Origin of the sequence: Mucilaginibacter celer, assembly GCF_003576455.2 — a bacterium.
Taxonomy (GTDB): domain Bacteria; phylum Bacteroidota; class Bacteroidia; order Sphingobacteriales; family Sphingobacteriaceae; genus Mucilaginibacter; species Mucilaginibacter celer.
Genome location: NZ_CP032869.1, coordinates 4,321,332 through 4,782,704, shown reverse-complemented (window position 1 = coordinate 4,782,704; position 461,373 = coordinate 4,321,332). Strand labels below are relative to the sequence as shown.

The 461,373-nt window shown below is 43.5% G+C and carries 408 protein-coding genes, 9 tRNA genes and 3 rRNA genes (2 of these 420 running past the window's edge); 246 read left to right on the top strand and 174 right to left on the bottom strand.

Annotated elements, in window-relative coordinates:
• Together lpdA and HYN43_RS19580 are read left to right on the top strand one after the other, a co-directional pair.
• Positions 1 to 309 carry the end of a dihydrolipoyl dehydrogenase gene (gene lpdA / locus HYN43_RS19585; RefSeq protein ID WP_119410945.1) on the top strand. 1,095 nt of this gene lie to the left of the window's left edge, so 309 of the gene's 1,404 nt are visible here — the last part of the coding sequence; the start codon falls outside the window, past its left edge; its stop codon occupies positions 307 to 309.
• A gap of 138 nt (positions 310 to 447) precedes the next feature.
• Positions 448 to 888 (top strand): sterol desaturase family protein, encoded by a 441-nt coding sequence (locus HYN43_RS19580; RefSeq protein ID WP_119411292.1) that lies wholly within the window; start codon positions 448 to 450, stop codon positions 886 to 888.
• Here the strand turns inward: HYN43_RS19580 and HYN43_RS19575 are convergent.
• Positions 878 to 1,762: a TIR domain-containing protein gene (locus tag HYN43_RS19575; RefSeq protein ID WP_119410944.1), complete on the bottom strand. Its 885-nt coding sequence runs from the start codon at positions 1,760 to 1,762 to the stop codon at positions 878 to 880. The two genes, HYN43_RS19580 and HYN43_RS19575, sit on opposite strands and share 11 nt — an antisense overlap.
• Before the next feature lie 106 nt (positions 1,763 to 1,868).
• On the opposite strand from HYN43_RS19575, the gene HYN43_RS19570 reads away from it, so the two are divergent.
• Both HYN43_RS19570 and HYN43_RS19565 read left to right on the top strand, forming a co-directional pair.
• Positions 1,869 to 2,849 (top strand): glycosyltransferase, encoded by a 981-nt coding sequence (locus HYN43_RS19570; protein WP_119410943.1) that lies wholly within the window; start codon positions 1,869 to 1,871, stop codon positions 2,847 to 2,849.
• Between the two features lie 88 nt (positions 2,850 to 2,937).
• Positions 2,938 to 4,554 (top strand): ArnT family glycosyltransferase, encoded by a 1,617-nt coding sequence (locus tag HYN43_RS19565; RefSeq protein ID WP_162996554.1) that lies wholly within the window; start codon positions 2,938 to 2,940, stop codon positions 4,552 to 4,554.
• Here HYN43_RS19565 and HYN43_RS30455 read toward each other — a convergent pair.
• The 5 genes from HYN43_RS30455 to HYN43_RS19540 all read right to left on the bottom strand — a co-directional run bounded on the left by HYN43_RS30455 (position 4,551) and on the right by HYN43_RS19540 (position 8,694).
• On the bottom strand, positions 4,551 to 4,718 hold the full coding sequence (locus HYN43_RS30455) for a hypothetical protein (RefSeq protein ID WP_162996553.1): 168 nt from the start codon (positions 4,716 to 4,718) through the stop codon (positions 4,551 to 4,553). The genes HYN43_RS19565 and HYN43_RS30455 overlap by 4 nt on opposite strands.
• Positions 4,719 to 5,190: 472 nt before the next feature.
• Entirely contained in the window at positions 5,191 to 6,084 is an 894-nt protein-coding gene (gene porD, locus HYN43_RS19555) for a type IX secretion system protein PorD (protein ID WP_119410940.1), read from the bottom strand.
• Positions 6,081 to 7,283, bottom strand: coding sequence for a bifunctional phosphopantothenoylcysteine decarboxylase/phosphopantothenate--cysteine ligase CoaBC (coaBC, locus tag HYN43_RS19550; RefSeq protein WP_119410939.1), 1,203 nt, complete (start codon positions 7,281 to 7,283; stop codon positions 6,081 to 6,083). Before coaBC ends, porD begins: the two co-directional genes overlap by 4 nt.
• 125 nt (positions 7,284 to 7,408) lie before the next feature.
• Positions 7,409 to 7,741, bottom strand: coding sequence for a DNA-directed RNA polymerase subunit omega (locus HYN43_RS19545; protein WP_119410938.1), 333 nt, complete (start codon positions 7,739 to 7,741; stop codon positions 7,409 to 7,411).
• A gap of 26 nt (positions 7,742 to 7,767) precedes the next feature.
• Positions 7,768 to 8,694, bottom strand: coding sequence for an outer membrane protein assembly factor BamD (locus tag HYN43_RS19540; protein ID WP_119410937.1), 927 nt, complete (start codon positions 8,692 to 8,694; stop codon positions 7,768 to 7,770).
• 1,430 nt (positions 8,695 to 10,124) lie between these two features.
• Between HYN43_RS19540 and HYN43_RS19535 the strand changes: the two genes are divergently transcribed.
• From HYN43_RS19535 to HYN43_RS19480, 12 genes are all read left to right on the top strand, one after another.
• Positions 10,125 to 11,645: ribosomal RNA gene (locus tag HYN43_RS19535) — 16S ribosomal RNA — on the top strand.
• Between the two features lie 226 nt (positions 11,646 to 11,871).
• A tRNA-Ile gene (locus tag HYN43_RS19530) sits at positions 11,872 to 11,946 on the top strand.
• Between the two features lie 90 nt (positions 11,947 to 12,036).
• Positions 12,037 to 12,110 (top strand) — tRNA-Ala (locus HYN43_RS19525).
• A 255-nt stretch (positions 12,111 to 12,365) separates the two neighbouring features.
• Positions 12,366 to 15,246 (top strand): 23S ribosomal RNA (locus HYN43_RS19520).
• A gap of 247 nt (positions 15,247 to 15,493) precedes the next feature.
• A 5S ribosomal RNA gene (rrf, locus tag HYN43_RS19515) occupies positions 15,494 to 15,605 on the top strand.
• Together the 16S, 23S and 5S rRNA genes with 2 tRNA genes alongside form the textbook arrangement of a ribosomal RNA operon.
• A gap of 681 nt (positions 15,606 to 16,286) precedes the next feature.
• A complete protein-coding gene (locus HYN43_RS19510) occupies positions 16,287 to 17,354 on the top strand; it encodes an AAA family ATPase (RefSeq protein ID WP_162996552.1) in 1,068 nt (355 codons plus the stop codon).
• 404 nt (positions 17,355 to 17,758) lie between these two features.
• Positions 17,759 to 17,998, top strand: a complete 240-nt coding sequence (locus tag HYN43_RS19505; RefSeq protein ID WP_162996551.1) for a hypothetical protein — start codon at positions 17,759 to 17,761, stop codon at positions 17,996 to 17,998.
• Between the two features lie 435 nt (positions 17,999 to 18,433).
• A complete protein-coding gene (locus tag HYN43_RS19500) occupies positions 18,434 to 18,874 on the top strand; it encodes an Hsp20/alpha crystallin family protein (protein ID WP_119410934.1) in 441 nt (146 codons plus the stop codon).
• A 54-nt stretch (positions 18,875 to 18,928) separates the two neighbouring features.
• On the top strand, positions 18,929 to 19,219 hold the full coding sequence (locus tag HYN43_RS19495) for a hypothetical protein (protein ID WP_119410933.1): 291 nt from the start codon (positions 18,929 to 18,931) through the stop codon (positions 19,217 to 19,219).
• Between the two features lie 533 nt (positions 19,220 to 19,752).
• The gene (locus HYN43_RS19490; RefSeq protein WP_119410932.1) at positions 19,753 to 20,634 is read left to right on the top strand and encodes a DUF4747 family protein; all 882 of its coding nucleotides are present in this window, start codon (positions 19,753 to 19,755) and stop codon (positions 20,632 to 20,634) included.
• Positions 20,634 to 21,236: a hypothetical protein gene (locus HYN43_RS19485; protein WP_119410931.1), complete on the top strand. Its 603-nt coding sequence runs from the start codon at positions 20,634 to 20,636 to the stop codon at positions 21,234 to 21,236. Before HYN43_RS19490 ends, HYN43_RS19485 begins: the two co-directional genes overlap by 1 nt.
• A 794-nt stretch (positions 21,237 to 22,030) precedes the next feature.
• Positions 22,031 to 23,128 (top strand): Abi-alpha family protein, encoded by a 1,098-nt coding sequence (locus HYN43_RS19480; RefSeq protein WP_119410930.1) that lies wholly within the window; start codon positions 22,031 to 22,033, stop codon positions 23,126 to 23,128.
• A gap of 537 nt (positions 23,129 to 23,665) precedes the next feature.
• Here the strand turns inward: HYN43_RS19480 and HYN43_RS19475 are convergent.
• The 5 genes from HYN43_RS19475 to HYN43_RS19450 form a co-directional block, all read right to left on the bottom strand.
• Positions 23,666 to 23,896, bottom strand: coding sequence for a hypothetical protein (locus tag HYN43_RS19475; protein WP_119410929.1), 231 nt, complete (start codon positions 23,894 to 23,896; stop codon positions 23,666 to 23,668).
• A gap of 794 nt (positions 23,897 to 24,690) precedes the next feature.
• Complete coding sequence (locus HYN43_RS19465) at positions 24,691 to 26,259, bottom strand: hypothetical protein (RefSeq protein WP_119410927.1); 1,569 nt, start codon at positions 26,257 to 26,259, stop codon at positions 24,691 to 24,693.
• Positions 26,256 to 28,109, bottom strand: a complete 1,854-nt coding sequence (locus HYN43_RS19460; protein WP_119410926.1) for a glycosyltransferase family 2 protein — start codon at positions 28,107 to 28,109, stop codon at positions 26,256 to 26,258. Before HYN43_RS19460 ends, HYN43_RS19465 begins: the two co-directional genes overlap by 4 nt.
• Positions 28,110 to 28,206: 97 nt before the next feature.
• The gene (locus HYN43_RS19455) at positions 28,207 to 30,294 is read right to left on the bottom strand and encodes a cellulose biosynthesis cyclic di-GMP-binding regulatory protein BcsB (RefSeq protein ID WP_119410925.1); all 2,088 of its coding nucleotides are present in this window, start codon (positions 30,292 to 30,294) and stop codon (positions 28,207 to 28,209) included.
• 13 nt (positions 30,295 to 30,307) lie between these two features.
• Positions 30,308 to 31,654 (bottom strand): sensor histidine kinase, encoded by a 1,347-nt coding sequence (locus HYN43_RS19450; protein ID WP_119410924.1) that lies wholly within the window; start codon positions 31,652 to 31,654, stop codon positions 30,308 to 30,310.
• A 136-nt stretch (positions 31,655 to 31,790) separates the two neighbouring features.
• On the opposite strand from HYN43_RS19450, the gene HYN43_RS19445 reads away from it, so the two are divergent.
• Together HYN43_RS19445 and HYN43_RS19440 are read left to right on the top strand one after the other, a co-directional pair.
• Entirely contained in the window at positions 31,791 to 32,843 is a 1,053-nt protein-coding gene (locus tag HYN43_RS19445) for a glycoside hydrolase family 5 protein (RefSeq protein ID WP_162996550.1), read from the top strand.
• Positions 32,844 to 32,902: 59 nt separating this feature from the next.
• A complete protein-coding gene (locus tag HYN43_RS19440; RefSeq protein ID WP_119410922.1) occupies positions 32,903 to 33,883 on the top strand; it encodes an acyl-ACP desaturase in 981 nt (326 codons plus the stop codon).
• 115 nt (positions 33,884 to 33,998) lie between these two features.
• On the opposite strand, the gene HYN43_RS19435 is transcribed toward HYN43_RS19440, so the two are convergent.
• The gene (locus HYN43_RS19435) at positions 33,999 to 35,606 is read right to left on the bottom strand and encodes a mechanosensitive ion channel family protein (protein WP_119410921.1); all 1,608 of its coding nucleotides are present in this window, start codon (positions 35,604 to 35,606) and stop codon (positions 33,999 to 34,001) included.
• Positions 35,607 to 36,108: 502 nt separating this feature from the next.
• Entirely contained in the window at positions 36,109 to 36,435 is a 327-nt protein-coding gene (locus HYN43_RS19430; RefSeq protein ID WP_119410920.1) for a hypothetical protein, read from the bottom strand.
• 61 nt (positions 36,436 to 36,496) lie between these two features.
• Here HYN43_RS19430 and HYN43_RS19425 point away from each other — a divergent pair, with 61 nt between their 5' ends.
• Positions 36,497 to 36,913: a hypothetical protein gene (locus HYN43_RS19425; RefSeq protein ID WP_162996549.1), complete on the top strand. Its 417-nt coding sequence runs from the start codon at positions 36,497 to 36,499 to the stop codon at positions 36,911 to 36,913.
• Positions 36,914 to 37,125: 212 nt separating this feature from the next.
• Complete coding sequence (locus tag HYN43_RS19420) at positions 37,126 to 38,145, top strand: aldo/keto reductase (protein ID WP_119410918.1); 1,020 nt, start codon at positions 37,126 to 37,128, stop codon at positions 38,143 to 38,145.
• Positions 38,146 to 38,269: 124 nt separating this feature from the next.
• Here HYN43_RS19420 and HYN43_RS19415 read toward each other — a convergent pair whose 3' ends face one another.
• The 7 genes from HYN43_RS19415 to HYN43_RS19385 form a co-directional block, all read right to left on the bottom strand.
• On the bottom strand, positions 38,270 to 39,028 hold the full coding sequence (locus HYN43_RS19415) for a DUF4846 domain-containing protein (RefSeq protein WP_119410917.1): 759 nt from the start codon (positions 39,026 to 39,028) through the stop codon (positions 38,270 to 38,272).
• Positions 39,025 to 39,750, bottom strand: coding sequence for a M23 family metallopeptidase (locus tag HYN43_RS19410; protein WP_119410916.1), 726 nt, complete (start codon positions 39,748 to 39,750; stop codon positions 39,025 to 39,027). Before HYN43_RS19410 ends, HYN43_RS19415 begins: the two co-directional genes overlap by 4 nt.
• A 155-nt stretch (positions 39,751 to 39,905) precedes the next feature.
• The gene (locus HYN43_RS19405) at positions 39,906 to 40,472 is read right to left on the bottom strand and encodes a pentapeptide repeat-containing protein (protein WP_119410915.1); all 567 of its coding nucleotides are present in this window, start codon (positions 40,470 to 40,472) and stop codon (positions 39,906 to 39,908) included.
• Between the two features lie 14 nt (positions 40,473 to 40,486).
• Positions 40,487 to 40,795, bottom strand: coding sequence for a hypothetical protein (locus HYN43_RS19400; RefSeq protein WP_119410914.1), 309 nt, complete (start codon positions 40,793 to 40,795; stop codon positions 40,487 to 40,489).
• A gap of 457 nt (positions 40,796 to 41,252) precedes the next feature.
• On the bottom strand, positions 41,253 to 42,206 hold the full coding sequence (locus HYN43_RS19395) for an acetyl-CoA carboxylase carboxyltransferase subunit alpha (protein WP_119410913.1): 954 nt from the start codon (positions 42,204 to 42,206) through the stop codon (positions 41,253 to 41,255).
• Between the two features lie 51 nt (positions 42,207 to 42,257).
• Positions 42,258 to 42,761 (bottom strand): hypothetical protein, encoded by a 504-nt coding sequence (locus HYN43_RS19390; RefSeq protein ID WP_119410912.1) that lies wholly within the window; start codon positions 42,759 to 42,761, stop codon positions 42,258 to 42,260.
• Between the two features lie 235 nt (positions 42,762 to 42,996).
• The gene (locus HYN43_RS19385) at positions 42,997 to 44,754 is read right to left on the bottom strand and encodes a discoidin domain-containing protein (RefSeq protein WP_119410911.1); all 1,758 of its coding nucleotides are present in this window, start codon (positions 44,752 to 44,754) and stop codon (positions 42,997 to 42,999) included.
• A gap of 186 nt (positions 44,755 to 44,940) precedes the next feature.
• Between HYN43_RS19385 and HYN43_RS19380 the strand changes: the two genes are divergently transcribed.
• Positions 44,941 to 47,025: a beta-galactosidase gene (locus tag HYN43_RS19380; RefSeq protein ID WP_205589789.1), complete on the top strand. Its 2,085-nt coding sequence runs from the start codon at positions 44,941 to 44,943 to the stop codon at positions 47,023 to 47,025.
• A 51-nt stretch (positions 47,026 to 47,076) separates the two neighbouring features.
• The gene (locus tag HYN43_RS19375; RefSeq protein ID WP_119410910.1) at positions 47,077 to 47,280 is read left to right on the top strand and encodes a DNA-directed RNA polymerase subunit alpha C-terminal domain-containing protein; all 204 of its coding nucleotides are present in this window, start codon (positions 47,077 to 47,079) and stop codon (positions 47,278 to 47,280) included.
• A gap of 160 nt (positions 47,281 to 47,440) precedes the next feature.
• Here the strand turns inward: HYN43_RS19375 and HYN43_RS19370 are convergent, their stop codons facing one another.
• The 5 genes from HYN43_RS19370 to HYN43_RS19350 form a co-directional block, all read right to left on the bottom strand.
• Positions 47,441 to 48,373 (bottom strand): bestrophin family protein, encoded by a 933-nt coding sequence (locus tag HYN43_RS19370; RefSeq protein ID WP_119410909.1) that lies wholly within the window; start codon positions 48,371 to 48,373, stop codon positions 47,441 to 47,443.
• Positions 48,374 to 48,405: 32 nt separating this feature from the next.
• Positions 48,406 to 48,897, bottom strand: a complete 492-nt coding sequence (locus HYN43_RS19365; protein ID WP_162996548.1) for a hypothetical protein — start codon at positions 48,895 to 48,897, stop codon at positions 48,406 to 48,408.
• Between the two features lie 268 nt (positions 48,898 to 49,165).
• On the bottom strand, positions 49,166 to 50,533 hold the full coding sequence (locus tag HYN43_RS19360) for a HAMP domain-containing sensor histidine kinase (protein ID WP_119410907.1): 1,368 nt from the start codon (positions 50,531 to 50,533) through the stop codon (positions 49,166 to 49,168).
• Complete coding sequence (locus HYN43_RS19355) at positions 50,530 to 51,213, bottom strand: response regulator transcription factor (RefSeq protein WP_119410906.1); 684 nt, start codon at positions 51,211 to 51,213, stop codon at positions 50,530 to 50,532. Before HYN43_RS19355 ends, HYN43_RS19360 begins: the two co-directional genes overlap by 4 nt.
• 319 nt (positions 51,214 to 51,532) lie before the next feature.
• Complete coding sequence (locus tag HYN43_RS19350) at positions 51,533 to 54,667, bottom strand: glycosyltransferase family 117 protein (RefSeq protein WP_119410905.1); 3,135 nt, start codon at positions 54,665 to 54,667, stop codon at positions 51,533 to 51,535.
• A 215-nt stretch (positions 54,668 to 54,882) separates the two neighbouring features.
• Between HYN43_RS19350 and HYN43_RS19345 the strand changes: the two genes are divergently transcribed.
• The 7 genes from HYN43_RS19345 to HYN43_RS19315 all read left to right on the top strand — a co-directional run bounded on the left by HYN43_RS19345 (position 54,883) and on the right by HYN43_RS19315 (position 63,418).
• Positions 54,883 to 54,953 (top strand) — tRNA-Gln (locus tag HYN43_RS19345).
• A gap of 168 nt (positions 54,954 to 55,121) precedes the next feature.
• A complete protein-coding gene (locus HYN43_RS19340; protein WP_119410904.1) occupies positions 55,122 to 56,066 on the top strand; it encodes a ribose-phosphate pyrophosphokinase in 945 nt (314 codons plus the stop codon).
• Between the two features lie 240 nt (positions 56,067 to 56,306).
• Positions 56,307 to 56,891 carry a 50S ribosomal protein L25/general stress protein Ctc gene (locus HYN43_RS19335; RefSeq protein ID WP_119410903.1) on the top strand — a complete coding sequence of 195 codons (585 nt, stop codon included), beginning with the start codon at positions 56,307 to 56,309 and terminating at the stop codon, positions 56,889 to 56,891.
• 288 nt (positions 56,892 to 57,179) lie between these two features.
• Positions 57,180 to 57,740 carry an aminoacyl-tRNA hydrolase gene (pth, locus tag HYN43_RS19330; protein ID WP_119410902.1) on the top strand — a complete coding sequence of 187 codons (561 nt, stop codon included), beginning with the start codon at positions 57,180 to 57,182 and terminating at the stop codon, positions 57,738 to 57,740.
• A gap of 104 nt (positions 57,741 to 57,844) precedes the next feature.
• On the top strand, positions 57,845 to 60,289 hold the full coding sequence (locus HYN43_RS19325; RefSeq protein ID WP_119410901.1) for a TonB-dependent receptor domain-containing protein: 2,445 nt from the start codon (positions 57,845 to 57,847) through the stop codon (positions 60,287 to 60,289).
• A 115-nt stretch (positions 60,290 to 60,404) separates the two neighbouring features.
• Positions 60,405 to 62,888: a TonB-dependent receptor gene (locus HYN43_RS19320; protein WP_162996547.1), complete on the top strand. Its 2,484-nt coding sequence runs from the start codon at positions 60,405 to 60,407 to the stop codon at positions 62,886 to 62,888.
• A gap of 179 nt (positions 62,889 to 63,067) precedes the next feature.
• On the top strand, positions 63,068 to 63,418 hold the full coding sequence (locus HYN43_RS19315) for a Spx/MgsR family RNA polymerase-binding regulatory protein (protein WP_119410899.1): 351 nt from the start codon (positions 63,068 to 63,070) through the stop codon (positions 63,416 to 63,418).
• A 173-nt stretch (positions 63,419 to 63,591) separates the two neighbouring features.
• Here the strand turns inward: HYN43_RS19315 and HYN43_RS19310 are convergent, their stop codons facing one another.
• Complete coding sequence (locus HYN43_RS19310; protein ID WP_119410898.1) at positions 63,592 to 64,911, bottom strand: TIR domain-containing protein; 1,320 nt, start codon at positions 64,909 to 64,911, stop codon at positions 63,592 to 63,594.
• A gap of 290 nt (positions 64,912 to 65,201) precedes the next feature.
• On the opposite strand from HYN43_RS19310, the gene HYN43_RS19305 reads away from it, so the two are divergent.
• The 4 genes from HYN43_RS19305 (at position 65,202) to HYN43_RS19290 (ending at position 70,336) form a co-directional block, all read left to right on the top strand.
• Positions 65,202 to 67,193 carry a M1 family metallopeptidase gene (locus tag HYN43_RS19305; protein WP_119410897.1) on the top strand — a complete coding sequence of 664 codons (1,992 nt, stop codon included), beginning with the start codon at positions 65,202 to 65,204 and terminating at the stop codon, positions 67,191 to 67,193.
• Between the two features lie 385 nt (positions 67,194 to 67,578).
• The gene (locus HYN43_RS19300) at positions 67,579 to 68,421 is read left to right on the top strand and encodes an oxidoreductase (RefSeq protein WP_119410896.1); all 843 of its coding nucleotides are present in this window, start codon (positions 67,579 to 67,581) and stop codon (positions 68,419 to 68,421) included.
• 176 nt (positions 68,422 to 68,597) lie between these two features.
• Positions 68,598 to 68,915, top strand: a complete 318-nt coding sequence (locus tag HYN43_RS19295) for a hypothetical protein (protein WP_119410895.1) — start codon at positions 68,598 to 68,600, stop codon at positions 68,913 to 68,915.
• 11 nt (positions 68,916 to 68,926) lie between these two features.
• A complete protein-coding gene (locus HYN43_RS19290) occupies positions 68,927 to 70,336 on the top strand; it encodes an ATP-dependent DNA helicase (RefSeq protein ID WP_119410894.1) in 1,410 nt (469 codons plus the stop codon).
• Between the two features lie 175 nt (positions 70,337 to 70,511).
• Here the strand turns inward: HYN43_RS19290 and HYN43_RS19285 are convergent, their stop codons facing one another.
• Positions 70,512 to 71,243 (bottom strand): LytR/AlgR family response regulator transcription factor, encoded by a 732-nt coding sequence (locus tag HYN43_RS19285; RefSeq protein WP_119410893.1) that lies wholly within the window; start codon positions 71,241 to 71,243, stop codon positions 70,512 to 70,514.
• Positions 71,240 to 72,367, bottom strand: coding sequence for a sensor histidine kinase (locus HYN43_RS19280; RefSeq protein ID WP_119410892.1), 1,128 nt, complete (start codon positions 72,365 to 72,367; stop codon positions 71,240 to 71,242). Before HYN43_RS19280 ends, HYN43_RS19285 begins: the two co-directional genes overlap by 4 nt.
• Positions 72,368 to 72,603: 236 nt before the next feature.
• Between HYN43_RS19280 and HYN43_RS19275 the strand changes: the two genes are divergently transcribed.
• Positions 72,604 to 72,915 (top strand): hypothetical protein, encoded by a 312-nt coding sequence (locus HYN43_RS19275; protein WP_119410891.1) that lies wholly within the window; start codon positions 72,604 to 72,606, stop codon positions 72,913 to 72,915.
• Positions 72,916 to 73,283: 368 nt separating this feature from the next.
• On the opposite strand, the gene HYN43_RS19270 is transcribed toward HYN43_RS19275, so the two are convergent.
• The 4 genes from HYN43_RS19270 to HYN43_RS19255 all read right to left on the bottom strand — a co-directional run bounded on the left by HYN43_RS19270 (position 73,284) and on the right by HYN43_RS19255 (position 76,636).
• Positions 73,284 to 74,282 (bottom strand): ABC transporter ATP-binding protein, encoded by a 999-nt coding sequence (locus HYN43_RS19270; protein ID WP_119410890.1) that lies wholly within the window; start codon positions 74,280 to 74,282, stop codon positions 73,284 to 73,286.
• 148 nt (positions 74,283 to 74,430) lie between these two features.
• On the bottom strand, positions 74,431 to 75,252 hold the full coding sequence (locus tag HYN43_RS19265; RefSeq protein WP_119410889.1) for an outer membrane beta-barrel protein: 822 nt from the start codon (positions 75,250 to 75,252) through the stop codon (positions 74,431 to 74,433).
• 30 nt (positions 75,253 to 75,282) lie between these two features.
• Positions 75,283 to 76,083, bottom strand: coding sequence for a hypothetical protein (locus HYN43_RS19260; RefSeq protein ID WP_119410888.1), 801 nt, complete (start codon positions 76,081 to 76,083; stop codon positions 75,283 to 75,285).
• Positions 76,067 to 76,636 (bottom strand): RNA polymerase sigma factor, encoded by a 570-nt coding sequence (locus tag HYN43_RS19255; RefSeq protein ID WP_119411290.1) that lies wholly within the window; start codon positions 76,634 to 76,636, stop codon positions 76,067 to 76,069. The genes HYN43_RS19260 and HYN43_RS19255 overlap by 17 nt, the downstream gene beginning before the upstream one ends.
• Before the next feature lie 296 nt (positions 76,637 to 76,932).
• Here HYN43_RS19255 and HYN43_RS19250 point away from each other — a divergent pair, with 296 nt between their 5' ends.
• Together HYN43_RS19250 and HYN43_RS19245 are read left to right on the top strand one after the other, a co-directional pair.
• The gene (locus tag HYN43_RS19250) at positions 76,933 to 77,241 is read left to right on the top strand and encodes a hypothetical protein (protein WP_119410887.1); all 309 of its coding nucleotides are present in this window, start codon (positions 76,933 to 76,935) and stop codon (positions 77,239 to 77,241) included.
• A gap of 56 nt (positions 77,242 to 77,297) precedes the next feature.
• Positions 77,298 to 78,053: a hypothetical protein gene (locus HYN43_RS19245; protein WP_119410886.1), complete on the top strand. Its 756-nt coding sequence runs from the start codon at positions 77,298 to 77,300 to the stop codon at positions 78,051 to 78,053.
• A 1-nt stretch (position 78,054) separates the two neighbouring features.
• Here the strand turns inward: HYN43_RS19245 and HYN43_RS19240 are convergent, their stop codons facing one another.
• The 8 genes from HYN43_RS19240 to hemC all read right to left on the bottom strand — a co-directional run bounded on the left by HYN43_RS19240 (position 78,055) and on the right by hemC (position 86,428).
• Positions 78,055 to 78,588 (bottom strand): CopD family protein, encoded by a 534-nt coding sequence (locus HYN43_RS19240; protein ID WP_119410885.1) that lies wholly within the window; start codon positions 78,586 to 78,588, stop codon positions 78,055 to 78,057.
• Between the two features lie 126 nt (positions 78,589 to 78,714).
• A complete protein-coding gene (gene hemE, locus HYN43_RS19235; RefSeq protein ID WP_119410884.1) occupies positions 78,715 to 79,740 on the bottom strand; it encodes a uroporphyrinogen decarboxylase in 1,026 nt (341 codons plus the stop codon).
• A gap of 141 nt (positions 79,741 to 79,881) precedes the next feature.
• Entirely contained in the window at positions 79,882 to 80,403 is a 522-nt protein-coding gene (locus HYN43_RS19230) for a tetratricopeptide repeat protein (protein WP_119410883.1), read from the bottom strand.
• On the bottom strand, positions 80,403 to 81,110 hold the full coding sequence (locus HYN43_RS19225) for a response regulator transcription factor (protein ID WP_119411289.1): 708 nt from the start codon (positions 81,108 to 81,110) through the stop codon (positions 80,403 to 80,405). Before HYN43_RS19225 ends, HYN43_RS19230 begins: the two co-directional genes overlap by 1 nt.
• Positions 81,111 to 81,127: 17 nt before the next feature.
• Entirely contained in the window at positions 81,128 to 82,003 is an 876-nt protein-coding gene (locus HYN43_RS19220; protein ID WP_119410882.1) for a sensor histidine kinase, read from the bottom strand.
• Between the two features lie 135 nt (positions 82,004 to 82,138).
• The gene (gene hemL, locus HYN43_RS19215) at positions 82,139 to 83,503 is read right to left on the bottom strand and encodes a glutamate-1-semialdehyde 2,1-aminomutase (RefSeq protein ID WP_119410881.1); all 1,365 of its coding nucleotides are present in this window, start codon (positions 83,501 to 83,503) and stop codon (positions 82,139 to 82,141) included.
• Positions 83,504 to 83,751: 248 nt separating this feature from the next.
• Positions 83,752 to 84,723, bottom strand: a complete 972-nt coding sequence (gene hemB, locus HYN43_RS19210; protein WP_119410880.1) for a porphobilinogen synthase — start codon at positions 84,721 to 84,723, stop codon at positions 83,752 to 83,754.
• A 130-nt stretch (positions 84,724 to 84,853) separates the two neighbouring features.
• Positions 84,854 to 86,428 carry a hydroxymethylbilane synthase gene (gene hemC, locus HYN43_RS19205; RefSeq protein ID WP_119410879.1) on the bottom strand — a complete coding sequence of 525 codons (1,575 nt, stop codon included), beginning with the start codon at positions 86,426 to 86,428 and terminating at the stop codon, positions 84,854 to 84,856.
• Between the two features lie 315 nt (positions 86,429 to 86,743).
• On the opposite strand from hemC, the gene HYN43_RS19200 reads away from it, so the two are divergent.
• Together HYN43_RS19200 and HYN43_RS19195 are read left to right on the top strand one after the other, a co-directional pair.
• Complete coding sequence (locus HYN43_RS19200) at positions 86,744 to 87,142, top strand: VOC family protein (protein WP_119410878.1); 399 nt, start codon at positions 86,744 to 86,746, stop codon at positions 87,140 to 87,142.
• A 79-nt stretch (positions 87,143 to 87,221) separates the two neighbouring features.
• Positions 87,222 to 88,322 carry an acyltransferase family protein gene (locus tag HYN43_RS19195; protein ID WP_162996546.1) on the top strand — a complete coding sequence of 367 codons (1,101 nt, stop codon included), beginning with the start codon at positions 87,222 to 87,224 and terminating at the stop codon, positions 88,320 to 88,322.
• Positions 88,323 to 88,396: 74 nt separating this feature from the next.
• Here HYN43_RS19195 and HYN43_RS19190 read toward each other — a convergent pair whose 3' ends face one another.
• Positions 88,397 to 89,887, bottom strand: a complete 1,491-nt coding sequence (locus HYN43_RS19190) for a serine hydrolase (protein WP_119410876.1) — start codon at positions 89,885 to 89,887, stop codon at positions 88,397 to 88,399.
• Between the two features lie 68 nt (positions 89,888 to 89,955).
• On the opposite strand from HYN43_RS19190, the gene HYN43_RS19185 reads away from it, so the two are divergent.
• Positions 89,956 to 90,222 carry a LytTR family transcriptional regulator DNA-binding domain-containing protein gene (locus HYN43_RS19185; RefSeq protein WP_342633834.1) on the top strand — a complete coding sequence of 89 codons (267 nt, stop codon included), beginning with the start codon at positions 89,956 to 89,958 and terminating at the stop codon, positions 90,220 to 90,222.
• Positions 90,223 to 90,234: 12 nt separating this feature from the next.
• Here the strand turns inward: HYN43_RS19185 and HYN43_RS19180 are convergent, their stop codons facing one another.
• The 3 genes from HYN43_RS19180 to hemA form a co-directional block, all read right to left on the bottom strand.
• Positions 90,235 to 91,254 carry a M64 family metallopeptidase gene (locus HYN43_RS19180; protein ID WP_119410874.1) on the bottom strand — a complete coding sequence of 340 codons (1,020 nt, stop codon included), beginning with the start codon at positions 91,252 to 91,254 and terminating at the stop codon, positions 90,235 to 90,237.
• Between the two features lie 187 nt (positions 91,255 to 91,441).
• Positions 91,442 to 91,876 (bottom strand): hypothetical protein, encoded by a 435-nt coding sequence (locus HYN43_RS19175; RefSeq protein WP_119410873.1) that lies wholly within the window; start codon positions 91,874 to 91,876, stop codon positions 91,442 to 91,444.
• A gap of 429 nt (positions 91,877 to 92,305) precedes the next feature.
• Positions 92,306 to 93,532, bottom strand: a complete 1,227-nt coding sequence (gene hemA, locus HYN43_RS19170) for a glutamyl-tRNA reductase (RefSeq protein ID WP_119410872.1) — start codon at positions 93,530 to 93,532, stop codon at positions 92,306 to 92,308.
• 167 nt (positions 93,533 to 93,699) lie between these two features.
• Here hemA and HYN43_RS19165 point away from each other — a divergent pair, with 167 nt between their 5' ends.
• The 7 genes from HYN43_RS19165 to HYN43_RS19135 all read left to right on the top strand — a co-directional run bounded on the left by HYN43_RS19165 (position 93,700) and on the right by HYN43_RS19135 (position 99,619).
• Positions 93,700 to 94,089 carry a DoxX family protein gene (locus HYN43_RS19165; protein WP_119410871.1) on the top strand — a complete coding sequence of 130 codons (390 nt, stop codon included), beginning with the start codon at positions 93,700 to 93,702 and terminating at the stop codon, positions 94,087 to 94,089.
• A gap of 207 nt (positions 94,090 to 94,296) precedes the next feature.
• A complete protein-coding gene (locus HYN43_RS19160) occupies positions 94,297 to 95,823 on the top strand; it encodes a carbon-nitrogen hydrolase family protein (protein WP_119410870.1) in 1,527 nt (508 codons plus the stop codon).
• A 693-nt stretch (positions 95,824 to 96,516) separates the two neighbouring features.
• A complete protein-coding gene (locus HYN43_RS19155; protein ID WP_119410869.1) occupies positions 96,517 to 97,347 on the top strand; it encodes an alpha/beta hydrolase family protein in 831 nt (276 codons plus the stop codon).
• Positions 97,348 to 97,425: 78 nt separating this feature from the next.
• Complete coding sequence (locus HYN43_RS19150; protein WP_119410868.1) at positions 97,426 to 98,430, top strand: MBL fold metallo-hydrolase; 1,005 nt, start codon at positions 97,426 to 97,428, stop codon at positions 98,428 to 98,430.
• 91 nt (positions 98,431 to 98,521) lie between these two features.
• Positions 98,522 to 99,133, top strand: coding sequence for an RDD family protein (locus HYN43_RS19145; RefSeq protein ID WP_119410867.1), 612 nt, complete (start codon positions 98,522 to 98,524; stop codon positions 99,131 to 99,133).
• Positions 99,134 to 99,173: 40 nt separating this feature from the next.
• Positions 99,174 to 99,365 (top strand): DUF2683 family protein, encoded by a 192-nt coding sequence (locus tag HYN43_RS19140; protein ID WP_119410866.1) that lies wholly within the window; start codon positions 99,174 to 99,176, stop codon positions 99,363 to 99,365.
• Positions 99,362 to 99,619 carry a Txe/YoeB family addiction module toxin gene (locus tag HYN43_RS19135; RefSeq protein ID WP_119410865.1) on the top strand — a complete coding sequence of 86 codons (258 nt, stop codon included), beginning with the start codon at positions 99,362 to 99,364 and terminating at the stop codon, positions 99,617 to 99,619. The genes HYN43_RS19140 and HYN43_RS19135 overlap by 4 nt, the downstream gene beginning before the upstream one ends.
• Positions 99,620 to 99,631: 12 nt before the next feature.
• On the opposite strand, the gene HYN43_RS19130 is transcribed toward HYN43_RS19135, so the two are convergent.
• Together HYN43_RS19130 and HYN43_RS19125 are read right to left on the bottom strand one after the other, a co-directional pair.
• Entirely contained in the window at positions 99,632 to 100,459 is an 828-nt protein-coding gene (locus HYN43_RS19130) for a hypothetical protein (protein ID WP_119410864.1), read from the bottom strand.
• Between the two features lie 6 nt (positions 100,460 to 100,465).
• Complete coding sequence (locus HYN43_RS19125) at positions 100,466 to 101,329, bottom strand: hypothetical protein (RefSeq protein ID WP_119410863.1); 864 nt, start codon at positions 101,327 to 101,329, stop codon at positions 100,466 to 100,468.
• A 129-nt stretch (positions 101,330 to 101,458) separates the two neighbouring features.
• On the opposite strand from HYN43_RS19125, the gene HYN43_RS19120 reads away from it, so the two are divergent.
• Entirely contained in the window at positions 101,459 to 101,932 is a 474-nt protein-coding gene (locus HYN43_RS19120; protein ID WP_119410862.1) for a DinB family protein, read from the top strand.
• Positions 101,933 to 102,125: 193 nt separating this feature from the next.
• Positions 102,126 to 104,207 carry a (E)-4-hydroxy-3-methylbut-2-enyl-diphosphate synthase gene (ispG, locus tag HYN43_RS19110; protein ID WP_119410860.1) on the top strand — a complete coding sequence of 694 codons (2,082 nt, stop codon included), beginning with the start codon at positions 102,126 to 102,128 and terminating at the stop codon, positions 104,205 to 104,207.
• Between the two features lie 180 nt (positions 104,208 to 104,387).
• Here the strand turns inward: ispG and ilvA are convergent, their stop codons facing one another.
• The 15 genes from ilvA to HYN43_RS19035 all read right to left on the bottom strand — a co-directional run bounded on the left by ilvA (position 104,388) and on the right by HYN43_RS19035 (position 120,457).
• On the bottom strand, positions 104,388 to 105,638 hold the full coding sequence (gene ilvA / locus HYN43_RS19105; RefSeq protein ID WP_119410859.1) for a threonine ammonia-lyase IlvA: 1,251 nt from the start codon (positions 105,636 to 105,638) through the stop codon (positions 104,388 to 104,390).
• 2 nt (positions 105,639 to 105,640) lie between these two features.
• A complete protein-coding gene (locus HYN43_RS19100; protein ID WP_119410858.1) occupies positions 105,641 to 106,807 on the bottom strand; it encodes a 2-isopropylmalate synthase in 1,167 nt (388 codons plus the stop codon).
• A 382-nt stretch (positions 106,808 to 107,189) separates the two neighbouring features.
• Positions 107,190 to 107,945 carry a class I SAM-dependent methyltransferase gene (locus tag HYN43_RS19095; protein ID WP_119410857.1) on the bottom strand — a complete coding sequence of 252 codons (756 nt, stop codon included), beginning with the start codon at positions 107,943 to 107,945 and terminating at the stop codon, positions 107,190 to 107,192.
• A gap of 158 nt (positions 107,946 to 108,103) precedes the next feature.
• Entirely contained in the window at positions 108,104 to 108,517 is a 414-nt protein-coding gene (locus HYN43_RS19090) for a hypothetical protein (protein WP_162996545.1), read from the bottom strand.
• A gap of 15 nt (positions 108,518 to 108,532) precedes the next feature.
• Positions 108,533 to 109,603 (bottom strand): 3-isopropylmalate dehydrogenase, encoded by a 1,071-nt coding sequence (gene leuB, locus HYN43_RS19085; protein WP_119411288.1) that lies wholly within the window; start codon positions 109,601 to 109,603, stop codon positions 108,533 to 108,535.
• 58 nt (positions 109,604 to 109,661) lie between these two features.
• A complete protein-coding gene (locus tag HYN43_RS19080) occupies positions 109,662 to 110,459 on the bottom strand; it encodes a methyltransferase domain-containing protein (protein ID WP_119410855.1) in 798 nt (265 codons plus the stop codon).
• Between the two features lie 91 nt (positions 110,460 to 110,550).
• Entirely contained in the window at positions 110,551 to 111,138 is a 588-nt protein-coding gene (gene leuD, locus HYN43_RS19075) for a 3-isopropylmalate dehydratase small subunit (protein WP_119410854.1), read from the bottom strand.
• Between the two features lie 108 nt (positions 111,139 to 111,246).
• Positions 111,247 to 111,633, bottom strand: coding sequence for a GxxExxY protein (locus HYN43_RS19070; protein WP_119410853.1), 387 nt, complete (start codon positions 111,631 to 111,633; stop codon positions 111,247 to 111,249).
• A gap of 44 nt (positions 111,634 to 111,677) precedes the next feature.
• On the bottom strand, positions 111,678 to 113,105 hold the full coding sequence (gene leuC / locus HYN43_RS19065) for a 3-isopropylmalate dehydratase large subunit (RefSeq protein ID WP_119410852.1): 1,428 nt from the start codon (positions 113,103 to 113,105) through the stop codon (positions 111,678 to 111,680).
• A gap of 145 nt (positions 113,106 to 113,250) precedes the next feature.
• Positions 113,251 to 114,309 (bottom strand): ketol-acid reductoisomerase, encoded by a 1,059-nt coding sequence (gene ilvC, locus HYN43_RS19060; RefSeq protein WP_119410851.1) that lies wholly within the window; start codon positions 114,307 to 114,309, stop codon positions 113,251 to 113,253.
• 217 nt (positions 114,310 to 114,526) lie between these two features.
• Complete coding sequence (gene ilvN, locus HYN43_RS19055; protein ID WP_119410850.1) at positions 114,527 to 115,129, bottom strand: acetolactate synthase small subunit; 603 nt, start codon at positions 115,127 to 115,129, stop codon at positions 114,527 to 114,529.
• 24 nt (positions 115,130 to 115,153) lie between these two features.
• Entirely contained in the window at positions 115,154 to 116,890 is a 1,737-nt protein-coding gene (ilvB, locus tag HYN43_RS19050) for a biosynthetic-type acetolactate synthase large subunit (RefSeq protein ID WP_119410849.1), read from the bottom strand.
• 147 nt (positions 116,891 to 117,037) lie between these two features.
• Positions 117,038 to 118,750, bottom strand: coding sequence for a dihydroxy-acid dehydratase (gene ilvD / locus HYN43_RS19045; protein ID WP_205589788.1), 1,713 nt, complete (start codon positions 118,748 to 118,750; stop codon positions 117,038 to 117,040).
• A gap of 470 nt (positions 118,751 to 119,220) precedes the next feature.
• On the bottom strand, positions 119,221 to 119,373 hold the full coding sequence (locus HYN43_RS19040; protein ID WP_245446941.1) for a hypothetical protein: 153 nt from the start codon (positions 119,371 to 119,373) through the stop codon (positions 119,221 to 119,223).
• 85 nt (positions 119,374 to 119,458) lie between these two features.
• Positions 119,459 to 120,457, bottom strand: a complete 999-nt coding sequence (locus HYN43_RS19035; protein ID WP_119411286.1) for an aldo/keto reductase — start codon at positions 120,455 to 120,457, stop codon at positions 119,459 to 119,461.
• Between the two features lie 381 nt (positions 120,458 to 120,838).
• On the opposite strand from HYN43_RS19035, the gene HYN43_RS19030 reads away from it, so the two are divergent.
• On the top strand, positions 120,839 to 121,621 hold the full coding sequence (locus HYN43_RS19030) for a Fic family protein (protein ID WP_119410848.1): 783 nt from the start codon (positions 120,839 to 120,841) through the stop codon (positions 121,619 to 121,621).
• A 95-nt stretch (positions 121,622 to 121,716) separates the two neighbouring features.
• On the opposite strand, the gene atpC is transcribed toward HYN43_RS19030, so the two are convergent.
• From atpC to HYN43_RS19010, 4 genes are all read right to left on the bottom strand, one after another.
• Positions 121,717 to 121,968, bottom strand: a complete 252-nt coding sequence (atpC, locus tag HYN43_RS19025; protein WP_119410847.1) for an ATP synthase F1 subunit epsilon — start codon at positions 121,966 to 121,968, stop codon at positions 121,717 to 121,719.
• Between the two features lie 84 nt (positions 121,969 to 122,052).
• Entirely contained in the window at positions 122,053 to 123,558 is a 1,506-nt protein-coding gene (gene atpD / locus HYN43_RS19020) for a F0F1 ATP synthase subunit beta (RefSeq protein WP_119410846.1), read from the bottom strand.
• A 174-nt stretch (positions 123,559 to 123,732) separates the two neighbouring features.
• Positions 123,733 to 124,719, bottom strand: coding sequence for an NAD(P)H-quinone oxidoreductase (locus HYN43_RS19015; protein ID WP_119410845.1), 987 nt, complete (start codon positions 124,717 to 124,719; stop codon positions 123,733 to 123,735).
• A 366-nt stretch (positions 124,720 to 125,085) separates the two neighbouring features.
• Positions 125,086 to 127,488 (bottom strand): ABC transporter permease, encoded by a 2,403-nt coding sequence (locus HYN43_RS19010; protein WP_119410844.1) that lies wholly within the window; start codon positions 127,486 to 127,488, stop codon positions 125,086 to 125,088.
• Between the two features lie 162 nt (positions 127,489 to 127,650).
• Between HYN43_RS19010 and HYN43_RS19005 the strand changes: the two genes are divergently transcribed.
• From HYN43_RS19005 to obgE, 4 genes are all read left to right on the top strand, one after another.
• On the top strand, positions 127,651 to 128,112 hold the full coding sequence (locus tag HYN43_RS19005) for a redoxin domain-containing protein (protein WP_119410843.1): 462 nt from the start codon (positions 127,651 to 127,653) through the stop codon (positions 128,110 to 128,112).
• Positions 128,113 to 128,173: 61 nt separating this feature from the next.
• A tRNA-Arg gene (locus tag HYN43_RS19000) sits at positions 128,174 to 128,247 on the top strand.
• Between the two features lie 104 nt (positions 128,248 to 128,351).
• A complete protein-coding gene (locus tag HYN43_RS18995) occupies positions 128,352 to 128,924 on the top strand; it encodes an adenylate kinase (RefSeq protein WP_119410842.1) in 573 nt (190 codons plus the stop codon).
• A 251-nt stretch (positions 128,925 to 129,175) separates the two neighbouring features.
• Positions 129,176 to 130,183, top strand: a complete 1,008-nt coding sequence (gene obgE, locus HYN43_RS18990; protein ID WP_119410841.1) for a GTPase ObgE — start codon at positions 129,176 to 129,178, stop codon at positions 130,181 to 130,183.
• 142 nt (positions 130,184 to 130,325) lie between these two features.
• Here obgE and HYN43_RS18985 read toward each other — a convergent pair whose 3' ends face one another.
• The 39 genes from HYN43_RS18985 to HYN43_RS18795 form a co-directional block, all read right to left on the bottom strand.
• Complete coding sequence (locus tag HYN43_RS18985) at positions 130,326 to 131,897, bottom strand: hypothetical protein (protein ID WP_119410840.1); 1,572 nt, start codon at positions 131,895 to 131,897, stop codon at positions 130,326 to 130,328.
• 24 nt (positions 131,898 to 131,921) lie between these two features.
• On the bottom strand, positions 131,922 to 132,479 hold the full coding sequence (locus HYN43_RS18980; protein ID WP_119410839.1) for a putative colanic acid biosynthesis acetyltransferase: 558 nt from the start codon (positions 132,477 to 132,479) through the stop codon (positions 131,922 to 131,924).
• On the bottom strand, positions 132,466 to 133,032 hold the full coding sequence (gene xrtY, locus HYN43_RS18975; protein WP_119410838.1) for an exosortase Y: 567 nt from the start codon (positions 133,030 to 133,032) through the stop codon (positions 132,466 to 132,468). Before xrtY ends, HYN43_RS18980 begins: the two co-directional genes overlap by 14 nt.
• Complete coding sequence (locus HYN43_RS18970) at positions 133,029 to 133,892, bottom strand: glycosyltransferase family 2 protein (protein ID WP_119410837.1); 864 nt, start codon at positions 133,890 to 133,892, stop codon at positions 133,029 to 133,031. The genes xrtY and HYN43_RS18970 overlap by 4 nt, the downstream gene beginning before the upstream one ends.
• Positions 133,889 to 134,512 carry a class I SAM-dependent methyltransferase gene (locus HYN43_RS18965; RefSeq protein ID WP_119410836.1) on the bottom strand — a complete coding sequence of 208 codons (624 nt, stop codon included), beginning with the start codon at positions 134,510 to 134,512 and terminating at the stop codon, positions 133,889 to 133,891. Before HYN43_RS18965 ends, HYN43_RS18970 begins: the two co-directional genes overlap by 4 nt.
• The gene (locus tag HYN43_RS18960) at positions 134,509 to 135,648 is read right to left on the bottom strand and encodes an XrtY-associated glycosyltransferase XYAG1 (protein WP_119410835.1); all 1,140 of its coding nucleotides are present in this window, start codon (positions 135,646 to 135,648) and stop codon (positions 134,509 to 134,511) included. The genes HYN43_RS18965 and HYN43_RS18960 overlap by 4 nt, the downstream gene beginning before the upstream one ends.
• Complete coding sequence (locus tag HYN43_RS18955) at positions 135,645 to 137,057, bottom strand: exosortase Y-associated Wzy-like protein (protein WP_119410834.1); 1,413 nt, start codon at positions 137,055 to 137,057, stop codon at positions 135,645 to 135,647. Before HYN43_RS18955 ends, HYN43_RS18960 begins: the two co-directional genes overlap by 4 nt.
• The gene (locus tag HYN43_RS18950) at positions 137,033 to 138,208 is read right to left on the bottom strand and encodes a glycosyltransferase family 4 protein (protein WP_119410833.1); all 1,176 of its coding nucleotides are present in this window, start codon (positions 138,206 to 138,208) and stop codon (positions 137,033 to 137,035) included. The genes HYN43_RS18955 and HYN43_RS18950 overlap by 25 nt, the downstream gene beginning before the upstream one ends.
• Positions 138,208 to 139,101: an FkbM family methyltransferase gene (locus HYN43_RS18945; protein ID WP_119410832.1), complete on the bottom strand. Its 894-nt coding sequence runs from the start codon at positions 139,099 to 139,101 to the stop codon at positions 138,208 to 138,210. Before HYN43_RS18945 ends, HYN43_RS18950 begins: the two co-directional genes overlap by 1 nt.
• The gene (locus HYN43_RS18940) at positions 139,088 to 140,368 is read right to left on the bottom strand and encodes a glycosyltransferase (RefSeq protein WP_245446940.1); all 1,281 of its coding nucleotides are present in this window, start codon (positions 140,366 to 140,368) and stop codon (positions 139,088 to 139,090) included. The genes HYN43_RS18945 and HYN43_RS18940 overlap by 14 nt, the downstream gene beginning before the upstream one ends.
• A gap of 22 nt (positions 140,369 to 140,390) precedes the next feature.
• Positions 140,391 to 141,605 carry a glycosyltransferase gene (locus HYN43_RS18935; protein WP_119410831.1) on the bottom strand — a complete coding sequence of 405 codons (1,215 nt, stop codon included), beginning with the start codon at positions 141,603 to 141,605 and terminating at the stop codon, positions 140,391 to 140,393.
• 26 nt (positions 141,606 to 141,631) lie between these two features.
• Positions 141,632 to 142,603: a glycosyltransferase family 2 protein gene (locus HYN43_RS18930; RefSeq protein WP_119410830.1), complete on the bottom strand. Its 972-nt coding sequence runs from the start codon at positions 142,601 to 142,603 to the stop codon at positions 141,632 to 141,634.
• Positions 142,585 to 143,502 (bottom strand): glycosyl transferase, encoded by a 918-nt coding sequence (locus HYN43_RS18925; protein WP_119410829.1) that lies wholly within the window; start codon positions 143,500 to 143,502, stop codon positions 142,585 to 142,587. The genes HYN43_RS18930 and HYN43_RS18925 overlap by 19 nt, the downstream gene beginning before the upstream one ends.
• Positions 143,502 to 144,422, bottom strand: coding sequence for a glycosyltransferase (locus tag HYN43_RS18920; RefSeq protein WP_119410828.1), 921 nt, complete (start codon positions 144,420 to 144,422; stop codon positions 143,502 to 143,504). Before HYN43_RS18920 ends, HYN43_RS18925 begins: the two co-directional genes overlap by 1 nt.
• Positions 144,419 to 145,627, bottom strand: coding sequence for a glycosyltransferase family 4 protein (locus HYN43_RS18915; RefSeq protein WP_119410827.1), 1,209 nt, complete (start codon positions 145,625 to 145,627; stop codon positions 144,419 to 144,421). Before HYN43_RS18915 ends, HYN43_RS18920 begins: the two co-directional genes overlap by 4 nt.
• Complete coding sequence (locus tag HYN43_RS18910; RefSeq protein WP_119410826.1) at positions 145,624 to 146,490, bottom strand: glycosyltransferase family 2 protein; 867 nt, start codon at positions 146,488 to 146,490, stop codon at positions 145,624 to 145,626. Before HYN43_RS18910 ends, HYN43_RS18915 begins: the two co-directional genes overlap by 4 nt.
• A complete protein-coding gene (locus HYN43_RS18905; protein WP_119410825.1) occupies positions 146,487 to 147,599 on the bottom strand; it encodes an alginate O-acetyltransferase AlgX-related protein in 1,113 nt (370 codons plus the stop codon). Before HYN43_RS18905 ends, HYN43_RS18910 begins: the two co-directional genes overlap by 4 nt.
• Positions 147,599 to 148,987, bottom strand: a complete 1,389-nt coding sequence (locus HYN43_RS18900) for an MBOAT family O-acyltransferase (RefSeq protein WP_119410824.1) — start codon at positions 148,985 to 148,987, stop codon at positions 147,599 to 147,601. Before HYN43_RS18900 ends, HYN43_RS18905 begins: the two co-directional genes overlap by 1 nt.
• Positions 148,988 to 149,013: 26 nt before the next feature.
• A complete protein-coding gene (locus tag HYN43_RS18895; RefSeq protein ID WP_119410823.1) occupies positions 149,014 to 149,688 on the bottom strand; it encodes a CatB-related O-acetyltransferase in 675 nt (224 codons plus the stop codon).
• Positions 149,689 to 149,703: 15 nt separating this feature from the next.
• Positions 149,704 to 150,633 carry a glycosyltransferase family 2 protein gene (locus HYN43_RS18890; RefSeq protein ID WP_205589787.1) on the bottom strand — a complete coding sequence of 310 codons (930 nt, stop codon included), beginning with the start codon at positions 150,631 to 150,633 and terminating at the stop codon, positions 149,704 to 149,706.
• Positions 150,634 to 150,635: 2 nt separating this feature from the next.
• Positions 150,636 to 151,733 carry a glycosyltransferase family protein gene (locus HYN43_RS18885; RefSeq protein WP_119410822.1) on the bottom strand — a complete coding sequence of 366 codons (1,098 nt, stop codon included), beginning with the start codon at positions 151,731 to 151,733 and terminating at the stop codon, positions 150,636 to 150,638.
• Between the two features lie 3 nt (positions 151,734 to 151,736).
• Complete coding sequence (locus HYN43_RS18880; RefSeq protein ID WP_119410821.1) at positions 151,737 to 152,723, bottom strand: glycosyltransferase family 2 protein; 987 nt, start codon at positions 152,721 to 152,723, stop codon at positions 151,737 to 151,739.
• Positions 152,716 to 153,264, bottom strand: coding sequence for a hypothetical protein (locus tag HYN43_RS18875; protein WP_119410820.1), 549 nt, complete (start codon positions 153,262 to 153,264; stop codon positions 152,716 to 152,718). The genes HYN43_RS18880 and HYN43_RS18875 overlap by 8 nt, the downstream gene beginning before the upstream one ends.
• Positions 153,251 to 153,793 carry a glycosyltransferase family protein gene (locus tag HYN43_RS18870; protein ID WP_119410819.1) on the bottom strand — a complete coding sequence of 181 codons (543 nt, stop codon included), beginning with the start codon at positions 153,791 to 153,793 and terminating at the stop codon, positions 153,251 to 153,253. The genes HYN43_RS18875 and HYN43_RS18870 overlap by 14 nt, the downstream gene beginning before the upstream one ends.
• On the bottom strand, positions 153,786 to 154,889 hold the full coding sequence (locus HYN43_RS18865) for a DegT/DnrJ/EryC1/StrS family aminotransferase (RefSeq protein ID WP_119411283.1): 1,104 nt from the start codon (positions 154,887 to 154,889) through the stop codon (positions 153,786 to 153,788). The genes HYN43_RS18870 and HYN43_RS18865 overlap by 8 nt, the downstream gene beginning before the upstream one ends.
• An 8-nt stretch (positions 154,890 to 154,897) precedes the next feature.
• Positions 154,898 to 155,899 carry a ketoacyl-ACP synthase III gene (locus tag HYN43_RS18860; RefSeq protein ID WP_119410818.1) on the bottom strand — a complete coding sequence of 334 codons (1,002 nt, stop codon included), beginning with the start codon at positions 155,897 to 155,899 and terminating at the stop codon, positions 154,898 to 154,900.
• A gap of 1 nt (position 155,900) precedes the next feature.
• A complete protein-coding gene (locus HYN43_RS18855) occupies positions 155,901 to 156,656 on the bottom strand; it encodes an SDR family NAD(P)-dependent oxidoreductase (protein WP_119410817.1) in 756 nt (251 codons plus the stop codon).
• Positions 156,649 to 157,707 (bottom strand): 3-oxoacyl-ACP synthase III family protein, encoded by a 1,059-nt coding sequence (locus HYN43_RS18850; protein ID WP_119410816.1) that lies wholly within the window; start codon positions 157,705 to 157,707, stop codon positions 156,649 to 156,651. Before HYN43_RS18850 ends, HYN43_RS18855 begins: the two co-directional genes overlap by 8 nt.
• Entirely contained in the window at positions 157,708 to 157,944 is a 237-nt protein-coding gene (locus HYN43_RS18845) for an acyl carrier protein (RefSeq protein WP_119410815.1), read from the bottom strand. It abuts the gene before it with no gap.
• A gap of 8 nt (positions 157,945 to 157,952) precedes the next feature.
• Positions 157,953 to 158,486: a GNAT family N-acetyltransferase gene (locus tag HYN43_RS18840; RefSeq protein WP_119410814.1), complete on the bottom strand. Its 534-nt coding sequence runs from the start codon at positions 158,484 to 158,486 to the stop codon at positions 157,953 to 157,955.
• Positions 158,483 to 158,905 carry a sugar 3,4-ketoisomerase gene (locus tag HYN43_RS18835; RefSeq protein WP_119410813.1) on the bottom strand — a complete coding sequence of 141 codons (423 nt, stop codon included), beginning with the start codon at positions 158,903 to 158,905 and terminating at the stop codon, positions 158,483 to 158,485. Before HYN43_RS18835 ends, HYN43_RS18840 begins: the two co-directional genes overlap by 4 nt.
• Entirely contained in the window at positions 158,895 to 159,299 is a 405-nt protein-coding gene (locus HYN43_RS18830; protein WP_119410812.1) for a sugar 3,4-ketoisomerase, read from the bottom strand. The genes HYN43_RS18835 and HYN43_RS18830 overlap by 11 nt, the downstream gene beginning before the upstream one ends.
• A gap of 7 nt (positions 159,300 to 159,306) precedes the next feature.
• The gene (locus HYN43_RS18825; RefSeq protein WP_119410811.1) at positions 159,307 to 160,572 is read right to left on the bottom strand and encodes an ABC transporter ATP-binding protein; all 1,266 of its coding nucleotides are present in this window, start codon (positions 160,570 to 160,572) and stop codon (positions 159,307 to 159,309) included.
• A complete protein-coding gene (locus tag HYN43_RS18820) occupies positions 160,573 to 161,436 on the bottom strand; it encodes an ABC transporter permease (RefSeq protein ID WP_119410810.1) in 864 nt (287 codons plus the stop codon).
• Positions 161,429 to 162,547, bottom strand: coding sequence for a glycosyltransferase family 4 protein (locus HYN43_RS18815; protein WP_119410809.1), 1,119 nt, complete (start codon positions 162,545 to 162,547; stop codon positions 161,429 to 161,431). The genes HYN43_RS18820 and HYN43_RS18815 overlap by 8 nt, the downstream gene beginning before the upstream one ends.
• Positions 162,540 to 164,327, bottom strand: a complete 1,788-nt coding sequence (gene asnB / locus HYN43_RS18810; protein ID WP_119410808.1) for an asparagine synthase (glutamine-hydrolyzing) — start codon at positions 164,325 to 164,327, stop codon at positions 162,540 to 162,542. The genes HYN43_RS18815 and asnB overlap by 8 nt, the downstream gene beginning before the upstream one ends.
• A gap of 161 nt (positions 164,328 to 164,488) precedes the next feature.
• Positions 164,489 to 164,986, bottom strand: a complete 498-nt coding sequence (locus tag HYN43_RS18805) for a UpxY family transcription antiterminator (protein ID WP_119410807.1) — start codon at positions 164,984 to 164,986, stop codon at positions 164,489 to 164,491.
• Positions 164,987 to 165,023: 37 nt separating this feature from the next.
• Positions 165,024 to 167,444, bottom strand: a complete 2,421-nt coding sequence (locus HYN43_RS18800) for a GumC family protein (protein ID WP_119410806.1) — start codon at positions 167,442 to 167,444, stop codon at positions 165,024 to 165,026.
• Positions 167,445 to 168,233: a polysaccharide biosynthesis/export family protein gene (locus tag HYN43_RS18795; RefSeq protein ID WP_119410805.1), complete on the bottom strand. Its 789-nt coding sequence runs from the start codon at positions 168,231 to 168,233 to the stop codon at positions 167,445 to 167,447.
• A gap of 105 nt (positions 168,234 to 168,338) precedes the next feature.
• On the opposite strand from HYN43_RS18795, the gene HYN43_RS18790 reads away from it, so the two are divergent.
• From HYN43_RS18790 to gap, 3 genes are all read left to right on the top strand, one after another.
• On the top strand, positions 168,339 to 169,076 hold the full coding sequence (locus HYN43_RS18790; RefSeq protein ID WP_119410804.1) for a glycosyltransferase family 2 protein: 738 nt from the start codon (positions 168,339 to 168,341) through the stop codon (positions 169,074 to 169,076).
• Between the two features lie 82 nt (positions 169,077 to 169,158).
• On the top strand, positions 169,159 to 170,262 hold the full coding sequence (locus HYN43_RS18785; protein ID WP_119410803.1) for an MraY family glycosyltransferase: 1,104 nt from the start codon (positions 169,159 to 169,161) through the stop codon (positions 170,260 to 170,262).
• A gap of 101 nt (positions 170,263 to 170,363) precedes the next feature.
• On the top strand, positions 170,364 to 171,407 hold the full coding sequence (gene gap / locus HYN43_RS18780) for a type I glyceraldehyde-3-phosphate dehydrogenase (RefSeq protein ID WP_119410802.1): 1,044 nt from the start codon (positions 170,364 to 170,366) through the stop codon (positions 171,405 to 171,407).
• Positions 171,408 to 171,468: 61 nt separating this feature from the next.
• Here the strand turns inward: gap and HYN43_RS18775 are convergent, their stop codons facing one another.
• Positions 171,469 to 172,104 (bottom strand): hypothetical protein, encoded by a 636-nt coding sequence (locus tag HYN43_RS18775; protein WP_119410801.1) that lies wholly within the window; start codon positions 172,102 to 172,104, stop codon positions 171,469 to 171,471.
• Positions 172,105 to 172,307: 203 nt separating this feature from the next.
• Here HYN43_RS18775 and HYN43_RS18770 point away from each other — a divergent pair, with 203 nt between their 5' ends.
• The 10 genes from HYN43_RS18770 (at position 172,308) to HYN43_RS18725 (ending at position 182,189) form a co-directional block, all read left to right on the top strand.
• Complete coding sequence (locus HYN43_RS18770; RefSeq protein ID WP_119410800.1) at positions 172,308 to 172,742, top strand: GNAT family N-acetyltransferase; 435 nt, start codon at positions 172,308 to 172,310, stop codon at positions 172,740 to 172,742.
• 100 nt (positions 172,743 to 172,842) lie between these two features.
• The gene (locus tag HYN43_RS18765) at positions 172,843 to 174,033 is read left to right on the top strand and encodes a phosphoglycerate kinase (RefSeq protein WP_119410799.1); all 1,191 of its coding nucleotides are present in this window, start codon (positions 172,843 to 172,845) and stop codon (positions 174,031 to 174,033) included.
• A 79-nt stretch (positions 174,034 to 174,112) separates the two neighbouring features.
• Positions 174,113 to 174,544 (top strand): GNAT family N-acetyltransferase, encoded by a 432-nt coding sequence (locus HYN43_RS18760; RefSeq protein ID WP_119410798.1) that lies wholly within the window; start codon positions 174,113 to 174,115, stop codon positions 174,542 to 174,544.
• Between the two features lie 62 nt (positions 174,545 to 174,606).
• Complete coding sequence (locus HYN43_RS18755) at positions 174,607 to 174,843, top strand: hypothetical protein (RefSeq protein WP_119410797.1); 237 nt, start codon at positions 174,607 to 174,609, stop codon at positions 174,841 to 174,843.
• A complete protein-coding gene (locus HYN43_RS30990) occupies positions 174,825 to 175,193 on the top strand; it encodes a PIN domain-containing protein (protein ID WP_162996544.1) in 369 nt (122 codons plus the stop codon). Before HYN43_RS18755 ends, HYN43_RS30990 begins: the two co-directional genes overlap by 19 nt.
• A 152-nt stretch (positions 175,194 to 175,345) precedes the next feature.
• Entirely contained in the window at positions 175,346 to 175,741 is a 396-nt protein-coding gene (locus tag HYN43_RS18745; protein WP_119410795.1) for a hypothetical protein, read from the top strand.
• A gap of 194 nt (positions 175,742 to 175,935) precedes the next feature.
• On the top strand, positions 175,936 to 177,804 hold the full coding sequence (locus HYN43_RS18740; RefSeq protein ID WP_119410794.1) for a CocE/NonD family hydrolase: 1,869 nt from the start codon (positions 175,936 to 175,938) through the stop codon (positions 177,802 to 177,804).
• Positions 177,805 to 177,898: 94 nt separating this feature from the next.
• Complete coding sequence (locus HYN43_RS18735) at positions 177,899 to 178,318, top strand: hypothetical protein (protein ID WP_162996543.1); 420 nt, start codon at positions 177,899 to 177,901, stop codon at positions 178,316 to 178,318.
• Positions 178,319 to 178,430: 112 nt separating this feature from the next.
• The gene (locus HYN43_RS18730; RefSeq protein WP_119410792.1) at positions 178,431 to 180,899 is read left to right on the top strand and encodes a TonB-dependent receptor; all 2,469 of its coding nucleotides are present in this window, start codon (positions 178,431 to 178,433) and stop codon (positions 180,897 to 180,899) included.
• A 57-nt stretch (positions 180,900 to 180,956) separates the two neighbouring features.
• Entirely contained in the window at positions 180,957 to 182,189 is a 1,233-nt protein-coding gene (locus HYN43_RS18725) for a PepSY-associated TM helix domain-containing protein (protein ID WP_162996542.1), read from the top strand.
• On the opposite strand, the gene HYN43_RS18720 is transcribed toward HYN43_RS18725, so the two are convergent.
• Both HYN43_RS18720 and HYN43_RS18715 read right to left on the bottom strand, forming a co-directional pair.
• Positions 182,186 to 182,686 carry a GNAT family N-acetyltransferase gene (locus HYN43_RS18720; protein ID WP_119410790.1) on the bottom strand — a complete coding sequence of 167 codons (501 nt, stop codon included), beginning with the start codon at positions 182,684 to 182,686 and terminating at the stop codon, positions 182,186 to 182,188. The genes HYN43_RS18725 and HYN43_RS18720 overlap by 4 nt on opposite strands.
• Before the next feature lie 5 nt (positions 182,687 to 182,691).
• Entirely contained in the window at positions 182,692 to 182,988 is a 297-nt protein-coding gene (locus HYN43_RS18715; RefSeq protein WP_119411282.1) for a type II toxin-antitoxin system TacA family antitoxin, read from the bottom strand.
• Between the two features lie 646 nt (positions 182,989 to 183,634).
• Between HYN43_RS18715 and HYN43_RS18705 the strand changes: the two genes are divergently transcribed.
• From HYN43_RS18705 to HYN43_RS18625, 17 genes are all read left to right on the top strand, one after another.
• The gene (locus HYN43_RS18705) at positions 183,635 to 184,096 is read left to right on the top strand and encodes a division/cell wall cluster transcriptional repressor MraZ (RefSeq protein ID WP_119410789.1); all 462 of its coding nucleotides are present in this window, start codon (positions 183,635 to 183,637) and stop codon (positions 184,094 to 184,096) included.
• Positions 184,093 to 184,995: a 16S rRNA (cytosine(1402)-N(4))-methyltransferase RsmH gene (rsmH, locus tag HYN43_RS18700; RefSeq protein ID WP_119410788.1), complete on the top strand. Its 903-nt coding sequence runs from the start codon at positions 184,093 to 184,095 to the stop codon at positions 184,993 to 184,995. The genes HYN43_RS18705 and rsmH overlap by 4 nt, the downstream gene beginning before the upstream one ends.
• Complete coding sequence (locus HYN43_RS18695) at positions 184,992 to 185,399, top strand: FtsL-like putative cell division protein (RefSeq protein ID WP_119410787.1); 408 nt, start codon at positions 184,992 to 184,994, stop codon at positions 185,397 to 185,399. Before rsmH ends, HYN43_RS18695 begins: the two co-directional genes overlap by 4 nt.
• Positions 185,389 to 187,488 carry a penicillin-binding protein gene (locus tag HYN43_RS18690; RefSeq protein WP_119410786.1) on the top strand — a complete coding sequence of 700 codons (2,100 nt, stop codon included), beginning with the start codon at positions 185,389 to 185,391 and terminating at the stop codon, positions 187,486 to 187,488. The genes HYN43_RS18695 and HYN43_RS18690 overlap by 11 nt, the downstream gene beginning before the upstream one ends.
• Positions 187,485 to 188,945: a UDP-N-acetylmuramoyl-L-alanyl-D-glutamate--2,6-diaminopimelate ligase gene (locus HYN43_RS18685; RefSeq protein WP_119410785.1), complete on the top strand. Its 1,461-nt coding sequence runs from the start codon at positions 187,485 to 187,487 to the stop codon at positions 188,943 to 188,945. The genes HYN43_RS18690 and HYN43_RS18685 overlap by 4 nt, the downstream gene beginning before the upstream one ends.
• A 79-nt stretch (positions 188,946 to 189,024) precedes the next feature.
• Positions 189,025 to 189,366 carry a four helix bundle protein gene (locus tag HYN43_RS18680; protein ID WP_119410784.1) on the top strand — a complete coding sequence of 114 codons (342 nt, stop codon included), beginning with the start codon at positions 189,025 to 189,027 and terminating at the stop codon, positions 189,364 to 189,366.
• A 118-nt stretch (positions 189,367 to 189,484) separates the two neighbouring features.
• Positions 189,485 to 190,726 (top strand): phospho-N-acetylmuramoyl-pentapeptide-transferase, encoded by a 1,242-nt coding sequence (mraY, locus tag HYN43_RS18675; protein ID WP_119410783.1) that lies wholly within the window; start codon positions 189,485 to 189,487, stop codon positions 190,724 to 190,726.
• A 198-nt stretch (positions 190,727 to 190,924) separates the two neighbouring features.
• The gene (gene murD, locus HYN43_RS18670; protein ID WP_119410782.1) at positions 190,925 to 192,325 is read left to right on the top strand and encodes a UDP-N-acetylmuramoyl-L-alanine--D-glutamate ligase; all 1,401 of its coding nucleotides are present in this window, start codon (positions 190,925 to 190,927) and stop codon (positions 192,323 to 192,325) included.
• Between the two features lie 91 nt (positions 192,326 to 192,416).
• Entirely contained in the window at positions 192,417 to 193,604 is a 1,188-nt protein-coding gene (locus tag HYN43_RS18665) for an FtsW/RodA/SpoVE family cell cycle protein (protein WP_119410781.1), read from the top strand.
• A 60-nt stretch (positions 193,605 to 193,664) separates the two neighbouring features.
• Entirely contained in the window at positions 193,665 to 194,768 is a 1,104-nt protein-coding gene (gene murG, locus HYN43_RS18660) for an undecaprenyldiphospho-muramoylpentapeptide beta-N-acetylglucosaminyltransferase (RefSeq protein WP_119410780.1), read from the top strand.
• A gap of 53 nt (positions 194,769 to 194,821) precedes the next feature.
• Positions 194,822 to 196,180, top strand: coding sequence for a UDP-N-acetylmuramate--L-alanine ligase (murC, locus tag HYN43_RS18655; RefSeq protein WP_119410779.1), 1,359 nt, complete (start codon positions 194,822 to 194,824; stop codon positions 196,178 to 196,180).
• On the top strand, positions 196,173 to 197,036 hold the full coding sequence (locus HYN43_RS18650) for a cell division protein FtsQ/DivIB (RefSeq protein WP_119410778.1): 864 nt from the start codon (positions 196,173 to 196,175) through the stop codon (positions 197,034 to 197,036). The genes murC and HYN43_RS18650 overlap by 8 nt, the downstream gene beginning before the upstream one ends.
• A gap of 1 nt (position 197,037) precedes the next feature.
• Entirely contained in the window at positions 197,038 to 198,381 is a 1,344-nt protein-coding gene (ftsA, locus tag HYN43_RS18645) for a cell division protein FtsA (protein WP_119410777.1), read from the top strand.
• Positions 198,382 to 198,510: 129 nt separating this feature from the next.
• The gene (gene ftsZ / locus HYN43_RS18640) at positions 198,511 to 200,139 is read left to right on the top strand and encodes a cell division protein FtsZ (RefSeq protein ID WP_119410776.1); all 1,629 of its coding nucleotides are present in this window, start codon (positions 198,511 to 198,513) and stop codon (positions 200,137 to 200,139) included.
• A gap of 401 nt (positions 200,140 to 200,540) precedes the next feature.
• Positions 200,541 to 201,785, top strand: a complete 1,245-nt coding sequence (locus tag HYN43_RS18635) for an aminotransferase class I/II-fold pyridoxal phosphate-dependent enzyme (RefSeq protein ID WP_119410775.1) — start codon at positions 200,541 to 200,543, stop codon at positions 201,783 to 201,785.
• 289 nt (positions 201,786 to 202,074) lie between these two features.
• Positions 202,075 to 203,511, top strand: a complete 1,437-nt coding sequence (locus tag HYN43_RS18630; protein WP_119410774.1) for a glycoside hydrolase family 125 protein — start codon at positions 202,075 to 202,077, stop codon at positions 203,509 to 203,511.
• A gap of 315 nt (positions 203,512 to 203,826) precedes the next feature.
• Positions 203,827 to 204,006, top strand: coding sequence for a histone H1-like protein (locus HYN43_RS18625; protein ID WP_022830046.1), 180 nt, complete (start codon positions 203,827 to 203,829; stop codon positions 204,004 to 204,006).
• Between the two features lie 213 nt (positions 204,007 to 204,219).
• Here HYN43_RS18625 and dapA read toward each other — a convergent pair whose 3' ends face one another.
• Positions 204,220 to 205,116: a 4-hydroxy-tetrahydrodipicolinate synthase gene (dapA, locus tag HYN43_RS18620; protein WP_119410773.1), complete on the bottom strand. Its 897-nt coding sequence runs from the start codon at positions 205,114 to 205,116 to the stop codon at positions 204,220 to 204,222.
• Positions 205,117 to 205,299: 183 nt separating this feature from the next.
• On the opposite strand from dapA, the gene HYN43_RS18615 reads away from it, so the two are divergent.
• On the top strand, positions 205,300 to 205,539 hold the full coding sequence (locus tag HYN43_RS18615; RefSeq protein ID WP_119410772.1) for a hypothetical protein: 240 nt from the start codon (positions 205,300 to 205,302) through the stop codon (positions 205,537 to 205,539).
• Complete coding sequence (locus HYN43_RS18610; RefSeq protein WP_119410771.1) at positions 205,539 to 206,153, top strand: zeta toxin family protein; 615 nt, start codon at positions 205,539 to 205,541, stop codon at positions 206,151 to 206,153. The genes HYN43_RS18615 and HYN43_RS18610 overlap by 1 nt, the downstream gene beginning before the upstream one ends.
• 6 nt (positions 206,154 to 206,159) lie before the next feature.
• Here HYN43_RS18610 and HYN43_RS18605 read toward each other — a convergent pair whose 3' ends face one another.
• Positions 206,160 to 207,998, bottom strand: a complete 1,839-nt coding sequence (locus HYN43_RS18605; RefSeq protein ID WP_119410770.1) for a UbiD family decarboxylase — start codon at positions 207,996 to 207,998, stop codon at positions 206,160 to 206,162.
• Between the two features lie 325 nt (positions 207,999 to 208,323).
• Between HYN43_RS18605 and HYN43_RS18600 the strand changes: the two genes are divergently transcribed.
• From HYN43_RS18600 to HYN43_RS18590, 3 genes are all read left to right on the top strand, one after another.
• A complete protein-coding gene (locus HYN43_RS18600) occupies positions 208,324 to 209,160 on the top strand; it encodes a sulfite exporter TauE/SafE family protein (protein WP_119411281.1) in 837 nt (278 codons plus the stop codon).
• Positions 209,161 to 209,337: 177 nt separating this feature from the next.
• Positions 209,338 to 209,721 carry a DUF1634 domain-containing protein gene (locus HYN43_RS18595; protein ID WP_119410769.1) on the top strand — a complete coding sequence of 128 codons (384 nt, stop codon included), beginning with the start codon at positions 209,338 to 209,340 and terminating at the stop codon, positions 209,719 to 209,721.
• Positions 209,722 to 209,763: 42 nt separating this feature from the next.
• On the top strand, positions 209,764 to 209,994 hold the full coding sequence (locus HYN43_RS18590; protein WP_119410768.1) for a KTSC domain-containing protein: 231 nt from the start codon (positions 209,764 to 209,766) through the stop codon (positions 209,992 to 209,994).
• Here the strand turns inward: HYN43_RS18590 and HYN43_RS18585 are convergent.
• Positions 209,991 to 212,441: an outer membrane beta-barrel protein gene (locus HYN43_RS18585; RefSeq protein ID WP_119410767.1), complete on the bottom strand. Its 2,451-nt coding sequence runs from the start codon at positions 212,439 to 212,441 to the stop codon at positions 209,991 to 209,993. The genes HYN43_RS18590 and HYN43_RS18585 overlap by 4 nt on opposite strands.
• 291 nt (positions 212,442 to 212,732) lie before the next feature.
• Here HYN43_RS18585 and HYN43_RS18580 point away from each other — a divergent pair, with 291 nt between their 5' ends.
• A complete protein-coding gene (locus HYN43_RS18580; protein WP_119410766.1) occupies positions 212,733 to 214,049 on the top strand; it encodes a serine aminopeptidase domain-containing protein in 1,317 nt (438 codons plus the stop codon).
• A gap of 485 nt (positions 214,050 to 214,534) precedes the next feature.
• Here the strand turns inward: HYN43_RS18580 and HYN43_RS18575 are convergent, their stop codons facing one another.
• The gene (locus HYN43_RS18575) at positions 214,535 to 215,008 is read right to left on the bottom strand and encodes a DinB family protein (RefSeq protein WP_119410765.1); all 474 of its coding nucleotides are present in this window, start codon (positions 215,006 to 215,008) and stop codon (positions 214,535 to 214,537) included.
• A 102-nt stretch (positions 215,009 to 215,110) separates the two neighbouring features.
• Here HYN43_RS18575 and HYN43_RS18570 point away from each other — a divergent pair, with 102 nt between their 5' ends.
• The gene (locus HYN43_RS18570) at positions 215,111 to 216,889 is read left to right on the top strand and encodes a DUF885 domain-containing protein (RefSeq protein ID WP_245446939.1); all 1,779 of its coding nucleotides are present in this window, start codon (positions 215,111 to 215,113) and stop codon (positions 216,887 to 216,889) included.
• 82 nt (positions 216,890 to 216,971) lie between these two features.
• Here HYN43_RS18570 and HYN43_RS18565 read toward each other — a convergent pair whose 3' ends face one another.
• Complete coding sequence (locus HYN43_RS18565) at positions 216,972 to 217,214, bottom strand: hypothetical protein (RefSeq protein WP_119410764.1); 243 nt, start codon at positions 217,212 to 217,214, stop codon at positions 216,972 to 216,974.
• 155 nt (positions 217,215 to 217,369) lie between these two features.
• On the opposite strand from HYN43_RS18565, the gene HYN43_RS18560 reads away from it, so the two are divergent.
• Complete coding sequence (locus HYN43_RS18560; RefSeq protein ID WP_119410763.1) at positions 217,370 to 218,290, top strand: DUF6263 family protein; 921 nt, start codon at positions 217,370 to 217,372, stop codon at positions 218,288 to 218,290.
• Between the two features lie 59 nt (positions 218,291 to 218,349).
• On the opposite strand, the gene HYN43_RS18555 is transcribed toward HYN43_RS18560, so the two are convergent.
• A complete protein-coding gene (locus HYN43_RS18555; protein WP_119410762.1) occupies positions 218,350 to 218,697 on the bottom strand; it encodes a hypothetical protein in 348 nt (115 codons plus the stop codon).
• Positions 218,698 to 218,789: 92 nt separating this feature from the next.
• On the bottom strand, positions 218,790 to 219,398 hold the full coding sequence (locus HYN43_RS18550; RefSeq protein ID WP_119410761.1) for a TNT domain-containing protein: 609 nt from the start codon (positions 219,396 to 219,398) through the stop codon (positions 218,790 to 218,792).
• A gap of 47 nt (positions 219,399 to 219,445) precedes the next feature.
• On the opposite strand from HYN43_RS18550, the gene HYN43_RS30900 reads away from it, so the two are divergent.
• The 7 genes from HYN43_RS30900 (at position 219,446) to HYN43_RS18520 (ending at position 229,065) form a co-directional block, all read left to right on the top strand.
• Entirely contained in the window at positions 219,446 to 219,580 is a 135-nt protein-coding gene (locus tag HYN43_RS30900; protein ID WP_281024293.1) for a hypothetical protein, read from the top strand.
• 613 nt (positions 219,581 to 220,193) lie between these two features.
• Positions 220,194 to 222,206: an NAD-dependent DNA ligase LigA gene (ligA, locus tag HYN43_RS18545; RefSeq protein ID WP_119410760.1), complete on the top strand. Its 2,013-nt coding sequence runs from the start codon at positions 220,194 to 220,196 to the stop codon at positions 222,204 to 222,206.
• Positions 222,207 to 222,338: 132 nt separating this feature from the next.
• The gene (locus HYN43_RS18540) at positions 222,339 to 222,566 is read left to right on the top strand and encodes a hypothetical protein (RefSeq protein WP_119410759.1); all 228 of its coding nucleotides are present in this window, start codon (positions 222,339 to 222,341) and stop codon (positions 222,564 to 222,566) included.
• An 85-nt stretch (positions 222,567 to 222,651) separates the two neighbouring features.
• Positions 222,652 to 225,099 carry a DUF5686 and carboxypeptidase regulatory-like domain-containing protein gene (locus HYN43_RS18535; protein ID WP_119410758.1) on the top strand — a complete coding sequence of 816 codons (2,448 nt, stop codon included), beginning with the start codon at positions 222,652 to 222,654 and terminating at the stop codon, positions 225,097 to 225,099.
• Positions 225,100 to 225,511: 412 nt separating this feature from the next.
• Positions 225,512 to 226,207 carry a hypothetical protein gene (locus HYN43_RS18530; protein WP_119410757.1) on the top strand — a complete coding sequence of 232 codons (696 nt, stop codon included), beginning with the start codon at positions 225,512 to 225,514 and terminating at the stop codon, positions 226,205 to 226,207.
• A 131-nt stretch (positions 226,208 to 226,338) separates the two neighbouring features.
• On the top strand, positions 226,339 to 227,718 hold the full coding sequence (locus tag HYN43_RS18525; protein ID WP_119411279.1) for a M16 family metallopeptidase: 1,380 nt from the start codon (positions 226,339 to 226,341) through the stop codon (positions 227,716 to 227,718).
• A gap of 18 nt (positions 227,719 to 227,736) precedes the next feature.
• Entirely contained in the window at positions 227,737 to 229,065 is a 1,329-nt protein-coding gene (locus tag HYN43_RS18520) for a M16 family metallopeptidase (RefSeq protein WP_119410756.1), read from the top strand.
• A 161-nt stretch (positions 229,066 to 229,226) separates the two neighbouring features.
• Here the strand turns inward: HYN43_RS18520 and HYN43_RS18515 are convergent, their stop codons facing one another.
• The 4 genes from HYN43_RS18515 to HYN43_RS18500 form a co-directional block, all read right to left on the bottom strand.
• Entirely contained in the window at positions 229,227 to 230,330 is a 1,104-nt protein-coding gene (locus HYN43_RS18515) for an AI-2E family transporter (RefSeq protein WP_119410755.1), read from the bottom strand.
• Between the two features lie 137 nt (positions 230,331 to 230,467).
• Positions 230,468 to 231,058, bottom strand: coding sequence for a hypothetical protein (locus HYN43_RS18510; RefSeq protein WP_119410754.1), 591 nt, complete (start codon positions 231,056 to 231,058; stop codon positions 230,468 to 230,470).
• Positions 231,045 to 232,388: an AAA family ATPase gene (locus HYN43_RS18505; RefSeq protein ID WP_119410753.1), complete on the bottom strand. Its 1,344-nt coding sequence runs from the start codon at positions 232,386 to 232,388 to the stop codon at positions 231,045 to 231,047. The genes HYN43_RS18510 and HYN43_RS18505 overlap by 14 nt, the downstream gene beginning before the upstream one ends.
• 45 nt (positions 232,389 to 232,433) lie before the next feature.
• On the bottom strand, positions 232,434 to 233,915 hold the full coding sequence (locus HYN43_RS18500) for a glycine--tRNA ligase (protein ID WP_119410752.1): 1,482 nt from the start codon (positions 233,913 to 233,915) through the stop codon (positions 232,434 to 232,436).
• A 312-nt stretch (positions 233,916 to 234,227) separates the two neighbouring features.
• On the opposite strand from HYN43_RS18500, the gene HYN43_RS18490 reads away from it, so the two are divergent.
• From HYN43_RS18490 to HYN43_RS18435, 12 genes are all read left to right on the top strand, one after another.
• The gene (locus tag HYN43_RS18490; protein WP_119410750.1) at positions 234,228 to 235,433 is read left to right on the top strand and encodes an AAA family ATPase; all 1,206 of its coding nucleotides are present in this window, start codon (positions 234,228 to 234,230) and stop codon (positions 235,431 to 235,433) included.
• Positions 235,430 to 235,999: a DUF4276 family protein gene (locus HYN43_RS18485; protein ID WP_119410749.1), complete on the top strand. Its 570-nt coding sequence runs from the start codon at positions 235,430 to 235,432 to the stop codon at positions 235,997 to 235,999. Before HYN43_RS18490 ends, HYN43_RS18485 begins: the two co-directional genes overlap by 4 nt.
• A 118-nt stretch (positions 236,000 to 236,117) precedes the next feature.
• Complete coding sequence (locus HYN43_RS18480; RefSeq protein WP_119410748.1) at positions 236,118 to 236,825, top strand: ATP-binding cassette domain-containing protein; 708 nt, start codon at positions 236,118 to 236,120, stop codon at positions 236,823 to 236,825.
• Positions 236,826 to 236,998: 173 nt separating this feature from the next.
• On the top strand, positions 236,999 to 237,568 hold the full coding sequence (locus HYN43_RS18475) for a hypothetical protein (RefSeq protein ID WP_119410747.1): 570 nt from the start codon (positions 236,999 to 237,001) through the stop codon (positions 237,566 to 237,568).
• Positions 237,569 to 237,665: 97 nt separating this feature from the next.
• A complete protein-coding gene (locus HYN43_RS18470; protein ID WP_119410746.1) occupies positions 237,666 to 238,175 on the top strand; it encodes a hypothetical protein in 510 nt (169 codons plus the stop codon).
• A 65-nt stretch (positions 238,176 to 238,240) separates the two neighbouring features.
• Complete coding sequence (locus tag HYN43_RS18465) at positions 238,241 to 238,840, top strand: hypothetical protein (protein WP_119410745.1); 600 nt, start codon at positions 238,241 to 238,243, stop codon at positions 238,838 to 238,840.
• A gap of 110 nt (positions 238,841 to 238,950) precedes the next feature.
• On the top strand, positions 238,951 to 239,553 hold the full coding sequence (locus HYN43_RS18460; RefSeq protein ID WP_119410744.1) for a hypothetical protein: 603 nt from the start codon (positions 238,951 to 238,953) through the stop codon (positions 239,551 to 239,553).
• Positions 239,554 to 239,961: 408 nt separating this feature from the next.
• Positions 239,962 to 242,358, top strand: coding sequence for a gliding motility-associated ABC transporter substrate-binding protein GldG (gene gldG / locus HYN43_RS18455; protein ID WP_119410743.1), 2,397 nt, complete (start codon positions 239,962 to 239,964; stop codon positions 242,356 to 242,358).
• Positions 242,359 to 242,391: 33 nt separating this feature from the next.
• A complete protein-coding gene (gene dnaN / locus HYN43_RS18450) occupies positions 242,392 to 243,516 on the top strand; it encodes a DNA polymerase III subunit beta (protein ID WP_119410742.1) in 1,125 nt (374 codons plus the stop codon).
• A gap of 113 nt (positions 243,517 to 243,629) precedes the next feature.
• Positions 243,630 to 244,325: a DUF4397 domain-containing protein gene (locus tag HYN43_RS18445; RefSeq protein ID WP_119410741.1), complete on the top strand. Its 696-nt coding sequence runs from the start codon at positions 243,630 to 243,632 to the stop codon at positions 244,323 to 244,325.
• Between the two features lie 3 nt (positions 244,326 to 244,328).
• Complete coding sequence (locus tag HYN43_RS18440) at positions 244,329 to 245,069, top strand: DUF4397 domain-containing protein (protein WP_119410740.1); 741 nt, start codon at positions 244,329 to 244,331, stop codon at positions 245,067 to 245,069.
• 46 nt (positions 245,070 to 245,115) lie between these two features.
• On the top strand, positions 245,116 to 245,772 hold the full coding sequence (locus tag HYN43_RS18435) for a VTT domain-containing protein (RefSeq protein WP_119410739.1): 657 nt from the start codon (positions 245,116 to 245,118) through the stop codon (positions 245,770 to 245,772).
• 173 nt (positions 245,773 to 245,945) lie between these two features.
• Here the strand turns inward: HYN43_RS18435 and HYN43_RS18430 are convergent, their stop codons facing one another.
• Positions 245,946 to 246,908: a zinc dependent phospholipase C family protein gene (locus HYN43_RS18430; protein ID WP_119410738.1), complete on the bottom strand. Its 963-nt coding sequence runs from the start codon at positions 246,906 to 246,908 to the stop codon at positions 245,946 to 245,948.
• An 84-nt stretch (positions 246,909 to 246,992) separates the two neighbouring features.
• Between HYN43_RS18430 and HYN43_RS30985 the strand changes: the two genes are divergently transcribed.
• Entirely contained in the window at positions 246,993 to 247,346 is a 354-nt protein-coding gene (locus tag HYN43_RS30985) for a type II toxin-antitoxin system Phd/YefM family antitoxin (RefSeq protein ID WP_119410737.1), read from the top strand.
• On the opposite strand, the gene HYN43_RS18420 is transcribed toward HYN43_RS30985, so the two are convergent.
• Both HYN43_RS18420 and HYN43_RS18415 read right to left on the bottom strand, forming a co-directional pair.
• Positions 247,276 to 248,466, bottom strand: coding sequence for an IS256 family transposase (locus HYN43_RS18420; protein WP_245447287.1), 1,191 nt, complete (start codon positions 248,464 to 248,466; stop codon positions 247,276 to 247,278). The genes HYN43_RS30985 and HYN43_RS18420 overlap by 71 nt on opposite strands.
• A 150-nt stretch (positions 248,467 to 248,616) precedes the next feature.
• Entirely contained in the window at positions 248,617 to 249,375 is a 759-nt protein-coding gene (locus HYN43_RS18415) for a class I SAM-dependent methyltransferase (protein ID WP_119410736.1), read from the bottom strand.
• A gap of 247 nt (positions 249,376 to 249,622) precedes the next feature.
• On the opposite strand from HYN43_RS18415, the gene rpsT reads away from it, so the two are divergent.
• The 8 genes from rpsT (at position 249,623) to HYN43_RS18375 (ending at position 260,035) form a co-directional block, all read left to right on the top strand.
• The gene (gene rpsT, locus HYN43_RS18410; RefSeq protein ID WP_119410735.1) at positions 249,623 to 249,877 is read left to right on the top strand and encodes a 30S ribosomal protein S20; all 255 of its coding nucleotides are present in this window, start codon (positions 249,623 to 249,625) and stop codon (positions 249,875 to 249,877) included.
• 83 nt (positions 249,878 to 249,960) lie between these two features.
• Positions 249,961 to 250,659 carry a RadC family protein gene (radC, locus tag HYN43_RS18405; RefSeq protein WP_119411278.1) on the top strand — a complete coding sequence of 233 codons (699 nt, stop codon included), beginning with the start codon at positions 249,961 to 249,963 and terminating at the stop codon, positions 250,657 to 250,659.
• A gap of 202 nt (positions 250,660 to 250,861) precedes the next feature.
• Positions 250,862 to 253,261, top strand: a complete 2,400-nt coding sequence (pheT, locus tag HYN43_RS18400) for a phenylalanine--tRNA ligase subunit beta (protein ID WP_119410734.1) — start codon at positions 250,862 to 250,864, stop codon at positions 253,259 to 253,261.
• Positions 253,262 to 253,383: 122 nt separating this feature from the next.
• Positions 253,384 to 253,674: a hypothetical protein gene (locus HYN43_RS18395; RefSeq protein ID WP_119410733.1), complete on the top strand. Its 291-nt coding sequence runs from the start codon at positions 253,384 to 253,386 to the stop codon at positions 253,672 to 253,674.
• Between the two features lie 21 nt (positions 253,675 to 253,695).
• Positions 253,696 to 253,986, top strand: coding sequence for a cell division protein ZapA (locus HYN43_RS18390; RefSeq protein ID WP_119410732.1), 291 nt, complete (start codon positions 253,696 to 253,698; stop codon positions 253,984 to 253,986).
• A 249-nt stretch (positions 253,987 to 254,235) separates the two neighbouring features.
• The gene (gene rny / locus HYN43_RS18385) at positions 254,236 to 255,801 is read left to right on the top strand and encodes a ribonuclease Y (RefSeq protein ID WP_119410731.1); all 1,566 of its coding nucleotides are present in this window, start codon (positions 254,236 to 254,238) and stop codon (positions 255,799 to 255,801) included.
• A 65-nt stretch (positions 255,802 to 255,866) separates the two neighbouring features.
• Positions 255,867 to 256,415: an Mpo1-like protein gene (locus HYN43_RS18380; protein WP_119410730.1), complete on the top strand. Its 549-nt coding sequence runs from the start codon at positions 255,867 to 255,869 to the stop codon at positions 256,413 to 256,415.
• Positions 256,416 to 256,726: 311 nt separating this feature from the next.
• Positions 256,727 to 260,035, top strand: coding sequence for a TonB-dependent receptor (locus tag HYN43_RS18375; RefSeq protein WP_119410729.1), 3,309 nt, complete (start codon positions 256,727 to 256,729; stop codon positions 260,033 to 260,035).
• A gap of 134 nt (positions 260,036 to 260,169) precedes the next feature.
• Here HYN43_RS18375 and HYN43_RS18370 read toward each other — a convergent pair whose 3' ends face one another.
• Entirely contained in the window at positions 260,170 to 261,924 is a 1,755-nt protein-coding gene (locus HYN43_RS18370) for a bifunctional lysophospholipid acyltransferase family protein/GNAT family N-acetyltransferase (RefSeq protein ID WP_119410728.1), read from the bottom strand.
• Positions 261,925 to 262,000: 76 nt separating this feature from the next.
• Here HYN43_RS18370 and HYN43_RS18365 point away from each other — a divergent pair, with 76 nt between their 5' ends.
• The 54 genes from HYN43_RS18365 to rfbD all read left to right on the top strand — a co-directional run bounded on the left by HYN43_RS18365 (position 262,001) and on the right by rfbD (position 315,472).
• Positions 262,001 to 262,870 carry a helix-hairpin-helix domain-containing protein gene (locus tag HYN43_RS18365; protein WP_119410727.1) on the top strand — a complete coding sequence of 290 codons (870 nt, stop codon included), beginning with the start codon at positions 262,001 to 262,003 and terminating at the stop codon, positions 262,868 to 262,870.
• The gene (locus HYN43_RS18360) at positions 262,867 to 263,394 is read left to right on the top strand and encodes an adenine phosphoribosyltransferase (RefSeq protein WP_119410726.1); all 528 of its coding nucleotides are present in this window, start codon (positions 262,867 to 262,869) and stop codon (positions 263,392 to 263,394) included. Before HYN43_RS18365 ends, HYN43_RS18360 begins: the two co-directional genes overlap by 4 nt.
• 873 nt (positions 263,395 to 264,267) lie before the next feature.
• Entirely contained in the window at positions 264,268 to 265,446 is a 1,179-nt protein-coding gene (locus HYN43_RS18355; protein WP_119410725.1) for an acyl-CoA dehydrogenase, read from the top strand.
• A 92-nt stretch (positions 265,447 to 265,538) separates the two neighbouring features.
• Entirely contained in the window at positions 265,539 to 266,297 is a 759-nt protein-coding gene (locus tag HYN43_RS18350) for a hypothetical protein (protein ID WP_119410724.1), read from the top strand.
• A gap of 33 nt (positions 266,298 to 266,330) precedes the next feature.
• Positions 266,331 to 266,732, top strand: coding sequence for a hypothetical protein (locus HYN43_RS18345; RefSeq protein WP_119410723.1), 402 nt, complete (start codon positions 266,331 to 266,333; stop codon positions 266,730 to 266,732).
• A 163-nt stretch (positions 266,733 to 266,895) separates the two neighbouring features.
• Positions 266,896 to 267,087, top strand: coding sequence for a 30S ribosomal protein S21 (gene rpsU, locus HYN43_RS18340; RefSeq protein WP_022833144.1), 192 nt, complete (start codon positions 266,896 to 266,898; stop codon positions 267,085 to 267,087).
• Positions 267,088 to 267,181: 94 nt separating this feature from the next.
• Positions 267,182 to 268,093 carry a tyrosine-type recombinase/integrase gene (locus HYN43_RS18335; protein WP_119410722.1) on the top strand — a complete coding sequence of 304 codons (912 nt, stop codon included), beginning with the start codon at positions 267,182 to 267,184 and terminating at the stop codon, positions 268,091 to 268,093.
• A gap of 12 nt (positions 268,094 to 268,105) precedes the next feature.
• Positions 268,106 to 268,453 carry a ribosome hibernation-promoting factor, HPF/YfiA family gene (gene hpf, locus HYN43_RS18330; RefSeq protein ID WP_119410721.1) on the top strand — a complete coding sequence of 116 codons (348 nt, stop codon included), beginning with the start codon at positions 268,106 to 268,108 and terminating at the stop codon, positions 268,451 to 268,453.
• A 265-nt stretch (positions 268,454 to 268,718) separates the two neighbouring features.
• Positions 268,719 to 268,791 (top strand) — tRNA-Thr (locus HYN43_RS18325).
• A 64-nt stretch (positions 268,792 to 268,855) separates the two neighbouring features.
• Positions 268,856 to 268,936, top strand: a tRNA-Tyr gene (locus tag HYN43_RS18320).
• A 145-nt stretch (positions 268,937 to 269,081) separates the two neighbouring features.
• Positions 269,082 to 269,154, top strand: a tRNA-Gly gene (locus HYN43_RS18315).
• Positions 269,155 to 269,242: 88 nt separating this feature from the next.
• A tRNA-Thr gene (locus HYN43_RS18310) sits at positions 269,243 to 269,314 on the top strand.
• A 60-nt stretch (positions 269,315 to 269,374) separates the two neighbouring features.
• Positions 269,375 to 270,562, top strand: coding sequence for an elongation factor Tu (tuf, locus tag HYN43_RS18305; protein ID WP_022833148.1), 1,188 nt, complete (start codon positions 269,375 to 269,377; stop codon positions 270,560 to 270,562).
• Positions 270,563 to 270,647: 85 nt separating this feature from the next.
• Positions 270,648 to 270,718 (top strand) — tRNA-Trp (locus HYN43_RS18300).
• 18 nt (positions 270,719 to 270,736) lie between these two features.
• Complete coding sequence (gene secE / locus HYN43_RS18295; protein ID WP_119411277.1) at positions 270,737 to 270,931, top strand: preprotein translocase subunit SecE; 195 nt, start codon at positions 270,737 to 270,739, stop codon at positions 270,929 to 270,931.
• A gap of 16 nt (positions 270,932 to 270,947) precedes the next feature.
• A complete protein-coding gene (gene nusG, locus HYN43_RS18290) occupies positions 270,948 to 271,490 on the top strand; it encodes a transcription termination/antitermination protein NusG (RefSeq protein ID WP_109608241.1) in 543 nt (180 codons plus the stop codon).
• A gap of 204 nt (positions 271,491 to 271,694) precedes the next feature.
• The gene (gene rplK, locus HYN43_RS18285; protein WP_119410720.1) at positions 271,695 to 272,135 is read left to right on the top strand and encodes a 50S ribosomal protein L11; all 441 of its coding nucleotides are present in this window, start codon (positions 271,695 to 271,697) and stop codon (positions 272,133 to 272,135) included.
• 105 nt (positions 272,136 to 272,240) lie between these two features.
• Positions 272,241 to 272,939 carry a 50S ribosomal protein L1 gene (gene rplA / locus HYN43_RS18280; RefSeq protein ID WP_090528673.1) on the top strand — a complete coding sequence of 233 codons (699 nt, stop codon included), beginning with the start codon at positions 272,241 to 272,243 and terminating at the stop codon, positions 272,937 to 272,939.
• Positions 272,940 to 272,941: 2 nt separating this feature from the next.
• A complete protein-coding gene (rplJ, locus tag HYN43_RS18275; protein WP_090528670.1) occupies positions 272,942 to 273,460 on the top strand; it encodes a 50S ribosomal protein L10 in 519 nt (172 codons plus the stop codon).
• Positions 273,461 to 273,526: 66 nt separating this feature from the next.
• Positions 273,527 to 273,910 carry a 50S ribosomal protein L7/L12 gene (gene rplL / locus HYN43_RS18270; protein ID WP_022833154.1) on the top strand — a complete coding sequence of 128 codons (384 nt, stop codon included), beginning with the start codon at positions 273,527 to 273,529 and terminating at the stop codon, positions 273,908 to 273,910.
• Positions 273,911 to 274,138: 228 nt separating this feature from the next.
• Entirely contained in the window at positions 274,139 to 277,942 is a 3,804-nt protein-coding gene (gene rpoB / locus HYN43_RS18265; protein WP_119410719.1) for a DNA-directed RNA polymerase subunit beta, read from the top strand.
• A gap of 160 nt (positions 277,943 to 278,102) precedes the next feature.
• Entirely contained in the window at positions 278,103 to 282,392 is a 4,290-nt protein-coding gene (gene rpoC, locus HYN43_RS18260; RefSeq protein WP_119410718.1) for a DNA-directed RNA polymerase subunit beta', read from the top strand.
• A gap of 236 nt (positions 282,393 to 282,628) precedes the next feature.
• Positions 282,629 to 282,940, top strand: a complete 312-nt coding sequence (locus tag HYN43_RS18255) for a DUF3467 domain-containing protein (protein WP_119410717.1) — start codon at positions 282,629 to 282,631, stop codon at positions 282,938 to 282,940.
• A 158-nt stretch (positions 282,941 to 283,098) separates the two neighbouring features.
• Positions 283,099 to 283,911 (top strand): polysaccharide biosynthesis/export family protein, encoded by an 813-nt coding sequence (locus HYN43_RS18250; protein ID WP_119410716.1) that lies wholly within the window; start codon positions 283,099 to 283,101, stop codon positions 283,909 to 283,911.
• 17 nt (positions 283,912 to 283,928) lie between these two features.
• Positions 283,929 to 286,349, top strand: coding sequence for a GumC family protein (locus tag HYN43_RS18245; RefSeq protein ID WP_119410715.1), 2,421 nt, complete (start codon positions 283,929 to 283,931; stop codon positions 286,347 to 286,349).
• 138 nt (positions 286,350 to 286,487) lie between these two features.
• A complete protein-coding gene (locus tag HYN43_RS18240; RefSeq protein WP_119410714.1) occupies positions 286,488 to 287,531 on the top strand; it encodes a ferredoxin--NADP reductase in 1,044 nt (347 codons plus the stop codon).
• A gap of 21 nt (positions 287,532 to 287,552) precedes the next feature.
• The gene (rfbF, locus tag HYN43_RS18235; RefSeq protein WP_119410713.1) at positions 287,553 to 288,323 is read left to right on the top strand and encodes a glucose-1-phosphate cytidylyltransferase; all 771 of its coding nucleotides are present in this window, start codon (positions 287,553 to 287,555) and stop codon (positions 288,321 to 288,323) included.
• A 1-nt stretch (position 288,324) separates the two neighbouring features.
• A complete protein-coding gene (gene rfbG, locus HYN43_RS18230) occupies positions 288,325 to 289,404 on the top strand; it encodes a CDP-glucose 4,6-dehydratase (RefSeq protein ID WP_119410712.1) in 1,080 nt (359 codons plus the stop codon).
• Between the two features lie 78 nt (positions 289,405 to 289,482).
• Positions 289,483 to 290,784 (top strand): lipopolysaccharide biosynthesis protein RfbH, encoded by a 1,302-nt coding sequence (gene rfbH, locus HYN43_RS18225; protein WP_119410711.1) that lies wholly within the window; start codon positions 289,483 to 289,485, stop codon positions 290,782 to 290,784.
• 34 nt (positions 290,785 to 290,818) lie between these two features.
• Positions 290,819 to 291,679 (top strand): NAD-dependent epimerase/dehydratase family protein, encoded by an 861-nt coding sequence (locus HYN43_RS18220; RefSeq protein WP_119410710.1) that lies wholly within the window; start codon positions 290,819 to 290,821, stop codon positions 291,677 to 291,679.
• A 38-nt stretch (positions 291,680 to 291,717) separates the two neighbouring features.
• On the top strand, positions 291,718 to 292,794 hold the full coding sequence (locus tag HYN43_RS18215) for a glycosyltransferase (RefSeq protein WP_119410709.1): 1,077 nt from the start codon (positions 291,718 to 291,720) through the stop codon (positions 292,792 to 292,794).
• A gap of 2 nt (positions 292,795 to 292,796) precedes the next feature.
• Entirely contained in the window at positions 292,797 to 294,074 is a 1,278-nt protein-coding gene (locus HYN43_RS18210; RefSeq protein ID WP_119410708.1) for a protoporphyrinogen/coproporphyrinogen oxidase, read from the top strand.
• A 33-nt stretch (positions 294,075 to 294,107) separates the two neighbouring features.
• Entirely contained in the window at positions 294,108 to 295,169 is a 1,062-nt protein-coding gene (locus tag HYN43_RS18205; RefSeq protein WP_119410707.1) for a glycosyltransferase family 4 protein, read from the top strand.
• 37 nt (positions 295,170 to 295,206) lie between these two features.
• On the top strand, positions 295,207 to 296,250 hold the full coding sequence (locus tag HYN43_RS18200) for a glycosyltransferase family 2 protein (protein ID WP_119410706.1): 1,044 nt from the start codon (positions 295,207 to 295,209) through the stop codon (positions 296,248 to 296,250).
• A 43-nt stretch (positions 296,251 to 296,293) separates the two neighbouring features.
• The gene (locus tag HYN43_RS18195; protein WP_119410705.1) at positions 296,294 to 297,760 is read left to right on the top strand and encodes an oligosaccharide flippase family protein; all 1,467 of its coding nucleotides are present in this window, start codon (positions 296,294 to 296,296) and stop codon (positions 297,758 to 297,760) included.
• Positions 297,761 to 297,807: 47 nt separating this feature from the next.
• The gene (locus HYN43_RS18190; protein ID WP_162996541.1) at positions 297,808 to 298,992 is read left to right on the top strand and encodes a hypothetical protein; all 1,185 of its coding nucleotides are present in this window, start codon (positions 297,808 to 297,810) and stop codon (positions 298,990 to 298,992) included.
• Positions 298,976 to 300,076, top strand: a complete 1,101-nt coding sequence (locus tag HYN43_RS18185; protein WP_119410703.1) for a 6-hydroxymethylpterin diphosphokinase MptE-like protein — start codon at positions 298,976 to 298,978, stop codon at positions 300,074 to 300,076. Before HYN43_RS18190 ends, HYN43_RS18185 begins: the two co-directional genes overlap by 17 nt.
• A 234-nt stretch (positions 300,077 to 300,310) precedes the next feature.
• The gene (locus HYN43_RS18180; protein WP_119410702.1) at positions 300,311 to 301,228 is read left to right on the top strand and encodes a phosphoglycerate dehydrogenase; all 918 of its coding nucleotides are present in this window, start codon (positions 300,311 to 300,313) and stop codon (positions 301,226 to 301,228) included.
• 4 nt (positions 301,229 to 301,232) lie between these two features.
• The gene (locus tag HYN43_RS18175) at positions 301,233 to 301,784 is read left to right on the top strand and encodes a serine acetyltransferase (RefSeq protein ID WP_119410701.1); all 552 of its coding nucleotides are present in this window, start codon (positions 301,233 to 301,235) and stop codon (positions 301,782 to 301,784) included.
• 40 nt (positions 301,785 to 301,824) lie between these two features.
• Complete coding sequence (locus tag HYN43_RS18170; RefSeq protein WP_119410700.1) at positions 301,825 to 302,817, top strand: Gfo/Idh/MocA family protein; 993 nt, start codon at positions 301,825 to 301,827, stop codon at positions 302,815 to 302,817.
• 38 nt (positions 302,818 to 302,855) lie between these two features.
• Positions 302,856 to 303,455 carry a D-sedoheptulose-7-phosphate isomerase gene (locus HYN43_RS18165; RefSeq protein ID WP_119410699.1) on the top strand — a complete coding sequence of 200 codons (600 nt, stop codon included), beginning with the start codon at positions 302,856 to 302,858 and terminating at the stop codon, positions 303,453 to 303,455.
• A gap of 142 nt (positions 303,456 to 303,597) precedes the next feature.
• Positions 303,598 to 304,980 (top strand): endo-1,4-beta-xylanase, encoded by a 1,383-nt coding sequence (locus tag HYN43_RS18160; protein WP_119410698.1) that lies wholly within the window; start codon positions 303,598 to 303,600, stop codon positions 304,978 to 304,980.
• A gap of 81 nt (positions 304,981 to 305,061) precedes the next feature.
• Positions 305,062 to 306,201, top strand: coding sequence for an acyltransferase family protein (locus HYN43_RS18155; protein ID WP_119410697.1), 1,140 nt, complete (start codon positions 305,062 to 305,064; stop codon positions 306,199 to 306,201).
• A gap of 9 nt (positions 306,202 to 306,210) precedes the next feature.
• Positions 306,211 to 306,960, top strand: a complete 750-nt coding sequence (locus tag HYN43_RS18150) for an inositol monophosphatase family protein (protein WP_119410696.1) — start codon at positions 306,211 to 306,213, stop codon at positions 306,958 to 306,960.
• Between the two features lie 14 nt (positions 306,961 to 306,974).
• A complete protein-coding gene (locus HYN43_RS18145; RefSeq protein ID WP_119410695.1) occupies positions 306,975 to 307,424 on the top strand; it encodes a NanQ anomerase/TabA/YiaL family protein in 450 nt (149 codons plus the stop codon).
• Between the two features lie 3 nt (positions 307,425 to 307,427).
• Positions 307,428 to 308,108, top strand: a complete 681-nt coding sequence (locus HYN43_RS18140; RefSeq protein WP_119410694.1) for an acylneuraminate cytidylyltransferase family protein — start codon at positions 307,428 to 307,430, stop codon at positions 308,106 to 308,108.
• A complete protein-coding gene (locus HYN43_RS18135; protein ID WP_119410693.1) occupies positions 308,098 to 308,775 on the top strand; it encodes a cyclase family protein in 678 nt (225 codons plus the stop codon). Before HYN43_RS18140 ends, HYN43_RS18135 begins: the two co-directional genes overlap by 11 nt.
• Positions 308,776 to 308,788: 13 nt before the next feature.
• Positions 308,789 to 309,556, top strand: a complete 768-nt coding sequence (locus tag HYN43_RS18130; RefSeq protein ID WP_119410692.1) for an HpcH/HpaI aldolase family protein — start codon at positions 308,789 to 308,791, stop codon at positions 309,554 to 309,556.
• Between the two features lies 1 nt (position 309,557).
• Positions 309,558 to 310,385, top strand: a complete 828-nt coding sequence (locus tag HYN43_RS18125; protein ID WP_119410691.1) for a 6-hydroxymethylpterin diphosphokinase MptE-like protein — start codon at positions 309,558 to 309,560, stop codon at positions 310,383 to 310,385.
• A 9-nt stretch (positions 310,386 to 310,394) separates the two neighbouring features.
• Entirely contained in the window at positions 310,395 to 311,462 is a 1,068-nt protein-coding gene (locus tag HYN43_RS18120; RefSeq protein ID WP_119410690.1) for a 6-hydroxymethylpterin diphosphokinase MptE-like protein, read from the top strand.
• A gap of 380 nt (positions 311,463 to 311,842) precedes the next feature.
• Positions 311,843 to 312,961 carry a GDP-mannose 4,6-dehydratase gene (gmd, locus tag HYN43_RS18115; RefSeq protein ID WP_119411276.1) on the top strand — a complete coding sequence of 373 codons (1,119 nt, stop codon included), beginning with the start codon at positions 311,843 to 311,845 and terminating at the stop codon, positions 312,959 to 312,961.
• A 6-nt stretch (positions 312,962 to 312,967) separates the two neighbouring features.
• A complete protein-coding gene (gene fcl, locus HYN43_RS18110; protein ID WP_119410689.1) occupies positions 312,968 to 313,912 on the top strand; it encodes a GDP-L-fucose synthase in 945 nt (314 codons plus the stop codon).
• 120 nt (positions 313,913 to 314,032) lie between these two features.
• A complete protein-coding gene (rfbC, locus tag HYN43_RS18105) occupies positions 314,033 to 314,587 on the top strand; it encodes a dTDP-4-dehydrorhamnose 3,5-epimerase (RefSeq protein WP_119410688.1) in 555 nt (184 codons plus the stop codon).
• Between the two features lie 12 nt (positions 314,588 to 314,599).
• The gene (gene rfbD, locus HYN43_RS18100) at positions 314,600 to 315,472 is read left to right on the top strand and encodes a dTDP-4-dehydrorhamnose reductase (protein WP_281024323.1); all 873 of its coding nucleotides are present in this window, start codon (positions 314,600 to 314,602) and stop codon (positions 315,470 to 315,472) included.
• 111 nt (positions 315,473 to 315,583) lie between these two features.
• On the opposite strand, the gene cysN is transcribed toward rfbD, so the two are convergent.
• Positions 315,584 to 316,840: a sulfate adenylyltransferase subunit CysN gene (cysN, locus tag HYN43_RS18095; RefSeq protein ID WP_205589786.1), complete on the bottom strand. Its 1,257-nt coding sequence runs from the start codon at positions 316,838 to 316,840 to the stop codon at positions 315,584 to 315,586.
• A 55-nt stretch (positions 316,841 to 316,895) separates the two neighbouring features.
• Positions 316,896 to 317,801: a sulfate adenylyltransferase subunit CysD gene (gene cysD / locus HYN43_RS18090; protein WP_119410685.1), complete on the bottom strand. Its 906-nt coding sequence runs from the start codon at positions 317,799 to 317,801 to the stop codon at positions 316,896 to 316,898.
• A 513-nt stretch (positions 317,802 to 318,314) separates the two neighbouring features.
• Here cysD and rfbA point away from each other — a divergent pair.
• Positions 318,315 to 319,178, top strand: coding sequence for a glucose-1-phosphate thymidylyltransferase RfbA (gene rfbA / locus HYN43_RS18085; RefSeq protein ID WP_119410684.1), 864 nt, complete (start codon positions 318,315 to 318,317; stop codon positions 319,176 to 319,178).
• A gap of 5 nt (positions 319,179 to 319,183) precedes the next feature.
• Here the strand turns inward: rfbA and miaA are convergent, their stop codons facing one another.
• The 7 genes from miaA to HYN43_RS18050 form a co-directional block, all read right to left on the bottom strand.
• Positions 319,184 to 320,104: a tRNA (adenosine(37)-N6)-dimethylallyltransferase MiaA gene (miaA, locus tag HYN43_RS18080; RefSeq protein ID WP_119410683.1), complete on the bottom strand. Its 921-nt coding sequence runs from the start codon at positions 320,102 to 320,104 to the stop codon at positions 319,184 to 319,186.
• Between the two features lie 334 nt (positions 320,105 to 320,438).
• On the bottom strand, positions 320,439 to 321,107 hold the full coding sequence (locus HYN43_RS18075; RefSeq protein WP_119410682.1) for an IS1096 element passenger TnpR family protein: 669 nt from the start codon (positions 321,105 to 321,107) through the stop codon (positions 320,439 to 320,441).
• Positions 321,108 to 321,147: 40 nt separating this feature from the next.
• Complete coding sequence (locus tag HYN43_RS18070) at positions 321,148 to 322,560, bottom strand: CCA tRNA nucleotidyltransferase (protein WP_119410681.1); 1,413 nt, start codon at positions 322,558 to 322,560, stop codon at positions 321,148 to 321,150.
• A gap of 331 nt (positions 322,561 to 322,891) precedes the next feature.
• Positions 322,892 to 323,617, bottom strand: a complete 726-nt coding sequence (locus HYN43_RS18065; protein ID WP_119410680.1) for a hypothetical protein — start codon at positions 323,615 to 323,617, stop codon at positions 322,892 to 322,894.
• A 150-nt stretch (positions 323,618 to 323,767) separates the two neighbouring features.
• Positions 323,768 to 324,337 carry an L-threonylcarbamoyladenylate synthase gene (locus tag HYN43_RS18060; RefSeq protein ID WP_119410679.1) on the bottom strand — a complete coding sequence of 190 codons (570 nt, stop codon included), beginning with the start codon at positions 324,335 to 324,337 and terminating at the stop codon, positions 323,768 to 323,770.
• Positions 324,330 to 325,457, bottom strand: coding sequence for a glycosyltransferase family 4 protein (locus HYN43_RS18055; protein ID WP_119410678.1), 1,128 nt, complete (start codon positions 325,455 to 325,457; stop codon positions 324,330 to 324,332). Before HYN43_RS18055 ends, HYN43_RS18060 begins: the two co-directional genes overlap by 8 nt.
• Positions 325,458 to 325,581: 124 nt before the next feature.
• Positions 325,582 to 326,397, bottom strand: a complete 816-nt coding sequence (locus HYN43_RS18050) for a 2,3,4,5-tetrahydropyridine-2,6-dicarboxylate N-succinyltransferase (protein WP_119410677.1) — start codon at positions 326,395 to 326,397, stop codon at positions 325,582 to 325,584.
• 280 nt (positions 326,398 to 326,677) lie between these two features.
• On the opposite strand from HYN43_RS18050, the gene HYN43_RS18045 reads away from it, so the two are divergent.
• Positions 326,678 to 326,860: a hypothetical protein gene (locus HYN43_RS18045; RefSeq protein ID WP_162996540.1), complete on the top strand. Its 183-nt coding sequence runs from the start codon at positions 326,678 to 326,680 to the stop codon at positions 326,858 to 326,860.
• 109 nt (positions 326,861 to 326,969) lie between these two features.
• A complete protein-coding gene (locus tag HYN43_RS18040; protein ID WP_119410675.1) occupies positions 326,970 to 327,380 on the top strand; it encodes an RNA-binding S4 domain-containing protein in 411 nt (136 codons plus the stop codon).
• Positions 327,381 to 327,478: 98 nt separating this feature from the next.
• Here HYN43_RS18040 and HYN43_RS18035 read toward each other — a convergent pair whose 3' ends face one another.
• Together HYN43_RS18035 and HYN43_RS18030 are read right to left on the bottom strand one after the other, a co-directional pair.
• Positions 327,479 to 327,958, bottom strand: coding sequence for a nucleoside deaminase (locus HYN43_RS18035; protein ID WP_119411275.1), 480 nt, complete (start codon positions 327,956 to 327,958; stop codon positions 327,479 to 327,481).
• Positions 327,959 to 328,221: 263 nt separating this feature from the next.
• Complete coding sequence (locus HYN43_RS18030) at positions 328,222 to 328,818, bottom strand: OmpH/Skp family outer membrane protein (RefSeq protein ID WP_119410674.1); 597 nt, start codon at positions 328,816 to 328,818, stop codon at positions 328,222 to 328,224.
• 536 nt (positions 328,819 to 329,354) lie between these two features.
• On the opposite strand from HYN43_RS18030, the gene gyrB reads away from it, so the two are divergent.
• The gene (gyrB, locus tag HYN43_RS18025; protein WP_119410673.1) at positions 329,355 to 331,313 is read left to right on the top strand and encodes a DNA topoisomerase (ATP-hydrolyzing) subunit B; all 1,959 of its coding nucleotides are present in this window, start codon (positions 329,355 to 329,357) and stop codon (positions 331,311 to 331,313) included.
• Positions 331,314 to 331,672: 359 nt separating this feature from the next.
• Here gyrB and HYN43_RS18020 read toward each other — a convergent pair whose 3' ends face one another.
• The 5 genes from HYN43_RS18020 to HYN43_RS18000 all read right to left on the bottom strand — a co-directional run bounded on the left by HYN43_RS18020 (position 331,673) and on the right by HYN43_RS18000 (position 343,990).
• Positions 331,673 to 334,471, bottom strand: a complete 2,799-nt coding sequence (locus HYN43_RS18020; RefSeq protein ID WP_119410672.1) for a S8 family peptidase — start codon at positions 334,469 to 334,471, stop codon at positions 331,673 to 331,675.
• A gap of 88 nt (positions 334,472 to 334,559) precedes the next feature.
• The gene (locus HYN43_RS18015; protein WP_119410671.1) at positions 334,560 to 335,390 is read right to left on the bottom strand and encodes a M57 family metalloprotease; all 831 of its coding nucleotides are present in this window, start codon (positions 335,388 to 335,390) and stop codon (positions 334,560 to 334,562) included.
• A 555-nt stretch (positions 335,391 to 335,945) separates the two neighbouring features.
• Positions 335,946 to 336,410 carry a retropepsin-like aspartic protease gene (locus HYN43_RS18010; protein ID WP_119410670.1) on the bottom strand — a complete coding sequence of 155 codons (465 nt, stop codon included), beginning with the start codon at positions 336,408 to 336,410 and terminating at the stop codon, positions 335,946 to 335,948.
• 107 nt (positions 336,411 to 336,517) lie between these two features.
• Complete coding sequence (gene tamL / locus HYN43_RS18005) at positions 336,518 to 338,797, bottom strand: translocation and assembly module lipoprotein TamL (protein WP_119410669.1); 2,280 nt, start codon at positions 338,795 to 338,797, stop codon at positions 336,518 to 336,520.
• A 6-nt stretch (positions 338,798 to 338,803) separates the two neighbouring features.
• Positions 338,804 to 343,990 carry a translocation/assembly module TamB domain-containing protein gene (locus HYN43_RS18000; RefSeq protein WP_119410668.1) on the bottom strand — a complete coding sequence of 1,729 codons (5,187 nt, stop codon included), beginning with the start codon at positions 343,988 to 343,990 and terminating at the stop codon, positions 338,804 to 338,806.
• Between the two features lie 414 nt (positions 343,991 to 344,404).
• On the opposite strand from HYN43_RS18000, the gene dnaE reads away from it, so the two are divergent.
• Positions 344,405 to 347,989, top strand: coding sequence for a DNA polymerase III subunit alpha (dnaE, locus tag HYN43_RS17995; RefSeq protein ID WP_119410667.1), 3,585 nt, complete (start codon positions 344,405 to 344,407; stop codon positions 347,987 to 347,989).
• 12 nt (positions 347,990 to 348,001) lie between these two features.
• The gene (locus HYN43_RS17990; protein WP_119410666.1) at positions 348,002 to 348,175 is read left to right on the top strand and encodes an addiction module protein; all 174 of its coding nucleotides are present in this window, start codon (positions 348,002 to 348,004) and stop codon (positions 348,173 to 348,175) included.
• Here HYN43_RS17990 and HYN43_RS17985 read toward each other — a convergent pair.
• Positions 348,172 to 348,585, bottom strand: coding sequence for a winged helix-turn-helix transcriptional regulator (locus HYN43_RS17985; RefSeq protein WP_119410665.1), 414 nt, complete (start codon positions 348,583 to 348,585; stop codon positions 348,172 to 348,174). The two genes, HYN43_RS17990 and HYN43_RS17985, sit on opposite strands and share 4 nt — an antisense overlap.
• A gap of 131 nt (positions 348,586 to 348,716) precedes the next feature.
• On the opposite strand from HYN43_RS17985, the gene HYN43_RS17980 reads away from it, so the two are divergent.
• From HYN43_RS17980 to HYN43_RS17970, 3 genes are all read left to right on the top strand, one after another.
• Positions 348,717 to 349,481 carry an SDR family oxidoreductase gene (locus HYN43_RS17980; RefSeq protein ID WP_119410664.1) on the top strand — a complete coding sequence of 255 codons (765 nt, stop codon included), beginning with the start codon at positions 348,717 to 348,719 and terminating at the stop codon, positions 349,479 to 349,481.
• Between the two features lie 534 nt (positions 349,482 to 350,015).
• A complete protein-coding gene (trxA, locus tag HYN43_RS17975) occupies positions 350,016 to 350,336 on the top strand; it encodes a thioredoxin (RefSeq protein WP_090531998.1) in 321 nt (106 codons plus the stop codon).
• Between the two features lie 104 nt (positions 350,337 to 350,440).
• Positions 350,441 to 351,361, top strand: coding sequence for a DUF58 domain-containing protein (locus HYN43_RS17970; RefSeq protein WP_119410663.1), 921 nt, complete (start codon positions 350,441 to 350,443; stop codon positions 351,359 to 351,361).
• Positions 351,362 to 351,481: 120 nt separating this feature from the next.
• Here HYN43_RS17970 and HYN43_RS17965 read toward each other — a convergent pair whose 3' ends face one another.
• Both HYN43_RS17965 and HYN43_RS17960 read right to left on the bottom strand, forming a co-directional pair.
• Positions 351,482 to 352,810, bottom strand: a complete 1,329-nt coding sequence (locus HYN43_RS17965) for a sensor histidine kinase (RefSeq protein ID WP_119410662.1) — start codon at positions 352,808 to 352,810, stop codon at positions 351,482 to 351,484.
• A 9-nt stretch (positions 352,811 to 352,819) separates the two neighbouring features.
• Complete coding sequence (locus tag HYN43_RS17960) at positions 352,820 to 353,497, bottom strand: response regulator transcription factor (protein ID WP_119411274.1); 678 nt, start codon at positions 353,495 to 353,497, stop codon at positions 352,820 to 352,822.
• Positions 353,498 to 353,996: 499 nt separating this feature from the next.
• Between HYN43_RS17960 and HYN43_RS17955 the strand changes: the two genes are divergently transcribed.
• Both HYN43_RS17955 and HYN43_RS17945 read left to right on the top strand, forming a co-directional pair.
• Positions 353,997 to 355,454 (top strand): glycoside hydrolase family 130 protein, encoded by a 1,458-nt coding sequence (locus HYN43_RS17955; RefSeq protein WP_119410661.1) that lies wholly within the window; start codon positions 353,997 to 353,999, stop codon positions 355,452 to 355,454.
• Between the two features lie 305 nt (positions 355,455 to 355,759).
• Positions 355,760 to 356,431 (top strand): hypothetical protein, encoded by a 672-nt coding sequence (locus tag HYN43_RS17945; RefSeq protein WP_119410659.1) that lies wholly within the window; start codon positions 355,760 to 355,762, stop codon positions 356,429 to 356,431.
• Here the strand turns inward: HYN43_RS17945 and HYN43_RS17940 are convergent.
• On the bottom strand, positions 356,428 to 357,108 hold the full coding sequence (locus HYN43_RS17940) for a phosphatase PAP2 family protein (protein ID WP_119410658.1): 681 nt from the start codon (positions 357,106 to 357,108) through the stop codon (positions 356,428 to 356,430). The genes HYN43_RS17945 and HYN43_RS17940 overlap by 4 nt on opposite strands.
• A gap of 83 nt (positions 357,109 to 357,191) precedes the next feature.
• Between HYN43_RS17940 and HYN43_RS17935 the strand changes: the two genes are divergently transcribed.
• From HYN43_RS17935 to HYN43_RS30450, 3 genes are read left to right on the top strand one after another with little or no spacing between them, the layout of a single operon-like run.
• Positions 357,192 to 358,910, top strand: a complete 1,719-nt coding sequence (locus HYN43_RS17935) for an amino acid permease (protein ID WP_119410657.1) — start codon at positions 357,192 to 357,194, stop codon at positions 358,908 to 358,910.
• A gap of 6 nt (positions 358,911 to 358,916) precedes the next feature.
• Complete coding sequence (locus HYN43_RS17930; RefSeq protein WP_245446938.1) at positions 358,917 to 359,330, top strand: DUF5655 domain-containing protein; 414 nt, start codon at positions 358,917 to 358,919, stop codon at positions 359,328 to 359,330.
• Positions 359,331 to 359,366: 36 nt separating this feature from the next.
• Positions 359,367 to 359,516, top strand: coding sequence for a hypothetical protein (locus tag HYN43_RS30450; protein ID WP_162996539.1), 150 nt, complete (start codon positions 359,367 to 359,369; stop codon positions 359,514 to 359,516).
• Positions 359,517 to 359,722: 206 nt separating this feature from the next.
• Here the strand turns inward: HYN43_RS30450 and HYN43_RS17925 are convergent, their stop codons facing one another.
• A complete protein-coding gene (locus HYN43_RS17925) occupies positions 359,723 to 361,672 on the bottom strand; it encodes a KUP/HAK/KT family potassium transporter (RefSeq protein WP_119410656.1) in 1,950 nt (649 codons plus the stop codon).
• Positions 361,673 to 361,868: 196 nt separating this feature from the next.
• Here HYN43_RS17925 and HYN43_RS17920 point away from each other — a divergent pair, with 196 nt between their 5' ends.
• From HYN43_RS17920 to HYN43_RS17865, 12 genes are all read left to right on the top strand, one after another.
• Positions 361,869 to 362,393, top strand: a complete 525-nt coding sequence (locus HYN43_RS17920) for a T9SS type A sorting domain-containing protein (RefSeq protein WP_119410655.1) — start codon at positions 361,869 to 361,871, stop codon at positions 362,391 to 362,393.
• A gap of 536 nt (positions 362,394 to 362,929) precedes the next feature.
• Positions 362,930 to 363,541 (top strand): fumarylacetoacetate hydrolase family protein, encoded by a 612-nt coding sequence (locus HYN43_RS17915; RefSeq protein WP_119410654.1) that lies wholly within the window; start codon positions 362,930 to 362,932, stop codon positions 363,539 to 363,541.
• 3 nt (positions 363,542 to 363,544) lie between these two features.
• Positions 363,545 to 365,263 (top strand): M23 family metallopeptidase, encoded by a 1,719-nt coding sequence (locus HYN43_RS17910; RefSeq protein WP_119410653.1) that lies wholly within the window; start codon positions 363,545 to 363,547, stop codon positions 365,261 to 365,263.
• Between the two features lie 12 nt (positions 365,264 to 365,275).
• On the top strand, positions 365,276 to 365,737 hold the full coding sequence (gene bcp, locus HYN43_RS17905) for a thioredoxin-dependent thiol peroxidase (protein ID WP_119410652.1): 462 nt from the start codon (positions 365,276 to 365,278) through the stop codon (positions 365,735 to 365,737).
• A gap of 53 nt (positions 365,738 to 365,790) precedes the next feature.
• The gene (locus HYN43_RS17900) at positions 365,791 to 366,636 is read left to right on the top strand and encodes a transketolase (RefSeq protein WP_119410651.1); all 846 of its coding nucleotides are present in this window, start codon (positions 365,791 to 365,793) and stop codon (positions 366,634 to 366,636) included.
• 101 nt (positions 366,637 to 366,737) lie between these two features.
• On the top strand, positions 366,738 to 367,703 hold the full coding sequence (locus HYN43_RS17895; RefSeq protein WP_119410650.1) for a transketolase family protein: 966 nt from the start codon (positions 366,738 to 366,740) through the stop codon (positions 367,701 to 367,703).
• Positions 367,704 to 367,734: 31 nt separating this feature from the next.
• A complete protein-coding gene (locus HYN43_RS17890) occupies positions 367,735 to 368,289 on the top strand; it encodes an RNA polymerase sigma factor (RefSeq protein ID WP_022831994.1) in 555 nt (184 codons plus the stop codon).
• A gap of 51 nt (positions 368,290 to 368,340) precedes the next feature.
• Entirely contained in the window at positions 368,341 to 369,378 is a 1,038-nt protein-coding gene (locus HYN43_RS17885; RefSeq protein ID WP_119410649.1) for a hypothetical protein, read from the top strand.
• An 18-nt stretch (positions 369,379 to 369,396) separates the two neighbouring features.
• The gene (locus HYN43_RS17880; RefSeq protein ID WP_162996538.1) at positions 369,397 to 369,903 is read left to right on the top strand and encodes a hypothetical protein; all 507 of its coding nucleotides are present in this window, start codon (positions 369,397 to 369,399) and stop codon (positions 369,901 to 369,903) included.
• A gap of 286 nt (positions 369,904 to 370,189) precedes the next feature.
• Positions 370,190 to 371,380 (top strand): aspartate aminotransferase family protein, encoded by a 1,191-nt coding sequence (locus HYN43_RS17875; protein ID WP_119410647.1) that lies wholly within the window; start codon positions 370,190 to 370,192, stop codon positions 371,378 to 371,380.
• 537 nt (positions 371,381 to 371,917) lie between these two features.
• On the top strand, positions 371,918 to 374,194 hold the full coding sequence (locus HYN43_RS17870; protein WP_119410646.1) for a glycosyltransferase family 4 protein: 2,277 nt from the start codon (positions 371,918 to 371,920) through the stop codon (positions 374,192 to 374,194).
• Positions 374,195 to 375,199, top strand: coding sequence for a glycosyltransferase family 4 protein (locus tag HYN43_RS17865; RefSeq protein WP_119410645.1), 1,005 nt, complete (start codon positions 374,195 to 374,197; stop codon positions 375,197 to 375,199).
• Between the two features lie 266 nt (positions 375,200 to 375,465).
• Here the strand turns inward: HYN43_RS17865 and HYN43_RS17860 are convergent, their stop codons facing one another.
• The 6 genes from HYN43_RS17860 to yihA form a co-directional block, all read right to left on the bottom strand.
• Positions 375,466 to 377,169, bottom strand: a complete 1,704-nt coding sequence (locus tag HYN43_RS17860) for a M3 family oligoendopeptidase (protein ID WP_119410644.1) — start codon at positions 377,167 to 377,169, stop codon at positions 375,466 to 375,468.
• Between the two features lie 278 nt (positions 377,170 to 377,447).
• Positions 377,448 to 378,374 (bottom strand): NAD-dependent epimerase/dehydratase family protein, encoded by a 927-nt coding sequence (locus HYN43_RS17855; RefSeq protein ID WP_119410643.1) that lies wholly within the window; start codon positions 378,372 to 378,374, stop codon positions 377,448 to 377,450.
• A 239-nt stretch (positions 378,375 to 378,613) separates the two neighbouring features.
• Positions 378,614 to 379,219, bottom strand: coding sequence for a Crp/Fnr family transcriptional regulator (locus HYN43_RS17850; protein WP_119410642.1), 606 nt, complete (start codon positions 379,217 to 379,219; stop codon positions 378,614 to 378,616).
• Entirely contained in the window at positions 379,207 to 380,061 is an 855-nt protein-coding gene (locus HYN43_RS17845) for a UbiA-like polyprenyltransferase (RefSeq protein ID WP_119410641.1), read from the bottom strand. The genes HYN43_RS17850 and HYN43_RS17845 overlap by 13 nt, the downstream gene beginning before the upstream one ends.
• Positions 380,062 to 380,106: 45 nt before the next feature.
• Positions 380,107 to 380,454 carry a hypothetical protein gene (locus HYN43_RS17840; RefSeq protein WP_119410640.1) on the bottom strand — a complete coding sequence of 116 codons (348 nt, stop codon included), beginning with the start codon at positions 380,452 to 380,454 and terminating at the stop codon, positions 380,107 to 380,109.
• 6 nt (positions 380,455 to 380,460) lie between these two features.
• Positions 380,461 to 381,093 carry a ribosome biogenesis GTP-binding protein YihA/YsxC gene (yihA, locus tag HYN43_RS17835; RefSeq protein WP_119410639.1) on the bottom strand — a complete coding sequence of 211 codons (633 nt, stop codon included), beginning with the start codon at positions 381,091 to 381,093 and terminating at the stop codon, positions 380,461 to 380,463.
• 198 nt (positions 381,094 to 381,291) lie between these two features.
• On the opposite strand from yihA, the gene HYN43_RS17830 reads away from it, so the two are divergent.
• Positions 381,292 to 381,777: a VOC family protein gene (locus HYN43_RS17830; RefSeq protein WP_119410638.1), complete on the top strand. Its 486-nt coding sequence runs from the start codon at positions 381,292 to 381,294 to the stop codon at positions 381,775 to 381,777.
• Positions 381,778 to 381,963: 186 nt separating this feature from the next.
• Here the strand turns inward: HYN43_RS17830 and HYN43_RS17825 are convergent, their stop codons facing one another.
• Positions 381,964 to 382,701 (bottom strand): 3-keto-disaccharide hydrolase, encoded by a 738-nt coding sequence (locus HYN43_RS17825; RefSeq protein WP_119411272.1) that lies wholly within the window; start codon positions 382,699 to 382,701, stop codon positions 381,964 to 381,966.
• A 23-nt stretch (positions 382,702 to 382,724) separates the two neighbouring features.
• A complete protein-coding gene (locus HYN43_RS17820; RefSeq protein ID WP_119410637.1) occupies positions 382,725 to 384,095 on the bottom strand; it encodes a Gfo/Idh/MocA family protein in 1,371 nt (456 codons plus the stop codon).
• A 239-nt stretch (positions 384,096 to 384,334) separates the two neighbouring features.
• On the opposite strand from HYN43_RS17820, the gene ubiE reads away from it, so the two are divergent.
• The 6 genes from ubiE to HYN43_RS17790 all read left to right on the top strand — a co-directional run bounded on the left by ubiE (position 384,335) and on the right by HYN43_RS17790 (position 389,452).
• The gene (ubiE, locus tag HYN43_RS17815) at positions 384,335 to 385,066 is read left to right on the top strand and encodes a bifunctional demethylmenaquinone methyltransferase/2-methoxy-6-polyprenyl-1,4-benzoquinol methylase UbiE (RefSeq protein WP_119410636.1); all 732 of its coding nucleotides are present in this window, start codon (positions 384,335 to 384,337) and stop codon (positions 385,064 to 385,066) included.
• Positions 385,067 to 385,801: a type IX secretion/gliding motility protein PorT/SprT gene (porT, locus tag HYN43_RS17810; protein ID WP_119410635.1), complete on the top strand. Its 735-nt coding sequence runs from the start codon at positions 385,067 to 385,069 to the stop codon at positions 385,799 to 385,801.
• 627 nt (positions 385,802 to 386,428) lie between these two features.
• Positions 386,429 to 387,187, top strand: a complete 759-nt coding sequence (locus HYN43_RS17805; RefSeq protein WP_119410634.1) for an SDR family oxidoreductase — start codon at positions 386,429 to 386,431, stop codon at positions 387,185 to 387,187.
• A 160-nt stretch (positions 387,188 to 387,347) separates the two neighbouring features.
• Positions 387,348 to 387,797, top strand: a complete 450-nt coding sequence (locus HYN43_RS17800) for a GatB/YqeY domain-containing protein (protein WP_119410633.1) — start codon at positions 387,348 to 387,350, stop codon at positions 387,795 to 387,797.
• Positions 387,798 to 388,015: 218 nt separating this feature from the next.
• The gene (locus HYN43_RS17795) at positions 388,016 to 388,789 is read left to right on the top strand and encodes an alpha/beta fold hydrolase (protein WP_119410632.1); all 774 of its coding nucleotides are present in this window, start codon (positions 388,016 to 388,018) and stop codon (positions 388,787 to 388,789) included.
• Positions 388,790 to 389,452: a CBS domain-containing protein gene (locus HYN43_RS17790; protein WP_119410631.1), complete on the top strand. Its 663-nt coding sequence runs from the start codon at positions 388,790 to 388,792 to the stop codon at positions 389,450 to 389,452.
• Between the two features lie 547 nt (positions 389,453 to 389,999).
• Here HYN43_RS17790 and HYN43_RS17785 read toward each other — a convergent pair.
• On the bottom strand, positions 390,000 to 390,683 hold the full coding sequence (locus HYN43_RS17785) for a response regulator transcription factor (RefSeq protein ID WP_119410630.1): 684 nt from the start codon (positions 390,681 to 390,683) through the stop codon (positions 390,000 to 390,002).
• Between the two features lie 251 nt (positions 390,684 to 390,934).
• Between HYN43_RS17785 and HYN43_RS17780 the strand changes: the two genes are divergently transcribed.
• From HYN43_RS17780 to HYN43_RS17695, 18 genes are all read left to right on the top strand, one after another.
• Complete coding sequence (locus HYN43_RS17780) at positions 390,935 to 391,816, top strand: NAD kinase (protein ID WP_119410629.1); 882 nt, start codon at positions 390,935 to 390,937, stop codon at positions 391,814 to 391,816.
• Between the two features lie 9 nt (positions 391,817 to 391,825).
• Complete coding sequence (gene porG, locus HYN43_RS17775) at positions 391,826 to 392,614, top strand: type IX secretion system protein PorG (protein ID WP_119410628.1); 789 nt, start codon at positions 391,826 to 391,828, stop codon at positions 392,612 to 392,614.
• Between the two features lie 174 nt (positions 392,615 to 392,788).
• Positions 392,789 to 393,310, top strand: a complete 522-nt coding sequence (locus HYN43_RS17770; protein WP_119410627.1) for an ExbD/TolR family protein — start codon at positions 392,789 to 392,791, stop codon at positions 393,308 to 393,310.
• Between the two features lie 384 nt (positions 393,311 to 393,694).
• Positions 393,695 to 394,435: an undecaprenyl pyrophosphate synthase gene (locus HYN43_RS17765; RefSeq protein ID WP_119411271.1), complete on the top strand. Its 741-nt coding sequence runs from the start codon at positions 393,695 to 393,697 to the stop codon at positions 394,433 to 394,435.
• A gap of 63 nt (positions 394,436 to 394,498) precedes the next feature.
• On the top strand, positions 394,499 to 397,051 hold the full coding sequence (bamA, locus tag HYN43_RS17760; protein ID WP_119410626.1) for an outer membrane protein assembly factor BamA: 2,553 nt from the start codon (positions 394,499 to 394,501) through the stop codon (positions 397,049 to 397,051).
• Positions 397,052 to 397,066: 15 nt separating this feature from the next.
• Positions 397,067 to 397,597, top strand: coding sequence for an OmpH/Skp family outer membrane protein (locus tag HYN43_RS17755; RefSeq protein WP_119410625.1), 531 nt, complete (start codon positions 397,067 to 397,069; stop codon positions 397,595 to 397,597).
• 48 nt (positions 397,598 to 397,645) lie between these two features.
• On the top strand, positions 397,646 to 398,158 hold the full coding sequence (locus HYN43_RS17750) for an OmpH/Skp family outer membrane protein (RefSeq protein ID WP_119410624.1): 513 nt from the start codon (positions 397,646 to 397,648) through the stop codon (positions 398,156 to 398,158).
• A 211-nt stretch (positions 398,159 to 398,369) separates the two neighbouring features.
• Entirely contained in the window at positions 398,370 to 398,882 is a 513-nt protein-coding gene (locus HYN43_RS17745; RefSeq protein WP_119410623.1) for an OmpH/Skp family outer membrane protein, read from the top strand.
• Between the two features lie 66 nt (positions 398,883 to 398,948).
• Positions 398,949 to 399,797 (top strand): glutamate racemase, encoded by an 849-nt coding sequence (gene murI / locus HYN43_RS17740; protein WP_119410622.1) that lies wholly within the window; start codon positions 398,949 to 398,951, stop codon positions 399,795 to 399,797.
• 696 nt (positions 399,798 to 400,493) lie between these two features.
• Positions 400,494 to 401,564 carry an NADH-quinone oxidoreductase subunit NuoH gene (nuoH, locus tag HYN43_RS17735; protein ID WP_119410621.1) on the top strand — a complete coding sequence of 357 codons (1,071 nt, stop codon included), beginning with the start codon at positions 400,494 to 400,496 and terminating at the stop codon, positions 401,562 to 401,564.
• Between the two features lie 143 nt (positions 401,565 to 401,707).
• Positions 401,708 to 402,295, top strand: a complete 588-nt coding sequence (locus tag HYN43_RS17730; RefSeq protein ID WP_119410620.1) for a 4Fe-4S binding protein — start codon at positions 401,708 to 401,710, stop codon at positions 402,293 to 402,295.
• Positions 402,292 to 402,840, top strand: a complete 549-nt coding sequence (locus HYN43_RS17725) for an NADH-quinone oxidoreductase subunit J family protein (protein ID WP_119410619.1) — start codon at positions 402,292 to 402,294, stop codon at positions 402,838 to 402,840. The genes HYN43_RS17730 and HYN43_RS17725 overlap by 4 nt, the downstream gene beginning before the upstream one ends.
• Complete coding sequence (gene nuoK, locus HYN43_RS17720) at positions 402,837 to 403,142, top strand: NADH-quinone oxidoreductase subunit NuoK (protein WP_119410618.1); 306 nt, start codon at positions 402,837 to 402,839, stop codon at positions 403,140 to 403,142. The genes HYN43_RS17725 and nuoK overlap by 4 nt, the downstream gene beginning before the upstream one ends.
• 21 nt (positions 403,143 to 403,163) lie before the next feature.
• On the top strand, positions 403,164 to 405,224 hold the full coding sequence (gene nuoL, locus HYN43_RS17715) for an NADH-quinone oxidoreductase subunit L (protein ID WP_245446937.1): 2,061 nt from the start codon (positions 403,164 to 403,166) through the stop codon (positions 405,222 to 405,224).
• A gap of 5 nt (positions 405,225 to 405,229) precedes the next feature.
• Entirely contained in the window at positions 405,230 to 406,834 is a 1,605-nt protein-coding gene (locus tag HYN43_RS17710) for a complex I subunit 4 family protein (protein ID WP_119410617.1), read from the top strand.
• A gap of 124 nt (positions 406,835 to 406,958) precedes the next feature.
• Positions 406,959 to 408,545 (top strand): DUF4139 domain-containing protein, encoded by a 1,587-nt coding sequence (locus HYN43_RS17705; RefSeq protein WP_162996537.1) that lies wholly within the window; start codon positions 406,959 to 406,961, stop codon positions 408,543 to 408,545.
• A gap of 8 nt (positions 408,546 to 408,553) precedes the next feature.
• Positions 408,554 to 410,053: an NADH-quinone oxidoreductase subunit N gene (locus HYN43_RS17700; RefSeq protein WP_119410615.1), complete on the top strand. Its 1,500-nt coding sequence runs from the start codon at positions 408,554 to 408,556 to the stop codon at positions 410,051 to 410,053.
• A 105-nt stretch (positions 410,054 to 410,158) separates the two neighbouring features.
• Positions 410,159 to 411,466: an ammonium transporter gene (locus tag HYN43_RS17695; RefSeq protein ID WP_119410614.1), complete on the top strand. Its 1,308-nt coding sequence runs from the start codon at positions 410,159 to 410,161 to the stop codon at positions 411,464 to 411,466.
• 289 nt (positions 411,467 to 411,755) lie between these two features.
• Here the strand turns inward: HYN43_RS17695 and HYN43_RS17690 are convergent, their stop codons facing one another.
• Positions 411,756 to 413,753 carry a KUP/HAK/KT family potassium transporter gene (locus HYN43_RS17690; RefSeq protein WP_119410613.1) on the bottom strand — a complete coding sequence of 666 codons (1,998 nt, stop codon included), beginning with the start codon at positions 413,751 to 413,753 and terminating at the stop codon, positions 411,756 to 411,758.
• Positions 413,754 to 414,065: 312 nt separating this feature from the next.
• On the opposite strand from HYN43_RS17690, the gene HYN43_RS17685 reads away from it, so the two are divergent.
• From HYN43_RS17685 to HYN43_RS17670, 4 genes are all read left to right on the top strand, one after another.
• The gene (locus tag HYN43_RS17685) at positions 414,066 to 414,677 is read left to right on the top strand and encodes an alpha-ketoglutarate-dependent dioxygenase AlkB family protein (RefSeq protein ID WP_245446936.1); all 612 of its coding nucleotides are present in this window, start codon (positions 414,066 to 414,068) and stop codon (positions 414,675 to 414,677) included.
• A 273-nt stretch (positions 414,678 to 414,950) separates the two neighbouring features.
• Complete coding sequence (locus tag HYN43_RS17680; protein ID WP_119410611.1) at positions 414,951 to 416,930, top strand: amidohydrolase family protein; 1,980 nt, start codon at positions 414,951 to 414,953, stop codon at positions 416,928 to 416,930.
• 186 nt (positions 416,931 to 417,116) lie between these two features.
• Positions 417,117 to 417,290, top strand: a complete 174-nt coding sequence (locus HYN43_RS30640; RefSeq protein WP_205589785.1) for a hypothetical protein — start codon at positions 417,117 to 417,119, stop codon at positions 417,288 to 417,290.
• Between the two features lie 90 nt (positions 417,291 to 417,380).
• Positions 417,381 to 419,288: an amidophosphoribosyltransferase gene (locus HYN43_RS17670; RefSeq protein ID WP_119410610.1), complete on the top strand. Its 1,908-nt coding sequence runs from the start codon at positions 417,381 to 417,383 to the stop codon at positions 419,286 to 419,288.
• Positions 419,289 to 419,901: 613 nt separating this feature from the next.
• Here the strand turns inward: HYN43_RS17670 and HYN43_RS17660 are convergent.
• Positions 419,902 to 420,558 carry a LysE family translocator gene (locus HYN43_RS17660; RefSeq protein ID WP_119410608.1) on the bottom strand — a complete coding sequence of 219 codons (657 nt, stop codon included), beginning with the start codon at positions 420,556 to 420,558 and terminating at the stop codon, positions 419,902 to 419,904.
• A gap of 167 nt (positions 420,559 to 420,725) precedes the next feature.
• On the opposite strand from HYN43_RS17660, the gene HYN43_RS17655 reads away from it, so the two are divergent.
• Complete coding sequence (locus tag HYN43_RS17655; protein ID WP_119410607.1) at positions 420,726 to 422,399, top strand: MFS transporter; 1,674 nt, start codon at positions 420,726 to 420,728, stop codon at positions 422,397 to 422,399.
• A gap of 212 nt (positions 422,400 to 422,611) precedes the next feature.
• Positions 422,612 to 423,070 carry a deoxycytidylate deaminase gene (locus HYN43_RS17650; protein ID WP_119410606.1) on the top strand — a complete coding sequence of 153 codons (459 nt, stop codon included), beginning with the start codon at positions 422,612 to 422,614 and terminating at the stop codon, positions 423,068 to 423,070.
• Positions 423,071 to 423,225: 155 nt separating this feature from the next.
• Here HYN43_RS17650 and cmk read toward each other — a convergent pair whose 3' ends face one another.
• A complete protein-coding gene (cmk, locus tag HYN43_RS17645) occupies positions 423,226 to 423,903 on the bottom strand; it encodes a (d)CMP kinase (protein ID WP_119410605.1) in 678 nt (225 codons plus the stop codon).
• Between the two features lie 71 nt (positions 423,904 to 423,974).
• On the opposite strand from cmk, the gene arfB reads away from it, so the two are divergent.
• Entirely contained in the window at positions 423,975 to 424,391 is a 417-nt protein-coding gene (arfB, locus tag HYN43_RS17640) for an alternative ribosome rescue aminoacyl-tRNA hydrolase ArfB (RefSeq protein ID WP_119410604.1), read from the top strand.
• 137 nt (positions 424,392 to 424,528) lie between these two features.
• On the opposite strand, the gene HYN43_RS17635 is transcribed toward arfB, so the two are convergent.
• Together HYN43_RS17635 and lon are read right to left on the bottom strand one after the other, a co-directional pair.
• A complete protein-coding gene (locus HYN43_RS17635) occupies positions 424,529 to 425,488 on the bottom strand; it encodes a lipid A deacylase LpxR family protein (RefSeq protein WP_119410603.1) in 960 nt (319 codons plus the stop codon).
• A 334-nt stretch (positions 425,489 to 425,822) separates the two neighbouring features.
• Entirely contained in the window at positions 425,823 to 428,297 is a 2,475-nt protein-coding gene (gene lon / locus HYN43_RS17630; protein ID WP_119410602.1) for an endopeptidase La, read from the bottom strand.
• A gap of 373 nt (positions 428,298 to 428,670) precedes the next feature.
• Between lon and HYN43_RS17625 the strand changes: the two genes are divergently transcribed.
• Positions 428,671 to 429,315, top strand: a complete 645-nt coding sequence (locus HYN43_RS17625) for a tetratricopeptide repeat protein (RefSeq protein ID WP_119410601.1) — start codon at positions 428,671 to 428,673, stop codon at positions 429,313 to 429,315.
• A gap of 248 nt (positions 429,316 to 429,563) precedes the next feature.
• Here the strand turns inward: HYN43_RS17625 and HYN43_RS17620 are convergent, their stop codons facing one another.
• Positions 429,564 to 430,130, bottom strand: a complete 567-nt coding sequence (locus tag HYN43_RS17620; protein WP_119410600.1) for a hypothetical protein — start codon at positions 430,128 to 430,130, stop codon at positions 429,564 to 429,566.
• A complete protein-coding gene (gene gpmI / locus HYN43_RS17615) occupies positions 430,117 to 431,640 on the bottom strand; it encodes a 2,3-bisphosphoglycerate-independent phosphoglycerate mutase (RefSeq protein WP_119410599.1) in 1,524 nt (507 codons plus the stop codon). Before gpmI ends, HYN43_RS17620 begins: the two co-directional genes overlap by 14 nt.
• Positions 431,641 to 431,820: 180 nt before the next feature.
• On the opposite strand from gpmI, the gene HYN43_RS17610 reads away from it, so the two are divergent.
• The 5 genes from HYN43_RS17610 (at position 431,821) to HYN43_RS17590 (ending at position 435,624) form a co-directional block, all read left to right on the top strand.
• On the top strand, positions 431,821 to 432,204 hold the full coding sequence (locus tag HYN43_RS17610; RefSeq protein ID WP_119410598.1) for a DUF4783 domain-containing protein: 384 nt from the start codon (positions 431,821 to 431,823) through the stop codon (positions 432,202 to 432,204).
• 234 nt (positions 432,205 to 432,438) lie between these two features.
• The gene (gene nadC, locus HYN43_RS17605) at positions 432,439 to 433,284 is read left to right on the top strand and encodes a carboxylating nicotinate-nucleotide diphosphorylase (protein WP_119410597.1); all 846 of its coding nucleotides are present in this window, start codon (positions 432,439 to 432,441) and stop codon (positions 433,282 to 433,284) included.
• A gap of 104 nt (positions 433,285 to 433,388) precedes the next feature.
• Entirely contained in the window at positions 433,389 to 434,042 is a 654-nt protein-coding gene (gene plsY / locus HYN43_RS17600; RefSeq protein WP_119410596.1) for a glycerol-3-phosphate 1-O-acyltransferase PlsY, read from the top strand.
• Between the two features lie 6 nt (positions 434,043 to 434,048).
• A complete protein-coding gene (locus HYN43_RS17595) occupies positions 434,049 to 434,849 on the top strand; it encodes a M48 family metallopeptidase (RefSeq protein WP_119410595.1) in 801 nt (266 codons plus the stop codon).
• Positions 434,850 to 434,892: 43 nt separating this feature from the next.
• Positions 434,893 to 435,624 (top strand): YqjF family protein, encoded by a 732-nt coding sequence (locus HYN43_RS17590; RefSeq protein WP_119410594.1) that lies wholly within the window; start codon positions 434,893 to 434,895, stop codon positions 435,622 to 435,624.
• 44 nt (positions 435,625 to 435,668) lie between these two features.
• On the opposite strand, the gene HYN43_RS17585 is transcribed toward HYN43_RS17590, so the two are convergent.
• From HYN43_RS17585 to HYN43_RS17555, 7 genes are all read right to left on the bottom strand, one after another.
• Complete coding sequence (locus tag HYN43_RS17585; RefSeq protein WP_119406982.1) at positions 435,669 to 437,069, bottom strand: IS4 family transposase; 1,401 nt, start codon at positions 437,067 to 437,069, stop codon at positions 435,669 to 435,671.
• A gap of 606 nt (positions 437,070 to 437,675) precedes the next feature.
• Positions 437,676 to 438,941: an anthranilate synthase component I family protein gene (locus HYN43_RS17580; RefSeq protein ID WP_245446935.1), complete on the bottom strand. Its 1,266-nt coding sequence runs from the start codon at positions 438,939 to 438,941 to the stop codon at positions 437,676 to 437,678.
• Between the two features lie 171 nt (positions 438,942 to 439,112).
• Complete coding sequence (locus tag HYN43_RS17575; RefSeq protein ID WP_119410593.1) at positions 439,113 to 440,390, bottom strand: adenylosuccinate synthase; 1,278 nt, start codon at positions 440,388 to 440,390, stop codon at positions 439,113 to 439,115.
• Between the two features lie 6 nt (positions 440,391 to 440,396).
• Positions 440,397 to 441,020, bottom strand: a complete 624-nt coding sequence (locus HYN43_RS17570; RefSeq protein WP_119410592.1) for a nucleotidyl transferase AbiEii/AbiGii toxin family protein — start codon at positions 441,018 to 441,020, stop codon at positions 440,397 to 440,399.
• Complete coding sequence (locus HYN43_RS17565; RefSeq protein ID WP_119410591.1) at positions 440,975 to 441,268, bottom strand: DUF6922 domain-containing protein; 294 nt, start codon at positions 441,266 to 441,268, stop codon at positions 440,975 to 440,977. Before HYN43_RS17565 ends, HYN43_RS17570 begins: the two co-directional genes overlap by 46 nt.
• A 6-nt stretch (positions 441,269 to 441,274) precedes the next feature.
• Positions 441,275 to 441,742: a Fur family transcriptional regulator gene (locus HYN43_RS17560; protein WP_119410590.1), complete on the bottom strand. Its 468-nt coding sequence runs from the start codon at positions 441,740 to 441,742 to the stop codon at positions 441,275 to 441,277.
• Positions 441,743 to 441,994: 252 nt separating this feature from the next.
• Positions 441,995 to 444,217 carry a RelA/SpoT family protein gene (locus tag HYN43_RS17555; RefSeq protein WP_119411268.1) on the bottom strand — a complete coding sequence of 741 codons (2,223 nt, stop codon included), beginning with the start codon at positions 444,215 to 444,217 and terminating at the stop codon, positions 441,995 to 441,997.
• A 108-nt stretch (positions 444,218 to 444,325) separates the two neighbouring features.
• Between HYN43_RS17555 and HYN43_RS17550 the strand changes: the two genes are divergently transcribed.
• From HYN43_RS17550 to bshB1, 3 genes are read left to right on the top strand one after another with little or no spacing between them, the layout of a single operon-like run.
• Entirely contained in the window at positions 444,326 to 444,958 is a 633-nt protein-coding gene (locus HYN43_RS17550; RefSeq protein ID WP_119410589.1) for a DUF4294 domain-containing protein, read from the top strand.
• A 3-nt stretch (positions 444,959 to 444,961) separates the two neighbouring features.
• Positions 444,962 to 445,468 carry a glutathione peroxidase gene (locus HYN43_RS17545; protein ID WP_119410588.1) on the top strand — a complete coding sequence of 169 codons (507 nt, stop codon included), beginning with the start codon at positions 444,962 to 444,964 and terminating at the stop codon, positions 445,466 to 445,468.
• 14 nt (positions 445,469 to 445,482) lie between these two features.
• Positions 445,483 to 446,208 (top strand): bacillithiol biosynthesis deacetylase BshB1, encoded by a 726-nt coding sequence (gene bshB1 / locus HYN43_RS17540; protein ID WP_119410587.1) that lies wholly within the window; start codon positions 445,483 to 445,485, stop codon positions 446,206 to 446,208.
• Between the two features lie 101 nt (positions 446,209 to 446,309).
• On the opposite strand, the gene HYN43_RS17535 is transcribed toward bshB1, so the two are convergent.
• Positions 446,310 to 446,747, bottom strand: a complete 438-nt coding sequence (locus HYN43_RS17535; protein WP_119410586.1) for a hypothetical protein — start codon at positions 446,745 to 446,747, stop codon at positions 446,310 to 446,312.
• Between the two features lie 229 nt (positions 446,748 to 446,976).
• Complete coding sequence (lat, locus tag HYN43_RS17530; protein ID WP_119410585.1) at positions 446,977 to 448,308, bottom strand: L-lysine 6-transaminase; 1,332 nt, start codon at positions 448,306 to 448,308, stop codon at positions 446,977 to 446,979.
• A gap of 361 nt (positions 448,309 to 448,669) precedes the next feature.
• On the opposite strand from lat, the gene HYN43_RS17525 reads away from it, so the two are divergent.
• On the top strand, positions 448,670 to 450,697 hold the full coding sequence (locus tag HYN43_RS17525; RefSeq protein WP_162996536.1) for a PAS domain S-box protein: 2,028 nt from the start codon (positions 448,670 to 448,672) through the stop codon (positions 450,695 to 450,697).
• A 170-nt stretch (positions 450,698 to 450,867) separates the two neighbouring features.
• Here the strand turns inward: HYN43_RS17525 and HYN43_RS17520 are convergent, their stop codons facing one another.
• On the bottom strand, positions 450,868 to 451,755 hold the full coding sequence (locus HYN43_RS17520; protein WP_119410583.1) for a 1-aminocyclopropane-1-carboxylate deaminase/D-cysteine desulfhydrase: 888 nt from the start codon (positions 451,753 to 451,755) through the stop codon (positions 450,868 to 450,870).
• A gap of 75 nt (positions 451,756 to 451,830) precedes the next feature.
• Here HYN43_RS17520 and HYN43_RS17515 point away from each other — a divergent pair, with 75 nt between their 5' ends.
• Complete coding sequence (locus tag HYN43_RS17515) at positions 451,831 to 452,868, top strand: RluA family pseudouridine synthase (RefSeq protein WP_119410582.1); 1,038 nt, start codon at positions 451,831 to 451,833, stop codon at positions 452,866 to 452,868.
• Between the two features lie 69 nt (positions 452,869 to 452,937).
• Positions 452,938 to 453,774 carry an aminotransferase class IV gene (locus HYN43_RS17510; protein ID WP_119410581.1) on the top strand — a complete coding sequence of 279 codons (837 nt, stop codon included), beginning with the start codon at positions 452,938 to 452,940 and terminating at the stop codon, positions 453,772 to 453,774.
• An 84-nt stretch (positions 453,775 to 453,858) separates the two neighbouring features.
• Here the strand turns inward: HYN43_RS17510 and HYN43_RS17505 are convergent, their stop codons facing one another.
• Entirely contained in the window at positions 453,859 to 454,659 is an 801-nt protein-coding gene (locus HYN43_RS17505) for a DUF3050 domain-containing protein (protein ID WP_119410580.1), read from the bottom strand.
• Between the two features lie 151 nt (positions 454,660 to 454,810).
• Between HYN43_RS17505 and HYN43_RS17500 the strand changes: the two genes are divergently transcribed.
• Both HYN43_RS17500 and tnpA read left to right on the top strand, forming a co-directional pair.
• A complete protein-coding gene (locus HYN43_RS17500; protein ID WP_119410579.1) occupies positions 454,811 to 455,437 on the top strand; it encodes a hypothetical protein in 627 nt (208 codons plus the stop codon).
• 53 nt (positions 455,438 to 455,490) lie between these two features.
• Complete coding sequence (tnpA, locus tag HYN43_RS17495; RefSeq protein WP_119410578.1) at positions 455,491 to 455,958, top strand: IS200/IS605 family transposase; 468 nt, start codon at positions 455,491 to 455,493, stop codon at positions 455,956 to 455,958.
• 489 nt (positions 455,959 to 456,447) lie between these two features.
• On the opposite strand, the gene fmt is transcribed toward tnpA, so the two are convergent.
• Together fmt and HYN43_RS17485 are read right to left on the bottom strand one after the other, a co-directional pair.
• Complete coding sequence (fmt, locus tag HYN43_RS17490) at positions 456,448 to 457,365, bottom strand: methionyl-tRNA formyltransferase (protein WP_162996535.1); 918 nt, start codon at positions 457,363 to 457,365, stop codon at positions 456,448 to 456,450.
• A gap of 31 nt (positions 457,366 to 457,396) precedes the next feature.
• A complete protein-coding gene (locus HYN43_RS17485; protein ID WP_119411267.1) occupies positions 457,397 to 458,635 on the bottom strand; it encodes an exo-beta-N-acetylmuramidase NamZ family protein in 1,239 nt (412 codons plus the stop codon).
• A gap of 89 nt (positions 458,636 to 458,724) precedes the next feature.
• Between HYN43_RS17485 and HYN43_RS17480 the strand changes: the two genes are divergently transcribed.
• Positions 458,725 to 459,945: an ABC transporter permease gene (locus tag HYN43_RS17480; protein WP_119410576.1), complete on the top strand. Its 1,221-nt coding sequence runs from the start codon at positions 458,725 to 458,727 to the stop codon at positions 459,943 to 459,945.
• A 265-nt stretch (positions 459,946 to 460,210) separates the two neighbouring features.
• Here HYN43_RS17480 and HYN43_RS17475 read toward each other — a convergent pair whose 3' ends face one another.
• Both HYN43_RS17475 and HYN43_RS17470 read right to left on the bottom strand, forming a co-directional pair.
• The gene (locus HYN43_RS17475) at positions 460,211 to 460,963 is read right to left on the bottom strand and encodes an outer membrane beta-barrel protein (protein WP_119410575.1); all 753 of its coding nucleotides are present in this window, start codon (positions 460,961 to 460,963) and stop codon (positions 460,211 to 460,213) included.
• On the bottom strand, positions 460,960 to 461,373 hold the 3' end of the coding sequence (locus HYN43_RS17470; RefSeq protein ID WP_119410574.1) for an outer membrane beta-barrel protein. 1,095 nt of this gene lie beyond the right edge of the window; only the last 414 of its 1,509 coding nucleotides appear in the window; its start codon lies off the right edge, out of view; the stop codon is at positions 460,960 to 460,962. Before HYN43_RS17470 ends, HYN43_RS17475 begins: the two co-directional genes overlap by 4 nt.

The following is a 461,373-nucleotide window of genomic DNA, read 5'->3' as shown; positions in this document are numbered from 1 at the left end:
CAGCTGAAAGCTGCCGGTGTTAAATACAAAACAGGTTCGTTCCCGTTCAAGGCCAGTGGCCGCGCGCGTGCAAGTGGCGACCTGGATGGTTTTGTAAAAGTATTGGCCGATGCTACTACCGATGAGATTTTAGGCGTACATATGATTGGGCCGCGCGCTGCCGATATGATAGCCGAGGCCGTTGTAGCCATGGAGTACCGTGCAAGTGCCGAAGATATTTCGCGCATGAGCCATGCCCACCCAACCTATACCGAAGCCATGCGCGAAGCATGTTTAGCGGCTACCGAAAACAGGGCGATACATATTTAATTTTATTTTTTGGGATTACACCGATTGATTTTTGATTTCACCGATTTTTTCGGTTGATGTTTGTTGATTTCGGGGGCCGAATTTTTTAATTTTAAAAGCAGGGACAACTTTATGTTCCTGCTTTTGTTTTATACGTTGATGCAGTTACTGATAAACATAGGGATATTAATATCAACCATAGCTGGTATGGAACTTATTTCGTGGGCTATGCACAAATACCTGTTCCATGGGCCCTTGTGGTTTATCCACAAAACCCACCACCAACAAAGGCATGGTTGGTTCGAGTTGAATGATTTATTCAGTATAGGTTTCGCCGCTTTTGCTTTATGGCTGATGTGGATAGGCCATTTAAGTTTTGATTACCGGTTTTGGATTGGTACCGGTATCAGTATTTATGGCATTATCTACTTTATTTTTCACGATTGGTTTATCCATAACCGCTTTAAAGCCTTTAAAAGCAGTAATGCATATTTAGCCGGTATCCGCAGGGCGCATAAAATGCACCATAAATCAACCGAGAAATATCCTTCGGAAGAGTTTGGGCTGTTGGTGGCGAGTAGGAAGTGGTTTAGGAGTTAGAGGAAGATTTAATATTCTCTAAATACTTTGTTAGGTTGATTTCTATTTTCTTTTTACCCGCGATAGTATTTTCATAATAAAGAGTTCTGAAGCTCGATAAATCAAACGGTAAATTTGCCCGTCTTTTATCGCAAAGCAATATGGTTGGTTTCTCGATTGCATGAGAATATCCGATTTCATAAAATACATTTGGATTGTCAGGGGTAATTTCTGCAATGATAGCTGTTGCTTCTTTGATAGATTTAGTAATATCCAAGAGGATTGGTGTTCCTGCATAAAACTCATCGCCACGAATGCAATCGAATCTTAATTTTTCGGATACGGGTTTAATTACCTCATTGTATAATTCGTTGTATTCACTCGAGAATTGCATAACCACAAATAATTTAGGAGTAGAGGTTGTTAGTTTAATATTATGCAGAGTAAAATCGGCATCACTGATAAGCGAGAATTCAATCGGCGATTCTTTGGTGGATAAATTGGCTTCACAAAAAAAGATATCGTTAATAAACAATTTTATTAGCGAGCCTTCAATATGAATTTTGAAGAAAATATCTTTATTAAACTCGTAATTATTTAAGCTTCCGGCTTTACTCAAAGATCTCCATACTTCATCTTCAATCCGTATACTAAATTTACTGGTGGTACGACTGCATCCTATTCTTACCTTTTGATTACCGAAAGAATTCATTGCTAAGTTTATACCGGTGTTATGGGATTTAATATTTGCCGCAAATTCAATTGTTCCATTATTGAAAGAGATATTACTTCTGACTGTCGCCCAGGCATCCCCGGAATTACCCGCTTTATAAGTAATTAGCCCATGTTGTGTAATAACATTCCCTTTGATTACTGCGAAATTTTTTATATCCATGTCAATTAGGGTTTAGATTAGCAACTCAAATATAGGAACTCTTCTTTTTATCAATGATAATAATGTTTAGCTCTTAGCATTTTTCAATATTACCTTTGCCTCGTCTATGAACATCCTCATCGTAAACAACACCCAAATCCCCGCCACCAAATATGGCGGTACCGAACGCATCATCTGGTGGCTCGGTCGTGAGTTAAACAGGCTTGGTCATCAAATCACTTACCTGGTAGGGGAGGGATCAAGTTGCCCGTTTGCTAAAGTGCTGATCTATGATCCCAATAAAGATTTAAACCAGCAGGTGCCCGATGATATCGATGTGGTTCATTTCCAATTCCAGGTACAAGATTTTACTAAAAAGCCTTATATCATCACCGTACACAATAACCCGGGTGTTGCCCAATTGGATGTTAACTCGGTTTTTGTATCTTCCAATCATGCGCAGCGGCATGGTGCGCAGGTGTTTGTACATAATGCCATTGATACGGCCGATTATCCCAAACCCGATCTTAATAAAAAACGTACCCACACCCACTTTTTAGCCAAGGCTGCCTGGCGCGTTAAAAATGTAAAAGGTGCTATTGATGTAGCTACAGCCAGCGGCAACAAACTGGTTGTACTTGGCGGCACAAGGCTTAACCTTAAAATGGGCTTGCGTTTTACACCTAATTTAAATGTAAGGTTTAAAGGTATGGTGGGCGATGAGGCAAAGTCGATAGTAATGAATAGCTCAAAGGCTTTACTGTTTCCGGTATTATGGCATGAGCCTTTCGGGATAGCCATTATTGAAAGCCTGTATTTCGGCTGCCCGGTTTTTGGTACGCCTTATGGCTCATTGCCCGAGTTGGTTACTGTAGAGGCCGGCTTTTTATCTGCAAGCAAATCAGAACTGGCTGATGCCCTGAAAAATGAAGCATCATTTAACAAACAATATTGCCATCAATACGCCGCCGATAATTTCAACATCAAACAAATGACAACAGCATACATTGCACTGTATCAAAAAGTATTGAACGGCGAAAACTTAAACCCGGTTAAGCCGGCTCTCATTGACACTGCCCAGCCAAAATACCTGCCATGGAATAATTAATTTCAGCTATTTTTGGGCATAATTACTTTTAGTGGATAATTCATCGGTTTCAATTTTCTCAGCACAAAAACGGCCATATTTAATTGTATTGCTGTTAGCCATCGCAGTTAATATAGCAGGTATCGGCATCAAATTTTTTACTGATGATCCGGCGCTGTATTCGGCCCTGGCCCGTACCATGGCCCAAAGCAACAACTTTACCGATTTACTGTACCACGGCGCTGATTGGTTGGATAAACCGCATTTTCCATTCTGGGTTATTGCCGTCAGTTTTAAAATATTCGGTGTAAACACTATTGCTTATAAATTGCCGGCGCTGCTGTTCTTTTTCATGGCGGTGGTATACACCTATAAATTAGCCAAAAAGTTTTATGGTGATGAAACAGCTATTGTAGCTATCCTGATATTGCTTACTGTCCAGCATGCCGTAATGTCGAACACGGATGTACGTGCCGAACCTTATATTATGGGCCTGCTGATGGGTGCCGTTTACCATTATTATAAGGTAAAGGAAAATCCCCGTTTTGTTGATATCCTTTTAGCCTCGTTATTTACAGCCTGCGCGGTGATGACCAAAGGCATCTACCTGCTTATCCCCATTGGCGCATCCATCATTGGCGACTACCTTTTCAAAAAAAACATCAAAGGCCTGTTCCATTGGAAATGGCTGTTATCTTTTGTTTTGGTGATCGTATTTATCACCCCCGAACTCTATTCGGTTTATACCCAGTTCGATCTTCACCCCGAAAAAGTGGTGTTTGGCCGCAAAGGTATTTCGGGCATCCACTGGTTTTTGTGGGATAGCCAGTTTGGGCGCTTTAATAATAACGGTTACATCCAGAATACCCATGGCGATAAGCTGTTTTTTGTACATACCCTGCTTTGGGCTTTTGCACCCTGGGCAATCATCCTGTTTTATGCACTTTATACCACCATCCGGAAAATGGTAAAGGGCATCGCCCAGCCCGAGTATTTATGCATATCTGGCGGAGTGTTAATGCTGCTCATCTTTTCGGCATCCAAATTTCAGCTGCCGTTTTATACCAATATCCTGTTTCCGTTTTTTGCTATCATCACGGCTGTATTCATAGTATCATTAAAAGCAGGTGGCGAGTTTACCTTTTTCAAGGTTACACAATATATACTCAGCGGTTTACTTGTTACAGCGGTTGTCGCGCTAAATTTCATTTTCGCGCCCGGCTACTGGCCCGTTTTTATTGTTTTGTTAGCGGTTTTGATAATATTGACTGTTTATATCGTAAAACAAAAAGAAACAAGCTGGCAGCCGTTATTTCTGTTCACATGCGCAGTAGCCATTTTTGTAAACGCGTATTTGATTACCGTAGCCTATCCGGTAATCGTTAGCTACCGGGGCGATATCTCCGCAGCCGAATACCTCAACCAAAACTATCCCAACCAAAAAGTTAGCGCGGCAGTATTATCCAACACTTTTGATTTTTATTATAAGGGAGCAGTCACGTATACTGATATAGATTACATCCTGAAAACGGATTCACTGAAAAAGCAAATAATTGTTGCCGATGAAAAGACAGTAGCAGGCTTAAAAGAAAAAGGGATAGCTTATACCACCATCAAAGCATTTGAAGATTATCCGAAAGAGAACCTCAGCCTGCCGTTTATCATCAAACGGAAGAGACCCGGTACTTTAGATCATTTTTACCTGATCAGATTAGTGAATAATTAACGTTTTAGTATAGCTATGATATCGTTGATAAAAGTAAAGGCGAACAATATCACAATAGCAATCCACGACGCTTTTACAATTAATCTCATCGGATTTAAAAACTCATCAGTTAATGCAGCCTGGTCTGCCGGCTCTTTAACCTTTTTGATTATTTGCGTAGACACGTATTTGTTATTTAAGTAAAAGAACGTTTACAGAGAATAGACTAAAAGGAACACCATTAGCATATCATAAAGGCCGAGAGCTACAATGGGCATCGGACCTTCAGGTTTACCCAATTTGAGAAAATGAGGCCTGTTAAGGGTTGAAAAAATGCCCTGAATAAACTGATACCCTGAATAAATAACAGGAAGCAAGCCGTTTATTATGAAAAAGGTAAATCTTTTAACAGCTACCACATTAAAGCGGATAAAAAAATAGGCTTGGAACGCGGTAATTAGCAACACGTTAAGAGTAGCCAGGTGATTAAAAATATTATAACTATCCAAAAATGATTGTAACCCCGGATTTTGGATGCGGCCAATAATAGCTGTTACAATAAATGGTATAAAAAGCAGCACCGTTTTTAATGGTGTCATGCGTATTGTCATGATGATAAGGTGTAAGAAGGTTTTTTAAATAACAATTAATTGCCGGCTATTTCTGCAAATTCTGATACTTATTACCATTAGCCGGATCTAATTGCAAAAACAAATTCATGGCCGTTAAGCGCTGCTGGTTATCAGCTTTACTGTAAATAGAAACCAGTTCATCGCTTTTCGCAGTATAAAACACCAATGGCAGCATCGAGCCTACTCGTTGCCTGTCTATCTGCTGTAACAGCGGCAACAACGCATCGATAGCTTTGCGGCCTTTGGTTACATTATCAGCCATCAGGTCGAGGCCGTTGCGATGATAATCATACAAAAAAGTCCTAAGCGGATTGTATAGCTTATTGTTCAGATTTTCAGATAGCCAATAGCGGCTCACATTACCATCAAAAGCTTTCCAACCGCCGTATGATGATGTTTGGGCGTTGGTAACTATGGTTTGTGCTGCTAAAAAATAAGGCGTGCCGCCAAATTTCGAAAAAGTATCATAATCCAGCCCCACAATAATATTGGCATAAAAAGCCATGATGGAGCTCAGGTTACTCTGAAAACTCTGGTCGGTATAATCAATAGTTTGCCCTTCGGTGTAGGTAAAGCTGATATCCTTATCATTAATGTTTAGCAGGGTTGATGTGTAGGATGAGCCAAACACCGGTCGGGACGATTGTACCTGCAGCTCGCCGGTAAAATTGCCGCTGCCATCCCAGTTGGTAACATTTAGTACAAAATTGCAATCAATCCGTTCCTGGGGTAAAATCTGATCGGCGCTCCATTTGCGGCCGTTCAAAAAATCTTTCATGGCGGTTTCCAGCGTTTGGAAAACACGCTTGTTGGCCACCTGTATTTTTGGCGAAAGCACCTGTACGCGTGCATTCAAATCCTGGGCAAGCCCTTTAAGGCAAAAGCACATCAGCGCGGCGTACAGTAATAGTTTTTTCATCCGTTTATCAATTGGGCAACTTTGTTACAAATATCGCGGGCTACGGCTTCCTTACTTTTCAAATCAAAACCGGTTTTATTAAGTGCGCTGTCAATAATGGTTATTTTATTGGTATCGCCCTTAAAACCCGCCCCCTCATCATTAAGCGAATTTAACACAATAAAATCAAGATTTTTCTTTTGCAGCTTGCTTATTGCGTTCATTTCTTCATCATTGGTTTCAAGCGCAAAGCCAACCAATACCTGGCCTGTACGTTTTTGTTCGCCAAGGGTTTTTAAAATATCAGTAGTTTTTTTTAGTTCGATATTCAGGCCGCCGTCCTGCTTTTTTATTTTCTGCCCGGCTACTTCAACAGGCGTATAATCGGCCACAGCAGCACTCATAATAGCAGCCTGTACATCGGGGTAAACAGCCAAACAGGCATCCAGCATCTGCGCTGCCGAAGTAACATCAATCCGCTTTACCGATTTTTGCCTGCTCACCTGAGCCGTAGGCCCGGTAACCAGCGTAACATCAGCACCCATCAACGCCAGTTCATCCGCGATAGCAAACCCCATTTTACCCGACGAGTGGTTGCCGATAAACCTTACCGGATCAATAGCCTCATAAGTAGGCCCGGCAGTTACCAGTATTTTCCTATCAGCTAACGCAAGTTTTTTTTTTGATTCAGCCTCCAAAAAAGCTACAATTTCTTCCGGCTCAGCCATCCGGCCTTCACCGTGCAAACCACTGGCCAGCTCGCCATTGCCTGGGGGAATCATTACATTACCGTACGACTGCAGTTTTGCCACATTGCTCCGGGTTGCCGGGTGCAGCCACATATCCAGATCCATAGCCGGTGCAAAATACACCGGGCATTTTGCAGATAGGTAAACCGCCGAAAGCAGGTTATCGCAAAGCCCGTTAGCCATTTTACCCAGGGTGTTGGCAGTGGCAGGAGCTATCACCATCATATCGGCCCAAAGGCCAAGCTCAACATGGTTATTCCACTCGCCGGTATCAGCTTTAAAGTAATCAACCAGCGTTGGGTTTTTTGATAATGTAGAAAGGGTGAGCGGCGTAATAAAATGGGTAGCATCGGTGGTCATCACCACTTTTACCCGGGCTCCAGCCTTAACCAACAAGCGAACCAACGTAGCCGACTTATAAGCCGCTATACTTCCGCAAACTCCTAAAACAATGTTTTTATCTTTAAGCATAAGCTCTTATCGCCTTAAAGGGCCAATAATTACAAAGTTAAAAGTAACAAAAAACTCCCGTAAGGGAGTCTTTTGTTACTTAGTAAATAAATTCCTGTCCGTCCGTCCGGAGGAGCGGGTGGTTGTTACGCTTCTTTAGTTGGGTTGCGGTAGTAAACCTTACCATCTAAAAACTCCTGTACTGCAACCAACGATGGTTTAGGCAGTTTTTCGTAGTATTTAGAAATCTCAATTTGCTCACGGTTTTCAAACACTTCTTCAAGGTTATCATTTGATGAAGCAAACTCAGAAAGTTTCTGGTGCAACTCTTCTTTAATGTTGTTCGAGATCTGGTTCGCCCTTTTTGACATGATCACAAGCGACTCATAGATGTTCTCTGTTTTAGTATCCAGCTCGCGTAAATCGCGGGTTACTGTGCTGCTTGCAGGTGCTGGTTTATTACTGTTGTTAGCTGTCATATCTTATTTAATGCTTATATCTTTAATTAATATGGTATTTTTTGCGGCTGATTTTTTTCAGATGGAGATGCTGTTGTAACGGTATCCTTTTTTGCCAGTTTTTTTGCCACCTTTCCATTATTCATGGCTTCGGCAATAACGCGCTGTGCTTGTTTAATGCCCTGCTGGCTATCTTTAACGTAACCTTGTGTTTCGCGCAGGTATTTGCTGTTCGGATATTTTTCGGCAAACTGGTCGGCATAAGCTATAGCCTGGTTAAAGCGGTCTTCCTGTTTAATTTCCAGGCTGTGTGAGGCATACTCGTACTGTGCTTTAACAATAAGGTATTCCATTTCCTCGCCGTATTTGGTATCCGGGTAATCGCGCAGGGCATTATTAAAAGCAATAACTGCCGATTGATAATCGCTGATGGTTAAATAAAGCTTGGCATTGGCATAGGCTTTGGTTTCCAGCTTATCGCGCAGGTTTTGGATCAGTTTGCTGGCCTCGGCAACACGGTCGCTTTTAGGGTACAGGTTAATAAACAACTGCAAAGCATCAATAGCCTTTAAAGTGTTATCCTGATCAAGCGAGAAAATAGGTGAATCGAGATAGTAGCAATACGCCGAAAAAAAGCGGCACTCCTCGGCCCTTGGGCTCGATGGGTAAGTATCAGCAAATGTTTTAAAGTGGTATCGTGCCGAAGTGTAGTCTTTTTGCTTGTAATAAGTAAAGGCGTAGTAGTAAAACAAATCCTCGGCACCTTCACGGCCGCGGTAACGTTCAACAAGCACCTCAAACAAACCTAAGGCTTTGTTATAGTCCTTTTTATTATAGTACTTAATAGCCTCCTGGTATTTTTTGGCGTAATCGTTACTTGCCCTTAGTTTTTCGTATTTGCTTTTACAACTGCCAAGCGTAATAATTACGATAGCTAAAACACTGGCTAATAACGTTAGTTGCTTTTTAAACATTCTGCAAAGATAGGTTAATAATATAAATCAGTCAATTATTTATTTAGCCGCTAATATATAACGAGGCATCGGCCCGGTAGCTATGGTTATGGTGTATTTAACATCTTTTAACTATTGCCGGTTTTTAACGTTTTGGGGGGGAATTGATATAAACAGAGTGCAGATTTTGTGAAGTATAGATATAAGAGGGCAGAGATTTAGGATTAGCGCAAACTGAGTATATATATAGTATACATGTTGTGTTATATAGAATAGGTCTGCCGTTATGCAAATTAACTTAAGCAAAATCCTATCAATCCCCGTTCAGGTAAATAGCGCATTGCAAACTGCCAACTCAAAACTGCCAACTGAATCAGGGCGTTGCCTGCGGCCGGGCTTTACGCTGCAAGTCCTCGCCTTGCCTGCGCACCATCCCCACCCGCGCTGTGGGCTCCCACTGCAATCCTGAGGCTGAACCGCATCCTGTGTTCAACAATCCGCCATTGTTAATGGAGAAGTTGGAATAATGGGCTTCTATATAGTATATATACTTTTGAACGCGCTGTTAATCGCTTCCAGGTTTTGTAATCATTATAATAATCATCAAATCTGCCATTCGCCGCCTCCGAAACAATATCTCATGTCATGATGCAGTTGGTTTTGTAATGCTTTATAATGTTCGGGAGCATGCTTAGTCATAAAATGGGTGGTACACTATGTTATTTTCAAATTTTTTCCACTTCGTTATCAGGATATTAAGTGAGTGTTAAGTAAAAAGGTATAAGAATAATTTGGAGGAATAAGAAAAAGGGCTACCTTTGCAGCCCGCAAACGAGGAAACGAGGTAGCGGGGAAGTTCATTAAAGGATTAGAAAAGGCGAAGAGAAGGAAAAAAAAGATTAAAAAAATCTTTTGTGAAAGTGAAAAAAGATTCGCACCTTTGCAGCCGCTTCGAAAAGGAGTGGATGTTCTGAAAAAGGTTTTAAAAGGGGCTGAAAGCGAGAGCGAAAAGAGAAGAAGCAAGCCACGAAAAATTTCCAAAAAATAAAAAAAAATATTTTTTGGAAAAACAAAAAAGGTTTTTACCTTTGCAACCCCGAACGGAAGGGATCCCAAGAGAGCGAAAGAAGTTGAGGTTAAGCGAGTTTAGCCGATAAGAAAAAGGAAGTTAAGAGCTTCAAAAACAAAACGGAAAGGGAGCGATTCCCGCCGAAAAAATTGACAAATCAGACCGGTTAACATCGGAGATTATATAGCTGAACTGAGAAAGGGAAGCGAGCAAGTTCTTTTAAGAAATGGAAATCATGTAGCGTAACGGGAGATTGACCGAGACTAAGGTTAAGGAAGATTGAAGAGTTACAATAAAACAAGCGGAATCTGTATAAAGATACAATAATGATAACAGATTCTATTAATTAATAATAGGGTCGGGAAGTCAAACAAAACATTTTACAATGGAGAGTTTGATCCTGGCTCAGGATGAACGCTAGCGGCAGGCCTAATACATGCAAGTCGGACGGGATAGGAGAGCTTGCTTTCCTTGAGAGTGGCGCACGGGTGCGTAACACGTATGTAACCTACCTTAGTCAGGGGGATAGCCTCTCGAAAGAGAGATTAAGACCGCATAACATTATGATATGGCATCGTATTATAATCAAATATTTATAGGACTAAGATGGGCATGCGCAACATTAGCTAGTTGGTGTGGTAACGGCATACCAAGGCTACGATGTTTAGGGGATCTGAGAGGATGACCCCCCACACTGGTACTGAGACACGGACCAGACTCCTACGGGAGGCAGCAGTAAGGAATATTGGTCAATGGACGGAAGTCTGAACCAGCCATGCCGCGTGCAGGAAGACGGCCCTACGGGTTGTAAACTGCTTTTGCAGGGGAATAAACCTTCTTTCGTGAAAGAAGCTGAATGTACTCTGAGAATAAGGATCGGCTAACTCCGTGCCAGCAGCCGCGGTAATACGGAGGATCCAAGCGTTATCCGGATTTATTGGGTTTAAAGGGTGCGTAGGCGGCTTTTTAAGTCAGGGGTGAAAGACGGTAGCTTAACTATCGCAGTGCCCTTGATACTGAAGAGCTTGAATGTAGTTGAGGTAGGCGGAATGTGACAAGTAGCGGTGAAATGCATAGATATGTCACAGAACACCAATTGCGAAGGCAGCTTACTAAGCTATGATTGACGCTGAGGCACGAAAGCGTGGGGATCAAACAGGATTAGATACCCTGGTAGTCCACGCCCTAAACGATGAACACTCGATGTTGGCGATATACAGTCAGCGTCTAAGCGAAAGCGTTAAGTGTTCCACCTGGGGAGTACGCCCGCAAGGGTGAAACTCAAAGGAATTGACGGGGGCCCGCACAAGCGGAGGAGCATGTGGTTTAATTCGATGATACGCGAGGAACCTTACCCGGGCTTGAAAGTTAGTGAATGTGTCAGAGACGGCACAGTCCTTCGGGACACGAAACTAGGTGCTGCATGGCTGTCGTCAGCTCGTGCCGTGAGGTGTTGGGTTAAGTCCCGCAACGAGCGCAACCCCTATGTTTAGTTGCCAGCATTTAAGGTGGGGACTCTAAACAGACTGCCTATGCAAATAGAGAGGAAGGAGGGGACGACGTCAAGTCATCATGGCCCTTACGTCCGGGGCTACACACGTGCTACAATGGATGATACAGAGGGCAGCTACCTGGCAACAGGATGCCAATCTCCAAAAGTCATTCACAGTTCGGATCGGGGTCTGCAACTCGACCCCGTGAAGTTGGATTCGCTAGTAATCGCGTATCAGCAATGACGCGGTGAATACGTTCCCGGGCCTTGTACACACCGCCCGTCAAGCCATGGAAGCTGGAAGTGCCTGAAGTGCGTAACCGCAAGGAGCGTCCTAGGGTAAAGTCGGTAACTGGGGCTAAGTCGTAACAAGGTAGCCGTACCGGAAGGTGTGGCTGGAATACCTCCTTTCTGGAGCAGTTTCCGCAAGAGTAACGAAGAACTGTTACCTACATGATAATTTCTTAAATACAGAAACAAAAAGACAAAAGGAAACCCAGAAGATGAAGCCATCAGTGGTTGTGCAACGAAAGTAAGCACAGGACATAGTTGGCAGGATGCAGTCCAAAGTCGGAAGTCATGAGTCAAAAGACTTAAGACTCAGAACTTAAGACTCAGAACTGCGAACGAATAAAATAGTCCTGTAGCTCAGCTTGGTTAGAGCACTACACTGATAATGTAGGGGTCAGCAGTTCAAATCTGCTCGGGACTACTATGCGGCGGAGCCGCAGGCGAAAAGAGGTTAGAGAATAGAGATTAGGCAACTAATCACAGATTAACCAATCTCTGATCACTCATCGACGGGGGATTAGCTCAGCTGGCTAGAGCACCTGCCTTGCACGCAGGGGGTCAACGGTTCGAATCCGTTATTCTCCACGATGCAGATTAGCAAATGTGAAGATATGCAGATATGCAAATGAGAAATCATCTGCACATCTGAAATCAAAACATCTGCACATCCGCAAAACGTTCTTTGACATATTGGAAGAAGTAATTGAAAACAAGAGAAAACAACAGATAGAGACATTGAGTCGAAAGTCTGAAGTTAAAAGTCGAAAGACTTAAGACTAAGCACTTGGAACTTAATACTCAAATAAAGACATACCATACGGCGCAAAAGGCGTATGAGTAGAAGAAAGTAAGAAAGGGTACACGGGGGATGCCTTGGCTCTCAGAGGCGATGAAGGACGTGATAAGCTGCGATAAGCACCGGGGATTTGCAAATAAGATTTAATCCGGTGATTTCCGAATGGGGCAACCTAATTAGTTGAAGACTAATTGCAATAGCGCTAACCTGCCGAACTGAAACATCTAAGTAAGCAGAGGAAGAGAAAACAATAGTGATTTCCAGAGTAGTGGCGAGCGAAATGGAAGAAGCCCAAACCTGTTATGTTACGGCATAGCAGGGGTTGTAGGACCACAACATGACAATTAAAGAGAACCGGAACGGGGTGGGAAACCCGGCCATAGAGCATGAGAGCTGCGTACGGGTAATCGATAATTAGATAGTGGTATCCTGAGTACCGCGAGGTCGGAGACGCCTTGTGGGAATTTGCCGGCACCATCCGGTAAGGCTAAATACTCCTGAGAGACCGATAGTGAACCAGTACCGTGAGGGAAAGGTGAAAAGAACCCCGAACAGGGGAGTGAAATAGAACCTGAAACCGTGTACTTACAAGCGGTCGGAGCCCGTTAACTAACGGGTGACGGCGTGCCTTTTGCATAATGAGCCTACGAGTTACTCTTCCCTGGCAAGGTTAAGCGTTTAAGACGCGGATCCGAAGCGAAAGCGAGTCTGAATAGGGCGTATAGTCAGGGGAGGTAGACGCGAAACCTTGTGATCTACCCATGGGCAGGTTGAAGGTGCCGTAACAGGTACTGGAGGACCGAACCGATAAACGTTGAAAAGTTTCCGGATGACTTGTGGGTAGGGGTGAAAGGCTAATCAAACTGGGAAATAGCTCGTACTCCCCGAAATGTTTTTAGGAACAGCCTGGCGGTTGAGTTATAAAGAGGTAGAGCTACTAATTGGGTGCGGGGGAGTCAAATCCTACCAAATCCAGATAAACTCCGAATGCTTTATAATATACGCTGGAGTGAGGCTATGGGTGCTAAGGTCCATGGCCGAGAGGGAAAGAACCCAGACCATCAGCTAAGGTCCCTAAATTATTGCTAAGTTGAACTAACGAGGTCCGATTGCACAGACAGCTAGGATGTTGGCTTGGAAGCAGCCATTCATTTAAAGAGTGCGTAACAGCTCACTAGTCGAGCGATCGGGCATGGATAATAAACGGGCATCAAGCAGTATACCGAAGCTATGGATTGCATGAAAATGCACTGGTAGGGGAGCATTCTATTATCCGGCGAAGCAGGAGGGACAACCGACTGTGGAGGGAATAGAAAAGCAAATGTAGGCATAAGTAACGATAAGGCGGGAGAGAAACCCGCCCACCGAAAGACTAAGGTTTCCTGATCAACGCTAATCGGATCAGGGTTAGTCGGGGCCTAAGGTGAAGCCGACAGGCGTAGCCGATGGACAACTGGTTAATATTCCAGTACTTTTTATTACTGCGATGCGGTGACGGAGTAGTGACACTGACGCGAACTGACGGAATAGTTCGTTAAAGGCTGTAGGTATAGAGATTGTAGTTAAGTACGCAGACTCTGCTGAAAGCTGATAGTATACCAAACCTTCGGGCGAGGTAATAGTTCAGGTAATCAGACTTCCAAGAAAACCCGCTAAGCTTCAGGTAATAAAAACCCGTACCGTAAACCGACACAGGTAGTCGAGGAGAGAATCCTAAGGTGCTCGAGTGAATCATGGCTAAGGAACTCGGCAAAATGGCCCTGTAACTTCGGGAGAAGGGGCGCTGCAGAAATGCAGCCGCAGTGAAAAGGCCCAGGCGACTGTTTAACAAAAACACATGGCTTTGCAAAATTGAAAGATGACGTATAAGGCCTGACACCTGCCCGGTGCTGGAAGGTTAAGAGGGGATGTTAGTCGCAAGGCGAAGCATTGAATCGAAGCCCCAGTAAACGGCGGCCGTAACTATAACGGTCCTAAGGTAGCGAAATTCCTTGTCGGGTAAGTTCCGACCTGCACGAATGGTGTAACGATCTGGGCGCTGTCTCAGCCATGAGCTCGGTGAAATTGTGGTATCGGTGAAGACGCCGGTTACCCGCAACGGGACGGAAAGACCCCATGCACCTTCACTATAGCTTAACATTGATATCGGATACAGGATGTGTAGGATAGGTGGGAGACTGTGATGCTGCTTCGCCAGGAGTAGTTTAGTCAACGTTGAAATACCACCCTTTCTGTATTTGGTGTCTAACTCTGCAAAGCGGAGAACATTGTTTGGCGGGTAGTTTGACTGGGGTGGTCGCCTCCAAAAAGGTAACGGAGGCTTTCAAAGGTAAGCTCAGTACGCTTGGTAACCGTACGCGGAGTGCAATAGCAAAAGCTTGCTTGACAGTGAGACAGACAAGTCGAGCTGGGTCGAAAGACGGATATAGTGATCCGGTGGTTCTGCATGGAAGGGCCATCGCTCAAAGGATAAAAGGTACGCTGGGGATAACAGGCTGATCTCCCCCAAGAGCTCATATCGACGGGGAGGTTTGGCACCTCGATGTCGGCTCGTCACATCCTGGGGCTGGAGAAGGTCCCAAGGGTTGAGCTGTTCGCTCATTAAAGTGGCACGCGAGCTGGGTTCAGAACGTCGCGAGACAGTTCGGTCCCTATCTGTTGTGGGCGTAGGAAGTTTGAGTGGGGCTGACCTTAGTACGAGAGGACCGGGTTGGACTAACCTCTGGTGAATCTGTTATGCCGCCAGGTGTACTGCAGAGTAGCTACGTTGGGAATAGATAAGCGCTGAAAGCATCTAAGTGCGAAACTAGCCACAAGATGAGACTTCCATAGAGGGTCGTAGTAGACTACTACGTTGATAGGTTACAGGTCTAAAGGTGGTGACATCAAAGCCGAGTAATACTAATTGCCCGAAGCTTTCTTCGGATCAGAGATTAGAGGTTAGCGATTAAGAGATTAGTCGCTACCTCTAATCCGCGACAAAACAGATAAAGAATAATGCTGTTGTTTTCTCTTATTCAAATACTTCTTTCAATAATATGTCATTGTTAAGCTAAAAGCGGAAGGCGAAAAGCCAAAAGCTGAAAAGCGAAACAATAAAATAATAGAATAATAAATGAATTGGCAAAAGGGCTTTTAGCTTTCAGCCTTGAGCATTAAGCTCAAAAGAAATTCAGGTGCCTATATCGGCGGTGTCTACCTCTTCCCATTCCGAACAGAGAAGTCAAGCCCGCCAGAGCCGATGGTACTGCGGTAAAACGTGGGAGAGTAGGTCGGTGCCACCCTTTATCAGCTTCAATGCTGCAACAAATGCAAAGCCTTAGTGAACAACTAAGGCTTTTTGCGTTGATAAGGGTTTGTAAGTTAGGTAAGCCTTGTCCTGGCGCAGAGGGTTTGGCTCGCAAAGATTCTAAGGCGCAAAGGTTTTTTGTGGATAGTTGGCGATTATAAGCACGCAAAGAAGCCAAGGACGCTAAGAAACTTCCAGGCCGTCATTGCGAGGTACGAAGCAATCGCACGGTAAGCAAGACCGCCCTGCATAGTTCGCGATTGCTTCGTGCCTCGCAATGACGGGTGGGGTAGTTAATCTTAATAGCCAACCACCCTCCTAATCAACCGCTCTCCACTCACCAAAATACCCACTGTTCCAGTTTTAAAGGTGGAACACTTTGAGTGAATTCCAAAAATGGAACACCTGATAATCAGTATGTTGTGAAATGCAAAAAATGGCGAAAAGTCAAATTGGAACACCTTGGTATTGACAATCAGTTATTTACGAAAATCGAAAATCAAAACTGGAACACTGCTTTTTTAAAAGTGGAACACTGACAAAATAGTGCCACCATTTGGGTGGATTATGCATGGTAAATTTGGGGGCCTTCCATAATTGCCGGTTGGTTAGCGGTGAGTAACAATGGATGTGCCCGGGGTATTGTATTTACGCCTGGGCCGGGGCTTTTACCTGTATGGACCATACTTCCGAAAAACCTTTGTTTATTGAGATGATCCGCTCGTCGGTGCAGGAGGCGGCGGCTAAGAGTTTGCCTAAGGGCAAGCTTATTATGAGCGACCCGGATGCTGTTTGCGAGCTGTTTGATATTTACCCGGCCAATGTTTGGATGGAGATGGAAACCGAACATGATACGCCGCAAACGCTTTTCGGCAATTTTTGGCTGGAGGGCGAGCTTTGTATCCTGTTTGCCGATACCAATATGGGCAAAAGCCTGCTCGCCGTACAAATGGCCGATAGTATTTCGCGGGGGCAGGCTATCAGTCCGTTTGCGCTGGGGGCCGGGGCCTCGCCGGTTTTGTATATCGATTTTGAGCTTACCGGCAAGCAGTTTGAACAGCGCTATACCGAAGGCGGAATCCGCTACCAGTTTGCCAACAGCTTTTACCGCGGCGAATACAACCAGTTTAACCGCGCGGCCGAAGGCTACCAAAGTTTTGATCAGCACGTGATCCAGGCGCTTACGCGGGCCATTAAACGTACCGATGCCCGGGTGCTGATTATTGATAATATTACCTGCCTGCGCAGCGGTACCGAAAGTGCCGGCGGCGCCCTCCCGCTGATGAAAGAACTGAAAAAACTGAAAACCCGCCACGGCATCAGCATCCTGGTGCTGGCCCATACCCCCAAGCGTAACCCGCGCCAGCCCCTAAGCCGCAATGATTTGCACGGCAGTAAAATGCTCATCAATTTTTGCGACAGCGCTTTTGCCATGGGCGAGAGCCACTCAACCCCCGGCTACCGTTATTTAAAGCAAATAAAACAGCGCAGCACCGCCGAAACCTACGGGGCCGACAATGTTTGCGTGGCCCGCCTCGAAAGGCAGCACGGCTTTTTAAAGTTTGTTTTTACCGGTAATGATTATGAAAGCCAGCACCTGCGCACCCCCACCAAAAAAGAGCGCGAGCAACTGCGCCGCGAAGCTATCATCCTCAGCAACGAGGGCCTGAGCCAGCGCGATGTGGCCGAACGCCTTAACATAGGCGTAGGCAGCGTAAACCGGATGCTGAACGGCAATCTTTAAATTTCTTCCGGGTAGGCATAGCCGTTAAATTAAGCAAGCGCGGTGGAGGGTGCGATTCCCCTCTTGAGAAGATAGCCTTCAACTTAAGCAAAAAAGCGGAGGAATTGTGCGATTCCCCTCTTGAGAGAGCCTGTCCCGAATAAATTCGGGCGGTGGAGGGGTGTGTTACTCTGCGTAATGCTGATCGCTCGTATAACACACCCCTGCTCTCGCTCTTACCCATCGCGCCCCCTCTCAAGAGGGGAACTTAAAAGCCCGGCTCCTTAATTGACGGCGATGCCTCCCGGCGGGGGCATTACAACAACTACGCTCCGTTCTCCACTCACCCAATAACCCAAATTTTCATTCCCTTAATCATAACTTACAATCAATTTTTTATGTTTGCGCTTGCAAAAAACAGCCCCATGGAATTTGAAAAATTAGCAGCCCAAATTAAGGCCGAAATAGCCAAACTGGATACCACCCCCGAAGTTGACAAGATTAACAAAGTGTTTGACGAAAAGATCCGCAAGGTAGAGGAAGCCCGCCGCGAAAAGCTGGCCACCGTGCCCGATAACAGCGTTGAAAAGAAAAAACTCATAGCCGCGCTTGAAGCGCTGGGTGAAAAATGGGTTGAGCCCGCTAAAAAGAAAGCAAAGGAATAAACCGGAGCGCAGATAAAAACGGGAGACAAGCTATCATATATTCACCAGTCATTGCGGAAACAGAGCAATGACTTTTTTTTGACAGACTGTGCCAAAAATGCAATCTGTTTAATTTTATATCCGATTGTATGTTTATTGATAATCAATTGCCGGCATCGTTTTATTTAGGTTTTTAAAACTTCAATACCTACAAAACTGCTGTCATTACCTGTTTACATTTTTTGCGGTAAGCGTATTTTTGCGGGCCTGTTACCCGGTTGCTATCAACACTTAAAAAGAAATTTTGACACCCTACCCTGTAAATTTTTCATCAAAACTGAAATTTTTACAGCGCCAAACAGTATGGCATCAACTGGCACAGTGCTTGATATAGGTTAACCAGTTTAATTAACATTATAAGTTTCAAATCATTAATTTATTAAGGAGGATAGACCTATGACATTGGTTAAATTCAATCCCGCTAAAAACAACGGATCATTAATGCCAGGCTTTAATGATGTTTTCGATTCCATTTTTAACGACACTTTTTTTAACGATCGCCTCACCAGCCGCGTACCCGCAGCCAACATCAGCGAAACCGAAGACCACTACCATGTAGAACTGGCTGCACCGGGCCTTAAAAAGGAGGATTTTAAACTGAGCCTTGATCGTAACGTGCTCAACGTATCGGTAGATCAGCAAAGCCAGAACAACGACAACCACAAAAACTACAGCAAACGCGAATACAGCTACACCTCGTGGGTGCGCTCATTCACCCTGCCCGAAAGCGCCAACCCCGATAACATTGAGGCTACCTATACCAACGGCGTGTTAAACATTGATATTGCCAAACGTGAGGAAGCCAAAATAGTGCGCCGCCAAATTGAGATTAAATAACCCATACTAACTACAAACCAAAATGGCCCCTACGGGGCCTTTTTTATTCATCATATGGAAACGCCCTTTTATTTATTGATGAGCGTAAAAACGCCCGACAAGTATGAGCCCTTTGGCGAGTTTGACCTGGGGCGCGACAGGGAGGCTGCCTATACTTTGTTTGAGAGCCTGGACGGGAAACCGGATATTGATGATCACTGCCATCTGCACATCGACCTGGTGGAAACCGTTGACAGCCTGCCCGAAAAAATACGCAGTAAATGCTGCAAGCTCGATCAACTGGGCAACAACATGAAGCTGATTGCGCTGGAAATATTCAGGCAAAAAAATTTAAAGGAGGAATAACGATGATGATAATAAAAACATTGTTAACGCTGCTGCTTTTTGCCGCAGTGATTGTACTGTTTCGCCGGAACGACGACGACTGGGCCTGGTGATATCAGATTAAGTTCGAATGTTGAGGGAAGAAGCCCGCCGCGGAAAGCTGGCCACCGGCCCGATAACAGCGTTGAAAAGAAAAAACTCATTGCCGCGCTTGAAGCGCTTGGCAAAAAATGGGTTGAGCCGGTGAGGAAGAAAACTAAAGAATAAGCAAAGGTTTGTAATAGGAAATTAAAAAGGTTAGCCGGATTTGGCTGACCTTTTTGTTTTGAGTTCAGAAAGCCGCGAGTACGCCAAGCTTTTGCCAACGCTGCATACTCTCGAGTTGGGATGGTAAAAACCCAATCACAGTTCTATTTTTTTATTAGATATAACAGCACTGATTCTGGTGCCGACAATGTGCAAATTGTTTCCTTTCATATTGAATAAGAGATAATTGTCTATGAAAGATAAATTTAAATATATTTACTCCACCAATTACCTTAATCTTACTTGAAATGACAGCGGTAGACAAAATTTTACATCGGGCATTTTTCACAATTAATATTAAATTAAGAAAGCTTCACAATGATCGTGATGCCACTCGTGATGAATATCTTGATTTGATTACCAAAGTATATAGCCGAAAAATACATAAACCATCATCAAATGGTAAACATTGTATTATTAAATATTTGTTGCCTCGTAGAGAAAATGATGAGGTAAAGTATTTATATGGGAAAATAGCTCAATTTACATATTTTGAAAATAAAAGCTGGTTTGATATAGATAAATTGGATGTAGACGTTCAGTTTCAGCTTAGAGATGGATTATTCCCAGATGCAGTTGAAACCGACTTTGTTTTTGATCCTGATAATCATAAATTTTCTTTTATAACAAAATCGTCAATAGCTATTTCTCCATATCCACTCCGATTATTTTGGGAGGAAGCGTTAATCGCAGTAAAAGATGACGATGAATTTATTCACGTAGATGTTATTACTGGGCTGGATTTTAAAGAAAAGCTGACTAATTCAAGATCGGTTAGACGATTAGAAATTGATCTAAACTATTCGAATTCTGGTATTGGAACGCTATCAAAGAAGATTATTGACGAGGACTTAAAAAAAACAAACGCCAAGAATGCAACTATCATCATGGTTGCTAAAAAAGATGAAGGATTGGATATTGCTAATAGCAGTATTATAAAAGGGGCGTTAGAACTTTCTGAGGAAGATGGAGAGGCAAAGGCGAAAATAATCGATAGTTCTGGTAATTTGGTAGACATAAGCACTAAACAGTTTCCCAAAAAAGAATTCTTTTATTCAAATGCCATTCATTTAGTTGATAATTTATTTGAAAAAATTAGGAATATATGGCCATTAAATGGAGATAGATAATGGAATTTGGTTGGAAATACATTTGGAAGCTTTACGGATGGAAGGAGCTCCTCAGCAAGGATAATAAATTATTTTATTTTACAGTCCTAATCGTTGTATTAACTTTAGCTTTCATATTAGGAGTAAATCAAGCCAACTTGGCATACAATTTAATTAATAGGATTATTGATATAGGAATAGCAATTATACCAACACTCCTCGGCTTTAATTTGGGAGCATACGCATTGATCATTGGTTATTTATCAAATAAAAACCTATTGGATGCGCTAATCGAAAAGCAGGGAAATGATTCTACTAATTATCTTGAAAAAATAAGTGGTGTTTTCGCCATAAATATAATTATGCAGGCTTTTACGTTATTAGTCTGCTTTCTAATAAAGATGGTAATAACAATCATTGATAGCATAGCAATAAGTCAAGACTTACAAAATTTCTTTTATTCAAATTTGTATACATCAATAATAAATGATTTAATCTTTATGATTGTTACGTTTTTAACGGTTTACTCGATAGTGTTAGTTATTCAAAATGTTATAAATCTCTTCAATTTCAATCAACTTTTTACTTATTTTTCTCTTAAAAAGAAAGACAATCAAATTTGATATCTCATTTATTTAAAGGGTACAAATAGTTTCTCGAATATCTATAAATAATCGTGTTGATCAATCTGGCGAAATCAGGTTCAGTATATACGATGTGATTAAAAAGTTTACCAATCATAAAGCGCAAGTATGCCGCTCTTTTTCCAGCGGTGCATGCTCCCCATTTGAGGGGTAGATGGGTTTTTTTGATAAAATTTTTTCAACATACGGATAGGCCATAATTTAATGGTACCCTTCATAAAAGTGTCGTTGTGGAAAACTCGCATATTATTCGAGAGATATTAACTATTAAAAAGCCTCTAATCAGCCTGTTAAATACCTATATTTGTTTTGCGAAGAGAGAACAAAAAAAGCCGCTCTGAGAAAGCGGCCAATTTTGTATACTTTGAAAGTTCTTATTTGTCGTGACAAAGGTATGTCATAAAAACATATATACCAAAATTATCAAACAAATTTGTTTGGTATATGATTGTCATCAGGGCTTTAAGTTGCTAAAACTCGGAGCAAAATAACTTCATGGACATTTTAAATGATGTCGCCGCGCTTATTAGTTGCGCTTCAGGCTTTGTCACCTTTAGTAACGGTGCAGTTGACCTGATTAAAAAGCTTAAACCGCGAAGGCGAAAGCAGCAGAAACCGAAAAGCGAAAAGAAGCCCCCCTAAGAGGGGCTTTTTTTATTAGTTATTATTTACCCTCTTCTAATCCCAGGTGGCCTTCGCCCACTATACCAATTAACTTGTTGTTTTATTTACAAGTAATATCATTCGGGCATTGATTTAGCTATATTTATGCTATGAGTAATAATAATTCAAACGGAGGCGGATTTGATCTTTTTGGATTGAATGCTTTGGGTCGCACAGGCGAGAAGATAGCAGATGCAGGTATTGAAGGAGTGAAAACCTTTTTGTCCTTAACCTGCAAACCACTTTTAGATGAATTGGGCTTTATGCTCGGCGACAAATTTAGAAGTTGGAGACTAAATAATGTTATTAAAATCTTAGAAAAAGCTCAAGGTAAACTAACGTGGGACACAGAAAATGAAAAATTAACCATAGATACAAATGTCGCATTTCAGATTATCGAAAATGCTTCAATCGTAAGCAACGATACATTACAGGATATGTGGGCTGGATTATTTGCTTCATCAATTAATAGATATGAGGAAGACGAAAATATATTTTTTATTGATATTTTGAAGAGATTAACATCATCACAAGTAAAGCTGATTTCTTATTTGTGTGAGAATACTAAAAAAAGCATAAATATTGGTAACCTCGATAAAGCAAAAGAAGAAGGTGTCGTATCACTAACATATCTAAAGTTGCAGTATGCAGAATTATGCTCTGTTATGGCAAGCAGTAGCAGATTGAAAGTTGATAGTGAATTTGATACGTTAGTGAACTTTGGTCTTATTGAACGCCCTAATCCTGGATCTTTCGGGCCCTCTATTTTGCAACAAGTAAAATCATCTGGCGCTTTGGTTAGGCCAACATTAATAGCATTAAGACTATATGTTAAATGTCGAGGTTCTAAGTGTACACCATTTGAGTACTTTGAAAGCGATGTTATAGAATATTATCAAGAACTCGTTGGAAATAATTTTTCGGCTTCTAATTCAAATTTGTTGTCTTTTATTTACGAGCGAAGCAAAAGAGGAGAGTTTTACAAAGAAGAAATAGAATTAGATAATGCGTTAATATTAAAGAATGACGATTGGAACGTGTTAGCGATTGGTGTTTTAAATGAAAGGTTGAGAGATTACCTTATATACAGATTTTTAGGTGGCATAAATAAAACTTATGATGTTCGATTCAAAGCAGGTAATAGTTTTGCTTCATTTAATTATAAACAAGGTTTGAAGAAATATACCATTAGTGATATCGAGGAGTAATTTTTAAGCTAAATAATCGAAAACTCTATCAGAAGCTGCGAACAAGCCCCCTGCTACCGCAAGCAAATCCAACACCTTGCAACCTAACCACAAGCCAGGAGGCTTGCGGTAGCGAAAAAACGCACCGCTGCCGCAAGCCTCGGCTTGTGGCCCGCATGCAAGGCTAACAGATAAGCAAAACCGATCGCCTATCCCTCGCACACCCCCCCTGCCACCGCACACACCACCACGCGCCCTCTCAAGAGGGCAATTTTTAAACCTGTCCGCACCTACCCTTCCCCTTACCGGACGGACACCTACCCTCATCCCTCCAACCTTTCAACATTGACCTCCCGCTTCAACTCCTCGCACACATCAAGCAGCCCCTGTATAAACGCTTCTTCATCTGCCCCATCGTTAAGGGTAATGCAAGGGCTATGAACAAACCGTTACTAACTTGTTGGTGATAGCTTAGCGGGCTTTTGGTGCGTTGGGTGGCTATCAGCGCTTCGGTGGTGTGGTTTTACAGTACGGTGGTAAAGCTTACCCGTGCCTGGTTTAACAGGGTTGCTGCCTGCGGAGCTCCACATATACCTGTGCCGTTTTGGGCGAGTATTGTAAGGGCAACTCCTCCATGCATAAAATATCCATCAGGTTAATGTGCTTATGACCGGCTATGCTGTTATAAAACTCCCAAAGGGGCACGGTATCTAAAATTAATATTACGGTGCCGCCAAGGTTGTAAAATTCGGCAAGGTCGGCACGGCGTTTTTCAACCTGTAGTTGCATGGTGTGGTACGAGCCGCCTTCGTGGCATTTGGTATCTTTAATTTCGCTTACAATATCGTGAGCACTTGCAATAATATAATCGTAATGGGGCAGGTAATCGTTTTGATAAAAGCTAATTGGGTGGGCTTGCTTATAAAAATAAATGTGACCAATGGCGGCAATGTTGTTTTAGTTCATGGAAAAATAAGATTAAGATTTGCTTGTAAAAATACTAATATTTTTAGTAATTTAACTATGGTCACCAATTTCTAAAGAAAAGAAAGTTGTCCGCTGATGTCTGTAAGTGGCAAGGCCCGGTAGCGGACGGACGGTTTTTTTAGTGGCAGTAGCAGTTGTAGTCGCAGTATTTCGGCCCCCGCGTACAGGCCACGTTAGGGATTGCAGCGTAAAACCCACAGCCCGCGCAGGCCTTCGCGCGCAATGGCCGGGGCGAGGATTTGCAGCGTAAAGCCCGGGCCGCAGGCAACGCCATTGTTGATTTCGGAATTGAGATGTTCGATTTCGGATTTATTTGTCTGAACTCGAATTTATAGAATTAAAGAATTAACGGAATGCTTTGCAAATTGCAAAAATTCAAATAATTCCCCCAAATTCGGGTTCAGACAATTTTTGATTACACCGATCTTGACCGTTGAAGAGATAATTTACGTTGATTCCACTGGTGCCCGGCGGATTTGCGTCCGTGCGATTGCTTCGTTACTCGCAATGACTTGGGGGCAGGGTAACTGCCACTGCCACTGCTACTGCCACTAACACCTGCCACTGCCGCTGCCACTAAAAACTGCCAACTGAAACTACTGCGTATTCACCACCCTATACAAAATCCACCCGTCGGTTTCGTACACCCGCTTATAGTTCACCCCGCTGTTTAACCGGCGAATTTCGGGGATGTATTTATCGTTGAGCTGCGTGTAGCCGGTGAAGGGGTTTTTGGGGGTGGCTATCAGGATATAGTCGTCGTAGCGGTAGGGGGTTTCTACGGCACTTAAAAACTGGTCGAGCTGGTAGGGGAGGGTTAGCTGCCTTACGTTGTTGGTGAAGGCGGCAATGGGGTAGGCCACGGCATCGTCCATTAGTACATGCTCTTCGGCAGGCAGGCTGTTAATGTAGGCGGCAATTTCCTGGCTCTCGCCCTGGTCAATGTTGGGTTTACGCTGGGTTAGCGTGGTGATAAAGCGACGCTCATCGGTTATTAACGAGCCCGAGAGGAAAATGTAGCCGGTGTACAGTTGCAGCAATATTATTAGGCTCAGCGCTATTTTAAGTGCCTTTTGGTTGCGGATGGTGTGGGCCTTAAACATAAGGCACAGCAGGGCGGCAAACAAAAATATGAGGTAGTACTGGTAGGTAAGGAAAAGCTTATCGTACTTAATGTGCAAAAACTCAACAAAGCCAAACAGGGTTAAAATGGTGAGTACCTGGTAGGTGCTTTCGCGCAGCAGGTACAGGCCAAACAGTATCAGCGGACAAAAATAGATCACCCTTAATGATACCAGGATGCTTAACTCGGGCAGTTGGTAGTTTACGGCGGTTACGGTGGTATCGTAATTGAGCTTATCAACCAGCACCGTCCAGGTAGCCAGGGGGCTTTCGATAAAGTAATTAAGATCGGAGGCGTGGGTTTGGTTTAACAGCTTATAGCAAATAAGCGATGCCACGGGCAGTATAAACAGTATTATGTAAATGGCAAAGGTTTTGTTGATGAGCTTGCGCCTTAACGATGGGCTGTTAAAACTCATAAACAGGCGGAAGATGGATTCTTTTTCGCCCAGGTTTAAGCTGGCCAGTGTAATGGATAGTACCAGTGGGATAAAGAACAGCGTGAGCCAGATAAAGCGGTAATCGCAAAAAATAAGCGTTACCAAACAAATACTGGCGATGGATACGTGGAAGGTGGTGTTTGAGCGGTAAAACTTAAGCAGGTTAAGGAAAAACAAAAACACAAAGGTAATTACCAGATAAATGGCCTTGCCCGAGCAGGCCATGTATATAATGCCCGGATGCAGTAAAAACAGCAGGGCTACGATAACAATATAAAAATCATCCTTAATGCGCTTGCTAAACGAGCGGGCTACCAAAAAAAACAGGGCTGCCGTACCCAATGCCGAGGCTATTACCGGGGCCAGGTAGCTGTTAATGCTGGAGAATACAAAGGTGGAGTAAAAGGGCAGCAGGGGCGCGGTGAGGCCCATTACCTTAAGGCGGTTGCCAATGCCCTCGAAAACTATTTTTGTTTTTTCGATATAAAAAAGGCTTTCGGGGTTGTAATAGCCCAGGTGGTTAAGGTAAATGCCTAATATAAGGTACCAGGTTGCCAGTACCAGCGTAAATATAAACAGGTATGTGGTTTTGGTAATTTTCATTTAACAACGTTGGTTGGGTTATTAACCTTACTTAGGCCGTGGTTGGTTTTTTCCCAGTAAAACGGATTGGTGATTAACTGGTAGAGGCCCATATAAGCCGCCGTTGAGTGCATCAACCAGTAAATGGGGTTGGCAATGGCAAACAAAATGAGTTCGAAAAAGCGGCGTTTAAACACGGCCATCATGTTTACATAAATCATGAGGATATTACCCACCATGAGGTTGAAGATGGACATAAAGAGCACCCAATCGGGAAACAGGCTGCGGATGGTTGAAAAATCGAATATCAAATAGCAGATAAATATGGCCAGCAGCAGCGGGTACACCAGGAATGTTGCCGAGGTGGCGCCGATAAAAAAGTTAAAGCCCAGGAAACCTTTCCAGCCAATTTTACGGATGAGGGCCACCGGGTTGCGCATGTGCACCAGGTAGGTTTGCATGTAGCCCTTAATCCAGCGCGAGCGCTGGCGAATCCAGTTCCAGAAGTGGTTGTTGGCTTCTTCGTAAGTGGTGGAGTTTACAATGGCCACCTTGTAGCCTTTGGCGTAGGCGCGTACGCCAAGGTCGGCATCTTCGGTTACGTTAAACGGGTCCCAGGCACCAAGTTCAACCAGGGCATCCATTTTAAAGTGGTTACTGGTGCCGCCAAGGGGGATGGGGATATCCAGCGTATCCAAACCGGGCAGCATATAATCAAACCAGTACGAATACTCGAGGGTAAACATACGGGTAAGGAAGTTTTCGTTACGGTTAAAGTAGTTTAGCGCGCTTTGGATGCAGATATAGTTTGCAGGCAGTTTGCCAAACAGGGCCACCACTTTTTTAAGCTGATCGGTATCGGGGATATCTTCGGCATCGTAAATGGTGAGATATTTACCCCTCGAAAAATGCAAACCGTAGTTACAGGCTTTAGGCTTGGTTTTAGGCATGTGGAAAGGCACCACAATTACCTCGAACACGGCCGGGAAATCGAGGTTTTTAACGGCACCGAGGGTTTTGGCGTCGTCTTCCTCAATAAGCAGTTTTATATCCAGTTGCTGGCGTGGATAATCGAGGCTTTGCAGGTTCCAGATGAGTTTTTTGATCAGCTTATCTTCTTTATAAACCGGCAGCAGGATGGTGTAAACGGGCAGCTCCTCGTTCTTTACATTACGTAAATCCTCTTTGGTAACTGCCTGGTGCAGCTCAAACCGCGAACCTACCAGCGCCAAAAATAGCTTAAACACAATGGCTACCAAAAAAAACAGACTGATAACTACGTTTAAGCCAATGGAGGTGTTTTTAAAATTGACAAACAAACCGATGGTGATTAAACCTATCAGCACAAAAATAAATACCAGCTGCGGGGTGGTAAAAGTGGTAGAGGCCGAGCTTTTGGGGTCGCGCTTAAGCAGTTCAAAAACCGAGGCTTTAACATATTTTTCGCCGGTAAGCTTGTGGCTTAGCCAGGTAACTTCCAAATCGGAGGCTACGATAACCCGGGGCTCCATATCAAAGGTAAAGCGAACAAAATCAAGAAAGAGTTCGTTGCTGGGGTCGGCCACTACGGTTACCACGCGGTTGTTTTCGATGCGGAGGGGCAGGCCGAGCTGATCGTTGGCAAACTTGAGATCGACCTTGGCCAGTACTTCCTTATCAAAAGCTTCTTCCCTGATCTCGGCAAAGCTATAGCCTGCGTTAATCATAGAGCGTTCGAAGTTTTTGCGCGAGATATAGCCGAAGTTAAGGGCTATTTTGAGGTATGACATACCCGATTTTTCGGAAAAAGCGTTGATCTTTTCCTGGTCGGCCGGCGAGATGAACCCATCGGCAACCAACATTTCGGGAATTGAAATACTCAGTGTATCCATATAAAGGTTTTGAAAGAAGATTATAACCGGCCGGCCATATAAGTTAGCGGGCCGGTTATAATACTGATGTATGATGATGCCTTATTGCAGAGCAATATCAATCGTTAAACAACTCCTGCGATTTTTGCACTTTCGATCGTACGTACAGGAACGATAGCAGGATCAGGATAAGGATGCCCAGCAAAATGTACAGGTTATAGCTGTCCCAGAAACGGGTTAAGCCGCTTTTGGTATCGATATACTCCAGGTTTTCGGATGATTTGTTGATGTTGAACAGGTATTTATTGGAGTTAACATCCGAGATACACACGTTGCTGGATAGGGTTGAAAGCTGCTCGGTAATGGAGCGCGATGCCGCCAGGAAGGCTTCGGCAATGTGGCTGCCGGTAGCGGTAAGCACCAGCGTGGCGTTATTGCTTCGCCCGTAAAAGATCTGCGCCAGGCCGTTTGATACCGTATCCGAGAGGGCGTAAACCACCTTGTTATTATCGGTATTATACAGGCGGAAATCTTTATTGAATTTGATAGGCGCATCGGCAAATTCATCAAGCAGCTTATCATCTTTTGCCAGCAGGGCAATAATGTTGTATTGCTTTAAATCGTTCGGTTTAATATCCTTCGAGTAAACAAACTCGGGGAAGTTGTTGGCGTTGATGTTGTTGTTAAGCTCGTAAATAATTTCGCCCATGGCACCGGCAGCGTATTTGGCATATTGCTCGCTCACCACAATGCGGGTAGTGCCGCTGTTAAATGCTTCGGGATACTGGTAAAAGCTTAAGTCGGAGGTGATGAAAGGGTTTTTTGATTCCAGGTATGATTTATCAACGTCAACCTCGGCAAAAAAGTTGGTAAAACTGTTTTTACAGTTACCGGTGATAGGATAAAACCTAAATTCGGCCTCCAGCGTGTTATACTTATGATGCTGGTAACGGTTAATGGTGATAGCACTGTTCAGCTTACCCGACTGATCGAGCTTTTCGCTGCTGATTAGTAAACCGTTCAGGTAGATGTTAAAAAAGCCGCGGTCGCCGGGCTGCAGTGCGCTGTAGTTGGCAATAAAGCGGATCTCCACCTCTTTAGGGGTAAAGCTAAAATCGCTGTTTTTAAAGCTGTAAGCACTTTTTAAACTACCAATGCCTGATAAAAAGTCGCTCACGCCGCCAATTTGTTTAAGCGATAGTTTGGAGCGGTTTTCGTCGATGGTTTTAAAGAAGGTGTTTTGCGCTTTGTTAATGAGCAGGTAATCGCCGTAGGTTGAGTTAAGCACGTTCATATTGCCCAGGGCAGTGATGGCCTGATTATAGCCGTTATCGCCGCCGCCGGTAATAAACAGCACCTCTTTAGGGGCCTGCTCAGATGTTACGGTTTTAACCGGTACCAGGGCACCTTTAACCTCAATCATGTGGGTAATGCTATCGGTAATGGTACTTACCGATTTGTGCAGGTAAAACAAACCCTGGTTGTTTTGCGGGGTAACTTTTATCAAATCGCGCTGATCGGCAGGGAGGGCATTAATTTCGCCTACGCGGATGTAGTTGCGCACGCTATCGGGCAGTTTACTTTCTTCGTAAACGGCAATATCACGTGTTTGGGTTTTCTTTAATCTTGAATAAGCCCATGCAACGGCCTTTAAATCGTTCAGGGTAGGGTTTGATGGGTAAACGATAGCTTTTTTCGAGTCGAAGCAGTTGCTGATGTTTACGTTATCAAAAAAGTTTTTATTGCTTTTAACCAATGACAGGTATGAGTAGTTTTTAACCTTTAACCACATGGCCGGGTTATCCAGGTCCTTACACTGATCGCCGGAGATGGTAAGCAGGGTTTTGATCTGGATTTTTAAAAACTTATCGGGGCTCAAATCGGCACGGCTCAGGTTAAGGGTGATCTTCTGGATCGAATCTTTGCTCAGCACGGTACTGAAAGCCGGCTTGTTATTAATTACCAGGTTAATGTAACTCTGGTTTTTTAACAGCGCCTGCGATGGCTCGAAGTATAAAACCAGCTTACTACCATTCATTTCGGTTAAAGGAGTGATCTTGAAATAAAATGAAGTGGCCCCGCTCATGCCGTATATCACATCATCTTCGTGGCCATAGGCTTTAAAGGATGCAATGGTATTGCCCTGGGCCCATGAAGCCGTGCTGAATAGTAGGATAAAGGCTAATAAGGTAAAAAACTTATTCATCGATTTATAAATGTTAATTTATTACGTAAAATTCTACTCTGAAATAATTACCGTTGTCGTCGCTGCGGTAGGTAAGCTCGCCGCCCATTTCCTGCGTCATCAGTTTGGCTATTGATAAGCCCAAACCTAAGCGGCTTTCGGTAACGCCGTGGGTATCGTTAAGGGTTTTGAGTTTGTTAAACATCATATCCAGTTCCTGCTGGCCAATGGCGATGCCTTCGTCAATAATTTCAAAAACAAATTTCTGGCGCTGCAGGCTGGTAATTACCTTAATGCTGTTATTGGTTTGCGAAAATTTAATAGCGTTTGATAACAGGTTTTGAAATACCTGGCCTGTAAATACTTTATCCAACCGTACGTTTAGCGGCAGCTTCAGTACATTATCAACAAGGTGGATGTTTTTCATCTGGGCTGTTTCGTACAGGCCTTTAAAAACGTGCATCACCTCAACGTTGATATCGAAGATCTCCATATTAAACTTCATCTCCGGCGATTCGATCTCCTTCACATCCATCAGCTTGTTAAGCATATACTGCATCTTATCGGCCGATTCGGAAATGTAGCCCACAAACTCCTTCTGATCGGTGCTAAGGCGAAACTCCTCTTCTTTGATCATATTATTACTCATCACTATCGAGCCGATGAGGTTTTTTAAATCGTGACCGGCAATATTGATAAAGCTGTTTTTCTGGCTGTCCAACTTACGCAGTTGTTCGTACTGCATATCAATCAGGTTGTTTTTTTCGTTGATATCCCTGTTTTGCTGTTTCAACTGCTCGTTCGATTTTTCGATCAGGATCTGTGAGCGTACCTCGCGCAAAATCACCTTGTATCTGGCACCCGGTATTAAGCATGATACCGCCGCGATGATAAAAAACACCTGCCCGCCGTTGCTCAGCACCAAATCGAGGTTGTATTCGCTTAGCTGGTTAAAAAATATGGCCAGCAGCAAAAGCGCAATCATGGTTTGAATGATTGAGTTTAGCGGCTCCCAAAAAACCTGCAGGTTAAAAAACAAAATAATAGTGGCAAACAACAAAAAGTAAACCGTTAAAAACTGAATGTTAACCAAATTGCAAAGCACTGCCGCCGTGGTTGACAAAAAGAAAAAGCTGATATGCAGCAATATGCGGTAACTGAATTTTTTATGCTGAAAATAACTGAAAAGCCCGTAGATAACTAAAATGGTAATGATACGGATAATAAAAAACTGCAGCCAGTAGTTATTGGCATAGATGTAATCAACAATACTAAACAGGGGGTACAGGAATATAATTGTCCAGATTATATTATTGGTTTGGTACCACGCTTTTTTTGAGGTCTCTCTAATTAATTCTTCGTTAGTAATTTGAACAAACATTATTCGTTATCTTGAATTGTAATTAAAAATTAAGGCCGTTGTGTTGATTAAATCAGTTAAAATATTGGTTAACAAAAATATTCGTTTTACGATAGTTAAAATAAGTTTGTTGTTAATATTCCTAATAGCAATAAACTTGTTTGCAAAAAGCAGTCCAATTACCCAAAAGGCCCGGGCGCTGGCTTTTGCGCGTGCCAAAAGTTTAAATAACGGCATCAGTATTTCATGGCTGGAGCAAACCTGGGATGAAAACAACCTTGCCCAAAATGCCCCAGCCAAAGCCGATTTTTTACTGCTTAAAAAGCTTGGCTTTAAAAGCATCAGGCTGCCCGTTGCTTTTACTTCCTTCAGCTCAAAAATCACCACGGCGCAATTATTTACCTATATAGATAAAGTAGTTAAACAATGCGACATATACGGATTTAAGTTGGTTATAGATTACCATTACGGCCAGTTAAGCGATAATAATTATCTCACCGAAACACCTAAAATAATTGATTTGTGGCTAAAATTAACCAAAAGGTATAATAACACAAGTTATAACAACTTATTTTTTGAGGTATATAACGAACCGCCCCATATTAACCCCAAAGTGTGGAAGGACGCCGCATATAATATTGTAACCGCCATACGTAAAATTGATAAGCAGCGCACGCTTATTGTAGGTGCCTCAAACTATAACAGCATCTACGAGCTGAGCCGCTTTGAAAGGCTGGCCGACGAAAATATCATTTACACCTTTCACTTTTACGAACCCTTTTTTTTTACCCACCAGGGTGCCGATTGGGTGGGCGACCAGGTGGCTACCACCGGGGTATCATTTCCTTATAGTGCGGAAAATTTTCCTACACTTAACCCAAAAGCAAAAAACACCCCCGGCGAAAGCAACTACCGTATGTATCCGCGCGATGGTAACGAACAATCAATAAATGATAAGCTGCAAATAGTGAAAAACTGGGCGCTTAAATACGATGTACCCATTATTTGCGGCGAGTACGGGGTATATAACAAGTATGCCGACCAAGACAGCCGCTGCCGCTACATTAAAGCAGTTAGGAAAGCTTTAAAACGGTTGGAAATCCCGGGCATGCTTTGGGATTATAACAGCAGTTTTTCATTATTTACCGGTAAACCTGCTGTGGAAACGCTGCCATCGTGTATGGTTGACGCAATTGCCGACAGGCCCTGAAATTGGTAAACATTATTGTTGCAAATAATGTTACCTTTGCGGATTAACATACCTGATTTATGGAATTTTTTGTAGAAAAGCGCAGAGAAGTAATGGTGCACATTGAGAAGTTCATGTTAGAAAAGATCAATGAGTATTTAAAGCCCATTGATACCATCTGGCAGCCTTCTGATTTTTTGCCTGATTCTTCAAGAGATTCATTTTTTAGCGAGATCAAAGAACTACAGGAAAGCGCCGCAGGCTTATCTTATGATTTGATTGCCGTATTAATTGGCGATACCATTACCGAGGAGGCGCTGCCTACCTACGAATCATGGTTAACCATGGTGCAAGGGGTATCAGATAACGAAGAAGGCGGCTGGATGCGCTGGACCCGCCACTGGACCGGTGAAGAAAACCGCCACGGCGATTTGCTTAATAAATACCTTTATCTGTCGGGCCGGGTTAATATGCGTATGATGGAGATCTCAACGCAGTACCTTATTGCCGATGGTTTTGATATCGGTACCGGGCACGATCCTTACCGTAACTTTATTTATACCTCCTTCCAGGAGCTGGCCACCAACGTATCGCACCGCCGCGTGGCATCGCAGGCTAAAAAATATGGCGATACGCTGCTCTCAAAAATGTGCGGCGTAATTGCATCAGACGAAGCCCGCCACGCCAAAGCTTACAAATACTTTATCGAAAAAATATTTGAGGTTGACCCAAGCGAAGCCATGATAGCCTTTGAGGATATGATGCGCAAAAAGATTGTAATGCCTGCTCACTTTTTAAGGGAAGTTGGTTTAAAAGTTGGCCAAACCTTTGGTCACTTTACCGATGCAGCCCAGCGTTTAGGTATTTATACCGCTATTGATTATGTTGATATCCTGAAAGAACTACTTGAAGACTGGCACATAGAAAGCGTAACCGACCTGAACGAAGCCGGCGAAAAAGCCCGCGATTACGTAATGAACCTGCCTGCCCGTTTACTGCGTGTTGCCGAGCGTATGAAAAACCCCATGCTGGAATATAAGTTTACCTGGATTAACGGGTAGCTTTTTAAGCTGAAAGCAGAATATTTTAAGCTGAAAGCAAAAGGCTGAAAGCTCAAAGCTGGCATATTGCGTTTATGTTTGGCTTTAGGCTTTCAGCCTTCTGCTTTTCGCTTCCTTAATCCTTTTCAATCTTAAACCCCGGTTTACTATATCCTTCTGCAACATAATTATCCGGTATCTGAATGTGGTTGCCATCGCGCACAGCCGTAAAATGCGGCGACATGATCTCCACACCGGCCTCATTAAATTTATCCTGGATGTTTTGGTACAGCTGCGAGTAGATCACAGCCATTCTGCCGGGCTGATCGGTATAAGCGTTTATCTGGTAGCTTACATTAAAATCATTCAGCGCGGTTTGCAGTACGAAGGGTTTGGGTTCGGTTAAAATACCTTCGGTGGCTTCGGCGGCGCTGATTAACAAATTGTGTATGGTTTGCCATGGCGCATCATAACCAATGGTAACACTGGTATTCAATATCAGGCCCAGCGTTTTTGCCGATGAACTGTAGTTAACAGTAGCCCCGTTCAAAATATTAGCATTGGGTACGGTGATGTCTTCGTTTTTTATGGTACGTACACGGGTTACCAGCAGGTTTTTCTCCATCACATCGCCCACAATTTCGCCAACTTTAATACGGTCGCCTATTTTAAAGGGCCGCATGTAGGTTAGTACAATGCCTGATACCATGTTGGATATGGCCGAGGAAGAACCCAATGAGAACAGTACACCAATAAATACCGTAACGCCCTGAAAAACTTTTGATTGTGAGCCGGGAAGGTAAGGAAATATCACCACAAACATAAAAGCATACATCAGCACGCGGATAATGTTATACGTTGGGATAGTCCACTCCGGGTAAAAACCCTTAAGGGTGATGGCGCCGTTCTCAATTTCTCGGGCTACAAACTTTACCAGTTTTACCACATAACGTGTTACAAAATAAATAACGGTTATAGTAAGCAAATTAGGTATAAAATGCACCACGGCCAGCAGGATATCCTTCAGCGGATCGACCACAAACCCTATCAACTGTACGGCGAAAGGTTTTGACGACGGGAAAATGTAAAAAAGTAATGGCAGCGCCAAATAAATCAACAGCAGGATGATTATTAGCCTTACCAGCTTTACCAGATTATTAATAAAAGGAAGCAGCCGGTGGGCGTACCCAACAGGAGCGCCCTTAGCTGCCAGTTTTTCCATCCGGCTTTCCCAGGCTTTGATGGTTTTTAGCCTTATAAATCTGAATGCTTTGTTAACGCCCCATATCAGCAGCGCTACCAAAATAATCACAGCAATTGCTTCGAGTATATTGGTTACAATCTGTTTAACACTGTTGTTTTCAAACACATTACCTAATTTGCGTTTCAATACCGATAGATAATTGGCCGCGAGTTGGGGCCGGGTGAGTTCGGAAAACGAGGCATCCTTATCATTGATAGCCATAACGATCTCGTTGTTGTACGAGATAACAGATATCGTACTGTCATTAACAAGATTTAACGAATCGGGCTTAAAGTCAAGTCGGTTAATAAGCGCCTGCAGGCGTGCTGTAACCACCCCGGCGCGCTCGCGGGTATTGAACATGCCTTGCGGGGCATAAAATTTAAACAGGGTATCGCTGTTAATAATAACCGGTTCACCTTTAATGCCGGCAGGTAATTGTGCCTTTAAGGTAGATGCAGAAAATATAAACAGGAAAAGCAAATAGTATATTTTAGGCATAGGATGGGGTTTTATGATAAAGCTAAAGATATTTCTTTAAAAATAAGTTTTATATGGTGGGTGGATTTAAGCGCGCAAAGGTTTTGTGCATTGTTTTAGAGTTGAAGAATTGGGCACGCAAAGTCGCGAAGGCGCAAAGGTTTTTGAGGGTTGTTTGAGAGTTGAAGAATTAAGCGCGCAAAGTAGCAAAGGCGCAATGATTTTTGTGAATTGTTTGAGAGCTGAAAGCTTTAAGTAAACAAATAATTAATCTCTGTTCTCCAATCACTAATCTCTTGAAATTGAGCACGCAGAGGCGCAAAGCCGCAAAGATTTTTTGTGAATTGTTTTATAGTTTAAGAATTAAGCGCGCAAAGTAGCAAAGGCGCAAAGATTTTTGTGCATTGTTTTATAGTTGAAGGCTTTAAGGACATAGAGAACTAATCTCTATTCTCCAATCACTAATCTCTTGAAATTAAGTTCAAAAAAGCTTTCGGCTTTATGCTTTAAGCTTTCAGCTTTTTCACCCCTCCTGCACCAGGTCAGTCCCCAAATTACCGGCAATATCACTAAACAAATCATTCAGGATAGATTCGATGGTAAGAGAATTTACATCATCAACATAATGTTCATTACGGGTTATCCACAGTTCAGCACCATTAATGGCAATGCTGAACAAAGCACCCTCATAAATTTCCGGTTGCGAAATCTCGATGGCATCATCATTAAGTTCAATCCTGAAATTAAGATCAGTTTGGCGTTGCTCATGAAATATGGGGTTCAGTTTTTCCTTTAATAACAGGTATAGCCGGCTCAGATCGGTAGGGATATGCAGGGTGATGATTTTCATAATTTGGTATATTAGCAGTGTATTAATAAGTACAAAGCAAAAGGAAGGATTGTTTGGGCAGATGGCCTTATCAGTAATAATGAAAGCGGGTTACAAAAAAAGTATTTTACTATTGGTATTATTTGGATGGGTATGCTGCGCCTGTGCCCAAAACCTGGCCCATCGCGACAGCGTGATAAAAGTGGCCCGTACCGATGCCAAAAGCTTCAGGCTGGATAACGCCGCCTGGAAAAAATATCGACACAAACTACCCTACACTTCCGATTATTTTAAGCCCACTGCCGCGGCAGTAAAAGATACCGCCTTGCTTCACGATTCGGTGTATGTAGATACCTACCGGCAGGAAGCTTTTAAAACCAACAAACACCGCCGCACAGCCGGGCATTATGTGCTGATAGGCGGCGAAATTGTGGTAGGTGTAGCCGCGGCTTTTATTACCGCCGTAATAATTTTTATAGCACCTAAAATGGGCGGATAAGAGGAGGTTGGAATGTGTTTTCTTAAAAGCTGTTTTAAAAATGAGCGAATAAAAGTGCTGTATCCCCCACGTCAATTGCGAGGTACGAAGCAATCCCATACTGTACAGGACGGATTTGCTAAGCCTCTCTGCCTGTTGGGGATTGCTTCGTTCCTCGCAATGACGGCTTATATATATTAATTAAAGCACACAACATCACCATAAATAAACATATGAACTACAAACTATTAGGCCGCTCGGGCCTTAAAGTATCCGAACTGTGCCTTGGCGCTATGGGCTTTGGTACCGAGGCAGGCTGGGGAGCCGATAAGGAAGGCAGCTTTGCCATTATGGATGCCTTTGCCAACGCCGGCGGCAATTTTATTGATACCGCCAACGTATACAAACTGGGCACCAGCGAAAAAATAATAGGCGAATACCTCGGCAATCATGATCGCGATTATTTTGTGCTGGCCACCAAATACACCCTGAAGGATAACATCACCAACCCCAATGCATCGGGCAATAACCGCAAAAACATGATGCGCAGCGTTGAAGAAAGCCTCAAACGCCTCAAAACCGATTTTATTGATGTGCTGTACCTGCACATCTGGGATAATATAACCCCCATTGATGAGGTGCTGCGCGGGCTCGACGATTTGATTAAACAAGGCAAAGTAACCTACGCCGCCATTAGCGATACCCCTGCCTGGGTAGTATCAAAAGGCAATACTCTTGCCGAGCTGATGGGCTGGAGCCAGTTTATTGCCCTACAGGTAGAGTACAGCCTGCTGGCCCGCACCGCCGAGCGCGAACTGCTGCCCATGGCCAAACACTACGGCATGACGGTTACGCCATGGGCCCCCCTGGCAGGCGGCGCACTCACCGGCAAATACCTGCGCGGCGAACAAGGCCGTGTAAAACCCGAAAGCAACCGCCGAAACGACCGTGCCATCAAAATAACCGAAGCCGTAGTTGAAATAGCCGCCGAGCTGGGCGTATCCGAAAGCCACGTTGCCCTGCAATGGATGATGGACCGCGACCTGAGCTGCATCCCCATAGTAGGGGCCACCAAGCTGGAGCAGCTAAACGATAACCTTAAAGCCACAGATACCAAACTAAGTCCCGAACATATCCAAAAATTAAACCAGGTAAGCGCTATCGAGTTGGGCTTCCCAGGAGATTTTTTTAATGAGGATGCTGTGAAACTGAACAGTTTTGGCGGGTTTTATGATAGGGTGGAGAAAAGGTAACTTCAATTACTCTCAGCCACGTCATTGCGAGGCACGAAGCAATCGCGAACTATACAGGGCCTCTCTGTAAGTCGGGGATTGCTTCGTGCCTCGCAATGACGTAGGGGGGATAAAAAGACTAAAACTAAAACCGCTTCAAATAATCCTTACTAATCAATTCGCCATAAAGTATCCCGCTATGCTTATCCATAGCAAACCAGGGCGAAAGGTATTTTAACACCTGGATATTTTGCGCCGGCATAAAGCTCTGGGCCAGTAAAAACTGCTGTTGATGGGCGGCGTTCTCCACCACATCAAGCACAATAAAACAATGTCCCGGCGATCCTCCGTGGATAAACACATCGCCAGCCTTAACCTCGGCAGGGTTGGTAACTGTTTTTAATTCTTTTTGTAAGGACAGGGTACCGGCATAGCAAAACACCAGGTTCATGTAATTTAAAAACGTTGGATACGAATAGTCGGGTTTGGTTTTTAACACCCAATGATCGTTTTTATAGCGGTAACCTTTGGCGTAATGCTCATAATCACATTTGAAACCGCTGGTAAAGTTGAAGCTTATTTCATTGTATTTTTTCTGTTGATAAAGATATTCACCACGCAGGCGCATTACGGCATCGGCACATTGTTGCAGGTCCTGGTTGCCTACGCTCATGTCAATAACGGCAGCGGTGTACACATCCGTTCTGGCAATATCGCCTTTATAGGTTTTGGTGGATGTACCTGCCGGTTTAAGCGGTAAGGCTTGTAACCAGGCACCAAAACTGCCCGGAGGCGGTGCTATGCGGTGATAACCTGCCGGTACTGCAAAACGTTTCAAAATATTATCGGGTGCAGGGGCGGCAATATGGAAAAACAATAGCAGGCAGGTGATCAGGGCTTTCATAAGGTTTTGGCTTTAAGTAATTGTTGATAAGGATTAAAAGGAACAGGAACGCCGTCCACCAGTTTAAACTCGGAGAAATGCAGGTGGGTTGGTGAACGTTTTTTGTAGGCGTTATAACCGGTACGACCAACTTCGGCAATTTTCTGGCCTTGTTTTACGTGATCGCCGGGCTTTACAAAAATATGGTTGTTGTGAGCGTAATAGGTGAAAACTTTACTTGCCGGGTGATAGATCCAGATAAATTTTCCGCCACGCATATCACTGGTAGGTTCCCATTTATTGGTGCAGGAAATCACCCAGCCTTCATCTACTGCAATTACGTCAACAGTTTTTTGGGTGCGGTCGTCAATACAATCCTGGTTTCGATCGGTTATAAAAATATCGTGAGCGGGATGGGCACCGTGTTTGTTGCCATCTAAAAATCTGTAGCCTTTATCAAAATAGCCGTTGCCATGGATACCGCCTATGGCGCTGCTTTTATAGCCTTTTAAAGGGAATACCCATTGTCCTTTGTTCGTAACCACTTCGCTGCGTACTATCTCTTTCGAATTGATATAGCTCATTATTTCCTCAAACTGTTTTTTTGCTTCGGCTTTTTTTATCCCGCCATTTAAAACGCTGTTGTTGAAATTGTTGAATTTGGTAAATATGGAAGTATCTGATTGCGCTAAAGCAACGGTTGAAATCAGGAGAAAAGAAAAAAGCAGGATTGTTTTTTGCATAAGGTTTGTATTGGTAAAAGGTATGAAGCCACCGTCATTGCGAGGCACGAAGCAATCGCGAACTTTACAGGAACTTGCCTACGTACGATTGCTTCGTGCCTCGCAATGACGCTTAGGTATTGTACTTTGATATTAACTAATTACCAGCCAAAATATTATCCCACACGGATATCATATTTAGTAAGTAGTCCAGGCAAACCATGTAACGAAAACTTAGCCTTTTTAATCACATTATCATCCGGGTTGATGATAAAGTTGTACGATGAGCTTAAATCGGCATTTTTTAACACCGTACGGCTAAAAAAAGCGTTTTTAAGGTTGCAATTGTTGAATTTACAATCGCTCAGGTCGGCCTCGGTAAAATCGGTTTCCATCATGGAGCAATCGGTAAATACGGCCTTTTTGTTTTTCTTTTTGTAAAAAACGGCATTATCCAGAATACAATCCTCAAAATGCACCTCAAACAAAAAATCATCGGCTTTACCAAAGTTTACACCGCTTAGCTTACAATGTTTAAAGCGGATGTTTTGCAGTCCGGTGCTGCTTACATCGGCCAGTAGCAGGTTGCAGGTATCAAACAGGCAATCAACAAAAGTAAAGCCGTAAAGATGGGCATTGGCAAGGTCGCAATTGATGAATTTACAGTTTTCATAATTGCCGGGGCTAAGCTCGCGGGCGTTGAGTTTGGTGAAAATTTGATCTTCGTAGTAGGCTGATGGCATGCGGCAAATCTAACTCAAAAAAACACTTTATAAATGAGGAAAAGTAGCGTTACCGACTGAAAAACATAGCAAAACAGGTTGTAGCGTTTAAAGGCTTCGGCGCTTTTTATAGCCCGGCCGGCAAGGTAAAGAAACAGGGTAAGAAACAGGGCAATGATGATATAATCGCTTACGGCGTTCATTATCCAGATACTTACACCAGGCGTAATCCTGAAATGATTGCAGGTATAAAGTGCCAGGCAGGCAATCCAGTAAAACCAAAAGGAGTTGGCATCTATGGTAACCATGCGGGTAGTGGGCAGCGGGGTATTTTCCTTTGTCATGATAAGATAGTTTGAGGTTTTATAAAGATAAGGAATAGATAAGTTGTTAGGTGGGATGTGGAAAGAAGGTGGACAAGTTTTTTGAGTCCCTCCCAGGGGAATAGCCGTCAATTTAAGATATCAAGCTTTTAAACTCCCCTCTTTAGAGGAGGCGCGATGGGAAAGAGCGAGAGCAGGCGTGTGTTATACGAGCGATGACCTCGCGCAGAATAACACACCCCTCCACCCCTCTCAAGAGGGGAATCGCACAATTCCACCGCTTTTTGCTTAAGTTGACGGCTATGCTCCCATGAGAGGGAATCGCACAAGCCCCCGCTTTTTTTTTAGCGTATAAACAAAAAAGAGCCCTGTTGTCCGAAGATGTAGGGGGAGGGAAACGGACGGACACAACCTCAATCAAACAAAAAAGAGCCACCCTTGCAGGCAGCTCTTTCAATATCTGAATCAAAAAAACGGGTTATTCATTAACTACACCCATCGAGCAGAATTTGTCGATACGTTCGGCAACCAGTTCGTCGATGTTTTTTTCTCCAAGGGTTTTCAAATCTTTTAGCAATTGCTTTTTCAGGATGCCTGCCATAGCAACCGGATCCTGGTGGGCACCGCCAAGTGGTTCTTTAATTACCCCGTCAATCAGTTTGTTTTTCAACATTTCTGTCGAGGTTAGTTTCAATACCTCGGCAGCGCGCTCTTTATTTTCCCAGGTTTTCCAAAGGATGGTTGAGCAGTTTTCGGGCGAAATTACCGAATACCATGAGTTATCCAGCATCATCACCTTATCGCCAATACCAATACCCAATGCACCGCCCGATGCACCTTCGCCAATAATTACGCAGATAACCGGCACTTTCAATACGGCCATCTCCAGCAGGTTGCGGGCAATGGCTTCACCCTGACCGCGCTCTTCAGCTTCCAGGCCAGGATATGCTCCCGGAGTATCAATCAGGGTGACAATAGGCTTGTTGAATTTCTCGGCCATTTTCATCAGCCTTAAAGCTTTGCGGTAACCCTCGGGGTTAGCCATACCGAAGTTGCGGTATTGGCGCTCTTTGGTGTTACGGCCTTTCTGGTGACCGATAAACATTACCGTCTGACCATTCAAAGTACCGAAACCGCCAATAATAGCTTTATCATCGCCCACGGTACGGTCGCCATGCAGTTCAATAAAATCATCGCACATCAGCTCGATGTACTGCAAAGTATAAGGCCTTTCGGGGTGACGTGATATCTGAACTTTTTGCCAACCGGTAAGGTTGTTGTATATATCTTTTTTGGCTTCTTCCAGCTTACCTTCAAGTTCGGCAACGGTGGCCGACATGTCGAGTTTATTTTTTTCCTCAACCTGTTTTACCTTTTCAATCTGCTGCTGTAACTCAGCCAGTGGCTTTTCAAAATCGAATGTGATCTTCATACATTTTATTTGGAGGCGCTAAATTAAGCAAATCTAACGGTATATTGTCAATTAATGGTTTAACAGTGTTTCCAGTTTGCTCACCTGCCCCGGCGCAAGCAGGTTTCCGGTGCTTACACAAGCCTGCAAAATGGCATTTCTAAGCTCGCCATAGTACAATCCCGAGCGGTTGGCATAAAAAATAATGCTGCCGTTGTCGGTACCTTTTTTTAGCAGTTTATCTAAAGTGGTTTCGTTGGTAACAATAAAATTGCCCATTTCAACGCGTTTGCGGTGCAGTTCGGTAGCCAGGGCGGCGAGTTTGGTAACCTGGTTAGGGCTAAGTGAAAGCTCTTTTTTAAATTTCAAAGCATCGCCCGGCATGGGGTAGTGGTTAAGCAGGGCTACCTGGTTTATATCATCAAATAAATACTCGCCGGTAATTAATAAGGTATACTGTTTATCGGTGAGTGTTTTTAGGGGCGATTTTTTCAGGGTGCTGTCGGCTGGTTGCTGAGCTTTGGCAGGGGTGAATAAAAACAGGGTTATGATGAGGGTGGATAGTGGTTTTAGCATGGGTGGAGATAGGCTTATTTTTTGAGTTCTATATTTATAGGAGGTTGTTTAAAAATATATAAAAGCCGTCATTGCGAGGCACGAAGCAATCGCACGGAAGCAAATCCGCCCTTTATAGTCCGCGATTGCTTCGTGCAATGACGCTCGGAGATATAGTGATCTTTAAACAACTTCTAAAAATATTAACGTTTTTCATTGCGCCTTAGCGCTTTGCCAGAAAAATTTAACTTGCTTATCAGTCCACCTTTACAACCTTAGTCCTCGCCGAGATCCCATTCTCATTAAAAGCCTCTATCTGAAAATAGTATGGCAAACTTTTATCCATCCCATTAAAATAGTACTCGTTACGGCCATACACCATTATGCTGCTGTACAACTTATCGGGCGCTATGCCGAAGTAAATGGTGTAGCCGGTAGCATTATCATTAGGTTTCCATTTAAGCCAGGAGTTACGGCGCTCGCTATCGCCGCGCAGCACAATCAGGTTTTGAACTGTATCCGGCCTTGCACCACCACCTTTACCAAACACCCTTAAACCCGATAAGGCGAATTTGCCGGTAGGCATATGTAGGTTTACCATTTTTATATAGCGTGCTTTAGCGGGAGTTTTCAACTCAACATAATCATGCGGAACATCTTTACGGTTGTTGCTTTTGTCGATCAATGGCTTCCATGTTTTACCGTTAAGCGATGAGTAAACGATGTACTGATGGTAAACACCTAACGATTTCCCCATAAACGTGGCATCCTGATCGGCATAGTTTATTTGAATGGCATTGATGGTACTCACTTCGCCCAGATCGGTTTTTAGCCACTCGCCTTTATTGGCGGTTTTGGCGCTCCAGAAGGTTTTGATATCTTCATCTACGGCGTTATTGCCCGCGTATGCGCCGAGGGTTGATGAAACTTCTACCGGTTTGTTGTAGTTAAGCAGCATCCAGCCGGTGAAATTGCTTTTCAGGTGATCTTCCGGTCCGTTAGAGAGGTAGTGCGGGTAATCGCCGTAAGCGGTATTGCTGTACAGCACGCCATCCTTATCAAAACCTGCCGGCCAAAAGCCTATGCGGCGCTCAAAATTGTTTTTTACGGAGATGCCCATGGTGCTGATGTGCCAGTAGTTGCCATATTTATCGGCCCAGGTTGCCCCATGCCCGGCACCTTTGGCAAAGCCGCCCGGTTTGTACGAGAATGGGTTGTGTTTTTGATAGGTGAACGGCCCCAGCGGTTTATCTCCTACAAAAACGCCATCGCCGTAACCGCTTTGCTCGGTACCCGGCGCGCCGAATTGCAGATAGTATTTACCTTTATACTTGTTCATCCACGAACCTTCGATAAATGGCAGCAGGAAAACATTATCATTATGCTCACCGAAACGTTCCCAGCCATGCTCTTCGGGGTTAAGTTTTACCATTTCTTTTTTGGGGCCGATGGGCTCGAAGGTGTGGCGGTCAATTTCCTGGCCGTACAATGGTAAGGTATTGCTTGAACCATGATAGATGTAAACCCGGCCGTCATCATCGGCAAACATGCCGGGGTCCCATGCGCCTACTTTAAAATAATCTTTGGCAGCTTTCCAATCATCGTGCGTGGGGTTGGTGCTCATCCACAGGGTAAAATCTTTATTATAGGTAGAGCCGATCACCAGCAGGGTATCGCCCAAAACCAACGTAGCTGGCGCGCAAAGTTCATCGCCCTTAACTTCATTGTACGGACGGACAAATTTGCGGTACACAAAGTTCCAGTTCAGCATATCGTCGCTCCACCAGTAGCCGAACTGATTGGTAGAGAAAAGGTAGTACTTGCCTTTAAACAAAGTCATGGTTGGGTCGGCCGTGGCGCGGTGCTTTCCCCAGCTTGCAAAGGTCTCGAAAGGTGTATAACCATAATCAAGGTTGAGTGGGTTACAATAGGTGAGGCGCTTGGTTTGCGCCATGGTGTTAAACAAACTACAGAAAAATATCAGTACCAACAGGTAGCGGAGGGTTGTTTTCATAACAGGTTATAAACGGTTATACAGGTAATACAACAGGGTGCTAATATCAGTTTTTAAGCTGCAATAAAAAGGGTGTGTACTACTACATCTGTTTCACAAACAAAATAATTTATTATTGTGTGTTAAAAATACAATTAATTTGTACTTTCATCAGCATAAGCCATTTAGCCTGAAATTAGCCTTTTTATGAAAAAGATTTACCTGTTGCTGCTTGTTGTGCAGTTACTTTTTGTTTTGCCTGCCGTAGCCCAATATCCTAAAATGGATAAGCTGCTTTACGGCGTAGCTTATTACGATGAGTACATGCCTTACGAACGGCTGGATAAAGATGTGCAGATGATGAAAGCCTGCGGCATTAACGTGGTACGCATAGCCGAATCTACCTGGAGCACCGAGGAGCCGCAGGATGGCGTTTTTGATTTTACACATATTGATAGGGTATTGAACGCCATGCAAAAAGCAGGCATCCACGTTATCATCGGCACGCCAACCTATGCCGTACCCACCTGGATGGTGAAGAAACATCCCGAAATACTGGCCATTACCCCATCGGGCCAAAACCAGTATGGTGCAAGGCAAAACATGGATATCAGCAATAAAGACTACCGCTTTTATGCCGAACGGGTGATCCGCAAAATAATGGAGCATGTAAAGGATAACCCGGCAGTGATAGGCTACCAGGTGGATAATGAAACCAAGGCTTACAACACTGCCGGGCCAAATGTGCAGGCCCTGTTTGTAAATTACATGAAAGCCAAATACAAAACGCTCGATAATATCAACCACATTTTCGGCCTCGATTATTGGAGCAACCGGATCAATAACTGGGACGATTTTCCATCGATGATCGGCACCATCAACGGTAGCCTTGCTGCCGAGTTTGCCAAATTTCAACGGCAGTTAGTTACCGATTATTTAGCCTGGCAGGCGGCCATAGTACGCGAGTACAAACGCCCCGACCAGTTCATTACCCAAAACTTCGATCTGGAATGGCATGGTTTCTCCTTCGGGATCCAGCCGGATGTTGATCACTTCGCGGCAGCTAAAGCTTTGGATATAGCAGGTATCGATATTTACCACCCCAGCCAGGATAAACTTACCGGTGTAGAGATCTCTTTCGGTGGCGATGTGGCCCGATCGATGAAAGGCGGCAAAAATTACCTCACCATCGAAACCGAGGCACAGGGCTTCCCGCAATGGGTGCCTTATCCGGGCCAATTAAGGCTGCAGGCTTTCAGTCACCTGGCATCGGGTGCCAACATGGTGAGCTACTGGCCATGGCACTCCATCCATAACTCGGCCGAAACTTACTGGAAAGGTTTGTTAAGCCATGATTTTGAACCCAACCCCGTTTACGACGAAGCCAAAACCATCGGCAAAGATTTCGACAGGCTGAGCGCCAAACTCATCAACCTGAAAAAGAAAAACGATGTAGCTATCCTGTTCAGCAACGAGGCGCTGAGCGGCTTTAAAGCTTTTGGTTTTGGATGGGGCGTACGCACCGGCTATAACGATGTACTGCGCCAGTTTTACGACGGCCTGTACCACATGAACGTAGGCTGCGATTTTGTTGACCCCACAAGTAAAAATATCGAAGATTATAAACTGCTCATCGTGCCACTGTTGTACGCCGCACCGGATAGCCTGCTGCAACGCCTCAACGCCTACGTTAAAAACGGTGGCCATATTATCTACACTTTTAAAAGCGGTTTTGCCGACGAAAATGTAAAAGTGCGCACCACGCACCAGCCCGGCATCATTAACGAAGCCTGCGGAATTTACTACAGCCAGTTTACCGAGCCCAGCAACGCCTCATTAAAAGTGGATAACTGGAACCTGAAACCCGAGGATAAAAAGCTCAACACCTGGATGGAGCTCATCACACCAACCACGGCCAAAGTGCTGGCTTATTATGATCACCCGGTTTGGGGCAAATACGCGGCCATCACCCAAAACAATTATGGCAAGGGCGTGGCAACTTACATAGGCGCCATTACCACCAATGCGGTTACTGATAAGCTGATTGCTGATGAGGTGAAATCGGTTGGTTTATGGGGAGACGACCAGCAACTGGCCTGGCCTTTAGTTACCAAGCAAGGTATTAACCAAAATGGAAAAGCAGTTCATTACTATTTTAACTATTCGGCTAATGAAAGCAGTATCACCTATCCTTATAGCAATGGTAAAGAACTTTTATCAGGCCAGGCGATAAGCAAAGGTGGTAATTTAAAACTGGAGCCCTGGGGGGTGAAAGTCATCGAAGTGAATTAATGGGGATATCTACAGGGAGTTTTAAATTTGATATAATCAATTTAAACCACTATGGAAGCTAAAAATACCACTTCGCCGTTCGGTAAGCTCGGCAATCCCGCGCAGCGGGCTTTGGCTAACGCGGGCATTACCACATTGCAGCAATTATCAACATTTACCGAAAAAGAGATTTTGAAATTGCATGGGATGGGGAAGGCTTCGTTACCGATATTACGAAGTGCGTTGGAGCAGGTTGGGTTGGCTTTTGCCGGGTAGTTGCGTTGCAAACGCAAACCCATATTAAGCGCTCGTTGCAAACGAGCGCGAGGTTATAACAAAAAAATGCGCCTGTTTCACAACAGACACATAAACCAATATATAGATAGAAACAAATTTTAAATAAAAAACCTGTGCCTTCCCGCACAGGTTTAAAAGCTTACAGTATATAATATACTTCGGCTTTGTTGGCAACAGTATGGGCTGTTGCCCGCTCACCCTCATGAGTATCGTTTAACATCTGTTTCAAATCGCGCTCAATTGTTTGCGATATAGCAGTTGTTGGTGTATCGGTAGGTTTGTTTTCAAACGGATCCTGCAGGTGGATAGCCATTTTCTCAACCAGTAAAAATGCCGCGGCTATAGCAATGATCAATGGAACCTCGAACATGCCGAAGTATTCTATCAGTCCGAATGGCAGCAGCATAATGAACAAGTACAGGCAAAAATGAATGTATAAGCTGTACGTTACCGGGAAAACGGTATTTTTAATACGCTCGCATTTGCCCATGGCATCGCAAAGGCGGGTTAGCGTACCATCTATCTGCACCTGCTGGTAATCATTAAGCCAACCGTTCTTGTAAGCCAGTTTCAGATCAAGGCCGTGCAGTTTCAACAGGCTGTTTGGTACATTGGTAAAACGATGGGTAAATTTTATTTCCTCATCAACCAATAAACCCTCTGTTTTGGCGTATGGGTCCTGCTTGCGCAATGAATGGCTGAGGCTGTAGCACCAGGCTATCTGGCGATGAACAAAGCGCTTTTTAAAACCCTCTATTTCTTCGCAGGCCGCGTTGTCGCCATCTAAAAAGCTGGTGAGTTCGCGGGTAAGTGAGCGCGAATCGTTTACAATAGCGCCCCAGATGCCCCGGGCTTCCCACCACCTGTCGTACGCCTGGTTTGAGCGGAAGGCCAGTAGCAGGGATATAATGGTAGCCAATATAGCCGGTACAGCAATAGGGATCGAGATCCGGTATTCGGGTAAAAACTTGTGGAACAAGGCTATCATTACTGCATACCCGGCAACCAGTAACAGCTCGTTCTTAATTTTTCCCACCACGTATTTTACCGGGATATTTTCTTTCAATAGCATAGATTTCTTTTTTTAATGAGTTTGATAAATAATTAAACTTCCAGCAGTTCGTGCTCGGCCTCGGTTTTAACAACGGCTTTGGCCTGCTCAACCCCGGCTTTAACGGTTAGTGTTTTGTAGCCGCTGCGCTGCATTAAAATGGCAGGGTTAAAGCTGTTTGGGGTAAGCTGCTGGTAATCGTGACCTTCGGGCATGGCTATCAGGCCAATCTCATTTTCTTCGAGGTAGTTTTTAAATACAGCTACGGTGTTGCCGTAAAAAAAGTCGGGCGCAAGGTTAGCTATTTGCTCAGGGTAATCATTTTTAAGCATGGTACAGCCGGCATAAAACTCATCGCTGATGAGGCGGTATTCGCGGCTGCGGCGCGATAACAAAAGCAGATCGGATATCGAATCAGACAGTTGCAGGAAATGTACCAATGATATATTAAGCTTTTGCTTAGGGTAACGCGCAACCAAAGCAGGAATAATATTTAACGATGACAAGGCGAAATCAGACGGAATGAGAATGTTCAATGTTTTCATGACGACACCTTTTTTAGTTTACTATTATTGTTTATTGATACAATAATCGGTACCGGCCATTAAAGCGGTTTAAGAAGGAAATTAGAATGCGATTAGAGCGTATTCGTATAGGTTGTAGGTAGGGTTAAATCTACTGAAATCGTCGTGCTGAACTTGTTTCAGCATCCCACAGGACAGGTGGACGGTTGATTGGCGTGGTGGCTCAGCATGTGGGATCCCGAAATAAATTCGGGATGACTGTAAGAAGCGGCAAATATATTAATTAAAACTACTCCCCCCTGTAAACCGGCAGCATCACCCTGATCTCGGTACCCTCATCCTCCTTAGAGATTATGCCGATATTACCTTTATGCAATCGCACAATATTAAGCGCCAAGGGCAAGCCAACGCCATGCCCTTCATATTTACCGGTATTTGACGCCCGGAAAAAAGGTTCGAATATGTGTTGTACATCTCCGGCGGGGATGCCTATACCCTGATCTTTCACGCTAAAAATAATGCTGTTATTTTCGGCATATACTTTTAGGGTTACTGGTTTGTTTTCTGAATATTTACAGGCATTGAGGCCGATATTGCTGATAGCCAGTTTAAGCAGGTTGATATTGCCCTGGGTTACCAGTTTATCCGCATCATCGGGCAGGGCCGAAAAATCGATACTAAGGTTATTGGCAGGGATAATATGATCAACCGCTTCTTTTACCATAAAAGCCAGCTCATCGGCACGGATGTGTTCCCAGTTTTGTTTTTTGCCGTCGAAACCGCTTTGGGCCAGGCCTAACAAACTGGTGATGATATCCTGCAGGCTTTGGGTACCGTTCAATATCTCGGTAAGGTTTTTATGCAGATCGGCTCCCGGTTTATCCAGGCTTTTGAGGGTAAGCTCGGCCTCGCCTTTAATAATAGCCAGAGGGGTGCGCAGTTCGTGCGAGGCGTTGCTGATAAAATTGTTCTGGGTTTCGAAGGCCGTTTCCAGCCTGTCGAGCATATTATTAAAAGTTTGGGTAAGTTCGGCAATTTCGTCTTTGCCGGTGTAATCTTCCAGGCGCAGGTGCAGGTTACTGGCGGTGATGGTATTTACTTTTTTGATGATTTTGCGCACCGGTTTAAAAGTATGGTACGAAAACCGCCTGCCGATAACGTAAACGATCAGTATCGAGATCAGGAAACTGATGATGAGCACCTGTTCCAGATCGTTTAACTCGCTAAGCCCGGATGGGTTAGTTGCCGAAACTACAATAATGGCATCCCCCTCCGGAAAGCGAAATATATTACCCGCATAAAACACGTTATTAGCCTTAAACCTCGATTTTCCTTCGGCCAGGATATTATCTATCAATTTACGCGGAACACCTTTTACTGTTTTGCCTTTGGTATAAACTTCGGGTTTAATAACGTATTGTTTTTCGTCGATAAGCCGCTCGAGGTAGCGCTGGCGGATCTCTTTGTACATACCCAGGCTGTCGCGATCATTCAGGTGATGGATTTGTGAGGAGATGTTTACACGGGTTTCCAGGCGCTTATAAAAATCATCGAAGGTAAACTGGTGCACAAAGTAAAACACGGCACCGCTTAGTACCAGTATTACGGATACGGTTAGGCCCATAAACAGCAGCGCTACCTTTTTCTGGATGGTCATGCCGCGTTATGCTTTAAAATATAGCCCATGCCTATCACCGTGTGGATCAGCTTATCATCAAAATCCTTATCCACCTTTTTGCGCAGGTAGTTGATGTACACATCAACCACATTGGTGCCCATGTTAAAATCAATGCTCCAAACATGCTCCAATATCTCTATCCGGCTAAGCATGTGGTTTTTATTCTTAGCTAAAAATTCCAACAGGCGGTATTCGGTTGCGGTGAGGTCAATGCTTTTGTTGCCTCGCTTTACCGATTTTTCATCGCCGTTAATTACCAGGTCGGCAATTTGGATGATGTTGGCAGGTTGCGCCATACCGGTATTGCGGCGGGCCAGGGTGCGGATGCGGGCATTAAGCTCGGCCAGGCTGAAAGGTTTAACCATGTAGTCGTCGGCACCGCTATCAAGGCCTGTTACAATGTTTTCGGTAGTGCCGAGGGCGGTGAGCATCAGTATGGCGGCGTTCTGGTTGGCCTGTCTTAACCTGCGGCATACTTCTATGCCGTTGATGCCCGGCAGCATGATATCCAGTATAATCAGTTGGAAGTCCATTTTGATGGCCATTTCCAGGCCGGTATTGCCATCGAGAGCTACGCTTATTTCGTGCCCCTCGGCCGTAAGGTCGCGCTGGATAATGGATACCAGTTTGGGTTCGTCTTCAATCAGCAGGATTTTCATTGTGGCAATGTTATAAAATTCAATGATATAATCAATAAATATGCGGACTGTTTTGATTTGTTTAGCCTGCTACCGGTTGAAGTTTAGCGCCAGCGTAACTTCGACCTAAACTGTTGGAAGCATTCTGCTTCCGCGATTTAAGATAAAAGCGATTAACGTAAGAATACTCAAGCTGAAAGCTTGAGACACTTTAGGACGAAGTTACGCTGCGCTAAACTTCGACCAGTCCTTTAAACTTCAACCAGTCCTGAGGGGACAAAAAGGCGTAAACAAAAAATGCCCGCTCACCGCGGGCATTTACTTATATCAAAAGTGAGATTTATTTCTTCTCACTCATCCCAAACTTTTTCTCATAACCACTCAGCTGTACGCTAAACTTAGCATACAAAGGTGATTTAAATTGTTTGGTAAACTCAACCAATCCACCCAATATCTGCATGGAGTATTGAATATCCCGGCTTTCTAAACTTGTTTCGCCTTTTTGCAGCAGGGCATAGTTATAATCAAGCAGGTTGGTTACATAATCGCCAACCTGGCCGGCAATTTTGTTACCCAGTTGGATGTTGTTCAGTTTGTAAGCGTTATCAATCATATAATACTTGCGCACCGCAATCTCCAGCGAGTTGATGGTGCCCGGCATTACCTCATCATATTTTTTAAGCACCCGGCGGGCCGAATCAACTTTACCTTCTTTAATCAAATCATCAGCCAGGGTTGAATACAGGCGGGTGATGAGCGGGTAAAACATCGTTAACGATTCATGATCCAGATAGCTGGCATTTTTCATGTTGCCCCATTTGTACTTGTTCAGCATGTTATCATACATTTTGCCGGTGTTGCTGGCCTCTAAAGGGGCTACAGCAGTATCCGGTTTTAAGGGCAAAAGGCGATAAGCAAAACCCTCGTTATACATGTATTTATCCAAACCTATCATATTGCTGTTTGGTACCGTGATAGAAAAATATACAGGGCGCTTCCAATCATTATGAGCCAGGATATCCATCATAGCCAAAATATCCTTGGTAACATAGCGGCCCTGGAAGGTCCAGTCCATTTCGGGGGCTATTTTGGCTTTGTCGGCCTCGGCCACTGTGCCTGTTTTCACCACTTCATCAGGGTTAACGGTAAGCTTAAACTTATTGGTTGGCAAAAAGTTGGCCGATTCGCCGTTGCTGTATTGAGCCATCGCTTCCTTTTTGTCGGAAGTAATGAAATCAAACACGTCTTTTAATTCTGAAGCTCCCGGAATTTTCTGATCATCGAAATAGATCACATCACGTACGCCGGGTTTAAACTTATCGTTAGGCATAGTGATAGGCAGCGGGGCCGATTCATTCATTTTATTTTTCATGCCGCGGATATACCAGTCGGTACCCAGCAAACTCAGGTTAACAATGCGCACATCGGGGCGTACGTTTTCAACTTCCTGTATGTACCAAAGCGGGTAGGTATCGTTATCACCATAGGTAAACAAAATGGCATTTGGTGCGCAGGAGTTAAGGTAGTTGTACGCCATATCATGCGGGGTAAGCTTGGTTGATCGGTCGTGATCATCCCATTCCTGGTTAGCCATCAGCAGCGGGGCAGCCACCATACAAACTGCGGTGGCAATAATAGCACCCAATCTGGCATTGATTTTTTTGCTGATGATATCGGCAATGCCAATTACACCCAAACCTATCCAAATGGCAAAGGCATAGAACGAACCCGCATAAGCATAATCACGTTCGCGGGGTTGCAGCGGATCCTGGTTAAGGTAAAGCACAATGGCCAAACCGGTAAAGAAAAACAGGATGAGCACAATGCCTGCATCGCGCTGGTTACGCATAAAATGGAATACAGCGCCAAACAAACCGATGATAAGCGGTAAAAAGAACAGGCGGTTATAGCTTTTGCTTTGTGTAACCGAGTAGGGCAGGGGCTTATTAAAATTCCAGCCGCTTATCCATTCGCCATCAGCACCGGTACCCAGGCTTTGGCCGTCCAGATCGTTGGCACGCCCTGCAAAATTCCACAGAAAATAGCGGGTGTACATTTGGTTTATCTGCCATTTGGCAAAAAAGTTAAGGTTGTTAACAAAGTAAGGATGCTCGCTTTCGCCCAGGCCGGTCCATTCGCGGTAAAACTGCGGGTGGCCAGGCTTATCGCTAAACATACGCGGGAAGATGGTATTACGATCATAAACAGTAGTCAGTTTTTTGCCGGCAACTTCGTATTTGGTTTCGCCGCGGCGATAGATATTGGCACCCTCGGTTTGCGCGGTAGCTTCCGAATCAAAAAACTGGCCGTAAAGCAGCGGGGTATCGCCGTACTGATCGCGGTTAAGGTAGCTGTTAAGTGCGAAGGCATTTTCCGGGTCGCTGTTGTTAAGGTTAGGATTGGCTTTGGCCCTTACCACAATCATCACAAACGAGCTGTAGCCAAATAAAATAAAAGCGAGGCAAACCAACACGCTGTTCAGCGCAAAACGCTTTTCGCGGATTCTTACAACATACTCCAACACCACCAGTAAAATCACACTTATTATCAATCCCACTATACCTGCACTGATACCCAAAGCCAGCGCGAAAGCTACTGCTGCTAAAATAATGGCCGGCTTAGCTGGTTTAACCGTATAATAAATACCCGCAACTATGATAACGATAACCAGCAGGAAAAATACAATGGCACCGCTGCCAAAACCCATACCGAGGGTGTTTACAAAAAGCAGATCGGAAAAGGCGGCGCCTTTAACAGTAAACTGAATGACGCCCCAAAGTACAAAGGCCAGCGCAACTATGCTGATGGCAAAGGCACCTATAGTACCGGTAGTAGTTACATTTTTTGCCCTGCGGAAGTAAATTACCAAACCGATAGCAGGGATCACCAACAGGTTTAACAGGTGGATGCCGATTGAAAGGCCCATGATATAGGCAATAAACACGATCCATTTATCGGCATGCGGCTCATCGGCATGGGCATCCCATTTTAAAATCGCCCAGAACACAACAGCTGTACATAATGATGACTGTGCATAAACTTCCGATTCGACAGCCGAAAACCAAAAGGTATCCGACCAGGCGTAGGCTAACGCGCCAACCATGCCTGCTCCTAAAATTAATATCAGGTTGGTTACATTAAGCTGCTCCTGCGTTTTTACCAAAAGCTTTTTGGCAAGTGCAGTGATGGTCCAGAACAGGAACATGATAGTGGCACCGCTGGCCAGTGCCGATGCCATATTGGCCCAGTAGGCAACTTTGGTATTATCGCCCATAGACAGGAGGGTAAACACCTTACCAATAATAGTAAACAAGGGCGCACCGGGTTGGTGGGCTACCTGCAGGCGGTAAATACAGGCAATAAATTCGCCGCAATCCCAAAAGCTTGACGAGGGCTCGAGGGTTAAAATATAGGTTATTGTGGCGATGGCAAAGGCCGCCCATCCGAAGATATTGTTGAGCTTTTTGTAATTCATGTTCAGGATACTATCTATAAAAACAGGATTAATGCAGCCGAAAATACTAAAACTATTGTGATGTTGATGCTAAAAGCGGTGGTTTGGGGGCTATTTGAAATTTATTTTGCTGTGTTTTAAGGGGTAATGAATTTTTTTAAAATTCTGTTTTGACTTTCAAATATTCGCGCTATATTTGCATTCCTTTTCGGAGAGTAAAACAAACCAAAGGAGATTGCCTGATAGTATAATGGTAGTACGACGGTTTTTGGTACCGTTTGTCTAGGTTCGAATCCTGGTCGGGCAACAATTTTAAGATTTCGGATTTCGAATTTTTGATTTCGGATTTATTCCGTTTTAAAAACTTGAAATCCGAATTGCGTTTTAAGAGGTTTGCAGGCGGGAAGCCTTATCCAAAAGATAAGGCAGAATAATCAATCCGAAATCGAACATCCGAAATCCAAAATCAAACAAGATGCCCTTACAATTTAACCCGGTTAAGTTATTTGCAGGATCAGGTTCGCAAGCCCTGGCGCAGCACATTGCCGATGCTTACGGCCGCGAATTAGGTGAAGTTGTGATCTCGCGTTTCAGCGATGGTGAATACCAGCCGCATTTTAACGAATCGGTAAGGGGATGCGATGTTTTCCTGATCCAGTCAACCCACCAGCCTACCGATAATTTAATGGAATTACTGATGATGGTTGATGCCGCCCGCCGTGCATCTGCCCATTATGTAAATGCCGTTATCCCGTATTTTGGTTTGGCCAGGCAGGACAGGAAGGATAAGCCACGTGTGGCCATCGGTGCCAAACTGGTAGCCAACCTGTTGGTTGCAGCGGGTATTAACCGCATCATGACCATGGATTTGCACGCAGCGCAAATTCAGGGATTTTTTGATGTTCCGGTTGATCACCTTGATGCATCCATCATTTTTGTGCCTTATATCAAGAGCCTTGGTTTAGAACATCTTACTATCGCTTCGCCTGATATGGGCGGATCATACAGGGCCCGTAACTTTGCCAAGTTTTTTAATGCCGAGGTTGTAATTTGCGATAAACGCCGTAAACGCGCCAACGAAATTGAAGCCATGACCCTGATAGGTGATGTAACCAACCAGGATATTGTGCTGATAGATGATATCTGCGATACTGCCGGTACCCTTGCAAAAGCCGCCGGCCTGATCATGGAGCGTGGTGCACGCAGCGTACGCGCGGTTTGTACCCACCCGGTACTATCAGGCAAAGCGTACGAAACTATCGAAAACTCGGCTTTAACTGAGTTGATAGTGACAGATACCATCCCGCTTAAGCAGCAAAGCTCAAAAATAAGGGTGCTTTCAACTGCCGAGCTGTTTGCAAAAGCCATTGGCAATGTGAACGAGCATGGTTCGATCAGTACTTTGTTTAAGGTGGATTAATTTGAAGTTCATAGATCATGGTTGATGGTTCATAGTAATTATCTATCGTGAAAGAAGTTCATGGTTGATAGTTCATAGATCATAGTGAGCATTTATCATGAGAATAAAAGAAGAATAAATTAATGGGGAAATAGGTCATGAACAATGATCTATGAACCATGAACTAAAAAGGCCTTGTGGCAAGTAGACCATGAACAATGATCTATGAACCATGAACTAAATAAAATAAATAGATAAAAAATGAAATCAATTGCTATTAGCGGTTCTCTAAGAGAGAACGTAGGGAAAAGAGACGCGAAAGAGCTGCGTTACAATGGCCAGGTGCCTGCAGTTCTTTACGGTGGGCCAACCCAAACCCACTTTTCGGTGTCCGCAGCTGATTTGAGAGCCGTAGTTTACACTCCGGTTGTTCATTTCATCGATCTGGAAATTGCCGGTGTTAAATCACAAGCTATCATCCAGGACATCCAGTTCCACCCACTAACTGAAAAAATCACTCACGTTGACTTTTTATTGTTAGACGAGAAAAAACCTATCGCCATCGAGATCCCTGTTAAATTAACCGGTACTTCGCCAGGTGTTAAAGTAGGTGGTAAACTGGTACAAAAATTAAGGAAACTGCGTATCAAAGCGCTTCCGAAAGATCACCTTGATGCTATCGAAGTAAGCATCGAATCGTTAGAAGTAGGTAAATCAGTTAAAGTATCTGATATTAAATTAGATAACTTAACTATCACCAACGCTAAAGAAGACACTATTGTTTCTGTAACTACCTCACGTGCATTACGTCAGGCAGAGCAGGAAGCGGCTCAGGGCAAAAAATAATTGCCCCTCTGCCCCTAAAAGGGGAGGAAAAGCTGAAATTAAAAACAGCGGTAGAGGTTACTCTATCGCTGTTTTTGTTTGGGTAATAAATAATATCTTCGCATAAAATTTAAAATTGATCACTCACAAACGTCTGAAAGGATAACCGACACGTCATTGCGAGGAACGAAGCAATCGCACATAAGCAGGTCCGCCCTGTATAGTCCGCGATTGCTTCGTTCCTCGCAATGACGGTTGTTGTCAGCTTTAGATGCTTTATTAACTTCCCCCTTTAGGGGGCCAGGGGGCATGAAATATCTAATTGTAGGTTTAGGAAATATTGGTCCGGAGTATGCCGATACCAGGCATAATATCGGTTTTATGGTGTTGGATGAACTGGCTAAGCAGGAGGGAACGCGGTTTCAAAATTCGCGGTTGGCTTATTACACCGAAGTATCGCACAAAGGCCGTACCCTGTGCCTGGTTAAACCTACCACCTACATGAACCTGAGCGGCAAGGCGCTTAACCACTGGATGAAGGATCTGAAAATTCCGATAGAAAATGTGTTGGTTATTGTTGATGACCTGGCCCTGCCTTTAGGCACCCTGCGTTTAAAACCCAAAGGCAGTGCCGCCGGCCATAACGGCCTTAAAAATATCGAAGCTACTTTAGGCCATAGCAATTACGCCCGCCTCCGTTTTGGTATTGGCGATAATTATCCCAAAGGCCGCCAGGTTGATTTTGTGCTGAGCAAATTTGATAAAGATGAACTGCCCGAACTTCCCGCATTGATCGACCGCTCCATCGAGATGGTGAAAAGTTTTGTAACCATCGGCACCGAATTAACCATGACCCGGTTCAATAAGTAACATCACTGTTACAAACTAATATTTTAGTTAAAATGCCGTTCAAATCGTGATTCACGTTGTAACGTGATACGCGTTCTTACGTCTTGTAAACCTAAATACACCTTATGAAACAAATCCTGCTAACGGTACTTTGCTGTTACTTTACTACAATCATCTACGCACAAACCAAAACTGCTGCTGCTGCTCCGGCTGTTGCCAACATTACTGTAAAAGGAATTATTATTGATTCGGCTGTAAATAAACCGATGGGTTATGTTACCGTGGCTTTGCAGGATGCCGCTACCAAAACCCCTGTAAAAAGCACATTGGCTAAAGACGACGGCAGCTTTGAACTGAAAGCCCCCGAAGGCAAAACGTACCAGCTGGTAGCTGTATTTATAGGTTATGCCACTAAAACTATTCCCGTAAAACTAACCGGCAATACATTTAACGCAGGCCGCATCCTGCTTTCACCATCAAGCAAGCAGCTAAAAGAAGTTACCGTAACCGCCGTGCGCCCGGTAATGAAGCAGGAGGTTGACCGCCTGAGCTACGATGTAACCGCCGACCCGGAAAGTAAATCAATCACCGCACTGGATATGATCCGTAAGGTGCCTTTATTATCTGTTGATGGCAATGATGCGATCAAGCTGCGTGGAAATGATAATTATAAGATCCTTATTAATGGTAAAGAATCGGCCATGATGGCTAAAAATCCATCGGATGTACTGAAATCGATGCCTGCGGCCAATATCGAAAAGATAGAAGTGATTACCACGCCGCCCGCAAAATATGATGCCGAAGGCCTGGCCGGGATCATCAACATCATCACCAAAAAAAATGCCGACCAGGGTTATAACGTGAGCCTTAATACCGGCTACAACAGCGTATACGGCGAACGTGCCAATGTAAACTTAACCGTAAAGCAGGGCAAATTTGGTTTTAGCGGTTATGCCGGTTATAACTACAGGCCGATGCGCTCGTCGGCGTATGAAAACATGACCACTTTTGATAGCCCTGCATCATCGCTCAGCCAAACAGGGATGAGGGGCAACAGTGGCAAAAACTCGTACGGCAGCGGCGAGCTGAGTTTTGAGATAGATACCCTGAACCTGCTTACCGGTATGTTTGATTTTTACAACGGTAAAAGCAACCAGGAAAATAACCAGGTAACTACCTTCAGGGATAACCTGAACAACATCAAACAATTTTACCGCCTGTTTAATAGTGGCGATGGGGATTTCAACGGATCGGACGTGGGGTTGAATTACCAGTTAGGTTTTAAGAAAAACAAAGAGCAGCTGCTTACCATATCGTACAAATACAATTACAACAACAATATCCAAAATAACGGGGCTACCAAAGGGAATGATACCATCGGTACCGGCAGCCCGGCCGATTACAGGCAGTATAACAGATCGGGTTCAAAACAGCACGCTTTCCAGTTAGATTATATTCAGCCATCCAAAATCCTTACGGTTGAGGCGGGTGGTAAGGTTACGCTGCGTAACAACTACAGCCAGTTCAACACCGATGTAAAAAGCGATGTGGATAATGAATACCATGCTGATACTGCCCAGGTTAACAATTTTACCTATAAACAAAACATTTATGGCGTATACAATTCTTACTCGGTTAAGCTAAGCAAATGGGCATTTAAAGGCGGCATGCGTTTGGAGCATACCACGGTTGATGCCAACTTCGCGGTAGGCAAGCCAACCGTTAACCAGGATTATGATAATTTTGTGCCCTCGGTATCGGTACAGCGCAGCCTGAAAAGCAGCAGCCTTACATTGGGCTTTACGCAACGCATCCAGCGCCCGGGCATTTACCAGTTAAACCCGTATACCGATCAAACCAACCCGCAATACCGTAACGTGGGCAACCCTAACCTGAGGGCGGCAGTTACCAACAATTTTGAACTGGGTTACAGCAATTTTGCCAAGGGCTCCATCAATCTCAGTACCAATTACTCGTTTGCCAATAATACGGTACAAAACCTGGCCTCGGTTGATTCGGCCGGTGTTACCACTACTACATACGCCAATGTAGGCTCAAACAAAAACTGGGGTTTTGATTTGAATGTGAACTACCCCATCACCCCTAAACTAAACGTAAATATAAACGCCGAGTTATTGTTTGTTTGGCTGAAAGGCTATTATAACGGTTCGCTGTTTAGTAACAGCGGTAACCAGGGGCATATTTTTACCTATACCAGCTACAAGTTTGATGGCGGCTACCGGGCCGGTTTAAATATTGGTTATGATAGCCGTTATGTATTGCTGCAGGGAAAGGATAATTATTTCTTCTTCAGTTCCATCAGCGGAAGTAAAACAATGTTTAAAGAGAAAGTAACCCTATCGTTAAACGTTAACAATCCATTTAAAAAATTCAACAAGCTCGACTTTTACACTAAAGGCGACGGCTTTGAAACCTACACCGCCAACAACAATTTTTACCGAACCATTAACGTAAGCCTGAGCTACAAATTTGGCCGCCTTAACAGCAGCATAAAGAAAAATCAACGTGGTATTAACAACGATGATGCCAGTAGCGGAGGCCGAAATTAAGAGCCGCGGTAATTATTCTGTTACGTATTAAGGTGTTAGGTTAAAAAGTGTTAAACGCATATTTTTTACTGTAACGGTCGGATATCTTACACGTCTTATGACCAAAATCGCAATTATGAAACAATTTCTACTAACAGTGTTATGCTGTTTTGTTACGGGCCTGGCAATGGCCCAAACCACACCGGCAGCTCCTGTTAAAAATATAACGGTGAAGGGAACGGTGATCGATTCGGCGGCGAACAAGCCATTGGGGTATGGCACCGTAGCTTTGCAGGATGCTGCTACCAAAGCACCTGTAAAAAGTACCCTTGCCAAAGATGACGGCAGTTTTGAACTGAAGGCTCCCGAAGGCAAAACCTACCAGCTGGTTGTAGCTTCGGTTGGTTATGCAACCAAAGTTATCCCGGTAAAATTAACCGGTAATGCTTTTGATGCCGGGCGCATCCTGATATCAACCTCAAATAAACAACTGAACGAAGTAACCATTACCGCCGTAAAACCGGTAATGAAACAGGAGGTTGATCGCCTGAGCTATGACGTAACTGCCGACCCGGAAAGTAAAGCCATCTCTGCCCTGGATATGATGCGCAAAGTACCATTACTTGCAGTTGATGGCGATGACAACATCAAACTGAAAGGCAGCGGCAAATACAAGATCCTGATAAACGGAAAAGAATCGGCATTGATGGCTAAAAACCCATCGGATGTATTGAAAGCTATGCCTGCAACCAATATCGAAAAAATTGAGGTGATCACCACGCCGCCTGCAAAATACGATGCTGAGGGGTTGGCCGGTATCATCAATATCATCACTAAAAAAAATGCCGACCAGGGCTTTAATGGCAGCGTTAATTCCCGGTATAACACAGTTTGGGGGGCGGGCTATAACCTTAATATTACTGCCAAGCAGGGTAAATTTGGTATTTCGGGTTATGCTGGTTTTGGTAAGCAAAACCAAAACAGTAACAGTTTTTCAAATACCCAAACCCAGTTTGAGCCCAATACCAAAAATGTACGCTCAACACTGGTGCAAACCGGAGATAATACCTTTGGCGGCAGATACCGTTATGGCAATGCCGAGTTAAGCTATGAAATTGACAGCTTGAATTTGTTAACGGGCTCTTTCGAGGCTTTTCATGGCGAGTTTGACCAAAGTGGCAGCCAGCGTTCGGTTCAGCGTGATGCCTCGGGCGCAATTACACAAGGTTACCATTTAACAAACTCAGGTTATAATCATGATCAGGGCCTGGATGCATCAATCAATTACCAGTTAGGCTTTAAAGGGCATAAAGATGAGTTGCTTACCCTATCGTACAAATACAGCTATGGGCCAAGCAAAAACTTTACGGATAATCAGTTTAATGAAAGAACCAACTATTACAGCGCAAACCAACCTGATTTCAGGCAATACAACAACGCCGGTAATAAAGAACATACCTTTCAGCTGGATTACGCCTACCCTGTAAAAAAGATCAGCATTGAGGCCGGCGCTAAGGTTATCCTCCGTAATAATTTCAGCGATTACAGCCGCCAGGATAAAGACGCTAAAGATTCCCTGAATACAAGCCCTAATGCCGTTTACAATATAAACAGTGGCCAAACAGGTGCTTTTGATTATCACCAGGATGTATATAGCGCATACAACTCGTACCAGTTAAAATTTGAAAAATGGACAGGAAAGGCCGGCTTACGTTTGGAGCATACCCAGGTTAACGCGGTATTTACCGGTACGCCGCTTGATAAAAGCTATAATAACCTGATTCCCTCGGTATCTATCCAGCGCTCGCTGAAAAGCAGCAGCCTTAGCTTGGGCTTTACCCAACGGATCCAAAGGCCGGGTATTTACCAGTTAAACCCTTTTATCGACAAATCGAACCCTAAATTTATCAGCACCGGTAACCCCGATTTAAAACCTGAGCTTAACAATACCTTTGAGCTGAACTACAGCAATTTTTCGAAAGGATCAATCAATGTTGGTTTAAGCTATGCTTTTTCAAATAATGCCATCCAGAATGTAACCAGCCTTATTGATACCGTTACTTTTACAACTTATCAAAACTTAGGCAGTAACCGCAGTTTGGGTTTAAACCTCAATACTAATTATTCCATTACCAAAAAACTTACCGTTAATATCAACGGGCAGGTTTCGCACATCTGGCTAAAAGGAACTTACAACGGCAGCTTTTACAAAAACGATGGTTATACAGGCAATGCCTTCGCCAACATCGGCTACAAGTTTGATGGTGGTTACCGCCTTGGTTTGGATGCGGGTTTCTTTAGTGGCGATGTTACGCTGCAAGGCAAATCGAGCAATTTTATTTTTAACTCGTATGTGTTATCTAAAGAGTTCCTGAATAAAAAGCTCACCATATCGGCAGTGGCCAACAACCCGTACAGCAAATACCGCACTTTCCGGTCGACCACCAACACGGTTGATTTTGACCAGGAATCGTTATACCATAACCGCTACCGCAACTTTGCCGTTAGGGTAAACTTTAAATTCGGCAAGCTGAACGGCGAGATTAAAAAGAACCAGCGCGGTATTAATAATGACGATACCAAAGGCGGCGGCAAAAGCAATAGCGGCGGCAACGGATAATTAACAACTTGAGCATATGCAACTATTAATAACCAACAATCAGGTGCCGCGAGGCACCTTTTTTATTGACGAAAATTGTATGAAACGCTGTATACCGCTATCCGAAGTCTCTGACTTCGGATGACTATGCCTGTAGTTTGCAACTACAGATTTATCGCTTTAATCACTAAATTTACACAATGAAAGTTTACGGAATAACCAATTGCAATACAGTAAAAAAAGCCATCGACTGGCTGAAAGAAAATAAAGTTGATTACGATTTTCAGGATTTTAAAAAGCTTGGCGTAAGCACCGAAAAACTGCAGGAGTGGGATACCAAGGCAGGCTACGAAAAGTTTATGAACAAACAAGGCCTCACCTGGAAACAGCTCGACCCGGCGGTTAAAGAAAGCATCAAAACCAACACCGATGCCCTACAATTACTACAGCAAAAAACCAGCATGATCAAACGCCCGGTTATTGAAGATGGCGGGTTTTTGTTTTTTGGGTTTGATGAGAAGGTTTATGCCGACCATTTTTTGGGGAAGTAATTTAAAGAACGAATGGGGGGCTCTTGCTAAGAAAGCAAACGATTATTGTTTCAATCATATGTTATATACTATACAAGTCTGCTACTCTTTTGCTAAATGATGGCAGACTTGTATAGCATAACATAAGGGTGATTAGAGACAAAAATTTACGACATAAGGTTGTAATGTTATTACTAATCGAAATTGTTTCTGTGAGCTAATTTTCTAAGTTGTTGTAATATTGTTAAATAAAGCTGTTCTCTTTGCCCTTTATTAATAAAATCAACTTCTATCGACATCCCTTCTCTCGGCTCGAATTGAGTTCTGGTTAACCAATCATGAGATTTCCAATCACAAGGAGATAGTATAACGGGGAAAATTATTAATCCGCGGGACCGCTGGTTTTGTAAGAAGAGTTGTACTTCGGTATTTGAACAGTATTTTGAATTTAAAAAATATTGACTCACTAAAGTTAAAACGATATCCGCCTTTTCTATTTGTTGCTTTATCTCGTCGTCCCAATCGTCTCCTGCAAGTATTTTTTTATCATACCAAAACTCAAATCCCTCCCGTTCCAGCCCAGACAAATAATCTATCAACGATCCTTTGTTAAAATAGCTCGAATCCTGATGACTATAACTTATAAATACTTTTGTTTTAGATGATGCTTTTACCGGTGTAGTCTTATCGTTTAGAGGACTTAGTACCATTTGCATAAATTCCGATAACAGTTCGGATTGATTAACCTGGTTAAATAATCTTGCATTGGGTTCGAAATTCCAACCATATTCTCTTAAGTAATTTGCAAAGGGAGAACCGGGCGATATAGTTGATGCACACTTAAGCATTAAATTGGCTCCGGACGGCCAGTCACTTCTGTGATTGGAATATAGCTTTCTCGACTCTGTAATATTATGATCGGTAACGTAGCAAGAGATAATAGTTACGCCAAGCCGCTTGATTTTTTCAGCAATTGAAATAATATCCGAACGGTCATGGTAAGCTGAATCCGTAGGGTCGCCATCTGATAAAACAAAAAGGACCGGCCCTTCTGCATACGATTTATTTCTTAGCTCAAATTCGAACCGGGAAAAAACGGCCTGAAACCCTTCTTTCATAGGAGTATCACCAAGCATTTCCCTTGCTAATTTTTCAAGATGATTTTTATAGTCACGCCAATTATTTGCTAATTGGTCAATCGCCACTGTTGTGTTCGAGGTAAATGGCGTGTCAAGCAGATCTCTTACTTTTGGCCCCTTCGAACCAAAAAAAGCAGACAGTATTCCCCCAAATCCAAAGCCATAAGAAAATATATTGATTAATGGAGCTATCCTTTCGCTTGAATTGGCTCTTGAAAGAATAGATGCCTTTTTCACCAGATCTTCAAGCGCGTCCCGGAAGCTTTCCAGTCTTGAAATAGTATTACCCGACTTGTTTTCTATTGCGCTCATCATTGAACCTGACACATCCACAAGTATGCCTACAAGTAGTGGCTTATCTGCTGTTGGTTTCATTTCGTGCTTAGTTTAGGATATAAATTTTTATTGCAAGATACTAAACAACACTTTTTTTACCAGAAACATAATTGTTTTTATTTCATAACATTAACTAACAGATTTGGGTCAACTGATAATTCGTTAAACTATATTCGCCTGCTGAATTGGCAGTGATTTATAATTTGCTAACAATCTCACGGTTCAGGTTTATTCTCCTTAATATCTCCGTAACAATCGTTTTACCTAACTTTCGCATCTGCCTAATTTGTAGTATACTTGTTTCTTTACGCAATTTATTTGACTGAACAATGAAACTAAAACTGATGGCAGGTTGCAGCCTTGCCCTTACGTTGGCTGCTGCCGTAGGTAATGCCCAGCAAGCGGCGCCCGCAACCACCACCCCGCCGGGATCGGTGTATGATTACCATGAAACTTTTGGTCCGGGTTTTTACACTAAAAACGGTACCGAATTCCGCGCCGCAAGCGGCGAACCGGGTGCCAAATACTGGCAAAACCGTGCCGATTACCAATTGGCCGCCAAATTGAACGATCAAACCAACGAAATTACCGGCTCTGAAACTTTAACCTACACCAATAACAGTCCGCAAACTTTGGGCTTTATGTGGATGCAGCTTGATCAGAATTTGTTTAAACTCGATTCGAGGGGAACTGCCATCGTTCCGCCGGCGGGCAGCCGTAACTGGGGCCGCGGCGAAGCTTTTGATGCCGGTTATAAAATTAAATCGGTAAAAGTTGGCAATGCCAAAGGTGAGTACAGTGATGTTAAATTCCTGATCAATGATACCCGTATGCAGATCTTTTTACCAAAAGATATTGCTGCCAACGGTGGCCAGGCCAAAGTGAAAATTGAATATTCGTTTGTATCGCCTAACTACGGATCGGACCGTATGGGTTACCTGCAAACTAAAAATGGTAAAATTTACACCATTGCACAATGGTACCCACGTGTTTGTGTGTATGATGATGTAATGGGCTGGAATACCCTGCCATACAGTGGTCCGGGTGAGTTTTACCTGGAGTATGGTGATTTTGATCTGAGCATCACAGCTCCTTCAAATCACATCGTAGTGGCATCGGGCGAGTTGCTGAACCCGCAGGAAGTTTATACTCCTGAGCAGGTAAAACGCTGGGCAGCTGCCGAAAAAAGTGAAACTACGGTAATTATCCGTGGCGCTAATGAGGTTACCGATCCAAAATCGCGCCCGGCCGGTAAACCAACTTTAACCTGGCACTTTAAAATTAAAAACGCGCGCGATGCTTCATGGGCTTCATCGGCAGCGTTTATTATCGACGCCGCTAAAATGGATTTGCCAAGCGGTAAAAAATCAACCGCTATTTCGGCTTATCCTGTTGAAAGCGATGGCAATGACGCCTGGGGCCGATCTACCGAGTACGTGAAAAAATCTATCGAGTACAATTCGAAAAAATGGTTCGAATTTCCTTATCCTGCTGCTACAGCCGTTGCCGGTATTGTTGGCGGTATGGAATATCCGGGTATTGTTTTCTGCGGATCGAAGGCTAAAAAAGGAAGCCTTTGGGGTGTGAATGACCACGAGTTTGGCCACACCTGGTTCCCGATGATCGTTGGATCGAACGAGCGTATGTACGGCTGGATGGACGAAGGTTTCAATACTTTTATCAATACCCTTTCTACCGCCGATTTTAACAATGGCGAGTACAAAAGCACCCGCCCTACGGATATGCACCGCACAGGCGACTTCTTCACCAAACCCGAGCTGGAGCCGATTATGAGCCAGCCGGCCAACCTGAAAGAAAGAAACACAGGTACATTGCTTTATTCAAAACCAAGCGCCGGTTTGGTAATGCTGCGCGAGCAGATTTTAGGCCCTGAACGTTTCGATTTTGCGTTTAAAACCTACATTAACCGCTGGGCATTTAAACACCCGCAACCCGACGACTTTTTCCGCACCATGGAAAATGCTGCCGGCGAAAACCTGCAATGGTTTTGGAGAGGCTGGTTCCTGAACGACTGGCGTTTGGATGTTGCCGTAAGCGACGTAAAATATGTTGATAACGACCCAACCAAAGGTTCGCTGATCACCATCAACAACCTGGGTAAAATGGCGATGCCGGTTATCCTGGAAGTAAAAACCACCGGCGGCAAAACCGACCGTATAAAACTACCTGTTGAAGTTTGGGAGCGTAACGCCACCTGGACATTCAAATATCCATCAACCGAAGAAATTGAATCGGTAACTTATGATCCGGATAAGGTATTGCCTGATTATAATGCAGACAATAACGTTTGGAAGAAGTAAGGCCCTGATGCCCCTCTAAATCTCCCCTGAAGGGGAGACTTTCAAAAACGGCGATGAGTGAATGCTCATCGCCGTTTTTGTTTTGAGTAGATGTCTGTATGAACAATTTTTAATTCCCTCCCCCGGGGGGCGCGATAGGGAAGTGTAGTGGGAGGGAGGGGTTCTGCGCCATGCACAGCGGCAATACATAGCGGCGAAACCCCTCCATACACTCTCCCAGGGGAGGGAATCGCACAATCCCTCCCTTTTTTGCTTCGAGGAGCGGATTATATTGGAAAAGTCTTCCCTTCAGGGGAGATTTAGAGGGGCTTCTGTAACAATGAAACATCCCTGACAAACAATTACCCGTTAAGCTGTTAATTTGAATATAAAAACACAATCTACCATGAGTAAAAAAGTATGGTTAATAACAGGCTGCTCAACAGGCTTTGGCCGCGAGCTGGCGAAACTGGTTTTAGAGTTAGGCTATAAAGCAGGTGTAGCATCGCGCAATACCGATGATGTGAAGGATATTGTTGAGGCTTATCCCGAAACAGCGGTAGCGCTTAAACTGGATGTTACAAAGCCCGATGAGATTAAAACAGCGGTTGAAACAGTGCAACAAAAATTCGGCACCATCGACGTGTTGGTGAACAATGCCGGCATTGGCTATTTTGGTGCGATAGAAGAGAGTGAAGAAGATGAAGTGCGCCGCATGTTCGAGATCAATTTCTTCGGATTGGCTAACGTAACCAAAGCTGTGTTGCCCATTATGCGTGCGCAACGCAGCGGACATGTGGTTAACGTGGCCTCGATAGGTGGCCTCGTGGCATTCCCCGCTGTCGGTTTTTACAATGCTACCAAGTTTGCTGTTGATGGTTATTCGGAAGCTTTGGCTAAAGAAACCAAACATCTGGGCATCAAAGTAACCGTTATTGCACCAAGTGGTTTCCGTACAGATTGGGCAGGCAGATCAGCCAACAACAGCAAAATTGTTATCGACGATTATAAAGAAACAGCCGGAACCAATAAAAACAATATCCGCGGTTACAGCGGCAAACAACCCGGAGATCCGGAACGTGCTGCCAAGGCCATTGTTGCAGCAGTTGAGGCAGAAAACCCGCCACTGCGTTTACTGTTAGGCAAAGCCGCTTTAAAAGGCGCGCGCAATAAACTGCAGGAGTTGCAAAAGGATTTTGATGCCTGGGAGGATACTACCACGGGAGCCGATTTTCCGGAAGGGGAATAAGCAACTAAATAGGGTAAGCGTCCACGCTTAACACAATTCATTCGGGTTGTCGGAAGCGTGGACGCTTCCTTTTCAACGCAGGTTCAAGCGTAGACGCTTAAACCTGCGTTGATTAGATTCGTAGGTTTTAAAAACGTCCGCGGTTTTAGTAAATTGCAATACAAAAACTGAACGCCATGGGACAAATTGTAATTGTAGCCTACAAACCAAAGCCAGGCAAGCAGGAAGCACTAAAACAACTAATGAAAACCCATTTACCCCGCCTGCAACAGGAAGGTTTGGTAACCGACCGCCAATCCATCATGATGGAAGCCGCCGATGGCACCATTATCGAAGTGTTTGAATGGCTAAGCGCTGATGCCATAGCTACGGCACACCATAATCCGGTAGTACAACAAATGTGGGGCGAGTATGCAGAGGTATGTGATTACCTACCCTTAAATACTTTGGCAGAAGCGGGCAACATGTTTGCTACCTTTAGCCCTTTTAATTAATAAAAATATAAGTGCCTACAACCTTAAACGCAGATCAGAAAGCGGCTTTTAAAGCTATCAAAAAATTTTTGGATCATCCGGCTGCCAATGTTTTTGTTTTGAAAGGGTACGCAGGTACAGGCAAAACTTTTTTGATGCAGCACATTGCCCAATGGTTACAGGATCAAAAGAAAAAGTTTTGCATGCTGGCTGCAACCGGCAGGGCTGCCACGGTTTTAATGGGCAAAACAGGTTTTACGGCATCAACAGTACATAGCGAACTGTATAATTTTAGTAAGATAGACGGGCTTGATGAAGAAACGCTCTCCGAAAACTCACCCGCAGGAATTTCGGGCCAGATGACCCTGCAGTTCACCACCCGCCCGCCCGATGAGGATACCACCGTTTATATTGTTGATGAAGCCTCCATGCTCTCCGGCGAGATTTCTGAAAATAATGACTTTGCGGTATTCGGCTCGGGTATTTTACTGAACGATTTTTTCCTGGTGGCTGGCAAAAGCAAAATTATTTTTGTTGGCGATCCCTGCCAGTTGCCGCCGGTGGGGCAATCATTTAGTCCGGCTTTGGATACTGATTGGATCTCTGCGCAGCAAAAAGTACCCGTTACTATCCAGTTATCAAAAATTGAACGCACTAAAGGCGATAATGATATCCTGGTACTGGCCGGGGCCATCCGAACTTTAAGCGAGAGCCGCGAGCGGATCAGGTTTCCTAAATTACCGGCGGGCAATCTGAATAATGTAAAGCTTCATGTTTCTGATGATGAAATGTTCAGGCTCTACGCGGCAAATTATAAAGAATTAGGCCCAACACAATGCCTTGCTATAGCACGCAGCAACAAAACCGTACAGCAAATAAACCGGGATATGCGCCGGGAGCTTTTTGGTTCGGGCTATGTGCCCCTGCAGATAGGTGATGTTTTGCTGGTAACGCAAAATAATTATGCCGTACCGCTCACCAACGGCGATTTTGTAGTGATTGACCAATTGGAGGAAATAGTTGAAGAAGTGGGTATAAAATTTCAGAAGGTACAGGTAACAGCTATTGCTTCAGGAAAAGAATTTAAATTGTTCTTATCATTAAATGCGCTCGAAAGTTTAAAAGGGAGTCATACTAACGATGAATCTAAAGCTTTAATGATGCGATTTAACAACCTGATGAAGGCCAAAGGAGTTCCATCAAACAGCGAAGAATATTTAACTGCCATGCGCGAAGATCCTTATCTAAACTGCCTTAAAGCATCGTACGGATATGCCGTAACCTGTCACAAAGCACAGGGCGGCGAGTGGAATAAAGTTTACCTGTTTTTAGATAAAAGCATGTTTGCTGCACCGTACTATGAGCTTTGTAAATGGTGGTATACGGCAGTTACAAGGGCAAAGGATGAATTGAATTTGGTGAATGATTGGTGGATAGTGTAGGGTATCGGCCGTTTTTTCAATTCCCTCCCTGGGGAGGGGCGCGTTAGGTGGCGCGGTGGTAGGGAGGGGTTTATACACCATGCTAAGAAATATTAAGGGCTGCGAAACCCCTCCCTACACCCTCCCGGTGGGAGGGAATCGCACGGCCCGCCATTTTTTCTTTTCTACTTCCACCTCACATCTGCAACCGCTCCGCTTTCAACTTTTTCTGCACATCCTGCTTATAATTGCGCCCTATGGGCAGCTCATGCCCTGCAACATCAATACTATAGGCATAGAAAGAATCTATTTTGTTGAGCGAAACTATAAACGATCGGTGGATGCGCACAAACCTATTTTCGGGCAGCATCTCTTCCAGCAAGCTTATTTTTTGCCGGGTAATGTAAACCTGGTTGTTGAGGGCCACCACTTTAATATAATCGCGCAGGCTCTCTATCCATAAAATATCGTTGATGTTTACCTTCACCGTTTTGCGGTCAACCTTCAGGTAAATGAATGTATGGGTATCGCTAACCGGCTCTTCATGGCTTATCAGCGGTTTGCCTTTTTGCTCGTTTAGCTGGTAAATTTTATCAACGGCTCTTAAAAAACGCTCGAAGGAGATTGGTTTCAGCAGGTAATCGACGGCATTGAGTTCAAAGCCATCCAGGGCGTACTCACTGTAAGCTGTAGTGAAAATTACTTTAGGTGGATTTTTAAGACTTTTCAGCAGGTCGGTACCTTTGATGCCGGGCATCTGGATATCGAGAAACATCAGGTCGATAGGTTTTTGCTGCAGCAGGCGGAAGGCCTGGATGCCGTCGGTACAGGTGGCAGTGATCTCCATCTCGCTAAAGCGCGAAAGGTAGTTTTTCAGCACCTCGATGGCGTGCGGCTCATCATCAACTATCAGCGTCCGGATTTTCATGCGTGGGCCGGTTGCTGGTTTAACAATGGTTGCGCCTGGCGCTTTATTTTCAGGTCGAGATCAAGCACAACAAAAAAAGTGTCCTCCTCATCCATGATCTTAAGCCGCGATGTATTTGGGTAGAGCAGATTTAAACGGGTGCTTACGTTTTTCAGGCCGATATGCCCCGGTGCGTTATCGCCTGTATTAACAGGCCGTTCGGGCTTGCTGTTGGCTACTTTTAATTTAAAATGATTGAGGGTAACGCTCACATCAATATTGATCCAGGTATCACCTACCTTTTCGCTGGCACCGTGTTTAAAAGCGTTTTCGATAAAAGGAAGGATAAGCAACGGCGCTATGGTTTTATCTTTTAAATCGCCGGTGATGGTGAAGTTGATATCGATGCGGTCTTCATAGCGCAGTTTCTCCAGCTTTACATATTGCTGCATCATGAAGATCTCTTTCTCTAACGGCACTTCGTTATCCGAACATTCGTAAAGCATATATCTTAAAATATCCGACAAACCCATAATTGCCTGCGGTGATTTAGGCGAATTGTTGAGGCTGAGCGAATAAAGATTGTTTAACGTATTGAACAAAAAATGCGGGTGAACCTGCGCTTTTAAGGCATTCAATTCGGCCTCTAAAGCGGCCTGCTTACGCTCGTACCACATTTTAAACAGCTTTATGGCCAGCACAAAGCCGGTAAAAAGGTTATTGCCCTTAAATGAGTTAACCAGGCTTTGCCCGTCAAACAACTGCTCAAAAAACGGGCGACTGGTTGATTCGAGATAACCGGCATCGGTAACGTGCATTACCCTGATGAGGTAAGGAGCCACAAACAGAATCCCCACCGTACGGCTGATAAACATCACCGCGAAAATCAACGGTATCAGCATCAGTATAAACATCACATACCGTTTTTGAAATGCATATTTAGGAACCAGCCAGTAAGCAATAGCATAGTAGTAGGCTATCTGGATAGGCATATACAGCAAATTATTACGCAACGATACCCAAAAATTGGTTTGCAGCGAATACAAGCTGGTAATGAACAGCGAAACAATGATCCAGAAGATCAGGTGCTGCCAAAAGCGCGGCAACTTGATATTAATCAGCGGCAAACCGAAATCCTGTTTCATACCACTAATTTACTGTAAAGCGATGATATGGCGGTTTTTAACTTATCATATTGCGACGAAATGCAATTGTTTAATGACAAACAGCATAAAAACTGTGGCTTTAAGTAGCGTTTATGGGATAAACGCGCGTAATACCATCAGTTTTGCAGTTTATCGACAGATTGTAGTGATACAGCGATATTGTTTCATAGCTAATTATAACAGGGCTAAATTGGTTTCATAATAAAAATAAAGCCATGAAAAAAATTATCACAACCATCGCCATCTTTGCCGCCCTGATTACCGGCAGCCAGGCACAAGATAAAGTTAATGTAAACCAGGGATTTTGGGTTATTGAAAACAACATCAACCTGCCTAAAGTACAAACTGTAAAATTTTACAGCGCCGATAAACGATTGATGTACGAAGAAACGGTTTACACCAAACTCAACCTTAAAAAGAAAAAAACATTGGTAGCGTTAAACCAGATACTGGATAAACTAAATGAGCGCACAGCATACATTGAAAGCAGGAACCTGGTAACATTGAGCCTTAACCTGAAGCATTAAGACCTTTTTTTAAATATACGTTTAAGGACCAGTTGTCGGCGCGAGGTACGGCACTGGTCCAATTTTTTTTATTAAAACTCGAGTAGGGCTGTCATGCTGAGCTTGTCGAAGCATGGTGGGTGGGGCGCTTTAAGCGCGACCCTTCGACAAGCTATCCATGACATAACACGTTGTCATGCTGAGGAACGAAGCATCTTCTGCAACAAGCATGGCCGCTATGCAGGGCGAAGAAGATGCTTCGTTCCTCAGGATGACAAAATAGTGATGTCATATTTCCTTCAGATGCCGCGGCTTTCACCTACTCAGGATTGACAAAATGGTGGTCTCAGCTTTTAATTACTCAGGGCGACACATGCTTTTCGAAGAAATTAATACTCCAGCCATTTATCCACCCGCACCGCCACATGCTCGCCTTCGGCATGTTTGCCGGGTTCTTCGCTTAGTACACGCATTTCGGTATTGCCCTGCTGTAATATCAACTCTTCATAAAAACCTTTAAACAATACCTGTTTCACCACCCAGTTTTTTGCTGGGGCGATGAGTTTTATTTTCACATGCTCGGGGTAGATCACCACGTATTGCGCACCGGTATTGATGCCCGAAAAATGGGCTTCGGCAGCATTGAAAATATTACAATTAGTTAAAAGCTTTGCCGTATAAAGGTTTTGCGGGTGTTTATACATAGTCTTGGGGTTACCGGTTTCCACGATTTCACCTTTATTTAAAACGATAAGTTCATCGGCCATCGAAAGCACCTCGGCCGGATCGTGTGATACCATGATCACCGTTATGCCGGTTTCTTTTACTATCTGCCTGATATCGTGTTGTAAACCTTCCCTGAAGGACGTGTCGACCTGGTTAAAGGGCTCATCTAAAAACAGCACTTCAGGTTGAGTAACGATGGCCCTGGCAATAGCCACGCGTTGTTTTTCGCCACCGCTCAGGTCGGCCACGCGTTTATCGGCCATGCTGAACATATTAAGTTGTTTGAGAACGCGTTCGGTTTTTTCCTGTTTGGCTTTCAAATCCGTGGCCGGGAGCATGGCTGCTATATTATCCCAAACTTTGGCAAACAGGTTCAGATCATCAGTATGTTGGGTTACCATTTTCATGGCATCATGTCCGGGAATCAGTTTTTCTTCAGGCCCCCAAATGCGTTCGCCTTTAAAGTAAACTTTGCCTTCATCGGGCGAAAGCAATCCGTAAAGCAGTTTTAACAAAGTGCTTTTACCGCTTCCGCTTTCACCAATAATGGCTGTTATTTTACCCGGCTCAATACTTAAATCTGTTTTCTTTAAGCCTGATTGTTGTTTACCGGGGTATATTTTACTTACGGCAATCGCCTGGAAAAATGGTGTATCTGACATTGATTGCAAAGATACACCGTTGATGGTTATGATTACGTTGATTTCGTTGATTCCTTTTTTGCTATGATTAGAATGATTATTTTGATTTCACTGATTGTGTTTTCTATATAATCAGTAAAATCAAAATAATCGGTGTAATCCCAGAAAATTAGAAGCCAAACGTCAATCCGAACGAAAAATTCCTCAATCCCTTCTGCGCCGGGCTATCCTCAAACATGTCGTTAAAGTAATATTTGGCATACAAGCCCATTATACCGTAACCCATGCGCACAAATACGCCTTTACGCAGTTTGGCAAAATGATAATCGTCGTTAAATTTCTGCTTGCCGTTTTCATCACTGATCTGTTTTACGCGGCCATTTAGCAAAATTCCAATCTCCGGACCGGCAACTAACCTGAAATAATTACCGCGGTCATCCTCATGGCTGCGGTAATAAAACGACAGCGGAATCCTTAAATAGCTTGATGAAAAGCGATTTTTGCGGTAGTGGATACTATCCTGCACATAAGTAAGCACCGGGGCGTTGCGCTGTATGGTAATATCATCGCGGAGGCGGATATGCGTCCAGTCGAAGCCGCCGGATACGTAGATTTTGAAGGCGCTGTTAAAGCGGTATCCAAATTGTATCACGTCAAAACCGAAGTTACTGGTTTTCCACTGGCGGTAGCTCAGGAATTTATTGTTTTGAGATAGGGTGAAGCTGCCATTGTCAATCAGCGTAGCAAAACCAAGGTCGATCCTTGAAAAAGTGATGCCGAATGAAAAGCCAGGGGCTTTGTGTGCGTGGTAGGCTGTATCCGGGCCGTTAACATTAACCTGTGCCACATCATCGCCAAAGCCAAGTTTTACTTTAACGTGCTTTTTATGGGTAGTAGTGGTGTCGATCTGAGTTGAATCGGGGGTGCTGCTTTGGGCATAGCTAAAACCCGCGGCAAGGCATATCATGAGGGTAAAAAGGAGGCGTTTCATAATCGTTGCAATATATCTTTAATACTAATCTTATTTATCTTTTTCTTTTTTCACTTTAATGAAGCCGAGGTTTACGCCGGTTATGGTGGCATCGTCTTCATCGGTGTTGGTAAACTCAATTACCTTGTCTTTACGTTTATCAACAGCGGCTATCATCACATTAAATACATCGCCAATGCTGCGGATACGATGTTTTTTTACAGATTTTGCAGCCGACGGCACGGGCTGGATTGGGGCTTGCGCTATCAGCGCCTGCTGTGGTTTTTCATTGTTAATGATAACCGGTTTGGCCTGGATAGTTACTGCTGAATCAATATTGGTTGTTTTTACAATGTTGTAATTCGCAACAGGAGTTTGGGCAAGCAGGGGCTGATCTGCAGGGGCATCCGCAGGCTTTTTGCTTTCAATAACCGGTTGCTGTACGGGTTGTACCAAATTGCTTTTTGTTTTGGGCTTGTTTGTTTGCGCTAACGTATTAACAGGTGCTATAACCGGGCTAACTGTTGTTTTGTTTGGAACTGTGGCTGGAGGTACCATTGGCTCTATTTTAACAACAGTGGGTTGCTTTACAGGGTTAGTTGTTTTAGCTATCCGGTTTGAGTGTTGGGCATCAGCATTCTTAATCCGATGCTTAGGAATAAACAAGATTCCGGCAGTTACAAGTACCATTACACTGGCTGCCGCGCTAAGCAGGGGCAGTAATACTCGTTTGCGTTTGCGCGTATTTAGTTCGGAGCTGATGCCCTGCCATACCGCGGCCGACGGTTGTATTTCCAGGTCATCAAGCTGTTGTTTAAACAGCATGTCCAGTTCCTTATCCTGCGTATCCATAACTTTTGCCCTCCATTTTAGCAATTTGTTCTTTCAGTATTGTGCGCGCCCTTGATAGTTGCGATTTAGAGGCACCCTCGGTAATGCCCACAATTTCGGCTATCTCTTTGTGCGAATAACCTTCAAGCGCATAAAGGTTAAACACGATGCGGTATCCCGGCGCCAGTTGCTGGATCATGCCCATCAGCACCTTGGCATCCAGATTGGCCGAGGCTATCGGGTTTACCGAGGGTTCGTGCCCGGCCTCGTCAATATCAACAACCTGCATCATTTTATGATGTTTGCGGTAATACTCGATAGAGCTGTGAACCATTATGCGCCTAACCCAGCCCTCAAATGATCCGTCGCCCCGGTAGCCCTGCATTTTTTGAAAAACCCTGATAAAACCATTCTGTAACATATCTTCGGCCTCCATGCGGTCGGTAGCGTAGCGCATACATACCCCCAGCATTTTCCCGGCAAACTGTTTGTAAAGCAACTCCTGTGCCTTACGCTCGCCTGCCCGGCAGCGATCAATTAGTTGGTGAATGGTATAGTTAGGTTCCAAAAACATCATTTATAAGTAAGATGGTGGAGCGATGTAAATGGTTGCATGGGGATTGAAATAATTTTTAATAAACGAATGTTGTGTTAAAATAGATAATCGCTTTTAAAAACGGGGAACCTACGGAGCCTTAAAATACAGCTAAAATCTACTATAAACATGTTACTCCTATGAGGCACTAAAAGATTATTTAAATACTCCGTAGGAATAACGTGTTTATAGAAAGTATTCAACAGGAAATTGGCTCCGTAGGTGCCCCGTATTGATTGTTAATTCGTATTTTTGACTATATCAACAGTTGAAGTATGGAATTAATCCTGAAATCCGATAATGAACAAAGCATTAAAGAGATAATAGCACTGGCTAATAAGCTTAATGTTATTGTAGTAAAAAAAGATATCAAAATCAGCGCTCAGGATATAGATCGTGAAGCGCTTAAACAAGAGATTCTGAACTTTAGGGCTACTTCCGAATCTTCATTTGGTGATCCCGTTGAATGGCAAAGAGTTCAAAGAGAAGACCGTGAATTAGATATATCTTCTATCTTAGAAAATCAGAAGAAACTGTTGGAACTGGAGGGGAAAGTAGAATTGGATGATGAGGCTTTTAAATAGATTTGTGATCTTAATAGGTATATTCTTATAGAACAATTTTATTCCCTAACCCTATCATGCAATACTCCACTTTTTTAAAAAAGCAGGCGACAGCTTTCGTTGATATCTACCAAAAACAATTCCTTAAAACCATTGGACCGGCATTTTTATGGACAGTGCTCTGCTTTATAATTATCGAAGTGCTATCCAACTATAGCAATTATGATACTATTGCAAAAACGCACCCGGTAAGCATATTAAGCTTTTTTACGCTTCGGTTCAGTAGTAACGAGGTTTACTGTTTAGCTGATAATGGAAAATCGGTATTCCTGTTTTTTGTGTCGATTTTTTCAGTGAAGTTGCTCCATAAGGTAAACATCAAAAGTGTGGTTGGCTTATTACTGATCCTGATTGTTTGTGTGCTGCTGGATTTTTCGTTTTTCCGTTTAAAGGGACAATTGCATCATGCAGTAAATAATCAAAACCTCGACAGATGGATAGCTAACGTTATTTTCCATGCACGGATCTATATTCCTTTAATCTTATTCGCGCTGGTAATTCAGTTGAATGTTTTTGCGCAGCCAATTAAGCCGCGGCAGCTCGTTTTTTTACTAATAGCCGTATACTTTTTTAATGAAGCAGCTTACGAAGTTACCTTATTGCTACGGGGAGTGATTTTTGAATTGCTGATGATCCCGGTTAAAGCAAAATCAACATTTTATTTTGTGGAGAGTGCTTTAGGCAGCGTGCTGATGGCTTCGTGTTTTTTAGGCTTTCATTGCGCCATGACTGCGCCGTTTAGCTTGACTGATGTGGGAGAAGAAAAGGGGTAGCTTATTTTTTCTCCCTGTATCGCTTGTAAATCTTTACTGCTATCATCAATATCACACCTAACGATACAATCCCCATAACGCCAAACACCCAGCTCAGCGCGTCTTTTTTTACGGCGAGAAACACTATTGCGAAAAGCAAAATAGTAGCAAGTTCATTCCAAAGGCGTAATTGGGTTGATTTCCACTTGAAAATACCGTTGCGCATCTGTTTTATTTTGGATTGACAGATGTGATGGTAAGCAACCAGGCCAAGCACAAAGCCTATTTTGATAGGTAGCCAGGCCATCAGCATCCAGCCCTGTTTTAAATAAACAAGGGTGCATCCAGCCAAAATAGTGATCAGCATTGATGGTTTGGCTATGATATTCCATAACCTGCTTTCCATGATCTCGAACTGTTTGGAAAGGATAGTACGCTCTGGTTCAGGCTTGTCCTGTGCCTCGGTATGATAGATAAACAAGCGCACAATATAAAACAGCCCCGCCATCCAGCAGACTACAAAAATGATGTGTATAGCAAGAACGTATTCGTACATATGGCCAAGCCCCCCGGCCCCCTAAAGGGGGAGTGTTTAAACTTAAAGCCTGTCCATTAGGACAGGCTTTTTTAATTGAAAATATTTTACTAAGCCCCTATGCGCTTTAGTTCCCCCTTTAGGGGGTTAGGGGGCATATTCTTTAATCACTTCCACCGCGTACTTCACATTATCAAACGGAATATCCGGCATAATACCATGGCCCAGGTTGAAAATGAAGCCGTTCTCACCTTTCATCCTGTCGAACAAGCGGTAGATGCGTTCCTTAATCACTTTTTTATCAGCATATAAAATATGCGGATCAAGGTTGCCCTGAACTGCTATGCCTGCCGGTAAACGTTTTTTAATATCTAACAGGTCAACATTCCAATCTATAGAGATCACATCCGGTTTGGCTTCGGCCATTAGCGGCGCGAAAACCGAGCTGCCTTTGCAGAAGGAAATCACAGGGATATCCTTACGGTTCAGTTTGCTGATGATCTCGGCAATGTAACGGTGACTGAACTCTTTATAATCGTCCCATGCCAAAGCCTGAGCCCAGCTATCGAAGATCTGTACGGCGTTTACACCGGCAGCTATCTGCATGTTCAGGTAATCGGCCGTAACGGTGGCGATTTTTGATAACAGTTGATGGGCTATTTCCGGCTCATTGTGCAGCATCAGTTTGGTACGTTTAAAATCTTTTGATGATCCGCCTTCAACCAGATAGCTCATTACGGTAAAAGGAGCACCAGCGAAACCGATCAAAGGGATACGGTCTGCAAGGCGTTGCTGAATTACTTTAATAGCATCGCCCACATATTGCAGTTTATCCAACACATCGGTTTGCAATGCATCAATATCAGCCTGCGTACGTACCGGGTTTGCAAACAGCGGACCAACTCCTGCATTAAAGCTCAAATCGCCGCCCATGGCTTCGCCTGTTACCAGGATATCCGAAAAAAGGATAGCGCCGTCGATGCCTAACAGATCAACCGGGAGCATAGTAACGTCCGCAGCGATCTCTGGTGTTTTACACATTTCAAGGAACGAGTATTTGTTTTTGATATCCCAATACTCTTTCATAAAGCGGCCTGCCTGCCTCATCATCCATACCGGCGGGCGTTCTGTTGCCTCTGAAAATGCCGCTTTTATTAATAACGAATCTCTCATATTTTGTGTTAGAAGCAAGAAATCAAGAGCCAGGAATCAAGAAGAAGGGTTTTTCTTTCTCGTCTTGATTCCCGACTCTCGTCGTCTTGCCTCTCTTTTATTTCTTCTTGAATCCTGACTCTTGCTGTCTTGATTCTTTTCTTAATGCTTTTTCAATTCCTGGTGAAGGCGGTTTATCACTTCCTTCATTTTGGCTGTTATTGTTTCCTTGTGCTGCTCGGCCAGTTGCAGGTAGGCTTTGGCTTTTTCGTAATTGCCACGCCTAATGCTGATGTTGGCTACGCTAACCAAAGCGGCCACATGATCATTAACCGAGCGCAGCGGGTATTGGGCCGCTATTTCGTAATGCCTTTCTGCCGCTTCAAAATCCTGTTTTTGCAGGCAAACTCCACCGTATATAAACTCATAATAACCGCGGCGTTTTTTACTGAGCCATTCGGGTTTCATGATCTGGTTTAGCGAGGCGGCTGTTTTATCATAGTCCTTAACGTGAAAATGTTTGGCGGCTATGATCAACGTGCCCTGCCTGAAATAATCCCAGATCAGCAAAATGATCATCATGGCAGCTACCGCGGCAAGTTCATAAATGCGGAAATACGACAATAGCCCTAACGATAGCAGGAATACAAAAGCTATGAATATGCGTACCCTATTGCTGAACATTAATGCTGGGTATCGGTAAATTTATAGCCTACACCGCGGATAGAGTGAAAATAAACCGGGTTTTTAGGATCTGGTTCAAAATACTTACGGAAGGTTAGGATAAAGTTATCGATAGTACGGGTTGACGGGTAAACGTCATAATTCCAAACAGTTTCCAAAATCTGCTCGCGCGATACGGCGTCATTGCGGCGCTCAATCAGCAGTTTCAACAGCATGGTTTCTTTTTTGGTAAGCGCGGTGATCGAACCATCTTCATTAACCAGCTCGAACGAGTTGAAATGGATGGTTTTATCGCCAATTTTATAGCTGTTAAACTCTTTCAGGTCTTCACCTTTCAGGCTGCGTTTTACCAGGTTGTTCACCCTTAAAATCAGCTCTTCCAGGTTAAACGGCTTGGTTAAATAATCATCTGCACCTTTTTTAAGGCCCGAAATTTTGTCTTCGTTGGTGTTTTTGGCCGTCAAAAACATGATAGGCACTTCGGTATTTTCAAGCCTGATAGTTTCGGCTACTACAAAGCCGTCAATCTCGGGCATCATTACGTCTAATATCACCAGGTTAAAACGCTCTTCTTTAAAAAGCTGTAAGGCTTTTTTACCGTTTTTAGCCGGAGAAACCTTGTAGCCCTCAAGCTCAAGGTTAAGTTTAATAGCCTCTAACAAATGTTCTTCGTCTTCGGCCAATAAAATTCTTTTTTTGTTGGGCATATTACTCATATAATAATTTAGGTTAGTCCAAATGTAACTTCAAAAATACTACCAGCCGGGCGGTTATCTTTCACCCTGATGCTGGCCTGGTGCTTATCCAGCACCTCCTTAACAATATAAAGGCCCAATCCGGTGCCTTTGGTGTTGCGGGTTTCTTCACTGCCTACGCGGTAAAAACGATCAAATATGCGGGTTTTTTCCTCGTCGGCAATGCCTATGCCATGATCGGCAACCTGTAAGTAAACTTTATCATCCTTCGAGAAAAGTTTAACACCAACAGATGAACATGGACTTGAATATTTTACAGCATTCTCGATCAGGTTGGTAACCACCGATGTAAGCGCGAACTTATCGCCGATAATCTCCACCTTCGGCTCAATCTCGGCCTCGATGATCTGCTGGTTGCAATCGCATTTAGAGATCTGCAAACGGTTAACAATGCTATCCACCAAAACCGAAAGGTTAAAGCTGGCCTTAGGGAAGCTGTACGATTGGTTTTCAATTTTAGATGCCAGGAGCATATTCTCCACCATATCATCCAAACGCTCCACATCGTTTAATGATTTGTCAATAAAATCAAGGATCTGCTCCCTGGTAAGCTGGCGTTTCTGGATGGTTTGCAACAGGATCTTGATCGATGCCAATGGCGATTTTAACTCGTGCGTAACCGACATCAGGAAGTTCTTTTTCTGCTCCTGCAAACGGCGCTCTTTGTTAAAAGAACGGTGCAGGTTAATGGCGCCAATTAAAAACACGGCCACAAACATGGCACCTTCACCCATGATCATGCCGGTGCGGCGTGGTTGCAGCGTAACCAGCATATAACCCCACCATATCAACTCCGCAACAGCGTAGGTGATGAGCGCGTAGAAAATTACGAATGTCTTCTTCATCTTTCAGTTTGCAGTTATCAGTTTGCAGTTGGCAGTAGTTTATCAATTTACAATAGTTTTAGTTTGCAGTATGCAAGTGATTTTAACTGCAAACTGCTTACTGACTACTGCAAACTGCCTACCGGCAACTGCAAACTATTTAGAAAATACCAGATCCAAACTATCAAATATAGCACGTTTTGTTTTCTCCAGATCTGTTTTGGTGTGGGCCGATGATATAAAACCAACCTCGTAACCCGACGGACCTAAATAAACACCCCTGTTCAGCAACTCGCGGTGGAACTTTTTGAATTTTTCCATGCTCGATGCGTCAATATCTTCTGCTTTACGAATATACTCTTTATCTGTAAAAGCAAACCAAAATATGGAGCCGATGCCAAACACCTTAAATTTGTAACTGCGGGCGGTAGCAAAACGTTGAATTGCTTCTACGAACTCTTCTGTTTTATTGTTCAGATCGCGGTAAAAGCCCATGCGCAAAAGCTCGCTCAGTTGGGCAATCCCGGCACCCATAGCAACCGGATTACCCGATAATGTACCCGCCTGGTAAACCGAACCCTCCGGCGAAATATTACTCATAATAGCTGCCGAAGAACCGTAGGCACCCACAGGCATACCGCCACCGATGATTTTACCGTAGGTAATGATATCCGGTTTGATCTGGTAGTAACCGGCAGCGCCTTCAAAGCCCACCCGGAAACCCGAGATTACCTCATCAAAAATCAACATGGTGCCGTTTTGAGTACAGATTTCGCGCAGGTATTGCAGGTATTCTTTTTCCTGTAATAACAAACCGTTGTTGGCCGGTACCGGCTCTATAATTACCGCGGCTATCTGGTCTTTAAATTCTTCGAAAGCTTTGGCCAAAGCTTCTTTATCGTTAAGCGCTACCACAATGGTTTCGTCTGCAACAGATTTCGGTACACCTGCCGATGATGTTTCGCCAAACGTAACCAAACCCGAACCTGCTTTTACCAGCAGGGCATCGGCATGGCCGTGATAGCAGCCTTCAAATTTCAAAATCTTATCGCGTTTGGTGTACCCCCTGGCCAACCTGATAGCCGACATAACGGCCTCGGTACCCGAGCTTACAAAACGGATCTTTTCAATAAATTTATTGTTTTTGAGGATCAGCTCGGCCAGTTCATTTTCCAACGCGGTTGGCGCACCGAAGCTCATGCCGTTTTGCATTACCTCGATCACTTTTTCGCGCACTTTGGCGTTGTTGTGACCAAGGATGAGTGGTCCCCATGAGCAGCAGTAATCGATAAACTCGTTACCATCGGCATCCCAGATATGGGCACCATCACCTTTTTGAATAAAGAGCGGCGTACCGTAAACCGACTTAAAGGCCCTCACCGGCGAGTTAACCCCACCCGGAAAAAACGTTTGCGCCTTAGCATACAACTCCGCCGATTTTTCACGACTGATATCGGGCTTGCCCGTAGTATTTACCGGTTCATCCTCTGCTGAAAACATCTTTTTTATTGAATCGAACATTTTTATGAGCTTAAAGCTGAAAGCCAAAGGCTTAAAGCTTGATTTTTATTTGTTGAGCTAAAAGCTATTTTTCTCAATGTCGTCATTGCGAGGCACGAAGCAATCCCGAACTATACAGGGCGGACCTGCCAATCGGGGATTGCTTCGTGCCTCGCAATGACGATTATTTTATATTTCGTTTTTCCTAATCTTTGACCTCTAATTGCGGCCGCTCCCTAACCTCTAATCTCCAACCTCCAATCACTAACCTACAACCACCTATTCTCCAAAACCTCCTTAGCGTGGTAGGTTAAAATAGCGGTTGCACCTGCACGGCGGATGCTGGTAAGCACCTCGGTAATGGCGCGTTGCTCGTTAAGCCAGCCGCGTTGTACCGCTGCTTTGATCATGGCGTATTCGCCGCTTACGTTGTAGGCCGCTACCGGTAGTTCGGTATTATCTTTTATCAGCTTGATCACGTCCAGGTAAGAGAGAGCCGGTTTTACCATCAGGAAATCTGCGCCTTCAACCTCATCCAGTTCGGCCTCTATCAGGGCTTCGCGCTGGTTGGCCGGGTTCATCTGGTAAGTTTTTTTATCGCCAAATTTTGGTGCCGAGTTCAAAGCATCCCTAAACGGACCGTAAAACGCGCTGGCATATTTAGCCGAGTACGACATGATAGATACATTGGTGAAACCGTTATCATCCAACATATTGCGGATGTAACCCACACGACCGTCCATCATATCTGATGGGGCAATGATATCAGCACCGCTTTGTGCATGTGCCAAAGCCATTTTACCTAAAATATCCAGAGTTTCATCGTTCAGGATCACGCCGTTCTCCACAATGCCATCATGGCCGTCGCTGCTGTAAGGATCCATAGCAACATCGGTAATTACGCAGGCTTCCGGGAAGTTTTTCTTTACCTCGCGGATGGCGCGCAGGTATAAACTTTCGTCGCGGTAGCTTTCGGTAGCGAATTTATCTTTCAGTTCCTCGGCAATATTGGGGAACAGATCGAACGAGTTTAAGCCCAGCTTCATGCAGCTCTCAATCTCGCGCAGCAAATTATCGATAGAATAACGGAAGATTCCCGGCATTGATGCCACTTCGCTTTTCTGGTTTACGCCATCAATAATAAACAGCGGAAAAATCAGGTTAGCAGCGCTAACATGCGTTTCCTGCACCATCTGGCGTATCACTTCACTCTTGCGGTTCCTTCTTGGTCGTTGTAACATAACTTTTAGTTCATGGTTAATAGTTGATGGTTCATGGTAGCTCCGGCAACTATTGCCAATTAATTGTTTATAGCTCAAATTCGACGATTTACAGATACTATGATCTATGAACCATCAACTATGAACTAACCTATAATCCAAACACTGCCTCTGCCAGTCCAACTTCGTCGGGCGAGTAGGGGAGCGTGTATTTTACACCCATTTCGTCAAATTTTTTGCCGGTTGATTTGCCTATCGCTACCACTTTTTGATATGGGTCGAGCAGGTTATCGGCAAAATAGGCCTCCACGTTTGATGGACTGGTAAATACCATCACATCGGCACCGCTGGCCTCTACGTCTTCTTCCAGTACAGTTTCATAAACCGGCAGGTCGATGATTTTGGTATCAGCCGAAAGGCCTTGCTGGATGCTCCTCATCGGGTTTTCGGCACCCGGGAACAGCACAATTTTTCCGTTGGCCAGTTTGGCAAATTCTTCGGCTACCTCGGCGGTGTCGGTGCCCTCGCCAACATAATCGGTAAAGTGACCTTTGCGGCGCAGCATTTCTTCACTGCCGCTGCCCATTACCCCAAATTTTACTTTTTTAGGGAATTGCGGGTTCAGCTGGAAAAAGTATTCAACAGCGTTTTTGCTCGAGAAGAATACCCAATCCACATTTTTTAATATGTACGAGTCGAAGCGGGTCATCACCGGTACGGTGCGGATCAATGAGCGGGCTTCGATATTAATTTTATGTTTTTCGAGCGCTTTGCGGAAATAGCTTTGCTCTCCCAGTTCGCGCGAAATGAATACGCTTGCCGGGCGTTTGCGGTCTTTAGCAAATTTGGCTACTACTTTTTCGGCAAGGCCTTCGGTGGTTGGTGCTTCTAAAAATAACCTGTCCGGGAATTGGTCGCCTTCTTCGGCTTTTGAAGTAAATACCTGGAACTGGCCATCCTCTTTACGGCAATAGCAGCCCAAAGGCAAATGGCAACCGCCGCCAAATAATTTTAGTACAGTACGTTCAACAGCTAATTCCTCAGCAACATCAGCATGATGCAAGGCTTGCAGAGCTTCAAAAAGCTCATGATCTGTTTCGCGGATCTGGATAGCCAGCGCGCCTTGTGCCGGGGCCGGGATCAGTTCAACCGGGGTGATCTCTTCCACATGAAACTCGCTCAGGTCGATACCCAAACGGGCAACGCCTGCTTTGGCTATCATAATGGCGTCGTATTTTTCATCGCGCAGTTTGCCTATGCGGGTAGGTACGTTGCCGCGCAGATCTGTAATTTCCAGGTCCGGACGATGTGCCAGCAACTGGGCTTTACGACGGTTTGATGAAGTACCCACCATACCGCCATATTTAAGCGATAGTTTTTGGTGTACATCAACACAATCCTTCAGTATCAACAACAGTTCAGACGGATCTTCCCGTTCTGAAACTGCCGCGATAATGAGTCCCGGAGGGTTTTCGGTCGGCAAATCTTTATGCGAGTGTACGGCCAGATCGATAGTGCCGGCTAATAATTCTTCTTCTAATTCTTTGGTAAAGAAACCTTTGCCTTCCAGCTTATCAAAGCTAAGGTTCAGGATCCGGTCGCCCTGTGTTTTAATGATCTTTAACTCGGCGGTGATGTTGATGGCAGCAAGGCTGTCTTTAACAAAATTGGCCTGCCATAAAGCCAATTCACTGCCACGGGTTCCTATAATCAGTTTTCTGTCCAAAAGAATGTATGTTTTACGGCTGCAAATTTAATTTTTTATGCCGATGATAAGGTACAACAATGGCATGAATTATTGTTAATTGCAACTAAATGACGGTGATGGGGGGAGGAAGAGGTTAAAGGGGAAAGGTAAAAGGCGAAAGGTTTTTTTGAAGATAAACTGGTTGAAGTTTATAAAACTGGTTGAAGTTTAGCGAAGCGTAACTTCGACCAGTTTTGTTTTTTCCTGATTGTGTAAACTATTTTACAAAGTATCCGCACCCAACAGTGCAATGATAACATTATCTTAGATACCGATAAACCTCACATTTTAAATATGAAAAAAGTAACAGGCATAGGTGGCGTATTTTTTAAAAGCGACAACCCTAAGGCAATGAACGAATGGTATGCCAAAAACTTAGGCTTCCCGGTAAGCGCGTACGGAACAACTTTTGACTGGCGGCATGATGATGATCCTTCAAAAAGAGGATCGACCACCTGGAGTGCCTTCCCGCAGGATACCAAATATTTCAATCCATCCGAAAAACCTTTTATGATCAATTACCGGGTAGAGAACCTGGTTGCTTTGATTGAAGAGTTGAAAACAGAGAACGTAACCATAGTTGATGAAATTGCCGAATATGATTACGGCAAATTTGTGCACATCCTGGATCCGGAGGGCAACATCATTGAACTTTGGGAGCCGAAGGATGAGGAAGAGGGCGCAGCAGAGTAAGCGATAGTTTTCATTTAACAGGCAGACTATTATCAACTTGGCTGGCAACTGAAAAGTGCCTGGCGCCGTACTGTTATTAATGGCGGCACAAGTACACCAACAGGCGGGCAGTAATCCGCTTCAATTTAACAGTATCCAGGTATTCAGGTTTGTTGCGGCCCTGATGGTGATCGTTTGCCATTCGTCGTTTTATACCAACGAGCGGCTTGCCAAAGGATCATATATTTACGGGCAGGGTGCTAACGGGGTCGAACTGTTTTTTGTGATCAGCGGTTTTGTGATGATCATCTCGTCGCAAGGTTTTGTCAGTGTTAAAGGTGGCTGGAAAACATTTGCCGTAAAGCGGATCATCAGGATAGTGCCCATTTACTGGCTCATCACCACATTTAAATTGCTTTTGCTGCTCAAAACATCCGGGGTTGTGCTGCATTCGCAGCTTGATTTTTGGCTGGCGCTTAAATCTTACCTGTTTATCCCGGCTTTAAATATGGATGGTGAGTACCGCCCCCTTTATGGCGTAGGCTGGACACTGAATATGGAAATGTTTTTCTACCTGTTGTTCGGCATCGCCCTGGCCTTTAAATTAAAACCTGTTCGTTTTTTAGCTTCGCTTTTTATTCCTTTAGCCATCCTGTCGCAATTTAAAAAGCCGGGCTGGCCCGATGTTGCTTTTTATGCTGATCCTATTGTGCTTGATTTTATTTATGGGATGATTGCCGCGAAGCTCATTTTAAAAGGTTATAAAATACCTTCGCAAATTGCGATTGTTTTCATCGTAATCGGGTTACTCTATTTGTTTGTTCCGGTTGCTGTTATATTTCCGGGTTACCAGGTTAATCAAATCACCTTTGGCTTAGCAGCCTTTTTGATTGTCTATGGCGGTGCCTCTGTAGATGGTACCGCGATCCAATTTAGCCGTTGGGCAGTTTATTTGGGTGCCGCTTCCTATTCGCTTTATTTAATCCACCCGAGTGTGGCACCGCTAATTCCAACCATTTTAAACAAGCTTGGTTATAAACAGCCGCTGATGTCGGTTGTGTTAAGCGTGATTATGGCCGTTTTTGTGGGCGTGCTTTTTTACAGGTTTTTTGAGATGCCGCTTACAAATTTCTTTAAAAGATTGATGAAAAAGTCTGCTGCTGCCGATGCGATAGAAATTGCCGTTGATCCTGCTAAATAAAAAGCTGCCTCTCATCGCAAATTGAAGGCCGCTTTTTTATATCGCGACAGCACCTAAAAAGTTCGAAACAATTGCTACTGTTTTTCCGAAAGTGCTTTAATCCGCTCTGCGGCATTTTTATTATCTGCATTTAACTGCAACGATTTTTTATAACTAACCACGGCTTTATCTTTTTCGCCTGCAAACTCAAGCGCCTCGCCATAGCTGTCAAAAGCATTAGCGCTGTTAGGGTAAAGCGCGGTATTCAGCGTAAAAACGGCAAGGGCTTCGTTTGGTTTCTTTTGACTCAGTAATTGGTATCCCCAGCCGTTCAGTTCACTTTCGGGTAATGTAAAGGAGGCATCCTTCTTTTTTAATCCGGCAGCAATTGCTTCAGCATTTTTAAAATTTTGTTTAAGCAGGATTCCGCGTAGTTTTTTTAGGTTGGGCGATAAGCCGAAGCCGTTAGCCTCGTGCATATCGGGGATGTAGTAACCTGCTATCTCATCAATAAACCTATCCGGATTACCACCATTTAAATTTGTAAGCACTACGATGGACAGATCATCTTTTAAATAAATAAACACGGCCGACCTGCCGCCACCCACCGGCCCAACGGCCGGGTGATCCGGCCGGGTTACAGTAGGCCAGCCCAAAGCATAGCCGTTGGTAAGGCTGTTAAAGCCGCCGATGTTACCATTGTTCAGCACAGCCGGGGTCCACATGGTTTTGATGCTGGCCTCATTTTTTAGCAATTTGCCTGTTTTTAAAGCGATAACCCAGTTGCCCATATCTCCGGCGGTTGAAAGAATCCCGGCTGCTGTACGGAAAAACAGCGGGAACTGGATATAGCTGATGCCTGGCTTTTTATTCCTCACAAACTGGCCGTCAACAAGTTTGGTCATGGTATAAGCGCCCGCCGAATTAGGAACCACATCGTACGAATCGCCGAAGCGGGTTAAGGGCATACCTGCTACTTTAAACTGCCTTTCTTCAATAAATTTGGTGAAATGCATGCCGCTCAGTTTGGTGATGATTTTGCCTATCAGCACATAGCCGGTTTGGTTATAGCTGAATTTATCGCCGGTATTAAATTCCATGGGCATGGCACCAACTTTTTGTAAAGCCAGTTTTTCGCTTCCGTTGCCCATTACCTGCTCGTTCTCGTCAAGCACATCGGGTAAACCAGAAATATGCGTTAATACCTGTTGCAGCGTAATTTTTTGCCAGGCCGCGGGCAGGCTATCCAGATACATGGATAGTGGGTCGGTTACTTTCAGCTTGCCTTCTTCGGCCAGTTGCATAACTGCCACGCCGGTAAAAGCCTTTGTAATGGAGTTGATAGAAAAAATACTTTTATCGGTAGCCGGGATATTGTTTTCGAGATTTGCTGTGCCGTAAGTTTTTAATTTAATGATCTTTCCCTGCCTTACAACGGCCATTTGCAATGCCGGGATGCTTTTACGCTGCATCATGCCGCTTACAAAAGTGTCGATACTGTCGGGATTGGTACCCTGCGCCCTGGATGCGGCGGGTATAAAAAAGTTGATCAGTAAAAGCGCTGTGATAATGTGTTTGAGGGCCATATAAAGATAGAATATATATAGTTTAGAGATAACCTGCTGAATTAAGTTACGCTCAAAGATGCTTTTTTATCGGCAGGAAAGAATCTTGCAGCCAAACTTGTGCAACCTGTTTACATAATAGCCTAAGGCTTAACTTTAAAATCCTTTTAAAGGGTTCGATCAAAGCCATGTCGGACCTGTTTCCGGCAGGGCGTTTTGTACGGGTGCATAAGTCGTTCATTGTATCAACCGCCAGGATTACCCGGTTGGAAAGTAACCGCATTATGTTGAACGGGTATGAAATTCCGATAGGGAGGAATTTTAAAGGCGATCTGGAGCGGGCCTGGTCAACATAATAATTTATAAATCTATTTTTGTTTAAGCCTTATTTTTTTAATGCCTATAAAATCATTCAGCCTGGAAGGTTTATAGGTTAAAGGCGGTAAAAATACCGGTTGAATAAGGTCTGCATCGTTTTTAAAAAAATCATCCATACTAAAAGGAGTACCGGTTATTTCATGAATTTTTTTGACAATCGCCAGGCGGCTCGGGGCGTTGTAATGTTGTGTTGCCAATGCGTTGGTCATTACGCTGATCTCTTCAGGCCGGTAAATGCCTGTTGCCCGATAGTAACCTCCCTGGTAAGTGCCAACAATGCTGTTATATGCTGTAAGGTTTAAAAAACCGGCCCATTTCACTTTTTCAGGATCATTGGTTGTATCAAGATTGGGCAGGTTGCTGATCATATCCAGCGGGTAATTATCGGCAATTTCGGGCGAAACATATTCATCACCCAATGAAGCAAAGCCATGCCCCAGCTCGTGAATCATTGCATATTTTGCCACAGGGCTTACTGTAATTTCAGAAAAGCCATCGTAGGTGCTGGTTGCCGCGTCGATGGCGTCGGTATTTACCATCAGTATGATGATATTGGCCCTGGCGAATGGCACCGCCTTGCTTACATATTGATTGATGGCCTGGTAATTTCCGGCTAAAAGCAGACCCGTGCTGCCACCCGAAAAATAGGCGTTAAATTTGGTATCGGTGTTGGCCGGATTGTACGAATCATTTAACCCGCTTTTTTTCGATTCGGCATAAACCACGTAGGCGTTAAAAAAGTTTTTGTATTGCTTGTATGGCGGAACAGTAAATAAGTAATCGGCAAACATCCTTGCTTTTGTTTCGTAAGCGCCGCCTCTTTTTAGGTCGTCTTTCGTAAATCCGTCGCCAATAAATACAATGTTTACCCCGTTTTGCCGGTTATAAATCAGTTTGCCCACTTCTCCGTCGGCGTAATATGGTGGTAACTGAACGGGCTTGTCTTTTTTGCAGGAGATAAGAAAAGTACCCGCACATAAAAACACGAAAAAGGCAGTTCTTGCTATCATGATAAAATTTAGTACTGATTATACGGGCAGGAGAGGATTTTATTGTTAACAGCAATTATTCAGTTAGCAGTTTTGAGTAGGCAGTTAGCAGTTGATTTGTTTTCTGGGATTACACCGATTGAATTTTGATCTCACCGATTTTGACTGTTGATGGAGATGATTGTGTTGATTTTGCTGATTTTTTGGGTTACGCAGGTTTTTTGGGATCGGGCGCTGATTGCCAGGGAAGAATTAACCGCCGCTTCTTCAATGTTATATACAGAAGTGTAAGCGAAAGCAATAGATAGATGATGATATAAATAAGGATTATATCGGCAGATGTACCGTAAGATTTACTGAAGAAATTACCCACCCACATGATTAAAAACCCGAGGAGGAAGCTGGCTATAGCTATGATAAGCGGACTTAGTAAGGTGAGGTAAATGCTGGCGCGCTTAAAAATAAGATGGTTAGCGATGTTGAAAATATAGGTAAGTATGAGTACAAAGCTGAGGGCATAGCCAATTTCATCGCCTTTATAATGAACGATATGGGAGTAATTGCTACCCCAAAATAAGGCGAAGGAAAGCATTAAAGCCGAATAAACAATTGCTATGGGGATTAATTTATTTTTTGCAGGCATTAAAGCGGGTTTGGTTTTTGCGATTGAATATATGAATTATTATGCAGGTCTATATTTAACATGTAACCATGGTTTTTATGGAGCAGCGCAAAGCAAAAGTTAATATTGGATAGGGTAACAGCACAACTTTAATTAAACGTTGGCTCGTATTAGTGAAAATGTTTGCGTTAGGGATGGGAGCGGATACCGGCCTTGTGGCTAATGCCCCGTGCAGTATGAGCGTACAGCCCGGACCGCAGGTAACGCCATTGTTCAGTTGGCAGTTTTGAGTGGGCAGTTTGCAGTTTTTTGTCTGAACTCGAATTTTAAAAGAATTATTTGAATTTATCGAATTTGATTAGCATTCTGACCATTCCCCAAATTCGATAAATTCCGGTTCAGACAAATATTCTGATAATTCTAAAATTCTGTAAATTCTGATTCAGACAATCAATTTTCATTAATCAATATATCCTTCGCCATGATCATGGGCACGCTGATATATTTTTTCTCCATGTAGTTGATCACTTTTTCGAGGATTTCGCGCGATTGCTCGTCCATGGCCTGTACTTCGTCGGCAAAAACCGAGTTGATGGCTGTGTTGCGGATTTCTTTAATTTTTTCGGGCACTTTGCGCATAGCCAGTTCAATGCGGCGTTGTTTCAGCTGCATAATAAACTCGGCAATGTTTTGCTCGATGATGGCTTCGGCGTGTACCAGTTCGTGGTAGCGTTCCTGCAGGTTTTTCTTGGCAACCTCGTTTAATGAGTGCACCTCGATAAAGTTAACCGGGAATTGCTCCAGTACTTCGGGTGCGGTATCGTTAGGAATAGCTAAATCCACAATGGTTTTCCTGCCGGTTTCGCCGTTTAGCAGCGATTTATAAATTTCGGGAGTGATGATGGGCTCAACTGCAGATGTGCAGGTGATAATGGCATCAAAACCTTTATTGTAGGTTTTCAAAGCTTCCAGATCAAAGGCTTCACCATTCAGATCTTTAGCCAGCACTTCGGCATTAGCTACAGTACGGTTAAATACCGTGAAGTTTGAAAATTTATGTTTTTGAAGGTATTTGGAGAGGTTGCGGTTGGTTTCGCCGGCGCCGATGATGAGGATGCGGGCATTTGAGCAAAGGTTGAGGTCTTTAAGCTTGCGGTAGGCTAATGATACAACCGAGATTGGATTTTTTGAGATGTTGGTATGTGTGTACACCTCTTTAGCCGTTTTTACCACGCAGTTCATAATCATGCGCATGGCATCACCGGTAAGGCCGGCATCCTTGCAATGCTCATAAGCCTTACGTAACTGGGCCAGAATTTCCTTTTCGCCCACCACCAAACTCTCTAAACTGCATGAGGTACGCAACAGGTGCACCATGGCTTCCTGATCTTCATAAATAGAAGCGCTATCCATAAAGGTGCTCAGCGAATCGTGGCAAAGCTCTGTGTTAAAGGCTTCTATAAATTTTTTGGCAAAATCTTTGTCAACTGCCTGTGGGGTGGTCATTACAAACTCAACGCGGTTGCAGGTAGCCAGGTAGAAAATCTCAGGTATATTGAACTGAGCTTTTACCTGTGCAAGTTTATCCGCCAGATTTTCCTGACAAACCACCAATCTACCCAATTCCTTCAGTTCAATCTGTTTGTGCGTAAAAGCTATTACCTTTAGATACTTCAAAGCAGTTTTAAATTTGACCGAACAAAAGTATAACTATTCGCTACATTCAATGTCAATACTTTGTCAAGACGGCGTATTTAGAATGGTTATAAATTACGAAAATTGCTTGTTTTACCGTATTTAAACTGTTTTATGAACTATATGGCAAAATATTCGTAAATTAAGCTATGGATAAGTTTAAAAAAATAAGCCTGGTAATACTTATCGTATTTTATGTATTGGCCGGCTGCAATCATTTTCGCGATCCGGCTTTTTACTATGCCGTAATGCCTCATAACCTGCTATATCCCGAAGCGGTTAATATACTTGCCGGCATAGTTGAAGTTACGCTTGGTTTGTTGTTAATATCAACCAAAACAAGGTATTGGGCAGCCTGGGGTATTGTATTAATGCTGGTTGCGTTTTTAACCGTACACGTGGGTATGATTTTCGATGCACCTTTTAAGGCCAACGGCATGACCATAACGCCTTTTTTTGCCTGGATAAGGCTGGCCGCGCAGTTTGTGCTGATAGTATGGGTTTACTGGCATACCAGCGATAAGGAAAAATTACTTTAAACCAATTGGGGGGCTTGCGTGTTGGGAATAGGGTTGGGTTGGATATATTTTGTCATGTTGAACGAAGTGAAACATCTTCTTCGCCCTGTATAACCGCTTTGCAAGCTGGAGAAGATCCTTCGCTATCGCTCAGGATGACAAAGAACTTTGGTGAGGCAGTGCTATACCTAAGCCTTTCATAATTACAAAATCTACTAAAAACAATATATGGATTTGCAAAGTGTTGAATTGCGCAACCTGGAAGTACAGGACTACCAGGAGTTAAAAAAATCAATGAAATCGGCCTATATGGACATGGATGAGGATTATTGGGATGCCAATTCCATCAAAAGGCTTATCAAACTTTTTCCGGAAGGGCAGATCTGTGTAACCGTTAACGATGTGGTTGTGGGGTGCGCTTTATCCATTATTGTTGATTACCAGAAATTTGGCGATAACCATACCTATAAACAAATAACCGGCGACAGTACTTTTAAAACCCACAATGAAAAAGGGGATGTGCTGTATGGTATAGATATTTTTATCCATCCCAATTACCGCGGCCTGCGCCTGGCCCGCAGGCTGTACGAGGCCCGCAAGGCCCTTTGCGAAAAGCTGAACCTGAAAAGCATCATAGCCGGCGGCCGCATCCCTAATTATCAAAAATACCAGAACGACCTTACCCCCCGCCAGTACATTGATAAGGTAAAGTATAAGGAGATTTATGATCCTACACTGTCGTTCCAGCTATCTAACGATTTTCACGTACGCAAGGTGCTGAAGAATTACCTGCCCGAGGATAGCCGGTCGAAAGGTTTTGCCACGCTTATTGAGTGGAACAATGTGTATTACGAGGAGGTGAGCAATGTTATCAATCACAAAACCGTAGTGCGCATAGGCCTGGTGCAATGGCAAATGCGATCATACAGCAATATCAGCGAGTTGCTTAAACATGCCGAGTATTTTATTGATGCAGTGAGCGATTACCAGTCCGATTTTATACTTTTCCCCGAGCTGTTCGGTACACCGCTGATGGCCGATTATAATCACATGGATACCGCCCGGGCCATGCGCGAGCTGGCCAAATATACCCAGCCCATTATTGATGAGTTTGCCAAACTGGCGGTGTCATACAACGTAAACATTATTGCGGGTAGCATGCCTACCATTTTTGAAGAGTCGTTATATAACGTATCTTACCTTTTCAGGCGTAACGGCAGTATGGAAGAGGTGTATAAAATTCACCCAACCCCTGCCGAGATCAGTTCGTGGGGCATCCGCGGGGGCGATGAGGTGCGGGTGTTTGAAACCGATGCCGGTAAAATAGGCATCCTGATTTGTTATGATGTGGAGTTCCCGGAACTATCGCGCATCCTGGCCAGCCAGGATATGCAGATTTTGTTTGTGCCTTTTTTAACCGATACCCAAAATGGTTACAACCGCGTAAAATTCTGCGCCCAGGCCCGCGCTGTTGAAAATGAATGTTACGTAGCTATTGCGGGTTGTGTAGGTAACCTGCCCAACGTGAACAACATGGGAGTAAGCTATGCGCAATCGGCAGTGTTTACCCCTTCAGATTTTGGTTTTCCTACCAACGGCATCCAATCAGAAGCTACCCCTAATACCGAGATGATTGTGATTGCGGATGTGGATCTTTCTTTATTGGATGAATTGCATGAATATGGTAGCGTGCAGAACATTAAGGATAGAAGGACTGATTTGTATAATATCACTTTTAATGGAAAGCGGGTGTAGAGGTTAACGCTATTCTTTGCCCTCTGATAACGAAATGTTTGTGTATGGTATTAGCTGTCAGCAGGAAGCTTCGGGCGAAAGCGGGCAGAACGATGGTGGCCCTGAGCGCGGGAGGGGCATAGCTACTTTTTGCAGAAGGGTGGGAAAGGCGCGAACGCAGTAGGGCAAAATTTACCAGCCCGTGGTTCTGCCCGGTTTGCAGGGTAAGGACAGGCGAGGGAATAGTGCATAGGCTTGTGCGGCAAAGAAGCCTCCTGATGACTTGACTTTTTGGGTACTTTTGTGTCAAGACAAAAGTACCTGGCCCCCGCCCGGCCAAGAGGGCGACCGCGTTAGTTGGATAGCGAGATTCTTGTTATGAACCCTCGTGTACTGTGTACAAGCATGGGGCCTTTCGTTATTTTAGTTAATTAACGAGCTTTGGTTCAATATGAAGAACATTGGCCGCTCATTTGCCGCGGAGGCTGTTACTTTTGGCTTGGCCCAAAAGTAACCAAAAACCCAAGACAGAAAAAAGCTTCAGCCCGCAGAGCCTGCCCCGAAACACATCGGGGCCATACTCCCGGCCCGCTTTTCTGTCTGCCCCACGCGCTTTTTAATTATGGTTCTTTAGCGGATCATTCTGTTGTATAAATCACGTTCTCATTACTTTTTTAGCTAAGCTTCTCGCCCAATAACACTAAATTAGCCGCCATGACCAGGCAAGAAAACTTCACCCTCCCCGGCGCGAAAGGCCGCCCTATGCTTATCGATGTTACTTTTGATGATGCCTTTAAAACCGCCCCGCTGGTAATTTTCGCCCATGGCTTTAAGGGGTTTAAAGACTGGGGAACGCATGATCTGCTGGCCCGCTATTTTGTTCAAAACGGTTTTCGCTTTTTGAAGTTTAACTTCTCTCATAATGGTACTACGCCGGCCAGTCCGCAAGACTTTGCCGATTTAACTGCCTTTGCCGATAATACCATCAGCATCGAATTGGAGGATTTGGATACCATTATTGATTTTGCCTGCAGTGGTGCCAGCATGCCGGTAGCCAATGGCGTTTATCTTATTGGCCACAGCATGGGCGGCGGTGTAAGTATCCTAAAAACAGCTGAAGATTTGCGTGTTAAAAAACTGGTAACCATGGCTTCCATATCCGGTTTTCGTAACCTGTGGCCTCAGCAAATTGAGCAGCAATGGCGTTTGCAGGGCGTTTTTTATTTCGAAAATAAACGCACCGGCCAACAAATGCCCATCAAATCAACCTTGCTGGATGATTTGGATGCCCACCCTTTAAGGTTGGATATCATCAGGCAGGCGGCCAAAATAACGCAGCCATGGCTCATTGTTCATGGCGATGCCGATCCTACTGTCCCGGTAGCACATTCGCAGCAATTGCATGAAGCTAACCCGGCGGCCGAATATGTGGTGCAGAAAGATGCCGATCATACCTTTGGCGGCTCACATCCTTTTAGCGGTGATACTTTGCCTGCTTCGTTGATCCAGTTTGCCGATACAGCAATATCATTTTTAAGTAAATAAAAGCCGCGGGCTTTCAACCAATCGTAACTTTTTTGCGTTACTTATATCATAGCCTATATAAGTGCTATAATTGCCACCATGAGTTTACCCGCTTCACGCAAAAAAGGACGAAAATATTTAAACACCATACCTACCGATGAGGCCGGCTTTGGCAAACTGATCCCGATTTTAAAAGAATATATTAACAATAAAGCCGAGAATACACCTAAAAAAACTTTAGGACCCTTTAAAACAGATCCCTCGGTTTATGCTGTACCGCCCGCATCCGGATTACGCATTAACTGGATAGGCCATTCAAGCATCCTGATAGAAATTGATGGCAAACGCATCCTTACCGACCCGGTTTGGAGCGATCGTGTTTCTTTCTCGCAATCCTTCGGACCGAAGCGTTTTTATAAACCACCTATCGCTTTAGAGAATTTGCCGCCCCTGGATGCCGTAATCCAATCGCACGATCATTACGACCATTTGGATAAGGCGACGATAAAGTTTTTTGCCGAAAAAAATATCCCCTTTTTTTGTTCGGTGGGTGTAGCACAGCATTTAACCCGCTGGGGTATGGCCGCCAACTTTATTACAGAAATGGATTGGGGCGACAGTGCACTCATCAGCAACGAAATTGTACTTACCTGCACGCCTTCGCGCCATTTTTCGGGCCGGGGGATTATCGGGCGAAATGAAACCCTATGGTCGTCATTTGTAATTAAAGGACCTGAGCATAATATTTATTTCGGAGCCGATTCAGGCTACTCGCCCGAATTTAAGGCGATAGGCGAGGCATTTGGTCCGTTTGATTTGACTATGCTGGAGATTGGCGCCTACGGCAAATTCTGGCCGGATATCCACATGGGGCCGGATCATGCATCCAATGCACACCTCGATCTGCGGGGTAAGCTGATGATGCCAATCCACTATGGCACTTTTAACCTTGCCCCACATGCCTGGTACGAACCTATTGAATGGCTGGTACCCATGGCCAAACAAAAGCATATTGATTTGTTTGTGCCCAAACCCGGCGAGCCAACCGAGGTAAAAGGTGCATATAATTCTGATTGGTGGAAGGAATATTTGAGCCCCCTCTAAATCTCCCCCTAAAGGGAGGAGACTTTTTTGCCGTGGTCGGATAAGCTTTGTAACTTTACAACATTCCAACCTTAAAACAAAAATCCGGTACATGTCCCAATCTTACATCTTAGTCATCAACGGCAAACCCGAAGGCCCTTTCACTATCGCCGAGCTAAAAAGCCGCGGCATTAAACCCGGTGATTTTGTGAAAACCGATGATATGGTGGATTACAAGGAAGCGCATGAAATTCCCGAACTACGCGAGCTGTTTGGCTTTGCAAAACCCAAACTGTTAATGCAGTACTACGGCAGTTTCGATCAACGCTGGCTGGCCTCGGCATTGGATTGGTTTATCCTTTTCGGCGTGTTTGTTTTGCTGGCGGCTTTTGTAGTTTTCATTTTCATTACCGATAAACAGGTGCGAATTTTTACGTCGATAGGCATTGTGGCTTTTACGCCCGTCGGCAGGTTTATTTATAATGTAGTGATGGAAAGCTCAGATAAACAGGCAACCATAGGTAAGCAGGTGCTCAAAATAAAAGTAGTGGATATGGATGGAAACAGGATTTCTGTAGGGAGAGCCATTAGCCGTAACCTGGCTAAAATACTATCCGTGCTTACCTTTTTTGTGGGGTACCTGATGGCCTTTTTTAATAAGCAACAGCAGTGTTTGCATGATATGGTTGCGGGTACGCTGGTGATTAAGGATAGGTTGGTGTAGATTGGTTTTGAGCATCAATGTTAATTGATTAAATTTGAATATGGAATCATTAATTGTACATCCGAAAAATAAAGAGCAATTAAATGCCTTAAAGGCTTTTATGAAAGCGTTTGAGATTTCCTTCGATGAAGATAAATCAGGCTATGATCCTGAGTTTGTTGCAAAAATTGAGAATAGCAGAAAGCAAGTAAAAAACGGAGAAACACGTGTTGTAAATATTGATGAGCTGTGATTGTTCGATTTACGAAACAGGCCGATGCTGATCTTGAATATTTTAAGAAAAGCGGAAATGTTCAAGCTATCAAGAAAATAAAAGAATTGCTCAAAGCTATTGTTGACGACCCTTATAGTGGGATAGGACAACCTGAGCAGTTGAAACACAATTTATCAGGTGCATGGTCTCGACGAATTAACAGAGAACATCGTTTAGTTTATGAAATTGAAGATGATACTGTTTTCATACTTTCTTTAAAAGGCCATTATTAAAAATTGTCTTTGCTACTTCGCTTTAACCAATTTATATCTCAATTTATCCAGCACCAATAATGTTGAATCGGCATTGGGCTTCGTATCATAAAGTTTTAGCGTATCGGCATCAAATTTGAAAGAATATGATTTGTTGTACCGGGTGTCATCATCAAAACTGATCTCATCGAGGTTATCCATCACATCCGAATTGAGATCGATATTTATCACATAGTTTTTAAAATTGCCAAAGCCCGTTACTTTTCCATCAATGCTAAAATTTACAGCCGTGTTAGCCGGGGTATCTTGCAGATGATAAGTGCCGGCAATAAGCACTTTATTAACCAAACGATACATCCCATCTGCAACTTGCATTATCTTTTTAGCGTTGGCCCTGATTAACTGAGTAGCTTTTACGTGGCCCTTCTCATTCGGATAGTAAACGGTGATAATATTATTATCGCCTTGATTCGTTGTAACACAAAGCTCGCCCGCTCCAAATATTAGCGACGAAGCGCGTTTTCCCTTCCTAAATGATAATGTGAGGTTGCTGCCATCATGATTATCCCAGCCAACAGGTACAATGATGTCGGCTCCTTTTATAGCTGCGGTATCGATGCTGAATGATGATATGCCCTCAGCTTCATCCACTGCTGCCAATGGCGATTTTGTTTTAGCTATTTTATCAATATAAGCCTTGTTTACCCAGGTGCCTTGCAGTAACGGTTTGAATTTTTCTATCAAAGGATTTGGTTTCTCAATGGTGGTTGATGCGGCAAGGGTATCGGTTTGTGCCTGTTTGGTGCTACTTTTGCACGAAAAAACAAGGACAGGTATTAAAAGAAAAAAATAGTTTTTCATGATGGTTTATTTGCTTCTAACCAATTTATATTTCAACTCTCCCCATTTTAAATGAACAGAATCAGCACTGAAATCAATATTATAAATGTTTAAAGTGTCCTTGTTTATTTTAAACAGATAATCTTTCTGTTGCTGGACTCCAATATTAAAGCTAAACTGGTCAAGATCATTTTGCGGGCCGGCTACAAAATCGGTGTTAACATAATAGGTTTCATAACCAGCAAAGCCGCTTACCTTACCTTCGTTATTAAAGGAGATTTTGGATGTTGTCCCGTTAGTGTCGGTCAATTCATAATTTCCACTAATGAGCAGCTTGTTGGTAATATAGGTTATACCATATTCCATGCCTTTATCTGTTTGTTTAGGTAAAACCCTGGTGTATTTGACACTACTGATAATGTGGTTGTTTTTATTGTAGTGATAAAGCAGCAGGCTGGTATCGCTGCCTGCTATCTGATATCCAAGTTCATAAAAATTACTATTTACCTCATAGTCGGGCCAATTGGTTTTTAGTGAATTTGGTTGATGTCCCGGTTTAAAAAATAGCGTGAAGCTTGCGCCTTCATGGTTATTCAAACTTACGCCAACCACTGTACTGTCTTTTTCTGCCGAGTCTAAATTGATTGCAAGTGCCGCAGCTCCGGCTAATTTTTTTGATGAGATATAGGGCGATTTGGTACGGCTGAGATCGACAATGTAGTCGCTGGTTACCCAAACCCCTTGAATAAACGGTTTAAATTGTTGTAAAAGATTTAGCTGGCTGCCCGCGCTTGTTTTTTGTGAAACAGTATCATAAACAGGTGCTTTAGTCTTGCTTTTGCAGGATATAAAAGCCGTTGCTGCCAGGACAAGAAACAATCTGTATTTCATTTGTTGCTGATAAGGTTAATGACGAATCTAAAGTAGATATTTTCGGCAAATGGAGCATTGCTTTGATAATAATTATTAATTTAGAGAGCCTTACGGCCTCTTGCTTTCTTAAGGACTTAAACCAACTAAATGATTAGTGAACGTTTCGAATGTGAAATTTTAAGAGCCAGCAGGACCAGGCTATTGCAATTGATTGAAACAACTGATTATGAAATATTATTTAAAATCCCCGAAGGTTTTAACAATAATATAATCTGGCAAATTGGTCATTGCATCACCTCACAACAAAGACACATGTATATGCGTAGCGGGTTACCAATGCATATATCTGAAGCATTCGAGGAGTCTTTCAAAATTGGATCGTCTCCAAGGTCATGGAAAATCATGCCAAATGTTAATGAGGTGAAAGATTTGTTGATTGATACAGTTAATCAGCTTGAATCAGATCTCGAATCCAAATTGTTTGTTAACTATCAACCCTTTGAGTTACCCATCGGATTTCAAGTTAAAAATCATATAGAAGCGCTGCAGGCCGCTAATTATCACGAAGCTGAACATAGCGGAAAGGTTTTTACCTATTTGAAGCTACTGCTAAAAGAATAAAATACATTAATGAAATGTGTTTCTCTTATTCAGGTCAACTGTTACGATGCTCACAAATTAAATAGCTTTATTAAACACAGATGGGAATTAACATTTATCAAAATGTTACTAAATATTGTTGGTATCACTATAAATTTCCAACTTCTTACCGTCAAACAACTTTCGTATTTTTGTAGTCTAATTTCCATCACTGATGAATACTGATGCTGTTAAAGTGCTGCCCGGTCGTTATTGTAATTCCCTAACCGAATATTCGCGTTTTATTACCCGCGAGGTTAATATTGGCGATGTGCCTATGGGCGGGAATAATCCAATCCGCATACAAAGCATGACCACCACCGATACCATGGATACCATTGGTACCGTTGAGCAAACCATCCGCATGGTTGATGCCGGCTGCGAGTATGTGCGCATCACCGCGCCCAGCATCAAAGAGGCCCAAAACCTGGCCGAAATTAAAAAACAACTCCGTGCCCGCGGCTATACCGTGCCACTGGTTGCCGATATTCACTTTACCCCAAATGCTGCCGAAGTAGCCGCCCGCATAGTTGAAAAAGTGCGCGTAAACCCCGGCAATTACGCCGATAAAAAGAAATTCGACCAGATTGATTATACCGACCTGGAATACCAGGGTGAGTTGGAACGCATTTTCCAAAAGTTTGCCCCGTTGGTAAAAGTTTGTAAAGAGTATGGCACTGCTATGCGCATAGGTACCAACCACGGGTCGCTGAGCGATAGGATCATGAGCCGCTATGGCGATACCCCGCAAGGCATGGTTGAGTCGGCAATGGAATTTATGCGGATGTGCGAGCAGCTGAATTACTATAACCTCGTGATCTCCATGAAATCCAGCAACCCGCAGGTAATGGTGCAGGCCTACCGTTTACTGGTTGAAACCATGGTTGCCGAAGGTATGAACTACCCGCTGCATTTAGGCGTAACTGAAGCCGGCGACGGCGAAGACGGCCGTATCAAATCTGCCGTAGGTATTGGTACTTTATTAGAGGATGGCCTCGGCGATACCGTCCGCGTATCCCTAACCGAAGAACCCGAGGCAGAAGCACCGGTAGCGATTGAATTGGTGAAACGATATACAAGTCGTAAGTCTTTAGTCGAAAGTCAAAAGTCGGAAAATCTGACTCAGAACTTAGAGCTTAAGACTTCAGACTCTAAGCATAATCCTTACGAATACAAAAAACGCGAAACTTATGAGGCCAACGCTTTTATAGGCGGGCATCTGGTGCCGCGTGTAGTAATCGATCTATCAAAAAAGAACCTGAAAGATCCGGCAGTTTTGAACGAGGCAGGTTACCTGTACTCGCCGCTGCTGGATAAATATAACATGGCCGAGGCTTCGGTTGATTTTGTTTATTTCGCCGATGAATTGCCGTCGTTCAATTTGCCGGGCAATTTGAAGCAGTTATATAACTATAACACCTGGCTTAAACTGGCCGATAAAACCAACTGCCACCCGGTATTCACCTTGCAGGAATACATTGGAGATGTTGACCGTTCATCAAAACTGAATTTAGTGAGGCTGCGACCTGCCGATATTGATTCGGAATCTTTTGGTTCGATCCCGTTGGATAACTCGTTAGTGTTGGTATTAGAAACCGAAGCCCTGCATGGCATGGCCGAGCAGCGCGCGTTCTTCTTCAAGATGGAAGAGTTAGGTTTAGATGTGCCGGTGATAGTGAAGAGAAGTTATAAGTTCGAAGTCGAAAGTATTAAGTCCGAAGTCGGAAATCAAGAAACGACATCGACTAAAGACTTAGAACTAAAGACTCAGAACTTGCAGCTATACGCTTCAACAGATCTCGGTGCTTTATTAGTTGATGGCTTTAGCGACGGTATCTGGATAGATGCCCCTGAATTGCCTACCGGTGTAATTACCTCTACCGCTTTTGGTATTTTGCAGGCTACCCGCTCACGCATCTCCAAAACAGAATACATCTCCTGCCCAAGCTGCGGGCGCACGCTGTTCGATCTGATGATCACTACCCAGATGATCCGCAGCCGCACCAGTCACCTAAAAGGGTTGAAAATTGGTATTATGGGCTGCATAGTAAATGGCCCCGGCGAAATGGCCGATGCCGATTATGGTTATGTAGGTTCGGGTACGGATAAGATTACCCTTTACCGCGGTAAGGAAGCCGTGAAAAAGAATATCAGTTCGGCCAATGCGCTTGATGAGTTGATCAATATCATTAAAGCGGATGGGAATTGGATTGATGTGGAAACGTCTGAATCAGAATTTTCAGGATTAAAGAATTAGCAGAATAAAAAAGCGGCCTAAAACTCTCAAAGTTTTAGGCCGCTTTCATTCTCCCCCCTCGTCATTGCGAGGCACGAAGCAATCGCGAACTGTACAGGGCGAATCTGCTTGGCCGCTCTGCCTCCGTGCGATTGCTTCGTTCCTCGCAATGACGTGGTGGAGAGAGTATTGTTGAAAGGTTTACACCAAATACTCAAACAAAGTCTGATCCTTATTCAACTCAATAACATTAAACCTATGCGCATGCATCCGCTGTAAAAGTGCCGGATAATCCTCCGCGTTTTTCAACTCAATCCCTACCAGCGCAGGGCCGTTTTCTTTCTCATTCTTTTTAATGAACTCAAAACGGGTAATGTCATCACCAGGACCTAACACATTGGTCACAAACAGTTTCAAAGCCCCCGGACGTTGCGGGAACCTTACAATAAAGTAGTGTTTCAACCCCTCGTACAGCAATGATTTTTCTTTGATCTCCTGCATGCGGGCGATATCATTGTTACCGCCGCTGATGATACAAACTACCTTTTTGCCTTTGATCTGCTCTTTGCAGGCATCAAGTGCGGCTACTGATAGCGCGCCGGCTGGCTCAACTACTATGGCATCTTCGTTGTAAAGCTTGAGAATGGTGGTGCAGATCTTTCCTTCTGGCACCAGCAGCATATCGTTCAGGATGTCTTTACAGATGCCGTAGGTTAACAGGCCTACGCGTTTTACGGCAGCACCGTCAACAAAACGGTCTATTTCATCCAGGGTGATCGGTTTGCCATGGTTGATAGCGCCAAGCATTGATGGGGCACCTTCAGGTTCAACGCCTATCAGGTGGATGTTAGGGTTGTTGTTTTTAAGATAAGTACCTGTACCTGATGCAAAGCCGCCGCCGCCGATGGGCATAATGGCTACTTCAACATCGGGTAGGTCTTGCAGTATTTCAACGCCTACGGTTCCCTGGCCTTCAATAACGCGGTAGTCATCGAAAGGAGGGATGAAGGTCATCTGGTGTTTTTCGGTGTAGGCGAGGGCTTCGGCCAGGCAATCGTCAAAAGTATCGCCGGTTAGTACGATCTCGATATTACCGTTGCCAAACATGGCGGTTTGTTTAACCTTTTGTTTGGGGGTAATTTCGGGCATAAAAATTACGCCTTTAATGTTCTTTTTGTTGCACGAAAAGGCTACGCCCTGCGCATGGTTACCCGCGCTGGCGCAAACCACACCGCGGCTCAACTCATCATCAGTAAGCTGACTGATCATGTTGTATGCACCGCGCAATTTGTATGAGCGGACAACCTGCAGGTCTTCGCGTTTTAAATAAACCTCACACTCGTATTTTGCCGAAAGACCGGCGTTATATTGCAGCGGGGTACGTTTCACAACGTCCTTAATCCGCTGGTATGCCGCTTCAAAATCAAGCTGGCTTTTTGTATCAGTTTCCATTGTTAATTTTTTACCAGGCGGTGCACCATAAGGCTTTGCAAATCCTGGTCGTTGATGTCGAGCTTGCTATCGGCAAGCGTTAAAAAGTTATTGTAAACAAAAGCAAGTTCTTCCTTATCCAGCGTATATCCTAAACGCTCCAGATGGAATTTCAGAGCATGCCTGCCGCTGCGCGCGGTTAGCACTATTGTGGCGCTCGGAAAGCCTACATCTTCAGGGCGAATGATCTCGTAGTTCTCACGCATTTTCAGGAAGCCGTCCTGGTGAATGCCCGAGCTGTGGGCGAAAGCGTTTGCGCCTACAATAGCTTTATTAGGCTGTACCGGCATGCGCATCTGCGTGCGGATCATCTGGCTCAACTCATAAAATCTTTTCGAATCTATCTGGGTATGTAAGCCCAAAGTTTGGTGTGTTTTCAGGATCATCACCACCTCTTCGATTGAGGTGTTACCCGCACGCTCGCCAATACCGTTAATGGTGCCTTCAATCTGGCGGGCACCGTTTTGTAAACCGGCTATAGAGTTGGCAGTAGCCAAACCAAGGTCGTTATGGCAATGTACCGAGATGATGGCTTGATCTATATTTTTGACGTTCTCTTTCAAAAACTTGATCTTGGCACCGTATTGATCAGGCAAACAGTAGCCATTGGTATCCGGGATGTTCACCACGGTAGCACCGGCGGCGATAACGGCTTCAACCATCTGCGCTAAATAAACCACATCGGCCCTGCCAGCATCCTCGGCATAAAACTCAATATCTTCAACCGATTTTTTGGCGTATTTCACGGCTTCAACCGCACGCTCCAAAATCTCTTCGCGGGTGCTGTTAAATTTGTGTTTGATGTGCATATCCGAGGAACCGATACCGGTATGGATCCGCGGACGTTTGGCATATTGCAGCGATGCTACAGCGGCATCGATATCGCCTTTGTTGGCGCGGGTTAAGGCGCAAACAGTCGGCTCTTTAACAGCTTTTGAAATTTCAACAACGCTCTGGAAGTCGCCCGGACTTGAAACCGGGAAACCTGCTTCAATGATGTCCACGCCCAGCAGTTCCAATTCCTTAGCTATCTCAATCTTTTCGGGGGTTGTTAACTGGCAACCCGGTACCTGCTCGCCATCGCGAAGCGTGGTATCAAAAACATAAACGCGGTTGGGATCGTGTAACATATCGTTTTATTTAAATTTTGTGATGTTAGATATGAGATTTGAGACTCGCATCCTCCATCAGTGTTTGTTTTTATGTTAGATAAGAGTTTTTGCGACCCGTATCTTCTTTAATTAATTCTTCCTATTACTTTCTTCAAGCGGATATTCAAGTTAGAGAAAAAAATCTCATATCTCAAATTCCTCGAAATCGCTTCTACAAATCGGCGGTACTTGGCTCCTCTGGAGCCCTAAAATTCTTTCAATCTCCTGCTATAAACACGTTACCCCTCTGGGGTACTTTCATAACTCCGTTAGGAGTATCGTGTTTATAGTTATGTTTTGCTCCGTTCTCCCGGCTCCATAGGAGCCTCGTTTTCTAAAAGCGATTTTCTTCGTCTTCTATTTACTCTTTTACTGCAATAAACCTTAACCTTTTATAATCGGCGTACCATTGGCCGTTTTCATTATAAAAAGGTTCGAGTTTTTTGGTGATCTCGGCCAGGATCTGTTCTTTTTCATCTGCCGGAATTCCGTCTAAAAATTGTGCGCCAAACATGGTGATCCATTTGGCTACGCCCTGGTCGCCGTCCTGAAGGGGGGTTTTACGGTCGTAATGAATTACGTAGGTAACCCTGAAACCGTGCTCTTCAAGTTTGGTGGTGTATTCGCCTACTGATGGGAAGTACCAAACTTTGGTATCGGCTTTTTCATTATAGCCGTGGTTGTGTAATACCTGTTTAGTGGCTTCAATCAGACGCTCAACATTGCCTTTGCCACCCATCTCCGCAACAAAACGACCGCCTTTTTTCAGGCTGTTGAATACGCTTCGGATAGCGCCGTTTGCATCAAGCACCCAATGCAGGGCCGCGTTTGAGAATACGGCATCGTACTTTTCGTCGGTATAAAAATCAGCTGCATTCTCTACCGCGAAATCAACATCCGGGTAAAGCTGTTTAGCCTGCGCTATCATTTCGGGCGAGTAGTCGGTACCTTTTACTACGGCACCTTTGTCCTGGATCTGTTTAGTTAAATGGCCTGTGCCGCAACCCAGATCGAGGATGCGCTCTCCAGGTTTCACATCCAAAAACTCAAGCACATCTTCTCCGTATTTAAATACGAAGGCATGCTTTTGGTCGTATAAATCAGCGTTCCATTTCATTTTTTTCTTTGATTACACCGATGATTTTTTGATTACACCGATTGTGATTTTGCCGGGATTTCACCGATTGCTCTTTTTTAATTCCCTCCCTCGGGAGGGGTGCGGCTGGCTGTGTAGTGGCAGGGAGGGGTTTCTGCTACATGCATATACACTAATGCTTATCTAACCCCTTCCTCCTCCTTCCCCTGGGAAGGAATCGCACTTGCCCGCGCTTTTGCCTTATTCTTAAAATGCAATGCAGTATAAACCACCGCACACACCACAAACAAACTATTCACCCAAATCACCTTGCCAATAGCATCTGCCGAAGCAGCGGTTACTACAATCACCACCAGGCTTAGCGCTATAACCACCCCAAGCATCAATTTGCTGTTTGAGCGGATAATGGCGTAAACTCCGGCTATCTGGCTGGCTATGGCCAATATCAGTACCAGGTTTTCAAGCTTTTCGTTATCGTCCATGCTCATGGCCATCAGCACCTCGATAAAGGCGAATGTTCCTCCTCCGCCATTAGCTCCGTAGCTGCAGAAGAGGAACAGGATCATCATGAAGATGCTGAACTTCGTCATCATGACAATCAATAGCTACTATAAATATTCAAGCACTTTTTGGCCCATTGCCGTGGTGCCTAAAATTTTGGCTTTGTCGGTATTGGCATCAGCGATGTCGCCGGTGCGGTAGCCGTCTTTCAGTGCTTTATCGATAGCGTCGGTTATCTTTTTGGCTTCCTCTTTCAGGCCGAAGCTTATTTCAAGCATCAGGGCAACCGATAGGATAGAGGCCAGCGGGTTAGCTTTATCCTGACCGGCAATATCATGTGCCGAACCGTGGATAGGCTCAAAAAATCCTGTACCGTCACCAACCGAAGCCGAAGCCAGCATACCCATCGAACCTGCAATTTGTGATGCTTCGTCGGTTAGGATATCGCCGAAAAGATTGGCTGTTAATACCACATCAAACTTTTTAGGGTTTTTAACCAATTGCATAGCCGCGTTATCGATAAACATGTGCTCGGTTTCAACATCAGGATATTGTTTGGCAATTTCCTGTACTACCTCGCGCCATAGGCGTGAAGCTTCCAGTACGTTTGCTTTATCAACAGAGCATAATCTTTTGCCGCGCACACGTGCTGCCTCGTAAGCTTTGATAGCGATACGCTCAACTTCGTAACGTGAGTAGATCATCAAATCGGAAGCGGTATTACGGTCTTCGCTGCGTTTTTTCTCGCCGAAGTAAACGTCGCCGGTTAGCTCGCGGAAGAAAAGGATATCGGTTCCTTTTAATATCTCTGGCTTCAGACTTGATGCATCCAGAAGCTCATCAAACAACATAATAGGGCGCAGGTTGGCATACAAGCCAAGCTCTTTACGGATTTTTAACAATCCCTGCTCCGGACGAACTTTGGCCGACGGATCGTTATCATATTTAATGTGACCGATAGCGCCAAACAGGATAGCATCGCTTGCTTTAGCTTTTTCAAGCGTTTCATCAGGCAGCGGATTGCCGGTAGCCTCAATACCCGCGTGACCCATCAGGGCTTCATCGAACGTAAATTCGTGGCCATGATTCTGACCGATCTTTTCTAAAACCGCTTTACCCCAAGTGGTAACCTCGGGACCTATCCCGTCGCCGGGTATTACTAAAATGTGTTTTTTAATTCCCATAACCCTTATCGCTGCCATAGGCAGCGGTGTTTTTGTTTTATAGATGTTTTATTTATTCGGGTTTTACGCCGCGTACTTCTTTCAATCTCATTACCATTTGCTCGGCCTCATTTTCCACCCATTCGGTATACTCATCAATAGCCTGCAAGCGCGATTCATCGTCAATATAGCCTTCTTCAACCATTTGCTTGGATTGCGCTACTTTGGCCCAGATGCCTGCTTTGCTTACAAAATTGGCTTCGCCTTTTTGGTAAACTTCATCGGCATCAAACTCCTCGATATTGGTAAAACCTGCTTTCTTCAAATAATCTGGCAGGTCTTCGGCAATATGATTATTCATGCCCGCATCGCCCCTCCACCTTAAAAAGGTAGCATAAAAGCGCTGCATACTTACCGGTGGCTGCGGCTGCCATTGCAAAGCCTCGTGGTTGTAATCTAAAATAGATACTGTACCACCGGGTTTCAGCAATGAATACATTTTTTTCAAAGCCTCAACCGGGTTGCTCAACCATTGCAGTACCCTTGCCGAAACGATCAGGTCATACTGCTCACCCGGCTCGAAGCCGAAAAGGTCGCTATATATCAGCTCCAAATTTTTTACCGAAGCGTAAGTTTCCTTACCGCTCTCAATAAAATATTCAGTATTATCAATGCCCGTAACATGACCGCTTTCGCCAACCATTATTGCGATATCCTTGGATATCGCGCCCGTACCACAACCAACATCCAGCACCTTCATGCCCGGCTTAAGCAGGGGGGCAAGGGTAGCATAATCATTCGCTAAACTCCGTTCGTCGAATAATTTGGCGGTACCTTTACCTTCTCTCTGGATATGTTTTTGTTCAGTCATTTTGCTTTGCTGTCATTGTTTGCTTCGCAGTCATTAGGTCATTGAGTCATTTTTTTGACTTAGAACTTCTGACTCGAGACTTTCGACTTAATTACCTCGCTATTTCAAATTCCTCGATCTTGCCTTTTTGGCTTAGGATGTAGTCGATATCATCGTAGCCATTTATTAGGCAGGCTTTTTTGTATGGGTTGATCTCGAAGCTTTCCTGTTCGCCGGTTGATGAGATGGTGATGGTTTGGCTTTCCAGGTCGATCTCTACTTCAGCTTTATGATCGGCATAAACCGCGTCGAAGATCTTTTTCAGGAAATCGTCGCTTACCTGTACCGGTAATAAGCCGTTGTTAAGGGCGTTGCCTTTAAAAATATCGGCAAAAAAGCTGCTCACTACGGCATCGAAACCATAATCAGAAATAGCCCAGGCAGCGTGCTCACGGCTACTGCCGCAACCAAAGTTTTTGCCGGCCACCAGGACTTTACCGCTAAAAGTTGGGTGGTTAAGTACGAAATCCTCCTTAGGGTTATCGTTCTCATCAAAACGCCAATCGCGGAATAAGTTATTACCAAAACCATCGCGGGTAGTGGCTTTCAAAAACCTTGCAGGAATGATCTGGTCCGTATCGATGTTTTCGATAGGGAGTGGCACCACTGTGGTTTGTGTATGTTTGAATATTTTAGTCATCTGAATCAGAATTTACAGAATTTTAGAATTTACAGAATGCTTGTATGCCTTATAAAATGCCTTTGTAGCTTACAAACACCTTTAAGTTTTTAAATACTGTTCCTATTTTCAATTTAGTTTAATGTTATATTTTGGGTTGAAGATCAGTTTATATTGAAGACTCTGGGCTCCAAAGTTTATCAATAAACCTATCGGAAAATCGTAAGCAACAGTATAATTCTTAGCCTGCGCTAAATGCACATCCTCCAAATTAATTATCGCTTTCAACTCAACCGATATTTTCCCTTCAACTACAAAATCGGCCCTTCTTGTCCCAACTTCGATCCCTTCGTAAAATATCGGATGTTCTAATTCTCTCGCGAAGCCTATTCCGGCTTCTTCAAATTCGATAGCCAAACATCGCTGATAAATTACCTCCTGGAACCCATTACCCAATGTATTATGAACCCGCATAGCGCAACCAATTATGCTGTATGTGAGCCTATCTTTTTCCATTGGACTTCAATTAAAACTTGCAGCTAAGTTTTATTATAATTCTGTTAATTCTCTAATTCTGCAAATTCTGATTCAGACAACATTTCGCGAATATCCGTAACCTTCCCCGTTATCGCACTTGCAGCCGCAGTTAACGGACTTGCAAGGAATGTACGGCTATTAGGTCCCTGCCTTCCTTCAAAGTTTCTGTTTGAGGTTGATACGCAGTATTTACCTGCGGGGATCTTGTCCTCATTCATACCAAGGCATGCGCTGCAGCCTGGTTCTCTTAGCGGGAAGCCGGCTTCGTTAAATATTTTGTCCAGGCCTTCGGCTATGGCTTGTTGTTGTACTTGTTTAGAGCCGGGAACTACCCATACGGTAACATTATCGGCTTTATGTTTGCCTTTTACAAACTCGGCTACCTGGCGCAGGTCTTCAATGCGCGAGTTGGTGCAGCTGCCGATGAATACGTAATCTATCGGTTTGCCCAATAGTGTTTCGTCATCGTGCAGGCCCATGTAATCGAGGGCTTTTTTGTATGATCCCTGTTCTTTGGCCTCAAACGACGCTGTTTCAGGAACGTGTTGTGTAACACCGATACCCATACCCGGATTGGTTCCGTAGGTGATCATCGGCTCAATATCTTCTGCTTTGAATGAAAGTACCGCGTCAAACTGGGCGTCCTCGTCAGAGTACAGCGTTTGCCAGTAAGCAACTGCTTTATCCCACTCTTCACCTTTAGGGGCAAATTCGCGACCTTTTACATAGTTAATGGTGGTTTCGTCGGGAGCAATCAGTCCGCAACGGGCACCCATCTCAATACTCATGTTACAGATGGTCATGCGGCCTTCCATGCTCAACGAGCGGATGGTATCGCCTGCATATTCTACAGCATAACCGGTACCGCCGGCAGCCGAGATCTGCGCAATGATGTAAAGGATAATATCTTTGGCACCAACGCCTTTTTGTAATTTACCGTTCACTTCAATTTTCATGCGTTTTGGGCGCGACTGAAGTAAACATTGTGTAGCCAACACCTGCTCAACCTGCGATGTACCGATACCAAAGGCAATAGCACCAAAAGCGCCATGGGTTGAAGTGTGACTGTCGCCGCAAACATAAGTACCACCCGGACGGGTGATGCCCAGCTCGGGGCCTATAACGTGAACGATACCCTGGTACGGGTGGCCTAAGCCATATAGCTCAACACCAAACTCTTTACAGTTTTTGGTAAGCATATCTACCTGGTAGCGTGAAAGTTCTTCTTTAATGGGTAAGTGCTGATCGATAGTAGGAACGTTATGATCGGCAGTGGCCACAGTTTGTTTTGGCCTGAAAACGGGTAAACCTCTTGTACGCAAACCATCAAATGCCTGCGGACTGGTTACCTCGTGAATGAAATGTGTATCGATATACAAAATATCCGGGAACCCCTCGCTGCTGCTGACGACGTGCGCATCCCAGATCTTATCAAATAATGTTTGTCCCATTTTATTTAAGTATTAAGTCTAAAGTACTAAGTCAGAAGTTTTAAGTATTAGACTTGAGCAATGATGATTTAAGTATTAAGCCAGAAGTATAAAGTAATAAGCTGATTTGACTTAAAACTTAATACTTCCGACTTAAGACTTCAAATTAAGCTTCTACAACCTGGTTTTCAGGGCGTAGGCTGCGTACAGTTTTACCTGCTTGCCATAATTCGCTTTCGCGTAATTCTTTCAATTCGGCATCCAGTTTTTCGCGGTAATCTGGTTGGCTGTTCAAATCGATAGAACGTTGAGATTCTTTACCGGTAGCAACGCTTTCGTAAAGTTCTTCAAATACCGGTTTAGTAGCATCACGGAATTTTTTCCACCAGTCAAGCGCACCACGTTGAGCAGTAGTTGAGCAGTTTGCATACATCCAGTCCATACCGTTTTCAGCAACAAGCGGCATTAATGATTGGGTAAGCTCTTCAACTGTTTCGTTAAACGCTTCAGATGGAGAGTGACCTTTGCTACGTAATACATCATATTGAGCAGCGAAGATACCTTGAACGCAACCCATTAAAGTACCACGTTCGCCGGTTAAATCGCTGTATACTTCTTTTTTGAAGTTGGTTTCGAATAAGTAACCGCTACCTACAGCGATACCTAAAGCGATAACGCGATCAAATGCTTTACCGGTAGCATCCTGGAAGATAGCGTAGCTTGAGTTTAAGCCACGACCTTGCAAGAACATACGACGCAATGAAGTACCTGAACCTTTAGGAGCAACCAGGAACACGTCAACATCAGCAGGAGGAACGATGCCTGTTTGCTCGTTGAAAGTGATACCAAAGCCGTGAGAGAAATAAAGGGCTTTACCTGGAGTTAAGTGTTTTTGAACAGTTGGCCATAACGCGATTTGGGCTGCATCGCTCAATAAGTAGCAGATAACAGTTCCTCTTTCAAGGGCTTCTTCAATTTCAAAAAGTGTTTCACCTGGTACAAAACCATCGCTGATAGCTTTATCCCATGTTTTGGTGCCTTTACGCTGACCAACAATTACGTTGATACCATTGTCTTTCTGGTTCAGAGCCTGACCAGGACCTTGTACGCCATAGCCAATTACCGCTACAACTTCGTCTTTTAATACTTCCTGAGCTTTTGATAAAGGGAACTCTTCGCGGGTTACTACGTTTTCTTCAGTGCCGCCGAAATTTAGTTTTGCCATTGTTTTTTTGTTTTTGGGGATTTCACCGATTTTGTGATGATTTCACCGATTTTATTGTATTGAGTAATTTAAGTTTTTGTTTTCTTATTAATCCCGTCATTGCGAGGTACGAAGCAATCCCCGATTTGCAGATCCGTTCTGTATAGTTTGGGATTGCTTCGTTCCTCGCAATGACGTGGTGGTATTAGCTTCTGCCTTAAGCCTTGAGCTTTCAGCTCTACATAGTAAACACCTTCTGCCCCTGGTTCAGGTATTCGTTTTCTATTACTTCTTCACCTGGTTCAAGCCTTTCAAATTCGCGGAGCTTGCTGTTAAAGCCTTCGCTGTCTTTAATGATGGCTACACGGGCGCTGCGTACAAATTCTATCAGGCCGTAAGGTTGTAAAATGTTGATCAGGTTGTCTGTTTCCTCGCGGTGACCGGTGGTTTCAAACACGGTGTAATCTTTACGGATCACTACCGCTCGGGCACCGTTTTCGCGCAGTAAACGCTCAACGCTAACCTTTTCAGCAATTACATCGGTTGATACTTTGTATAACGCTAATTCCTGCCAAATCACATCTTCGTTGGTGTGATAGTATGCTTTCAATACCTCAACCTGTTTCTCAATCTGGCGGGTAAGCTTGCGTACTACTTCCTCATACTCGTTAATCACGATATTGAAGCGGTGAATACTGTCAATCTCCGACGGAGAAGTATTCAGGCTATCGATATTGATTTTACGGCGTGTAAATATAATAGCTATCCTGCTTAATAAACCAATTTGGTTTTCGGTATATATGGTGATGTTAAATTCCTTTTTTTCTTCTGCTTCGCTCATGACTTTGTTTTTGTAGAGGGCGTTTTACTTTAACCTGATCTCGCTTACACTGCATCCTTGTGGTACCATCGGGAACACGTTGTTCTCTTTAGTAACCATTATTTCTAAAAGGAATGATCCCGGTGCGCTCAGCATTTCGTTCAATGCAGGTACTAAATCGGCACGGTCATCAACCAGTTTGCCGGGGATACGGTATGCGGCAGCAAGCGCCACAAAATCGGGACTTTGAATATCAACAAATGAATAACGGCGCTGGTTAAACAACTCTTGCCATTGCCTTACCATGCCCAGGAAACGGTTGTTCAGGATAACGATCTTTACATCGATGCCGCTTTGCATAATGGTGCCCAGTTCCTGGCAGGTCATCTGGAAACCGCCATCGCCAATAATAGCAACTACGGTACGATCCTGAGCACCAAATTTGGCACCTATAGCAGCCGGAAGCGCGAAGCCCATAGTACCCAAACCACCGCTGGTTACGTTGCTGCGGGTATTGTTGAATTTAGCATAACGGCAGGCCACCATCTGGTGTTGGCCTACGTCGGTCACAATAACAGCTTCGCCTTTGGTGATCTCGTTCAATTGTTTGATCACCTCGCCCATGGTCATTTCTTCGGTAGTTGGGTTAAGCTCGTTGTGGATAACGGCTTCAACTTCCTGGCGGGTGTACTCGTTAAATTTGGCCAGCCATTCGGTATGCTGTTTTTGTTCGATGGCTTTGGTAAGCAACGGAAGTGTTTCCTTGCAATCGCCCCAAACAGGTACGGTTGATTTTACGTTTTTGTCGATCTCGGCCGGGTCGATATCCAAATGCACCACTTTGGCCTGTTTAGCGTATTTATCCAAGCGACCAGTCACACGGTCATCAAAACGCATGCCTATCGCAATCAGTACGTCGCACTCGTTAGTTAAAACGTTAGGGCCATAGTTGCCGTGCATACCCAGCATGCCAACGTTAAGCGGGTGATCTGAAGGGATAGCGCCTGCACCCAAAACTGTCCATGCAGCAGGGATACCGCTTTTTTCAACAAAAGCTTTAAACTCCTGCTCGGCACTGCCCAAAATAACACCCTGACCAAACAGGATGAAAGGTTTTTGAGCACTGTTGATCAGCTCGGCAGCAGCCTGGATATATTGCGGACGAACAATTGGTTTCGGCCTGTAGCTACGGATATGGTCGCATGGTTTGTAACCTGCAAAATCAAATAGCTGGATCTGCGCGTTTTTGGTAATATCTATCAATACCGGGCCTGGCCTGCCGCTGCGGGCAATGTAAAATGCCTTGGCAATAACCTCAGGAATTTCGGTAGCATCGGTTACCTGGTAGTTCCATTTGGTAACCGGGGTGGTGATGTTGATCACGTCGGTTTCCTGGAAGGCATCGGTACCCAAAAGGTGCGCGAATACCTGCCCGGTGATACAAACCAGCGGGGTGCTGTCAATCTGGGCATCGGCCAAACCTGTTACCAGGTTGGTTGCACCCGGACCGCTGGTGGCAAATACCACACCCACTTTGCCCGATGTACGCGCATAGCCCTGGCCGGCATGAATGCCGCCCTGTTCGTGGCGTACCAGTATATGGTTCAGTTTATCATTATAATCAAACAAAGCATCATAAATAGGCATGATAGCGCCGCCCGGGTAACCAAAAATGGTGTCGGTACCTTCGGCTATCAATGCTTCCAATAATGCTACCGATCCCGAAACGTTTACAGTTTCGGCGGCGGCTGGTGCGGTTAAGGTTTCTTGTGCAGTTTCCATACCTGTTAGTTTTTTATGTTTATAGCACTTTTTTGGCGTGCTAAACTGATTTTACTCTCTGTGTCTCTAATTTGCTAAAATGAACGCGCTTACTCGGCATTCACTTTATTCATGGCTTTTTTGATAAGCCATTTTGTTCATTATCTACTATTCGTCGGTAACGCAACCCTCAGCAGCGGTAGTAACGCTTTTGGCGTAGCGGTATAACACACCCTTGGTAACCTTCAGCGCCGGTTTTTGCCATGCGGCACGGCGTGCGGCTATTTCTTCTTGCGGCAGCGAAACATTGATCGTATTGGCTATAGCATCAATTTCGATAATATCATCATCCTTCACCATCGCTATAAACCCGCCATCGTAAGCCTCGGGTGTGATGTGACCGACGACGAAGCCGTGAGTACCGCCACTAAAGCGTCCATCAGTAATTAATGCAACAGAGCTACCCAAACCGGCACCAAATATGGCCGAAGTAGGTTTCAGCATTTCAGGCATGCCCGGCGCGCCTTTAGGGCCTACGTTGCGGATCACCACAACATCGCCTTTTTTAACACGACCGCTCTGGATCCCTGCAATCAGTTCAAACTCGCCATCAAATACACGGGCAGGGCCGGTGAAACGCTCACCTTCTTTACCGGTAATTTTGGCAACGCTACCACCCTCGGCCAGGTTTCCGTAAAGGATCTGCAAGTGGCCGGTAGCTTTGATAGGGTTTTCTTTTGGTTTGATGATCTTTTGAGCATCAAAATCAAGATCAACAATGTTTACATCAGCAAGATTCTCAGCAATGGTTTTACCGGTTACAGTTAAGCAATCGCCATGTAACCAGCCTTGCTCCAGGCAGTATTTCATTACCGATGGTACACCGCCAATGTTGTGCAGGTCTTCCATCATGTATTTGCCGCTCGGTTTCATATCAGCCAGTACCGGGATACGGTTACTTACCGATTGGAAATCATCCTGGGTTAATTTAACGCCAACGCTTTTTGCCATTGCAATTAAGTGCAATACCGCGTTGGTTGAGCCGCCTAATACCATGATAACTACAATAGCATTTTCAAATGCTTCGCGGGTCATGATATCTGATGGTTTAATATCTTTTTCTAATAATACTTTGATCGCTTTACCGGCTGCAACGCATTCAGCTTTTTTCTCGTCGCTTAAAGCAGGGTTTGATGATGAATATGGCAAGCTCATACCCAATGCCTCGATAGCGGCAGCCATGGTGTTGGCCGTATAGATACCACCGCAGGCACCGGCACTTGGGCAGGCATTTTTAATAACGCCCATAAAATCAACATCATCAATCTGGCCGGCAATCTTTTTGCCCAAAGCTTCAAATGCTGATACAATGTTCAGGTCCTCACCTTTCCAATGGCCTGGTTTAATGGTACCACCGTACACCATGATTGACGGACGGTTTAAACGGCCCATAGCCATTACCGAACCAGGCATGTTTTTATCGCAGCCGGGCAGGGTAATTAAACCATCATAATATTGTGCGCCGGTAACCGCCTCGATAGAATCGGCAATGATATCGCGGCTTACTAACGAGTAACGCATACCTTCGGTACCGTTGCTCATACCATCGCTTACGCCAATGGTATGGAAAATGAGGCCCACCATATCTTCATCCCAGATACCTTGTTTCACCAGTTTAGCCAGATCGTTAAGGTGCATGTTGCAGGTGTTACCATCGTAACCCATGCTGGCCACGCCGACCTGCGCTTTGCGCATATCATCGTCGGTTAAGCCGATCCCGTAAAGCATGGCCTGAGCTGCAGGCTGCGTTGGATCCTGGGTAAAGGTTTTGCTATACTTGTTCAATTCTATAGCCTTGGTGGTATCTGATGATGAACTCATTTTTATATGATATATAAACTGTTTTAGTACTCGGATTTTGTTGTTGATACAGGTTTATCGGGTATCGAAAATCAATATATGTAAGGTAGCCATCGCATTATGCAATAACAATAGACCGAGCCAATTTTTTGAAATAAGTATTTTATTTTAATTTATTTTATTTTAAAAAATTTAATTCTGTAAATATTGCCTATAAAGATATAAAATTTTTTACAAAATAGACCAAAGTTTAAAACGGTATTCGGTATGTTTTTTATGCATGCATAGTAAGTTGCCGATTTTCTGCCTGAAATGGGTGGAATGGGGTTGGAGGTTGGAGAAAATGGGGTGGTGGAGGGGGGAGAATTATACTGAATACAGCAAATTGGTCGAAGTTACGCTGTCGCTAAACTTCGACCAGTTAAAGAATGCAGGAGAACGCAATTTACGCTGTGATGAAAGCCGTTATTTGTATCAGCTTCTCCACGTCTTCATCTGTCCAGATCCCCAAGAGATATTCGGTCTTTCGGTGATACGGCAGTAGCTTCTGCAATAACCATGCTTGCTCCGCCTACCGCTCTCGTGCCCAGATGGACGAGATGCCAGTCGCTGGCGAATCCGTCCTTAGAAGAATACCGGCACATGGGCGATACGACTATTCTGTTCTTCAGAAGGATGTTCCTTATTTAGATCTGTTTAAAAAGATTTGACATGATCGGGTAGTTTTTATTAGTTATCCTTTGTCGTTACTTTGGCGAGCTCACTGTTAATATGTTTCATTTCATCATCACTAATACTGATATTCATCGCCCCGGCATTTCCGATCGCCTGTTCCGCATTCCGGGCGCCGGCCAGAACCACGGTGATTCCCGGCTGCAGAGTTGTCCAGCGCAATACCAGCTGCGCAAGGGTCGCGCCCTTTTGGTCTGCCAAAGGTTTTATACTTTCAAGGAATTTCTGAACTTTTTTTAGATCGAACTGGCTGAAGTATCCGTTCCGGTGATCGTCTTCCGTCAGATGGGCACCTTCAAAATATTTACCGGTCAGCAAACCCCGTTCCAGCGGGCTGTAAGCGATAAGTCCAATACTTTTCGCTATGGCGTGAGGAACGACCTCGGCCTCGATGCCGCGGTTAAGCATACTGTAGGGCATCTGATTCGACGCCAGCAATATGCCTTGTTCGGCTTCCGCCATCTGATCTTTTGTGAAGTTGCTTACGCCGGCCGCCCTGATCTTTCCCTGATCGATGAGTTGCTGCAGCGCTTCCATCGTTTCATCGATCGGGGTATTGGGATCATGCCAGTGCAGCTGCAGAAGATCCAGATAATCCGTCTTTAGTCTCTTTAGACTTTCCTCGGCTTCCTTAATGACATTTGATCGCCCTGCATAGATATAAACCGGGTAATTTTTGCCATCGTTATCCACATTAAAAAAGAATCTCCCCTTGCCATTATTGCTGCCATCCCAGACCATACCGAATTTGGTCAGCAGTTGGATCTTTGACCGGTCTTTTCCCCGAATAGCCTCTGCAATCATCTCCTCGCTAAGACCAAGACCGTAAAATGGTGCAGTATCGATAGTGGTTATGCCGTGATCCAGCGATGCCCTGATGGCTGAAATGGCGTCTTCCTTCTGGGTACCGCCCCACATAGTCCCACCGATCGCAAATGATCCATAGGTGATCGCGGACAGTTCCAGGTCCGTCATTCCTAATTTTCTGTATTCCATAATATGATGATTAGTGAACTTTTTACCGAATTTCGCGACCGGGACCGCGCAAACAAAATCACTCACCTGATAACAGCTATCAATTATCTGATAACACGCAGCTTCAGTCATCACCGTTCAAACCTGGTCGAAGTTTAGCGATAGCGCAACTTCGTCCTAAACTGTCGGAAGCATACTGCTTCCGTAGCCCGGTATTTATGCACGGTGTTTTTATAATAACACATTTGAACGAAATGTTACCAAGTTAAGCTAAGCTTAACACAGTATTGGACGAAGTTATGCTATCGCTAAACTTCGACCAGAATAAAGTGCGAGCGTTGACGCTCAAACTTATGAGTTTCTTATTGGGAAACTTTAGAAAGTGATAACTTTACGTTTCACATGAAGTATCTTCTATTCAAAATATTGCCAATTGACCTTCTTGACGAATATAAGTTGCAGATACCTGTTACTTTTTCTCAAAGCTTCGATCAATTAGAAGATAGTAATCTCTCTACCGGTACATTTAGCTTTTACACATCAGTATCCGCCGTCTTCTCCTCTAAAATAGAAGGCGAAAATATCGAGCTTGATTCCTTTATGAAGCATAAAATGCTCGGGGCTCATTTCCTGCCGGATTACACGCAAAAGATAGATGATCTTTATGAAGCTTATCAATTTGCGCAAAAAGCAAAGTTGAATTATAAAGCAGTTCAGGAAGCACATTCGCTACTTACCAAACATATCCTGCAAAAAGAACGCCAAGGCCAACTGCGTACAGGTAACATGTTTGTAATAAACCCTGATGGTAAAATTGAATATGTAGCCTGCTCGCCCGATTTGGTGGCACAGAAGATGGAACTGCTTTTTAACGACATCGATATGTTGTTAAAAGACAAGTTAACCGCTCCAGAGGTTTTCTTTTATGCTTCGATGATTCACCTGGTATTTGTAAAGATCCATCCATTTGAAGATGGCAACGGCCGCACCGCACGTTTGCTTGAAAAATGGTTTATTGCTGAAAAGCTTGGGCCGAAGGCCTGGTTTATGCAATCGGAAAAATTATATTATGATCAGCATCAAGCTTATTACCATAATATAAGGCTGTTGGGGCTGGAGTATGAGTTATTGGATTACTCTAAAGCTTTACCTTTTTTGCTAATGCTTATGCAATCATTAAAATGAAAGATTGTTCCGCAATGTCGGCGGTAGAATTACCCCACAAAAAAAGCGCCCGGATAAAAACCCGGGCGCTCCAATACTTTTTAATAAAGCAAAACTTATTTAGTCAAAATACCTTCGGCTAAAACAGTTACTTTATTGTTTAAAGCTTCAACAACACCGCCTTTTATAAAAAACACTTCTTCTTTGGCTGCGCCACCGCGTACGGTAAGTTTGCCATCTTGAAGGGTTGAAATAATAGGGGCGTGGTTGTTCAGTATTTCAAATAATCCTAAAGCACCCGGCACTGTTACCGAGGTAGCCTCGCCTTCGTAAACTTTTTTATCGGGAGTAAGAATTTCTAATGTCATAGTTTAATGTGCCTATGTGCAGATATGCAGATGTGCAGATGATGTTTTTAATTCGCACATCCGCACACTTGCACATTCGCATATTTATGAATTAGCTTCAGCTAATAATTTTTTGCCTTTTTCAATAGCATCTTCAATGCTGCCAACTAAGTTGAAAGCTGCTTCAGGGTACTCGTCAACTTCACCATCCATGATCATGTTGAAACCTTTGATGGTGTCTTTAATGTCAACCAATACACCTTTTAAGCCGGTGAACTGCTCGGCAACGTGGAACGGCTGAGAAAGGAAACGCTGAACACGACGTGCGCGTGATACAACCAGTTTATCCTCTTCAGAAAGCTCGTCCATACCCAAGATGGCGATGATATCCTGAAGCTCTTTGTAACGTTGTAAAGTTTCTTTAACGCGTTGAGCAGTATTGTAGTGCTCATCACCTAAAACAGCTGGGCTAAGGATACGTGAGGTTGAATCCAAAGGATCCACCGCAGGGTAAATACCAAGCTCGGCAATTTTACGTGAAAGTACGGTAGTAGCATCTAAGTGGGCGAAGGTTGTAGCCGGCGCAGGGTCGGTCAAGTCATCCGCAGGTACGTAAACGGCCTGTACTGAAGTGATCGAACCGCGTTTGGTTGAAGTGATACGCTCTTGCATAGTACCCATCTCGGTAGCAAGCGTTGGCTGGTAACCTACCGCTGATGGCATACGACCTAATAGCGCCGATACTTCTGAACCTGCCTGGGTAAAGCGGAAGATGTTATCGATAAAGAAAAGGATATCACGGCCTTTACCATCTTCATCACCATCACGGAAATACTCGGCAATAGTTAAACCTGAAAGGGCCACACGTGCACGTGCACCCGGCGGCTCGTTCATCTGTCCGAACACGAATGTCGCTTTCGAATCTTTCATAACTTCGGTATCTACTTTAGATAGATCCCAGCCGCCTTCTTCCATCGAGTGCATGAAAGCGTCGCCATATTTTATAATGCCTGATTCAAGCATCTCACGCAAAAGGTCATTACCTTCACGTGTACGCTCACCAACACCTGCAAATACAGATAAACCTGCATAAGCTTTCGCGATGTTGTTGATCAGTTCCTGGATCAATACTGTTTTACCTACACCGGCACCACCAAACAAACCGATTTTACCACCTTTAGCATAAGGCTCTAAAAGGTCGATAACTTTAATACCTGTAAAAAGTACCTCAGTTTCGGTAGATAGGTCTTCAAACCTTGGAGGGGTAGCGTGAATAGGACGACCGTTTGTTTTGTCAAGATCAGGGATACCGTCGATAGCATCACCTACCACGTTAAATACGCGGCCTTTAATGTTATCGCCTACCGGCATTTTGATAGCAGCTTCGGTATCTAAAACCTTCATACCGCGTAACAAGCCGTCGGTCGAGTCCATCGCGATGGCACGAACGCGGTCTTCGCCTAAGTGCTGCTGAACCTCTAAAATAACTTTTTGGCCATTGTCTTTCGTGATCTCTAACGCGTCATAAATTTTTGGAAGATGAGCGTCATCAGCGAAACTTACGTCAACTACCGGACCAATGATCCGTGAAATTTTTCCAATGTTTGGCATATATAACCTGGTGTTTTTTAAAAAATGCTTTTACTGAACAGCAACATACATGGTTTGTAACAGGAATGTATAAGATGCTATTTCAGAGGCGCAAAGTTACTATTTATATCCAATTATTTAAATAGTGCTTTGAGTTTTTTAAAGGATAATTTCAACATTGTTAATTACTTGCTTTTAATGCGCAAAAGTGAGCACAATTTTACCTGTGTGTTCGCTGCTTTCCATCAGTTGATGAGCGGCGGAAGCATCTTTGGCATCGAAGGTTTTATAGATGATGGGTTTTATTTTTCCGGAGGATAACAACGGCCAGATCTTTTGTTCGAGGTTTTGGGCGATAGCTGCTTTAAATTCAATTTCCCTGCTCCTGAGCATAGACCCGGTAATGGTGAGCCGTTTTGCCATTACTTTGCCAAGATCAAGCTGAACCTCGCGGCCCTTCATGGCATTGATCATTACCAGGCGGCCTTCTACGGCTAAGGAATCAATATTGCGCGGCATGTAATCGCCGCCTATCATATCCAGTATTACATTAACGCCCTTGCCGTCGGTTAACTTTTTGATCTCTTCTCCAAAATCGGTTGTTTTATAGTTGATCGCTTTATCGGCTCCAAGCTGCTCGCAGAAAGTGCATTTTTCATCGCTACCGGCGGTTACATAAACTTTGCTGCCTAAGGCTTTGGCCATTTGAATAGTTGTAACACCAATGCCACTCGAGCCACCATGAACCAGTAAAGTTTCGCCGGGTTGCAATTTGCCGCGATCAAACACATTGCTCCAAACGGTGAAGAAGGTTTCGGGAAGGGAAGCCGCTTCAATGTAACTCAAGTTTTCGGGAATGGGAAGGCATTGGCCTTCGGGCGCTGTGCAATATTCGGCATAACCACCACCTACAACCAATGCACAAACCTTATCACCAATTTTCCAGCGGGTAACGGATGCGCCAATTTCTGTGATAATACCTGCTACTTCTAAACCGGGAATATCGGCAGGAGCGTGTGGAGGCGGAGGGTAATTCCCCTTGCGTTGAAAAACATCCGGGCGGTTTATGCCCGCGGCAAATACTTTTATTAGTACTTCGTTGGGTTGGCATTGTGGAGTGAGCCGTTCGGCCAATTGCAAAACTTCAGGGCCGCCGGGTTGGGTTATTACTATTGCTTTCATGGGTATTTGTTGAAAGCTAAGTTAAGGCGAAAAAGTTTTTGTTTGGGATGAGAGTCGCAGAGGTATGAACCAGATTTAATAACATCGCAGATACGAGTCACCTTACGGAGCCTTAAAAAGTCTTGTTATATTCTATAAACACGTTACTCCTACGGAGTTGATTAACGCCAGTAAAACTCCGTAGGAGTAACGTGTTTACAGCTAAATATAAAGAAAGTTCCTGGCTCCGTAGGCGCCTCGTGTTACAAAAGCGAATATTATATAAGAGCCATTACCTTTCCTGATGTTATATATCCGCACCTGATATCATCGGAATCTTTTTTTGACCTTTTGCCTTTAACCTTTCGCCTTTGACTTTCTCAACAACTAATCCCCACTCCTCAAACTCTCCACCGGATTAGCCCCGGCCGCTTTAAACGATTGCAGGCCAATGGTAGCAAAAGCGATAAACAATGCTCCTGCACCCGCCAAAAGTACAACCCACCATTGTATGTTGTCCCGATAGGCAAAACCCTGCAGCCATTTATTCATCACCAGCCAGGCCAGCGGTGCGGCTACAAAAAAAGATATTCCTACCAACCTGATAAAATCTTTAGATAGCATCCCCACAATAGCCGCCGCACTTGCCCCAAGCACTTTACGGATGCCGATCTCCCGCGTACGTTGCTCAGCGGCATAAGCCGCAAGACCAAAAAGGCCGAGGCAGGCAATAGCGATAGCCAATCCGGTAAATAAAATAAACAGTTGGCCCATGCGCTGTTCTGTACGATACAAGGCATCAAAATCGGCATCCATAAATGAGTACTCAAAATGCTCATTAGGGGCAATGGTTTTCCATGTTTTCTTTATCTGTGCCATCAGGGCCGGGAGGTTATGGGTGTTTATACGGATGCTTAACCGCGCCAGCCAGTCGTTATCCAAAGCCATTACAAGCGGGGTAACATTATCGCGTAGCGAACTGAAATTGAAATCTTTCACCACGCCTATCACATGGTACTTTTTAATATCTTTTCCTATTCCGGTAGTTATGGTTTTGCCGATGGCATTATCACCATAACCAAATGTTTTTGCCGCGGTTTCATTGATCACCATAGCCAACGAATCCGTTTTAAACTTATCCGAAAAACCACGACCGGCCTTAATATGCATACCCATGGTGCTGAGATAATCGTTATCAACTCTCCAGAATTGGGTTGATTGACCTGTTTTGTTTTCGCCGGGCGATACATAATTCAATACTTTATTATTGGCGGTAGGGAGAAAGCTGGTGAGTGTGGCATTCATAACTCCGGGCAGGCGTTTTATTTCCTGCTTTAATATTTCCGGATGCTCAAGCGTGTTTACGTTGTTGAGGATGAGTACCTGGTTACGGTTAAAACCCAGGTCTTTATTTTGGATATAGTTGAGTTGATTATAGATAACCAGTGTACCTATCACTAAAAATATCGAGATAGCAAATTGAACAACCACCAGTGTGCTCCGGAATACTCCGCCTTTAAAACCTGTGGCGATCTTCCCTTTCAAAACATTAATAGGTTGAAATGCCGAAAGGAAAAAGGCAGGATAAGAACCGGCTAAAATGCCTACAACAACTACAATGGATAGCAAAGTTGGCAACAGCCAGCTTGCGGTTTGTATGTTGATAACCAGTTCTTTGTTGGATAGATGATTGAACAAAGGGAGTAAGCCCCATGCTGCAAAAACGGCGATGACAGCCGCCACAAATGTCACGATCAATGATTCGGCCAGGAACTGGAAAATGAGGTGTTTGCGCGATGAGCCTAATACTTTGCGAACCCCAACCTCACGCGCACGATTAGCCGAACGGGCGGTAGACAGGTTCATAAAATTGATACAGGCCAACAGCAAAATAAAAACCGCCACCGCCGAAAAGATGTAAACGTACTGGCTGTTGCCGTTGGTGCCCAGTTCCATAACGCGGTTTGATTTGAGGTGGATATCGGTTACTGGCATCAGGCCGAGCTTAAAATAATTGCCGCCTGCCGAAAATTTGCTATAGTTAATGGTGCTTGAACCTTCCAGGCCTTTTTGCATTGCCATGTTTAATTTCGTTTCCAGATGCTTAATATTAGCCTTGGGTTTAACCAATACGTAGGTGGCAAAGGCCGTGAGTTTATTCCATGGATTATCATTGTTAACCGGATCAGCCGCCAGTAAAAAATTAGCCCTGAAGTGCGATTGGACGGGCATATCCTTCATTACACCGGTTACTTTGAGCGATGTGCCGCTGGTTACTAAAAACAATGATTTGCCAATGGCATCGTTATCGCCAAAATACTTCCGCGACATTGATTCGGCAATCACTACCGAATTAGGTTCTTTCAAAGCCGTTTTAGCATCGCCCGAAAGGAGGGGCAAGGTAAACACATCAAAAATATTAGCCTCGCAATAAAAGGTAGCACCATCCTCACGCACAATTTCATCACCTTTTTTAAATCGGATATTCAGCGCCGGGGTTATACGCACGGCCGTTTCAACTTCCGGGCACTCGGTTTTTAACACATTCGCAACCGGGGTAGCGGTTATGGCATATTGAGTAAGTGTTCCGCTAAATTTCAGATCGGTATTTACCCGGTAAATGCTATCATGTTTAATATTATACCGGTCATAACTTAACTCATCAACTACATAAAAAGTGATCAGCAGGCAAATAGCTAACCCCAGGGCAAGCCCTAATATGTTAATAAAAGTGAAGCCTTTATTTTTAAGCAGGCTGCGCAAAGCGGTTTTAAAATAGTTCCTGATCATAGCATCAAAAGTTTATGCTATAAAGCTATAACTAAAAATTTAGTTGTAAAAGAATAATAACTAATTTTTTAGTTGTGGTATCGGGTTATTGTCAAAATCATTAATGTATTAGCTTTAGCCATTTAATTTTTATTCATTTGCTTATAAAACTGATTAAACGATATGGCATTACAACCTGGCCAACCGGCCCCTCAATTTATCCTGATCTCGTCTGATTTAAAAAGTGTTTCATTAGCCGATTTTAAAGGCCGCAAAGTAGTGATCCATTTTTTTCCATTGGCATTCACCGGCGTTTGTACCACGCAGCTTTGCACCATGCGCGATAGCTTTGGCTATTACGATGGTTTAAATGCCACCATTTTGGGCATCTCTGTCGATTCACCTTTTACCCTTGCTAAGTTCAAGGCCGAGAATAATTACCAGTTCGATCTGCTGTCTGATTTCAATAAAGAGGTATCAGCTGCCTACGGTGCCATCTATGAGCAGTTTGTGATGGGCTTAAAAGGTGTTGCCAAGCGTGCGGCATTTGTAATTGATGAGCAACAGCAAATTATTTATGCTGAGGTACTTGAGGATGCAGGCAAGCTACCCAACTTTGATGCGATAGCAGAAATTGTAAAATAATTTGAATAAAAATTTGCAACGGTTTATATAAATCCTATCTTTGCATTCCATTTCGGAACAGGCACTCGTAGCTCAATTGGATAGAGCATCTGACTACGGATCAGAAGGTTAGGGGTTCGACTCCCTTCGAGTGCACTAAAGCAAGCATTACCGGGATCTTTATCTACCCCGCGGTGCACAAAACTAACTGTATAAGCCTTTCTGTTGTATTACCGAAAGGCTTTTAATTTGTAAAAAGCATGCTAAATCTGGTTTTGTTTGGTCCCCCCGGAGCCGGGAAGGGTACTCAGTCTAAGAAACTTATTGACAAATACGATTTAATCCACCTTTCAACAGGAGATTTACTTCGCAGCGAAATTGCACAGGGTACAGAATTGGGTTTGGAGGCCAAAAAATTAATGGACGACGGAAAACTTGTTCCGGATGCCGTAGTTATTGGCATGATCAGCAATAAGCTTGATGCTAACAAAGATGCCAAAGGCTTTATTTTTGATGGCTTTCCGCGCACGGTGGCGCAGGCCGAAGCTTTGGATGAGTTATTGGTATCAAAACAATCGTCAATTTCGGGCATGATAGCGCTCGAAGTTGGTGATGATGAGTTGGAGCGCCGTTTATTGGAGCGTGGTAAAGAATCGGGCAGGGCGGATGATGCCAACCCTGAGGTGATCCGCAAGCGCATTCACGAATACAATGATAAAACTGCCCCGGTGGCAGGTTTCTATAAAAATCAGGATAAGTTTACAAGCATTAATGGCGTAGGCTCGGTTGATGAGATCTTTGCCGCCATTGTTGAAGTGATCGAATCGTATTAATTAATTTCGGATTTCGGATGTTCGATTTCGGATTTGGGCTTACTGATAGGGTAAGCTGATCCAAAATCGAACATTCGTTTTTTAAATCATTATTTCGAATTTTAACTCCTTTAAACATTAAGTAGTAAATCCGAAATCGAACATCCGAAATCCCAAATCAAAAAAATCGTATATTCGATTTCGGATGTTAACTTCTCAACGCGACGGACTAATTCCGAAATCGAACATCCGAAATCCCAAATTAAAATATTATGTCGCAGGGTTCCAATTTTGTTGATTATGTGAAAATCTGTTGCCGCTCGGGCCACGGAGGTGCGGGTTCGGCTCATTTGCATCGTGATATATTAACATCTAAAGGAGGGCCCGACGGCGGTGACGGCGGCAGGGGAGGCCATGTTATTGTAAAAGGTAACGCCCAACTCTGGACTATGCTGCACCTTAAATACCGCAAACACGTTATTGCCGGCGATGGCGACTCGGGCGGTAGTTCATTGCGCACGGGCAAAACCGGTCGCGACGAAATATTGGAGGTACCCCTCGGTACTATCGTAAAAAATGCCGAAACCGGTGAGGTGCTTTTTGAAATAACCCAGGATGGCGAAACAAAGATCCTTACTCCCGGTGGCCGCGGTGGCCTGGGTAACTGGCATTTTAAAACATCAACCCTGCAAACCCCCCGCTTCGCCCAACCCGGCGAAGATGGCCGGGAAGACTGGAATATCCTCGAACTGAAAGTATTAGCTGATGTTGGCCTGGTAGGTTTCCCCAACGCGGGCAAATCAACCCTGCTATCGGTAGTATCTGCCGCTAAACCGGAGATTGCCGATTATGCTTTTACAACTTTGGTGCCTAACCTGGGTATTGTATCATATCGGGGTGGCAGGTCGTTTGTAATGGCCGATATTCCGGGTATCATTGAAGGTGCATCGCAGGGAAGAGGTTTAGGCCTGCGCTTTTTAAGGCATATCGAGCGTAACTCGGTATTGCTGTTTATGGTACCTGCCGATACTTCGCGTAGTATAAAAGAAGAATATGCTATCTTGCTCAATGAGCTGGAAGAGTACAATCCCGAGCTGATGCACAAACCCCGTGTACTGGCCGTTACCAAAACCGATATGCTGGATGAAGAGCTACAGGACGAAATGAAAAAGGAACTCCCTGAAGGAATTCCTGCTGTATTTATATCATCAGTAGCCCAGAAAAATATTGATCAGCTAAAAGATCTGCTTTGGAAGGAGATTAACGCGAGCGTAGTTTAATATCCGCTTAAAGGCAACGAATAGCATAAAAGAATCGACATTGCGAGGTACGAAGCAATCCCCGATAAGCAGGTCCGCCCTGTATAGTTTGGGATTGCTTCGTGCCTCGCAATGACGTTGTAGATTAATAGACTTCTCCCAATTACCTCGCCTCCCACAAAATATAATCATTACTCAGCATCGTTAGCTTAAAACCCTTATATCCCGGGAAACACTTCCGCATGATAGTAGATTTAGGTCCAAGATAATCAACAGGTAAAACAATATACAAGGGACCGGCATGGCCTTTATAGGCATAATCATCATAATTTATAGCAACCTCGCTGCTAATTGCCTCCAATGTGATGGTGCGATTATGCTCAATCTCCAAACTCAGATCAGGGCTGATGAATACAAAAATGGCGTTGTTATTTTGCGCATCCAGCTTCCGGATATAGTTTAACGAAGGCTGATCGATAAACAACTGCGACAGCCCTGAATACCCATGTGCACTTACATTTTTATTCTGAAAAAAACTCGGCACAAAAAACTTATAGCTTGAGTAGGCAATAACAAAACAAACAAAATAAAACGGATACCGATAAAAGCCTTTTAAACTGTTTACCAGGTAAATAATGCCCGGTGCGGCAATCAACCCTATCAGCCTGAAATGCCTTGCCTCGTACGAGATATAAGCCTGCCGCAAAAACGACTGGCCAAAAAATAATACCGATACTGCATAAAACACCACCAGCAGCAATACATACGCCTTGTTGGGCACACGCTTTACAATAATACGAATGAGCAAAATGCTCAGCATCGCGCAGATCAATACAACAACAACCGCCCAAAAATAACTGAACATCGGCGCGTCGTCATGAAACAACAAACCGCTCGACAGGTCATCAACCGAAAAGGCCGTAAGGAAAGGCGATGCCAGCGGGAACGCAAAAGTTTCCCATAACAATTTAATCCCCTCGCCGCCCGATGATGGGTTACCACCCCGCGAAAGATAAAAATGGTAGATCATGAACAGGGCAAGGATGGAAGGAACGCCTATCCAGATGCCGTTTTTGATCCAACCGATCAGCGCCTTTGTTTTATACGAAAATTTGATCCAGATAAAACAGCAGCCGGCGGCAAACATCCATAAAAACGATGATTTGCATATAAAGCCCAAAATGCCCGCTATAAACAGGAATACAACCAGTTTCCAGCCGGTATTGCCGATGGCCATGCATCCGTATAAAAACCAGCCGGTATAGCCGAACAACAACAACTCGCCGCCGTTGTAAAAAACATACGGGGTGAAAAACGCCTGCTGAATTACTATAAAAAGTATGCTTAGCGAGGCAATGAGCGGCGTAAAGCCCGCTTTTTTAAAGAAAAAGAAAAAGCCTGCAATGCCCGATAGTGAAAACAGCGTGGTAACAATTGCCGCCGCCTGCCCGGTGTTTACACCGAATATCAGTTTAAAAAAGTAAGGCAACAGGTACTGCCCCGGCGACCACCAAGCCAAAAAGTCCGAGATGTTTTTGCTGATATCGCCCTGGTCGGGTTTAAAGTTGATATTGAAACCGTGCCCAAGCTCCATCGAACGCATTACCTGGAAGCCCCAGCTGGGATCGGGGTAAATGGCTGCCGGGGCAATGAACAGCATAATGCCCATAATTAAAACTATACCACTTATTACCAGTAAAATAATTTGATGGGTTTGCAGTTTTTGTTTCAGCATGTTAGGTTTTTAAGCAGATGATTTTTAAGTGGTTTCAATTTTGCGCTCACGTACCTTTACCGCGGGGTTGCCCTGGTAAATGCCGTAAGCCTCAAGGTTTTTAGTGGCTACCGATCCGCTGGTTAGTACCGCGTGCGATGCCGCGGTGATACCGAGGTTAACCATGGCTCCGGCGCCTATCCAAACGCCATCCTCCAAAATTATACCTTTGGTAATCAAATCAAAGGACGATTTTTTATAATCGTGACTGCCGGTTAACAGCACCGCCCCCTGCGAGAGGCACACATGCGCCCCGATGGTAATCATCACCAGGCTATCGATCCATACGTTTTCGCCAATCCATGTTTCGTCGCCAATGCTCAGGTTCCAGGGGTATTTGATATTGATGCAGGGTTTAATAGTAACGTTTTTGCCAATCCGGGCACCAAACAACCTTAACAAGGCAACCCTGAATTTGCTTGACGGAATGAGGCTTGTTTTCAGGAAAAACGCGTTTAAATAATACCAGGTTACCCGCTTCAGCGCAGTGCCTCCTGGATGATAAGGGTGATTATTATAGGTTGACAGATCAGTTTTGGCCATTGGCGCTGTTCAGCTTATCGTTACGTTTAACCCAAATATAAAGGCCAAGCGCTATCAGGATGTAAAGAATAATATTAAAAATGGTATGATGATCAACTATCCGCTCCGTTTTTTTCGACCAGAAGATAGCCAGAAGCACAAAGCGCATCACGTTTAAAAATTCGATAACCAACACGCCCGATACCAGGAAAATAATTTTTGATTTAAGTTTTGCCGGGTAAGCCAGTACAAAAGCCGAAAAAAAGCTGATGAGCCCAAGCCCCAGGCAGCTGTAAACCACCACCAGTTTGCCCCGGCCCGCAACCAGCAATTCGTAATTATTATCAATCGCCGCATAACCCAGCCAGTTCAGGATCTGCGCGCTGCAGTTAAGCAGCAACTGCCGCAGCGCTGCTATGTAATTTAAATGTTCGGCTAAAAAGGGGCTGTAATTATTACCCGGACTGGTAATACCAAAAAAGAACAGGTTAAAGCAATAAAACAGCGTAAACAGAAACACAAACAGCAATACGAAGCGGATAACCGGGTTATTGATAAACGCGCGCAATTTCATTGTTTTTTTGCCTCCTTCCGTAATTCGTAAATTTTCGCATCAATTAAAAACCTAAACCAAAAGCCTTGCAAAAAGTGAAACACCAGGCCGGTTGTACCATCTAAAAAGCCCAGTTTAAAAAAATACCTGATGATAAAGTAAATTACCGGCCGCACAAACAGCGGGAACGCTTCGTAGCGTTTTTTAAGGTAACGCCGTCGCTCCATCGGGTTGCCAAACAGGCGCGGATGTACCAGTTGCCCCTTATCGTCAAGCGCGGGCGCATTTTGTTGTTCAACCTGGTATTGCGCCTCGAGCGTGGCCCAGTGGTTATGCCTGTTGATAAAACTGGTAAGCGAATCGGTAATTACATCTATAATATCGGTTTTAAGTACCTGTGTTTTGCCCGTCACTTTAAAATGCTGATCGTACAGCTTTTCTTCGCACATCCCGAAACCGCGCCTGAACAGGTTGGCGTGATAGGTGGGGTAGTGACCGCCATGCCTGATCCATTTATTAATAAACATGGTTCGGCGACTGATTAAAAAACCGTTAATCTCCGGCGCTACTTTTTCGCTAAAAATCCCGTTGAGTTGTGCGGCCAGTTCGGGCGTTACCCGGTGATCGGCATCAAGGTTGAGTACCCAGGAGCCGGTTAAAGGCAAATTCCCAAGCGCCCAGTTGCGTTGCAGGGCATAATTTTCAAACGGGTGGTGAAAAATGTTAGAGGTGTATTTTTGGCAGATAGCGATAGTCTGATCTGCCGAGCCCGAATCTACAACAAAAATATTGGCTTTTAACTGCGCCGCGCTTTGCAGGCAGGCTTCAATATTCCGCTCTTCGTTAAAAGTTAAAATAATAATGTCGAGGCTTTCGCTCACTTTAACCGGGCTTTAATAATCATGGTCATCCAAAGATAGGGGATCCGGCCACAGCCGCGAAAAGCCGTTACCTCAAAACCGTGCTCGTTTAAAATCTGCGTAAGCGTTTTAACCGACCAGAATTTGATGTGCCCTCCCTGCCATAGCGGACTGATATGGCTATCCCATTTATTAAACACACTCAAAAAAAGGTTTTTCAAATAACCGTGGTAAGGGGTGGAAATGATCAACTCGCCTTTGGTTTCGCTCAGTACATCCCGGCAAAGCGCAACAAAAGCATAAGGATCATAAAGGTGCTCAATCACCTCGGTAGAGATCACGGTATCGAATTTAATCCCATCCAGTTGTTTGGGCAAACCCGGAACCGACAGATCATGTAAAAAAAACCTGCCCGGATTTATTTGATTAGCTATCGCGATGCCTTGTTCGGAGGCATCAATGCCATAAGCGTTAAAACCATGCTTCAGTAAATAATTTACCCAAAAGCCATTGCCGCAGCCCAGATCAAGGATGCTGCGGTTGGTGTTTTTATCCAGTAATGACATGAGCGGCTGCTCGAGGTATTTAACCATGTGGCATGGGCTATCGTCGGGGTAGCCGTAATCCTGGTATTCGCTCATGCGGTAATGATTTGCTGGTACATATTGATATATTTTTTTACTAAGGCGCTGCCTTCAAAATGATGATAAATGATGGATGGGGCGCTTTGCCTGATGCGGTCAAGTTCGGGGTTTTGTGTGCTGATGATATGATTGATATGCTCAGCAACCGATGTTTCGTTGTTTTCGCATACCCAGCCCAGCCTGTTATCACTTACATAGCCTGCCAGGCCCACGCCCTTGCTGATGAGCACTGCGGTGCCAACGCTTAAACTTTCAATTACCGCGTTGCCGAAGTTTTCATCGTACGATGGCAATACAAACAGGTGATGTTTGCTCAGCAGGTCGAATTTCTCCTCATTAACAAAACCTGCCCAGGTTATTTTATCGCCAACACCACTATCAGCCGCCAGCTTTTTCAGCCCATTTACATAAGCATCGTTACCGCTGCCGGCCACAGTAAGGTGGCAGGGCGAATTGATTTGTTTTAGCGAGCTGATGAGGATGTCCAATCCTTTTTTTTCCTCAATCCTCGAAAAAAACAATAATTTAAAAACGCCCGGACTTTCATTTTCGGTTGTATGGTGCCTTAATGGCGGCAGCTTTACAAAGTTGGGGATATTGTTGATGCCTTTGCCCTTAACCACCGTCTCAACCGCCTGCTGCTCATGCACCGAGGTGACATGAAAATAGCTCTTTTTTAAAAATGGCATGCTGATGTGGTGCATAAGCGATTTTAAGCCCGTGTTTTTATTTTGAAATGAATAGGAGCTTAAAGTGCCCCGTGGCGAAACCACAACAGGCACACCGCGCTTCAGGGCGGCAAAGCAGGCTAAAACAACCGCCAGGTTCCACCAGGCGTGCACATGTACCACATCAAACTGCCGGGCATCGCGGTATACGGCCTTAAGCAATTCGGGCGAGAAATGGCTGTGATCTTTTGTTTTACGCGGAAAGTAGGTTACCGGCACGCCGTCAACATTAATGGATTTTCCTGCCGTTACATCAAGTTCGGCTGCGCCGTTGGCTGTGGTGGTGTACACCTCAACCTGCTGCCCGGCTTTTACAAGTTGCTCGCACAGCATAGCTACCGACATGATGGGGCCACCGTAAACATAAGCGGGTTTGTATGAGGCTACAACGTGCAGTATTTTCAAACCTCTTTTAAAATATGGGTGCTTAACATTATTTTATGGATAGCCAGCATACTTATATAACTCCAGAAAACAGTATTGAACATAAACTCGAAACTGATACCCCGCCACATGATCTGGAACAGGCCCGAAAAGATGAGCGCCGTGCCGAGTATATATCCCCCAAAAAGCTTTTCGGCTTTTAAACAAATCAATTGTGCTATGGCACCGTAGGCAAACAGGTAAAAAAAGATCCCGAAATCGCCGCCCGAAAGGTAGGCATCTACAATGTAAGCCGGTTTGGCCGAAACAACCGAGTTGCGGTTAATTACGCCCGCATCGTAAACCCGCTGCATAATCAAATCTTCGGTAATGGGTTTGGAGGGCCATAAAACACGGGGAACCAATGCTATGAGCGATTGTTTGATAAGGTCGAAACCGTAGTAGTCAATTGTTTTTGGGGTGGATTGCACAAATTTGGTAAACATGTCAATCTCGCTTAAACGATATACCAAAAACTCCCAGTTGGTGTCTTTTAAATCATCGTCATCGCTATTAAGGGCCGCACTTAGCGCCACCTGCGAGGCATCGCCGCTGTTGGCATCCCCGTTCCAGGCATTCGACCTGAAAATATGATTATACGTGGGCAAAACCGTAAACAATAACAGTATAAGCGGTACAAAAGTTATGGCTACCAGTTTTTTATAAGTTGGATAAAGAAAGATGCCTAACACCAGCACACTGATAATAATAGGCTCTTTAAACCCCGATATAAGCGCCTGGTAAAAGTTGAATGAATACAGCGCCAGGCAAATGAGGGTATTCCCGATTTTTTTTAGGGGGATAGCAAAAGCAAGGGCGAGGGTACCGGCTATAAAACTTAACGAACTAAACTGGTAATAGAACTGCGAAAGCCCGGGTATAGTTAAAAACAGCAGCGATACCGGGAAACTGATCACGGCGGCAAACATGAGCAGGTTAGCCAGTTTGGTATTTTCGATATGATATTTTTTTTTGATGGGATAATTCATAAAAATGAGTACCCCGGCAACAAAGGAGGCATGCCCCAGGCAATAATAGCGCTGGCATTGGGCTATAAGCCCAAGGGTATCCTGATCATGCAGCGTGTGAAAGGTAACCTGCCTGAAGTTTTCATAGCCCAGGCTGTTCATAAAATAAAATATGGATGTGCAGCACATATACCCGGCAAATATGATCTGGATGATGAATATGGGCCGCATGAGCTGCTCGGCCATCGAGCGGTCTTTAGGGATGGGGCGCACCCAACCGCTCAGGCTGATCAGGAAAATAAAAAATGAACCGAGCCAGGCAATGAAGTATGATAAAATGCTATCGCCTTTGCACAGCAGGGCCAGCATCCATGGCACAAACAACACAATATACCGCTCTATCGCCTTACTGTTTTCCTGCATTTATCTGTTAATTGTTCAATTGCCTGCACCTGTTTGGTAAAGCTCCAGTCGGCAATAATTTGCCCCGAGTGTTGCCCCATGGTAAATAACGTGGTTTTTTCAGTTTCGAGCAATGTTTTTAGTTTGCTTTTCAAATCTGTAAGATCGCCTGCTTTAAATATCGAGCCGTTTTGGCCTTCTTTTACCAAATCGGTACCGGCACCTACTTTATCAGCTATCAGGATAGCTTTGCCGCAGGCCATAGCCTCGTTAACTGCCAGTCCCCATGTTTCGCCCGGCCCTTTAGATGGGAGGCAAAACAAATCGCAGGCCTGGTATATTACGGGCATGTACTGTTGGTTTTGAAACTCCACAAAATGAACGTTATTACACAATGAGACCCGGTTTTTTAGTTCGATCTCTAAAATGCCGTTGCCTGTAAACAACAGCTGCGTTCCGGGAATATTGATTTCGGCAAATGCCTGCAACAGCAAAGCCGGCTCTTTTTTACTTTCCAGCTTACCCGCAAAAAGCACCAGTTTTTCGTTGGGGCCTATGCCTAAGCTTTTTCTCAATTCATTAGCCTCATCAGCTCTTGCTATCCCGAACCTATCGTTATCAACAGCATGCGGGGCAAAGTAAAGTTGCTCTTCCTTCAAGCCATACTTCTTAAAATAAGCCTTATTGTTGGCGCCGGTATACAGGGCATAATTAACATGGCTGTAAACCCATTTTAAAAAAATGCTTTTTAACAGTCCTTTTAATCCGCCGGTATCATCAAGCAAGGTTGAATCTCCACGAAAAATTACCGGGATTTTGTTTTTGAAATGCCGTAATACTTTGAGGTGGCTTTTATAAAACCAGCCATAAACTAATATCGCGTTGGGTTGCCATGCATTGATCTGCGCAACCAATCCGGGGTTATCTATGCCTTTTGAATGGTGGGAGCCGGGATCGGCGGCTATGTTCTCCACCCATTCATAAGGGTAGCCTTCAAGCAGCGGCAGATCCCAACTGATATTTTTGCCAAAACCGGGATCAAATTTTTGCTGCGCAGCCTCTCCCCAGGTATAAAACACCCGGATACTGATGTTTTGCCGCTGGTGCAGCAGTTTAAACACCGGGGCATAATATTGAATTGGGTGAGTAATAATGATGGCTAACTTTTGCATCAGATGGTTTGGCCCATTATTTTAATTGCTGCAGCGTGTTGCAAACGGTTGTTTACAAAATCAATATCGCGGCAATAAATGGTGTTATAACTGCCAAATGTTTTAAGCTGGGTTAAAGCCCGTTTAAAGGGATTGTATGTAAAAGGTTTAAAACTGTGACTCAGCAGTAATTCGTGAATGTTGGCTTCATTAAAACCATAATGTTTGCCGCTGCCGTTCAGTTCAATAATAATGGCCTTTAGCTCGGGGGCCATCAGCGTATCGGCCATTCCCTTTAATACTTCGGTTTCAAACCCTTCTACATCTATTTTAATTAAAGCCGGCGGTGCTGCAGTGCTTAATGAATCGACGGTGATAACCCGTACCGTTATAGTATCTGTTTTATTTGTTTCGTTGGCGGCTATCACATGGTTGCGGGTATCCTGATCGGCCGAAAATCTGATCTCTCCTGTTTCGGCACCTGCGCCTGCGTTAATTAGTGTAACCTGGTTATGCAGATCATTCAATACGATGTTTTTGCTGAGGATTTGGAAGGTTGAGCTAACGGGCTCGAGCGTGATACTACTTGCCCCGGCATGGCCCGAAGCCAGTAATGTGTACGACCCCACATTTGCCCCGATATCAAAAAACAGGTCTTCCGGACGCAAAAAATGAAGCAGGAAGGCCATATCAGTAAACTCGTGTAAACCTGTATAAATGTTGCCGGTAATGCCGGTTAAGCCCTTTGCTGCGTAAAACTTAACATTGCCGATAAACGGTTTTATGATGAACCGCGATCCCGAAAGCCGCGATTGCAGTTGCCAGCAGGCAAACCTCCAGAAGGCCCTCAGCCTATGTTTTTTTGCCAGCGGGTGGTTTAATATAAAACCAATGGTACGTTTAACTGCCTGCATTAACTATTTTATCAAATAACCGGCATTGCGCCCGTGTCATCTCTATTGCCGAATATTTTTTTACCGCATCGGCATTATAGCTAATGTCATGAAGTTGCTTGCTGATAAGCTGGTCAAAAAAAGTAAAAAGCCGGGTTGGGCTTACCTCGTCATAATTATAAACATCTTGTACACCGTATTCTTCCACAATACCTATGGCCGAACTTGCTTTGTTAAAAACAGCCAGCACGGGTTTGCCGGTAAGCAGGTAGGGGAATATTTTGGATGCTGTGTATTGCGGATCATCAGAACCGGGGATAAAAAGCGCATCGGCCTGCTGTAATGTAAGCAGTGTATGGTAATAGCTGATACGATCTGTAACTTCAACAACATAATTTTCAATTCCGAACTGTTGTGCCAGCGGTAAAATGGTAGCTGTACCTTGCCCGGCCGGTGCGTAACTGGTGCCGATAAAGTAAAATTTTATTGTTGAATGCTTTTCGAAATCGGTTTCAAGGGCGGCTTTAAAAGCCTCAAACACCGGGCTGATGGCCCTGTGCATATCCCGGCCGCCGCGGCCAACATATACAATATTAATCGATTCCTTATTTAAAAGCGCCGAAAATTGCTGCCGGTTATTTTGTGCTATCAGCATATCGGGCTCAAAAGCGCCGAAGGTAATAACCGCGTCCGGGATATTTTTAATTACCGGGTACCGGGATTTAAGCTGGCTGATATAGCCGGAAGATACACTGATCAGTCCATCAGCATTTTTTATGGCGATGGGCTCAAGGTATTTATTCAGCCTGTAAGCGAACCAGTATTTTGGCGGCCGCTGGCTTTTGGGCTTGTTCATATAATAGTCGGAGTGCCAGGGGTCCTGCATGTCGATAACATAAGGTATGCCGAAACGCTTTTTCCAGTATGCGCCTAAAATGCAAACCGGGAATTGGGTGGTTGAAAAATAAATGAGATCAAACTGCTGCTGTTTTAAAAGGCTGTTTACCTTTTGCCGATAATACCAAAGCGAGCGTAAGGCAATACTCCCTAAGCCCACTTTTGACGTAAAGCTTTTGCTCAGGGCTTTAACGTAATGCGTTTTTATGGATTGAGGAACACTTTGCAGCAATAATTCGTCCTGTGCAAGGTCTGAATATTTAGGATCTATGGTAACAACCTCGGCCTGCCACCCATGGTTTTCAAAATAAGGCAGGCTCATGCGGACCCTTTGCATATCGGCAGCATTAACGGGCGGGAAGTAAGGCGATACGATGAGCAGTTTTTTCAAAGGTTTTTCCAACTAAGGCTGATCAGGTTGTTTTAAGGGCGCCGTTGACGATGTTAACCAATTTATCAGCCTCGATGGGCCAATCAAAATGCAATTGATAATGATCCAGTACCGTTTTTTTTAAAGTGTTTAGCTCGCCGGCTTTTAATTTGACACCGAGGTTATTTAATATCGCCGTTAACTCTTCAGCGTTGTTTTGTTTGTACAGCCAAATCAGATCTGGAGATTGTTGCGCTATTTCGGCCTGCCCCCGGGTATACGAAGCAATAACAGGCAACCCGGCCGCCATGTAATGAAAAAGTTTGTTCGAAACGGTGAGGTCTTTATTAGGTGGATTATCAGGCTCAAGTGCCAGGCCGATATCATACCGGGCCATATCGGTTTGGATTTCGCTGTTTTTCAGCATCGGCAAAAATTCAATACTGTCTTTGGGCGACAGCAACGCATTTAAAGTGCTTTTGTAAGCCTCTGATACATTCCCTCTGAGGCTCAGTTTACATTTGATGGCGCTTTTGGCCATACAGTTTATAAAAAACTCAAGGCCCCGGCCCTCGCCAATGGTTTGCGAAAGCCAGTATAAATGTAAAAAGTTGTGCTGTTCATTTTGCCCGGTATTGCTGTTGGCATTAAACGAGTTGTAAATAACAGCCGGCAGGTTTACCGTTTTATAAAAAGCCTGAAGGCCTTTTGCCATAGCCTGCGATGTGGTATAACAGGCAGCACCTTTTTCGATGGCTGTTTTTTCGGCCTGCTTTAAAAGTTTTATTGGCCTGTTTTTGCGGGCATCAGGTAAAAGATCTTCAGAGTACCAATCTTCGATATCAAAGGCTACTTTGTGGTTATTTACCATAAGGCTGCCGGTTACGGTTGCCAGTTCCTGGTGCATAATGTAAAGATTGGCCGGCTGTGCCAGTATGTGTTTTTTTAAGCGCGATGCATCATAGCCCAAACTATGCCGGCTTTCAATACCCAGGGCTTGCGCAAACAACCAAAACTTTCTGATTAGCCTGGCCTTAAGCGAGCTGAAATTTTGCTTCCGCAGATCGCTGTAAATGTTGTAGCCGATACCCGTATCTGTAAGTAAGGAAAGATCCTGCCTGTATAAATCGTCGCTATAAATGGCGGTGAAAATAGTTACATCATAACCGGCCGCAGCCAAGGCTATTGCTTCTTTCAGCACCCGCGGATTGCGGCAAAGGTGCGATTGGCTTACAATGCTGATTTGGCCCGGACTCATGGGGAAAATGGTGTTTGCTAAATAAATTAATTACTGCTGCCTTGTAAAAACAGCTTCACCCATTTGGTTAGTTTCCATCCCAAAACAGCTACCATATAACTGGTAATGCCGCCGGCCATAAACTTAAGATCGGGCCTGCCCAGCTGGTTGATTTGCTTTTGTGCTTTACCAATAAGCTCCCGGTGATGAGGATAAAGCTCATAAATAACCCCTTGCAGCATATTAGCACTGCTTAGCCTTATTTCATCACTATTATCAACTACCTGCAACGCGTAGTTAATGGATAAACTAATTGATTGCAGTAAGGAGTTATACGCTTTTGGGCCTTTACGGCTTGATAAGCCGCCAATTCCCGAGCGGTAATATAATACGGCATCGTGGCAAAATAATATGCTTTGGGCCTTTATAAACATGCGGGTATAAAACTCCATATCGTCGTTCAGGCTTAATTCTTCATTCCAAAGGCCGGCTTTTTCTATAAGTCTGCGGGGAATGAGTGACCTGCCCGGTGCTGTCATAGGGGCTCCTGCCCGCCAGTAGGTATTGATCCAGCCGGCAAGCTGCATTTCCTGGTACGGAATCTGTTCTGCCTTAAAGGTTCCGGGATCATCATTATAAAAACGGCCCCAGCCCGAAAGTACAATAACATCATCCCTGCCGTTGATCCGGTTTAGCTGCCTGTCGATAAAATCGGGCGGAAGCAGATCATCGGCATCAAAAAAAATGATGTATTGACCGGTTGCGTTTTGATAGGCCAGGTTGCGGGCGGCAGAAGCACCGTGATTAGGAGTTGAAATCGCTTTAAGCCGCTTATCATCAATTTGTTCAATTACATTTAAAGTTCCGTCGGCGGAGCCATCATCAACAACAATAACCTCAATATCAGCATAAGTTTGGGCTAATACCGATTTAATTGCCTGGCCCACATATTTTTCGCAGTTATAAGCGGGAATACAAACCGAAACGAGGGGACGGGGATTTAAACCAGTTTTTTCCATGCCAGTTTATAATAACCCTCTTTAGAGAGATCGACATAATGGTGCAACACACCGTTTTGTGCGGCGATGGTTGCTTTGCAGGGGTTAACAATGTATTTGCCCGGAGGCAGCACAACGGCGTTGTCATCGCCTATCAGCATAGCCGAGAGCGCCTGCTCCAGGTAGTATGATGTGCCTTCACGTTGCTCTAATACCTCAACCCAGCGTTCAATATTTTGCCAGTTGATAGCATTGCTGTTTAAACCTATGGCACCCACGTTAACCAGCGGTTTAATGGTTTTACCGGCCAGCTCTTCCATCAGTTTTTTCGAATAGCCGTAAGCCTCATCACAATCAACCATGTGCAGGGGGCGTTGCGGATGATGCAGCCATTCCAGCATTTCACGCGGCTCACGCCAGAAAAGCATATCTGAATCCAGTACCAGCTTCCAGTCGTCGCCGGGTATAGTATGGATATCGGTAAGTTTTTTGATATGCGGATATACAGCTCTTTTATGATGCAGGTGCGGGAATTGAGCCGGGGGAATTATATTTTCAAGATTTTGGGCGATAATTTCTTTGGTGATGATAGTTGCTTCAGGGAGCTGTTTTTTTATGTGGTTGATCAGTTCTTCATCAAAACTGCCATCATCAACCAACAAAAATCTTAGCTTTATTTTTGACACCAAAACCAGCGAACGGATGCAGAACAAGGTTTGATACAGGTAGTTTTTGCCTGTTAAAAAATAAACCGGCAGGCCTTCCTTGGCCGAAATAACCGGAGGTAAGGAAAATGACGCCTTTTCCATGAGCTTGCGCGAGGCCATCATTTTACGGTAATTGAGGTAACCGCCAAAGCGCCTGATGTTTTTAAGCCTGGATTTGGGGATACGGTATAAAAAATTAATTAATTTCTGCATTAGTTTTCAGGCAAGGCGGCAAGGCCTTCAAACATGCCGCAAGCGCCCTGCCATTTAATATAGGCAGCCTTACTTTGCCAGGCTTTGTAGCTGAACCAGGCTTTTATTTTTCTGGGCATTACGCCTGCGGGCTTTATTTGCTGCCATGGGTTAATGCCGTGATGATGCAATAGCTGCACCCACGATTTATTGGTATTGTGCGCCAAACGCGCGAGGTAAGCCACCTCCATACGGTTGGCCGGGATAATATGCTTTAGTTGGAGTTGCGGGAAATAGCCAACCTGCCAGCCCGATTTCAGGATTTCGAGCACTATATCATTATCCCCGCCCGAACTGAGGGATGAGCCCGTACGATCACCAATAGTGCTTTTACCCGAGGCGATTTTATCAATATAAGGCTTGAGTGCTTTGTACCTGATGCCCATGCCCGCGCCAATGGGGGCAGCATCGGGATATTTGTTGTCCCATCCCTCAATAATAACATCATTACCCGGATCCCGGAGAGCGAGATTGTGGTGAAATTCAGGAAGCCAGGCAGGCGGTTCGGTTTCAAACAAGGGCAATGATTTGCCGCCGATAGCTGCCAGTTGATGGTGTTGATCAAATATGGATACTACCTGCTCAAGATAATCTGTATGGAGCACGTTGTCATCATCAACCATCACGATGATGCCGGTCACTGCTTCATTAAATCCCCTGAGGCGGGCGTAGGTTAAACCCTGCCGGGTTTCGGTTATGATTTGAGCAAAGGGATGCCAGCTTAAATCAAGTTGTGTATGAAAATTATTGGTTGAGTTATTATCGATAATGATCAGGTCCCACTCATGCTTTGCCAACGATTGGTTTTTTAATCCGTCAAGCGTTTGGGCAAGCCGTTTTTCATCGGGATTATACGTGGAAATAATAACGGAAACTCTCAACTTTGGGCCTGCAGGGTTTGATAATATTTTAATGAGTTAGATGCCAGTTTTTGACCCGTAAATTTATTTTCGACGGTTTTGCGGGCATTGGCACCCATCTGTTCGCGCAGCGCTTCATCGGCTGCCAAGGTTAATATTCTATCGGCCAGGCTTTGTGCGTCGGCGGTATCGGCAAACAGGCCGTTGTAATTATCGGCAATAATATCGGGAACACCGCCTACCTCGCAGCCAATAACCGGTTTGCCGTAACTCATGGCCTCAATAAAAATAATACCGAAGGATTCGTACCTTGAGGGGGCTACGAAAATATCGCAGTTGCGGTAAGCATCGGCCAGATCGCTGCTGGCTATCCGTCCCCTGAAAATTACCTGCCGCAAAATACGCTCTTCATTATCCTGCTCAAACCAGGTTTGGTACTGGTTGTTGGGATCGTGGCCTATCAGCTCAAACAAAATACCGGGGTTTTCCTTTAACACCAGCGGGATGGCAGCCAGTAACACATCGGTGCCTTTGCGGTATTCCAGCCGGCCGGTATACAGTACTTTGATAGTTGAATGATCTTTTTTATAAGCGTCGGTTTCGGGCAGGTTTACCCCATGCGGAATAATATCAAAACGATTGGCATTAATGCCATAAAGCCGCCCTATCTCTTCGGCATGGCTATAGGCGTGTGTGATTAAATGCTTGCTTTTTTTTATAAACGCAATCTCCATAGCCGCTATCAGATCCATCCCCCTCGATTTAAAAGGGTAATGCTCCTTCATCATTTGCGAAAAGGTAGTGCTTACCCTCACCGCCAGGGGCGCTTTAATTTTTTTGTGCAGGGTGAAATAGCAGAGCGAAAAATAGCTGCTGGTTTCTATAACATCAATGTTGTATTGCTTTATGATCTTATTTAAACTACGGGAGGTAACCCGCATGCACTTCAGTTTTAAGGCAGCATCAATAATAGCCCATTTATTTTTAAAAAGCCGCAACACCAGTGCCGGGGCTTTAACCTTAAAGGTTAATACAGTAATGTTTGGTGAGAGCTCGTATTCGCCGAAAGCCTCCTGCTCATCATCGTAACGGCCGCGCACATGTATTACTACGATGCGATTGCCCCTTACAGCAAGGCTTTCGGCCAGCAAACGGTAGTGGTTGGCAATACCGCTGTCGATGGTATGCTCGTCGGGGAAATAGGGTGTGATGAGGGCAATATTCATCCGGATGATCTCATGGTCCAGGCCAGCATTCTTAACAATGTTTTAGCCCTTTGAGCGATGCTGAGCGGATTACGTCGGGTTATATAGTATAATATATTACTCCAGGCAAAGCCCATGCTTTGTTTGTGCTGAGCAAGGTAAAGGCAGCAATAGATGGATTGATTAAGCACCTCAACCTGGTCTCCAATTTTATGGGTGGCTTTATTTTTAGCCAAAAGTAGGTAACGATAACTGTAAAAACGGTAATCATACAGGGTTGAACTTAGGCCCGCTTCGCCAAAACGCGCTATATCAACATCAATATACCGCGTTTTGAATGCAGGGTTGCAAAAAGCTTTCAGCGTTAAGTGATAATCGGCCGCTACTTTAAAAGTAAGATCGTATTTGCCGGTGTAATCAAATACCTCGCGTTTGTAGAAGATGCCCTGGTGATGGATGCCGCGCGACAGGACTTTGTTCAAGGTATCATCTGTATAAGTTATTCCCGATACAGCCCCGGTTACCTTACCGTAAACCAGGTCGGCAGCCTCGTTTTGGATGTTATTGTACACGGTTTGCAGGGTATTGGTGCCTGCAAGCGTATCATCGCCGCCCATAAAGTAAAACCACCTGCCGGTTGCCATATCGATACCTTTGTTCATGGCGTCGTAAATACCTTTGTCGGGTTCGGAAATGAATTGCACGGCCATCTCAGCGGTTTTCCTGAAGTTGCTTACAATATACTGGGTATCATCGGCCGAGCCGCCGTCGATAAAAACCAGTTCGAGGTTTTTAAAGCTTTGGCCGGCGATGCTATCCAGCGTTTGCCGCAGGGTTTTACCGCTGTTATAAAGGGGAATGATGATGGAGATAAAAGGTGTCAATTCAGATTTGAATTTAAAACCTTATTCGTTTCGTTTACCCAGATCTGCATCCCTGCCGGATTCCAGTGGGCATCACTTTTATAATACAGATTACGTTTATCTGTTTTATATATTGTATATACCGTGATTACCGGCAGCCCGACAGCCTGTTCAACCCGCTCAAGCAAATGATTGTAAGGCATCCGGTTTTGATCATAAACGGAAACCGAATTTGGGATAACCGATAATAAAACTTTTTTAAATCCGATTGACCGGTAGTACCCCGCCGCGAGGTTGAGGTTTGAGGCAATGGAATCGACAGATTGTTTGGTTTTGGGCCTGAATGCTGATTGTGAGCTGCCGGTATCAACAGTTATGTTTAAAAATAGCCGTTCTTTATCCGTACTAACCGCTGCTTCATTGGCAACGCGGCCAAATAGTTTGTAATTTAAAGCTGCTTTTGCCTCTTTAAAGGGTGTGGCAGTTTTGTTATCAAAAAGGATAAGCTCAAGATTACGACTCAGATCTCTATTAAAAAGGATCTTGTTTATTCTGTCGGTAAGCGATGACGGCAGTGATTGGGTGCCTGCTGCGGGAGACTGCTTATTGAAATTTGCCCCGGTTTTAATTTGTTCGGCAGACCATTTTATTTCATCGGTTTTATTGATGTCGTATCCGTTCAGGTTTCGCTCGGTAAACTCCATAATAAGGTAGTTTTGTTTGGTACTATCAAGTCGTACCGGCCCGAAAGGAAAGCGGCGGTCAAGAAAAATAACGTTATCAAAAGCATCGAATGCTCCGGTTAGTGTTTTATCGGCCAGGAAGCTATCGCCTATAATATAAAGTACCCGGTTGGTGCTTTTTCCGTTTGTTTTGGCTGGATATTGTGTAAAAGGTTCAAGTTCAAACTTATACTGATGTAAATAGCTTAACCCGTATAAATCCCCATAGCGCCACCTGTCCGAGTGTACGAACAAGGCTTTATACAGGGCATTTTCGGTAGCCATTTTGGGGTAAAGATGATCGAAGTACTTTTCAGATTTTATTTTGTTGATGAACGATTGGTTCATGGCCAGCCCTAACGTTATAAGGCTAACTATTAAAATAAATATGCCGCTTATCTTACGCATTAAAACTGAAAATAAATGAACTGCGCTTCGTTGAAAATCCCCAGAAAGTAACAGGCAGCAACCAGTGCACCGATAATAATGATTTTAGGCATGGCCGGATAATCCTTTGCCTGCCGCAAATAACGTTCGCCTAATAACAGCGCCAAAATGATAAACACGCAATACCAAAGCTCATTAACAGACATTAGCCGGTTTGACAAATAATTGAAATTACTGCCGCTGAATATTTTATTCAGGATATAAAACGCATCGGCTACGGTACCGGCCCTGAAAAAGATCCAGGCCAGGCAAACCAGGTTAAAGGTAAGCAGCCATTTTAAAAACTTAAACCCGGTAACACGGATGTTAAATTTGTTTAGTAATTGATAAGCTACCAGCAACAAACCATGAATGGCGCCCCAAACCAAATATTTCCAGTTGGCACCATGCCATAGCCCGCTCAGCATAAAAACAATGAGCACGTTTAGGCAGGTTTTTAAAAAATTCACCCTACTGCCGCCTAACGGAATATAAACATAATCGCGAAACCAGGTTGACAGGGAAATATGCCAGCGTTTCCAAAATTCTGAAACGTTTGCTGCCAGGTAAGGAAAATTGAAATTTTGCATCAATTGAATGCCCAAAACAAGCGCTGTACCAATGGCTATATCCGAGTAGCCGCTAAAATCGCAATAGATTTGAAACGCAAAAAAATAGGTGGCAATCAAGAGCTCTAACGAAGAATGTGCATGCGAATTGGTAAATACGGGATCAACAAACAGTCCCAGCCTATCGGCAATTACCACTTTTTTAAACATCCCCATGGCAATAAAAAACAAGCCGTTTAGCAGTGCCTTGCCCGAAAAATTGTTTACGCGGTGCAGTTGCGGTAAAATATGCTGAGGGCGTTCAATAGGGCCGGCAACCATTTGGGGGTAAAACATTACGTATAAGGCGTACAAACCAAAATGGCGCTCGGCGGTCTGGTTGCCGCGGTAAACCTCGATGGTGTAACTCATGGCCTGGAACGTATGAAACGAAAGACCAATAGGCAGTATAAAATCAACCAGGGGCAATTGAGGCCCGTGGAATGAACCCGAAACAAGGTTTAAATTGACTGCAATGAAGTTGAAATATTTATAAAACGCCAATACACCAACATTGGTGACTATACTAAGGATAAGATACAACTTTCGCTTTTTACCCTGTGAGTTTTGAATAAGGATACCCGCGCAATAGTCAACTACAATGGTAAACAGGATGATTAGGATGTAAACGGGCTTAAAGTACATGTAAAAGTAGCTGCTGGCAGCCAAAAGCCACATCCACCTTAATTTGTGCGGTAACAGGTAATAAGTTATGGTAACTATTACAAAAAATAAAAGAAAGAGCAGGGAGTTAAAGAGCATTGATGTAGTTAAACAAGTATAGGTGCTTAAATTGGGGGCTGATATTTTTCAATGAACTTATCTATATCAAAAAAATAGCGTTCAACTTCTTTGATCTTTTCATCATCAAAATCCCACCATTTAATTTTTTCGAGCGATTTTATCTGCTCATCGCTAAATCTAAATCTCCTTATCTGGATGGGAGAGCCATAGGCAATAGCATAAGCGGGGATATCTTTTGATACAACTGCCCCGGCACCTATTATTGCACCGTTGCCAATGGTAACTCCATCTAAAATAATAACATTCATCCCTATAAAAACATCATTCCCAATTTTTACAGGCTTGCGCTCGTCAATTTTATTTTCATTAGCATAGTGAAAACCTGCCTGGTTTGAAGTTGAATAAAATACCGGGGATGTTGATAAACCATTGGTTGGGTGAATGCCCCAACCGCAAATTACATTGGGCCCTACAGAACAGTATTTACCAATTTCGCAAAAGCTGATAAACGAGTTACGCGCAATGTACGTTCCATTGCCAATTGTACTTTTAAAAATATGATAGGGTGGAAAAATCTTTACATTATCTGTTTCAGATTCCGTTAATTCGCTTGGGATAATGGTTGATCCTTTGATATTTTTGAGCCATAGTAATTCCTGTAGTTCAGGAATAAAATAGGTTAATAACCGGGATACCTTCTGCCTTAGCCAATTTTTCATGGATTACCGAAAGGTTTATTTACTGCGAAATAACGAGTATAGCTTAGTTCTTATCTTATTCAAAAAAACTATTTTTTTCCATTCACTAACTATACCGTGCGCGTCGGCCGCCCAAATTTTTTGATGATCGGCTTCCCATTGTGCTTTCATTTTGGGCGAATGGGTTTTGGCTTCGTCATGGATGTGAGCTACGGATAAAGGCTGTTTGATGAACAGCCTGCGGTGCCCTTTTACCAGCCTGAGCCACAGTTCATAATCAAGCGCACAATGAAGTTCTTCCCAGATGGGTTCGTGGATTTGTGAATTCCAAAACGTTGATGGCTGTACTAACCCCGGTATTTTGATAAAATAATCGGTAAAGGGAAGGATGCGGTTCAGTTTATCTTCACCGGTTAAAACATTGTGATCAATGCCGTAACCGTACACAAAATCAACCGCGGTTTTTATAAAGCTTGTAATCACTTTATGAAAAACGCCCTCAAGGTAATAATCATCACTATTGATCCATGCATGATAACTGCCCGACGACAGGCTGAAACCCATGTTGATGGCATGACTTTGTCCGCGATCTTTTTCATGCTGATAGTAGCTGATCCAGGGGGCGTATTTTTCGATGATCTGTAGAGAACCATCGTTGCTGCCGCCATCCATAACAATGTATTCAAGATTGGGGTAGTTTTGCAGCAACACCGCCCGGATGGTTTGCTCCAGGAAAGCGGCCTGGTTGTATGAAGGCGTAACGATGGTAAGTTTTGGCCAGTTTATTTTTTCATCATACCTGGCCGGATCGGTTTGCCTGTCCCAGGGCCAGCCGGTTTTGCCGGGTGGCGGGGCGGGTAAAATGCCAAGCAATCCGTTGGGGTTATGCTGTATAACAGGTAAGGGCAAGCCAAGGCCTTTATTAATAAAATTTGATCGGTAAGATGAAAGATCGGGCAGATTCAATTTTAAAGCGCTGTTGTTAAAGTTTTAATATAAGCGGTAAAGGCCTGCTCTTCATAAGGGCGGTTTAAATGCGGCGGCTGGTTGAAGTTTCCGGATGATAAGATCGTTATTAATTCGTCAAAACTGTCGTATATGATTATCCCCGTGGATAAATCGCAACTCCGGGCCGCATGGGTATTGGCAATAACCGGCAAACCGGCAATTAATAATTCGGGGATTCGTGTTAATGCTCCGCCTGATGGCTGCTGATGGATCACCGCGCAATCCGAATTTGTTATCAGTTGTGCTAAGGTATCGTTATCTACCGATCCCCATACCCGGATATTTTTTGCCTTAAATTTATCCTTTAACATTTCCGAACCGAAACCAGCAACATGGATGTTGAGGTCTTTGATGGTCTCAATTTTTTGTAGCAATTCGGTGTAACCGGTTAGGGTTGGCTGGTTATGAAATGTTCCGAGCAGTAAGATGCTTTGTTCATCTTTTTTTGCTTCGCTGATTGCCAAACTTCGTTTTTTCCGGATCTCTGATAAAAAAGCCTCCGCAGCAAGATCTGGATAGTAAGGCAGGTAAGCGGCGTTAATGCCGTAGCTGGCCAGCAACCAATGCTCCCCACGCGAGATGGTGAATACCTTTTTGCATAGCTTAAGGTAATCAAGCTCTTCAAAAAGCCATTTTGGAGAGGGCTTGTTTGAAAACACGCTTTTATTACCGGCCACCATCGATTCGAGGTTATGAGGAAGCGCAATTACCGGGATCCCGTACCGGTGAAATATTTCGGCCAGTAACAGGTTGTATGCCACTGTCGATTCCCAGATAAATAACTGCGGTTTTTTTTCTTTTATAAATTGTTCTATCACCGCAGTGTAGCGCCCTATGGCATATTTGCTTTTATGGCCGGCACCCGGTGCCGGATTCTTTTTTAGCCCGGTTAAATAGTGGGATAACTTACTCCCTTTTGCAACAGCATAATTAAGGTCGGCCTGATTGGCGGTTACACCAGCCTGGTTGAGTAAGTAAGCTATCTGGGCACTTCGTTTATTGCCGCCATGACCAAAGGCATCGGCAATAAAATGCGAATGTGTGTAAATATTAAGCAATACTTATTTCGCTAAAATTTGATTTAGTTTTCTGATACCAGCCACTTCAGCAGCAAGCTGCGAAAGTTTGATTCCGCTTAGCAAAAAAAAAATTTCCGCCTCGTACAAATAATGCCATTTTGAGGTTTGCGCTAATGTTTTGCTGAACAGGTAGCGAAACAAGCTTGTACAAAGCAGAAGCAGTTTACCTGCACCCGAAAGTTTATTAAGTTGAATTTGCTTGCGATAGAGGTTCAGGATCCGCTCTTCGTTTGGGTTTAAATTTAAATGCTGCAGCCTGTAGGTATCACCAAGCCGGTTACTATGCATATAATGCGTAAACACAAGCTCATCATGATAATATAACCGGTATCCGGCTAAAATAAAGCGCATACAAAGCTCTACGTCTTCACCGCGCCCGGCCCCGCTTCCGTCGGGGCCGGCCAGTATGGCGGGTATGCTGCTGTATACTTTAATGTAAAGCGATTTGCGGAACACCATGCCGGCACCCCATAAATATCCATTAGCCGTTACATCGCCCGATACAGGGTTTTGTTTGCCTACGGCATAGCTGCGTTGATGCTGCCAAAACCAGGCAGGTATTTCAACATCAGCAGCAACTATACCCTGCCCGCCCGCAGCGCCAAATGCGCTGTTAGCCTCCATAAAAAAATAAGCCTCTTTTATGTAGTTATCAGCAAGCCGGTTATCGTCATCGCAAATAACAATATATTCATAACCGGCATAATGCACTCCCGTTGTAAGGGCATGGTGTTTCCCTGGCTTCGGTTCGCTTAAAACGGTATACTTAATCTGGGGCAGCTTGTATGCTTCCCAAATTTGTTTTGCCTTGTTAAAGGTATCGTCGGCAGAGTTGTTATCTACAACGATGATTTCCCAGCTAATTTCTGCAGGTACCTGTTGTAAGGCCAGGTGCCTGAGTGTTTGCGGCAATTGCGAAGCGCCGTTATAAGTACAAATAATTACAGATATGCCGGCCTGATCAGCCATTGGGTAACATTAAGTTTTTGAGTTGCGAGGCTTCGGCGGCAGTTAACAAAAACGATTGTTTCATGAGCTGGTTATTGGTCATGATCTGTTTATCAACAGTACCGGCATCTTTATTTATTAATAAAAGCAGGTTAGCCACCTCATCCAGGTTGCGGCAAACGTTGATGTAATCATATTGCTCGCCGGTTAGGTACGCATCGCAATTGCAAAAAATAGTTTTAAAGCCAAGGTTGATGCTATCAATAGATGAATAGCCCATAAAACTGCCAACCGTAAAATTGAGGAAGTAGCCGCTTTTAAGCTCGTCGCTTAACTCAGCCATTGGGATAGACTTTCCGGTAAAAGCAATATGATGGCTTACGTCAAGCTGTTCGGCTATTGTGATAATATTTTGGTAAATGCCCTGATCTTCAATAGCGCCGATAAAGGTTACCAAAAAATCTGTTACTCCCTGCTGTTTAAGTTGATGGGCAAGCTTAACCAGGTCGGGAAAGGAGTTTTTATCCCCGGCTATGCGGGCTACCAGGTTAACCCGGAGCATTGATAAATAATTTTGCCAAAACCATTTTGGCTTTTATGGCATCCTTGTACTGTTGGCGAAGCTCGGTTTCCTGGTATTTATTAATATTGATGATGGTATCATTGCTATCGCCAAACAGCTCCTGTTGATAGGCGTATTCGCGGTTTGGATACTGAATAGCGTTATTCACGTTCCAAAAAAAACGGTGCGGATGAGGCACCGTGTTAAATACCTTGTCGACATTATACAAACCGATGGTGTGGATACTTTTATAATATTTTGCTGCAAGGTATTTCAGTTTAACAGCCCACCACGCCGAGCGGATCATTTTAACAGGTGCCCTGAAATGTTTTATGGTGTTGATACGTGTGCGCACTACTTTAACACCTTTGGCTTTTAAAATGCCATCATAGTGTTCGTGTTCGTAGCTATCCAATATCAGCACGGTAGGGTTAATATTGTTTTTTTGGGCGAAGAAAACCAGCTCGAGCAATAACTTTTCGGCCCCGCCAATGCCCAGCCTGTTGCTGATGATCAGGATGTTATTCATAAAACCGGCGAATAGCTTTGCAAACGTAGGTTATCTCATCATCAGTCATGCCCGGGTTAAGGGGAAGGCTGAGGCAAGTTTGGGCTATCTCTTCCGCTATCGGGAAATCGCCTTTTTTATAGCCCAGGTGCTGATATGCCTTTTGCAGGTGCGGCGCTACCGGGTAGTGGATGCCGGTACCGATGCCGTTATGGTTTAAATGCTGTTCTAACGCGTCGCGCCGGATTGTACGTACCACATATAAATGATGAACGTGATCTGCGTCCGGAGCCGTAACCGGTAATATAAGGCCCGGAATATCGGCAAGTTGTTTGGTATAGGCAGTGGCTATCTGTTTTCTTTCATCAAGCCAGCTGTTCAGATATTTTAATTTTACCGAAAGGAAGGCGGCCTGTAACTCGTCCAGCCTTGAGTTTACGCCGATGATATCGTTATAATATTTTTTCTCCGATCCATAATTGCGAATCAGGTTGGCTTTTTGCGCCAGTTCTGCATCATTGGTGGTTAATGCCCCTGCATCGCCATAGGCACCCAGATTTTTAGTTGGATAAAAGCTGGTGGCGTTAATATTACCAAAGCTGCCGGTAAGTTTACCGTTGTAGGTACAGCCCTGTGCCTGTGCATTATCTTCAATAACAAGTAAATTATGCTTATCAGCAATCTGCATAATAGCATCCATCTGGCAGGCCTGGCCGTACAGGTGCACGGGCATTATCACTTTTGTTTTTGGGGTGATAGCTGCTTCGATGCGATTTATATCGATGTTATAAGTTTGTGGATTAGGTTCAACAGGTACTATGGTTGCCCCCGTTTGCGATACGGCCAGCCACGTGGCGATAAATGTATTTGAGGGGGTTATTACTTCGTCGCCTTCACCTATCCCGAGTGTTTTTAGGGCGATGTGTAAAGCATCCAGCCCATTAGCTACGCCAATACAATGCATTACGTTGTTATACTGCGCATAAGCCAGCTCAAAATCAGATACTTCCTTGCCCAGTATATACCATTTGTTTTGAAAAACGCGCTCAAATGCCGCGCGGATCTCATCTTCGATTAAATTATTCTGAGCGGTGAACGATAAAAAGGGGATAGTCATCAGGAAGGTTAAAAGGTTATTACGGTTGCTCCCCAAGAGTAACCTACGCCAAAGCCGGCCAAAAGCCAGTTGGTACCAGGCGCGGCCGGTTTGTTGAGCATGGCATGGTAAAGCGCGATGGGGATGGTTGATGATACCGTGTTGCCAACGTTGGCCATGTAGATATAAAAACTTTCGACCGGGATCTCCATCTTTTTGCGCAGATGTTCCAGCATATACTGGTTGGCCTGGTGCAAAATAAACTGGTCGATATCGGCTTTTTCAAGATTGTTTTTAACAAGAGTATCGGCAACAAGACCGGGAACGGCTTTTGACGTAAACGCAAAAATTTCGGGCCCGTCCATGTGCAAATGTGCCGGCGATTGGTCATTGCCATAATCGTCATTGATGCTATCAGCCCCTTTATCGGGGTAGCGGACAGCTCCTTTTTTCACCATCAGGTTTTCGGCCCCTTTGCCATCGGTGCCTAATTCAAACTCACCAATAGCTGCTAAGCCATCAGTGCTAACCAGGGTAGCAGCGGCAGCGTCACCAAAAATGGTGCGGTTGCCCTTATCGCCGGGGTGGATAAATTTTGAATAAGTTTCGGAGGTAAGCAGCAGTATGTTTTTAGCAATCCCGGCAGCTATCAAACCTTTCGCCAAAGCCAGGCCATAAATGTAACCCGAGCAGCCGAGGTTAAAATCAAGCGCCCCGGCTTTCACCGGGATGCCTAATTTATCCTGGATAATACAGGCCGTGGTTGGCAAAAAATAATCGGGGCTTTGGGTACAGTAGAGCACGAAATCTATTTCGGCCGGGTTGATGCTATACTCTGCAAAAAGTTTTTGAGCCGCGGCAATAGCCAGATCCGATGCAAATTCATCAACTGAGGCTATATGCCTGGTATCTACCCCTATTTTATTGGCTATTTTCTCTACACCCCATTCCGGGAACAGGGCTGATAATGCCGCGTTATCCAATTGGCCTTGCGGCAGATGGTAGGAAATAGCTTTGATATAAGCATTCATGTTATTGGGCGGTGAAACCGCCGTCGATAGTAATGGTGGTGCCGGTAATCCAGCTGCCTGCGCCTGATAATAAAAACAGGCAGCAGCCGGCAATATCGGCAGGTGTGCCGTAACGGCCTAAGGGGTAATTTTTTTTATCAGCTTCGATGGCTTCGGCAGATACGTGCTCGCCAATTACTGCTGTGCCCTCGGTTTCAACCATGGCCGGTGCTATGCAGTTGATGCGGATGCTGGTTTTCGCCAGCTCAAGCGATGCCGATTTACAGAAGGATTGTAATCCGCCCTTAGTTGCGCCATAAACCGAATTAGCCGGTGAGCCGATCACCGCCCCGTTTATGGACGAAAGCAGCACTACGGATGATGCCGGCTTTATCTTTTTTAGCTTTTGCAGTGTAGTGACCAACAGGATAGGTGCACGCAGGTTAATAGCCAGCATTTCATCAATAAAAGCGGCGTTGATAAATTTTAAGGGAACCAGTTTCATCATCCCTGCCGATTGTACTACGCCATCCAGCGGAGGTAAAGCTTTACAGGCACTTTCAATAAATTTTTCGTCTTTCAAATCGCCGGTTATTACCTGGTGGCCATCGCCCTCTAATTGGGAAAGCGTTTGGTTAAGCCGTTCTTCATCGCGGCCAAGCATAATTACCGTGGCACCGGCTTTAGCGCAATCCATACTGATCTGTTTGCCTATGCCTGATGATGCGCCGGTAACCAGGATTGTTTTACCGCTAAAATTGTAAGTATAATCAATCATGATAAACTAAATCCGGAACTACTAAATTTTCTGTAGAAAAATGTACGCTGCCCCATGACAGGCCTACGCCAAAACCGCAACCTATGTTTTCGTTTTTACCATTGCGCAGGCTTTCGGCGCTTTGGGTAACCATGGTGAGGGGGATGGTAGCACTGCTGGTATTGCCAAAATCCCGTAAGGAAAGCGGTACTTTTTCTTCCGGCAGCTGCAGCTTTTTCCTGATCCTTTCATTCATCATCAGGTTGGCCTGGTGAAAATAAAAATGATCAATATTTTCTTTGTCTATTTCAAATTTGCCAAGCAATGCATTCACCGATTCCGGGGCTTTCGAGATCCCGAACGAGAATACATCCATGCCATCCAATACCAAATGCAGATTGGTACGGGCAATCCCTTCCGAAACTGTATTTTCAACTACCGATGCTTCAGTAAACAGGTTGCGGTAGCCGCCATCATTAATAATAATAGCCTGGTAACCGCTGCCATCGCTGCCTAAATGAAATTTCAGGCCTTCTTCACTATCAATAAATTCAAGGGCCGTTGCGGTGCCTGCGTCCCCAAAAAGGGGGTAGGTGCTTTTATCGTTTTTTGAACTGGTGATGGATGAGGTATCGCCGGTAAGCAGGATAGCTTTCTTAATCATGCCCGATTGCATGTAGCCCGCAAGTGTGCTCAATCCGTAAATAAAACCGGAGCATCCCAATGAAATATCCAGCGTAAAGCAATCGGTAGGTAATCCGAGCCTGTTTTGCAAAATGCAGGAGGTGGCGGGCAAAATATAATCAGGGGTTTGGGATACGAATACCAGCCCGCCGATGTCGTTTTTATCCCAGCCAAGCTCGTCGATCAGTTTTTCGGCAGCTTTAAAACAGAGGTCGGAAGTGCAGACGCCTTCGCTTACAATATGCCTGCGCTCAACGCCGGTTGTTTTAATCAGCTTTTCCATATCGGCAGCCGGGATACCGGTCAGACCGGTGTTTTCCTGCACAGTTGCAGGTACACAAGCCGATACACCTTTAACTACCACATTTTTAATATGCAGATATGCCATTTACGCGTTTGCTTTTGAAAGCACAATATTATAAATATCGGTAATGGTTGATGATTTGCGCACATCGTCGCCGGTGAGCCTTACCGAGTAGTTTTGATCAACCATGGCAATAACCGATAGTGCCGTCATCGAACTCCATTCGTCGTTTTCTTTAAACAGCGTATCGGCTGCGAATGATTCGGCCGGGATCTCGTCAAATTGTTCGGCAAATTCCTGTACAAATGTTTCAATATTCATGGCTGTTGTTATTTGGGGTCGATAATATCTGTTAAAAATTTAAGTTTCCGCTGATACCCGTCGCGGTGCATCACCATATAAATGTTTTGCTCGTCTTCGCCGGTTTGGGTAAAAAACATTTTGTGGTAGCGTACCAGTTTTTTATTGTCTTTACGCACATCGATCAGGCAGCGTTCAAAACCAAACCCTTCAAAAATAGCCCATGTTAAAAACAGGTCGGCTTTAATGGGGTTTAGTTCGTCGCCGCCGCTTTTGGCCAGCCAGCTGCCCGAAGTTACGGTATCGCCATCGATGTTGTATAGCCTGAAAACCCCTTGAGGTTCATGCTCTGCATCGGTATATAAAAAGTAATATTCCTCGCCCAGTAATTCCCTCTCCTTATAATTACGGATCCAGGCTTTTTGGGCTTCCAGATCATTGCTTACCGGCGAAACATGTTTGGATAGTTTAGGATCGGTACGAAGGCTCAAAATAAATCCGGCGTCATGCTCCTCAACCAGCCTGAAAATTAATCCGTATCGGTGAGCGGGTAAGGCTATCACAGGTTTTTATATTGTTTAAAGGCAGTATAATCCCGCAGGTAATCCTCTTCGGTATATAACATCGAAGCCAATACCAGGCAGATAGCGCCCGATGAAAAATTTGAAATATCACGCCAGATGCCAGGCTTTACATGCAGGCCCATGTAGGGGCGGTTTAGCTGCACGGTTTTTTTGTTGATGCCATCATCAATGGTCAAATCAAAACTACCGCTGGCCGCTACAATAAATTGCTCCAACTGTTTATGCCCGTGCGCCGCGCGCGATTCGCCACCGGGGATATCATATAAATAGTAAATCCGCTTTACATCAAAGGGCACATGGATGTTGTTCTCCACCGGCGTAATGTTACCTGCCCGGTTATGAATGCGGCGCAGGTGGATGATATTGCAATCAAAAACGGTGTTTGTTTTACTGTTCATGGGCTTTGCTTACAAACCGGTCAAAATCCCTGATATAATCCTGTTCGTCATATTTTCCATCCGCCAAAATGAGCGCTAATGAATTAGTTGAGAAATTCTCAATCTCGCGCCACATCATTTTCGGTACATATAAACCATAGTACGATCGGTTAAGGCTGAAACGCATTTCCTTATCGCCATCGTGCAGCACTACATCAAAGCTGCCGCTTAAGGCGACTATAAACTCCTGCAAGCTCAGGTAGGCATGGCCGCCCCGGCGTTCGCCGCCCGGTACATCATAAATCCAGTAGGTGCGCTCAATTTTAAAAGGGATATGGTTGTTCTCTTCAATAAATGAGAGGTTTCCCCTGTCATCTAAAAATTTCGGCAACTGAATAATGTACGGGCTTTCCATATTTTTATTAAGCCTGGTAATTAACGGTAAAGTTTATTTTGGGGTGGATTACCCCCGGTGCTAAAAAGCTGTTGCTACCTTCGCTTTCGTTTTCAACCTCGAACCCGATAAAATCATCTGTACCAAACAACAAATAGCGCTGGTTTTCACCAAATATAAGCTTGAACGCGTAATTTCCCGCATTTAATAAATTGGGCGGGATGATTCCTTTTACGGTATAGAAACCGGTTTTTGAATCGTTATTGGTGGAGATGAGCGTGCCGTTATGAAATACCGGGATCTCATCGCTGTTTTTTAACTCGAAAGTAGCATCGAGGTTGATACCTGCCTTTTTATTAAAAAAGGTCATCTCAAAGCTCAATCCGGTTGATATCGAAATGCTTTCACCCTCAAGGGATTGGATCACAAATTTCAATACCCGGATATTTTCATTTCCCGGTGCCGAATCCAAATCGCCATGATGCTGAAAGCTTGATTTTGTATTGTTGTTGGTTTGATAAAAGCTGACGGCTTCCAGTTGTTTGTTTTGATAAATGAGTTGCCCGTTGGCCAGCACTATCCCTTTATTGCAAAGCGTTTTCACTGCGGCCATGTTGTGGCTGACAAATAAAACGGTACGCCCTTCGCCTTTGCTTACCTGGCCCATTTTGCCGAGGCATTTTTTCTGAAATTCGGCATCGCCTACGGCCAATACCTCGTCGATAATTAAAATTTCACTTTCCAGGTGCGCCGCCACCGCGAAGGCCAGCCGCACATACATGCCCGATGAATAACGCTTCACCGGTGTATCGATATAACGCTCAACACCCGAAAAATCAACTATCTCATCAAATTTTCGTTTAATTTCGGCTTTGCGCATGCCCAGAATAGCACCGTTCAGGTAGATATTTTCGCGCCCGGTTAACTCGGGGTGGAATCCGGTGCCCACTTCCAACAAACTGGCTATCCGCCCCCGCATTTTTACCGAACCGGTGGTAGGGGAGGTAACCCTGCTTAAAATTTTAAGTAAGGTACTTTTGCCCGCACCGTTACGGCCGATAATGCCAACCGCATCGCCCTGGTCAATCTCAAAGTTGATGTCGTTAAGGCTCCATACCACATCGCTGGTACCTTTGGTGCTACGGTCATTGATCTCGCCTATTTTTAAAAACGGGTCTTCTTTACCACGGAGCCTGGCCCAGAATCGTTCCAGGTCGCGCGAGATGGTGCCGGTGCCAAAATCACCCAGTTGATAGGCTTTTGATAGATTTTCGACTTTGATAACCGTGCTCATTTATACCGTATCAACAAAAGCCTTTTCAACTTTATTAAATACCACTGTGCCTATTATCAAAATAATAGCTGTGGTTAGCGCGCTATAGCCTAAAAGTTCCCAACTAAAACTACCCTTGCCTAAAAAGCCGTACCTGAAAATTTCAATTACAGCTGTAATAGGATTAGCCTCGATGATCCAGGCGTATTTTGCATGTTGGGTTTGTACTACTGATAAAGGATAGATTACCGTAGTGGCATACATTAAAAGCGGCACACCGAAGGTTACCAAAAAAGCGATATCACGGTACTTGGTGGTTACGGCTGATATGATCATCCCTAATCCCAATCCCAACGAAGCTATCATCAGGATAAGCACCGGTAGCAGCAACGCGAAATAATTAGGCGCTATCTGCTCGCCCTTTGCTAAAAATACCATGTATAACGCAACAAAAAGCAACAGTTGTACTGCAAAACGCACCAGATTTGACAGTACGATGCTAACCGGCATAATTAACCGCGGGAAGTAAACCTTACCCAGCATGGCGGCATTATCTTTAAATACAGTTGACGTTTTAATAAGGCAATCAGAAAAATAATTCCAAACAATGGTGCCTGCCAGGTAAAATAACGCTTTGGGCAAACCATCTACCGGGATCCCGGCCAAACCGCCAAACACAATGGTATAAAACGCTATGGTTACTATCGGCTGCACAAAAAACCATATCGGCCCTAAAATGGTTTGCTTATAAAACGAAACAAAATCCCGGCGCACCAATAGTATCAGCAAGTCGCGGTAATGCCACAGTTCTTTCAGCTTCAGATCGAGCAGGCTGTTTTTGGCGTTTATTTCAAAATCCCACTTTTCGGGCGTTACATTACTCATTAATCAGCCGTTCCAGTTTGGTCATGTAATCGTGTTCGTTAAAGTAGGTTACGCATTGGTTCTGCAGCGTTTTGCGTTTATCGGCTGTTAAAGGGTTTTGAAGATGCCTTGATATGGCTTCGCTAAGCTGATCCAGATCGTCGGGATCAATAGCTTCGCCCAGCTCGCCGTTGCGTATGGCATCCACACTGCCGTCAACGTTCCCGCAAATAACCGGCAGCCCGCAGGCCATCGCTTCAATAAATACTATACCAAAACCCTCTTTTTTACTTGGTAAAACAAACAAATCGGCCAGTAAAAAATGCTCGGCCAGTTCCTGCTCGTCAATAAAGCCGGTAAGGATGATCTGATCTTTAACGCCATATTCATCAATCAGCTTCTGGATGCGGATTTGTTCCTGCTGATCATATTTGCCCGAGAGTACGTATTTTATTTGAGGGAACTTTGTTTTTAAATGATTTAAAGTTCTGATCACCTGGTCGTAACCTTTATATTGCTCGGTACAGGCCAGGCGGGTTAATGAAAAAATAATAACATCGTCGTGGTTCAAACCGTAGCGCCGTAATAGTTTTTCGGGTTTGGCAAAGGCATGCGGCAACTGCATAAAAGGATCGATGGCATTGTTAAGCACAACGCATTTTTTCTCGCTGATGCCATGCCTGCTCACCATTTGCTGCATGGTAAAATTGCTCACGCAAATCACCTTATCGCAGTTATTGAGCAATGCCCGCTTAAAAAAAGAAAGAGGTCGCCAAACCTCAATACCGTGGGCCACCAGCCAAATTTGGCAGTGCGGATTAATGAATTTTAATATGTGGCCAAGGATAGCCAGGTTAACATGGCTTAAAATAGCTACATCCAGTATTACGGGGTTAAAAATGGTTTTTAAAACAAAGCTCACCCGGTTAATACCAAAGCCTTTAAAACAGGCCGGAGGTAGATATTGCTGCATCAAATCGGTTTGCTTATCATAAGCCGACCATAGTTCAAAGCGCCATTTATTTTTCAAAGCCACCCGGTACAGCGAATGCCCAAGCGTGCGGGTCATTTTTTGAATGCCGCCTGTAGCACCAAAGGTTTGCAAAGTAAACAGGGTTACTTTTTTAGCCATGATTTTGTACCTGGTACAAGGCAAACGCCTTAGACCAGTGCAGGGTATTGGTTTTAAATTGCTGTATAATGTTTTGGGCTTTTTTACCCTTGTACATGTTTACATTGCTAATCTGCTCATGCTCGCGCATCCATTTTTGCAGCGGGAATGTAAATCCCATTTTCGGTCGGTTCCAGATCTCGGGCGGGATGAGGCTGCTGAAGCTATCTATCAACAGTTTTTTAGGTTGCCCGGCATTAAACCTGATTGCCGGTGCAATACGATGAGCCGCGTTGGTAAAATCCTCATCCAAAAAAGGCACGCGCGCTTCAAGGCCGTGGTTCATGCTCATCACATCGGTATCGCGAAGCAGCTGGTTTTGCATGTACAGGTTGGTTTCAAACCAGGACGCTTGTTCCTCGTTGTAGCTACGTGGTGCTCCGGTGCCCGGCGAGGCAAACAACACATCGTTGATATGCCGGGTATCAGTATCCAAAATAGCTGCAATATCGCCCCGCGAAAACAAGCCTCTTAATGCAAGGTAGTCCGCCACAGGATGATCTACACTTAGAAAACTCAGTTTTTTATAATGATCGGGCGCAAAACTGCTGAACGCCGAAAATACTTTTGACGGCAGCTTGCGTAAATAGCCCAGGTACTTTATGCGGTTAAATGATGGGTACCCACCAAAAAGTTCGTCGGCCCCAATACCTGATAGTACCGCTTTTAAGCCGTCGTCATGAGCGTATTTGCTGATAAACCAACTGTTTATACCGTCTGTAGTGGGCAGATCCATGGCGGCAATGATCTGCGGAAAAAAAACTTCAAAATCGCTTTGTGTTACCAGGTGCGAAAAGTTTTGCCCGCTTATTTTATTGTTGATGATTTGCTGATAGCCCCGCTCATCATAGCTTTTTTCATCAAAAAATATCGAGATGGTTTTAAGCTGCTCTTTTTTATATTGATTAGCCAGCAGCGTGATCAAACTTGAATCGATACCTCCGCTTAAAAATACACCGATAGGAGCATCAGCAATCAGCTGCCTTTTTACGCCTGCTTTAAGCGTACCGGCAATGAGTTGCCGGGCTTCAGTAATATCAGTTATCTGCGTTACTGTATCTGCAGTTTGATAGCTGCTGATGGTATACCGGGCACTTGCATGTTCCCATAGTAAAAAATGCCCTTTAGGTAAGCTGAAAACATTTTTCAGCGTGGTATATGGTTCGGGGATATGGCCAAATGCTAATAACCTGATCTGCCAGTCCTGGTCGTTTTCATCACCCAAGCCAGCCGCTTTAAATGCCCGTACCTCCGATGCAAAACTTAGCGTTTGGTTTGTTGTGGAGTAATACAAAGGCTTTATACCCGCCGTATCCCGCACCAGGTAGGTTACTGCTTTTGCAACATCATACAGGGCAAAGGCAAACATGCCCCTGAATTTTGAAAAAGCTGCGGTGCCCCAATAAAGGTAAGCCTGCAAAATAACCTCCGTATCAGTGCCTGATTTAAATTGTGCACCAAGTTTTATAAGTTCGGCTTTCAGTTCGGGGTAGTTATAAATTTCGCCATTGAAACTGATCCATGCTTTTTGGCCGGCATCCACCATGGGTTGATGCCCGTTGCGGCTCAGATCAATGATGGATAAACGCCGGTGACCGAAAGCCAGCCCTGCTGTTTCATCATAAAAAACTCCCTCATCGTCCGGGCCGCCGTGTTGCTGCGCCCCGCACATCGATTTTACTTTAATCCGGATTTCGCCGGAGGGTACCCTGCCGGAAACAATTCCGGCTATGCGGCACATGGTTGGTTGGTTTTCATAGCTTCGCCCCGTAAGTCACAGTGTGTTTTTGTAACTTATTAGTTATTAAAAGTTTATGCTGCGGGGGTCACAAACGCAAGTATCTATCTAATATGGTCGCAAATAATAAAATATAATCTACAGACCCAAACAATTTTCTGTTTTTAAAAGCGCTCAATAAGCGAGGCTGCAACATGCACAATAATGGAATAACCGATAGTTTCAAGGCGCAGGATCAGTTGTTTTTGCGATCTGCGCGATACCACTTCGCCCGTCATCCCTTTCAATGCCCCTGCCTTGATGATGATCTTTTCGCCCGGTTGTAAATCCTCTTCTGTTATCTCCAGTTCGTAGGGGCTTGCCATCAGCAATTTAAGCTCGCTGATCTGTTTATCCGGCATAACGGCAGGCTTGCCCGAAAAATAAAGAAAGCGTGCAATGCCTTTGGTCATCAATACCTCGGCCTGTTCGTGCTCGGCAATGTTCACAAACAGGTACGATTTTATGAATGGCTCCTCAACCCACTTTTTACGATCGCTCCATTGCTTAAGTTGGCGATGGAGGGGTAAATAAGCGTTGATGCCTTTAGTTAACAATGCTTCGTATGCTTTTTTTTCGGCCCTTGGGTTGGTGTAAACCGGGTACCATTTGTTTACTGCCATACGCAATTTCTGAAACAGTGTTTATCGGCCGGTTAATTTAAAACCAGCGTTTGGGGTTCCACCATTTTTTCTTTTCATCATCAAGGTAATAGCCCGAGCCTTCGTAGCCGCTGTAATCCGAATAATAGTAATAGCGCGAGCCGGTGTACTCGCCGGTAAACTTGGTGGTGTAATACCTTGAGTGCAGCAGGTCTTCTTCAAAGGCATTTAAAACAATCACCGTGTTGTCCAGCTGGTATTCCTGCGCTATGCGCTGCGGTACCGTGGCTGCATAAAATTTTGATTTGCCCGAGCGGATCACAAACACATTGATATCGCTCATCCTGATAAGCGGGATAGCATCAGATACCAGGCCGATAGGGGCTGTATCGATCATGATTACATCGTACCTTTTTTTCAGTTGTTCAACCAGGGTGTGCATCCTGTTGCTGTGCAATAACTCGGAAGGGTTGGGCGGCACCGGGCCCGAAACAATAAAATCAAGATTGTGCTGCGTGTCTGAGTGAAGGATAATATCATCTACCTCGGCCTGGTGTGCCAGATAACTCGTTAAGCCAACATCGTTAGGCACCTGGAAAGCTTTATGCAAACGCGACCGCCTTAAATCGGCAGCTATCAGTATCACCTTTTTATCAATAAGTGCAAGCGTGCTTGACAGGTTCACGGCCACAAACGATTTTCCTTCGCCGGCTACTTCCGATGTAATGCAGATCACCTTGTTGGCTTTTTCTGATGCAAGGAAGCTGAGGTTGGTACGCACCGAACGTACTGATTCGGCAAAAATGGATTTGGGCTTGCTAACCGCGAGGGCCTGCTTGCTGTTTTCATCAACACTGTCGGGAAACTTCCTGATCACCCCGATTATCGGTATGGAGGTGAGGCTTTCGATAGTTTCCTTATCATAGATGTAAGGATTTAACACCCTGATCAATACAATCATCCCCAAACCTATGGCCAAACCTAAAATAATGGCGGTGCGGTGAATGCTTTGATCGTTGGGCGAAACGGGGGTAAAGTTAGGCTGTGCAAGCTCAATAATGGTTGCTCCCGGCAGGATGCCGGCACGGCTGATCTGCGCTTCGAGCTTTTTTTCGGACAGGAAGGAGTAAACCTTATCGTTAATTTCAAAATCGCGCTGCAGGCTTACCATATCGCGCTGGGCCGCGGGGAGGGCCGCAATGGTGGAATTAACCGCGCCCAGCTGGCTATCAAGATATTGAATGTTTTTTTCAATGCCCGATTTAATTTGCCTGATATTATTGAGGGCGGTGTTTTTAATTTGTAAAATACTTTGGTTGATGTTTTGAATGGGCTGCGAATCGGCATTATAGGTAGATAGCAGCCCGGCCCGCTCGGCTATCAGGTTGTCTAAACGGGTTACAAGCGCTTCGATAGATGGCAGGTTGGTTCCGCCTACGTTAAAATTGAGCGTCACGTTGGCTTTTTCCTTGCTGATTTGCTCAATAAGCTGGTTAAGTGCAATGAGCTGTATTTTTAACAGCGTTTTGTTCGATTCAATTTCGGCGGCTTTGGTGGCCGAAGTGCTTGAAGCCGATGCCACATCAAGAATCTTTGTTTTTTTCTTATAGCTTGCAATCGAACTTTCCGAGCCTTTTACCTCAGTTGAAAGGTAAGCCAGCTGGCTGTCAATAAAATCAATCATTTGCGAAGCCGATTGTGCTTTTTGATTACGATCGAAGGCCAGATACTCGTTCATAATGGCGTTTAACATATCGGCGGCAAACTGCGGGTTCGAGTCGGTTTCCTGTATCGAAATAATGTTCGAGTTTTTTGCCGTTTCGCCGGCGTACAGCCCGCTTTGCACCCGGCCTATAAAATCTTCAGGAATGTTAAACCTGAAAAGGTATATGGTTTTTGAAGGAATAACGCCGGGATATTTTATCCTGAAGCTGGTATTGCCTATCACCACCAGGCTGCCGTAATTATGGTTGTTTTGTATATCCTTACCATTAAGTTGATAACTCAGATTATAAGTTTGCTGGTTAATGGGTTTAAAAGTAATAAGACTATGGTAAAAATTAAGACTATCAAATTTCACCAGGCTAATATCCAGTGGTTTTTGCGGGTAGCTTTCGGTTGTACGTACTCTGCCCGATATGTAAAAGCTTGTGCGGTAATCAATATCCTTAATGGCTGTTAACACCAAACTGCGGCTGGTTAATACAGAGGTAATGCTTTGTATTTTTGATTGCCCACGCTCGGGGGTGGTCATCACCGTAATCAGATCAGATATTTCTGATTTTTTTTCTTCAATTTTTAAGGTGCCCGATGTGGCATATATTTTTGGCGTGTACCATAAATAGGTATAGGATATAGCCGAAGCTATAATTACCGATGCCGCTATCCAATACCAGCGGCTAACCAGTATTTTACCGATTTTAAAATAATCAATTTCCTGGTTGGGCAGCTTTCTCTGTACTTTCTCTAATTCTTCCATTTACCGATGCGAGAGCGTTAAAATAATTAATGCTGTATTAAGCAACAGCAATACAGGTTGCGAAATAATGGATAGGTTTTGCAGTTTTTCGTTACGTATAGCGCGTTTGTTTTGTGCAATATAAATAACATCTCCGTTTTGAAGGATGGCGCGCGGGTCGTTTATTGACTGGAGATCCCTGAGGTTAATTTCGGTTACATCAGGATTAAGCTGATCGCCCCTTATTATTTTTACATTTGCTTCATTGGCTTTTTCTGTAAGCCCCCCTGCCTGGCCTATCATTTCTACCAAAGTAGTGCGGTCTTTAGTTAAGGGATAATTTCCCTGGCTTTTTACCTCGCCAAGCAAGGTTACTTTCAGGTTAACTATTTTTACCTCAATTATAGGGTCTTTTAAAAGATTTTTACGATAAAGATCTTCAATTTGTTTTGCTGCCTCGGGCCGGGTGAGGCCTGCAACCTTAATATGGCCGATAACCGGGAGGGCAACAGTACCATCATCTTCAACCTGGAAGGTTTGCCCCGGCGTGTTTGACGCGCCTCCGCCTCCGTTGTTTTGGCCCGGATTGGGCGATTCATCAACAATATATTTTATGTTTTGCAGGTTTTTTATTTGCAAAATATCCTGCGGTTTAATGCGATAACTGCCTGTTACTGCATCACTGCGTTTGGCAACAGTATCTGTAGTAGATATTTTTTGCTCAAAAAGATACTGGTATTGCTTATGGCCGCAGGATGATAATATTAAAAATGTACAGATAATCAAATAGATAGATATATAATTTCGCATATTTAACTTTAAAGTTCTGGTAATATTTAATATAATTAGGCTGTAAGCTCAAAATTACATAATTTGCGGCTATAAATACCGTGTATTTTACCCAAAGTTGTAAGGTTGAAAATCTCGCTCATCACTATAGTTTATAATGCCCAGGATACCATTAAAAGATGTATCGAATCGGTTATCGGGCAAAATTATCCCGATGTGGAGTATATTATTATCGATGGCGGCTCAACCGACAACACCCTGCAAATAATTAACCAGTATCGCCCGCACATTCACGTTTTGGTATCCGAACCGGATAAAGGCATATATGATGCCATGAATAAAGGCATTGCCCTGGCCACCGGCGAAATTATTGGTACCCTTAATGCCGACGACTTTTTTAATACTGATGATGTTCTATTGTCGGTAGTGCAGGCATTTACCCTTCAGGATACCGAAATTGTGTATGGAAACCTGCATTTTGTAAATCCGGAAGGCAAAATTATCCGTAAGTGGCACAGCAGGCAGTGTGGAAAAACTTCCTTTAATTGGGGTTTTATGCCCCCGCACCCCACTTTTTACTGCAGGCGGCATTTGTTTAAAAAACTGGGTTTTTATCAGCTTGAATATGGTTCGGCCGGCGATTACGAGCTGATGGTAAGATTTATGCATAAACATAAAGTCGAAAGCTTTTATTTAAATAAAGTAATGGTTAAAATGCAAATTGGGGGGGTAAGTAATAAAAGCTTAGCAAACCGTGTTAAAGCCTGGTTATTTGATTTTAGAGCTATGGAGAAAAACGGGGTAAGGTTTCCGGCAGTAGCCCTTGCCTTAAAGCCGCTAAGAAAAATCTATCAATTTCTTTAATTATAGGTTAACCTTTGTTTCCTATATCCGTACAAAAGGTTGTAGAATGAAAAAGCTGATTAATAGAAATACCTTGTAGCATATGCTTGAATTTTTACGCTCTTATCATTTTGTTTATAATGTGCTTATTGTTGTTTTTTCAACTGCAATCACGTTATTATGTATCCCCTCTATATTACACGTTGCCCGCGCCAGGCATTTATATGATGATGTTGGCCATTTCCGCAAGCAGCATGATCATGGCATACCGCGTTTGGGCGGCGTAGCTATTTTTGTAAGCTTTACCATTACCGCCTTATTATTTAGTATTATTGATAAGTCATTACCCCTGAGTTTCCTGCTTACGGCCTGCATTATATTGTTTGCCATGGGTTTAAAAGATGATCTTTCGGGCGTAAACTCAAGTACCAAATTCCTTATCCAGTTTGTTGTTGCTGCTATTCTGGTAATTCCGGGCAATATCCGCATTACAAGCATGTATGGTATTTTTAATATTTCTACCCTGCCCTATATTCCCAGCGTAATATTGTCTGTGCTGGGCATTATGCTCATCATTAATGCATTTAACCTGATTGATGGTATTGATGGCCTGGCTGCAACAACCGGTATTATTGTTAACAGCGCTTTTGCAGCCTTGTTTATTTATATGGAGCAATACGAGCTGGCAGCTATATCGCTGGCCATGGTTGGTGCTATTGCAGGCTTTTTAAGGTATAATATTACGCCTGCTAAAATATTTATGGGCGATACAGGAGCATTGCTTATTGGTCTGTTATCGGCCGTAATGGCTATTAAATTTATGGAGCTGAGCAAAGTTTCGGCGGGTAAATTACCTTTTACTTTTACGGCTCCTGCGTTAACCATTGCTATATTGATAGGGCCGGTTTTTGATACGCTGAGGGTATTCACGCTCCGCATTTTAAAAGGCAAATCTCCCTTCGAGGCAGATCGTAATCATATCCATCACCGCATACTACAACTTGGTTTAACGCATTTGCAAACCACCATGATACTGGCCGGTATCAATATCGTATCTATTGTTGTGGTACTGACGTTAACAGAGGTTAGCAATTCATTACTTATTGTATTGATCCTGCTTCTTTCAGTATTCTTTAACTGGATGATCACTTTTTTTATCCGCTCCAAAGAACGGGAGAACCTGGCGCTGCGCAACCTGTTTGTATAGCTTTTTCATGCCGGGCATAGTGTAAGCACTGTGTAGTATTCCGTTAAAATAAGCCCGTATAAGTTGTATGTTCAGTAACTTTGTTGCTTTCTGAGCATATCATGAACATAGCTATAAACGGATTTGGCCGGATAGGCCGTATTTTTTTAAGGAATATTTTAGCGCAGCCAGAGATCCGCGTGGTTGCCATTAATGATCTGACCGATACGCAAACCCTTGCGCATTTATTAAAATATGATTCTGTTCACCGGGGCTTTAAGGGTACGGTTGATTTTGATGACAATAACCTCATTATAAACGGCAAAAAGATACAGGTACTGGCCGAACGCGATCCGCTTAAGCTGCCCTGGGCTACCCTTAACATCGATTTGGTAATTGAATCGACAGGTAAATTCACCTCCCGGGCCGGGGCCGGAATGCACTTAACCGCCGGTGCTAAGCAGGTAGTCATCTCCGCCCCATCCTCAGATAAAAGTGTGCCTACGGTTGTATTGGCTGTTAACGATGATACAGTCGATCTGCAGGCGTCCATACTGTCGAACGCCTCATGTACAACTAATAACGTGGCTGCCATGGTAAAAATACTTGATGAAAACTGGGGGATTATTGATGGCTATATCACCACCGTACACTCTATGACAGGGGATCAAAATCTGCACGATGCACCGCATAAAGACCTGCGCCGGGCACGAGCCGCCTCGGCATCCATCATCCCTACCACTACAGGCGCGGCCAAGGCTATAACCGCTATTTTTCCGCATTTAGACGGCCGGCTTGGCGGTGCCGGGATCCGCGTACCGGTACTAAACGGTTCACTGACTGATTTTACCTGTAGCCTCAAAAAACAACCCTCCATAATAGAAATTAACGAAGCCTTTAAACAAGCCGCCGCCGGCCCGATGAAAAATGTGCTGGAATATACCGAAGATCCGATCGTATCAACAGACATCCTCGATAACCCGCACAGCTGCATTTTTGATGCCCAGCTTACCTCTATTGTTGGCGGACTGGTAAAAGTGGTTGGCTGGTACGATAATGAAATGGGTTACAGCAGCCGCCTGGCCGATTTGGTGATGAAGATTGCTGAGTTGGAAAAAACAGCCGGCGTGAAAAGTCCCTATCTTCCGGAGAGGGATTTAGGGTGAGGCTAAACAATAAAGCCCTCCTGCTTTCACAGTGACGGCTTTGTCAGTTAATAGGTGTTAATTATTTTTTGTAAAGAATAGTAGCCGTTGTTTTGGTAGTATCCGAGTTTTTGCCATTGATATAGTAGTATGATGAAAAGCCAATCACCTCGCTGGTTTGCTTCATTATATTGGTTTGCGCTTCAACAGCAAGGCCGTTTTGTTTATAGGCTTTCGAAAATATAATCAGTCTTTCAAATACCAGTCTGGTGAATTTTTTACCATCAATAGTTACCGTAGACGCTGATTTAATAGCCACATTATTTAGGTTGTCGTCCAGGTAGTTTGTTGCCAACTGATTTTCTTTGTTAACTGTGGTGAAACTAAAGTTTGCGAGGCTTGATTTAGAGAAATCTTCTTTAAAATGTATTGCCGATGAGTTTTGATAATCATCAGGATTTAACAGCAGGTTTACTTTTTCGGTATAATTTAAATAAAGGGTATCGTTGCTTACTTTGGTATTTACCTCTTGTATGGCAATATCAAGTTTTACTGGTGCCGATGCGGTGCCCGAACCTGAACCTGAACCTGAACCCGACTCCGTATTGGTGTTATTTCCCTTTGAAGGGTTAGGTACTACATCATTTAATTTTTTACAGCTATAAAGGCTTGTAGTTACGGTAGCGGCTATCAATAGGCGTGTAATAAATTTTTTCATGTCAATTTTAATTATCAGGGTTTTTGCAAGGTATTTTGCAACAACTATGCCTTACTCCTTTTGGGTGTGAATACTAATTGAGAGGTAAAATATTTTAACTATCAGATTGAATGTTTAACCGCATATTGCAAATTGTGGCGTGTAATTGTTGATTTAGTGGGATAAAAATTCCCCACTCGTTTATTTTTTTCATTTTTGCCCACATGATAAAGTTTATAAAGGTTGATGAACTGTTGCAGCTGCGCAACGAAGTGTTGCGTAATGGGGTGCTTACACCCGATGAATGCCGTTTCCCATCAGATAACGTAGATGGAAATTTTCATTTGGGTTATTTTATAAATGATGAACTGGCCTGCATTGCTTCATTCCATCCCCAGGCTTATGGTGATTATACCGGCACCGGCTACCAGCTAAGAGGAATGGCCACCACCGAAAAATACCGCGGCCAGGGTCTGGGCAATCAACTTGTAAAATTTGCTTTAAATTATTTGCGTCAACAGGGGGCAGATTACCTGTGGTGTAATGCCCGCGAAAAGGCTGTACGGTTTTATGAAGGGTTAGGACTTGAAATTATTTCGCCCCAATTTGAGGTGCCAGGCATTGGGCCGCACTATGTAATGTATGTTAAAATAAAATGAAATTTTGCCGGTTTTTAGCAGCTTTTTTACTTTTTCCTTAAGAATTTAGAATTAAAATGCTGAATTTGCGCCCGTCCAATACAATGACCCTTTAATAAGTATGAAAACAGTAGATCAAATTAGTTTTGCCGGTAAAAAAGCCCTTATCCGGGTTGATTTTAACGTGCCTCTTGATGAAAATTACAATATAACCGACGATAACCGCATGACGGCTGCTTTGCCAACCATCAAAAAAATCCTTAAAGATGGCGGTAAAGTTATCCTGATGTCGCACCTGGGCAGACCAAAAGATGGTCCGACAGAAAAATATTCATTAAAGCACCTGGTGCCTCATTTATCCGATCTGTTGGGTCAGCAGGTTCAGTTTGCCGATGATTGCATTGGCGAACAGGCTGTTGAAAAAGCGAAAGCTTTAGGCAATGGCGAGGTTTTATTGTTAGAGAATCTGCGTTTTTATAAAGAAGAAGAAAAAGGTAACGTTGAGTTTGCCGAAAAGCTTTCAAAATTAGGCGATGTTTACGTAAACGATGCTTTTGGTACAGCACACCGTGCCCACGCTTCAACTGCCATCATCGCACAGTTTTTCCCTGAAGCCAAATACTTCGGTTACCTGATGGCTGCCGAGCTGAACAATGCCGAAAAAATATTGAACGATGCCCCTAAGCCATTCACAGCTATTATGGGCGGTTCGAAAGTATCTGATAAAATTGAACTTATTGAGCGTTTGCTTGATAAAGTTGACAACCTGATTATCGGTGGTGGCATGGCTTATACCTTTGCCAAAGCTGATGGCGGCGAAATTGGTACTTCGCTGGTTGAAATGGATAAACTTGACCTGGCCCTGAGCCTGAGGCAAAAAGCAAAAGAAAAAGGCGTTAACCTGTTATTGCCTTTAGATAATATCATTGCCGACGCGTTTTCGCCAACTGCCAACACAGATATTGCTAAAACCGGCCAGATCAAAGCAGATTGGATGGGCCTGGATATCGGTCCTGAAACGGTTGAGCTGTTTAGCAAAGTGGTTGAAGAATCAAAAACCATTTTATGGAACGGCCCGATGGGAGTGTTTGAAATGGAAAAATTTTTAGGCGGTACCAAAGCCATTGCACAGGCTGTAGCTAAAGCTACCGAAAACGGTGCCTTTTCGCTGATTGGTGGTGGTGATTCGGCCGCAGCTGTAGCTAAATTCGGCATGACCGATGAGGTAAGCTATGTATCAACCGGTGGTGGTGCTTTGCTTGAGTATATGGAAGGTAAAGAATTGCCGGGCGTTAAAGCAATTAACGACTAATTATTTAATGCATTATATTAATGAAGGCCCGGTTGTGATAAACAATCTGGCCTTCTTTGCATTAGTTTAAATATAAAATATGGCTACCGATATCAGCATCCGTCCGTTTATTGAGGCCGACAGGCAGAGGCTCAGCGAAATTTATCTGCTTTGCCGCATCCAGGCATTTTATTGGTGCGATAGTGAGCAGTTTCATCTCGAAGATTTTAATGCTGATACCGAAAGTGAAGAGGTATATGTGGCCTTATCGGGCAATGAAATAGCCGGTTTTATTGCCGTTTGGATTCAGGATTCATTTATTCATCATTTGTATGTTGATGCTGCTTATAGGGCCGGTGGAATAGGGAAGGCGTTATTGGCAATGGCGGTTGAAAGGTATCCTGCACCGCTTAAGTTGAAATGCCTTGTTAAAAATGAAGCGGCTTTTAGCTTTTACAAGTCACAGGGTTGGCTGGTTGTTGGTGAGGGGAGTGATGATTTGGGGGATTATTATTTGATGGAGTATCGATAAGCCGAAGCTGCGGCTGATTGGTTTTTCATTTAAAAATCTTAACTTTATATAAAAAGAGAGCCATGCCGGAAGTTGTTGTAAAATATAAAAAAACAAAAACCCTGAAAATATTAAAGCAGTTAGCAGAGTATCTTGATTTTGAGGTGTCGGATCCGAAAAATAAAGCTTTTAAGATAAAGGGCATAACCATCACGCCCGGCGAGGGCGTTATCAATAATTCGGAAATGGAAGCAATTTTTTCAGATAGAAATTTAGATGCTGCTGAATTAAGAAGAAAAGCGTGGCAACGAACAAAGTAATCTGCGACACCGATGTGCTAATTGACTATTGGAATACTAATGAGGTTAGGCACGTAGCCACCAAGCAGATCATTGACAATATAATCGGCCGAAATAATGTTTGGATATCTGCAATAACCCAAATGGAGCTTCTGGTTGGCGCTTTTAATAAAGCAGAGTTAGTAAAAATCAATAAAAATATTAGTACGTTTACAGTGATTGGCATTGGCGACGAGATTGTTAGCAATGCTGTTCAGCTTATTAAACACTATTCCTTAAGCCCACGGTTTAGCCTTGCCGGATGCTATTATTGCAGCAACTTCTATAGAATTAGATTTGAAGCTTTTTACTTACAATGTAAAGGATTATAAATTTATCGACAGCATTAAATTATTTGAAACGGTAAATAAAATATAAGTGTAAACCATTGTTTTCAGTACTTCAAAACTTTAGCCATTAATAATAAAAGATTATTTAGCTAAAAAACAACGGCCAGTCCTGCCTGTCATTTCAGATTTCATAGATGAGATGGTTTGACGTTAAAAAAACAATGATTTTAGTTGATTTATATACGGAGAATTACATAGGAGAACTGGAGGCTGTTTTAGTTGAAAGGAATTGGTCTGATCAGATAATTTACGAGTTGAAATTATTTCAAGCTGATTTTAACAGCATTGTCGATTGGATCCCTTATAATGAAACCTCACATTCTGAAAACCCGGTACGAATCTTAAATCTCGATTTGAAATGGGGGGCTGATTTTTCACAAGTTACGAGACTCCAGGAATTTTATGATCAATTAGTGATGATTGAAAATGATTATAACTCTGAAGATGCTGAAGTTTATCATGCTATTAAAGATATATGTTGGTCCACGCTTCAGCATAATAACAGGCTGTTTATTAAAATAAATAGTTAGTTTGTAGAGGCACAAGTCATCCCAGCCTCATCCCGCCCACAAGACTTGCGCCAGACGCGTGGATAATTCGGATAACTGTGACCCTCCCTGAAAAATATCGTGTGAAAATTCTTTGTTACCATATATCGAATATCCAATTGCTTTTTGCCCTTTATACTTTAATAAACTACTTTTGATTTGACTGATAAAATTTTATGAAGAAAAATCTACTTTTTGCTTTCTGCCTTTTGCTTTCAGCCTTAGGCGCGTTCGCTCAGCCAAAATCGCCTGATGCGGAATATATCAAAGCCAATTATCAAAAATACGAGTATCAAATCCCGATGCGCGACGGTAAAAAACTGTTCACATCAGTATACGTACCCAAAGATCAAACCAAAAAATATCCCTTCATGATGGACCGTACGCCCTACAGCGTTGCACCTTACGGTACCGAACTGTACAAAGGCAGCCTTGGTCCATCACCATTATTCGCGCACGATGGATACATTTTTGTTTACCAGGATGTACGCGGCCGCTGGATGAGCGAAGGTATTTATGAAGAGATGACCCCCGAAAGGGAAGATCATAAAACCAACAAGGATGTTGACGAAGGCACCGATACCTATGATACTATCGACTGGCTCCTGAAAAACATTCCGAACAACAATGGCAAGGTAGGGGTATGGGGTATTTCGTATCCCGGCTTTTATACCACAACTGCCTTGCTAAGCCGCCACCCTGCATTAGTGGCCGCCTCGCCGCAGGCACCAATTGCCGATTTATACCGCGATGATGCTTTCCATAACGGCGCCTTTATGCTGGTTGCCAACTTTGGTTTTTATCCCGGCTTTACCAACAGGCAGGATGATAAGCCAACCCAGCGCCGCGGCAAAGGTTTCGACCCTGGTACCGAAGATGGTTATGATTTTTTCCTGAAAATGGGTTCGGTAAAAAACTCCAATACAAAATACTATAAGGATACTATCCGCCTGTGGAATGAAATGCTGGATCACCCTAATTATGATCAGCATTGGAAAGACCGCAATGTGCTTTATCACCTTCACGATATTAAAACGGCCGTGCTGGTAACCGGCGGCTGGTATGATGCCGAAGATTTATATGGCGCCATCAATACCTACAAAACTTTGGTAAAAGAGAATCCTAAAACACCGGTGTATTTTGCCATGGGCCCATGGGTACATGGTGGTTGGGCCAGGGGAGAGGGCGATCATTTAGGTGATGTTGGCTTTGGTGGTCCTACCGGTCCGTTTTATCGTGAAAAAATTGAGTTTAACTTCTTCAGCCATTATTTAAAAGGAACCGATCTGGATTTGAAACCGGTATCAACTTTTGAAACAGGTGCTAACGAGTGGAAAAACTACAACACCTGGCCGCCAAAAGAATCGACAGAGAAAAACCTTTACTTTTTACCGGGTGGCAAGCTGTCGTTTACTGCTCCGGCAACAGTTGCCAATACTTTTGATGAATTTGTATCCGATCCTAAAAAACCGGTGCCGTTCATCAACAGCATTGATATGGACATGAAGCGCGAGTACATGACCGCCGATCAGCGTTTTGCTTCGCAACGTCCGGATGTATTGACCTATCAAACCGGGGTGTTGGATAACGACGTAACCTTAGCCGGTAATATCTGGGCTAATTTAAAGGTATCAACCACAGGCACCGATGCCGATTGGGTAGTAAAGGTGATTGACGTTTATCCCGATTCGACAAAAAATACCAAATGGGCAGGTAAGGATGTGTACCTGAGCGGCTACCAGCAAATGGTACGCAGCGAGGCTATGCGTGGCAAATTCCGCAACGGTTTTGATAAACCGGAAGCTTTTGTGCCCGGTAAAGTAACCCCGGTAAATTTCGAACTTCAGGATGTGTTGCACACCTTTAAAAAAGGCCACCGCATTATGGTGCAGGTGCAAAGCACCTGGTTCCCGCTTATCGACAGGAATACCCAGCAGTTTCAGGATATTATGAAAGCTAAGGATACCGATTTTAAAAAGGCCACGCACAGGGTTTATACCTCAAAAGCAAGCCCGAGCTATTTAAAAATAAGAGTAACCGAGTAAGCAAATTTTATAAAACGCAACAAGCCCCGTGAATTTTCATGGGGCTTGTTGCGTTTACAGGGTGATGTGCGTAAATCATTATAAAACAATTGCCATGTATAAATATTTGTTTCTTTTGTTGCTGATAGCCTTAATGCCGGCTTGTAAAAAACATAACCAAAATGGGTGTCCGGCTAAAGCCTGTACCTATGTGTTTGCTTCTATTTCAGTAAATTTTGTTGATAAGGATGGAAAACCGGTGCCGGCAAAAGATGTAAAAGCGATTAACAAGCGTACCGGCAAGCAAATTATCGCAAGCAGTAACGGTCCCGCGGTTCCGGGTGTTGGCCCCAATATTTTCACCATCGCTACGGATAACAATAAAAATGAATTTTCTGCTGATGGCGATGATGTGGAACTTACTGCTACCAATGCTACAACTAATCAAACTAAAATCACGTTGTTCAAAATTTCGGGAGGCTGCAACTGCCATATTGATAAAGTGTCTGGGCCAGAGAAGATTGTGCTTGAATAGATACAGACCGGCGTTTGTGTGGTTGTTGTTATTTAAACTAATTATAAATAAAGCTTGCAGATAGCGTTCGTTTTTTTACTTTTGCGCTTAATTAGACTCAATCTAAATAAAAATGCAAAAAAACTTATACCACTACCTGCACAAAATTACACTCCTTGTTTTATTTCTCTGTTCTGCAATACTGATAGCAAAAGCCGAAGATGACGGCAGCAACGGCAAAATAACCGGCGTTGTTAAAACCAGCGACGATAAGCCTGCTTCATTCGTAAACGTAGCCATTAAAGGCCTTAACAAAACCACCACCACTACTGATAATGGTACTTTTGCCTTTAATAACGTAAAACCCGGCACCTATACGCTGGTAGCATCATACGTTGGTGCCAAAACCGAAGAGCAATCGGTTACGGTTTATGCCAACAAAACTACCACGGTTACTTTTAAGCTTAACGAAAGCTCGGCCCAGCTGGATGAGGTTGTGATCTCATCAACCAAAACCATTAACCGTAAAAAACTGAACATTGGCAAAATGAACGTTGCGCCGATGGATCTGCCGCAAAGCGTTACCGTAATTGGTAAGGACGTACTTGAGCAGCAGCAATCACTGCGTTTAAGCGATGTGATTAAAAACGTAAACGGCGTATACCTATACAGCGCACGCGGTAATACCCAGGAAACTTTTGCAGCCCGCGGTTATAACTTCGGCAGTACCAATATGTTTAAAAACGGCTTCCGTGTTAACTCGGGCGTAGTACCTGAAATCAGCTCATTGGAGCGTGTGGAAGTATTAAAAGGCAGCGCTGCCTTATTATACGGCAACGTTGCACCGGGCGGCATCCTGAACATGGTAACCAAAAAACCATTGTTTGAGCAGGGCGGCCAGGTATCCATGACTTATGGCAGCTATGATCTGTACCGCCCATCGTTTGATGTTTACGGTCCGATATCATCCAAACTGGCTTACCGCGTAAACGGCACTTACGAAAATGCTAATAGCTACCGTGATAACGTAAAATCAAAGCGCGAATACATCAACCCATCGTTCTTGTATAAAATAAGTGACAAAACAACCCTGATTGTTGAAGGTGACTACCTGAACTACGATTTTACCCCCGATTTTGGTACCGGCCAAATCAATAACGTAATTGCCAAAGTGCCGCGTAACAGGTATTTGGGTGCATCATGGTCTACCGGTAATACCAAGCAAACTACGGCTACCGCAACTATCAACCACCAGCTTAACAGCTTATGGCAATTAAGCGGCGGCTTCTCATACCAGCACTTTAACCGCCAGTACCAAACCACCGAGCGTGTATTGCCCGATGCCAACGGCGATTGGGGCCGTACTCTTAACCGTGCCGAAACGCTGGAAGATTATTACACCGGCCAGTTTAACATTACCGGCCAGTTTAACACCGGCGCAATTAAACACAATATTTTAGCCGGCGTTGATGCCGATTGGTACCGTAACAATGCTTATACTTATGTAGCTACGGTAAACAAAGTATCAAGCAACATTGACCAAAACGGGACTTTACAAAAAGCAACTCGCGATACGATCAATATTTTCGATCCGAATAAATACACCCTCCGTACCGATAAACCTCAGATGAATCCGTTTTACAGCATCCTTACACCCACAAACCGTTTTGGTGCTTATTTTAATGACCTGATCAGTTTGTCGGAAAAATTTAAAGTGTTGGCTGGGTTGCGTTGGTCGTACCAGTATATATCGCCAACCAATGTAACAAGCTATACTAATATTTCCGGTGTAGTGCCGGCGCAGGCAGCAGGTAAAGAAGATAAAGCTTTTTCACCAAGAGTTGGACTTGTTTACAAACCTTTAGACAATACGGCTTTGTTTGCCAGCTACTCCAATTCATTTATAGTAAATACAGGTAGCGATGTAAATGGCAAACCTATCGATCCATCATTGGTTGACCAGTACGAAGTTGGGGTTAAGAATGATTTCCTTAACGGTAACCTGTCGGTAAATTTAACTGCGTACCGTATTAAAAACAATAACCTGGCACAGCCGGCACCCTTCGCCTTAGATGGCGTTACACCGAATACCAATGCTAATATTAAAGTAATAGGCGGGGCTACTAAAAGTGATGGTGTCGAACTGGATATCGCCGGTCATCCGGTTAAGGGTTTGGATATATTGGCGGGTTATAGTTATACCAATGCCAAATACACCAAAGCGGGTACTGCCCCTGGTAGCAATTTTGCAGGTCAGCCTTTGCTGAACGTTCCTAAGCATACAGCAAATACAAGTGTATTTTACACCTTTTACAATGGTGATTTAAAAGGCTTTAAAGTAGGTGCATCTATGTATTACTTAGGTAACCGCGTTGCAGGTAATGCCAATTTGGTTGGCCAACCCCAAACCATTTCGCGCTTGGTATACGTGCCGGGCTTTACCACTGTTGATGCATCTGTGGGTTACAGTTACAAAAAGCTATCCATTATTGGCAAAATATCAAACATTGGCAACGTGCTTAACTACAACGTGCACGAAAATTACAGCGTTAACCCAATACCGCCGCGCCAGTTTTTAACTACGCTAACGTATAAGTTTTAAATAAAGTGATATTGACCGGGTATGATAAACATACCCGGTTTTATAGTTTATAGCCCCATGAAAGTATTTTTCCGCACCATTCATCTTTATTTAAGCCTCGCCGCCGGGGTAATTATTTTTTGCTCCTGCTTAACCGGTACTATGCTGGTGTTTGAAAAGGATATCCAGCAGGCTCTGCACCATAACCGCTATTTTGTAGAGCGGGGGCAAACGCGGATCCCGCTGTCGGCCATCAAAGCAACACTAAAAAACGAATTACCTAAAGCCAAATTGCTCTCGCTAATGGTGTATACCGATCCGGAACGATCGATAGAGGCCAGCGTGTTTTTGCCCGAAAAAAAGGAGAAAAAGGAGGGCGCACCCGCACCGGAAAAAAAAGCCGGAGAAAAAAAAGGCGGCAAAGACGATAAGCCCAAAGAAGCCGACAGGGCCAACCTAACCGTGATGATAAACCCTTACACCGGGCAAATTATTGAACAGTTTAACCGCCGGGAAACATTTTTGTATTCAGTAGAGATGTTTCACCGCTTTTTATTGGGCAAAAGGGATAGTGTAGGCGATTGGGTGATCAGTATTTCAACCCTGTTTTTCCTGGTGATACTAATAACCGGTGTAATACTATGGTGGCCAAAAACCAAAGCCATCACGAAACAAAGGCTCAAAATAAAATGGGATGGCAGCGGTAAGCGCCTCACTAATGATTTGCATATCGTTACCGGTTTTTACACTTCGATATTTTTGATCATTATTTCGGCCTCGGGTTTGGTCATGACTTTTAAATGGGCTAACAATACACTGTTTTTCCTTACGGGATCAAAAGTGGTTGGTAAAGAGGATACCAAAGCGCCTTTATCCGTTTATCAGCCGGGCATTAAAGCTTTAAAGCCGGAGCTTGCCGCAGCTTCACTAAGTGATAAAATTGCCAATGCCGAATCTTATTCGGTTAAGCTGCCAAAAGACACCGCCGCTGCTTATATTTTCAGCGTGCTCAAAAAAGGATCTGTAGAATTGGCAACGGATGTTTATTACGTAGATCAATACAGCGGTAAAATAGCAGGATCGGTTATTTATGCCGATAAAAACCTGGGGCAGCGCATTAGGGGCGTGATCAAACCCATTCATACAGGTTCTATTTATGGCTGGCCCACTAAAATTCTGGCTTTCATAATTTGTTTGGTATCTCTTATTTTCCCGGTAACCGGGGTAATGATGTGGCTAAACAGGATAGGTGTGGGTAAGAAAAAGAAGAAAAAGCCTGTGCGCAGCAGAACGGCAGCTGTTCCGGCTTAGGTAAAAAGCTGCGCTACCGTTTGCATTGGAAGAAACATTTTACCCGAATCAGGAAGTTTAATAAAATCATATTTTGAATAGAAATTTGTCGCGGCTTCGTCAATCGGATCAACTACTACAGCCATTGATCCTATGTATTCAACCGAGGCTGTAAAACTCTTTTTTAAGGCATCGATCAATAGGTATTCTCCTAAACCCTGTCCTTTGTATTGCAGGTCAATGGCCAATCTCCCTAACAGTGTAGCTGGCAGGTTGTAGTAGGATGGGGGCATTTTTTTGCGTAGTTCTTCGGGTATTGCTTCTCTGGCAATGCTGGTGTTGGATAAGGTATAGTATCCAATCACCCTGTTGTTGTCAATTATTGCAGAAACGGCGCAAAGCTTTCTTTTTACATCTTGCCCGGCCTGTTTGTGCAGGTAATTATTTAATTGTTCGTTTCCGCAATCGAAGTTTTTCTTATCAAGCCCGGAGTTCAGTGCTACAATCTGGTATTTCATTAAGCTTACTCAGGTAAATTGTTTAGTAGATTGTAGCGCTCAACAGCTTTTTGCAAATTTCTCCCAGGCTGCTGCGGATTCATGATCGCATCAAAAAAAATCTCTTTATCTCTCTCCGATGCTAAAACAGCTTCGTGTTGTTCGATAATACTTTTTGCTTTTTCATCCGCAGTTGAGATCACAAAATGGCTCAGTGTTCTGTACCCACCTAATTTAGCCGCGCGCTCAAAGGTTTCTTTCTGAGCTAACGTTAGCTTTGTATCGAATCTCGCTTTTTTCTCTGTTGCATCTACTTTTCCCATTGCCTTCGTTTTTAATATTATAAATGTACGGAAAAAATCCGTATTATTAAATGAAATATTTGCGAAACGGTAATTGCGCATCGGCCAGCGTTAGGGATTGTAGTGTAAAAGCCCACAGCGCGGGCGGGCATGCGGGCTGGCAAGGCGAGGACTTGCAACGGAAAGCCCGGGCCGCAGGCAACGCCATAATTCAGTTGGCAGTTTTTAGTTTGCAGCTGGCAGTTGATTGTCTGAATCAGAATTTACAGAATTTTAGAATTAGCAGAATGTTATTGAAGTAATAAATTCTGAGAATTTTTTTAAACTGAAAATTTTGATTCAGACTTTTTTTATTCTGCTCATTCCTTAATTCCCCTAAATTCCGGTTCAGACGAATATTCTGCTCATTCTATCATTCTGAAAATTCTGATTCAGACATTAAATCTGGGATTTTCTCCCACTTTAAAACACATTTTTAATTTACGGCTACGATTAGCTTTAACTACCTGTTTTTTAGGGTTTTTAAAAAAAAATCACAGCCGAAAAAAACTATCAAAAACCCAAAACCAAGCTCGCTAAAAATTGTTGAAAACTTTTAGTGGGGTAAAGTGGTAAGAAGTGGTAAAAGTATTTACTTTTACAGTTAAAAAATTGCCCAAGTCATATAATGTCGTTTCTAACCGGTGAATTTGAGTGTAAGCTTGATCCTAAATTTAGGATGATGATACCGGCTGGCCTAAAGAAAAAGCTCCCCGAGCTTGAAACTGAAGGCCTGGTGATCAATCGCGGGTTTGAAAAATACCTTGTTATATACACTAAAAAGGAATGGGATAAACGACTTGAGGAACTAAGCAAACTTAATGAATACGAAGAGGATAATATAGCCTTTATACGATATTTTACCCGCGGCGCTACCGAGCTTGTGCCCGATGCTGCCGGCAGGGTACTGCTGCCGAAGTTTTTACTGGAGTATGCAGGTATAAAAGGGGAAGTGGTGCTGGCTTGCCAGCTGAATAAAATTGAGGTTTGGGATGCCGATACGCACCGCAAACTGATGGATGATGAACCGGCAAGTTTTGGCGCGCTGGCAAAAAGGGTAATGGGCAACAAAAGTAAGGAGCAGGAATGAGTGAGTACCATGTACCGGTAATGCTGGCGGAGTGCATTGAAGGGTTGAATATTGATCCGGATGGCACTTATGTAGATGTGACTTTTGGGGGTGGCGGCCACTCGCGCGAGATCATGAAGCACTTAGGGCCAAAAGGCAGGCTGATTGCTTTTGACCAGGATGCCGACGCGCAGCGGAATTTGATTGATGACGAACGTTTTGTTTTTGTTGATCAGAATTTCAGGTACCTCAAAAACTTTTGCCGCCTGCACGATGCGCTCCCGGTGAACGGGATCCTTGCCGATCTGGGTGTATCATCGCATCAGTTTGATGAGGCCGAAAGGGGCTTTTCCATCCGGTTTGATGCCGAGTTGGATATGCGTATGAACCAGTTAAGCGATTTAACTGCAAAGCAGGTGGTAAATACCTATTCGGTAGCCGATCTGCACCGGATTTTTGGCATTTACGGCGAAATCCAGAACGCGAAATCGCTGGCTGAAACTATTGCTACTGCGAGGTTGAACGCACCGATCACTACGATTGCCGATTTGAAAAATGTGATCAGTAACCGCATCCCGAAAGGGAAAGAAAATAAATACCTGGCGCAGGTTTTTCAGGCGCTGAGGATAGAGGTTAACCAGGAGCTGGAAGCGCTGAAGGATTTTTTGATGCAATCGGCAGAGGTACTGGCACCGGGTGGCAGGTTGGTGGTAATGTCGTACCACTCGCTGGAAGACAGGCTGGTAAAAAACTTCATCGCCAAAGGTAAGTTCAGCGGCGAGGTGGAGAAGGATTTTTACGGAAATGATAATAAACCGCTTGATGCTGTAAGTCGCGGGGCAATAACGGCATCGGCAGAAGAGATAGTTAACAATAATAGGGCACGGAGCGCTAAGTTAAGGATAGCTGTAAAAAAATGAGTAACCGTTTACGTACAGAAATTCAGGAAGAGGGAGAAGTGGAGGAGATTGTTGATGAGCGGCCTGTAAGGGACCTGCCCGATAATCTGTTTACACAAGTACTCAAAAAAGGCTTTCTCACTACCGAGAGGGCTACCAATGCTTTGCCCTTTGTGTTGTACCTGGCCTTTTTGGGCATGGTATATATTGGTAACATGCACCTGGCCGAAAAATCGGTGCGGGAAATTGACGCGCTTAATAAGGAGGTGAAAGAGCTGGGCTGGGATTATAAATCATCCAAAGCCGACCTGGCCTTCAAAAGCACACTCACCGAAGTAGGGAAACGGGCCGATACACTGGGGCTAAGCCAGTCGGTCGATCCTCCGGTAAAGATAACAGTAAAGGAGGTGGCTAATGGGAATTAGGACTAACATACTGCTCAGGGTTTATATAGCCTTCGGGCTTATTTTGTTTTTTGCGCTTGCTGTAGTGGTGCAACTTTGCCGTGTGCAATTTGTACAGGGCGACAAGTGGAAAGCCATGGCTGCCGACCTGTCCGCCCAATACCAAACTGTTGAAGCAGCGCGTGGAAATATTTTTTCGGTAGATGGAAGCCTGCTGGCTACCTCGGTACCGGAATATGAATTGCACATGGATATGCTTGCCGGCGGTATAGCTGCCGATACAGCTTTCAATAACCATATTGATGAACTGGCTGCCAAGCTTTCTGGTATGTTTAAAGACCGCTCGGCAAGGGAGTACGCACGTATTTTGCGTGATGCCCGTGCGGATAGCTCACGTTACCAGCTGATCAGGAGGAAAGTATCCTACCAGGATCTGAAGAAGATCCGCCAGTTCCCCATTTTTAATATGGGCAAGTATAAAGGTGGCTTGATCGTGATCCAGAAAAATAAACGCATCCGTCCGTTCCAGTCGTTGGCTGCACGTACTATCGGATATAAAAATGAAAATGTGAACAACCCGGTAGGTTTGGAAGGTGCTTTCTCAACCTACATTGATGGCGAAAGCGGCAGGCGTTTAATGCAACGCATTCCTGGTGGTACCTGGATGCCGGTTGATGATGACGATGAAATAGCGCCTAAAGATGGTGCCGATATCATTTCAACCATCAACGTAAACTTCCAGGATGTTGCGCAGGATGCTTTGAAGAAACAACTGATAAAAAGTGCTGCCGACCATGGTTGTGTGGTATTGATGGAAGTGGCCACCGGCGAGATCCGGGCTATTGCCAATTATACCCGTACCAAAGATGGCGACTATGCCGAGTTGATGAACTATGCCATCAGCAACGCTATCGATCCGGGTTCGACCTTCAAGCTGGCATCGTACATGACGCTGTTGGATCAGCATAAAATTGATACCAGTACCATTATCAATGCTGAGGGCGGTAAATACAAATTCCCGAAAGGGCCAACCATTACCGATACCGAGCACGATAATTACGAAATGTCGGTAAAACGCGCGTTCGAAGAATCATCAAACGTAGCCGCAGCAAAACTGGTTGATAAGTTTTATCATAATAACCCATGGCAGTACATCAATAAACTGTACGAGTACCACTTGAACCAAAAGCTGGGCTTACAGATAAAAGGTGAAGGCCAGCCGGTAATTAAAAACCCATCAAACCGCAGCTGGAATAAAAACTATAGCCTGCCCGAGATGGCTTACGGCTACGAAATGAATATTACGCCGTTGCAGATGTTAACCTATTACAACGCGGTTGCCAACAACGGTAAAATGATAGCGCCGCTGCTGGTTCGTGAAATTCGCCGTTTAGGTAACCCTATCGAGCAGTTCCAGGCCAGGGTAATTAACGAGCAGATCTGTTCGGAGCAAACTTTGGGTAAGGTTCGTGGCATGCTGGAAGGTGTGGTGATGAATGGTACCGGTAAAAACGTAATTAAAAATAAACTATACAGCGTTGCCGGTAAAACCGGTACGGCGCAGGTTGCAAACGGTACTAAAGGTTATAAGGATAAAAAATATCAGGCATCGTTTTGCGGTTACTTCCCGGCAGATAAGCCTAAATATTCGATGATTGTGGTGGTTAATAACCCTACACAGGGCGATTATTTGGCGGCTAAAGTTGCCGGTCCGGTGTTTAGGGAAGTTGCCGATAGGGTTTATGCCAACGATCTGGATATTAACCAAACCCCGCAAACCCGTTTTGTAGGCAACACCATTATGCCGCAGATAAAACAGGGCAACCTGAAGGCATTAAAAAGGGTGTACAGCAAATTGGGTGTTAAACCTTTGTACGCATCGGCAAACAGCAGTGTTGATACCAGCGATGGTATCCCTTACGAAGGGGTAAAATATAAAAGCGGCACCGTGCCATCAGTAACAGGTATGGGCCTGAGCGACGCGCTATATGCAATGGGTAACGCGGGATATAAAGTAACAGTACGCGGAAGCGGCATTGTTACCACCCAGTCGGTTACCGGTGGAAGTGTAATACCAAAAGGATCAAAAATAACAATAGAACTGCAATGAGGTATTTAAGCGATATAATTGACGGACTGGCCTTCACCGAATTGCAGGGAAGTGCCGATGTGGAGATCACCGCGATAGCGTTCGACTCGAGGAAAGTAATTCCGGGTGCGATGTTCGTTGCCGTGAAAGGTACTGTTGTTGATGGGCACGATTATATTGAACAGGCCATCAAAAACGGTGCTATAGCTGTTATCTGCGAAGATCTGCCGGCTCACACTACCGGGGAGGTTGATTTCCTGATGGTAGCCGATTCGGCAGTGGCTTTAGGTATTGTATCTGCTAATTTTTACGATAACCCATCGCATCAATTAAAACTGGTTGGCGTAACCGGTACCAATGGTAAAACCACCATTGCTACGCTGCTTTACCAGTTGTTCAGGGATTTAGGTTACAAATGCGGTTTGCTATCAACAGTTGAGAACCAGATCAACGGCAAAGTGATCCCATCAACCCATACCACACCCGATCCTATCGAACTGAACAGCCTGCTTGCTGATATGGTAGATAGCGGTTGCGATTATTGTTTTATGGAAGTTAGTTCGCATGCCATTTCGCAAAAGCGCATTGAGCATTTGGTATTTGCAGGCGGCGTGTTCACTAACCTAACGCATGATCACTTGGATTATCATAAAACATTTTTGAGGTATTTAAATGCCAAAAAAGAGTTTTTTGATGGCTTGCCTAAAAACGCTTTCGCACTTACCAATAGCGATGATAAAAACGGTAATGTGATGCTGCAAAATACATCGGCCCACAAAAAAAGCTATGGCCTAAAAACCATGGCCGATTATAAAGCCCGCATCCTCGAAAACCAGTTTAGCGGTTTGCTGCTGCAAATTGATGGCGAGGAAGTTTGGTTTAAAATGGTGGGCACCTTCAACGCCTATAATTTATTAGGTGTTTATGCTACCGCGATGTTACTGGAGCAGGACAAAGCCAAAGTGCTAACCAGCTTAAGCAAACTAACCGGTGCCGAAGGCCGCTTTGAATACATCACCGCGCCAAATAAAGTAGTGGGTATTGTGGATTACGCCCACACACCCGATGCCGTGCAAAATGTGTTAAGTACCATCCACGATATTCGCAAAGGAAACGAAAAGGTAATAACCGTAATAGGCTGCGGCGGCGACAGGGATAAAACCAAACGCCCAATCATGGCCAAAACTGCCTGCGAGTGGAGCGACAAAGTGATCCTTACCTCAGATAATCCGCGTACCGAAGATCCGGCGCAGATCATCAAAGAAATGGAAGAGGGTGTAGACCCGGCATTTAAACGCCACACGGTAAGCATCATCGACAGGCACGAGGCTATTAAAACAGCCTGCATGCTGGCTAATCCTGGAGATATCATTTTGGTAGCCGGTAAAGGCCACGAGAATTACCAGGAAATAAACGGAGTGAAAAACCACTTCGATGACATGGAAGAGCTGGAAAGTCAATTTAAAGACTTGATTTGATGATGTGCAGATTTCAGATGTGCAAATGTGCAGATGATGAATTGAATGATTTTGAATTAAATGAATTGAATAAAAAGATATGAGCGATAAACCAAATTTGATAGTCGATTTGACATTTAACTTCTCTCTAAAGATCATCGAGTTTACAGAAGAACTTGAGGAGCGTAGGAAGTTTAATATGGCGAATCAGCTTTTCAGAAGCGGTACATCAATCGGAGCAAATGTTTCTGAAGCTCAGGGCGCGGAAAGCAGGGGCGATTTTAGGCATAAATGTAAAATAGCCTACAAGGAAGCTGAAGAAACAAGGTATTGGTTGAAATTATGTCAGTTTGCTAAAAATTATCCTTTTATACAGGAACTGCTTGATGACATAGACTCAATCGTGAAGGTTTTGGGGAAGATAATATCATCAACCCATTAATAGATAACAAGAGAGAAATTAAAACATTAAAAAATAACTCGCAAATCTGTAAGATCTAAAATGAGCAAATCAATCATCTGCACATTTGAAATCTGCACATCTGCACATCAATAACGCAATGTTGTATTACCTGTTTAATTACTTAAGCAAAAATTACAGTATCCCGGGGATAGGTGTGTTTCAATACATCACTTTCCGCACAGCGATGGCTGTAATTACATCGTTGCTGATCACCACGGTTTATGGTCGCCGGTTAATTGATTACCTGCGTTTTAAGCAAGTTGGCGAAACTGTAAGGAATTTGGGTTTGGAAGGCCAGATGCAAAAATCGGGCACGCCTACTATGGGTGGTATCATCATTTTGCTGGGTATCCTTGTGCCAACGCTGCTTTTTGCAAAACTGGAAAATGTGTATGTAATCCTGATGATTATCACTACCATCTGGTTAGGCGCTATCGGTTTCCTCGACGATTACATTAAAGTATTTAAAAAGAATAAAGAAGGTCTGGCAGGCAGGTTTAAAATTGTTGGCCAGGTTGGTTTATCATTGATTGTTGGTTGGACCATGTATTTTAACAGCAATATCATTATCCGCCAGGAGGTGGTTTTGCCCGTTAAATCGGACGCCCCGGTTGAGTATCATATCAAAGCCGGAAAACCGGTTTATACACAGGATGTGCACTCCACCAAAACCACTATGCCTTTTTATAAAAACAACGAGTTTGATTATGCCAAGGTATTAAAGTTTTTAGGCGGAGGTTATGAGCAATACGCGCTGGTGGTGTTCCTGTTTTTCATGATCATCATTATCACCTTCATCTCCAACGGGGCAAACATAACCGATGGTATCGACGGTTTGGCGACGGGTACATCGGCTATTATCGGTATTACGCTGGCTATCCTGGCCTACGTATCAGGTAACACGGTAATTGCCGACTACCTTAATATCATGTACATCCCCAACTCGGGCGAGCTGGTAATTTTTGCCGGTGCCTTTGTTGGTGCCTGCGTGGGCTTTTTGTGGTACAACTCATACCCGGCACAGGTGTTTATGGGCGATACCGGCAGTTTGGCTATCGGTGGTATTATAGCGGTATTTGCAATCATGATCCGTAAGGAACTGATGTTGCCACTATTGTGCGGCATTTTCCTGATCGAGAATTTCTCGGTAATTATCCAGGTATCATGGTTCAAGTACACCAAAAAGAAATTTGGTGAAGGTCGCAGGGTGTTTTTAATGGCCCCGCTGCACCACCACTATCAAAAGAAAGGTTTCCACGAAGCAAAAATTGTTACCCGCTTCTGGATCATCTGTATAATACTGGCGATAGTGACGGTGATAACGTTGAAACTTCGTTAGTGGTTAGAGGCTGGAGATTAGAGGTTAGGGGAAGGTAAGAGATTAGCGATTGGAGATTAAAGGTTAAGGAAGGCAAGAGATTAGAGGTCTGAGATTAGAGATTAGACAAGAAGTAAATCGGTGATATCAATAAAATCACCCCAAAAAGAAATCGGTGTAATCACCAAAAAATCGGTGTAATCCCAAAAGAAAAAAGAAATGAACCACGATAACAACAACAAAGACGCAAATCAAAAGCACCCCCTTCAGGGGGCGGGGGGGGCTGTACGCCTTGTTGTCCTCGGTGCCGGAGAAAGTGGTGCTGGTGCGGCTTACCTTGCCAAGCAGCAAGGCTTTGATGTTTTTGTGTCGGATTTTGGGGCTATTGCTGATAATTATAAAAAACAACTTGAAGAATGGGCTATCCCGTTTGAAGAGAAACAACATACTGAAGAACTGATACTGAACGCGGCCGAAGTGATCAAAAGTCCCGGAATACCGGATAAGGCACCGATCATCAAGAAGCTGAAAGAAAAAGGGATTCCTGTTATATCCGAAATTGAGTTTGCCGGGAGGTACACTGATGCTAAAATCATCGGCATAACGGGATCAAACGGTAAAACTACAACCAGCAGTCTCACCTACCACATTTTGCATGAGGCAGGTGTAAACGTTGGTTTGGCAGGCAACATAGGCAAAAGCTTCGCCTACCAGGTAGCTACCGAAAAGTTTGAGTGGTATGTGCTGGAGCTAAGCAGCTTTATGCTGGATGATATGTTCAAATTTAAGGTTGATGTAGCCGTACTGCTGAACATAACGCCCGACCACCTGGACCGTTACGATTATAAAATGGGAAACTACGTGGCATCCAAGTTCAGGATAACGCAGAACCAAACCGCTGCCGATTATTTCATTTACTGTGTCGACGACCCGGAAACAGTAACCGGAATGAAGGAGCGAACGTTCGGGGCCCAGCTGTTACCGTTTTCCATACAGCAAAAATTTGAACCGGGCGCATACCTGGACGAGAACGAAAATATTGTTATAAACACCAAACAAGCACATTTTACAATGTCAATTCAAGAACTGGCCCTGCAAGGCAAACACAACATTTACAACTCAATGGCATCGGGTATTGTAGCAAAAGTGTTGGAACTGCGCAACGAAACGATGAGAGAGAGCATGGGCAATTTCAAAGCCATTGAGCACCGACTGGAGTTTGTTGCCAACATCTCCGGCATCCGCTTCATCAACGATTCGAAAGCTACCAACGTTAACTCAACCTGGTATGCTTTAGAAAGTATGACCAGCGATGTGGTGCTGATTTTAGGCGGCGTTGACAAAGGAAATGATTACAGCATGCTTGATGATTTGGTGAAAAGCAAGGTAAAAGCCATAGTGTGCTTAGGCAAAGATAACCGCCGTATCCATGAAGCATTCGACGATATGGTGGAGATCATTGTAAACACATCATCAGCCCAGGAAGCGGCACAGGTAGCCTATCACCTGGCCACTAAAGGCGATACCGTATTGCTATCACCAGCCTGCGCCAGCTTCGATCTGTTTAAAAACTACGAAGACCGCGGCAGGCAGTTTAAGTTGGCAGTGAGAGAATTGTAAAATAGTTCATAGTTGATAGTTCATAGATCATAGTAGAAAAATAAAGGCCATGATCTATGAACCATTAACCATGAACCCAAAGAAATAAGTTATGCATAGGATATTAAACAACACAAAAGGAGATCGCTGGATATGGCTTATAGTCATCCTGCTTTCTGTTATATCCTTGTTGGCGGTATATAGTTCGGTGGCTACGCTGGCCTTTAAACAGGGCAAGGGCGTGGAGATCCTGCTCATGAAGCACATATTCATGATTTTGGGAGGTATTGTGCTGATGTACGTTTCGCATAAACTGGATTACCGTTATTACGCAGGCATCTCGAAGGTAATGATGATCGTTACCATTCCTTTGCTGTTGTATACACTGGTTTTTGGCAGCCACATCAATAATGCCAGCAGGTGGATAGCCATTCCCGGAACTGGATTAAGCTTCCAGACATCGGATTTGGCTAAACTGGCTTTGATCACCTACCTGGCCCGTACACTATCGCGTAAGCAGGAAAATATAAAGGATGTGAAAGAATCATTCCTGCCTATCATGGGTTCGGTGTGTTTGGTGTTTATCCTGATCGCTTTGGCCAACCTTTCAACAGCATTGATGCTGTTTGGGGTTAGCATATTGTTGCTGATCATCGGTCGTATCAGTATCAGGCAAATTGCCATTACCTGCGGGGCGGGTTTGATATTGCTTTTGGGCGTAATATTCCTGGGGCCAAGGCGCCATACTTATATATCGCGTGTTAACGTGTTTTTACACCCGGAACTGGCAAAGGCTGATAAATCATTCCAGAGCGATCATGCTAAAATAGCCATCGCCAGCGGAGGCATTTTTGGCAAAGGCCCCGGCAACAGTACCGAAAGAAATTACCTTCCCGAGTCGTACTCGGATGAGATCTATGCCATCATTATTGAAGAATATGGTTTGGTTGGAGGGTTGACAGTAGTAGGGATCTATTTGTTCCTGCTGTATCGGTGTATAAAAATTGTAACCAAAGCGCCTAAAGCCTTTGGTGCTTTACTGGCTTGCGGTTTAAGCTTCAGCTTAACCATTCAGGCTTTTGCCAATATGGCTGTGGCGGTTGGTTTAGGCCCGGTAACAGGTGTGCCGTTGCCATTGGTAAGTATGGGTGGTACATCGATATTGTTTACCAGCATAGCGTTCGGGATCATCCTTTCTGTAAGTAAGGATATTGAAGAAGGTAAAAAAGAAAAAAGCGAACCGAAACGAGATAACACGGGGCCGAATAAAATTATAGTGGGCGAGATCAGGACGGCATAGGTTAGTGATCAGAGGTTGGAGAACAGAGATTAGTTGATAATAAATAAGTAAATAAAAAGCATGTCAAAAAGGATAATCATAAGCGGTGGCGGAACAGGAGGACACATCTTCCCGGCTATCTCTATTGCCAATGCTTTGAAAGCTATCGACCCAAATACCGAGATCCTTTTTGTGGGTGCCAATGGCCGCATGGAAATGGAAAAAGTGCCGGCGGCGGGTTATAAAATTATCGGTCTGGATATCCAGGGCATACAGCGTGGTTCCATCAAAAAAAACCTGATGTTCCCGGTTAAGCTGGCCAAAAGCGTGCTTACGGCTATCAAAATTATTAAAGATTTTAAGCCAGATGCAGCGGTGGGTGTTGGTGGTTATGCTTCCGGTCCGCTGTTGTACGCTGCTTCGCTAAAAAACATACCATACCTCATACAAGAGCAAAACTCGTATGCGGGTATTACCAATAAATGGTTGGGCAAGCATGCCAAAAAAATATGTGTGGCCTTTGATGGTATGGAGAAGTTCTTCCCTATGGATAGAATCATCAAAACCGGCAACCCAATCCGTAAAGACGCGGTGAACATTGCCGGTAAGCACAACCAGGCTTTGGAGTTATATAGCCTGTCGGCCTTTAAAAAAACGATACTGGTAACCGGCGGCAGCCTTGGCGCGCGTACGCTGAACAACAGTATCATGAACGGTATTGATAAATTGCTGGCGGCCGATGTACAGGTGATATGGCAAACCGGCAAGTTTTATTATAAAGGGATAATTGAAAAGTTAGGTGAAAATTATCATCCTAATTTACAGATCAGGGAGTTTTTAACCCGTATGGATCTGGCTTATGCCGCTGCCGATATCATCATATCACGTGCCGGTGCCGGAACCATAGCCGAACTGTGCGTGATTAAAAAACCGGTGATCCTGGTGCCTTCGCCAAATGTGGCCGAAGATCATCAAACAAAAAACGCTTTGGCGCTGGTACATGAAAACGCCGCCGTATTTGTGGCCGACCGTGATGCCGAAGCTAAACTGGTAGACAGGGCGCTGGAATTATTAGCAGACCGCGACCTGCAAAAAAAATTGAGCAATAACATTGCGCAGATGGCTATGCCAAATGCCGATGAAACTATAGCAAAGGAACTTATCCAAATTATAAGTAACAATTAAAATGATGGTGCTCCTCTTGCAAAAGAGGAACACCTTTTTTAAACAAAAGGAAAATGGAACTGCACGATATAAAAAGGGTTTACCTGATTGGCATAGGCGGCATCGGTATGAGCGGCCTGGCACGCTATTTCCATCATTTGGGTTGCATTGTTTGCGGATATGATAAAACAGAAACTGAGTTAACCAGTCAGTTACACAACGAAGGCATCCAGATAGTTTTTGAAGATCATGCGGAGTATATCCACATGAGTTTTCAGAAACCATGTAACGATACGCTGATCATTTATACGCCGGCGGTACCTAAGGATTCGCACATCGTTAATTACTTTAAAAATCACGGGTTCGAGTTATTCAAACGCTCGCAGGTTTTAGGTTTGATCAGTAAAAGTTCTTATACAATCGCTGTTGCTGGTACGCATGGTAAAACCACTACCTCAACTATGGTGGCGCATTTGCTAAAGGCATCGGGTAATGATTGTTCGGCTTTTCTGGGTGGTATTTCATCAAACTACCAAACCAATGTGCTGTATGGCAGCAATAACGTAATGGTGGTTGAAGCTGATGAGTACGACCGCTCGTTTTTAACGCTGTATCCTGATGTGGCTATCATCACATCGATGGATGCCGACCATTTGGATATTTATGGCGATCATGCGCATTTAACCGAATCGTTTAAGTTGTTCGCTTCGCAGATAAAACCGGGGGGTACGCTGGTGCATAAAAATGGTTTGCCTTTAGATGAAGGTTATACCTATGCCTTTGAAGATGCAACCGCGGATGCCCACGCATCGAACGTTAGGATCATCGATGGCGATTTTTACTTTGATTACAACAGCGCCACGGTAAACATTTCCGATATCAGGATGGGTATTGCCGGTACGCACAATATAGAAAACGCCGTGGCAGCAATCGAGGCTGTGCTGAAACTGGATATCGCTCCGGCGGATATTAAAGCGGCGCTGGCATCATTCAGAGGCGTTAAACGCAGGTTTGAATACATTGTTAAAACGCCTAAGCATATTTATATAGATGATTATGCGCATCACCCCGAAGAATTGAGGGCTTGTATATCATCCATAAAAAGGTTGTATCCGGCTAAAAAATTAACAGCCATATTTCAGCCGCACCTGTACACCCGCACCCGCGATTTTGCGGATGGTTTTGCCGAGGTGCTGGACATGGTTGATGAGCTGATACTGCTGGAGATTTACCCCGCACGCGAACTGCCTATTGAAGGTGTTAACTCGCAAATGCTGCTTAACCGCATGCAGTTGCCGAACAAAAAGATATTAAGTAAAGAGGCCGCGGTAGCCGCGATAGCTGCCGAAAAGCCAGAACTGTTATTAACTGTAGGCGCCGGTGATATTGATACACTGGTGAACCCATTAAAACAAGTATTGATCAATGAATAAAAAACTCATTTGGAAGCGCCTGCTGATAGGTTGTGCCTGGGTAATATGCCTGGGTGGCCTTGTGGTGCTGATGGGTTTTATTGAAACAAAAAAGGCAGATGTGGTTTGCACCGCGGTTAACGTAAGCATCCCCGGCGGCCAGTATTTTATTGATAAGCAGGAAGTAGATCATATTATTGAAGCCGAAGGCCGGTCATTAGTGGGCAGAAGGATTGAGAATATCGATATCCAGGCGTTGGAAGATAAACTGAAAGCAAACCCTTTCATCGAGTTTGCCAAGGTTTATGCCGAAATGGATGGTGTGTTACAGGTAGAGGTTAGCCAGCGCCAGCCGATACTGCGTATCATGAATCATTATGATATGGATTTTTATGTAGATCAACATGGTTTAAAAATTCCGCTATCGCAAAACTTTACCGCAAGGGTATTGGTGGCCAATGGCTTTATTGAGGAGTTGTTTACCAACCGTGTAGATTCACTGCATACAAGGCTGGCAAAAGATCTGTTTAAAACGGCAGATTACATCCGCAAAGATTCGCTTTGGGACGCGCAGATAGCGCAGATGTACGTGAACGCCAACCGCGAGATCGAACTGATCCCTCGTGTGGGTAACCAAAGGATTTTAATAGGCAATGCAGATTCGCTCGGCATTAAACTGAACAACCTGCAGGCCTTTTACAAACAGGTATTGCCGCGCGTTGGCTGGGATACCTACAGGATAATAAACGTAAAATATACCAACCAGGTAATCGGTATAAAAAATGAAAATATAAAAGCCGATTCGGCCAAAGCAGCTAATGCTGCCAAAACAGATTCAGCTAAAATGAAGAAGGATACATCTCAAATTAAATTGTAATATGGACAAAAGCTCAACTCAGGAAAAAAGTTCGCCAATTGTAGTAGGATTGGATATCGGGACTACCAAGATATGCGCTATAGTTGGGCGCAGGAGCAGGAACGGAAAAATTGAGGTATTAGGTATTGGCAAAGCCGAATCTGCGGGTGTAACGCGCGGTGTGGTTTCAAATATAGATAAAACAGTACAGGGTATCCTGCAGTCGGTTGATATTGCCGGCTCACAATCAAACGTTGAGGTGAGGGTGGTGAACGTGGGCATTGCAGGCCAGCATATTAAAAGCTTGCAGCACCGCGGTTTAATAACCCGCAGGGATCTGCAAACAGAAATCAGCCGTAAGGATATTGATAAGCTGATTGAGGATATGTACAACCTGGTGATGCCTCCGGGCGAGGAAATTATCCACGTACTACCACAGGAGTTTACCGTAGATAACGAGCCGGGTATTAAAGATCCTATCGGTATGGCTGGTGTTAGGTTGGAAGCCAACTTCCATATCATATCGGGCCAGGTTACGGCCATTAAAAACATTGTAAAATGTGTTAACAAAGCCAGTCTGGAAAGCCAGGAACTGATACTGGAACCGTTGGCATCTTCGGAATCTGTATTGAGCGAAGAAGAAAAAGAAGCCGGTGTGGTATTGGTGGATATTGGTGGTGGTACTACCGATGTGGCCATCTTTCACGAAGGTATCATCCGTCATACAGCGGTTATCCCATTCGGTGGTAACAGCGTGACTGAGGATATCCGCGAAGGCTGTTCTGTAATGCGCAACATTGCCGAGCAATTGAAAGTAAGGTTTGGATCGGCTTTGGCTGATGAAAATAAAGAGAACGAGATTGTTTGCGTTCCGGGATTGCGTGGCCGCGAACCTAAAGAGATCTCGGTTAAAAACCTGGCTTATGTGATCCAGGCCCGTATGGAAGAGATTGTAGAGCATGTTTACTACGAGATCAAATCATCGGGTTATGAGAAAAAACTAATTGCCGGCATTGTGATAACAGGCGGTGGTGCCCAGTTAAAACACCTGCGCCAGTTGGTGGAATTTGTTACCGGTTTAGATTGCCGCGTGGGCTACCCCACAGAGCACCTGGCCAAAAACGAAGTGCTGCCAAAAAACACTTACGAAGAATTACAAAGCCCAACTTTTGCCACCGGCATAGGTTTGCTGATAAAAGGTATCCAGAAAATGGAGTACATGAATGAAGCAATCCCGGCCGAAGTAAAAACGGTTAAGCCAAAATACGATGCTAAAAATAAAGAAGGCGGCTTGTTAGACAGGCTGCTGAAAAAAAGCATCACATTTATTAAGGATGACATTAAGGATGAGGACTTTCTGAAGTAATAATTATTCACAACAGTTAAACTTTTACACATTGCTCACAAATGTGGAAAAACCTTGTTGAAAAAGTGTTATTATTACGATGGTAAAATCTAATGTTGGTTGATTTACATATAGCTGAAAACGAAGATTATGCATTTTGAAATGTTAAAAGAAAAATCGTCTATCATCAAAGTAATTGGTGTTGGCGGTGGTGGTGGCAACGCGGTAAACCATATGTACAGGCAAGGAATTACCGGTGTTGATTTTATAATCTGCAACACTGATGCCCAGGCATTGGAGCTTAGCCCTATACCTAACAAGGTGCAATTGGGTGCCAGCTTAACCGAGGGCATGGGTGCAGGCTCGATACCCGAAGTTGGCAAAAACTCGGCTATTGAAAATATTGACGATATTAAACAAATGTTGGGTGCCAATACCAAAATGCTGTTTATTACAGCAGGTATGGGTGGTGGTACAGGTACAGGCGCAAGCCCTATCATTGCCAAAGCAGCCCGCGAAATGGATATATTAACGGTGGGTATTGTTACTACGCCTTTCTCTTTTGAGGGTAAGCGCCGTAAAATGCAGGCCGATGCCGGTTTGGAAGAACTGCGCAAATATGTGGATTCGTTCCTGGTGATCTCGAACGACAGGCTGCGCCAAATTTTTGGTAACTTAACCATGAGCTCGGCATTTGCACAGGCCGATAATATTTTGACCACGGCGGCCAAAGGTATTGCCGAGATCATCACCTTACCGGGCTATATCAACGTGGATTTTAAAGATGTGCGCACCGTAATGAAAGACAGTGGCGTATCTATCATGGGTAGCTTTAGCGCTGATGGTGAAAACCGCGCATTGAAAGCCGTGGAAGGTGCCCTGGCATCGCCGTTGTTGAAAGATAACGAAATTGAAGGTGCACGCTATATATTATTGAACATCAGTTCGGGCCTTAAGGAGGTTACCATGGATGAGATCAGCGTAATTACTGATTATATCCAGGAAGAAGCCGGCCTTGCCGCCGATCTGATTTGGGGTAACTGTATGGACGAGAACCTGGGCGACCAGCTATCGGTTACCATCATAGCCACCGGCTTCCAGACAAGAGATGAGCGCGAAAAGGAGCACAGCAACAAAAAAATTGTTTCGATGCTGGTACCTGAAGAGCCTCAGCATGCAAAACCGGTTAATGAGTTTATAAAACCTGTTAAAGCCAATGCCCCTGCCGAGCCTTACATGAAACAACCTCAGGCCAAGGAAGATGCAAGGCAAGGTGGCCTTTTTGATATGTTTGCCGGAAGTCGCCAGGAAGAGCCTGCTGTGGTTAGGCATAACCTGATGAATGAAGAAGAGCCTGAAGCAGATAACGAACCGGATACCGCAGGCTTCACCTTTAAAATGAGCGAGCCCGTAAGCTATGAGCAGCCGCCGGTAAGGGAACAACCGCGCATGCCCGAGCCGGAACCAACACCGGTTCCCGCCCCTGCACCGCAACCTGTAGTTGGCGCTGATGATAACAAAACCAACGAATCGATAGAAGAGCAGTTGAAAAAATCGCGCGAGCGGATTATGAGGCTTAAAGACCTGAGCATGAAACTGCGCACCGGCAACATCCAGGAACTGGAAAACGTACCGGCCTACAAACGCAAGGAGATAGCGCTGCAGGATACCCCGGCATCTGACGAAAGCCAGATTTCAAGGTTTTCACTGATCCAGGATAGTGAGGGTAACGTAGAGATCAGGAATAATAACTCGTACCTGCACGGAAACGCGGATTGATTGTAGAGTCAAGACTGTAAGAGTCAGGAGACAGATAAAAACCATAACAATTGAATGGGAGATCAACAGGAAGATAAATCTGAAAGTTGATCTCCCTTTTTTGTTGGAACTGCTTAAACCATAACTACCCCCACGTCATTGCGAGGAACGAAGCAATCCCCAATAAGCAGAGTAGCCAAGAAAATCCGCCCTGTAAAGTCGGGGATTGCTTCGTTCCTCGCAATGACGTGGGGGAGAGATTGGTCGCCTTGATCGTTCTCAGCCTTTTATCTTGCTTCCTGAATCTTGATTTCCTGCCTCTAATTCACCTCAAGTTATAACCTATTCTAAAAAGTTATAGCTATTGTTTAAACCTGTTTTAACGGCTATATTTGCGTTTAACTTTATAAAAACAATTCGTTTTGGATTTATTTGATAAAATAACGAAAAGTCTGGGTGGGCCGATAGGTCAGCATCAGAAGTGGTCGCATGGTTATTTTTCTTTTCCTAAGCTGGAGGGCGAAATTGGTCCTCACATGCAGTTTAAAGGTAAAGAACATTTGGTTTGGAGCCTGAACAACTACCTTGGTTTGGCTAACCACCCCGAAGTAAGGGAAGCCGACGCCAAAGCCGCTGCCGATTACGGTATGGCTTACCCAATGGGTGCAAGGATGATGTCTGGAAATTCGATCCATCACGAAGAACTGGAAGACGGCTTAGCAAAATTTGTAGGCAAACAATCGGCCTTTTTGTTAAACTACGGCTACCAGGGCATGGTATCTATCATTGATGCACTGGTAGACAGGAATGATGTTATTGTATACGATGCAGAATCGCACGCCTGTATTATTGACGGCGTACGTTTACACATGGGCAAACGCTTTGTTTACCAGCACAACGATATCGAAAGCTGCGAAAAACAGCTTGAACGCGCAACCCGCTTAACCGAGCAAACCGGTGGCGGTATCCTGTTAATTACCGAAGGCGTATTCGGTATGTCGGGCGCGCAGGGCAAACTGAAAGAAGTTGCCGATTTGAAAAAGAAATTCAATTTCCGTTTACTGGTTGATGACGCGCATGGTTTTGGTACCATGGGCAAAACCGGTGCCGGCACTCACGAAGAACAAGGCTGTTTGGAAGAAGTGGATGTATATTTTGCAACCTTCGCCAAATCAATGGCCGGTATTGGCGCTTTCGTAGCTGCCGATCAGGATATTATTAATTATCTGCGCTATAATATGCGTTCGCAAACTTTTGCCAAAGCATTACCTATGCCGATGGTATTGGGCTTAAAAAAGCGTTTCGAAATGCTGAAAACCCAACCCGAGCTTCGTGAAAAACTGTGGTTGATAGCCAACGCGCTGCAATCGGGTTTAAAAGAACGCGGTTTTGATCTTGGCGCTTCAAACACCATGGTTACCCCGGTATTTTTAAAAGGCGACCTGTTTGAAGCTACTGCTTTGACCCGCGACCTGCGTGAAAACTACGGCGTATTTTGCTCGATAGTGGTTTACCCGGTAATCCCTAAAGGCTTGATCGTGCTGAGGCTAATCCCAACTGCTTCGCATAGCCTGGAAGATGTACAGCGTACGCTTGACGCTTACAGCGCGATAGGCGAGAAGCTGAAAGCCGGTTATTATAAAGAGAATAAACTGGAGATTGCTTAATTGTAATTAGTTCTATGATATGGAAAGCCTCAAAGAAATTTGGGGCTTTTTTGTGGCCTTTCTACACCACGTCATTGCGAGGAACGAAGCAATCGCACGGAGGTAGAGCGGCTGTGCAAGTCTGCCCTGTACAGTTCGCGATTGCTTCGTTCCTCGCAATGACGGTGGCGTGTACTTACACACGCCGACTCCCCAAAAACCTTGATAAATCGTTTTCTAAATTATTTTAGCAAGCTTTTTTGTATAACTGAAACCCTTTTCTATTTTTACGCCTACCATTACAAAACCCATGAAATTAAGCAGACGAAATTTTATAAAAATGAACAGCGTAGCCGCAGCCGGCATTGGTTTAGGCATCACTCCTGCATTTGCTTCTTTGGCAGCACCTGCCTTCGAAAGCCAGCGCCCTAAACTGGCCGACCGTAAATTTACCAGCAAAGCGGTTGAGGCTATCATCAAAAAAGTTAAAGCCGACATTAAAGATCCTGAACTGGCCTGGCTTTTTGAAAACTGTTATCCAAACACTTTAGATACCACCGTAAACTATTCGGAAAAAGACGGCAAGCCCGATACCTTCGTAATAACCGGCGATATCAATGCCATGTGGATGCGCGATTCATCGGCACAGGTTTGGCCTTACCTGCCGTTGATCAAAAACGATCCGGCACTAAAAAAATTGATCCAGGGTGTATTGAGCCGCCAGGCTAAATGTGTGATTATCGATCCTTATGCCAACGCCTTTAACGAAGGCCCAACCGGCAGCGAATGGGATAGCGACCGCACCAATATGAAGCCCGAACTGCACGAGCGCAAATGGGAAATAGACTCACTTTGCTACCCTGTACGATTGGCTTATAACTATTGGAAAATAAGTGGCGATAGCAGTTTCTTTGACGAAAACTGGCAAAAAGCAGGCAAGATTATCCTTGCTACTTTTAAGGAGCAGCAACGTAAAGATGGCAAAGGCCCCTACTTTTTCCAACGTAAAACAGAAACCGCCAGCGATACCGCGCCTAACCGGGGGTATGGTAACCCGGTAAAACCTGTAGGCTTGATCTGCTCTATCTTCCGCCCGTCGGATGATGCTACTATTTATCCGTTCCTGATCCCTTCAAACTATTTCGCGGTGGCCAGTTTAAACCAGATGGCCGAAATGTTTAGCACCATAGGTCATGATAATGTTACCGCAGATGCGTGTAAAGCTTTAGCCGCAGAGGTTCAGGCCGCGCTTAAGCAGTACGCCGTAGGTAATCATCCGCAGTTCGGCCAGGTAATCCCGTTTGAGGTAGATGGCTACGGCAACCAGTTATTTATGGACGATTCGAACGTACCGAGTCTACTCGCTTTACCTTACCTCGATTCGGTAAAAGTTGATGATCCGTTGTACCAAAGCACCCGGAAGTTTGTGCTAAGCGACAGTAATCCATACTATTTTAAAGGCACTGCTGCCGAAGGTATTGGCGGGCCGCATGTGGGTATAGGCTACATCTGGCCAATGGCTATTATTATGCGCGGCATCACTTCTACCGATAAAGCCGAGATTGTTCAGTGCTTAAAATGGTTAAAAAGTACTCACGCAGGTACCGGTTTCATGCACGAATCGTTCAATAAAGACGATGCGAAGGACTTTACCCGCAAATGGTTTGCCTGGGCCAACACTTTATTTGGCGAATTGATACTGAAAGTGCACGAACACTATCCTGATATCCTGCAGCAGACTTTTTAAACTGCTCAAGTATAACAATACCTGTAGGTATTTAAAATAATGGCATTATCGCCCTAAAACCCATATAAATAATATTTATATGGGTTTTATTTTGCGTATTAAAATTATGGCTGAAGCTTATGGTTAAATATGTGTTTGTTATAAACTTTTTAATAAAAAATAAGCAACGGTTAATAATGCCCAAAAGCTAAAAATGTGGAAAAAAACCATCGTAAAGGCCGTATTTTTAGCGTTCAAAAATTTTTAATTAGCAAAAAACATTTTAGCTTAGCTTTATTAAAACAATAAACCTCAAAATTTAAAAGGAGTAATTAAATGAAAAAATTTACTGAAGTAAAAGAGCTTGTAGCATCTTTAGAGGCCGACGCCGACAAATTCTACAACAAAGGAAACAGTGCTGCCGGTACACGTGTACGTAAAGGCATGCAGGATCTTAAAAACCTTGCCCAGGCTATCCGCCTTGAGGTTCAGGAAGCTAAGAACAAAGAAGCTTAGTAAGATTTTTTATCATCTTATTCCAATAAAAAACCCGGACCATGGCCCGGGTTTTTTATTTTGTATGAAATGCACCATTCATCCAGATCAAATCGTCATGCCGAACTTGTTTCGGCACCCCACAGGTGAGGTAGGCGATTTGCTTTGCGTGGAGACTTAGCAAGTGGGATGTTGAAACAAGTTCAACATGACTCTATTTTAAATTATATCTACCTATGCCTTCACCGCTACCGGCGCCAGTTTTTTCAACTCATCTGCAATAGCATCAGCAGTTTTTTCACTAACCTGCACCAATGGCAACCTAACTGTATCGCCACAAACGTCTAACTGCTTCAGCGCGGTTTTAACACCGGCCGGGCTACCTTCAGCAAACATTAAACGGGTAAATTCTATCAAGTCAAAATGTGCTGCGTGTGCACCTTTATAATCACTATTTAAAAGCAATCTCACCATATCAGATAACTGGCGAGGCAGTGCGTTGCCGATAACCGAAATCACACCAACACCACCCAAAGCCATCATCGGCAAAGTAACCGGATCATCACCCGAAATAAACAGGAAATCTTCCGGCTTATCGCGCATCAACTGGTTAAACAGATCGAAATTGCCAGATGCTTCCTTAATGCCTATAATATTTTTAAACTCTTTGGCCAGGCGTACGGTAGTTTCGGCACTAACAGTGCTACCGGTGCGGCTTGGTACATTATAAAGTATGATTGGCAATTTTGCGTTTTGCGCTATCGCTTTATAATGCTGGTAAATACCTTCCTGGGTTGGTTTGTTATAATGAGGGCTTGCCGAAAGTATCGCATCATAACCATCAACGTTAAAAGCTTTTACCTGCTCAACTACTTCATGAGTATTATTACCGCCAATGCCGGCCACCAGGCCAACGCGCTTATTTACCACTTCGGCTGTGAAGGCAAAAACCTGCTTTCGTTCAGCTTCGCTCAATGTGGCACTTTCGCCGGTTGTACCTAATGATACCAGGTATTCCACCCCGCCATCAATCAAATGTTCAATCAGGTTGCGCAAACCATCGTAGTCAACCTGCCCATCCGCCTGAAAAGGGGTTACCATAGCTACCCCTGTTCCGTAAAATATATTCATGAGTAAAATTAAAAGGATGCTAATATAGTGATTAGTGATTGGAGATTAGAGGTTAGGCGCCTGTTTATTTTTTGAAAAAGTGCTTTGGTTGGGTTTAAAGTTAGATTTTGGGGAAGAAAGCTTGCCGCTAATTGATTAGTTTGACTGGTTTTATTGATCTTTGAAAAATCCATACCTTGCATTATGGAAAGATCGGATACGCTAACACGGCTTTTGGCTCATATTGACAACATTCATGAATTGGGTAAGCAAAGGGCATTTGAACTCGGTAATCCTTTTTATGCCAAATATGAAGGCGACGGTGAATATTACACAAAGGAGTTGCCTACCGGGGAACGATTTCAAGTAAAAGTTGAAATTATAACTGATGAAAATGAATTTCCAATTGAAATTAAAGATACAATTATAAAGCAGCTCCATTAATGAAAAGGCCGGAGTTAATATTTGTAGTTGGTTGCAACGCAGCTGGGAAGTCAAGTTTTATACGAACACGTTTAAATGCACTGGTTGGCTTTGAAATTATAATGACAGACGTTTATAAAAACCGGACTAAAGATGTTTTCAGAGATGCTTTAAAACAAGGGAAAAACATTATTCTTGAAACGGTATTTAACGATTCCAGCTTTAAGGATTTAGTGGATCTTGCTCGAGACGCGAATTATGATACATCATTAGTTGTATTATTTTTGGATTCGCCTCAACACTCTTTTGAACGGGTGGCCTTTCGTAGCATAGAGCAAAGCGGGTTGATTATTAGTGAAGGGAACATTAGGATTAATTTTAATGAAAGTTTCAAAAATGTCGCCGCCTATTTTATATACTTCGACAATACTGAATTTATTTATACTGGTATGACCGGAGTTAATTTTGAAGTAATGGGTTTTAAACGTTCACGACTTGTGTTCTACAATGCCACTGAGTTACAATATCCACAAAAATTTGCTCGATATTCATTTAATAATGAACGCTTACCAGAAGATGCTTTTAATATAATTACCAGTAATCTGGATTTTCCCGACAAAAAATCTATAGAATAAGAAATCCTATATCACCCCAAACAACGATCCTCCCTTTTCTCCCAGCCTATCCACCGTTTTCTCCACCTCCGGCACCCGTTCCAGCACCGGTGCATGGTGCGGCTTAATCCTCGCATCAATAATCAGCGGACCGGTACAGCCCCAATGTTTATGTTCTGTAAAACTGCCAACGCCATAAATATCATGCGATGGATTACTGCGTGTAAAAGTTATCCAAACAAAATTATTAATGCTTGCCGCGGCAAATCCGGCATCATCACATAACACGATTAATGGCAGCCCGTTAAGGTTTTCATCCTGCAATGCATATTCTATAACGCTGATAACGTTATGAATATCCTTGTGATTAACGTGTTTAGGTACTTCAACCATTAACACGCCCGGCATGGCCATTTTATAACCGCTGATAGGGCGGGGGAGGTTAAACCAATCTGGCAATTCGGTCCAAAGTTCACGTTTGATATCGCCGGCTACGGTAATGGCTACTTTACTGCCGGAATTAAGGCCTTCGCCGCTGTAATCCAGCGTATCTATGGTAGTGTTGGTATGGAAATGCAGATCACGGCTAAGGTCTATCCTTTGCAGGATATGCTTCAGGAAGCCGCCGATATCATTAACGTTTAATTCAGGGTCATCTTCATGCGCGGCGATAAACAGGTATTTGGCCAGGCTCAGTTGCCCCTTGCCTAAAATATGGTTGGCAATGGTTACAATTTCCTGCGGTTTACGCTCTTTTAAATAGGGGGTATAACGTTCGCTGCCAATGGCAAAAAGTAAGGGGTGCACGCCGGCAGCATCAACAGCGTTCACAGCATGCAAACCGGGGATTTCCTTTGGTATAGCCGATCCTGTTATTTCGTGAATCAGCGCCCCAAAACTGGTATCCTCCTGCGGCGGACGGCCAACTACCGTAAACGACCATAGCGGATCTTTCCGATGATAAACATTATGCACTTTCATCAGCGGGAAAGGATGCACTAAACTGTAATAACCCAAATGATCGCCAAAGGGCCCCTCAGGTTTGTTTTCGTGCGGCATCACCGTGCCCGTGATCACAAAATCAGCATCGGCCGAAATACAGAAGCCTTCATTATCATAAAAATATCGGAAACGGCGGTTGCCCAGAGCACCGGCAAAAGTCATTTCAGATAAGCCTTCGGGCAGGGGCATTACCGCTGCAACGGGATGCGAAGGAGGGCCGCCTACAAAAATGCTCACTTTAAGCGGTTGTCCTTTAGCATTAGCCTTGGTTTGGTGCACGCCTATGCCTCTGTGAATCTGGTAGTGCAGGCCTATTTCCTGGTTTAAAATATAATCGTTACCGGCCAGTTGAATACGGTACATACCCAGGTTGGCATTCATAATACCGGGTTTGTCTGCATCTTCGGTATAAACCTGCGGCATGGTAACAAAAGGGCCGCCATCCATTGGCCAGTTTACAATTTGCGGAATATCGCTGATATTACATTTACCAAATTTAACGGGGGCGCCGCTGCCGCTTTTCATGGGCAGGGCAGATAGCGCTGTTAAACCCACACCTGCATATTTAAATGGATTTTTAATAGCCTTTATCGGGTCGTTTTTAATGTCAACCAATACCTTGATCTTTTCCAGGGTATCGCGAAAAATAAATTTCGACCTATCCAGGGTACCAAAAAGGTTTGACACGGCCGGGAATTTACTCCCTTTTACATTTTCAAATAATATGGCCGGTCCCTCGTTTTCAAAAACGCGAAGATGTATGGCTGCCATTTGCAGGTAAGGATCAACTTCTTCCTTAACACGCACAAGGTGGCCGTTTTTTTCAAGATCGGTAATGCAGGCTTGTAAACTTGAGTAACCCATGCGGCGAAATTACGGTTTTTTGGGATTACACCGATTGTTGACCGTTGATAGTTTTGATTTCGTCGATTGCGCTGATTGTTGTCTGAACCGGGATTTGTAGTTTTTTTTGGGATGGGCAGGATTTTTTGTCTGAACGGGAATGTTTTGAATTAAAGAATGATCAAAATTTCAAAGCGATAGGCAAATTCTATACATTCTAAAATAATTCCCCCAAATTCCAGTTCAGACAAAATCCAAATAATCTTTTAATCCCCCCAAATCCTGGTTCAGACAAATACCCTAATGATAAATTCCTTACTTTAGCCGCCGGATATTAATGGCTGGCATGTCGGTAACTGTACTAACGCTTATCATACTTATTGGTTCGTACCTGGCGGGTTTATTGGGCTCGTTAACCGGTTTGGGTGGTGGCGTGGTTATTATTCCGCTGCTTACTATTTTGCTTGGGGTTGATATTCAGTATGCTATAGGGGCTTCGCTTATTTCTGTTATTGCTACTTCTTCGGGTTCGGCGGCTGCTTATGTTAAAGAGGGGATAACAAATATCAGGCTGGGGATGTTTCTGGAAATAGCCACTACGGCAGGCGCTATGGTTGGCGCGTTGATAGCGGTTTATATTCCAACAAATTTTATTGCAGTTTTATTCGGGTTAATCCTCATCCTGTCGGCAGTGATGTCATTACGCAAAAAGGCTCAGCATATCCATCAGCAAAAAAGTGAACTTGCCGAAAAATTAAAACTGAACGGCACATTTCCTACACCTGCAGGCGAGGTAAGCTATACTGTACGCAATGTGGGAGGAGGCTTTTTTATGATGCTTTTTGCCGGGGTGATATCAGGCTTGCTGGGCATAGGCTCGGGCGCCTTGAAAGTGCTGGCTATGGATGGCATTATGCGCATCCCTTTTAAAGTATCAACCACCACCAGCAATTTTATGATAGGTGTAACCGCTGCTGCCAGCGCAGTGGTTTATTTGCAACGCGGCTATATTGACCCGGGCATTTCAATGCCTGTTGCCATAGGGGTACTATTAGGCGCATTAAGCGGATCAAAAATATTGGTGCACACATCATCATCCGGCTGGTTACGCTGGGTGTTTGCCGTGGTAGTAACATTTTTAGCATCGCAAATGATATATAAAGGAATTACGGGGACTATTTAGTCATTAGGTCATTGTGTCATTAAGTCATTGTTGCATGGTGTAGAGTAATTGGCTCGCCGGTTTGCTAATCAAAAAAATGACTTAATGACACAATGATATAATGACCAATCCAAAAATGGCCTAATGATTCAATGACCGATTCCAAAAATGACTTAATGACCCAATGACTGATAAGAAATGACCAAAAAATTCAAAGATACCGATATGCAGGCCGTGATAGGCTGGATACTGCGCGCAGGGGTGCTGGTATCAATGAGCATTGTTTTTATTGGCGGAGTAATTTATTTGTACAGGCATGGGCATACCCATGTTGATTACAGCAAATTTGTTGGCGTGCCCGATTTTGTAAGTACTCCTGCCGGTATTATACATGGTATTTTTACGCTTCGCGGGCGGGCCATTATACAGGCAGGTATTATTTTGCTGATAGCCACGCCCGTTATAAGGGTAATATTTTCGGCCATAGGTTTTATTATGGAGAAGGATTATCTCTATACAGCCATCACTTTGGTGGTTTTACTCATCATTGTATCCAGCATGCTGAGCGGCCATGCCGGCTGATATTTTTTAAAACTTTTTTAGGCTTTCATATATTATAAATATATGCAAAGGCAAAGGGTGCAATCATCGGCGTTAAGCAGCGTTGGCTACGATCCCGAATCGCGCATACTCGAACTGGAGTTTAAGGAAAGCGGCGATGTGTGGCAATACTTTGGCTTTCCGTTGGCAACCTATAAGCGCTTTATTGAATCGGCATCGTTAGGGCATTTTTTTTCAAAAAGTATCAAAGGCCGATATCCCGAACTTAAAGTGCACTATGCACATTTTCATTAATTACCGGTGCGGCGGCGCTCATCATCATTACCGGTATTGCGTTTGGTAGCCGATTTTACCGTGCTTTTACCAAAACGATAGCTAAAATTAAGCCTTACTATGCGGGTATCGCGTTTGCTGGTTTCGCTGAGATTGATATTTTGATAGATTGCGTAGTTGCGTACCCTGTCGGTATTAAAAATATCCATAACGGTTAATTTCAGGGTACCCAGTTTATTTAAAATTTGCCTGCTGATGCCCACATTAACCGAATAGCTTGATTTTAAATTGTTTACACCATAAATCGTCGGCGTTTCGTACCGGCCTAATATTTCGGCGGTTGTTGTGCCGGTAATACTAAAGGTTTGCGTGGTGCTTAAAATAATATCCTGCTTTGCGCGGTTAAAGTTGCCATAGCGGGCATAAGCTTTGTAGCGCACATACATGGCATCTACGTTAAAATCGGCATTCCACCATTTGGTAATCTGGGCGGGGGCGTAAAACGAGGCACCGTAAGTAAACACCTGCCCAAAGTTGTTGCGTATGGTAATGTTAACCTTGCTGCTGTCGTTCTGCAGGTACACCGGGAAATCATAGGCATCGTTAGTAATGCTGTAATATATCTGGGTTGATATACTTTGATTATAGGTGTGCGATAGCTGTATGGTATTGGTAAACTCAGGTTTCAGGTTAGGGTTGCCGGCCCTGTAATCGTACAAATCGGTATAGTATAAAAAGGGATTAATATCTTCATACATCGGCCGGTGGATACCCCGGTTATAGCCTACGCCAAGGGTATTCTTTTTATCAACATCATAATTAACCTGCACCTGCGGAAACACGTTAAAATAACTGTTGGTGTTTACCCGAGGTGTAACCTGGTTTATAGCCCACGAACTGCCGCTGGTACTGGTATTCTCGGCCCTTACACCTGCGGTAATATCCCATGCGCCAATTTTATTAAGATAGTTAAGATACGCGGCGCTTACAGTTTCTTTATATAAAAAGCGGTTGCTGAAACGCACATCGGGCTGGTAGCTGCCATTTACCTTCGGACCGAAAACCAGGTCGTTATCGCTGTTAACATGGCTGTATTTAGCGCCTGCCTCTAATTTTGATGTTTTGGTGAGCGGGTTAACATAATCAACTTTCGCAGTCCAGATGTGGATTTTTGCCGGCGACAGGTTTTCCAGGTCCAGGTCATCACGGTAGCTATTGCCTTGGGGCGTAAGAAACGTATTGGTGATATACTCGTTAGAGTGACGGTGATTTGTTGAGTAATTGGCATCGGCCGAGAGGCTTTTGCCACTGCTATCCAGTTTGGCGTTGTAATTAATATTATAATTTAAATAGCTGCTGCCCCTGTCAAGATTTGAGCGGGCATTGATCATCGAATCGAGCTTGCCCCGGTTAATGATCTTGAGGTTGTTGTGCTTGGTAAAATCATCCTCACGCACTATGCCGAAAATTAAAAAACCTATAGTTTGTTTTGGGTTGATGGTATAATCGGCACCTAATTTAAAATTATGGTTACGAGTTGTTTGAATGTTGTTATAATCAACATTGTAATTGCTCAGCACATCATCAAAAAGAATACTGCGGCGCGTATTGATGGTGCGGGCGCTTTTATTGGCATCAAAAGTGTAATTGCCAAATATGTTTAGGTTTTTATCGCGATGGTTAAAAACAATGCCTACTGTACTTTTATAATATTTACCATAACCGGCCATGGCGGTAATGGTACCGTTGGTGCCCAGGTTTTTCCCTTTTTTTAAGATGATATTGATAACGCCGCCGCCCGATGCATCATACTTTGCCGAGGGACTGCTAATCACTTCTATCTGATCAATAGTGCTGCTTTGCATGCTGCGCAGCATGGTGGCAAGATCATCGCCACTCAGGTTGGTTGGGCGGCCATCAATAAGTACCATGGCGGGTTGCCTGCCGGTAACGCTGAGGGTTTCGTTACTGTTTACCCTTACCCCCGGCGATTGCCTGAGGATATCGAAGGCAGAATTACCCTCGGCCAATATGCTGTTTTGGATGCTTAGGGTTATTTTACCAGGCTTTACCTCGATGCGTGGCTTGCGGGCCACCACCTTCACCTCCTGCAATTGCTGGTTGGATGGTTTTAAAACAATATCGGGCGTGGTTAAGGTTTGCCCGGCTGTAAGATGGTGCGGCCCCGAATAAATTTTGCTGTAACCTATCTGGCTGGCCTGTACCAGGTAAGTGCCTGGTTTCAGATCGGTAAATTCAAATACGCCGGAAGGGTTTACAATGCCCGAGCGCAATATGGATGTATCGGGCGCATTAACTTTAAATAATATTACGGTGGCTGCTTCGGCCGGCTGATGGCTATCTGTAAAAACTTTTCCCTGTATTACCGGAGCCTTGGTTTGTGCGTAGGCAACACAATACAATCCCGTCAAGAACGCAATGAAAAAGCTCCTGGTTAAAAAGTTCATTAATTATTTAGATGTAGAAATTTGCTATAACGTTCAGATTAATATGTAAGGGCAATATATAACATTATACATAAACTTATATATGCTTACTGATATTTTAACGAAATATTATTTACTCAAGTTGCATAAAACTGTATAAATAACATTTGGTAAAAGGTTTTACTTTAAGCAAAGTAAATATTGTTTACACAAAGTACAACGAAAGCGATAATTAGGCGAAACAAGCTGATTTTTTCGCTATTTTCGGCCTCCATACTTGGTTAAATTTGAATTTGTTTCACCCGTTATAACATGAAAAAGGTTTTTCTTTTGGCACTGATGTTTTGTTTTGCCGGTAAATTGTTTGCCCAGTTACCGCCTGCAAACTATGCTGCTGCCCTCGATAAATTTAAAAGATTGTACAATTACAACCGGCCCGACAGTGTTTATGCAATGTTTAGCCCCGAAATGATGAAGGCGTTAACGCCTGTTGATTTCAGGAATACCACCAACCAGTTAAAGGTACAATTAGGATCACTTTTGCAGGCCGATTTAACAAGTTACGAGGTTCCGATTGCGCATTACAAGGCAACTTTTCAAAAGGGTGTTTTTGTATTAAACTTATCGTTAAATGCTGATAATAAATTTACCGGTCTGTCATTAACACCCTATACCGCTCCCGCAGGTTCAACCGCCGCGGCAGCCCCGGTAAGCACTGCCATCGCTACCGATCCGTCGCTGGTCGAGTCGCCGGTTTCTGTTAAAACCTTGTTGGGTTCAATATCGGGTACGCTGGCTATGCCAAAGGATGCCAGTGGTAAAGTGCCATTGGTGCTGATTATTGCCGGCTCGGGCCCTACCGATAGGGATGGCAACAGCCCAAAACTGGGCCTGCATGCCAATATCTATAAAATGATAGCCAACGAGCTTGGAAAAAAAGGAATAGCATCGGTACGCTATGATAAACGTTTGGTTGGGCAAAGCGTTACTTCAATTAAAGAAAACGAGATCAGGTTTGAAGATTATGTGGAGGATGCAGCCGCGCTGTTGAATATGCTGGCCGCCGATGAACGCTTTTCGAAGATCATTATCCTTGGCCATAGCGAGGGATCATTAGTAGGTATGATGGCTTCGCAGGATGAACCGATTAAGGGTTTTATATCGGTAGCAGGTGCCGGCGACTCGGCCGATAAAATCCTTACCGAGCAGATGAAATCGCAGCCTGCCTTTATTTCGGATGGTTTTAACCGGATGCTGGATAGTTTAAAGCGTGGCAAAACAACTGATAACATTGATCCTGCACTATATTTTATAGCGCGACCAAGCATCCAGAAATACCTGATGTCGTGGTTCAGGTATAACCCCCAGCGTGAGATCAGGAAAGTGAAAGCCCCGATCCTGATCATCCAGGGTACTACCGATTTACAGGTTACCGTTGGCGATGCCGAAAAGCTGAAAAAGGCAAAATCGGATGCTATCCTAACCATTATCCCTAACATGAACCACGTGCTGAAGGAAGCTCCGGCCGATAAGGAAAAAAATAAAGAAACGTATAACCAACCCGATCTTCCGCTGAAACCGGAGTTTGTAACGGCGATAATTAACTTTATAACGAAGACGGCGAAGTAGTTAGTTACCTACTTGTGCTTAATAAATAGCGTTATTGCGGGCAGGTAAAACCTAAGGCGGCTGAAGGAAATATGGCATCACCGATGTTGTCATCCTGAGGAACGAAGGGTCTTCTTCGCCCTGCATAGCGCCATGCTTGTTGCAGAAGATGCTTCGTTTCTCAGCATAACAACATGTTAAAAAGGGTGTCATGCTAAGCCTGTCGAAGCATGGTGTGCAGGGCCTTTACGCGCGATCCTTCGACAAGCCCAGGGTGATAAGCCCGCCCGCCAGATGTCATATAACCCTTCAGAGGCGACCGCTTTTACTTACTCAGCATGACAACATGTTAAAGGTGTCATGCTGAGTAAGTCGAAGCATGGTGGGCAGGCCTCTGCGCGCGACTCTTCGACAGGCTCAGAGTGACAGGGCCCACCCGCCTCATCTCATATTTCTTTCGGAGGCGCGTTACTTACTTATAATGTTGTGGTACAGGAGGAAGCAGGTTACCCCCACACCCCCAACAACCTCCTAATCATAATAATCTCCGCCACATGATAAGCATTATGATCTGCAGCCTGTAATGCCTCACGCAAAATAGTTTGCCCGTCGCCATGGGGGATCTTCTGATAAAGATCTTCCGATTTTACCAGGGCAATTAACTCTTCCAGATCATCATCAATCTGTTTAACACATTTATCCCAGGCTTCGTCACTTTCCGGTGCTGCTTCTTTTGGCCAGTAATCATCGGGCCAGTTTGGCGATTGGTGACTGCCATCTTTACAAAACTCCAGCATATCCCATTGTGCAATGCGGATATGCTCAACCAGTTGCCAGATGCTGTAGGGGAGTTTATCAAGCTTAACGCCGCGCAGTTCGGCGGGCAAACCATCTAAGGCCTTTTTCAGGCCGGCATGGGCATTACCGCCTTGCAGCAGGTGTAAAACTTCGGTAATTACTATTTGGTGTTCGTTATTCATAAGTACTTGTGTGTTATTAAAAGTAACAAATTACTGGCCGGTTTGATTTATTCGGCTTAAATGTTTTAAGTTTATGCTTCATTGTAAAAATTCTGATTAACCGTGGCTAAAAACATACTTTTCAAATTAACTGTTGCTAATATTTTATTTATAGCAGCCTTAACCGGTTGCAAAAAAGAGGGGGGCACCGGCACGGGGCCCTTGTTAGGTAAGGATGATGAAGCCTTTGTTAAGTACGAAAATGTATTTTTAGATAATTTCTGGAAACTGAACCCCGATTGGGCAACTTCGGTGGGCTATCATAAATACGATAGCCTGATGGTGCTGCCCAACCAGGCAAGCCGGGATAAGCTGATCAATTTTGCCAAATACCAGGTTGATTCGTTAAGCCGCTTTGAACCCAATACGCTTAACGAGGGCAACAAAATAGACTATAAAATATTGCAAAATCAATTAGATTACCTGCAATGGCAGTTAACCCATTTAAGGCAGTTTGAATGGGATCCTTCATCATACAATATTATAGGTACTTTCGCCTATATTTTAAATGAGCATTACGAGCCTCTGCCCAAACGCCTGCGTCATTTTTATCAGCGTATGGCATTCATACCCCAGTATTATAAAGATGCTGAAAAGCAAATTAAAAATCCGGTTGTTGAATTAACCAGCCTTGCTATCGAACAAAACCTTGGCGGCCTTGATGTAATAGCCAAAGATTTTGCCGATTCGCTCAAAAAAACCAATATTCCCAAAGCCGAACAAAAGCTCATGACGGATAGAGCATCCCAAAGCGTTACCGCCATTAAAGCCTATGCCGACTGGCTTAAAGCTTTAAAAAACGATCATCCCCGCAGTTTCAGGTTAGGAAAAGATTTGTATGAAGATAAGTTTAAGTACGAGATAGTTGCCGGCAATACGGCCGAGAAAACCTACAACGCCGCCGTTGAACGTAAAAAATACACCCATCGCGAAATGGCGAAGATCAGCAAACAGCTTTGGCCTAAATATATGGGTAAAGCCGCTATGCCCAAGGATAGCCTGGAAATGATTAGCAAGCTGATAGATACCATCTCAACGAAGCATGTTAAACCCGAAGATTTTCAGTCGGCTATTGAACAGATCATCCCGAAACTGAACAATTTTGTTAAAACCAAAGATCTGCTAACGCTCGATCCTACTAAGCCTTTAGTTATCCGTAAAGAGCCGGGCTATATGGCGGGCGTTGCCGGAGCATCCATGAGCGGCCCTGGCCCGTACGATAAAAATGGCAATTCATATTATAACGTTGGTAGTTTAGCCGGTTGGAGTAGTGAGAAAGCCGAGAGTTACCTGCGCGAATACAATAATTACATATTGCAGATTTTGAGTATCCACGAGGCAGTGCCCGGTCATTATGTACAGGGAGTTTACTCAAACAAAGCGCCAAGCATTATCAAGGCTGTATTTGGCAACAGTGCCATGGCCGAGGGTTGGGCAGTTTATACTGAGCAAATGATGCTGGAAAACGGTTTCGGTAATAACGAGCCCGAAATGATGTTGATGTGGTATAAATGGAACCTGCGCTCGGTATGTAATACCATACTGGATTACAGCGTGCACAGCGGCAACATGACCAAAGATGAAGCCATTAAACTGTTAACCCGCGAGGCCTTTCAGCAACAGGCCGAAGCCGACGGTAAATGGAAAAGAGTAAGCGTTACCAGCGTGCAGTTAACCAGCTACTACACCGGTTACAAGGAAATTGTTGATTTGCGCGATGCCTATAAAATTAAGATGGGCGATAAGTACAAGCTTAAAGAGTTTAATGAAAAGTTTTTAAGCTACGGCAGCGCCCCGGTTAAATTTATACGCGAAGCCATGCTGGCAAAAACCGGCGGTTGATTAAAAAATTAATTGATAGTCCATGAGCAAAAACTCATGGACTATGAACCATGAGATCACATCCCACGAACTATCAAAATCTTTATGCGTAATGTTCCTTAATTTGGTGGGAAAGCTGCGACAGTACTTTTCTTTTTAATCTGCCTTTACAACAAACACAATTGTCGTGGTCAAAATCAACTTCAGCTATTACGTTACCCTGGTCAACTACGCGGAACCTTCCTGCTTCATTAGGTAATACAGCTAAAACGCGTTCATCCTGTTTCGAAAAATTGATCAGCACATGAAATTGGTGCTGTGGTATAAATGCTAACCGCCTTAACATAAAACCTCCTTTTCGTTTATAATTGGTAAAAAAATAAAAGGGCCTAAACTGATATATGATATAAAGTTAACGAATTATGTTTTAAATAATTGTTATACCGGCCCCTGTTTTTTTGATAAAATATTGTGATACCTTTACCTCATATATCACAAATCATGAAAAAAATATTATTGGCCGGCGCTATGCTTATCGCTTCGGCAAGCGGATATGCCCAAAAGGTAAAACCTGCATTAAAGTTAATAAAGGGTAATACTTATTACCTGGTTACTTCGGCCCACTCGGTTATTAAACAAAATATAAACGGACAGCTCAATAATGTAGATTTAACCATCAATGGCAAAATGTCGTTCAAGGTGCTTAACACCGACGATTCATTGTATTACATGGAGGTTAATTACACCAGGGTAGGCATGAAAATGCAGATGCCCAACGGTAACATGGCCTTTGATTCGGATACCAAAGATACCTCGAACGTAATGGCCCGCATTTTATCAGGCATCACCAATAAACCTTTTACGGCATCAATCAATAAAAGTGGTCGCATCCGCTCGGTAGAAAATGCAGAGGGTATGATATCTGCAATGGTAGATGGCATTAAGGAGTTGCCGCAAGACAGGAAAGATCAGTTGAAAAGCCAGCTCACACAATCATTCGGCTCATCGGCGCTGAAAAGTAACCTGCAAATGTCGATGGCGGTACTACCCGAAAAGGCGGTTGCCAAAAATGATCAGTGGACTATCGGTACCAAACTGGAGGGAGCCATGACGGCGCAAATCAATTCGGTATACCAGTTAATGGATATTACAGCGCAAAGCTATATTATCCACGGCAACGCCACGCTGGCCACCGATAACAATGCCGATTATAAAATAATAAGCAGCATGCCCATGAAATATAACATGAAGGGCACCATGATATCGGATGTGGTGGTTGATAAAGCCACAGGCTGGATTACCAGCTCGAAAATGAAGCAAACAATAGATGGCACCGTACAAATTAAAGATAACGATCGCCTGCCAGGTGGCCTTACCTTCCCGATGACCATAACAAACGAAACAACTTCTACCGATCACTAATCGGCAGATAAATAGCAAAAATCCCCTCCTCTTAATTGCAGGAAGGGATTTTTATTACATCAACCTTCCAGTTCCCAAACTCCCTCCAGGTAAATTTTATACCGCATTGGCTGAAACTCGCCAAAAGCAAAAACATAAATCATATTATCCTTTTTGGCATAATAAAGCCTCAGCCTGTCGCTGCCCTGGTACAGGTTCAGGAAGCCGCCATCGGTTTCAAAGCCGGCCGTTTCGGTAATGCTCTTAAAATCTTCGGCACCGGCAACATTAGCCAGTTCTTCAAAATTGTTATCGGCAAAGTCATCATACTTTACCTGGTTATATGGCAAGCTGAAGGTTTTATCTAACATACCCTCTTCGGTGCCGTCGTAAAGTAAAGTGTGCAATATTTCGTGTTTTTTAATCATCTGATAAGCTTTTTAACAAAAAACAAATGTCGGTTTAATGGCTGCATAAAGCTAACCATCAAACCGACATGGTAATAATTGTTTATCTTGATTTATTGTTTTTGTTCTTCTAAATAACCTTGCTGTTTAAGATCGTTAATAGGGTACGGTACTTCATATTGGATCCCTAAACCGGGTTTACCAAACCACGGAATAATTTTGCCTTCGCGCACTTTAGGTATGGGTTTCAGTATTTTATATATTTTATAAGGTTTGCTTAAAGTATTATCGGGCAGGGCACGTTGCGGAAAGGGTACGCCTTTTGGCGATACAAAGGTACCTTTATCCTGAAAAACGCCGTTTGCATCGGTATAACCGCCGTAACGATCAATCAGGAAACCTTTTTTAAGGGTTACAATAAGCAGGTTAACCGCACCGCGGTTTGGTGGCCAGCCACCGTTTAGCTGTTTATCGGTAAATAATTGTTCGAGGGCAGTCCATTTTTCGGTTTTCCAAAGGCGCCATGCCGAATCGGCATATTCCTTTTTGGCAGCAGTATCGGCAAAATCAGTTACCGAAGCTTTAAAATCGGCATAAGTAACGCCCCGTACAACAAGGTGATGGCTTTTTGCTGCATGCGGACCGGCTTTTACAGATTTGGTTTGAGCCGTAGCCATAAAGGGCAACAGCACTGCTAAAAGCAGCAATTTAAGTGTTTTCATTTCGATGTGGTTTTTGGTGTGATAAAGCTAACAGGAGTAAAGCGGATATGAAAGAAAAATATGGTATTTATTTTATTCATATTATAATAGATATTGCAGGTGTGTCCGTCCGTTTCGCCGTGCTGTCACCGTCGTTCCGTGCCGTTGTTGGTGTTGTCACCATAGGTGTTCGGAAGAAATAAAAAAGCGGGGGAATTGTGCGATTCCCTCCCTTGGGAGGGTGTAGGGAGGGGTTTCTACACCCTGCATATTCGTCGGGCAAGGTGTAAAAACTCCTCCCTGCCACTGCGCAATCCATCACACCCCTCCCAAGGGAGGGAATCAAAAAATCTTCCGAACAGCTATGGTGTTGTCACCAACAACTGTATTGTGCCCTCGCGCTCTTATAATACCCGTTCCCCAAAACGCTGTTCGTAAGTACGGCGTATAGCTGTTGGTGACAACACCATAGGTGTTCGGAAGAAATAAAAAAGCGGGGGAATTGTGCGATTCCCTCCCTTGGGAGGGTGTAGGGAGGGGTTTCTACACCCTGCATATTAGTCGGGCAAGGTGTAAAAACCCCTCCCTGCCACTGCACAATCCATCACACCCCTCCCAAGAGAGGGAATGAGAAAATCTTCCGAACACCTATGGTGACAACACCAACAGCGGCGAGGTGACAACACCCACAGCGGCGCTGCGGCTTAAATTAAAATCAGCGAAATCAACGTAATCAAATTTCATCAACGGTCAACAATCGGTGCAATCATCTAATAATCGGTGTAATCCCAAAAAACTAAATTATTACCTTCGTATATGTCATCAGCAGAAGCAAAAAAACAAATCGAGGCACTAACCGCCGAACTTAAACAGCACAATTACAACTACTACGTGCTGGCCATGCCTACCATATCCGACTTTGATTTTGATAAGAAACTGGAGCAGCTTAACAAACTGGAGAAGGAATACCCCGAATATGCCGACCCTGATTCGCCAACGCAAAAGGTGGGCGGGGATATTACCAAAGAGTTTGTTACCGTAAGGCACCGCTGGCCTATGCTCTCGCTGGGCAATACTTACAACGCGCAGGAACTGCTTGATTTTGACCAGCGCATCCGCAAGGCCATCGGCGATAATTTTGAGTATGTGTGCGAACTTAAGTTTGATGGCCTGAGCATGAGCCTTACCTACGAAGATGGCAAGCTAATCCGCGCCGTTACCCGTGGCGATGGCGTGCAGGGCGACGAGGTAACCACCAATATTAAAACCATCCATACCATACCCAAACGCCTGCACGGCGAAGGCTACCCGGCTTATTTTGATATCCGCGGCGAGGTGTTTATGCACCGCAAGGCCTTTGAGCGCCTTAACAACGAGCGTATTGAAGCGGGCGAACTGGCTTATGCCAACCCTCGTAACTTTGCATCGGGCACGGTAAAAATGCAGGATTCGGCCGAGGTGGCCAAACGCCCGCTTGATTGCTTCCTGTACTTTTTATATACCGAAAAGCCTTTGTTTAAAACCCATTGGGAGAGTCTGCAGGAAGTTAGCAAATGGGGTTTTCATACCAATAATCACAGCGAACTTTGCCCCGATATTAACTGCGTACTGGAGTTTATTAATAAATGGGATCAGGAGCGCTTTAACCTGAGTTATGATATTGATGGCATAGTTATCAAGGTAAATAACTATTCGCAGCAGCAGGAATTAGGTTTCACAGCCAAATCGCCGCGCTGGGCCATCTCCTACAAATTTAAAGCCGAGCGTGTAGAGACCGAACTGCTGGAGGTGAGTTACCAGGTAGGCCGTACCGGAGCCGTTACCCCGGTTGCAAATTTAAAGCCGGTGCTGCTGGCCGGCACCACCGTAAAACGTGCAACATTGCATAATGCCAACGAAATTATCAGGCTTGATTTACACGAGGGCGATACCGTTTTTGTTGAAAAGGGCGGCGAGATTATCCCGAAGATCATCAGCGTAAATCCTGATAAACGCAAGGCCGATGCGTTGCCGGTTGTTTACCGCACCACCTGCCCGGCTTGTGATACCCCGTTAGAGCGCAAGGAAGGTGAAGCTGCTTTTTATTGCCCCAACGATGAAGGCTGCCCGCCGCAAATAGTTGGTAAAATGCAGCACTACATTGGTCGTAAAGCCATGAATATTGATGGTTTGGGTGATGAAACCATCGAGACACTTTACAGTAAAGGTTTTATAAGCCACATCAGCGATATTTACGAGCTGCATAACCGCGCCGCCGACTTGAAGCGGATGGAGAGGTTTGGCGAAAAATCAATCAGCAACATGCTGGATGGTATTGAAGCTTCAAAGAAAATGCCCTTCGAAAAAGTCCTGTTTGGTTTAGGCATTCGTTATGTGGGTGAAACGGTTGCCCGTAAGCTGGCTTTTCACTTTAAATCGATAGATAATTTGATGGCTGCCGGCATTGAAGAGCTTACCGCCGCCGAAGAAATAGGCGAACGCATTGCCCAAAGCATCACCGAGTATTTTGCGGGTGATGTTCACCGTGAAGAAATTGAAAAGCTGCGTGCACAGGGCCTGCAGTTTGTTGCCGAAGAAAAGGAAGTTGTACTGGCCAGTGATACGTTGGTTGGTAAAACGTTTATCATCTCGGGCACATTCGAAAAATTTTCGCGCGATGAGCTGAAGGACATGATTGAGCAGAACGGCGGTAAAATATTGAGCAGTATTTCGGCCAAGTTGAATTACCTGGTAGCGGGCGATAATATGGGCCCCTCGAAGCTTGAGAAGGCCACAAAGCTTAACATCCCCATTATTAGCGATGATGAATTATTGGAGATGATAAAATAAGCATTCCTGCTTTGTTTATTTTATTCATTAAGCTTGCCGAACAATTTTTTGATCTCAAAATTTGCTTACTTTAGATCGTCAACTTGATTTTCCCCATAATTAATTAAGCGCTTAATCCGAATAATTATATCTATGGAAAAATTTATACCGATACAGGCAAATATCTTTTGCGAGCCCTGCAAAGACTGCGGCGCACGCCCCGTGGTTGAGCAGGCGAAAGGCAAGTTTATAGTGCGATGCCCCAAAAGCAAAGCGCACTATCAAACCAAACCGGGGCATGTTGATATTAACGACTGGAACACAAAAAACAAGGTTCATCCGCCGCTTGGCAACAAAACATCCAATAAGCAGGCATCCTAACCGGGATGCCTTTTTACATTATTTAACAATTTAACGCTGTAACAATCAACTAATAAACTTCATCTTAGCGGTAAACATCCGCTAAATGAAGTACACCTTCTGTTTCCTGCTTTTTTTATTCAGTATCCCCGTATTTGCGCAGCAATTTAACATTACCGGTAAAATAACCGACGAAGCCGGCAGGCCAATCCCTTTTGCATCCATCTACATAAAAAATACAACTAAAGGCGCTTCGGCCAATAGCGAAGGTATGTACCAGTTGCGCGTTGGTGCCGGTAAATATGCCGTTCAATACAAAGCGGTTGGCTACACCCAGCAAAGTAAAAACGTAGATCTCATTGCCGACGAGGTAATCAACATCAGCCTGCAAACTGAAACCTACCAGCTTAAAGATGTTACCGTACATGCCGGCGGCGAAGACCCTGCCTATGCCATTATGCGCAAGGCCATCAAAAAGCGCAAAACTTATTTAAATGAAGTAAACGCCTATACCTGCGATATCTACATTAAAGGATTGCAAAAACTGCTTGCAGCACCTAAAAGCTTTATGGGCTTTGATGTGCAGAAAGCCACCAACGAAGCCGGGCTCGACTCCAACCGCAGGGGAATAGTTTACTTATCCGAATCAGAATCGAAGTATAGTTTTGTCCGTCCGGATAAGGTACACGAGGAGCAGGTATCGGCCAAGGTATCGGGGCGTAACAGGGCTTTCAGCTTTAACCGGGCATCAGATATGCAGGTTAATTTTTATGAGAATTTTGAAAACTGGAAAGGATTAAGCAACCGCCCGCTGGTATCGCCGGTGGCAGATAATGCCCTGTTTTATTACAATTATAAGTACGTAGGAACATCGGTAGAGAACGGCGAAACCATCAATAAAATTGAAGTTACCCCCAAACGGGCGCACGACCCATGCTTTGAGGGTGTTATTTATATTTTGGATGATAGCTGGCGCATTTATGGCCTGCAGCTTTACATCACCAAAAAAGCCAATATCAATTTTGTTGATACCCTTAAAGTTAACCAGCAGTTTTTCCCGGTGAATGAAAAAAACTGGATGACCTCATCCATTAAGTTTGAGTTTACAGGCGGCCTGTTCGGTTTTAAATTAGGCGGATATTTTATATCGGTATATAAAAATTACGACCTGAACCCCGATCTTAGCAAGGCTAATTTTAACGAACAACTGCGGATAACCAAGGGCATCAGCAAAGATTCGGCTTACTGGGAACAGGCCCGGCCTATCCCCTTAACAGGCGAGGAGGTTACCGATTACACCGCCAAGGATAAGCTGGCTAAAAAGCGCGAATCGAAACCATATCTCGATTCGCTGGATAAGGCCAATAACCGCTTTAAACCCGTTAACCTGCTGTTTACAGGCATCAACACCCGCAATCGTTACAAAAAGGAATATTACCATTACGACCCGCTGATTGGTTCAATGCTGTACAACACGGTAGAGGGCTTTGCGATAGATTATGGCGCAAGCTACAGCAAACTGGTTGATACGCTTAACAACCGCTATTTTGTACTGAGCGGAAAGGTGCGTTACGGTTTTTCTAACCATTTGCTTAATGGTTCGGCAGGGGTGGCTATACCATTGCAGCGTTTTACGCTGGGGCTGAACGGAGGATCGGATGTGGTTGATTTGAATACCCTTGCCCCAATGTCAACTTTTGTAAATACCCTGCACAGCCTTTTGGCGCAGCAAAACTTTAAAAAGCTATATCAAAAGCAATTTGCATCGGCATCGCTGGGGGGCAGGGTAACAGGTGGTTTACGCGGCAGTGCAAGTATTGAATGGGCCAACCGCAAATGGCTGCCAAATACCACAGCCTTCAGTATTTTTGATCCGCACGATCATCAGTTTACCTCCAATAACCCGTTACAGCCCGATCAGGACGTGCCGTTGTTTTCCGAAAATAAATCGCTTACGGTAAACCTGCGGGCCAGCTATGATTTCAGCAATAAATATGAAACCTATCCGTCGGGCCGGAGGTATTTGCCATCAAAGTATCCAACTATCAGCGTAAACTATACCAAAGGCATTAACAATGTTTTAGGATCGGATGTGAACTACGATAAAATCAGCGCAGATATCTCCAAAACTGATATCAGTATGGGTTTTTATGGCAACAGTTCATTTTTTATAGGCGCCGGAAAATTTCTGAATGCCAAAAGCGTATTTTTTCCCGATTACTTCCATTTTGCGGGTAACGAAGTGCTATCCTACAAACCAAGGGTAAACCGTTTCCTGCTGCTGGATTATTATAATTTCAGCACGCCTGATAAATACCTGGAAGGGCATTTTGAGCATAATTTTTCGGGTTTTATCACCAACAAGATCCCATTGATCCGCAAGTTTAAATTGCAGGAGATTGTGGACGTAAACTATCTGTACACGCCAAAATTGAAAAACTATACCGAGTTGGGTTTCGGCTTACAATACCTCAATATCAGGGCTATGTACGGGATCTCATACAATGGCGGTACGCAGGCAAAATCGGCGTTTAGGTTGGGGATTTCTCTTTGAAGTGAAAGGATAAAGGTAAAAGGCGAAAGGTTTTGTGGAAGATGCAAGGCAAGGTGCTTGTTTTACGAATTGCGAAGAAAATGGATAATATTCGAACCCGGGAAAATCAAATCGGTGTAATCAAAGAACAATCGGTGTAATCCCAAAAAACAAAAAAATCAGCGAAATCAACTAATCATCCAAATCAACGGTTTACCTTTGCAGCATGATTAAAAATTTCATTCCCTGCTTTATCTTTTAAGATGAAAGGATAAAGGTAAAAGGTTTATTCCCGAATTGCGCAATAAATAGATAATGTCTAAACCCGGGAAAATCAAATCAGTGTAATCAAAAAACAATCGGTGTAATCCCAAAAAACAAAAAATCAGCGAAATCAACGTAATCATCCAAATCAACGGTTTACCTTTGCAGCATGATTAAAAATTTCATTCCCTGCCTCATAATAATCCTGCTGGCACTTGGCTGCGCTAAAAAAGTACCTCAATACACCATATCGCGCATAACCAAAACAGATACCGCTACCAAACTTACTGTGAACATAACCGGCAGGCTTAAATGGGCCGAGTTGCTCAGCATCACCTCCAAAATAAAAGCCGACAGTGCCAAACTGCCCAACCTGCAACTGTGTTTTATGCTACCGGGCCATAATGATAAAAGCACGGGGGCCAACAACTTTTACGCCATTGCCCGTTACCCCAAAACTGACCAGGTTACCATGCAGGATACCACCAAAGACGCCGACGGTAATACCGTACGCCTCAGCATCCTCGGTCTATCTGCCGAAAAAGCCAAACGCCTGCTAAGCCTTAATCCAGATGATTTGAAGGGGAAAAACATCATCGGCAAGTTTATTGATGATAATAACCATACGCTTATTGTGCCCTTTACCGATATTGCCGACGGTAAAAAAGAAACTTATATTATTGAGCTGGATACCCTCGGCACCGTGGTATCGCGTACCATACCTCTGGTTGATAACCGGGATGGTGTTGAAAAGCTGCATGTAACCCAACGTGGCGATTATATCACCATAAAGGATAGCGTGCTTACCCAATACTCGATAGATGATCTGGGGCTGCCTTACAACAGCACCAAAGCCGGTATTTAAATGCAGGGTTTGCGATATGCAAAAATCACCATTGGCTTAATTTTTCGTTTAAAATTAAGATTTCAGGGTTAAATCATTCATTTGTTTGATATTATACCGATATATTTATAATGTTTAAAACATTTATAAATATGAACCGAAATTTTATCAAAATTTTTGCGCTGAGCGTAGTCGCGGTTTTTAGTGCTTTTGTGGCCTCCGCGCAGGTGAGGTTGCCCGAGGGCTACTTCCTTAAAACGCTTCCCAACGGGTTGCAGGTGCTGGTTATTGAAAATGCCAAAGTGCCTTTAACCACCATTGAAATTGCTGTTAAAAACGGGGCCTATACTGAGGGCCCTGAGTATAGCGGCCTCTCGCACCTTTTTGAGCACATGTTTTTTAAAGCCAATAAGGTATATCCCGATCAGGAAAAATTTCTGAAACGCACGCAGGAGCTTGGAGCCATCTGGAATGGCACCACTGGTAACGAGCGTGTAAACTACTTTTTTACTTTTGATAGAGACAGCCTTAAGGCAGGCCTTAACTTTATGAATGCCGCCATCCGTTTCCCTATTTACCGGGAGGAGGATATGAAAAAGGAGCGCCCGGTGGTTGACGGCGAGTTTCAGCGTGGCGAGAGCGATCCGTATTTCCAGTTGTGGTACAATATGCAGCAAAAACTTTGGGGCGATCTCATCACCCGTAAAAACCCTATCGGTATACACGATGTAATTAACACCGCCACGCCCGAAAAAATGATGATTATTAAGGATAAATACTATTTTCCTAATAACAGCTTGCTAACCATTTGCGGCGACGTGAAGCACGATAACGCCTTCGCACTTGCCGAAAGCATTTTTGGCGACTGGGCTAACAGCGGCTTCGATCCTCAAACCAAATTCCCTATCCCGGCATTTAAGCCTTTAACCAAAACCGAATACTTTGTTAAAGAGGCCACCATTGCCCAAACCCCTTATATGGATTTTACCTGGCAAGGGCCGTCGTATCCAACAGATTCGGCTGCTACGGTTGCTGCCGATGTGTTCTCGACCATTGTGGGTTTAAACTCGTCAAAATTACAGCAGGCTTTGGTTGATAAAGGCCTGGCCAGCGGTGTTTATGTAAGTTATAATACCAGCCGTTATGTTGGCCCGGTAGATGTATTTGTTGTGCCTAACCCCAACAAGCTGAAAGAATGTTATGCCGAAGTAATGAACCAGGTAAGCATGTGGAGTAAGGACGATTACTTTACCGACGAACAAATGGCCACCGCCAAAGCCATACTGCACCGCAACGATATCCACGCCAAAGAAAAACCATCATCATTGCCAAGCCAGGTTAGCTACCAGTGGTGCAGCACATCGCTTAATTACTATACCGATTTGGATAGCAATTACCAGAAGGTTACCCGTGCCGATATCAAAAAGTACCTTGATACCTACGTAATTGGCAAACCTTATGTTGCAGGTTTGATTATAGCGCCCGAGTTAAATAAAACAGTAAACGCGGCTTCATTTTTTGTTGCTAAGTAATTTAAACGAAAGATAACCATGAAGAAATATATAATTGCCCTGCTGGTAGCAGCGGCTATAACAAATACCGCTAGCGCGCAAAATAAAGCCTACGAAACCACGGTTGATGGTGTAAAGGTAATTGTACAGCCCAGTGGTAATGATATTGTTGAGGTACAAACCATTATAAAAGGCGGCGTGCAAAATTATCCGGCTACCAAGGCAGGCATCGAATCGCTGGCGATGAGCGCCCTTACCGAGTGCGGTACGGTTAAACACGATAAAAACAGCTTTAAGGATGAGCTGGATAAAGTAAGCGCTACCGTTTATGGCAGCAGCAACAAAAACTACTCGGTAGTGCGCATGAACTGTATTAAAGGCGATTTTGACATTGTTTGGCCTTTATATGTTGAGGCTATTACCCAGCCACGCTTTGACGCCAAAGAGTTTTACCGTATTAAACAGGATGCCATCAACAACCTGAAACAGGAAGATTCGCAGCCCGATAACGCCATTGATAAGTATGCCGATAAAATAGCCTTTGCCGGCACCAATTATGCTAAAGATCCGAGCGGTACGGTGCCAATCATTACCGCCTTAACACCGGCCGAAACTAAAGCTTATTATCAATCAATACTCACCAAATCGCGTTTATTGATTGTTGTTGTTGCCGATCTGGATCAGGCAACCATCGAAGCTAAGGTGAAAGCCATGTTGGCGGGTGTTAAACAAGGTTCATCGTTTGCGTTTAAAAAATCAACCTTCAGTGCCGATAAAAACAGCATCAACGTTGAAAAACGCGACCTGGCTACCAATTATGTTGAAGGTATTGCCAGCGGTCCGGCTGCCGGCACGCCCGATTTTAACGCCTTTAACGTAGCTATGCGCATTTTTAGCAACATGCACTTTTTAGAGGTACGTACCAACAACGGCTTATCCTATGCTCCGCAGGCCTGGTTTAGCGCAGGGCAAACCTCAACCGCCCGTTTCTCGGTTTCAACCACCCAGCCCGATAAGTACATTGCCGTATTTGATAAACTGGTTGACAAAATTAAGCGCGAAGGCTTTAAACCCGAAGATGTGGCCGATATGAAGATTACCTATCTAACCGGCTTCTATTACAAAAATGAAACCAACAGCGCCCAGGCTTCATCTATTGCAGCAAATGAGGTGTTACACGATAACTGGAAACGCTCATTAACCCTGGTTGATGATGTGAAAAAATTAACTGTTGATGATGTGAGCAACGCTTTCCGTAAATACATCAACAACATTGTATGGGTTTACCAGGGCGATCCTAAAAAAGTAAACCAGGTGTTATACATTAACGGTACATTGAAAGGCGGCGACAGTCCGGTGAACCACTAATATAATTCATTTGCTGCGCGTCATTGGGTCATTAAGTCATTATTGATTGGTTGACAGATCAGCAAAACCAAAGGAGCAGGAAGTAAATTTCTGCTCCTTTTTTTATGACCATTCAAGAAATGACAGCGCAGCGAAATGACTTAATGACGCGCCGCAAATGACTATTCATCAGGCAGCACCGCCTTTTTTCGGGTTCTGCTCCAACCGGGCCCTTTGCGGCGGGTTGGTACCGTATCGCCAAGCAGTTTCCCCCAGGGCTTGAGGTCTTCTATCCTGTCGAAAATAATTTTAAGTACAGCTATGAACGGAATGGAAAGGAACATGCCCGATAAGCCCCAGAGCATATTACCCAGCAACACCACCACAATAGATACCAGCGCGTTGATCTGCACTTTTGATGATACGATGCGCGGCACCAGTATGTTGTTATCAATAAACTGGATAACAATATAAGCGATGATAACGCCCAACTGCGTACTATAGCCATCTTTGGTTACCGTAGCCATTAAAACCGGCAAGGCTATGGCTATAATGCCGCCGATATAAGGCAGCAGGTTAAGGATAGCGCCGATCACACCGATAAGGATACCGTATTTAACACCTAATAATATCAAAGCTACAGAGTTCATGATAGCTACGATCAGCATCTCGATCAATAGGCCCTGGATATAGCTTTGGATAGCCGATTTGGTTTCTTTCAAAACTTCAGCCACCTTTTTAGAGTTTTCTTCGGAGAATACCTCGAAAAAGAAATTAAGGATGAGTGTTTTGTAAAACAGTATCAAAAACACATAAACCGGCAACACAAACAGCAACCCAAAGGTGCTTAACACGTTGCCCAGTGTGCGGCCTACCAATGCCTGGCTGTTATCCATGGCATCCTTTATCATCTGGTCCTGCTTTTGGATGGAGTAGTTGAAGGTGGCAGCCACCCACTCTTTAAAACTGGCAAAAATTTGGGCAAACTTTACCTTAAGCGTCGGCAGCGAATCGCCAAACTGGATGATTTGGGTAGAAAGAAAGTAAAACAGTCCGGCAAGAAATATTGCCCCCATCAGCATGGCTAAGCCAATAGCCACAATTTTGGGTACTTTATGCCGCTCAAGCCAGTTGCTTACCGGGTTAAGCAATATGGCAATAAAGGCGGCAAAAGCCAGGGGGATCATGACATCTGCCAGTTGGGCAAAAACATAAACCAATAAAATCAGCCCGAAAAGTACAACGGTACTTTTAAGGTAAAAAGGGTATTCTTTAACAGGAGGCATGTGAGCAGGATTTTATACGCAAGGAACAAGATAGCGAATTGTTTTATTTGGGAGGATTTTGTGTGATAAAGGATTAGCGGGTGTCCGTCCGGTTTGGGGAACCGGAGTGGTTGGGGACGAGGATAGGACAGGTCTTTTTATAGGCTGAGACACATAGTTATTAAAGCGTCTACGTCTAACCCAAAAACATGCTCAATGGCAGTTGCAAAACTCAAATTATCCTGATCTTCTATCATCTTGCGCAGAAATAAATTATCGTCGCCACAAAGTGCTTTTAGCGTTCTTATCCTGTTGATATGCTTAACACGATCATTATACACTTCAACCTTATTCACCCCTAAAAAACCTATAAGATTCTGTGCTTCAATATCGTCGGTGTTTACAGGAATAAAAATACCATCTTCGTACCTTATCCTGTCTTTAATATCAATATCATGGGGAATCAATATTGGTAAAAACGGGTCGATAAGTTTTGGCTTGTGACTGTTTAGCCAATGCAGTGTGGCATACCAGTTGTAATAGCCGTCGTTAGGGGTGTTTTTATGACGAGGATCGAAATGCTCAATGTCTACACTGTCGGTATGTTTGATGTAGCGCTCGGAGTAAGCGCAAAACCCGCTTTGTTCTTTTATCAGGATTTGGCGGATGCTGGTTCTTTCGGCAACGTTATCGTAACTCAGGTTCCCGGAAATAATAGCTGAAGTGTTTTGTTTTTTAAAATACCTCATTGCCCGAAAAATTGTATTCGTTACCTATCTGGATAAACTCATCTAACAGTTTGCTTTTTTCGGCTTCATCAGAGGTACGCGGAATGAGCGTTTTTAGTTCTATATAGCGTTCCCATTTCTTAATACCTTCTTTACCCAACAGGCTGCGAACGCTAAAGTCTTTAACCAGCAAATCGTTAGGGTCGTCGCCAATAGGTGTTTCTCCTTTGCGGGAGTATACAGTACCATCATCATTAAACTCTAATATAAATCGCTCATATGGTTCAAATTGCGCGGCGATGATGGGGCTATGGGTTGCTACAAAAAACTGGGTATTTTTGATAAAACCTAAGTAAGTGTCGATCAAGCCATATAAAAAATCGGGGTATAAATTGTTTTCCGGTTCATCTATTAGTAAAAACCCGTTTTGAATATCCCGGTTAAAATAGAGTGAATATATATGCCCCAATCTAAAAATGAAGTTTCTGATACCGCTGCTCAACTCACTATAGCTTATCCTTTGATTGCCTCCTTTTAGTTTAATGTAAGCCTTCAGGTTATCATTTAGCTGTACGGGATTGCTGGCGTTTTTGCTATCAAATTCTAAGTTTGCCTTATTTAATATCTTATCCCATAAAACAGCAATCTCGTCAAGTATTTTAGGGTTATGCTTTTCAAATTCATCCTGCACTTCCCTTACGGTTTTATCCAGATTTACCTCAAGATTTTGAAATTCACGAAAATCGTTTTCCCGCTTTTTAACCTGATAGATTAGTACATTCCAAAAGTTCTTTATTGAATCGGTAGATACTAAATGACTGTAAGGAAAGTTGTTAAATAGTTCCAATGCTTCGTTTAATGAGGTAGGCGGCACATCTAATATTTGTGAATAAATATTTTGATCTCCTTCTGAGGATACCTTAATCAGCAAATCGGATGAATTTTCCTTTAATACAGTTTTGGATAAGAACTCGCCTGCTTTTTTATGAACAAAGGGAGATTGGTCTGAAGTTGCTACTGTAGGACTTCTAAAAATATTGTTTTTCCAATTTGGAACATTATCAATATCTGAAATAAAGATATTTAAGTTCCCTCCTTTTTTAACAACATATACCGTTTCTCCGTTGAAACTTATTTTAAATATAATGTCTATCAGGCTTAGGCCACCAACGGCATAGAGATTATCTTGAATTAAATTCAACAACGTAGTCTTCCCCGTCCCATTCCTCCCAATAAAACAAACTTTATCCAAAGCCTGCCCGGCTTTTTCATGCCCGGCAGGGTAGGTAAAATCAAGTTCGAAATTTTTAAATTGCTGGTAATCGTATAGGTAAATGCCTAATAGTTTCATATCCTCAAGTTACACTATATTCATTACACCGCCAATTTATCAATATTAACTCAACACATTCCTCCAGCTAACCAAATCGCCGATGATTTTATCCAGCTGATCAGCAGCTACGCGCTCCTGAGCCATGCTGTCGCGGTGGCGGATGGTTACGGTGTTGTCTTCCAATGTCTGGTGATCTACCGTAATGCAGAACGGCGTACCGATAGCATCCTGGCGGCGGTAGCGTTTACCGATGGCGTCTTTTTCTTCGTACTGGATATTGAAATCAATTTTCAGTTTATCCATAATCTCGCGGGCTTTTTCGGGCAAACCATCTTTTTTGGTAAGCGGGAAAATAGCGGCTTTAACCGGGGCCAGGCAAGGGTGCAGGCGCAGTACGGTACGGCTATCCTGTTTTTCGTCGGTGCTCAGGTCTTCCTCTTCGTATGCATTGATCATGGTAAGGAGGAACATCCTATCCAAACCAATCGACGTTTCAATTACATAAGGTACGTAGTTACCGTAAGGTTTGCCTGTTTCAGGGTCAACCTCCGGATCAAAGTACTGCATTTTTTTGCCCGAAAACTTTTCGTGCTGGCTCAGATCGAAGTTAGTACGGCTGTGGATCCCTTCAACCTCTTTAAAGCCGAACGGAAACTCAAACTCAATATCATAAGCCGCATCAGCGTAGTGGGCCAGTTTGGTATGCTCGTGGTAGCGGTATTTGGCCTCGTCGGTACCCAGGGCAAGGTGCCATTTTAAACGGGCTTCTTTCCATTTATCAAACCACTCTTTTTGTGTGCCGGGGCGAACGAAGAATTGCATCTCCATTTGTTCAAACTCGCGCATGCGGATAATGAACTGGCGGGCAATCACCTCATTACGGAATGCCTTACCAATTTGGGCTATACCGAAGGGGATTTTCATCCTGCCCGATTTTTGCACGTTCAGGTAGTTTACAAAGATCCCCTGCGCGGTTTCGGGGCGCAGGTAAATGGTATCGGCATCATCAGCCACGGCGCCCATCTGGGTGCTAAACATCAGGTTAAACTGGCGAACTTCGGTCCAGTTGCGGGTGCCGCTTACGGGGCAGGCAATTTCGTGCTCAATGATCAGCTCGCGCAGGCGTGGCAAATCTTCGGCGTTAAGGGCCGCATCCATATCGGCTTGCAGTTTTTCTGCTTTATCGGTTTTACCGTCTTTGCTGTAGCGCTCAATTTTATCTTCAAGCAACTGATCGGCGCGGTAACGTTTTTTCGAATCTTTATTATCAATCATCGGATCGCTGAAGCCATCAACGTGACCGCTCGCTTTCCAAATCTTCGGGTGCATAAATATGGCCGAATCAATCCCTACAATGTTCTCGTTCATTTGCACCATGGCTTTCCACCAGTAGGTTTTGATGTTGTTTTTAAGCTCGGCACCATTTTGGCCGTAATCATAAACTGCACTTAAACCATCATATATCTCGCTGGAAGGAAACACAAAGCCATATTCTTTGGCGTGTGAAATAACATTTTTAAAAAGTTCGTCGGTTGATTTGCTCATAATAGCTGCAAAGATATGTTTTGATTTGGGAATTCGGATTTTCGATTTCGGATTTAGGTTGATTTGGGAATTGGGAATTAGGTTGATTTGGGAATTTCGATTTCGGATTTAGTTTTTTGGGATTATGCTGATTGATTTTTGTTTTTTGGGATTACACCGATTGCTTTTTTGATTACACCGATTTTTTTTTAAGGGATTACACCGATATCTTTGATTATACCGATTTCGCGGAATCGAACAGCTTTGGTCTACGTGAATTCAAATATGTTTGCAAAAACAAATACATTTGTAAAAACACACCGGTAATTAACTATGCCAACCAACACCGACGAACGCCCGAGAGTTTATTTAAATAAAGTACATCTTAAAGGATATAAATCTATTGAGGATGTTACTATTGATTTCCAGAAGGGATTGAATATACTGATTGGGAAGAATGGGGCCGGGAAGTCGAATTTGTTGGAGATGATAAATATAGCATCTCGTACAAGGCAAGGTTCGGATGATCATTTTACTTATGCAGAGCTTGAATTTGTCTCAGACGACGAGCAAACTTTTGAAATCAAATTAGAAAAAAGACTCAAGAGTAAAATCCTCGATCCTGAAAATATTGACGATCGGGTGATGTTTATTGAAAAGTTTTCAATAAACGGTAATGTAGTTTTAGAAGATTCTGATAGCGAAAATTATAAAAAACAGTTTGATTTTAAAGGTCGTCCGATTACCTATAAAGGAAGTTTAAGAGGGTTGTTTATTAGTTTAGGTTATATCCCAGCGTATCCGTTATATATAAAATATAAAATTCCTGATAATCTGGATTGCATAACCAAGCCGAGTAGCTTAAAGATTAATTATAAGGGTGCATCATTAGGGATAGGAGAGTACCCTAAAACAGCACATTTTATCACAGAGATTTTAGCTGTAATTGAAGACTTTATTTCTAATCAGAATTATACAGATTTTAAGGATATCTCTAAAGATGATATTCTCGCGTGTCTAAAAGTCCAAGATTTTATCGTATATAATTTGAAGCTTTTTACGCCAATTGAGAATATTAGATTTAGCGACAATATTAATCTATATGATGGTAACAAGGTGGTAGTTATAGATAATATTAAACTTGAATTTAATGTAAATAATAATTGGCTACCCTGGTCTCAATTATCGGATGGTACAAAACGCTTATTTCATATAATAACTGAAATAACATATACAAGCGGCTTAGTACTTTTAGAAGAGCCCGAACTCGGTGTCCACCCTCATCAATTTCACCTATTGATGAATTTTTTAAAAGAGCAATCACAACATAAGCAAATAATCATATCTACGCATGCGCCGAAAGCTTTGGATCATCTTAACCTTGATGAGCTAAATAATATCCTCCTCGTTAATTATGATCAAAAAAAGGGTACTCAGTTACGCCACCTCACCATCGACGAGCAAACTAAGGCACAGGAATATGCTAAAGAAGTTGGTTATGTAAGCGATTATTGGATGTATTCGGATTTAGAGGAATGATAAAGGTAGGGCTTGTTGGGGAGGATCCAAACGATACTTCTTCCATAAAAAACTTGTTGGATCAACGTTATAAAGGCAAGGTTCAGTTTAAAGAGCTGGCTAAAAATTCTACCGGAGCCAATTTAGATTCGTTAGGTAAATTCAAAAGGGTGCTGAAGAAGAAGTTTGACGATTCCGGATGTGCTTTTATAGTTTACATAAGAGACTTAGACGAATTGGAATCGCACAAAGTAAAACTTACCGAAAGATTTAAATGGTTCAGAGAGTTAGATGATCATGTTGAGAGCAAAGGCCTCCTTATGCTCAATATCTGGGAGCTTGAAGCGCTGATTCTTGGGGATATTGATACGTTTAATAAAATCTATAGCATCAATTATAAAACAGGCAATCCGATGTTTGTACGCGATCCTAAAAAGATTTTAATGGGGGCGACAGCCAAAATGAGAAAGCAATTTGAAGAAGCCCACTGTCCCGAAATTTTCAAACAGCTAAACATCGACAAAGTAGAAAAAAACTGCAGCTGCTTCAAAAAGTTCATCACCGAGTTTAATGAAAAGCTACACTAAAGCAAACCGTCCATAACCTTCCGCCAAACCACCAACTCCCCGTTACGGACGGACGTACACACCCAAAATCTCACATCCCACACCTCACATCTCAATTCTAAAACATATTTTTACAGCCATGAGTATCAGCGTTGAGGCATTAACAAAGGTTTACGGCACACAGAAAGCCGTTGATGGCATCAGTTTTACTGCCTCGCCAGGCGTATTGGGTTTTTTAGGGCCTAATGGCGCGGGCAAATCAACCACCATGAAAATACTTACCGGCTTTATTCCGCAAACATCGGGTACGGCTTCGGTTTGCGGCTTTGATGTGGTTAAGCAACCGTTAGAAGTTAAGCGCCGCATAGGTTACCTGCCCGAAAGCAACCCGCTGTACACGGATATGTACGTAAAAGAATCGTTGGGTTTTGCTGCGGGTATCCATAAAATACATGAGCCTGCCAAACGCATAGCCGATATTATTGAACAAACAGGCCTCGGCCCCGAGCAGCATAAAAAAATAGGGCAGCTATCAAAAGGCTACCGTCAAAGGGTAGGCCTGGCACAAGCCATGCTTCACGATCCCGAAGTGCTGATACTGGATGAACCAACCTCCGGCCTCGATCCAAACCAATTGATAGGCATCCGCCAGTTAATTCTTGATCTGGGTAAAGCCAAAACCATAGTGCTATCAACCCATATTATGCAGGAGGTTGAGGCCGTATGCAGCCAGGTGATCATCATTAACAAAGGCAATATTGTAGCCAACGATAGTTTGCAGCAACTCCGCAAAAACAACGGCGGCAAATCGCTGGAAGAGGTTTTTATCAGCCTTACCAATAATTAGGTATTGTTGTGTTTATAATGCCGTATTCCTGTTAATATTTGTTAAATACCATTATTTATTGCCCGGTATAATCCGGTTTGCATAATATTCGGGTGTTGCGTTCGTAATACCTGCACTGCGGAGAAAGCAGCAGGCGCCCTGCTCAACCGCAATAATTTTACGCAACAACAAATATGAAAAAGATCTTATTGCCACTGGCCGTAGTATGCGGCACAGTGTGGGGCGGCTTTGCCCAAACATCAAATAACGCGTCAACAACAGCGCCAACATCATCACCTGCCGATGGGCCGCATTATAGCTTTGGAGTGGATTGGGGGCTTACCGTTCCCGGTAAATCGAATACCATAACAGGAGCATCATTTAAGTACGAATTACCTTTTGCTATCAATACGCTCTTTACAGCATCGGTAGGGTACTCTTACATGGCTTTTAATAATGATAATCGCAAAGCAGAATTAAGTGTTTACGGCACCGCGCAAAAAGGCGTGAGTTTTTTGCCAATAAAGGTAGGGGTTAAGCACTATCTGAACAATCATTTTTTTGTTGAAGGACAGGTAGGTGCAGCCATATTACTAAGCAGAGGCGGTGATAATTTCAACAGGTATACGTCGTCTTATATCTATTCGGCTGGCTTTGGTTACACGCTGAGTAATGGTATTGAAGTTGGTTTAAGGTATGAAGACTGGAAAAAGCAGTTCAAAACCAGCCAGGCTGCAATAAGGGTAGCATACAAGTTTAAATAGCATGTGAATTTGAAAAGATCCGGGATGTGCACGTTCCGGATCTTTTTATAAAAAAAGCACTCATCATTATTTAACTTATATTGTATTTTGGCCCGCTATGAAAAAACTGCTACTTATTATTATTCTTTTCACTGCTTTTAAAACCTACGCTCAGGATCTGCCCCACCACACTACCGCATTTAGCGCCGGTGCCGAGCTGGGTATCCCATCGCGCAGTTTATATAATATAGGAGTAGGAGCATCTGTAAAACTGGAGCAGCCCATTATAAACCCTGTAAGCCTTACGCTTACCGCGGGGTTCAGCAGCTTTTTTCGTAAAAACACGCCGTTTAATAATGGTAACTCCGGCGGTAATTTGTTTGTGCCGCTTAAAGGTGGGGTAAGGTATAACGTTGGTTCGGGCGTGTTTCTGGAGGCCGAGGCAGGCAGCGCTATCGAACTTAATTATGATAAGCGCAGGCTCTTCGCTTTTTCTGTCGGCCCGGCTATAATGATTCCCTCAGGAACAGATAACCGGAGTTTTGAGTTGGGTTTGAGGTACGAAAGCTGGTCGACCCATACCTTGCAGCAAACGGCCATCAGGTTTGCTTATCGTTTTGGCAGGTAGTTTTTTTATAGCAATAAATTTATTTTAGTAACGTATTATTAAAACCTTTACAACCTTATATCAACATGAATAAAATTTCGTGCATTTTACTTACAACTTTGTTTATGGCCTGCGGCATTGTGGCCCGTGCCCAAAAAGGTAACCAAACCTCAATAATAATAGGTACCGAACTCAACATACCTGTAAATATAAATGATTACCCGCAATCGGGACCGGACGTACATTACTGGGGAGGGTACGGCATTAATGCCAAACTGGAAAAACCAATAAGTTCATCGCTTCATTTTACCGCCGGTTTGGGTGTTGTTATTTTTCAAACCAATCCTAATGATCTGTTCGGGAGTGTTAACCCGGATAATTCGACAGGTTTTTATTACACTGATGATTATCATACGCTTTATGCATACCTGCCGTTAACCGCCGGCCTTAAATACTATGTATCGAAATATTTTTACCTAAGCGGCGAAGCCGGCAGTGCCTTCAAAATAAGCAATCGTACCAATACTTCATTCATTTACTCGGGTGGAGGCGGGGCCGTTGTGCCGATAGGGCCTCACCACGGTTTTGATTTTAATTTACGATACGAGCGTGGTTATAAAAATGTTGATTATAATTTTGTTATACAGAGTATCGGCATAAACGTGGCTTATAAATATAGGTTTTAAAGGGATAGCACGTAATTCACTATTATCGTGCTCAATATAATTCAGGTTATTTGTAGCGATAGCTTATAGCCGTGCGTAATGGTTGTATAATTTAATTATAACTTATCATTATGTTTAAACCTATTCGCCTTATCATCTTAGGCATTTTATTTGCCTTTTCATCATCTGTGTGTTTTGCGCAGCGTGGCAATCAAACTTCAATAAGCGTTGGCACCGAACTCAACATTCCGTTAAATATCGGTAGTGTTAACTATAACAAACCCGATGTGGTTTACCAAACCGGTTTCGGCTTTAATTTAAAACTGGAGCATCCCCTTGCCCCGTCGCTGCATGTTACTGTTAATACGGGTTTGGTTTATTTTAAATCTAACCTGCATTACGTATATGATTACAGCGCTATTGATTTTCCTCCGGGCTATATTCCGCACGAAGATCAGCCGGGGCCTTACGTGTATCTGCCCGTAACTGCAGGTTTAAGGTACTACCCGGGGAAATATTTTTATTTAAGTGCCGAAGCGGGTAGCGCTTTCAGTCTTAATAATAACTCGTATACCTCGTTTATATATTCGGGAGGAGCGGGTGCCGTTGTGCCAATAGGGAAGCATCAGGGCATTGATTTTGGCGTACGCTTTTTACGTGGCTATAAAAGCATTGATTACGACAGCCCGATAAACCAGTTGGGGTTGAATGTGGCTTATAAGTATAGGTTTTGAAAATAGAAAAAGCGGGAATTGTGCGATTCCCCTCTTGAGAGCCTGTCCCGAAAAGTTCGGGAGGTGGAGGGGGGGGTACTCTGCGCGAGGTTTATCGCTCGTATAACACACCCCTGCTCTCGCTCTTTCCCATCGCGCCCCCTCTCAAGAGGGGAATTTAAAAGCCTGTTCCTTAACTTGACGGCTATGCTCTCAATAGGGGAATTTAAAAATCTGTCCGCATCTGTCATATCCCTTAAACGGACGGACAGTTTGTTTAAGCGAAGGTCGTTTGAACAGGCGGCGGCAATACGTTAAAATAGATAAACACGAAATCCGAAATCGAAAATCCCAAATCCGAAATCGAAACCTGCTTTGCTTTAGCGCAATATTGTCGTAATTTCGGCGCTTAACACAATATATTATAACGTGCTGAGCATCCTTAAAAAAGAAATAATATCATACCTCAGTTCGCTGGTGGCTTACGTAACCATTGGCGTGTTTTTACTGGTGCTGGGTTTGTTTTTGTGGGTATTCCCCGAGTCGAGCATATTGGAGTACGGTTATGCCGGGCTGGAAAGCCTTTTCAGCACTGCGCCGTACCTGTTCATGTTCCTGATCCCGGCTATCACCATGCGGTCGCTGGCCGAGGAGCGTAAAGAAGGGACATTCGAGCTGCTGTTTACCCGTCCTTTAAAAGATTGGGAGATTGTTGTTGGCAAATACCTGGCCTGCCTGCTTATAGTGCTGTTTGCCTTGCTGCCAACATTAATTTACTATTATTCGGTAAGCACGCTGGGCATGCCGCAGGGCAACATCGATACAGGTGCGGTTATTGGCTCATACATCGGTTTGTTTTTATTGGGAGGTGTTTTTGTGGCGATAGGCCTGTTCACCTCATCCATCACCAAAAACCAGATCATCGCTTTCACCGTTTCTGTTTTCCTGTGTTTCTTTTTTTATAGTGGATTTGATTCCATCAGCCAGTTATTGTCGTTACAAGATCTCGGCTTGCAAAACCTGGGCATTACCCAACATTACGAATCGGTAAGCCGTGGCGTGCTGGATACCCGCGATTTGGTTTACTTTGTCATCGCCGCGGGTATATTTATCTGGCTCACCTTATTTGTATTAGCTAAACAGCGCCAAAAAGGGTTAGGCAGTAAGGTAATCATCGGCTTTTTAGTAGTTTTATTTTTTCTGGGGATCTTATCCTCATTAACATTTACAAGGTTTGATTTTACTGCCGAGAAGCGTTTCACTATATCGCCCATCAGCAGGGAAATAATGGATAAGCTGCCTAAACGCGTAAAATTGGTTGTTTACTTACAGGGCGATAACCTGCCCGGCGGTTTTAAACGGCTGCAAAGTGCCACCAAAGATATGTTGAGCGATTTGCAGGCCTACAGCCACGGTAAAATACAGTTCGAGTTTCGTGATCCGCTTAAAGGTTTAACCAATGATCAGCAAAACGAGGTGATCCAGAACATGGCTGCCGAAGGTGTTGAACCCACCAATCTCAGCGTAAAAACCGATAACGGGGTAAGCCAGAAATTGATTTTTCCATCAGCGCTGGTATCGGCAGATGGTAGAGATATCCCTGTAAAATTATTATTAAGCAGGATAGGCCTCTCGCCCGATGAAGTGCTCAATAATTCCATTCAGAACCTTGAATATGCGTTTTCATCAGCCATCAAAAAATCTGTTAACGGCGGCAGGCCACAAATAGGCTTTACCGAGGGCCATCACGAGTTAAGCGATCTGCAACTGAATGACGCCATGAAATCGCTGGCCGAAGGATTCCAGGTGGGCCGGGTTGACCTGAATGCTATATCCATTCCCGATTTGCAAAAGCTTAAATTACTGGTTGTAGCCAAGCCCGATCAAAAATTCAGCGAGATAGAAAAGTTTAAGCTCGATCAATATATTATGCACGGCGGCCGTGTATTGTGGGCAATCGACCAGGTAAGCGCCGAACTGGATAGCCTCCGCGGGCATGGCGGCGAACAACTGGCTTTTGCCAAGCAGCTTAACCTGGACGATCAGCTTTTCCGCTACGGCATCCGCATTAATTATGATCTGATTGCTGATATGAATTGCGCGCAGATCCCCATCAGCACAGGCAACGTTGGCGGGCAGGCCCAGATCCAGATGCTGCCATGGCTGTATTACCCGGTGTTTATCCCCTTAAGCAAGCATCCCATAGTAAAAAACCTGGATGGCATCAGCAGCGAGTTTGCCAGCACTATCGATATCCTCGATACCAAAAATGTAAACAAAACCGTACTGCTTAACTCATCGCCCTATAATAAAAAGGTAAGTGTGCCGCAGCTGTTATCATTACAGGCGTTGGAGCAGGAGCCAAACCCCAGGGAGTTTCAAAGCCAGCCAAAAATTACCGGTGTATTGTTGGAGGGGCAATTTGTAAGCGATTGGCAAAACCGCCCCCTGCCCGAGGGTTTGAAAGAGCAGGTTGCCATACAACAGCAAAGTGTGCCCACCAAAATGATTGTGATAAGCGATGGTGATATTTTAAAAAATCAGGTGGGCGGCGATGGCTCGCCATACCCGTTGGGTTATGACCATTACACGCACCAAACCTACGGTAACAAAAACCTGCTGCTCAACATTGCCGATTACATGACTGATGATTCGGGTTTGATTGCCCTGCGTACCAAGGAGATTAAGATCAGGCTGCTTGACAGGGCACGTGTGCGTAACGAAAAAATGTACTGGCAATTAATTAATACCGCCACGCCGTTGGCATTGGTGTTAATATGTGCTATTTTTCAACATTATTTACGCAGGCAAAAGTATGCCCGCTAAATTTTATATTTTTGATTGCTTAAATACAACCATATGAGATTTATTGTTTCTACATCAACATTACTCAAACAACTGCAGGCAGTGAGCGGCGCGCTAAGCAGCAGCACAGTATTGCCTATATTGGAAAACTTTTTGTTCGAGATAAAGGATGGAAACTTAACCATTTCTGCTACCGATCTGCAAACCAGCATGACCACTTCCCTGCCTGTTGAGGCTAAAGAGAACGGCAGGATCGCTATCCCATCGCGTATATTACTGGAAACCCTTAAATCATTACCCGAGCAACCTGTTGCCTTCGCGGTTGATGATCAAACCTACGCCATTGAAATTAATGCCGGCGATGGTAAATACAAACTAAGCGGCGAAAACGGTGAAGATTTCCCAAAAATTCCGGTTGTTGAAAACGCGTCATCAGTAAATCTTCCGGCTTCAGTTTTAGCCGAGGCGATAAACAAAACTATTTTCGCGGTAAGTAACGATGAGCTGCGCCCTGCCATGACGGGTGTTTACTGCCAGCTAAGCACTTCATCGCTTACCTTCGTATCTACCGATGCGCATAAACTGGTACGCTATCGCCGTAAAGATGCCAAGGCCGCAAGCACAGCATCATTCATATTGCCTAAAAAAGCATTAACGCTTTTAAAATCATCATTACCAAGCGATGATGTGAATGTATCTGTTGAATACAACAACACCAGCGCCTTTTTTAAATTTGGCAACATTAACCTGGTTTGCCGTTTAATTGACGAGCGCTATCCTGATTATGAGGCTGTTATCCCTCAAAATAATCCTAATAAATTAAGTATCGAAAGGCTTACCTTTTTGGGCTCGTTAAACCGTGTGGCTATCTACGCCAACAAAACCACCCACCAGGTAAGGCTTAAAATAAATGGCAGCGAGCTGAATATCTCATCAGAAGATATCGACTTTGCTAACGAGGCTCACGAGCGTTTAACCTGTCAATATGAGGGTGATGACATGGAAATTGGCTTCAATGCAAGATTTTTAATAGAAATGTTGAAGAATTTAAGCTGCGAAGAAGTATCTTTGGAAATGTCAACTCCAAACCGTGCCGGCTTATTGCTGCCACAGGGGGGGGATGAAAACGAAGATGTGCTGATGCTGGTTATGCCGGTAATGCTTAATAGCTATGCTTAAGTGTAAACTTAAATTATAAATCCAAAACTAAGTCCGGCTTTAAAAACCGGACTTTTTTTGTTCAGCACCCGATACCAAAAATTACAGTAAGCAGTTATAGCTTATAATTGTATATGAATATAAAGGCTACCGCTTTATTGATCTTTGCTACGGCTGCATGCTGCCTTGCCGCCTGCAAAAAAAATAATAATGATAAACCCGATGCAGCTTCGGATGTATCGGGCTTAAACGTGATCAACGCTACGTTTAATGATGTTAATGTTTACCTTAATGGTAACCGTATTAACCAAACATCAACTTATTATCCGGGTGGTACGCTCGGCTATCTTTCCGTAAAATCTGGCACGCAAAACTATTCGGCCAAAATAAATGGTACCGGTAATGAGCTGTTCAGTATCCCGATGACGCTGAGTAAAGATTCGGTTTATTCGTTTTACGTAGCAGGCACTACCGCCGATATGGCTTTTAAAACTACCGACGTGCTTACTTCGGATACAGGCTCAAAACCCATGGCCAAGATCAGGCTTGTAAATGCTTCGCCTGATGGCGGTAATTTTGTTTTACATTTTGAGGCAAAAGTTAATAACGTAACTTTCGATACCGTAAAACTGCGCGATGTTGCCTTTAAATCAACTTCCGAATTTTTGCTGGTGAAGCCGGGTGTGCACAACATGGCGCTTTACGCAAACGGCGAACTTAACGCGGTGGCAAAAGATACCGTTGAACTGGTTGGCGGCAAGGTTTATACCTATTATGGTTTTGGCAATAAAACTACAGGATTAGGCACCGGCCTTTTCAACAACAGATAAAACATGACTGAAAGGAAGAAAAGCAAGCTACTGGTTTCATTTTTTGTGGCGATTGTGTTCGCGTTATTTGCCTGCGGGTTTTCATCGTGCGGCAAGGGAGGCAATGCATCTGCAGTGGGCTTAAATACGGGCATCCAAATTGTAAATCTCAGCTCGGATATTCAGGGTGTTTATTTGTATCAGCATTTTATCCGTTACAGTTCAACGGCTTATACCTATCCCAACAGTTCGGGGTATTTTTACCTTTCAACTTTAGAGCCGCCGCTGCAATTGCGTACGGCAACCCTGGCGCCGGTAATATTGCTGCAGTTTGATACAACACTTAAGGCCAACAGCAAGTACACGCTTTTTATAACCGGTCTGCGGAAGGATAGCAGCATAGCCAATTCGTTCATTGTATCAGATAATACATCGTTGCCGGCTTTAGGCAGGGGCAAGGTAAGGTTTGTGCATGCTTCGGTATCGTCTCCGGCGCTTGATTTGCGGGCGAACGATACACTGGCAATTAAAGGGGTAACTTTTAATAACGTTTCCAATTATGTGGAACTGCCTGCCGGTAGCTACAACTTTACCATCACTAAAACAACAACACCCAAGCAAATTGAAAAAACGCTACCCAATATTACCATACAGGATGGCCGCGCTTATACTATTTACACCCTTGGCGTAGTGGGCCGGGCCGATTCGTTAGCATTTGGGGCCGGGGTGTTAACTAATAATCTGCTTTCTAAAACACTTCAATAGCAGGCTATTTGCTTAATATTTATATTTTTGGGCAAAATTTAAGCCTGTGGAAGTAATAAAAAGCATTATCGACTTTGTACTGCATATTGATAAGCACCTGGTGCAAATAACAAGCGCCTACCAGGGCTGGACATACCTCATCCTTTTCCTGATCATTTTTGCCGAAACAGGCCTGGTGATATTCCCCATTTTACCCGGCGATTCGCTGCTTTTTGCAGCAGGCGCACTTATTGCCGGTGGAAGCTCAGGTTTGGATATCTGGCTGTTAGGCATTATTTTAATTGCTGCGGCATTTATAGGCAATACTGTAAATTACTTTGTGGGTAATTACCTCGGCATTAAAGTATTTAAAGAAGAGAACAGGATCCTGAAGCTGGAATACTACCTCAAAACCCAGGCCTTTTTTGATAAGCATGGCGGCAAGGCGGTTATTTTCAGCAGGTTTATGCCTATTATCCGTACAATAGCACCCTTTGTGGCCGGGGTGGGTAAAATGCCTTTTTTAAAGTATAGCCTTTACAACATTATCGGCGGTGCATCGTGGATCATCGTGTTTTTGTTTGCAGGGTATAAATTAGGGCAGGTTGAGATCATTGCCAAAAACTTCTCGTTGGTGGGGGTGATCATTATTTTGGTATCGATACTGCCGCCTATTTTTGCAGCTATTAAAAGCCGTACGGGTAAGAAGGCGGTTCAGCAGTAAGAAATCATTTAAAAATGATATCGGTTTTTTGTGGTAGAGACGCATAATTGCGTCTCCCGGAGGACAAGCCGCCGTGCCAGAGTATTTTGTTACTGATCGTTTTGCTACCGTAAATTGCATGCGGGAAACGCAATTATGCGGTCTCTACAAAAAAGTCAAATTCACATGGCTTGTCATTGGTTAACTGGCAATACCTTTCCTTGCCGATAGGCCGCTTCCTCTTTCTGCAGATCAGCTTTTTGTTCATCGCTTAAAGGTTGGGCAATCAGTTTATCCAGATCAGGTTGCCCGGCGTCCACCCAGGCCGAATACCAGTAGCTTCCCACCGAACGGACGGACGCACGCATTTTTCTGGCGATCATCCCTTTCAGCATTTGATGATAAGCCTGCGCGTAAGCCGCCGAATAATCCTGCACCTGCTTTTTGCCATGCTGCACCATCTCAAATTTTTTATCCTGCGGATAGGTTTTGTTCAATATCCGCTCAAAACGTAAAACGCTGTCAACGCTTTTGTACGATGACTGGCAGATGCGGAAAGCCTCTTTAAGGGGATTATCGATATACCGGGCCTTGCCAACGTAATAATTGTATTTATTGCTGAACAGTTCGGGCAGGCGGCTTTCCCATAAAGCATGAATACCTTGTTGTCCTGTTAGCTGCCCATCATAGTTTTGAGTGAGATGAAGCGGCACATGGGCATCGGCAATATAATGCCCTAAGTAGGCCGAAGCGTTTAAAATACCCGTTGTGTCGTGAGCCTTAAAAGCCCGTAGCAATCGGTAATACTGATATTGAATACTCCAGGGTACGGTGCCGTATTTAATAATGGTATCCTTGGAGTATTTGGCCACGGCATCCTTCCATTTTTTAGGCATTACCTCAAAGGGCTTTTTGCCGTAACGGTCGGCATCAAAAAAATGGCGTGGAGCCTCTGTCGAATCTACATAGCGGCGTTTATCGGGGCTTACCGCATGCGCGGTAATGTAGTCGATATTAGCCTTATAAAAACCGGCCATTGGTTTGGGGAGGGTGAAAACGGCCAGCCGGTTAATACGGTAATGCGCGAAGAATCCCCATGATGAGCAGAGTAGCATTATACATATGCCTGTTGTGATCAAGGTTATCCGGCGTTTCATGGGAGTAAAGATGGGTTTAAGTTTTGAAGATCGGGGTGATAAGTTTGATATTTTGTATATTGATTATTATTTGATGATAGAAATATGAAAACGCTCACGATTGCTCGTTTGCAAAGTAAAGTGAAATATTACCTTGATAAAGTAAGCCATAATAACGAAGTTATCATGGTGCAAGGAGATCATGCAGAAGACGATGGAGTTGTAATTATGTCAATCAAAGAATATAATTCATTAATGGAAACCGAACATCTATTATCGACCGAGGTCAATAGAAAGCGACTTACGGAATCGATAGATCAACTTCGTTGGGTCTGTAAAATAAACTGTGTCAGCCCCTGCCGGCCCATGGGCCGGCAGGGGCTGATTGCTACATCAAATCTAATATCATTCTCCCAGGAAACCAAATGGCCAGCTTCTGGGCCGTTGTCGCCCAATTAGAAAGTGGCATCGTCCATTTTTGTTTAATGTTGTTATGAGCCAGATAGATCAGTTTTAACAGAGCCATATCGGATGTGAAACCACCCTTGGTTTTGGTTACTTTTCTGATTTGCCGGTGAAACCCTTCGATGGTATTGGTGGTATAGATCAGTTTACGAATAGTGGTATCATACTGAAAATACGTGGTCAGCTTCGACCAGTTATTACGCCATGATTCCAATACCTTTTCATATTTCTTACCCCACTTTTCTTCTAATTGCTCTAAACGAAGTTCTGCCAGTTCGAGGGTTTCTGCCTGGTACACCGGCTTAAGATCTTTCATAAATACTTTTTGATCTTTAGAAGCCACGTACTTCAGGCTGTTGCGTATCTGGTGGACGATACAGGTCTGGATTTCTGTTTGAGGGAATACTGTATTTATGGCCTGTGGGAATCCATTGAGGTTATCAATGCAAGCAATCAGGATGTCTTTTACACCTCTGTTTTGAAGGTCGGTCAATACACTTAACCAAAAATTAGCGCCTTCGCTTTGAGATACATACATTCCTAACAACTCCTTGTGACCGTGACGGTCAATACCAAGAATGTTATAAACAGCATGCGCTACCATGCGGTGTTCCTCTTTAACCTTGTAATGCATCGCATCCAGCCAAACAATGGTGTAAAGTTCATCCAGCGGCCTTGATTGCCATTCTTTTACTTCAGGAATGATCTTATCTGTTATAGCAGATAAGGTACTGTGACTGATATCTGTATCATACATGTCTTTGATATGCTTTGATATATCGCGGAAACTCATGCCCAGTCCATACATGCCGATGATCTTGGATTCAAGACTTTCTGCTAATATCGTTTCCCGTTTGCGGATCAGTTCGGGTTCAAAACTGGAATTGCGATCACGAGGGGTACTAATAGATATGGTGCCATCAGAGGTTCGGATATTCTTACTGGTCTTACCGTTCCTGCGATTGCCTGAACTGCGTTCTGCTTCATCTAAATGGCTTTCCAATTCCGCCTCAAGGGCGGCATCAAGGAAACTTTTTAGCAACGGTGCAAAGGCTCCATCCTTGCCATAAAGCGATTTGCCCGAGCGGAGTTGCTCAAGGGCTTTCTTTTTCATTTGCTCGTATTCGAGCGATTCTTCTTCTCTCTTCATCTTAAACTGTGTTTTAAGTTAACATTTAACGCTTGACACAGTTTATTTTACACTCTCACTTCGTTCGGGAAATTCAATTCGGTATGATCTTTAAAATAACCTTGAAGCTTGTTTTTATAGCTTACCCGAATAAACCTTCGTATCGTAATTTATAGTAATCATACCATCCTGCTTAAACTTATCAAAAATTACCTGCAAATCAGCTATCATATCGTCAAAACCTTCATCATCCTTAGCTGGCATATACGATGAAGACATCAGCCTGCCCTTCAATCCCTCAAAATCAAATACCTGTTTGTTTTGAAATATTTCAAGGTGCACAGCCTCCGGGTTAAAGAAAGCGGCGATATGTTCTGTATCGATGTTGCGGTGATCAACCTTAACATAATCGCGGGCATGTTTAATGATCAGCTCGTCATATTCCTGTTCAAAGGCCGAGCTGGTTTTACGCTCGTTCCAGATCAGGGCTACAATGCCGCCGGGTTTCAGGATGCGTTTAAATTCGGCGCGGGTAAGTACGGTATCAAACCAGTGAAAAGCCTGCCCGGCAATAACGGCATCAACGCTTGCATCGGTAAGGCCGGTATTTTCGGCAGTGCCGTTGTGGGCCATAAAGCCGTGGTAGGTACCTAACAACTCTACAGATTTTACACGCATTTCGTCGTTAGGTTCAACGGCAATTACCCGGTAACCTTTATTTAAAAACAAGGCGGTGGATATGCCGGTTCCTGCACCAATATCGGCAATCAGTTTATCCTGGGTTAGGCTGTAATTGTCGTGTAAAAACTTAACAATCTCTACAGGATAACCGGGACGGTATTTTACATAATCCTCAACCCGGTTGCTGAACCTTGTGGTGCTGTTGTTTACCATAATTGTTTTGCCTTAGTTTAAAATAACGTTACAAAAATCATTGTGTTGTATGAACACTTAGTGAAATTTGGGTTAAAGGAAAATTAAATAAAACATCTTGTTGGATATGGGGCATAGAAGCTGCCGATCAGAAAATCAGGATAATGCGTGTGAAAACTAAATTAAAAAAGCACTTGCATATTAGTTTTTATCGCCCTATATTTGCAGTCCTTAAAATAAGTAGAAAAAGAATAACAAGCTATACGAGATGGCAAATCATAAATCATCATTAAAAAGAATCAGGGCAAACGCTGCGAAGCGTCTGCGTAACAGGTACCAGGCTAAAACAACCAGGAACGCTATTAAAAAGTTAAGAAACACTACAACCAAAGCTGATGCTACAGTTTTGTTGAGCAAAGTGATTTCAATGCTTGATCGTTTGGCTAAAAAGAACGTTATTCACAAAAATAAAGCTTCGAACAATAAATCAAAGCTTACTAAATTTGTTAACGGCTTAAGCTAATCTCAGCTTTAAAAATATATTAAAGGGATAGTACATCGGTACTGTCCCTTTTTTTGTTTGGCACTTTTTTATACTTTAATGCCGTGGAAAATTATGAAAATAAGATCAGCATTAAAGCCTGGGCCGAAGAAGACCGCCCCCGCGAAAAACTAAGCGGACAGGGCAGGAGGGCATTAACCGATGCCGAGCTGATAGCCATACTAATAGGCTCGGGCAGCCGTACCGAAACCGCTGTTGAGCTAAGCAAGCGCATCCTGCACCATTACGATAACGACCTGAATAAATTAGGCAAAGCATCCATCATCGAACTTTCTAAATTTAAAGGAATAGGGGAGGCTAAAGCCATTTCGATAATAGCAGCGTTGGAGATAGGGCGTAGGCGCAATGATTCGGAAGCATCGGTAGTCGAATTTATCACTGCCAGCAAGGATGGCTACAACATTATGCGCCGCCATTTGATGGATTTAAATCACGAAGAGTTTTGGATAATATTATTGGGGAGATCAAACAAAGTATTAGGAACAGAGCTGATTAGCAAAGGAGGCCTTTCTGCAACAATATGCGATCCTAAGATCATTTTCCATGCTGCTTTGCAATACCAGGCCAGCGGTATTATATTGGTACATAACCACCCATCGGGCAACCTGAGGCCCAGCCATGATGATATTCAGCTTACCAAAAAAATGACCGCTGCCGGGAGGATATTAGAGATAGGGGTATTGGATCATTTGATTATTACCGATACTGCTTACACCAGTTTGGGTGATGAAGGGTTAATGTAAGTATTTAGATGTGCAGATTTCAGATGTGCGAATGTGCAGATTATTAAGAGATTATTTGAAATGCTAATCTATTGGTTTATGTGATTTACACATCTTAAATCCGCACATCTGAAATTTGCACATCTGCACATCCAAGAATCTGCACATCGCTACCACACCTTTCAGCCTAAATCGTATCTTTGCCGATTATCATTTCAGAATAATGAAGATATCGTATAACTGGCTTAAAGAATTTATTGATACTGATAAAACACCCCAGGAAATTTCGGTTATCCTTACCGGTACCGGTTTGGAAGTAGAAAGCCTGGAAAAGGTACAACCTATTCCAGGTGGATTGGAAGGCCTGGTAATTGGTTATGTAAAAGAATGCGTTGACCATGCCAATTCTGATCACCTGCATGTTACCAAAGTAGATGTAGGCGGACCGGAAGACCTGCAGATTGTTTGCGGTGCTGCCAATGTAGCGGCCGGACAAAAAGTGGTTGTGGCTGTTGTTGGTTCAACCGTTTATCCTACTGTCGGTGAGCCATTCGCCATAAAAAAATCAAAAATCAGGGGCGAGGAATCGCACGGTATGATCTGTGCCGAAGATGAAATAGGTTTGGGCACCAGTCACGAAGGCATCATGATATTGCCCGCGTATGCTCCTGTTGGTACCCCAGCCAAAGAATACTTTAAGCTCAACGACGATTACATGTACGAGATAGGCTTAACCCCTAACCGTGCCGATGCGGCTTCGCATTTGGGTACAGCGAGGGATATAGCCGCTTTCCTTAAAATTGGAATTAATAAGCCCGATGTAAGCGCGTTTAAAGTTGATAACACCAGTTTAACTGTACCGGTTATTGTGGAGAACGAGCAGGCCTCACCACGTTACTCGGGTGTAACCATTAGCGGTGTTGAAGTTAAGGAATCGCCAAATTGGTTAAAGGAGCGTTTGGCTGTTATCGGCATCCGTTCTATCAATAATATTGTGGATGTTACCAACTACGTACTGCACGAGCTTGGTCAGCCATTGCACGCTTTTGATGCCGATGAAATAACCGGCGGTAAAGTGATCGTCAAAAACTATCCCGAGGGCACTATATTCAAAACTTTGGATGAGGTAGACAGGAAACTTTCTGCCGATGACCTGATGATCGGTAACGCTGAAGAGCCGATGTGTATTGCCGGTGTATTTGGCGGAGCAAAATCGGGCGTAAAAGATTCAACCAAAAATATTTTCCTGGAAAGTGCTTATTTCAACGCTGTATCGGTTCGTAAAACCTCCAAAAGGTTCGGTTTAAAAACTGATGCCTCGTTCAGGTTTGAGCGTGGTACTGATCCGGATATGACTGTGTTTGCGCTTAAGCGTGCAGCTTTGTTAATTCAGGAAGTTGCAGGTGGCGTGGTATCATCAGAAATTTCTGATCATTACCCGGCGCCGGTTGCTCCGTTTAACGTGGAGATCACTTACAATACCATTGATAAACTGATAGGTAAGGCTATCGGCAATGATACCATTAAAAGTATCATCACCGCGCTTGATATTAAGATAGTGAATGAAACTGCGGATTCACTATCGTTACAAGTGCCGCCATACCGTGTGGATGTAACCCGCGATGTGGATGTGGTTGAAGAGATCCTGCGTATTTACGGTTACAACAATATCGAGATCCCAACCCAGATCAGGGCTTCGTTAAATAATTCGATCCGCCCTGAAAAAGATACTGTTCAAAATCAGCTTTCTGATTTGTTAAGCGCCAATGGTTTTAACGAGATTTTGGCTAACTCACTTACCAAATCGGCTTATTCGGATAACCTGGATACGGCTGTTAAGATCCTGAACCCACTAAGCAGCGATTTGGACGTGATGCGCCAAAGCTTGTTGTATTCAGGTTTGGAGGCCATCGCCTATAACCAGAACCGCCGTGCTGCCGATTTGAAATTTTATGAGTTTGGCAAGGTGTACAAACTGGAAAATGAGAAATATGTAGAAACCCAACGTTTCAGTATTTTCATTACCGGTGCCAACACTGCCGAGCAATGGAACCAGAAAGCTAAGCCGGTATCATTCTACAATATTAAAGCGGTAGTTGATGGCATTTTGCAACGTTTAAACATCAGCAACTTTACGGTTGAAGATACAACCTGCAAAAAAATGTCGTTTGGCATTCAATACATGTTGAATGGGAAGCAATTGGTGAAATTTGGTGCGGTAGCTGCTGCTTCACTGAAAAAGGCCGATGTGGATAAAGAGGTATTTTATGCCGATTTCAATTTCGACCTGGTATTGAACGCCATCCGCAAAAACAAGATCGTTTTTCAGGATATCTCGAAATTCCCGGCTGTAAGGCGCGACCTTTCGATGTTAATAGATCAGAGCGTATCATTCGGCCAGTTAAAACAAATTGCTTTACGTACCGAACGTAAACTGCTGAAAGAGGTTGATGTATTTGATGTTTACCAGGGCGATAAACTACCTGCCGGTAAAAAATCGTACGCGTTAAGCTTCATTATCCAGGATATCGAGAAAACCCTTACCGATAAGGCTATCGATTCTATTATGCAGAAATTAATTTATAATTTAGGAAAAGAAGCGGGAGCGGAGATCAGAAAGTAATGAGTGAATTAGTGAATGACTGAATTAGTGATTACGGGTTGCATTTGTATTGGCATCCAATTCATAATTCAGAAAATAAATAATTCACTAAATCACTAATTCAATAATTCACTAATTAAAACATGGCCTCATTAGCAGAGCAGTTAAATAAAATTGTAGATAAAACCGAGCGCCTGATTGAATTGTGCGCTGCTTTGCAGGAGGAAAATGACCTTTTAAAACTGGAAAGCGAGGCCCTTACGGTGGCGCTGAATGCCAGCAAAGGCAAGACCAAAGAACTGGAAGAAAAATTAAAAGTTGTTAAAGTTGCCAAGTCTTTTTCAGAAACAAATGAAAAAACTGTTGACATTAAGCAAAAAATTAACGACTTTGTGCAGGAAATAGATAAGTGTATTGTGTTATTGAAAAAATAACGCAAAAAGTGAAAAGCTCAAATGGGAGAAATCTCAATAAAAATAAATATTGCTGACCGCGTTTACCCCTTAAAGGTGAACATGGAGGAAGAAGAAATAATACGCAGGGCGGCAAAACTAATCAATGACCGGATAAAGGAATATCAGGAAAATTACGCGGTTAGGGATAAGCAGGATCTGCTTTCGATGTGTGTATTGCATTATGCTACATCAACATTAAAGGCAGAAAAAAAAGTTACTGTTGAGGATACCGAGGTAACCGAAAAGGTTTATCAACTGGATCATTTGCTGAACGAATTTTTTTCGAAGTAATTAACGTTCTTTACATAATAATATAAGAGCACATTTAAGATTTAACCGCAGTTAAATTTTAGGTTTCACTATTAAAAACTTAACGCTTCAATATTAAGCGGATCAAGAGGCATGCGTTAGTTACGATTAACGTTAACCAACCCATGGTCCCCAATATCCGAAATGAGGTTTTAAATACATGAACACTTAGAAATTAGTTGCGGTTTTTTTATTTACATACATATATACAACACACCACTCAAACCTAAAATGGACATATTACTATACGTTATCATCGGCCTGCTGTTAGGCGCCATTGTCGGCGTGCTCATAGGCCGCTTTCTGCTGCGCAAGCTGTTTAAAGACCAGGAAGCCTCCGCCCAGAATAAAGTTAAAAAGATCCTGAAAGACGCTGAAAATAATGCCGAGATCCTGAAGAAAAATAAGCTTCTCGAAGCCAAAGAGAAGTTTTTGCAAATGAAGGCTGAGCATGAGCAGGAGGTGAACAATAAAAACAACTCCATCAATCAGCGGGAAAACACCATCAAGCAAAAAGAACAATCGCTTAACCAGCGTATGGAAAACCTTAACCGCAAGGAGAACGAGCTTGATAATACCCGTAAGAATTTAGAGAAGCAAACCGAAATTGTTGTTAAAAAACAGGATGAGGTTGAGCACCTTAAAAACCAACACGTACAGCAACTTGAAACCATTGCCGGTTTATCTGCGGAGGAAGCTAAAACCCAATTGGTTGATACGCTGCGCGAAGAAGCCCGTACCAAAGCCATGATCCAGATTAAGGATATTGTGGATGAGGCTAAGCTTACCGCTACTAAAGAAGCTAAGAAAATAGTTATCCAAACTATCCAGCGTACCGCTACCGAAAGCGCTATCGAGAACACGGTTTCTATATTTAATATTGAGAATGATGAGATCAAAGGTAGGATCATCGGCCGTGAAGGCCGTAACATCCGTGCTTTGGAGGCTGCTACCGGTATCGAGATCATTGTTGATGATACCCCGGAGGCCATTATCCTTTCGGGCTTCGACCCGGTAAGGCGCGAGATTGCCCGTTTGGCTATGCACCGCCTGGTGACGGACGGACGGATCCACCCGGCCCGTATTGAGGAGGTGGTTGCCAAAACCAAAAAGCAAATTGAAGAAGAAATTGTTGAAATAGGTGAGCGCACCGTGATCGATCTTGGCATCCATGGCTTACACCCAGAGCTGATCCGTATGGTTGGCCGTATGCGTTACCGTTCATCGTACGGGCAAAACCTGTTACAGCACTCGCGCGAGGTTGCCAATTTCTGCGCAACTATGGCTGCCGAGTTAGGCCTCAACGTAAAGCTTGCTAAACGAGCCGGCTTACTGCACGATATTGGTAAAGTACCTGATGATAACCCGGAGTTACCGCACGCTATCTTAGGTATGCAACTGGCCGAAAAATATAAAGAACACCCTGAAGTTTGTAACGCCATTGGTGCCCACCACGATGAGATCGAGATGACCTCGATGCTGTCGCCGATAATCCAGGCTTGTGATGCTATTTCGGGTGCCCGTCCGGGTGCACGCCGTGAGGTGGTTGAAAGCTACATCAAACGTTTGAAAGAACTGGAAGAACTGGCATTGTCATATCCGGGTGTTGAAAAAACTTTCGCTATCCAGGCTGGCCGCGAGCTGCGCGTGGTGGTTGAAAGTGAAAAGATCAGCGACGCGCAATCAGAGGTATTGGCTGCCGATATTTCAAACCGCATCCAAACCGAGATGACTTATCCTGGCCAAATTAAGGTTACCGTGATCAGGGAAACCCGTTCGGTAGCGTTTGCCAAGTAATCAAACATAAAAATTAAATAAAACCCTTTCGACCTAAAATTTGAAAGGGTTTTTACTTTTGTACCGTGGCAACAAAAACATCCAACACCAAAAACAAACCGGCTGCTAAAACAACAGTTAATATTGATGAGCGCCCGGTTGATCGTTATTTCCGTGAATATGCAGCCGGTCATCAGGACCCGGTGAATATCGGCATCCATTATTTTTGCATTCCCTTGTTGGCATTTAGTTTATTTGGGTTGATCTGGGCTATCCCTTTCCCGCACCTTCCGTTTTTAGGTATTTATAATGGTTACTTTAACTGGGCGTCGTTTGTAATAGCCATTGCCATTTATTATTACCTCAGGCTTTCGCCTATTATCTCGTACTTTATCCTGTTTATTTTATTGGGCTTTAGCTATGGTATTATGGAACTGATTACCTGGCAACAAACCGGCGGACCGGCCATGCCGGCGCTGTGTTTATCGATATTTATCCCCTCATTATCAGCTTTATTAATAGGCAACTCGCGCGAAAATACTTATGCTCAAAACAGGCTTAATATCAAATCGTTGATCATTGCACCCGCATACCTTCTAAATCAATTACTTAATAAGCTGAGAATCAAAAATTGACATTAGCCACTCTGTATTAAATATCTATTAAAACCACAATTTTTAAGGCATTTATTACCGGCAATAAATAGGCCTGTTTATTCAATACAGGGTCATGTTTGTTGGGCATGCTGCAATCAATGATAAATGAAAAATTAACATTCTTGTTTGGTGTTTGTTTTTAATTGATTGATAATCAGTGATTTTTAATTGTATGTTAAATGTCTAATGTTAAGGAAAAAAGAAAACATTAAGCAGTTGTTAATATAATAATCTCATGTTAATATAAACTTAACATTGTCTGGGCACCTTTGTGCATCAAAAAATCACAAATGAAAAAGCTCTACTTTATTATTTTAACACTGATGATTATCGGGGTTGCCGGCGTTGCCAACGCCCAGATTACCACCTCGGTACTTACCGGTAAAGTAACAGATCAGAAAGGTGCTTCACTTCCGGGAGTAACCATTTCTGTGGTTAATACCAGCACGGGCACCAGGTACGGCGCTCAAACCAATGCCGAAGGCCGTTATTCGGTAAACAACATCAACGCCGGTGGCCCTTACACCATCAGCGCTTCTTTTGTTGGTTACAAAAAAGACGAACGCAGCGATATTACCTTACAATTAGGTAACGCTACTTTCAACTTCGTATTGCAGGACGAAACTACTACCCTGCAGGAAGTTAAAGTTAGGGCGTCTGCCGGTCCAACTAAAACAGGTGCAAGTACCCGTATCAACCAAAACCAGATCCGTACTGCGCCATCAATTAACCGCAGCTTGCAGGATTTAACCCGTAACACTCCTCAAAGCAATAACAACTCGTTTCAGGGTACCAACTACCGTTACAATAACGTAACCTTAGACGGTGCTATCAATAATGATGCTATCGGTTTCAGCCCTTCATTAGGTGGCCAGAACAATGCTTCGGGCCAGGTAGGTAGCAGTACCCGTACAAGCCCAATCTCGTTAGACGCTATTCAGGATATTCAGGTTTATGTTGCTCCTTACGATATCAAAATTGGTAACGTATTAGGTGGTAGTATCAACGCTGTAACCCGTAGCGGTACAAATGATTTTACCGGTGCTGTTTATGGTTACGGTCGTGGTTCATTCATGGTTGGCGCTAACAATGCTAAAGCTGCGTTAGGTGGCGACGGTTCAAAACTGAACGATTTTCATGATTACCAAACTGGTATCCGTTTAGGTTTCCCAATCATTAAAAACAAATTATTCTTCTTTACCAACGAGGAGATCGCCCGCAGGCAGGATCCTGTTATCCGTGGTTTAGATCACAATGGTGCAGCCAATATCCTGAGCCAGGCCGATGGTGATAAATTGGTTGCCGCGTTTAAATCATTTACAGGCGGTATCGATCCAGGGACTTATAATAACACTACCATCTTCTCTAATTCAAACAAATTCTTTAACCGTTTGGATTGGAATATTGATGATCACAACCAGTTAACCATCCGTAACAATACCATCACCTCAAAAGCTACTAACTTAGAGCGCGATCAGCAAAACTTCCGTTTCAGCGGTATTGATTACACTTCACATAATAACTCAACTTCAACTGTTGCAGAATTAAAATCAAGGTTTAACAATAGCTTAAGCAATAGCTTAGTGCTTGGTTATTCAGCAGTTCACGATTATCGTGACCCTAACTCAGATCCGTCATTACCGCAAATCGAGATTACAGGCCGCGGTACCGGTACAACTATCTTTATGGGTACCGACCGCGAGGCTTCGATTTTTGATATGCATCAGAAAACTGCTGAGTTTACTGATAACCTAACCTTGGTTAAAGGCAAACACACGTTCACTTTTGGTACACACAACGAGTTTTACAACATTACTTATAATTTTGTTAACGCATGGAATGGTCGTGTAGCTTATAACAGCATTGAAGATTTTGTTAACAATAACCCATCACGTGTACGTACTAACTTTAATTACACTAACAACACACGTGATTATATCTTAGCTAATCCATCTGCTAAGTTTAAAGTTAACCTGTTGAGCTTATATGGCCAGGACGAAATTCAGTTATCTGATAATTTCAAATTGACTGTAGCTCTACGCGCTGATTACGCTGGAGTGCCTAATAAACAACCATTGAGCGATAAAACAACCAATGCTCCGGTTGATCCAAACTACGGCACTACCTACACCTATACCAAGCCAAGAGATATCAAACAAAATTACCTGAGTAACATAGAGTGGAACCCACGTGTATCATTTAACTATGATGCTAACGGCGATCAAAGCGTTATTTTACGTGGTGGTAGCGGTTTCTTTACAGGTCGTGTTCCTTTTGCATGGTTTGGTTACGCGTTCTATAATAACGGTGCTACTTATGGTGCTTATGACGCAAATCCGCCGGTTCAGAAAGCTGGAACTAATCCGGTGCAAGCATCTCCAAACGGCGGATTAAATTATGTTAATCAACAACAAAACTTTAACACTTCTGCCAGCGGTGCCACCCAGGTGGATATGATTGACAATAACTTCAAAATGCCACAAGTTTGGAGAAGCAGTTTAGCTGTTGACTATACTACTGATGACCAGTGGAAATTTACAGCTGAAGGTATCTATACCAAAGTTATTCACGACTTGAAATTTCAGCAGGTAAACACTAAGGATAGTGTAACTTATTATCCTTATGATACGCAACACCTACAGCCGATATTTATTAATAAAAAAATAAATTCGAATTATACCAATGCTTACCTGTTATCAAACACCAACGAAGGTTATCGTTACAGTGCGACTGTACAGGTATCTAAATTTACCCAGTTCAATCCACAAAGTGCTTTAAACGCGTCGGTTGCTTATACCTATGGTCACTCTAAAGATGTTACCAACGGTATCCGTAACTCGATGGAGTCAAACTGGCAGTTAAACCAGGCTTTAAATCCTAACAACCCGGGTTTAGCAAATTCGAACTTTGATATCCGTCACCGCATCGTATCAAACGTAAACTTTAAACATGATTGGGATGCTGGTCATAACTACACCGCTAACTTCTCATTCTTCTTTAGCGCGCAAAGCGGTAACCCATATACATGGGATACTTATCCAAAAGCTATCGACGGAACAGGCCAGCAATTAAGTTTAGCTTATATTCCTAACAAAGGCGAAACAGCTAACTTTATAGTTGATCAGGTAAAAAGTGGTGTTGTGGTAAAAACTGCCGCTCAACAAGTAGCAGAATTTGACGCTTACATTGATGGCGACAAATACTTAAGCTCACGTCGTGGTAAATTTACCGAGCGTAATGCTGCTTTCACTCCATGGAATAACCAATTAGATTTCCGTTTCACTCAGGATTTTAAATTTGGTAATGGTAAGCACAAACAGATGTTAACATTTACTTATGATATCATCAACCTTACCAACCTGTTGAACAAAAAATGGGGTCAGTATTATTTCTCAGCAAATACCTTCAACTCATCAGCAAGCGTTGGTTTAACACCGGTAAGCAAATTGCCTGGAGCATCTGGCGGCCCAACCTTTGTTAAAGATGGTAACGTTGCTTCATACCCAACTTACAACTTCACCAACCCGGGTATTCCATACTCAGTTGATTTGTTCGCCTCACGCTGGCAAATGCAGTTTGGTTTACGTTACAGCTGGTAATTATTGTAAAACAAACAATGTTAAGATTAAACGTGAAACGCCCCCGATATTATCGGGGGCGTTTTTTGTACTGTGTAGAGCCAAAAAGGAGAGTTTAACAACTTCTCCTTTTTCTTATTAAAAGATATCTTTATTTACAAATTCCTTCCCAGTTTTTCCAAAGTATCCTGCGGCACATTTTCCAGATCCAGCACCAGGAAACCATCCAAACAATCGGCAAATTTAGGGTCGATGTTAAAGCTGATGATTTTGGCATTAAGGGCAATGTACTGGCGAAGTAATACCGGTACCTTCATATTGCGGGTTTCCACTTCTGATATCAGGTTATCCAGGCCTTTAAAAGTATCTTCGCCGGCCATGAGCAGGTCGGTATCAATTTTGGCAAAATCAACCTTGAATTTTTTGCGCGGTTTAACGTACTGCGCCATTTCATGATCAAAATGGTTGCGGTTGATATAATCAACAATAAGCGATTTGGAAAATTTGGAGAATGAGTTGCTGATACTTACCGGGCCAATCAGGTAACGGTATCTCGGGTTATCTATCAGGAATTTCAGAATGCCCTTCCAAAGTAAAAACAGTGGGAGTGGTTTGGTTTGGTATTCCTTGCGGATCCATGAGCGGCCTAATTCAAGGCTGCGGCGCAGCACAGGTGTAAACTGGGTTTTTAGCTTAAACAGCTCGTTGATGTAGAATCCTTTTTTACCAACGCTGTAAAAAATCTCGTCGCCCAAACCAATGCGGTAAGCACCAACAATACGTTTTGCTTCAAAATCCCAGATAAACAGGTGGTGATAATAAATATCGTACTCGTCAAGGTCGATAGCCTTGTTGGTACCTTCGCCAACTTCGCGGAAGGTGATCTCGCGCAGCCTGCCTATTTCACGGATCACGTTAGGTATGGTTGAGGTTGGTACGATAAATACCTCGTAGTTTTTCTCCGTCCACACTTTATAATTTTCGCGCAGCGGTTCAATCTCTTTATCTAAAATGGTGCTGTCAATCTCCGGCGTAATATCTTCAGCTTCGCGCTTAATTTTAAACAGGTTACGCGGACTGAAAATCTTTTTCTCTTCTTCCAAACCGGTACCCAAGGCATAGGTTCGGGCGCGTAAAAAATTAAGCAGTTTAGTACTGTTAGTATAATCCGGAATATCGGTTACATCAATTGGTTTACCGATGCGTAGTTTAATGGTATGGCCATGCTTGTTAAATAACTCGGATGGTAATTTGGCAGTACGCAAAGCCGGGTGCAGCAAGCTCAGGAAGTTGAACAACAACCCGTTATTACCATGGAAGTAAATAGGCACAACCGGTACTTTGGCCTTAGCAATAATTTTACCCACAACCGGGTGCCACATACGGTCGGTTACCTGTTTTTGTTCTACTTTAAAAGTTGATACCTCGCCAGCCGGGAATATACCGATTGGCGTGCCATTACTTAAAAGCTCTAAAGTGTTTTTTAGGCCGCTGATGCTTGATGAATGCTCAACGTTCTCAAATGGGTTTACAGCTATAAAATAATCGGCCAGGTTAGGGATCTTTTTAAGCAGGAAGTTGGCCATCAGTTTCGAATCCGGACGGGCCATGCATAATATTTTTAATAGTACCATGCCTTCAATACCGCCGTAGGGGTGGTTGGCAATGGCTATAAATGCGCCATCTTTAGGGATGTTGCGCAGTTCGCGTTCGTCAAACTCAATGTCGATGCCGCAGCCTTCTAAAATAGCGTCCACAAAATCGGGGCCTTGCTTGGGTTGGGCCTGGGCAAACAGGTCGTTAACCTGGTTTATTTTCATTAGCTCCATCAATAAAGCGGCCAGGCCCGGCATTTTCAGCTTATCCAGTTTGGTGGCTTTGGCAAACTCTTCGGTGGTTATAACTTTCATATTGTTTATAAGCAGTATGTTTTAACAAATAAATATCTTAAATTTTTATTTAATTTAACAGCTGATAACCTTTATAATGATCCCGCAAATCAAACACTACCTGTCCATCAGCAAAAAAGAATGGAACGGAATGGTAGTATTGATTATTTTAATTGCTTTGGTTTTAGCGGCACCCTACATCTATCAGGCAAACCACAAAGATAAGACAATAAACTTTAACACTTTTGATAAAGCGGCGAATACGATAACCAAAAATGCCGGTTTTGATACTGATGACGCGGAATTAAGCAAGGCTGCCCCGGTGCTACACCCGCTTATAACTCACTTTAACCCCAATAAATTAACTGTTGCCGATTGGGTGAAAATGGGATTGAGCCAACACCAGGCCACGGTAATTAAACATTACCAGGAAAAAGGCGGCCGCTTTTATACCAAAGGCGATGTACAGAAAATGTATAGCATCAATGCTGAAACTTATAAAAGGCTTGAGCCTTATATTGATTTGCCGGATGGACCGGCTTACATCATTCACAAAGCCAAACCCGGCGAAGTAATAGAGATTAATAGTGCCGACTCGGCAAGGTTAACCATGATCAGGGGGATTGGTCCGGCTTTTGCCCGGCGCATTGTTCATTACCGGGAGCGGGTAGGAGGGTTTTACAGTAAAGAACAACTGAAGGAAGTTTATGGTATTGATGAGGGAAAGTATAACCAGATGAAAGATGGCGTAAGTGTTGATAGCCGGCAGATTGTAAAAGTGAATATCAACAGGGCTATGTTTAATGATTTGAAGCGCTTTCCGTATTTGAGTTTTAAGCAGATGGATGCCATCGTGGCTTACCGCGATGAGCACGGCAGTTACCACTCTATAAAAGATCTGGAAAATATTGCCATCTTAAATGCCCAAATTTTACGTAAAATTGAGCCTTATTTAATTTTCAAATGATAGCCGAGCAAATTAAAGCAGCCATACGCGATATTCCTGATTTTCCTAAACCGGGGATTGTATTTAAAGATATTACCCCGATACTGAAGGACCCTGCCCTTTGCGAAAAAATTGTAGATGCCTTTGTTGAGCAATTGCAGGGTATCCGGATTGACGCTGTGGCCGGCGTGGAAAGCCGTGGTTTCTTATTTGGATTATCGTTAGCTACCCGCCTGGGTGTACCATTTGTGCCCGTACGGAAGGCTGGTAAGCTGCCATTTACAATTAAACAAAAAGCGTATAAGCTTGAATACGGTACAGCCACTATCGAAATGCATACCGATGCCTTTGAACCGGGGCAACATATTTTATTGCATGATGATTTGTTAGCTACCGGAGGGACGGTAACTGCAGCCAGCGAGTTAATTAAAGAGATGGGCGGTGTGGTTTGCGGCTTTTCGTTTGTGGTGGGGCTGGGCTTTTTGGATGGGAAGGAGCGGATTGCGCCTATTTGCGATAAGCTGGTGGTGTTGGCTGATTATTAGGCTATCGCTTGTATAGTTTTAGGCACGCAAAGGCGCGGAGACGCAAAGCTGGGTGGTTATCGCTTGTAGAGTTTTAAGATCGCAAAGAGGCTGAGGCGCAAAGCTGGGCGGCTATCGCTTGTATAGTTTTAGGCACGCAAAGGCGCGGAGACGCAAAGCTGGGTGGTTATTGCTTGTGGAGTTTTAAGATCGCAAAGAGGCTGAGGCGCAAAGCTGGGCAGCTATCGCTTGTATAGTATTAGGCACGCAAAGGCGCGGAGACGCAAAGTTGGGTGGTTATCGCTTGTAGAGTTTTAAAATCGCAAAGAGGCTGAGACGCAAAGTAAAAGGGGCTTCGCTTCATGACTTTTAACTATGCAAAGGCCGGGAGTTTTGTTTGCGGAGATTTTGATAATGCGTATTGCCGGGATAAGTTATGGGAAAGTGATGTAATTTGTCGATGCATACTAATCTCTGATCTCAAATCACTAACCTCTATCCCGGCCGCAGGCAACGCCCATATTTTGAACCGTTGATTTTCTTGATTACGTTGATTTTTTCTGAACCATGATTTATGGGATTAACATGAGCTAAACGAATCCTATAAATCCTAAAAATCTTCCCAAATCCCGGTTCAGACAACTTACCCTGCATTCTGTCAATTCACTTAATTCCCCCAAATTCGAGTTCAGACAACATTCTGCTAATTCTCAAATTCTGTAAATTCTGATTCAGACAAATTATTTTCTACCAATTTCCCCTCCCAAAAACCACCCTATCCAAACTAAACCTATAATTCATACCAGATACCAATCTGTTCATTATTTGGCTGTATTGCACAGCAAACCAATCCCGTTTTTTATACGTTATTTTGTTAATAACCAATTATAAATTATGGATGCTTTGTTAACTGATACCCCTCAAAACGGCGGGTATGATTTTGGTATGAACGAAAACCAGCAGATGGTAGGCCAGATGGCCCGCGATTTTGCCGAACGCTATATTAAACCTCATGTAATGGAATGGGACGAGGCCCAGCACTTCCCGATAGATTTATTTAAGCAGCTTGGCGAGCTTGGTATGATGGGCGTTTTTGTGCCCGAACAATACGGCGGCTCGGGCTTTGGCTACTTTGAATATGTTACCGTGATAAGCGAAATTGCTAAAGTTTGCGGTGCGATAGGTTTATCGGTTGCGGCACACAACTCGCTTTGCACAGGGCATATTCTTGCTTTTGGCAACGAAGAGCAAAAGCATAAATGGCTGCCCAAACTGGCCACTGCCGAATGGCTTGGTGCCTGGGGATTAACCGAGGCCAACACCGGATCAGACGCGTTGCACATGAACACTACTGCTGTGTTGGATGGCGACCATTATGTGGTGAACGGATCAAAAAACTGGATTACCCACGGTAAATCGGGCAATGTGGCGGTGGTGATGGTGCGCACAGGTCATAAAGGCGATTCGCATGGAATTTCGGCCTTGGTGATTGAGAAGGGAACTCCCGGTTTTACACATGGTAAAAAGGAGAATAAACTGGGTATGCGTGCTTCAGAAACTACCGAGCTTATTTTTGATAATTGCCGCGTACCTAAAGAAAATTTACTGGGCGTTGAGGGCGAAGGCTTTAAACAGGCCATGGCTGTGCTGGATGGCGGCCGTATCTCAATAGCTGCCCTATCATTAGGAATAGCCAAAGGTGCTTTCGAGGCGGCGGTTGCCTATGCTAAAGAGCGCCACCAGTTTGGCCAGCCTATCAGCAATTTTCAAGGGATAGCCTTTAAACTGGCAGATATGGCTACCGAAATTGAAGCTGCCGAACTACTGGTAATGCAGGCCGCCGATTTGAAAAACCGCCACTTGCCGGTGAGCAAGCAATCGGCTATGGCTAAGTATTATGCTTCGGAAACTGCTGTACGTACAGCTACAGAGGCTGTGCAGATTTTCGGTGGATATGGTTATACCAAGGATTTCCCGGTAGAGAAATTTTATCGGGACGCCAAGTTGTGTACCATAGGCGAGGGGACGAGCGAGATACAGAAGATTGTGATTAGCAGGGAGGTGCTGAGGTAGGTGAGTGGTTGATTGGGGTGATTAGGTGAGTGGTTGGGATGGCTTAACAATATTTAACATTTTGTTTTCTTAAATACATAGTATTTTTAAGAATGAAAAAGCCGTGCCTTATTATCATTCTTCTGTTTGCAGTTTTAGGTAAAAGCTACGGAAGGTTCCAGTTGGCGAAATTGGATACCGGAAAAAGTATCACGGTGCCGGCAAAAAGCGATACCCCGCTTTTGTTATCTCCTGTAACAGCTATGCGGTCGGATTCGGGTTTTGCAAACGCTCAACTAATTCGTAGTGGGAGGAATAAAAGCAGATCAAATGTCAAACTCAATTTTTACCGGCATAAGCTTAACAATTTTGTCCAGCCGGTACTTGAAGCGCTTTCGGCATCTGACCGTGAGAACTTTACAATTACCATAAACCAGGATTCTATTCGGCAGGCAAAAGATACCTTGTGCGTTTATGATGGTAAACTTCACCGGGGCATTTACGCGTTTGTGCCGGTAATACTAAGTAACCAAAGTGCCGATACATTAAAATATATAAATATGGTGTGTTCTCGGCTTGATATATTTCGCACCGACAAACAGAACGCACAATTATTATTAATGACGAAATGCTGGAAAAATGGGCCTGAAATTTTTAAAGTGGCACCCTATCAGCAAGCAGTATTTAATATACCGGTTTGCTTTTTAACAGATATGGGCGATAGTAAGCCATTTGCGCCTAAAAACTTTAAGATAGGTATGAGCCTGTTTAAATATAAAGTGGGTAATCAACTGCCACTTAATATTTACGCGTTGGCGCATAGTAAAAAAATGGCCAATGTTATCTGGAGCAATGAGGTTGTTATGAGATAACGTTTTTTTGCATCCGGAAAAGTAACCGAATCAATGAAAAATAATAGGGCGCAGCAAGAGATATTAGATAACATGCAAAAGATTGACAAAATAATTATCTACTGCATTTTCTGCTCTATACCATTTTGCCTCGTATTGTTTGTTAGCTACAATGCTGTTTTTGGACTTTCCATGAGAGAAAGTATTATTCTACGGGATTCGTTAGAAACAGTTAATGGCGTTGTGGATACTGTATATAATGATAAACCCAATCATAATATGCGAACAGCCATTTTAAAAGATAAAACGGTATATCGAATTGAACCTACTTGGAAAAGCAAAATTGAAGCAGGCGACTCGCTACATAAAATAAAAGGATCTTTCCTGTTGGAGGTATATAGAAAGAGTGGAGAAAAGGTAATTCTTGATTACAAAACAACCATTGCCCCGGAATAAAGCGGAGATCACTATGAAATAATTCAATGCGCCAATCAATTGGTGTAATCCCCCATTAATCGGTGTAATTTCAAAAAGATAAATAAATTCCACCCTCCCTGTTTGATATTCAAAACATTGTGATTATCTTTGCCCTCCCTTGAAAGGAGGTATTTTAGGAATTATGATCATTATTAACGTAAAAGACGGCGAATCATTAGACAAAGCATTGAAACGCTTCAAGAAAAAATTCGAAAAAACAGGTGTTTTAAGAGAACTACGTAGTCGTCAGGCTTTCGAAAAGAAATCTGTAACCCGTCGTCATGTTGTTAAACATGCAATCTATAAACAAGGTTTAAACCAGGAAACAGTTTAAGTTCTTTTTTTTGTTGAAAAGAATTTATTAATTTCTTGACACTATATTAAAACTATTTGTACATTCATCATTCCGGATGTATAAATAGTTTTTTATGTTTTCAGAGCGTTTTATCCAATACATCAAGTACGAAAAGCGGTACTCAGCACATACAGTAACCGCTTATCAGTCTGATCTGGATCAGTTCATGCTCTTCCTGAACAATCCCGGTAACGCAGATCCCGCGCCCGAGCCGGAAATTACGCATCCATCCCAAATAAGCTATCATCACATCCGTAACTGGATGGTTGAATTGATTGACCAAAAAATGCTGGCCCGTTCGGTTAACCGCAAAATGGCCACGCTGCGCAAATACTTTAAATTTTTACTGCAGGAAGGTGTTATTGAAACCAACCCGGCCTCGCGCATCCAATCGCAAAAAATACCCAAAAGCCTGCCGGTGGTGGTGGAGGGCGACCGCCTTACCGAAATGCTGGATAGCGACGAAATTTTTTCGGCCGATTTTGAAGGCCGGCGCGATAAACTGATCATCGAAATGTTGTTTGGCACCGGCATGCGCCTGGCCGAACTGTTAGGCGTTAAAGAACAGGACGTTAACTTGCACGATGGGGTAGTGAAAGTATTAGGCAAGCGCAATAAAGAACGCATTATCCCCGTGAATACGGAGCTGAAGAATCTGCTGAAGGAGTATATCGACTTAAAGAAAAATCAAAATTTTGATAACAATTCCTTCACATTAATCGTTACAAATAAAGGAGCCGGGGCTTATCCGGCTATGATATATTTAATAGTGCAGAAATACCTTTCCAACATATCAACCCAAAGCAAACGTAGCCCGCATGTGCTGCGGCATACGTTTGCAACAACATTGTTAAATAAAGGAGCCGATTTAAATTCGATCAAAGAACTTTTGGGTCATGCCAACCTCAGCGCAACCCAAATCTATACGCACAATTCAGTTGAAAGACTAAAATCTATTTATAAACTCGCCCATCCAAAGGCTTAAAAAGGAGGAAACATGAAAATTACAGTGCAGTCAATTCATTTCACCGCAGACAAGAAACTATTAGATTTTATTCAGAAGAAAGCTGATAAGCTTGACACGTTTTATGACCATATTATTAGCGGTGAAGTTTACTTAAAGCTTGAAAATGTGGAAGATGAGTGTAACAAAATAACCGAAATAAAAGTGCAGCTGCCGGGTAACCAGATCTTTGCAAAAGAAAAATGCAAAAGCTTTGAAGAAGCTACTGATCTGGCCATCGAAAGCCTTCGTAAACAGATTGAAAAGCATAAACAAAAGAAAGCAATAGCCGATGCCTCGGCCAAGAAAGCCATATTAACGGCTGCCGAAGACGGTTTTTAATATTAAAAAGGGCTTTTTTAGCTCAGAAATCGACAGGTTTACCGCCTGTCGATTTTTTTTGATAAAAAATTTTGACGTGGTGTTATTTTTTGTAGATTTGCAGTCCCGTTTCGGGGGAGGTACAGCGCCGCAATTTGGCAAGTTTTAACACCTCAAAAAAAAGTTAAAATAGTTCTTTAAAATATCAAAAAGCTTATTAGTTTTGCGCTCCGTTATCGAAAGGCACACAGTCTTAAAATAACGTAAAGGCAAAGTAAAAATAAAAGCCTCCTTAGCTCAGCTGGTAGAGCAACTGACTTGTAATCAGTAGGTCATTGGTTCGATCCCGATAGGAGGCTCAGTTTTTTTCGGATTGAGGTGTTTAGCTTCAATTTTGGACATCACAAACCGGGATAAACTACCGGGGGGATACCAGAGCGGTCAAATGGGACGGACTGTAAATCCGTTGCTTCGGCTACGAAGGTTCGAATCCTTCTCCCCCCACTTTATTGAGTAAGCAGTTTGCAGTTTTCAGTTAGCAATAGTTAACCGGATTGTAAACTGCTAACTTGATTAAGGAGGTTTCAGTGATGAGGATCGGTGAGCAGATTACCTGCAAGCTGAAAACTACAAACTGCAAACTGAACAAGCGGAAGTAGCTCAGTTGGTAGAGCGATAGCCTTCCAAGCTATAGGTCGCGAGTTCGAACCTCGTCTTCCGCTCAGTAACAGAAGGCAGTTGGTCGTAAGCAGTTGGCAGTTAAAAAGCTACTGCAAACTGGAAACTGCTACTGCAAACTGAAAAATATAAGCCGACGTAGCTCAGTGGTAGAGCACTTCCTTGGTAAGGAAGAGGTCACGGGTTCAAATCCCGTTGTTGGCTCAGTGTTATTTAAAACATTACATTAAAGTTAAATTAACCTACAAAAATAATTTATAGATCATGGCAAAAGAAAAGTTTGACCGCAGTAAGCCGCACTTAAACATCGGTACAATCGGTCACGTTGACCACGGTAAAACAACCCTTACCGCAGCTATCACTAAAGTTTTGGCTGACAAAGGTTTATCAGAAGCTCGTTCATTTGATTCAATTGACTCTGCTCCTGAAGAAAAAGAGCGTGGTATCACTATCAACACTGCCCACGTTGAATATTCAACTGCTAACCGTCACTACGCACACGTTGACTGTCCAGGTCACGCGGATTACGTGAAAAACATGGTTACCGGTGCTGCTCAGATGGACGGTGCTATCATCGTAGTTGCTGCTACTGACGGCCCAATGCCTCAAACTCGTGAGCACATCCTGTTAGCTCGTCAGGTAGGTGTACCTGCACTTGTTGTTTTCATGAACAAAGTTGACATGGTTGATGATCCTGAATTATTGGAGTTGGTAGAAATGGAAGTTCGTGAATTATTATCATTCTACGAATTCCCAGGTGATGATATCCCGGTTATTCAAGGTTCTGCTTTGGGTGGCTTGAACGCTGATCCAAAATGGGTTGAAAAAATCATGGAATTGATGGATGCTGTAGATAGCTACATCCCAATCCCTCCACGTTTGACAGATCTTCCATTCCTGATGCCGGTTGAAGACGTATTCTCGATCACTGGTCGTGGTACTGTAGCAACTGGTCGTATCGAGCGTGGTGTAATCAACTCTGGCGAGCCTGTTGACATCTTGGGTATGGGTGCTGAGAACTTGAAATCAACCGTAACCGGTGTTGAGATGTTCCGCAAAATCCTTGACCGTGGTGAAGCTGGTGACAACGTAGGTTTATTGTTACGTGGTATTGAGAAAACTGATATCCGTCGTGGTATGGTTATCTGTAAACCAGGTTCAGTAACTCCTCACACCGATTTCAAAGCAGAAGTTTACGTATTATCAAAAGCAGAAGGTGGCCGTCACACTCCATTCTTCAACAAATACCGTCCACAATTCTATTTCCGTACCACTGACGTTACTGGTGAGATTTCATTAGAACCAGGTGTAGAAATGGTTATGCCAGGTGATAACGTTACAATCAACGTAAAATTGATCAACGCAATCGCTATGGAAAAAGGCTTACGTTTCGCTATCCGTGAAGGTGGCAGGACTGTAGGTGCTGGCCAGGTAACTGAAATCGTTAAGTAATAACATTTCAATAAAAGGTTAATTTGAAAACATAAGTTTAGCCTTCAACGGCAAACTTATGTTTTCTTATTATAAAACATAATACACGGGAATAGTTCAACGGTAGAATAGAGGTCTCCAAAACCTTTGATCAGGGTTCGAATCCTTGTTCCCGTGCTTAAGCACAATATAAAGATGGCAAGTGTAGCTGAATATATTAAAGAGTCGTATATCGAGTTAACCGAAAAGGTTACCTGGCCTACATGGCGCGAGCTGCAAAGCAGCGCTGTTTTGGTATTGGTTGCGGCAATCATTATTGCTTTGGTTATTTTAGGTATGGACCAGATCATTAACTATTTGCTTAAACTGTTTTATACATCGCTAACTTAATATCAGGGAGACGAGAATGAGTGATCAATTGAAATGGTATGTAGTTAGGGCCATTAGCGGTAAAGAAAAAAAAGTTAAACAGTATATTGATGCCGAAATTAGCCGTTTGGGCATCAGTCATTTGGTACCACAGGTATTAATACCTACCGAAAAGTATTACCAGATGCGCGATGGAAAGAAGATAGCTAAAGAGCGTAACTACTTTCCGGGCTATGTGTTAATGGAAGCCGTTTTAGATGGCGAAACCGAGCACATTATTAAAAACATTAACAGCGTTATAGGTTTCCTGGGTGATAAAGCCGGAAACGCTATTCCGCTGCGTCAATCAGAAGTTAACCGTATTTTAGGTAAGGTTGACGAGATGACAAGCCAGGCCGAGACTATGAACGTTCCTTACTATGTAGGCGAAAACGTTAAAGTTATGGATGGCCCTTTCAACGGCTTCAGCGGTGTTATCGAAGAGGTAAACGAAGAGAAGAAGAAGTTGAAGGTAATGGTAAAGATATTCGGTCGTCGTACGCCGCTCGAATTGAATTACATGCAGGTAGAGAAAGAATAGTTTTTTTATCATCAGTACCCAAATGGAAGGCGGGTACTATCACATGATAAACTTACATACAAAATATTAAAAACGGCAGCGCTGAGTATTAAGAAAGCGTTAAAATTTAAGGCTTAGCCTTTACAACAGCTGCCAAATTAAAGATCTTAAATGTTACTAAGCTTCCACGTACTAACATTGAGTTTATAATTAAAGTAAATTAAAATGGCAAAAGAGATCGGTGCAATGGTTAAGCTGCAAGTTAAAGCCGGCGCTGCAAACCCATCACCACCAATTGGCCCTGCATTGGGTGCAAAAGGTGTGAACATCATGGAGTTTTGCAAGCAATTTAATGCACGTACCCAAGACAAACCTGGGAAAATATTGCCTGTTTTGATTACTGTTTATGTTGACAAATCATTCGAATTTATCATCAAAACCCCTCCCGTTGCTATCCAGTTATTGGAAGCTACCGGTTTAAAGAGTGGTTCGGCCGAGCCTAACCGTAAAAAAGTTGCCAGCGTAAACTGGGAACAGGTTGAGACTATCGCCAAAGATAAAATGGTTGACTTGAACGCGTTCACAGTTGAATCGGCCATGAAAATGGTAGCAGGCACTGCCCGCAGCATGGGAATTACTGTATCTGGTACAGCTCCCTGGAACTAATTGATTTCGGACGTCGGATTTGGGAGTTCGGATTTAATTCCGAAATCGAAATTCCGAAATTCGAAATTGAGAAATTATTAATTTATACAAATCAGTTTAAAGACAGTGGCAAGATTAACAAAAAATCAAAAAGTGGCACTCTCCAAAATTGAGGCAAACAAATCGTACACATTACAGGATGCATCTGCATTGGTAAAGGAATTAACCTTAACCAAATTTGATTCATCAGTTGATATAGACGTTCGTTTAGGTGTTGACCCACGTAAAGCCAATCAAATGGTGCGTGGTATTGCAACATTACCTCATGGTACCGGTAAAACTGTACGTGTATTAGTACTTTGTACTCCTGATAAGGAGCAAGAAGCTAAAGACGCAGGTGCAGATTACGTAGGTTTGGATGATTATATCGCCAAGATTGAAGGCGGATGGACTGATGTTGATATTATCATCACTATGCCAAGTGTTATGGCTAAAGTTGGTCGTTTGGGTCGTATTTTAGGTCCACGTAACTTGATGCCTAACCCTAAATCAGGTACAGTAACCCCAGAGGTTGGTAAAGCTGTAACTGAGGTAAAAGGTGGTAAAATTGACTTCAAGGTTGACAAAACCGGTATCATCCACACTTCGATAGGTAAAGCATCTTTCTCTGCAGATAAAATTTATGAGAATGCATTAGAAGTATTGCAAACAATCTCTAAATTAAAACCTTCTGCAGCAAAAGGAACATATTTCAAGAGCATTCATATCTCTTCAACTATGTCGCCTGGTATTACAGTTGAAACTAAATCAGTAGCGGGGATCTAATCATGAATAAAGAAGAAAAATACGACCTTGTTGTAGCCCTTACTGAGCAGATCAAAGAGTATGGTAATTTTTATATCACTGATACTTCAGACCTGACTGTAGCCAAGATCAACAATATCCGCCGCAAATGTTTTGAAAACGACATTACGATGCAGGTAACCAAAAATAGCTTAATTAAAAAAGCTATGGAAGCTGCAGGCGGCGATTTTAGCCCGATATATGATGTATTAAAAGGTTCATCATCAATCCTTTTCTCAAAATCAGCAACTGCTCCGGCAAAGTTGATCAAACAATTAAGGAAAACAGGTGAAAAACCAATTTTAAAAGCAGCCTATATTGATTCGGCAGTATTTATTGGTGATAACCAACTGGATACTTTAACCAAGCTGAAATCGAAAGAACAACTGATCGGCGAGATAGTTGGCTTACTTCAATCACCTGCCAAAAATGTACTTTCTGCTCTACAATCAGGCGGAACTACTATTGCAGGCCTCGTAAAAACATTACAGGAAAGAGGTTAATCGGACACCTCATTAAAGTTCGACAATAACAAACAAAAAGCATTAAAAGTAAAAATTTAAAATAAAATGGCGGATTTAAAAGCGTTTGCTGAACAGTTGGTAAACTTAACAGTAAAAGAAGTAAACGAATTAGCTCAAATCTTGAAAGACGAGTATGGTATTGAGCCTGCTGCTGCAGCTGTGGCTGTTGCTGCTCCTGCTGCTGACGGTGGCGATGCTGCTCCAGCTGCTGCTGAGCAAACTGCATTTGACGTTATCCTGAAAGAAGCTGGTGGCGCTAAATTAGCAGTTGTTAAATTAGTAAAAGACTTAACCGGCCTTGGCTTGAAAGAAGCTAAAGATCTTGTTGACGGTGCACCAAAAGAACTTAAAACCGGTGTAACTAAAGAAGAAGCTGAATCTTTGAAAAAACAATTAGAAGAAGCTGGCGCAGTAGTTGAGGTTAAATAATTTAACCCACGGAAATATAGCTAAAGACTCCGACCATAAACGGTCGGGGTCTATTGCTGTTTATAAGGTTTTGAATTAAATGTGAGATAGCATTTGATGTTAGATATGAGATATGAGATTTGAGATAAGTGATTTTCAAATCCACGTTTTAAATCTCATGTCTCACATCTTAAATCTCACATCTCTGCCCTCACGTCTAAAAAATTAATAAACTAAAATTTAAATACCTTGGCAAACAATAATAATCAAAGAGTAAACTTTGCAACCAGCAGAAAGGTAATTGATTACCCTGATTTTCTGGATGTACAGTTACAATCTTTCCAGGAATTTTTTCAATTGGAAACTACTTCTGACAACCGTTATAAAGAAGGGCTGTTCAAAGTGTTTGCCGAAAACTTTCCTATCTCAGATTCAAGAAACATCTTTGTCCTGGAGTTTCTTGATTACTTTATTGATCCGCCACGTTATGATATACAAGAGTGTATCGAGCGCGGATTAACTTACAGCGTACCATTAAAAGCAAAACTTCGCCTGTCATGTAATGATGAGGAGCACGAGGATTTTGAAACAATTGTACAGGACGTGTATTTAGGTACCATCCCATACATGACCCCTAAAGGTACATTTGTTATTAATGGTGCCGAGCGCGTAATTGTATCACAGTTACACCGTTCGCCAGGCGTGTTCTTTGGTCAGAGCCGCCACACCAACGGTACTAAATTATACTCGGCCCGTGTTATCCCTTTCAAAGGTTCATGGATTGAGTTTGCTACAGACGTTAACAACGTGATGTATGCTTACATTGACCGTAAGAAGAAATTCCCGGTTACTACGTTACTTCGTGCCATCGGTTACGACTCGGATAAAGACATCCTTGAGTTGTTCGAACTGGCCGACGAGGTTAAAGTAAGCAAATCAGGCTTGAAAAAATATATCGGCCGTAAGCTTGCTGCAAGGGTTTTAAAAACCTGGATCGAAGACTTTGTGGATGAAGACACCGGTGAGGTGGTTTCTATCCCACGTAACGAGATCATCCTTGAGCGTGAAACCATTTTGGAAGACGACCATATTGACATGATCATCGATGCAGGTGTGAAAACCATCATCCTGAACAAGGAAGATGCTTCAACCAGCGGTGATTATACCATTATATATAATACCTTACAAAAAGATACTTCCAACTCTGAGAAGGAAGCGGTTGAGCACATCTACCGCCAGTTACGTAACGCTGAACCACCTGATGAAGAAACAGCTCGTGGTATCATCGATCGTTTGTTCTTCTCGGATAAAAGATATGATTTGGGCGATGTGGGTCGTTACCGCATCAACCGTAAGCTTAAGTTGAGCACTTCAGAAGATACTAAAGTGTTAACCAAGCAGGATATCATCGCGATTGTTAAATACCTGATCAAACTTATCAACTCAAAAGCTGAGGTGGATGATATCGATCACTTATCAAACCGTCGTGTACGTACCGTGGGCGAGCAGTTATATGCTCAGTTTGGTGTAGGTTTAGCGCGTATGGCCCGTACCATCCGCGAGCGTATGAACATTCGTGATAACGAGGTGTTCACACCAACCGATCTGATCAACGCGCGTACATTATCATCTGTGATCAACTCTTTCTTCGGAACAAACCAGTTATCACAGTTCATGGACCAAACCAATCCACTGGCAGAGATCACGCACAAGCGTCGTCTGTCAGCCTTAGGCCCCGGCGGTCTGTCGCGTGAGCGTGCAGGTTTCGAGGTTCGTGACGTTCACTACACCCACTACGGTAGGTTGTGTACTATCGAAACTCCCGAAGGTCCGAACATTGGTTTGATCTCATCACTTTGCGTACACGCCAAAATCAACAACTTAGGCTTTATCGAAACTCCATACAAACGCGTAGTTGAAGGTAAAGTAATGGTTGATGAGCCGGTTATCTACTTATCTGCTGAAGATGAAGACGGTAAAACTATCGGCCAGGCAAACGCGGTTTACAATGACAAAGGTGAGTTTGAATTGCCACGTGTAAAAGCACGTTTCGAAGGCGACTTCCCGGTTATCGAGCCAGAGCGTTTGGATTTGATGGATATCGCGCCAAACCAGATCACTTCAATCGCGGCTTCTCTGATTCCGTTCCTGGAGCATGATGACGCTAACCGTGCCTTGATGGGTTCGAACATGCAACGCCAGGCTGTACCATTGTTGCGCCCAGAAGCGCCAATTGTAGGTACAGGTTTGGAAGGCCGTGTAGCAAAAGACTCTCGTACCCTGATCAACGCCGAAGGCGATGGTGTGGTTGAGTATGTTGATGCTAACGAGATCCGTATTAAATATGACCGCAACGAACTGGATCGCTTGATCTCTTTCGAAGGTGATATCAAGAGCTACCGCTTAACCAAGTTTAAGAAAACCAACCAAAGCACCACCATGAACCTTAAGCCTATTGTTAAAAAAGGCCAAAGGGTTGAAAAAGGTGAGGTACTTTGCGAAGGTTACGCTACCCAAAATGGCGAGCTTGCATTAGGCCGTAACCTTAAAGTAGCGTTCATGCCTTGGCAGGGATATAACTTTGAGGATGCGATTGTAATTTCTGAGCGTGTTGTATCGCAGGATATATTTACTTCAATCCACGTTGAAGAGTTCGAGCTTGAAGTTCGTGACACTAAACGCGGTGAGGAAGAGTTAACACCAGATATCCCTAACGTATCAGAAGAAGCCACTAAAGACCTTGACGAAGACGGTATTATCCGTGTAGGTGCCGAGGTTAAAGAAGGCGACATCCTGATCGGTAAGATCACCCCTAAAGGTGAATCAGACCCTTCACCGGAAGAAAAACTGTTACGTGCTATCTTCGGTGATAAAGCCGGCGACGTAAAAGATGCTTCATTGAAAACCCCACCTTCAATTGCAGGTGTGGTTATCGATACCAAATTGTTCTCTCGTGCCAAGAAAACTTCAAAAGCTGAAGAAAAAGCACAGTTAGAGAAATTGGATAACAAGCATGATAAAGCTGTAAAAGATCTGAAAAATACTTTAATCGAGAAGTTATTTGAGATCGTTAACGGTAAAACTTCGCAAGGTGTTTATAACGTTTACAAAGAATTACAGGTTCCTAAAGGTGTTAAATTCACCCAAAAAATACTGGTTGAACTTAACTACGATAACATTAACCCAACTAAATGGACTACTGATGATGATAAGAATGATCAAATCAAGATCCTTCTTCACAACTTCAACATCAAGTACAATGAGGAGTTAGGTGCTTACCGCAGGGATAAGTTCGCTATCAGCGTGGGCGATGAGCTTCCATCAGGTATCGTACAGATGGCTAAAGTTTATATCGCTAAAAAGCGTAAGCTTAAAGTGGGTGATAAAATGGCAGGCCGTCACGGTAACAAAGGTATTGTTGCACGTATTGTACGTGATGAAGACATGCCTTTCCTTGAAGACGGAACACCGGTTGATATCGTGTTGAACCCGCTGGGTGTACCTTCACGTATGAACCTGGGCCAGATCTACGAAACCGTATTAGGCTGGGCCGGTAAAGAGCTTGGTTTGAAATTCGCTACTCCTATCTTCGACGGTGCAAGCCACGAAGAGGTAGAAGACTGGATTAAGAAAGCCAAACTACCAGAATCAGGCCGTACTTACCTGTACAATGGTTTAACAGGTGATCGTTTTGATCAGCAAACTACTGTAGGTATTATCTACATGCTGAAATTAGGTCACATGGTTGATGATAAGATGCACGCCCGTTCAATCGGACCGTACTCGCTTATCACACAACAGCCATTGGGTGGTAAAGCACAGTTCGGTGGTCAGCGTTTTGGTGAGATGGAGGTTTGGGCACTGGAAGCATTTGGTGCATCAAACATTCTGCAGGAGATATTAACCGTTAAATCGGATGATGTTATCGGCCGTGCCAAAACATATGAGGCTATTGTTAAAGGTGAAAACCTGCCAACGCCATCAGTACCAGAATCATTCAACGTATTGGTTCATGAGTTACGCGGCTTAGGTTTGGATATCACTTTAGAATAATTAGTGATTTAGTGAGTGAGTGAATTAGTGATTGATTGAAAAATTAGTCATATAATTTACTAACTCACTAATTCAATAGGTTAAGAGACGTGATTTGGCTACTTATTCAAATCACTAATTCACTAAATCGCTAATTCAACAATTAAAAACAGAGGAGACTATGTCTTACAAAAAGGATAATAAAATCAAAAGTAACTTTACCACCATTACCATCAGTTTAGCCTCTCCGGAGTCTATCCTGGAGCGTTCGAGCGGTGAAGTTTTAAAGCCTGAAACCATTAACTACCGTACTTACAAACCTGAGCGTGATGGTTTGTTTTGCGAGCGTATTTTTGGTCCGGTAAAGGATTATGAGTGCCATTGCGGTAAATACAAACGTATCCGTTACAAAGGTATCGTTTGTGATCGTTGCGGTGTTGAAGTAACCGAAAAGAAAGTACGTCGTGAGCGTATGGGCCACATCAACCTGGTGGTGCCTGTTGCGCACATCTGGTACTTCCGCTCATTACCAAACAAAATTGGTTATTTATTAGGCCTGCCTACAAAAAGGCTTGACCTTATTATATACTACGAGCGTTACGTAGTTATACAGCCAGGTATTAAAGAAGCAGACGGAATCAACAAAATGGATTTCCTTACAGAAGAAGAATACCTTGACGTATTAGATACCCTTCCAAAAGAAAACCAGTACCTCGACGACAAAGATCCTCAGAAATTTGTTGCCAAAATGGGTGCCGAGGCTTTGGAAGAATTATTGAAACGCCTTGACCTTGATGAATTATCATTCAGCCTGCGTCACCAGGCCGCTAACGAAACTTCTCAGCAACGTAAAAACGAAGCCTTAAAACGCTTACAGGTTGTTGAAGCTTTCCGCGATGCTAAAACCAGGATCGAAAATAACCCTGAGTGGATGATCGTTAAGATTGTTCCGGTTATCCCGCCTGAGCTGCGTCCGTTAGTACCATTGGAAGGTGGCCGTTTTGCAACTTCAGATTTGAACGATCTTTACCGTCGTGTAATTATCCGTAACAACCGTTTAAAACGTTTGATCGAGATTAAAGCACCAGAGGTAATTTTACGTAACGAGAAACGTATGTTGCAGGAAGCTGTAGATTCGTTGTTCGATAACTCACGTAAAGTTAACGCGGTAAAAACTGAAGGTAACCGTGCTTTGAAATCACTTTCGGATATCCTGAAAGGTAAACAAGGCCGTTTCCGTCAAAACTTATTAGGTAAACGTGTGGATTACTCTGCCCGTTCGGTAATTGTTGTAGGTCCTAACCTTAAATTACACGAGTGCGGTTTACCAAAAGATATGGCTGCCGAGCTGTTTAAGCCATTTATCATCCGTAAAATGATTGAGCGTGGTGTGGTTAAAACAGTAAAATCTGCCAAAAAGATTGTTGACCGTAAAGACCCATTAGTTTGGGATATTTTGGAAAACGTACTGAAAGGTCACCCTGTGTTACTAAACCGTGCGCCTACGCTGCACAGGTTGGGTATCCAGTCGTTCCAGCCAAAACTGGTTGAAGGTAAAGCGATTCAATTGCACCCATTAACCTGTACCGCGTTCAACGCCGACTTTGACGGTGACCAGATGGCCGTTCACGTACCACTTGGTAACGCGGCAATTTTGGAAGCCCAGATTTTGATGCTTGCTTCGCACAACATCCTTAACCCGGCGAATGGTACCCCAATCACCGTACCATCTCAGGACATGGTGCTTGGTTTGTACTACATAACCAAAGGCCGTAAAACTGATGCAACCCGCGTGGTAAAAGGCGAAGGTTTAACCTTCTACTCGGCAGAGGAAGTTATTATCGCTTATAACGAGAAAAAACTTGACCTGCACGCCTTTATCAAGGTTAAAGGAAACGTTAAAGAGCGCGACGGTAAAATTGTAAATAAACTGATTGATACTACTGTAGGTAGGGTATTGTTTAACCAACACGTACCGGCCGAAGTAGGTTACATCAACGAGTTGCTTACCAAAAAATCACTTCGTGATATCATTGGTGAGGTAGTTAAGATAACCGGTATGGCCCGTGCAGCCCAGTTCCTTGATGATATTAAGGAGTTAGGTTTCCAGATGGCATTCCGTGGTGGTTTATCATTTAACCTGAAGGATATCAATATCCCTGCAGAAAAAGTAAACCTGATTGATACTGCTTCTAAACAAGTTGATGAGGTAATGAACAACTATAACATGGGTTTCATTACCAACAACGAGCGTTACAACCAGATCATCGATATCTGGACACGTATCAACAACCGCCTTACAGCAAACGTAATGGACATCCTGAGCAACGATAACCAGGGCTTCAACTCTGTTTACATGATGCTTGACTCAGGTGCCCGTGGTTCGAAAGAGCAGATCCGTCAGCTTGCAGGTATGCGTGGTTTGATGGCGAAACCTCAAAAATCAGGTTCAGGTGGTGAGATTATCGAAAACCCGATCCTTTCAAACTTTAAAGAAGGTTTGTCGGTATTGGAGTACTTCATCTCAACCCACGGTGCCCGTAAAGGTTTGGCGGATACGGCGTTAAAAACAGCGGATGCCGGTTACTTAACCCGTAGGTTGCATGACGTTGCCCAGGATATGATTGTAGGCGAAGTTGATTGCGGTACTTTACGTGGTATCTACACAACAGCGCTGAAAGATAACGAGGATATTGTTGAACCATTATATGATCGTATTTTAGGTCGTACCACTTTACATGATGTTCATGACCCTATTACTAACGAATTGTTAGCGACAGCCGGTCAGGACATTACCGAAGAGGTAGCTAAAAAGATCGAAAACTCACCGCTGGAAGGTATCGAAATCCGTTCGGTATTAACCTGCGAAAGCAAACGCGGTGTGTGCGCCCTTTGCTACGGCCGTAACCTTGCAAGCGGTAAACGCGTGCAAAAAGGCGAGGCTGTGGGTGTAATTGCAGCACAGTCAATCGGTGAGCCGGGTACACAGTTAACACTTCGTACATTCCACGTGGGTGGTACCGCATCAAACATCGCGGCCGAGTCACAGATCAACGCTAAGTTTGATGGTGTTATCGAATTTGAAAACGTACGTACCGTAACTTACGAAACTGCCGAAGATGGCGCTGTTGACGTGGTATTAGGCCGTTCGGGCGAATTCCGCATCATTGAGCCGGGAAGCAATAAAGTGATTGTAACCAACAACATCCCGTACGGTTCATACCTGTACATAAAAGATGGTGCTACTATCACTAAAGGCGATCGTATCTGTTCATGGGATCCGTACAACGCGGTAATTATATCTGAGTTTGCAGGTATTGCCCAGTTTGACGCTGTAGTTGAAGGTGTAACCTTCCGCGAAGAATCAGACGAGCAAACCGGTCACCGCGAAAAAGTGATCATCGATACCAGGGATAAATCTAAAAACCCTGCCATCCAGATCACTGATAACAAAGGCAACGTAATTAAAGGATACAACATCCCGGTAGGTGCCCACATCGCTGTTGATGAAGGCGATAAACTACAAACCGGACAGGTTATTGCTAAAATCCCTCGTTCAACCGGTAAAACGCGAGATATTACAGGTGGTTTACCACGTGTAACTGAGTTATTTGAAGCACGTAACCCATCAAACCCTGCGGTAGTAACCGAGATTGACGGTGTGGTAACTTTAGGTGGTGTAAAACGTGGTAACCGTGAGATCACTATCGAATCGAAAGACGGGCAGGTTAAAAAATACCTTGTACCACTTTCAAAACACATCCTTGTACAGGACAACGACTTTATCAAAGCCGGTATGCCACTGTCGGATGGTTCGATATCTCCATCGGATATCCTTGCTATCAAAGGCCCTGCCGCGGTACAGGAATATTTGGTTAACGGTATCCAGGAAGTTTACCGCTTACAGGGTGTGAAAATTAACGATAAACACTTTGAGGTTATCGTTCACCAGATGATGCAGAAAGTATCTATCGAAGATGCGGGCGATACCCGTTTCTTAGAGCGTGAAGCTGTAGACGGATGGGATTTCATGACCGAGAACGACGAGATCTACGACAAAAAAGTTGTAACCGATCCGGGCGATTCAACTACCCTGAAATCAGGCCAGATCGTTTCTTTACGCCGCTTACGTGATGAAAACTCGGTATTGAAACGCCGCGACCTTAAATTGGTTGAAGTGCGTGACGCAATCCCTGCTACATCAAGCCCGATACTGCAAGGTATCACCAGGGCGTCGTTGGGTACTAAGTCGTTTATCTCGGCAGCATCGTTCCAGGAAACTACCAAAGTACTGAACGAAGCAGCAATAGCAGGTAAAAAAGACAACATGCTTGGCCTGAAAGAGAACGTTATCGTAGGTCACTTAATACCTTCAGGTACCGGTTTGCGCGAATACGAAAATATCCGTGTAGGCTCGCAGGAAGAGTTTGACCGTTTAATGGCTTCAAAAGCAGAAGAGCAGGAAGCATAACAACCTGTTTGTTAATAAAATTGCAAAGCCCGCCCGTAAAAACGGCGGGCTTTTTTGTGTTTATATAATTTTTTTGAAAATTTTTAAAACAATACACCTGATTGCGTGTTTTACAGCCAAACCTTGTGCAATTGAGTTCGGGCTGTTCCGATATTCTTATTAGTGGTATAGGGCAAAGTAAATACCCCCTACAGAAAGGCTATTTGTAAAAAATGTCTTTTTGTTATTTTAGTGGCATGGAAGAACAAAACGAAAATCAGCTCAGTATCGAGCTTTCAGAAGAAATTGCGGAAGGCACTTATTCAAACCTCGCTATCATTACCCATTCAAGTTCGGAGTTTGTATTGGATTTTATCCGTGTAATGCCCGGAGCACCTAAGGCGCGGGTAAAATCAAGAATCATATTAACTCCCGAACATGCAAAACGATTGCTTGCAGCTTTAGAAGATAATGTTGAAAAATTTGAAGCCAATAACGGCCGGATCAAAGTTCAGCCGGAACATCCCGGTTTTCCGATGAATTTTGGCGGTACAATGGGACAGGCATAGATTTACAAAAAAATATTAAAACCCCCTTTTAATTAAAAAAATCTGTAATATAAAGTGAATTTATTGTTACTTTTTAAATTTTATTGTTGTTTTTAAAAAAATGTATTAAATTGCATCGATTTAAAACATGAATAACTCTGTATAAATCCCTATCCTTTATGAGAAAACATTTTGTACTCGCGTGTTTAATTCTTTTAGCTCTTTCCTCTTTATTTTCCTGTAAAACCACCAAAAACATTAAATACTTTCAAGATCTTCCGGATTCTGGTGCAGTTGTTACCTTAAAACAAGCTGAATATTCTGAACCGCGTATCCAGATTGATGATATATTGACAATTATTGTTCAAACGCTTGATCCTGCTTCAACCGAGGCTATTTACAGGGGTAATATTATTGGCCCTTCGGGCGGTGTGAGCAGCAACCAGCAGGCCAATGCCACACAGGCAACACCGGCTATTGCAGGTTACCTGGTTGATAAAAAAGGTGAGGTTGAACTGCCTTTTATAGGAAAAGTGAAAGTTGACGGGCTTACTACTTCCGAGGCAAAAGAAAAAATACGTGCCGCTACCGAAGTTTTTTTCAAGCAGCCTTCTGTTATAGTAAGGTATGCAAACTTTAAGGTTACAGTTGCCGGCGAAGTATCAAAACCGGCTACTATTATAGTACCGAACGAGAAGGTTACCATTTTGGATGCGCTTACCATGGCCGGCGATTTAACAATTTATGGTAAACGCGAAAATATTTTACTGTTGCGCGATAATCTCGACGGAACAAAAACTGCTTATCGCATCAATTTAAATAAAAGCAGCATCATTAATCAACCGTATTATTATCTGCACCAGAACGATTATATCTACGTTGAGCCTACTAAAGGGAAAGCGGCAGCAAATGATCTTTCGCAAACCAGAACTATTGCAATCATAAGCTCAACTTTATCATTACTGATAGTAATTGCAAGCCGCGTACTATAAAACAATTTATTTACACTATGAAGTTTCAGGGTTCAAACGAATCAAAATCATTTGTCGAACAGGAAGAAGGTTTTGATTTAAAAGTATTTTTTGCCAAGGCATTAACACAATGGTGGATCTTCCTGATCAGCCTTATAGTTTGCTTTGCCGGCGCATTCTTTTATTTGAAATACAAACGGCCATTATACAATATAAACGCAAGTATCCTGGTTGAAGACGATAAAAAAGGCGGAGCTATTGATCCTACAGCCCTCATTGGCGATTTAGGCGGCTTGCTGGATACCAAAAGTAATGTTGATAACGAAGCACAGATATTGCAAACACGCTTTTTAATGGAGCTTGTGGTAAGAGATCTGAAGCTTAACCTTACTTATTACTCGGTTGAAACGCTGAAAAACATTGAACTTAACGAGGCTCCCTTTGTAGTTGACCAGCTAAGCGTAAAGGATACTATAATGAGTACTACGGTTAATGTTAACATAGATGATAAAGGTCAGGCCGAACTTTCATACAATGATAACATTACCGATAAGCTGGTTGAAAGTAAAGTTACTTTTGGCAAGCCTTTTAAAATTGAAGGTGTTGGTACTATCCAAATCCGTAAAAACCCGTTTGTGCCTATGGTACCGGGCAGTTATGCTTTTGTAATTACATCTATTGATGGTGCTGTAACTAAATTTCAGAGTTTATTAACCGTAAGCGTACCAAGTAAGGATGTAAGTACAATCGATTTAAAACTTAACTACCCGCTGCCTAAAAAAGGTGAAGGCATTTTAAATAGGCTGATCCAAAATTATATTCAACAAAATATCGACGATAAAAACAGGATAGCAGATAGCACCATAACATTTATTGATGCCAGGCTGATCCTGGTTGGGAAAGAATTGGGTGATGTTGAAGGTGATATCCAGGTATTTAAACAGAAAAACAACATCGCCGATGTTTCTGAGCAATCAAAATTACTGGTATCAAACACCAGCGATTATATGAACAGGCTTGCCCAGATTGAAACACAGCTAAGCATGGCCAACGCTCTTGAAGATTACCTGAAGGACGATGTTAAGAATAAACGCGTGGTGCCAAGTTCAATTATTACGGATGATAAGATTTTTGCCGACCTGGTTGAAAAATACAATTCGTTAGTGGTTGACCGCGACCGCCAGGCATTATCGGTTACTTCGGATAACCCGATCATTGTAAACATGGATCAGCGTATTGCTGCCTTGCGTAATGATATGTTGGTTAACCTTAGCAATACCAAAAAGTCGTTGTTGATAACCAAAAACAGCCTTCAAAAAAGCACAGGACAGTTGCAGGGCTTAATACACAATGTTCCATCGCAGGAGCGTGTGTCGCTTAACCTTACCAGGCAGCAAACCATTAAGCAGCAGCTTTATTTGTACCTGCTTCAAAAACGCGAAGAAACGGCGATCTCAAAAACTTCAAATATCTCTAACTCGAGAATTATTGATCCACCGAAATCAGACGTTGTTCCTTACAGCCCTAAAAGCGCTTTAACATTTGCATTTGCGTTGATTTTAGGTTTAGGATTACCTATCGGCCGTATCCTGGCTATCGATATCCTGAACAATAAGATCATGACCAAGGATGATATTGTTAGAGGTACCCAAATCCCGGTTATTGGCGAGATCAGCCATAACGAGTCGGAACTTAACATTGTGGTTAGCCAGAATTCGCGAAGCGGTATTGCCGAGCAGTTCAGGGCGCTGAGAACAAATCTTAACTTCCTGATTAACCCGGATACCTCGAATGTGATCCTGTTAACATCAAGTATGTCGGGCGAGGGTAAATCGTTTACATCTGTTAACCTTGCCATCGTGCTGGCACTATCGGGTAAAAAGGTAGTAATGATCGAGCTCGACTTACGTAAACCTACCCTTACTGCAAAAATGGGTATGAATAACGATAAGGGTTTTACCAACTATATTATCTCAAATAGTTTAAAAGCCGAAGATGTGGTGGTACCATCATACATTAACGAAAACCTGTTTTTGATAAGTGCCGGTCCTATTCCGCCTAACCCTACCGAAACCATCTTAAATAAACGTACCAAAGAACTGGTTACCGAGCTGAGGGAAAAGTTTGATTATATCATTATGGACGCCCCGCCAATCGGTTTGGTTACCGATGCACAGGTGTTAAGCGAATACGCCGATTTAACCATTTACATGGTAAGGCAGAAATATACATTCAAAAATCAGCTGAATATCCCTGAAGATCTGTACCAGGAAGGTAAGATCAAGAAAATGGGTATAGTGGTTAACGATATCGAGATTAATAAAGGCTACGGTTATGGCTATGGTTACGGTTATGGCTACGGCTATGGCTACGGTTATGGCTATGGTTACGGAAGCTATGGCAACGAAGACAGCAAAAAAGGTAAGGGGATTTTCAAGCTTTTTAAGCGCGATTCGTAAATTAATTAAAGAGAAAGTTAAAAAAGAGATGATGAAAATATTAATTTTTCAATAAAATACTCTTTTTAATAAAAAAATCACTATTATTGTTTAGTAAATTTATTAATTTTATATAAAAGTCTATCCCCTCACAGACTCATGGTTACTTATACCTTAAAAGTAGTTGATATTAGAACGGAAACAGAAGACACAGTTACCATCTGTTTTAAGCAGCCTGCTTTAAAAAAAGTTAAATATATTTCCGGTCAATATCTTACTTTAATTTTTAGAATAAACGGAAGAAGATACATTCGTCCTTATTCATTTTCATCAGCTCCTGAGGTTGATCAGCATCTTGAGATCACTGTTAAGCGTGTTCCGGGCGGTATTGTATCTAACCACATTTGCGATAAGGTTGCAGTAGGCGATGCTATTGAAGTGATGCAGCCCCTGGGCGATTTTGTTTTTGATGCTTCAGTGTATGATTTTACGCCGCACCTGGTTTTATGGGGTGCAGGCAGCGGTATCACCCCGCTAATTTCGATAGCCAAATCGGCATTGAAAAAAAATCCCGATACCAACGTCACGCTTGTTTACGGTAACCGCAATTTCGAAACGATCATATTTGCCGACCTGGTTAATAAACTGGCCGACGAATATAAAAACCGTTTTAAAGTTTGGCATTTCCATACCAAATTAACAGTAACCGAAAATAACCCTTACCTTATTCAGGGCCGTATCGATCCTAAAAAGGTGCTTTCGGTTATGCACCATGCCGGCGAACTAAATAATACCCTGCATTTTATTTGCGGCCCTACAGGGCTTAAAGATTCGGCTAAAAGTGCTTTGGCCGGTTTGGGTATTGCCGATGAGCATATCTTTTCGGAAGATTTTGAACTGGTGAAAGATCCAAAGGATTTTGAAGATATAGTTACCAGGGTAGTTGAAATAGATTTTAAAGGCGAAACAAAAACCGTTGAGGTTGTAAAAGGAAAAAGCATCCTTGAAGCCGGTTTAGATGCCCTGGTTGAGTTGCCATATTCATGCCAAACAGGTAACTGTTCGGTATGTAAAGGAAAAGTGATATCAGGAAAATTAAAAACGATAAGTGCAAAACAAAGTTCGGAAGAGTTAGAGGAGGATGAATACCTTTTATGTTGCAGTTATCCTCTTACAGACGAAGTTAAGTTATTGGTTCAGTAACATTTATTTATTAAAAACAATATGAAAGTTGTACTTCTCGCAGGCGGATTAGGTACCCGATTATCCGAAGAAACAGTGTTAAAACCAAAACCAATGGTTGAGGTAGGCGGTATGCCAATTTTATGGCACATCATGAAAATTTATTCTCAGCATGGGTTTAATGATTTTGTGGTTTGTCTGGGTTACAAAGGTTATGTGGTTAAAGAATATTTTGCCAATTACTTTTTGCATAAATCAGACGTAACCATCGATTTGAAGGATAACTCGATGCAGGTGCATGATTCGCAGGCCGAGCCATGGAAAATTACCCTGGTTGATACCGGTAATGAATCTATGACTGGTGGCCGTATCAAAAGGATCCAGCCGCACATTGGTAACGAGCCATTTATGCTTACCTATGGTGATGGTGTTGGTGACGTTGATATTACCGCGCTTGTTGACTTTCACAAACAAAACGGCCGTTATTGCACCGTAACTTCGGTACAGCCATCAGGTCGTTTTGGTGCGCTTAACATCCTTGAAGATCACTCGGTACACTCATTTATGGAGAAACCAAAAGGTGACGGTTCATGGATAAACGGTGGTTTCTTTGTTTGCGAGCCGCAGGTATTTGATTACATCGAAGGTGATTCGACAATTTTCGAACGCGATCCGATGGAAAATATAGCAAGAGACGGACAGATGGTAGCCTTTAAACACGAAGGTTTCTGGAAACCGATGGATACGCTGCGCGACAAGCAGGAGCTTGAAGAAGATTGGTCGAAGAATAAAGCTAAATGGAAAATCTGGTAGTATGTTTGAAAAATTAGAAACCGCATATAAAGGAAAAAAGGTACTCCTTACCGGTCATACCGGTTTTAAGGGTTCCTGGATGCTCAAAATCTTATCGATGCTTGGCGCTACCGTTAAAGGTTACTCTTTAGCACCCGAAAACGATTTTGATCTTTATTATACCATAAAAGGCGATGAGATCTGCGATTCGGTTATTGCCGATCTTCGCGATCGTAAAACCCTGCTTGATACCATTGCTGATTTTCAGCCCGATATTGTTTTTCACCTTGCTGCACAACCGCTGGTACGTTTATCGTACGACATTCCGGCAGAAACTTTTGAAGTGAATGCTATCGGTACAGCCAACGTGCTTGATGGTGTGAGGTTGTTGAATAAGCCTTGCTATGTTGTATTGATCACTACCGATAAGGTTTATCATAACAACGAGTGGGTTTATCCTTACCGCGAGAACGACCGCTTAGGTGGTTATGACCCATACAGTGCAAGTAAAGCCTGTGCCGAACTGGTTATTGATTCGTACCGCAATTCGTTCTTTAATCTGGCTAAATATGATGAGCATCAAAAATCAATTGCTGTTGGCCGTGCAGGTAACGTTATAGGCGGCGGCGACTGGGCAAAAGATCGTTTGATTCCGGATATTGTAAGAGCCCTATCAAAAAACGAGAAGGTAGTTATCCGTAACCCATATTCAATTCGCCCTTGGCAGCACGTACTTGAGCCATTGTTTGGTTACCTGTTGTTGGGCAGCTACATCCTAAACGAACCCGTTAAATACGCTACGGCATATAACTTCGGTCCTGGTTTAAATGATGCCCTGCCTGTAAGCACAATGGTTGAACTGGCTATCAAATCATGGGGAAGCGGCGACTTTGAAGTGGTATCATCGGCTACACAACCGCATGAAGCCGGCCTGTTAAAACTGGATATCAGCAAGGCAATTACCGAACTGAAATGGACGCCTACTTATTCGGCCCAAATAGCCATCGAAAAATCAATTGCCTGGTACAAACACTATAACAGCAGCCCTGAAACCATCATCGAGTTTACCGAAAAACAGATCAGGGAATTTATAGGCGAATAACAATAATAACGACATTAATTTAATATAGAAAAAACAGAGGTTGCGGCCGAAATTAGTTAACAAAAACCAATAGAAAATATGCTTAAAAACATTGTCAATTCAGATCTGGAAACTTCTTTGAGGGAAATTGCCAGGATCAAAACAACACAGAACATTATCCCGGGTCAAAGCTATATACCTGTTACAGGTAAAGTGCTTGATGAAGATGACATACTTTTTGGTGTAGAAGCGGCGCTTGACGGATGGTTAACTGCCGGTCGTTTTGCAAACTCATTCGAATACGAATTTGCAAAATACTTTGGTGCACCTAAAGCATTACTTGTTAACTCAGGCTCATCTGCAAACCTTTGCGCTTTTTACGCCCTTACATCTCCTAAACTTGGCGACAGGCAAATTTTACCTGGCGACGAGGTGATCACCGTTGCTGCCGGTTTCCCAACCACAGTTAACCCTATTATCCAGTATGGTGCTATCCCGGTTTTTGTTGATGTTGATATTGCTACACACAACGTAAAATCTGAAGATATTGAGCAGGCTGTATCGCCTAAAACCAAAGCTATCATGATAGCCCACTCATTAGGTAACCCTTTTGACCTGGATGAGGTGATGCGTGTTGCAAAAAAATACAACCTGTGGGTTGTTGAAGACGATTGCGATTCGTTAGGTGCTACTTACCGCGGTAAAAAAACCGGTACTTATGGCGATATCTCAACTTTTTCATTTTACCCTGCTCACCACATTACCATGGGCGAAGGCGGTGCGGTATTGATTAACAACCCCGAGCTTGCCAAAGTTGCTGAAAGCTTCAGAGACTGGGGCCGCGATTGCTATTGCGAGCCAGGTAAAGATGATACCTGCGGTTGCCGCTTTACACAGCAATTAGGTTCGTTGCCATTTGGTTACGATCATAAATACACTTACTCGCACATTGGTTTTAACCTTAAGGTGAGTGATATGCAGGCAGCTTTCGGTGTATCGCAGCTTAAAAAAGTTGATCATTTTGTACAACGCCGTCGTGAAAACTTTGCTGCCCTGCGCGAAAGAATGCAACAGTTTGAAGAGGTGTTTATCCTTCCTGAAGCTACACCTAACAGTGACCCATCATGGTTTGGTTTCCTGATGACCCTGCGCGAAGGCGATGCTGCCGACAGGCACATGCTGGTTCAGCACCTTGAACAAAAGAAAATTGGTACAAGGCTTTTATTTGGCGGTAACATGTTACGTCAGCCTGCTTACCATGGTATTAAACACAGAACCATCGGTAACCTCGAAAATACAGATACCATCATGAACCAATCATTCTGGTTAGGTGTATGGCCTGGTTTGAACGAAAGCCACTACGATTACATGGCCGAGGTTATTGCCGATTATTTAGCATAAGCACAACAACACGGTTAAGTTTTAGCATAATTATATGAGTAATATTAAAACCATTTTAATTACCGGTATTAACGGGTATTTAGGCAGCCGGATGGCAAAAACCTTACTTGCCAATTATAAAGTTGTAGGGTTAGAATATTCACTTAATAATTTGTTCAGGCTTGAGGGGCTGGATATAAAAATGTATTCGGTAGAAAATGGTGTTCCTGATGAGTTATTTACTGATCAGAAAATAGATGCCATTATTCATGCCGCCACTTTTTACGGCAGGTTGAATGAGCAGATTGCAACTATGGCTAACGCCAACCTTTTTGTTCCGTTTGATTTGCTGGATAAGGCAATTAAAAACAATTGCAGCTTATTTATCAATACCGATACCGTGCTTGACCGTTTTGTTAGCACTTACGCTTTAACCAAAAGGCAATTTCAGGAGTGGTTATACATGCGCCGTTCGGAAATTAAAGTAATAAACATGCAGCTGGAGCACTTTTACGGGCCCGGCTGCAGTAATACCAACTTTATTACGGCCATGATTGAGCGGATGCGCAACAACGAACCCCAGATTGACCTTACCAAAGGCGAGCAGCTGCGCGATTTTGTGTACGTTGATGACGTGATGAGCGCTTACCTAACTGTGCTTGATAAATTAGATACCATTGAAGCCGCCTACTCGGGCTACCAGGTTGGCAGCGATAAATTACTGTATGTAAAAGATGTACTGCTTGCTATTAAAGAATATACGGGCAGTACATCATCGTTAAATTTTGGCGCTGTGCCTTACCGCGAAAACGAGCTGATGAAATCGGAAGTGGATAATTCGGGCCTTAAGGCTTTAGGATGGAAACCCGAACACTCGTTTGAGGAAGGCCTTGCCTTAACAGCCGACAGCAATTAAACAGCAATGCTGGTTTTGTTACCAGTACACATTTACCTATGGAAAAAATATTATTTTATCAGTTAGATAGTAAACTCGGACCTTATGAAAGCTGGAAAGCCGGGAAATATTTTGGGCATACGCTTTTTGGCGCAACCCATTTTCCTAACTACGGCATCGACGTTGAGTTTTCGACTGATAATTTTGTAGCTAAAGCAAAAAAGTTTAAAAAAAACTTCCGTCTCGATCTGAGATTTTGGTACCACCCGATAAAATTATTTTTTAACAGCCGCAAATATGATGCTATTTACGCACCATATCCACGCGGGTTGGAGTTGCTGATCCTGCTAAGAAGGCTACGCCTGTATCGTAAACCAATTATTGTATTTGTTGGTTACCGGGTGCTTAATGAGTCAGACAGCTGGCTTAAAAAGTTTTTGATAAGGCAATACTACGCCGGGATAGATAAGATCTTGTTTTTTACCCAGGCCGATTTTGACGAAGCTACCGATATCAAGCTTGCCAAACCTTCGGCAATGCATAAGGTAAACTGGGGGCCCGACCTTGATTTTTACGATAGAAAAATTAAGGAAGACGGTGCACCAGCCCAAAACTATTTTATCAGCGTTGGTAAAGCTAACCGCGACCACGTAACACTGGTAAAATCATTTGAAGGAGCTCAGCGCCCCTTGCATCTGTATTTAGATAACGAAGCCCAGGGAGCGCCTTTAGCCGGTATCCCAAGCAATACCGAAATTTGCTACATGAAGGTTTCGGAAAGTTCGCCGGGCCAGCTGGTAGAAAAATTGAACAAAGCTATCGGCGTTACCATCTGCCTTAAAAAAACCGAAGGACAGCAGGGCATTTCAAACCTTTACGAAGCCATGGCCATGAGTAAACCCGTTATCATGACCAAAAACAGGTTTATTGATGTAAAGGTTGAGCAGGAGGGAATAGGCATTGAAGTGGATGTGGATGACGTGGATGGCTGGAAAAATGCCGTAAAATACCTGAACGAAAACCCTGATAAAGCCATTGAAATGGGTAAAAAGGGCAGGGCCATTGCCGAAAAAGATTATAATCTGAACACATTTACAGCCGAAGTAGCTGAAATATTGAAATCATTAAAAAAATAAAGATGGTTGTTATTTTAGGTGGAGGAATTTCTGGTATATCTGCAGGTTATCATCTTAAGCAAAAAAATATCGACAGTGTTATTTATGAGAAAAATGCCACATGGGGCGGACTGATAGATAACTTTACGCTTGAAGGTGGTTTTCGCTTTGATCATTTTGTGCACCTGTCATTTACCGGTATCGAATATGTGAAGGAAATTTTTGCCAAAAGCAGCGAATATATAGCCCATCACCCCGAATCGACCAATTATTATAAAGGTTTTTGGCTTAAACATCCGGCTCAAAATAACCTGGCACCACTCAGTACCGATGAGAAGGTTGCCATTATAAAAGATTTTGTAAACAAACCGGTAATTGAACAGCCCGAAAATTATTACGAATGGCTGTTACTGCAATTCGGGCAGTATTTTACTGATAACTTTCCGGGTGTTTACACCGAAAAATACTGGACACTGAACGCCAAAGAGCTTACTACCGATTGGGCCGGCAAAAGGTTCAGCATCCCCCCGCTTGATAATTTGCTGAAAGGTGCTTTTGAAGAGCAATCGGCTAACTTTTACTACGCCAAAGAGATGCGTTACCCGGTAAAAGGCGGCTATAAATCATTTGCTAAATTAATGGCAGATGAGGTTAATATCGAAACAGGGAAAAAAGCCATTTTCATCGACCCAAAACAAAAGAAAGTTGATTTTGAAGATGGATCATCAGTTTTTTACGAACAGCTGGTATCATCATTACCGCTGCCCGAGCTGATCAAAATAATAAAAGATGTTCCTGAAAATGTAAAGGAAGCTGCTGAAGCACTGCTTGTAACTTCAGGCCAGTTGGTTTCGGTTGGGTTTAACAGGCCCGATATTCCTAAGCATTTGTGGTTTTATATTTATGATGAGGATATTTTACCTTCAAGGGGATATTCGCCATCTATCAAATCGGCCGATAATGTGCCGGAAGGCAAAAGCTCAATTCAGTTTGAAACCTATTTTTCAAAAAGGAAGGCCCCTAATTTAAGAGGTGGAAGCCTGATTGAACACGTGGTTAACAAGGGGGTTGACATGGGCCTTTTCACAAACGCGGATGTTGAAGTGACCGACTACCGCGAGGCCCCTTATGCCAACGTAATATTTGATCACGACAGGGAGAAAAATGTATCCATCGTTCACAGTTACCTTGATGGGTACGGAATAAAATATATAGGCCGGTTTGGCGAATGGGATTACCTGTGGAGCGACCAGAGCCTGATGAGTGGTAAAAAATGTGCTTCAAGCATCGATATTAAGTAATTACAAAACAATCATATTAATTACAGCTACCTAATGAAGATATTGTTTTACCAGTTGGATAGTAAATACGAAAGGCTTGAGGCCTGGAAGCAGGGTAAATATTTTGGTCACCCGCTTTTTGGCGCCACCCACTTTCCTAAGTATGGTATTGATGTGGTGATGTCGCGCAATCCGTACGATGGCTTTTACAAAAAACTAAAAAAGATCATCAAGCTTGATCTGAGGATGGTATGCCACTCGTTGGGCATGCTGTTTACAGCCCGCAAGTACGATGCCGTATATGGCCCATATCCTAAAGGCCTTGGCTTGCTGATGTTTTTCAGGAGCATTGGGCTTTTCAATAAACCTATTGTGATATTCTCGCACCAGGGTATTCCTAACCCAAAGGGAGGTTTAAAAAAGTTTTTGGTAAAGCAGGCTTACAAGGGTACTGATAAAGTACTTTTTTTTAGCCAGCTGCATTTTGACGAAGCCCGCCAAACAGGTATTTGCGCTCCGTCAAAACTGTTTAAAATTAACTGGGGCCCCGATCTGGAGTTTTACGATCGCTCGGTAGCTGCAATGCCTCCCGCCAAAACTGATTTCTTTATCAGCACAGGTAAAGCCAAAAGAGATTATGATACGCTGGTATCGGCATTTGCCAAAACCGATGTACCGTTGTTGCTGTATGTTGATACACATGAACTTGAAAGCACTTATGCCGGTAAAGCGCCAAATGTTAACGTAACCTATTTACCGGTTACGCCAACCTCGCCAAGTATCCTTATCAACAGCTTAAATGATGCTATTGCTTTATCTATATGTACCAAAAAAGCAAAAGGCCTTATCGGTATCACCAATATGTACGAGGCTATGGCCTTAAATAAGCCGGTTATCATCACCAAAAATCCGGCTATTGATATTGATGTTGATAAAGAAGGTATAGGCATTTCTATTGATCTGGATGATGTTGAAGGCTGGAAAAGGAGCATCGAATATTTATACAATAACCCCGAAATAGCAGCCGAAATGGGCCGCAAGGGTCGTGAGCTTTGCGAGAAAAAATTAAACCTTGATATTTTTTCGGGCGAAGTGGTTGAAATATTAAAAAAGTAAAAGCTTAGTTGTTTACGCAACTTTTAATTTCAGGTTTATGTCAAGCAAATTATTATCCATCTGTATACCTACCTATAACCGCAAAAAATTTCTGATCGAAAATCTGGAGATCATCATTTCGCAGCTTACGCCCGAATTGATTGAGCAGGTTGAGATTTGCGTGGTAGATAACGCTTCAACAGATGGTACCGATCAATACCTGGCCGGGGTGAAAGAAAAAAATCCGGGTATTGCATTCAGTTATAAAATAAACCCTAAAAACCTGGGCCCCGATCAAAACTTTAAACTGGCCATGAAAATGGGGCAGGGTAAGTTTGGCTGGCTGTTTGGCAGCGACGATGCCTTGGTTGAGGGCGCTTTGGTTGAGGTTATTAAACTGATTAAAGAAAACCCCGAGGCCGGGTTAATGACCTTTAACCGTATTGATTGTGATGTAAACCTGAAACGCATCAGGGAGCGCTATTGGTTAAACAAAACGATAGGCAAACAGGTGTTTGATTTTTCGGATAAATACCAGGAAGGATCATATTATGCCTTTGCTAATGATGTGGGTGCTGTGTTCAGCTTTATATCATCAACCATTTACCGTACCGATGCCGTAAGCTTGTTTGAGTACGATGAATCGTACGAGGGCACTTCTTATTCGTTTTTATATTACTTTATCAACTACCTTAAAACAGGTATTAAGGTGGTATATGAGCCGGCCCATTACGTTTTGTGCAGGTTGGGTAACAGCCACTTAAAAGGCATTAGCTGGCCAAAACGCCTGGCCATGGATTATGACCTTTTTATTAAAGTAAAAAACGAAACTTTTAAAGCCGACGACCAGAACGGCGTATTGTTTTTAAACCTGCTGAAAAAATCGCACCCGTATTATAGAGTACTTTCGCTTTACTGTGCCACCACAAACAGCGAGTGGGATAACAATTTTGTGCCAAAGCTGTTGCAATGCGGATGGAGTAAAGAAGAGTTGAACGGTATCAGGAGGATAGGTAACAGCCCTAACTTTTACCAGTCGCGTTTTAAACAGAAATTTAAAAACATCAGAAATTTATTCAGTTCACTAAAAAATGACCATTAAGCGGTTGTAATTATTCACCCCCTTATCACATCCGCGCCATTTTATGAAATCTGATAACTTATTTAAAAATATTGCCGTAAACTTTGCCTCGAGGATCTTTATCCAGGGGCTGGCCTTTTTTTCGTCAATCATCCTGGCGCGGATCAGCGGTGCAAGCGTATTGGGTAATATCAGCCTTGCTGTTGCTTTTCAAAACGTGTTTAATAACACCTTGTCGGCATCTATAGGTAACGCTCACCTTAAGCTTTATAACGAAAACCCTAAAATAGGCATCCGTACCTTTGCCTGGATAGCACTGGTATCGCGTACCTGTATTGCTATTTTTGTGGTACTGCTGGCTTTATTGCTGTTGTACACCAAATCAACCCTCTACTCAGAAATACAGCTGTACCTGATAATTTTGTTTGTAATACAAACGGTTATTGGTGCTGTGGCGCAAACTTCAAACTTTGTTTTCTCGGCAAAACTGAAAGCTTATAAAGCAAACATTGCCAATATCATCCAATCGGTTTTAATTTCGGCAGCAAGGGTAATTGCTATTTTGCTGGGCTTTAAAGAGTTTGGTATAGCCAACTTTTTAAACGTGGCAGCTGCACTCAGTATCATTTACCCTTTCCTGCAATTGCGGTCGGAAGACTGGGGAAATTTGGATATGAAACTGGCCAGGCGCTATGTAAGCATGTCGTTTAAAATGATTTCGGGAGCTTTGTGCTTTGCCTTGTTATTAAGTTTTGATAAGATGGCTCTGGGTGCAGTGGTAAAGGTAAATAATGCGGCAACGCTGGGTTACTATAGTGCCGGCTCAAGCTTAGGCTTAATGTTTTTAAGCCTTGGCACAAGTATGGGCGGGGTTTTCCTGGCGGTGTTTTCAAAAAACACGGGGCAAAACATTGCCAAAAACTTCAATATTTTGGGGTTATATGAGCGGGTATTGTCATTATTGGTTTTCCCGTTCTTCCTGCTCATCCTGGTATTCAGCGAAGAGGTTATTCGCATTGTTTTCGGTCATAAATACCTGGTGGGTAACCTGGTATTCATTTTTTCGTTATTGCATGCTTATATCAAAACGCAGAACATACCTTTAATTAACGTGTATTTCTCGTTAAACCTGTTTAAGCGGTATAATTTAAATAACCTTATTTACTCGGTAAGCATAATTATCATCATCCTTGCAATGGCTTACCTCGATCCTTTACATAGCGTAATCAGCTCGGTAGCTTTGGGTGTTTTATTAACTGCATTTGTTGAAAGGTTTATCTACATTTATAACTTAAGAAACAAGGAGCTTTCGGTAACTTATTTAAAACAGGTGCCGGTAACCTTGCTGTTTTTAGCATTATTTATAGGGTTGAAGTTTGTGGTAAACTACTTCAACATGCCCGAGTGGGAAAAAATTGTGATAACATTATTATCGTTTGGAGTTTTAATTACGATACTTGTTTTCACCGGCGTTTATAAAAAGGAAGATATTGATTTAGCCAGGAAGATTGTGGCGAAAAAGGCTAACTGATTGAAATGAAAAAATACAGGGCAATACTTATTTTTAGCTTAATTTTGATGCTAAAGTTCTTTAGCTTCAAGGCTTTAGATAATAGTATCTCCAACCCGTTGCAGCTTGTAGGTGCGTTGATATGTGTTTACTACGCATTTGTTAACCGCAACAAAAAACTGGCAAGGCAGGGCGACTTTTATAAGCCCATCATGATTTTTTTAACGGGTGTTTTTATCAGCGATATCACTTGTTTGCTATTTCATGACCAGGATATCTCCAACTCCCTTATCGGGCAAAGGGCGTTTTACTGTTATTTCATGTATTTTTTTCTGTATCACATTGATGCTGATGAAAAATTCATGCTATCAGTTTTTAAGTTCATGTTTATCTGCGTATTCCTCATCAATACGCTCGATATCATCATGATAGGTAACCCACCGTTTTCATGGCGGGTTGACGAGCGGCGCAGTTCGGTATCGATATTTTACTACGGCAGGGGCTTCCTTATTTTAGGTTCGTTTTATTACCTGCAGGAGTTTTTGAAAAAGAAAAACCTCATTTATTTTGCCATATACGGTATTTGTACGCTTTACAGCTTCCTTAACGTATCCCGGATGCTTACCATTGGCGTTACCCTGGGCAGCGCGCTTATCTTTTTAAGATACAGCCGTAAAGGGTTTGCCAACTTTTTTATCATCATTATCATTTTGGTGGGTGTGGCCATAGTACTTTCGGTATACGCAGATAAAATATTAGGAAGCTTGTTTGATTTAACGCAAAAGCAGCTCTCCAGTTCGGACAGCGACGTACGTACCGGTGCTTATAACTACTTTTTCACTTCGTTTCAGCCCAGTGTATGGACCCAGATTTTTGGTAACGGCGTACCCTATAACTCAGCTTATGAAGATCTGAACGATAAAATACGCGAAGTGGCCAAGGCCAGGGTGGGCGACGTAGGCCTGGTTGGTGTATGGGTTTATTTTGGCTTTTTAGCGGTTATTTCATGGCTGATGGTTTTTTACCGCACGCTCCTCAAAAAAATAAGCGACGACCAGCTCTTTATAAGGGCCTACATGATAGTGATTTTTGCCGAGGCTTTTACAGGTTTCGCTACCCACAACCCCGAGATTATGCCTACCACCATTTTTGCCCTTTACTGGTTTGAAAGGCTGGGCGTAAACAAGAAAATAAAGAAAGCATCAACACGCAGAACAATACCAAAGCATTTACTGAATGAACAAGCACTTTAAAAAAATTAAGGCCAAGTACGAAAAAGATGGCCTGGCACTCACCATAAAAAAGATCTATACCTTTTTAACGGCTTATACTGTAAGGTATTTAACCTATAACAGATCGAACCAAAAAAAATGGAAAGCTTTAAAGGATGCCTATAAAGGAAAACGCGTGTTTTTAATAGGCAACGGCCCCAGCCTTAACGAAACTCCGCTTTACATGCTCAAAAACGAGTATGCGATATGCTTTAACCGCGTAAACATATTATTTGAAAGGCTTGCCTGGCGCCCGGAGTTTTACGCCTGTGTTGATGGAACTGTTGTGCAGGATAATGCCGATGAGATAAACAAACTGATTTTGCCCGAGGTAAAGCACGCTTTTTTTACTGATTTTCACATGTTTCAGTTTGATAACATCAAAAAACAAATTGATAACCGCCCTAATGTGCAGTGGCTGTACTCGGGCGTAAGCAGCTTTTCGGTAGATATGCCTAAAATAGGGCCATGCCCAACCGTGGCATTGGCAGCTTTGCAAATTTTGCCTTATCTCGGTTTTTCTGAGATCTACATTTTGGGGATGGATATGAATTACAAGATCCACACCACAGTGAAAGAAATGGAGCATAACCAGATCCAATCTGAAGATGATGATGATCCGAACCATTTTGACCCTCGTTATTTTGGTAAAGGAAAAAAATATCACCAGCCAACAGCCTCGGTAATGGATAACACCTTTAAGGCTTTAGAAAATGCCCGCGAAAAATTAAAACAATTAACCACAACCAAAGTTTATAACGCTACTTACGGCGGAATTATGGAAGTGTTTGAGCGTGTTGGTTTCGATACATTATTCACCAGTTACACCGAGCAGGAAAAGTTTGATTTGTTTGCCGATTCGTTCAGGCCGATATTTCCGGTTAAAACTTTTGATGAGCTGAACGAAAAAGTGGAGACCCTGGTAGATGTTGAAGAAGACCAGCTTAAACAGCTTACGCATTTTATGCTGAACAAAGCCGAGTTTTTAAAAAAATCGGGAAAGCTTATATTTGACTATATTCCGTACGGACCATACCAGGATAAGTACCTTTTAATAAAAAGATAATACACCAATTACCTGATTTAATTGCTTAGTTAATAAAATAGTAACCATTAATTAAAAGTCAGGACAATTTTAATACTGAAATTCAACTCGATTTTTAAAATATCGCATTGAATTAAAGGTTTTTTTAAAATAAATAGTTAATTTGTTTATTTAAATTGATAAATTGCAAAAAAAACCGATTCGGTTTGCTTTGCCTGATACGTTTACCTAAGCTTTTAGCCTTAAATTAAATATATGAAAGTTTTAACCTCTCCATCTTCATTCGGACAAGTAGGAAACAAGCCTTTTTCTTTATTGGAAGAAAACGGGTATGAAGTAATCAATAACCCTTTTGGCCGTAAACTTACCGAAGATGAAGTAATTGACCTTGCTAAAGATTGCATAGGTATAGTTGCCGGTGTTGAACCGCTTACCGCAAGGGTTATGGATGCCCTGCCGCAGCTTAAGGTAATTAGCCGCGTAGGTATAGGTATGGATAGTGTTGACCTGGAGTATGCCGCTAAAAAAGGCATCATCGTAAAAAACACGCCCGATGGCCCGACCCGCGCGGTGGCCGAGTTAACCCTGGCCATGACTTTATCGCTGTTAAGGCGCATCCCACAGGCTGATGCTGCTTTAAAAAACAAGCAATGGGTAAAGCAAACAGGTAACCTGATACTCGATAAAAAAATAGGCGTTGTTGGTTTAGGTCGTATCGGCCGTTTGGTTTCGCAACTGTTTAGGGGCATAGGTAACCCGGTTATAGGTTTTGACCCGTATGCTGATGCCGCATGGGCTGAAGCCAATGGCGTTGAACTGGCCGATTTTGAAACAGTGCTAAAAACTGCTGATATTGTTACCCTGCACGTACCTGGCAATGCTGATAAAAGCCCGGTAATTGGTGCCAAAGAGCTTGAACTGATTAAAAAAACAGCCCTGCTCATTAATATCTCGCGCGGTGGAATTGTGGATGAAGAAGCGCTTTTCACTGCCTTATCAACCGGTAAGCTTTCGGCTGCAGCTATTGATGTGTTTGTTGATGAACCATATTCAGGCCCGTTAACAACGCTTGATAACGTAGTGCTTACACCGCACATTGGCTCGTATGCCGAAGAAGGAAAACTATTAATGGAAATTGATGCGGTAAACAACCTGATCAGTTCATTAGCATAAAACAATGAAGTTAAGCGAAAAGCTAAAAGCAGATATTAAGCACTTAACTACGTCATCGGTAGGTGGTAAACCTAAACCGGCGTTTATCCTTTTTTTTATAAAAAAAGCTGTTCGTATTGTAGTGATCTACAGGGTGCTTAATCACTTTTATTTAAATCGTAACAAAGTTGCTTTACTGCTTCTGTCGCCGTTAAAATTGTATTTCAGGTTGATGACCAGCAGGTATTGTACCGATATATCCTATAAAACCAAAATAGGACCGGGTTTTAAATTAAACCACTCTTACGGTATTATAGTTAACATCCGCTCAACAATTGGCGAAAATGTTTACTTAGGGCACAATGTTACTGTTGGTTCCAACTCGCCTTCAAAGTTCCCTAAAATAGGTAACAACGTTACCATTTTTCCGGGCAGCATTATTATAGGCGATGTAACCATTGGCGATAATGTAACCATAGGGGCTGGCAGCCTGGTTGTAAAAGATGTACCGGCAAACACCGTGGTTGGCGGACACCCGAGCAAAATTTTAAGAACATTAAGTAATATAGATATTTAACAAATAAGCATTAAAATCCCCCTTTAAAAGCACAAATCCTATGAGTCATAAAATTGGTATAATCGGGTATGGTGTAATGGGTAAAACCCGCCGTACTGCTATACAAGAGTTAAAAAAAGGAGAAGTTGTAGCCATATCTGAGCCTAATGTTGGTGCTGAGGTAGATGGCATACCAAACGTTAGCCATGACGATATCATCAATAACCCGGAGATTGATGTACTTATCGTTTGTACCCCCAACTTTTTAAACAAAGAACTTACCATTCGTGGTTTAAATGCCGGTAAACACGTTTTTTGCGAAAAGCCACCTGCATTTACAGCTGCCGATATTATCGAAATAAAAGAAGCCGAAGCAAAAAGCGGCAAAACATTGATGTACGGTTTTAACCACCGCCACCACGATAGCGTTTTACACATGAAAAGGCTTATTGACAGCGGCGAGTATGGTAAAGTACTTTGGCTGCGCGGCCGTTACGGTAAAAGCGTTACCAAAGATTATTTTAACCAATGGCGTGCAAAAAAAGAACTTGCAGGCGGTGGCATCCTGATGGACCAGGGCATTCACATGCTTGATTTATTCCTGTTCCTTTCGGGCGATTTTGATGTGGTAAAAGCCGAGGTTTCAAACCTGTACTGGCACATGGATGTGGAAGATAACGCCTTTGTTATTCTTAAAGAATCGGCAACCGGCAAAGTAGCTTCCCTGCACTCAACCATGTCGCAATGGCGCCACCTGTTCTCGTTAGAGATCTTCCTTGAAAAAGGCTATATGGTACTGAATGGCCTGATCACTTCTACCATGTCATACGGCGAAGAAACGCTTTCTATAGCTAAAAACAGGTCGACCGCTCCGGCTGCAACCTGGCAGGATGAGGTTATTACCAAATATATGAACAACAATAGCTGGCGTTACGAAGTTGACCATTTCTTTAAATGCGTTGACGAAAAATGCCCGGTTGTTTACGGTAGTTCAGACGATGCCTTTAAACTGATGACTATCATTGACAAGGTTTACGAGCAAAAAGAATTTTAATCAAAATATTAATTAATCACCCCAAAACACTACTTCTAATGGAAAGAACTGAGTTAGCCAAAAATTATTTACAAGACTATGTCGGTCGTTTAACCGATATATTAAACAAAATTGATCCTGAAAAATTAGGCCAGGTTATAACCACCTTTATCGAAGCTTTTAAAAGCGGCAACACCATTTACGTGGTAGGTAACGGTGGCAGCGCAGCAACTGCGTCACACATGCAGGCTGATTTCAGGTTTTTTGTGCGTTATTTTTCAAAGTTCCGCCCAAAAATAATTGCGCTTACCGATAACGTGCCTATGATTACAGCAATTGGCAACGACAATAATTTTGACGATGTATTTGTTGAGCAAATGCGCGGCCAGTTTGTAGCGGGCGACGTTTTAATCGCTATCTCAGCAAGCGGTAACTCGCCAAACCTGGTTAAAGCTGCAGAGTTTGCTAACGAGCTTGGTGGTAAAACCATTGCTTTTGTTGGTTTCCTTGGTGGTAAATTAAACGAGATTTCAACAGTACCTCTTTACACGCCAAACCCTAAAGGCGATTACGGGCCGATTGAAGACGTGCACATGATATTAAACCATATCATTGTTAACTACCTTGCAACCGACGAGGAGTTCCTTGCTTTAACATAGTATTTTTTATCTGCCCGGCCTCGGTACAATGTACTACAGGTGGCCGGGCAGATCTGTTTTAAATTTTACATCGGCGTAATAAAAGATATGCAAAACCGTAAAGAAATATATCTGTTTTCATTAACTGAATAAAAATGCCATTATGAAAAATTTAAAATTCTTTTTGATTATAGCGGGTGTTGTTGTTACAGCGCTTGCATCGTGGTTGGTTTTAAAAAGCAAGCCCGAAAAAGATGTTTTTGTTGATACCCGCGATTTGCCGGCCCGGGCAAATGCAGATAGCGATACCAGCCCGCAGGCTAAAGCGCAGGTTAATGACGAGAGTTTGCCTGTAAAACCTGCTTCCTATCGTTTTAAACAACCGAAGGCCATATCACCCAAACAGGCCGACACCGATCAAAACACGCTGGTTACAGATAATGATATCCGTTTTTTAAAAAGTACCCTGCTTAAAAAAGGGATTTATTTTGGCACAGCCATAAGCCCGGCTGATATCCAGCTGCGCCCGCCAAGACCGAAAAATTTTCTGAGCGTTATATCAAAATATTTTAACTTTTATACTATTTCGGTTTCGTACCGTACTACCGAGGTTAAACAGGGTGTGTTTAACTTTGATGCCTCGGATAAATCTGTTGAGTTTGCCATGGCAGATGGTGCAAAAGTAAAAGGGCACGCGCTTGTAATGGGCGATCCGCTACCCGATTGGCTTGTAAAAGGAAATTTTACACCCGATCAGTTAAAAGATATTCTTAAAAACCATATTCAAACTATTGTAAAGCACTTCAGAGATAAATACCCGGGCAGGGTTACCATCTGGAATGTTGTTAATGAGCCAACCTGTAATGGCGGCCTCAGAACTGATCCTAATATATGCCTGGATCATGGAGTTGAAAAAAATATCTGGACATCAATCCACAAACCTGGCTCTGATGATCCTACCGATTATATCCAACTGGCCTTTCAATGGGCGCACGAGGCCGATCCTTCGGCTAAATTGTACCTGAATGAAGCCGGTATTGAAATGACCTCGCACCCAAAATCTGAGCGGGCTTTTCAGTTGGTTAAATACCTTAAGCAAAAAGGTACACCTATTGACGGTGTCGGCATGCAGGCCCACGTACGCTTGTATGATAAGGATAAATATACCACCTCATCGCTGATAGGGATCATGAACCGTATTGCCGATTTGGGCATGGAAACCCAGATAACCGAGTTTGATGTAATTATGGCTAAAGGCGCTCAGCGCGTAAACAATTTTACCCCCGCAACGCAGCTGGCCATAGCATCGCCGCAAAAAGCCGATTTTATGCAACAGGCAGAAGTTTACCATACTTTTTTATATGCCGCGCTGCATGCCAGAAACTGTACCGGTTTTACAACCTGGGGTGCCTGGGATGCCAGCTCGTGGACGGCCGGCCACTGGAAGGAACCGTTTTACCCCCACATACTTGATGATAACATGAAGCCTAAGCTATCCTTAAAAGCCATGGTTGACGAATGCAGGGAATATAGCGCGGGTAACTAACTTTTTAATGTTGAATAGTAATTAAAATACACTTAAACTGAATTTATATCGAACCTACTTTTAGATATCACTATTAAATAAATGGATCAACCACTTACTTTACAAACCGGAACAGGGGCGAATGCAACCGCCGGCGTTCTGAAGGGAAAAAAAGACCGCGAGGTATGGATTGATTACGCCAAATCAATTGGCATTGTATCAGTAATAGTGGCGCACATGGCGTTGGCAAACGCATTGGCGCTTAACTTTATTTATACTTTTATCATGCCTTTGTTTTTCCTGATATCCGGGTACTTGTATAAACGTAAGGATACCTTTGGGTTGGCTGTAGGCAAGGATGTTAAAAGGTTGCTTTTGCCTTATGTATACTTTTATATCATCAGCTACGCGTACTGGTTTGTAGTTATTTACTCAAAACATAAAAATCAGTTTCCGGGCTCGTTTGCGCAGGCCGGCGTTATTAAACCTATGCTGGGTATGTTAATAGGGGTAGGTTACGAAACCGATTTTTCCATCAGTATCAATCACCCCCTGTGGTTTTTGATGGCTTTGTTTTTTGTGAAAGTGATTTATTCTGCTTTAGAGGGTATCGCAAAAGATAATAAAGTAACCATTGGTGTTGGCGTGCTGGTGCTCTTTGTACTTGTATGGTTGCTGAGAACCAATGGTTATCACATCTGGTTTTCGATAGATAGCGCGTTGGTGGCTTTGCCTTTCTTTTACCTGGGTGTAGTTATTAAATCGGCCGGTATTATTAAAACATGGTTTAAAAACAATGTGCTTAACCTGGCATGTTTTATTGTGCTAACTGCTGCTACCATACTGGTAGGTAAATACAACGGCAGTCCCGATGTAAACACGGCTACCTGGGGCAATAATGTGTTTTTATATTTTGCCGGGGGGCTTGTCGGCACCTTTATGATTTTTACGCTTTGCTTTTTATTTGAAAAATGGCCTAACAGGCTTATCCTGTTTATATCGGCCAATACACTTGTTTTAATGTGTATTCAAAGTATACTTAAAAGTATTTCGATAGCAATTTTAAAGGCGGGCCATTTTGCATTACCTGCAAAGCTTAATTTTATGCAGGCGGCGGTACTCACTACCTTAATTGTTGTTTTATCGTTACCGGTAATGTACCTGATTGATAAATACCTGCCTTTTTTAGCCGGGGCAAGTAAAGCAAAAACTAAAGCTGAACCAGTTTCAGTTTCAAAATAATTATTATAAATGGATACTTTAAACTTAGCCGGCCAGCTTGAGCTTGCCGTTTACGCAGCAAAAGAAGCCGGTAAAATGCTTTTAAAAACCGATGATGCTGAAGTAAAGATAAACAGCAGCATTGATAAGGATATCAAACTTGAAGCCGATGTTGAATCGGAAAAACTGATTGTGAGGATTTTGAGCGAAGGCTCGCCTTTTAATATCCTGAGCGAAGAATCGGGCCTTGTTAAGAATGACAACGCCGATGGCTACCGCTGGATTGTTGACCCCCTGGATGGCAGTTTAAACTACTCGCGCGATATTGATATTTACGCAGTATCTATCGGTTTATGGAAAGATAATGAGCCGGTATTGGGCGTGGTTTATGATTTTTTACATGAGCGCTTGTATACCGGTTTAGTTGGCGACGGCGCATACCTTAACGGTAAAAAAATAAGTGTAAGCAATATCGATAATAAAAAGAACAGTATTTTATCAACCGGTTTCCCGGTTTACTCCAGTTTTGATCAAAGCAATATCAACACCTTTGTAAGCAACGTGCAGGAGTACAAAAAGGTAAGGTTATTTGGTTCGGCAGCTATGTCATTAATTCACGTAGCTAAAGGAAGCATTGAGGCTTATACCGAAAATAATATTGCTGTTTGGGATGTGGCCGCAGGTTTGGCTATTTTAGTGGCTGCCGGTGGTACATTCACAGCACCCGAAGGCAAAGGACCGCTGTATTTAAATGTATTTGCATCAAACGGAAAAATCTAAATTAAACAAGAGATATGATCATCGACTCACTTACCAATATTGAGTTTTACGAAGCTATAAACCCGGATATTTATGCCGGCCTGGTATTTATAAAAAATGCCGACCCTGAAATTGCATTGGGCGAGTACCCGCTTACCGAAAAGGCAAAGGCTGTAGTTATGGAATATGAAACCCAGATAAAAAATGATTTTGGTTACGAAGCACACCGCCATGTTATTGATGTGCAATACTGCATCAAAAACCAGGAGCGCATTCCGTGGTCAAACCTTAAAAGGCTTACACCGCATACCGAATATAATGAACAAAAAGACGCCACTTTTTACAGCATGATTGAGCCCCAGGGCGAAGTGGTGATAGGCAATGATATTTTCGCCGTTTTTTTTCCTGAAGATGCTCATGCACCCGTTTATTGTGCTAAAGAACCGGGCTACATCAAAAAAATTGTAATAAAAGTAAAAGTATAATATATGAGCATTCCTGGCATTAAAGCGTTAGTACCGATGAAGGGCCACTCTGAGCGTGTGCCCCACAAAAACATCCGGCCATTGGTTGGTAAACCTTGTTTCCATTGGGTAATGGAAGCGTTGAGCAACAGTAAATACATTACCGATATTATTGTTAATACCGATGATGATGAGATTGCCGAAAGCGCTTCATCAAACTTTGATAAAATCAGGCTGCTGCAACGCCCCGACTTTTTGCTTGGCGATATGGTAACCATCCAGCCGCTCATCGCTTACGATCTTTCGCAAACCGAAGGCGATTGGTTTTTGCAAACACACAGCACCAACCCGCTGCTTACCACCGAAACGATTGATGCCGCTATCGAAACTTTTTTTGCTCAAAAAGAACATGATGCATTGTTTTCGGTAACCGAAACCAAACAACGTTTTTACTGGGCTGATGGTACTGGCGTAAACCATGATCCTGCGGTATTAACCCGTACACAGGATTTGCCGCCGATATTTTTGGAAAACTCATGCTTCTACATCTTCTCGCGCGAAACTAACGAGCGTACGCAAACCCGCCTGGGCTCTAACGCGTTGATGTACCCTATCGACAGGCTTGAAGCTGCCGATATTGATGATATGGAAGATTTTTACTGGGCCGAATTCCTGCTTCAAAGAAAACTAAAGAATGCGCAATAACATCAACTTATCACACCTCATCTCGCAATCAACGCCGGCATATGGCAACCGCGACAGGATTTTTATCCGCGATAATTCGTCGATATTAAAAGGAGAAACAGCCAATTCATCATGCTGGATTTTTTCTAATAACCACATCGGCACACATATCGATTCGCCGCGGCATTTTTCGGCAACCGGCAAAAAAACGCACGAGTTTCCGGTTAATGATTTTTTTTACGATAAGGTAAAACTGGTTGATATTACCTGTACCAGCGGCATTTTAATTTCGATAGACGATTTTAAAAAGGTTGAAGCGCAGGTGCCTCACGATGTTGAACTGTTGTTTATCCGCACCGGTTACGAAGGATACAGGGCAATTGATAAATACTGGAACGACAGTCCCGGCCTTGCTGCAGAGCTGGCCGATTACTTCAGGAGCCATTTCCCTTACCTGCGTTGCGTGGGGTTTGATTTTATATCGTTAACTTCATGGAATTTCCGTCCGGAAGGCCGCATTAGCCACAGGGCATTTCTTTGCCCGGATGAGCCTAAGCAGCCAATACTGGTTATTGAGGATATGGCACTTGCTGCGGTAAACTCGGCTATCAAATCGGTTGTGGTTGCACCTATGTTTGTTGAAGACGGAAACGGCGGAGCGGTAACCGTATTTGCCGATGTTGAATAATTTTACTTAAACTATGCAAAACACAACACTAAAGCAAAAGCTTAAAAATAAAGAAAACACCGTTGGCTCATGGATCACCATCCCCAACCAGGCTGTTATTGATACCCTGGCCGAGGCTGGTTTTGATTGGCTATGTATCGACCTTGAGCATACTGTGATCGATTTAAACGAAGCACAGGTGCTTATCGGCTTCATCCAGGCCCGCGGTATGGCTGCCCTGGTAAGGGTATCAAAAAACGAGGAAGTAGTAATTAAACGGGTTCTGGATGCCGGTGCCGATGGTATCATAGTACCCATGACCTGTACAGCCGAAGAAGCTGCCCAGGCCGTTAATTATTGCAAATACCCGCCGGTTGGTAAACGGGGTGTAGGCCTTAACCGTGCACAGCGCTATGGCTTTGGTTTTGAAGAGTACAAAAAATGGGTTAACGATTACCAGGTGGTAATTGCCCAGATCGAGCATATCGACGGTGTAAACAACCTCGAAGCCATTATTGATACGCCGGGTATTGATGGCACCTTTATTGGTCCGTATGATCTTTCAGGATCATTAGGTATCCCCGGTCAGTACAATGAACCCGTGGTGATCGAAGCCCTGAAAAAAGTTGAAGAGATTTGCGAACGCAAAAATGCTTCGATGGGCTACCACGTTATCGAGCCTGATTTTGAGTTGGTAAAAGCAAAACAGGATGCCGGTTACAACTTTATAGCTTTCAGCACCGATTATTTGTTTATGGGCCGAACGGCACATGCGCAAATGCAAAAATTAAACAGTAAATAATATGAGTAGATTAAAGTATCTTAAAGATATGTCGCTTAAGGAACTTTCGTTCGAAAGGATCAGTAATGCGATAAAAGTGCGGTTAAAAGATATTCCTCATTTTATAGCCTGGCATACCAACTCGTCGTTCGCGAAGCAAAACAAAACCATGCTGGCTAAGTTCCACAATATCCATAAAGGGGAACGTTGTTTTATTGTTGCCAACGGGCCAAGTTTGAAGCAAACCGATTTGTCCAAGCTAAAGGACGAAAAAACTATCGCCATGAACCGCATGTACTTAAATGCCGGCGATATGGGTTTTATGCCAACGTATATTGTTGTGCAGGACATTGCTATCCAGCTTAAACAGTTTCGCGATGACCTGGATGCACTGGAGCATCTGCCCAAGTTTTTTAACTGGAATGCCCGCAGCCTGTTCACAAAAAAAGATAACCTGGCCTTTATCCGCAGCGATTATAAGCCACAGTTTTCTACCGATGTAACCAAAACCACCTGGGGAGGCCATAGTGTAACTGCCGTTTGCATGCAGCTTGCGTTTTACATGGGTTTTGACGAGGTTTACCTGGTAGGTAAAGATCATAACTACGAGCAAAAAGGTACGCCGGGCGCACTGGTATACTCAACAGGCGACGAGAAGAATCACTTTGTGCAGGGCTACTACAAAAAAGGCATGGCCTGGCGTATTCCTGATTACAAAGGCGAAGAACTGGCTTACCGCATGGCCAGGGAAACTTTTGAAAAGCACGGCCGGGTTATAAAAGATGCCACCATAGGCGGAAAACTGGAAGTGTTTGAAAAAGTTGATTATAATTCATTATTTAAAAAATAGGTTGGTACGATGAAGTCATTGATATCCAAAGGCATAAGCACTATACAAAATGATGGCCTCAAGGTATTTGCTATAAGGATATGGAATTATAACCTTGTAAAAATTAAGCGCACTTTACGGGGTAAAAACGTAAAAAACATTGAAAAATGGCAAACGCTTAAAGATAAATATAAAGGTAAAAGGGTATTTATAATTGGTAACGGCCCAAGCCTAAACCAAATGCCATTGTATTTGCTTGAAGGCGAATACACCATGGCCTTTAACCGATTTAACCTGATGTTTGAACGCCTTAACTGGCTGCCACAGTTTTACATGGTTACTGATGATTTGGTGGTAAAGGATATGCACGAGCAAATTAACAAGGATATTTTGCCTTTGGTTGATTATGCTTTTTTTCCCGATATCCACCCTTCAAATGTTGAGTTTGATAAGTATATCGATCATAAAGAAAACGTTTACTGGTTAAATACCGACAGGCCCGAGTTCAGGGCCGATTTACCTAATTGCGGTATCAATAAAACCGTAGTGAACGGTGCTATACAGGTTGCAGCGTTTTTAGGTTTTACCGACATCTATCTGATTGGTGTTGATATGACCTTTGCCGATCAGAAAGTGAAAAAGATCAACTCGCGCAACTGGGAGGCTGATGAGCACGATCCTAACCACTTTGATCCGCGTTATTTTGGCAAGGGTTTGAAATATCACAACCCCACAGTTCACGAAATGCTGGAGAAGTTTGACCAGGGCCGCGAATTTTTTGAAAGCCGCAATGTGCATATTTACAATGCAGGCCACGGCGGTAAACTGGAAGCATTCCCCCGCAAAAATTTTGAATCATTGTTCGATTTAACCGACGAACAAAAAGAAGCGTTGCTAAATTCAAGCAAAGTGCTGAAGGAGCATGGTCTTACTTTTGAGCAAATGCTTAATGCGCCGCTGGTTGCGCAGGTATCTGATAGTTACCCCGCCTACTTCAAAACATCGCAGGATCTGGGCGTAACTCTTATCCCTAAAATAATATTGGAGTTTCTACCTGTAGGGCCTTATAAAAATCAGTATTTTTTTGTGAAGCGATAAGTTATAATTAAGCGTAATATTTTATCTTATCCCGGATGGGGGGTTAATTTTAGCTTAAAACAGGGTAATAACTGAACATAATTGGATACAACAACACAGGCATGATTAAATATCATTGCCTGTGTTGTTTTTTTATGAGGTTTGTAAACGTACTATTATTAAAATATCAGCGCCGGCTCAACGGTTATTGTTTATATAGTTTGCGGGTATTTATTTAAAAATGGATACTTTTAAGTCAGGAAGCCGATATTATTAAATTAAATTTTTTAAAGTGATCGGTTTAATGAAATTTGCAATGTTTATAAGGCGTACAGGCCTATAGGCCGTTAAAACGTTGGATACAATTGCATTTAATGTAAATGCCAAAAGATATTTATAATATGAGTAAAAAAATCGCCTTAATTACAGGTATAACCGGCCAGGATGGTGCCTATCTTACCGAACTATTGCTCTCAAAAAATTACGAGGTACACGGTATCAAACGCCGCAGCTCGTTATTTAATACCGATAGGATAGACCACCTGTACCAGGATCCGCACGATACCAACAAAAACCTGATACTGCACTACGGCGATTTAAGTGATAGCACCAATTTGATCCGTATTATTCAGCAGGTACAGCCCGATGAAATTTATAACCTCGGCGCAATGTCGCACGTAAAGGTGAGTTTTGATACACCCGAATATACCGCCAATGCCGATGGTATCGGTACATTGAGGTTGCTTGAGGCTATCCGTATCCTCGGCCTCGAGAAGAAAACAAAAATTTACCAGGCTTCCACTTCCGAGCTTTATGGTTTGGTGCAGGCTGTGCCGCAATCAGAAACCACGCCGTTTTATCCGCGTTCACCTTATGCAGTTGCCAAGTTGTATGCTTATTGGATTACCGTAAACTATCGCGAGGCTTATGGCATATATGCCTGCAATGGCATCCTGTTTAACCACGAAAGCCCGCTGCGTGGTGAAACGTTTGTTACACGTAAAATTACCCGCGCTACGGCCAAAATAGCTATGGGGCTGCAGGATAAGTTGTATCTTGGTAACCTGGATGCGCAGCGCGATTGGGGCCACGCCAAAGATTATGTGGAAGCCATGTACCTGATACTGCAACAGGAAGTAGCCGAAGATTATGTAATAGCCACCGGCGTTACCACCCGCGTACGCGAGTTTGTACGTCTTGCGTTTGGAGAAGTAGGTATTGAAATTGAATTTAACGGCGAAGGTGTTAATGAAAAGGGATATGTAGTTAGCTGCAGTAACCCGGATTTTCAACTACCTGCCGGTAAAGAGGTTGTAGCAGTAGATGAAAAATATTTCAGGCCTACCGAAGTTGATCTGCTCATCGGCGATCCAACCAAATCAAAAACAAAACTGGGTTGGGAGCCTAAGTATGATTTACAGGGCCTGGTGAAAGAAATGGTTGCCGCCGATGTTGATTTGTTCAGGAGAGAGAAATTGCTCGAAGAATCAGGCTATGCCATCAAAAAACAGTTTGAATAATAGCTAATGGAAAAAAACGCGAAAATATATATTGCCGGTCACCACGGCATGGTGGGCTCGGCAATCTTGCGTAAATTAAAAAAAGAAGGTTTTACAAATTTTGTAAGCCGCACCTCCACCGAGCTTGATTTGCGTAACCAACAGGCCGTGGCCGATTTTTTTGCGGCAGAAAAACCCGATTATGTTTTTTTAGCCGCCGCCAAAGTAGGGGGGATAGTTGCCAACAACACCTATCGTGCCGAGTTTTTATATGATAACCTGCAAATCCAGAATAACATTATCCACAACGCCTATTTAAGCGGTGTTAAGAAACTGATGTTTTTGGGTTCGAGCTGTATCTATCCTAAAATGGCGCCACAGCCTTTAAAGGAAGATTACCTGCTTACCGGTCCGCTGGAGGAAACCAACGAGCCTTACGCCGTAGCTAAAATTGCAGGTATAAAAATGTGCGATGCCTATCGCTCGCAATATGGCTGCAACTACATATCGGTTATGCCTACCAATTTGTATGGGTATAATGATAATTATCACCCGCAGAATTCGCACGTGTTACCTGCATTAATCCGCCGTTTTCATGAAGCAAAGGAGCAGGGAGCCGAAGCTGTAACCATATGGGGTACAGGATCGCCCAAACGCGAGTTTTTGTTTGCCGATGATTTGGCCGAAGCCTGTTACTACCTGATGCAGAATTATAATGAGCCGGGCCTGGTTAACGTAGGCACCGGCGAAGATATTTCGATAAAAGATCTGGCGCTGCTGGTAAAAAAAATAACAGGTTTTGAAGGCGAAATCAATTTTGATACCTCGAAACCCGATGGCACACCGCGTAAGTTAATGGATGTTACCAAGTTAACGGAAGCAGGCTGGCGTTTCCATACTACACTCGAGGAGGGTATTACTTTAGCTTACCAGGATTTTTTAAGTAAAGGTGTGTTGGTGGCCGAGCGATAAGCACTCACCTGCGAAGTATTTATTTGAATACCCTTATCGGTTCCGAAACATATTTTGCCTTATCTTCGTTAATGAAAAACCGGCGCGCAATCCGGTTTTAAAACTTATCCGATAATATAAATGACCATAATACCAACCCCACTGGCAGGATGCCTGGTTATACAACCACGCGTTTTTAATGATGGCCGAGGCTACTTTTTCGAATCGTTTAACCGCAAACGCTTTGCCGAACTGACAGGCTTTGATATTGATTTTGTACAGGATAATCAGTCATATTCAACAAAAGGCGTTCTGCGTGGCCTGCACCTGCAAAAAGGCGAATTTTCGCAGGCTAAACTGGTTAGGGTAACCAAAGGCGAGGTATTGGATGTGGCTGTCGATTTACGTAGCGGCTCGCCTACCTACGGTCAATACCACAGCGTGCTTTTAACCGAAGAGAATAACCAGCAGTTTTTTATTCCGCGGGGTTTTGGGCATGGTTTTATAGTTTTGAGCGATGAAGCGGTTTTTCAATACAAATGCGATAATTATTATAACAAAGAAGCCGAAAGCGGTGTTCACTACGCCGATCCTGATCTGAATATCAACTGGCAGGCAGATATTACCGAGGTACTGGTATCTGATAAAGATCTGGAACTTCCGTTTTTAAAAAATGCCCCCGATTTCGGATTTTAATTTCTCTTTTTAATAAAACACCAGTTCAAAATGCAAACTATTATTGTATTCGGAGCATCGGGGCAATTAGGTTCATGTTTAAAACATGTAGCAAACGATAGGGCGCTTGATAATATCCATTTTCTCAGTTCGGCCGAAGGAAATATACTTGATGAAGTCGCGCTGGATATTGTATTCGAAAAATATAAGCCCGCCTTTGCCATTAATTGCGCCGCTTACACAGCAGTTGATAAGGCCGAAGATGAAATAGAACAAGCCCGTGCCATTAACAAAACAGGTGCCGCCAATCTTGCCAGGCAATGCAAAAAGCATAGCGCTGTTTTAGTCCAAACTTCAACAGATTTTGTCTTTAAAGGAGATGTCGCTTCACCCCGCACAGAAGATGACGAAACCGATCCGATAGGAGTGTACGGCCTCACCAAACTGGAAGGTGAACAGGCCATAGCCGAAATATTTGATGAGTACTACACCATCCGTACCAGCTGGCTGTACTCAGAATATGGCAATAACTTTATGAAAACCATGATCAAACTCGGCGCCGAGCGCGATCTGCTAAAAATTATTGCCGATCAGGTTGGTACGCCAACCTATGCTATCGATCTGGCGGGAGCTATTTTTGATATCATCGCATCAGATAAAAAAGCCTACGGTATTTATCATTACAGCAACGAAGGCGTAACCTCGTGGTATGATTTTGCCAAAGCTATTTTTGATATCGCGAAAATTGATGTGAAGGTGCTGCCTATCCGCACTTCAGAATATCCAACCAAAGCTAAACGACCGGCATTTTCGGTAATGGATAAGGCAAAAATTAAAAATACGTTCGGTATAGAGATCCCGTATTGGAGGGATAGCCTGAAAAAAGCATCCCCCCCCGCCCTCTGAAGGGGGTGCCTATATACATGTGGATTTTATGCCAAACAAAAAAGCAGTGCCAAAGGCGCTGCTTTTTTGTTTGTGGGGCAAGATGAAACTTGCCAATCAAAGGCACCCCCTTCAGGGGGCGGGGGGGGCTGCGAATGTGCCTGCGGCCACCGTTTCGTTGGTCGATTCATCAACCAATATCAGTGAGCCTGTGATGCGATTTTTACTGTATTCATCAAAAACTACAGGCTGTGTTGTCCTTAGGCGGATCTTCACCATCTCGTTCATTTTGATATCGGTGTTTTCCTCATTTTTTTCGAGGGTATTGATATCAAGTTTATAATAGACTTCTTTAATGATAGCCATTACCTCGCGGGTAGTGGTTTTAAGATAGTATTTTGCTCCGGGGCGTGGTGCGCGGGTGGCCATCCAGCAAATCATTGCATCCAGGTCCTGGCTTACTTCCGGTTCGCTTTCATTTTTTACAATCATATCGCCGCGACTTACGTCAATATCATCCTCGAGTGTAATAGAAACCGACATAGGGGCAAAAGCTTCCTCCACCGGCCCCGAATAGGTATCGATGGATTTAATAGCCGAGGTTAAACCCGATGGCAATACGGTAATTTTATCGCCCGGCCTGAAGATCCCACCTGCAATACGACCGGCATAACCGCGGTAATCATGATATTCATCAGCATGCGGGCGGATCACGGTTTGTACCGGGAAACGGGCATCCGCGTGGTTCTCATCGCTGGCGATGTGGATGGTTTCGAGGGTATGCAAAAGGCTTGTACCGGTATACCAGGGCATATATTCCGATTCGTTTACCACGTTATCACCCGCAAGCGCGCTGATAGGTATAAAGCGGATATCTTTAACATCAAGCTTGCTGGCAAAATCGGTGTATTGTTCAACTACTTTGTTAAAGGCTTCTTCGCTGTAATCAACCAGGTCCATTTTATTTACGCAAACCACAATGTGCGGTATGCGCAGCAATGATGCTATGAACGAGTGGCGGCAGGTTTGTTCAACCACGCCTTTGCGGGCATCAATCAATACCAAAGCAACATTGGCAGTTGATGCGCCGGTAACCATGTTGCGGGTGTATTGAATATGGCCCGGGGTATCGGCAATAATAAATTTGCGTTTCGGGGTGGCAAAGTAGCGGTAGGCCACATCGATGGTGATGCCCTGCTCGCGCTCTGAACGCAGGCCGTCGGTTAGTAACGAAAGATCAACGTGTTGCAGGCCTTTGCGTTCGCTCGATTTTTTTACAGCCTCTATCTGGTCTTCAAAAATGGATTTTGAATCGTACAGCAGGCGCCCTATCAGGGTGCTTTTCCCGTCGTCGACACTGCCGGCTGTAGTAAAACGTAATAATTCCATGTGGTGATATGTTGTGCTTTGAATGAAGATCATCCAAAGACTTACTGATCAAATTTTAAAAATAACCTTGTTTCTTCCTGTCTTCCATCGATGTATCCGAGCGTTTATCATCGCTGCGGTTACCACGCTCGGTACTGCGGGTGGCCGATACTTCGGCAACGATTTTTTCCAGCGTATCCGCGTCCGATTCGATGCCGCCGGTAATGGTTATATCGCCCAAAGTACGGAAACGCATCAGTTTGTTTTCGATGCTTTCGCCTTCGCGCAGCTGCAAAAACTCGGATGCAGGCAGCCAGGTATTGTCGCGGTATACGGCATCACGCTGGTGTGCGAAGTATAATGATGGGATGGCAATGTTTTCCTGCAGGATATAATTCCAGATATCCATCTCAGTCCAGTTACTGATCGGGAATACACGGAAGTGTTCGCCCATGCGCTTGCGGCCGTTAAAAATGTTCCACAGCTCGGGGCGTTGGTTTTTAGGATCCCACTGGCCAAACTCATCGCGATGGCTGAAAAAGCGCTCTTTAGCACGGGCTTTCTCCTCATCACGACGGGCACCGCCAATGGCAGCATCAATTTTATGGCTTTCGATGGTATCCAGCAGGGTTACTATCTGTAACTCGTTACGGCTGGCGTTAATGCCGCTTTCTTCAACTGCACGGCCTTTATCTATCGACTCCTGAACAGAACCTACAATTAATTGTACGCCGAGGTTTTCAACCAGTTTATCCCTGAAATCCATCGTTTCGGGAAAGTTATGGCCGGTATCGATGTGGATAAGCGGCATGGGTATTTTGGCAGGCCAAAAAGCCTTTTTGGCCAGGTGAGTAACCACTATCGAGTCTTTACCGCCCGAAAATAATATGGCAGGACGATCAAACTGTGCAACCACTTCCCTGATAACGTAAATGGCTTCCGACTCCAGTTCCTGCAGATGAGTAAGATAATATTTATGCATTGTTAGCTATGAGTACCCTGCTAATTCCACCTAAATAGTAGATTTTAGCGATTGAACTGCAATTATACACAATTATGGTTAATTATAGTGCTATGTAATTGGAATTTAACAAGAGATGGGTTTTGAACTAACGGTTTATACGCGGCTCCTATGGAGCCCAATTCAGGGAGATGATTAATGCTATAAACACGATACCCCTACGGGGTATTTTTATAATTCCGTGGGAGTTTCGTGCTGCTTTCCAACACTCGGTAGGAGTACCGTGTTTATAGCCAAAAATAAAATGGGTTTTGGCTCCGTAGGTGCCTCGTATTTAAAAGCGGTTTAATACTCCGGTTTAACAATGTAGTTGTTGTAGAATTACCCGTACCAAATCAAACAATACACCCCCATTTTACGTAAACCATTAAGCTGAAAAAATATTTACTTAAGCTGAAAGTATTTAATAATTTTAGGCAATAACACTAATAAGGTCCGTTTACACATCATCATACAAAACCTATATTCTATTTTATGAAAGGAATTATTTTAGCGGGAGGATCGGGAACACGTTTATACCCTATAACCCGGGCCATCAGTAAACAGCTAATGCCTATTTATGATAAGCCGATGATCTATTATCCGCTATCGGTTTTAATGCAGGCCGATATTAAAGAGATCCTGATTATCACCACAGCCGAAGATAATCCTGGTTTTAAACGCCTTTTAGGCGATGGTACTGAGCTGGGCTGTAAATTTGAATACGCCATACAGGAAAAACCCAACGGGCTTGCCCAGGCCTTTGTAATAGGCGAGGAGTTTATTGGCGATGATAAAGTAGCCCTGATATTGGGCGATAACATATTTTACGGTACCGGCTTTGCCGAACTGATTCGCGGCTTTAACGATGTAGATGGAGCGGCTATTTTCGCCTACCACGTAGCCGATCCTGAACGTTATGGTGTAGTTGAGTTTGATGCCGAGTTCAGAGCATTATCTATCGAAGAAAAACCGCTGCAGCCAAAATCAAAATACGCTGTACCGGGACTGTATTTTTATGACAACTCAGTTATCCAGATTGCTAAAGATTTGAAACCATCCCCCCGTGGTGAATATGAAATTACGGATGTAAACAAGTTTTACCTAGAGCAGGGCAACCTGCACGTTGGCGTAATGGATAAAGGTACCGCCTGGCTGGATACCGGTACTTTTGATTCATTAAGCGATGCCACCGAGTATGTACGGGTAATTGAAAAACGCCAGTCGACCAAAATTGGTTGTATTGAAGAAGTAGCCTACCGTCGTGGTTTTATTGATGATGCCCAGTTGGGGGTATTGGTAGAGAAATATATCAAAAGCGGTTACGGCAAATATTTGCAAAGCTTACTGCCGCAATAAGAAGTTTATGCCGGTGTTTCGATAGTTTTGATCATCTGGTCGATAACATCCGGGGCACCGGCATCAAACCAAATAAAATCCTGATCGCGCCTGAACCAGGTAAGCTGCCGCTTGGCAAAGCGGCGGGTATTTTGTTTAATCATGGCGATTGCTTCTTCAAGCGTACTCTTTCCATCAAAATAATCAAACACCTCCGAATAGCCTACTGTATTTAAGGCGTTAAGGTGCCGATAGGGCAGAAGCGACTTCACCTCTTCTATTAATCCCTGCTTTACCATGATATCTACGCGCAAATTAATCCGCTCGTATAGTTTTTCGCGGGGCATATCCAACGCCAACTTGATGATATCGAAAGGCCTTTGATTAATGGTGGCATTACGGAAAGACGAAAAGGGTTTGCCCGATGTTTCAAAAACCTCTAACGCGCGGATCAGCCGCTGCGGATTGTTCAGGTCTACTTCTGCATAATAATCCGGATCAATCTCTTTGAGGCGTTGTTGTAAAGCGGATATTCCTTTTTCCTGTAATTCGAGGTTTAGCTTATCGCGTGTTTCGGCATCGGCTACGGGTAACTCATCAAAACCTTCGCAAATGGCTTTAATGTACAGGCCCGATCCGCCCGCAAGGATCACTTTATCATAGGTTTTAAAAAGCTCATCCAAAAGCACCAAACCCTCCCGTTCAAAATCGCCTACCGAAAAGCTTTCGGTTACCGAATGTGAATTAATAAAATAATGTTTGGCGGCGGCAAGTTCATCAGCATCGGGCTTGGCTGTGCCGATACTCATCTCCCTGAAAAACTGCCTCGAATCGGCAGATACCACAACGGTATTGAAGTGTTGGGCCAGCTTGATAGCGGCAGCAGTTTTGCCTACGGCAGTAGGGCCGGCAACTACAATGAGGGTGGGTTGATGAGAATGCTGCATATACCTATAAAAGCGTCATTGCGAGGTACGAAGCAATCGCGAACAATACAGAGCGGCTCTGCTGATCGGGGATTGCTTCGTACCTCGCAATGACGAAGTTAAAAATGGGTGTCATGCTGAGCCTGTCGAAGTGTGGTGGGCAGGGCCTCTGCGCGCGACTCTTCGACAGGCTCAGAGTGACAGGCCCACCCGCCTCATGTCATATACTCCTTCAGAGGCGTGGGCTTTTATTTGCTAAGGGTGGCATGCCATCCCGCCTAATGTCATATACTCATTCAGGGGCATCGGCTTTTACTTACTCGCAATGACGAAGTGTTATTATTTATTGTCGATACTAATAGTCATCGCTGCTGCCGCCACGATGCGATCTTTCATCCTCATCGTAGTTTTCATCGTCGCTGAATTCATTGCTGAACTCATCGTCTTCTTCCTCTTCATCATCGTGGCCGCTACTTGGTTTTTCTCCCGGCAGTTCGTCGGTATCGGTAACTTCCGAAAAATCTTCGGCATCTTCAGGGTTGAATGCCATCTCGTTCAAAAAGTCGAAATCTTCGGTAGTTGGCGGCAACACGGTTGGGTTAAATACATTACCAAATTGTTTTGGTGCCTCGCCAACCGATTTTACAACCAAAGGATAGGTAGTACCTGCTTTTTCATCTAATATGATCTTCAATAATTCAACATGAAAATCAAACGGGCGATCAAAATTGAAAGTGTAATAGAATTTCTGGTGAGGATCGTCAATATAGCTTGATAGCTTTACTTTGCCCATTAAGGCCACCCCACGGTCAATGCGCCTTTGGTTGGGCATAAAAGTTATTTCTTCACCTTTTGTCCATTGATCATTGCTGATATAGAATGATGAAGAATATTCCGGGCTGTAGCCGGTTGACTGATGAATTGCGCGGTGAAGATCTTCGAAAGTTTGGTTCGATTTAACGTCAATCTCTCTCGTAACGTCATCATAGTCTTCAAAAGTAACCCTGAACCTGTATAGTGCCATTGTTTATTGTAGAAATTTTGGACAAAAATAGTGTTTTAATTTAATTTGTGTCAGCCACAACTTTTAAGCCAATTTCTAAACCTTTGGCAATTGTAAAGCTTAACGCGGCTTCGCGGGTGTTAGGTATATCGCCCTCCAGTATGGCTTCGCGGATGTGGTTTTTAATAATGCCAACCTCGCGGCCTTCCTTTAAGCCAAATATGGTCATGATATCGTTACCTGTAACGGGCGGCTGCCAGTTGCGGATGCTGTCGCGCTCTTCAACATCTTTTAATTTTTGTTGAACAAGTTCAAAATTGTTACGATACTTTTTGATCTTATACTCGTTTTTGGTGGTGATGTCTGCTTTACACAACAGCATCAGCCCCTCAATATCATCGCCTGCCTCAAAAAGTAAACGTCTCACGGCCGAATCGGTAACGATAGATTGCGCCAGTACAATAGGCCTCAAATGCAGTTGCACCAGCTTTTGCACCTGCTTCATTTTTTCGTTAAGCGGCAGTTTTAGCTGCGCGAAAATTTTGGGCACCATACGGGCTCCTTTATCCTCATGGCCATGAAATGTAAAGCCGTGGCCGGGCTCAAAACGTTTGGTGGCAGGCTTGGCGATGTCATGTAAAATGGCTGCCCAGCGCAACCATAAATCGGGCGTAGTTTCGCAAATGTTATCCAACACCTGCAGGGTATGGTAAAAGTTATCTTTATGGCCTTTGCCATCAATATAATCAACCCCGTAAAGGGCAACCATTTGCGGGAAGATTTTATGGAGAAGCCCGGTATCAAACAAATAATTAAAACCGATGGACGGCACAGGCGACAGGATGATTTTATTCAACTCGTCGGTAATACGTTCCTGCGAGATAATGCTGATCCTGTCGGCCGTAGTTTTGATAGCCTCTACGGCTATATCATCAATTTTAAAATTGAGCTGGGTAGCAAACCTGATGGCCCGCATCATGCGCAACGGATCATCCGAAAACGTTTCGTTAGGGTTGAGCGGTGTGCGGATCAGTTTGTTCTCCAGATCCTGGATGCCGTTAAACGGATCGAGCAGTTGGCCATAGGTATCGGGGTGCAAAGAGATGGCCAGGGCGTTGATGGTGAAATCGCGGCGTTTTTGATCGTCTTCAAGGGTTCCGTTCTCCACAATGGGTTTGCGCGAGTCGCGGCGGTACGATTCTTTGCGGGCGCCGACAAACTCAATTTCCAGGTCCTGGTATTTGAGCGATGCCGTGCCGAAGTTTTTATACACCGCAAGTTTAACCTTTAGCGTTTTGGCTACCGTTTCGGCAAAATCGATGCCGTTGCCGATGACTACGATATCAATATCCTTTGAGGGGCGGTTTAAAAAAATATCGCGCACAAAACCACCAATGGCATAAGCCTGTACATTTTGCTGGCCCGCCAACCGGGAAATAACAGAAAATACGGGATGCTTAAGATGCTGCTGCATGGTTTGATGCTTTAAAACGCTAATAAGGGTACAAAGGTAAGATTAATTGGGGATAGTGCATGCTGTAGTTGTAAACTACGCAGGGAATCGCTTTTAAAGCAAGTTGGATTACACGAGGCTCCTATGGAGCCATTCATAGTTCCTGAAATATTGCTATAAACACGAAACTCCTAACGGAGTTATAAAAACACCCCAGCGGGGTATCGTGTTTATAGCAAATAAATAGATATTTCCCGGCTCCGTAAGAGCCACGTACTCTAAAAGCGATTTTCCTGGTAAACTACAGGCAAAGTGTGTCCGAAGTTGAAAATGAAAAGCGAGGGGACTTTTTTTAATCTATTTGGGCGTTTTGTTGATTTGCTAATCTTTTAATTTCTGAAAGATGCTTGCACTCGGTTATATAATAATAGACAATCCAAATTATAAACAAAAGGCAGGTAGTAATTGAAAAGTATAAACTAATAGTATCGATAAAGTCTTCAATTGTAGTGGGCCAAATGAATCTGGCTTCTAAATGATATGATTTAATAGATGAAATAATGGATATAATTATAATGGTTATCAAAAACATCGGCATGCATAAGATAGCTGCTCGTATGATATATAGATTAAATTTGTTTTTACGTTCAATATTCGAAGCCTCATTCATAATGGAAAAAGGCATAATGTTTAAGGTGTTTGGATTGAATGCAGGAAATATTGCTTCGTCTTCCTCTGGATTGATCTTGAAAATTTTATAGGTAAGCTGTTGGATAGTAACAATTAAATCTCTACGTCTTCTGGCAACCATCAACCATTCAAATATAAGGTAGCTCAATAAGGTTGGAGTTATGAGATGAATCAGATTGAAGTCGAAATCAATATCAAGAAACTTTATTGTAGTAAAGTTTCTCGGAAATAAACAAAGCACTGATAGCAGTAAAATAAATTGAGATAACCAATTACTTCGTTTATTTAATTCTTTTAAATTATCATTACATTTTTCATAATAAGCTTTCAATACTTCTGCATCATCAGTTTCTGCCAGGTATTTAAACAATTTAATTAAACTGATCATTATGCTTAGGTTAATACAACAAATATATGCTCTAAGCGAATAGCTTTCGAATTTGTAATTGTTTTCCTTGCGCTCGTTGCAAACAAACGCAAGATCAAAAATGTATTTTAAGCAAATTTGAAATCGAACATCCGATGTCCGCAATCAAAATTACCGCCTCAAAAACTCAAACCTGCCATCCGGAGCCAGCTTCATAATGGTAGATGGCGTTTTAATCTCCTTGCTATGCTGTTCCAGATCAACCACATAATCAACCCCATCAATAATTTCCAGATCAACCTGCGAAAAATATTGTGGAGAGGCTTTGCCACTGATATTGGCAGAAGTAGAAACCAAAGGTTTACGTAATCGCTGAATCAACTGCTGGCAAAAAGGCATATCTTTCACTACCCTGATGCCCACACTACCATCGGCAGCGATAACAGCAGGCGAAATATTTTTAGCGCCCGGCATCACCAATGTTAAAGGGTTTTCGGCGTATTCAATCAGGTCGTAAGCCAGCGGGTTAACTTCAGCAATATAGCTTTCCAGCTTGTTTTCGGTATCCAGCAAAATGATCATGCTTTTGGCTTCGTCGCGTTGTTTCAGGCGATATATTTTCTGGATGGCTTCGGTATTGGTGGCATCGCAACCAATACCCCAGATGGTATCGGTAGGGTAAAGGATAATGCCGCCTTCCTGTACAACTTTCAGCGCCTTGGCTACTTCGTCTTTAAGCATGGTTCAAAATATTTTGGTAAAGTTGCAGTAATTGCAAACTTAGTTTATCATCAGTAAAATTGGCTGCATAAGCGCGGCCATTGGTTATCATGGTTTGCCTCAATTCGTCATCGGCAAGTACCCGGTTTATTTTTGCAGCCAGGTCTTTATCATCATCAGGGTTAACATACATGCTGTCTGGCCCGCCGGCTTCTTCAAGGCATGAACCTGTGGCTGCGATTACCGGTACACCCGAATTTAGCGATTCCAACACCGGGATGCCAAAACCTTCATACCTCGAAGGATAAACAAATACAGTTGCCAACTGATAAACGGCCGGTAACTCGGCAAAGGTAACATCTTTTAAAAATATTACCCTGTTGGTGAGGTTATTGGCGGCGAGGTAAGCTTTTACTTCCTCAGTATATTTGGTTTGTTTGCCAACCACTACAACAGGGATGCTATTGTTAACGCTATTTAAAGCTTTAGCCAGTAACAGCAGGTTTTTACGCTCTTCAATAGTGCCAACGCTTAGTATAAAAGTATCTGGTAGGTTGTATTTTTGTTTTACTGCCGATTTTTGCTCTGTAGTTTGCTCAACAGCGAAAGCCAGATCACAGCCCTGGTAAATCACTTCGATCTTTTCAGGGTTGATGCCCAGCAACTCCACCAGGTCGTCTTTGGTTTTTTGACTGATGGCGATGATCTTATCGGCCACCTTACAGGCATGTTTTACCTTAGCCAGGTAAATGCGATAATTAACCGGACCGAACTGTTTCGGATACCGCATAAATATCAGATCATGTACGGTTACTACCGATCTGATGCCTGTTTTTTCAATGCCCGATGGTAACTCATGGCTCAGTCCATGGTAAAGTTCAATATCATCGCGCAGCAAATCTTTAACAATCCCCTTGCTCCGCCAAAACGATGTAAACCATTTGCTTTTGGGCATTACAGTATGGATATTGGGATAATCGCCAATAAAATTAAGCCGGGAATTGGCTTTGGCTTTTGGTGTGTAAAGATAAAGCGCATTTGCCGGATCGATCGATGCAATACTTTTAATAAGCCAGCGGCTGTAATTGCCCAAGCCGGTATTATTGTAAAAAGCGCGCTTGGCATCGTATCCTATCTTCATGTTTAAGTCTTAAGTCGGAAGTTTTAAGTTCTAAGTCGCTCGCTAAAATTTAAAGTCACAAGCAATAGTTCGGAAATTTACCTAACCATCACTTATGACTTTAAACTTACGACTTCAGACTTAATTAAACGGCTACGTTGTTATCACGCAGGGCATCGTTTAATGATGTTTTTTTATCGGTCGATTCTTTACGGGTGCCGATAATCAGGGCGCAAGGCACCTGGTACTCGCCGGCCGCGAATTTTTTGGTGTACGAGCCCGGGATCACTACCGAACGGGCAGGGACACGGCCTTTATATTCAACCGGGGTGCTGTGCGTTACATCAATAATTTTGGTTGATGCGGTTAATACCACATTAGCGCCTAATACGGCTTCGTGTTCAACATGTACGCCTTCAACCACAATAGCGCGTGAGCCTAAAAAGCAGTTATCTTCAATAATTACCGGTGCAGCCTGCAATGGCTCCAAAACGCCGCCGATGCCAACACCTCCGCTCAGGTGTACGTGTTTGCCAATTTGCGCGCATGAACCTACGGTAGCCCAGGTATCAACCATGGTGCCTTCATCAACATAAGCGCCAATGTTTACGTACGATGGCATCATGATAACGCCTTTGGCCAGGTGCGCGCCGTAACGGGCAATGCCATGAGGTACAACACGTACGCCGGTTTGTTTGTAATCGGTTTTAAGCTTCATTTTATCATGAAACACAAACGGACCGGTTTTAATTTCTTCCATCTGCCTGGTAGGGAAATACAAAACAACCGCTTTCTTAATCCACTCGTTTACGTGCCAGCGTGAACCCAGCGGTTCGGCCACACGAATCTCGCCTTTATCTAATCGCTCAATAACGGTTTCGATAGCGTTGGTGTATTCATTAAAATTAAGCAGGTTCCTGTCTTCCCAGGCCTCTTCAATCAGTTTTTTAAGATCTTGCATTGGTAAAATTAAACTTTTGGCAAATTAAAGGATTTTTAGGGAATTATGGTTGATTTTAAAGAGAATGGAGTTTACGGTAATACCATACCTCATTATAAGTTAAGCGGCAGCAATTATCAGCTGAAAAAAATGGGTAAAGCGTTGAACTTTAGTTAAAAAGTTAAACAATACATAATAGCAGTCCGTATAAGTTAATTGAAGCGAAATTTTAATTAATTTTACTTATTAATTTATACTGTTAACCCCTAATTTATTCCCCTTTAAAACTATGACCCCCCTGATGGTTTTTGCTGTTACCCTGTTGGGTATAGCGCTCTTGCTTATTTTAGGAATTATATTTTTCACCATTGTAAAATACATTCAACGAAAATATTATCCCACCTGGAAATTTCCCGATTATGTTAGCGTTGGTTATATGGAATACCTGTACCATAAGTTTATAAAAAGGGATTTGCCTAAGTAACCACCTTTTTGTCGTTTTTGGGCGATGATATGTTCAAACAATGTAAAACCGTTATTAATTGATAAGGGTTATTACCTTTGTATTGGAAATATTTAATTGCACTATCGGTATGCCCGAAAAAGAAAAACTCAGAATAGATAAATACCTGTGGGCTATCCGCCTGTTTAAAACCCGTACGCTTGCGGCTGATGCCTGTAAGGCAGGCCGTGTAAAGCTGGACGGCAAAAACATCAAACCATCGTACGAGGTTAAGTTAGGCGATGTTTACAACGTTGCCAAAGGTATCGAGCGCAAAGTGGTAAAAGTAACCGGCCTGCTCGAAAACAGGGTTGATGCCAAAACTGCTGTTGGTTTTTATGAAGATATAACCCCGGTTGAACAAACCCAGGCTTTCAAATCCATGTTTCACGCGCCTATACTTAAACGGGATAGGGGCACGGGTAGGCCAACAAAAGCCGACAGGCGTGAGATTGATGATTTGAAGGATAATTTTTTTGAAACAGAGGAAGAAGATGTCTGAATCAGAATTTACAGAATTTTAGAATTAGCAGAATGAAAAGTTATTCTATGCTCTTATTCTGAAAATCTTAAAATTCTGTAAATTCTGATTCAGACAGTTCAATAATGCTCCTTGTGCTCGGTACTCTCCCAAAGTTTAAAAGCCTGTATCGCCTCATCACGCAGTAGCTGTTGAAAGGGGAGCTTGCGGTTTTCCATTGCGCTTTCCAGTTCATCGTAAATAAAATGATCGTCAAAACCTATGGCGGCGGCATCGGTCTTGGTGTTAGCGTAGTAAATTTTATCAATGCGTGCCCAGTAAATAGCGCCAAGGCACATGGGGCAGGGCTCGCAGCTGGTATAAATTTCGCAACCGGTCAGGCTGTAGGTACCCAACTCCTGGCAGGCCAGGCGAATCACCGAAACTTCGGCATGTGCTGTAGGGTCGTTTGTGGGCACTACACGGTTGGCGCTTCGGGCTATAATCATCCCATCCTTTACAATTACGGCACCAAACGGCCCTCCCATTCCACGCTTTACATTATCCTCGGCAAGCTCAATAGCTATGCGCATAAATTTTTCGTGTGCCGTGTTTTCCATACATTTTTTAATTTGAAAATAAGGCAATTTGAAAATGTGATAATTTGAAAATTTGAACATGAGATGATTGCCTTACTTAAAACTTAAAGCTGGCAAAATCATTTTCAAATTTTCAAATCGCCCAATTTTCAAATCATCATCCTCTCTAAAAATAAAAAACCCCAACCGAAGTTGAGGTTTTCATTTTAAAATTTGACAATTTGATAATCTGCAGATGACAGGCCATTTTCTAATCGCCTTATCTTCAAATTTTCAAATCGATATTATTTTTTGTCTTTAGCGTAAGCTTCGTTAAGGCGTTTTACCACATCAAGGGTAACATCTAAACTTGGATCACCAAACAATACGGTTGGGTTTGCTTTTGAGTAGGTTAAAACCATTTTGTAACCTTTTTCTTTAGCGTAAATTTTCGCAAAGTCGGCAATTTTATCGTACAATTTGGCATTTTCTGAAGCTTGTTCGTTTTGGAACTCGGCACCTGCATTTTGCGAATAACCATCTAACTCCTGTTTTTTACGGGTTAAACGCTGCTCTGTAGCCTGGCGCTGATCGGCCGGCATGGTAGCAGCATTTTTTTGGTAATCAGCAACCTCACGCTGCCAGGCCTGGGCGCGGTTTTGGATATCGGTTTGCGAGGCTTTACCTTTATCTTCCAGGCGTTTTGAAAGATCTTTAAAGTATTCGTATTTGTTTAGTAAAGTATCCGAGTTTACGTAAACTATCGTTTCTTTATCAGGTGTTGCTGTAGTGGTTGCAGCAGCCGGTTTATCGGCAGTTTTATTTTGAGAACAGGCGGCAATGCTACCTGCAATTGCTAATCCTAAAGTAAGTTTGGTTAAAACTGAAGCACTGGTTTTCATTATACTCAATCTGAAAAATATTATAAAATTTTGACAAAGATAATCTTTCATTACAAGTATCCTAATGATTTCGGATTTCGGATGTTCGATTTCGGATTTTGTTTTTTGGGATTACACCGATTGATTTTTGATTACACCGATTTTGTTTTTTGGGATTACACCGATTAATTTTTGATTACACCGATTTTGACCGTTGATGGTTTTTGATTGCGTTGATTTCGATGATTTTGTCTGAACCGGAATTTATCGAATGGAAGAATTTATAGAATTTGCTTAGCGCTTTAAAATTCTGGTTATTCCTTAATTCGATGATTCCGGTTCAGACAACTAAGGGAATAGCCCGCAAATCAAATCCTAAAAATCCTGAAAATCTCCCCAAATCCCGGTTCAGAATATCCTGCAAATTCTAAAATTCTGCAAATTCTGATTCAGATAACCCTCGTTCAGACAACTCTCCACAACCGTACTTTTATCCACAATTAATCGTTAATACGGGGTAATTTTCGTAACTTTGAAGATTGTTTCATTAAATAAATATGAGCGAAGAAATTCAGGACAAATCCAATTATTCAGCAGATAATATACAGGTTTTAGAAGGTTTGGAAGCGGTGCGCAAGCGCCCTTCGATGTATATAGGCGATACGGGCGTTAAAGGCTTGCACCACCTTGTATATGAGGTGGTTGATAACTCAATAGATGAGGCCCTTGCCGGTTACTGCGATGATATAAAAGTTACTATACATGTTGGCAACTCCATTACCGTATCAGATAACGGCCGTGGTATCCCAACTGGCATCAATACCAAAGAAGGTAAATCGGCACTCGAAATTGTAATGACCGTTTTGCACGCCGGTGGTAAGTTTGATAAGGACACTTACAAGGTATCGGGCGGTTTGCACGGTGTGGGTGTAAGTTGCGTTAACGCGCTATCAACCCATGTGCGCACGTTAGTTCACCGTGAAGGCAAGATCTTTACCCAGGAGTATGAGCGTGGTAAACCGATGTTTGATGTGAAAGCGATAGGCGAATCGGATAAAACCGGTACCATCCAAACCTTTCAGCCAGACCCGGAGATTTTTACCACCACTACCGAATATAAATACGATACCCTTGCCGCCCGTTTACGCGAGCTTTCGTTTTTGAACAAAGGCATCCGCCTGAGCTTAACCGATGAGCGCGAAACTTTAGAAGACGGCACTTTCCGCAGTGAGGAGTTTTACTCACAAGGCGGGCTGCGCGAATTTGTGAAGTTTTTAGATGGTACCCGTACCTCTATCATTCCCGAGCCGATTTATGTCGACGGCAATAAAGGCGGGATCCCGGTTGAACTTGCCCTTCAATACAACGATACCTACAGCGAAAACGTTTTTTCGTATGTAAATAATATCAATACTATCGAAGGCGGTACCCACGTTGCGGGTTTTCGCCGCGGTTTAACCCGTACTTTAAAAGCTTATGCCGATAAAGAAGGTTTGCTGAAAAACGTGAAGGTTGAAATTAGCGGCGATGACTTCCGCGAAGGTTTAACAGCCGTTATTTCTGTAAAAGTACAGGAGCCGCAGTTTGAAGGTCAAACAAAAAGTAAATTAGGGAATAACGAGGTAATGGGCGCGGTTGACGTAGCCGTTGGCGAAATTTTAGGTAACTTTTTGGAAGAAAACCCTAAAGAGGCCCGCCTTATTGTAAATAAAGTGATCCTTGCCGCTACTGCCCGTGCCGCCGCCCGTAAAGCGCGCGAAATGGTGCAGCGCAAAAGCGTGATGACCGGTTCGGGCTTACCGGGCAAGTTATCAGATTGTGCCAACAGCGATCCAACCCTTTGCGAGTTATTCCTTGTGGAAGGTGACTCGGCGGGTGGTACCGCCAAACAGGGCCGTAACCGCGAGTACCAGGCTATTTTACCACTGCGTGGTAAAATCCTGAACGTGGAGAAAGCCATGGAGCACAAAATTTACGAAAACGAAGAGATCAAAAATATGTTCACCGGCCTGGGCGTGAGCCGAGGTACGCCTGAGGATGATAAAGCGCTCAACTTAACCAAGCTCCGCTACCATAAAATTATCATCATGACGGATGCCGACGTGGACGGTTCACACATTACCACGCTTATCTTAACCTTCTTCTTCCGTTACATGAAGGAGCTGGTTGAGGCTGGTTATGTGTACATCGCCTCGCCGCCGCTTTACCAGGTAAAAAAAGGTAAGGAGCACGAATACTGCTGGAACGATGTACAGCGCGATGCCGCTATACAGCGCCTTAAAGGTGCCGGTAAAGAAGATAGCGTACACGTACAACGTTACAAAGGTTTGGGTGAGATGAATGACATCCAGCTTTGGGAAACCACCATGAACCCCGAAACCCGTACCTTAAAACGTGCCACCATCGAAAACGCCGCCGAGTGCGATCACACCTTCAGCATGCTGATGGGTGATGAAGTAGCCCCTCGCCGCGAATTTATTGAGCGTAACGCTAAATATGCCAAGATAGATTCGTAAGCCCCCGGCCCCCTAAAGGGAGAGGGATGGTTGATATTTTTTAAGCCTGTTTCTTTTTGAGGAACAGGCTTTTTTGTTGGAGGTTGATTGTAAGAAGATATTGTCCTTTTTAAGTAGTGGATGACATATGTTATACAGCCGGGGGCATCATGTTTCGACAATATCAGCACAAAATGTTTCCATCTCAAAAATCTCCCAGAGGGAGAATAGCTTTGTAGTAAAGTATTCAGCCTGGTTAGCCGTGCCAGAGGTACGGAACATCGGAGGTTGTGTACCTCTGGCACACCCAAAATTTGACCTATTTCATTTCTACAAAGCTTTTGCACCTCTGGTGCAGCCTTTCTGTTGACTAATATACTTTAAATCTTAACCAGCTTCCCATTATAAATCACCTTCCCATTCAACTCAATCACATAAACATACACGCCGGATACAAGCCTTACCGGGATGCTATTCTGCAACTCATTAAAGTTTTGGGTGATATTTAACCTGCCATCAACGCTATATAGCTTGATCTGATAATTGTTAAGATCGCCGCTCAGGATGTTGAGTTTATCGGCAACCGGATTGGGGTAAATTACAAATTGTTGAGGTTGCAGGTAAGTGGCATCGGCCGGGTTGGAGTAGATGATGGTGCCGTTAACTGTTGTCAATTTGGCGCGATAGGTTTGCTTGCCTTGTTTAAGGTTACTATCGGTATATTGATAATTTGTAGCAGAACTTACCGGTACGGTGGCTAAGGTTGTGAAAGTACCGGGGGCGGTCAATTTTTCCCAGCTTATTGTTTTAAGGTTAAATGAACTGCCTAAATCCAGGTTGAGCACCGCGGTATTGTTAACAATGCTGGCCAGTAATGTTTTTACATAGCAGCCAACGCCTTGCGTAGTAACATTAATGGTATAGCTTTTTATCCCTTCAAAGCCATCCCCGGCGGCGCTCACCGCGTAGTATACCGAGGTTTGGTTTGATGCCGGAATAATCATCAGGGTATCGGCAGTGGTTGCAAGCTTTTGCAGCAGGTTATTTTTAATGATATAAACCGTATAACCCTTGTTGCCCGGTTGCGGATGCCATTGCAACAAAGTGCCATCGGTGCAATTATAGCCAACATTTAAAACCAACGGGCGCGAAGTGCTGAACGGCTTGCTGTAATAAGTTTGCTGACCGATCTGCATTTTAAGTATTGCTTTGGTAAAAATATCCGGGCTATGCCATGTGTAATATCTGTTTTTTAATTGGGCGTTTGTAAGCTGTTGCCAGGTTGTGCCATTATCGTAACTCACACTTATTTTACCCTGCGTATCTGTAAATGAACTTTGCCAGCGCAGGTAATTATCATCATCGGCAAAAAGCTGGTCATTTGCTGAAGGGTAGATCCACTCGAAATGGTTGGTGATAATGCTGCGATAAGCTATATCGAATTGCTGTTTTGCCGTTGTTACCCTGCTGCCTTTAACATGTATGGTGTAAGCGCCTGCCGATGGTGTGCTTAATGTTACCTGCTCTACATTATTAATGGTATCAATTTTTCGTGAAGCAGGGGCTTTTAACGAATCTGCCGAAGGGAAGCTACTTAGCACCCAGGGTAAAATGGTTTGGCCGCCCGGGGTAGTAACCGAAAGGTCAAGGTTGTTCACCAATGCCTTACTGGTGTTTACATCGGCCGGGGCATCATTCCAGGCCAGGGTTACTTTTAGTTCTTTACAGCTATCGGGTACGGTTATTTGATAGCTGGTTGCGCCTGCGTTAGTTACTACGCCGCTGATGAATTGTTTGTTGTTAATAGTCCGTACGGCTTCGAGGGCATTCAGGCTGCCGTAGCCGGTTTTATAAGCTGGGCCGGGTGTATCGCCAATTTCGTCGGCCGTATTAATGAGGATACCTTTTATTAAGGCTGATGAAGGTTGATGACCTGTTTGTTTTTTATAGGCTTGTTGCAGCAAAGCAACAGCGCCCGAAGTTAAGGCGGCTGCTCCCGATGTGCCGTCTTCGCCATCGGCAACAATTTCGGGTTTAATACGTCCGTCAAACGTTGGTCCGGCCGAACTTAGGTCTTCCACAATGCCGGTACGCCCGGTGCCGCCAACCACCAAAACATTTTTGGCCTGCTTAAAATCGCCCGAGAGATTGGCGAATCCGTTAATGCCGCTGTAAATGCCGGTTTCCGGGGCCGTAGTACCAATGTTGCCTGATGAAAATACGTGTACAAGCGAATCGTTTTGATAAATCTGTTTATCGTAAGCAACAGATTCGGTACCGTAATAATTTTCAATGCCTGTACCGTACGAGTGGTTTTGTATGGAGATATTGAATTTTTTAAAAATAGCATCGCTATCAGGCATCAGGTTTTCGAAAGTTGATGAGGTGAATTTTACGTCGGGTGCCGTCCCCTTGCCTTTAATATACGAGTTGCCGTTTCCGCCTATCAGCGTTGCCATAGTAGTAGCATGGCCCGAGGTAAAAGCCGCTGTGCCGAATGAAGCAAACGAACGGCCCAGCAGGTCGAGGTCATCATCATACCTGTCTTCTTTAATAGCTACGTTGATGCCTTTCCCGGTTATTTCGGGTTGGGTAGCCTGGATGGCCGATATGGTGTTGATGCCGAGATCGATATCGTTTACAGCAAGTTCTTCATGAGCTTTACGTACTTCGTTGGCAAATAATACAAAGTTGTTTTGCAGCAATGCGGGCAGGTTTTCATTTTTTATGTTGATGCGGATAAGGTTGCCGTTGCGGCTTATTATCTGGCCAATAGCATTTAGCCGGGAGATAGCGCTATCGGATGGTGCTGTAGTAACTTCGATAGTTTGCATTTTTCCCGGATGTTTTTGCCAGGTTTTTACAAGGTTGTCGGCTGCTTTCCATAAGGGAGTGGCAGCCGAAATTTCTTTAACATTAAGATCGGTAGTTATTTGTGGGGAGTGAGATATGATGAAATAGTTATAGCTGATCCGTTTCAGGATATGGTATTGATGTTGAACCCGGAGCGGATCATTAAATTTAACAAGGTAGGTTTGATTGGCGGCTGCTAATTCCGCAGACGCGGTAATTGGTGCTTTGTATATCGACACAACAGCTTTATCACTCATAGGCCTTTGCGACCACGACAGCTTAAAGCATAGCAAAAGTAATATCGAAACAAGTACGGTTTTGGTCATAGGCGGTTGATGTGGTAAAACCACAAAAGGGAAGCTGCAGCCTTCCCTTTTGTGAATGTTTTTTAGCTAATTATAAGCTAAACAGAGATTAGTACAGATAGTTTAACGCAATCTGATCGTTAGCATTAAATGTACGGTCGCCGCCATTTGAGCAAGCTAACATCCATGATCCGGCATCGGCCTTGGTTGGCGTTCCGGGAATGTTGATAGCACCGATACCTGCCGAACCTTCGTTATCACGTGCGCCGCCGCAGCTAAACGCGCGGTTCATGTAATCGGTATGGCGGAAACCGATGCAATGCCCCATTTCGTGCTGAATTACCGAAGTAACATAACCAAGATTAGGGTTGCTGCCATAAGCTTGCGGGTTGGTGTTCATCTGGATCTGGCTGTAAGGGTTGCCGGATGATGTAGGGAAACCCGATGAACCTAAAGTGATAAAACCACCGCTTGGGCCCTGGTTAAAACCGATAATCTGGATGGCACCGCCGCTGCTTACCATCTGAAATTTGAGGGTAAGGTTTAAGGCGTTGTAACGTGCTACGGCGGCAGTTGCCGCGTTAAGGTAAACAGTAGGAAGGTTTGATACCGATACAGTAATGGTGCGCGGTAAGTTTTTAACCAGATTGGTAGTGCGGTATTGTTCAACATCGGCAATGCGCAGGGTAGGGCTTGTGCTTGCCTCCGCCAGGTTAGCCGGAGTTAGCAAAATATCACCTTCAACAAGGTAATTATCGCCCTGGCGGTGTACATCATCAGTGCTGAAACCAAGGCTGGCGATGTTTTTCTTTACATCATCAGATACTTCGGTTTTGCTGGCCGTGCTGGTTTGAGGTTTGTTTTCTTTAGTACATGAGAACAGTACGGAGATTGCGATAAGCACACTTAGCCCAATCCCAATTAATAGGTTTTTTTTCATTGTTTTAGTTACGTTTAGATGTATAAAATTCTCAGCAACTGGCCAGTGCTATTAACTGTTACGTAATATATAAATAAAATGTTATTAATTATTTAACTGATATTGAATAAAATATTCTTGATTTTGATACTTTATTTAATCAATAAGAAAAATATACTTTTTAGTTGTTTTAAAATCGATTTAGTATTTTATGGCAGGATGTTAACCTGAAAGGAAATTTTTTTCGGAAGAAAAGTGTGTTTGTGTTTAAACGATTTTAAAATCCCATTTGAGAGTAGCCGTCTACTTATGCAAAAAAGCGTTGGGCTTGTGCAATTCCCCTCTTGAGAGCAGAGCTGTTGCATTCTGATTTATATTTCGCAAGTTTGAGCGTCCACGCTCGAACTATCCTGGAAGTAAGCGTCCACGCTTGCTATAAACCGGGAGCGTGGACGCTCCAACCTCGAATAATTCAAGCGTAGACGCTTGAAATTGCGAAATTTCTTTCTTAAGTTAACAGCTATGGGCAGGAACTGAGCAACAGCGAATAGAATGAAATATTGTTTATATGATCAATCACTTCACCACATGCATAGCCCTGCGCTTATTTATCGCTATGGCTTTCAGCTTCAACAATCCCTTACCATAATCAATCACCGCTTTATATTTCATTAAAATGTCGCCGCCCAAAACACCCAAAACCTGTGGGTGCCCCATCTGGCTGTAGGCTACGTTGATGGTTGACAGATCAAGCACGGCCACTTCAAATTCGGCAATGCGCAGTTCGCCTATTTGCAGATCGCTTATGGTGGCTGTAAACGATGCCATGGTATTGGTACCTAAACCGGTGGAGAGCTTATCGCTGGCTAAAATGTTCATGGCCTCATTGGCTTCCGAAAGCACGGTTTGATCGAAGGCTGTTTTCGATGCCCCGGTATCCAGTACCATAATAAATGGCTTGCCGAATAACATAACTTCAACTAAGGGATGAAAGCCATCGCCATGCAGGTCGATGATGCGGAGTGGAACGGATATGGTCATTTATAGATATGCGGATTACAGATGTGCAAATGTGCTGATTAATCGAACGGTTTCAAATAGAAAAGCCCCGATTACCAACCGGGGCCTCCAATACTTATTAAGTTATATTAAAACGGATAACCGATAGCAAGGTTAAACACACTCTTGTTAAAATTAAAATCCCAACGCGGCTCGTTTGCGCGAACGTAAGGTGTACGCAGCGGGATACCCAGATCGGTACGGAGAACCAATACTGTTAAATCAAACCTTAAACCGAAGCCGGCATCAACGGCCAGGTCGTTCAGGAAGCTTTTGTTGAACACCGCGCCCGGTTGTGAGCCGTTGGAGTGAAGCAGCCAGATATTACCTGCATCTACAAACAAAGCTCCACGCACTATGCTAAACAGTTTTGGCCTGTATTCGATGTTGGCCTCCACTTTGATATCGCCCGATTCATCAGCCAAAAAGCCACCTGTACCTGCACCACTTGCCGGATCAAACGAACCCGGACCAATAGCCCTTGCCCTGAAACCACGTAAACTATTCGGTCCGCCTATAAAAAACTGCTGACTGTAAGGCAACTGGGTTGAGTTACCATAAGGCAAACCAACACCTACAATAAGCCTGCTGGCAATAGTGCTGTTCGCGCCGGTTTTATGAAAATACCTGATCTCGTTTTCCAGTTTTACAAACTGGTTAAATATAGCGCCGAACAATTTTTTAGGCTTGCCGCCCGCGCTATCGGCACCTGTAACCAAACCATATATATTGTTGGATAGGCTGATCTTTCCGTTGTAATACAGCGTATTGGTGCGGTAATCCTCGTTGGTATTGGTGTAGGTAAAGCTGTAACTTGGGCCGAGGATAAACTGCTTATCGATAACGTGTTTCAAGGCAGGGTTAACCGGCACATCTTTCCTGTTGATGCTGTCCGTATATTTTTGCGATACGCTCAGCGGGTTTACAAACTGGAAATTGATTAGGTTAAGTTCGTGCGAACGATGCTCGGTTTCGCGCCATTGGTAACCGAAGGATAAATTAAACGAATTTAAATTATATAGCTTTTGGCGGTTTACTATAGAGTAACCCAAACTCAAATTACTGTGCGGGATATAAGCATCCGCGGCTTTAGGGTAAATAGGCCCGATAAAGCGCGGCCATGACAAGGTAGTCTGGATACCGGCCTGGTATACGTTGTAGCCCGCGTTTTGCCCGCCTACCTGCACATCAGTACTTCCGAATAAGGTGATTTTTAACGATTCGGCACCCTTAAAGGCGTTGCGGTTAAGCCAGTTTAGGTTAACCTGTGTACCGGTATAGTTGGCCGACGTGGTACGCCCCAAAATATCCAGCGATAACGATTTCTTTTTATACTGGGTAAGAAAGTAGTAAACATCCAGTTTTGATGAATCAGCAGATACATCTTCAAACCTGTTTTTTACAAATTTATAAGGACCAAGGTTAATGAAACGGTTTAATGAATTATTGTGCGCTGTACGATTGTAAACCTCGCCCGGACGCATCAAAACAGTATTGGCAAACACATAAGTATGCACAGTTTTGCGACGCTCAACAATATTATACCATTTGTATTTAATTGCCTTATCCTTCATTAATGAGGTGTCTCTTAACGAATAACTCGGATATACATACAGGTTATTAATGGTGTAAATATTTTTTGCCCTACCCGGTGTTTCGTTTTTAACGGCTACAAAAATATCCACCTGGTGATCTGCTATCGTACTATCCACATGCATAATAATATCCTCGGGCGAGAAATAGTAAAAACCTTCTTCCTTCAACTTAGCGTCAATACGTAAGCGCTCGGTTTTAATCACATCCAGGTTATATTTATCACCAACTTTCAACAAAGTTTTGGCCGATGTACCTTTAACTGCGGTATCAATGCTGCTGTTTCCCTGCGGAAAAACCACCTTCCTGATCTTATATCCCGGACCGGTTACCGCGGTATAAACCGCCTTGGCAACTTTCGATGTAGGTTTTTTGCTCAACGTATCGCCGCTTACCTGTGCCTGGAAAAAGCTTTCGTTCTGTAACCGGTTTTGTAATATCTTGCTGTTTTGATCAAGGTTAACCGAACTGATCAGCACAGGGGGTTCGCCTTTTTTATGAAGCCAGTGGGCAAGGCCTTTGGTTTTTTTTGTTTGAGTTTTAAAGTAGAGCCAAAGTTTAAAACGCATCCCTAAAATGGAACTGTTAGGCACCGGGCGTAATAAAGCGTCAAGTTCTTCGCTCATGGCTTTTTTCTCGCTTTTTTTCAAAACAGAATCCTGTATCACTACTTCGCCGCCGGTGTACAACTTTTGCCCGGGTGCCAGGAATTTGGTTGTACTGCAGGAGCTTAGTAAAACGGATGAGAGCAAAATATATTTTAAATTTTTGGTCATATAGGCTTAGTTTGATGTAGTTGTTTGAGGTTGCTTGTCTTGCTGCTGCTGCGTGTTTTTTTGCTCAAGCGCCTTATCAGCTTCCTTTTGCTGCTGTTCCTGTTTTTCTTTTTCTTCTTTTTGTTTTTGCTTATACTCACGGCGCAACCTGCGTTCTTCTGGTGTACGCTTACGGAAGATCTCGCGGAAGCGGTTATAATCCACAGTAAGCGTAAAGCCAACACCGGTTTCAATGATCTGGCCCTGTATCACAATAAACTCATCGCGACGATAAGCGCGCAGGGTATAGCGGCCGTCCTTACTTAGTTTATAGGCTATAGATACATCGCCGGCAATGTTGGATGCTTTCTGGCCCGGCTGGTTACCTTCAAGGTTAAAGTTGTTGCCCACACTTACAGTAAGCCTGTCGTTCAGGAAGCGTTTGGATAAGCCAACGTTCAAATCTGTGCGGTTGGTAGCCGTGCCCGTCGAGTAATCCTCGCCGGAGGTTAAGCCAAAGTTCAGATCAACGCCGGATATTAAACTGCCGGCCAAACGGTTCAACTGATCTGAAAGCAGGCTGCTCACACTATTACGTATGGTACCTTCAACCGTAGTGCTTGCACCCTGGCTTTGCAGCGGGTTATCACCAATAAAGTGGCCCAGCACCAGAACACCCAATACCTGTTTGTTCAGTTCGTTAGGGTCCTGCCGTATCTGGGTGAGGCGGGTGTTAACATTGCTCACCACATCTGATGAAACGGAGTAGGTACTATCCGGAAGCACAATATCAAAACTGATGGCCGGTGTAAGCAGCTGGTCTTTCAGGTTAAGGTTAACGTTAAAAGGCAGTTTTTGCTTGTACATGGTTGAGTTTTGCGCGTCGGTTATTTGGTTTTCAACCAGGTCGATAGGAGGTACGTTGGCCACATAAATCGCGGTAAGGTCGATATTGGCACTGGTTGGGTCGCCGGTCCACACAATGGTGCTGCCCTGTTTAAAGTTAAAGGTACGTTTAACGGTGGCGTAAGCCAGGTTATACGAACCGGAATTAACCACATAGGTACCGGTAAGGTTGATTTTGCCGCTCGGGTCGATACCTCCGTTGAGGTTGGCTTCGCCTTTCAGGTGCACCACGTCGCCGTTACGCTCATCTATCACAATGGTAAAGGCAGCGTTTTTATTTACGGTGATGGTAGCCGAAACATCAAGCCCGGTAACATCCGATTTTTTGAGCGAATCTAACTGGCGGGCCAGCAGGATGGAATCCATCTTCGGCGCGTCTTTGTCGATAAAGTCAACCACGCCTTTACGGTCTTCAACCGCCGGATCGTTGGTTGGCAGTACAAAGGTCATGTCGGTTTTATCATTCACGGTTAGGTTAGCATCTACCACAGGCTTGGCCATGTTACCCCGAATCTTGATGCGGGTATCTACGTAAAGCTTGCCGTAGTAAAGCTTATTATCGGCCTGGGTGGAGTTGGTAACCCTAAAGTTATCGGCATTGATATCCATCCCGAAGGCAAAATCGGTATAGGTTTTGGTGTAGATACTGCCGCTAACCACCGCTTTTTGCCCGGTAGAATCAACCAATGTAAAATCGTTAAAGCGGATACCTTCGTTGTTGAATGTGATGCTCTCCTGTGGCATCCTGAAGTAGGAGTTCAGCATGGATACGTTAAAGCCAACCTTGTTAAAGTGGATATCGCCACGAACTGATGGCGCGGTAGTTGTCCCCGATATTTTTAATCCGCCTGTTATATTGCCCGTAGAGTTGCGGATACTGCCAAAGCTGAAACCTTCGATGCTCTTCATGCTCAGGTTTACGATATTCAGATCGAGGTCAAAACGGCTTTCGGGCGAAGTGTAGTAAGTGCCGTTCAAATCAACCTGGTTGCCTTTGCCGGTGATGCTCATTTGGGCGGCATAAGCATTGGCGGTTTGGTTATTTACTTTGAGGGCGATGTTGCCTACGGTATCTCCTTTAAAATTAAAATCATTTACGTTGATGGCAGCCGTAAACACCGGCGAAGTTTGGAAATTGCTCACCTGCGCGTCGCCATTAATGGTACCGCCTACCTGTAAGGAATCTTGTTTGGCCATTTTGGTAAGCGCCTCAATATGGAAGTTATTGAACTTCACATTCAGCGGACTGTTAAACTCCTGCGTGCTGCTGTTAACACTCAACACCTGGTTATTGTTAGTGATGGTAAAATTATGTGCGAGAATACCTTTTGGTCCGTATTGCAAAAAGTTATCATCGCTAACGGCCCATGGCATATAATCGAGCAATAAACCATCTTTATTAAAGCTAAACTGGTACTCGTTAGGCAAAATGCTGAAGGTACCTGCTATCCTGAAACGTTCTTTTTTAGCCGCGTCCCTAACTTGTATGCTCACGCCGGCTTTGTTATCCTGTGCAGCGCCGGAAATGCTGGTATATAAAAGGTCGACAGAGCTGCCAACTTTAACTTCATCAACCGAAAAATTATAATTAAGCGCGTTGTTGGCGGTATTGATATTAAGCGATGCTTTGTTAATGGTGTTTGTACCGTAAACTACTTTTGGCAACGAACCTTTAACAACCAACTCGCCGGTTTGGCTGTTGAAGCTACCGTTCAATAATACCGGGTCCAGCTGTTTCAGATCGGGCGCGAATTGGGTAAGTAGTGGCGTTTTAACCAAACGGGCTTCAAATTTAAATTGCTGCGCATCGTACTTAGCTACCGGTGCTGGTTTGGTTTTAACCGTTTTGCCTCCCTTGGTTTTTACAGCAACCTGCTGGCCACCGGCTATCGCGGTATTGAAATATTTGTTAACCACATCCTGAATGGCCGGAGCTATCTGCGTAAGTTTATACTTACCGGCCATATGCGCGGTCATGATAGGAGTTTTTAAGCGGAGGGTGCTGCTATCCGCACTCGCTGTTGAAACCAGAGTGATAGTATCCAATTGAATGCGCTGGCCTTTGTTCACTACCAAAAGGTCGGTAGCTTTGATATCGGCGTTCAAATAATCCGGATCGGCAGTTGGTACATCGGCCACTATCTTACCGTGAAAGCGCATCTCATCCTTAACAAAATTGAGGTTTTTAAGGTTGATGCTATCTACATTTAAAGTAGCTTTAACTGCCGGGTATTTTTTGTTGAGATTGGCTTTGGCATCCAGGCTGAAGTTGATGTTAGGATCTTTCATGCGGGCAACAGCAGTGTAAGCACCATTGCTCGATGTGCCCTTCATTACCAGGTCATGGTAGGTGTAACCTTTCACGTAAGCCTTAGCCACATTGCCGTTAAATGCTATGCTTGCCTTTTTAGGATCGAGACTGGTACCCTTAACATTAGCGCTCATAGTAATGCGGCCAACCATTTGCGGCTGTTTAGTGAGCGCGCCAACGTTCAGTTCGTTAGCCTTGATGCTGGCGATATAAGTTGCCGCGTTTTTGTTTTGGCCGTTCTTCAATGCTGCCACCAGATCAACCGCGCCATAGCTTGAGCGGAGGCCCATTTTTGTATTGAAGGTGTACATGCTCCCTTTAAAATTACCTTTTAGGCTCATTTTTTCGGGGATGCTCACGTTTGATGGAATACTGCCTGCCGGGGCCAGTTTGGCTATATCGCTGCGGCTGGTGCTGAAGTCGGCAATGTTAACATCAAAGGTTGACTTGTTAACATCGGGCAGGCCTTTCATTTTGGCAGATGCCTTGATGTGGGTGCTGCTTAAACCGGTAACTTCAAGGTTAGGGATATCCAGGTTGTTCACCTGTCCGCTCACCTTGCCATTGATCTTGAACACCGTTCCCGGCGATGATTTGAACGGCTCAATGCTGGCCATGGTAGGCATCAGCAGTAAAACATCCTTTAAACCTAAATGGCTGCCATCCAAATTAGCATTGATACCCAACGCGCCGATGTTTTTGGTAATGGCATCGATAGATGGGTAACGCACCTGTACCGATTTTTGCAGCGTGGTATTCGGCGTTTCCAACAGCAGATCGTTCAGGTAGGCATTGGTTGGTCCGTACAGGAACGCGGTATGGAACTTGTTAACCTTCAAGCCGCTTTTTTCATTAAAGCTGAACGAGTTGATCTTGCCCGAAATGGTATCCGGGCTGTATGAAATTTCTTCGGCCTCAGCATTCAGGCTGCGGATATCCATGTGGCCAAAATCCAAACCTTTGGCAATAGCTTTCTGCGCCTCGTTATCAAACTTAATATTATCGTTAGTGAAAGTAACCTTACCAATGGTTGCCCTCCATGCCGATTTTGTGGGAGAGGATACCAGCGTATCCAGTTTCTTAACCGCTTTAACAACTTCTTTAGCTACGGTTTTAGGTTTGGCTAAACTTAGCCCCGCTTTGGTATCACTTAGTTCAATATTTTTGATGGCTACTTTTTGGTTTTTCAGGTCGATCTTGTCCATCTCTACCAAAAACTTGCTCAGATCAACCTTGGCACCCATTTCGGCGCTTTGGTAATCTACTTTTATTTTGGAGATATCGATCACACCTAAATTCAAATCCATGTTCAATGGAGCGGTGGCGGTATCGGGCGGAGGAGGGGTACCCGTTGGCGTTTGGATTATTTTCGCGTTCACATCGCTCAGGGTAATTTTCGGTATGGTGAACTTCATCTTATCCATATCAAAATCCTTAACCCGGGTATCAAAGTGGCCCAGCAAAAACTTTACATCATTACCGGTAATGGCATCTTTATATTTTACGTTGATCTTATCAAGGATGATCTTATCAACCGAAAATTTCATGGTAGAGGTAGTATCGGTAGGCTTAACCTCTTTTTTCTGCTCGCCCGCGAAGGCTTTCATAATGTAATCGAAGTTGAAAACACTATCGGCACCGCGGTTTACGTTGGCGGTAATGCCCTGCAAATTGATCTCGTTCACCTCAACCTGGTTGTGCAGCAGTTTCAACATGCTGATATCAACCTTTAGTTTTTGCCCGGCAATAAGGGTGTCTTTTTTCTGATCTTCAAAATAAACATCTTCCAAAACCAATAGTTTGGGCAGGCCAAGGCTGATATGCCCGATCTCGACCTTGGTATGGATTTTATTCTGTAAAAAAGTTACGGCTTTGTTTTTAGCGAAATTCTGGACAGCAGGAACCTGTATCAAAATTACTACAAGGATAACCAGCAGAACTACACTTACCAGTATCCAAAGGATGGTTTTAAGGGTTATTCGTAGTATTTTTTTCAATTGTATAAGTATTTCAAGGGTAAAGATGATGTAGCTATATATAAACAAATAGCATGCTAACTAAGGCGTCGTGTTTATGCAAGGATAAATCCCATTTTTAACTATCAGCCGGTTAGGAGGCACCTACGGAGCCAGAAAATCTTTGATTGCTATCTATAAACATGATACTCCTACGGAGTTTGCATAGTTGTTTTTCAACTCCGTAGGGGTACCATGTTTGTAGTTCAAATTGTTAAATATTTCCGGCTACGTAGGTGCCTCCTTTAAAGCGATATTTCTGTGCTGTTGTATATCTGCAAATATGGGGTAGCGGCTTTAACTAAAAATTTCCACAACGCAACTTTTTAACATTTTACATACTTAACTTGTTTTAACTTTGTACCTCTTTACAGATTTTGTTGAAACGGATTTACTATGCCTGATTTTTCTCACCTCCACGTACATACCCAATTCTCGCTGCTTGACGGTGCCGCCGATATTTCGAAGCTGTACAAAAAAGCCGCAAAAGACGGGATGAAAGCCCTGGCCATTACCGATCATGGTAACATGTTCGGCGTATTTAAATTTGTGGCCGAGGCTGGTAAGCACAACGTAAAGCCCATTGTAGGCTGCGAGTTTTATGTGGTGGAAGACAGGCATAAAAAACAATTCACCAAAGAGAATAAAGACGTACGCCGCCACCAGCTGATGCTGGCCAAAAACCCAACCGGCTATAAAAACCTGGTGAAACTATGCTCATTAGGCTATATGGAAGGCCTTTACAGCAAATGGCCACGTATTGATAAAGAGCTTATTTTAAAATACCACGAAGGCATTATCGCTACCACCTGCTGCATCGGTGCATCGGTACCGCAGGCTATTTTGCGCGATACTCCCGAAAACGCCGAGAAGGAATTTAAATGGTGGCTCGACCTGTTTGGCGAGGATTTTTACATCGAACTACAACGCCACGAGATCCCAGAGCAGCAGATCATCAACAATGTGCTGCTTACCTATGCAAAAAAGTATAACGTAAAAGTGATCTGCTCCAACGATTCGCACTATGTTGATCAGCAGGACTCGAACGCGCACGATATTTTGCTTTGCGTAAACACGGGCGATATGCAAAGCACCCCGATAGCAACCGACGAGGAAGGCGGTAAAGGTTATCGTTTCGGTTTCCCTAACGACCAGTTTTATTTTAAAACCCAGGCCGAAATGGGGCAGCTGTTCCATGATCTGCCCGAATCGTTAGATAATACCAACGAGATTGTTGATAAGGTAGAGGTACTGAAGCTTAAACGTGATATCCTTCTGCCCAACTATATCATCCCCGAAGAATTTAAAATTCACAACACCCCCGATGCCGATACCCTGAACCAATGGGAGTACCTGAAGCACCTTACCTTTATGGGTGCCAAGGAGCGTTACATCGATATCAGTCCGGAGGCCGAAGAGCGGATCAACTTCGAGTTGTTCACCATTCGTACCATGGGTTTCGCGGGTTACTTTTTGATTGTGGCCGACTTTATCAAGGCGGGACGCGATATGGGGGTATTTATTGGTCCGGGGCGTGGTTCGGCGGCGGGATCGGTGGTGGCCTATTGTATCGGCATCACCAATATCGACCCAATAAAGTACAACCTCCTGTTCGAGAGGTTCCTGAACCCCGACCGTAAATCGATGCCCGATATCGATACCGACTTTGACGACGCCGGCAGGCAACGGGTTATCGATTATGTGGTTGATAAATACGGTAAAAACCAGGTGGCCCAGATTATCACTTATGGTTCGATGGCTGCCCGTACCAGTATCCAGGACGTAGGCCGTGTATTGGATATGCCCCTTGCCGATGTAAGTGCCATGAAGAAGCTGGTGCCCGAAACACTGGGTATCACCCTAAAAGACGCCATTGAGCAGGTTCCCGAACTAAAAGAGATCCTAAACGGTAACGACCTTAAAGCACAGGTACTGCGCGAAGCCGAAAAGCTGGAAGGTTCGGTACGTAATACTGGTGTACACGCGGCAGGTATCATCATTGCCCCTTACGATTTAACGGAGATTGTTCCGGTGGCAACTGCCAAAGACTCCGACCTGTTAGTTACTCAATACGATGGTCGTGTAATTGAGGATGCAGGCGTAATTAAGATGGACTTTTTGGGCCTGAAAACCCTTACCATTATTAAGGATGCTCTGAGGATGATTAAACAGAACCATGGCATCAGTATAGATATCGACTACATCCCGCTAACGGATCAGAAAACATATGAGCTTTATCAACGTGGTGATACCAACGGTACTTTCCAGTTTGAAAGTGACGGCATGCAAATGTACCTGCGCGAGCTGAAGCCCGATAAGTTTGAGGACTTGATAGCCATGAACGCCCTGTACCGCCCGGGCCCTATCGAGTACATTCCTAACTTTATTGCCCGTAAGCACGGCCGCGAACCTATTGTGTTCGATTTGCCGGATATGGAGGAGTACCTTGGCGAAACCTACGGTATCACCGTTTACCAGGAACAGGTGATGCTCCTGTCACAAAAGTTGGCCGGCTTTAGTAAAGGTGACGCCGACGTGTTGCGTAAGGCGATGGGTAAAAAGCAGATTGAGGTACTCAACAAAATGGAAGCCCAGTTTATGGATGGGGCCATAGCCAAAGGGCACCCCAAAGATAAGCTCACCAAAATATGGACCGACTGGAAAGCATTCGCCCAGTACGCGTTCAACAAATCGCACTCCACTTGCTATGCCTTTGTGGCCTACCAAACAGCGTATTTAAAAGCGCACTACCCGTCGGAATATATGGCGGCGGTTTTAAACAACCAGAACAACATCGAAAAAATTACCTTCTTTATGGAAGAGTGCCGCAGGATGGGTGTTGAGGTATTAGGGCCGGATATCAACGAGTCGGACATGGCCTTCGCGGTGAATAAACGCGGCCAGGTGCGCTTTGGTTTAACGGGTGTTAAAGGAGTGGGCGATAAAGCGGTTGAAAGTATTATTGAAGAGCGAATGGCCAATGGGCCTTTCGAAACGCTTTATGATTTTGCACGCCGGTCAAATACCCGTAGCGTAAACCGTAAATCGTACGAGAACCTGGTTTATGGCGGGGCTTTCGATGGCTTCGGTGTACACCGTGCCCAGTTTTTTGCCAAAACCGAATTAGGAACTTTAACAGGTGTTGAGCGCCTGATAAAATACGCCAACGATTATCAGAACGTACAAAGCACCTCTCAATCATCGTTGTTTGGTGGCTCGGTAGCATCTTATGTGCCGGAGCCTGCTATGCCCGAGGTTGAGGAATGGCCGCTGATAGAGCGGTTAAAATATGAAAAAACGGTTATCGGTATTTACCTTACCGGTCATCCTTTGGATAATTACAAAGTTGAGCTTAAGCGCTTCTGTAATGCCACCATCAGCGATTTAAAACTGATGCAAAAGGCCCGCTCGGGCGAGGGTGGTGAAGACGTAATGGGTGCGTTCAACGAGCTCAGAAAACGTGGTGAACTCCGGATAGGTGGCCTTGTTGCCAACGTGCAACACAAAATGACCAAAACAGGCAAACCATTCGGTACCTTTGTTTTGGAAGATTACAATGAATCGTACGAATTTGCGCTGTTTGGCGATGATTATGTGAAGTTCCGTAACATGATGATGGATGGTTACTTTCTGCACATCAAAGGCAATATCGAAGAAAAATTCCGCCAGAAAGATAACTGGGACCTCCGCATTATGGTGATGGACCTGCTATCCGAAATGCGCGATAAACTCACCAAATCATTAACCGTTTGTATTGATGTAAACAAGCTTACCACCAAACTACTTGATGACATCCAGCAGATGATTAATGAAAACAATGAGAAGTACCCGGTGAAAAATTGTAAACTCCGTTTCCAGATCAGGGATAGGGAAGAGGTAATGCAGGTTGAGCTATCATCCAAATCATTTAAAGTAAGCCCGAGCGATGAGCTGATGGAAGGGATATTTAGTTTAACTAATGAGGAGCCGGTGTTGAGTTAAATAGCATTTACCATGGAAGAGAAGAAACAAGCTGAACCACAAGATCATTGGGACGACGAGGATTTTTTAGCTGAAATGCAATCGCGTGTTGATGATTATGAAAGCGGGAGAGTAAAGGGTATTTCTTGGGAAGAGGTTAAAGTCAAAATCAGAAACCGCCATGATGATCAATCTGCTGCAAGTTAAAGAACCTCTGCCTTCATCACCTCATCCTTATCCTTCACCAAAGTGTAACAAGTATAATCGGGCTGCACCACCTCGCCGTTGGCATTGGTAACCGTCATGTAATGGCTGCCCCATCTTTCGAGGGTGTAAAATATGGATGATAGTTCTTCGCCTATCGGGGTGAGGGAATATTCAACCCTCGGCGGTACTTCGGGGAAAACTTTGCGGGTTACAATGCCGTCTTCTTCCAGCTCGCGGATCTGTTGCGAAAGCATCTTCTCGGTCATACCGGGAATGGCCCGGTTTATTTCGCTGTAGCGCTTTTGGCCGGATAGTAATTGGTTAATTATACGTAGTTTCCACTTGCCGCTTATCACGCTCAGGGCTGCTGCCATGGTGCATGAATGATCGGAATGTCTGTTTTTTGTCATATCTAAAATAGCGATGTTTTGATTGCATCAAACCGGCTCATAACCTACCAAAAGGTGCGCTCCATACAAAATGGTGCATTCTTGACGGGCCTCGTTCCACACTGTACCTTTGATGTATCAATTCAAAGATAATGAAAAAGTTACAAGGAAAAACAGCAGTAATTACAGGCGGCAACAGTGGTATAGGCCTGGCCACAGCTCAGGAGTTCATTGCACAAGGTGCAAAAGTGATCATCACCGGCAGAAGCGAAAAAGCTATTAACGAGGCACTTGAACTATTAGGTGCCGATGCAAAAGGTGTAATTGCCGATAGCGGCGACATGCAGCAGGTAAACCAACTTGGCGAAAAAGTAAAAGCCCTTGCCGAAAAAATTGACATTGTATTTATCAATGCTGGTATCGGTCAGTTCAATTCAACCGAGCAAATGAGCGAGCAGATGTTTGATGATATCATGAACATCAACTTTAAAGGTGCTTACTTCAGCATCCAGCAATTATTACCATTAATTAACGATGGCGGTTCAATTATCCTGAACACTTCTATCAATGCCCACATTGGTATGGCCGGTGCTACCGTTTACGCGGCAAGTAAAGCAGCATTGCTTTCGTTAGCTAAAAACATTTCGGCCGAGTTGTTGCCACGTCGTATCAGGGTTAACTCAGTAAGCCCTGGCCCGGTTGTAACACCTTTACATACTGCCGATAAATTAGGCTTAACCCAGGAACAATTAGAAGGCATGGGTGCCGAATTGGTAAAACAGATCCCGGTAGGCCGTTTTGGTCAATCAGAAGAAATTGCTAAAGCGGTTACCTTTTTCGCATCAGATGATTCAACTTTCGTAATCGGTGCCGAACTGATTGCTGATGGTGGTATGGCTACCTTGAAAGGTGCATAATTAGCCCCTCTAAATCTCCCCTGAAGGGGGGAATTTTAAAAATATTGCTCATGGGAAAATCAGGAAGGATTAGGTGATTGGGGCAATATATAAACGGCCGGCGGCTCAGCTTCCGGTCGTTTTTGTCTGAATCAGAATTTACAGAATTTTACGATTTTCAGAATGCTGAGCAAATTCAGTAAATTTTAAAAATTCCTTTAAAATTCGGGTTCAGAAAACTATAGCTTAGACAATCATTCTGTTAATTCTAAAATTTTGTAAATTCTGATTCAGACAGCCGCAATGTTAATTAATGTGGCCAATGTTAAAAAATAACCCGCCCGCGCAATTGTAAATATGCTTTGTAAACAGGTAATTTGTGTAAATACGTCATGTCGCAAGGCGATACTTAAGGGTGTAAACGCGACAAATGGTCATGCCTGCGTTAAGCATGCGGATTATAATAATTAAATTGTCACAATGTCAGCAAAGCACTTGTGGCAAGCAATTTGAATAGCATATATTTGTAAGTACAAAATTTAAAAAATAGAAATCATGGCTTTAGAAATAACTGATGCAAACTTTGACGAGCTTGTCCTGAAATCAGACAAACCGGTATTAATTGACTTTTGGGCAGAATGGTGTGGCCCCTGTAGGATGGTTGGTCCGGTAGTTGAAGATATTGCAAAAGAATATGAAGGCAAAGCTGTTGTTGGTAAAGTAGACGTTGACAACAACCCAGGTATATCTGTAAAATACGGTATCCGTAACATCCCTGCCTTATTGTTCTTCAAAAATGGCGAAATTGTGGATAAACAAATCGGTGCTGTGCCAAAATCAGTATTAACTGATAAACTGGTAAAACAGTTAGCATAACCCTTAAGCTTATTTAATGCTATCCACTGTAGCATTAACACAACATATTTTAGTGAAAAAGCGTTGCAATTTTGCAACGCTTTTTTTATGCCCTATATTAGCCTATGCCCAAATTAAATGAAGAACAGCAAATAAGGCAACTGGCCAATCTTGAGCTTTTAGCCCGGCAGGTGGTTGAGGGTTTTATAACCGGCCTGCACCAAAGCCCCTTCCATGGTTTTTCTGTCGAGTTTGCCGAGCACCGCCTGTACAACAACGGCGAATCGGTAAAAAATATCGACTGGAAACTGTTGGCCCGCACCGATAAGCTGTTTGTAAAGCAATTTGAGGAAGAAACCAATCTGCGCTGCTTCCTGCTGCTGGATACTTCATCATCCATGAATTTCCCCGAGGTTGGCATCAATAAGCTGCAGTTTTCGGTTTACGCTATAGCATCACTTATGTACCTGTTTAAAAAACAGCGGGATGCTTTTGGGCTTTGCCTGTTTTCAGATAAGATAGACTGGATCAGTGCGGCAAAATCAACCACTACACACCTGTTTTACCTTTATGCCGAGCTGGAGAAAATGTACGCAAGCCCGAAGGTAAATACGCAAACCAATATCACCAATGTGCTGCATCATATAGCCCAGGAAATTCATCAGCGCTCGCTGGTGATCATCTTTAGCGATATGTTAGAGAATAGCCTCAATGCTGAGAAGCAACAGGCCTTGTTTGCAGCTATTCAGCATTTAAAGTTTAACAGACACGAGGTAGTTATTTTTAACGTAACTGATAAGCAAAAGGAGCTGGATTTTAATTTTGATAACCGCCCGCACCATTTTGTGGATATTGAAAGCGGCGAAGAACTGAAAGTAAACCCGGCCCGGGTGCGGGATGCTTACAAAGCTTCGCTGAATGAGTATCGACACCAACTTGAGTTAAAATGCGCGCAATACCATATTGATTTGGTTGATGCTGATATTAACGAGGGGTATAATCATATTTTAAATACCTACCTGGTTAAGCGGAACAAGATGATTTGATAAAAATGCCGTTATCTGTGAAAGATAACGGCGTCTCAATTGTTTAATTTAATAGGGAAATTAAAAAAGTAAACTAAACTATTGCGAAGTAACAGGTACGCTGTGAAGAAATAGTGAAGATTACTCGCGGTTAAACACCAGGTAAATGCTGGTGCCCCTACCTTTAACCGAATCAATTTTTACTTTAATGCCGTGAAACGCGGTGATACTTTTTACAATGGCCAGGCCCAGGCCGTAGCTTTCCCTTTCGTCGGTTTCAAATTTTTCAAAGCGGTTAAAGGCGCTTTCAATCTGGCGCTGATCCATGCCCAGGCCGGTATCTGTAATCTCGAGGATGTAAATATCGTCTTTCAACTCGTCGCTAATGGTGATGCTGCCTTTGGGATTATTGTATTTGATGGCGTTATTAACCAGGTTAAACAACAAAGTGTGCATTAAAGGCCGGTTACCCATTATGGAGTAAATGTACTTCATGTTGTTGGTAAAGGTGAGGCGCTTTTCGTCCATACGGTCTTCCAATTCCTCCTGAATTTCCATAATTACGCCGGCTATCATAACCACATCGGCTTTATCGTACTGGTTATTCTCTACTTTCGAGATCAGCAGCAAACTGTTAATGATGGATTTTAGCCTGTTTAAAGTTTTAAGCGAGGCATGCATTTTGTTTTCGCTGGCTTCGCTCAGTTCTTCCTGTAGCAGGATGTTTTCGAGCCTCGAACTGATGATGGAGATGGGCGTAAGCAATTCGTGCGATACATTGGCAATAAACTGTTTTTCGAGGCTGAACAGCGCACTGATTTTTTTCATCAGCGAGCTGATGCTGTCATCAAGCAGTTCAAAATCCTGGGTGGTAGTTTTTACCTTTTCGTAATCAAAATTAAGCGGATCGTTCACCTTTATCAGTTTACGATCAATGATCTGGTAAAAAGGAGCCAATAAAAACTTGGTGAACACAAGGTCGCTTGCCAGGGTAAGGGCCAAAGCAATAACCAGGGTTAACAGGGTAAACCTTTTAATGATGGATTTTAACTCCTCGATAGAGGTAATGGAGACGCCAATTTCCAGCTGGTAACTGTGGTTGTTAAAATTAAACTGGTGGGTGAGGATGCGGTAAGTTTGATCGTTTTGGTCGTTACGATCAACCGCCCTGGTTTCGGTGGTAAATTTATTACCGGTTGTTACCGTTGGCTGAAATTTGATGGGAGTTATGGTAATAAACTCCTCCTTTAAAATATTATAATCGGTATATTTTTCCTGGTTGGCCAGGTAGCGGTTAATTTCCTTCGAACTCAGGCTTCGCAGCATTTCGCGCTCGTCATCCTCCAGCCGCAGTTCGATATGGTTATACGAGATCTTTTCGATAGAAAGCAGGATCAATAAGCCCGTAAAAAGGATAATGGCTAACTTGGTTAACGTGTTATAAAGGGCCAGTTTTACCTGTAATTTCATCTGTTTTTGTTAGATGTTGATCCGGTAACCAATGCTGCGTACGGTTTCAAACCAATCGATAGGGATGTAGGCCGATAATTTTTTGCGGAGGTTTTTTACGTGCACATCAACAAAGTTCGAGTCGGAGTTGATCTCCAGCACATCGCCCCAAACATGTTCGGTAAGGTTGGTGCGCGATATTACCCGGTTTTTGTTTAGCACCAGGTAGTTGAAAATTTCAAACTCTTTTTTGGTGAGGGCAATGCGCTCCTCGTTATAGGTAACGGTGCGGTTTTGGATATTGATTTTTAAGCCTTTAACGTTGATGTCATTACTCTCCAACCGGTGTTTGCGGCGGGTGATGGCATGCATGCGTGCTAATAACTCGTTTAATGAAAAGGGCTTGGCTAAGTAATCATCTGCACCCTGTTCAAGACCCGATACCCGGTCGTCAACGGCGCCGCGGGCAGTTAGTATAATTACGGCGTCTTCGCGCTCGGCCATGCCCTTCAGCATTTTAAGCAGGTCGAAGCCATCGCCATCGGGCAGGCCCAGATCAAGCAATATAAAATCGTAATTGTTTACAAAGATTTTTTCGGATGCCGACTTTTTGGTGCGGGCATGCTCAACCGTAAAACCTTCATGGCTCAAAAATTCGTCAACTTCAAGTGCCAGGCCTTTTTCGTCTTCAACAATTAACACGTTCATATCTGTGCAAGTTACAAAATTATCCAAAATCATAAGCGCCGCAATTTGAGGCAAGTGTACGTGAGGATTATTAGTAAATGATGAAGAAGCGCAATGTTGGGCAATGTGTTTAGCGTGCAATGTTGCTATCTATAGTTGAAGATTTTAAGGCGCGCAAAGGCGCAGGGACGCAAAGGTTTTTGTAAATAAATATGAATGTCGCAGATTTTTAAGTACGCAAAGAGGTTAAGACGCAAAGAAAAACAAGGTTGAAGCTGAGTTGCTATGTATGGGCGCTTTTGATTATCTAAAAACTTTGAGTAGTAACCAACAAAACAGAATCTTTGCGTTCTTAAAAATCTAAAACTATCAGTCCTTAAAAATCTTTGCGCCTCTGCGTCTTTGCGTGCCTTAAATCTTAAACTGTTTGTCGCAAAAAAATCATCTGCAACGCTAAATTCAAATTGTCCAAATCAATTTTCAATAATCGCTGTTACCCATAAAAGCTACAATATCTACTATGAGACTTTCTATCGAACGCAAGCCCATCAGAGTAAACCCCGACCCGAAACGTGTTATAGCCAGGTTCTTTTTTAATGGAAACGACAGGGCAAAGGAAGTTATTGAGCGCGTAATGCGCATCAGCGAGGATGATGCTTTCGGTATAGTATCTCCAATACTTCAGGAATATTCCAAACGCCACCGTAATATTACCCGCGTGCTTGGCAGGCATTGCGCCAAATTGAAGCCCTTGTTTTTAGAACTTAACATCGATTTTGATACCCTCACAGTTTACCGTAAACTGCTTATTGGTTCGTATTTTACCCACGAATATTCCATCGAATCGGCCGCGTTTTTTAATCCCTCTATCGTTGAAGATCCCGACCAAACCGAACTGGAAGACGGGCAACGCCGGGTAATCATCAGTTTCAGGGCAGTGGGCGAGGGGCATATCTCGTCCATCACCTTCCGCCGGGCCATGATTGATAAATTCAACAATATCAGCATCCAACCCGCCGGCGACTATATTGACGAGGCCGAGATAGTACGTAACGCGGTGTACAATAAAAAACTGTTTTTTGAAAAAGCAGCCATCACTCAAATCAGCATCGATGTAATCAGCGAGTTGGAGAGTAAACTTGATCATCATTTTGAGTATTCAAACCTGCGCCGCATTATTATGGATTCGCAGCAACTGCAGGAGGATGACATGAAGCGCCTGGAATATGATAAAGTGCTGTGGCTGGCCGATTCGTACTACGAAATTGTTTTCTCGCTGGATACCGACGTTTCCGACAGGGTAATCTTTCCTATCTCGGAGTATGAACGGAAAGGCATTGAAGATGCGCGATTTGTACATTTTACTAATGACGATGGAACAAAACTGTACTACGCCACCTATACAGCTTACGATGGTTCGCTGATTATGCCTAAGTTGCTACAAACCAGCGATTTTTATAATTTTAAGATAATGCCTTTATACGGCGCGGGCGCCCAGAATAAAAACCTGGCCCTCTTTCCGCGCAAGGTGAATGGTAAATATGTGATGATATCCCGTATCGACGGTTGCAACAACTACATCATGTATTCAGACAAGATTAACATCTGGGAAAAACCCATCAAACTGCAGCACCCCGAATTTAGCTGGGAATTTGTACAGATGGGCAACTGCGGTTCGCCCATCGAAACTGAAGAAGGCTGGATCATGATTACCCACGGCGTTGGCCCTATGCGACGCTATGTACTGGGGGCAAGCCTGCTTAAATTGGATGATCCTACGGTAGAGATAGGCAGGCTGCGCGAACCTTTATTAATCCCCAATGCTGATGAAAGGGAGGGATATGTGCCCAATGTGCTGTATTCCTGCGGCTCCATCGTACACAACAATAAACTGATTATCCCTTATGGCGTTTCGGATTCGTCTACCGCTTTTGCCGAAGTTTGTTTAGATGAGCTTTTAGTTAAGCTGAAAGCTTAAGGCCGAAAGCCGAAAGCAAAAAGCAAAAAAGGTATAGCTGGCGCACGCGTGCCGCGTGTGCCCCGCATGCTAAGTAGCCATAATACATGGTGCTGCTGCTTTTCCATTTGCTTAGGAACGCGCGGCACGCGCGCACCAGCGTTAGTTTTTTAATTGAATACCTCAAAAAGTTTTCCGCTTTCAGCCTTCCGCTTTTAGCTAAAAAAATAGATCAATTATCTGATAATAAGTCATTTGATTTTCACAAAAGCAATCTTTTAAATCATTAATTAAAACCAAAGCGTCTTTTTCAAGTTTAATAAAGTATGAAAAAGATAATTTTAAGCATAAGCATTATACTGTTTTCGCTTTCGGGTTTTGGCCAGGCACTGAAGCCCGTAAAGATAGATAGCCTTGTGACGGTGTCGTTGCCTACAGGTTTTACAAAAAAAGATACGTTAGGCCAGCAGATCTACCAGGGTACCGGATCGTTGGGAAATATATTGGTTTTACGGGTTCCTAACCCGCCCAACGCCAAGCCTTTGAATAAAGAAAAGGATTTGAAAAACGTGTTCAAAACGTATATCAGCGGCATCCAGAAACAATCGGTTAATGGTAGTGTGATGTATCCACGCGATACCACCATCGGCAAACTGGAAGGTAAAGTGTTTACCCTGAGGATTGATAACAGCGGCTCAACAGGCGAATCGCCCGAATTGAGAAACTTTATCCTGTTATACACCCAGGACGTTACTTATACTTTTGAATATAACTATCCCGAGCAAAGGGCCGATCTGGCTAAAGCCGAATTGAAACAATTTTCAAGCTCCATCAGGATAGCGCCAACCTTAGATCGTCGAGACCAATACCTGTCGGACGCAAAAGGCTTATCATCACCGGCAAAAATCGGCATTTACGGTGGCGGGGCAATTATTGTGTTTATTATTGTGTTTACGGTTATGCGCCGTAAAAACAGGCAGCTGGAAGCCGGAGTTTAATGCGTTGCAGGCTTTTTCTTAACAAGATCAAGCAAACCTCTGTTCCATCCGGCCGAATGAATAAATTGCTTACCATCAAGCCAGTTAAGCCAGAATATAGTAACGAACACGCCGATAGCCGAGCCGGCAAGCACATCTTCAAAAAAATGTTCGGTTAAATACATTCTTGAATAGCCAACCATTATGGCAACAAACAAGGCTGGGACACCCCAGCCTTTGTTTTTACACAAATAAGTGATAACCAGCGCCGCCGAAAAAGCACTAACGGTATGCCCCGAAGGGAAACTGTATTTTTCCAGTATATAAACACCATCAACGGTATGTACCCGGCTCCACTGTTCGGCAAAATATAGCTTGGGCCGGGGAGCTACGTAGATGTTTTTAAGAATTTGCGCTACTATAGAGGTAACGGCATAACTTGATGCCAGCAACAGCCAGTTGCGGTAGCTGAAAAATAACATCAGTAAGGATAATATTACCGCTGTGGTGCCATCACCAATATCGGTTATGTAAGGCTCAATGGTATCAAGCCAGGGCTGATGCCAGCTATTAACGGTAAAAAAGATACTTTCTCGACTGCAAAGCAGTTTAATAATGAGGCAGGTTGATAAAAGGATGAGGTAAAGGATAAAAAAAGGGCGGATCCTGTGCAAAACATCTTTTATTCTTATCTTCATGGTGCAAAGTAAGCCATATACTTATTCAAAGCAAAAAAATGATTAGCTTTGAGATTGATTAGCTATTTAATTGATTAAACTACATGTCGAAAAGTATCTTTCGTAAAAAATCAGTAGAAAAAATATTGCACGATGTTGAATGCGGATTTGGAGATGGCGAGCACCCGGGAACAACAACATCACAACTCAAGAAAGAACTTAACGTACGCGACCTTACCCTAATGGGGATAGCCGCCGTAGTAGGCGCCGGCATCTTCTCTACCATTGGCGAAGCCTCCTTTCAGGGTGGGCCCGGTGTGAGTATCCTGTTTGTAATTACCGCCATAACCTGTGGCTTTTCTGCCCTTTGCTATGCCGAGTTTGCCTCGCGCATCCCTGTAGCCGGCAGTGCTTATACTTACGCCTATGCTTCATTTGGCGAATTGATTGCCTGGATTATCGGTTGGGATCTGTTAATGGAATACGCCATCGGCAATATAGCTGTGGCCATATCCTGGAGTACTTATTTTGTAAACTTCCTCGAAGGATTTAAGATCCATTTGCCACGATATCTTTATACAGATTATTTTACGGTATTCAGGGCGCATGAGGATGTTGTGCAATTTACAGCCAGCAACCAGCTATCAAAAATTACCGATGTAATGCGTGAAAACGCCGCCGCCTGGGATAGTGCTCCGGGATTTGGCAGTTTAAAACTGGTTGCTAATTTGCCGGCCCTGCTCATTGTAATAATTATTACTTACCTGGTGTACATAGGCATCCGCGAAACCAAAAAGGCAACCAATGCCATGGTGTATTTAAAAATAGCCATTGTACTTGCCGTTATTGTGATAGGCTTTTTCTACGTTACTCCGGCCAACTGGCACCCGTTTTTGCCTAATGGCTTTGGTGGTGTGATGAAAGGCGTATCCGGCGTGTTTTTTGCCTACATAGGCTTTGATGCCATATCAACCACGGCCGAAGAATGCGAACGGCCACAGCGCGATTTGCCCCGCGGCATGATCTATTCGCTGGTTATTTGTACGGTGTTGTACGTGCTCATCTCGCTGGTGTTAACCGGTATGGTAAGCTATAAAGAGCTGCAGGTAGGCGATCCGCTGGCATTTGTTTTTGCCAAGGTTGGTTTGCATAACATCAGCTATGTAATTTCCATAAGCGCTGTAATTGCTACCGCCAGCGTATTGCTGATATTTCAGTTAGGCCAGCCACGCATCTGGATGAGCATGAGCCGCGACGGTTTGTTGCCGAAAGTTTTTTCGCGCATTCACCCTAAATATCAAACTCCTTCGTTTTCAACTATTGTAACCGGCTTTGTAGTGGCAGTACCGGCATTGTTTTTAAATCTTACCGTGGTAACTGATCTTACCAGTATCGGTACCCTGTTTGCCTTTGTGCTGGTTTGCGGCGGTGTATTGCTTTTGCCTCGTGAAGAGGCTGCCAAAGGTAAATTTCATCTGCCTTATATCAATTCGCAATGGATTGCACCGGTGATATACATTATTGTATTGGTTCTTTGCTGGAATAATTTCCTTGGGTTGTTTTCGGGCGAGAATATCCATCAAAAATTTCCATTCTTCCTTTTTATATTGCTGTCAACTACTTTAACAGTATTGGCTGTAATCAAAAAGCTGTCGCTTATCCCGGTGTTGGGATTACTAAGCTGCTTTTATTTAATGGCCGAATTAACTTACGACAGCTGGATCCGCTTTTTGATCTGGCTCATTATTGGCCTGGTTATCTACTTCACCTATAGCTATAAAAACAGCGTGATAGGCAAAGAAGCTGCAGCCAAAACAAAGTAAAGCTTTATGTGGACCTGCCCCCTCTGCCAGCGTGAATTTAAAGCCACCAACCAGGTGCATTCATGCCGCGACAGGGAGCTATCAGAAGCATTAGCCGGCAAAACACCGCATACAATAGATCTTTTCGATCATTTGGTTGATGAGTACCTGCAAATGGGCGATATTAAAGTTTATCCTACCAAAAGCATGATTGCCTTAGGCGCAAGGGTAAATTTTGCCTACATAAGCCAGCTGGGTAAAAACTTTATTGATGTGGTTTTTCCTTTTAATGAGGTTTATGAGGATAACCTGTGTTTTAGTAAAATAAAACAGGTACCCGGCACCAATCAGCACAATCACTACTTCCGGATGTTTTTTAAGGAAGATATTAATGATGAGGTGAGGAGCTATATGAGGCTGGCTTTGGATAAGGCGGTTTAAAAAAATAACTACCGCGGGTTTAGCACAGCGTAACCCGTGGCAGATGAGGATAACCTGTGTTTCAGTAAAATAAAGCAGGTTCCGGGTACCAATCAGCACAATCACTACTTCCGGATGTTTTTTAAGGAAGATATTAATGATGAGTTGCGGAAGTATATGCGGCTGGCTTTGGATAAGGCGGTTTAAAAATAAAAAAACAACCTACCGCGGGTTTAGCGTAGCGTAACCCGTGGGAATAAGCATTCGGGTCTCTGACCCGAGTGGGGACTTAAGTTATAAACTTAAGTGATTGCCAACCACGGGTTACGCTGCGCTAAACCCGCGGCAGATAATTTCTAATAAAAAGAAAGGCCTCACGGATTCCCGTGAGGCCTTTCTTTTTATTAGATGTTTTAATTAATCCTATGAATCTCTATAGCTTCAGGCATAGTTAATACCAATGGCACTTTCTCAACCGTTACAAAGCTCAGATCGAGGCCGAAACCGCGCTCTTCGGATAAGCTCACTTTTTTAAGCTGCTTGTAATAATCCATAATAAACCTTTCAATAAACGACAGATTATGTGAGCGTGAAAATACCTTTTCGATCACCACGAAGCGGAAATCGCCTACAATTTTATGTTTGTTTAATGATTTGTAGGTGCTGGTAATATCAACCTCGCCTTTTTTAACCAGGTCTTCAACTACTTTCCTGAAAAGCAGGTTTATTTGCTGCTCAACGCGGAAACCCAGTTTAAAGTCGATACGGATCAGTTTGTTGGGTACCAGGTGGTCAACTTCGTATTCGCGTTTGTATGGCTCGTCAACCACGTCAACGTGTACCAGCCAGTAAACATCGGCGCGTTTAGGTTGCTTTTGCAGTATCGAGTAAACAATTTTCGATTCAATTTCTGAATTGAAGTTGGCGCTGGTAAGATACACCAGTTGTGAGGCGTATTTAGGCACGCTTTCGTCATGACTTAGCTCTGTAATGATATCGAAATAATCTTCAATCTCTACAAATTTCACATAGCGGTTCCTGATTTTACGGGCGGTATGCCACGTCCACATTACCGTGAACAGCACAAAGCCGATGGATAGGGTAAACCAGCCGCCATCTAAAAACTTATGCAGGTTACCGGTAAGGAATGTACCCTCAATAAGAATATAAACCACCAAAAACGTATTGATAATATAATTGGGGACTTTTTTACGTTTCAGGAATTTAGATACCAGGATGGTGGTCATGAGCATGGCCACGGTAATACTTAAACCGTAAGCGGCCTCCATTTTATCCGAATGTTTAAAGATCAGTACCACACCTAAACAGCCTGCCCACAGCAGCCAGTTAACGCTTGGTACGTATAATTGGCCCTTTTGCTCGGACGGGTAATTGATGCGCACTTTTGGCCAAAGGTTAAGCCTTACAGCCTCGGCAATAAGCGTAAACGAACCGGAAATTAAAGCCTGGCTGGCAATGATAGCGGCTACGGTAGCGATACCGATACCAAATATCAAAAACCACTCGGGCATAATTTTATAAAAGGGGTTGTTGGCGTTCAGATCCATTACGTGGCCATTGCGTTGTAATAACCAAACCGCCTGGCCCAGGTAATTTAATATTAAGCAGATTTTTACGTAGATCCAGCTTACGCGGATGTTGGCTTTACCGCAGTGACCAAGGTCGGAGTATAGGGCCTCGGCACCGGTAGTACACAGGAAAACCGCACCTAATACGATAAAAGCACCATCGCTTGAGCTTGAGGTAAGCAATTTAACGGCGTAATACGGGTTTAACGAACGGATAATCCACGGATCGTGAATAATGTAGCTAACGCCCAGCACGCCCATCATGGTAAACCAGATAAACATAATAGGGCCAAATGCCTTACCAACCAGCGAAGTACCAAACTGCTGTATAATAAATAATACCGTTATAATGGCCATTACAACATACACTGTAGGTAAATTAGGCTGATAGGTTTGCAACCCCTCTATGGCCGATGAAATGGTAATAGGAGGGGTGATGATACCATCGGCCAACAGCGCACAGCCACCTACCACTGCCGGTATAATGAGCCATTTTGCGCGTCGGCGCACCAATGAAAACAGCGAAAAAATGCCGCCCTCACCTTTGTTATCAGCCCTTAGTGTAATTACCACGTACTTGATGGTGGTTTGTAACGTAAGAGTCCAGAAAATTAATGAAACTCCTCCCAGAATTAAGGTTTCGGAAATTTGCTGCTGGCCAACTATGGCCTTAAATACGTATAATGGGGAGGTACCAATATCACCGTAAATTATTCCTAAACTGATTAAGAAGCCGGCGGCCGACAGTTTATGCAGATCTTTATGATTTGACACTTTTATGATTTAGAGATGGCAAAAATATTAATTTTTTTGGTTAAACCATTATCCGAGTTAAACGTATAACGAAATAATGTGTCTATGATACAATAAGGTGCTTGTTCTGTTAAAAATTGTTAAAAAGTTTTACAAAAACAGCAAAATATAATTTGGTGAGCGCTTTATTTATACTTTTGTAGAATCATACTAAATAATGAGGCGAAGTTTTACATACTCCTATGTTTATACCTATACCTGGGTTGTGATGGTTGCGATGGCAATTTTCATCAACTTTGCCTTTGCCGCTGATTTTAAGACGCTTAAAGCTGATTTTAAAACAGATACGGTATTGCTGCGTAGTAAAACTAAATCGTCCAAAAATTCATACCTGAAAAACGGGCTTCACCTGGCCTTGCCTCCGCTTAAACCCGCGGTTACTTCAAACGTGAAGGTAAATGTGGCACGGCCCGACGATAAGTTGCTTACCGACGTGCAGTTATACCCAAACCCGGTAACTGATCAAATCAATTTAAAATACTCCATATCGCGCAATACCAATGTTACCATCAAAATAAAAGATGTGTTGGGTAACGATATTTCAACCATGTTTTCGCAAAGGGTTGAATCAGGCGATCATAATCTGAACTATCCTATAGCCAATAAGCTTACCCGTGGGTTTTATTTTATACGGGTGGTGGCCGGTACTGAATCGGTTATTAAAAGGGTGTTGGTGTTGTAAGAACCTTTCTCCAATCAAGCTATCTTAATTTTTTAACGCTTCCTTCTGTGGGGAGAATAACTACCCATATTTGAGTTTTTTTTAATTCCCTCCCTGGGGAGCTACTGTGTGTACACATCTTTCATTAATGCGCTGTAGGTGCTACCTGTTTATAGCATTCGGGACAAAACAATAAAAATGCGCCGTAGGTGCTACCCCTGAACATGCTTTGAACCTACATGCAAGAGGGTAGCCTCTAAGAGGCAAAGAATTACGACGTTAATTTTTTTTACAAACAGGTATCCCCTCTGGGGAATTGAAAGACTTTAAAGATGTGTACACACTGTAGCCCTGGGGAGGGGTGCGGTGGACTGTGTAGTGGTAGGGAGGGGTTTGTCCGCCATGCATACCTCATAGCATGATGTAGAAACCCCTCCCTACACCCTCCCAGGGGAGGGAATCGCACATTCGCCCCACTTTTTTTATCTCTTCTTAACACCAACAACGGCACGGAAACCATCCAAATTTTTTAGCTTTGGCGTTTACAGCGTTCATTTATGAAAATTATTGCCATTGGCCGCAACTACGCCGAACACGCCAAAGAACTCAACAATCCGGTGCCAACCACCCCGGTAATATTTATGAAGCCTGAAACGGCTTTGTTAAAAGATAACAAGCCTTTTTATCATCCCGATTTTTCGGAAGATGTACATCACGAGATTGAGCTGGTGTTAAAGATCAGCAAGGAAGGAAAACACATCAGCGAGAAATTCGCTTCCGGCTATTACGAAGAAATTGGTTTAGGGATCGATTTTACCGCCCGCGATATCCAATCGCGCCATAAAGAAAAAGGTTTGCCCTGGGAGTTGGCCAAAGCCTTTGACGGCTCGGCACCGGTAAGCGGCTTCGTTCCAAAATCAAAATTCGAATCGTTATATAATCTTGATTTAAGGTTGGATATTAACGGCGAAACCCGCCAGCAGGGCAATACCCGCGATCTGCTTTTCTCGTTCGAAAGTATCATCGCCTTTGTTTCGCAATACATCACCCTAAAAAAAGGCGACCTAATATTTACCGGCACCCCACCGGGTGTATCAAAAGTAAAAATAGGCGACAGGCTTGAAGGCTATCTTCAGGATGAAAAAATGCTCGATTTTTACGTTAAATAAAGCATGATCAAAAAACTATTGGTTATAGGCGCGCTGTGTTTGGGTATTTATGCAAGCACCGTAGCGCAAACTATTATACAAAGCAGGCAATACCCGCAAAACTATTTCCGCTACCCGCTCGATTTAACGCCGCCTACAACAGCGGGTTCATTCGGCGAGTTAAGGCCATCGCATTTCCACTCGGGCCTGGATTTTAAAACCAACCAGCGTACCGGCTACCCGGTGCACGCCGCTGCCGAAGGATATATCTCGAGGGTGAGGGTGCAGTTTGGTGGTTTCGGCAGGGCTATATATATCACCCATCCTAATGGGTATACCACGGTTTACGGACATTTGGAAAGCTTTAGCCCGGCAGTGATTGAGCTGATTAAAAAATACCAGTACGATCATCAAACTTACGAGGCCGATTTTAATCTTACGCCAACACAGGTCCCGGTTAAAAAGGATGAGGTTGTGGCTATCTCCGGCAATGCCGGTGCTTCGGCTGGTCCGCATGTGCATTTCGAGATCCGCGATAGCAAAACTGAAGAAACCATTAACGCCCAGCTATTCGGTTTAACAATTCCGGATAAAGTACCGCCAACCATCACCTCTATCGGCATTTACCACCTCAATAATAAACCCTTCAGCGAAAAAACGCCTAAAGAGTTTTTAGGGGTGACCGGAGCGGCAGGCAATTATCACCTGATAAAGCCTCAAACGCTTGAACTAAGCGGAAACATCGGCTTTGGTATCAATGCTACCGATATGAACAGCACTTCGTTTAACCATAACGGGATCTACTCTATCGAACTAAAACTCGACGGAAAAACAGTTTATACTTTCGCGGTTGAGCGTTTCGCGTTCGATCAAACGCATGCTATCAACGCTTATATCGATTTTCCGGCTTATGAATCATCGCGCCGCTGGATGCAGAAGTGTTTTATTTTGCCGGGAAGCCATATCTCCCTGTACCCTCAATCAATAAATAGGGGTATCATCACTTTTGATGACGATGCCCTTCATGAGATTGAATATGTGGTGAAAGATGTGGCAGGCAATACTTCATCGCTCAAGCTAAAAGTGAAATCATCGCCTTATACAATTCCGCAGCCGGTTAAACCAACCGGTACCATGCTGTACTATGATAAGCGCAGCGAGTTTAGTAACGATAAAGTTAAAGTGATAGTAATGCCGGGCAATTTGTATGATGACCTTGATTTTCAATACTCATCGTCGGCAAAGCTGCCGGGCGCTTATTCGGCGGTGCACCATATTCATAACCGGTTAACGCCTATCCATGAAGGATACGAGATCTGGATCAAGCCGGATGTTGATTTAGGAAAGTATGCCGATAAGGCTGTAATTGTAAGCAGTTGGGGTGGATGCCAGGGTGGTTATTATAAGGATGGCTACGTGATATCGCAGGTGAGTGCCTTTGGCGACTATTATATAAAGGTAGACACTGTGCCGCCGGTAATCCATCCGCTCAACATCAAAAACGGTAGCAATATGAAAGCCGCCCGTTCGATTAATTTCAGGATGAGTGATAATTTATCAGGAATCAAGAGTTATACAGGCACTATTGATGGTAAATGGGTGCTGATGGAGCATGATTATAAAAGTAAAATATTAAGTTACACGTTTAATGCCGATATTGTGCCCGGTAAACACGTGTTTAAGTTGGTGTTAGTTGATAACAAGAATAATTTTTCGGAATTTGCCGCCGATTTTTACAGATAAGTACCTTATACCATGACAACATTAAAAGAAGGCGATAAAGCCCCCGATTTTACCGCTAACGATCAAAACGGCAAAGCCGTATCCCTTGCCGATTACCGCGGCAAAAATGTGATCCTGTACTTTTATCCTAAAGATGATACCCCCGGTTGCACAGCCGAATCGTGCGATTTTCGCGACAACTACCAATCGCTTTTAGGTAAAGGTTACGAGGTGATAGGTGTTAGCACCGACGATGAAAAATCGCACAAAAAATTCGAAACCAAGTACAGCCTGCCGTTTACCCTGATAGCCGATAGCAGCCACGAAATTGTGGAAGCCTACGGTGTTTGGGTTGAAAAAAACATGTATGGCAAAAAATATATGGGTACTGCCCGTACCACATTTGTAATTGATGCAGAGGGAATTATTAAGCACGTGATAAGTAAGGTTGATACCAAAGCTTCATCACAACAGGTGCTGGACCTTGTAAATTAAGTGTTAAAAACACAATCATAATAGCTACTTTAGCATTCCCTATAATCCAATTAATGAAAGCAGACTTACAAACATTAGAAAAAACCGCGTCGCAGATCAGGCGCGACATTGTACGTATGGTACACGGCTGCCAGTCGGGCCACCCGGGCGGCTCATTGGGCTGTACTGATTTCTTTACCGCATTGTATTTTTCGGTAATGAACCACGACCCTAAATTTAACATGGACGGTATTGGCGAAGACTTGTTCTTCCTGTCAAACGGTCACATTTCGCCGGTGTTTTACAGCACATTGGCACACGCCGGTTACTTTGATAAAGCCGAGTTGGCAACCTTCCGTAAACTGAACTCACGTTTGCAAGGTCACCCAACTACGCACGAGCATCTTCCGGGCGTACGTATCGCTTCGGGCTCATTAGGTCAGGGCTTATCGGTAGCTATCGGCGCGGCGCTTGCAAAAAAATTAAATGGTGATAAATCATTAGTGTTCACCCTGCATGGTGACGGCGAGATCCAGGAAGGCCAAATTTGGGAAGCTGCGATGTTTGCGCCTCATAATCATGTTGATAACCTGATCTCTACCATTGATGTTAACGGTCAGCAAATTGATGGCCCTACCAAAAAGGTACTTTCATTAGGCGATCTTCGTGCTAAATGGGAAGCTTTTGGCTGGGATGTATTGGATATGAAAGGTAATGATATGGCCGATGTGGTTAAAGTGCTTGAAGAAGCAAAAAGCCGTACCGGACAAGGTAAACCAATTATGATTTTGATGCATACCGAAATGGGTTACGGTGTCGACTTTATGGTGGGCAGCCACAAATGGCACGGTATTGCGCCAAATGATGAGCAGCTTAAACTGGCTTTAGATCAGTTAGAGGAAACACTGGGCGATTATTAAGCCCCCCGGGCCTCCGTTAGCTAACGGAGGAGCGTTAGAACATCAGTTTAATTTATCACGATTTAATTCGATCCCTCGCTATTGTGGAGGGAATTTGAGCAATGAAAAAATACACTTACACAGATAAAAAAGATACCCGCTCGGGCTTTGGTGCCGGGTTGCTGGAAGCCGGCAGAAAAAACGACCAGGTTGTTGCCCTTTGTGCCGACCTTGTAGGCTCGTTAAAAATGCAGGATTTTATTAATGAATTTCCTGAGCGTTTTGTACAAACAGGTATTGCCGAAGCTAACATGATCGGTATTGCTGCCGGTATGACCATTGGCGGTAAAATTCCTTTCACCGGTACATTTGCTAACTTCTCTACAGGCCGTGTTTACGATCAGATCCGTCAATCGGTAGCTTACTCAAACAAAAACGTTAAAATTTGCGCTTCACACGCTGGTTTAACTTTGGGCGAGGATGGCGCTACCCACCAGATTCTGGAGGATATCGGCCTGATGAAAATGTTACCAGGCATGACTGTGATTAACCCTTGCGATTATAACCAAACCAAAGCTGCTACTATGGCTATTGCCGAGTACGAAGGCCCGGTTTATTTACGTTTCGGTCGCCCGGTTGTTCCGATCTTTACCGATGCTGATCAGAAATTTGAAATTGGTAAAGCCTGGATGGTTAATGAAGGTGCTGATGTAAGTATCTTCGCCACCGGTCACCTGGTATGGGAAGCTATTTTGGCTGGTGAGAAACTGGCTGAAGAAGGTATCGATGCCGAGATTATTAACATCCACACCATTAAACCTCTTGATGCTGAGGCTATATTAAAATCTGTAGCTAAAACCGGTTGCGTAGTTACAGCCGAAGAGCATAACCGTTTAGGTGGTTTGGGTGATAGCGTTGCACAAGTATTGGCTGTACACAACCCAACCCCGCAAGAGTACGTAGCTGTTAACGACAGCTTTGGCGAAAGCGGTACGCCTGCACAACTGATGACCAAATATGGCCTGGATGCAGAGCATATTGTGGCAGCAGCTAAAAAGGCGATCGAAAGAAAAAACAAAAAGGCTTAATAAACCTTTAACATTAATAAAATTCTAAAAAATGTCGGTACAGGTTGAAGATTCAGAAATATTAAGCAAATTCCAGGACGAAAAGACCCGGAATGAGGCGTTTAACCTGTTGTTGAAAAAGTACCAGCAGAAAATATACTGGCACATCCGCCGCATGGTTGTTGATCATGACGACGCGGATGACCTTGTTCAGGATGTTTTTGTAAAGGTTTGGAAAAACCTTGCCGGTTTCAGAAACGACGCGCAACTGTACACCTGGATGTACAGGATAGCATCCAACGAGTGTATTACTTTTCTGAACAAGAAAAAACAGAAAAATAATATACCGTTGGATGATGTTGCTTACGAGCTGGCCGATACACTGGCCGACTCGACCTATTTTAACGGCGACGCGGCGCAGCGTAAACTACAGGAAGCCCTGCTTACCCTGCCCGAAAAACAACGGCTTGTTTTCAATATGAAATACTATGAAGACATGAAGTATGAGGAAATGTCGCAGGTTTTGGGTACCAGTGTTGGGGCTTTAAAAGCATCTTTTCACCTGGCAGTCAAGAAGATAGAGGCGCACTTGCTGGGAAAAGATTAATTTTTTAATTTACGTTAAACCTTTTAGCACTATACCAATCTATAGTTGTGTATGAAAAGCGATATGGACAATAGGGAATGGCTGGATGATTTCATCGCGCTGAAACAGGTTAGCACAACTAACCCGTTCACAGTGCCTGAAGGCTATTTTCATGAGTTAGCGCAGCACATTACAACACGCATAAGGCTTGAGGGATTAAAAAATTATCCATCTGCAGGTTACACTGTACCGCAGAACTACTTCGACGAGTTAAAGAGCAACATCCAGAGCCGTATAAATATTGAAAGTGCTTTTAGCGCCGGAGATTCGGGGTTTACCGTACCCGAAAACTACTTTGATGAGCTAAGCAGCAACATCAAAAGCCGTATTGTGGTTGATGAAGCCATAGATGCGGGCGAGGGCTTTACGGTGCCCGATAATTATTTTAACGAGCTGAGCAGCAATATCCAAAGCCGCATAGCGGTTGAGGAGGCCATGAGTGATGAAGGTTTTACAGTGCCGGAAGGTTATTTTGACGAACTGAGCAGCAACATTCAAAGCCGGATAGCCATTGAAGAAGCCATGGGCGATGAGGGGTTTAGGGTTCCTGAAAACTATTTTGAGGAGCTGAGCGCCAACATCCAAAGCCGCATAGCGGTTGAGGAAGCCATGAATATGGAAGAAGAAGGTTTTGTTGTGCCGATGAACTACTTTGAGCAGCTTAACCAGCGCATACTGGATAAAACCGTTAATGCCGGGGTAGAAGTTGTGCTTGAACCTGATAATGTTGTAAGCATCAACAAAAATAAACCTGTTCAGAAAAAAGGCATGGTGAGGAAGCTTTGGGCTTCGCCAACCATCAGGTATGCTACCGCGGCTTGTTTTGCTTTGATACTGGGTGTAGGTGTTATTTTCAGGGGCGATATCCAGGCTCCGGATCATAACCACTCTTATTTGCACGAAGAGGTATCATCCGTACCGGTTGATGAAATAAGAAGCTACCTTCAGTTACACATGGACGCCAGCGACACCCGTACACTGATGGATGCGAACCAAAAAGGCAATGCAAGCAATGCAGACGAAGATCTGTCGGATTATATAGATAATTAAACAGGAGAACAACATTTAATGAGTATTTGGATCAGGCATATTTGTATTGTGTTATTTGTTATGGCGATAGGCTATGAGGGGCAGGCGCAGGTAAACCGCTTCGTACCCGCTCAAACACCTACCCGGCCCGAGCTTAATCCCGTACGCCCTAATGGTAACAGAAAGGGAGCGATGGGTAAAAAGCTTGAAGCCGCCCGTAACCGATACATCAGCAGGCAGCTTGATTTAACCGACGATGAAGCCAACAAATTTTGGCCGCTGTACAACCAGTACCAGCAGGAACTAACAGCTGTACGCATCCTGAAACGTTTAAATAACTCCAACTCATCTGCCAACGGTACCGAGCAAATAGATAAAGAAATTTATTACGAAAGCCAACTGGTAGGCATCCGCAAACGCTACCGCGATTCGTTCTCCAAAATCCTTCCACCCGAAAAGGTGAGCATCCTGTACAAAAGCGAACAGGAGTTTAATGATGAACTCATTAAACAGTTGAGCGAGCGGAGTGAGAGAGCGGGGAATTGAGGTTAGTGATTAGAGGTTGGAGTTTAGAGATTAGATACTCTCTTCTTTTTAAAGATCAAAAGTATTTTAAATAACATTACAGATGGATTTTCGTCCATCTGTTTTAGTTTATCTTTGTCGGTAATATCTCCCGAGGCGTCATTGCGAGGCACGAAGCAATCCCAAACTGTACAGGGCGGACCTGCAAATCGGGGATTGCTTCGTACCTCGCAATGACGGCTGTTAGATAACAATTGCTCCTGAAAACGACTCAAGATCTTAAACTTAAGACTTAGAACTAATCATCATGACCACTCTTCGCCAGCTTTTTTTAGCCAATAACGCTCAAACCACAAATTTCCCGCTATTACTCGAGTTTGAACGCGCCGAAGGCATCTACATGTACAACGCGGAGGGCAAGCCGTATATTGATCTGATATCCGGCATTGGCGTAAGCAGTTTAGGCCACAGCAACCCGTATGTTATCGATGCCATTAAACAGCAGGTTGATAAATACATGCACCTGATGGTTTACGGCGAGTACGTACAAACCCCGCAGGTACGTTTTGCCGAAAAACTGGTCTCAGTACTGCCGGATAATTTGCAGTCGGTGTATTTTACTAACTCAGGTGCCGAGGCGGTGGAGGGAGCTTTGAAATTGGCCAAACGTTTTACCGGCAGAAGCCAGATTATTTCATGTTATAATTCATATCATGGTAGCACCAACGGCGCGTTAAGTGTAATGGGTAACGAGGAATTTAAGAAAGCTTACCGTCCGCTGTTGCCTGGGATTAATTTTATTCGTTTTAATGAGGTTGATGATCTTCAATTAATAACCGAACAAACAGCCTGCGTTATTATAGAAACCGTACAGGGCGAGGCCGGTATCCGCGTGCCTGATGTAGCCTATATGCAGGCTTTGCGCGCCCGTTGTACAGAAACAGGTACACTGCTGATATTAGATGAGATCCAGGCAGCATTCGGTCGTACGGGCAGGCTATTTGCTTTTGAGCATTTTGATATTGTGCCCGATATTCTGTTACTGGCCAAAGCTTTGGGAGGCGGCATGCCGATAGGTGCGTTTATTTCATCAAGCCAAATTATGGATGTGCTGAAGGAAAATCCTATCCTCGGTCATATCACCACTTTTGGAGGGCACCCGGTTTGCTGTGCAGCGGGATTAGCCGCGTTGGAGTTTTTGTTGGATAATGATCTGGTTTCCGGCGTAGCCGAAAAAGAAGCATTGTTCCGTTCGCTATTGGTTCACCCCGCTATCAAAGAGGTGAGGGGCAAAGGCCTGATGCTTGCCGCCGAACTGGAAAACTTCGATCTGAATAAAAAAATAATAGATCGCTGCATTGAAAACGGTGTAATAACCGATTGGTTTCTACATTGCAGCAACTCGATGAGGCTGGCACCACCGCTGATCATTACGCATGATGAGATCAGGAAAGCCTGTGCAGTTATTATTGAGGCTGTGGATTATTATACAAAATAAACTTTCTATTGAAGTTTTCGTGTCATATCGAAGGCATGTCCTGGTTGAGTTGAACCCCTCTGGGGTTCTCTTCTGTTTTTACTCTTTTGCTACAAACCTTTAACCCCTCTGGGGTTATTTTCTGTTTTTATTTTTTGCTACAAAGCTTTAACCCCTCTGGGATTTTCCTTATCCGGTCTAATATAAAATGCACCAGAGGTGCAAAAGCTTTGTAGCAACAGCAAACTCCACCCTTTTTATTGCCCCGGAGGGGCAAAACAATTAAACTTGCAACTCCATATTGCAGTTTTAACCGGATCTTTAAAAAATCACATTTATTTCCTCCCGTAACTTCCCTGTTATAAAACCGCTAAATTTTTGTTTGAATTAAATTGGTACGGTTTGTGCATTTATAGCAATACCCGGTAAAATTGGGCTTTTGGTGTTGTAAATGCAATAAATCTGGTCACCAAATGTTCTTTTTAATGGTCACGCGTGTTTTACAATTAATTAAAAATCTTGTAAAAACAAACAGAATAGCATCTACTCTATCTACTTATGAAAATAGCATATATATCAACCTATCCACCCCGCGAGTGCGGTTTAGCAACGTTTAATAATAATCTGATGCACGCCATCAGCTCAAATTTTCCTGATAGAAAAACTCTGGCGCAAAACGGCTTTGTTGTAGCGCTTAACGATTCGGAAAATTTGCAGGAATATGAATACCCGGAGGAGGTGAAATATGTTATCCGTCAAAATCATCAAAAAGATTATATCCGCGCGGCAAACTACATCAACACCAGTAATGCCGATGTATGTATTATGGAGCATGAGTTTGGTATTTACGGCGGCGAAAGCGGTATTTATATTTTGCCGCTCATTAATCGCTTAGAGAAACCGCTGATCTCTATTTTACATACCGTATTAAAAGATCCGAGCTATGTACAGCGTATTATTATCCGTGAGATAGCCGAGCAATCGTCAAAGATTATTGTGATGAGCAAAAGGGCTGTAGAGTTTTTAACCTCGATATATGAGATCCCTGTAGACAAGATCCAAATTATTGAACATGGTGTACCTGATGTAGAGGCGCCAGCTGATAACCCGGTAAAAAATCTCTCAGCTTTTAAAAATAAAAGGGTAATGTTAACCTTCGGTTTACTAAGCCGCAATAAAGGTTTGGAAACGGTTGTAAAAGCACTGCCGAAAATAGTTGAAAAACATCCCGACGTGATGTATGTGGTGTTGGGTAATACCCACCCGGGGGTAATTAAAAATTCGGGAGAGGAATACCGCGACCATTTAAAATCACTTGCCACGCAATTAGGTGTTTCAAAAAATTTGGCTTTCATTGCCAAATTTGTTTCGGAAGAGGAGCTGGTGAATTACTTAACTGCTTGCGAAATTTATGTAACCCCATATTTAAACGAGGCGCAGATAACCAGCGGTACCTTATCCTACGCGGTAGGAGCAGGAGCCGCTGTGGTATCAACACCATACTGGCATGCTACAGAATTGCTGGCCGATAAACGCGGTCGCCTGTTCGATTTTAAAAATTCGGAAGCATTAGCCGAAATCGTAATCGAACTGCTTGATCAGGATAGAGTACTTGCCGAACTAAAAGAAAACGCTTACCAATACGGGTTACATTTACGCTGGCCGGTTATCGGTGCCGAATTTATTAAAGTGGCCCAGGAGGCTTTAAGCCGTTTTGATTTTAGCGATAAAATTTTACGCAACAGCATTGTCGACCCGGAGATATTGCCGAAATTCAGCTTGACCCATGTTTTACGCTTAACCGATGATACCGGCATTGTACAACACGCTAAATATGGCATCCCCAATTTAAAAGAGGGTTATTGCCTGGATGATAATGCCCGTGCGCTCATTATGGCCCTTATGGCCTATCAGCGTAATAAAAGCCGCGAAGCTTTCGAATTGTTGCCCATATACCTTAGCTATATCCACTATATGCAAACCGATGATGGTAATTTTCGTAATTTCCTGAGTTTTGACAGGAGATACCTGGATGAGGTAGGTTCGGAAGACTCCTTTGGCCGTACAATATGGGCTTTAGGGCATTTGATAAGTTGCGCTGCCAGTAACTCGTACAGGGAGTTTTCTTTGGAGATCTTCCATAAATCGGTGCCGCATTTTTCTACTTTGAAGCATCTGAGGGGAGTTGCAAATACCATTATAGGTATCAGTTTATACCTGCAGGCTTACCCTACAGATGAAGGGATGGTAAAAATATTGGTCAACTTAACTCAGCCGTTAATTGATGCTTACAACAATACCCAATCTGATGATTGGCAGTGGTTTGAAGAAAAAATGACCTACGATAACGCTATTTTGCCTTTGGCTTTGCTGCACTCCTGCGAGATAACCGGCAATGAGGAAGCCAAAACAATCGCTCTGGCAACCATGGCCTTCCTCGATCAGCTTACGTTATCAAACGGTTATCTAAGCCCTGTTGGTAACGATGGCTGGTACTACCGCGGCGGCACTTTCCCAACCTTCGATCAGCAGGCTATTGAAACCATGGCAATGGTGCTGATGCATTTCCAGGCTTACCAGATTTTTAGGGTTCCGCAGTATATCGAAAAAATGTTTTTGAGCTATAAATGGTTTTTGGGCGAGAATACCCTGCGAGCGCCATTGTATGATCATGAAACCAAAGGCTGTTGCGATGGCCTGCTTCCGGGAGGCATTAACCGTAACCAGGGGGCTGAAAGTACATTGGCCTATTTGATATCGCACCTTACCGTATTAAAAGCCTTTGAGCTGGAGTACGAGTACAACAAATACAACCAAAAAGTACAGATCTGCTAAATGAAAGTGGCTGTATTATCCCCCGTAGCCTGGCGCACACCGCCCAGGCACTACGGGCCGTGGGAGCAAATAGCATCAAACATTGCCGAAGGCATGGTAAAGCTTGGCGCGGAGGTAACCCTATTCGCTACCGGCGATTCTATCACCTCGGGTAAGCTTGATGCTGTTTGTACTACAGGTTATGAGGAAGACAGAACACAGGACGCCAAAGTGCTGGAGTGTCTGCACATCAGTAACTTGATGGAGAAGGCGGGGCAGTTTGATATCATCCATAATAACTTTGATTTTTTACCGCTCACTTATTCCGGTTTGATCAAAACGCCGGTAATTACTACTATACATGGTTTCTCATCACCCCGGATTATCCCCGTTTATAAAAAATATAACGACAGGGGATATTATGTTTCGATAAGTAACTCGGATCGAAGCCCCGAATTGGATTATATCGCTACGGTTTACAATGGTATCGATCCCCGTGATTTTCAGTTTTATGATGATCCTGATGATTATCTTCTATACTTCGGTCGCATCCATCCCGATAAAGGAACTGCCGAAGCTATCGCCATAGCCAGGAAAAGCAAACGCAAATTGCTGATTGCGGGAATAGTGCAGGATGCTAATTATTTTAAGGAAAAGGTTGAGCCGTTGTTAGGGGATGATGTAGAATACATTGGCCATGCCGGTCCGGACAAACGGCGCGAACTTTTGGGTAATGCTTATGCCTTGTTACATCCTATTAGTTTTAACGAACCATTCGGTTTAAGTGTAGCCGAGGCTATGCTTTGCGGTACGCCGGTGATTGCTTTTAACCGTGGATCAATGCCTGAGTTGATTAAAGATGCGCAAACTGGTTTTCTGGTTGATACGGTTGATGAGGCGGTAGATGCTGTTGGTTGGCTTGATCAGATCAGCAGGGAGGATTGTTTTGATTGGGCTAATTCGCAGTTTTCGAGCGAGAAGATGGTGAGCGATTACTATAACCTTTACAAAAAGATATTAGCGTAATAAAACAAATAACTGCTGCGGGTTTAGCGCAGCGTAACCCGTGGTTGGCCATGACTTAAGTTTTCAACTTAAGTCCCCTGTCTGAATCAGAATTTACAGGATTTTAGAATTAGCAGAATAAATTTGAATAACAGCTCGAATCCCACTCGGGTCAGAGACCCGAACTATTTTACACCAAGGGTTACGCTACGCTAAACCCGCGGCAGAGGTTTTTTTAACACTAAAAGCGCCTATTGGCGCTTTTAGTGTTTGGATTGGAATTTAGCTTAATTCAATTTATCTAATTCTGCTTTCACAAACTCAGCAAGTTCCTTTACATAACCCGCGCTGAAATCAAACTTGATACCGGCGGTTTCATAAATTTCCTTAATGGTTTTCGTGTAACCAAGCTTCAAAGCATCCAAATATTGCTGTAATCCTTTTTCAGGATTTTCTTTGTAGTTTTTCCAAACAGCGATGGCACCTAACTGGGCCATACCATATTCAATATAGTAAAACGGCACTTCGAAAATGTGAAGCTGTTTCTGCCACAAGTTAGCCAAAGCTTCAGGATGCTCGCTCCAATCGGCAAAATTAGCACCGAACGGTTCAAAGATCTCTACCCAGGCAGTGCGGCGGTCGGTATCGGTATGACCGGGGTTGGTGTAGATCCAGTGCTGAAACTGATCTACCACGGCTACCCATGGCAGGGTTTTCAAAACATCAACCAGTTGATCGCGTTTGGCGCGTTTCAGGTCTTCCTCATTATCAAAATAAACATTCCAGTTATCCATCGAGATTAACTCCATCGACATGGATGCTAATTCGGCAACTTCGGATGGGCAATGTTTAAAATCATTCAGTTCCAGGTCGGCAGTAAGGAAGGTGTGCACCGCGTGGCCTCCTTCGTGTACCATGGTAGTCAAGTCGCGGAAAGTATTGGCCGAGTTCATGAAAATAAATGGTGCGCCGGTTTCTGCCAGCGGATAGTTGTAACCACCCGGAGCTTTGCCTTTGCGGCTTTCCACATCAAACAGACCGTTATCTTTCATGATCTCCAAACGTTCGCCCAGGTAGCGGTTGATGTTGCTGAAGCACTGGATAGATTTTTCGATCAGGTCCTCTCCATTTTGAAATGGTTTCAAAGCCGGTTTGCCCGAAATATCTACATCCATATCCCAGGGTTTAAGCGCCGGTAGGCCCAAAGCTTCACGACGTTTTTCGGCCTGTTGCCTAAGGATAGGAACAATCTCTGTTTCAATAGCCGCGTGGAAAGCGTAGCAATCCTGCGGCGTATAATCAAACCTGCCCAAAGCCTGGAACATGTAATCGCGGAAGTTTTCGAAACCGGCATTTACAGCAACAGTATGGCGAAGCTTGCGCAGATGATCAAAAAGTTCATCCAGTTTTTCCTTGTCCTGCAGGCGACGACTGGTGATCTTTTCCCAAACTTCCTGGCGTTTAGCACGGTCGGTTCCTTTTAAAAATACCGAAGCCTGCTCCAAAGTAAATTCCTTATCATCGATATGCACCGACATAGCACCGGTGGTTGATTGGTACTTCTGCTGCTCTACCTGGATCTCGGTTTGTACCGGGATATTTTCCTCGCGGAAAAGCTCTAACGCTTTCTTTACCGCGCGAAGAAATACAAAATATTTATCGCCATCCAGTTGGTCAACGTATTCGCTGGCAACCAGTTTTTTATTCAGCTCATTGCTGAATGGTGCAATTTTTGGCTCGATCTCGGTAGCGAAGTATTGAAATTTTTGTAGTAACTCTTCGCTGGCGGTATCGCAGGTCATGCGGATATAGCGCCACGCAAAATCTTCTTCTAATGCGGCTTCCAATTCGCTTTTATCGCGCAGCCATTTCTCCAGTTCTTCAACCGAATTGATAGGGCGCTCAAGTAGTTCTTTATAAAATGGCTCAAGGTTTTCCCATTTAATATCGAGGGAAGCAGGGATATATGTTCTTGTTTTTTTGTGGATCATGATTTTTTAGATGTGCAGATATGCGTATGTGCAAATTTGCAGATTATGCTTGATGATGTGCAAATAATACACGTTTAAAAATGGATTGTTTGATAAGCTTAAAGTAAAAAATCTGCGAGAGGCAATTGCCTCTCGCAGACTCGAATAATTCTAATCTATTTAAATTTATAATAGTCGTCATTGCGAGGTACGAAGCAATCCCCAGGAGGCAGAGGGGCTATACAAATCCGCCCTATAAAGTCAGGGCGCTATGACGTTTTTTAACATATACTTCTCACTTACCCCTTATAAAGTGTTTTCGACATTTCAGTTATCCCATCCTCATAACTTGTTGGCTTAAAGTTGAATATCTTTTCAAACTTGCTGCTATCAAAAATATAATCATGATCGTATTGGTAGTACATCTCAACCGTACCCATAATCACCTTTTTGAATAAACCGGCCAGCCACAGCATAACTTTATTGATACTTGAGTATTTCGGCTCAACATTATAAACCCGGGCGGCGATATTTAAAAATTCTTTACCGGTAATGGCAGGCGGGGTAGGGAGGTGCCAGATCTGGTTGTTACTATCCGGATTTTGACCAAGCAGGAACATTGCTTTACCTGCGTCCGGCACATAAATAAAATTGTGTTTACAGTTTGCATCGCCTATCCATTTGGCGCTTTGCTTTTTGGCGTAATTGCTCAGCACCATCATATCAATAAAACTATTGGTCGAGTCGGTACCGTAAAAATCGGGTGCACGGGCAATGGTGGCTCGAATATTTCCGGCTTTAACTTCATTCATCAGCATTTCGGCAATACCTGCACGGATTTGTCCTTTAACACTGCTGGGTTTGTAGGGCGTATCTTCTTTCATGGCACCGTTTACAAGCCCATACATGTAAACGTTATCAAAAAATATTAAACGGGCACCGGTTGCTTTGGTAACGTTTATCACGTTTTGCATAATTACCGGCCATTGCGTGCGCCAGATGTCTTTATCATAAACTAATCCGGCAACGAGGTAAATAATGGTTGATCCCTGTGCGGCGGCCAATACTTCATCATAATTAAGCAGATCAGCTTTTTGCCAGGTTGCTTTATCGTAATCAACCTTAGCGGGTTTGCGGCTAACTAAACGGATGGCTTCGTTGTGGGCTATTAATTGTTTGGTGAGGGCGTTCGCTACGGGGCCGCCGGCTCCTAATATGGTATGCATAATGTTTCTCGTTTTGTGTATAACAAAGGTAGGCGGCCTTTGTAAATCAAAACGTTAACAAAAGATAAGGAATTGGGGGGATTTCGGATTTCGGATGTTCGATTTCGGATTTATTTTTTGGGGATTACACCGATTGGTTTTTGATTAAACAGATTTTGACGATTGATTGCCTTGACTGCGGATTTGATTGGATTTGCAACTTTTTGCTTTCAGCCTTAAGCGTTCGGCTTTCAGCTCCATTAAGCGCTTATCTTCATAATCCTTCTCCTGATCCGTGACAATGAAACAGGAGTAATACCTAAAAAATTGGCGATATAATGTTGTGGGATGCGATATAAGGCTTCGCCGCCGGTTTCGAGGAGTTGACTGTAGCGTTCCTCCGGCGATTGGGTGATGAACGAAGTTACGCGTTCTTCGTAGCAGATGAGGTAATGTTCGGCAATCAACCTGCCGAAGCGCTCCATTTTGAAGCCAAGCAATGGGTTCGTGCAGGCTTGTTGAAGGTTTTTGTGGCTCAGATTCACAATTACCGAATCTTCCAGCGCCTGGATATAATTTGCTGCCGGGCTCCGTTTAAGAAAGCTTTTGTACGAACTCAGCATTTCGTTTTCAAAGCTGAAGTAACCGGTAATTTCTTCGCCGTCCTTAACGTGATAGTAGCGAACAGCGCCTTTTACCATCAGGCCTATCTGGTCGCAAACCTTTCCGGCCTCTACATAAAACTTTTTCTTTTTAAGCGTGTCGACAGTTAAATATTGTGAAAGTGCCTGCCACTCCTCATCAGTAAGCGGTACATAGCTTTCAAAATACTCCCTGAATTTTTGGAGCGCGCTTAGTGGATCCATATCCTATCCAACAAAAACAATACGGCAAATACCACACTGGCAATACCATTGGTTGTCATAAACGCGAAGTTAACCCGGCTTAAATCGTTCGGTTTAACCAATAAATGTTGGTAGACCAGCATGGCGCAGAAAAACGCGATACCGATGTAATACAAAAAGCCTACATGTGTTTCAATAGCCGGCATCATGATAAAGATGGCCGAAAGCACGTGCAGGAAAGTTGACAACCTTAAGGCATTCACTTTACCCAGATAAGCTGGAATTGAATGCAGGTTTTGGCTACGGTCAAAATCCTCATCCTGCAGGGCATAGATAATATCAAAACCGCTTACCCAGCACAGTACTGATAATGAGAAAAATATCGGCGTAATAGCAAATTGACCTGTTACCACCAAATATGCACCGATAGGAGCAAGTGATAAACCTAAGCCTAAAACCAAATGGCAAAGCGCTGTAAAGCGTTTGGTAGCACTGTAACCCATTACCACAAATAAAGCAACGGGAGAGAGGAAAAAGCAGAGTTTGTTAATGAACCAGGTTGCTGTAATAAATAACAAACAGTTGACAATAACAAAGGTTAAAGCAGCCTTGGGGCTAATTCGTCCTGCCGGAATATCGCGCTGTTTGGTACGTGGGTTTTTTATATCGATGTCTCTATCCAAATAACGGTTAAAAGCCATAGCCGAGTTGCGGGCAAAAACCATACACAGCACCATCAATACCAGTTTAAGCCAGTCGAAGTGGTATTGGGTTGTGGTTACCGCCAAAAAGAAGCCGATGAAAGCGAAGGGCATGGCGAAGATGGTGTGAGCGAAGGTTACTAAGGATAAGTATTTTTTCATGATAACTTATAAAAATATCTTTTAGGGAGGAAACCATGGCTTGTCTTACCAGGAAATATAAAATATACTTTCCCCCTCAATAAAATTGTCAACAAAATTTTTTTTGAAATCAAACCCGAATGGATGGTTGGGTTTTAAATAAAGCATGGCTTTTTCTACCCATTTCTTTTCAAAATAGGGCTTTGAGTCTTCAAAAGCATCAAAAAACTCAACTTTCATGCCTTTTCTTTGATAACCTTTTTCTTTAAAGTATAAAACTAATTCCCCATCACGCTCTTTAAACATATGCCTGTAACGTTTAATAAATTCCGGATTGGAGCTAAGTTCTTCTATTGTGAACTGTTCCAGGGTTTCGTCCGTGGTAGGCACAACATGTGATAGATCTAAACCCATATTTTCTTATTCACTTTGTTCTGGCTGCTGGTAATGAGGTATTTCAAAACCCTGGTTTACCACATCAATAAACTCCAAAATCTCTTCCCTACCTAATTGCGTTTCAGACGAAGTAATAAAATACTGTGGCATTTCTTCAAACGTGGTCATCAAAGCTTTCCTGAATTTAGCGATGCTTTGATCTGTTTTGATGCTCGATTGCTTATCTGCTTTGGTAAATACCAATACAAACGACAAACCTTTTTCGCCAAGCCAGTTGCAAAATTCAAGGTCGATTTTTTGTGGGTCGAGGCGGCTGTCAATCAGTACCATTACGCATTGCAGGCTTTCGCGTTTATCAAGGTAAGTATGTATAAACTTATCCCATTTAGCCTTTTCTGTTTTTGACGCACGCGCATAACCGTAACCTGGTAAATCCACAATGTACCAGCTTTCGTTAATCAAAAAGTGATTGATCAATTGCGTTTTGCCCGGCGTTTGCGATGTTTTGGCTAATCCCTTTTTACCTGTTATGGTATTGATAAGTGAGGATTTACCCACATTTGAGCGCCCGATAAAAGCATATTCAGCTTTTACCGGCGGAGGTAACTTGCTTACCTGGCTGTTGCTGCAAATAAATTCGGCCGTTTTTACGATCATCCTGCAAAGGTAGGGTTTTGTTTTTGATTGATAAATGTTGCAGGGTTGATTGTTAACTTAAAATAAATGTTTAAACATTTATTTACTTTGTGCCGACACGCTCAGTGCCAAAAACAATTAAATTTGTGATAGTTAACGTTACGGAGGCATTGAAAACTCCGTCACGTTCTGCTCTAAACAATCAAACGGAAACAGAAAATGAACGAATATAAGATCCCCGCCCAAACCCGTATCGGCCACGTACACTTAAAAGTGAGCGACCTGCAAAAATCACTCGATTTTTATTGTGGTTTGCTCGGCTTTGAAAAAATGGTTACTTATGGCGATCAGGCCGCTTTTATTTCGGCCGGCGGTTATCACCACCACATCGGCTTAAATACCTGGCATAGCAAAGGTGCTTCGCCCGCACCCGAATATGCTCCGGGTTTATACCATACTGCAATATTATATCCCGAAAGAAAAGATCTGGCCGTAGCACTGAAAAGATTAATCGAAGCGAAATATCCCATCACCGGCGCATCAGACCATGGTGTATCTGAAGCCATTTACCTGAATGATCCGGATGGTAACGGCGTTGAATTATACTGGGATAGGCCTAAAGAAGATTGGCCTGTAGATCATGAAGGTAAACTAACGATGTATACCCGCAGACTGGATATGGAAGGGTTGTTGGCGACATTGTAAGAACCAGGATTTTGGGGGATTTTTAGGATTTATCGGATTTCTTTTGTCTGAATCAGAATTTACAGAATTTTAGGATTTTCAGAATTTCTTTATTGTGATGAGATTCTGTTAATTCTAAAATTCTGTAAATTCTGATTCAGACAGCATCCTACCCATCCCAAAAATCCCCCCAAATCCCGGTTCAGACTACAGCTCCTTAATCTTAATATTCCTGAAATAAGCCTTATGCCCATGATCCTGCAAGGCTATTAAACCGGTTTTAGCAGTGCCGTAATCCGGATAATCCTTCCACTTGCCTGTCGTTTTCTTCTTTTTCCAGTCATCGGTCCAGGCTTCAAAGGCTAATATTTTTTTGCCGTTTAGCCAGTGCTCCACATGGCCGTTGTTGAAAACAATTTTGCTGGTGTTCCAGGTGCCAACTGGTGCTACCTTTTTTTGCGAGTTGGGGAGGTACATGGCATAATCGCAGCCGGTTTTTTGCCAGTCTTCCAGTTTGTCGGGCCAGCCCTGGTCGTCAATGATCTGGTATTCGGGACCGGTTTCATACGTGGCGTGGTACTTCGGGTCTTCAACTACGTGGTACATTACGCCGCTATTGCTGCCTTTATCAATTTTCCATTCCCAGCTTAGCTCAAAATTGGTGTAGGCTTTATCGGTAACAATATCCCCGCCGGTATCGCCCTGGGCCGCGCCGAGGCAAACGAGGGCGCCATCAACAATGGTCCAGTTTTTTACTGCGCCTTTTTTGTTGAAGCTGTGCCAGCCTTTCAAGGTTTTACCATCAAACAGGTTTACCCAGCTACCTTTTGCAGGGGTAGCTTGTTTATGTGGCTTGGGTTTGCGACCAGGGGTGGCGAAGATTTGTCCGCAAACCAAAGTTGCCGCAAGTGTAACCAGTCCTATCTTTTTTAAATGTTGTTTCATAATGAGGTGTTTGTTATGATAGGTTATTTTTTGATAAGCTGCATTTTTTCCGGATCCCAAAACATCGGGCTGTTGTTATAGTAGCTATCGTTACACAACAGGGCAGGAGCAGCCGCGCGATAGCCGAACACAGCATCCTCGGTTACTTTACCTTTATTGCGGATGGCGGTGAAAAAGTTTACCATGTGATCGTACGGGCCACCAAGGTATCCTTTTTCTGCATCATAGGTGATTTCTTCGGGCGGGAGCATTTTTTTACGTTCGGCATAACCGCTTCCGGCTTTTTTTAGTTTATCCAGGTAAAAAGGATCATCAGAAGTCATTACCTTATTGCGTTTCAACACCACCTTATCCCAGGTAATATCCATCGAGCCTTCGCTGCCTACCAGTTTAAGATAAGTTGTGCCGCTGGTACCATCCACAAAGTTGCAGCGTAAGGATAGGTTAAAGGCCGGGTGCGCCTGGGTTTTGGGATAATCGAAAGTGCCTAACAACACATCAGGTACTTCACGACCATCATTCCAGAAGCGTAAACCGCCCGAGGCATAAATTTTATTGGGGCCAACAGAATCAGTTATAAAATGCAGGCTCGAGAAGAGATGAACGAATAAATCGCCTGCCATGCCTGTACCATAGTCGGTATAGTTTCTCCAGCGGAAAAAGCGTTTCTGATCAAACGGCCGTTTTTTTGTATTACTGATATAAGTTTCCCAATCCACGGTTTCGGGCGAAGCATCATCCGGGATAGGGTATTGCCAAACCTCAAGCGGGTTGCGGCGCGCCCAGAAACCTTCGGCATAGTTTAACTCGCCAATTGCCCCGGCTTTTAGCAGTTCATGTGCTTTTTCGTTACCTAATGACGATACACCCTGGCTGCCCACCTGGAAAACCATGCCGGTATCTTTTTGCGCTTTAATAACCGCCGGGCCTTCGCTTATGGCATGTACCATTGGTTTTTCGCAATATACGTGCTTACCGGCATGCATCGCATCTACCGAAATTTGCTGGTGCCAATGGTCGGGCGTGCCAACAATCACCGCGTCGATATCCTTGCGGTTCAGGATCTCTTTATAAACCCGGGTTGTATACAGGTCGGCACCCCAGCGGGTTTTGGCATCTTTAAGGCGGCCATCGTACAAATCGCAGGCGGCAACCAGTTTTACACCCGGCGTTTGCAGGGCGGTTATGGTATCCTGGGTGCCCATGCCCCCGGCACCTATCAGGGCAAGGTTTACCTGGTCGTTAGGGCTGTTGCCAACCAAACGTTTAATAATGGAGAATGATTTGCCCTGGCTTTCGGCAGCTACAAGGCTTGAACCGGCGGCAACGGCCGCCGTAGCTGTAGTTAATTTTTTAATAAAACTACGGCGCGAGGATGCTTGTTCTTCTTTCATACGGTGAGCTAAGAGTGGTTTTTATAAATCGCTGGTTTACAACAGCGGTGATTGGTTTTTAAAAGTAGTGATTTGGCTTTATAAATTTATATCGCCAGTCTAACTTTTAGCGCACGTTCAAGCGAAGGACGCTTACATTCCGAAAGGTTCAAGCGTAGACGCCTGAACCTGCTTTGTAATCAATTCACCTTTGTTAATATCCCCGCATTAATCATACAATCACTATCTTTGCCTCCGCAATGAGCAAAACTATAACTCCGTACCAAAACGAGCAGGCTACCAAAAAAGAGCAGGTGGCCGATATGTTCAACAATATCTCCAAAACATACGATTTTCTGAATCACTTCATGTCGCTGGGCATCGATATTATCTGGCGTAAAAAGGCGATCAATGAGTTAAAACAAGATCAACCCAAACTGATATTAGATGTAGCCACCGGTACCGGTGATTTTGCTTTCGAGGCGCTATCTATCCTCAAACCCGAAAAAATTATCGGTGTTGATATTTCGAGAGGGATGCTCGATATCGCGGAGCAAAAAATTGCGAAACGCGGTCTGGGCGATAAGTTTGAAGTAAAACTGGGCGACTCAGAAAAACTGCCTTTTGACGCCGATGGCTTTGATGCCGTAACCGTAGCATACGGCGTGCGCAACTTTGAAAATCTGGAAATGGGCCTGGCCGATATTAACCGCGTTTTAAAACCAGGCGGTAAAGCTGTAGTGCTGGAATTTTCAAAACCAAAAGCATTCCCCATAAAACAATTGTATAATTTTTACTTTAACTATATTACGCCGGGTATTGGTAAGTTGTTCAGTAAAGATTCGAGAGCTTACAGTTACCTGCCCGAATCTGTGGCGGCTTTTCCTGATGGGAAGAATTTTGTTGCGCTGATGGATAAAGTGGGTTTTAAAAATACCAAATGCAGGCCTTTGGCGTTTGGTATCTGTTCGATATACACCGGCATAAAATAAATGATGATAAACCGCTACCTTGTTATTTTAGTGCTTTTGTTTGGCTGCAGTACGGCGTTTGCACAGCGGGTACCGGCATGGGGTGGCGGGGCCGATCAGCAGGATCTGAGCTTTGGCTTTAGCTTCACTTATGTTGCCAGCGATTTTAAGATCGGCAAACAGGCCGATTTTCGGGATGCCTTCAGGGATGTGGACGGATCGATTGTTAAAGGGCGGCTAAACAGCATCAGCTCCAAAAGTACGCCCGGTTTCGGTGTTGGGTTTTTAACCCGTTACCGCATTACAGAGCATCTTGAGGTGCGCACCACGCCATCGTTAATATTTGCCGACAGGGCCCTGCATTACTCGTATGTTGATCCATCCGAAGATGTTGACAAAAAAGTGCAGACTACCTCGGTTGATGTGCCGTTGCTGATCAAACTAAAATCCGATCGCCTGGGCGATTTCCGCGCTTATGTAATAGGCGGTTTAAAATATACACAGGCTATCGGCTCCAAAAAAAACTCGGATGCTAATCTCGATCTTTCCGAAAAGCTGGTTAAAAACATAAGCGGCTTTGCTTCGTACGAGGCGGGTATAGGCTGTGATATTTACTTCGAGTTTTTCAAACTCTCGCCCGAGATTAAAATTTCTAACTCATTCGGTAATATTTTACTTCGGGAAAATCATCCTTATTCAAGCCCCATCAGCAGGTTGGGCTTGCATACTTTTATGTTTAGTTTGATTTTTGAGTAGGGGCGTGTTGCGGATTTTTAGGCACGCAAAGATTTTTAAGGCGCAAAGTTTTTTTGTGGATAGTTGCGGATTTTAGGCACGCAAAGGCGCTAAGCCCCAAAACTTTTTGTGGATAGTTGGAGATTTTTAAGCGCGCAAAGATTTTTAAGGCGCAAAGCTTTTTGTGGATAGTTGCGGATTTTTAGGCACGCAAAGACGCTAAGCCGCAAAGATTTTTGTGGATAGCTGGAGATTTTAGGCACGAAAAGATTTTTAAGACGCAAATACTAATCTCTATTCTCCAATCACTAATCTCTTAATTTTAAGCGCGCAAAGTTTTACCCCCCCCCATCCCTTGCGCTCATTTATAATGTGTGCTTAACATGGGTTTGCGTTTATAACGCAACCGAAGCAGTTTGCCTACAGGGCACATAGTTTACTCACCCGATCTGCGCTTCGCTGGATCACCCTCTCTGCGGCAAGCCGCAAAGAGGGTAAGAAAATAGAACTTCTTCAGTCCCCTCCTTGCGCAGCAGAGAGGGGTGACGAGCGAAGCGACTCGGGGTGAGTAAAAATCATCTCCTTACCAACATCCGACAATATTTTAAACTAAAAAGCCTAATTTCGCTGCTTACTTTTATAAATCCTATGAGTAAGATCGCTTTAATTACCGGGGCTACTGCAGGCATTGGCGAAGCATGCGCACACGTTTTTGCCCGTGAAGGATATAATTTAATTTTAACGGGCAGGCGTTTGGAACGCCTGGAGAAACTGGCCAAACACCTTAATGAGCAATATGGCGCAGAGATTGCCATATCATCATTTGATGTGCGCAACCGCGAAGATACCATCAGCAACCTGGAGGACTTACCCGCCGAATGGAAAAAGGTTGATGTGCTGGTAAACAATGCCGGCCTGAGCCAGGGGCTCGACCCGATACAAAAAGGCAGTATTGACGATTGGGAAACCATGATTGATACCAATGTTAAAGGCCTGCTGTATGTAAGCCGTGTAGTATCAAACTGGATGATTGAAAACGGAACCGGCCATATTATTAATTTGGGTTCGATAGCCGGTAAGGAGGTTTATGCCAACGGAAACGTATATTGTGCTACCAAACACGCGGTTGATGCCTTAAATAAAGGTATGCGTATTGATCTGCTGCCGCATGGCATTAAAGTTACTGCAATCCACCCCGGCGCTGTTGAAACCGAGTTTTCGGAAGTGCGTTTTAAAGGTAATAAGGAAAGGGCAAAAAAAGTTTACGAAGGCTTTGAACCGCTGGCGGCTGAGGATGTAGCCGAAACCATTTGGTTTGTGGCCTCGCGCCCAAAGCATGTTAATATTAACGATTTGCTGATTATGCCCACCGCGCAGGCTAATGCCGGTACGATATATAGGGGATAGGTGTTAGATGTGCAGATATGCAAATTTTAAATGTGCAGATGTTTTAATTGGGAAAATGGCTCATCTGTTGTTTAATATAATAATCTGCACATTTGCACATCTGAAATCTGCACATCAAAAAATCACTAATTCGCTAACTCATTAATTCACTAATTAAACCATGTCATTAACCACACAAATAGACCAGGATATTAAACTGGCCATGCTGGCCAAACAGGCCGATCGTTTACAGGCTTTACGCGCTATTAAATCGGCATTGCTTTTAGCAAAAACAGAAAAAGGCGCTGCCGAGGAGCTAACCGAAGATGCCGAAATCAAGGTATTGCAAAAACTGGTAAAGCAACGCAAGGAATCGGCCGATATTTATAAAACTCAAAACCGCGACGACCTGTACCAGGTTGAAATGGGCGAGATGCTGGTTATTGAAGAGTACCTGCCGCAGCAAATGAGCCGTTTTGAAATTGAAGGTTATCTTGAAGAATTGATTGGCCGCATAGGTGCCACATCTGTAAAAGATATGGGCCGCGTAATGGGTATGGCCAGTAAAGAACTTGCCGGCAAGGCAGATGGCAAAACAATATCCGAAGTGGTGAAGCAGTTGCTGGGATAGGCTTTTAAATATTTAGTTATTATACAGCTTTTTAAACATTGATGTAGCGTAAATGTTATAACACTTAATAAAAGCTTAACATAACTACATTGATAAATAATTGCTATACTTGCTACATGTAGGTTGCAATAAACTAATTTTGCGGCGTTAAAACACAGATTTGTACCAAAACTATTTTTGGTATAAGGTAATTTGAAATATTTATTCGGATAATTTATATGGAGTTCGTGCTTAAAGAGGAACACGGTTTTAGTTACATCGATGAGGGCGAAGGAGAAGTGCTGTTACTGCTGCATGGTTTAATGGGCGCGTTAAGCAACTGGGACGGGGTTATTAATGAGTTTAAATCGAAGTACAGGGTAATTATACCTATGTTGCCTGTGTATGATATGCCACTGATTAGCACGGGGGTAAAAAGCTTATCAAAATTTGTACACAAATTCATCAAGTTTAAAAAGCTTAGCAATATCACGTTGCTTGGTAACTCGCTTGGCGGGCATGTAGCTTTGGTTTATTTAACCGCGCATCCCGAAAATATAAAAGCATTGGTATTAACCGGTAGCTCGGGTTTGTACGAAAATGCTTTTGGCGGTTCGTTTCCGCGCCGTGAAAGCATTGATTTTGTGCGCGAAAAGGTGCAATTTACCTTTTATGATCCGGCAATTGCAACGGATGAACTGGTAAATGATGTTTTCCATACTGTAAACGACAGAAATCGCGTTATACGTTTGCTGGCCATGGCAAAATCGGCCATCAGGCATAATATGAAAAAGGAGCTGAACAAAATGACGCTTCCGGTATGCTTAATCTGGGGCCGTAATGATAAAATTACCCCGCCCGAGGTTGCCGTGGAGTTTAACGAACTGCTGCCCGATTCTGAACTGCACTGGATTGATAAATGCGGACATGCCCCTATGATGGAGCATCCCGAAGAGTTTAATGTTTTGCTTAAACAGTTTTTAACTAAATTAGAGGCCAAAGTGAATGCATAAATGATAGCGCTCGACCTGATAGCTGATTCGATACCTCCGGTACACACTTCTGATACCATACAGAAAGTGCTCGACCGCATGGTGGAATTTCGCCTCAGGCATTTGCCTATTGTTAATGAAGAACAGTTTTTGGGCCTGCTGGCCGAAGACGACCTGGTAGCCGAAAACGATTATCAAACGCAAATTGGTGCCCTGGCGCTTTCGCTGGTTAATCCTTATGTACTGGAAGATCAGCATATTTATGATGTTATCAGGTTGTTTTATGAGCAACAGCTTACCGTAGTGCCGGTGCTTGATGCCAAAAGCAATTACCTTGGCCTGATATCTATTAATGCCATTACCGAATACTTTGCTAAAATAACTTCGGTATCACAACCCGGCGGCATTATTGTGCTCGAGATCAGCAATAAAAATAATTCGCTTGCACACATGGCCCAGATTGTTGAATCTGACAATGCCCAGATCCTGAGCTCATATGTGCAGGCTTATCCGGATTCTACCCGTATGGAGGTTACCCTCAAAATAAATAAACAGGATATCTCGGCCATCATAGCCAGCTTTTTACGCTACGAATACGATATCAAAGCTTCCTTTAATCATACCGATATTAATGATAGCGCCCGCGACAGGTATGATTCCTTGATGAATTATTTGAATTTGTAGGGTAATTTGTTAATCATTTTCGTCATTGAGGAATGAAGCAATCGCATAGACGCAGAGTTGTATCTGTAGTTCGCCATCGCTTTGTATTTATAATAACTTAGCTGTAAGTTATCGAATGTCAAGTGTGTTTTTTATAAATGCGCGGTGGCCTGACAGAAAAGCGGGCCGGGCGTATGGCCTGTGAGGGGAAGCTTTTTTCTGTCTTGACTTTTTGGTTACTTTTGTGTCAAGACAAAAGTAACAGCCTCCGCGGCAAATGAGCGGCCAATGCTTGTATGATAGGATATGGCCGTTGTGAACATCAGGAGCCGCCACCGCAAGATAATTTCGTGTCTTGATTGTAATTTGGGCGTTCCCGTTAGCCAACGGGCGGGCTATCCGCTGCAAGTCCTCGCTTTGCCTGCGCACATGCCACTACACGCTCCGGGCTTTACGCTCCTATCCCTAACGCGGCCTGCCCAAGGCCTTAAAAATCAACTCCTACAAAGTCATTATGCCCTGATGGACGATCTTTATCACACCACCTTTATTGGGGTTTCAGTACTTCTCACACCAAATTATACGCCTGCGCAAATCTCACCGCATCATAATTGTTTTTCAATCCCAGTTTATTTTTAATGTTTTTACGATGAGTTTCGGCAGTTGCCGGGGCTATAAAAAGTTTGGCACCTATCTCGGGCGAGCTCATGCCCATGGCTATATATTTCAAAATCTCTTTTTCGCGTTTGGTAAGGGTTAAAAACAGCGGGTTATTCTGTCGCAAAAAACTAACCTCATCCATCAGCCGGTTTACCTTAGTGGTAATGTGATGCGTTGGATCAAGCATGCTGGCCATGGTGAGCAGGTGAGTTGCATCGCCCGCTTCGTTACGTGCAAAAACTTTGGTATTGCTTACAAATAATTGCCATTCGGTTTTTTCGGGCACACGTACCTGCTGAAAATAGGATACCTGTTCCTGCGTCCGGCTTCTTATTAAATGCAAAATTTTGGGTACGTACTCATCGCTGTCTTCGGTATTAAAATATTTGATATGGTAGGTTTCCGGTCCCATAGCCTGCAGCTCGGCAAGCGTGGTGCCCAATACTTCAAGGCCGTTACGGTTCATATAAACTATCTTCAGCGTTGCAACTTCATGAATTATTAAGGCCGACGGAAGCTCATCGGCTATCATTTGTATGTTAAGTAAGTTTTGGGTAAAGGTGCTATCCATATAAACGAAAGCTTTGTGCATTGCAATAAGGCGGGTGTAAAATAGTTAAAATTAATTATTTTACCTTGTAGTTATTTGCACGTTTATGCCTGTAAAAAGGTGTGTTTTAAGAATATATGCAAACAATAAGTCATAATTTGTGCTTATGGAGATGTGTTTTAATCCGGGCCGGAAAAACATCCGGAAACGATGTTTAAATTGAAGAGGTATTAATTATTTATGCCATATCGCGTTAATGTACTTTCAAAGTTCGATATTCGCTTTTTTAAAAAATGAAAATAGCAGTTTACGGCAGGCCGTTTAATGAGCCATCTGTTTTACCTTTTATACAGCAGGTATTTGATAACCTGGCTCATCACGGCGTTGATATTTACGTGCATCAGCAACTGCATGAATATTTGCAGGATAAACTACCCACCATACAATATAAGGTATTGCGCCCGGCCGAAACATTGAAAGGCTTTATTGATATTTTTATAACCCTTGGCGGCGATGGCACCTTACTGGATATGGTAACGGTAATCCGCGATTCGGGCATCCCGGTTATCGGTATCAACTTTGGTCGCCTCGGCTTTTTGGCCAGCGTTAATAAAAATGATATTACGGCGGCCATCCATGCAGTGGTAAACCGGCAGTTTACCTGCGATTGCCGCGAACTGCTTATGGTTGATTCGCCTAATAATGTTTTTGGCGATAATAATTTTGCGTTGAATGATGTAACCATTCATAAGCGCGATGATGCCGCCATGATCATCACCCATGTATTTTTAAATGATGAGTTTTTAAACTCGTACTGGGGCGATGGTATTATCATTTCAACCTCAACCGGCTCAACAGCCTATTCGCTAAGTTGTGGCGGGCCTATTATTTTTCCGCAGTCAAACACCATTGTGGTAACCCCGGTATCGCCGCATAACCTTAATGTAAGGCCAATTGTAATACCCGATACCAGCAAGCTTTGTTTTGAGGTAGAGAGCCGCAGCGCCAGCTATATTATCTCCTGCGATTCGCGAACCGAAGTTTTAGATCAAACCGTTAAGTTTCATGTACAAAAGGCAGGTTTCGAATTAAATTTGATCCGCCTCAATAATGAAAGCTATCTGAATACGTTAAGGAATAAATTGTTGTGGGGTTTGGATGCCCGTAATTACTAAATATACTGAATGCCTAAAGTTTTACTCTTCATAGCCCTTTTGTTTTTTACTTATCAGCTACAGGCGCAATCAACCTGGGAAATTGGCGGATCGATAGGAGGCGCGGGCTATATCGGCGATCTTAATCCCAATAACCCGGTTAAGGTGAGCGGAGTATCGGCAGGTATCTATGGTAAACGTAATTTCGACGGCTATTTTTCGGCAAAGCTTAATGTGGCTGTAGGCAATATCGCGGCTTATGACAGCCGCTCAAATAACCAGCAGTTTCGTGAGCGTAACCTTAATTTTAAAGATCAGCTGCGCGAGTTAAGCCTTATCGGCGAATTTAATTTTATGAATTATATTCCCGATGCCGGCCCAAACAGGTACACACCTTACATATTTACCGGTATTGGTATCACCTCCTATGCGCCGCAGGCCCAGGATTACCAGGGAGGCACCCGCAGCCTAAGGCCTTTGAAAACCGAGGGGCAGATCAAACCCTATGGCAATAATACCCTCGTAATTCCTTACGGTTTGGGTATTAAATATAATTTTTCGGGTAAGTTTACCATTATGGCCGATATGGGCTACCGCTACGTATTTACCGATTACCTGGACGATGTAAGCGGTGTATACCCCGATAAACATGGCATGGGCACAACGGCAGCCCTGCTTTCTGATCGCTCGGGCGAATTAACCGGCCACTACATCGGCTCCGCAGGCTCACAGCGCGGCGACTTTAAAGCGCACGATACCTACTTTTTCCTCAATTTTACCATCGCTTTCACCTTTGTAACCGCTAAGTGCTATTACTAACAGCATGCAATTAAAATTGGCCTACCTGGGGTAGCTTAGAATTATTTTGACTTTTTGGATAATAATTCAATATTTAATTCGTTTTTAAATTAAAATCCAATATTTAATTCTGTTTAATTATTGAATTGCGCTATTTACTATCGAAACTAAATTTTAACCTTAATCCTTAAAGTCATGGCCGAATTAAATGCATCACCCTCAAACGCAGGCGGAAAACACAAACGTAAAAAAATGAGTACCCGGGTTGACCTCACCGCAATGGTTGATCTGGCATTTCTGCTCATCACCTTTTTTATCATGACCACTACCCTGGCCAAATCAAAAGCCATGGACCTTACCATGCCGGTTAAAGGCCCGGAACAGGGCGAGGTGAGTGACAAGCGAACGTTAACTATAGTATTGGGTAAGGATAATAAGGCCATGTATTTTTTGGGCCTGCTTAAAAAACCTATCATTGCGCCAACAATAGCTGGTTTTTCGGCAAGCGGAATTCGCAAAGTTATTATTGAAACCAGCAAAAAAGTACGTGAGGATACAGGAAAACCAATGATTGTACTCATTAAACCCGGCGATAAATCGCAATACAGCAGTTTGGTGAGCACGCTTGACGAAATGGCCATTACCGGTATTCAGCAATATGCCATAGTTGATATTGAACCGGCTGATGCTGCTGCCCTTGCACAAAAAGGAATATAATATTGTAAAAGCTTTGTAAGTTATTTACAGGCAGTATTTTACCGGGCCTGTTAACATTGCGTAGAAACAAGCAATGCTAACAGGCCCTTTGTTATTTAGCATACTTTATATAATTATTATGAAAAATGGCAGTTTATAGAGGTAAATGAATGGTTTTAATGCATTATTTGCAATAACATTTTCTTTTAGTGCGGGATACTAAAAAAATACAAAGTAAGTTTTACCTTTGTACCCTGAAAAATCCGGCAATTTGATTGTAAAAAATGGCTGGAATTGTTTGAATTTAATAAATTTTTCTAAAAACCGAATATTGCGGGTATTAAATATTGATGAAAAATTTTACACAAATGTGTTTGTGCCGGGTGGCTTTTGATAATGAGTAATATGGATTATTTGGATCAGATCAATTTGTCGAAACTACCGCAGCACGTGGCTATTATAATGGATGGCAACGGTCGTTGGGCTAAGGGCAAAGGCAAATTAAGAATATTTGGCCATCACAACGGTGTAACATCAGTTAGGGATGTTGTTGAAGGTGCCGATAAATTAGGTATTAAATATATCACGCTATACACGTTTTCGTCCGAAAACTGGAACCGCCCCAAACTGGAGGTAATGGCCATTATGGAGTTAATGGTAAGTACCATTCACAAAGAGGTGCCGGGCTTTATGAAAAACAACATTAAGCTAAACGCAATTGGCGATTTAGACATGCTGCCCGAAAAGTGTTACAACGAACTTCAAAACGCCATCGAAACTACAGCCGGCAATACCGGCGTGGTTTTAACGCTGGCTTTAAGTTACAGCTCGCGCCGCGAAATAGTAAGGGCCGCAAAAAATATAGCCATCAAAGTAAAAAGCGGCGAGCTTGATATAGATGATATTAATGAAGATGTTTTTGAGCAAAACCTGTTTACAGGTGATATGCCGAACCCCGAACTGCTGATCAGAACCAGCGGAGAATACCGTATAAGTAACTATTTATTGTGGCAGATTGCTTACGCCGAGTTGTATTTTACAACCAAGCTGTGGCCCGATTTCAGGAAGGAAGACCTGTATGAGGCCGTGTTGGATTTTCAAAAACGCGAGCGCCGTTTTGGGATGACAAGCGAGCAGGTGAACTAAATTTTTACTTTTAACAAAAATTAACAACTGTATAAATTATTTTTAGCCCACTAAAATATTCGAATGTATAAATTTCTTTTTGCTATTCTTTTCTCGGTTTTGGCTACCACGGCATTTGCCCAGATATCCAACGGGCCGAGGCCTTCACTGTCAAAATCGATACCGGCTGATAGTTTAAGTTACCTTAATCCTAAAGATTATATAATTGGTGGTATTAGTGTTAGTGGCGCAAAATATCTTGATAAAGACATCCTAATACAGTTATCTAAATTAACCAAAGGCGACAGGATCAACCTTCCGGGCGAGCGTAATGCCGAGGTACTGAAAAACCTGTATTCGCAAGGCTTATTTGATGATGTGCAGTTAAACATCACCAAAATAAACATGGATACTGTTTACCTTGAAATTGCTGTAACCGAGCGTCCGCGTTTATCGCGCATGCATCTTACCGGCATCCGTAAAGGTGAGATTGAGGATGTGCAGAAAAAATTGAACGACCGTGTAGGGAAGATTGTGAACGAAAACCTCATCAGCACCACCACGGCCATCATCAAAAAACATTTTAACGAAAAGGGCTTTTTAAATACCACTGTTACCATTACGCAGCGTAAAGACCAGGGCGACGTTAACAGCGTGATACTTGATGTGGCTATTAATAAAAAAACCAAGGTTAAAATTAACGATGTAACTTTTGAAGGCAATAAGGCGTTTAGCGCCGGTACGTTGCGTGGTTTTTTAAGCAAAACCCGTAAACGCAGGTGGTATAACCTGTTTGGCTCCAAGAAGTTTAAGCAGGATAAATACGAAGAAGATAAACAAAACCTTACCGAAAAAATGCAGGCCCGCGGCTACCGCGATGCGGAGATCCTGAGCGATTCGGTTTGGAAACATGATGATGAAACTGTTAACGTAAAAATTAAAGTATACGAAGGTCCTAAATATTACTTCGGTAAGGTAAACTGGTCGGGCAACGCCAAATACTCTACCGATTTGTTAAACAGGATTGTTCACATCAAAAAGGGCGATGTATTTAGCGAGGAAGATTTGAACAAACGCCTCAGCGGTCCAACACCGGGTAATGACGACGTTTCATCATTATACTTAAATGACGGTTACCTTACCTTCAATGCCGATCCGGTACAAACCCGTGTTTATAATGATACGGTGGATGTGGATATCCGCGTGTACGAAGGGCCTCAGTATACCATTAACCGCGTTATGTTAAAAGGTAACGATGTTACCAACGATAAAGTGGTAATGCGCGAGATCCAAACCAAACCAGGTCAGAAATTCAATAAAGAGTTATTGATCCGCAGTGCGCGCGAGATTGGCCAGCTGGGTAACTTCGACGAGCAGAAAACCGAGCCGAAACCAACCAACATCAACCCGCAGGATGGTACCGTTGACCTTGTATATAACGTAGTTGAAAAACCTTCAGACCAGATCGAGCTTTCGGGCGGTTTTGGCGGTGGCCAGCTGGTAGGTACCTTGGGCTTAACATTCAACAACTTCTCGGTCCGCAATATCTTCCATCTTAAAGCTTACAAACCACTGCCTAAAGGCGATGGCCAGAAACTGAGCTTACGTGGACAATCAAGCGGGCGTACCTATCAAAACTTTTCGTTCACCTTCTCCGAGCCATGGTTAGGTGGTAAAAAGCCTATTTACTTCGCGTTGTCGGCTTATACACAAGGCAGCTCAACCGGGCAGTATTATGCCAAGTCTGATCCCCGTTATAATAAATTACGTATTAACGGCCTTGGTGTTACTTTGGGTAAACGTTTAAAATGGCCTGATAACTATTTCCAGCTAAATTACTCGGTTAACTTTGATCACTATAGCCTTGATAATTATGGCGGCTACCTGTTCACCAACGGTACCTCATACAACATTAAGTTAACCCAGGAGTTAACCCGTAACTCGGTAGATGCACCTATCTTCCCAACTTCGGGTTCAAACATTAAACTTACTATACAGGCTACGCCTCCATATTCATTATTCAATAACATCAATTACAAAATAGCCACGCCCGAAGAGCGTTACCATTTTGTAGAGTACTATAAATTTAAGTACGATGCCCAGTGGTTTTCAAAACTGGTTGGCAAGTTTGTGTTAATGTCGCAGGTAAGGTTTGGTTTCCTTGGCCAGTATAACCACCAGGTTGGTCCGTCACCGTTCGAGCGCTTTAAATTAGGTGGCGACGGTATGCAGAGCTACCAGTTTTTACAGGGTAGCGAGATCATCGGCTTGCGCGGTTATCAAAACTTCTCTATTGTGCCCGAGGGTTCAAACCAGGATCAGAACACCAACACCGGTGCAGCTATCTATAATAAATATACCATGGAGCTTCGTCACCCGGTTATCGCAAGCCAGTCGGCTACCATATTCCTGCTGGCCTTTGCCGAGGGTGGTAACGTGTGGAACCAGTTTAGCCAGTTCAATCCGTTTAACGTTAGGCGTTCGGTGGGTGTGGGTGCAAGGATATTTTTACCTATATTTGGTTTGCTTGGTTTGGATTATGGCTATGGCTTTGATAAAATACCAGGACAACCGGATGCAAACAGGGGCCAGTTCCATTTTACAATTTCTCAGAGTTTATCCGGCGGATTTAATTAATTTGCATAACGATATATGAAGAAGATAATTTTATTAGCCTTTTTAACGTTTACTGCTTTTGCAGGTGCGTACGCGCAACGTTTTGCTTATGTTGATTCGGATTACATACTGAAGCACATGCCTGAATATGCCTCGTCGCAGAAGCAACTGGCTGCATTATCTGATCAGTGGCAGAAAGAGGTTGACGGCCGTTTTCAGGAAATTGACAGGTTGTATAAAGCCTACCAGGCCGATCAGCCCCTGATGACCCCGGACATGAAAAAACGCCGCGAGGCCGAAATTGTAGAAAAGGAAAAGGCCGCGAAGGATTTTCAACGCCAGAAGTTTGGTCCGGATGGGGAGCTTTCGCAAAAGAGCACTGCTTTGATTAAACCAATTCAGGATAGGGTGTCTAAAGCTGTACAGGCAGTGGCCGAGGGTGATAACCTGGATATGATATTTGATAAAAACAGCGAGGTGATTATGTTATATGCCAGTCCGCGATATGATAAAAGTGCGGATGTGATAACAAAATTAGGCCTTAAACCCGGAGTACTTGCTAAGTAATTTAAAAAAGATAAAAATCGAACTATTATTAATTTCAGAACAACACAAATGAAAAAACTATTTAAAGTTGCCTTAGTTGCAGTAGGTATGTTATTTGCGGGCGGCTTTGCAAATGCACAGACTAAAATCGGTCACATTAACTTCAATCAGCTTATTGATTTGATGCCCGAAACTAAAACTGTTTCTACTTCATTACAGGCATATCAAAAAACTTTCATTGATCAGATGACCACCATGAACAATGAATACCAGGGCAAGGTTAAAGAGTATACTGAGAAAAGAGCAACCATGACCGATGCCGTACGTGCCGCTAAGGAAAGCGAGCTTACCGATATGCAGAAACGTATGAACGATTACCAGAACAACGCTCAGCAGCAGGTTGACGCTAAACGCCAGGAGTTGGGCAAACCTATTATTGATAAAGCTACCACAGCTGTACAGGCCGTAGCTAAAGAAAAAGGTTATGCTTACGTGCTTGATTCATCACAAATCACTTTACTGGTATCGCCGGATGCTGATGACCTGATGGCTGCCGCTAAACTGAAATTAGGTTTAAAATAATTAATCAACAAAATATAAAAAAAGCGCCCTGTATATCCGGGACGCTTTTTTTATGTTTGCGGCGCATACTTGTTGTACTTAAGCAGGCTGGTTCGGGGTTTATATGTTCCTGTTCATTATAAAAGCCCGAAGAGTTTTAAAGTATCAGCAATAAAAGCGCCCGATGTATATCACAAAATAGGATCATAAAATAAACACAGGACAAAACACAATGAAAAAGTTTTTTAAAGTTGCCTTAGTTGCCGCGGGCATGTTATTTGCCACCAGCTTTGCTAAAGCACAAACCAAAATCGGCTATATCAATTTTAGCCAGGTTATCGATCTGATGCCCGAAACCAAAACAGTTTCTGCATCATTACAAGCTTTTCAAAAAACATTTATTGATCAGCTTACTACCATGAACAACGAGTTCCAAACCAAAGGTGAGGATTATCAAAAAAACCGCGCTACCATGACAGATGCGGTACGTACGGCCAAAGAAGCTGAGTTACAAGACATACAAAAACGTATGAACGATTATCAAAACAACGCTCAGCAACAGGTTGAAGCTAAAAAGAACGAGTTGGGTAAACCACTTGTTGACAAAGCAACTGCTGCCGTACAAGCTGTAGCTAAAGAAAAAGGTTATTCTTACGTTGTTGATTCATCGCAGGTAACTTTAATTGTATCGCCCCCGGGAGATGATATGTTAGCTGCCGTTAAATTGAAATTAGGCTTGAAATAAAATCACCTTTAAGTAATTTAAACCAAAGCGCCCCGTAATTGCGGGGCGCTTTTTTTATGTTTGTATATGTCAAACCAACCAATTGGTATTTTTGATTCGGGCTTTGGCGGCTTAACCGTGTTCCGTTCCATTATTGAGCAACTGCCGGGTTACGATTATATTTATATGGGCGATAATGCCCGTGCACCTTATGGCAACCGATCATTCAGTACCATACACCAGTATACCTGGGAGTGTGTGCAATGGATGTTTAGCCAGGGTTGCCCGTTGGTGATACTGGCCTGCAACACAGCTTCGGCAAAGGCCCTGCGCACCATTCAGCAGCAGGATCTGCAACATATTGATGATCCGTCAAAAAGGGTATTAGGCGTGATCCGCCCAACGGCAGAGGTTATCGGCAATTATTCTAAAACCGGCGAAATAGGGGTGTTGGGTACCAAAGGCACCGTAACCTCAGGCTCATACCTTTTAGAGATCAACAACTTTTTTCCTGATATTAAAGTACACCAACAGGCCTGCCCGCTTTGGGTACCACTGATTGAAAACGGTGAGTACGATAAACCGGGTGCAGATTTTTTTGTGCAACTGTACCTTGATCAGATCATGGCGCAATCATCAAACATCGATACCATTTTACTGGCCTGTACGCATTACCCCATCATTCAGGAAAAAATAAAGGCCCATCTGCCTGATAGTATCAATGTAGTAGGCCAGGGCGATATTGTAGCCAAAAGCCTGGTTGATTATTTAAACCGTCACCCGGAGATAGAGCAAAAGGTAACCCGCAACGGTACAACCGAGTTTTATACCACTACCGATGATACCGCCGATTTTGATCATCACGCTTCGCTGTTTTTCTCGGCCCCGGTGAAATCGAATTTTATTTCGGCTAATGATTTGGTGGTTTGTAAGTAGTGGTGAGTGGTTGGTTAAGTTAATTAGGTGAGTGGTTGGTTAAGTTAATTAGGTGAGAGGTTATGATAAACCAACAACTGTCATGAATTTAGCGTAGCTAAATTCATGACGTAAAATAACATCTGCCGCGGGTTTAGCGCAGCGTAACCCGTGGTGTAAAATAGTTCGGGTCTCTGACCCGAGTATAACTTAAATCCCATGCAAAAGTATCTGCCGTAGATTTAGCAGAACGCAAGCTGTAGCTGACCATGGCTAAGCTTATTATTTAAGTACCACACGGGTCATAGACCCGAAGCATTTTACACCACGGGTTACGCTGCGCTAAACCCGCGGCAGATGGGATTTAGCAGAGAGCAAGCTGTAGCTGGCCATGGCTATGCTTATTATTTAAGTTCCACACGGGTCATAGACCCGAAGCATTTTACACCACGGGTTACGCTGCGCTAAACCCGCGGCAGTTATTATTTAATACCACGAATTTCGCATCGCGAAATTCGTGGTGTAGCTTGTAAATTATTCTGTTAATTCTAAAATTCTGTAAATTCTGATTCAGACAACCAACCACTCAACCACTCAACCACTCACCCAATCAACCACTCACCAACCCCAACTTACCCTATCAACTTTATATATAAAGTAATCATTCTAAATAACGTAACATTTACTTAAGTTTGCACCCTTAAGTAAATATTCCTGTTGAACTATTATATAACATATTTTATTGCAGCAATTGGGTTGTTCAGTTTCTCGGCCTTCTTTGCTTTATTCGGTGTATATGCCGAGCGTAAAATATCGGCGTTTATACAGGATAGGCTCGGGCCAACCGAAACGGGTAAATACGGCACACTGCAAACGCTGGCCGATATTTTAAAAATGCTGCAAAAGGAACTGATAGTGCCTGCTGCCGCAGATAAATGGCTGTTTATGCTGGCCCCGGCAGTAATTTTCATTGCTGTTTATCTGGGCTTCGCAGCCCTGCCCTGGGCTCCCGGATTGATTCCCTCAAAAACTAATATTGGTTTGTACTACATCTTCGCCATTATTTCAATAGAAACATTGGGGATATTGATGGCAGGATGGGGATCTAACAATAAATACTCCATACTGGGTGCTATGCGTTCGGCAGCACAGATCATCTCTTACGAGATCCCGGCGGGTTTCGCTATTATATCGGTAGTGATGATTGCTCAAACGCTCGATCTGCAGGTGATCAGTAACCAACAAGGCATCCTCACAGCCGAAAAAATCAAATTTGCTGGCTTTTGGGATGTAACGAATATTGGTGGTTTGTTTAGCTGGAATGTATTCCGTGCACCGCATTTGCTCATCGCCTTTGTGATCTATTTTATAGCATCGCTGGCCGAAAGTAACCGCGCGCCTTTTGATATTCCGGAAGCCGAATCAGAACTGGTAGCCGGTTTTCACACCGAATTCACTGGGATCCGTTTCGCGCTGGTATTTTTGGCCGAGTATTCGATGATGTTTTTAGTATCCATGATAGCCGTGATCTTGTTTTTAGGTGCCTGGAATACCCCGCTGCCCAATATAGCCGGCGTACAACTGGCAAGCTGGACAACCGGGATAGCATGGGGCATACTTTGGGTAGTACTGAAAACATTAGGCCTGGTAGCCGTACAAATGTGGATCAGGTGGACGCTACCCCGCTTGCGGGTTGACCAGCTGATGAACCTCTGTTGGAAAGTATTAACCCCGCTGGCTTTTGCCTGCATGCTGATATCGGGCGTGTGGAGGTTGTGGTTAATGTAGTTTTGGGGAAAGAGATTAGAGGTTGGAGATTAGAGGTTAGGAAATAAAATATAAGAGAAATAAACATTGATCAAGGCGAATCCTGAAATCCTAAAAATAAAGGTTCAGGATCAGCGAAATCAACGTAATCAAATAAATCAACGGTGCAAAAGATAATTAACGCGTTCACAACAGCATGGAAAGGTTTAAGCCTAACCATCCGTCACCTTTTTGTGGGTAACACAAAGCGTGAGGTGCTTACCGTGAGCGATACTAATTATTTTAGGCAACTGGAGCATGGCACCAACACCATTCAATATCCAAAACAACAGCTACCCGTACCCGAGGTAGGCCGCTATCAGCTGGATGTGGAGATGGACGATTGTATTGTGTGTGATCTGTGCGCCAAAGTTTGCCCGGTAAATTGTATCGATATTGAATCGATCAAGGCAACCGAGGCTATTGGCCAAACATCCGATGGCACTACCAAACGTTTGTACGCTGCCAAATTTGATATCGACATGGCCAAGTGTATGTATTGCGGCCTGTGTACCATTGTGTGCCCAACCGAATGCATCACCATGACCAACCAGTACGATAAAACCGTATTTCAGCTAAGCGACCTGGTTTACCAGTTTTCGGATATGTCGCCCGAAGATGCTGCCGAAAAACGTGCGCTGTTTGATAAACAACAAGCCGAAAAGCAAGCGGCCAAGCTGGCCGCTATGAAACAAAAGGAGGGTGGGGCATGAGCCTGATCCGCATAATGTTTTATATCATGAGCTTTATTGCTATTGCTTCAGCGCTGTATGCCGCGTTAAGCAAAAATCTGGTACGAAGCATCTTTATATTTTTTGTTACCCTGTTTGCGTTGGCTGGATTATATGTAATAGCCCTGGCCGATTTTGTGGCTGTTACGCAGGTGGTAATTTATGTTGGCGGCATTTTGGTACTTATCCTTTTCGCCTTCATGCTTTCGGGCCGCGAAACGCTGAATATTATTCAGCAACGCAAAGGCAAATTCATCAATATGGGCAAGATACCGGCCGTTATTTTGGCTGTATTGTTTTTGGCAGTATTGGTAAACGTAATACTGAAAGCCGATGCCGATAATCTGCCCTGGATAAAACAGGCTATCGCGCAAAAAAATGAAATCACGCCAACATCTTCAACTATTGATAACATCGGGGTTAACCTCATGACAACCTATCTTTTACCGTTTGAAGCTATATCAATTTTATTGTTAATGGCTTTGGTAGGAGCAGCGCATTTATCACGTAAGGAGGGCAGGGCATGATCACTTTAACCGATTTTTTACTGGTAGGCGCGGTGTTGTTTTGTACCGGTATTTACATGATCGTATCTAAACGCAACTCCATACAGGTGCTGATAGGCATCGAGTTGATGCTTAACGCCGCCATTTTAAACCTGGTAGCTTTTGGCAGGTTTGATAAGCTGAAAAACGGCGGGCAGGTATTCGCGCTTTTTGCTATTGTACTGGCAGCGGCAACTACCGCAGTAGCTTTGGCTATTATCCTGAATGTTTACCGGAGATATAAAACTATCGATCCGGATGAGATTAAAAATTTGAGGGACTAAATTTCTACAGAAGTTAAATAATTGAACATCGCGCTCCCATATACCGATCCTAACATTATCTGCTACGTGCTCGCGGTTGTGGCATTGCCGCTGCTTGCCGCTTTGATCAACTTTTGGCTGCCTGCAAAAAGTAAAGCGACTGGGTTGATATCATCGCTGGCCATTGTTGTGGGTTGTGTACTATCGATAATTGTATTTAGCAAGGTATGGAATAAGCAGCCGGTACATATGCAAACATTATGGTTTACCATTGGCCAAACTAAAGTTTTTGCCGGCATCCTGCTTAATAATATATCGGTATTGATGCTGTTATTGGTGTCGCTTATCGCTTTGCCGGTGCATATTTATTCAACCGCTTACATGAAGCACGACGACAGGTATGGCCGCTATTTTACCTACCTCAGTTTTTTCTGTTTCAGCATGCTGGCTTTGGTGGTAATTGATAGCCTGGTACTGTTTTATGCTTTTTGGGAATTGGTAGGCTTTTCGTCATACCTGCTTATCGGTTTTTGGTTCACCCGAGACAAAGCGGTACAGGCTAATAAAAAAGCTTTTATCATGAACCGCATCGGCGATATCGGCTTGCTGAGCGCCATCATTATCATTTTTGCACAGTTCCATACATTTGATATCGCCACGCTGTTTTCTGATGGCGGGTTGGTGTTTAAATCGATAATTAAAGATGGCATGTGGATCTCGGCCACTAACCAAATACCTGTGATATGGCAATACGTAGCCTGTGCGGGAATCTTTATGGCTGTTGCTGCAAAATCGGCGCAATTCCCTTTACATACATGGCTCCCCGATGCGATGGAAGGCCCAACGTCGGTTTCAGCACTCATTCACGCAGCTACCATGGTTGCGGCGGGCGTGTTTTTATTGGGAAGGGTTTATCCGTTTTTTACCGATACCGAATTAACCATATTGGCTATTATCGGCTGCTTTACCGCTTTTATGGCGGCAACCATCGCGCTTAGCCAAAACGATTTGAAGAAAGTGCTGGCTTATTCAACCATATCACAGTTGGGTTACATGACCCTGGCCATGGGAGTTGGTGCTTATGGTTCATCGCTGTTCCATTTGGTTACGCATGCGTTTTTTAAATGTTTGCTGTTTTTGGTTGCCGGCGTGGTGATCCACGAGATGCAGCATATCAAAGAAGAAAACAACCTCGATATCGATCCGCAGAATATCCAGTTAATGGGCGGCTTACGTAAAAAACTGCCTGTTACTTTTATTGTAGCGGTTGTTGGCTCGCTGGCGCTGATCGGCATTCCGCTTACTTCAGGCTATCTATCCAAAGATGGCATATTGATCCAGGCTTTTGAATGGAGCGATGGGCGTAATGCCCTGTTAAAACTGGTGCCCATCGGCGCTCTGGTTACCAGCTGGCTTACCGCTTTTTATGTTACAAGATTGATAGCGAAGGTTTTTTTTGGCGAGTTTAAATTGCTGAAGCATCGTCCTCAACTTAAAATGCACATCAGCGATGGCGGCTGGCAATACCGCGTGCCATTAATATTACTGGCAATCTGCAGTCTTTTTCCACTATTCTCGCTCAACCCATTTTTTTATGAAAATGCATGGCTGTTTGAGAGTTTAAAACCGGCTAACTCTTTGGCGAGGGAAAATATTTACCATACTATTATCCCGGTAGGGGTAAATATTCTGAGTGTTTTTGTAATCTACTTCACTTACACCATCTACACCGAAAAAAGAATTTTCAGGTTTCCGCAAACCGGCTTTTTATACCGCTTATCGTATAACCAATGGTACCTGGATAAAATTTATAAACGCGCGGTTGTTAAACCAATATTGGGTTTAGGAAAATTTTGTTTTTGGTTCGATAGGAATATTATTGATGGGATAATCCACTTGTTGGATAACATCACCCGTAAAATAGCTGCGTTAACCGCCTGGGCGGATAAATATATTGTCGACGGATTTTTGCACGCCGTAGCGGCATTGGTGCAAAGTATCGGCAATTTTGCACGTAAATTTCAAAACGGCAAGGTACAGTATTACCTGTACAGTATGCTGCTGATAGTATTGATACTGTTTGTTTTAAAAATATTGATCTGAATTTAATGAACCTGTTAACACTGCTCATATTTATACCCGTACTGTTTGCGCTGGTTATTGTGCTGCTGCCATCATCGCAGCGGGGCAGCTTTAAATATATTACCCTGTTGGCCACACTAATCCAGTTGGGCATCAGCATCTATATTTATCTCAACTTTAAAACCGGTGCCGCATCGGCAGGCATTAACCACGAAGAGCAATTTCAGTTTGTACATAAACTGCCCTGGATAGCGCTTGATCTGGGCAATATGGGCAAAATGCAGATAGATTATTTTGTGGGGATAGATGGCATTTCGGTAACGCTGCTGGTAATGTCGGCACTGGTAATGGTGGTGGCTACGCTGGCTTCGTGGGAGATCAAGAGTAATTTGAAAGGTTTCTTCCTGTTGTTCCTGTTATTGGATATGGCCGTGATGGGCGTATTCTGCGCTTTGGATTTCTTCCTGTTTTACCTGTTTTACGAGCTAATGCTGTTGCCGCTTTACTTTTTGATAGGTATGTGGGGTGGTATCCGCCGCGAATACGCAGCTATCAAGTTTTTCCTGTACACGCTGTTCGGCTCAGTATTTATGTTGCTGGTGATGGTGGGTTTATACCTATCGGTTAACGATCCTTCAACCGGTAGCCATACTTTTAATATTATCCAGATGATGAACCCGGCCAATTATACCAATGGTTCGGTGTTTTCGGCAGCTGCACATCAAACCATATTGGGTATGCCGGCGCGTACCGTTGGCTTTGTGGTATTGTTCATCGCCTTTGCCATTAAAGTGCCGGTTGTACCATTACATACCTGGCTGCCCGATGCCCACGTGGAAGCGCCTACGCCGGTATCTATCATCCTGGCCGGTGTGCTGCTTAAAATTGGTGGTTACGGTATTATCCGTATTTGTTTAGGGATCTTCCCTGAAGTAGCTTCATCCGGAGCTTTCTGGATTGGCCTGATAGGTGTTGTCTCAATTTTATACGGAGCCTGCAATGCCCTGGCCCAGCGCGATCTGAAACGATTGATCGCTTACTCATCCGTATCGCACATGGGTTTTGTATTGTTAGGCATAGCCTCGCAAACTGCCGAAGGTGTAAGCGGATCGGTAATGCAGATGGTAAGTCACGGCTTTTTATCATCGATGTTATTCTTCCTGGTGGGTGTAGTTTACAACCGTGTGCACGACAGGGATATTTACCACTTCCGCGGCCTGGGTACGCAGATGCCGCAATATACCGCTTTTGTGATGGTGGCCTTTTTCGCGTCCTTAGGTTTACCCGGCTTCTCCGCATTTGTGGCTGAAGCATTCACGCTGGCGGGTACATTTAAATCGCCAACGGTAAATGGCTTGCTGCCTTACTGGATGGCTGTTTGCGGCTCGGTAGGCATCCTGCTGGGCGCTGCCTATTTTTTGTGGACATTGCAGCGCATGTTCTTCGGCAAAGTATCCTTAAAAGGTGGCGAGGTTTGGAAAATAGCGTTGACCGATGTAAACATCCGCGAAAAACTGGCGCTCATCCCGATGGCTATTGCTGCCCTGGCTTTAGGCCTGATGCCTTCGCTGGTATTTGGCAAAATCAATGATTCAGTACTGGCGCTGATCCAATTTTTACAGGCTAAATAAAATAATAGTGTTTCAACATAAATTCATTTATGGAAAAGTACCTGCTCAGGCATCTTTTGTTTGTAGGGCCGATAATACGGCCGACGACAAAATAACCGAGCATTTGTATTTAACCCATCAATTTATGTTTAGAAGAGTATCTATCGCTGTTGCATTTATTTTTTTTGCAACAACAACAAGGGCCGATGACGGACAAAAAGTGCAATCTAAAGTTCAAAAGGTAACCGTGTTTTTGCACGGTGCCCAGGTAAGCCGTACAGCGCAGGTAAATATCAGCCCAGGTACCTATGACCTGGTATTTGATGGTCTCTCACCCAATTTGGAAGTGCAAAGCATCCAGGTGCATGCAGCAGGCGATTTCAGTATTTTATCAGTAAAAACGGGTCTTAATTATCTTGATGCCGAAGCAGCAGACCGCGAAAAGCAGGTAGGCGAATTAAAGCTTAAACTAAAGGCTGTAACAGATAAGATAAATTTGCAGGATAATTTATTGGTAGTTTACCAAACCGAAGAAGCCGTACTTACTAAAAACCAATTTGTACGGCCCGAAAATCAAAACCTTGATGTTGCGAAATTAAAGCAGGCACTCGATTTTCAAACAGAGCGCCTTACACAGTTAAAGTCGAAAACTTATGTTGTAAGGAATTTGATGTACGATTTAGAAGAGGAACAAAAAAGCATTGAAAAGCAAATAGCCGCTTTAAGTGTGGATAAAAGTGTTGCCAGTGCCAAAGTGATTGTAACGGTTTCGTCTAAAACTACGCTGCAGTCGGCATTTGTTATCAGTTACTTTATTTATAATGCCAGCTGGTATCCGAGTTATGATATAAGGGCAAAAGATGTAAAAAGTCCCTTATCCATTGCTTATAAAGCCAACGTATCGCAAAAAAGCGGCGAGGAGTGGAAAAATGTTAAGCTCACCTTATCAACAGGGAGCCCAAGCCTTAACAATATAAAGCCCGAGTTAGGGCCCAATTATCTCAATTTTGAAAATCGTTACCGTGGTGGTTCCGGTAGTGTAAGCGAGGTTGTGTCAGGCTATGCTGCAAATAAAGCAACCATGGGCTATACGGTACCGGTGGAGGTAAGCATGGTTGAAAATCAAACCAATGTTGAGTTTAACATAGCAAATCCATACTCGGTTACTAATGATGGAAAATCCTGCCAGGTTGAAATAAACAATGTAACGGTTGATGCAAGTTATCGATACTATGCAGCCCCTAAACTTAATGCAAACGTTTTCCTGGTGGCGCAGGTTAATGATTGGAGCAAATACAATTTGCTGTCGGGCGAGGCAGGTATTTATTTTGAAGATACTTATGTGGGCAAATCGCAAATTGATACGCGTACTATGAATGATACCTTAAATTTATCTTTAGAGATAGATAAGGGTATCTTAGTTAAACGGGTTCCGGAAAAAATATTTACCGAAAAACAGGTATTTGGAACAGCAAAGAAGGAAACCCGCAATTGGGTTATCGAGGTAAAGAACAGAAAAAACCAGCCGGTTAGCCTTTTAATTGAAGATCAGGTACCTGTTTCTACAAATAAAGAGATCGAGATAGAAACCCAGGAAACGTCGGGAGCAAAACCGGATGCCGCAACCGGCAAGGTTTCATGGAATTTCGTGCTAAATTCGCAGGAGGGAAAAAAACTGCGCTTAAAATACCAGGTTAAGTACCCTAAAGATCAATCAGTAATAGTACAATAACATAATAAATGCACAATTTGTTACCCCACATACCGGCACAGTTAAATGATGTTTTTGGCAGCATACCATACTTTATGCCCGAAATTTATTTAACCGTGCTGTTTTTGGCGGTACTCATGGCCGATTTGGCTGTAGGCCGGCGCTCGGTCGAGTTTTGTAAAGTTTTGGCCTGCGGCGGGCTGGTAGTGGTGATACTTAAGGATGTTAGCCAGCTATCGCTGGTTCACGATGCCTCGCACGCATTATTCAGCAACATGCTGTTATTGAGCGGTGCTTCGGTGCATATGAAGTTAATTGTAGATGTGCTGTCGTTTATTTTGCTGTTGTACTTTACCTGGGATGATAAACTGAAAGCACACACCAAAGGCCTGTCCGATCTGTACACCATTTCTATTGCTTCGGTATTGGGTTTGCATTTAATGGCAATGGCTATCAATTTATTGTCGGTTTACCTGGCTATTGAAATGGTTTCGCTGGCTTCATACCTAATGGTGGCTTACCGTACCGAAACCGGTTTAAGTGCCGAGGCCGGTTTAAAATATGTGCTGTTTGGCGCAGCCTCATCGGCAATTATGCTGTATGGCATCTCGCTGCTATATGGCTTCAGCGGCTCGCTCGATCTGTTGTTTGATAATACCATCGTGCAGTTATCCAAAGTGAACGAAGCAAGCGCATCTGTAGCTTTATTGTTACTGTTGATAGGGATCGGTTTTAAACTATCATTTGTGCCGCTGCATTTTTGGGTGCCCGATGTGTACCAGGGCGCGCCAACACCGGTTACGGCTTATCTGTCTACCGTGCCTAAAATAGCCGCCTTTGGCTTACTGGTAAATATACTGCCACCTTTTTTATCGGCCACCAGTTGGAAGGGGATTAATGTAGGGCAGGTTTTATCGGCTGTAGGCATCATTACCATGATAGCCGGCAACTTTGCAGCGGTGCTGCAAAACAATGTAAAAAGGATGCTGGCTTATTCAAGCATAGGGCATACCGGCTTCGCGTTAATGGCTATTGTAACTTTTAGTGCCCAGGGTTTAACTGCCCTGATCTATTACCTGGCTGTTTACGCTTTGGCAAACATAGGTGCGCTGGCACTGGTCAGCTATTTCAGTAATATTCTCAACGCCGAAGATGTAGAAAGCTATAAAGGTTTAGGACTGAAATACCCGGTAGCATCGGTTTGTTTTGTAATTATCCTCATTTCGCTTACCGGAATCCCGGTAACTGCCGGTTTTACCGCAAAATTATTTGTGTTTTCGGCTGTTTACAGCGTTTATGAACAAACTCACAGCGTTTGGATGCTCGCTTTAATGATAACAGGTGCTTTGACTACTGTTGTATCGCTTTTTTACTATCTTAAAATACCTTTGTATTTATTTTTAAAAAGAACAGAAAATGCTGAAGTAGCCAGCGAAAAATCATATAACCTGCTTGTTTTGGCTGTGATTGTTAGTTTTCTGCTGATTTTACTCGGAATATTCCCTGATTTGCTGATAAAACATCTGTAAAATTAAATTCCTCTTCTTTTTTTAAACAAAACTCAATTTTTTTCTTTTGTTTTTAGGAAAAGTGTTAACTTTCGACACGATTTAAATTATATTTTCTTATAATACATGAAGAGGTATTTCCCTTTTTTCCTGATTTTAGTTATCCTTTCCCTTACTTTTATTTTTCCTTCGGTTGATTTTAAAAACTCAGGGAACCCGCAATTCAATACCGGCGATATTGCCTGGATGCTGATGTCTACAGCGCTTGTTTTAATCATGACGCCCGGTCTGGCATTTTTTTACGGCGGTATGGTTAATAAAAAGAACGTGATCTCAACCATGCTGCAAAGTATTGTTTGTATGGTGATCATTACGGTAATGTGGGGTATTTTCGGTTTTAGTTTGGCCTTCGGCGATAGCTTTCATGGACTGATAGGTAATCCTTCAACCTTTTTCATGATGAAGGGCATGCTGGGTAACGCCACCTGGAAGGCGGCACCAACCATTCCGTTGCTGCTTTTTGCCATGTACCAGTTAAAGTTTGCTATTATCACCCCGGCACTCATTACCGGTGCCTTTGCCGAGCGGATCCGCTTTAACTCGTACATTATATTCCTGGTATTGTTCTCCATTTTTATATTCTCGCCGCTGGCGCATTGCACCTGGCACCCGGATGGTATTCTGGCCAAATTTGGTGTGCTTGATTTTGCAGGCGGAACGGTAGTGCACATGTCGGCCGGATGGGCGGCATTGGCATCGGCCTTATATTTAAAACGCCGTAACGAGGCTAACCATGCCCCGGCCCGCATTACTTATGTAATGATAGGTACCGGTTTATTGTGGTTTGGCTGGTTTGGCTTTAATGCCGGTTCGGCATTTGGTGCCAATGCTTTGGCGGTTACTGCTTTGGCAACCAGTACCACGGCTTCGGCGGCGGCAGGTGTTACCTGGATCTTTTTTGATATGCTGCTTGGTCGCAAACCATCGGCAATGGGTACCTGTATCGGTGCGGTAGTTGGTTTGGTGGCTATCACCCCGGCAGCCGGTTTTGTTTCGGTACCGCACTCTATGGCTATTGGTATCATTTCGGCCATTGTAAGTAACCTGGTGGTTGAATGGCGTACCCGCACCAGTATTGATGATACACTGGATGTATTTCCCTGCCATGGTGTAGGCGGTATGGTTGGGATGCTGTTAACCGGTGTGTTTGCCAGTAAGCAGGTAAACTCGCTTAACGGCACAGGCAACGGTTTGTTTTTTGGCGAAACTCACCTGTTTATTGTACAATTAGTAGCGCTTGTATGCGTATCCATATTCGCCTTCTTCGGTTCGTTGCTTTTGTTGAAGATCACCGACATGATCTCCCCATTGCGTGTATCGGCCGAGGAAGAAGAACAAGGACTTGATTTAAGCCAGCACGGCGAAAAATTATAATAATATTTTCAAACCAATCAACTAACCTGAAAGATCTCCGGCCCCAAAGGCCGGATTTTTTGTTTGAAGATTTCTCCATCACGTCATTGCGAGGCACGAAGCAATCCCAAACTATACAGGGTGGCTCTGCAAATCGGGGATTGCTTCGTGCCTCGCAATGACGTGGTTTATAGAAAGTTTCGCAAGTTTAAGCTTCTACGCTTGAACCTGCGATTGCGAATAAAAAACAAAACCCCTCTTTGCGCAGCAAAGAGGGGTGACATGAAATAGCGAAGTTGTGCTGAGTAAACTAATCTGCCAACTCCGCCATCAAACTATCCACCGGATCATCAATCCTTTTAATATGGATATTATTAACCGGCTTCACCACCAAAGGTATTTTCTCAATCCTTGTTTCGCTCGTATCCAAACCAAAAGCCTTGGCTTCAGATTGAGCCAGTTTTTTAATAGCGAAATAACTATTCAGAATAAATGCCTCAGAAACGTTGAAAATGTTATTGTACGACAGGAATTTCTCCATAATCACAAACCTGAAATCTGCCGCCATGCCATGTTCTTTTAATGATGGATAATTGCTGGTGATATCGATCTCACCACGATCAACCATATCTTCCACCACTTTGCGGAACAACACGTTAACCCTCGGCTGAATCCTGAAGCCAAGTCGGAACTCTACACGGATCACCTTGCCGGGCTCTATCTGGTCAACACTATACTCCATGGTATAAGGTTCGTCGGTGCGCTCAATGTGTACAAACCAGTAAGTATCGGCGCGTTTTGGGCGGCGGCTCATGATGGAGTAGATGATCTTTTCTTCTATCTGCTTGCTGTTGTTGGCTTTGGTTAGATAGATTAAATGGGTGGCATATTTGTTTACTGTAGTATCGGCACTTAAAGCATTAAGCAGGGGCAGTTTCTCTTTAATATCGATAAAATTGAGGAAACGGTTATTGATTTTCCTGGCCCTGAACCAGGTGTACATGGTAAAGATCAAACCGACTTCAAATCCCACAAAAAATAAACGTTTTACAATTTTAACCGCGTTGGCCACGAAAAACGAAAACTCGACAGTAACAAACAAACACAAAATAATGGTAACCAACCAAACCGGCCAATGCTTAACGTAACGCATAAAGTAATACATTAAAATGGTAGTGCTGAGCATGGCAATGGTGATACTGAAACCGTAAGCAGCCGTCATGGCGGCCGAGGTACGGAAATACATCGATACCAAAATACAGCCTATACAAAGCATCCAGTTAATGCTGGGAATATAGATCTGTCCGCGGATGTTTGATGGGTATTTGATGGTGATGCGCGGCCAGAAATTCATGCTCACCGCCTCGCTGATGAGGGTAAAAGATCCGCTGATTAAAGCCTGGCTGGCAATAATAGTGGCCAGCGTAGCCAATGCCACAGCCGGTAAAAGAAAAGCGTGAGGCACAATCTCGAAAAAAGGATTAACGCCGGTAAAATCTTTACCCGGGGCTTGCGATAATACCCAGGCGCCCTGGCCCAGGTAATTAAGAATAAGCGTTGTTTTCACAAAGATCCAGCTTACCTGGATGTTTTTCCTACCGCAATGGCCCAAATCTGAGTATAATGCCTCGGCACCGGTGGTACATAAAAATACCGCACCTAACAGCCAGAAACCTTTTGGATGTTCCATTAATAAATGGATGCCATAATAAGGGTTAAGCGCTTTAAATATAGATGGGTAATGAACTACCTGCATGGTGCCCAATACACCCAGCATCACAAACCACATCAGCATAACCGGGCCAAAAGCCGAGCCAACCACCTTGGTGCCAAACTGTTGGAAAAAGAACAGCAACAGGATAATGCCAATCACTATACCCAAAATGAGGTTATTGCCCGGAACTATCACGTTTGAAAGCGCCGGTACAAGGTTCAAACCCTCGATGGCTGATGTTACTGAGATAGGAGGGGTAATGATGCCATCGGCCAATAAAGTGCCCGCGCCTATAATAGCCGGGATAGCCAGCCATTTGCCATAGCGCCTAACCAGCGCGTAGAGTGAAAAAATACCGCCTTCGCCTTTATTATCGGCCTGGAGGGTAATAACGATATATTTAAAAGTGGTTTGCAGGGTAAGGGTCCAGAAGATGCAGGAAATGGAACCCAGAACCAGATCGGTGTTTACCTTGCCGCCTTCAACCAGCAGGGTTTGAAAAACATAGAGGGGAGAAGTGCCGATATCGCCAAAAATGATACCCAGCGTAACAATCATACCTGCAAAAGTGAGGTGTTTAGTGTGCGAATTCATGAATTGTATAAATTATTTAGGGGAAGGGTTGATGGTATCCTGCTTTGGGATTTGCTGCCGCCACTTGTTTGGATTGACGTGGCTGCCGTTACATTGAATGATACCATCACAATTTGCTTTTTTTAATCTGATCTCGCAGGGCCAATAACCGTGCCGCCAGCGGCAGAGCTTTATTTAGCATTTTGAATAACAGGTGTTTATCATAATGAGAATAGGTTTCTCATTATGAGGTGATACTATCAAAATGATAGATTTTATCAGATTGATAGTTTGAATAAAAGCCCCTTTTTTACGGATATTGCTGATATTTGAATGATGGATTTGTTTAATAACGATGATGTAAACGTATTTGGCCAGGGGCAAAACCTGCTGCCCTTTGATGGAGAAGTGCTGCTGTTTCCCTATTTTTTTAAAGAAGATGTGTTTGCCCGCTTAGTTGAAGAGACGCCATGGAAACAGGATAAAATGAAGATTTACGGGAGAGAGATTGATTTTCCGCGGCTTACCGCATGGTATGGTGAAAGCGATGAGGTGTACGTGTACTCGGGTGTAGTAAATGTGCCGGTTAGGTTTAGCCCCTTGCTTAACGAAATTAAACTGGCTGCCCAGCAACAAAGCGGGCATCAGTTTAACACCGCCCTGCTTAATTATTACCGTAACGGTAACGATAGTATGGGTTGGCACAGCGATGATGAAAGCGAATTGGGCATTAACCCGGTTATCGCCTCGGTGTCCTTTGGTGCCGCGCGTACGTTTCAGTTTAAGCACAAGCGGCAAAAAGATGCCAAAGTTTCGGTTGAATTAAATAACGGCGATTTATTGATTATGCAGGGCGGCACACAGCACAACTGGCTGCACCAGGTACCCAAAACGGCTAAAAAACCGGGACCGAGAATTAATATTACTTTCAGGAAGATAGGGTAGGAAGTATTTAAGAGATTAGTGATTGGAGAATAGAGATTAGTCCTTGCGTCTTAGCCTCTTTGCGCGCTTAATATTAAGAGATTAGTGATTGGAGAATAGAGATTAGTTTTTGCGTCTTAGCCTCTTTGCGCGCTTAACACTTATCCGCTATCCACAAAAAATCTTTGCGTCCCTGCGCCTTCGCGTGCTCAGAAATCTCAAACTATCCAATCTCAAAACCGCGTTTGTAACATCCGGCCCAAAGCACTATCTTACACTAACATTACCAAGCCTATGAAAAAGCCTTTATTATTATTTACAGCGGCTTTAGCCTTTTTTACTAATGCCAAAGCTCAAACAGATTTACCTGTTGACAGCACAACTTTCTATCTCCATAAATTTGAACAGCACATCGGGAAAGAAACCTATTATGTACGTAAACATAAAGATGCCATAACCTACACCATCGATTTTAAATTTGTCGACCGTGGTTCGCCGGTACCCTTAAAAACAGAGATGAAGGTTAATCCGGTTGGCGATCCTATTGAACTGATCATTAAAGGCAATACCTCGCGTTTTTCAACTATTGACGATAAGGTAAGTATCCGCGGCAGCGAAGCATCCATAAAAGTTAATGATTCATCATACACCAAAAAAATCCCTGCACTTAGTTTCCCGATAGGAGGGTACTCGCCGGCAACGGTTCAGCAATTGCTCATTCAGTATTGGAACAGGCACAAGCGCCCGGCCAATATTACCACCCTGCCCTTTGGCTCGGTACAAATTAAAGCTGTTGGTATCGATCAGCTATCGTTTAAAGGTAAAACCCTGCTGCTTAACCGCATTGTTATCGGCGGCCTGGTTTGGGGTAATGAAATTATCTGGACGGATAAACAGGGCAACCTGATAGCCCTCATGACCAACGATGCCGAAGGCGACAAAACCGAAATGATGCGGGCTGAGTACGAAGAATTGCTTCCCGAGCTGATTGGGAAGGCCGCCGCCGTTGGCATGCAATTGTTTGCCAAAGAGGCCGCCCCCAAAGGCAAAGCAGATAAAATAATTGCCATAACCGGAGGGAACGTTATTGATGTAAACACCGGCACAACCCTGCCCGGAGCAGTGGTTTTGATTGAGAATGGTATTATTAAAGCAGTAGGTAAACCTGCGGATGTAAAAATCCCTGCCGGTGCCAAAATTATAGATGCCAAAGACAAAACCGTTTTACCTGGTTTATGGGATATGCACGCCCATTTTGAACAGGCCGAATGGGGCCCGGCTTACCTGGCGGCCGGTGTAACCACTGTACGCGACTGCGGTAACGAGTTTAGCTATATCAACGCCATTAAAGCCGCTATTGACGATGGCAAAGGCGTAGGACCCAATATTATTAAAGCAGGTATTATTGATGGCAAAGGCCCGGTAGCCCTGGGCATTATACAGGCCGATACCAAAGAGGAAGCCATTAAGGCGGTTGACCGGTATAAGGAGAACGGCTTCGGGCAGATTAAGATTTACAGTTCGGTAAAACCGGCTATTGTTAAGGCTATTTGCGATGAAGCACACAGGCTGGGTTTAACGGTAACAGGCCATATTCCTGATGGTATGACCTTGCAGCAGGGCGTAGATTCGGGCATGAACATGGTTAACCATATCCAATACGTTTACTCCATTATGAAGCGGGATAAAAACCGCGCCATTGTTTTTGATGATTCGGTAAGTAAGGCTGCGGTTAAATTCATCAAAGATCATAATGTAGTGATCGACCCTACCGTTGGCGTTTTTGAGCTGGCATTTCGCAGTACAAAGGATGATATTACCAAACTGGAGCCCAATTACAATACCCTGCCCCTGCCATTGCAGGCTTTATTTGTAAATATGGGCTTAGGGCCGGAGCAGGCTGCTAAATTACACCCCGCTTATAAAAGCATGAAAAACGCGGTTAAGGTGCTGTATGATGCCGGTATCCCGATAGTAGCCGGTACGGATATGGGTTTTCCGGGATACAGCCTCGACCGTGAACTGGAACTATACGTTGAAGCCGGGCTTACGCCTCTGCAGGCTATAAAAACGGCCACCATTACACCTGCAACGGTTATGGGAATGGCCAAAAGCACTGGCTCGGTTGAAGCGGGTAAGCAGGCAGATGTGGTTATTGTTGATGGCGATCCGCTTAAAAATATCAGCGAGATCCGCAAAGTATCCGTCGTGATAAAAAATGGTATGATTTACAGCCCGGTTGCTTTACATAGGATGGTAGGGTTTAAAAGGTAGGATGTTGTAATGGATGAGTTAATACCGGCCGGTAGGCCCTAAAGAACTTAAACTGATTGAGGAATCGGGCTATAAACGCTTCCCTAAACGTTTAGCCGAGCAGCCGATATTTTACCCGGTGATGAATGAAGAGTACGCTATACAAATTGCACGCGATTGGAATGTGCCGGCTCAGGATCGGGTTTTGTGACTAAATTTGATCTTCCGGCAAGCTATCTTCATAAATTTGAAGTGCAAAATGTGGGCGGGGTGATCCATAATGAACTATGGGTTCCTGCTGAAGAACTGGAAGAATTTAACGATCATATAGTTGGAAATATTGTAGTTACGCAGTCGTTTTACCCCGAAAACTCCAATTAAGCGTGGCAACAAATAAACGACCAACTTATGACAATTAATAATACCCGGAGTTCATTTTAAAATGATACCTTTGCAGCCTCATTCCGAATCATGAGCGATCAGATTAAACATGAATGCGGTGTGGCATTTATCCGCTTACTAAAGCCACTATCCTACTATCAGAAAAAGTACGGAACTGCACTGTACGGCCTGAACAAACTTTACCTTTTAATGGAGAAACAACATAACCGCGGCCAGGATGGCGCCGGTGTTGCAACCATTAAACTGGATATTGAACCGGGCAAAAGATACATCAGCCGTCACCGCTCAATGGCCTCAAACGCTGTTGCTGATATTTTTGAATACATCCAGAAGAAATTCGCGGAAATTCAGAAAGAAACCCCCGAAAAACTGGCAGATGCCGAATGGTTAAAAGAACATGTTAGCTTTACCGGCGAAGTGTTGCTGGGCCACCTGCGCTACGGTACCCACGGCAAAAACAGCATCGAAAGCTGCCACCCGTTTTTGAGGCAAAACAACTGGATGACCCGTAACCTGGTTATTGCCGGTAACTTTAACATGACTAATGTTGATGAATTACTGGAGCAATTGTACGCCCTGGGCCAGCACCCGAAAGAAAAAGCCGATACCGTTACCGTATTAGAAAAAATCGGTCACTTTATCGATACCGAAAACCAGGGCCTGTTTGATCAGTACAAACGCGAAGGTTTGGATGATAACCGCGAGATCAGCAAGTTGATCGCCAATGATATGGATGTGGCTAAAATCCTCCGTAAATCGGCCAAAAACTGGGATGGTGGTTATACCATTGCCGGTATCCTGGGCCATGGCGACGCCTTTGTAATGCGCGACCCTGCAGGTATTCGCCCCGCTTATTATTATTATAACGACGAGATTGTAGTTGCCGCTTCAGAGCGCCCGGCTATTCAAACCGCTTTTAACATACCGATGGATGATATCAGGGAAATTCGCCCTGGTCATGCCCTGATCGTTAAAAAGAACGGTAAGATCACTGAGGATATGTTCAGCGAGCCGAAAGAAAGAAAAGCCTGCTCGTTTGAGCGGATCTATTTTTCGCGCGGAAGCGACGCTGCTATTTACCGTGAGCGTAAACAATTAGGCAGGTTGCTTTGCCCGCAGATATTGGATTTTGTTGATCACGATATCAAGAATACCGTATTCTCGTACATCCCCAACACTGCCGAAGTTGCTTTTTACGGTATGGTTGAGGGCATGCACAAATACGTAAAAAAATACCAGCACGAAGAACTGGTAAAACTTGGAGCCGACATTACTGAAGAAAAGGTAGCCGAAATACTCCAGGTAGCCCCACGTGTTGAAAAAATTGCCATTAAAGACGTTAAGCTCCGCACCTTTATTACCCAGGATGCAGATCGCAGCGAAATGGTAGCCCACGTTTATGACACCACCTACGGCCTCATTAAAAAAGGTACCGATACTTTGGTGGTTTTGGACGATTCGATTGTTCGCGGTACTACGCTTAAACAAAGTATCCTGAAGATCTTAGACAGGTTGGGCCCTAAAAAGGTGGTTGTGGTTTCATCGGCTCCGCAAATCCGTTACCCTGATTGCTACGGCATCGATATGTCGCGCATGGGCGAGTTTGTGGCTTTCGAGGCAGCTATCAGCCTGTTAAAAGAGCAAGACAGGGAAGACATCATCCTGGATGTTTACCAAAAATGTAAAGACAGCCAGAAACTGCCTAAAGAAGAGGTTGAAAACTACGTGAAAGCGATTTATGCGCCGTTCACCGATCAGCAGATCTCGGATCGTATCGCTAAGATCATCACTCCTAAAAATGTGAACTGCGAGGTACAGGTAATTTACCAAACATTGGATAACCTGCACATTGCCTGTCCCGAAAACTTAGGTGATTGGTACTTCAGCGGAGACTATCCAACTCCGGGCGGTAATAAGGTAGTTAACCGTGCCTTTGTTAACTGGATGGAAGGTAAAAACCAAAGGGCTTACATGTAAGAGCCCCCTAACCCCTGAAGGGGGAATATAATATTTGAGGCGATGAGTTTTTCATCGCCTTTTTTTGTTTAAGATTGTGTCGTGTTTATGCACTGAAAAATGAAATCTAAGTTTAGATATACAGCTTATTTTAATAGCGTAATTAGCGTTTTCGCTCTCTTTTTATTTGCCGTCGGATTCTTTCGGTTCGTATCAAAACCCGATACACCGGTATTGCTTTTTACAGGGATTTGCACATTTCTGGCTTTTGTTTGGATATGGATCCTTTTCGGTGAACTGAAGACTAAAATTATCAGGCTGGATATAGAAGAAGGCGAGGTATATGTTAAACGTTATTTAAGGTTTAGGTATTACAGAAGTTTATCCTGTTAAAAAAATAGCAGGTTTTTATATAACTGATTTATCATCAAAATTCAAAACTTACGAACATTTATACCTGTTGGTCGGTAATAAAAGAATCGCGAAATTATCAGAATATTATCACGCTAATTATGCAGGCTTAAAACAAACTATTGTTGCCAATGGGATAAAGGATCTTGGGCACAAGCGTTTTAATGATATTGATGAACTGAATGACGTTTTGGGTAAATAGAGATTAATTAAATCAAAACGGTTAAGATCCCGCAGGTGCCGAAAACACAAAATGTGTAACCAACCTGTCAATAAGCACCAGCGATGCGATAATTAGCGCAATGCCCGCGACCTCATTGAGCCGGTGAATAAATTTAACAGAAATTCTATCCCGCAGCTTATTAGCGTAAAAAGCCTTCAACGTATCCATCCCAAACTGGATAATTAAAATGGTAAGGAACATGATGGCAATGTGCAGCGAACGATGTGGCGTACCTACAATAAATGTGGTACTGGCCGCGCCGATAACCACCGTCCAATGGAAAAGGAGGGTGGGATTGAAGATACACATCAAAAAGCCCTTTAATACATAACCAAACCTGTCGGCACTTGAGGGTACCTTATTTTCGTAATTGATCTCGCTTTTTTTGAACATGTAATACAGCCCCAACGCAAACAGTATGGCAGCGCCAACAACGCCGGCTATAACTTTGGTATGATCAGATACATCAATATATTGCGAACCGAAAAGGATGGCACCCACAAAAACAACATCGCTGCAAACCACACCTAAGGCGAGGGAAACACCGGCATGAAAACCCTTTTCAATACTGGTTTTAATAAGGGCAAAAAAAACCGGGCCGGTTATAAAGGTTAATACCAATCCAAAACCGATACCCGAAACAATGGCTTTTATCATTAAGTTAAGCTTTGTTCCTTATTTGAACATTGCGAATATGCAATATTATTACATAAACAACCAAAGTAAAAATTGTGATTTAATTTATTTAAAAAAGTGTGGCGACTTTTACGAAAATTGAATTATGTTTAGAAATTCAAAAATCATCTGTACAACCTAATTTAAAAATGGAACAAAAAAATGCAAAAAACTACGGTACGGCATTGTATACGCTGATAACCGTGTTTTTTTTCTGGGGCTTTTTAGCCGCCTCCAACGGTATTTTCATACCTTTCTGTAAAGAGCACTTTCACCTTACCCAATTCGAATCACAACTGATCGACTTTACTTTTTACGGTGGGTATTTCATTGGTTCACTGATACTTTACTTTGCATCGCAAGCCAGTAAAGTTGATATCATGAACAAGTTAGGTTACAAAAATGGTATCATTTTAGGTCTTGTTATTTCGGCCGTTGGCGCTTTGGGTATGATCCCGGCAGTGGCTTCAGGCTCGTTTGGTTTCATATTAGCGGTATTTTTTATTATAGCGGTTGGTTTCTCATTACAACAAACTGCTGCCAATCCGTTTGTGGTGGCTTTGGGGCCGCCTGAGACTGGCTCAAACCGTTTAAATTTTGCCGGCAGTATCAATAACATAGGCGCATTATTAGGTCCTGTTGTGGTGAGTGTGGTATTATTTGGCTCGGCAACCGCTAAAACCGCAGCTGCCGATGTTAAAATCTCATCCATCAATAACCTGTATTATTTACTGGCAGGTTTGTTTATTGCAGTAGCTGCATTTTTCTGGTTCTCAAACCTGCCAAAGGTTACCAGCGATGAAAAGATCGAATCGAGCTCGAAAGCGAATACGCCGCTGATGATCATGTTTGTTGCATTTTTATTAGTGCTTGCTGCGGATCCGTTAAGCGCCTATATCAATAAACTATTGGCTTCAGATCCATCAAATGTAGTTGATATTGTAAAAAGCCAGTATTTTGTGTATGCTTCATTGGCTATCATCGTGTTCACTTTGATAGGTACTATCTTCGCCGCGAAAAAGAGCAAAGAAGGTTGGGGGGCTATGCAGTATCCGCAATTGATATTAGGTATGCTTGCCATATTTACTTATGTAGGTACCGAGGTTACTATTCAAAGTAATATGGGTTCGTTACTAAAAACTCCTGAATTCGGATCGTTTGCCGAATCAGATATCGCTCCTTATATCTCATTATACTGGGGTAGTTTGATGATTGGCCGTTTTGCCGGATCTATCGACGCGTTTAACCTTTCAAAATCCGTTAAATACATTTTATATATCCTTATACCTTTCCTTGCGTTTGGTATTGTGTTACTTGTAAATGTTTTCTCGGGCGCTAACGTAAGCCACCTGTATGCATACGCAATTTGTGTTGCTATCCTGATTGTTGCTTTCTTTATCGGTCAGCAAAAGCCAACCCGTACTTTATCGGTGCTCGGCTTGCTGGGTGTGGCATTTATGCTTGCAGGTTTATTTACTACAGGTAAGGTTGCAACGTTCGCTTTCATTAGCGGTGGTTTATGCTGCTCAATCATGTGGCCATCAATTTTCTCGTTAGCTATTACCGGTTTAGGAAAATATACCAGCCAGGGTTCGGCATTTTTGATTATGATGATCCTGGGTGGTTCTATTATCCCGCCGCTGCAAGGTAAAATTGCTGATGGTGCGGCTAACGTTGTTCCAGGCATGAGCGGGATTCATTTTTCATACATTGTGCCTGTTTTAGGTTTCGCCTATTTGGCCTACTTTGCATGGAAAGTAAGCCGCGAACTACGTAACCAGGGCATCGACCTTGACCACGTAGAAGTAAAAGGCGGACATTAATATTTTTTTTAAGAGATTAGAGGTTGGAGATTAGAGGTTAGGCCTTTGTCTCCAACCTTTTTTCTTTTATAACGAAAATCAAACTAATCTCTAATCTCCAACTTCTAATCACTAATGACAACTTAAGAGATCAGAGGTTAGGCCTCGTATCAACCTTTTTTCTTTTATAACGAAAATCAAACTAATCTCTAACCACCAACCTCTAACCACTAATGACAACCAAACCCAGCTTCGATCAGATTTTTATGAACCTGGCCACAGACCTGGCCGAGCGCTCGCATTGTGTTAAGGCGCATGTGGGGGCGGTTTTAACGCGCGATACCCGCATCATCTCGATAGGCTATAACGGTCCGCCGGCAGGAACACATAACTGCGATGTGGAATGGCCGGAAACAGGCTGCGCACGCGATTCGAAAGGAAGCTGTTCGCTTGCGTTGCATGCCGAAGAGAATGCGATATTATACGCCGTAAAAAACGGTGCCAGGCTGGAGGGAGCTACACTTTACACCACGCTGTCGCCATGTTTGCCATGTGCAAGGCTCATCTATTCGGCCGGGATAACGCAGGTTTATTTTGATAAATCATATGCAGAATACAAAGGCCTGCCAAGCGATGAGGGGGTGGATTTTTTGAACAGGTTTGGGGTAAAGGCGGAGAAGTTTGACCGTTGATGGGGAGGTGATTACGCTGATTGCGTTGATTTTTTTGGGGGATTTTGCCGATTGTGTCTGAATCAGAATTTTCAGAATTTTAGGATTAACAGAATTTTCGTAAAGCGCTTATCTATTCTGAAAATTCTAAAATTCTGAAAATTCTGATTCGGAAATTACTCCGCAATAAACGGCTCAATATGGCTCAGGGCAAACATCAGTTGCTCGTCCTGGCTCAGGTCGGTGTTGTCTAATATAATGGCGTCTTCGGCACGGGTTAGCGGGCTTTCTTCGCGGGTGGTATCCTGGTAATCGCGGTGGGCCAGGTTGTCAAAAACTTCTTCCAGAGTGATGTTTGGATTGGTTGGTAACAGCTCTTTGTAGCGGCGCTCGGCGCGAACTTTAGGATCGGCAGTCATAAATAGTTTTACCTGTGCATCGGGGAATACTACGGTACCGATGTCGCGGCCATCCATAATGATATTTTTTGAGCGGCCTAAGCGTTGCTGCTGTTTTACCAGTGCCACGCGTACTTCCTTAATCGCTGCAACGGTGCTCACCTTTTCGGCCACGTGCATCTGGCGAATCTCTTCAGATACATCCTCTTCATTTAAGGTAATGAAGGTTTTGTTGTTTAGGGTTTGAAAGTTAAGGTGGATGTTATGCAGGGCCTCGGCTATCTGGGCATGATTTTGCAAATCAATGTTGTGCCTGATAAAGTACAAAGCTACAGCGCGGTACATAGCCCCGCTATCTACATAAATAAAATTAAGCTCTTTTGCTAAGGCTTTCGCGATGGTGCTTTTTCCGCACGAAGAATAGCCATCAATGGCTACTACGATATTGTTACTCATAGGACTGCTAAAATAGCAAATTAATCCCAAACGGCTTAACCCATTGACCCCAAATTGCCTTATTTTTGAACATGAATTTTACCAAAACCGACCTGCAAAAGGAAACGGTATATAAAACATCGCGCAGCGGCGGCAAAGGCGGCCAAAATGTAAACAAGGTATCAAGTAAGGTAGAACTGTTGTTTTCAATAACCACATCAGCCTTATTCACCGACGAGGAAAAACAAACCCTTACCGAAAAACTGCAAAATCGCCTCAATAAAGACGGCTACGTACAGGTAATTTGTGATGAAGAACGCAGCCAGTATCTCAATAAAGAAAAAGCAATTGAGCGTTTAATGGTGCTGCTTACAAAAGCTCTCCATAAACCCAAAGTACGTAAACCGACCAAAGTAAGCAAAGCAGCAAAAGCGGCGAGACTGGACAATAAAAAAATGCAATCGGCCAAGAAGGAAGGGAGAGGCAGAAGATTTGATGTTAGTGATTAGAGGGATGCAAGAGATTAGAGGTTGGAGATCAGAGGTTAGGCGCTTTTAATGGGAGATTAGAGGTTAGGTTCTTTTAATAGGCGATTAGTATTCAACTGCAAATTGACTAATCTCTAACCTCTAATCTCCAATCTCTCTCACTTAAACCTATAAAACCCGGTAATAGATCCCCATTGGTGCGAACGGCGCATATCCGGAGCATCTTTGGTGTGGAAGATGGCGGCCACATCAAACGCAAACCTGCTGGTAGTAAAGGCAACACCAACCTGCTGGCTTAAAATAAACGTATTTTTGGCAGTTGTAATTTCCATACTGTTTGGATCATCATGCTTGCGGAACAGGCTGCCTTGTATGGTGGCATCATAACCTACCACATTGGCCAGCGGTTTATAGTAAAAGAAGATCTCGTGTTTATGCATCAACTGTTCCTCGCCGCCTGTTGATACGGTGCTTTGGGTACTGATTGAATTAAATAACTGGTTAAAACTGCCCAAACGGATAAGTCCGCCTGCACCTGCGCCGGTAAAGCCGGTGCCAAGATTGGCGTATGAGGCGAAACTCAGGTCAATCCAACCTGCACGGGCCAGCAGTTTGTTGTACTCGGCCGATAGGTTTAGTTCAACATCGTTTTTTATTTGATATTGCCAGCCGTTAAGATGGTAAAAACCGAATGTATTGTGAATAAGCTTTTGCACAGGCTCGCCGCCGGCAGCAGGGCCAACCACGCCTAACTGTGCACCAAGCTTAAGGTTGCTTTCGTTTTTATAAAGAAAGTTTAGCGTTGAACCGATATAGGTATAAGCAGCAAAAGGCCTGTCGATATCAAAAGGCCCGCGCACATAACCCGATTGTGGGTTAAACATTTTTTGCCCCAGTTCAAAGCCAAGCACCTTGTTTTGCAACTCTTTTTGAGCCGGGTTTACCTGCAATGCTTTGCGGTAATAAAAGAAAATGCCATTGGTGTAATACCTGTCTGAGCCCTGGCCCAGGAAAGAGTCGTTATCTGATTGGATCCCAAATTCGTGGCCACGGGTTTGGGCAAATAAACAGGTAGTGCCCAGCAGGCATACCAGTGTAAAAAATAGTTTATTTAGCATTGGGGTTTATATAGTATTCAGCTTGCTAATATAAAAAAAAGGCAATGTAAATAAAGGAGTTGTGAAAATGGTTGCAGGGCTTAAAATGCAGTTTAAAAATAAAAGTCACAACTTCCCCGGTCTGGCGCAAGTGTTGTGTCCTGGGTTGTGGAATGGGGCACTTGTGTCTTTTTAGAACGATGCGTTGTATGAAGCACAAGCGATCGTTCTCCACTCAATACTTGCGCTAACACCACACTGTCGGTTTTAATTGAACAAATTCCTCGCAAAAACAAAAAAGTTCCACAGGTTGCCCCATGAAACTTTAAAGGTATAATATAATAAGAAGCTTTGGTTAATTAACCACGCTTTTTTCGTCTTCCTTAACAGTCAAATCCAAAGCATCTTTAACTTTCTCATCAAGCAGCGCCAGTTTAATCACATCGCGCATATCGGTAACATAATGAAAGTTCAGATCTTTTATGTAATCCTCCTTAATCTCCAGGATATCTTTCTGGTTTGATTTGCAGAGGATAACCTCTTTGATATTGGCACGTTTGGCAGCAAGGATTTTTTCTTTGATTCCACCAACAGGTAAAACACGACCGCGCAGGGTGATCTCGCCTGTCATGGCCAGGTTAGGCTTAACTTTGCGCTGTGTGAAGGCAGAAACCAGTGCGGTAAGCATAGTGATACCTGCCGACGGACCGTCTTTAGGCGTAGCACCAGCCGGTACGTGAACATGCACATCCCATTGGTCAAACAGTTTAGGGTTGATGTTAAAAGTACTTGCATGTGCACGCAGGTAAGCCAGTGCGATGGTTACCGACTCCTTCATCACATCACCAAGGCTGCCTGTAAGCGTTAAGCGGCCTTTGCCGGGGCTTAAACTTGCTTCGATGAACAGGATGTCGCCGCCAACCGATGTCCAGGCCAGGCCCGTTACAACGCCGGCTACTTCGTTACCTTCGTAAAGGTCTTTGTCAAATATCGGCGCGCCCAGTATTTTTTCGATATCCTTTTTGTTAACCGTGCTGTTATACGGCTCTTCCATGGCGATGTTTTTGGCAATACCTCGCACTACCGAACCTATTTTTTTCTCCAACGAGCGCACGCCCGATTCGCGGGTATAATCTACGATCAGTTTTTCCAATACATCGGCTTTCAGGCTGATATCTTTTATTTTAAGGCCATGAGCTTCGCGCTGTTTAGGCAACAGGTGTTGCTTAGCTATCTCAACTTTCTCCTCGATGGTATAACCGTTTACCTCTATAATTTCCATTCTGTCCAGCAAGGCGGGCTGAATGGTGCTTAAAGAGTTTGCGGTGGCGATGAACATCACGTTAGACAGATCGTAATCCATTTCTACATAATGATCATAAAAGGTACCGTTCTGTTCAGGGTCCAAAACTTCAAGCAATGCCGATGATGGGTCGCCCCTGAAATCGTTACCTACTTTATCAATCTCATCTAAAATAAAAACAGGGTTTGAAGCACCTGCTTTTTTGATAGACTGGATGATACGCCCCGGCATAGCACCAATATAAGTTTTACGGTGACCACGGATCTCGGCCTCATCACGAATGCCACCCAGGGCCATCCTTACATATTTACGCCCCAAAGCTTTGGCTATCGATTTACCCAACGATGTTTTACCAACTCCCGGAGGGCCCACCAGGCAAAGGATAGGGGCTTTCATATCGTGCTTTAATTTAAGCACGGCCAGATATTCGATAATGCGTTGTTTTACTTTATCCAAACCAAAGTGGTCTTTATCCAAAATACGCTGAGCCCGTTTCAGGTCGAAGTTATCTTTGGTGAACTCGTTCCATGGCAAATCGAGCAATAGCTCAAGGTAGTTGATCTGTACCGAGTAATCTGCTGCTGCCGGGTTGGTGCGGGCCAGTTTTTCTATCTCTTTGTTAAAATGATCTTTAACCTCTTTTGCCCATTTCTTTTTGGCGGCGCGCTGGCGCAGGCTGTCAATTTCCAGGTCGGGTGTGTTGCCGCCCAGTTCTTCCTGGATGGTTTTGAGCTGTTGGTTCAGGAAATAGTCGCGCTGCTGCTTATCCAAATCGACACGAACTTTGGTCTGGATCTGGTTTTTAAGTTCCAGCATCTGCAGATCGAGCGTCAGATGCTCCAGCACCAGGTTGGCACGTTCGCGCAGGTTTGCAATCTCCAGCAGGTGCTGCTTGGCTGCCATATCAGCATTCATATTTGATGATATGAAGTTGATCAAAAACGAGGTGCTTTCGATATTGCGGATAGCGATACCGGCTTCACTCGGGATATTGGGCGAAAGCTGGATAATGTTCATGGCCATATCCTTGATAGAGGATACCATGGCTTTAAACTCTTTATCCTCTTTACCTTTTATTTCGTGAAAAGGCTCAACGGTAGCTTTGATATAGGGTTCGCTTTGTACTTCTTCTTTCAGGTAAAAGCGTTTTTTGCCTTGTATAATAACGGTGGTATTGCCATCGGGCATTTGCAGCATTTTGATGATGAGCGCAATGGTGCCCACTTTATTAAGCTGGCTAAAAGTAGGGTCTTCAATCCCCACATCCTGTTGCGCAACCACCCCAATCATCCGGCTGCCTTTATTGGCATCGCGGATTAATTTTATTGATTTATCCCTGCCAACGGTAATCGGTATCACAACGCCCGGAAACAAAACGGTATTGCGTAAAGGCAATATGGGCATAATGTCGGGCAGCTCTTCGTTGTTCATTTCCTCCTCATCTTCTGATGACATGAGCGGAAAAAACTCCGAATCCTCATTTATAACCGGTAAAGCATGCTTAAAATCAAACGGATCGAAACTCATTAATTATATTTTATGTGTAGTATAAAACGTCATGTTGTCAGCCTGTAAGCTTACCGCTGGGGTAATTACAGGTAAAATTGCAGTTATTAACCGCGGCACATTATGTTTCAAGAGCTGTGCCAAGTTAAGCTAATAAACAATAACAATCAATTCGTGCTTTTAATATATTGATTACGTGTAGATTACAAAAATGTTGGTTGTTTTGTAAATAAATGAGATTTTGTTGTTAAAGATGAAAAAAAGTCATAGTATCGCTGTGCTTAAAATTTTTGTGCCCGGTAAATTTTTTTAAACAAATTGATAGTAAGGCATAATAATTTGAGATAATGATAGTTAAAGTAATACCATTTTTGTTTAACCATTAATCCGTTCAATGAAACTGTCGGTTATCATTCCTTTCCTGATCATGTCAACGCTCGAAACGGCATTGGGGCAAAATGCCTATGTACGCTTGGGGCAGCAGGCATTGATGGATGGCGATTTCCGGTCGGCAGTAGCACACCTCGAAAAGGCTTGCATTACCGATTCGACCAATGCTAATGCCATGTGGATGCTGGGTTATTCATATTATCATAGCGATAACTACAAAAAATCGATAGTGGCTTATACCAAGGTGATAGCTGTAAAGCCGGCCGACGCTACAGCATACTATTACCGGGCAAGGGCAAAAGGCTACCTGGGGCGTGATAACCAGGCCAGTCCTGCTGATAAGGAGCTTTATTTATTAGGCGCTATTATCGATCTCACCAAAGCCATATCCATCAACAGCGATTTAAAGGATAATAAATACTACCAAAACCGTGGCATCGCCTACCGCGATTACGGTAATTTCAAACTGCAAAACACTTCACGCTTTTATGATAAGGCGAGGGGGCTAAACTCACTCAAAGCCGCCATCGCCGACCTGGAAAAAGTGCTGGCAGATAATCCATCCCGCATGGATATAGCCACGCTGATCGATCAATCAAAAGATAAACTGATTCAGGCTACTACTGGGAATACGTTGGTGAAGCATTAAAGCTCGATTTTTTTTAAAAAAAACTGCTATCTCACAAATTGGGAGTAGCGGATTTATAAAGGCCCCGTCATTGCGAGGCACGAAGCAATCCCCGATTTGCAAGTCCGCCCTGTATAGTTTGGGATTGCTTCGTGCCTCGCAATGACGTGGTGGATAATGGGTATTGCGAGGCAGCCAGAAATATACTGTTATCCCTTCCTCACCCACGAATTATGCGACGCTAAACTTGCAGCAGATAGTATAAAAACCTACCTCTTCGGCAAAGTTCCCTGCACTTTATAATCGTTACGCCCCATCAGCTTCACATGCTGCGATTTTTCAATCTGATACAACGAATCAGGGAAATAACTCAGCTTCTCGTTGGTTTCGTACAACAGGTTTTTGGTGTGATTGTAGATCAATACCCACTGCACTTTTTCGCCCGCTTTTTTGATGATGATGCGGCGGGTTTTCAACTCGGGGGTGAGTGCTTTATAAATAATAGCACTATCGCTGGTACTTACCGAATAGCTGTTTTTCCAGGCGGGTCGGTTAATATCTGATTGGATAAAGAGATTCAGCTCCTGGCTCCAGTTGCCTATGTGTACCGTTTTTGTTTCGGTAACGCCGTTGTGGGTTACCGTTTTTACTACGGCAGGATTAAGCCCGGCCAAACGCGACGAATCGGCCCTGAAAAAAGCTTTCAGATCAAAATAAACCATTTTTGCCCCGCTTTGCCTGTTATCGGGCCTGCAGGAAAATACAAATGTTATTAACAGCAAAAAGCCGCCCGATAGGGCGGCTTTGCGTATATTTTTCGGGTTAAACCAATACATTTCCAGTCATTTCGGCCGGGATCTCAACGCCTAATATACTCAGTATAGTAGGAGCCACATCACCCAGTTTGCCATCTTTTACTTCTTTCACATCTTTATCAATCACAATACATGGTACCAGGTTGGTGGTATGCGCTGTGTTTGGCGAACCGTCTTCGTTAATCATGTAATCGGCATTACCATGGTCGGCCAGGATAATGAACGAGTAGCCATTTGCAAGGCCTGCTTCAACAACGGCTTTGGTGCAGCTATCGGCAGTTTCGGCAGCGGTAACTACCGCGCTGAACACCCCTGTATGACCAACCATATCGGTATTGGCAAAGTTAAGGCATACAAAATCTGGCCAGCCCGCTTCCAGTTCAGGAATAATCGCGTCGCGGATGCCTGCGGCGCTCATCTCAGGTTGCAGATCATAAGTTGCAACTTTAGGTGATGGAACCAACAGGCGTTTCTCGTTCACAAATTCTTTTTCGCGGCCACCCGAAAAGAAGAAGGTTACGTGAGGGTATTTTTCAGTTTCGGCAATCCTGATCTGGCTTTTGCCTGCGTTCTGCAGGATCTCGCCAAGGGTTTTGGTCAAATCTTCCTTGTTGAAAACAATCTGCACGTTTTTAAACGTTTCATCATACGGTGTCATGGTGATGTAACGGATAGCAAGCGGGTGCATGTTGTACTCAGGGAATGATTTCTGGGTTAACGCCAGGCTGATCTCGCGGCCCCTGTCGGTACGGAAGTTGAAGCAGATCACCACATCGCCTTCGGCAATAACTGCAAGCGGTTTACCTTCGGCGTCAACGGCAACAATCGGTTTTACAAATTCGTCGGTAACATCTTCCAGGTACGAGTGTTTGATGAGGTCGGTAATGTTTTCAGTCGGTGCGCCAATGCCGTTAACCATCAGGTCGTAAGCTAATTTAACACGCTCCCAGCGGTTATCGCGGTCCATGGCGTAGTAGCGGCCAATAGCCGAAGCGATTTTAGCGTTTGTGCCTGCAATGTGCTCTTCCAGGTCGGTAATAAAACCTAAGCCCGATTTAGGGTCGGTATCGCGGCCATCTAAAAACGCATGAATGTATACGTTTGGTACTTCAAGCTGTTTAGCGGCATCGCAAAGGCCTTTTACATGCCTGATGTGCGAGTGAACGCCGCCATCAGAAACGAGGCCGATAAAGTGAACGTTTTTATTGTTTTGTTTAGCGTATTCAAAGGCATCTTTCAAAACGGGGATAGTTGGCAGTTCATTGTCATCAACCGCTTTATGGATGCGGCCCAGTTCCTGGTAAACCACGCGGCCTGCGCCAAGGTTCATGTGCCCTACTTCCGAGTTGCCCATCTGGCCGGCTGGTAAACCTACCGCTGTGCCCGAAGCTTCGAGTTTTGAATTTGGATATTGCCGGATCAGGCTGTCGAAGAACGGTGTTTTTGCAGCAATGATAGCGTTTGATTGATCGTTGCGGCCGTAACCCCAGCCATCAAGAATGATTAATGCGAGTTTCTTTTTGTTTTCCACAATGCAAATATAACCGCATGGCAATACTTTAGGTATAATTTTTTTATTTATAGATGCTTACAAAATAAGCGTTAAGTATTGACGTTTTGTGTTTAATATAATTTTGAGAAATCTTTAAAAAACCAATTTAAACATCGTGGCTCTTTGTAACTTTATCGCCAGTTAGTACGTTATCACATTATGAAACTATCATACCTGCCATCGGTTATTCTATTATTACTGCTTCCGCTTGCTTCAATGGCCGACGGAATTGATAACGTGGCCAATTTGCTTAAAGCCGGCAATACCAAAGAACTATCCAAACTTTTTGCACCCAGTATTGAAATTACCATTATGGATAGTGAAAATACCTACTCGCAAACACAAGCGGCCGTTATCCTCGATAAATTCCTGGCAAAAAATAAACCCAAAAGCATCAAATCCTTACATAAAGTAAACTCTGGAGGGAACTACCATTTCGGCGTGTATCTTTTAAATACCGATACCGGCGAATTCAGGGTTGCCATCACCCTTAAAGATAACAGTGTGGTTGAGCTGAAGATTGAGGATGAGAAGGTAAAGTAAGTTTTTGATAGTTCATGGTTCATGGATCATAGTTCATAGCCGAAAGTTTATAGATCATAGTTGATGGTTCATAGATCGTGGCCGGAAGGTCATGGATCATAGTCCGGGATGTATCGTTTGGAGTTGGCTTTAAAGCCTCTATTTCGGCTATGAACTATTAACCATGATCCATGATCCACAATCACCATCTATGAACTCAAAAATTGTTACTTTTACCCCAAAATAGTAACACACTTGGATAAGCAACTTATACACCAATTTATAAAGGATACTTTGGCAGAGGATGTAGGCGATGGCGACCATACCTCCCTCTCAACCATACCCGCCGAGGCTACCGGCAAAGCAAAACTTTTAGTTAAAGATGATGGCATACTGGCCGGTGTTGAACTGGCTGCCGAAATATTTTACATCGTTGATCCTAACCTGAAGCTAACCGTTTTTATAAACGACGGTGCCGCCGTAAAATATGGCGATGTAGCTTTTGAGGTAGAAGGCAGTTCGCGCAATATATTAACTGCCGAGCGTTTGGTACTGAATTGTATGCAGCGCATGTCGGGAATTGCTACAAAAACCCGGCAGATAGTTGATTTGTTAAAAGATACCGATACCAAAGTTTTAGATACCCGCAAAACTACTCCGGGCCTCCGTTATCTCGAAAAATGGGCGGTGCGTATAGGCGGCGGCGTTAACCATAGGTTCGGTTTGTATGATATGATCCTGATTAAGGATAACCACGTTGATTATGCCGGCGGCATAAGGCAGGCTATTGAAAACGCCAATCAATATCTTAAAGGAAGCAACAAAGAGTTAGCAATCGAGATAGAAGTACGTAATATTGATGAGCTGGAGCAGGTTATGCAAACCGGCAATGTTAACCGCATTTTGCTGGATAATTTTAAGTTTGATGATTTGCGCGAGGCTGTTAAAATAGTTAACGGCCGCTATATCACCGAAGCATCGGGCGGTATCACTATCGATAACATCCGTGAATATGCCGAATGCGGGGTAGACTACATTTCAGTTGGCGCTTTAACCCACTCGGTTAAAAGCCTCGACCTTAGCCTGAAAGCCGTAAAATAACACGGTTAAAAAAATCAAATAACAATTAATTACACAAAGTTTAGTAGTAAAAGCGCTATGATTAAAGCGCTTTTACCGCTTCAATTTTGTAATATTGCAGGAGAATGATAACCGTTTACTCTGTTACAGCACTCATAATGGCTTATCTATGCGGCTCGATACCCACGGCTGTTTGGATAGGTATGGCTTTTTATAACGTTGATGTACGTGAATATGGGAGCGGTAATGCCGGGGCCACTAATACATTCAGGGTTTTGGGCAAACAAGCCGGGATCCCGGTAATGTTGCTCGATATTTTTAAAGGCTGGGCAGCCACTAATTTCGCTTACTTTATTGGTGCTTCTGCCACCGGCCCCATTAACTCGGTGGCCTATACCAACTATGAGCTTGCTTTGGGCATTGCTGCCGTTATGGGCCACCTGTTTCCCATTTTTGCAGGTTTTCGGGGGGGCAAAGGCGTTGCTACTTTGTTTGGAATGATTTTGGCTATACACTTTCACGCAGCCTTGTTATGCGTTGTGGTATTTATAGTGGTGTTACTGATTTCTAAATACGTTTCTCTCAGTTCAATCACGGCGGCTTTTACTTATCCTATTGGCGTTACATTTGTTTTCCCAACGCCGATACGGGCTATAGTGATTTACGGCATGTGTATTTGCGTATTGGTACTGGTAACCCACCAAAAAAATATCGAGCGACTGATAAGGGGCAAAGAATCGAAAGTTAATTTTTTTAAGAAAAAAACCACAACTGCCTGATCTACTATGAAAAAATTTAAACCTGCACTGGTTGTGATCGCCGTCATGACCATTTTGTCCTGCTCAACCGTGCCGTTAACCGGTCGTAAACAATTAAGCCTTGTTGGCGATGCCGAAGTAAATCAATCGGCGGCGGCAAGTTACAAGCAACTATTATCCGATCCTAAAACCAAAGTTGTTGCCACTGGTACCGATGCCCAGCGTGTTAAAGTTATCGGTAACAGATTGGCTACAGCTATTCAAAAATACCTTAATGATAACGGCTACGGCAATCAGTATAATTTTGCCTGGGAGTTTAACCTCATTCAAAGCAGCGAGGTTAACGCCTGGTGTATGCCGGGTGGCAAAGTAGCCGTGTATAGCGGTTTGCTACCTGTTGCCAATACGGATGCTTACCTTGCCGTGGTTATGGGCCACGAAATCGGTCACGCAATAGCGCGTCACTCTGCCGAGCGCATTTCGCAGGAGATGCTGGTACAAGGCGGCGGACAGTTGGTTGGTGCGGCCACAAGCCAGCAATCACAAGCTACACAAACCGCTATCAGTACATTATACGGCGTTGGTTCGCAGTTAAAATTACTGGCCTATTCACGTAACCAGGAATCAGAAGCAGATCGTTTGGGCTTAACCTTTATGGCTATGGCCGGTTATGATCCGCATAATGCTATTGCTTTTTGGCAGCGTATGGCTGCCCAAAACAAAGGCGGTGCCCCGCCCGAGTTTTTGAGCACCCACCCGGCCGATGCTACCCGTATTGCCAATATCCAAAATCTCATACCCGAGGCTATGAAATATTACAAACCTTAATATAAATTTGATCCCGCCCCCACAAAGGCGGGATTGTTGTTTTATGGCTAAACGCGAGTTTTTAAAAGCACAATGGAAAAACCTGGTGATGCTTAATTATGAGGTTGATCCGGAGATATTGAAATCCCACATTCCGCCCGGAACTGTATTGGATTTGTGGGAGGGTAAAGCCCTGGTAAGCATGGTAGGTTTTATGTTTTTGGATACTGCCGTGTTGGGTATTAAATGGCCGTGGCATGTGAATTTTGAAGAGGTGAATCTTCGTTTTTACGTTCGATATTTTAACGGTAACGAATGGAAGCGCGGCGCGGTGTTTATCAGTGAGATTGTGCCTAAAAGCATGATTGTGCTCATAGCCAATAACCTGTACAAAGAACACTATAGGGCCTTACCGATGCGAAGTTCAATAACACCTGTAGAAGATGACCATACCAGATTTTTGTACGAATGGAAATTGAAAGGCCGCTGGAATAAGCTTGGAGCAACTGTAAGTAACCAGTTAAACAGTATTGAACCAGGCAGCCCGGAGGAGTTTATTTTAGAACATTACTGGGGATATAACGCCTTGAGTACTATTAAAACCATGGAATACCAGGTTGAGCACATCACATGGCAAACCGGGGCTGTGCGCGATTATGTTTTTGATGCTGATGTTGCCGCGTTGTATGGAGAGGAGTTTAAGCCTTATTTGGATAAAGAGCCGGTTTCGGCATTTTATGCTTTGGGATCGGATATTGTGGTGAGGCTGGGGGAGAAGATTGTGGTGAAGGGATAGTGAAAAATAAGCTTACGCCGCCGCTCGGCTCCAGCCCATAGCCGTTAACTTAAGGGGTTAAAGATATCATTGACAATACAGAAGCTTGCTTTTTTACCTTTCTTCGGTTCAATAAGCAGGCTTTTTATTATTGGGAAGATAAATAACTCAAGCCAGGCTTCGAACGTTATGTTATGGTTCATCACCATTCTTAACGCATATGCCCATAACCTGGCTTGTTTAAAGAACTTCCAATGAGAACAGGCATATTCTCTATTTTCTTTTTGGATAGAATCGTCGAGACATCGGAATATTTTCCAGTTGATCAATATCCAAATGAACCTTGCAAGGAGTAGGCACTCAAACCGTTCTTTTTTTACAGGCTTTATCCTGTGGAGGTTTAACAACGATTTCCAACTTTTAAAAATGAGTTCAATTTGCCATCTGAGACGATATAGTTCAATCACATCGTTTGAATTAAAGATAGCCGGATCTACATTGGTAATAAATACGCTGAACCGGCATCGCTGTTTGTATTCTTCAGAAAGTTCCCGCCCCCGGCTCTTTGCCTGTTTTTGAGCTTTTCTTATCCGTTCAGCCCAGGTCTGCTCTGCGACTGGTACTACGATCAGGCGGCATTCAAGCGCTTTTTTACCTTTGCCAAGTACAATTTCAGTTTCAAAGCATGCCTGTTTATTGGTCCGCATGCGCTCATAAAGTGAGGACCAGTCAATTACTTTGCCTGTTGCCTTATGAACAGGTTTCCATTTCGGTTGCAGTCTGTTAAGAAAAAAGGCTTTCCGCTCTGTAACTCCTCTCAAATAAGCCATTGTAACATAACCCAGGTCCCGGATATGTAGATCATCTTTAGCTATGCGGCATGCTGTTCTCTTTGAATAACTCTGATCATTTTTTGTTGCCTTGGTTAACTCCAGGTTCTCCCAATCTCCATTTTTGAGGTCAAAGGAGTATTGTATGTTCATTAGCGGATTGGTAACAGCTCCTCCATAACCCGGATAACTCTCTTTATATTCATCAGGCAGGCAGAACTTACAAGAGTCGGTAATCAGTACCCGCGCGAATGGTTGCCAGGTATCGTGATTCCGGATAGCTAATCTGGTAGCCATTTGTTCGGCTAAAACCAGCTTCATAAATTCAACACCACTTTCGTTAAACCGTTTATGCAAGCCGACTTTGCTCAATGACTTACCGCTTTGCCTAATCAGGTCATCGCAACAATCCTGAAGGCTAATCTGGTGATCAATGCTATTGAATACAAGCGTATCAATAAATGCTTCTGGCTTAAGTTTAGAACTACGACGACAAAAACCGCTTTGGCGGGCGAGTTCAGCAATTTTATCAGCCTTAATAACCGAGCAGATGGAACTATTCAGGGTATCCGAATAATCTGAAACGAATCTACTTTTATCAAAAATGAAAGGAGCTTTTCCCTTAGCAAAAAGCACTTCGTCTGAAAAAAAGTGTTATATTTATACAAGAAAAGGCGGTCTTGCCTGGAAACAAACCGCCTTTTCAATAAATATTAAAACTATACAAATATGGGAAAATCTAATTGGTTTTGCCCTACGGCGAAGCCTCGCATTATTCTCTTTTCAAATTTTCTTCGACAAAAAAATCCTTAAGTTAACGGCTATGGGCTCCAGCCGGGTGGCAACTATTAGGACGGCCTCTGGCAGCCGAAGCCCGATTTCTGGTTGAAGTTTAGCGATAGCCTAACTTCGACCAAAACTGAGTTAAGCTTTCAGCTTAACTTATTACGTTCTATTTGAGTTTTTTTGATGTGGATGTCGTGTCCCGGAAGCAGAATGCTTCCACCATTTTAGGACGAAGTTACGCTATCGCTAAACTTCGACCAGTATATAAAGGCGCTAAGCCACAAAGTTTTTTGTGGATAGTTGTATATGTATGTTGTAGATGTTTAGGCACGCAAAGAGGCTAAGTCGCAAAGTTTTTTTGTAAGTGTTTTGATATCGCATGTTGTATGCTAAGTCTTAAAGTCTTTCTTTGCGATTCCGCGGCTTTGCGTGCCTTAAATATTGAAGAGAAAGTCTTTACTTACTTCCCAAAACTTCCATCACCGCCTTGGCTTTCAACAGGCACTCTTCATACTCATTCTCGGCAATAGCATGGTAAGTAATAGCCCCTCCGGCATGAAAAGAAAGATATTGATTAAATGAATTATATAGCAATGACCTGATCACCACATTAAAATCAAAATCATTATCCGGACTGAAATATCCTATTGCGCCCGAATACACTCCGCGCTTGCTCCGCTCGTAATGCTCCATCAGCTGCATGCAGCTCACTTTAGGTGCGCCGGTCATGCTGCCCATGGGGAAAGTGTTTTTGATGGCCTGTACGTTTGATAAACCGTCCTGCAGCTCACAAACCACTGTAGAGATCATTTGATGTACCTGTTTAAAGCTGTGGATCCCGAAAAGCTCTTCGGTTTTTACCGTGCCGGGTTTGGCCGAGCGGGTGAGGTCGTTTCGTACCAGGTCAACCACCATAACGTTTTCCTGCAACTCTTTGGGGTGATTGCGGAGGGTTTGTTTGGCTTGTTCATCGGCGTTGACATCATCTAAACGTTTGGCAGTGCCTTTGATGGGTTGCGAGATCAGTTTGTTACCTCGTTTAGCCAAAAAGCGTTCGGGCGATGCACCGAGGATGTAATTGCCATCCCATTTAAAAAAAGAGGAGAAAGGGTTGGGCGATACCTCGTTCAATTCCATGAAAAAACTTAACGGATCGATATCGGCATCTTCTGCAAAAAATTCCTGGCAAAAATTGGTTACATAAATATCCCCGCGGCTGATATGCCCTTTAATCCGATTTGCAGTGTCAATGTATTCGTCCCTGCTGAAGCGGGGCTGTAGGGTTATTGCAGATTGTTGTTTTGCTTGTACAGGTTTCTGTGCGGTTATTTCTTTTAACACTTCTGCCGGCTCATCAGAAATGATCTCGATATCGTCCTCTTTAATAATGATTAGATGTTGGGGAACAAAGAAATAGAGATCCGGAAATTGCAATCCATCAATGTTTTCAGATGAGAGTTGCTCAACCTCATTTTTAAGATCATATCCTAAAAAGCCGGTCATCCAGCCGGGATTATCTATCCTGAATTGTTCGAGCTGATCAAAAGCATTACCCACATTGGCAACAAGTTGTGCCTTTGCGCCTGCGGCTATCAACGTGTCGAATTTAGAATACGGATCGCTGAAGCCGTTCGAGTCGAGGTAACACGTGGCATTAAATGTTGATGCCCATTGAAGCGCTTTCTGTTTAAAATCCGGCAAATCCTGTACCTGTACAATCACGGTGCAAAAATAACCAAGTAAATGAAATTTGTGATTTAATGTTTTTCGATTTGCATGGCGGTTTCGTTTCGTGGAGACACGAAACGGGGGAAGATTGGGTAAATGAAAAAGACCGGTGCTACCCGGCCTTTTATTATTATCTCGTTTTTCGTGTCTCCACGAAAAAATCTATTAGTGCAGTGTTAAAGTCTGTTTCCTGTCCGGGCCTACAGATAAATATTTTACCGGCACGCCAAGTTCAGCTTCCAGGTAATCGATGTACGATTGCAGTTTTGCAGGGATCTCAGATAGTTCGGTAATACCGGTCAAATCTTCATTCCAGCCATCAATTTCCTTGTACACCGGCTCTGGTTTTACCGAGCAGATATCATACGGCATATAATCAATTTGCTCGCCCAAATAGTTGTAGTGGGTAGCAGCATAGATCTTTTCGAAACCGCTCAATACATCAGCTTTGGTCATTACCAGTTGGGTAACGCCGTTAAGCATAATGGCGTATTTCAAAGCAGGAAGATCGATCCAACCGGTACGGCGTGGGCGACCGGTTGTAGCGCCAAACTCGTGACCCACTTTGCGCAGTTCTTCGCCGGTTTCGTTCTCCAACTCGGTAGGGAAAGGACCGCCACCAACACGGGTACAGTATGCTTTAAAAATACCGATAACCTCGCCAATTTGCTGCGGAGCGATACCTAAACCGGTACAGGCACCGGCAGCGGTAGTGTTTGATGAGGTTACAAACGGGTACGAACCAAAGTCGATATCCAACATAGCGCCTTGTGCGCCTTCGGCTAATACCTTTTTGCCATCTTTAATATAGTTGTTAACCAAATGCTCCGAATCAACTAACGGGAACTGGCGTAAAACTTCCAACGCTTCGAAAAATAAAGTTTCACGCTCCGAAAAATCAGCTACTTCACCATAAAGCTGTTGCAGCATCGATACGTGTTTATCAACCAGTTTCTGGTAGCGCTCTTTAAAATCGGGCAGGGTGATATCGCCAATGCGTAAACCATTACGGCCGGTTTTATCCATATAAGTTGGGCCGATACCTTTTAAGGTTGAACCAATTTTGCCTTCGCCCATTTTTTTCTCGTTGGCGGCGTCAAGCAATTGGTGGGTAGGTAATATCAGGTGCGCTTTTTTAGCAATTAACAGATTTTTTTTAGCCAGCAGGTCATGACCGGCGTCTTTCAATTTATCCAGTTCTTTTTTCAGGGTGATCGGGTCGATCACCACGCCATTACCGATAAGGTTGATGGTGTTTTCAAAAAATATACCTGAAGGAATGGTGTTCAAAACAAACTTTTTACCGTCAAACTCCAGCGTATGACCGGCATTCGGTCCGCCCTGGAAACGAGCAATCAGGTCGTAACCTGCGCTCAGTACGTCAACAATTTTTCCTTTTCCTTCATCGCCCCACTGGAGGCCTAATAATACGTCAACAGCCATTAATTTTTAATGTTTATAATAATCGTCAAATGCTTTTGTAATGATTTTTTTAACCTCGTTCCATGTCATATCATCTAAGGATTCTGGAGTGGGAGTATCCTCCGCATCAGTAAAATATATAATCGATCTTACGAGCGCAAAGGTATCATCATATGGGTATCTATCATGATAAAATTGAAAAAGATTTTCAATCTTGTAATATTTAAGTAGCGTAGCTATGTCCCAAAAGTCTTTTTTTACCCCTCTGCCTTTCACCGCATTAAGCTTTAAAGCTATCAAATCTTTAATGTCGGCTATAGGAACGCCATCAATGATTTGTGGTGGATGTAAAAAAGGATCTTTTACCGAAACAAAATCTACTTTAACATTCTGAATTTCGCATTGATAAATAGATTTTAGCCTGTCGTTTATTGGGAGTATGCGCCCAAAGTGATCTTGAAGTGTTTCTATCAGTATATCTTTTTCGAGGGGCTGGTCCGAAAAAAAATCAAGATCAATTGATTTTCTATGACCATATAGCAGAGATAGCGCTGTACCACCAACCAACCTGAATTGCTTTAATTCAGGTAGTGAAACTAATTTTTTTAAAAGTTCCAGTGTTGCAGGTTCAACTGTTTCTTCTCGTAACATTTAAAATCAGTAGGTTTTACCTTAAATAAGGTACAGCAAAAGTTAATGCTGATATCAGAAAGCCATGAGGCCTGTAACGCCAATTCTCCAACTTTATCAAAACCATAAAAGTCAAGAAGATTTCTAAAGTCTTGTTCTTTGCCTCTTTCAAGTACCTTTTCTACAACATAGCGCGCATGTTTTTGATAATCGATATTATTCATATCAACATCCCAAAATGCCTGCTTGCTTAAAATAGGTTTATCCATCAGGGTTTAAATTTTTCTATCACAATTACCAGCCCTTAATTTGGTGCAATTACCATAAAGGTTTAACGAGTGGTGTTTGATATCAAACTTCAAAATATCGCCCATCATACTCTGGATCTGCTGGATCCGTGGATCGCAAAACTCAACCACTTTACCGCAATCGATGCAGATAATGTGATCATGTTGTTTGTAGCCGTATGATTTTTCGAACTGGGCCATGTTTTTACCAAACTGGTGCTTGGTAACCAAATCGCACGATACCAGCAGCTCCAATGTGTTGTACACGGTAGCGCGGCTCACGCGGTATTTTTTATTTTTCATGTGGATGTATAACGACTCCACATCAAAGTGATCGGTACGGGAATATATCTCTTCAAGTATGGCAAAACGCTCGGGCGTTTTACGCAAATTTTTATTTTCGAGGTAAGCCTCAAAAATTTTCTTAACCATAGGTATGGTATCCTGCTGTGACATAATGTTATATTAACGTGGCAAAGTTATTAATTATTTATGGGAATAGAGAGGCAAGAGATCAAGAGTCAGGAATCAAGAGGTGGAGAATTAGAAATCAAGAGATCAAGAGTCAGGAATCAAGAGGTTGAGAGTTAGAAATCAAGAGTCAGGAATCAAGAAGGATAAATTTTGCCTTGCCTCTTAATTCTTGATTTCTTGCGTCTGTCCTGCCTCCATCTTGTCTCTTGAATCTTGACTTCTTGCTTCTATCTCCTAAGATGCTTTCTCAATCGCCGAATCAAAACGGTTAACTGCGGTTACGCCTTTTACCTGTTTCAGGTTTCTGATCAGGGTATCCAGGTGGCCGGTATCATTTACATAAAGCATCAGCTGGCCTTCAAAAATACCATTGTCGCTATCAACGGTGATGGAGCGGATATTGATCTTAAAGTCGTTTGAGATAACGGTGGTGAGTTTGTTGATCAAACCTACCTCGTCAATACCGGTAATACGTAAACCTGTTAAGAAAGCCAGTTCCTGCTGATTGGTCCAGCGGGCTTTTACTATGCGGTAGCCGTAGTTGGCCATTAGTTTGGCCGCGTTGGGGCAGTTGGTACGGTGAATTTTGATGCCATCGCTTACGGTTACAAAGCCGAAAACATCATCGCCGGGGATAGGATTACAGCAGTTGGCCAGTTTGTAATCTATCTTCTGCATGTCCTCGCCAATCAGTAAAATATCGCTGTCTTTAGCTTTGATATTTTTGATGAGGGTTTGAACCTGCTCCTGGTCCATTTTATCCTGCGGTTTGCTTTCAACCACTTTTTCGGATGCCTGGTATTCTTTCAGGTCCTTCATATCAATAATGCCTTTGGCAACATTGTAAAAAAGATCCTGGGTGGCCTGCAGTTTAAAAAAGTAGCTGATCTTTTGCAGGTTTTCAGAATTATAGGTGATTTTGAGCGATTTCATTTTGCGCTCTAATATCTCCTTGCCATCCTCGGCAATTTTGCGCTTTTCCTCTTTTAAGGCCGATTTAATTTTTGCTTTGGCCTTGGCGGTAACCACAAAGTTAAGCCAATCCTCTTTAGGGGTTTGTTTGCCCGAGGTGATGATCTCCACCTGATCGCCGTTTTGTAGCTTGTAGCTTAGCGGTACCAATTTGTGGTTTACCTTGGCACCGATACAACTTGCGCCAACGTCGGTATGGATCTCAAAGGCAAAATCGAGCGCTGTAGCATTTAACGGCAATTGGATGAGCGCGCCTTTAGGAGTGAAAATAAAGATCTCATCGCTAAAGAGGTTCATCTTAAAATCGTCCAGAAAATCCAGCGCGTTGCTGTCCGGGTTTTTCAACATTTCGCGCACCTTGCTTACCCATTGGTCAAGGCCGCTATCGGTGCTTGATTCTTTGTATTTCCAATGCGCGGCAAAACCCTTTTCGGCAATTTCATTCATGCGCTTGGTACGGATCTGCACCTCAACCCATTGCCCACGCGGGCCCATTACGGTGGTGTGTAATGATTCGTAACCGTTTGCCTTAGGCGATGAGATCCAGTCGCGCAGCCTGTCGGGGTTAGGGCGGTACTGGTCGGTAACTATCGAGTAGGCTTTCCAGCAATCGGCTTTTTCATTCTCTTGCGGGCTATCCAGTATTATCCGGATGGCAAACAAATCGTACACCTCCTCAAAAGGTATCGATTTCTTTTTCATCTTATTCCAGATGGAATGGATAGATTTTGGGCGGCCAAAAACATCGGCCTCCAAACCCTGCGCAATGAGCGATTTATTGATAGGCTCAATAAAATCGCGGATAAAACGCTCGCGCTCGGCCTTTTTCTCATTCAGTTTATTTTTGATAAACTGGTAGGTTTCGCGTTCCATGTATTTCATGGATAGGTCTTCCAGTTCGGATTTTATCGCATACAAACCCAAACGGTGGGCGAGGGGGGCGTACAGGTAAACGGTTTCTGACGAGAGTTTCAACTGTTTATCCCTCGGCATAAACTCCATCGTACGCATGTTATGCAACCTATCTGCCAGCTTAATCAATATCACCCTCACATCATCAGCCAGGGTAAGCAGCATCTTACGGAAATTTTCGGCCTGTAAGGAGCTATTGGTATCAAACACACCTGAAATTTTGGTAAGGCCGTCGATAATTTTGGCTACCTTTTTGCCAAACTCCATTTCAATTTCATCCAACGTTACGCTGGTATCTTCCACCACATCATGCAACAGTGCGCACACTATTGATGTTGTACCCAGGCCAATTTCTTCGGCGGCTATTTGGGCAACGGCAATGGGGTGGTATATATAGGGCTCGCCGCTTTTACGGCGCATATCCTTGTGGCTTTCAAGGGCCATATCAAAAGCCTTGCGTATCATGCGTTTATCGCCCTTTTGCAGGGTTGATTTACAGGCACGCAGCAAAGCGCGGTATCTTTTTAGTATCTCGTTCTTCTCGGCTTCCAGGTCAATCACTAAGTCTTTCATGTACGGGGTATTAACGGTATAAGTTGTAAACACCCGGCAAATAAATATTATTGCGGGTATTAGTAAAATACCAAAAAAAATTACATTATTTTTGTAGTAAGTAAAAATATGAAATTTATTGGTTTTGTGTTGCTGTTATGTTGCCTGGTGGGTGTTGCAAACGCCCAGACAACTGCGCCTGCTGCTACGCCTACGCCTCCATCTGTAAAGCTTGGCAAAAATGATACCATCAAAACAGCCATGACTGTTTTGGATGGCGAACTGGTGCCATGGATTGTTGAGCCCGAGGTGAAAATTGTGGATACACGTATTTTTGCCAGCGATGCCGACAGGTTAAACTATCGCCGCCTGCGCTATAATGTGCTTAAGGTATTGCCTTACGCCCGTTTTGCAGGCCAACGCTACCGTCAGCTGCAGCGCGACCTGGCTGTTACTGCCGATAAAAAAACACAAAAAGAGCTGGTGAATAAGTGCGAGGATGAAATAAAAACCCTGTTTAATAAAGAAATAAAAAACCTGACAATTAGTCAGGGTGAGGTTTTGATCAAGCTGATTGACCGCGAAACCGGGCAAACCAGTTTTGCCATGGTTAAGGAATTAAAGGGTGGTTTTAAAGCCTTTATGTTTCAATCAGTAGCCAGCATATTTGGCCACAACCTTAAAGAAACTTACGACCGTGAAGAGCAACGTGACATTGAGACCATATTAGCCCAGGCCGGTTACGACTCGACGAATAACTAATTAATGGATAACAAAAGCATTTACCGCTTTAGTGTTCAAAAGCTAAGCGGTGAAGAAATCGATCTTTCCGGATATAAAGGCAAAGTACTGTTAATTGTAAATACTGCTTCACAATGCGGTTTTACCCCTCAGCTTAAAGAACTTGCCGAATTAAAAACACAATTTGCCGGGCAGGATTTTGAGATCCTCGCATTCCCTTCTAACGATTTTGGCGGACAGGAGCCGTTGGATGGAGAGGCCATTGGCGTATTTTGCGAAAATTACGGTGCCAACTACCCCGTGTTTGATAAAATAAGAGTACGCGGAACGTACGCACATCCCCTTTATCAATTTTTGGCCGATAGAAAGGCAAACGGACATGTTGGCTCATCGCCCCGTTGGAATTTTCACAAATTTTTAGTGGATAAGGAAGGTCATGTAGTTGATTTTTACTACCCATTTACCAAACCAATGTCGTCAAAAATCAGGAAAAAGATTGACCGCCTGCTGACAGCCCCTGTTAAGCAATAATTTACCTTTGCGCCATGCTTAAATTAGATCTATTAGTTTTATCTGTACACCCCGATGATGCTGAATTGGGTTGCGCAGGTACAATTTTAAAACATATTGCCCTGGGTTATAAAGTGGGTATTGTTGATTTAACCCGCGGCGAGCTGGGCACCCGCGGCTCGGCCGAAATCCGTAAACAGGAAGCTGAAGCTGCAGCAAAAATTTTAGGCCTCGCCGTACGCGAAAACCTTGGCTTGCCCGATGCCTTTTTTGAAAATACCCGCGAACACCAGATTAAGGTGATTGAAGCCATCCGTAAATACCGCCCATCTATTGTAATAACCAATGCCTATCATGATCGTCACCCCGATCATGGCCGCGCTAATGAACTGGTAGAAGCCTCAGCTTTTTTAGCCGGGCTCAGGAAAATTGAAACGCAGGATGAAGAAGGAAACCCGCAAACCGAATGGCGGCCCGATATGGTGATGCATTTTATACAGGATAATTATATTACTCCCGATATATTAATAGATGTTACCGAACACTGGGAAAAGAAAATTGAAAGCATTTATGCCTACGGTTCGCAGTTTTATAACCCCGATTGGGAAGGCGAGCCTCAAACCTATATCTCAACACCCGATTTTATTGAAATAGTTACGGGCCGTGCGCGTGAGTTTGGAAAGGCCATCAAAGCAAAATATGCCGAAGGTTTTACAAGTAGGAAAATTTTAGGCGTAGATAATTTATTTAATCTTAAATAATATTTTTTTAACTTTAAATTATATATGGTTTAAGGTTTTAACATTAAAAAAAGCCTCCTGAAGCATCGGGAGGCTTTTTAATATATAAATATTGTATTCAATTACGCCCTGATATATTCAAAGCGGTTGTTTTCATTGCTTCTTTCCCTTCGCAGTTTGTTTTCATTAGCCAGTTTTAAAAGGATGCCCGAGAGCTCAGATGTTTTAAAATCCGAATCGTATTGCTCTTTGCAATAATTGGCTATCGACGATATAGAACGTTGCGTATCAAAGAAATCAGTGTTTAATAGCTGGTTTAAGATCTTTGTTGCGCCAGGTTTTTTACGCCCTGGCATTGCTCCATTCTCATCCTCAATGCGCATTCTACGGCCTTTTTTGCTAAACAGTTCGGCGCCTTCTGCATCTGTTTTTTCCGATTCGATCATCACTTCCAGCAATCGGTCAATGATTCTAACCTGTACAGCTTCTGATTGAAAAGAATTTACAACTTCCGCTACCTCAACAAGTTGTTTCTTTAATTTCTCTATATGTTTACTCATAACAAATGGATAGAACTACGTTACTTTAAAAGGGGGTACAACAAATCTAACTGGAATAATAACAAAAAATATAGCGTATTTTGGAAAAAAAGTAGCGTATATTAATATCTTTTGTCTTTTGTAAATAATAGATGAGTTTTTTGCCTTATTAAATATTAGTTAACTTATCCGCTTGCCGGGCTTGCAACAAATGCAGGTGCAACGGAGTTTTCTTTGTTTTTTCGGATGTTTACAAGGTAGCTGATAACTGGTCTATCATATCCAGCCCTGTATCAATATGGCTTTTTTCGATAATAAGCGCCGGGCGGAAGCGTACACTTCTGTCGCCGCAGCCAAGGTACATAATATTATTGTCAAATCCTTTTTTAATGAAATTATCCCTTACGTTTTTGTCAGGAAAATCAAATGCGCTCAGTAATCCGCGGCCGCGTACGTTACTTACAACCGGGTTACGTTGTGCTATTTCGCGTAAACCAGCCTGCAGATATTCGCCCATGGCTGCTGCATTATCGCAAAGCTTATCCTCTTCAATAATCTCCATTATTTTTGATGAGCGTACCATATCAACCAGGCTACCGCCCCAGGTTGAGTTTATGCGCGATGATACCTTAAAAACATTGTTTTCAATTTCATCTATCCGCCTGCCGGCCAGTATGCCGCAAACCTGCATTTTTTTGCCAAAGGCTAAAATATCGGGGCGTGCCTTTTCGCCAAAATGTTCGTGACACCAAAATTTGCCTGTAAGGCCTACGCCGGTTTGTACTTCATCATAAATCAGTAATGCTTCGTATTCGTCGGCCAGTTCACGCAGTTTTTCTAAAAATTCCTTACGCACGTGGTTATCGCCCCCTTCCGATTGTACGGGCTCAATAATAATAGCACAAACATCGTCCTTATTATCAGCAAAAGCCTGCCTGATCTGTGCTATTGATAATGCCTCGCGTTGCAATAAATCCTCATGACCGGTATCGCTGTAAGGAAAATTGATATAGGGCACAGATACCCTTGGCCAATCAAACTTGGCAAACCATTTGGTTTTATTGGGGAGGGTATTGGTAAGGCTCAAAGTATAACCCGAGCGGCCGTGAAAAGCATGCTCAAAGTGGATTACCTTAAAGCCGCGCTCTTTGGTATAGCCTTTGGCAAAGTTTTTCTGCACTTTCCAGTCCATAGCAACTTTTAGGGCGTTTTCAATAGCTAAGGCACCGCCTGCGATAAAAAAAGCATGGGGCAGGTATTCGGGGATGCCCACCCTATCAAAAGTTTCAACAAACTGGGCGTATTGGGTGGTGTAAATATCCGAGTTGGATGGATTGGTTAAAGCCGCCAGCATCAGGTTTTTTTTAAACTCTTCGTCGTTCACCATTTTGGGGTGGTTATAACCCAGCGGCACCGAGGCAAAGCAGGTAAAAAAATCAAGCAGCGTACGGTTATATTTGGCATCGTAAATGTAAACACCCTTACTTTTTTCCATATCGAAGGTAAGGTCGAAGCCATCGGCTAATACATGCTTTTGCAATGAAGCCTGTACGTTTTGCGGAGAAACAAGTAGGTTGTACATATCAAATCGGTTTATTACAAATTTAGTAAAAACGGCCTAAAATCAAAATCTAAGCGGTTTTTGAACCGATTGAACAAAAAGTAACTTTAAATTGTTTAAAGTTACTTTTTGTACCGAACTTAAAAATGGTACACTACACCGCGGTTATTTTTTTGAACGAATAAATGAGCGGGAATCACTTTTTATCCTCATCAATTAATAATCACTGTTGCCCAAAACATCCCTCGTTTTTAATTGTATTAAGCTTACAGCAATTTAATAGCCTCTCAGAAGGTTTCCTTTCGATTAAATTTTATTGGCTGATTATTTTATTATTTAAATTAGTAGTGTTGTTATACAACTAAAAGGAATGCCTGCAACCATGGGAGTAGAACCGTCGTCTGCCTATCAAACAAAAACTGCCCTAAAAGCAACACTTGCCGATCCGGAAGCCTGGGACCTGCTGGAAGGCCTACCCGTTGGCGTTTATGCCTGCGATAAGGAAGGCTACATCGTATCATTTAATAAAGCCGCTGTTGAACTATGGGGGAGGCTGCCCTATATAGGCCGGGATAAATGGTTTATGGACTGGAAGTTGTTTAGGGCCGATGGTACTGCATTGCCTTACGAGCAGGCACCCATGGCGCGCACGTTGCAAAGCGGTAAAGCAATCAGGGGGGAGGAATTATTGGTTCAACGTGGCGATGGCTCTATCAGGTATATTTTGCCAAATCCCAAGCCGCGTTTTAATCAGCAGGGAGAGTTGATTGGTGCTGTAAGTATGTTGGTGGATATTACAGTGCAAAAAAGTGATGAATCAAAGCAGGCTATGCTGGCCTCGATCATCGATTCGTCTGAAGACCCCATCATCAGTAAAACGCTTGATGGCGTGATTACCAGCTGGAATAATGCAGCACAACGCCTGTTTGGCTATACTGAAGAGGAGATTATCGGGAAACATATCACCATATTAATACCCGAAGAGCGGCACGACGAAGAGCAGCTCATTATCTCGAAAATAAAGGCGAACGAACGGGTTGAACATTTTGAAACCGTGCGCAAAACCAAAGCCGGCGATGATGTAAAAATATCACTTACCGTATCTCCCATAAGGGATAGTGATAATAAGGTGATAGGCGCCTCTAAAATAATAAGGGATATAGGCAGGCAAAAAGAAGCCGAAGAGCGGATGCAGCAATATGCCGAGCGGCTGGAGATCCTGAACTCGATAGGGCAGGTGATCTCGGCCGAGCTGGATATCCAGAATATTTTACAAAAAGTTACCGATGCCACCACGCAGCTTTGCGGTGCGCAGTTTGGCGCATTTTTTCATAACCTGGTTAACGAGCAGGGCGAATCGTACGCGTTATTCACTTTATCGGGCGCCCACCGCGAAGCTTTTGAAAAATTTGGCATGCCGCGCAATACAGCGGTTTTTCATCCCACTTTTAGCGGAGAGGGAACGGTAAGGGTTGATGATATTACCAAAGATGCGCGGTATGGCAAAAACGCTCCGCATTTTGGTAAGCCCGAAGGGCACTTACCTGTAGTAAGTTACCTGGCGGTGCCGGTACGGGCAAAATCGGGCAGTGTAATAGGGGGGCTATTTTTCGGGCATCCGCAGCCGGGCATGTTTACCCAGGAGCATGAACAGCTTGTAGAGGCTGTTGCCGCGCAGGCTGCCGTGGCCCTGGATAATGCCAAACTATATGAGGATATTAAACAGCTTAATGAAAAAAAAGACGAGTTTATAGGCCTGGCCAGTCATGAATTGCGTACCCCGGTTACCAGTTTGAAAGGTTACCTGCAAATTATAGCCCGCAACCTGGCTGCCGACGAGAAAAATAAAACGCTGGCCAATAAAGCCCTCGACCAGGTGGGCAAATTAACCACCCTGATATCTGATTTATTGGATGTTACCAAAATACAAACAGGTAAACTCCCGTTTACCTATGCCGATTTTGATGTGGTGGAGATGCTTGCCGATTTGAGGGAGATTTTACAGCAAACCAACCCCTCGCACCGGCTTATATTAAATTTACCTCCCGACGGATTGCTTATAAATGGCGATAGCCAGCGTATTGAACAGGTGGTTATAAACCTGGTAACCAATGCCGTTAAATATTCGCCCAAGGCCAATGAGGTGATTATTACTGCCGGTGTGCAGGGTGATAAATTCCGGGTATCGGTGCAGGATTTCGGCATCGGCATCCAGCCCGATCAGTTGGAGCGTGTGTTTTCGAGGTTTTACCGGGTGGAGAACCTGGCCTCGCACATGTCGGGCCTGGGCATTGGTTTATATATCTGCAACGAAATTGTACTGCGGCATAACGGACGGCTGTGGGTGGAAAGTGAGTATGGAAAGGGATCGATCTTTTATTTTGAGATCCCGGTGAATATGGCGGAGTAATGTTGTCTGAATCAGAATTTACAGAATTTGAGAATTAACAGAATCGAATGAAAAATTAAAAAGGACAAGTAAAATTAAAAATGAACACGTAATTCTGAAAATCCTTTAATTCTGTAAATTCTGATTCAGACAAAATCAGCGAAATCAACGTAATCAAAAACATCAACGGTTCAGAACCTATCCTTCATCCCCAACAACCCCCAGATCCCCCCGCTGTGAATAGCTAAAATCTTACTGCCCGGCTCAAATTTGCCTTTTTCAATCAGATCATACAGCGCATACATCATTTTGCCGGTGTAAACAGGTTCGATCAGGATGCCGGTATCTGCCACAAAATTTTTAATAAAACTGATCAGTTCATGGTTGGCTTTACCGTATCCTCCAAAATGGTAATCGGTATAAACATTATAATTTGCCGGATGGGTTAAAAACCGGTCAATCTCATCCTTAATAAAACCACCATTTTTAAACACAGGCACGGCGTTAAATGTTGTTTTATGCTGATGATTGTTTAAGCCGTTAATAATACCCGCTGCTGTTGTACCAGTTCCGCAGGCGCAAAAAATATGATCGTAGATTTCGGGGAGTTCATCTACCAGTTCGCTACACCCCAGAGCACCTTCTGCCGAGGCGCCTCCTTCATCTATAAAAAAGGCTTGCTCATCATCGCCCAAAAACTGCTTAAACAAGGCCGGTTTATCGCGGTAGCTGTCTCTATCTGTAAACTTTAGTTGCATGCCGTGCAGGCGGCATAAAAAAAGGGTGTTGTTATCAACCTGTTCGCCACGGACTATTCCTGTACTTTTAAAACCGAATTTCGCCGCGGCTGCCGCTGTAGCCAGCAGGTGGTTGGAGTACGCCCCGCCAAAGGTTACGAGGTGTGTTTTATGCTGATGCTGAGCTTTTTTCAGCACATACTTTAGCTTGCGCCATTTATTGCCCGATATCATGGGGTGAATCAGATCATCGCGTTTTATGAAAACTTTTACGCCCCGGGCATCAAACATAGGGTTGCTGATGGGCTGTACAGGGCTGAAAATTTCCAGATGGATGTTCATAAAATAATATGGCCTTAATGCTATTGCAATATTACGCTTAACGAACCACAAAAAACGATTACTTTTGCGCCTCAAATGGCATACGAACCCGAACTTATTGAACAGGAAGAACAGGACCTTTATGAACACCTACGCATAGTTGTTGATAAGGGGCAGTCGCTTTTGCGTATTGATAAGTTTTTGATGCATAGGGTAGAGAATGCCTCGCGCAACCGCATCCAGAACGCTATTGAGCTGGGCAACGTGCTGGTGAATGATAAAACCATCAAATCCAGCTATAAAGTAAAGCCTTTGGATGTGATCTCGGTAGTGTTGCCGCACCCACCGCGCGATACCGAAGTTTATCCCGAAAATATCCCCATCAATATTGTTTATGAAGATGATGATGTGCTGGTGGTGGATAAGGAGCCGGGTATGGTGGTACATCCGGGATACAACAATTACACCGGCACGCTGGTTAACGCGCTGGTTTATCATTTCCAGCAATTGCCTACTTTGCCGGGTAACGATGGCAGGCCGGGCCTGGTGCACCGTATTGATAAAGATACCTCGGGCTTACTGCTCATCAGCAAAAACGAGCGCGCCATGACCTGGCTGGCCAAACAGTTTTTTGATCATACCATTACCCGCAAATACATTGCGCTGGTTTGGGGTGATTTGCCCGAAGACGGCACGGTAACCGGCTACATTGGCCGTAGTGTTGCCGATAGAAGGGTAATGTCGATATATGATGACCCGGAAAAGGGTAAATGGTCGGTAACGCATTATAAAGTTTTGGAGCGGATGGGCTATGTTACGCTGATAGAATGCCAGCTGGAAACGGGGCGCACCCACCAGATCAGGGCGCACATGCGGCATATCGGTCACCCGTTGTTTAGCGATGCTACTTATGGGGGCGACAAAATTTTGAAGGGCACCAGCTTCAGCAAATACAAACAGTTTGTTGAAAATTGTTTCGCGCTGATGCCGCGGCAGGCGCTGCACGCCCAAACTTTAGGCTTTTTACATCCTACGTTAAAGAAACAGGTACACTTTGAATCGCCGCTGCCGGCCGATTTTGAAGCCGTACTGGCTAAATGGCGAAAGTATAGTGATACGGATAACAGGGAATAATACGTTTTAACAGAAACAGCCATTCAACAATTAATCAGCAGCCTTTAATTATATCTACCTGTTTATAACATGATGCCCGTATTCATCAATTTTAACGGCGAATATCTACCGCAAAACACACCGCTGTTAAGCATCGGTAACCGGGGCTTTAAATATGGCGACGGCCTGTTTGAAAGCATGCGGCTGATGAAAGGCAAACTACAATTTGCCGAATTACATGCCGACAGGCTGCAACGCGGCATGAAAGCCCTCAAAATTGACGGCTACTCGCAAATGGATACCTGGTTTTTAAACGGAATAGTAAGCGAACTGGCCCGCCGCAATAAAGTAAAACACGGCAGGTTGCGCCTAACCGTTTACCGAGATGCCGAGGGATTGTACACGCCAACCCAAAACAAAATGGGCTATTGCCTGGAGCTTACCCCCAGCGAAGAACCCCGCTATTTTTTAAACGAGCGCGGCCTGATTATGGATGTTTTTACCGATTTGCCAAAGCCGTCCAACTACCTATCCAACATCAAAACCTGCAACTCGCTTATTTATGTAATGGCAAGTTTGCATAAAACTCAAAATAAGCTGGATGATGTTTTTTTGCTTAACCAAAACGGCAATTTATGCGAGGCCAGCAGCTCCAATATTTTTATTAACTACCAAAACCACCTGTATACCCCGGCCTTAAGCGAGGGTTGCGTTGAAGGCGTAATGCGCCAGGTAGTGATTAAACTGGCCGAAGAAAATAACATCCCCCTAACCGAAGCCCAGATAAACCCCGATATTTTGTATGAGGCCGATGAGGTATTTTTAACCAACGCCACCCGCGGCATTCAAACCGTAATGGGTTTTGGGGTGAGGCGGTATTTTAATAAGTACAGTAAGGTGCTGATGGATGAGTTGAATAAGCTGTAGTAGCCCCACCCAACCTCCCCGGCAGGGAGGGCTTTTGAGAATATTTTATCGTGCAAATAAAAAGTCTCCCCTACCGGGGGAGATTTAGAGGGGGCTGCTCACCTCCTGCACTTTTATCGCCTCAAATATCCCATCCCAAAGCGCAATCCGTGCCTGCAAAGCTTCTTTAACTGCTTCGGTAGCCTCCGCCCATTTGTTATCATCATCGCCGCAAAGTTCGGCTGTCATCTGGTAGGCCAGTTGCGAGTGGTGGTCGCCGTCAACTTCAATATGGCGCTCAAGGTAATAGAGTAAAATATCAACTTTGCCCGGTAACTGTTGGCTAAGTTCTTTAACAATGCTTACAAACATTTCGGGGATCAGATCTTCACGGCCAAAAGTAAATACCGCAGCCTGCAGGTAATCTTTATTGGTGTTGATCACCTCGAAAGTATGATGCACAAAGTTGCGTGCCGCCACGGGGATATCGGCAATAATCAGCGCTTCATCTACATGTTTACCAAAATGCAGTTCGTTAAACAGGTTGCTTATTCCTTTTGCCTCGCTGCCGGCCTGTTGCATGGCGCGCAAATACAACTCGAAATGGCTTGCACGGTTGCCCTGCTCGTCGATATCGCTTTCTTCGCCGGCAACAATTTCGTTAATCAGGTAGCGGGTATTGGCATTGCCGGTTGGCATCCACGGGGTAACGGTACAGGTAAGCTTTTGCTGCAAGGCTTTTAAAAGCGACATAAAATCCCAAACGGCAAAAACATGGTGCTCCATAAAAACGGTAAGCTCATCAAGCGAGGTAATGTTTTTATAAAGCGCGTGGTTGATAAGTTTATCGCGTAAAGGTTGGATGTTGTTTTTTAAAGCTGTAATGCGGTTGCTATAATCTGCCATGCGTTTCACTTAATTTATTTGGAGGGCAAAGATATGAAATAGGGTGGTAACGAGGCGGATGGATATTTGTTTTGACAACAAGGTGATGAGCCGATTGTTATTTAGGGAGTAACAATTTTGAGTATCCGGTATCTATGTTTTATATTTAATTATGAAAGCCAATACCTTGTTACCCGCCATCCTTTTATTTATTTGCACGGCCTGCAATAACACAGAAAAAAACAACGCCCAGGTACAGAACAATGCACCCAAGGCATTACAGGATAAAATTGCGGATCCCGAGTTTTCGAGCATCAAAAATTCGCGGGGTGCTACCCTGGTTGATGATATTTATGCAGATCAACTACAAAAGCGGCCCGAGCTACAGAAACTGGAAGATTTGATCCGGCATTTTGACGAAGGTGCACCTGATAGCCTGATGCAGTTTGACCACTACAACAGAAAATCGGAGGCTTATTATGGATCGGCGGGAAATCTTTTATTAAGTATAAAAGATACTGTTTTAAGGGCGCATTTTAAAGAGATCATCGATCAAAGTCAGCATAAATATAAAGATACAATCAGCCAGTTTTCGGTTTTGATAAATCATATCGATAGTAACCGAGCCAGGGTTGGTGATTATCACCTTGCGCTGAAACTGGCCGTAACCTTGCCAATAATAGAACGTTACCAGTTTGAAAACCTTCCCGATTTAAAAAGCACGGCCAATATTGCCAATGAAGCGCAAGGTTTAAAGGTGAAAGCGATGCAATTGGTAAATAAGAACCGGGTTAAATAAATAGGTATTGGATTTTATTTTAAGCTGATTAAACAACTTGGTTACTAAATATCATGGCAAGTAATAACACGTATACGCAATTATATGTTCATATTGTCTTCGCAGTAAAATTCCGTTTAGCTTTAATTGATGACAGTTGGGCCGAACGACTGCGGATGTATATCTCATCCATTGTTCAAAACCAGGGACATAAGTTGGTCGCTATTAATAACATGCCTGATCACTTACACTTATTTATAGGACACAGCCCCAACCAATCGCTGGTTGATTTGGTAAGAATTGTTAAAAGTGATTCATCAGAATGGATAAATAAAGAGAAGTTAACAAAAAGTAAATTTAAATGGCAGGAAGGGTACGGCGCTTTTACGCACAGTCGTTCGCAGGTTGATAAGGTTGTCAAATATATCTCAAATCAGCAGGAGCACCACAAAAAGAAAACATTGGCTGAAGAATTCAGGAAAATATTAAAAGGTTTTGATGTTGAATTTGATGAACGGTTTATTTTTAAACCACTCGAATAGGCATTTTGTTGAATTGTGGCGGCTGTTGTTGAGCCCCTCTGGGGCTCGGATGCAACGCGGTTATGTTTTTCTACAAACCTTTTCCCCCTCTGGGGGATTTTATCAGCAAAATAATTAATGAGTGATCCAAAAGGATAAAATGTTTGTAACAAAAATTATCAAATACCCCCCACAGGGGAAAAGGTTTTAAGACAAACTGGACATATGTGTTATCTGCCCCAGAGGGGCAAAACCTAACCCGAATAGGCATTTTGTTGAATTGCGGCGGTGGTTGTTGAGCCCTTATGGGGTTTGGATGCAAGGGCGTTATGTTTTTCTACAAACCTTTCCCCCCTCTGGGGGATCATTAGATTTTGTATACCATGTGAAATTCACTGCCCCAGAGGGGCAAAAGGTTTGTAGAAAATAACAGAAAAGGTTTCTTTGCCCCAGAGGGGCAAAACTTAACCGCCATATCCTACAATCAATGTTAAGTCCTTGAGAAGGTGCCTACAACTTCACCCCCCTCAAAAAGTCCTCAATCCCCATCCGCTTTTTTCCCTCCAGCTGCACATCTGTTAAACTAACCAACCCATCCTTAGCTGCAAACTTCAAATACGTTTTGTTATCCGTTAAAAAGCCGCCGGGTTTAATAGCAGGTTCAGAAAGCTCAAACTCCGATGCGTAAACTTTCAGCACCTTACCGTTAAGCTCGGTATAAGCCGTAGGCACCGGGCTTAGCCCGCGGATTTTATTGTATATCGCTTCGGCAGGCTGTGTCCAATCTATCAGGCAATCTTCCTTAAAAATTTTGGGTGCGTGTTTCAGTTCGGTGCCTTCGGTAAGGGCGGCCTGCGGGTGCTCATTATAGCGACCGCTTTCAACTGCCTTTACGGTTTTTACCAGGATACCGGCACCTTTGTTCATCAGCCTGTCGTGCAGTTCGCCGGCATCTTCGTGGCCGGTGAGGGTTATTTTTTCGGTAAACAGGATGTTACCGGTATCAATTTCATGTTTCAGGAAAAAGGTGGTAACGCCGCTTTCTTTTTCGCCGTTTATAAGCGCCCAGTTAATAGGGGCGGCACCACGGTATTGCGGCAATAATGAAGCATGCAGGTTGATGGTGCCTTTAGGTGGCATATTCCAAACGCTTTCGGGCAGCATTCTGAACGCTACTACCACCTGTAAATCGGCCTGGAGCGCTTTGAGCTCGGCTAAAAACTCTTCGTTCTTTAATTTTTCGGGCTGTAATACTTTTAAGCCATTAGCAACAGCATATTGCTTAACGGCCGATTCGGCAACTTTTTGCCCGCGGCCGGCAGGCTTATCAGGAGCGGTAACTACGGCAACAACGTCGCAGCCGGCGGTAATTAAAGCATCTAAGGAGGCAACAGCAAACTGGGGGGTACCCATAAATATAATTCTCATAGTATGTTTAGGTAAATGATGTTATTTTTTGTTATTCGTATAATAAATATTTTTTGCGTGTAACTTTAAATTTATCCAAACCTGGTTGCCAGCTTTTCCTGATGGCGGCCTCGGTTTCGCCTGCTTCAATCTGTTTGCGTAATTGGGCGGTGCCCGCAAGTTTGGTGAAATAGGCGTTAAAAAAATGCTCCTTATCGGGCATGGCCTTATATAACTCTATGAGCCAGTTTAGGTTAATTGAGCCCATTGCCCTCACCTCATCTGCCGACATTTTTTCCAGATCAATACCAAAACATTCCTGGTCTTTCTGCGGCGGGTTTTCGCTCATACCCGGGATACTTTTCGGCGTAAACGAAAAACTGTATTTGCCTTTCAGCAAGGGGTGTCCAATCTGTACAAAGGGCAGCATAGTACCTCTGCCCAGGCTAAAAGTTGTTCCCTCAAACAAACAGGTACTTGGGTACAGCAATACCGACAGATCGGTATTTAAATTAGGCGAAGGGTTTACCGGCAATTTATAATACAGGCTATGCTTATAATTTGCCACTTTAATAATATTCAGTTTACATTTAACCCCGTTTTTCAGCCAGCCTTCGCCGTTTATCATCTGGGCGTATTCGCCAATGGTCATGCCGTGGGCAATAGGGATGGTGTGCATGCCTACAAATGATCGGTAAGCGGTATCAAGTATCGGCCCGTCAATGAGATAGCCGTTGGGGTTGGGGCGGTCAAATATCATCAGCTCTACGTTGTTTTCGGCGCAGGCCTCCATTACGTAATGCAGGGTTGATATATAGGTATAAAACCGGGTGCCAACATCCTGTATGTCAAATATCATCAGGTCGATGCCTTTTAAATCATCAGCTGTAGGCTTGTAATGTTTATTGCCATATAGCGAGATCACCGGCAAACCGGTTTTAGGGTCGTTGGCATCATTAACGCTGGCACCGTTGCTGGCGTTGCCCCTAAAGCCGTGTTCAGGCCCGAAGATCTTTTTGATAGGAATACCTAAATGCAACAAACTATCAACACTGGGTGTAAGGTTTTTACCAATAACCGAGGTTTGATTCACTACCATTCCGATATTTTTTCCCTTAATATAGTCAATATAAAGCGAAATCTGGTCGGCACCGGTTATTATTCCGGTATTTATTTTATTTTTTTGGGTTGATGGTATTTTATCCGTTTTGCGGTTACCGGCTTGGCTGCAGGCAGTATGCGTAAGTAAAAAGGCTATTAGGGTGTACTGCAAAAATGTTTTGAACTTCATGATAAAATATTGAGTTGAAACAATTTTAAAAATAGCAGGTTTAACAGCAAAAACCGCATATTTGCGAAGGTACAAAAAAACAATCTGCATTGAGTTTCGCCTCCTTTATATCATCCCGCATTACCTTTAAATCAAAACGTACATTTTCAAAACTGATTGTACGTATTGCAATTATCGGCATTATGCTGGGCCTTGGTGTAATGATACTGTCGCTTGCTATAGTTAAAGGATTTAAACACGAAATACGCAATAAAGTTCGCGGTTTTGGCGGCGATATCCGTGTGGTTAAGTTCGATCTCAATAATTCGTACGAGAGTTCGCCTGTTGAAACCGACCCTGTTTTTGAAAAACGCGCGCTTAAAAGTCCCTATATCTCGCGCATGATGCCGGTAGCCACCAAACCGGGCATCATCAAAGCCAATAACGAAATTGAAGGTGTTGTGCTAAAAGGTGTTGATAAAACTTACGATTGGGCCTATTTTAAAACTACGCTGGTTGCAGGCGGGATGATCAATTTTGCCGATTCGGTTGAGGCACAGAAGGAGGTTATGATATCGCAAACCACGGCCGACCGCCTTAAACTGAAAGTAGGGGATAAACTGCTGATGTATTTTATTCAGGAACCCCTGCGCAAACGCCAGTTTAAGGTAAAAGGCATTTTTAACGTAGGGGTAGAAGAGATTGACAAAACCTTTGTGATAGGTTCACTATCGCTGGTTAACCGCCTTAACGACTGGAAGCCTAACGAAATTGGCCAATACGAGATCCGGGTATCCGATTTTGATCATTTGGCCGATGCTGCCGAAGCGTTAAACTCTTTCCTCCCAGTAAAACTAAAATCCTACACCATCGAAGAAGATTACCCCTCGATATTTGAATGGCTTAACCTGCTCGATGTCAATTTTGTGGTGATGCTGGTGCTGATGATGGCGGTTGCGGTTATCAACATGATTTCGGCATTGCTTATCATGATCCTGGAGCGTACGGCCATGATTGGTATGTTTAAAGCGATGGGTGCCAGTAACTGGGAGATCCGTAAAGTATTCCTGATTAATGCCGCATATCTTATTGGCGTAGGCCTGCTATTGGGTAACTTGCTTGGTATTGGCCTCGGTTATTTTCAACAGAAAACCCATTTTTTCGCGCTCGACCAGGCTTCTTATTACATGAAATTTGTACCTGTCGAGTTTAACGCCTTTGATATTATCGCTTTAAATCTCGGCACAATGATGGTGTGTCTGCTGGTACTTATGATCCCTTCATCGCTGGTAAGCCGCATCTCGCCGGTAAAGGCTATTCAGTTTAAGTAGTTTCTGGGAGAGATTAGAGGTTGGAGATTAGAGGTTAGTTGAAAATGTCCTGTCCTCTATAGCGCAAGTCTTGAGCGTTGGGCCAAAGCCAGGCTGACTTGTGCCGGCTTTCGCTTTTAAACGGAGACTTCGTTATAATCACAAGTAATCATCCCGCAGTCCATACCTCAAGACTTGCGCTATTTCGGTATCTATCCAAAAATCCGAAATCGAACATCCGATATTCGAAATTCCTTTATAAAACCATTCACCCAATCAACCATCCTTAAAACAACCTGTAACTCAATCCCAAACGCAGCAACTCGCTGTGCACATCATTTACGCCGCCAATCCAGCCTTTTTTGTAATTGGTAATGCCATGAGCAAAGCTAACGTTTAAGCCGTAGCGGCCGTAAGCAGCTGCCGCGCCAATCCGCAGCCTCACATCGGTGGGCGATTTGGTCCTTTCATAATCAACTTTGTAGGTTTTGCCGTCCTTGTCTTTCGCTTCGCCTTTGTCGCGCGTATTGAGGGCGAAACCAAGATCCATCCCAGGTAAAATATCCAGTTTAACCTTGCTTAGTTTAAAACGGTAGCCTATATACGGGTTAAGGTTGATGGTTTGGTTTTGCAAAGCTACATGGCCGGTTACAGGAAAACTCCAATCGACAGCGGTTATAGGCAGGTACTCGGTTGTTGTAACGGGAGGGATGGGGTAATACCTGTCTGCATTCTCTTTACTTTTTAGCAACTCATAGCTACTCTGCAAACCAAAAATGAATCCGCCTTTTAATACCAGTTGTGCCTGGATGCTGCCGCCATAGCTAAAACCGTTTTTGCTGCCGTAAGGGTTATTGGCACGGTTCATTGGGTCGCCGGTGGTTGAGCCCTGCAATATCATGGTGGTGGATGTGGCCGATGCTCCCGAAAAACGGAATAAACCTGAGGTAGCCTGTACCGAAACTTCTAATTTTTGAGCAAGCAAGGCCTGTCCGCAGCACAATAGCAGCAGCATAGCGGTTAAAAAACGCTTTTTCATTTTTTATGTGTTGTAAAGTTTAGTTTCAGGTTTACGCCGCCGGCACCAAATTTAATTTGCTGCGAGCCGAGGCCATCAAGCGGATATTTAAAAAACGGCTCAATTACAATGCGGTTGCTTTTGCCAACAGGGTAGCCAATACCAAAGGCTACGTTAAGCGTTTTGGCAACATAAAAGCTGTTGAAGCTTTTATGGGTGGTTTCGTCGGCAGGTTGTTGCTGTAAGCCTGCTGCCTGGGCAAGGCCCGGGTAGTTGTAACTTGCGGTATAGGCCTCGTTAACAAAGGTGCCCGAGCTTACGCCGGCCGAAATATAGGTATCGGTTTTTTGCGGGTTAAATTCATATTTAATGTTTACCGGGATGTCAAGACCAACCAGTTTGGCATTATAATTTTTTATTGACGGCGTGGC

Coding starts and splice junctions, on each gene's coding strand:
- HYN43_RS19580 (WP_119411292.1), top strand. CDS start 448: ATGCAGTTACTGATAAACATAGGGATATTAATATCAACCATAGCTGGT.
- HYN43_RS19575 (WP_119410944.1), bottom strand. CDS start 1,762: ATGGATATAAAAAATTTCGCAGTAATCAAAGGGAATGTTATTACACAA.
- HYN43_RS19570 (WP_119410943.1), top strand. CDS start 1,869: ATGAACATCCTCATCGTAAACAACACCCAAATCCCCGCCACCAAATAT.
- porD (WP_119410940.1), bottom strand. CDS start 6,084: ATGAAAAAACTATTACTGTACGCCGCGCTGATGTGCTTTTGCCTTAAA.
- coaBC (WP_119410939.1), bottom strand. CDS start 7,283: ATGCTTAAAGATAAAAACATTGTTTTAGGAGTTTGCGGAAGTATAGCG.
- HYN43_RS19545 (WP_119410938.1), bottom strand. CDS start 7,741: ATGACAGCTAACAACAGTAATAAACCAGCACCTGCAAGCAGCACAGTA.
- HYN43_RS19540 (WP_119410937.1), bottom strand. CDS start 8,694: ATGTTTAAAAAGCAACTAACGTTATTAGCCAGTGTTTTAGCTATCGTA.
- HYN43_RS19510 (WP_162996552.1), top strand. CDS start 16,287: ATGGACCATACTTCCGAAAAACCTTTGTTTATTGAGATGATCCGCTCG.
- HYN43_RS19505 (WP_162996551.1), top strand. CDS start 17,759: ATGGAATTTGAAAAATTAGCAGCCCAAATTAAGGCCGAAATAGCCAAA.
- HYN43_RS19500 (WP_119410934.1), top strand. CDS start 18,434: ATGACATTGGTTAAATTCAATCCCGCTAAAAACAACGGATCATTAATG.
- HYN43_RS19495 (WP_119410933.1), top strand. CDS start 18,929: ATGGAAACGCCCTTTTATTTATTGATGAGCGTAAAAACGCCCGACAAG.
- HYN43_RS19490 (WP_119410932.1), top strand. CDS start 19,753: ATGACAGCGGTAGACAAAATTTTACATCGGGCATTTTTCACAATTAAT.
- HYN43_RS19485 (WP_119410931.1), top strand. CDS start 20,634: ATGGAATTTGGTTGGAAATACATTTGGAAGCTTTACGGATGGAAGGAG.
- HYN43_RS19480 (WP_119410930.1), top strand. CDS start 22,031: ATGAGTAATAATAATTCAAACGGAGGCGGATTTGATCTTTTTGGATTG.
- HYN43_RS19475 (WP_119410929.1), bottom strand. CDS start 23,896: ATGCAACTACAGGTTGAAAAACGCCGTGCCGACCTTGCCGAATTTTAC.
- HYN43_RS19465 (WP_119410927.1), bottom strand. CDS start 26,259: ATGAAAATTACCAAAACCACATACCTGTTTATATTTACGCTGGTACTG.
- HYN43_RS19460 (WP_119410926.1), bottom strand. CDS start 28,109: ATGGATACACTGAGTATTTCAATTCCCGAAATGTTGGTTGCCGATGGG.
- HYN43_RS19455 (WP_119410925.1), bottom strand. CDS start 30,294: ATGAATAAGTTTTTTACCTTATTAGCCTTTATCCTACTATTCAGCACG.
- HYN43_RS19450 (WP_119410924.1), bottom strand. CDS start 31,654: ATGTTTGTTCAAATTACTAACGAAGAATTAATTAGAGAGACCTCAAAA.
- HYN43_RS19440 (WP_119410922.1), top strand. CDS start 32,903: ATGGAATTTTTTGTAGAAAAGCGCAGAGAAGTAATGGTGCACATTGAG.
- HYN43_RS19435 (WP_119410921.1), bottom strand. CDS start 35,606: ATGCCTAAAATATACTATTTGCTTTTCCTGTTTATATTTTCTGCATCT.
- HYN43_RS19430 (WP_119410920.1), bottom strand. CDS start 36,435: ATGAAAATCATCACCCTGCATATCCCTACCGATCTGAGCCGGCTATAC.
- HYN43_RS19425 (WP_162996549.1), top strand. CDS start 36,497: ATGGCCTTATCAGTAATAATGAAAGCGGGTTACAAAAAAAGTATTTTA.
- HYN43_RS19420 (WP_119410918.1), top strand. CDS start 37,126: ATGAACTACAAACTATTAGGCCGCTCGGGCCTTAAAGTATCCGAACTG.
- HYN43_RS19415 (WP_119410917.1), bottom strand. CDS start 39,028: ATGAAAGCCCTGATCACCTGCCTGCTATTGTTTTTCCATATTGCCGCC.
- HYN43_RS19410 (WP_119410916.1), bottom strand. CDS start 39,750: ATGCAAAAAACAATCCTGCTTTTTTCTTTTCTCCTGATTTCAACCGTT.
- HYN43_RS19405 (WP_119410915.1), bottom strand. CDS start 40,472: ATGCCATCAGCCTACTACGAAGATCAAATTTTCACCAAACTCAACGCC.
- HYN43_RS19400 (WP_119410914.1), bottom strand. CDS start 40,795: ATGACAAAGGAAAATACCCCGCTGCCCACTACCCGCATGGTTACCATA.
- HYN43_RS19395 (WP_119410913.1), bottom strand. CDS start 42,206: ATGAAGATCACATTCGATTTTGAAAAGCCACTGGCTGAGTTACAGCAG.
- HYN43_RS19390 (WP_119410912.1), bottom strand. CDS start 42,761: ATGCTAAAACCACTATCCACCCTCATCATAACCCTGTTTTTATTCACC.
- HYN43_RS19385 (WP_119410911.1), bottom strand. CDS start 44,754: ATGAAAACAACCCTCCGCTACCTGTTGGTACTGATATTTTTCTGTAGT.
- HYN43_RS19380 (WP_205589789.1), top strand. CDS start 44,941: ATGAAAAAGATTTACCTGTTGCTGCTTGTTGTGCAGTTACTTTTTGTT.
- HYN43_RS19375 (WP_119410910.1), top strand. CDS start 47,077: ATGGAAGCTAAAAATACCACTTCGCCGTTCGGTAAGCTCGGCAATCCC.
- HYN43_RS19370 (WP_119410909.1), bottom strand. CDS start 48,373: ATGCTATTGAAAGAAAATATCCCGGTAAAATACGTGGTGGGAAAAATT.
- HYN43_RS19365 (WP_162996548.1), bottom strand. CDS start 48,897: ATGAAAACATTGAACATTCTCATTCCGTCTGATTTCGCCTTGTCATCG.
- HYN43_RS19360 (WP_119410907.1), bottom strand. CDS start 50,533: ATGACCATCCAGAAAAAGGTAGCGCTGCTGTTTATGGGCCTAACCGTA.
- HYN43_RS19355 (WP_119410906.1), bottom strand. CDS start 51,213: ATGAAAATCCTGCTGATTGAAGACGAACCCAAACTGGTATCCATTATC.
- HYN43_RS19350 (WP_119410905.1), bottom strand. CDS start 54,667: ATGAATTACAAAAAGCTCAACAATATCTTCGGATGGGCGGCCTTTGCC.
- HYN43_RS19340 (WP_119410904.1), top strand. CDS start 55,122: ATGCCCTTACAATTTAACCCGGTTAAGTTATTTGCAGGATCAGGTTCG.
- HYN43_RS19335 (WP_119410903.1), top strand. CDS start 56,307: ATGAAATCAATTGCTATTAGCGGTTCTCTAAGAGAGAACGTAGGGAAA.
- pth (WP_119410902.1), top strand. CDS start 57,180: ATGAAATATCTAATTGTAGGTTTAGGAAATATTGGTCCGGAGTATGCC.
- HYN43_RS19325 (WP_119410901.1), top strand. CDS start 57,845: ATGAAACAAATCCTGCTAACGGTACTTTGCTGTTACTTTACTACAATC.
- HYN43_RS19320 (WP_162996547.1), top strand. CDS start 60,405: ATGAAACAATTTCTACTAACAGTGTTATGCTGTTTTGTTACGGGCCTG.
- HYN43_RS19315 (WP_119410899.1), top strand. CDS start 63,068: ATGAAAGTTTACGGAATAACCAATTGCAATACAGTAAAAAAAGCCATC.
- HYN43_RS19310 (WP_119410898.1), bottom strand. CDS start 64,911: ATGAAACCAACAGCAGATAAGCCACTACTTGTAGGCATACTTGTGGAT.
- HYN43_RS19305 (WP_119410897.1), top strand. CDS start 65,202: ATGAAACTAAAACTGATGGCAGGTTGCAGCCTTGCCCTTACGTTGGCT.
- HYN43_RS19300 (WP_119410896.1), top strand. CDS start 67,579: ATGAGTAAAAAAGTATGGTTAATAACAGGCTGCTCAACAGGCTTTGGC.
- HYN43_RS19295 (WP_119410895.1), top strand. CDS start 68,598: ATGGGACAAATTGTAATTGTAGCCTACAAACCAAAGCCAGGCAAGCAG.
- HYN43_RS19285 (WP_119410893.1), bottom strand. CDS start 71,243: ATGAAAATCCGGACGCTGATAGTTGATGATGAGCCGCACGCCATCGAG.
- HYN43_RS19280 (WP_119410892.1), bottom strand. CDS start 72,367: ATGAAACAGGATTTCGGTTTGCCGCTGATTAATATCAAGTTGCCGCGC.
- HYN43_RS19275 (WP_119410891.1), top strand. CDS start 72,604: ATGAAAAAAATTATCACAACCATCGCCATCTTTGCCGCCCTGATTACC.
- HYN43_RS19270 (WP_119410890.1), bottom strand. CDS start 74,282: ATGTCAGATACACCATTTTTCCAGGCGATTGCCGTAAGTAAAATATAC.
- HYN43_RS19265 (WP_119410889.1), bottom strand. CDS start 75,252: ATGAAACGCCTCCTTTTTACCCTCATGATATGCCTTGCCGCGGGTTTT.
- HYN43_RS19260 (WP_119410888.1), bottom strand. CDS start 76,083: ATGGATACGCAGGATAAGGAACTGGACATGCTGTTTAAACAACAGCTT.
- HYN43_RS19255 (WP_119411290.1), bottom strand. CDS start 76,636: ATGTTTTTGGAACCTAACTATACCATTCACCAACTAATTGATCGCTGC.
- HYN43_RS19250 (WP_119410887.1), top strand. CDS start 76,933: ATGGAATTAATCCTGAAATCCGATAATGAACAAAGCATTAAAGAGATA.
- HYN43_RS19245 (WP_119410886.1), top strand. CDS start 77,298: ATGCAATACTCCACTTTTTTAAAAAAGCAGGCGACAGCTTTCGTTGAT.
- HYN43_RS19240 (WP_119410885.1), bottom strand. CDS start 78,588: ATGTACGAATACGTTCTTGCTATACACATCATTTTTGTAGTCTGCTGG.
- hemE (WP_119410884.1), bottom strand. CDS start 79,740: ATGAGAGATTCGTTATTAATAAAAGCGGCATTTTCAGAGGCAACAGAA.
- HYN43_RS19230 (WP_119410883.1), bottom strand. CDS start 80,403: ATGTTCAGCAATAGGGTACGCATATTCATAGCTTTTGTATTCCTGCTA.
- HYN43_RS19225 (WP_119411289.1), bottom strand. CDS start 81,110: ATGCCCAACAAAAAAAGAATTTTATTGGCCGAAGACGAAGAACATTTG.
- HYN43_RS19220 (WP_119410882.1), bottom strand. CDS start 82,003: ATGAAGAAGACATTCGTAATTTTCTACGCGCTCATCACCTACGCTGTT.
- hemL (WP_119410881.1), bottom strand. CDS start 83,503: ATGTTCGATTCAATAAAAAAGATGTTTTCAGCAGAGGATGAACCGGTA.
- hemB (WP_119410880.1), bottom strand. CDS start 84,723: ATGTTACAACGACCAAGAAGGAACCGCAAGAGTGAAGTGATACGCCAG.
- HYN43_RS19200 (WP_119410878.1), top strand. CDS start 86,744: ATGAAAAAAGTAACAGGCATAGGTGGCGTATTTTTTAAAAGCGACAAC.
- HYN43_RS19195 (WP_162996546.1), top strand. CDS start 87,222: ATGGCGGCACAAGTACACCAACAGGCGGGCAGTAATCCGCTTCAATTT.
- HYN43_RS19190 (WP_119410876.1), bottom strand. CDS start 89,887: ATGGCCCTCAAACACATTATCACAGCGCTTTTACTGATCAACTTTTTT.
- HYN43_RS19180 (WP_119410874.1), bottom strand. CDS start 91,254: ATGATAGCAAGAACTGCCTTTTTCGTGTTTTTATGTGCGGGTACTTTT.
- HYN43_RS19175 (WP_119410873.1), bottom strand. CDS start 91,876: ATGCCTGCAAAAAATAAATTAATCCCCATAGCAATTGTTTATTCGGCT.
- HYN43_RS19165 (WP_119410871.1), top strand. CDS start 93,700: ATGGATAAGTTTAAAAAAATAAGCCTGGTAATACTTATCGTATTTTAT.
- HYN43_RS19160 (WP_119410870.1), top strand. CDS start 94,297: ATGGATTTGCAAAGTGTTGAATTGCGCAACCTGGAAGTACAGGACTAC.
- HYN43_RS19155 (WP_119410869.1), top strand. CDS start 96,517: ATGACCAGGCAAGAAAACTTCACCCTCCCCGGCGCGAAAGGCCGCCCT.
- HYN43_RS19150 (WP_119410868.1), top strand. CDS start 97,426: ATGAGTTTACCCGCTTCACGCAAAAAAGGACGAAAATATTTAAACACC.
- HYN43_RS19145 (WP_119410867.1), top strand. CDS start 98,522: ATGTCCCAATCTTACATCTTAGTCATCAACGGCAAACCCGAAGGCCCT.
- HYN43_RS19140 (WP_119410866.1), top strand. CDS start 99,174: ATGGAATCATTAATTGTACATCCGAAAAATAAAGAGCAATTAAATGCC.
- HYN43_RS19130 (WP_119410864.1), bottom strand. CDS start 100,459: ATGAAAAACTATTTTTTTCTTTTAATACCTGTCCTTGTTTTTTCGTGC.
- HYN43_RS19125 (WP_119410863.1), bottom strand. CDS start 101,329: ATGAAATACAGATTGTTTCTTGTCCTGGCAGCAACGGCTTTTATATCC.
- HYN43_RS19120 (WP_119410862.1), top strand. CDS start 101,459: ATGATTAGTGAACGTTTCGAATGTGAAATTTTAAGAGCCAGCAGGACC.
- ispG (WP_119410860.1), top strand. CDS start 102,126: ATGAATACTGATGCTGTTAAAGTGCTGCCCGGTCGTTATTGTAATTCC.
- ilvA (WP_119410859.1), bottom strand. CDS start 105,638: ATGGAAACTGATACAAAAAGCCAGCTTGATTTTGAAGCGGCATACCAG.
- HYN43_RS19100 (WP_119410858.1), bottom strand. CDS start 106,807: ATGTTACACGATCCCAACCGCGTTTATGTTTTTGATACCACGCTTCGC.
- HYN43_RS19095 (WP_119410857.1), bottom strand. CDS start 107,945: ATGAAATGGAACGCTGATTTATACGACCAAAAGCATGCCTTCGTATTT.
- HYN43_RS19090 (WP_162996545.1), bottom strand. CDS start 108,517: ATGATGACGAAGTTCAGCATCTTCATGATGATCCTGTTCCTCTTCTGC.
- HYN43_RS19080 (WP_119410855.1), bottom strand. CDS start 110,459: ATGACTGAACAAAAACATATCCAGAGAGAAGGTAAAGGTACCGCCAAA.
- leuD (WP_119410854.1), bottom strand. CDS start 111,138: ATGACTAAAATATTCAAACATACACAAACCACAGTGGTGCCACTCCCT.
- HYN43_RS19070 (WP_119410853.1), bottom strand. CDS start 111,633: ATGGAAAAAGATAGGCTCACATACAGCATAATTGGTTGCGCTATGCGG.
- leuC (WP_119410852.1), bottom strand. CDS start 113,105: ATGGGACAAACATTATTTGATAAGATCTGGGATGCGCACGTCGTCAGC.
- ilvC (WP_119410851.1), bottom strand. CDS start 114,309: ATGGCAAAACTAAATTTCGGCGGCACTGAAGAAAACGTAGTAACCCGC.
- ilvN (WP_119410850.1), bottom strand. CDS start 115,129: ATGAGCGAAGCAGAAGAAAAAAAGGAATTTAACATCACCATATATACC.
- ilvB (WP_119410849.1), bottom strand. CDS start 116,890: ATGGAAACTGCACAAGAAACCTTAACCGCACCAGCCGCCGCCGAAACT.
- ilvD (WP_205589788.1), bottom strand. CDS start 118,750: ATGAGTTCATCATCAGATACCACCAAGGCTATAGAATTGAACAAGTAT.
- HYN43_RS19040 (WP_245446941.1), bottom strand. CDS start 119,373: ATGTGCCGGTATTCTTCTAAGGACGGATTCGCCAGCGACTGGCATCTC.
- HYN43_RS19035 (WP_119411286.1), bottom strand. CDS start 120,457: ATGGAATACAGAAAATTAGGAATGACGGACCTGGAACTGTCCGCGATC.
- HYN43_RS19030 (WP_119410848.1), top strand. CDS start 120,839: ATGAAGTATCTTCTATTCAAAATATTGCCAATTGACCTTCTTGACGAA.
- atpC (WP_119410847.1), bottom strand. CDS start 121,968: ATGACATTAGAAATTCTTACTCCCGATAAAAAAGTTTACGAAGGCGAG.
- atpD (WP_119410846.1), bottom strand. CDS start 123,558: ATGCCAAACATTGGAAAAATTTCACGGATCATTGGTCCGGTAGTTGAC.
- HYN43_RS19015 (WP_119410845.1), bottom strand. CDS start 124,719: ATGAAAGCAATAGTAATAACCCAACCCGGCGGCCCTGAAGTTTTGCAA.
- HYN43_RS19010 (WP_119410844.1), bottom strand. CDS start 127,488: ATGATCAGGAACTATTTTAAAACCGCTTTGCGCAGCCTGCTTAAAAAT.
- HYN43_RS19005 (WP_119410843.1), top strand. CDS start 127,651: ATGGCATTACAACCTGGCCAACCGGCCCCTCAATTTATCCTGATCTCG.
- HYN43_RS18995 (WP_119410842.1), top strand. CDS start 128,352: ATGCTAAATCTGGTTTTGTTTGGTCCCCCCGGAGCCGGGAAGGGTACT.
- obgE (WP_119410841.1), top strand. CDS start 129,176: ATGTCGCAGGGTTCCAATTTTGTTGATTATGTGAAAATCTGTTGCCGC.
- HYN43_RS18985 (WP_119410840.1), bottom strand. CDS start 131,897: ATGCTGAAACAAAAACTGCAAACCCATCAAATTATTTTACTGGTAATA.
- HYN43_RS18980 (WP_119410839.1), bottom strand. CDS start 132,479: ATGGCCAAAACTGATCTGTCAACCTATAATAATCACCCTTATCATCCA.
- xrtY (WP_119410838.1), bottom strand. CDS start 133,032: ATGAAATTGCGCGCGTTTATCAATAACCCGGTTATCCGCTTCGTATTG.
- HYN43_RS18965 (WP_119410836.1), bottom strand. CDS start 134,512: ATGAGCGAATACCAGGATTACGGCTACCCCGACGATAGCCCATGCCAC.
- HYN43_RS18955 (WP_119410834.1), bottom strand. CDS start 137,057: ATGCAGGAAAACAGTAAGGCGATAGAGCGGTATATTGTGTTGTTTGTG.
- HYN43_RS18950 (WP_119410833.1), bottom strand. CDS start 138,208: ATGCAAAAGTTAGCCATCATTATTACTCACCCAATTCAATATTATGCC.
- HYN43_RS18945 (WP_119410832.1), bottom strand. CDS start 139,101: ATGCAGGCAGTTAAACGTACCATTGGTTTTATATTAAACCACCCGCTG.
- HYN43_RS18935 (WP_119410831.1), bottom strand. CDS start 141,605: ATGAGTCCGGGCCAAATCAGCATTGTAAGCCAATCGCACCTTTGCCGC.
- HYN43_RS18930 (WP_119410830.1), bottom strand. CDS start 142,603: ATGGAAAAAACTGGTTTAAATCCCCGTCCCCTCGTTTCGGTTTGTATT.
- HYN43_RS18925 (WP_119410829.1), bottom strand. CDS start 143,502: ATGCAGAAATTAATTAATTTTTTATACCGTATCCCCAAATCCAGGCTT.
- HYN43_RS18915 (WP_119410827.1), bottom strand. CDS start 145,627: ATGAATATTGCCCTCATCACACCCTATTTCCCCGACGAGCATACCATC.
- HYN43_RS18905 (WP_119410825.1), bottom strand. CDS start 147,599: ATGCGTAAGATAAGCGGCATATTTATTTTAATAGTTAGCCTTATAACG.
- HYN43_RS18900 (WP_119410824.1), bottom strand. CDS start 148,987: ATGCTCTTTAACTCCCTGCTCTTTCTTTTATTTTTTGTAATAGTTACC.
- HYN43_RS18895 (WP_119410823.1), bottom strand. CDS start 149,688: ATGAAAAATTGGCTAAGGCAGAAGGTATCCCGGTTATTAACCTATTTT.
- HYN43_RS18880 (WP_119410821.1), bottom strand. CDS start 152,723: ATGGCTGATCAGGCCGGCATATCTGTAATTATTTGTACTTATAACGGC.
- HYN43_RS18875 (WP_119410820.1), bottom strand. CDS start 153,264: ATGCTCCGGGTTAACCTGGTAGCCCGCATAGCCGGGGATAAAAACTCC.
- HYN43_RS18870 (WP_119410819.1), bottom strand. CDS start 153,793: ATGAATAACATCCTGATCATCAGCAACAGGCTGGGCATTGGCGGGGCC.
- HYN43_RS18865 (WP_119411283.1), bottom strand. CDS start 154,889: ATGACTATCCCCTTTTTATCGTTCACCGCTCAGAATAATTTAATCGAA.
- HYN43_RS18860 (WP_119410818.1), bottom strand. CDS start 155,899: ATGAATGCTTATATCAAAGCTATTTCCTACCATCTGCCGCAAGGCCAA.
- HYN43_RS18855 (WP_119410817.1), bottom strand. CDS start 156,656: ATGATTGATTATACTTACAATTTTAGCGGTAAAACAATCCTGGTTACC.
- HYN43_RS18850 (WP_119410816.1), bottom strand. CDS start 157,707: ATGGCATATCTGCATATTAAAAATGTGGTAGTTAAAGGTGTATCGGCT.
- HYN43_RS18845 (WP_119410815.1), bottom strand. CDS start 157,944: ATGAATATTGAAACATTTGTACAGGAATTTGCCGAACAATTTGACGAG.
- HYN43_RS18835 (WP_119410813.1), bottom strand. CDS start 158,905: ATGAACAGTAAAACAAACACCGTTTTTGATTGCAATATCATCCACCTG.
- HYN43_RS18830 (WP_119410812.1), bottom strand. CDS start 159,299: ATGGAAAGCCCGTACATTATTCAGTTGCCGAAATTTTTAGATGACAGG.
- HYN43_RS18825 (WP_119410811.1), bottom strand. CDS start 160,572: ATGAGCACGGTTATCAAAGTCGAAAATCTATCAAAAGCCTATCAACTG.
- HYN43_RS18820 (WP_119410810.1), bottom strand. CDS start 161,436: ATGAGTAATGTAACGCCCGAAAAGTGGGATTTTGAAATAAACGCCAAA.
- HYN43_RS18815 (WP_119410809.1), bottom strand. CDS start 162,547: ATGGCTAAAAAAGTAACCCTGTTTACTTTGCAAACCTTTGGTGCTACA.
- asnB (WP_119410808.1), bottom strand. CDS start 164,327: ATGTGCCGCATAGCCGGAATTGTTTCCGGCAGGGTACCCTCCGGCGAA.
- HYN43_RS18805 (WP_119410807.1), bottom strand. CDS start 164,986: ATGGCAGTAAACAAATGGTACCCGGTTTACACCAACCCAAGGGCCGAA.
- HYN43_RS18800 (WP_119410806.1), bottom strand. CDS start 167,444: ATGGAAGAATTAGAGAAAGTACAGAGAAAGCTGCCCAACCAGGAAATT.
- HYN43_RS18795 (WP_119410805.1), bottom strand. CDS start 168,233: ATGCGAAATTATATATCTATCTATTTGATTATCTGTACATTTTTAATA.
- HYN43_RS18785 (WP_119410803.1), top strand. CDS start 169,159: ATGCTTGAATTTTTACGCTCTTATCATTTTGTTTATAATGTGCTTATT.
- gap (WP_119410802.1), top strand. CDS start 170,364: ATGAACATAGCTATAAACGGATTTGGCCGGATAGGCCGTATTTTTTTA.
- HYN43_RS18775 (WP_119410801.1), bottom strand. CDS start 172,104: ATGAAAAAATTTATTACACGCCTATTGATAGCCGCTACCGTAACTACA.
- HYN43_RS18770 (WP_119410800.1), top strand. CDS start 172,308: ATGATAAAGTTTATAAAGGTTGATGAACTGTTGCAGCTGCGCAACGAA.
- HYN43_RS18765 (WP_119410799.1), top strand. CDS start 172,843: ATGAAAACAGTAGATCAAATTAGTTTTGCCGGTAAAAAAGCCCTTATC.
- HYN43_RS18760 (WP_119410798.1), top strand. CDS start 174,113: ATGGCTACCGATATCAGCATCCGTCCGTTTATTGAGGCCGACAGGCAG.
- HYN43_RS18755 (WP_119410797.1), top strand. CDS start 174,607: ATGCCGGAAGTTGTTGTAAAATATAAAAAAACAAAAACCCTGAAAATA.
- HYN43_RS18745 (WP_119410795.1), top strand. CDS start 175,346: ATGAGATGGTTTGACGTTAAAAAAACAATGATTTTAGTTGATTTATAT.
- HYN43_RS18740 (WP_119410794.1), top strand. CDS start 175,936: ATGAAGAAAAATCTACTTTTTGCTTTCTGCCTTTTGCTTTCAGCCTTA.
- HYN43_RS18735 (WP_162996543.1), top strand. CDS start 177,899: ATGTATAAATATTTGTTTCTTTTGTTGCTGATAGCCTTAATGCCGGCT.
- HYN43_RS18730 (WP_119410792.1), top strand. CDS start 178,431: ATGCAAAAAAACTTATACCACTACCTGCACAAAATTACACTCCTTGTT.
- HYN43_RS18725 (WP_162996542.1), top strand. CDS start 180,957: ATGAAAGTATTTTTCCGCACCATTCATCTTTATTTAAGCCTCGCCGCC.
- HYN43_RS18720 (WP_119410790.1), bottom strand. CDS start 182,686: ATGAAATACCAGATTGTAGCACTGAACTCCGGGCTTGATAAGAAAAAC.
- HYN43_RS18715 (WP_119411282.1), bottom strand. CDS start 182,988: ATGGGAAAAGTAGATGCAACAGAGAAAAAAGCGAGATTCGATACAAAG.
- HYN43_RS18705 (WP_119410789.1), top strand. CDS start 183,635: ATGTCGTTTCTAACCGGTGAATTTGAGTGTAAGCTTGATCCTAAATTT.
- rsmH (WP_119410788.1), top strand. CDS start 184,093: ATGAGTGAGTACCATGTACCGGTAATGCTGGCGGAGTGCATTGAAGGG.
- HYN43_RS18695 (WP_119410787.1), top strand. CDS start 184,992: ATGAGTAACCGTTTACGTACAGAAATTCAGGAAGAGGGAGAAGTGGAG.
- HYN43_RS18690 (WP_119410786.1), top strand. CDS start 185,389: ATGGGAATTAGGACTAACATACTGCTCAGGGTTTATATAGCCTTCGGG.
- HYN43_RS18685 (WP_119410785.1), top strand. CDS start 187,485: ATGAGGTATTTAAGCGATATAATTGACGGACTGGCCTTCACCGAATTG.
- HYN43_RS18680 (WP_119410784.1), top strand. CDS start 189,025: ATGAGCGATAAACCAAATTTGATAGTCGATTTGACATTTAACTTCTCT.
- mraY (WP_119410783.1), top strand. CDS start 189,485: ATGTTGTATTACCTGTTTAATTACTTAAGCAAAAATTACAGTATCCCG.
- murD (WP_119410782.1), top strand. CDS start 190,925: ATGAACCACGATAACAACAACAAAGACGCAAATCAAAAGCACCCCCTT.
- HYN43_RS18665 (WP_119410781.1), top strand. CDS start 192,417: ATGCATAGGATATTAAACAACACAAAAGGAGATCGCTGGATATGGCTT.
- murG (WP_119410780.1), top strand. CDS start 193,665: ATGTCAAAAAGGATAATCATAAGCGGTGGCGGAACAGGAGGACACATC.
- murC (WP_119410779.1), top strand. CDS start 194,822: ATGGAACTGCACGATATAAAAAGGGTTTACCTGATTGGCATAGGCGGC.
- HYN43_RS18650 (WP_119410778.1), top strand. CDS start 196,173: ATGAATAAAAAACTCATTTGGAAGCGCCTGCTGATAGGTTGTGCCTGG.
- ftsA (WP_119410777.1), top strand. CDS start 197,038: ATGGACAAAAGCTCAACTCAGGAAAAAAGTTCGCCAATTGTAGTAGGA.
- ftsZ (WP_119410776.1), top strand. CDS start 198,511: ATGCATTTTGAAATGTTAAAAGAAAAATCGTCTATCATCAAAGTAATT.
- HYN43_RS18630 (WP_119410774.1), top strand. CDS start 202,075: ATGAAATTAAGCAGACGAAATTTTATAAAAATGAACAGCGTAGCCGCA.
- HYN43_RS18625 (WP_022830046.1), top strand. CDS start 203,827: ATGAAAAAATTTACTGAAGTAAAAGAGCTTGTAGCATCTTTAGAGGCC.
- dapA (WP_119410773.1), bottom strand. CDS start 205,116: ATGAATATATTTTACGGAACAGGGGTAGCTATGGTAACCCCTTTTCAG.
- HYN43_RS18615 (WP_119410772.1), top strand. CDS start 205,300: ATGGAAAGATCGGATACGCTAACACGGCTTTTGGCTCATATTGACAAC.
- HYN43_RS18610 (WP_119410771.1), top strand. CDS start 205,539: ATGAAAAGGCCGGAGTTAATATTTGTAGTTGGTTGCAACGCAGCTGGG.
- HYN43_RS18605 (WP_119410770.1), bottom strand. CDS start 207,998: ATGGGTTACTCAAGTTTACAAGCCTGCATTACCGATCTTGAAAAAAAC.
- HYN43_RS18600 (WP_119411281.1), top strand. CDS start 208,324: ATGTCGGTAACTGTACTAACGCTTATCATACTTATTGGTTCGTACCTG.
- HYN43_RS18595 (WP_119410769.1), top strand. CDS start 209,338: ATGACCAAAAAATTCAAAGATACCGATATGCAGGCCGTGATAGGCTGG.
- HYN43_RS18590 (WP_119410768.1), top strand. CDS start 209,764: ATGCAAAGGCAAAGGGTGCAATCATCGGCGTTAAGCAGCGTTGGCTAC.
- HYN43_RS18585 (WP_119410767.1), bottom strand. CDS start 212,441: ATGAACTTTTTAACCAGGAGCTTTTTCATTGCGTTCTTGACGGGATTG.
- HYN43_RS18580 (WP_119410766.1), top strand. CDS start 212,733: ATGAAAAAGGTTTTTCTTTTGGCACTGATGTTTTGTTTTGCCGGTAAA.
- HYN43_RS18575 (WP_119410765.1), bottom strand. CDS start 215,008: ATGAATAACGAACACCAAATAGTAATTACCGAAGTTTTACACCTGCTG.
- HYN43_RS18565 (WP_119410764.1), bottom strand. CDS start 217,214: ATGTTAAGGCGGTTAGCATTTATACCACAGCACCAATTTCATGTGCTG.
- HYN43_RS18560 (WP_119410763.1), top strand. CDS start 217,370: ATGAAAAAAATATTATTGGCCGGCGCTATGCTTATCGCTTCGGCAAGC.
- HYN43_RS18555 (WP_119410762.1), bottom strand. CDS start 218,697: ATGATTAAAAAACACGAAATATTGCACACTTTACTTTACGACGGCACC.
- HYN43_RS18550 (WP_119410761.1), bottom strand. CDS start 219,398: ATGAAAACACTTAAATTGCTGCTTTTAGCAGTGCTGTTGCCCTTTATG.
- HYN43_RS30900 (WP_281024293.1), top strand. CDS start 219,446: ATGAAAGAAAAATATGGTATTTATTTTATTCATATTATAATAGATATT.
- ligA (WP_119410760.1), top strand. CDS start 220,194: ATGTCATCAGCAGAAGCAAAAAAACAAATCGAGGCACTAACCGCCGAA.
- HYN43_RS18540 (WP_119410759.1), top strand. CDS start 222,339: ATGGAAAAATTTATACCGATACAGGCAAATATCTTTTGCGAGCCCTGC.
- HYN43_RS18535 (WP_119410758.1), top strand. CDS start 222,652: ATGAAGTACACCTTCTGTTTCCTGCTTTTTTTATTCAGTATCCCCGTA.
- HYN43_RS18530 (WP_119410757.1), top strand. CDS start 225,512: ATGATTAAAAATTTCATTCCCTGCCTCATAATAATCCTGCTGGCACTT.
- HYN43_RS18525 (WP_119411279.1), top strand. CDS start 226,339: ATGAACCGAAATTTTATCAAAATTTTTGCGCTGAGCGTAGTCGCGGTT.
- HYN43_RS18520 (WP_119410756.1), top strand. CDS start 227,737: ATGAAGAAATATATAATTGCCCTGCTGGTAGCAGCGGCTATAACAAAT.
- HYN43_RS18515 (WP_119410755.1), bottom strand. CDS start 230,330: ATGCCTCCTGTTAAAGAATACCCTTTTTACCTTAAAAGTACCGTTGTA.
- HYN43_RS18510 (WP_119410754.1), bottom strand. CDS start 231,058: ATGAGGTATTTTAAAAAACAAAACACTTCAGCTATTATTTCCGGGAAC.
- HYN43_RS18505 (WP_119410753.1), bottom strand. CDS start 232,388: ATGAAACTATTAGGCATTTACCTATACGATTACCAGCAATTTAAAAAT.
- HYN43_RS18500 (WP_119410752.1), bottom strand. CDS start 233,915: ATGAGCAAATCAACCGACGAACTTTTTAAAAATGTTATTTCACACGCC.
- HYN43_RS18490 (WP_119410750.1), top strand. CDS start 234,228: ATGCCAACCAACACCGACGAACGCCCGAGAGTTTATTTAAATAAAGTA.
- HYN43_RS18485 (WP_119410749.1), top strand. CDS start 235,430: ATGATAAAGGTAGGGCTTGTTGGGGAGGATCCAAACGATACTTCTTCC.
- HYN43_RS18480 (WP_119410748.1), top strand. CDS start 236,118: ATGAGTATCAGCGTTGAGGCATTAACAAAGGTTTACGGCACACAGAAA.
- HYN43_RS18475 (WP_119410747.1), top strand. CDS start 236,999: ATGAAAAAGATCTTATTGCCACTGGCCGTAGTATGCGGCACAGTGTGG.
- HYN43_RS18470 (WP_119410746.1), top strand. CDS start 237,666: ATGAAAAAACTGCTACTTATTATTATTCTTTTCACTGCTTTTAAAACC.
- HYN43_RS18465 (WP_119410745.1), top strand. CDS start 238,241: ATGAATAAAATTTCGTGCATTTTACTTACAACTTTGTTTATGGCCTGC.
- HYN43_RS18460 (WP_119410744.1), top strand. CDS start 238,951: ATGTTTAAACCTATTCGCCTTATCATCTTAGGCATTTTATTTGCCTTT.
- dnaN (WP_119410742.1), top strand. CDS start 242,392: ATGAGATTTATTGTTTCTACATCAACATTACTCAAACAACTGCAGGCA.
- HYN43_RS18445 (WP_119410741.1), top strand. CDS start 243,630: ATGAATATAAAGGCTACCGCTTTATTGATCTTTGCTACGGCTGCATGC.
- HYN43_RS18440 (WP_119410740.1), top strand. CDS start 244,329: ATGACTGAAAGGAAGAAAAGCAAGCTACTGGTTTCATTTTTTGTGGCG.
- HYN43_RS18430 (WP_119410738.1), bottom strand. CDS start 246,908: ATGAAACGCCGGATAACCTTGATCACAACAGGCATATGTATAATGCTA.
- HYN43_RS30985 (WP_119410737.1), top strand. CDS start 246,993: ATGAAAACGCTCACGATTGCTCGTTTGCAAAGTAAAGTGAAATATTAC.
- HYN43_RS18420 (WP_245447287.1), bottom strand. CDS start 248,466: ATGAAAAAGAAAGCCCTTGAGCAACTCCGCTCGGGCAAATCGCTTTAT.
- HYN43_RS18415 (WP_119410736.1), bottom strand. CDS start 249,375: ATGGTAAACAACAGCACCACAAGGTTCAGCAACCGGGTTGAGGATTAT.
- rpsT (WP_119410735.1), top strand. CDS start 249,623: ATGGCAAATCATAAATCATCATTAAAAAGAATCAGGGCAAACGCTGCG.
- pheT (WP_119410734.1), top strand. CDS start 250,862: ATGAAGATATCGTATAACTGGCTTAAAGAATTTATTGATACTGATAAA.
- HYN43_RS18395 (WP_119410733.1), top strand. CDS start 253,384: ATGGCCTCATTAGCAGAGCAGTTAAATAAAATTGTAGATAAAACCGAG.
- HYN43_RS18390 (WP_119410732.1), top strand. CDS start 253,696: ATGGGAGAAATCTCAATAAAAATAAATATTGCTGACCGCGTTTACCCC.
- rny (WP_119410731.1), top strand. CDS start 254,236: ATGGACATATTACTATACGTTATCATCGGCCTGCTGTTAGGCGCCATT.
- HYN43_RS18375 (WP_119410729.1), top strand. CDS start 256,727: ATGAAAAAGCTCTACTTTATTATTTTAACACTGATGATTATCGGGGTT.
- HYN43_RS18370 (WP_119410728.1), bottom strand. CDS start 261,924: ATGAAAGTTATAACCACCGAAGAGTTTGCCAAAGCCACCAAACTGGAT.
- HYN43_RS18365 (WP_119410727.1), top strand. CDS start 262,001: ATGATCCCGCAAATCAAACACTACCTGTCCATCAGCAAAAAAGAATGG.
- HYN43_RS18360 (WP_119410726.1), top strand. CDS start 262,867: ATGATAGCCGAGCAAATTAAAGCAGCCATACGCGATATTCCTGATTTT.
- HYN43_RS18355 (WP_119410725.1), top strand. CDS start 264,268: ATGGATGCTTTGTTAACTGATACCCCTCAAAACGGCGGGTATGATTTT.
- HYN43_RS18350 (WP_119410724.1), top strand. CDS start 265,539: ATGAAAAAGCCGTGCCTTATTATCATTCTTCTGTTTGCAGTTTTAGGT.
- HYN43_RS18345 (WP_119410723.1), top strand. CDS start 266,331: ATGAAAAATAATAGGGCGCAGCAAGAGATATTAGATAACATGCAAAAG.
- rpsU (WP_022833144.1), top strand. CDS start 266,896: ATGATCATTATTAACGTAAAAGACGGCGAATCATTAGACAAAGCATTG.
- HYN43_RS18335 (WP_119410722.1), top strand. CDS start 267,182: ATGTTTTCAGAGCGTTTTATCCAATACATCAAGTACGAAAAGCGGTAC.
- hpf (WP_119410721.1), top strand. CDS start 268,106: ATGAAAATTACAGTGCAGTCAATTCATTTCACCGCAGACAAGAAACTA.
- tuf (WP_022833148.1), top strand. CDS start 269,375: ATGGCAAAAGAAAAGTTTGACCGCAGTAAGCCGCACTTAAACATCGGT.
- secE (WP_119411277.1), top strand. CDS start 270,737: ATGGCAAGTGTAGCTGAATATATTAAAGAGTCGTATATCGAGTTAACC.
- nusG (WP_109608241.1), top strand. CDS start 270,948: ATGAGTGATCAATTGAAATGGTATGTAGTTAGGGCCATTAGCGGTAAA.
- rplK (WP_119410720.1), top strand. CDS start 271,695: ATGGCAAAAGAGATCGGTGCAATGGTTAAGCTGCAAGTTAAAGCCGGC.
- rplJ (WP_090528670.1), top strand. CDS start 272,942: ATGAATAAAGAAGAAAAATACGACCTTGTTGTAGCCCTTACTGAGCAG.
- rplL (WP_022833154.1), top strand. CDS start 273,527: ATGGCGGATTTAAAAGCGTTTGCTGAACAGTTGGTAAACTTAACAGTA.
- rpoC (WP_119410718.1), top strand. CDS start 278,103: ATGTCTTACAAAAAGGATAATAAAATCAAAAGTAACTTTACCACCATT.
- HYN43_RS18255 (WP_119410717.1), top strand. CDS start 282,629: ATGGAAGAACAAAACGAAAATCAGCTCAGTATCGAGCTTTCAGAAGAA.
- HYN43_RS18250 (WP_119410716.1), top strand. CDS start 283,099: ATGAGAAAACATTTTGTACTCGCGTGTTTAATTCTTTTAGCTCTTTCC.
- HYN43_RS18245 (WP_119410715.1), top strand. CDS start 283,929: ATGAAGTTTCAGGGTTCAAACGAATCAAAATCATTTGTCGAACAGGAA.
- HYN43_RS18240 (WP_119410714.1), top strand. CDS start 286,488: ATGGTTACTTATACCTTAAAAGTAGTTGATATTAGAACGGAAACAGAA.
- rfbF (WP_119410713.1), top strand. CDS start 287,553: ATGAAAGTTGTACTTCTCGCAGGCGGATTAGGTACCCGATTATCCGAA.
- rfbG (WP_119410712.1), top strand. CDS start 288,325: ATGTTTGAAAAATTAGAAACCGCATATAAAGGAAAAAAGGTACTCCTT.
- rfbH (WP_119410711.1), top strand. CDS start 289,483: ATGCTTAAAAACATTGTCAATTCAGATCTGGAAACTTCTTTGAGGGAA.
- HYN43_RS18220 (WP_119410710.1), top strand. CDS start 290,819: ATGAGTAATATTAAAACCATTTTAATTACCGGTATTAACGGGTATTTA.
- HYN43_RS18215 (WP_119410709.1), top strand. CDS start 291,718: ATGGAAAAAATATTATTTTATCAGTTAGATAGTAAACTCGGACCTTAT.
- HYN43_RS18210 (WP_119410708.1), top strand. CDS start 292,797: ATGGTTGTTATTTTAGGTGGAGGAATTTCTGGTATATCTGCAGGTTAT.
- HYN43_RS18205 (WP_119410707.1), top strand. CDS start 294,108: ATGAAGATATTGTTTTACCAGTTGGATAGTAAATACGAAAGGCTTGAG.
- HYN43_RS18200 (WP_119410706.1), top strand. CDS start 295,207: ATGTCAAGCAAATTATTATCCATCTGTATACCTACCTATAACCGCAAA.
- HYN43_RS18195 (WP_119410705.1), top strand. CDS start 296,294: ATGAAATCTGATAACTTATTTAAAAATATTGCCGTAAACTTTGCCTCG.
- HYN43_RS18190 (WP_162996541.1), top strand. CDS start 297,808: ATGCTAAAGTTCTTTAGCTTCAAGGCTTTAGATAATAGTATCTCCAAC.
- HYN43_RS18185 (WP_119410703.1), top strand. CDS start 298,976: ATGAACAAGCACTTTAAAAAAATTAAGGCCAAGTACGAAAAAGATGGC.
- HYN43_RS18180 (WP_119410702.1), top strand. CDS start 300,311: ATGAAAGTTTTAACCTCTCCATCTTCATTCGGACAAGTAGGAAACAAG.
- HYN43_RS18175 (WP_119410701.1), top strand. CDS start 301,233: ATGAAGTTAAGCGAAAAGCTAAAAGCAGATATTAAGCACTTAACTACG.
- HYN43_RS18170 (WP_119410700.1), top strand. CDS start 301,825: ATGAGTCATAAAATTGGTATAATCGGGTATGGTGTAATGGGTAAAACC.
- HYN43_RS18165 (WP_119410699.1), top strand. CDS start 302,856: ATGGAAAGAACTGAGTTAGCCAAAAATTATTTACAAGACTATGTCGGT.
- HYN43_RS18160 (WP_119410698.1), top strand. CDS start 303,598: ATGAAAAATTTAAAATTCTTTTTGATTATAGCGGGTGTTGTTGTTACA.
- HYN43_RS18155 (WP_119410697.1), top strand. CDS start 305,062: ATGGATCAACCACTTACTTTACAAACCGGAACAGGGGCGAATGCAACC.
- HYN43_RS18150 (WP_119410696.1), top strand. CDS start 306,211: ATGGATACTTTAAACTTAGCCGGCCAGCTTGAGCTTGCCGTTTACGCA.
- HYN43_RS18145 (WP_119410695.1), top strand. CDS start 306,975: ATGATCATCGACTCACTTACCAATATTGAGTTTTACGAAGCTATAAAC.
- HYN43_RS18140 (WP_119410694.1), top strand. CDS start 307,428: ATGAGCATTCCTGGCATTAAAGCGTTAGTACCGATGAAGGGCCACTCT.
- HYN43_RS18135 (WP_119410693.1), top strand. CDS start 308,098: ATGCGCAATAACATCAACTTATCACACCTCATCTCGCAATCAACGCCG.
- HYN43_RS18130 (WP_119410692.1), top strand. CDS start 308,789: ATGCAAAACACAACACTAAAGCAAAAGCTTAAAAATAAAGAAAACACC.
- HYN43_RS18125 (WP_119410691.1), top strand. CDS start 309,558: ATGAGTAGATTAAAGTATCTTAAAGATATGTCGCTTAAGGAACTTTCG.
- HYN43_RS18120 (WP_119410690.1), top strand. CDS start 310,395: ATGAAGTCATTGATATCCAAAGGCATAAGCACTATACAAAATGATGGC.
- gmd (WP_119411276.1), top strand. CDS start 311,843: ATGAGTAAAAAAATCGCCTTAATTACAGGTATAACCGGCCAGGATGGT.
- fcl (WP_119410689.1), top strand. CDS start 312,968: ATGGAAAAAAACGCGAAAATATATATTGCCGGTCACCACGGCATGGTG.
- rfbC (WP_119410688.1), top strand. CDS start 314,033: ATGACCATAATACCAACCCCACTGGCAGGATGCCTGGTTATACAACCA.
- cysN (WP_205589786.1), bottom strand. CDS start 316,840: ATGGAATTATTACGTTTTACTACAGCCGGCAGTGTCGACGACGGGAAA.
- cysD (WP_119410685.1), bottom strand. CDS start 317,801: ATGCATAAATATTATCTTACTCATCTGCAGGAACTGGAGTCGGAAGCC.
- rfbA (WP_119410684.1), top strand. CDS start 318,315: ATGAAAGGAATTATTTTAGCGGGAGGATCGGGAACACGTTTATACCCT.
- miaA (WP_119410683.1), bottom strand. CDS start 320,104: ATGCAGCATTCTCATCAACCCACCCTCATTGTAGTTGCCGGCCCTACT.
- HYN43_RS18075 (WP_119410682.1), bottom strand. CDS start 321,107: ATGGCACTATACAGGTTCAGGGTTACTTTTGAAGACTATGATGACGTT.
- HYN43_RS18070 (WP_119410681.1), bottom strand. CDS start 322,560: ATGCAGCAGCATCTTAAGCATCCCGTATTTTCTGTTATTTCCCGGTTG.
- HYN43_RS18065 (WP_119410680.1), bottom strand. CDS start 323,617: ATGATCAGTTTAATTAAATTGTTTAAATACCTGGCAGAAACTGATGAT.
- HYN43_RS18060 (WP_119410679.1), bottom strand. CDS start 324,337: ATGCTTAAAGACGAAGTAGCCAAGGCGCTGAAAGTTGTACAGGAAGGC.
- HYN43_RS18055 (WP_119410678.1), bottom strand. CDS start 325,457: ATGAAGATAGGATACGATGCCAAGCGCGCTTTTTACAATAATACCGGC.
- HYN43_RS18050 (WP_119410677.1), bottom strand. CDS start 326,397: ATGCAAGATCTTAAAAAACTGATTGAAGAGGCCTGGGAAGACAGGAAC.
- HYN43_RS18045 (WP_162996540.1), top strand. CDS start 326,678: ATGGTTTTTGCTGTTACCCTGTTGGGTATAGCGCTCTTGCTTATTTTA.
- HYN43_RS18040 (WP_119410675.1), top strand. CDS start 326,970: ATGCCCGAAAAAGAAAAACTCAGAATAGATAAATACCTGTGGGCTATC.
- HYN43_RS18035 (WP_119411275.1), bottom strand. CDS start 327,958: ATGGAAAACACGGCACACGAAAAATTTATGCGCATAGCTATTGAGCTT.
- HYN43_RS18030 (WP_119410674.1), bottom strand. CDS start 328,818: ATGAAAACCAGTGCTTCAGTTTTAACCAAACTTACTTTAGGATTAGCA.
- gyrB (WP_119410673.1), top strand. CDS start 329,355: ATGAGCGAAGAAATTCAGGACAAATCCAATTATTCAGCAGATAATATA.
- HYN43_RS18020 (WP_119410672.1), bottom strand. CDS start 334,471: ATGACCAAAACCGTACTTGTTTCGATATTACTTTTGCTATGCTTTAAG.
- HYN43_RS18015 (WP_119410671.1), bottom strand. CDS start 335,390: ATGAAAAAAAACCTATTAATTGGGATTGGGCTAAGTGTGCTTATCGCA.
- HYN43_RS18010 (WP_119410670.1), bottom strand. CDS start 336,410: ATGACCATATCCGTTCCACTCCGCATCATCGACCTGCATGGCGATGGC.
- tamL (WP_119410669.1), bottom strand. CDS start 338,797: ATGACCAAAAATTTAAAATATATTTTGCTCTCATCCGTTTTACTAAGC.
- dnaE (WP_119410667.1), top strand. CDS start 344,405: ATGCCTGATTTTTCTCACCTCCACGTACATACCCAATTCTCGCTGCTT.
- HYN43_RS17990 (WP_119410666.1), top strand. CDS start 348,002: ATGGAAGAGAAGAAACAAGCTGAACCACAAGATCATTGGGACGACGAG.
- HYN43_RS17985 (WP_119410665.1), bottom strand. CDS start 348,585: ATGACAAAAAACAGACATTCCGATCATTCATGCACCATGGCAGCAGCC.
- HYN43_RS17980 (WP_119410664.1), top strand. CDS start 348,717: ATGAAAAAGTTACAAGGAAAAACAGCAGTAATTACAGGCGGCAACAGT.
- trxA (WP_090531998.1), top strand. CDS start 350,016: ATGGCTTTAGAAATAACTGATGCAAACTTTGACGAGCTTGTCCTGAAA.
- HYN43_RS17970 (WP_119410663.1), top strand. CDS start 350,441: ATGCCCAAATTAAATGAAGAACAGCAAATAAGGCAACTGGCCAATCTT.
- HYN43_RS17965 (WP_119410662.1), bottom strand. CDS start 352,810: ATGAAATTACAGGTAAAACTGGCCCTTTATAACACGTTAACCAAGTTA.
- HYN43_RS17960 (WP_119411274.1), bottom strand. CDS start 353,497: ATGAACGTGTTAATTGTTGAAGACGAAAAAGGCCTGGCACTTGAAGTT.
- HYN43_RS17955 (WP_119410661.1), top strand. CDS start 353,997: ATGAGACTTTCTATCGAACGCAAGCCCATCAGAGTAAACCCCGACCCG.
- HYN43_RS17945 (WP_119410659.1), top strand. CDS start 355,760: ATGAAAAAGATAATTTTAAGCATAAGCATTATACTGTTTTCGCTTTCG.
- HYN43_RS17940 (WP_119410658.1), bottom strand. CDS start 357,108: ATGAAGATAAGAATAAAAGATGTTTTGCACAGGATCCGCCCTTTTTTT.
- HYN43_RS17935 (WP_119410657.1), top strand. CDS start 357,192: ATGTCGAAAAGTATCTTTCGTAAAAAATCAGTAGAAAAAATATTGCAC.
- HYN43_RS17930 (WP_245446938.1), top strand. CDS start 358,917: ATGTGGACCTGCCCCCTCTGCCAGCGTGAATTTAAAGCCACCAACCAG.
- HYN43_RS17920 (WP_119410655.1), top strand. CDS start 361,869: ATGAGGCGAAGTTTTACATACTCCTATGTTTATACCTATACCTGGGTT.
- HYN43_RS17915 (WP_119410654.1), top strand. CDS start 362,930: ATGAAAATTATTGCCATTGGCCGCAACTACGCCGAACACGCCAAAGAA.
- HYN43_RS17910 (WP_119410653.1), top strand. CDS start 363,545: ATGATCAAAAAACTATTGGTTATAGGCGCGCTGTGTTTGGGTATTTAT.
- bcp (WP_119410652.1), top strand. CDS start 365,276: ATGACAACATTAAAAGAAGGCGATAAAGCCCCCGATTTTACCGCTAAC.
- HYN43_RS17900 (WP_119410651.1), top strand. CDS start 365,791: ATGAAAGCAGACTTACAAACATTAGAAAAAACCGCGTCGCAGATCAGG.
- HYN43_RS17895 (WP_119410650.1), top strand. CDS start 366,738: ATGAAAAAATACACTTACACAGATAAAAAAGATACCCGCTCGGGCTTT.
- HYN43_RS17890 (WP_022831994.1), top strand. CDS start 367,735: ATGTCGGTACAGGTTGAAGATTCAGAAATATTAAGCAAATTCCAGGAC.
- HYN43_RS17885 (WP_119410649.1), top strand. CDS start 368,341: ATGAAAAGCGATATGGACAATAGGGAATGGCTGGATGATTTCATCGCG.
- HYN43_RS17880 (WP_162996538.1), top strand. CDS start 369,397: ATGAGTATTTGGATCAGGCATATTTGTATTGTGTTATTTGTTATGGCG.
- HYN43_RS17875 (WP_119410647.1), top strand. CDS start 370,190: ATGACCACTCTTCGCCAGCTTTTTTTAGCCAATAACGCTCAAACCACA.
- HYN43_RS17870 (WP_119410646.1), top strand. CDS start 371,918: ATGAAAATAGCATATATATCAACCTATCCACCCCGCGAGTGCGGTTTA.
- HYN43_RS17865 (WP_119410645.1), top strand. CDS start 374,195: ATGAAAGTGGCTGTATTATCCCCCGTAGCCTGGCGCACACCGCCCAGG.
- HYN43_RS17860 (WP_119410644.1), bottom strand. CDS start 377,169: ATGATCCACAAAAAAACAAGAACATATATCCCTGCTTCCCTCGATATT.
- HYN43_RS17855 (WP_119410643.1), bottom strand. CDS start 378,374: ATGCATACCATATTAGGAGCCGGCGGCCCCGTAGCGAACGCCCTCACC.
- HYN43_RS17850 (WP_119410642.1), bottom strand. CDS start 379,219: ATGGATCCACTAAGCGCGCTCCAAAAATTCAGGGAGTATTTTGAAAGC.
- HYN43_RS17845 (WP_119410641.1), bottom strand. CDS start 380,061: ATGAAAAAATACTTATCCTTAGTAACCTTCGCTCACACCATCTTCGCC.
- HYN43_RS17840 (WP_119410640.1), bottom strand. CDS start 380,454: ATGGGTTTAGATCTATCACATGTTGTGCCTACCACGGACGAAACCCTG.
- yihA (WP_119410639.1), bottom strand. CDS start 381,093: ATGATCGTAAAAACGGCCGAATTTATTTGCAGCAACAGCCAGGTAAGC.
- HYN43_RS17830 (WP_119410638.1), top strand. CDS start 381,292: ATGAACGAATATAAGATCCCCGCCCAAACCCGTATCGGCCACGTACAC.
- HYN43_RS17825 (WP_119411272.1), bottom strand. CDS start 382,701: ATGAAACAACATTTAAAAAAGATAGGACTGGTTACACTTGCGGCAACT.
- HYN43_RS17820 (WP_119410637.1), bottom strand. CDS start 384,095: ATGAAAGAAGAACAAGCATCCTCGCGCCGTAGTTTTATTAAAAAATTA.
- ubiE (WP_119410636.1), top strand. CDS start 384,335: ATGAGCAAAACTATAACTCCGTACCAAAACGAGCAGGCTACCAAAAAA.
- porT (WP_119410635.1), top strand. CDS start 385,067: ATGATGATAAACCGCTACCTTGTTATTTTAGTGCTTTTGTTTGGCTGC.
- HYN43_RS17805 (WP_119410634.1), top strand. CDS start 386,429: ATGAGTAAGATCGCTTTAATTACCGGGGCTACTGCAGGCATTGGCGAA.
- HYN43_RS17800 (WP_119410633.1), top strand. CDS start 387,348: ATGTCATTAACCACACAAATAGACCAGGATATTAAACTGGCCATGCTG.
- HYN43_RS17795 (WP_119410632.1), top strand. CDS start 388,016: ATGGAGTTCGTGCTTAAAGAGGAACACGGTTTTAGTTACATCGATGAG.
- HYN43_RS17790 (WP_119410631.1), top strand. CDS start 388,790: ATGATAGCGCTCGACCTGATAGCTGATTCGATACCTCCGGTACACACT.
- HYN43_RS17785 (WP_119410630.1), bottom strand. CDS start 390,683: ATGCACAAAGCTTTCGTTTATATGGATAGCACCTTTACCCAAAACTTA.
- HYN43_RS17780 (WP_119410629.1), top strand. CDS start 390,935: ATGAAAATAGCAGTTTACGGCAGGCCGTTTAATGAGCCATCTGTTTTA.
- porG (WP_119410628.1), top strand. CDS start 391,826: ATGCCTAAAGTTTTACTCTTCATAGCCCTTTTGTTTTTTACTTATCAG.
- HYN43_RS17770 (WP_119410627.1), top strand. CDS start 392,789: ATGGCCGAATTAAATGCATCACCCTCAAACGCAGGCGGAAAACACAAA.
- HYN43_RS17765 (WP_119411271.1), top strand. CDS start 393,695: ATGGATTATTTGGATCAGATCAATTTGTCGAAACTACCGCAGCACGTG.
- bamA (WP_119410626.1), top strand. CDS start 394,499: ATGTATAAATTTCTTTTTGCTATTCTTTTCTCGGTTTTGGCTACCACG.
- HYN43_RS17755 (WP_119410625.1), top strand. CDS start 397,067: ATGAAGAAGATAATTTTATTAGCCTTTTTAACGTTTACTGCTTTTGCA.
- HYN43_RS17750 (WP_119410624.1), top strand. CDS start 397,646: ATGAAAAAACTATTTAAAGTTGCCTTAGTTGCAGTAGGTATGTTATTT.
- HYN43_RS17745 (WP_119410623.1), top strand. CDS start 398,370: ATGAAAAAGTTTTTTAAAGTTGCCTTAGTTGCCGCGGGCATGTTATTT.
- murI (WP_119410622.1), top strand. CDS start 398,949: ATGTCAAACCAACCAATTGGTATTTTTGATTCGGGCTTTGGCGGCTTA.
- HYN43_RS17725 (WP_119410619.1), top strand. CDS start 402,292: ATGAGCCTGATCCGCATAATGTTTTATATCATGAGCTTTATTGCTATT.
- nuoK (WP_119410618.1), top strand. CDS start 402,837: ATGATCACTTTAACCGATTTTTTACTGGTAGGCGCGGTGTTGTTTTGT.
- HYN43_RS17710 (WP_119410617.1), top strand. CDS start 405,230: ATGAACCTGTTAACACTGCTCATATTTATACCCGTACTGTTTGCGCTG.
- HYN43_RS17705 (WP_162996537.1), top strand. CDS start 406,959: ATGTTTAGAAGAGTATCTATCGCTGTTGCATTTATTTTTTTTGCAACA.
- HYN43_RS17700 (WP_119410615.1), top strand. CDS start 408,554: ATGCACAATTTGTTACCCCACATACCGGCACAGTTAAATGATGTTTTT.
- HYN43_RS17695 (WP_119410614.1), top strand. CDS start 410,159: ATGAAGAGGTATTTCCCTTTTTTCCTGATTTTAGTTATCCTTTCCCTT.
- HYN43_RS17690 (WP_119410613.1), bottom strand. CDS start 413,753: ATGAATTCGCACACTAAACACCTCACTTTTGCAGGTATGATTGTTACG.
- HYN43_RS17685 (WP_245446936.1), top strand. CDS start 414,066: ATGATGGATTTGTTTAATAACGATGATGTAAACGTATTTGGCCAGGGG.
- HYN43_RS17680 (WP_119410611.1), top strand. CDS start 414,951: ATGAAAAAGCCTTTATTATTATTTACAGCGGCTTTAGCCTTTTTTACT.
- HYN43_RS17670 (WP_119410610.1), top strand. CDS start 417,381: ATGAGCGATCAGATTAAACATGAATGCGGTGTGGCATTTATCCGCTTA.
- HYN43_RS17660 (WP_119410608.1), bottom strand. CDS start 420,558: ATGATAAAAGCCATTGTTTCGGGTATCGGTTTTGGATTGGTATTAACC.
- HYN43_RS17655 (WP_119410607.1), top strand. CDS start 420,726: ATGGAACAAAAAAATGCAAAAAACTACGGTACGGCATTGTATACGCTG.
- HYN43_RS17650 (WP_119410606.1), top strand. CDS start 422,612: ATGACAACCAAACCCAGCTTCGATCAGATTTTTATGAACCTGGCCACA.
- cmk (WP_119410605.1), bottom strand. CDS start 423,903: ATGAGTAACAATATCGTAGTAGCCATTGATGGCTATTCTTCGTGCGGA.
- arfB (WP_119410604.1), top strand. CDS start 423,975: ATGAATTTTACCAAAACCGACCTGCAAAAGGAAACGGTATATAAAACA.
- HYN43_RS17635 (WP_119410603.1), bottom strand. CDS start 425,488: ATGCTAAATAAACTATTTTTTACACTGGTATGCCTGCTGGGCACTACC.
- lon (WP_119410602.1), bottom strand. CDS start 428,297: ATGAGTTTCGATCCGTTTGATTTTAAGCATGCTTTACCGGTTATAAAT.
- HYN43_RS17625 (WP_119410601.1), top strand. CDS start 428,671: ATGAAACTGTCGGTTATCATTCCTTTCCTGATCATGTCAACGCTCGAA.
- HYN43_RS17620 (WP_119410600.1), bottom strand. CDS start 430,130: ATGTATTGGTTTAACCCGAAAAATATACGCAAAGCCGCCCTATCGGGC.
- HYN43_RS17610 (WP_119410598.1), top strand. CDS start 431,821: ATGAAACTATCATACCTGCCATCGGTTATTCTATTATTACTGCTTCCG.
- plsY (WP_119410596.1), top strand. CDS start 433,389: ATGATAACCGTTTACTCTGTTACAGCACTCATAATGGCTTATCTATGC.
- HYN43_RS17595 (WP_119410595.1), top strand. CDS start 434,049: ATGAAAAAATTTAAACCTGCACTGGTTGTGATCGCCGTCATGACCATT.
- HYN43_RS17590 (WP_119410594.1), top strand. CDS start 434,893: ATGGCTAAACGCGAGTTTTTAAAAGCACAATGGAAAAACCTGGTGATG.
- HYN43_RS17575 (WP_119410593.1), bottom strand. CDS start 440,390: ATGGCTGTTGACGTATTATTAGGCCTCCAGTGGGGCGATGAAGGAAAA.
- HYN43_RS17570 (WP_119410592.1), bottom strand. CDS start 441,020: ATGTTACGAGAAGAAACAGTTGAACCTGCAACACTGGAACTTTTAAAA.
- HYN43_RS17565 (WP_119410591.1), bottom strand. CDS start 441,268: ATGGATAAACCTATTTTAAGCAAGCAGGCATTTTGGGATGTTGATATG.
- HYN43_RS17560 (WP_119410590.1), bottom strand. CDS start 441,742: ATGTCACAGCAGGATACCATACCTATGGTTAAGAAAATTTTTGAGGCT.
- HYN43_RS17555 (WP_119411268.1), bottom strand. CDS start 444,217: ATGAAAGACTTAGTGATTGACCTGGAAGCCGAGAAGAACGAGATACTA.
- HYN43_RS17550 (WP_119410589.1), top strand. CDS start 444,326: ATGAAATTTATTGGTTTTGTGTTGCTGTTATGTTGCCTGGTGGGTGTT.
- HYN43_RS17545 (WP_119410588.1), top strand. CDS start 444,962: ATGGATAACAAAAGCATTTACCGCTTTAGTGTTCAAAAGCTAAGCGGT.
- bshB1 (WP_119410587.1), top strand. CDS start 445,483: ATGCTTAAATTAGATCTATTAGTTTTATCTGTACACCCCGATGATGCT.
- HYN43_RS17535 (WP_119410586.1), bottom strand. CDS start 446,747: ATGAGTAAACATATAGAGAAATTAAAGAAACAACTTGTTGAGGTAGCG.
- lat (WP_119410585.1), bottom strand. CDS start 448,308: ATGTACAACCTACTTGTTTCTCCGCAAAACGTACAGGCTTCATTGCAA.
- HYN43_RS17525 (WP_162996536.1), top strand. CDS start 448,670: ATGGGAGTAGAACCGTCGTCTGCCTATCAAACAAAAACTGCCCTAAAA.
- HYN43_RS17520 (WP_119410583.1), bottom strand. CDS start 451,755: ATGAACATCCATCTGGAAATTTTCAGCCCTGTACAGCCCATCAGCAAC.
- HYN43_RS17515 (WP_119410582.1), top strand. CDS start 451,831: ATGGCATACGAACCCGAACTTATTGAACAGGAAGAACAGGACCTTTAT.
- HYN43_RS17510 (WP_119410581.1), top strand. CDS start 452,938: ATGATGCCCGTATTCATCAATTTTAACGGCGAATATCTACCGCAAAAC.
- HYN43_RS17505 (WP_119410580.1), bottom strand. CDS start 454,659: ATGGCAGATTATAGCAACCGCATTACAGCTTTAAAAAACAACATCCAA.
- HYN43_RS17500 (WP_119410579.1), top strand. CDS start 454,811: ATGAAAGCCAATACCTTGTTACCCGCCATCCTTTTATTTATTTGCACG.
- tnpA (WP_119410578.1), top strand. CDS start 455,491: ATGGCAAGTAATAACACGTATACGCAATTATATGTTCATATTGTCTTC.
- fmt (WP_162996535.1), bottom strand. CDS start 457,365: ATGAGAATTATATTTATGGGTACCCCCCAGTTTGCTGTTGCCTCCTTA.
- HYN43_RS17485 (WP_119411267.1), bottom strand. CDS start 458,635: ATGAAGTTCAAAACATTTTTGCAGTACACCCTAATAGCCTTTTTACTT.
- HYN43_RS17475 (WP_119410575.1), bottom strand. CDS start 460,963: ATGAAAAAGCGTTTTTTAACCGCTATGCTGCTGCTATTGTGCTGCGGA.